The organism is Methylophilus sp. YYY-1, assembly GCF_029132825.1.
GTDB lineage: Bacteria > Pseudomonadota > Gammaproteobacteria > Burkholderiales > Methylophilaceae > Methylophilus > Methylophilus glucosoxydans.
Window position 1 is genome coordinate 518,346 of the sequence record NZ_WOVG01000001.1, and the last position, 458,045, is coordinate 976,390.

A 458,045-nucleotide genomic window follows, 5' to 3' on the forward strand; every position below is an offset into this window, starting at 1 on the left:
CGCTGTGTTTCAGACGCCTCGTCCACCATCAAGAATGTGACGCGATCACTGGCGGGCCTGGGCTCGGAATCGAGGCTGGAAGCCATTGCGGCCGTCGCGGATGTAGATGATCGTAATTGTGAGCTCATAGTTGCAGGTCGTGCTTTGCTTTATCAGGACTTATGGATATACTGTCGAGATTCTGAATCAATGGTTTTCCGGCAAAAGCGACAACATTGCCATGCCGATTTCGAGATGACAAACTGTTTTCATCTCTGACCTGTGAGCCCTGATATCCGGACTCGCCAGATTTTGGGTCTCGTCAATGCATTCAGAATCAAAAAAATTTTGGTGAATACCGCTCGCCATCAAGTAGCGATAATTAATTAGAAATGTTTTAACGCGAAGCTCACGCAGAATAACCAAAGAAATGAGCTCGGCGTTAGCCAACCCGAATTTTAACGAAATTGCCCTCTGTTTAGGGTTTTATTTTTGCAGTCTATCGCGCTGGACAATACAGGTCACACACTCCTGCCACGCACACACTGCCCCTTGCAGAAACCGAGTCTTCAGCCACATTCAGTGTTGGCTGCACTCAAGTGCATATTGATGCCTGCCTGCTGCGCTGACAATCTTGTAGCGCACCTCGCAAAAGCCATTGCACATCCCCGGTGACATCTTGGTCACTTCGTTAAGTTCTGGTGGTTGTTTACGACCACGGCCCGCCCTGCGCACATCTCTATTCTGTGGCTTCGTCTAGGAGCCCTGCATGAAAAGAATGTTGTTTAATGCAACGCAATCAGAAGAATTGCGCGTTGCGATTGTCGATGGACAAAAACTCATCGATCTGGATATTGAACACGCTGGTAAAGAACAGCGCAAAAGTAATATCTACAAAGGGGTGATCACCCGTATTGAACCGTCTCTCGAAGCCGCATTTGTCGACTACGGGACTGATAGACACGGCTTTTTGCCGTTCAAGGAAATTGCCCGCAGTTACTTCCAGGAAAAACCGGATCAAGGACGCGCCCGTATTCAAGACGTGATCAAAGAAGGTCAGGAAGTCATTGTGCAGGTAGACAAAGACGAGCGCGGCAGCAAAGGCGCTGCGCTGACTACCTTTATCTCGCTGGCTGGCCGTTACCTGGTCTTGATGCCCAACAATCCACGCGGAGGCGGTGTCTCCCGTCGCGTGGAAGGTGAAGATCGCAATGAGTTGCGCGACACCATGGCGCAACTGGAAGTGCCTAACGGCATGAGCATCATTGCCCGCACCGCTGGCATTGGCCGCAATGCAGAAGAGCTGCAATGGGATTTGAATTACCTAACCCAATTGTGGCAAGCGATTGAAGATGCCTCCAATTTCCAGCCTGGCGCTTACCTGATTTACCAGGAAAGCAGCCTGGTGATCCGCGCTATCCGTGACTACTTCAGTGCTGATATCGGCGAGATCCTGATTGATACCGCTGACGTACACGAGCAAGCCTTGCAGTTCATGAACCACGTGATGCCAGGCAATGTCACCCGCGTCAAACTGTATCAGGACGAAATTCCGCTGTTCTCCCGCTTCCAGATCGAACATCAGATCGAATCTGCGTTTGCGCGTGAAGTACGTCTGCCTTCCGGTGGGGCCATCGTGATCGACCACACCGAAGCACTGGTGTCCATCGACGTCAACTCTGGCCGCTCCATCAAAGGCGCAGATATTGAACAAACCGCGTTTAATACCAACCTTGAAGCGGCCGAAGAAGTGGCACGTCAGATGCGTCTGCGTGACCTGGGTGGCCTGGTGGTCATTGACTTTATTGACATGGAAAACCAGCGCAACCAGCGTGATGTCGAGAACGCCCTGCGCGACGCTTTGCATCACGACCGCGCACGCGTGCAAATGGGCAAGATTTCACGCTTTGGCCTGTTGGAAATGTCCCGTCAGCGCCTGCGTCCTAGCCTGGGCGAAACAAACCACATGACCTGCCCACGTTGTAACGGTACAGGTCATATCCGCGGTATCGAATCCACCGCCTTGCATATCCTGCGCATCACGCAGGAAGAGGCAATGAAGGACAACAGCGCCATCATTCAGGTACAGTTGCCGGTTGAAGCCGCCACTTTCCTGCTCAATGAAAAACGTGCCGACATCCACAAGATTGAGCAACGCACCGGCGTGGAAGTGATCCTGATTCCTAACATCCATATGGAAACGCCAAATTACAACATCTTGCGTATCCGCCATGATGATGTGAACGAAGAAACCACGCAAGCCAGCTACAAGATGGTGGACTTGCCAAGCGAGTCTGATTACCAGCATCGCCTGGAACAGGCTGCAGCCCCTGCCAAAGCTGAAGCTCTAGTCAAAGGCATTACGCCTGCGACATCGGCCCCGATTGTAGAAGAGAAACCTGCGCCTGCGCCGGTACAAGTGACTGAGCAGAAAAAGTCATTCTTTGGCGTGATCAAGTCCTGGCTTGGTCTGGACGAAAAAGAAGTGGTGCCCTCAGAACCTGAAAAACCAACGCGCGAAAGCAAAGAGCATGGCCGTGACCGGAATAAAAACCGTAACCGTCGTGACCGTCAGCGTGACCGCGGCCAAGAGCGTAATGAGCGTCCAGCCAATGAACGTACAGGCAAAGAGCAACAGGAAACACAGCATGGTAATAAACCTCGCCAGGAGCGTCCGGCACAGGAAAAACCTGCGCAGAGAGAACGTCAAGAGCGCCAAGCCAATCAAGAAGTCAAAGCAGAGAACAATCAGCCCGCATTGACCGCGCAATCAGGCGACAACAAGCAGGAACGCGGTGAGCGCGGCAACCGCCGTAACCGTCATGGCCGCCGTGATCGCCGTAACCGTGATGAAGCGCCCAACCAGAACGTTGTAGAGTCTGAAAACAGTGTGGTGACTGAAAATGCTGCATCCGTCAATCTTGCCGCTGCACCAGTTGTTGCTGACACAGTGCCTACGTTTGCGGTGGCAGAAACAACTGCCGCAGTTAGCCCAGTAGAAGTAGTGGCTGCCGCACCAATCGTAGAGAACCCGGCTGCCGCAGTGGAAGCGCCCGTTGAAGACACCGCCATCCAAACCGCAGATGACAATCAGGCTGAAGTGCCCAAGGCACAAAAACCTGCGCGCAATCGTTCAAGAGCAGGCAAGCCAGCAGGAAAAGCCAAAGCGAAACAGGCTGATCAGGCGGTAGACACCAGCGGGATTGAATTGGTGGAAACCGCTGCAACGTCCTCCCCTGTGGTGACTGAAACCACTGAAGCTCCAGCAGACGCGAAAAAGAAACCGGCCCGTAAACGCAAGCCATCTACGGCAAAAACCACAGAAGCCCAGGCAGACAGTGGCATTCAACTGGTAGAAACCAAAGCAGAAGTGGTGAATACAGGTGTTGAAGCCACCCAGAAAACCAAAAAGCCACGTAATGCGGCTAAATGGAAAAAAGACGATGCCAGCACCGGTGAAGATGGACTGGTCATGGTAGAGACGCAGAAGTAATCAAACTGAGTCTGATAAAAAAGAGGGCCTGTCAGGCCCTCTTTTTTTATGGCATCAAACGCATTACCAACTGGAGTGCCAACGCACGATACTCCAATAGCCGACTATCGTCAGCAAGATAGAGACCACCACATGCGAGGTGACATAAAGCAACATTCCACCGTAATTTTGCTTTTGTAACAAGCTGAAAGCTTCTGCCGAAAAGGTAGAGAAAGTGGTTAACCCACCCAAAAAACCGGTTGTTATCAACAAGCGCCACTCCATAGACAGGGTTGGAATCACCTGCAAGATACCCAACGCAATGCCCATTAACAGGCCCCCAATGGCATTGGCGAGAAAAGTGCCGAGCGGGATCAGTCCACCTTGATTCAAGCTCAATGCCAGGCCCCATCTGATCCATGCACCAACACTGGCACCGAATGCGACTGCTAGCCATGATTTCATTTGAATATCCTTCTAAAACGTGAACAGGCAATGTATCATAAGTTTAAAAACATTCAGCTTCAACCGCCCGTTGATTTAAAGAGATTGCCTTGCGTTTACTATTCGTTACTTCAGAAGTTTTCCCGTTAATCAAAACAGGTGGTTTGGCAGATGTCAGTGGTGCACTCCCCACCGCCCTCGCTAGCAGTGACACAGAGATTCAAATTCTGTTACCAGCTTATCGTGGCATGCTGGCGCAATGTAGTGCGCCCAAACGCTTGGGCAGCTTACAGCCCTTCCATGATATCCGCTGCGAACTCTACAAAACTTTGTTACCAGGCACCAATATCCCCTTGCTGCTCATAGACTGCCCTGCGCTCTATGACCGGGATGGCGGCCCTTACCATCACCCGCTTCATGGGGAGTGGGAAGATAACCCGTTGCGGTTTGGGGTGTTGTCAAAAGTGGCAGCTATGCTGACGATGCCTAACATGCTGCAGGCCTGGCAGCCAGAGATCGTCCATTGCAATGACTGGCAAACTGGATTAACACCCTACTACCTCAAGCAAATGGGCAGTCAGGCCAAGTCCGTGTTCAGCATCCACAACCTGGCCTTCCAAGGCAACTTTCATGCTGACTGGCGCTATCGATTAACCCTCAACCTTGAGGACTATCAGGCAGAAGGCTACGAGTTTTATGGCCAGGTCTCATTCATGAAATCCGGTCTGTTTTACGCCGATGCTTTATCAACCGTCAGCCCAACCTATGCCCGTGAAATTCAAACCGATCAGTTTGGTTTTGGTTTTCAAGGCTTGCTGCAGCATCGTGCGGCAGATTTAACCGGGATTTTGAATGGCATCGATACCGAAATCTGGAATCCCGCACAAGACCCTTATTTGCCAGCACACTACACTGCCAGTGCGTTATCCGGCAAGCAAGCGATCAAGCAAGCCTTGCAGGCAGAATTAGGACTGCGTCAGCAAGCAGATACGCCACTGTTGGGGGTCGTTAGTCGCCTCACCTATCAAAAAGGGCTGGATATGCTGATAGAGATTGCTGACGCATTGCTTGGCAGCGGTTGTCAATTAGCCGTGCTTGGCAGTGGTGAGGCCAGCATGCAACGGCAGTATCTGAGTTTAATGCAACGCTATCCTGGACAAGTGGCCGTGACCATCGGCTATAACGAGCCGCTCTCGCACCGTATCATGGCCGGTACCGATATTTTTGTCATGCCTTCGCGGTTTGAGCCCTGCGGGCTGAATCAGATGTATGGCTTGCGTTATGGCACGATTCCGGTAGTCGCTAATACTGGTGGCCTGGCAGACTCAGTGCATGGCGGCGAAATCAATGCCCAAGGGGTTCCTGGCAAGATGACTGGATGGGTCATGGCTGACAATGACGCATCGACACTTTTGGTCACATTACAAACTGCGATGCAGGTTTATGCCAATTCTGGTCAGTGGCAACAGCTACAACGGCAAGCGATGCAACAGGATGTGAGCTGGGAAACCAGCGCCCAACACTATCAAACACTGTACCAAAACGTGCTTTCAAGCCCAAAAGCCTGATTTTTAAAGCCAGAGAGACAAAAAGGAGAAGTTGGCACGGAAGCTGCTTATTACTAATCAAGCTTCTCCAAAGCTAACTTCTCCTCCCTCAAGACGCCGAATAGGCGTCTTTTTTTTGCCTGAATTCAGACTCAGTCGCTTATTCAGCGGCCGCAGGTGGTGTCATATTCAAAAAGTGTTCGCGGTAATACTTGAGCTCATCAATCGACTCATAAATATCCGCCAGGGCTTCATGACGGCTGGCTTTTTTAAATCCCGCATAAATATCCGGACGCCAGCGACGTGATAATTCTTTAAACACACTCACATCAAGATTGCGGTAATGGAAAAATGACTCCAGACGCGGCATGTAACGCGCCATAAAGCGTCTGTCCTGGCAGATGGAATTGCCACACATCGGCGACTTGCCTGCAGGCACATGCTCTTTCAAGAATGCCAGCATGGCATCTGTTGCCGCTTCTTCATCCAGGGTCGATGCCTTGACCTTATCAATCAAGCCACTCCGGCCATGCGTGCCTTTATTCCAGGCATCCATTCCATCGAGTACTGCATCAGACTGATGAATGACCAGCACAGGGGACTCTGCAATCACATTTAATTGTGCATCGGTGACGACGGCAGCTAATTCCAGAATGCGGTCCGTGTCAGGCAGTAAACCGCTCATCTCCATATCCAGCCAGATTAAATTGTCCTGATTAGTTGCCAATTGTGTGCCTCTCGTCATGATTTCCATTAAAATGAAACATTATATTCAGTTCAGTGAACAAGGTGGAGTTAAATCCATCAAAATAGCTAACTGAAATCATTCATCCTCATTACTGTTATGTCCGGATTATTTACTCAAATTTTTGTCGCTGTGATTGTAATCAGCTTGGCAGTACGTGTCTGGCTCGGCTTGCGCCATATTCGCCATATCCAGCAACATCGTGCACAAGTGCCTGCCGCCTTTAGTCAAACAATCAGCCTGGAGGCGCATCAACGCGCTGCAGACTATACGACCGCCAAGGTAAAACTGCGCTTGAGTGAAACCGTCATGGAGTCATTGATTTTGCTGGCACTCACGCTAGGCGGCGTTTTACAACTGCTGGATCAGGCCTGGCAACAATGGCTGCCTGACCATGAAATCATTCGTGGTGCACTGGTCATTTGCTCGGCCATGTTGATCTCGGGTGCAGCGACCCTGCCGTTTGATTACATTCAGACTTTTAAAGTCGATGAGAAATTTGGCTTTAACAAGATGTCACGCAGCATGTTTTTTAGTGACCTGGTTAAACACACCGTTGTTGGCTTAATGCTGGGCGGACCAATCTTGTTTGTCGCGCTCTGGCTTATGCAAGGTGCTGGCGACTTATGGTGGCTCTACCTGTGGCTGATCTGGAGTGCGTTTAACCTGTTTATGCTGGCAGTGTATCCCATCTGGATTGCGCCACTGTTTAACAAATTTACGCCCATGCAGGATCAATCCCTTAAGGCACGTATTGAGGCCCTGTTGCAAAAATGCGGCTTTGCCAGCCAAGGCTTGTTTGTGATGGATGGATCCACTCGCTCTGGTCATGGCAATGCCTACTTCACCGGTTTTGGCAAAAACAAACGTGTTGTGTTCTTTGACACCTTGCTGGAAAAGCTCAGTGCCGATGAAATTGAAGCGGTGTTGGCCCATGAGCTTGGTCACTTCAAACACCAGCATGTGATCAAACGCATCATCATGATGTTTGGATTAAGCCTGTTAGGATTGGCGTTATTGGGTTACCTGATCAAACAGGAATGGTTCTTTACAGGGCTGGGGATTTCGGCACCGAGTAACCACATGGCTTTGCTGCTGTTTGTGCTGGTCTCGCCCGTCTTCATGTTTATTCTGCGTCCAGTCATGGCGGCTTACTCCCGAACCAATGAGTTTGAAGCCGATCACTACGCGGCACAACAATCCAGACCACAGTTTCTGATTGATGCACTGGTCAAGCTGTATCGTGACAATGCGTCTACGTTGACGCCGGATCCACTCCACTCTGCATTCTATGACTCGCATCCACCGGCGAGCCTGCGGATTGCCAAGTTACAAACGTACGCATGAAAGCGCTCCTGCTGATCAGTTGGTCTTTATTGCTCGCCAGCCATGATGCAAGCGCAACTGAAGCCCAGCTGCAAGCAGGAAAAAAACTGGTCGACACCCATTGCATCAGTTGTCATGCCAGCAGCTATGGCGGCGATGGTAGCGGCATTTATACACGTGACTACCGCAAAGTGCGCTCTTTCAATGGATTAAAAGCTCAAGTCACCAACTGTAATACCATGCTCAACCTTAAATGGTTCGATGATGAAGAGCAGCAAGTGGTACAGTACTTGAATCACACCTACTATCATTTCTAGCATGTCGCATCCAGGCCTGATTGTCGCTGCCTATGGCAAGCGCTATAACGTAGAATTGCCCGATGGGCGTATTCTTAGCTGTGTCACGCGTGGCAAAAAAGTCGATAATGCGGCAGGTGACCGCGTCACAGTGACCCTCACTGCCAACAATGAAGGCGTCATTGAGAAAACCGCAGAACGGACCACCCTGCTCTATCGCAGCAATGCTTATAAAAGCAAAGTGCTGGCAGCCAATGTCACCCAGATATTGATTGTGCTGGCAACGCAGCCAAGCTTTTATGAAGACCTGCTTAACCGTTGCCTTGTCGCTGCAGAAGCCGCTGGCATTCGGGCTGTCATTCTCCTCAACAAATGTGACTTGCCTAATCCACAAGCCCTACAAAAGCTGGAGCAATATGCAGCGCTTGGCTACCTCACTTTGCAACTCAATGCACGGCAATCGGTAGAGGCGCTCAAACCGCTACTTACGGGTCACACCAGTGTCTTAGTGGGGCAGTCCGGCATGGGAAAATCTACGATTATCAATAGCCTACTCCCTGAAGCACGCAGCAAAACACAGGAAATCAGTACCACACTGGATAGTGGCAAACACACCACGACAGCCACCCATCTCTACCATCTTGATCAGGACAGCGCCATTATTGACTCGCCGGGCCTGCAGGAGTTTGGGCTGTATCATATTAATGAGACCGAGCTTGAATATGCATTTGTCGAGTTCAGGCCTTTTATTGGTCACTGCAAATTCAATAATTGCACGCATACGCACGAACCAGACTGCGCAATTCTGAAGGCTGTCCAAGCAGGCAGCATCCCCCCCGAACGCTTACAAATATTCCAGCAAATCCGTAGCGAAAATAGCGTGCAGGTCTACGGTTAACCCCAATTTTCTTATTGATCACTAATTGTTGGGCACAAAAAAACACCCTGCCGAAGCAGGGTGTTTCGTCTGTATCACCGACCAATGACTTGATCGGTTAGCGCTGTGCTAGATTACAGTGAGAACACGTTCAATGCACCGCCGCCAGGGGCAGCGTTGTACTTGGTCAACTCTTTGTAACCACCAGCAGCACCCAGTGCGTCTGTGTCAGTCGTCATGCCCAAGTTCATCGCAACACCAGCCCAACCACCGATACCAGACAAGATACCCACGTATTGCTTGCCTTTGTTACCGTAAGTGAAAGCGTTACCAATTGCACCGGAACCGACTTGGAATTTCCACAGTTCTTTACCGGTTTTCGCATCAACAGCCTTGAACCAACGATCCAATGTACCGTAGAACACGATGTCTGAAGCTGTAGTCAAAGCACCACTCCAAGCAGAGAACTTCTCTTTGTTGTACCAGACTTTTTTGTTGGTCATTGGGTCGTAAGCACCGAAACCACCCATCACGCCGTCTGGACCAGCAAACATAGTCAGTGTCGCACCAACCCATGGTTGACCAGCAACGTATTTGGACTCAACTGGCTCGTATGTCATACATACGTGGTTCAGTGGAGAGTACATCAAACCGGTTTTTGGTGAGTAGGCTGCTGGCTGTTGGTCTTTAGTCCCCAAAGCTGCTGGGCAGATACCCTTAGCATTGTAGTCCTGGTGTGTTGAGTAACGGCCATCTTTGCTTGGCACACCTGTTTTCAGGTCTACATCATTTGCCCAGTTAACGAATGGATGTACTTTTTCAGCGGCAATTAAAGTACCTGTCAGTGCGTTCCAGGTGTAAGCAAAACCGTTACGGTCATGGTGCCATGCGTATGTTTTGCCACCTTTGTCGAACAGGATCACTTCGTTCACACCGTCGTAGTCCCACTCATCATGTGGTGTCATTTGCATTGCCCACTTAGCAACACCAGTATCCAGATCACGTGCAGTCACAGTCATAGACCATTTGTTGTCGCCTGGACGTACATCTGGGTTCCAAACGGATGGGTTACCCGCACCGTAGTAAACCAGGTTTGTACGTGCGTCATATGGCCACCAGCCCCATACGGAACCGCCACCATGTTGCCAGCCGTCTTTAATCGCTTGTGGTTTCAACCAGGTACGAGTACCCAACTCTTTTTCGCCGCCTTTGATTTGGTCAGCTGACAAGCGCTTGAAAGAACCGCCTTCTTTGTTACCACCATTCACGTCTTGATAAACAGACAGTGCGTTGTAAAGCGGGTTGTCTTTGTTAGTGTTAGCGTCGTGCAGTGTTTCAGCGTCAGGACCTGTAGAATAGGCTTTCCATGCCAGAGAACCGTCTTTCAGGTTGTATGCAGCGATAAAGCAACGTACGCCGAACTCAGCACCTGAGCAACCGGTCAGTACTTTGTCTTTGATCACATGTGGTGCGTTGGTGTTAGTTGCACCGACTTTTGGATCAGTGTTTTTAACATCCCAAACTTTAGCACCGGTTTTTGCATCCAAAGCAACCAGCATGCCGTCGTTTTGTTGCAAGAAGATTTTACCGTCACCAAAACCCAGACCACGCGTCACGTTGTCACAGCACAATACTGCTTGTACGCTTGGGTCTTGTTTAGGAAAATAGGTCCAAACGATTTTCTGATTGTCGTTCAGGTCAAGTGCGTATACGTTGTTTGGGAAAGCAGTCACGATATACATCATGTTGCCAACAACGACTGGAGAGCCTTCGTGACCACGGTTTACACCAGTCGCGAATGTCCACGCCATTTTCAGGTTTTTAACGTTGCCCTTGTTGATTTGTGCCAAAGCGCTGTAGCCTTGGTTATTATGTTGACCACGTGGATGTGCCCAGTTGTTGGGATCTTTCATCGCAGCTTCTTGATCAGCAGCAGCGAATGCGAGCATTGGCATGGCAAGCGCAACGCTGGCAGCAATACCAAAAGCAGTTTTGATTTTCATGATAGTTATATCTCCGAGATAATCACAAGGTAGCAATTGTTAACATCAATTGCGCGGTGCTTAAGTTGCCACTGGCACTAGGATTTCCAGAGCTGAAACATCCTGTAACGGATATATGTCACTTTATTAAGCGCTTGTAACTGTAATATAAATAACCGCCCATGACAGCCAGCCAGTTTAAGGTTTTATTCATGGGCCAGAGCGGGAATTTTTCCGAAAACTTTATTGAATTGCTTTTTTTTTGTATCATCTGGTAACGGAAGGCCATGTCCTAGTGTGCCCTTCAGGTAAGCGTGCCCAATGTGATGTGCAGGCACCCTTTTCTTGAACATAAGGCAAACGCAGACGTGCTGAGACCCTGGTATTACTCACTGGTATTAGATAAAGATTCCCCTTCCTCCATACATCAGCAACTCATAGATCACTTCAGGTCGATGATAGAAGCAGGTGACTGGTTAGGCGGTAGTCCCTTGCCCAGCTCACGCGATATTGCGCAACGCCTGGGGATCAACCGAAAAACGGTTTCACGCGTGTACGAAGAGCTTTCTGCACAAGGACTGATTTACACTCAACCCAAGCGCGGCACTTTTGTGGCCGAGACCACCAAGCGTGCCAGCTCAGCAGACAAAGTGATGGCGGGCCAGAGCCAGCCATCTCCCGCACCACTCACCGAAACCAGCAACATAGAAAGCCTGATCCAAAAAAGCAGTATTCATCATCTGCGCCGGGCAGCATTGCATCTGCACAAATTGCGGCAAGCAGATTACGATGTCACGGGCTTGCATCATCTCAAGCATTTGCTGGCAAATTTGCTGGCACATGAACGGCGCTATCTGGTGCCGCCGGAACATATTGCCTGTGGCGCGCGGCATGGCCTGCAACAGGCGATCCTCTGCAATCTGGATGCAGCCCATGGTTATGTATTGATTGATGCCGAATTCGGGACCGGGTTGGAGCGCGCGTTGAAAAAGCACGGTATTCCAGTCATGAGACTGCCTGAAATGGCATGTAACCAGACTCAGCAGTTTATTGATCAGGTTGAAAAATACTGCATCAATTTTCCGGTATCCGCAGTGTGGTGTGATAGCAGCAAGATTGTGTCACCAGACCACCTGGAAGCCGAGCACACCCTGATTGCACAAAAATTATCCGACTATGGCCTGCTGCTCATTGATGACCAGCGTAGCCGCCTACCCCTGGGCCTTGAGCATCAACCGCCACTGGCCGCAAAGTACGCACGCAGCCTGCTACTCGGCAGCCTCTATGGTACCTTTTGCGAGATGTTCAACATTTGCTATGTGGCGAGCAATCTGGGATTCACAGACAAGTTCTTGAATGAAATGGACGCCCATTCACAATCTCCGTTGCTCTTGAATATGCTGGCGCAAAGTGACCTGATTAAACGCGGTGAGTATAAAAAACTGGTGACCACAATACATCGCACCATGGCTTAAACAAATACACTCACTTAGCAATCAGGCACGCACCAAATTGGTTGAAAGGAACCAAACAAAGGCGAAAATCGGCTATTAATAACCACCAAATTTTCAGGAAAAAATCATATTTACTTTAAAAATAGATTTTTAAAACATTAAGTTAAATTGAATTTATAGAGTTGGCATGAGAAATGCTAAGTTCAAGCCGGGAGTGAGCTATCACTAGGACCGATACCAGCAGACTGCATATCCGCCGGTATCGGGGTAGACACTCCCAAACTTGCATATTGATCTCAGTCAGAATAAAAAAGGCAACGCAATTGCGCTGCCTTTTTTATTCTGACTTTGAGACTGGATCTGCCTCACGGAGAGACAGACACAACCCAATTACTCTTGACCGATTTGGTAAACTTCGTAGCTGGTTTCCACAATCTTACCGGTTGTCGCATCAACTTCAACTTTGACTTCTTCGTTGTCTGCTTCGAGGATATCAAATTCGTAAGAGGCTTTGCCATCTGGTTCAAGCTCATACTCCACTTCAACCACTTTACCGGCATGCGCCGCCAGAGCTGTGGCTTTGGCATCGGCTTCTGAAACTTTAGCCAAGGCTTTGAATTTCTCGTCATCCGCGGTCACTTCTTGCTCTACTTCTGTGACTTTACCTGTTTTGGCGCTACACTCGATATCCCAAGCAGAGCCGTCTTTGGACTGCACATCAAACTCGTATACCAATTGCTTGCGCTCTGATTTGGCTTCGACTTTTACAATTTTGCCATCATGCACAGACAAGGCCGCTTTTACGCACTTACCCAGGCTGTCGTAGGCTTTTGGTTTGATAGTTTCATGGTCAGCGAATGCTGGCGCTGACAATACACCGCATACAGCGGCAATGATGAATGACGCTTTGATTTGCATAATGATCTCCTAAGATTAAGTCATGAACTCAACGTGCAAGACTGCGCTAGGGACGCATCTTGACACATTCACAACGATGCAAAGGATATCAAAAACAAACAGGGGTTTTGCAAATATTACACCTTATTAACAAAATGGTTTAAATCAACCATTTCACGCCCTTCACCAGCCTCTTTAGACCGCAACTGGCGCCTTGATAGCAGGATAAGGATCGTAGTTTTCCAGTGTGAAATCTTCAAACTTAAAGGCAAAAATATCGTTAACTGCCGGGTTAATCCGCATGTTAGGCAAGGCACGTGGTGTGCGTGCAAGCTGCTCTTTGACTTGCTCCATATGGTTGCTGTAGATGTGGGCATCGCCCAGCGTATGCACAAAATCCCCCAGCTGCAAATCACACACCTGCGCGACCATCATGGTCAACAAAGCATATGAGGCAATGTTAAACGGCACGCCGAGAAAAATATCCGCACTTCGCTGATAGAGCTGGCAGGACAGTTTGCCATCTGCCACATAAAACTGGAAAAAAGCATGGCATGGCGGCAACTTCATCCGCTCAACATCGGCCACATTCCAGGCAGACACAATTAAGCGACGAGAGTCAGGGGTCTTTTTGATCTGCTCTATAACCTGCGAAATCTGGTCAATATGACTGCCATCCGGCTTGGGCCAATTGCGCCATTGATAACCATAGACCGGGCCGAGATTGCCTTGTTCGTCTGCCCACTCATCCCAAATGGTGACGCCTTGTTCCTTGAGATAGGCAATATTGGTACTGCCTTGCAAAAACCAGAGGAGCTCATGAATAATCGACTTCAGGTGTACCTTTTTGGTCGTTAATAATGGAAAACCTTCTGCCAGATTAAAGCGCATCTGATAGCCAAACACCGAGATCGTGCCTGTACCGGTGCGGTCAGTTTTGACATGACCATGCGCAAGTACGTGGTTCAGTAAATCATGATACTGTTGCATAGACAGGCTCCCGCTAATTTAGGTATTGGCGACGATAAATGCTTTAATCGCATCGACACTGACGTCCATGACGGTCGAGGTTTGCGGCAAGTCTTCCAGGCCTTGCAGGCTGGCTGGCCGCTCAGGTTTTTCTCCTAGAGCTTCCACGATGGCGTCTTCAAACTTGGCCGGCAATGCCGTTTCCAATACTAGCATGGGCACATTTGGCTTACGGTGTTCCAGAGCGACTTTCAAGCCATCGGCAGTATGCGTATCAATAGTCACGCCATATTTTTCTTTGGTAGTGCGTATGATTTGCATCCGGTTGGCATGGTTACTATGGCCTGAAACAAACCCAAAGTCAGCCACTTTCTCAAAATAACCATCTGCATTCAGGTCAAACTTGCCCCCATGATCCACAGCGGTCCAAAGCTCGCGTACCCTTGCGCTGTCTTGCCCCACCAAGTCATAGACAAAGCGCTCAAAGTTGGAGGCTTTGCTGATATCCATGGACGGGCTGGAGGTATGATAAGTATTGGCTGAACCACGCGGCGCATAAACGCCGGTATTGAAAAATTCGTCCAGCACATCATTTTCGTTGGTAGCAACGATCAATTGATCAATGGGCAAGCCCATCATGCGCGCAATATGCCCTGCACAGACATTACCAAAGTTGCCACTCGGCACGGTGAAGCTGACCTTCTGGCTGTTGTTTGTGGTCACAGCCAAATAGCCTTTGAAATAATACACAATTTGGGCTGCAATGCGCCCCCAGTTAATGGAGTTGACTGCGCCGATTTTGTATTGCGCCTTGAATGCATGATCATTTGAGACGGCTTTGACCATATCCTGTGCATCATCAAATACCCCTTTAACCGCAATATTGAAGATGTTTTTATCTTGCAGGCTGAACATCTGCGCCGTCTGGAAGCGGCTCATTTTCTGGTAAGGCGATAGCATGAAGACACGCACGCCTTTTTTGCCACGCATGGCGTATTCGGCCGCTGAGCCTGTATCACCGGACGTTGCGCCCAAAATATTGGTGGTCTGGCCAGTTTTTTCCAGCACGTATTCAAACAGGTTGCCCAGCAGCTGCATCGCCATGTCTTTAAACGCCAGCGTTGGCCCATTTGAGAGACTCAGCAGGTAGAGATTATCCTCGAGCTTGAGTGTAGGTGTAATGTCCTCGGCATTTTGGCCAGCACGCGCATATTGATAGACTTCAGCCCGGTAGGTTTTATCAATAATGGCTTTGAGATCTGCGTGTGGAATATCACTGTCATCAACCAAGCGTGACAAAACCGCAAACGCCAGCTCACGGTAACTCATGCCACGCATGGCATTGAGGTCAGCATCGCTGAATTGCGGATACTGCTCAGGCAGATACAAGCCGCCGTCTGGCGCCAGGCCACCCAGCAAAATCTCACTAAAACTCAAAGCAGGCGATTGCCCGCGGGTACTGATATATTTCATTGTATGACACTCACTGAATTTGGCCGGGTCAACATTAGACTGACTTAGCGCGACAAGGATTCGACACGGATTTTTGTCACTTTACCAGTCAAAGCGGGCAAGGCCTCGATACGGGCGATCGCGGTATCCATGGTTTTTTCCTGGGTGGTATGGGTCAGAATGACGATATCCGCTTCTGACTCCCCATCTGCCGGCTCTTTCTGCAGAATGGCATCAATCGAAATTTGCAGATCAGCCAGAATCTTGGTCAAATCGGCCATGACACCGGGTTTATCCGATGCACGCAAACGCAAGTAGTAATCAGAATACACTTCTGCAATCGGCAACACGGGCAAAGCTTGCTGCTGGTCCAACTGGTAGCCCAAATAGGCCACGCGTTGTTCGGCCTGCGTGCCCTGCAAGCGAGCGATATCGACTAAATCAGCCACCACAGCACTCGCGGTAGGCTCAGCGCCCGCACCGGCGCCGTAGTACAAGGTAGGCCCAACGGCATCGCCTTTCACCACAACGGCATTCATGGCGCCATCGACATTGGCAATCAGGCGTTTTTCCGGGATCAAAGTCGGATGCACACGCAACTCGACGCCCTCACTGGTTTTCTTGCTGATGCCCAGCAATTTAACGCGGTAGCCCAACTCTGCCGCATAGCTAATATCTTGAATGCTGAGTTGAGTGATGCCCTCAGTGTAAGCTTGTTCAAACTGCATGGGCATGCCAAACGCAATACTGGCCATGATGGTCAGCTTGTGTGCGGCATCAATGCCTTCGACGTCAAACGTCGGATCAGCCTCGGCATATCCCAGACGCTGCGCTTCTTTGAGCACATCTGCGAAGGCGAGGCCTTTGTCACGCATTTCGCTCAGGATAAAGTTGGTGGTGCCGTTGATAATGCCAGCCACCCATTCGATTTTGTTGGCACTCAAGCCTTCACGTAAAGCCTTGATGATGGGGATACCACCTGCGACCGCCGCCTCAAATGCTACGATCACGCCTTTATCAGACGCAGCTTTAAAAATTTCGTTACCATGCACGGCCAGCAAGGCCTTGTTGGCCGTGACCACGTGCTTGCCATTGGCAATGGCTTGCAGCACCAACTCCTTGGCAATGGTGTAGCCGCCGATCAACTCGACAACCACATCAATCTCCGGGTTATTGACCACGGCAAAGGCGTCGTCAGTCAAGGCAACCTGCCCATTGGTGACCTGTTTGGCGAGCTCCAGGTTGCGGTCAGCCACTTGCACAATACGGATATTGCCCCCAATCCGGCGTGCGATTTCCGCCTGGTTACGGGTGAGCACGGTGTAAGTACCACCGCCTACTGTGCCTATGCCCAACAATCCAACTTTTAATTCTTTCATACTTAATACTCACCATTGATGGCATGCCCACTGGCACACCTTTTATTTTGAATGTTTCTTTCGATACCCATCGAGGTAACGCCCTATACGTGTCATGGCCTCGGTCAGGTCATCCACATTAGGCAGGAAGACCACCCGGAAGTGGTCTGGCGACTTCCAGTTAAAACCGGTCCCCTGTACCAACAGCACTTTTTCTTCGAGCAGCAAGTCCAGAATAAATTGCTGGTCATCCGCAATCGGATACATGTTGGCATCCAGCTTGGGGAACAAATACATGGCGGCCTGAGGTTTGACACAGGTCACCCCTGGCATCGCGGTCAACATGTCATAGGCCAGGTCGCGCTGTTTGCACAGACGACCACCAGGGGCCACCAGATCGTTGATACTTTGGTATCCTCCCAACGCAGTCTGGATCGCCAGTTGGCCGGGCACATTGGCACATAAGCGCATAGAGGCCAGCATATTCAGGCCTTCGATGTAGTCCTTGGCGTCTTTTTTATCGCCAGAGATAATCATCCAGCCGGAACGATAGCCACAAGCCCGGTAGTTCTTGGACAAGCCATTGAAGGTCACAAACAATACGTCATCGGCCAAAGAGGCAATCGAAGTATGTGTATTGCCGTCGTACAAGACCTTGTCGTAAATTTCATCGGCAAAAATCACCAGGCCGTGATGGCGGGCGATCTCAATAATGCCTTCCAGCGTCTCTTTAGGATACAAGGCACCGGTGGGGTTATTGGGGTTGATAATCACAATACCTTTGGTATTGGCATTGATTTTGTTCTCAATATCCTCAAGGTCAGGCAACCAGCCAGACTGCTCATCACACACATAATGCCGTGCGGTGCCGCCAGCCAGATTGACAGCCGCCGTCCACAGTGGATAATCGGGCATGGGCACCAGAATCTGGTCACCATTATTGAGCAAGCCTTGCATAGCCATGACAATCAGCTCGGACACGCCGTTGCCAATAATAATGTCGTCTATGGTCACGCCAGTAATATTCTTTTGCTGGGTGTAATGCATGATGGCTTTACGTGCGGCAAACAACCCTTTGGAATCGGTATAGCCAGAGGCCTGATCCATATTATGAATCACGTCCTGAACAATTTCTTCTGGCGCATTGAAACCGAACGGCATCGGGTTACCGATATTCAGCTTGATAATGCGCTGCCCGTCTTCCTCCATCTGGCGTGCGCGCTGTAATACAGGGCCGCGGATGTCGTAACAGACATTACTGAGTTTGCTGGATTTATTGACTGGCTGCATAGCGGATTAACAAACACATCTGGCGTGTGTTAAGCTCTTAAAGTAAAACTTTCATTCTACCTGCAAACCCTTGCTACATCAATGAACCTAGTACGCGGCATCGGGTCTGGATTGGATAGTCCTTGCACATTCAGCCACCTCACAATTGAGCTTCAAACTTATGAAACTACATCTGCATACCGGTGAACAGCAATACCAGATTCATGGCGTCGATAGCGATGCGGTGACCATTAATCAGCAACGCTATCCACAACCAGTCATTGTCAGCGATCAAGCACTGCGCACTGACTGGTTTCATGGCCCATGGGAAAAGCTGGACGGTCAAGCTTTATCACTCATTCTAGAGTTCAAACCAGAAGTCGTGTTATTGGGGACGGGAGACAAACAGCGGTTTATTCACCCCAAACATCTGCAGCCCTTTTTATCTGAACTGATCGCTGTGGAATGCATGACCACTGCAGCCGCTTGCCGTACCTTCAACATTTTGAGCGCAGAAAACAGAAAAGTCGTGGCTGCCCTGCTACTTGAAAAACACCTCTCGGACGCAAGTTAGCCGCTTACAGCGGCTTGAGCGTCACGCTTAGCCCATCCGGGGTGACTTTGAACTGGTCGGGGTGATACTTTCTCCCGGCATAACTCAAATCTTCCGGCTTCACGTCATATAGCACGACCTGCTTAAACCATTGCCGACCTATGTCTTTAGCCAACTGCTGGGCGAGGTTGCTCCACTCACTGCCGGCACCATCCAGCTGTAACGAATCCACCTCAGGCTGATCCAGCACCACCGCCTGTTGCGCCTGATCAAACCTCAACAAACCAGAGAGACCGAGTTTGCCGGTCGCAGAGTTAGCCAGCAAATCGCTACGGACATTCGCATCCATCAAGGCATGTATGCGGCCTGAGCCAGGCTCGACCGACACGAGTGCATTAGAAAGCTGAAGGTGCAATATACGCATAAGCGTGATCGGTTTTTCCAGTTTTCGATTCAACTTTTGCTGTAATTGTGCCGTATTAATATGCAAGGTGCGCTCGCCCAGACTCACACAGTGCGAGAGGAGTAACACTAGCAAAACACTGAGGCAAAGCCCGATTAATTGACGCATTTGTAAGCCCTATTTAACACTTGTAACATTCAACAAAAATCGAAAACACTTCACAGAGGATACGATAAGATCGTGCGCTATGGGAATTAAACATCGCCTCCAGCCTGGATTTACATTGGTAGAAATGATTGTGGTCATGCTGATTCTATCAGCGCTTGCTGTGACTGCCTATGCACGTATTTCTCAGGTCGACTCACAGGCCAGACAAGCCAGCTTGTCAGCCTTCAAAGCTAACGTACAAGCGACTGCCATCATGGCCAAAGGCGTATGCATGTCCGATCCGCAATGTGACAGCCAGCAAGTGGCACCGTCAACCACGATAGAGGGCAATGTTATTTACTTCAGCCAAAGCTATCCTGTCGGCTGGCTGGGCAATAGTGATGGTGCAGGCACCCTCAACCAGTTACTAGACACTGGGAAATTTGCTATCCAGCCATCCCTGTCAGATCGTGAGCATGCCACCTATTATTTGCAAGGGGCCAGAAACAGCGCACACTGCAAGCTGGAATATATCCTGGCCTCCGGTGCAAACAGCACTCAGCCTCTGACGATCCAGACAGACAGTAGCGGTTGCTAATATCAGGTCAAGCAGGCACCAAAAATAAAAAAGCCGTGTGTTGAAATCACACACGGCTATATACAGCTCAACCCAAGCTTAAAGATGTTTGGTTGACAAGGTCAATGTGGCGTTGGTGCCACCAAAACCAAAGCTGTTAGAAAGTGCGGTTTGCACCTTGGCAGATGGAATGGCCTGACGCACAATATTCAAGCCCTCAGCCGCCGGGTCCAGATGATCAATATTGGCAGAGGCCGCAATAAATCCGTGCTGCATCATCAGCAAGGTATAAATGGCTTCATTGACACCGGCGGCCCCAAGCGCATGACCAGACAGTGATTTGGTGGAGGCAATCGCTGCCCGGCTTTGCGTGCCAAAAACAGCGCGAATGGCTTCAAGCTCTTTGGTATCACCAACCGGGGTGCTAGTCCCATGCGTATTGATGTAATCAATGTCTTCCGGACTAATCCCTTGCAGGGCTTGCTGCATACAGCGCACCGCCCCTTCCCCGCTGGGAGCCACCATGTCATAGCCGTCAGAGGTTGCCCCGTAGCCTATCACTTCAGCATAAATCTGCGCACCGCGGGCTTTTGCATGTTCGTACTCTTCAAGCACGACAATGCCGCCTCCACCGGAGATGACAAAGCCATCCCTATCCACATCGTAAGTACGGGAAGCTTTTTCAGGCGTCTCATTATATTTGCTCGACAAGGCGCCCATGGCATCAAACAGATAACTCATGGTCCAGTGCTCTTCTTCGCCGCCGCCAGCAAACACAATATCCTGTTTACCCAATTGAATTTGCTCTACACCGGCCCCGATACAGTGGGCACTGGTTGAACAGGCAGAGCTGATACCGTAATTGACGCCCTTGATTTTCGCCCCGGTCGCCAAGCAGGCAGCAATGCCACTGCTCATGGTTTTGGTGACCATGTAAGGTCCCACACGACGAATCCCTTTTTCAGCCAGTGTATTGGTGCCTTCCAGCATACTCTCGGTGGAGGTCCCCCCGGCACCGACAATAAGGCCGGTCCGCACATTGGACACCAGTTCCGCTGGCAGTTGCGCATCAGCAATCGCTTCCTGCATGGCCAACCAGGCATAAGCATGGCCTTTGGCCATAAAACGCAACAACTTACGGTCAATCAGGGCTTCGATATCCAATTTTTTAATCGAACCCGCCACGTGCGAGCGCAAACCGCGCTCGGCATACTCCGGCTGATAGCTTATGCCAGAGCGCCCGGCTTTCAGGCTCTCCAGCACTTCTTGTTTGTTATTACCGAGACTTGATACGATACCAAATCCTGTAATCACTACGCGACGCATTGCGCCTCCCTTAAACTTCAAAAAACGGTCACGAATACTAAAAATGATCCGTACTAAAAATTGTCTGTGGTGGTAAACAGCCCAACACGCAAATCGCTGGCAGAATAAATCTCACGACCATCCACCTCCATCCGTGCATCCGCAATCCCCATCACCAGTTTGCGCATGATCACGCGTTTTAAGTCAATGTGATAACGCACCAACTTGGCCTTGGGCAGGACTTGACCGGTAAACTTCACCTCGCCTGAACCCAGCGCGCGGCCACGTCCAGGCCCACCTTTCCAACCCAGAAAAAAGCCTACCAGCTGCCACATCGCATCCAGACCCAAACAGCCTGGCATCACAGGGTCTCCGGTAAAGTGGCATTCAAAAAACCACAGGTCAGGACGGATATCCAGCTCGGCAATAATTTCGCCCTGGCCATATTTTCCACCTTCATCAGAAATCTTTACGATCCGGTCAAACATCAGCATAGGAGGCAGTGGCAATTGCGCGTTGCCTTCACCAAACATTTCGCCGCGACCGCAAGACAGCAACTCCTCTTTACTGAAACTACTTTTTCTAGTCATGTATTTTTAGATTTTTAGTATAAAACAATATTTTCGCCGGAAATTGCGTTTAGTGAAAGCTTTTTGTCACGCAAAGACTATACAGACCTGTATACTTTTCTTCAAAACACAGGTAACATTCCCAAAATTGTTACTGAATTTTACATATTAAAAACCGGCTGTCTGACGGGGTTTAAAAAAGGATTCGTGAATTTTTCACCCCGTTAAAGTTACAATTTAGTTACAATCAGAATCACTTAATACATTCAAATCATCAGGAAATCAGGCATGCAAGAACAACAACTCAACGATTGGCGTACCCATGCGCTCACACTCGAGTCAGAAGTCAACAAAGTGGTCGTCGGTCAGGAAACCCCGGTACGCCTGATTACCACGGCCGTGTTTGCGCGCGGCCATGTGCTGCTGGAAGGTGATGTGGGCGTTGGCAAAACCACCTTGCTGCGCGCATTCACCCGTGGCATTGGCGGTGGCTACCAGCGAATTGAAGGCACCATAGACCTGATGCCGAATGATTTGGTGTATCACACTTATTTGGGCGAAGATGGCAAACCTCATGTCAGCCCCGGTCCGCTGCTGATGTCAGGCCAGGACTTGTCGATCTTCTTCTTTAACGAGATCAACCGCGCGCGGCCACAAGTGCACTCCCTCATGTTGCGCGTGATGGCGGAACGGACACTGACCGCGTTTAACAAAGAACATTATTTCCCGCACATGCTGGTGTTTGCTGACCGCAACCAGGTAGAGCGCGAAGAAACCTTTGATATTCCTTCAGCAGCGCGCGACCGTTTCATGATGGAAATTCCAATCGTAGTGCCGCCTGCACACGACATTATGGAATCCCTGATTTTTGATACGCGCTTTCATGATGTAGACCAACTGATTTCAAATGTGCCAGCCGACATCCTCCAGTTTGACCAGCTAAACAGTTTTGCCAAGGTAATCCAGGAAAACATTCAGGCCAGCCCTGCCCTGCGCAAATATGCACTTGACCTGTGGCTGGCCACCAAAGATCCGGTTGCCTATGGCGTCAAGGTCTCCAACGTAGACATGAAGCGCCTGGTACTGAGTGGCGCCAGCCCGCGCGGGATGGGTATGCTGCTGCGTGCCGCCCGCGTCAATGCCTGGCTCAATAACCGCGCTGCAGTGGTACCGGAAGATATCCATGCCGTGTTCCATGAAACCATTGCACACCGCCTGGTCTTTAGCCCGGTCTACGAAATGCGCCGGACTGAAATTGCCCGCGAATTGCTGTCCGGTATCGTTCACGCGATTGCTGCCCCTTAATGGATGATGTACGAATTCACAAATAACGAGTACTGAAAAGTGATGCAGACAATTAAGGAATTCAGCTACCACATCGGCTGGCGCTCGCGCGCACGTCGCCCTGGCCGCCACAAGAGCAATCAGCGTGGCATGGGGATGGAGTTTCGCGGTCATACCACGCTGCTGTCCTATCCTGACCCGCGCCGGATTGACATCCGCCAAACCATACGTGACCCCATGGAGCAGGTTTATGTGCGTATCTTTAACCAGAAAAGCGCCACGCCTGTGTTTGTCCTGTGTGATATGTCGGGCTCCATGCAATACGGCACACCGCATACCAAACTGGTGACTGCGGCTGAAATCACCCGCTCGGTCGCCCAATCGGCTTGCCGCAATACGGATCCTGTTGGTTTTATCGGCTTTGATGATGATTTGCATGACGCGTGGCTGTCTACGTTGTCTTCACGGCCACACAGCATGTTTGACCTGGCTGACCGCCTTGAAAACCATTTACCCAATGAGGTCGGTGCCGCCGCCCTGCTGGAAAGCGTCAGGTTGTTGCCACGCGAGCGATCCCTGATTTTCATGGTGTCCGATTTTCATATGCCGCTGGAACAACTGGAAGCCGCGCTGGTGCTCATGCTGCGTCATCATATTGTGCCAGTGGTGTTATGGAATAGCACTGAATACAAGCAGTTGCCAGAATTTGGCATCACCAGTATCAATGACCCTGAAACCGGCGAGCGGCGCACGCTGTTTTTACGCGCCTCCTACCGTCAACGCATCCTGGAAGCGTTCGCGGCCCGTCGCCAGGCCATTGAAGATATTTTTATGAGATTTGATATGCAGCCCTTTTTTGTGGAAGACCAATTCGATGCCGATTTACTGACCGAATACTTCCATCAATACGTGCCTGCCTGAGGAAAGCGACCCATGAAAGCGCGCCACCATCTTTTATCTTTAGTGTTAGCAGCCAGCCTGTTGTCTGCCTCACTTAGCAGCGTTGCCGATGTGATTTTGCCATCCGTTGACAATAAATTTGTCAGTGTCCAGGAAATCAACCCGACCCGCGATGCCGGCTTTTTCGTCGGTGACAAGCTGCAACGGACCATGATCCTGACCGTCAAGCAACCTTACGAATTGATCAAGGAGTCGCTACCGATTGTCGGTTATGAGCACCGTTATCGTGGCCAGGTTTCTGGCATTGAATTGACGGCAATTGACATGGAGGAAGCCCATGAGCGACAACAGACCGTGTATACGATACATCTCGAATATCAGGTCTTCAAATCTGGTCGCGTGGTCAAGCCCGCCATCCTCAGAGGTGAAATCGTCAAGCTTCGCCAGCAAGGCAGTCAGGACATCAAGCAATTCCGCATGCCCTCGTTTAACTTTAGGACCTCGCCCCTCTCTGTGTATGGCGAAGTCAACCTGAAGAATGAAATGAGCCCGTTTGTCGCCCCCTTGAAACTGCATGCCGACAAAGAATGGCTGGCGCTAAAGGTGGCGACTGGTGTGCTGGCTGTCTGTTTGCTAGGCTTAGTCTACATTTTGGCGGCCAATACCTGGTTACCGCGCATGGGCGGTGCTTTTGCCAAAGCCTACCGCAAGCTTGGCAAACTGCCGGACGATGCGCAAGGTCTGCAACAGGCCATTTCCACCGTACATGAAGCCTTGCATCAGGTGGCGGGGCACAGCGTATTTGGTAATGGTATCGAGCATTTCTTGCAGCAAAAACCTGGTTTTACCCCTGCAAGGCCAGAAATTGAACGTTTTTTTGCCTTGTCTCGCCAAGTATTTTTTGACGCCAGCACACCGCTGGAGCTGGGCATCCCACCACGTGAATGGCTGAAAAAATTCTGTAGGCACATGCGCGACTGCGAACGCGGCTTGAAGCCAGAGGTACTCGCATAATGGCTTTTATCCATCCCTGGCTGTTGTGGGCACTCCCCTTGGCGCTGTTACCATTATTGCTAGATCGTTCCCATAGTAAACATTACTCCTGGGTGAGCCTGTTGCCACCGGACCCGCTGTCCAGAACCATCGGTTTTTTACTCAAGGTATTGGCCGTCATTAGCATCGTCTTCATTATTTTGGGCCTGGCCGGCCCACATAGTCTGGAGCAACAGGTTGAGCGGACCGGCATAGGTGCGCAGATCGGCCTGGTGCTGGACCGCAGCGCGAGTATGGACGACCCGTTTGCCGGAGACAAAGATGGTAATGTCGGTGAAACCAAATCGGTCGCAGCCGCACGTATCATGACCAAATTTGTGCAAAGCCGCCAGAACGACATGATGGGTCTGATTACCTTTAGTAACTCAGCCATGTATGTGTTACCGCTGACTGAAAATAAAGAAGCGATTTTGTCTGCTATTCAGGCGACTGCTGGCAACTCGCTGTTTCAAACCAATATTGGCGGCGGTTTGACCAGTGCGGTTGAATTGTTCAAGGATATGCCGGACTCCGGCTCTCGCGTGATTATCCTGATTTCTGATGGTGCAGGACGCGTCAGTGACATGGTGCAACAGAAGCTGCGTGACTGGCTGCAACGCTATAACATCGGCTTGTACTGGATTGTATTGCGCCAGCCAGGTGGCATTACCATCTTCGATCCCAAATATACGGCCAGTGGCTACGACGGCCCCATGCCAACCGAAGTGTTGCTGTATCAGTTCTTCCAGACGCTGCGTACCCCGTTTAGCGCCTATGAAGCCGCAGATCCCAAGTCACTGGAAGCGGCGATTGCCGACATCAACAGCAAAGAAAAAAAACCGATTCAATATCTGGAAAAAATCCCCGGCCATGATTACACCAATGTGTGTTACTGGGTGGCTTTCGTCATGATTGCACTCTTGCTGGCGGTTAAATACTTGGAGATTCATACATGGCGCTCAGCGTAAATAAACTTGTGATTGGACTGGTCGTAGTTGCGGTCTTGGCCGCGGGCACCATCGCCTACAGCTGGCAACGTATCAAGCAAGTCGAAGCCTTTAATCAGGCCGTAGCAACAGCTAAAAGTCCGCAAACTGACCAGCAAAGTTTCGAAGCCAAGTATGCAGTCGCCTACTGGTTAGGCAAAAATGAACGTTACAAGGAGTCCACACTTTTGTTTACCAAGCTCATCGAACAAGCCAATGCCAGTCAGCGCGCGGCCATTCTGCACAATGTGGGTAATATGTTTTTCATGCGTGCAATCCAAATGACGGGCGGCAATGACAACAGCACACGTGATGAGATTGAATACCTGTTGTCGCAAGCGGCCACCTCTTATAAATCAGCGCTCAAAGCAGATAACAGCAACTGGGGCACACGCCGCAACTATGACCGCGTTCTTGGCTTGCTGCCAGAAAAACCCACGCCAGGTGTAGGCGAATCTGACAATCCCGGGTTGATTATGGGCAACATTCCCAACGGATTGCCATAACCGGCGGCGATTCTCTCTGGCTCTGGATCTGAACATATTGACTGGCATGGCATGAAAATCTGGCTAAGACACTTTATCAAGCATCGCGACACGGCGCTGCTCGCCCTGGCACTGCTCTTTCTGCTGGGAGCAATTTTGCGACCCAGCATCCCGTTTAAACATAATATCTATGCCTATTTTCTGGTTGCAGATATTTCGCAAAGCATGAATGCAGAGGACATGATGCTGCATGGCAAAAAAGTCACGCGCATGGCCTATATGCAAAATATGATGCATGAAGTGGTGGCTTCATTGCCATGTGGCACCAAAGTCAGCATCGGCATGTTTGCTGGCAACTCGGTCGCCGCCATGTATGCACCGATTGAGGTATGCCGTAATTTTGCCGCAATCCAGGACACCATTGCCCATCTGGACTGGCGTATGGCGTGGTCAGGTAACAGCCGGGTGCGTGAAAGCCTGTTTGTGACCGCGAAAGTGGTGCGTGCCATGCCTGAGCCGGCGCAAGTGCTGTATTTTACCGATGGCGAAGAAGCCCCTAAACTGCACGCCTTCAACACCAAAAACCTCGATGAATTTCAAGGCGGTGATGACTGGCTGTTTGTTGGCATCGGTACCGATGAAGGCGTGGCGATTCCCAAGCTGAGCCAGGATAATCAGGTCATTGGCTACTGGTCTAACGAAAGTTTTGCCATGCAGCCTGGTATCGCACAGATCTCCGAAAGCACTTTGGGTGTACGCGACGATAACGTCGCATTTGGTGACCATGACCGCTATGTCTCCAAACTGGCCAGCGAATATCTGGAAAACCTGACCAAAGAAATTGGCGCAAAATTCATCAAAGGTGACAGCACCTATACCGTCCTCAAAGCCATGAAGGAGCAAAAACCGGCCCGCCGCGATATTGCTCCCTTACCATTGGATTGGCTACTGGCCAGCCTAGCAGGCTTATGTATACTCGCCACCTATGCGAGCCATCACCCTTGGCGGCAAATCAAGCAGAACCTGCATCTTTACCGTCGTGAGATTCAATCCAGATTTTTTGTAAAAAGCGAGGCCGTCGCCCACGACAACCATTTTCAATAACCGTTAACGCCTCGCCCCTCTGACATCCTAGGCCAGCGATGCAGGCAAACAGAAGACCTGACCATGCACAAAAAATGGCTACCCTTTTGCCTGAAACATCGCGACACCCTACTGCTAGGCATTGCACTGATGCTTTTACTCGGGGCGGCCTTGCGGCCTTCAATTCCGATTAAGCGCAATATCCATACTTACCTGCTGATAGCAGATATCACGCAAAGTATGAATGTGGTCGATATGTCGCTCGATCATGCCCCTGCCAGCCGTCTCGATTACACCAAACGCATGATGCATGACATCATCGCCCAACTGCCCTGTCAGACCCGCATCAGTATCGGCCTGTTTGCAGGCGATGCGGTAGCCGCCCTTTACACACCCCTGCATGTCTGCAAACACTTTTCAGCTATACAGCAGACCATAGACCATCTTGATTGGCGCATGGCCTGGACCGGCAACAGTCAGTTACGCCAAAGCGTGCCGATGGCAGCAAAACTATTGCGGCAAATGCCTGAGGCAACCAAAGCCGTCATTTTTACTGATGGCGATGAAGCGCCCCTGTTGCATGCCTTTAACACGCGTAACCTCAAAGACTTTCAGGGCTCGGACGACTTTTACTTTGTCGGCGTCGGGACAGACCAAGGGGCTGGCATTCCCAAGCTGACAGAAAACAATCAGATGATAGGCTACTGGTCGAATGAAAGCTTCGCCGTCCAGCCTAATATCGCGCAGGTCACCGCCAGTAAAAGCAGTGGACGTGATGACAGCGTGGCTGTCTCGGACTATGACCGCTATATTTCCAGGCGGGCGTCTGCCTATTTGAAAAAACTGTCTGAAGAAATTGGCGCGCAATACCTGGATGGCGATGACCCCCACCATGTATTGCAACACATCCAAAAACACAGCTCGCCACGTTATGAAATTGTGGCATACCCGATAGACTGGATACTCGCCACCCTGTCTGCGGTATGCATCGTCAGCGCCTACCTCAACCAGGACTCCAAACGACAGCTCACGCATACACTACGCAAACGATTTACCAAGTTGAGGCAGACGCGCTTGTTTAAAGCTAGACACGATGTCGCACACGACAATCACTTTTAAGCATGAGCCATTCAAGCCTGTCCCCAACGCAACCAGACGCGCAAAGCCGTCAAGCTTGCCCTGTCGGCCTGGTCAGGGAGCACTAGCATACGCTGCGTGCGCGGCATGGATTCAGGCGCAGCCTCTTGCAGCGGTTGCAGCTGCATATGCAAGACCAGGCACCACGGATGCACAACGCTATCAGAGAGCACGCTGACCTGATAGACCTGTCCCGTGCGGTTCACGACAGTCATCTGCCCATACACATCCACACGCAGTCTCTGGATACTGTGTTTCCAAGAGGTTGCCGCCAGTTGCGTCCAGTGCCAGCCACTTGCCAGTCCATAGACAGCCGTTGCACTCAACGCCCAGACAAACGCTAATTTCCACCACAGGCAGGCCATCACCAGCATTGAAAATAAGCACCACCAGCCCCATAAAAGATATGATGGTCGTAAGCGCAGATCAATTTCAGTTGATAAAATAGCTTTTTTCATTGCATGAACCAGGGCAAAGCCGCGCAAGCGACTCTGGCCCAGAAGGAAAACCGAGTTATGTCCAATCCAGCCACTGCATGGCAAACGTTTTTAATCTCGCAAGGGGCGCAGTTCAATTCACAAGGTGAAGCCAGCTTTCCCATAGAAAAGGCCTCTGCGCAACTATTTGACCTGTCGGGCAATGGCCTGATCGCCATCAGCGGTGCAGACAGCCAGACCTTTTTGCAGGGCCAGGTCACCAATGATATTAAACTGCTCGCTCAAGGTGCGCAATTCAATGGTTATTGCACGCCCAAAGGCCGCTTGCTGGCGCTGTTCTACTCCTTTACTGTTGAGGACGTCATTTACTTGCAATGCCCGCGCGCCTTGGTGCCAGACCTGGTGAAACGCTTGCGCATGTATGTGTTACGCAGCAAGGTGGTGGTAGAGGATGCCAGTGAGCGCCTCTACAGCCTGGGATTGGCGAGTGATGCGCTTGCGAGCACATTGACTGGCCTGCCCGCGCATCCGCATCAACTGGCGCAAACCGAGCTGGGGACGCTGATCCGCCTCGCTGACGCTGGCACACAACAACGCGCCCAGCTGATTGTCGCTGCCGACCAGGCTGAAACCGTTTGGCAATCGCTGCGCGCGACCTTCACCCCAAGCAGCACGGCTCACTGGGAAGCGCTGGAAATTCAGGCGGGGATTCCGCAAGTTTACTCAGCCACTAAAGAACAGTTTGTCCCACAAATGGTCAATCTGGATGCATTAAATGGCATCAACTTTAAGAAAGGCTGCTATACCGGCCAGGAGATCGTTGCCCGCACGCACTATCTGGGCAAGGTCAAGCGCCGCACATTGCTGGCACAACTGCCTAAAACCGCCCAAGTACCACTGGCAGGCGACACCTTGCAGGATGCCCAGACACAAGACGCGGGTCAACTGGTGCGCGTTGCGCCCGATGCCTTGAGTGGCGGCTGGTGGGTATTGGCAGAATGCCGACTGGAAGCCAAAGAGGCCGGAGAGATTCTCTGGCAAGGTCAGCCCTTGCTGTTTAAAGAATTACCGTATCCCTTGCCCTAATCTACTAGGTCAATAAAAATAAAAAAGGCGCTAGAAGCGCCTTTTTATTGGGACGGCTGCGCCGGGATCACAGGCACTGCATCTGCGGGCTTGGCCGCAGCGTCGGTCTGGCTCTTACTGGCTGAAGACTTGTTCTGAATCACCTGAAAAAATATTTCGTCCTGCTTCACCAGGCCCAACTCACTGCGTGCCCGCTCTTCAATCGCAGACTGTCCCTGCTTGAGATCGCGCACTTCAGCGCGCAGTGTTTCATTGCGTTGCCGATAATAATCGTTACGCTTTTGGTGCGCCTCAATCTGCTGTGAATATTGCCATACGCGCAACCAACTGCCCTTGCCCAGCCACAACGGATATTGCAGCAGGGCAATCAGGACCACTAATACAACTGTCAGTTTACGCACCGTGGCCCAAAATCAGTTATTTGAACAACTGATAGAAAGCAGACAAGCCAGCGTAGCTGGTGGCATCGCCCAACTCTTCTTCAATACGCAGCAACTGGTTGTACTTGGCAACGCGCTCTGAACGGCACAGGGAACCCGTCTTGATTTGCAAGGCGTTGGTCGCCACAGAGATGTCGGCAATCGTCGTATCTTCGGTTTCGCCAGAGCGGTGTGACACTACGGCCGTGTAGTTGGCACGTTTTGCCATCTCGATGGTCTGGAAAGTTTCAGTCAAGGTACCAATCTGGTTGACTTTGATCAGCACAGAGTTGGCCACGCCTTTCTGGATGCCTTCACGCAGGATTTTGGGGTTGGTCACAAACAGGTCATCGCCAACCAACTGTGTGGATTTACCCAAGCGTTGTGTCAACAGGTCCCAGCCCTCCCAGTCAAACTCGCTCATACCATCTTCAATGGTGATGATAGGATACTTATCGGCCAAGGTAGCCAGGTAGTCACAGAACTGGGCAGAGGTCAGTGCAGCGCCTTCAGACTCAAGGTGGTATTTACCATCTCGGTAGAATTCGGTACTGGCGCAATCCAGGCCCAGGTAAATATCTTTGCCTGGCTCATAGCCAGCGGCTTCGATGGACTCCATGATCAGTTGCAAGGCAGACTCGTTGGAGGGCAAGTTAGGTGCAAAACCACCTTCATCACCCACAGTCGTCGCCAAGCCTTTGGCATGCAAGGTTTTCTTCAGTGCATGGAACACTTCTGCACCCGCACGCAAGGCTTCACGGAAGCTTGGCAAGCCCGCTGGCACAATCATGAATTCCTGAATATCCACAGAGTTATCTGCGTGTGCACCGCCGTTGATGATGTTCATCATAGGCGTTGGCAATTGCATGAACGCAGAACCACCCAGGTAACGATACAGTGGCAAACCGCTTTCTTCAGCCGCCGCACGTGCACAGGCCATGGACACGCCCAAAATCGCATTTGCACCCAGACGGTCTTTGTTCTCGGTACCATCCAGCTCAATCAGCGTCTTGTCGATAAAACTTTGCTCTTCAGCATCCAGGCCAATGATCGCTTCAGTAATTTCCGTGTTGACGTTCTCAATCGCGTTCAATACGCCTTTGCCCAGGTAACGGCTTTTATCGCCATCACGCAGTTCCACGGCCTCTTTGGTACCGGTAGATGCGCCTGAAGGCACTGCCGCACGACCAATCACCCCGCTTTCCAGCAAAACGTCGACTTCAACCGTCGGGTTGCCACGGGAATCCATAATCTCGCGGGCGATAATATCTACAATAGCGCTCATGATTTATCCTTATCTAAGATGAAAAAAATTATAGGGTTTGTTCTGCGAAACCGGCTTTCTTGACCAGCTTGTCGAGATCGACCAGCAAGTGCAGCAAGTCTTCCATTTTGCCCAAGGGCCAGGCGTTCGGGCCATCAGACAAAGCTTGGCTCGGGTCAGGATGCGTTTCCATAAAGATCCCGGCAATACCACTCGCCACTGCTGCACGTGCCAACACCGGCACAAACTCACGCTGACCGCCACTCTTCTCGCCCTGCCCGCCTGGTTGCTGGACAGAATGGGTGGCATCAAATACCACTGGACACTGTGTTTCACGCATAATCGCCAAACCACGCATGTCAGAAACCAGCGTGTTATAGCCAAACGAAGCACCGCGTTCGCAAACCATAATATTGTCGGCACCGCCGTTGGCTTCTTTAGCCTTGTTGACCACTTGTTTCATGTCACCAGGGGCTAAAAACTGGCCTTTTTTGATATTGACCGGCTTGCCAGACTGGGCACAAGCGACGATAAAGTCGGTCTGACGGCACAGAAAAGCCGGGGTTTGCAACACATCCACCACCGCGGCCACGTGAGGCACCTGTTCTTCGGTATGCACGTCGGTCAAGATCGGCACACCGATCTGGGCACGCACTTCGTCCAGAATTTTCAGGCCCTCTTCCATACCAAAACCACGGAAAGTCTTGGTCGAACTACGGTTAGCTTTGTCGTAAGAAGATTTATAAATAAATGGCACCCCCACGCGGGCAGCCATCTCTTTTAACTGGCCAGCCGTATCAATTGCCATTTGCTTGGATTCAATGACGCAAGGGCCAGCGATCAGAAACAGAGGATGTTCGAGACCAACGTCAAAACCACATAATTTCATTCAACATTCCTTATTTTTTGGATGCTTTTTGTGCCAGCGCAGCCTGCACATAGGCTTTAAACAATGGATGACCCGCACGCGGGTTAGACGTAAACTCGGGGTGGAACTGGCAAGCGACAAACCACGGATGCACAGACTGTGGCAACTCAATCATTTCACACAATTCTTCACGCGGCGTGCGTGCAGAAATGACCAGACCGGCGTCTTTCAACTGGTCCACATAGTGGTTGTTGACTTCATAGCGGTGACGGTGACGCTCATTGACTTCGCTGCCGTAAATGCTGGCGGCCAACGTGTTCGGCACAATCGGACAGCTTTGCGCACCCAGACGCATGGTGCCACCGAGATCGGAGTGTTCATCACGCTTCTCGATCTTGCCGGAAGCATCTTGCCACTCGTCAATCAGACCAATCAATTTATGCTCGGTGCCAGGGTTAAACTCAGTGCTGTTCGCATCCTTGAGCCCTGCGACATTACGCGCATACTCAATCACTGCCAATTGCATGCCCAGGCAGATACCCAGGTAAGGCACTTTGTTTTCACGCGCATACCGAATGGCCGCAATCTTGCCTTCGGTACCACGTACGCCAAAGCCGCCAGGAATCAGGATCGCATCCATGCCCTTGAGACTATCGGTGCCACTTTTCTCAATGTCTTCGCTATCGATGTAGTGAATCTTGACCTTGGACTCGGTATGAATGCCGGCGTGTATCAGCGCTTCGGTCAGTGATTTGTATGACTCGGTCAAATCGACATACTTACCGACAAATGCGATATCGACAATCTCTTTGGGATTGGCTTGCGCGTGAGTAATTTTTTGCCAGGCAGACAAATCCGCTGCTTTGGCAAGAATATTCAGTTTGTGGCAAACAATCTCATCCAGCATTTGCGCGTGCAACAGGCCGGGGATTTTATAAATCGAATCGCTATCAATGGCACTAATCACCGCCTCAAAAGCCACATTGGTGAACAAGGCAATCTTGCGTTTTTCATCTTCAGGGATTTCGCGTTCAGCACGGCACATCAAAATATCAGGCTGAATACCGATTTCGCGCAACTCTTTCACCGAGTGCTGGGTGGGTTTGGTTTTCAGCTCGCCTGCGGTTGGAATCCATGGCAGCAAGGTCAGATGGATATAACAGGCGTTGTTTCTGCCTTCTTCAATCCCCATCTGACGAATCGCTTCCAGAAACGGCAAGGACTCAATATCGCCGACCGTACCACCCACTTCGACAATCGCCACATCCGCGCCTTCAGCACCACGTTTCACGTGTGCCTTGATTTCATCGGTAATGTGCGGAATGACCTGTACGGTTTTACCCAGATATTCGCCACGGCGTTCTTTCTTGATCACCGTTTCGTAAATCTGGCCAGTAGTGAAGTTGTTACGCTTGGACATCTTGCTGCTGATAAAGCGCTCGTAATGACCAAGATCGAGATCGGTTTCCGCGCCGTCGTCGGTCACAAACACTTCGCCGTGCTGAAATGGCGACATGGTGCCGGGGTCAACGTTGATATAGGGATCAAGTTTCAGCATGGTCACTTTAATGCCACGCGATTCGAGAATGGCGCCGAGGCTGGCGGCCGCGATACCTTTTCCAAGAGAAGAAACAACACCGCCGGTTACGAATACATATTTGGTCATGGATCAGGTACTTTGAGATTGTTACAGACGGGAGAACATTTTACCGTAAACCCCCCTCTCCCACAATGAAAGTCAGGCATTAAATCTGGCAGCGACTCGCCAAGGCCTGCGCTTACGCATACAATTCCATCATGTATGACGCTCAAACAAACGCTCCAGCCCTGTGGCAACCATTATTGCCGCAACCGCATGCGCTAAGCCATAAATATAGCCGCGGCTATGTGCTGATCCAGGGTGGCTACCCGATAACAGGCGCAGCCCGCCTCGGGGCGATGGCGGCTGCCAGATGCGGGGCAGGCATGACGGCGATTGCAGCCCCAGAAGTCGCGCTACCAATTTATGCCAGCACGCTATTGAGCGTCATGGTGAAGCCCTATGCGCATGCCGCAGAATTACAGACACTGCTTGAAGACGCGCGCGTGAGTTGCTATTTAATTGGCCCCGGGGCAGGTCTCTCACAAGACACTAGACTCACCACTCTTGCCATGTTAGCCACAGGCAAACCGGTGGTCATCGATGCCGACGCCCTGACAACCTTTGCCGGTCAGATGGACACCCTCAAGCAAGCGATAGGTGCAAGCTGCGTGCTCACCCCGCATGAAGGCGAGTTCAAAAGCGTTTTTGGAATGAGTGCGGCGCATGATAGACCCAAGCGAATCTCACAAGCAGTAACGGCGGCACAAGCCTGCGGGGCGATTGTTTTACTCAAAGGTGCCCACACCATTATTGCCACACCGGAAGGCCGGGTGTTGATCAACGAACAGGCACCGCCGACCTTGGCGACTGCAGGCGCTGGCGATGTGCTGGCGGGCATGATTGCCAGTCTGTTGGCACAAGGCATGCCCGCATTCGAAGCATGTGCGGCGGCCACCTGGATGCATGCGCAAGCCGCGCGTTTATTTGGAGTGGGATTGATTGCAGAAGATTTGCCAGGGATGATTCCGGCCGTGTTGCAGGCGCTTTTAAAAACTTAACCCTTTTCTAAAGATTCGCCTTTGCTAAGCGCACTTGATTTCGCGTCACTTTTAACGCTTCATCTTGTTTTTCATCAGCGCATTTTGCTCGCGCTTCCAGTCGCGCTCTTTTTCAGCATCACGCTTATCGTGTTGTTTTTTACCCTTAGCCAACCCAATTTGCACTTTTACCCGTCCGCGGGTGAAATGCATGTCCAGTGGCACCAAGGTGTAACCTGCACGCTCGACCTTGCCAATCAATTTGTCGATCTCTTCGCGGTGCAGCAGCAATTTGCGTGTACGGATCGCATCAGGACGCACATGGGTGGATGCCGAGCCTAGCGGCGTAATGTGGCAACCGATCAGGTACAACTCGCCACGCATGACCACCACGTAGGATTCCTTGAGGTTGGTACGGTTATCGCGTATCGCCTTGACTTCCCAGCCCTCGAGCACGAGGCCGGCTTCGTATTTTTCTTCAATAAAATAGTCAAAAAACGCTTTTTTGTTTTGCGCGATAGTCATAACGCTGCTGTACGGGCTTAAATCACTTAAAATAGCATTTTAACCCAAAACCGACTTTCGTTCTGACGCAATGGCTCAAGTAGAAAAAACCGTGCTGGTCATGCATTCGTGTGAAGCGATGTTTCAATTGGTTGATGCAGTTGAAACCTATGCTGACTTTTTACCCTGGTGTGGCGGTAGCCAGGTCATCGAGCGCACGGATACCGTGACCCAGGCCACCATCCACATCCGTTACCACGGCATACAGCAGCACTTTACAACACGCAACCACAAACAATTCCCGCACCGCATGGAAATCACGCTGGTGGATGGCCCGTTCAAGCAACTGAGTGGACACTGGCACTTTATAAGACTGCGTGAAGATGCCTGCAAAATTGAATTCAAGCTTGAATATGTCTTTGCCAACGGCCTGATTGAACGCATGATTGCGCCGGTGTTCAGCCATATTGCCAACACCTTCGTCGACAGCTTCGTCAAACAGGCTGGCAAGCTCCAACTCAAGTAATGACCAAACCGGTCACGCCAGCCATGCCTGAAGAACTCACCGGGATGCTTAATATAGAAGTGGTCTATGCGCTGCCAACGTCGCAAACGCTGATCACACTCGTGGTGCCGCCAGGCACCACTGCAATCGTGGCCGTGCGACAGTCGGGCATTCTGGAACAACACCAGATGACCGCAAGCAAAGAATTATCCTTAGGCATTTTTGGCAAAAAAGTCAGCCACGACAGGCCACTAAAAGCGATGGACAGGGTAGAAATTTATCGCCCGCTGATTGCGAACGCCAAAGAAATGCGCCGTCAGCGTGCCACTAAACAGAAAACAGCCGCGGCCAAGCGGGCCAATTCCCGTTAATTACGTATTGCACCATTCAACGCGCTGACAAAACTGCAGGCTTTCTGATCAACACCATCAAGATGCATTACTCGGGTGGACAATTTTCGTCGATTTCTTGCTGCGCGGCTGCCAGCCCCTGACGAATTTGCTCATCTGACAGATATTCGCGCTGACCATTCTCGTTCACATTCTGCATGCGGCCACCCACGGCATAGTTGCGATAGTTGCTTCTGGCTGCTGCACAATTTTGGGCTTTTTGACGCGCTTCCATCGCCTTGAGCGCTTCAGCTTCTGGGGACGCATTCTGCCCGGCTGAGTTCTCGGGCATTTTCTGTTTGGCCGGATTCATTTGCTCGCGCGAATAGGCGTCGGATCGCGTCAGTGGCGTATCCGCTGGCACCGTCGTCGCCTTGATTTTTTGCGTGGATGGACCGGCGACAGGAGGCGTATCCGAATAATTCATAATGCCTTTTTCATCGCGCCATTTATAAATCTCGGCCGCAGCCTGCATGGCCCAGCACAAGCCCAGCATCAACATCCATCTCAACGTCATTCTCATTTGATAAACCCACACTTGCTTAGAAAAAGGTTAAGTAAAGGCCTCATGCACAAACCATGCCAGACATCAGCAAACAGAACTGCAAAAACGCAAAACGCTTTGTCAAGGCAAAGTGAAATCGGTATAATTATATTTTGGAGATAAGGAATTCACATGCGTTTGTTGCAACAAGCTCTTACCTTTGATGACGTTTTACTCGTTCCCGCACATTCGAATGTGATGCCGCGCGAGGTCAATCTCAGCACCAAGCTTACCAAGAGCATCACCTTAAATATTCCCCTGCTATCTGCTGCGATGGACACCGTCACTGAAGCACGCATGGCCATTGCATTGGCGCAACTGGGCGGCATGGGCATCATACACAAAAACATGTCGGTAGAGATGCAAGCTTCTCGCGTCTCCCGCGTAAAACGCTTCGAGTCCGGCGTCGTCATTGACCCGGTCACCATCCACCCGGCCATGAGTGTGCGCGAGGTGATGAATATCACCCAACAGCAAAAAATTTCAGGCTTGCCTGTGTTGCAAGATGGCAAGGTGGTCGGCATTGTTACCAACCGCGACCTGCGCTTTGAAACCAACCTTGATCAAGCCGTCAGCAATGTGATGACCCCGCAAGACCGTCTGGTCACCGTGCGGGAAGGCGCCAGTCGCGAAGAAATCATGGGCTTGCTGCATAAACACCGTCTTGAGCGCTTGCTGGTTATTGGTGAAAACTATGAGCTCAAAGGCTTGATTACCGTTAAAGACATTCAAAAATCGTCAGATCACCCCCTGGCCTGTAAAGATGAAAAAGGTCGCTTGCGCGTCGGCGCGGCAGTGGGCGTGGGTGACGGCACAGAAGAACGCATTGCCGCACTGGTTGAAGCCGGTGTCGATGCCATTGTGGTCGATACAGCGCATGGTCACTCACAAGGCGTACTGGATCGCGTCAAATGGGCTAAAACCCACTATCCAAAACTGCAAGTGATTGGTGGCAATATTGCCACGGCAGAAGCCGCGCTGGCCTTGGTGGATCATGGCGCTGACTGTGTCAAAGTGGGCATCGGCCCTGGCTCTATCTGCACCACCCGTATCGTGGCTGGCGTCGGCGTGCCGCAAATCACAGCCATCAGCAATGTGGCCAAAGCCCTTGAAAAATCAGGCGTGCCATTTATTGCAGACGGCGGCATTCGCTTCTCTGGCGATATTTCTAAAGCCATTGCTGCAGGCGCGTACAACGTCATGCTGGGCGGGATGTTTGCAGGCACTGAAGAAGCGCCTGGCGAAGTAGAGTTGTACCAAGGTCGCTCTTACAAATCCTACCGCGGCATGGGCTCGATAGGCGCCATGCAAAAAGGCTCTTCTGACCGCTACTTCCAGGACAGCACGGCCAACGCTGACAAGCTGGTGCCTGAAGGCATCGAAGGCCGCGTTCCTTATAAAGGTAGTGTCGTTGCAGTGATCCATCAGTTGATGGGCGGCTTGCGTGCCTCCATGGGTTATGTGGGCTGCGCTTCTATTGAAGAAATGCGTAACAAGGCAGAGTTTGTGCAAATCACCAGTGCCGGTATGCGCGAGTCGCATGTGCATGATGTGCAGATTACTAAAGAAGCACCGAATTACCGTATTGATTAACCCTTATTGATAAACGCGAATTCATCCATTTAATCAAAGCCACAGAGGACACAGAGATCACAGAGAAATGACTTCTCTAAGACTCTGTGTCCTCTGTGCACTCTGTGGCTAAACAAATGTCTCATTCAAAAATCCTGATTCTAGATTTCGGCTCCCAGGTCACCCAACTGATTGCACGCCGTGTACGCGAAGCGCATGTCTACTGCGAAATTCATCCTTGCGATGTGTCCGATGAATTTGTCCGCAATTTCGGTGCTGACGGCATCATTTTGTCTGGCAGCCACGCCAGCGTTTACGAAGAAGAAACTGACAAGGCCCCACAAGCCGTGTTTGAACAAGGCGTGCCGGTGCTGGGCATTTGCTACGGCATGCAAACCATGGCGCAACAGTTAGGCGGCAAGGTTGAGGCCGGTGCAAAACGCGAATTTGGCTACGCCCAAGTACGTGCACGTGGCCACTCTGCCCTGTTCCGCGACATTCAGGATGCCACCAACGCTGAAGGCCACGGCCTGATCGACGTCTGGATGAGCCACGGCGACAAGGTCACCGAACTGCCTGACGGTTTCAAAGTGATCGCCAGCAACGACACCACGCCCATCGCCGCCATGGCTGACGAAAGCCGCAAGTTTTACGCGGTGCAATTTCACCCTGAAGTCACCCACACCAAGCAAGGCCAAGCCATGCTTGAGCGCTTTGTGCTGGATATCTGCGCGGCCAAGGCAGACTGGATTATGGGTGACTATATCGCCGAAGCCGTGGCCAAAATCAAGGCACAAGTTGGCGATGAAGAAGTTATTCTCGGCTTATCAGGAGGCGTAGACTCCTCCGTGGCAGCCGCACTGATACACCGTGCCATTGGTGACCAACTCACCTGCGTCTTTGTCGATCACGGCCTGCTGCGTCTGAATGAAGGCGATATGGTGATGGACATGTTTGCTGGTCGTCTGCACGCCAAAGTCATCCGCGTGGATGCCTCTGCACAATTCATGGGTAAACTGGCTGGCGTCAGTGACCCGGAGGCCAAGCGCAAGATCATAGGCGCAGAATTCGTTGAAGTGTTTAAGGCCGAAGCCGCCAAGCTCAAGGCCAGCGGTGCCGGTCACAAAGGCGCCACCTTCCTGGCACAGGGCACCATTTACCCGGATGTGATTGAATCGGGCGGCGCCAAGTCCAAAAAAGCGGTCACCATCAAGAGCCACCACAATGTCGGTGGCTTGCCAGAACAATTAGGCCTCAAGCTGCTGGAGCCATTGCGTGACCTGTTTAAGGATGAAGTGCGTGAACTGGGCGTCGCGCTCGGCTTACCCCGCGACATGGTTTATCGCCACCCCTTCCCTGGCCCGGGCTTGGGCGTGCGCATTCTGGGTGAGGTCAAACAGGAATATGCCTTGTTACTGCAACGTGCAGATGCCATCTTCATTGAAGAGTTACGTAATACCGTGGATGCCGCCAGCGGCAAAACCTGGTACGACCTCACCAGCCAGGCCTTTACTGTGTTCCTGCCGGTCAAGTCTGTCGGCGTGATGGGCGATGGCCGCACTTACGATTATGTGGTTGCATTGCGCGCCGTGATCACCAGCGACTTTATGACTGCACATTGGGCGGAATTACCCTATAGCCTGCTGGGCAAAGTGTCTAACCGCATTATTAATGAAGTGCGCGGCATTAACCGCGTGGTTTATGATATTTCCGGCAAACCTCCCGCAACCATTGAGTGGGAATAAGCTTTAAACATTATTCTGACGGCCTACACTGAGAACAAAAAATGAGCACTAAATCCATCATCCTTACTGGTGATCGCCCGACTGGCCCGCTGCATTTGGGTCATTTTGTCGGCAGTTTGCGCAACCGCGTCAAATACCAACATGAATACAAACAGTATGTCATGCTGGCCGACGCGCAAGCGCTGACCGACAATATGGATGATATCGACAAGGTGCATCGCAACGTGGTGGAAGTCGCGCTGGATTATCTGGCAGTCGGTATAGACCCCAAGCTGTCGACCATATTTATCCAGTCGCAAGTGCCTGAACTGACTGAGCTGGCCTTTTACTACCTCAACCTGGTCACTGTGGCGCGTTTGGAGCGCAATCCAACGGTGAAAGAAGAGATACGCCTGCGTGATTTTGAGCGCGACATTCCGGCCGGTTTCCTCACCTACCCAGTCAGTCAGGCAGCCGATATTACGGCCTTTAAAGCAACGCTGGTGCCAGTGGGCGAAGACCAGATTCCCATGATTGAGCAAACCAATGAAATCGTGCGCCGCTTTAACCGCACCTATAAAAACATTCAAACCAAGCAAGAGATTCTGGTTGAAACCAAGGCTCTGGTGCCTGAACTCGGCCGCTTGCCTGGCATTGACGGTAAAGCCAAGATGAGCAAATCCTTGGGTAATGTGATAAATCTGGGTGCAAGCGCAGACGAAGTCACCAAAGCCGTCAAGCGCGTCTACACCGATCCCTTGCATTTGAAGATTGAAGATCCTGGCCATGTAGAGGGCAATATTGCCTTTACCTATCTAGATGCGTTTGACCCGGATAAAGCAGCGGTCGCCGAGTTAAAAGCACACTACACACGCGGTGGACTGGCAGACAGCATTGTAAAAAAACGCCTGGAAGCCGTATTGCAGGAAATGCTGGAACCCATTCGTACCCGCCGGGCCGAACTGGCCAATGACAAAGGCTACATTTTGCAGTTGCTGCGCGAAGGTACCGAGCAAGCGCGTGAAGTCGCCGCTCAAACCATGAGCGAAGTGCGCGCGGCGCTGGGCCTGAATTACTTTTAAATGGCGCAGGCAACCACACCTCACCTATGAGCCGGGGCTTTGTCAAAGAAGACGATCTGGAACTGGCGGGCACCGATTTACCGGAACGCCCCATCAGTGCGCATGTCAATTACGTCACGCCTGCAGGCTTGCAACAATTGCAGCAGGCAGTGAAAACGCTGGAAGCTGACCGCTTGCACTATAGTGCGCGCAAGGAAGATCCCAACGCGCAACAGAAGCTGGCCGAGATAGACCGCGACCTGCGCTACTTTGTCGCACGGCTGGAAACCGCACAACTGGTGGATCCCGTCCAACAGCCGCAACATACGGTGCTCTTCGGCGCGACCGTGACCGTAGAAGACGAACTGGGGACGCAACAGGCTTACCAGATTGTTGGAGAAGACGAGGCAGACATTGCGCAGCACAAAGTCAGCTATGTTTCGCCCGTGGCCAAAGCCCTGCTCGGCCGTAAAGTCGGTGACACCACGGTCTGGCAACGGCCTGCGGGTCCCTTGTCACTGGATATTTTAGACATTAAATACTGAAAACACGATGAACGTTTCCCAAGCAATTGAACAACGCCGCTCTATTAAAGCCTACGACCCTGCACACCGCATGACAGAGGCAGAAATCCAGCAACTCTTGTCGCTGGCCATGCTCTCCCCGACCGCTTTTAACATCCAGCACTGGCGTTTTGTGGTCGTGACTGACCCGGTGTTACGTCATCAGATCCGCGCGGTGAGCTGGAACCAGGCACAAGTCACCGATGCCTCATTGCTGATTATCCTGACTGCGGATTTAAAGGCCTGGGAAAAAGACCCTGCCCGCTACTGGGTCAACGCGCCACAGCCGGTTAGTGACTACCTGGTCAAGGCCATTCACGGCTATTACACTGATCAACCTCTGGCACAACGCGATGAAGGCATGCGTTCTTGCGGCATGGCAGCCATGACCTTGATGCTGGCCGCCAAAGAAATGGGCTATGACACCTGCCCGATGGATGGTTTTGATTTTGAGGCTGTGTCCAAATTAATCAACTTGCCTGAAGATCATGTCCCCGTGATGTTTGTCGTGGTAGGAAAAGCCCTCGAAGCAGCCAAGCCACGTGGTGGCCAATTGGCCATGGATGAAGTCGTCATTTATAACCGTTTTTAGCAAAATTACGATGCCTGAAGCAGGCGCACCTTTTTAATTATTGATTGAGAGTTCTTGCATGTTAGTTGCGAACAATATCACCATGCAGTTTGGCTCCAAGCCACTGTTTGAAAATGTTTCCGTCAAATTTGGTGATGGCAACCGTTATGGTCTGATTGGCGCCAATGGCTGTGGTAAATCTACGTTTATGAAGATCCTGGCCGGGGTGCTGGAGCCTACCAGTGGCAACGTCAGCCTGGACCCGAACGAACGCATGGCCTTTTTGAAGCAGGACCAATTTGCCTATGAAGACCAGCGCGTGCTGGACGTGGTCATGATGGGTCACGAGCAAATGTGGAAAGCCATGCAAGAGCGTGACGCGATTTACGCCAACCTCGAAGCCACCGAGGACGACTACATGCGTGCCGCCGAACTGGAAGGCGTGTTTGCAGAGTATGACGGCTATACTGCCGAAGCACGTGCTGGCGAATTGCTGTTAGGCGTAGGCATTCCCCTGGAGCAACATAATGGCCCGATGAGCGCCGTAGCCCCAGGCTGGAAGTTGCGTGTGCTGCTGGTACAAGCCCTGTTTGCAAATCCAGATGTGTTATTGCTGGACGAACCGACCAACAACCTGGACATCAACACCATCCGCTGGCTGGAAGATGTGGTCAATAATCGTGACTGCACCATGGTCATTATTTCGCACGACCGCCACTTTTTAAATCAGGTCTGTACCCATACCTGTGATATGGATTACGGCAAGATTACCTCTTATCCAGGTAACTATGATGATTACATGGAAGCCAGCATTGCCGCACGTAATCAGCAAGCCAAGGACAATGCCAAGGCCAAACAGCAGATTGCAGACTTGCAGGACTTTGTCCGTCGCTTCTCTGCTAATGCGTCTAAAGCCAAGCAGGCAACCAGCCGCGCCAAACAGATTGATAAAATCAAGGTCGAAGAGTTTAAACCCTCTAGCCGCCAGTATCCGTTTATTCGCTTTGAATTTGACGACAAAGAGAAGCTGCACCGCAATGCCGTCGAGCTCAAGAAACTCGGCCATGGCTTTGACAAACCCTTGTTTAACAACGTGGAATTGATCTTCGAAGCAGGTGAAAAAGTCGCCATCATTGGTGAAAACGGCATTGGTAAAACCACCTTTTTGCGTTGCCTGGCCGGGGATTTGCAGCCCAAGCATGGCGAAGTCAAATGGGCAGAAAAAGCCAAGCTGGGCTATTTTGCGCAAGACCATGAATACGAGTTTGCAGAAGGTGAAGACTTGTTTGAATGGATGACCAAGCAACGCCAGCAAGGCGATGATGACAACACCGTGCGCAGCATGCTGGGCCGTTTGCTGTTCCCGACCGAAGCCACTAAAAAATCAGTCAAAGTGCTGTCCGGGGGTGAAAAAGGCCGCATGCTTTACGGCAAACTGATGCTGGCGAAAACCAATGTTTTGCTGATGGACGAACCGACTAACCATATGGACATGGAGTCGATTGAAGCGCTGAATACGGCACTGGACAAATACAAGGGCACCTTATTTTTTGTCAGCCATGACCGTGAGTTTGTCAGCTCGATTGCCACCCGTATTATCGAAATCAAGGCGGATGGCATTGTCGACTTTACCGGCAACTATGAAGACTATTTAGCCAGCCAGGGGATTGCCTAAAAACTGACGATACATTCCGTTACACAGCTGACCACCCCTGACAAACACCCGATACAATCGGGTGTTTTAATATCATCATTGCAAATTCGCAATGGTGATTGAAAGGATCCATCATGAAACTGAACAAACTGGTATTCGCGGGGCTTTTGGTGTTGGTGTGCGGAACTGCCTTTGCCGAGCATGGCCATGATTGCGGTAAAGGCAAATTTGACCCTGCCAACTGGCAAGCACAGCGCCTGGAGCACTTTGAACAGCATCAGGAAAAATTGCATACCATTTTGCAACTGACAAGCGCACAGGAAAATGCCTGGAAAACCTATCAGGCACAGATTAAACCGCAAGACAAGGAACATCCGGACTTTGCAGAGTTAAGCAAACTGAATACCTTGCAACGCCTGGACAAAATGGAAGCCTGGGATAAAGCGCGTGACGCACGTCAGGCTGAACGTGCCAAAGCCATCCGTACATTTTATGCCCAGCTGAATGATGCACAGAAGAAAGCATTTGATGAAAATGCCTTACCGCAACATCCGCATCATGCCAATGCGCATCACGAAAAACCTGTGCGTGAATAATCTCAACGCGTTTCACAGACTCACCGGCCACAATGGCCGGTTTTTGTGCTCAAATACTCCCCTTGCAAGTCCGAGACACTTTTATGACTGACGGCCATCCTGATACCCATGTGCTTGTCGTTGATGACGACGATGCCATCCGTGATTTATTGTGCGACTTTTTGCAGGATAATCAACTCAGCACACAACAAGCCAGCAATCATGCACAAATGTGGCAAGCGTTGCAGCAGCGCATGCCTGATGTCATTATCCTCGACATCAACATGCCGCAGCGGAGTGGTATTGAGCTCTGCCGTGAACTGCGCGAGTCCGGCAAATATCATCTCCTGCCCATCATCATGCTCACAGCCAGAACCAGCTCTCTGGATACCATCATGGGCCTGGAAACCGGGGCAGATGACTACGTGGCCAAACCGTTTGAGCCGCTGGAACTGCTGTCGCGTATCCGTAGCGTGGTCAGACGGTCGCGCATGATGCTGGAGAGCGCAGGCAAACCCGATCACGAATGGCAGACCGATCACGCTCTTTTGCGTTTCATTGAGTTTAACGAATGGACTCTGGATATTCAAAACCGTACCCTGGTCGACAGCCAGCATACGCGCATTCCCCTCTCCAATGCCGAATTCAAGTTCTTGCGTTTCATGCTCCTGCATGCCAACCGCACCTTGAGCCGTGATCAGCTCATGGAAGAAATGCATGGACGGGAGGCGGGTCCATTTGACCGGTCAATAGACTTACAAATCAGTAGATTAAGACAGAAACTTGAAGTGGATACTAAGAATCCATCCATGATCAAAACGCTACGCAACGAAGGCTATTTACTCACCGCCGAAGTGCGTTACATTAAATAATGTGTGACATTCAATGACCGGATACACAAGATGATGAAAAAATGGCTAGGCACCATGTCGGTTCGTATTTTCCTGATCACGGTGATCGGTATTCTATTGACCGCCACCACGGTCAGGATGCTGGGACAGCGGGACTTTAAAGAAAATGAATCTCGCATGCGCGACCAATTTGCCTTTGACCGCATTGAGAGCATGGTGCGCATACTTGAAGCCACCGTCCCCGAGAAACGCGTCGAAATTCAAGATGTGTTTAAGCGCATGGGCAGCCACGTCACCATTGGCGCAAACAAACCTTCACAGGTGCCCGCCTTACCCGCAGAACTGGCGCACTTGAATACCTTGCTGGTGCCCGAAGTAGCAGACATGATTGATCTGGTGCCGCTCAGCCATTGTGCTCCGCGCCGCATGCCAGTCCCGCCGCCTACGATGGGTTTTTCACCGCCTCCCCGTCCCCATGGACAATGCCTGGCCATTTACACCCACCTTGAAGACCAGACACCGGTACTGATCACTCTGCACTATGGCGGCCATAGACCACCGCCACCGCACGAACGCAACCCGTTAGCCATTTTACTGGCCTTCCTAGGCTTACTGCTGATCATTTGGACCGTAGCCTCCGTGGCCACCAGACCCCTGCGTAAACTGGCCGATGCGGCCTTGCAGCTCGCCCATAATATCGAGCATCCGCCACTGCCAGAAAATAAAGGCTCGACAGAGGTCCGCCATGCCGCCAAAGCCTTTAATGAAATGCAACGCAGCATCCTCAAGCATATTCAGGAGCGTGGCTTTATTCTGGGGGCCATCGCGCATGACCTGCAAACACCGTTGACCCGTCTGCGCTTGCGCCTCGAAAAAGTCAAAGACCCAGAACTCAAGCAGGGACTGATCAAAGATCTGACCGCCACCCAGGAAATGGTCCGGGAAGGGCTGGATTTTGCGCGTCTCTGCGGTGAAAACATCCACAAAAACAAAGTGGACCTCACCGCCCTGGCGACGGCTGTTTGCGACGACTTTGAAGACGCAGGCCAAGCCATTCAAAAAAAACTTCCCGAACAGGCAATCACCGTCATGGGCTCAGCCCATTTGCTCACACGCTGTCTCACCAACCTGCTCAACAATACCATTGCCTATGCAAAAACGCCTGCCTTATCCATTCAAGTCAAAGGTAAACAAGTCATCTGTACCGTCTCGGACAATGGCCCAGGCATTCCTGAATCTGCCCTAACCAGCGTGCTGGAACCGTTCCGGCGCCTGGAAGACTCCCGCTCCCGCCAGACCGGTGGCACCGGCCTCGGACTGGCCATTGCACGAATGATTGTTGAAAAACACGGTGGAAAAATGACACTAAATAACAAGACAGCCCCTGAAACCGGCCTGGTCGTGCAGATGGTGCTACCACTGAACTAAATCAGCCGTTGCGTAACACTGCTTGCATATTTTTGTTGAAGCGCGAGGCCACCACAGTGTAGACTAGCGCCCTTATCAAGGCTTGTTGGTCGCAATGATTACGCAAGACCTCCCGGAGAAGTGGCAGAGCTGGTTGAATGTACCTGACTCGAAATCAGGCATACGTGAAAGCGTATCGGGGGTTCGAATCCCCCCTTCTCCGCCAGCCATCTCAGGCATGAGAAACCCTAGCTGGATTCCGATGACATTTTAGTCACGCTTGTTTAATATTCACCCATTCATTCTACTTGCTTAGAACAACCACACTACTCGACATCCAGTTGACTCATTTTTTGCTTGAAGCTGCCTACAGAAAAATCAGCCGCGGCAAGACATGCAGCCATATCAAATTGATTGTCGCTGATATCAATATAGCCCATTCCCCAGTCAGCATATAGCCTCCCTGGCAGATCACCGCTTAGGATCATCACGATATTTTTGTGTCGCCGATCACGCAGGATATTCGCTAGCAGCGCATCGACACTGGCCGCTTCTCCTTCAAAATATTGCGTGAAATTTAAGCCATCAAACAGTAATACACCGGTAATTCCATCACGGCTGTTTGCAGCACGCGCAGTTTTAACGATCTCAGGTACAACCAATACATCGTAGTGCTCTTGGTTTAATACGCTTGTATACAGAACAAATTTCATGGCTGTGCTCATGTTTTGAGATACTTAATGATATACGATAAATAATTTATCAATATATATTTAAAGCGTCATGTTTGATCTCGTCTGTTCGTCGCAACAGTTCTAGCAAGCGAGCTAGCCCCGTCCTGACTGATCCTACAGCCCCTTGTCATCAATAACTGCCTGATCCTGCATCAAGCTCGACTACGTTGTTTAACGTATTAATCAACGATGACTTCGGTGCGAGCATAGTAACAAACAAGCTTGGCAGTAAACCGTGCAATGGTGATCAGCCCTTCTGTTTCTCTTTTCTTCAGGCCCGCGAGATCGGTGGTCAGCGCAAAAGAGTAACAGGTCATAGAGCGCACTTCCCCATATTCAGCCAGCCCCCAATAGGCGGCATGCACACCTCTTATCCGTCATTCAGCCGCTCTCAAGCCTTGTTCCTTGAGCCAACGACTATCACGCCTAGCAGCGCCATGTTAACGAGCTCACTTGCACATTCTTAACCCAGTGGAGTCTTTCAATATGTCAGAGCATACTTGTAGTCCCGGTTGTCAGCATGGCGTTACCCCAGGTAATGAAGCACACATCAAAGAAGAGTTTCACGAGGCAAGGAGGTCTTTTTTAAAAGATGCCTTTGCCGTCGGCAGCACCACTGCCGCGCTTGGCGCGATGGGGATTACCATGTCGTCGAACGCCTTTGCCCAGAGTCCCAAGGTCGGTACGGGTCGCGCCAATCATTTTTATGTCCCTGCCAATGACAAAACGGTCCATTGGGGATTTTTCAGTAAATCCCTCAAACCGTTAATTGAGGTCGAGTCTGGGGACTATGTCACCCTGGAAACACTGACCCACCATGCCAATGATGATGCCGAACGGATGGTGAGAGGCGATGCGGGCGCAGAAAGTGTGTTTTACTGGGATAGTAAGCGCAAGGGGGTAGACCGTCGCGGGATAGGCGCCATGAATGCCAAAGTGGGCGCCGGGGGTGGCTTAGGTGTCCATATTTGCACCGGGCCGATTGCGGTTAAGGGCGCTGAGCCGGGTGATATTCTGGAAGTCCGCATTGTGGATGTCAGCCCCAGACCCAGCGCTAACCCCTTATACAAGGGCAAGGCCTTTGGAAGTAATGCTGCGGCCTGGTGGGGGTTTCATTACGGTGACACGATAGAGGAGCCAAAAAAACGTGAAGTGATCACCATTTATGAAGTCGATGCGACCGGCGAAAGAAACTATGCATCCGCAGTATATAACTTCCGCTGGACGCCACAAACCGATCCATTCGGAATTGTGCACCCCATCATTGACTACCCCGGCGTCCCGGTCGACCATAAAACCATCAAAGAAAATCACAATGTACTGAAAAACGTCCGTATCCCTATCCGTCCGCACTTCGGTACCATGGGGGTCGCGCCGAGTGAAGCCGACATGGTCAACTCGATTCCACCCAACTACACCGGCGGCAACATAGATAACTGGCGCATTGGTAAAGGCGCCACGCTCTACTACCCGGTATCGGTGTCAGGTGGCTTATTTTCGGTCGGCGATCCGCATGCGTCACAGGGCGATTCCGAGCTGTGTGGCACAGCCATCGAGTGTTCTCTGACCGGCACTTTTCAGCTGATTTTGCATAAAAAAGCCAGCCTGCCCGGCACGGCACTGGAAAGCCTGAAATATCCACTGCTGGAAACGCAAGATGAATGGCTGCTGCATGGGTTCAGTTATCCTAACTACCTGGCCGATCTGGGTCCAGATGCACAGAATAGTATTTTTGCCAAATCTTCGGTCGATTTAGCCTTGCGCGATGCCTACCGCAAAATGCGTGATTTCTTGATGACAACGCAAGGATTGAGTGAAGACGAGGCGATCTCGCTGATGTCGATTGCGGTTGACTTTGGCATTACGCAGGTGGTGGATGGCAACTGGGGCGTGCATGCGTTGGTGAAAAAAAGCATTTTCCCGCCGCGCAAAAATTGATCATGCGCCAGAGCATCAGCCTGATAAATTGCTAATGGAAAGGCAACGCGCCTCTCCGTTAGCAAATCTATTTAAGAAGAAGGATGCGTTCTAAGAAAAAACAGGATTGAGCAGAGCAGCGTGCAATGCATGCGGTGACTAGATTAAAGCACGAATCTCGGGCAAATTGCGCCACCAGCCATACACGTCCATGCCGCAGCCAAATACGTAGCGGTTTGGCACCACCAACCCGACCACATCGGCTTGCAATGGCTTTTGCAAGCCATTGTCTTTTTCAGTCAGCACCGCGGTGAGCACGTGGCGCGCACCTGCCGCATGGCAAAAGCGCACCACTTCTGCCAAGGTAATCCCCTCATCCAGAATATCGTCCACAATCACCACAGTTTGGTCACGCAGGTCTAACTCGGGCTGCTTGCTCCAGACAATTTCATGGCCAGCCGTGCCGTGATAGCGATTGGCCTGCAAGTAGTCTATTCGTGCTGGCAGATTGAGTCGCGCCATTAATTGACCGGCCAGATAAAGGCCGCCACGCATCACGCAAAGCAACACGATGCTTTCGCTAGCAAGGTCTTGCATGCGCTGCTGCAACTGTAACGCAACGCGCTCCATGGCGGCGTTGACCTCTTCTGCGGTAAATACCACCTGCGACTGCGCCAGCCAGTGCGCCGGCGGTTGATCCTGCGGTGCAACCATGCGCGTTAGAGGCTCAGGGTTTTCAGATACGCTCTGAAGCTGTCGGCGATTTCGGGATGTTTGAGACCCAACTCAACGTTGGCCTGCATAAAGCCGAGTTTGCTGCCGCAATCATAGCGTTTGCCCTTGTAGCGGTACGCCATGACTTTCTCGTACTGCATCAAGGCAGAAATACCGTCTGTCAGCTGAATTTCGCCGCCTTTGCCTGGCTTGACGTGCTCCAGGCACTCAAAAATGCGTGGGCTCAACACATAACGACCGACCACGGCCAGGTTGGAAGGCGCTTCTTCCGGTTTTGGTTTTTCTACCATGCCTTTCACTTCGAGCAAGTCATCGGTTTTTGCCACGGCATCCACCACACCATAGCTGCTGGTTTCTTCCGGTGCAACCGTTTCAATGCCCAAAATGGAGCATTGCTGCTCTTCATACATGTCTACCATTTGCTTGGTGATGGATACATCACCAACCAGCAAATCGTCCGCAAGTAAGACTGAAAATGGCTCATCCCCGACCACAGGCTTGGCGCAAAGCACAGCATGTCCCAGGCCCAATGCTTGTGACTGGCGGATAAAGACGCAGCTGACGCCTTTGGGCAGAATGCTGTGCACGATATCCAGCAGTTTTTGCTTGCCGGCAGCCTCGAGTTCAGCTTCCAGTTCATAGGCCTTGTCAAAGTGGTCCGCAATCGAACGTTTGTTGCGACCAGTGATAAAAATTAACTCGGTTGCGCCAGCGGCAATCGCCTCTTCGGCTGCGTATTGAATCAGCGGCTTATCGACGACAGGCAGCATTTCCTTAGGGCTAGCCTTGGTCGCTGGCAAAAATCGGGTCCCTAGCCCTGCCACCGGGAAGACTGCTTTTGTAATTTTTTTCATGGTCGTATCCTAAATAAATAAAAATAGTTATAACAAAAGAATAAAGGTGTGACTCAAATTTTTAATATAGATTTCAACTTTAAGCAAAGAACGGTCCCTGCCAGCAATGCCGTCACCGCATTGGCGATAATCACCGGCCAATCTACGATCAAGAGACCATAAATCAGCCATAACACCACGCCAGAAGTGAAAATGGTGTACATCGGCAACGAGATGCCGCTTAAATCCCTGGTACGCCATGATTGCAAAACTTGTGGAATAAAGGCTAACGTGGTGCACACGGCAGCGATTGATCCAATACAGGTGTTTACTATGCTCATTTCAAATCTTCTACTTCGGCACCAAAGGCCTGTAACTTGAGTTTTTTGAGTTGATCCCTGAATTGGGCCGCCTTTTCAAACTCGAGGTTTTTGGCCGCGTCGTGCATGGCTTTTTCAATGCGCTTGATTTCCTTGGTCAGCATTTTTTCGCTCATGCTTTCATAGCTGGCCTGTTCCTGTGCAGCCTTGCGTTCACGCTGGGCCTCATCCTTGTCATAGACGCCATCAATGATGTCTTTAATGCGCTTGGTGACGCCTTTGGGCGTAATGCCATGCTCGGCGTTAAACGCCAATTGAATCTTGCGGCGGCGGTCCCCTTCATCCATCGCCAGCTTCATGCTGCGTGTGATGCTATTGGCATAAAAAATGACGCGCCCATTCAAATTACGCGCCGCACGGCCCGCCGTTTGAATCAATGAACGCTCAGAGCGCAAAAAGCCCTCTTTATCGGCATCCAGCACGGCCACCAGCGACACCTCGGGGATGTCCAGGCCCTCACGTAGCAGGTTAATGCCGACCAGCACATCAAACTCCCCCAGGCGCAAGTCACGGATGATCTCCACGCGTTCCACCGTATCGATATCGCTATGCAAATAGCGGACCTTGACGCCATGTTCGCTCAGGTAATCCGTCAGGTCTTCAGCCATGCGCTTGGTCAGGGTTGTTGCTAGCACGCGTTCGCCCACGGCGACACAGCGTTTGATCTCGCCGAGCAGATCATCTACCTGAGTATCGGCAGGTTTGACGGTAATTTCAGGGTCTACCAGTCCGGTTGGCCGAGCAATCATTTCCACCACTTGCTGCTGATGCTCTTTTTCGTAATTGGCAGGCGTGGCCGAGACAAATACGCATTGCCGCATAATACGCTCAAACTCTTCAAACTTGAGCGGACGATTATCCATGGCCGAGGGCAGGCGCCAGCCATAATCCACCAGGTTAGCCTTGCGTGAGCGATCACCCAGATACATACCGCCAATTTGCGGCACGGTCACATGGCTCTCGTCTATGATCATCAGCGCTTCAGCGGGCAGGTAATCAATCAGCGTCGGCGGCGGGTCGCCGGGGTTGCGGCCCGTCAAATGACGGCTGTAGTTTTCAATGCCTTTGCAAAAGCCGATTTCGTTAAGCATTTCGAGATCAAAACGCGTGCGCTGTTCGATGCGCTGCGCTTCTACCAGCTTGTTTTCACTCAGGAAAAAACTGACGCGCTGACGCAGTTCTTCCTTGATGGTTTCCATGGCCCTTACCGTCGCTTCACGCGCGGTCACATAATGGCTGGACGGGAAAATACGGAAATTGTGTATCTTGTTAAAAATCTGGCCCGTCAGCGGATCAAACAACTGAATGGTATCAATCTCGTCATCAAACAGATTGATTCTGACCGCCGTTTCACTGTTCTCTGAAGGGAACACGTCAATAATGTCGCCCCGGACACGGAAGCAGCCCCGGCTAAAGTCAAAGTCGTTGCGGTCATACTGCATGGCAATCAGGTGCGCAACAATGTCTTTTTGTGCAATCTTTTTACCCTGATGAATATGCAACACCATGCCATGGTATTCGCCTGGATCACCAATACCGTAAATGGCCGAAACAGTAGCCACAATCACTGCATCTTCGCGCTCGAGCAAGGCTTTGGTCGCTGACAAACGCATCTGCTCAATGTGTTCGTTGATGCTGGAGTCTTTTTCGATAAACAGGTCGCGCGAAGGCACGTAGGCTTCCGGCTGGTAATAATCGTAATAGCTGACGAAATACTCGACGGCATTATTGGGGAAAAACTCGCGGAACTCGCTATAAAGCTGTGCAGCCAAGGTTTTATTCGGTGCCATGACAATCGCCGGTTTGCCGGTGCGCGCAATCACGTTCGCCATGGTGTAGGTCTTGCCAGAGCCTGTCACCCCCAGCAAGGTTTGAAACTTGAGGCCGTCATGAATCCCCTGCGTCAATTTTTCAATTGCCTGTGGTTGATCCCCAGCCGGCGGAAAGGGCTGGTGTAATTCATATTTACTACCGGGGAAAGTAACGATCACAACAACAGTCTGTGCATGGGATAAATAATATACGTTCTATTTTAACTGCTTTTGCGCAGACAGGCATATGATTTACAATTTTCTCAACTACTTTGCGCCTGAACTTTTATCGCAAGTACCAGTCAGTTAAACCACAATGAATCATATTCTTTTGGGGGTCGCGTGAAATTCCTTTTAATAGCCATTCTGGCGCTCGGTACACCAGCGGCGCAAGCCTACAATCAGCAAGCCCTGATGGAAGCTTACTTTGGTGTGGTCATGATCCGCGGCTACAACCAGGAAGGTGGCATGGCCTATGGTTCCGGCGTGGTGGTCAGCGACAATTCAGTGGTCACCAATTGCCATGTCTTGCGCGCAACCAAACAGCCCTGGGTCTCCCGTGGCGAAGACAGCTACCCAATCACCAGCGTACGCGCAGATGCTTGGCATGATTTGTGTCTGGTGACCACTAGCAATATGCCCTTCAAGCCAGTCCCGCGCGGCAACAGCCTGGCCTTGAGTCGCGGCCAGGAAATCACCGCGATTGGACACTCAAATGGTGTGCCTGCGCCGATCACTTCTATTGGTGAAATTCAGGGTTTGTATCCTACGCCTGCCGGCAATATGATCCGCAGCAGCGCCAAGTTCCTCATGGGAGCCAGCGGCAGCGGCTTGTTTGACATGGATGGCAAACTGGTGGGCATCAATACCTTTAAAACCGCAGGCAATGGTGGCAGCATTCACTTTGCATTGCCCGTCGAGTGGCTGGAGACCCTGGAGAAAATGCCAGCCAGTAACATCTTTCCAGTGTCAGGCAAAGCATTGTGGGAGGAAGACGAAGACAAAAAACCCTACTATATGCGTGCTGCCGTGCCCGAATCCCGTCAAGATTGGCCCGCACTGGCGCAAGTCAGCCAGCTTTGGACCCAGCAAGAAACAAGTAGTCCAGATGCCTGGTTTAGTCTGGGGCTGGCAGAAATGTCACTCAAGCACTTTGATGTCGCCGCCTCCGCCTTTAGCCAAGCCGTCAAACTGGACAAACAGTTTGTTGAGGCCTGGTTTAGACGTGGTGAAATGGCCCAGAAACTGGGCGACCAACACACCGTGCATGAGATTGAGGGCCAGTTACAACAAATAGATCCCACCCTGGTGCCTGTCTACCAGGCTTATCTCGGCTGCGGCAAACAATGTTAAATCTTCCTGTCATCATTTTCGCCTCACCGCCCCGCCCGGGGCGACCAGCTTAAAACCACTGGCGCGCCTCGCGCGCGCCTTTCACTTCCCTATCCGCTTGTTTTTGCGTAAAATATTGCGTTTTTCATTTTTTTGCAGGCTGCATACGCAGCCTGCTTATTAAGCATACGACCCAACAAGGAAGTGATCTTGAACCAAGCTGCTGCCAACGTGCTGTCCGCACGCGTGTTATCCATTAAAGAATCGCCCACCCTGGCCATTACAGCCAAAGCGGCCAAATACAAGTCTGAGGGCCGCCCTATCATAGGCCTGGCGGCAGGCGAACCTGATTTTGACACGCCACAACATATTAAAGATGCAGCTAAGGCAGCGATTGACGCCGGGTACACCAAATATACCCCTGTGAGCGGGATTCCCGCCCTCAAAAAAGCCATCGTCAACAAATTCAAAAACGAAAATGGCTTTGATTACGCAGCCAATGAAGTGATTGTTGGCGTCGGCGGCAAACAAACCATTTTCAATCTGTGTCTGGCGGTGTTAAACCCAGGCGACGAAGTCATCGTGCCTGCCCCCTACTGGGTGAGCTATGCCGACATTGCCATGGTCGCAGAGGCAAAACCGGTGATTATCGAATGCGGGATTGAGCAAGGCTTTAAACTACTGCCCGCGCAACTCGAAGCAGCAATCAACAGCAAAACCAAACTGGTGATGTTTAACTCACCTTCCAACCCAACCGGCGCAGTCTATAGCCTGGACGAGCTCAAGGCGCTGGGCGAGGTGCTGCTCAAACATCCACATGTGCTGGTCGCAACTGATGACATGTATGAACACGTCAACCTGACCGGCGAAAAATTCCACAACATCCTCAATGCCGCGCCAGGCCTCAAAGACCGCTGCATGGTGCTCAATGGGGTGTCCAAAGCTTACTCCATGACCGGCTGGCGTATCGGTTATGCCGCAGGCCCGGCCTACATCATCAAGGCGATGGAAATCCTGCAAAGCCAATCCACCAGCAACCCGACCTCAATTTCGCAATATGCGGCCGAGGCAGCATTAAGTGGTTCTCAGGACTGCATCAAGCCCATGGTTGCCGCCTTCCGCGAACGCCACAAATATGTGGTGGATCGTTTTAACGCCATGCCAGGCTTGAGCTGCCTGATGGCAGGCGGCGCATTCTATGCCTTCCCGGATGCACGCCAGGCCATTGCCAACCTGCACCAGGCTGGCAAAATCAAGGAAACCACCGATATGGCGCTGGCAGAATACCTGCTTGAAGAACACAATGTCGCCGTGGTCCCAGGCTCAGCCTTTGGCGCAGAAGGCTACTTCCGTATCTCGTTTGCCACCAGCATGGAAAACTTACGCGAAGCATTAGACCGCATCGAGCACGCACTTAAGGTTTAAAAGATAGTCCCAAATAGACTCACCAAAAAGCGCCTGCGGGCGCTTTTTGCTTTTCAACAACTGTCACAAAACCAGTTTAAAGCTCAAAACAAGCGTATCAGCCTAAAACTCCATAGTTTTTCTGCGCTTTGCGCAGAGTTAAAGGTCGAGACTGCCATGCCTATCTGCAAGGTATAACGCTCGCTCGCATCGAAATGTACTTGTGGCGTCAATCGATAACGCCAAGTACCGCCGCGGCTGATTTCCTGATTTATTTCCATGCCCAAGGTCACTCGCGTCGATGCATCATAAAACACCGAGTGATTAAGCAAATAGTCAGACCTGGCACGCCGATTGACATCCTGTACACGCAATCCCAGCATACTCAGCGACGACCATGGCTCAGTCCATTGCTTGGCGACAATATAGGTTGCATCGACAGAAACAGTTTTACTATGTTTATGCATATCAACAAAAGCCTGCCAACCGGTGGCCATGCCTCGCGCAGAGGAAACCTGCAGCGTCTGCTGAATGGCCAATTTATAGCGTTCGTGCCGCGTATTATCGATAGGCAATTCCAACTCCACCCCAATGTCGTCCGCCAGGCCATATTCAAGCTCAGGCGCCCAGCTGACATCCCCGGTCGCCGCACTCACATCCACCAGCGCATTCACCTCCAGATCTCCCTGCTTCACCCCCAACGGTCGCACCAGGTCATAGACCATAGGTTCAGGCACTCTCAACACACGGTCACTATGTGCAGCATCCGACTCAAGAAATAGCGCTTCTTCAGAAGCCTCCGAAACAAGGGTGCTGGTTAACAGCAACAGATAAACACAAACAACAACACAGACATTCACAATTACATTTATACAAACATAAAAACCACATCATACCAAGCAAGCGACCAACGCTCAAAGTGATTCCTCCTCACACAGGTTATTCTTGTTTGACATGCGCAGGAAAGCCTTTGGAAGCAAACAGCAATGATCAGGCGTTTGCAAAATAAACAAAGAGAGATAAAGAATGCATCAGGATGAGGTGATCCGATATTGCGAAGCGCTAGGCAATGCGGCAGAAAAGCAAAAAGGCCTCGCATCTCTGCAAGGCCTTTTTATATTTGGCTCCTCAACCTGGGCTCGAACCAGGGACCTACGGATTAACAGTCCGGCGCTCTACCGACTGAGCTATTGAGGAATCGGTACGTCGTTTGAAGGCGCTATATTACTGAGACCACGCCCCTTGGTCAACCACTTTTTGCGAAATATTTTATATTTTTTTGGCCACAGGCCAGCCACCTGCAAAATGCCACTCACGCTGCAAATTTTCGGCAAATTTTTGTAATATTCAGCTTGTCCAAGCTTGACAGACTTAGGCATGTAAGGTTATGAAGATATAATATTTCCAGGAGAATAAAGATGCATAGCATGGTGGCAAAAATTTCACACCTGGATGGTCAGGTCGAGGCAGTCAACGCAATGGGCCAGCACCGGCCACTGATCGCCGGCGACTGGTTACGCGAAGGCGAGCGTATTGTGGCGCATGATGGCGCCCAGGTTTCGCTGGAGACTGCGACCGGTGAACGCTTGCAGGTGCAAGGTCTGCAAACCATGACACTGAGCGCGCAATTGACGGCGGATTATCTGCCGCATGCCAGTGATGATGCGATTGATGCACAATTGTTGCAACATGTCCTCTCTTCATTACAGGCGGGCGATACCGAACTGGATATTTCTACCCTCTTGCAATCACCGCTGGAGTTTGCCGCTTTTGCGGCCCCAGCGGATCATCCGCCACAAGCGGATGCCTTGCATATCGCTGACTTGATCCCCGAACAAGCCGCCGCTGAACATGGTGCATCCAGTTTAGCACCTAACGATAGTGTCGCGTTGATGGTTGCCACCGCACTGCCTAGCGAGATCGCGCTGCAGCAGCAACTATTAAAAGACCTGGATCAGCACTAATCTTGTGAGTGATGTCTGCTAAAAGCCTTGTATTGTTGCAAGGCTTTTTACTTATGCGGGCCTGCACTCTTACCAACAAGTCATCAAACGGCGTCTCTTTGTCAGGCAAACGCCGAGGATAGATTTTTTACTTGCAGACGGCCCTGTGGCAAACTTAATGGGCGTAGACACGGTCTATATGGTTGATTTCCGCAATAGCAGGCGATATCCCTCTCCGGCGGCGGGAAGGTAAGGTGGTAGAAAGATCAATATGTCTGATTTGGCACTGACGCTGGCGCGTATCCAGTTTGGTTTTACGATTTCGTTTCACATCATCTTCCCGGCCATCACCATAGGTTTGGCCAGTTACCTGGCAGTCCTCGAAGCACGCTGGCTCATGACCAAACAAAGCGTGTATCTGGATCTCTACCACTTCTGGATTAAAGTGTTCTCGCTATGTTTTGGCATGGGCGTGGTATCTGGCCTCGTAATGGCCTACCAGTTTGGCACCAACTGGGCAGGCTTCTCCAATGTCGCTGGCGGCGTGACCGGTCCTTTACTGGCTTATGAAGTGCTTACCGCCTTCTTCCTTGAGGCGGGTTTTCTCGGCGTGATGCTGTTTGGCTGGAACAAGGTCGGGCCAGGCCTGCACTTTCTGTCAACCTTGATGGTCGCGGTTGGCACCTTGATCTCTGCCACCTGGATTCTGGCTTCGAATAGCTGGATGCAAACGCCACAGGGCTTTGAGTTAATCGCCGGTAAAGTAGTGCCGGTGGACTGGTGGCAGATCATATTCAATCCCTCATTCCCTTACCGGCTCATGCACATGGTCATCGGTGCCTATCTGGCCACAGCCTTGCTGGTGGTGGCGACAGCTGCCTGGCACTTGCTCAAGCAGCGGGATCACGCCAGCATCCGTAAAATGTTGTCCATGGGGTTATGGCTGATTCTGCTGATTGCGCCCTTCCAAGCATTTATTGGCGATATGCATGGCTTGAATACCCTCAAATACCAACCCGCCAAAATCGCCGCGATTGAAGCGCACTGGGAGAACAAAGGCAATGAACCGACGCCGCTGATTCTGTTTGCCTGGCCAGACATGCAACAGGAAAAGAATCATTTTGTCCTCGAAATCCCGGTGCTTGGCAGCCTGATTTTGCGTCACTCATTGACCGAGCAGATTCCTGCACTCAAGCAATTCGCCCCTCAAGATCGGCCCAATGCCACCATTATTTTCTGGACCTTCCGCGTGATGGTGGCGCTGGGCTTGCTCATGATCTTGCTGGCATTCTCCTCCGTGTGGCTACGCTTGAAACAACAACTGTATCAACAGCCGCTGTTCCTCAAGTTTGCAGTGGCCATGGGGCCCGCAGGCATTATTGCCATCCTGGCAGGCTGGTTCACCACCGAAATCGGCCGCCAGCCCTGGGTAGTGTATGGAGTGTTGCGTACTGCAGAGGCGGTGACGCCGCACCCTGCCAGCGAGGTGGCACTGACCTTGGGCCTGTTTGTCATCATTTACCTGTTAGTGTTTGGCATGGGCACGCGCTTCATGCTCCGGCTGCTCAAAGCAGGCCCTAGTACCGGGGAGGCACTGCACGGCGACGCCATTTCACCGCAGCTTGACCACGCCACTGCATTTACGCTGGCCCCTGAGTTTCACCCGGAGACGAAGACACCCGCTTCGGCGCAGTCAGCAAAGCACCAGGCTGGCACTCAGGCTGACGATCAATCAAAGGATCAATAAATGGACTTGTCTCTGATATGGGCTGCGATCATTCTGTTTGGCATCATGATGTACATCATCATGGATGGCTTTGATCTTGGTATAGGCATTCTTTATCCCTTTTTTAAAGACAAAAGCGACCGTGACCTCATGATGAACACGGTGGCCCCGGTGTGGGATGGTAATGAAACCTGGCTGGTGTTGGGGGGCGCCGGCTTGCTCGCCGCCTTCCCCTTAGCCTATTCAGTGATTTTGAGTGCGTTTGCGCTGCCCTTGCTGCTGATGCTGATGGCACTGATCTTCAGAGGGGTGGCGTTTGAATTCAGGTTTCGCGCCAAGGATAGCGAAAGGCACTTCTGGGACAAGGCATTTACCGGCGGATCGGTTGCAGCAACCTTCTTTCAGGGCATGACGCTAGGGGCTTACCTGCAAGGGATCCCGATGGCAAACCAGGCGTATGCCGGTGGTTCACTGGACTGGATTTCACCGTTTTCGCTATTTACCGGCGTTGGCCTGCTGGTCACCTATGCCCTGCTCGGCAGCACCTGGCTGATCATGAAAACCGATGGCGCGCTACAGGCCAGCTGTTACCGCCTGTCCAAACACATCGCCACCGCCTTGTTTGCCATCATTGTCATCATCAGCGTGTGGACGCCATGGATGGATAGCCGCATTGCTGAGCGCTGGTTCAGCATGCCGAATCTGTTATGGCTGTCTCCCGTGCCGTTACTGGTGGGATTGTGTTTTTACCGCTTGCAGCGTGCGCTGAGCCAGCACGCTGAAACCCGCCCATTCTTTTACACCCTGGCACTGGTTCTGCTGGGCTATGCCGGGCTGGGAATCAGCATCTGGCCTAACATCATTCCGCCCGACTTGCCCATACAAGCTGCCGCAGCGCCGCATATCAGCCAGATGTTTGCATTGATAGGCGCACTGGTGATCATCCCGATTATTTTAATTTACACTGCCTGGGGCTACTATATTTTCAGGGGCAAGGTGAATAGAGATGAGCACTACCATTAAGCACACAACAGGGACAAAGTCTGTTCAGGCAGACACCACACGCCCCAACTGGCGCAAGCGTGTAGGCTGGCTATGCTTGATCTGGCTCGCCAGCATTGCGGCGTTGGGCGTAGTCAGCTTATTGCTGCGCTTTTGCATGCGCCTGGCAGGCCTGCATACTTAAGAGTCACATCAAAACAGGCACGCCTCCTCTGCTGAATACGTCGGCTTGCGCACACCCGGCGGCGCATCGCTCAGAAAATCCTTCTTGCCCCCTTCACCTGCTCTGTTCACCATGGCGAAAAGGATGAGACAACAGGGATTTCAAAGCGCGTATGCAGTGGCAAATCGTGTGCATCAAACCGCCCTTAGAGACAATTCTTGTCATCAGTCCCTCTTATTGAGTGTCTACAGCACGGAATTTTTCTTGCCTGATCAAATCTAATCCCATTACTATGCATGTATCCAGCCTGTTGAAAAACTGACAATCCGCTGCCTGCAACCCCCTGTATGACGACCCAGCAACCGACAAAATGGCGACGCTTGCGTGCCTGCCCAGCCTGTGACATGGTCAGTGCCATTCCGGTACTGCGGCCAGGTCAGCACGCCAGTTGCCCGCGCTGTGGACATGTGCTGGCACGACGCTACCTGCATCCGGTGCAACGCAGCATTGCGCTGGCGGCAAGCGCGCTCATCACGCTGTTGATTGCGGTGGCGTTCCCGTTTATCCGCGTCGATGCCGGTGGGCTGGATAACCAGATCGCGCTGTCGCAAACCGCCTCCACCTTGCTGCAATCGCATCAACCCATTGTGGCCTTTATTGTAGCGTGCACGGCAATTGTGCTGCCCGGCTTGTACCTGACCGGGGTGATTGCCATGCAGGCCAATGTATTACGCACGGTCCCCAAAGCCTACAGCGATGTGATTGCGCGCCTGTTTTCACAACTGCACCCATGGATGATGGCGGATGTTTTTATCGTCGCCGCGCTGATCAGCCTGGTGAAGCTGACCGGCATGGCTGATGTGCATCTGGGCGCCTCGTTCTGGGCGTATTGCGTGTTTGCGCTACTCTTGCTGATGACAACACGCTCGGTAGATATAGACTGGCTGTGGTACCGGCTGGCAGGCGAACCGGAAACCCCGGAAGACATCCGTTGCGGCATCACCGCCGCCGAGCAGCATGTCACCGGCTGCCGGACTTGTGGGCTGATCAACCATCTGGCTACTCATCCTGATAACGAAGGCCATCATGACAGCTGTATCCGTTGCGGCACACTCTTGCATGCGCGCAAGCCGCACAGCCTGCAGTTCACCTGGGCGCTGTTGCTCACCGCCATCATTTTATATATCCCGGCCAATGCCTACCCGATGATGATTACCACCGCGCTGGGGCAAAGCCATGCAGCTACTATTATCGGCGGCATGATGGAGCTCTGGCAGCATGGCTCGCAACCAATTGCAGTCGTGATTTTTGTCGCCAGTGTACTGGTGCCCATCCTCAAAATGCTGGTGTTAATCCTGTTATCGTGGCTGGTCAAACACCCGGGGCCACTTAATGCCCTGCAAAAAACCCGGCTCTATCATTTAACCGAGTTTGTCGGCCGCTGGTCCATGGTGGATGTATTTGTGGTCGCCATCATGGTGGCACTGATCCAGTCCGGCAACCTGATGTCGGTGTTACCCGGCCCCGCCGCGCTGGCCTTTTGCGCCGTGGTGATTACCACCATGCTGGCCGCAATGGCGTTTGATCCGCGCCTGTTATGGGATACTCAAGGAAAACAACATGACTGATACGTCTGATGACAATTTATTGGCCCGGGTAGGCAAGCAGGCCCGAGTTTCACCGATCTGGATCGTACCCATTGTCGCGTTGCTGATAGGCTGCTGGCTCATCTATGACAACTATACGCGTGCTGGCAAGCAAATCACGCTCTCAATGTCCAACGCCGAAGGCATAGAAGCCGGCAAAACCAAAATCAAGGTGCATAGCGTCGATATCGGTCTGGTCGAGCAAGTCAAACTGTCCGAAGACCTCGGGCACATCCAGGTCATTGCCCGCATCGCACCAGATGCGCAACCGCTGCTGGTCAAAGATACGCAATTATGGGTGGTCAAGCCCCGCATCGGCCTCGAGGGCATCAGCGGCCTCAATACCGTGATCTCGGGCGCCTATATCCAGTTGCAACCGGGCAAGGGCCATGAAGAAACAGACGAATTTACCGTGCTCGACCAGCCACCGATTTCATTGAATGGCGCCGGCGGCGTGCATATTAATTTGATCGGTACCGTTGGCAACGCCTTGCGCATTGGTGACCCGGTCACCTATCAGGGCCTGCGCGTGGGCCGTGTGGCGAGCGCCACCTTTGACCCCAAGCAACGCAAAATGCAGCATGAGCTGTTTATCGAGCAGCCCTATGACGTGTTGATCACTGAGAACACGCGCTTCTGGACCACCGTTGGCATAGACCTCAAGCTGGATTCCGAAGGCTTCAAGGCCAGCATCCCCACCGTGGAGTCGCTGATTGCAGGCGGGGTTAGCTTTGGCCATGCCGACAACCGGCCCATGGGTAAACCGGTGCCGTCCGAAACCACCTTTGAGCTGTATGCCAATGAAGAAGCTGCCCGCCAGCAAACCTACGACCAATATCTGGAATATGTGCTGCTGGTGGATGATACGGTGCGCGGACTCTCCAGTGGCGCGCCGGTCGAGTTCCGCGGCTTGCGTGTAGGCACGGTGATGCAAGTGCCGTGGAAATTCAACTCGCCCGCACGCAAACAGGACTTTAACTATGCGATTCCGGTGCTGATTCATCTCGAACCTGGCCGTCTGGCAGACAGTGGCAAGGCGGACCTCAATGAGTGGAAATCGCGCCTCGGCATCATGCTCAAAAACGGCCTGCATGCCACGCTCAAATCTGGCAACCTGCTGACAGGCTCATTGTTTGTCGACTTAAACATGGACAAGCACGCACGCAAAGTCAACTACAAAGCCAAAACCTTTGAAGGCTTGCCAGTGTTGCCCACAAGCGCGACCAGCCTGGCACAGATCGAAGAGAAACTGTCTGATCTGCTGGATAAACTGAATAAGCTCAATGTGGAGCCGGTATTAAGCGGCCTCGATAAAAACCTGCAACAATCCGAGCAAACCTTGCGGGAGATTCGTGCGCTGAGCCAGCAAGTGAACCAGTTTGTGGCACAACCAGAGTTCCAGCAAATGCCGGCCAACCTGAACCAGACCATGCAAGAACTGCGCACCACCATCAAAGGCCTGTCGCCCGAGTCACCGGCTTATCAGGAGCTGAGTAGCACCCTGCAACGGCTGGAAAAGGTCTTGCGCGAAGTACAGCCGCTGGTGCGTACGCTGAATGAGCAGCCCAATGCCATCCTGTTTGACCGCAAACCCGGTAACGACCCGCTGCCACTGGCACCGGCAACTCCATAAGGACAGTTTTCATGCATATGCCTTTTTCTTTCTTGCGTACGACAGTTTGCTTGCTCTGCAGCCTGTCGCTGACCGCTTGCCTGGGCAACCGCCCGCCGGTCAATACCCAGCGCTATAGCCTGCCAGAAGTCAGTCTGCCAAATACCACCACACCCCCTACGCGCATCCTTATTCTGGGCAATCTGGTGCTGGCCGATGCGCTGGACAGCGACCGTATTCTGATCCAGCTTGATGACATTACCATTCAGCCCACGCGTGACCATTTATGGAGCGCTTCGCTGTCTGAAGAATTACGGCAAGGCCTGCGCAGCCGGCTCGCCCAACGCCTGCCAGACACCCTGGTCACCGATGCCTTGCCCGGCACCAAACTGCAAGCCAGCCGCCTGCAATTGCGCATAGATCAGTTTCAAGGACATATGCGTGGCGAAGCGATCATGAGCGGCCAATGGCAATGGCTGTCCGCCGATCAACGTCCGCTCAAAATCCAGCCGTTTCAATTTACCACCCCGCTCACAGAAAACGGTTACCCTGCGCTGGTCCGCGCACTGGGGCAAGACTTGGACAAATTATCTGACCAGATCGCCAGCCAGATCAAAGCAATGCCAAGCCAACCCTGAAACATGAGTTAGTACCCCACGCCCTTTTACTCAAACAGCGCCCCAGACAAGCGTGCTGTTTGGCCTAGAACGCATCGCCCGCAACCACACTTTCGTTAGTAATTCTTTGCGTTTCTTAATCCATTTCCCCACAAGAGAGACAGGAACTTTTCAGGTAAACTGGCTTGTTAGATTTACTCTTGATGGATAACAGTCTTGCAACGCTTTCTCCTCTGTGCCCTGATGCTGCTCTTGACCTGGCTGCCCACGCAAGCCCAGGCAGACGCGCAATTATCGGGCACAACCTGCATGAGCAGCGAGGGCGAAATCGTAGGTAATATTCCGCTGCAAGGCGGCCGCTTTGTGTGTCAGGGCGTGCTCAAGATCACGCAGGCCGGTCAGTATGTGATTGACTTTAAAAACACCTCTACCCTGGCCCAGTTCCAGCACGAAATTTCTGATGGTCACCACACCATGCATGTGCTGTCAGGCGGACTCAGTAGCGAGCATACAGACCAGCTTCTGCTCAGGCATGGCCGCCTCGTAGCACTGCAGCCGGGGACCTACCGGCTCATTACCTGGCTGCAATCCCCTTATTATCTGGCGCAACCAGAAGTGTTTGTCACTGACCTCGCCAGCCACCAGCAACAAACCAATGTCAGCACCGCCGTGAGCCTGTTGCTGCTAGGCATTTTGCTGGGGATTTTCAGTTATTACATGGCGATCGGCATCATGCCCGGCCACGTCACCGAGCGCATGTATGCCTTGTTTATTTTGGGCAACCTGATTTTTCAAAGCGCGGTGCTCGGCCTGTTCAAACAATTGTTTGACTGGCACTGGTTCTACCTGACCAGCCTGCCTATCCTGTTTTCCAATCTCGCTTATATCAGCTTTGTCTGTCATTTACTCGGCATCAGTCCATTTCGCCATAGTCGGCTTTATCAGGTTTCGATTGCGGCCAGGCTGACGCTACTGGCGCTCATGGTGTTCGCCATGATCTACCCCAACTGGATGCTGGAAATGGACAGGCTGGGCGTGGCCATTTTCCTGGTCTTTGGCCTGGTGTGTGGCATCCGTTTGAGCTTGCAAGGTCAGCGCGTGGCGCAGTTATACCTGCTGGCCATTTCCATTTTTGGCGTGCTAGGTGGTTTGACGATTACCGCAGATCGCCTCAGCTCAAACGCCTGGACCGTAGAGCAACTCGGCCTCATCGCAGTGACCGTGGAAGCCGTCGCGCTGTCACTGCTGGTGGCATACCAGATCAACCGCCTGCACAAAGAAAAAGAACACATGCTGGCCGAGCTCGAATCCACGCGCTCGCTGGCCATGACCGACCGCCTGACTGGCGTGCCCAACCGGCATGCGTTAGAGAATCAAATGCTGCATTTTCCCGAGCATGGTTGCCTGATGTTCCTTGATATCGACAATCTCAAGCATGTCAACGACCAATATGGCCACGAGGCCGGGGATCAGCTGCTCAAGAGTTTTAGCCGCATCCTGACGAACAAGCTGGATACGCATGGCAAGCTTTACCGCCTGGGGGGCGATGAATTTGCCATCGTCTGCCATGAGGATGATGTGGAATGGTGCCAGCACCAGTTAGAATACACGCACTTGCACCTGCAAAAAGAAGGCATCGTTGGCGCGGGCACCAGCGTAGGCATTGTGTTTGCCCACGAAGCCACAGATACCGAATCGCTGATGCGCATCGCTGACAAACGCATGTATGCCGATAAACGCGCACGCAAAAATCGTAAAGAAATGGTCCAGGTCTTTACGCACTAAGCCTGCGCAACAAAGCGCCGTTGGTTTTTTGCGACGTCATTGACACAGATGCAGCCCTGAACGCCAATGCGCGCCCTGATACATGCCATCCGCGCCTAAATCCGTTACACTCTATTCTGCACGCGCGCTATGCTAAGCCTGCACCGTCAGTGACTTTAATCTTGATGGTTCAAACCAAAAGAAGTCCTCGCGCAACGACCCCATTGATCTTGCCTTATGGCGCGCTGCCCAACCATAAGAGAAACCAATGCCATTACTGACATCACTACTGATTCTGATCGTCACCGCCCGCCTGCTCGGGCAAGTCTTCAGTCGCTTTAGCCAACCCGCCATTATTGGCGAAATGTTGGCCGGGGTGTTGCTTGGCCCCAGCCTGCTCAACCTGATCACGCCCAGCCCAGCGCTGTCTGGCATCTCTGAGTTTGCCGTGTTCTTAATCGTGCTGTCGGCCGGGCTGGAGATGAACTTCAAGGAAGTCATAGACTCCATGCGCGGCAAAGGCGCTGTCATTGCGCTGCTGGGCTTTTTATTGCCACTCACGGGCGGCATTCTGGTCGGGGTCGGCTTTGGTCTGGATGTCAGCCGTACGGTGTTTCTGGGCCTGTGTGTCTCGATTACAGCGCTACCGGTCACTGTTAGCATTCTGCAAAGCTTCAAACTGCTGGACTCCACCATCGCACGCTATTCAGTCGCCACGGCGATCTTTAACGATATCGCCGCGCTGCTGGTGTTAGGGGTGATTCTCAACCTGCCCGAGCAAAAATCCTACCAGGCCGTGGCCGCTGCCACGTTTAACGCGAGCTGGAAGCTGATTTTGCTCATGACGCTGATTGTCAGCATTAGTGTGCTGATCAAGCAGGTCATTCAAAGAGGCATTCTTATCGACCAACTGTCAGAAAAGCTGGTCACCATCATCGGCAACGAGGCCCTGTTCGGCTTGCTGCTCCTATTGGTACTCGTATTTGGTTCAGTCAGTGCCGCGCTCGGGTTTCACTTTATCATCGGCGCCTTCTTTGGTGCCCTGCTCATAGATCGCACCTTCTTTTCACCCGAACGCTACAAAGAACTAGAGCTCACCTTAAGCTCCATCACGGGCGGCTTTCTGGCCCCGGTATTTTTTGCCTATCTCGGGCTGGAATTCAAAATCCAGGTCATAGATTCGGTCTGGTTTGTCGCTGTGGTGCTGGTAGTGTCGATAGTAACTAAAATCCTGGCCGGTTGGCTGGGGGGCCGCCTCATCGGCCTGAGCAAAAGCGATGCACTGGGCATCGGCTTTATCCTCAATGGCCGCGGCGTGATGGAACTGGTCATCGCCAGCATCGCCTACGAACGCGGCTTTATCGGGCAGGACTTGTTCTCGGTGCTGGTGTTGATGGGCGTGGTAACAACACTGATCACGCCGCTCATGTTCCGCAAATGGGTGATGCCAAAACTCCCCAAGACAACGAATACAAGTAATCCTTAATCAATAACAAGGCTCGCAGGTTTTTATCATCGCCTGCGCGAGCTGGTAGCCGCTCATCCATGCGCCTTCTACCTTGCCGCCATTGAGCCAGTCGCCGCACATGCCCAGCTGCTGGGCTGCATCCCAGGCAAAGCCCTGGTGCAGATAATTGGCACAATCCGCATAGCGCCAGCGGTGCACACTGTGTTCCATGGGCGCTTCACCGCCCAAGGCCTGGAATGCCGCCAGCAACGCCAGCGCAACCTCCTCTGGTGCACGCTCAATATTGGCCTCGGACCATTCAGCGCTGGCATGTAACACCCAGACCTCTTTGACCGCACTGCCCTCAGGCACACGCCCCGGCTTGCTACTGTCTCTTGCCACCCAACTCAGCGGTCCCGCATTCACGAACAAGCCATCAAACGGCAAATCCAGCGTATGCGCATAGCGCCCCATCAAGGCCCAGCAACCGCGCATTTTTACACTGGCCGCCAGCGCCTGCATCTCCAGATTAAAGCCTAGCAGCGCCTGTGCCTGCGGTGCCGGAATCGCCAGCACAACCTTGTCAAACACCTGCGGATACGCGCCGTGCTCTTTGCTGTGCACGCGCCATTTACCTTCGGCAAAGGTAATCTGCTGCACCGTCTGCTCCAGCTCCACGGTTAAAGACTGCGCCATCTGCCGCGCCGGGCGCGTATTGCGTGGCACACCAACATAACGCTGCTTTTCAGACTGTTTGGCGCGTAAACTCACCTCATTCGCCTCATAAAAGCGCCCTTGCCACTCAGCCACCACGCCCGCCTGCAACCACTTTTGCACCTGCGTGACAAACGGCTGCTGGCTCACCGTAAAATACTGTGCGCCATGGTCACACTGCCAGCCCTCGCCCAATCGCGTAGACACGCGCCCCGAAGGCCCACGGCTCTTTTCAAACACCGTCACCAGATAACCGGCCTGTTGCAACGCCTGGCTGCAAGACAAGCCCGCCATCCCCGCACCAATCACCGCAATATTTTTCACGCCACCCACCCCTGTTTCCACACTGCGCGGTCTTGCAACGCATGCCAGTCAATCACCTGCACGCGCCTAGTCATGACCGCTTCTAACTCAACGGTTTCAATCACTTGCGTCTCCTCGTTACCCATCTTCTCATCGCTTACGATGAGCTTGGTCACCATAAAGTGTTTTTCTTTATTCACGGGCTTTACCGCTGTCCACTTAGAATGTAACAGCTTTTTAGGGTTAAGCCGCAATGGTTTTGTTTGCATGATCGTGTGACAACGTAAATCCAACAATTTATCCACTATTTAAAGAGATTTCTAACGCATGCTAACCGTTGCAAGCCCCCCCGAACTCGGGATTGACCAGCCTCACTGACCAGCATAGTCTCTAAAAGATTAAAAAATCATTTAAATACCATTTGAGAGGAGTCAGGCATGCATCAAAAAGGCATATTCAAACTATTCTGTCAGGGCTTAGTGTTATCTATATTCACCATCGCTTTGCCAGCCAAGGCAGTCGTATACTCGGTATTTGGCAATATTAACTTTGTCGCAAACGGATCAAACGTCAGCCTGCTGACAGGTCAAACCATCCGCGACGCACTCACCAACCAGTATGCCGGGTTTACCGTGGATATTGATACCAGATCACCAGATCTAAACACCGACCCAAACAAAATCGAGCTTCGTAATGCTGTCACTTCTAATGCCGTCATCAATGGGATTGAACTTGGCTTAAACACGACACCAAGGGGATTCAATTGCGTAGGTTTTAACTGCACACCCATCATCGTGGAGAATCCTTGTGTAGAGCCATCTATTGATTGCCGAGTGACCTCAAGCCAAGATGAATTTCTGGCCAATTTCGATACACAACTCATCAGCGGCCAACTGCACAGTACTGCGGCACTCGGCTTCAATGGCACACTGAGCTTTTTTATTTTTACCAATGGGCAAGACTTGTTTAAGTTTGCACGGCAAAAAGTCATAGACCCTTTTGATGGCAATACAACCGTTAATTTTTCGGTGTTCTATACTGAAAGTGGCATTGGCTTGCAACGTGTCAATTTTCAACTGGCTAACATCACCGCCACACCTGTGCCAGAGCCTGAAACTTTTGCCATGCTTGGCTTGGGCATATTGGTCTGTGCAATGATCAGTCGACGCAAACGGGCGCAGCGTTAAACCTTAAGGGATAATAATAAAAACTCTTTTAAAGTATCCGGTGTGCAACTCACCCCATGTTTTTTGACATGGGGTTTATTTTTATAATCATATTGATAGCGCCCACATTGCGCTGATTGAGGAATAGCTTTGTCAGTCCTGCACCGCAAGTCATATGCAAGAGATTTACGCTCACATAGCCATTTCTCTCTTCATGATTGACGTTCGCAAAATATGGCATATACTATATGTATATGCAAAAGGGAGCACCTGTTATGTCAAGTTTATCCAAAGCCCCTCACCGAGAGGCCAAGCTGTTTCGCAACAACCGCAGCCAAGCTGTTCGCATCCCGGTTGAGTTTGAGCTACCAGGTGATCGTGTATTAATTCATCGTGAAGGCAACAAGCTGATTATTGAACCAGTAGCACGCCCCGCCAACCTTGCCGAACTCCTGGCGCAATGGCGTCAGGAACCACCACTCGCGCCAGAAGATCAATTCCCAGATATTGAAGATATGCCCGCCAAGCCGGAGGACATATTTTGAGTGGCTACATGCTAGACACCAATATCATCAGTGATCTGATCCGTAATCCATCAGGGGCTGCCGCACGTCATATCGAAAAAATCGAAGCCAAAGATATCTTTACCAGCATTATCGTTGCCGCCGAACTACGCTATGGCTGCTCAAAAAAAGCATCGCCCAAACTCACAGAAAAAGTCGACTACCTGCTTGCAACCATCCCGGTGCTACCACTAGAGACACCAGCAGATAATGAATATGGCCGTATACGCGCTGAACTGGAAGCAGCTGGCCAAACAATAGGCATGAACGACTTGCTAATCGCCGCACAAGCCTATACTTTGAACCTGACGTTAGTCACAGATAACCTACGAGAATTTAGCCGTATTCATGGCCTTAAGGTTGAGAATTGGCTGGAAAGATAGGGAGATTATTTTACTCTGCAGCCATTCTTCATAGACTAGCGATTACCACTTGTTTCATGCGTTGCGCCAGTTCCCTGGCATAGTCCATTGTATGCACATTGGTGAAACTCATGATCAGCCCCTGCCCGCAGGGATATTCCATGACCCAGTCAGACAAGGCATGCACGGCCAGCCCCGCCTCATTCAGATGACGCGCCAGGTATTGGTCGTCGTAATCCCTATTAAACCGCACGACCAGATGCATCCCGCCTGCCTGTAGCTCAATACGGATGTCTTTGCCGAAGGCTTCTTGCAACGCAAATACAAATTGCTCGCGCCGCTGTTTGTATAGCGTGCGCATTTTCTTGAGGTGGCGGGAAAAATGGCCCTGGGTGATAAATTCCGCCACCGTCGCCTGCGTCGACCACGGGCAGCCATTCTGGAATATCTGGCAAACGGATTCGATATGCGCAATTTGTGATTCCGGGATCACCAGATAAGCCAGCCGCAACGCGGGCGAAATGACTTTGCTAATCGCGCCGCAATAAATCACACGGTCTTGCACATCCAGGCTTTTGAGCGCGGGCAATGGCCGTGAGGCATAGCGATATTCGCCATCATAATCGTCTTCAACAATCCAGGACTGGTTGCTTGCGGCCCACTCCAGCAAGGCCAAACGGCGTTCTAAAGACATGGTCACGCCTAATGGGCTTTGGTGCGACGGCGTCACCACCGCTATTTTGGCGGTGGGCGCTTTTGCAATTCCAGTATTCACCACCATGCCCGCCTGGTCGACGGGCACCGGCACAATGGCCCCTCCTGCGGCTTGCATCAGTTTCATGGCCGCCGGGTAGCCAGGGTCTTCCATCCAGACTTGATCTCCCGTCTGTAGAAACGCACGGCAGATCAAATCGAGCGAACCACGATAACCATCCGTAACAATCACCTGCGATGGCTTGCAGGCGATGCCGCGCGAGACATTCAGGTAAGCCGCCAATGCCGCCCGTAGCGACATCAGGCCCAACGGCGAAGGATAGCCCATATCCGCAGCCGTGGCAGACTTGAGCACCTGACAGCCAAGCTTTGCCCACAGCTTGCGCGGAAAAGCATCCAGCGCCGGCAAGCCCATCCGCAATGCCGGCGGCGTTTCACTCAAGTTGCGTGAGCGTTGATAGGCTAATGGCACCAACGCATCCGGGCGGCGTAACTGAGCTGTATGCTCTCCCAAAAAAGGCGCAACCACCGTCCCCGCCTGCCCTTGCGCCAAAAAGTACCCTTCGCCCACCAGCATTTCATAGGCGGTTTCAACCGTGCCACGTGCCAGGTTCAATTCAGCGGCCAGGCTGCGCAGCGAAGGCACACGGTCACCTGGCTTCAATAAGCCTTCAGCAATCGCTTCACGAAAGCGCTGGTAAATCTGCAAATAAATCGGCTGGGCGCTATTGGCGTCAAAGTGAATTTTCATCGCGTGTGATTTCATAGTTCAACACCCATCATGGTCTACTCATTTTGTTAAAACATGTCCCTGCCAATTATGTCATCAAAGCCCTAAAGTGTGCACATGTTCATCACTACTCAGGAGCAGCACATGGCAGCCAAAACACAGCAGATATTACTCAAGCATGCGGAAAGTGACGCAGAAGTCCTGGCCTGCTTCAACGTCATGCGCGAGCTGCGCCCCAACCTCATCAGCGCAGAAAGCTTTCTCGAACAAGTCACGCGCATGCGTGAACGCGGTTACCGCCTGCTGGTTGCGCTGGAAGGTGAGATACCCGTCGCGCTCGCCGGTTACCGGGATAAAGAAATGCTAATCCACGGCCATTTTATTTATGTGGATGACCTGATCACCAGCGAAAGCCGTCGCGGCCAAAAGCTGGGCGAACGCCTGCTGCAATATATTTTTGAGCTGGCTAAAACGCAGCACTACAGCAAGGTCATTTTAGATACCGGCATCGGCAACGCACGCGCCCAACGCTTTTACTACCGCATGGGCATGCTGGCCATGGGCATGCACTTTTCATATGAACTGGGGAATTAACATGAAAAATATTTTATATATCCAATGCAGCCCAAAAACCGCAGGCTCTCACAGCGGCATGTTTGCACAGGAATTTGTAAAAGGGTTAAGCAAGTCACTACCCGCTAAAAATGTGGTGATACGAGACCTAAGCAATGCCCCTATTCCACATGTCAGCAGCCAACATACGATGGCCTCAGAAAAACCAGAAAGCCTGCGCAGCTCTTCCGAGCAACAAGCCTTGCAGCTTTCAGACAGGTTGATCGCAGAACTGGAAGCCACAGATGTGTTGGTGATTGCCACGCCCATGCATAACTACACCGTGCCATCGGTGCTTAAAGCCTGGATTGACCATGTGGTACGCGCACACCGCACCATTAAACTCACCCCGCAAGGCAAAGTGGGCCTGATTGGAGATAAACGCACCTACATTATTGTGTCTTCAGGAGGGCATCACACTCGCCAACCCGCCTGGCAACCTGACTTTTTGACGCCTTACCTGACAGAAATACTACGCACGGTAGGCATTACCAGCATCGAATTTATTTACCTCGAAGCCATGAACCACGGGCCTGAAGCAGCTAAATACGCCGTCGCCCAGGCGCGGTTACACACCGACGAAATCCTGGCCGAACTCGCCAACTAAACATTTATTTTTTTAACTTGAAAGGAAACAACATGACACCACGTCTCGCATTTTGGGAACTCTCACCTGAGCTGATGGCTAGCTACACCGCACTCAACCACCAGTTGGAAAAAAGCACCCTGGGCAAACCATTTGTTGAGTTAATTAACCTGCGTGTTTCACACATTAATGGCTGTGCTTATTGCTTGGGGATTCACGCCAAATCACTCCGCGCAGCTGGCGAAAGCAACTCACGTATTGATCAACTAGGTGGCTGGCAAGTGAGCGACCAATATACCGAAAAGGAACGCGCAGCCCTGGCTTGGACAGATGCCGTGACCAATATCATCACCTCTGGCACACCAGATGATGTTTTTAACGCACTAAAAGCGCATTTTACTGATCAAGAAATCTCGGATCTGACGTTTGCGATTATTACCATGAATGCGCTGAATAGATTGGGCATTAGTATGCGCAAGTAAGCTGAGTATTCATGCCTTGCGAAGGCAAAAAACTTAGAGAAAGACTTCAAGAGATTGATGTCTTTCTTTATTCATTTGGGCCCGCATATAATTTACGAAGGCTTTCAACCAGCAGAACCAGAAGAAGAAAAACCCACCAAACACTCCTTCTACATCCTCGCCCTCACCGCAGTCGCCACCAGCATAGATGCCATGGCCGCTGGCGTCAGCCTGGAGTTTATGGATGAGAATATATTTATCACCGCAGCAGCCATTGGTTTTGCGACTTTTACGATAGTGACCATTGGCGTGATGCCTGGGCGTGTTTTAGGGTTAATGTTTGGGAAGCGTTCAGAAGTGGTTGGTGGCTTGGTGCTGATTGCGATTGGGTCTTACATTCTTTATGAGCATATTGCTGTGCAATTGGTAAAAGATGCGTTAATCCCAGATTTCGAATAATATTCGAAATCTATTCTAAGCAACCGCACTACAAAAGTAGAATTGACTTTAATCATCTGAATGCGACTTTTATGCCACCTAGATCTAGATATTCTTTTGGAGAGTATAGAAAAAACGCAAATAAGATTTTTACCAACCGTGAAAGCTTTCTGGGATATTTCGATCAATTTAGAAATAAATTAGAAACTGGAAAGCATTGCCTACTTACATTCTATGGAGTAGGTGGAGAAGGAAAATCTGCACTTTGTAGAAAGCTAATTGAAACTTTAAGAGACGAAAATCCTAAAACCACTGCTTTAGGAATTGTTGATTTCTCAGTGGAAACCCATCGTAGAGCAGATCGAGCTTTACTTGAGCTGCGTAAATCTCTCAGAAAGTATAGCAATGGGAGAATTAAATTCCCTGCATTTGAGATCGCCATTCTTCACTATTGGGAAAAGGAGTATCCAGAATTAAATTTGCGCGACTCCCTGAAAGATGTCTTCGATGACAACGAAGACACTATCGCATCATTCGCTGACAATTTGAAAGATTGGACAGATTACGCCGAAGACTTACCTGCTGGGATAGGACTGAGCGTTAAATTTGCGAATTATATTAGGCATAAAGCAAAAGAAGCATATTTCAAAAGAGCAAACGAATCACTTAGTAATCTTGAGCAATTAGAGAATCATCAACTTTTACAAAAACTTCCATACATTTTTGCGTCAGACATCCTAGCGCATTTAGAACTTGAGAACTCCCTAGATGTTGTGCTTTTTCTCGATACTTATGAAGCACTATGGGAGCACAACGAAGTAAAAACTGGTATCGGGGCTCTAGAAAAAGATAATTGGATAAAAGACCTAGTACGTGAATTACCTGGGGCATTATTTGTAATTTTTGGGCGCGAGAGACTAACGTGGGATATAGACTTTCCTGATGAATGGGCAGGCTATTTAGAAAATCAATACCAACTGTATGGTTTGAAAGACGAAGATGCTGATAAGTATTTACAACTAATTCCGATACACGTTGCTTCGATTCGTGCAGCAATCATACAGGGAGCAAAGGGTGAATCACGTGAGGAATTGAGTCCTGAAAAAAATGGCGCGCACCCATTCTATCTAGAGTTAGCAACAGATTTATACCTCAGCCTTCTTGATGAGGGAAAACTAGCAGAAGCTGAAGATATAGGTAAGACACCACGCGATGTGTTGGAGCGATTTCTAAAGTACAGGTCTAAAGAAGAAATTGAAACTTTAAGAGTGTTATCAATTGCTTATAGTTTTGATCAATCTTTGTTTGAAAGTTTAGTTAATCACTTTAATACATGCTTCCCCCTTACAGCATTTTCTGATTTTATAACTTATTCATTTATATATCACGGACAAGATGGCCGATATTATATCCATGGGTTAATGAGGGAACATTTATCACTAACTTTAGACCAACCTACATTTTTGAAAATTAAAGATTTCTTATTCAAGTATTACAACGCTTTATTACCTGCTTCGGTGAAAGATGTTAGTGTTGAACATGAGTTCCAGCTCCAACAGGCATTCCGTCATTTAAATTGGGAACAACCCGAACATATTATTGACTGGTATAACGATCATTACTTGCTATTTTATGAGGCCGCAAAATACGAGCTATTAATGCCAATGGCATTGAAAATGCTTCAATTCTCTGAACAGAGTTTCCCGACTTTTACGCCACTGATTGCTATTCACTTAGATAATCTAGGAAGACTGTATCAAGAATTAGGTAGATATAATGAAGCTGAACCATTATACAAACGAGCTTTAGATTTACGAAAAAAGAACGTTGGGGCTGATGGCGTTCCGGTTGATTTTGCACTTTCGCATTTGGCTTCAGGCTTTAATAATTTAGCCTTATTATATGAAAAGCTAAACCGAGATGAAGATGCATTGTCAATGTACAAGTCAGCTTTAGAGATTCACAAAAAAAACCTATCAAGAAAATATGATATCAATTTGGCGGGAATCCTAAACAACATTGCTGAAATATATAAAAAAATTAATCAATATGAGTTTGCAGAAAATTACTACCTCGAGAGTTTAGCCTTATATAATGAAATTTTAGCTGCTGACCATTCAGATATTAGAGATACGTTGAATATAGCAAATACAATAAATAATTTAGCTTCTTTGTATAAAAGACAGGGAAGGTTTTCAGAGTCTGAAATTCTTTTTGAAAATAGTCTAAATATTTTAGAAAAAAACTTACCTTCTGATCATCCATATATCGCAAGAGTTTTACATAATTTATCCGGGTTATACGCTAGTCAAAACAAACCTCTAAAAGCAAAACCTCTTTTAGAAAAAGCATTATCAATGCGTATAAAGAACCTACCAAGTGGGCATCCAGATTTGGTAGAAAGTATCGAATGTTTAAAAATTCTAAACGCTATGTTGAATAAATAAAGTTTCTAACTTACTTAAAAACTACTCTAATCAGAAAAAAATTAAATGATTGATTTAGATTGTCCTTATCTACTTTCATAGCTCTACCGAAACTCAACAAGTCCAATTAATCAAAAACTTAATACCTCCAATTATCATCCGCGTTAAAATACCGCCACACTCGTTTTATTAGAATCTATATGGATAAACGTATCCCCGTCACGCTGCTCACTGGTTTTTTGGGTAGCGGCAAAACTACCCTGCTTAACAAACTGCTGCATAACCCAGCGATGAAAGACACCGCCGTGATCATCAATGAACTCGGTGAAGCAGGTTTGGACCAGATTTTTGCCAATAGCCAGATTTCGCAAACCATTGAGAGCGAGCATATTGCCGATAACACGGTGCTGTTGAGTTCTGGCTGTTTGTGTTGCTCACTCAAAAATGAGCTGGCTGACACCATGCGCGATTTATTTTTTAAGCGCAGTTTGCAGGCGGTGCCGGAGTTTAACCGCCTGGTGATTGAGACCACGGGCATGGCTGACCCTGGCCCGATTTTGGCTAACCTGATGAATGAGCCGGTGATTGAATCGGTATACAGATTAGACGCGGTGGTGGTGACGATAGATGCAGCGTATGGTTTGCAACAAATTGCTGAGCAGAAAGAGGCGCTTAAACAAGCTGCCGTGGCAGATGTGTTGCTGATTACCAAGCGTGACACCGCGACGCCGGAACAGATTGAAGCCTTGCAGGCCAAGCTGAGCGAGATCAACCCGAATGCAACGCAGCAGTTTGTGTTGCATGGTGAGATAGACCCGATGCAGATTATTGATGTAGGCTTATTTGACTTTGCCAGCAAGCAGGCGAGCCCGCAGCGTTGGTTGCGTGCCCCGGCCAGTGGGTTTAGTGCGGCGAAAAAAGGCACCTTGCCCAAAGCGCCTGCGCATGATGGGGTGAGCACGTTTACCGTGTATTTACCCAAGCCGATGGCTTATGCGGATTTTAAAAGTGTGATTTTAAAGCTGTGCCAGACGCATGGTGAAAAGCTGCTGCGCATGAAAGGCATTTTGCATGTTGAAGATGCACCAGCACCGCTGGCGATTCACGCCGTGCACTTTACGCCCTACCCGCCCACCTTACTTGAGGGTTGGGATGAAGAGGAGCCAATTAGCCGTGTGGTGATTATTGGCAAGGGTATTGATGAGGAAGCAGTGCGTGAAATGTTGACGCAGTTCTAGCCGTTTGTGTTTTAAACCGTTGGGCATTTAAAGAGTTTATTAATCGCTATTTACGTTTGGAGTTTTCATGGCGAAGTTTTTGGAAAAAATTTTAGAGAGTTTGATTTTTAAGAGCCGCTGGCTGATGGCGCCGATGTACCTCGGCCTGGTCGGCGGGCTGGTCATTTTACTGGTTAAATTTGGCCAGGAGTTTATGCATATTGCCGGGCATCTGGGTTCGCTCACCGAACAAGAAACCGTGCTCTCGCTATTGGCGCTGGTGGATATCACCTTGGTGGGTAACTTGCTGATTATGGTGATTTTTAGCGGCTATGAAAACTTTGTCTCACGCATTGATACGGCTGATAGCGAAGACCGCCCTGAATGGATGGGTAAAGTCGATTACTCCGGCCTGAAACTCAAACTGATTGGCTCGATTGTAGCGATTTCTGCCATCGACCTGCTCAAGGCCTTTGTGCACCAGAGCTCTGGCACCGCTTCGTTTAGCACCGAGCAAATGGCGTGGCTGGTGGGTATACACCTGACCTTTATCATCACCGGCGTGTTGTTTGCCTGGATGGATAAAATTGCCGGACATGGGGATGACCATTAATTGTTAACAAAGACGATAGCAAAACAGGAGCCTTGGCTCCTGTTTTTGCATGTATCAGCTGTGATTAAGCTTGTTTGTTTTGACGGCGCTTGGCAACGGCACCCACCAACACCAGGCCACCTAGCATCAGCGCATAGGATTCTGGCTCAGGGACGGCTGCTGCCGTGGTTACTGCAGTATATTGCAAGCTCAAGAAACCATTGCCATTGAAAGGCAACTGCCAGCCCTGACCTGGGATGGTGCTGGCGTAAGCGTGGCCCAAACCAAAACCTGTGGTATCGGCAGCAGTTTGGGTACGCGACAACTGAATGCCGGTGACGCTGGCATCGCTGCTCGTCAGGTAAGCAATGTATTTAGTGCCTGCATTCAGGCTCAGTGCCAGATTTTCAAATGACAAGGTAGTGTAGCCACCTGCTGCGTTGTAGGTATCTACCGCGTTGAAAGTGGTGGTCAACAAGTTGCTGCCAACGGTATTGAATGCCTGATTTTGAGCGTTAGTGGCTGGATTCCATTGCGCAACATTCAGCTGGAAACTGGCTGCGGTGTTTCCTACTGCGTAGAAGCTGAAAGAGGACAGCAAGCTGTTTTCTGTCAGTGAAAATACTTGACCTACCATGGGAGAGTCACCGCTTGGGTTAGCGGCATTACCGAAATAAGCAAACGGCAAACCAGTGGTCGCGCCAGCAGGCACGTTTGTGTAAGTGGTGGCAGAAGCGGTCCCTGCAAAAGCCAGTAACAAACCAGCCACTACTTTCAATTTTAATGCTGATGAGATCATGATTATTCCTTAAAGTTGGCGTCGATAATGTGGTTAGATCAGTTCTAACGCAGCCAAAGTACGCTTGGAATATTGCACATATTTGAAAAATATTGAGGCATGGATAGTCCTAAAACTGCTGCATGCCAGACAGCGCCTATCTGAAAACCTGGATGTAAAAGTTTATAAATGCATTGTTTGAAGATTGATAAGATTGGCGGCAAGATTAGCTAGCCAAAAAATACTAGCGTTGAAGGAACCTGTTAGCTATCGCGTTAATCATATTAACAACTTTATTGGGGTGGCTAACTATGAAAATTCCTGTCTTCACTTTTATTGTTTTTTTGATTCCATCACTGTATCAAAACACGCATGCAGACGAACATGCGACAACACCGGATTGCAACAAGCTGCCGCCTAATTACAGTTTGAGCTATCTGGATGAAAACACCGATGGTGTGATTTCGTTACAAGAGTATTTGCAAGGCGACCCGACGCATCAGAAAAAGATGTTTGAGCATATGGATGCCAATCATGATGGTGTGCTGGATATGGCGGAGCAAAAGGAAATCGAGCAGGTGTATCAACTCATGCATGAAAAGCGTGCAGCGGGGACCCACAAAACCTGAGCCAATAAAAAAGCCCCATCACTGGGGCTTTTTTATATGCGGCTGATTAAGCCTTTTTAAAACGGCGGGCGACAATCGCGCCCAAACCCAAGAGCATCAAGGCCATGCTCTCTGGCTCTGGCACTGGAGTAACAACGAATTTTGTCACATCGCCGTTAAAATTGTAGTTACCACCACCATTGATATTAAATCTTAAGGTGTAGTTACCAGAAGCGAGATTAGTAAAACTAAAAGTGTAAACATCACCAGTTGATGCAATAAAATCAGACAGGCCTTTTAGCAAAGTATTATCTTTATACAAACCAAAAACTGAACCAGGATTCCCATCAGGTTGCAAACGACCATCTAAATCTAGCGAGCCAGAAAAATTAAAAGCAGAAAATTGCTCAGGTACTGTAATAATCTCAGTTTTAGCAGCTGATGCACCCGGCTCATCATAGCCATTCGTGATCGTAATTGTTGTTGCATTTGCGTTAAAGGCTGCAAACATGACCCCTGCACAAGCCAGTTTCCAAAACATAGTCATATCCTTAATTTAATTAAACATTTACTTCGATAATCATTATAGATTAAAAGTTTTTTTCATCCAAATAGCCCGAACAGGCTAAACACAGACTTGGTAGCGAGCCATGAAACGACTACAAAGAATATCCCTGCATTTTACCTTTAAACGGAGAAGAAGCGGCAGAATATCTGTTTGATCTATTGAACACAGACACTAACCCATCTCTTATCCCAGCATGCCTTTACACCTGATTAGTCTCTAATCCTATTGGTATCGCGATAATAATTACAAGATAAATTTATATCAATGAGGGTGAAAAATGGACTGGAATATTTTTAAAAAGCTTAGCAAACAACCTTCTCAGGAAACACTGCTCCGGCAGCTGGATCAAGAAGGACAACTGCGCGCGATTGATAAAGTCATGGGCGTGATTGAGTTTGACCTGGAGGGAAACATCCTTGCGGTCAACGACAATTTTGCGGCGGTGACGGGTTATAGCAGGCAGGAGCTGGTCGGCCAGCACCATCGGCTGCTGGTGGATGCCGCGTATCAGGCAAGCCCGGAATATCAGGCACTCTGGCAAAAGCTTGTGCGCGGCGAGCCAGATCAAGGCCTATATTTGCGCAAGGGCAAAGACGGCAAACAAATCTGGCTGCAAGCCAGCTACAACCCGATTCTAGACAAACAGGGCAAACCATTCAAGGTAGTCAAATACGCCACTGATATCTCGGCAGAAAAACGCAAGAACGCTGACTTTGCAGGCCAGATTTCTGCAATCGACAAGGTGATGGGCGTGATTGAGTTTGATCTGGAGGGGAGAATCATTGCCGTGAATGACAACTTTGCCGCAGCCACTGGCTATAGCAAGCAGGAAATCATTGGCAATCACCACAGCATGTTTGTTGAAACCGCTTATAAAAACAGTGCGGAATATAAACAGTTTTGGGACAAACTGGCCAAGGGTGAGGCCGATAACGCGCAATACAAACGCATCGGCAAAGGCGGCCGAGAGGTTTGGCTGCAAGCCAGTTACAACCCCATTTTTGATGCGACAGGCAAACCGTTCAAAGTCGTCAAATATGCCACCGACATCACCGCTGAAAAAAGAAAAAATGCGCAGTTTGAAGGCCAAATTTCGGCCATCAACAAGGTGATGGGCGTGATTGAATTTGACCTCAAAGGGAATATCACACATGTAAACCCCATTTTTGCCGCAGTCACCGGTTACAGCGCGCAGGAAATCATTGGCAATCACCACAGTATGTTTGTCGAACCGGCTTATAAAAATAGTCAGGAATATAAACAGTTCTGGGAAAAACTGGCGCGCGGCGAAGCCATGAGCGGCCAATGCAAGCGCTTGGGCAAAGGCGGCAAGGAGATCTGGCTACAGGCCAACTACAACCCTATTCTGGATGCCGCTGGCAAGCCGGTGAAGGTGATTAAATACGCCACCGACATCACGGCAGAAATCGTTAAAAATGCAGACTCTGCCGGACAAATTGCGGCCATTAGCAAAGTGATGGGGGTGATTGAATTTGATTTAAAAGGCACGATCACCCATGTCAATGACACCTTTGCAGCCGTCACTGGCTACCGCCCGCAGGAAATCATCGGCAATCACCACAGTATGTTTGTGGAGTCAGCTTATAAAAATAGTCAGGAATATAAGCAGTTCTGGCAAAAACTGGCACGTGGGGAAGCCGATAACGGCCAATATCTGCGTGTAGGCAAAGGCGGTAAGCAGGTCTGGCTACAAGCGAGTTATAACCCGATATTGGATATGGAAGGCAAACCCTTCAAGGTGGTGAAATACGCGACTGACATCACCGACAAAATGCTAGAAGCACAAGCCATGAAACAGGCGGTTGATGAAACCGGAGAAGTGGTGGCATTAGCTAAAGCGGGTGACTTGACCAAGCGCATCAAGACAGATGACAAACAAGGGGAGATCAGGGAATTGTGCCTGGGGGTCAACAGTATTGTCGACACCATGGCTGAGATTCTCGCTGCCATCAAAATTGCCGGAGAAACCATCAAGACCGCCGCCAGCGAGATTTCTGTGGGCAATAATGATTTGTCTCAACGTACAGAAGAGCAAGCCAGCTCGCTGGAAGAAACCGCGGCCAGTATGGAACAGATTGCCTCTACGGTAAAACAGAATGCTGAAAATGCCAAACAGGCTAACAGCATGAGCGCCCAAGCCAGTGAAATTGCTGCACGCGGTGGCGAGGTATTCGGCAAGGTGGTCATTACCATGTCCGAAATTACCGAGAGCTCCTCACGGATTGAGGAAATTATTTCAGTGATTGATGGCATTGCTTTTCAGACTAATATTCTGGCCTTGAATGCAGCCGTGGAAGCCGCCCGTGCGGGGGAGCAAGGCCGTGGCTTTGCCGTCGTCGCCAGTGAGGTGCGTAACCTGGCCCAACGCTCAGCCAGTGCGGCCAAAGAGATTAAACAACTGATTGTAGACTCTTCTGAAAAAGTCTCGAGCGGCTCTCAGTACGTCAATCAGGCTGGCAGTACGATGGACGAGATGATAGGCGCGATACGTCAAATTTCGGACTTAATCACTGAAATCACTTCTGCTTCGCGTGAGCAAAGCATAGGCATCGAACAGGTGAATACCGCAGTGACGCAACTGGACGAAGTCACGCAACAAAATGCCGCTCTGGTCGAAGAAGCGGCCGCGGCGGCCATGTCACTGGTAGACCAGGCCGAGCAATTAAACGAGAAAGTCAGTCACTACAAATTGAATCACAGTGGCAATCCTGCCGGACAACAAAACCAGTTCACGCTACAAAACACTCAAAAAAGACGGGCGTAGCGGCGCATATCAGCGCCACTACCCGTCATGAAACGGATGCCCGGAGCGACTGGGCATCCTTTTTAGGCATAAACGGCTGGCTTCCCCTTGATGCCCTGTTCTGGCTGGCAATCAAGGGGGATCACCCTACAATTGCACGCGGCTACCCAGCTCAATGACACTATTGGCCGGGATATTGAAAAACTCGACCGCACTGCTGGCATTGCGCGACATCACCGAGAATAACTGGTCACGCCAGCGTGGCATGGCACCGCCTACATCCGGCACAATAATCTCGCGGCTCAAGAAATAAGAATTGGTGAACGGATCAAGCGTCTTGCCATCCAGCGCCACCGAGCGCAAGGCTTGCGGAATATCAGGATGTTGCATAAAGCCATACCGTAACTGGATTTGCCAGAAGCCTTCTGCCAGCCGCGTCACCCTCACACGCTCTTCTGCGCTCATAAACGGCACCTCCTCAAACGTGACATTTACAAACAGGTTATGCTGATGCAGCACCTGGTTATGCTTGAGGTTGTGTAACAGCGCTTGTGGCACAGTCTCAAGATTGGAGACCATGTAGACGGCCGTGCGCTGGACGCGGGGCAGCGTACAGTGTGCCAGTGACTCGATAAAAGGCAGCAGTTTGGGGTCAGACTGCGCAATGCCGTTGAGCAGGCTAAAACGGCCTTTTTTCCAGGTGGTCATGAACAGGATCAACACCACACTGAGCGCAACCGGAAACCAGCCACCTTGCATAAACTTCATGGAGGCAGAACTGAGCAAAATACCATCTACACTCGCCAATACGGCCGTCAACAAGCCTGCCAGCCAAAGCGGAAACTGCCAGCGCTTGCACATGACGATAAACATCAGGATGGTGGTAATCAGCATAGTGCCCGTCACGGCAATGCCATAAGCCGAGGCCAGTGCCGATGAGCTTTGGAAAGCCAGACAGACGATGATGACGGCGATCAGCAGCGCCCAGTTGACGGAGGGCATGTAGATTTGGCCGGACTCGCTGGCTGAAGTGTGAATAATGCGCATACGAGGCAAAAACCCTAATTGAATCGCCTGACGTGTCATGGAGAAAGCGCCAGAAATCACTGCTTGCGAGGCAATAATGGTGGCCAGAGTGGCCAAAATCACGGCGGGAATCAGCAAGGGCTCGGGAAACGACAGGTAAAACGGATTGTTGACGGCTTCAGGATGATGCAGCAGCAAGGCGCCCTGGCCCAGATAATTTAAAATCAGGCACGGAAATACCAAGCCCAGCCAGGCCAACTGAATGGCCGGACGGCCAAAGTGACCCATGTCTGCATACAAGGCCTCGGCCCCGGTCACGGCCAGCAAGATGGCGCCAATGGCGATAAACACACCAGCCCCGCGTGATTGCAGAAACTGCCAGGCATACTGCGGATGAATGGCCTGCAATACTTCTGGCGCCTGGCTAATTTGCCAGACACCGATACAGGCCAGCGCCAGAAACCAGCCAATGACCACCGGGCCAAAAAAACGCCCGACGGCATGCGTGCCATGGCGCTGAACCCAGAACAAGCCGATCAGGATGCCGATTGAGATCGGCAGCACCTGCGCAGCCAGGGTGGGCGACGCCACTTGCAGGCCTTCTACGGCAGACAGCACCGAAATGGCCGGCGTCAGGACACTGTCGCCATAAAACAGCGCCGCCCCGAGGACGCCGAGTAATAACAGCACAGTGCTACGTTTGTCTTGTGGACGCAAGCTGGAGACCGCCAGCGACAGCAAGGCCATGACGCCGCCCTCGCCTTTGTTATGTGCCCGCAGCACGAGTAGGACGTATTTAAACGTCACCACAAACATGAGTAACCAGAAAATAGACGAAATCGCGCCCAGGATATTGGGCTGGTTGAGCGGCACACCGGTGCTCTCGCTAAAAATGACCTGTACGGTATAGAGCGGACTGGTTCCGATATCGCCATAGACGACACCGATCGCCCCTAAGGCCAAGGCGGCCAGACTGCTTTTTTTGGTGGAAAACGTTTCCATCACATCCCCTTATGGTTGATTGATGGCGCAAGTGTGCAATCAGGCGTATATCAATCGCATATACATGATGCAATATTTACAACGCCTATGGTCATGGCGACAATGATTAAGCCAGCCGGTAGCCGATCCCCAGCTCAGTTAAGACGACTTTAGGCTCAGCGGGCTGATCTTCGAGCTTGGCGCGTAAACGGCCGATGTGAATACGCAGGTATTGCGTATCGTTGAGATATTCTGGCCCCCACACCGCTTGCAGCAATTGCGCATGGGTAAAAATGCTGCCAGGTTTACTAGCCAGTTGCATGAGCAAGGCGTGCTCGATGGGCGTCAGGTGCAAGGGCGCACCAGCCTTGGTCACAATTCCGGTGGCACGGTTGACGCTGATACCGGCGTGCTGATACACATGGTCGCGCATTTGCATCATGGCAGAACGCCTTAGGGCCGCCTGTAATCTGGCCAGCAACTCCTGCAAGCCAAATGGCTTCATCAAATAGTCATCTGCGCCCAGATTAAGACATTGCACTTTGTCTGCCTCATCCTGCCGTGCGGATAGCACCAGTATCGGCACGTCGGAATAACTGCGCAGATGCGGAATCAGTTGTTCGCCCTGCCCGTCTGGCAAGCCAAGGTCGAGTATCACCATGGCAAAGCCGCTGGCCTGCCGGGCCTGAGCCAGGTCACGTGCATGCTGCACGTGATAGCCATGCGCAGACAGCGCGGGCAGCAGAAACTGGTAAACACCCGGATCATCTTCGACCAGCAACAGATGTGGGTGCGTAGAGTGATCGACTGGTTGGCTCATCCGGCATCCCCTGCACTCAAGGTGGTGGCGGGCACAAATGGAAACAACATACGCACACAGGTGCGCCGGGCGACTGCCGTTTTATCTAACCGGGCTGCATTTAATGGGGGCTGATCTGACTGCTGCGTCAGTTGCAATTGCCCTTGATGCAACTGCATGATGGTATTGACGATACTCAGGCCCAGTCCAAAGCCACGGCTACCTCTGCCCGCAGGACGGCGCGAGTGAAACGAGGCAATCTCGAAATCTGGCGCAAAGCCTGGACCTTCGTTAATCACCGACAGTACCAGCCAGTCCGCTTCCCTTGCCAGCTGCAATGCCACGGGCGTCTCAGTGCTGCGCCATTGCAAGGCGTTATCCACCAGATTAGAGAGCGCATGCGCCACCAGCACCGCATCCATATGCACCAGCCATTCTTCGCCCTCTGCAACAGCGGCAAAGGCCAGTGATACGGGGGGCGTGCGCTGCAAGTAGCGGTGCATCACATGTTGTACCACCTCTTGCAACGATTGCCATTCGCGATGCAAGGCGCGCTCGCCCGCTTCCAGCTTGACCAGAGTCAGGATATTTTCTGTGGCCTGGCTTAAATAACCGGCTTCTGCCAGGATGCTTTGCAGTAACTGTGTGGACTGTGCGGGTGCCAGCGTAATCTCTTGGTCGGCCAGCACATTGGCCGCGCCTAAAATCGCCGTCAGTGGCGTACGCATGTCATGCGACAAAGCGGTCAGCAGCGTTTTTTTGAACTGGGCCTCAGTGGTCTCGCGGGCGGCGTCTGCCAGGGCAATCTGCTGTCTGAGCTTGAGCGTAGCGTCAGCACATTGTTGTACCAGCCGCTGTAAAAAATGCAGGTCAGGCACATGATCGGCTGGCACGGCCACCACAAGTACTTCGTGCTGCGAAAAACCAAACGGCAGTAGGCATTGGCCCAGCGCTGGCCAATCCTGAGTGCCTGCGCCGATGGCACGCTGGTAATCGAGTGCCCATTGCACACTGGAAGGCTGAACAAGCAGCGTGGACTCACCGGCCAGTCGCTGCAATTGCATGCCGGGCGCCAATTGCACCACACAAATCTGCCAGCCAAATCCCTGTTGCACATGCTGGCAAGCGGCCTGCAACAACGCTGCAACGCTCAAGTGGCTGGATAACACTTCGGCCAGTGATTGAAAAAAACGGGATTGTTGTGCGGCCAATTGTGCCTGTTGCCTTTGCCGCTTGAGCTGTTGCATGGCCTGGCTCACCGTCAATGCCAGCACGGCAAACACCATGAGCATCACCCACGATTGCAGGCTAGCCACGCGCAAGGTGTACAGCGGTTCAATAAAACAGTAATTGATCAGCAGGACAGCGGCAATCGCCGTCAGCATGGCGGTGGCAAAGTGCAGGAAATAGGCCGCCCACAACACCCATAGCATATACAGCAAGGTGAGCAGCGTGACACCCAGGCTGGCAAAATGCCAGACACCCACCCAGGTGGTGAGGGCCATGCCCGACCACAGTACTAGCTGATATTGCCAGTCTGGCCGATGCGACGTTGTGGAGGTAACAAAGCCGTCTGCCATCTGCTGCCCCGGGCGCTAGCGGCCGTAAATATCCTGATTTTTATAATTGGGCCCAAAGAACTCTTTCATCAAAAAGTCCTCGAGCCCCGCGCTGTCTGCAGGCCGCGCTGACAGCGTGACAGTACGGCCCAGGCGGTTGGATATCCAGTCAAAATCACCGTTATAGTGCTCACGGATGATACTGATCATTCGTCTGACCATCACCAGGCGGATATCTTCACCACTGCGCGCTTCCACCTCGTAGTACTGCGTATTGGCCGAGGTGTAATCATTGACCCAGCCCTTGAAGCTGAAGGTTGCATTCAAGGGATCCATGCGGCGGATCTGGAACAAGCCGTTGGTACCGAACTTGAGATTGTTCATGATGTTTTTGGTGCGGCGCTCATCCTCGGAAGGACCACGCTCGGCCGCTGCAGCAGCATCATTGGCCTGTTTGGCTGAGATTTCATCCGCATAACGGTCGGTCTGCTTGCGCTTGATAAAACTTGAAAAGTCTTCCACCGGCGGTGGCGGCAAGTTTGGCGTAGGCTCTGGCCTGGGTTGCGGCTTGGGCTCGGGCAATTTAAAGGCGCTATCCGGCCGCTGTGACTGAATAATCTTTTTAGGCAGCTTGAGCTCAGATTTGGGCGGTGGCTTCGGTTTGGGTTCAGGCCGCGGTTGTGGAGTTGGCGGAATCTCAGGCGGCGGCGAGACCACTTTGGGTTTGGTCGGCGCCGGCACGCCTAAGTCGAGCACAATATTCAGCGGCGCTTGCGCGGGCTCCTCAAGCGGCTTAAGCAAATCGAGTAAAAAGCCCCAGAACAGGATGGCGTGTATCAGCAGCGACACCAAAATCGCCCACATCAGGCGTGCCGGGATGCGCAACACGCGCTCGCGTTGCTTGGGCTTTAGCCAGTTAGGCGTACTAAATGGTTCAAAGGGAGAAGGCTGCATGAACAGGATTGGTCACAGGTTAGCAGTGGTCACGCGATACTATTGCATTTCTTGCCAGAGTTTTTCAAGACGTTTGGTTGAGACAGGATAAGGCGTCCTTAATTCCTGCGCAAATAATGATACACGCAACTCCTGTAATTGCCACGCAAAGTCTTGTAACTGGATGGTTACAGGCAGATGCGCCTTGCGCAATTGCTCAATTTTTTGCTGCCAGCGCTGCTCCAGTTGTACCAGCGCCTGCGCATGGCGGCCATCACGCTCTATGCTGGTCGGATATTTGTCTATGCGCAGCTTGATCGCCTTGAGATAACGCGGCAAGTGCGGCAATTGCTCCCACGGGGTCTGGCTAAAAAAACCGTGATACAACAAACCCTGTAATTGTTGCTCGCAGTCGCGTTTGATTTTCTGTGTCACCGGCGTCATTTTCTGTAACTGGGCAACCAGCACCTGATACTCATTGGCAATCAGTTGCGCCTGCCGGGTCAGCGCCTCGGTCACCGCTGGCAAGCGGGTCCGCGCCCGTGTTTTCAGTTGCATAAACTCGGCATTGCTGCGCGGCAAGTCGTCCTCGGCAATAAAGGCGCGGTCAGCAATACATTGCAGCATGTCTTCACGCAACTGGTCAGGATTCATGATGGCGCGCAACAGCAAGGCATACTGGTTAAAGTCTGGCAGGCCTTTTTCCAGTTGTTTGACCTGCTCCTTGAGCTCAAAACGCATCAGGCGGCAGACGCCTTTACGGTGAGCGGCCAAGGCAGCTTCTGGCGTATCAAATAGTTTGATGGCCACGCTGTCACCATTGTCTTCCAGGCCCGGATAGCCGGTCAGTTGGCGACCATCTTTGCTAAAGGTAAGGGTGGCTGGCAAGTCGCCAAAATCCCACTGCTTGAGCCCGGATTTTTCAATGCCGGGCGAGCCGGTTCTAAACGTCAGTTGGGCGGCCGAACCCAGTTGTTTTTTGAGCTGGTTCCAGTCGCGACCCATGCCTAGCTCACGGCCTTTTTCGTCGACCACGCTAAAGTTCATGCGGTGATGCGGCTCCAGGCCCGCCAGGTCAAACTCTTCCGGCTTGAGCTTAAGCCCGGTTTTTTGCTGGATAAACTCAGCCAGAGCGGGCAATAATGGCTGCGCAGTCTGTTTGGCTTCGAGGAAGCCGGTCACGAACTCTGGCACCGGCACACAGACGCGGCGCAGGGTTTTGGGCAAGGCTTTTATCAGTGCCGTCACCTTGTCACGCACCATGCCCGGTACCAGCCATTCAGTCACGGTGGCATCAAGCTGATTGAGCAAGGCCAGCGGTATCGTCACTGTCACCCCATCCAGCACATGCCCGGGTTCAAAGCGGTATTTGAGTGGCACGACTTCGCCGTCTACCACAATGGTCTCAGGAAACTGTACCTCTGTAATGGCACTGGCGCCATGGCGCATCAGCGATTCGCGCGTCAGGTACAACACCTTGGGATTGGCTTTTTCAGCGTCCTGCCGCCACTTTTCAAACGCAGCGCCATTATAGACATGGTAAGGGTCTGCAATCGGCGGCACCACCTGGTCATAAAACACAAACAACTGGTGTTCGTCGACCAGCACGTCCTGACGTCTGGCTTTATGCTCCAGCGCCTCCACTTCGGAGATCAGGCGACGGTTGGCTTCAAAAAACGGGGCCCGCGTGTCAAATTCCATATTGGCCAGGGCTTCACGGATAAAAATTTCACGCGCTTCGGTCGGCGCAATCGGCCCATAATGTACGCGGCGTTTGGGCACAATGGTCAGCCCGTACAGGCTCACGCGCTCCCAGGCCACCACTTGCGCGGTTTTGCGGTCCCAGCGCGGGTCGCTGTAATGGCTTTGTGTAATGCCACGGCCGCCGCCTTCATGCGCAATTGGCTCTATCCAGTCCGGGTCAATTTTTGCAACGCAACGGGCATACAGCTTGGTGGTGTCGACTAACTCGGCGGCCATCACCCACTTGGGGCGGTTTTTCTTGAGCACAGAGCCCGGTGCAACGGTAAAGCGGATCCCGCGCGCGCCAGCATAGGTCTCGCTATCGCCATCTTTAAAACCGATATTGCCAAGCAAGCCGGACAGTAACGCACGATGGATTTGCGCGTAATTCGCTTCTTGCTGATTGGGCTTGATATCAAGCTCATCCACCATTTCCAGCAACTGCGCATGCAGCTCACGCCATTCCTTCAGCCGTAAAAACGAGAGAAAATTCTGGTGGCACTGATTGAGCAAATCACGGTTGGACTTTTTGCTTTTGAGCGCCTGCTCATACCAGTCCCACAACTTGAGATAACTCATAAAGTCAGAGTCATCCGCCTTGAATTTGGCATGCGCATTGTCGGCGGCCTCGCGTTTATCCATGGGCCGCTCCCGCGGATCCTGGATGCTGAGTACGCTGGCAATAATCAGAATCTCACGCACGCAGCCTTCTTTTTTTGCGGTCAGAATCATGCGCGCCACACGCGGATCCAGTGGCAAGCGCGCCATCTGCCGACCCAGCTCTGTAATCTCACGGCGCTCGGTCACCGCCCCCAGCTCTTGCAGCAACTGATAGCCATCGCTGATCAGGCGTGAAGAAGGCGCCTCAATAAACGGGAATTCACCGACATCCCCCAGCCGTAAATCCGCCATGCGCAAAATCACGCTGGCCAGTGAGCTACGCAGAATCTCGGGATCGGTAAACGCCGGACGCTGGTTAAAATCATCCTCGCCGTACAAACGCACGCAAATGCCGTTAGACACGCGGCCGCAGCGCCCTGCCCGCTGCTTGGCCGCCGCTTGCGAGATTTTTTCAATCTGCAATTGCTCGACCTTGGCACGTGGGCTATAGCGGTTGACTCGGGCCAGTCCGGTATCAATCACATACTTGATACCAGGCACGGTCAGCGAGGTTTCCGCCACGTTGGTCGCCAGCACAATGCGGCGCTGGCCGCTGGGCCGGAAAATCTTTTGCTGGTCTTCTATACTCAAGCGCGCGAATAGCGGCAAAATCTCAATCGACTTCAGTTTGGGCGAGCGGCCCTGATATTTACGCAGATGCTCGGCGGTGTCACGGATTTCACGCTCACCCGGCAAAAACACCAGAATATCGCCATCCCCCAGACGCAACAAATCCTCGGCGGTATCGAGGATGGCATCTTCCATGACTTCCTCTTCGTCATCCTCTTCCAGCCAGCGCGTCTCGGTACGCGGCGGCTTGCGCTTGATGCCCATCAGGTCCTGCGCAAAACGGTCTATGTCATCCAGCCCGTCATCAATTGGCACTTCCACAGCCACCATGGTGGTTTTGTTGCCCAAGGGCCGGTAACGGATTTCGACCGGATAAGTCCGGCCAGACACTTCAATCACTGGCGCGCCATCAAAGTGGTTCGAGAAGCGGTCTGCATCAATCGTCGCCGAGGTGACGATGATTTTCAAATCTGGCCGCTTGGGGAGTAACTGTTTGAGATAGCCCAACAGAAAATCAATATTCAGGCTGCGCTCGTGCGCCTCGTCGATAATGATGGTGTCATAGCCGTTAAGGAATTTATCGCTCTGCGTCTCCGCCAGCAAAATGCCGTCCGTCATCAACTTGACGTAACTGCGCTCGGACAATTTGTCATTAAAGCGCACCTTGTAACCGACTACCTCACCGAGCGGACTTTGCAACTCCTGCGCAATGCGCGACGCCACCGAACGCGCAGCAATCCGGCGTGGCTGCGTATGGCCAATCAAGCCACTCACACCGCGCCCGAGTTCGAGGCAGATTTTAGGCAATTGTGTGGTCTTACCAGAACCGGTTTCACCACAAACAATCACCACCTGATGCTTGGCAATCGCCGCCGCAATCTCATCCTTTTTGCCACTCACTGGCAACTCTGGCGGGTAATCAGGCCGGGGTAACGCCGCCTGACGTGCCTGCAAACGCTGCTGGGAAGCCTGCACCTTGTGTGCAAGTTCCACCAGCGCTTTATCCACGGGTTTATTTTGTTTTAAAGCATCACGTAGCTGCTGCAAACGACGCTTGAGCGGAAAGCGATCAGCCAGCATGCACTGGGGGAGTTGTTTTTCGAGTTGGCTGATGAGTTGGATGGGAGAGACGGCAGTCATAGGGGTGAGATTTTATCATGGCATGCTAATTGGCATGCAGCCTAGCTGTTTACATATAACTTAAGTTTCTCTAGTTTAATGTATGTTTTTTCGCCTTAATGGCGAGTTACTTTTTTTGCTTGCCCCAAAAAAGTAACCAAAAAGAGGGCACCCAGCCATCCCGGCCTTCGGCTGCCTTGCGTTGCTCAACAAAGTAAGCGGTCACGAAACTCGCCCTAGCAGCTTGCCCACCCCGCAAGCTGCCGCGGAGCTCAGACAGTCGCTCCCTTCTTCCTTACTTTGTTTCCGCTACTCAGCGTGATGGGATGGGATTTGTCTCGCCAAACTACGAGCGTAGAAGTTTGGACCGTTCAAAAAAATAACTCTTTTATTTATTTCACTGATCGCTGCGCCCATCAGGTGTTCGGGGTCCCCATCTGCCGCGCCGAGTAGCGGAAACAAAATAAGATGAAGCGAGCGGCTGTCCGAATCCCGCGGTGGCCTGCGTTTTGTGCAGGCCGCTAGGATGAGTTCTGCGAGCGCTTATGCCTAAGTCCGGCAAAGCAACGGACGAAAGTCCTAAACCGAGCAACGCAGGAAACAAGCGGAAGTTGGGGTGCACTTTCTTTTGGTTACTTTATCTTTGTGCAAGCAAAGAAAAGTAACTCGCCTACAGGCGAAACAGAACATCACATACAACACACACCAATCCGCGTGGGCATTCATGCCCACCCTACAACTTCTACTTTTCACCTAAGATTGAACGGGATGTAGGGCAAAGAAATTAACTCGCCGACAGAGGAAAATGACCTATCCAACATTCATAAACCTCTAATTAAAATGCTAAAAATTACTTCCTCACGCACTCCTCGACTCCCGTATTGCCACCTTTAAACCCAGGCTCAAAATAAAACTTCCTAAAACTCAACTGCCCCTTGGCATTCTTCTTAAACTCGGCAATCCCGGTTCCATAATCATGCGTCTTGCCGCCATATTCGCCATTTTCCATCGGCAAGGCAAAATGCATGGCCGCATGCATGCCGTGCACGGCAGCGTGGCCTTTATAGGTGCCATAGTCCGGCACAGCCAGTTCAAAATCATAGCTGGCATCCGCGCCTTTACTATGCTCCGGGCGCAATTTCATGGTGACGGTGCCGGTGTATTTGCCTTCATGCGCGTCATCGCCAGTGCAGCTGTAAACACCACTTAAATCCAGCGCATAGGCGTTGATTGCAACAAAAACGCCGACCAATCCAAGCATCCATTTCATTGTGTGATCCTTTCTGTGTGAATTATTCCGGTGGCCGTACCCGCACAAAGCGCGCAAATTTGGGTTTGCCGTTTTTGGTGAGGTCGCGGTAGGTATAGGTCACCTGGCTGCCGATCGGCGGCGGGTTTGCGCGATCGCTATCTTTAAAGCCGGTGCCTAGTTTAAAACGTATCCCTTGCGCGGTTTCGACCAGTAACGCGCCCATTTTACCTTGGTATTTACCTTTGCCGGGCACGTAGGCGATGACTTTGGCTTCGGCATCCAGCTGTGGCTTGAGTTTGAGTAGCACATGGCTGCGGCCGGTCAGATAAGGTGCATCGGCTTGATGCAACATGAGGCCCTCGCCTTTGCGGGCCACCACCCAGTCCAGCGTGCGTTTGAGGGCAGCGGCATCTGCCACGCGAAACTGTTTGATGGCTTTGAGATACGGGCTCTGCTGACGTTTAACCAGTTGCTCGATGTGCTGGGCACGTTGAGTGAAAGTGCCTGGGGCCATTGGCAGTTCAAACACATAATAGGCCACATGCCGCCACTCCGCTTCATCAGGCTGGGCGCGGCGCACGGTGGCAGAGAGTCGTTCAAATTGTGCGCGGGCGATCCACAGTTCACCATCCAGGGGCTGTTGGGGGAATTTTTGCACAAACCAGGCCGGCGCGTGGATGGGATGGCCCTGCCGACTGATCAGTTGTTTGCCATCCCACACGGCGCGTATGCCGTCGAGCTTTTCGCTGACCAAGTAGTCGTTGACAGCGATGCCTTCGTGGTAAACCTGTGCCAGCAGGATTTCTGGTACCTGCGCATAGGCTGGCATGCCAGGCTGACTGATGAGCCACAGTAAAAAACAGATGCGCATCCATATCATCATCACCGCCCCAATTGTTAATTTAATTTAACAATCGTAAGTTAGCGGAATTTAACTAGGTAGGCAATACACGGATGGCCCAAATAAGCCTCACAGAGGCTGCTGGTGCACACAATCAGACACGGCTATAACAACTGGCACCACAGTTTGTCGTGATGCATGACGTCCATCCACAGCGCCACCAGGCTGAGGGCGACCAGCAAGCCGCCACTCAGGCGCATGCCTGCCGCTTCACTGAACCAGCGCGGCAGGCTTTGCTGGCCCGCGCGCCAGAAAAAGGGGGCCAAGGCGAGGATGGTGGCGGAACCGGTCGCGAAGGCAATCATGACCAGTGCGCCTTGCAGCCATTGCGACTGGAGGGAGGCCAGCATCACCGCCGAGTACAGCAAGCCGCAAGGCAGCAAGGCCCAGACGATGCCGGTCACAAAATAGCCCGACCTGGCATGCGCGGTATGTTGCTTGATCCATGCCCAGACCAATTGGGCCCGCTGCACCGCCCATTGTGGCTGTCGGCCGAGGATAAGCAGCAACACGCCCCAGGCGAAGATCAGCGTATGCGAGAACGTCCACAATGGTTGAAACAGATGGCTCTGATTGGATAACCAGGCCAAACCGCGCAAGGTTTCGGCAGCAATCGCGCCCAGCAAGCCATAGCCGAGCATACGGCCCAGGTAAAAACTCCAGGGGATGGTCTTTACGACACGCAGAGGGATGGAACGCGGGGGACTGGAAAGATTCGGCGGCGTTTGCATGGCGCCGCAAGCAGCGCCACACATCAGCACACAGTGCGGGCCGCCTGCCAGCCCCATGACAAAAGCAGTCAAGAGTAAACTGGCTAACATGCCAGCAGTTTAAAGGATTTTGGAAAACCTTGCACGGTTGGCATCGTGCTGCAAATAACGGTCAAACACCATGGCAATGGCGCGCACAAAATACCAGCCCATTTCGGTGACTTTGAGGCCATCGTCTTCGAGTACGACCAGGCCTTGTTTCTCTTTCTCGGCCAATTGCGCAATTTCTGCCTGAAAATATTGTTTGAAATTGACCATGTAAGACAACTCAATGGATTCGTAACTCAGTTCACCATGGCACATGACTGCCATGATCACGGCACGGCGGATCAGGTCATCGCGGCTTAATGCCAGCCCACGCACAATCGGTAATTGGCCTTGGTCGAGAAAGTCGTAATACTCTTCGAGGGTTTTGGCATTCTGGCTGTAAGTAGCACCGATCTTGCCAATCGCGGAGACACCCAAAGCCAGGATATCCTGATCAGCCATGGTGCTGTAACCCTGAAAGTTGCGGTGTAACCTGCCCTGTTGTTTGGCAATCGCCAGCGGGTCATCAGGCAAGGCAAAATGATCCATGCCGATAAAGACATAGCCTGCCAGCATCAGCTGCTGAATCGCTTCTGACAGCATTTGGATTTTATCTACGGCATGCGGCAAGTCTGCTTGCAAAATCCGGCGTTGCGGCTTGAAACGTGACGGCAAGTGCGCGTAGCCATATAACGCGATACGGTCTGGCCGCAATTGAATGATCTGGGCGATGGTCTGGCGGAAGGTCGCCGGGGTTTGTTTGGGCAAGCCGTAAATCAAGTCGGTATTGATAGAGGCAAACCCTAGGTCGCGCGCATGTTGCATCAGGCTTTCAACCTGCGCATAAGACTGCACCCGGTGCACGGCCTGCTGTACCTCGGCATCAAAGTCTTGCACGCCAAAACTCAGGCGGTTAAAGCCCAGCTCGCGCAAGTGTTGCAAGCGTTGCTGATTGACGGTACGTGGATCAATTTCAATCGAGTATTCACCGTCTTTGGCAAAGGCAAACGCCTGCTTGAACATCTGCATGAGTTGGGTCAACTCGGCATCATTGAGAAACGTCGGCGTACCCCCGCCCAGATGCAACTGGTTGACGGTTTGCTTTTTGGCAAACTTGTCCAAGTGTAAATCAAGCTCGCGTTGCAGGTAGTTGAGGTAAACCGCGCCTTGCTCATAGCGCTTGGTGACTATCTTGTTGCATGCACAATAAAAACACAGCGAGGCACAAAACGGGATATGCACATACAACGAGAGCGGCTGCGTCCAGTTGCTGATATTGCGCTGCTCGGCCGCCTTGAGATAAGCAGCGGCGTCAAACGCCTCAACAAAGCGGTCTGCTGTCGGATAAGAGGTATAACGAGGCCCGGAGACGTCATAGCGCTCAATATGCTCTTGAGTAATCAGCAACGGGGAGTTCATGGTTTCTGGCAAATTCTTTCCTATCAGTATCCCGAAACTGGACTTTACGGGTTCATCTGGCGTTACTGTGCCATAAACCAATGCAGGGCTTTTTGACACACGTCAAATGCAGCTTGCGTCGCCTGCTGCATAATGCGCCTAAATACAAAAGGAAGAGGTCACACCATGTTCAATGAAATCGCAACCGAAGAGGCGTATAATTTGCCGCATGTTCAACGTCAGTCAAGGACGCCCTCCATGCAAGCAGAATCCAGTTTCAAGGTTGCCTGCTCCAATTGTAACTTGCGTGAACTGTGCCTGCCGGTAGGCTTGAGCACAGATGAAATGACTAAACTGGATGGCATGGTTGCCACCCGTAAAAAGATCAAGCAAGGCGGTCACTTGTATAGCAGTGGCGATGCCTTCACCACGCTTTATGCGATCCGCACTGGGTTTTTCAAGACTTGCGTCGTTTCGGAAGATGGCCGTGAACAAGTCACCGGCTTTCAGATGGCCGGTGAAATCATGGGCTTGGATGGCATTGTCAGTGACAAACACAACTGCAACGCCATTGCCCTCGAAGACGCCGAAGTCTGTGTGATGCCCTTCAATCATGTCGAAGACCTGTCGCGTGAGATTCCCGTCTTGCAACGCCATGTGCACAAAATCATGAGCCGCGAGATTGTGCGCGAAAATGGCGTCATGATGTTGTTGGCTAATATGCGCGCCGAAGAACGCCTGGCGGCGTTTCTGCTCAACTTGCTGCAACGCCTGCATGCACGCGGCTACTCCAAAAGCGAATTGATTTTACGCATGACGCGTGAAGAAATCGGCAGCTACCTGGGCATGAAACTGGAAACAGTGAGCCGTACTTTCTCCAAATTTAGTGATGAAGGCATTATCGAGGTCAAGCAAAAGAATATCCGTATTCTGGACCACGAAAAGCTTAAAACTATCTTCAACGCCAGCACCTGCTAGGCGGCAGCTGACTGTTGTAACCGCTGAGGGATGCCACTGCCTTCGTCTCTATTTGAGGCCTTACAGCGCATGGCCGCGCAACAAGCCTGGCAATATACTTATCCTGTCTGGTCCCGCCGTGCGCAGGGCCTTTCCATCGGCATAAACCTGCACCCGAATCAATGCTGCAACTGGCATTGCATTTATTGCCAGGTGCCAGGGCTGCATCGCGGCCCCTCCCCGGTCATTCAAATAGAGCGCCTGCAACAAGAATTAAGCACCTGCTTGCACTGGCTAAGACAGCACTTACACGCAGCAAAGCGTGTATTGTCGGAAGATGTGCAGGATATTGCCTTTGCCGGAGACGGCGAACCGACCACCTCGCCGCAATTTCCTGAAGCCTTGGCACTGGTTGAACGATTACTGAGCCAGACAACACAAGCAGACCGTCCGGCACGGGTCAGGCTCATTACCAATGGCAGCCAAATGCATCTGGCCACGACACAGCAAGCCTTAAAGGTACTGCAACAGATGGGGGGAGAAGTCTGGTTTAAGCTGGACGCAGGCAACGATGCAGAAATGCTGGCAGTGAATGATGCGCGTTTGCCACTTAGCCTGCATCTGCAACGGCTGCAGGCTTGCAGCATGGCTTGCCGGACCTGGGTGCAAACCGCTGTGATGCAGCGTCGTATCGCGGACCAACTGGTCACCACCCCCGCATTGGCCGGCTATGTGCAGGCGTTGCTACCACTTAAAGAGAACATTGAAGGCATTTTGTTGTATGGCATCGCCAGACCTAGCCAGCAAGACACGCTGGCCAGCATTCAAGCACCAGACATCCGGCTGTTACAGCAGTATGCTGAGGCTTTGCGCACGCAAGGTTTCAACGTGCGCCTATTTGCCTAAACGCTGATCCCCTATCTGCAACGCTCGCGCCTGAATCAGGGATTAGATGCTCGTCAGCGCTGAGAGATAGGCAGACAGTTTACTGTTCAGCAGGTTTCAGACCGGTCTGCGCATGGTTACGCGCCTGAATGGCGGGCGCCATGGCATCTGTCTGGCCGTCTTGCGCTTGCGCATCCAGCGTCTTGTTGATTTCTATGCCCTTGCGGTAGTAATCATCAATCGCTGGATCAGGATGCGTAATCGCCAGATACAAGGTGATGAATGAAGCCACAATCACGGCAGAAGGGCCGCCTATAATCATCCAGACATAAGGGTTGTGATACCATTTTTTCTGGTCAACCGCTTTAGCGGCCGGTTTCTGCTGTGCTTGGTGTTGTGACAATCTCTGCTCCATTAGTTGCTCGGCACAATAAAGACCGACTTTTCTTTGACCGCTTCGCTGGTTTGTAAATCCGTCATTTCGAAAAAGATTTTATGGGAACCAGCTCTGGTGACCCCATCAGGCAACTCCAGCTCAATCACCACATTGCGTGTCTCAAACGGCCGCAAGCCTTTGAAGTCCTGGCTATTCTCGTCAGCAAAATGCACCACCAAGCCTTCGAGCCCCGTGACCTTCAATGCGTAGTCATGCACGGCTTCGGTATCATTTTCAAGCTTGAGGTTATACACGTTCTCAATCATGCCTTCATCAGTATAGCGAGACATGACGGCACGATCACGTAACACATCCAGCCTGAAATCGGGCTTGAAGTAGAGACTGACCACCATACCGATGGTGAGCGCCAACAAAATCGTTGTATAAATAATCACGCGTGGGCGTAGCAAACGTTGCAGCATTTGCTGACGGCTCCAACGGTTGGTGATGCCGTTCTGCGTGGAATATTTGATCAAGCCCTTGGCATAGCCCATTTTGTCCATTACATCGTCGCACGCATCAATACAGGCACCGCAACCAATACACTCGTACTGCAAGCCTTTACGGATATCAATTCCGGTCGGACACACTTGCACACAGATACTGCAATCAATGCAACTGCCCAGGCCATTGGCATTCTCGCCAGCTTTTTTAGAGCGTGCACCACGCGGTTCACCGCGTGCCTCGTCATAGGTCACAATCATGGTGTCATCATCAAACATGGCACTCTGAAAGCGGGCATAAGGGCACATATATTTGCAGACTTGCTCACGCATATAGCCTGCATTGCCATAGGTGGCAAAGCCGTAAAAGCAAATCCAGAACGTTTCCCAGCCACCCAATTGCCAGTTCACAATATTGGGCACCAGCTCGCGAATGGAGGAGAAGTAACCGACAAACGTCACGCCTGTCCACAAGCCGAAGGCGATCCAGGCAAACTGCTTGAGCGATTTGCGCGTGAGCTTGTTCAGAGTCCATTTGCTATCATCGAGGCGCATACGTGCGATACGATCGCCCTCGATTTTATTTTCCATCCACATGTAAATCTCGGTATACACCGTTTGCGGACAGGTGTAGCCACACCACAAGCGACCGGCAATGGCCGTAAACAGAAACAGCGACAGCGCAGACACAATCAGCAAAAACGACAGATAGATCAAGTCCTGCGGATGAAAAATCAGGCCGAAGATATAAAAGCGTTTGGCATCAAGGTCAAACAGCATGGCCTGACGACCATCCCATTGTAACCAGGGTACGCCATAAAAAAACAGTTGCGTAGCCCACACCATGACCCAGCGCCAGTTATTGAACATACCGGAGACGCTACGGGCATAGATCTTATCTGCGGATTTATAAAGTGACAAAACCACCTCCTGTTCAGGGATGGTGGTTTTGTTCACAGCGGTTTGTTTAATATCGCTCATGGGTTATCTGCATTCGCCTATTTGTTGGAAAGACCCCAAACATAAGCAGTCAGCAGATGAATTTGCTCTGGGCTGAATTTTTCTTTCCAGGCTGGCATCACGTTGTTTTTACCTTCATGAATACGCTTGATGATCGCGGCTTCACCTTGACCATGCAACCAGATGTTGTCTGTCAGGTTAGGTGCACCAATCGCCTGGTTGCCCTTACCTTCTGGACCATGGCAAGCAGCACACACCACAAATTTTTCTTTACCGGCATTGGCACGACCAGAGTCATGAATACTGCCAGACAAGCTCAATACGTAGTTGGCGACGTTTTTCACATCTTCTTCAGAACCAACAGCAGCAGCCATGGGAGGCATGATGCCATTACGACCATTGTTGATAGTCAACTTGATCGTATCAGGTGAACCACCATACAACCAGTCATTGTCGGTCAGGTTAGGGAAGCCACGGCTCCCTTTGGCGTCTGAACCATGACAAGCAGCACAGTTGTTGAGGAAAATACGCTTACCAATGTCGCGGGCTTCAGGAATCTTGGCAACTTCTTCTACCGGCATGGCTGCATATTTGGCATACAGCGGGGCGATCTTGGCATTGTTCTTTGCCACTTCAGCTTCGTACTGCTTGACTTCCGACCAGCCGAACTTGCCATTGTAAGTCCCCAGGCCAGGAAACAGGTACAGATAGGTCAGGCCAAAAATTACGGTAATGATAAATAACCCTACCCACCACATTGGCAGCGGATTGTTCATCTCCTTGATGCCATCCCATTCGTGACCATTGGTGTTATCGCTATCCAAAGGCACTTTGACACGGCTTGCGAAAATCAGCAAACCGACACAGAAAGCAATCCCGCCCAAGGTAATGGTCGAAATCCAGATCGGCCAAAAACCATTTACAAAATCATTCATGATGTTTTCCTTAACCTTTCCGCGCAGTGTTTAGTCTTGGTCGAACGGCAGATTTTGCGCGTCCTTGAATTGCGCGGAGTTGCGATTGCGCCATGCCCAAATCAAAATTGCCACAAACAGGACGAAACTCAGTACTGTAAAAAATATGCGTAGTATGTTGATATCCATGGCGCGTCTCCTTATTTCAGGTGTGTACCCAACACTTGCAGGTAAGCCACCAGTGCGTCCTGCTCGGTTTTGCCTTTGATTTCATCCCCAGCAGCCTTGATCTGCGCGTCGGTGTATGGCACGCCAACTTTACGCAGTGCAGCCATATGGTCACCAATGGTTTTGTCGTCAACCAAGTTTTCTTCCAACCATGGATAGGCTGGCATGATGGACTCAGGAACGACATCACGTGGGTTGTGCAGGTGCACACGGTGCCAGTCATCACTATACTTGCCCCCTACACGGTGCAAGTCAGGACCCGTACGCTTACTGCCCCACTGGAACGGGTGATCATAAACATACTCACCAGCAACCGAGTAATGACCATAACGCAGCGTTTCAGCGTGGAAAGGACGAATCATCTGTGAGTGGCAGTTGTAGCAACCTTCACGCAGATAAATGTCACGGCCAGCCAGTTGCAACGCGTTGTAAGGCTCCAGACCACGGATAGGCTCTGTGGTTGACTTCTGGAAGAACAAAGGCACGATTTCGACCAGACCACCAAACGAGATCGTGATGAAGGTCAGCACGATCAGCAGGAAGTTGCTGGTTTCAATCTTTTCGTGAAAATTGCCACTATTGTTTTGATGCGTAGCCATAGTGAATTCCTTAAGCGTGAGCAACCACAGCTGGCACTTCTACAGTGACTGCTTTGCCGTTAGTTGCTGTTTTATATGTATTCCACAACATGATGATCAAACCGCTCATGTACAGGAAACCACCCAATGCACGTGTGAAGTAGTATGGGAACTTGGCTTTCACACTTTCAACGAAGGTGTACGCCAATGTACCGTCAGCGTTCATGGCACGCCACATCAAACCTTCCATCACACCGGAAATCCACAATGCAGCGATGTACAACACCACGCCGATGGTTGCCATCCAGAAGTGAACTTCAATCGCTTTCACGCTGTACATTTGTTTTTGACCAAACAAACGTGGAATCAGGAAGTACAGGGAACCGATAGACACGAAACCAACCCAGCCCAGCGCACCAGAGTGCACGTGACCCACGGTCCAGTCAGTGTAGTGAGACAAGGCGTTCACAGTCTTGATCGCCATCATCGGACCTTCAAAGGTACTCATACCGTAGAAAGACAGGGAGACAATCAGGAAGCGCAAGATTGGGTCTGTGCGCAGTTTGTGCCATGCGCCAGACAAGGTCATGATACCGTTGATCATGCCACCCCAGCTTGGTGCAAACAGGATCAGAGACAACACCATACCCAATGACTGTGTCCAGTCAGGCAAGGCAGTGTAATGCAGGTGGTGAGGACCCGCCCACATGTAAGTGAAGATCAGTGCCCAGAAGTGAACGATAGACAAGCTGTAAGAGTAGACAGGACGCTCAGCTTGTTTAGGCACAAAGTAGTACATCATGCCCAGGAAGCCCGCAGTCAGGAAGAAACCTACCGCGTTGTGACCATACCACCACTGCACCATCGCATCCTGTACCCCGGCGTAAGCAGAGTAGGACTTCATGAAACCAGCAGGAATCGCAGCACTTTCAACGATGTGCAACAAAGCCACCGCAAGAATAAATGCACCGTAGAACCAGTTAGCTACATAGATATGCTTTACTTTACGGATACCGATAGTACCGAAGAAGTTGACTGCATAAGCAATCCATACCAAGGCAATCAGGATATCGATTGGCCACTCCAGCTCGCCGTATTCCTTACCCTGGGTATAACCCAAAGGCAGTGAAATGGCAGCAGCCACGATAACAGCCTGCCAGCCCCAGAAGGTGAAGCTGGACAACTTGTCGCTGAACAAACGTGTCTGACAGGTACGCTGAACAACATAGTACGAGGTAGCAAATAAAGCACAGCCACCAAACGCGAAAATCACTGCATTGGTATGCAGTGGTCTCAAACGGCCAAAAGAGGTAAACGGCAGGCCCAGGTTCAGCTCTGGCCACACCAGCTGGGACGCAATAATCACGCCCATCAGTGTACCCACAACACCCCAAACCACTGCCATGATTGCGAACTGGCGGACTACACTATCGTTGTAGGTCGCAGCCTTCACGGTTGCATTTTGCATGGATTTCTCCCAATGATTAAAACAAACACCCAACACTAAAAAAACTTCTAGTTGTTCACCCTGATCTTCTCAGAGATGTCACAAATTTGATTTGACTCACATCAATACTGCTTAAGAATCCCCGTTCCTGCTTGAGAATTCCTAATCCTGCTCGAGAATTCTGGACCCCTCTTCCTCAAGGTCTTCAAATTGCCCGGTTTGAATGGCCCACCACAAGCCACCCAAAATCACAAACACCAGCAACACTGCCAGTGGGATCAGTAAGTATGCAATTTCCATTGAGCGATGCCTAACCTTTCTGCCAGGCCGACTTATCCCAGTCGGTCAATCGCAATGCATTTAACAGTACCAGTAACGAACTGGCCGCCATCCCCAACCCGGCTAACCAGGCAGGCAACAGCCCCATAATCGCCAAAGGCACACCGGCCGCGTTATACAACGCCGCCCACAACAAATTCTGTTTTACGATGAGGATGGTTTTTTTGCAGTGTGAAATGAGCGAAACCAGCACGCCGATATCATTGCCCAACACTACCATATCGGCCTGTGCCTGCGTCAAAGGGACGCCGGAACCCATTGCAATAGAAGTATGCGCTGCTGCAATGACAGGGCCGTCATTCAAACCATCACCTACCATCAACACTTTCCGCCCCTGTTGTTGCAGCTGCTTGACATGCTGCAGCTTATCTTCTGCTTTTTGTAACCCTGCTGCTCGCTGGATACCCAGTTGTGATGCAAGGTTTTTAACGGCCGCTATTCTATCACCAGATAACAGTTGAATATCAAGCCCGGATGCAATTAATTGTGAAACAGCCGCCTTGGCGTGTGGCTTCACTTGCTCAGACAACGCTAATGTCGCCAACATTTGGCCATTGCTAGCCAGATAGACCACTCGCAACGCCTCGTGTTCCGGCTTGACCGTGATCCCGCAAAATTCAGCATTGCCCAATTTTAATGGCATGGAATCACCAGACTGTGTGATCAAGGTCGCAGACATGCCACCCCCCACAATTTCTTGCCAGTCCTGCATCTCCAGCTGGTCACTCGCGTCTTGCCGGGTGGCAAATCCATGCAACGCCTGCGCCACCGGATGCAGGGAATCACGACTCATGCTGGCAATCACATCCAGCAACCACTGATGGTCTTGCCCGGCGGCCATTTCGACCGCGCTGACCTCTTGCAAACTCTCGGTCAGGGTTCCGGTTTTATCAAATACAATGGTGTCAATTTCGCTGAGGGCCTGAATCGCCTGCAGACGGCGGATCAGCACACCGCCTTTGGCAAACGTGCCCGCACTGGCCAGCATGGCCGCAGGCGTTGCCAGCGACAAGGCACAAGGGCAAGTCACTACCAGCACCGCCACTGCTGACATAATCGCTTTGGCCGGATCGGTGGTCCACCAGAAAACCAGGGCATACAGCGCGGCCAGCAGCACGCCCCACAAGAAGGGTTGCGCCACCTTATCAGCCAGCAAGGCGATGCCAGGTTTCTCGGTTGAAGCAGAGGCCATCAGGTTCACCAGCGCATGATACTGCGTACCCTCACCCACTTGCTCCACCTGCATTTCAATCGCCGAAGTCAGGTTACCCGAACCGGCAATCACAGTCGCGCCGGCAGGTTTCAACACCGGGTCCGACTCACCTGTCAGCATGGATTCATCGGCACTGGTATTGCCGACCAGCACCTTGCCGTCGGCGGCAAACACTTCGCCAGGGCGCACATATAGCACATCACCTACATTGATATTGCTGGCGGCGATTTGCACCCACTCGCCTGCTTCATTCTTCTTGAGGACCGCATGTGGCAAGCGTCGCATCATGTTTTCCAGCGCGCCTGCCGTACGGTTTCGCAGCTTCACATCCAGCCAGCGGCCAACCAGCAAAAAGCTGACAAACATGGTCAGAGAATCGTAATAGACCACATCGCCCCACCAGCCACCCGGCACAAACGTGGCCAGCGTACTCATGATAAAGGCAGCCAGTATGCCCAGTGACACCGGCACATCCATGCCTAACTGGCGTTGTTTGAGACTGTTCCAGGCCTGGGAGAGAAACGGCGTCGCAGAAAACAGCATCACAGGCAGTGTCAGCACCCAGGACGCCCACTTCATCAACTGCACCATATCAGGGGCCATGTCATTACTGCCGGTCCAATAAGTGGGATAGGCATACATCATGACCTGCATCATGCAGAAGACGGCGACCACCAGCCGCCACAGCATCTTGCGCTGCTGCACGGTTCTGTCGCTGATGTCGTTGTATTCGTTAAGCGGAAGCGCTGGGTAGCCAATCTCGTTAAGACCGGCAAACCATTGCGAGGGGGAGGTTTGATGCGCATCCCATACCACACGGACGCGCTTGGAAGCGGCACTGGCATGCACAGCCAGCACACCACGCATTTGTTTCAATGTCTGCTCAATGCGACCACTGCAGGCGGCACAATGCATGCTATCAACCCAGACATGCGAGGTCCACACCTCGTTGGCAGAAGCATCACGCTGACTAAACCGCTCCCACTCGGACTGGACATCCAGCCCCTGCCAGGGATTTGCACTGCTCACTGCTAAAGGGGTTGCCATTGGGTGATGGAGCATCCGTGAAACAATCTATAACTTTATATTATATGATTGAATATAATATAAATCAATGTGTTAGCGAACTTTTCAAGCTGTCATTAAAGCAGCAAACGATCTTCTCTTTGTTGATTTGGCGCAAACATCGCGTCCATGACAGCCCAAGAAAACCGCCTGATGCGCATGCAACCATTATTTCACACGCATCCCCGCTTGCGCACCACTGTCAGGTGAGAGGATATAAGGCCCACCACGCTCATCGCTGGCGGCCAACACCATGCCCTCACTCATGCCAAACTTCATTTTGCGTGGTGCCAGGTTAGCCACCATCACAGTCAGCCGCCCCACCAGCGTCGCCGGGTCATAAGCGGACTTGATACCGGCAAACACCTGACGCGGCTTCTCTTCGCCAATATCGAGTTGCAGCTTGAGTAACTTCTCTGCACCCTCTACGTGCTCGGCGCTGACAATTTTGGCAATCCGCAAATCCACCTTGCCAAAGTCATCAATCGAAATATACGCCCCCTCTTCTGCCGCCTTGGCTTCGACTTTCGCTTCTACCTTTACTTCAGGTTTGGCAGTCGCTGCCGCTTGCAGGCTTTCTTTATTTGCTTCGACCATGGCTTCGATTTGCTTGGCCTCCAAACGCGTCACCATATGACTATATGCCTGGATCGTTTGCGCAGCCAGACCTTGGTTCACATGTGACCACTGCAAGGCTGGCACGTTCAAGAAAGCCTCCACCGCACTGGCGATATTTGGTAACACCGGCTTCAGATAAATGGTCAACAGACGGAACATTTCCAGCGCATTACTGCAAATGGTATGCAGCTCAGCCGCCTTGCTTTCGTCTTTAGCCACCACCCACGGCGCCGCTTCGGCGACATAGCCATTCGCCGCATCGGTCAGCTTCATGATTTCACGCAAAGCACGCGCAAAATCACGCGCGGCATAGGCTTCGGCAATCACAGGCGCGGCGACGCGCATTTCATCAATCACAGCATGCTGCGCTGTAATCACTTGGTGATCGAATTTTTTGGCGATAAAGCCGGCTGTGCGGCTGGCGATATTGATATATTTACCCACCAGATCACTATTCACCCGGGCAACAAAATCTTCCAGGTTGAGATCGATATCTTCCATGCTGCCATTCAGTTTAGCGGCATAGTAGTAGCGCAAGTATTCAGGATTTTTGACATGTTCCAAGTAGCTACGCGCCGTGATAAACGTGCCACGCGACTTAGACATTTTTTCGCCATTCACTGTCAAAAAGCCATGCGCAAACACCTGCGTAGGCGTGCGGTGACCGGAATATTCCAGCGTGGCTGGCCAGAACAAGGCATGAAAATACAGGATATCCTTGCCGATAAAGTGATACAGCTCGGTCGAAGAATCCTTTTTCCAGTACTCATCAAAGTCCAAACCAGCTTTGGCACACAGATTTTTGAAGCTGGCCATGTAGCCAATTGGCGCATCCAGCCAGACATAAAAATACTTGCCCGGCGCATCCGGGATTTCAAAGCCAAAATAAGGCGCATCGCGCGAAATATCCCAGTCAGAGAGTTTGTTCTCGCCCGCTTCGCCTACCCACTCGCTCATCTTGTTGGCAGCTTCGGCTTGCAGCGTGCCAGACCGTGTCCAGTCCCGCAAAAAGTCAGCACATTCACTAAGCTTGAAGAAATAGTGTTCGGTCTCTTTGCGTACTGGCGTCGCACCAGAAACTGCAGAATAGGGATTCAGCAAATCGGTCGGGCTGTAGGTCGCACCGCACACTTCACAGTTATCGCCATACTGGTCTTTGGCATGGCACTTGGGGCACTCGCCTTTGATAAAGCGGTCCGGCAAAAACATGCTTTTCACCGGGTCAAAATATTGCTCTATGGTTTTGCTGGCGATTTTACCGTTGGCCTTGAGCGCTTTGTAAATGCCAGAGGCCAGTTCGCGGTTTTCTTGCGAGTTGGTGGAATAGTAGTTATCAAACTGCACCAAAAATTCGGCAAAGTCACTGCTGTGCTCAGCGTGGACTTTCTCAATCAACGCCTCAGGGGTAATGCCCTCTTTTTCAGCACGCAACATAATCGGCGTGCCATGCGTATCATCCGCGCAAACATAATGCACGGTATGCCCCTGCATCTTGTGAAAACGCACCCAGATATCGGTTTGAATGTATTCAACCAAATGGCCCAAATGGATACTGCCATTGGCATAAGGCAAGGCGGAGGTCACCAGAAGTTTGCGTGTCATGTCAGCCAGATCAAAATAAAACGACTATTTTAGCAAACCATGTGGCATTTCAGCGATGCCAGCGGCAGATAATGTTTGTGAGCAAACGCGCGATCAACCCCTGGTTCATTTAAACCAATATGGTTGATATAAACCACATCCTCACAACCAAAGTCACATCTTGAATTTATAAAATTCATCAAAAACAACAAGTTAGCCCATACTGACTACACGGTACAATCCTTGCCTGATGCCAAACAAGTTCACCTTACTGGCAAATTCGCATGTTATGGCATGGCATTAATCTTCATTGGGCATATAGCACGTTGCTACCCGGCATCCGTCGTAAAACGCAATGCCAGCATCATGCCAAGGATATTTTGCATGATGGCTTTCTGCGCTTTGCTCTGACCACCAGCCCCAACCGCGGGCAAGAACCGCATGCCTATCTGCGCACCATCGTACAAAATCTGCTGCTTGAGCATTACCGTAAAGAGCGTTATTTTGCCGAGTATCAGCAGCAGGCAGACTTCGAAGAACCCGTCACGATTTCCGTCGAACATCTGGCAGACATCAAACAACGGCTGGAACTGGTCACCCAAATCATTCAGGATTTACCCCCCAAATGCCGACAGGTGTTTGTCATGTACCGCATTGAAGGCCATGCGCAAAAAGAAATTGCAACGCAACTCAATATTAGCCTCAACATGGTCGAACGCCACCTGATCCGCGCTTTGCTAGACCTGCGTGCGGCGCGCGAGCAGTTTCTCAAATAAGCGCATGTCGGCCCATCAAAAAATCGCTGAGACAGCTGCCCGCTGGTTTATCCGCATGCAAGAGGCGGCACCAGACGCGCCGGAACGCCGCCAGTTTGAAGCCTGGCTCATGCAAAGCCCATTGCATCAACAAGAATACCGTAGCATCAGCGAAGCCTGGCAAGGCATAGACTCGGTCACCGAGCTGCAATCTCTGGCGCAGGCCAAACAAGCTGATGCTTTCTTCAAACAGAGCGAGCGCAAAAAATCGCGGCAGAAACTGGCAGGCACCGTGGCCAGCGTGGTCGCGGCGCTGTGCATAGGCTGGGCTGGCTTGCACCAATATCAGGTTTGGCAAAGCACGCCCACGCTACAACTCGCCGCGCAAACCACCACCGCCCAACTCAGCACACAAACGCTGGACGACGGCAGCCGTGTCACACTCAATGCCAACTCGCGTATTGAGATCAAGTACTACCGCAACCAGCGCCACATTGACCTGCTGCAAGGCGAAGCTGTGTTTGAAGTGCAACCAGACCGTGACCGCCCGTTTGTAGTAGAAACCCAGCGCCTGAAAGTCACCGTGCTGGGCACACGCTTTGCCATCAACAAACTCAAACAGCTTGAACGTGTCAGCGTCGATCACGGCAAGGTACAAGTGCTCAACAAGCAAGATCAGCAAGGCCTCATCCTGCAAAATAACCAGGTCGCTGAAATCAACCAGCACGGCCTGCAAGCTCGCCCACAAGTGAGTGCCCAGGACTACTTCCGCTTTATTAGCGGCACATTGGTATTTAATCAGGCCTCGCTGTCAGAAATCGCCGAAACCCTCTCTCGCTACCAGCCCCAACCCGTCACCAGCGATGAGCGTTCCAGCGAAAAAATCAGCGCCGTGGTCGCGATTAAAGACAGCAACAGCTTTATCGCCACCCTGCCCCGCATCGCCAATGTGAGTGTGCACCGCAGCCCAGAAGGCATTCAACTAGAAACCTACGCGCAAGCCAAATAAACTTGGCACGCATCATTACATTTTTTTGCAATCGAGATATCAGGGTTTTGACGCCCCGTGCATTAAGGCAATAACAAGCCAAAAAGTAACGGGGAAGTCAGATGCACACACCAAAAAAATTGATTCTGGGCGCAGCCATCGCCGCCTGCTTTAGCAGCCAGCCGACCTGGCTCAACCCTTTATGGGCGGCAGAGCTTAATACCAAGTTGCCGCAGTCAGAAGAAGACGTTTTGCTCTCGCAAAAAATCACCATCAACCTGCCAGCCCAACCTCTGTCAGCCTCACTCAAAGCATTGAGCGCCAAAATAGGTTTAAACATCACTTATAACGACAAGCTTGTGTCAGATAAACAAGCCCCAGCGCTGAGTGGCACCATGCGCAGCAAAGAAGCATTGCAGAAACTGCTTGCAAATACTGGCCTGGAAGCCAAGTTAAATGACAACACGCTATATATACAACGCCTCACCAAGGTTGAAGCTAAAGAGATTCAGCTAGATAAGGTAGAAGTGCGTGCCAAGCGATTTTATGAAGTTGGGCCACTACCGGGTCTCGGATTAACCAAAGAAGAAATTCCTGGCAACGTGCAAAGTATTTCCGCTAAGGAGATTAAAGAAGCACACTCTTTAAGCTTGACTGATTTGATGAACCGCAAACTTCAATCGGTCACAGTCAACGACTATCAAGGCAACCCGTTCCAGATGGATGTGCAATACCGAGGTTTTACTGCCGGTCCTCAAATCGGTACACCACAAGGTTTGAGCGTGTTTATTGATGGCATCCGTGTTAACGAGCCATTTGGAGATATTGTGAACTGGGACATGATTCCCATGAATGCTCTAGCAAGCGTAGATGTGTTCCCTGGTTCCAACCCTATCTTTGGCTTAAATACCCTGGGTGGAGCTTTTTCTCTTAAAACCAAAGACGGCTTTAATAATGCCGGCGCAGACGCCGAGATTTTGACGGGGTCATTCGGACGAAAACAGTTGCAAGTTGAGGGAGGCTGGAATAACGGTACAGCAGGGCTATTCGCAGCTGGCAATTTCTTTCTGGAGGATGGATGGCGACAAAATTCACCAAGCAAAGTAAATCAATTATTCAGTAAAGCTAGTTTCCGAGGTGACAAATTAGATTTGAACCTGAGTTCATTGCTAGTTCAGACGAATCTTGTTGGAAATGGCTTATATCCCACCGACATGTATGAGCGTGACAAGAGTGGTATTTTTACAGCCCCTGATCGTACTAAAAACAAATTAGGTCAGTTTCAATTAAGTGGAAGTTATTTTGTCAATGATGAATTCACTGTAACTGGTCAAATTTATCGCAGAAACAGTGATCGTGATCAAAAAGGAGCAGATGTATATATGGCCGACAGGGCGTTAGAGGAGTTGGATACAGGATACGCCCGTAAAATTCCACTTGATGGTGAACCTTACACTTGCTTATACAAGAGTACGAATGGGAAAGGAATGCCTGATTATTTTGTACTAACAATTGATAATCCACCAGATGAGACAGGTGGTGAATATTTTAGTGATCCATTCGTATTTAGTGGGATTACTAACGCTACTGATTTGGCAACAGCTCAACAATCTAATCAATATCTGAATGTCACTTTTAATGGTGCATTAGATCCTGAATATGAGCGAGCCTTTAAAGAGTATTTCAAAACATTCGCTAGTCCAATCAATAATTACCTAACAGATGCCAACTCCAAGTTACCGCCAGTTAATGGCCCAACTTCATCTGATTATAATGGGGACAGTACCTATGCCACTTTTTCATTAGCATCAGGGTTATTCATGGCTGGAATTCCAGACGGGCAACCTGATTATTTTGTTATACCATCAGGGAATTATTTTTACACTAATACTAAGGATTCATCAGGAAACATAATAAGTATTCACAAGAATTATGTGATTCCTTTTGCTCCAATAAATAACACCGCATGCCAGGCAGCTCAATTGGCGAATGGAAGTGATGGTTCAAACCCATCAATCATTAGACCATATATGTATCGAGATCCCGTTACAAACAACTACGTAACATTAGATGGCGCTTACGATGGTTCGGGAGGGGTCGTCTATGAAATAGATCCTAATACAGGCAAACGCTATTACACGCCAACCGCAGTCTTTACAAATAATCGTATTGAACAGACTACCAATGGTGCTTCAATACAACTTAACTGGAATCTTGAAAAACATAAATTTATGATAGGCGCTTCAATTGATGCAGCCAAGGCCAGTTATAGCAATAAACAACAATTAGGATTGCTTGATGCGAATCGAAATGCTTATTTGGCACCTGATGATATTCATCCTATGTTTACTGCTGCAGATGAAACAGTAAGTAATAATGATTTCAGTGGAATCAATACCACTAAAAGTGTTTATTTTAGTGAAACTTGGAGTCCCATTGAAACGCTGCATTTAAGTGCATCAGGTCGTTACAATCAAACCAAAATTAAAAACACTGTAGCTACAAGATATGGGACCGGTGCATTCTCAATCGGTCAGGTTCTTGGATTGCCTACCTATTGGGATATATGTACAAGCGATACAGATTGTCAAAACTATATTCAGGGATATAAACCCGCTGACCTTTCTAATCAACTGGATCCTGCAGAGACAGAGCAGTTTAGTTATTACTCATTTAATCCGTCTCTGGGGGCTACATGGCAAGCTAATCCCAATCTAAATGTTTATGTCAGCTGGGCTCAAGGCACTCGCACACCAAGTGTTATCGAATTAGGGTGTGCTCTCGATAAAACACCCGTTGGAGGAAATGGTACGTTAGTAGTACCCAAAAGTTTGGCTGAGAATCGAGAATGTAGTTTACCTACTACACTGTCGGGCGATCCATTTTTGCCTCAAATACGTGCGACTACTTATGATATAGGTATGCGCGGAAGTGTTTGGGGAGAGTGGCAATGGAATCTGGGTGCTTATCAAACTGATTTAAAAAATGACATCTACTTTGTATCTGTAGGTAATGGTCAAGGTTTTTTTGACACAGTCGGTAGTACCCGCAGACGAGGAATTGAGTCTGGTATATCTGGAACAATTGGAAAAGCTAGGTTGAGTTTGAACTATGCAATGACTCAAGCCACATTCGAAGACAAATTCAATATGTTCAGTCTTGATAATAGCAGTGCAGGTACTGTTGCAGGTCTTGGGAATGGCGTTATTCAAGTCGAGCCCGGCGATAAAATGCCTGGTGTATCCTTGCACAATCTAAATGCCAGTTTGAATTACGACGTCACTGACAAATGGACTGTGGGTTTAAGTGCAGTTGCACATTCTGAAAGTTACTTACGAGGCAATGAAAATAATGATCATCAGCAAGGCGTAGCCAGTGTTAGGCAATTTCCTTTAGGTAATGGAGGTGTTGGTACAGTCACAAGGCAACCCGCGACCAATCCTGGAAAAATACCTGGCTATGCAACATTCAATTTTCAAACTAGCTATAAGCTTAGTAAAGAATGGACTGCAAACATGATCGTCAGCAATCTATTTGATAAGGAATACTTCAGTGCTGGTCGATTAGGTGTAAATCCATTTTCTCCAAGTATTAACGGTAGTATTGGTGTCAGTGGCTATAACCATAACTCAAGCGATTGGTTAAGTACTAACTTCATAGCTCCCGGCGCACCTCGCGGCATTTGGTTTAGCCTGAACTGGCACTTCGTGCCCGATTAGTAAAACGCCTCGGCAAGCGAGGCGTTTCTTGAGTAAATACTGGGCCCTTGAGTTAACCCTTTGGAATAAGCACCGCGCTCATGGTATGGATCACACCGTTATCAGCATTGATTTCATCTCCTACCACTTTGACATTATCCACTTTTACGCCATCGCCCACTGAGAGTTTCAAATCTGCCCCCTCCAGGGATTTGACTTTTCCGGCACTCACATCCGCCTGGGTAATTTTTCCGGGGTAAATATGGTAGCTGAGTACTTTTTTCAGCTCAGTGGGATTGGCCATCAAGGCTTTGAGTTTAGCTTTTGGCAGCTTGGCAAAAGCCGCATCATTAGGGGCAAACAGGGTAATCGGGCCTTTATCGTTTAAGGTACTTTCCAGACCGGCAGTTTTGACCGCTTGTAAAAAGGTTTTGAAGTTGCCTTCCTGATCCGCGGTTTGCAGCAGGGTATCTGCATTGGCGTGATGGGTATAGCTGATGGCTAACAAGGTGAGTGCAAGTAGTTTGTTCATGCGTGTTCTCCAGAATTATTGTTTAACTGAAACTAAAGCGTGTATTACCGAGACTTTTAGCGGCTTGCGTGCTGCTGTCGTCGATGTGCTTACCTTAGCAAGCCAGCCTTACGCTTAACTTACCGGGGCATGGTCAAAACTTACAGCGAGCTGAACACCCGTGAAGCATGTGCGCAGGGATGATCAGTTGGGCAATGGTTATCGCAGCTTTAAAGCGAGATGTTCATAAACTCGTCATGCTGGCTTGGCAAGATCATGGCACCTTGTTGCGGAGCTTGCATGATGACGATGTTGATTGTGACGGACACTTTTCAGCAAACCAATGGTGTCTCTACGACCTACAAAAACCTGCGGCGGGTGGCCAAATCACGCAACTTGCGTTTTCGTGTTTTGCACCCTAGCCTGTATCGCTGGATACCGTTGCCGTTTTATCCTGAAATCCAGCTCAATATCCAACCCTTGCGCTTGTGGCGCACACTCAACCGCATCCAGCCTAAACAATTGCATATTGCCACCGAGGGCGTCATGGGCCTGGTGGCGCGCCACTGGTGCAAATCGCGCGGGATTGCGTTTACGACCTCCTATCACACGCGCTTTCCTGAATATCTCGAATTAATGTGGCGGATCCCCGCACGCTGGACTTATGCTTATTTACGCTGGTTTCACCAAGGTGCACATGCCACCTTTGTCACCACCGAAAGTATGCGCCAGACCTTGCAGACGCATGGATTCAAGCACTTGGTGATTTGGTCGCGGGGCGTCTCAGAACAGTTATTGAGCGTTGCGCAGCCACAAGCAGCCGGGCAAAAATTGCGCGTGTTGAACGTCGGCCGGGTGAGCCGTGAAAAAAACCTGGATGCGCTATGTGAGCATCAGGATACGTTTGACATCACCATCGCTGGCGATGGTCCTTATTTAAGCCAGCTTAAGCAAAAATACCCGCGCGTCAATTTTGTCGGCTATCAATATGGCAAGGCGCTGGCGGCGTTGTATGCACAGCATGATGTGTTTGCCTTCCCCTCCCGCACCGATACATTTGGCATTGTGATGATAGAGGCCATGTGCAACGGCCTGCCCGTGGCAGCATTTGATGTGACGGGGCCCAGAGATGTGATCAAGCATGGTTTTTCAGGCATGTTGGCCGAGGATCTTGCTCAAGCTATTGTGCAGTGTTCATCGCTGGATAAGGCGGCGATACGCGAGCAGGCCCGCAGCCAGTGGAGCTGGGCGCATTGCTTTGAGACGTTTCAAAAACACTATCCTGACCATAGCCCCTGTGCGCGCTCACAGCCCGCCACGACCAACGCAGAGATTGCATGACGAATCAGGGGGGATGGAGTAGAATTCCTGATTTAATTAGTCAGGCATTTCTGCGGGAATTCAAGGCATGGCCATCAGCGATATTGTGATTCAAAGCACGCTCAAACTGAGCATAGACCCCAATACTGGCAAGGACTTTGTCAGCAGCAAATCAATCAAAAATATACAAGTCAATGGCAATGATGTCAGCCTGGATGTGGTGCTAGGCTACCCTGCAGCGACACAACTGGACCTGATACGTGCACAAATTACCGAGGCATTAAAAAGCATTGCCGACATTGGCAAAATCACCGTCAATGTTGGCAGCCGCATTGTGGCGCATAGCGTGCAACGCGGCGTCAACTTGCTGCCTAACGTGAAAAACGTGATTGCCGTGGCGTCTGGTAAAGGCGGCGTGGGCAAATCCACAACGTCAGTCAACCTGGCACTGGCATTAGCTGCTGAAGGCGCCACCGTTGGCTTGCTCGATGCGGATATTTACGGGCCTAGCCAGCCACAGATGCTAGGTATTTCCGGCCGCCCGGATAGCGCCGATGGCAAGAGCATAGAACCGATGCGTGCGCATGGCATCCAGGCCATGAGCATCGGCTTTCTGGTCGATACCGACACACCCATGGTGTGGCGCGGCCCGATGGTGACCGGCGCTCTGGAGCAATTGCTGCGCGATACACGCTGGCAGGATCTGGATTATTTGGTGATTGACCTGCCCCCTGGTACCGGGGACATCCAGCTGACTCTGGCACAAAAAATTCCGGTCACCGGCGCGATTATCGTCACCACCCCGCAAGACATCGCCCTGCTCGACGCGCGCAAGGGCCTGAAAATGTTCGAAAAAGTCGGCATCCCGATTTTAGGCATTGTAGAGAACATGAGTACGCATATCTGCTCCAACTGCGGCCATGAAGAGCATATTTTTGGCGCAGGCGGCGGCGCCTTGATGGCTAAAGACTACAACGTGGAGTTGCTCGGCAGTTTGCCGCTGGATATCAATATCCGCATGCAGGCAGACGGTGGCCAGCCTACCGTAGTCGCCATGCCGGATGGCGCCATTGCAAAAACGTATAAAGAAATTGCACGCAAAGCAGCAAGCAAAATCGCCATTGCCAGCCTGGACCATAGCGCCAAGTTCCCCAACATCGTCATTCAAAATACATAATCAATCAAGCCGACAGACTGCAATGACCGCCAGTGAACATGAGATTGCAGAAACGCTGATCGGCAAGGATTATGACGCCATGGACGCGCACACCCAGCGCGTCGCCCGGCACCTGACCGAGCGCAGGCATGTGTCACGCAATACGGCAGATGAGAGTGACGGTAGCATGACCACCGCTCAACGGGCCGCCGATGCCGTGGCTCGTTTTGGCGGCTCCTGGACGTTTATTTTTGTGTTTGCCCTGGTGCTGATCGCCTGGGTCGTGCTGAACTCGGTCATTTTGCTCAAATATGACCGTGCGTTTGACCCCTATCCTTATATTCTGCTCAATCTGTTTTTGTCTATGCTGGCCTCGATACAAGCCCCCATCATCCTGATGTCACAGAACCGGCAAGCAGAAATAGACCGCAAACATGCAGAGCATGACTATGAAGTGAATTTGAAAGCTGAACTGGAAATTTTGCTGCTGCATGAAAAAATGGATGGTTTGCGCGAGCAACAATGGCAGGAACTTATAGACTTGCAGCAACAGCAGATTGCCTTGCTCGAGCAGTTACTGGCCGAGCAAAATAAAAAACCATCTTAGCGACAGAACACACAGGGTGATAAATAAAGGGCCACAAAGCGTTCTCTGCGTGGCCTTTATGTTCTCGGGAGCTTAAAACGATTTAGCTCAAAACCACACCAAAGCAATAGACATCCACGCCATTCGGTGACTGGATTAATGTCGCCGGAATCGCTACACCCTGACGCCAGTTGTCGACCGCCTCCTGCTTGCCCGCGCCCGTCACCAGGAACATGACCTCATGCGTATCGTTCAGACGCTTTTGGCTAATCGTAATACGATCCGCGGGCGGTTTGGGCGAGTTAAACACTGGCACGGCATCGGCACTGTTATCAACCGCCTGGCCTGGGAATAAACTAGCAGTATGCCCATCTTCACCCAGCCCCAAAATCACCAGATCAAAGGTGCGCACGCCTTTAAGGATCTCGCTATAAGCCAGCGCGCCAGCCACATTGCCAAGCTCGGCCGGAATATCATGAATCTGACTTTCAGGAATCGCCACATGGCTTAACCAGGCATCGCGGGCCATTTTGCTGTTGCGCTCCACATGATCGACTGGCAAACAACGGTCATCATTATGATAGACATGCCATTTTGACCAGTCGACATCAGCTTTTGCCAACAACTGATATACCGCCTTGGGTGTACTGCCGCCTGCCAGTACAATCAGAAAACTGCCATGCTTGGCAATGGCGGCGTCAGCAGCCGCCAGAATTCTGTTAAGTGCTGCCTGGTTGATTTCTTCCTGGGATTGAAACGTGTGCCAACGGGTTTGAGCATTCAAAGACATAGAAAACCTGTAAAAAACAATACAAAAAAGCTTGCGCAGCCTTTTAGACCGTGACTGCATTTGTTATAATTATAGCTGACTCGACATGATAATTCTGCAAAATTATCCGAAGCACTGATCGGGTTCATGCCATCCAAAAGATGGGTGTCTCTTAAACTATCCTCACACCATAGGAAAATCCGAATGAAATTAGCAATGATTGGCTTGGGCAAAATGGGCGGTAACATGGCTGCTCGCTTGCTGCGTCACAAAATTAACGTGGTTGGTTTTGACTTTAACACCGAATTCGTTAACAGACTGGTTAAAGAAGAAGGCCTGGAAGCAGCGACCTCCGTTGCGGATGCAGTTAGCAAACTCGAAGGCCAAAAAATTGTTTGGTTGATGTTGCCCGCTGGCGAAATCACCGAAAATCAAATCAAAGATTTGATCCCAATGCTGAACAAAGGCGATATCATCGTCGATGGCGGCAACTCAAACTACAAACATAGTCAGCGCCGTGGCGCAATGTTGGCCGAACATGGTATCGGCTTTATCGACTGTGGTACTTCCGGCGGCGTTTGGGGCCTGGATAACGGCTACTGCCTGATGTACGGCGGTGAAAAACAATATGCTGATGTATTGGCTCCATATGCACAGGCATTGACCCACGCGGATCGCGGCTGGGCACACGTTGGTCCTGTTGGTTCTGGTCACTTCACCAAAATGATCCACAACGGGATCGAATACGGCATGATGCAAGCCTTTGCTGAAGGTTTGGACCTGATCAAAGGTAAAGAAGAGTTCAACCTGGACTTGGCACAAATCACTGAACTGTGGCGTCATGGTTCCGTGGTGCGCAGCTGGTTGCTCGACTTGACGGCTGAAGCACTCAAACAAGACCAAAGCCTGCAAGAAATTGCACCATACGTTGCTGACTCCGGTGAAGGCCGCTGGACCGTGGTTGAAGCGGTTGAGCAAGGTGTGGCAGCGCCAGTGTTGACCACTGCATTGCAAGCACGTTTCAGAAGCCAAGACTCAGAAGGCTATAGCTACAAGCTGCTGTCACTGATGCGTAATGCATTCGGTGGCCACTCAGTGAAAACCAAGTAAGTGATATAAGCCTCTCATCATGAGAGGCTTTTGCTTATTTGTTCATAGCCACATGCTGACACGACTAAGTTTAAGAACTTATTAGCGCTAGTCATAAACATATGGGAAAGGCCTGCCCTTTCCCGTTTACATTTTTATCTTAAGGTTAGAAATGACGAATAAAATTGATCCATGCACCCTGGTATTATTTGGCGCGAGTGGCAACCTTGCCCGCGTAAAATTGTATCCTGGTTTGTTCAGGCTAGACCTGCTGGGCCGCCTGCCTGATGACATGAAAATTATCGGCGTTGGCCGTCAAGTGGTTGATCTGGATGCCTGGCGTGCAGACATCAAATCCATGCTGGATACCAAATTCAAAAAAGGGTATGACCAGAAAGTCTTCGAGCGCTTTATCGCCCGTAACTTCTACCATGCCAACCCACCGACTGACCCAGACGCGTTCAACAAACTGAAAGCCACGCTGAGCGACGAAAAAGTATTTCCGCAGAACCTGGCTTACTTCCTCTCAGTACGTCCGGTAGACTTTGCACCAGTCGTTGAATCACTGGCCAATGTAGGCCTGACTCAGGAAGACAAATACTGGCGCCGCGTGGTGATCGAAAAACCATTCGGTACCGATCTGCCATCTGCCAAAGAACTGCAGGCTGCCATCACCAAGCACCTGAAAGAAAGCCAGATTTACCGTATCGACCACTACCTGGGAAAATCCGCGCTGCAAAACATCTTGCTGCAACGCTTTACCAATACCGTGTTAGAGCCGATCTGGAACAACCAGTACATTGACCACGTGCAAATCACCAACACCGAAATGCTGGGTGTAGGCGACCGTACGCAGTTCTACGACAGCACAGGTGCTCTGCGCGACATGTTGCAAAGCCATATTCTGCAAACCTTGGCACTGACAGCCATGGAGCTGCCAAAAGACCTGTCACCGGAAGGCGTGCGCGACGCTAAAATCAAGTTGCTGGAGCAGATTCGCCCTATCCCAGTCAACGAACTGGAAAAGCATGCTTTCCGCGCGCAATACAGTGCCGGTGAAATCAATGGCGAAAAAGTGCCAGGCTACCTCGAAGAACTGGGCAACAATGACAGCGTAGTAGAAACCTATGCTGCCTTGAAACTGTTTATTGATAACCCACGCTGGAAAGGGGTGCCTTTCTACATCCGCACCGCCAAGCGCCTGCACGAAGCCGATACGCGTATTGCTATCCGCTTCAAAAAAGCGCCATTGCAAATCAATGACCAGGACCAAAACTGGCTCATCATCGGCATCCAGCCACGTGAGTGCATCAAGCTCGAGATCCAGTCCAAGATTCCTGGCTTGGATGTACAAACTCGTACCATCCAGCTGGATGCAGCCAACCGTTGGGACGCAGACGACTCCGTAGATGCTTACGAGGCCTTGCTGCTGAACCTGATGCAAGGTGACAACTCCAACTACCTGCATATTTCTGAAGCCGAAGCACAATGGCGCCTGGTGGATCCAGTGGTGAAAGCCTGGGCTGAAGACAAGCGCCCGGTCCATCAGTACCCTGCTGGCAGCCGCGATCCTGAAGCGTCCAAAGTAATTTTTGAAGCGGAAGATCAGTTCTGGCGTTACAGCATTGAATTAGGCGGCGATAAGTAAACCTTGGGGGGCTCACGCCTCCTCGGTAGATTAATTCGCCTCAAAGCCAAAAAAATTTGCAAATTTAACTCTAATTGTTGTTATTATTTGCACTCACTAAAAGCGGAGTTTAAACTCCGCTTTTTTCTCTTTATTGCATGCGTTGATGACGCAAATGACTGGATATCGTAATGAGCATTAAGTCTGATAAATGGATACGCAGGATGGCTGAACAACACGGCATGATCGAGCCGTTCGAGCCCACGCTGGTCCGCGAGGTGAATGGTCAAAAAATCGTGTCTTACGGCACCTCCTCTTACGGCTACGATATCCGTTGTGCGGATGAATTCCGCGTGTTCACCAACATCAATAGCACTATTGTCGACCCCAAGGCATTTGACCCGCAGTCTTTTGTCGAGGTCTCAGGCAAAGGCTATTGCGTCATTCCTCCCAACTCGTTTGCACTGGCACGTACGGTCGAATATTTCCGCATCCCGCGTTCCGTGTTAACGATTTGCCTGGGCAAGTCCACTTACGCGCGCTGCGGCATTATTGTCAATGTGACACCGTTTGAACCTGAGTGGGAAGGCTATGTGACGCTGGAGTTTAGTAACACGACGCCGTTGCCAGCCAAGATTTATGCAGGTGAAGGCTGTGCACAAGTGCTGTTCCTGGAGTCTGATGAAGTCTGTGAAACCAGTTATAAAGACCGTGGTGGCAAATACCAAGGTCAAATTGGTGTCACATTACCAAAGATATAATCACACTCTTGAACACAATCAGAACATTTCACCACAGAGGCACAGGGTTAAGCGCTGACTTTCCCTGTGCCTCTGTGTCTTAAGCGGTAAAAGGATTCCTTTATGAAATTTAGATTTCCCATTGTGATTATTGACGAAGATTTTCGCTCGGAAAACTCGTCTGGCCTGGGCATCCGGGTGTTGGCCAAAGCGATCGAAGATGAAGGTCTGGAGGTGCTTGGTGTGACCAGCTACGGCGACCTCACCTCTTTCGCGCAGCAGCAAAGCCGTGCCTCGGCGTTTATCCTGTCAATTGACGATGAGGAAATCGTTGAAGAGAAACCAGAAGCCATCGAGCAACTGCGTAATTTTGTACAGGAGATCCGTTACCGTAACGAAGAGATTCCGATCTTTTTGCATGGCGAGACCCGCACCAGCCGCCACATTCCAAACGATGTGCTGCGTGAGTTGCATGGCTTTATCCATATGAACGAGGATACGCCAGAGTTTGTGGCACGCCTGATTATCCGCGAAGCCAAGGCCTACCTGGACAGCCTGCCACCGCCCTTCTTCAAGGCGCTGACGCATTACGCGGCTGATGGTTCCTACTCCTGGCACTGCCCCGGTCACTCCGGCGGCGTCGCGTTTCTGAAATCCCCGGTCGGCCAGATGTTCCACCAGTTTTTTGGCGAGAACATGCTACGTGCAGACGTCTGTAACGCTGTTGATGAGCTCGGCCAATTGCTGGATCATACCGGCCCGGTGGCCGCCTCTGAGCGTAACGCTGCACGCATTTACAACTGCGATCACCTCTATTTTGTCACTAACGGCACCTCGACCTCGAACAAGATCGTCTGGAACTCCACCGTCGCGCCTGGTGACATCGTGGTGGTTGACCGTAACTGCCATAAATCCGTATTGCACTCCATCATCATGACCGGGGCGGTGCCGGTATTCCTGATGCCAACGCGTAACCACTTTGGCATTATCGGCCCGATTCCGAAAAGCGAGTTTGCCTGGGAAAATATCCAGAAGAAAATCGAACGCAACCCGTTTGCCACCGACAAAAACGCCAAGCCACGCGTACTGACCATCACGCAATCCACCTATGACGGCGTGCTGTACAACGTTGAAGAAATCAAGGAAATGCTGGATGGCAAGATCGACACCCTGCACTTTGATGAAGCCTGGTTGCCGCACGCGACCTTCCATGACTTTTATGGCGATTACCATGCCATTGGCGCAGACCGCCCACGCTGTAAAGAATCCATGGTGTTCTCCACCCAGTCCACGCATAAACTGCTGGCTGGCCTAAGCCAGGCCTCGCAAATTCTGGTACAGGATGCTGACCAGAACCGCCTGGACCGCGATGTGTTCAACGAAGCTTATCTGATGCACACCTCTACCAGCCCGCAATACTCGATTATTGCCAGCTGCGACGTGGCTGCCGCCATGATGGAAGCCCCTGGCGGCACCGCTTTGGTAGAAGAATCGCTCAAAGAAGCGTTGGACTTCCGCCGTGCCATGCGCAAGGTAGATGAGGAATGGGGCACCGACTGGTGGTTTAAAGTCTGGGGCCCGACCGATTTGTCAGAAGACGGCCTGGAAGAACGAGACGCCTGGATGCTGAAAGCCAACGAGCGCTGGCACGGCTTTGGCAACCTGGCCGAAGGCTTTAACATGCTGGACCCGATCAAAGCCACCATCATCACCCCCGGGCTGGATGTAGATGGTGAATTCTCAGAAGAATTCGGCATCCCGGCAGCGATTGTGACCAAGTACCTGGCTGAACACGGCGTGATCGTTGAGAAAACCGGTCTCTACTCGTTCTTTATCATGTTTACCATCGGCATTACCAAAGGCCGCTGGAACACCATGGTCGCCGCGTTACAACAGTTTAAAGACGACTATGACAAAAACCAGCCATTATGGAAAGTGCTGCCGGAATTTGTGCAGAAGCATCCACGCTATGAACGTGTCGGCCTCAAAGATTTGTGTACACAAATTCATGAAGTCTACAAAGCCAATGACGTCGCCCGCCTGACTACAGAAATGTACCTGTCTGACATGGTTCCAGCCATGAAACCGACGGACGCCTTCTCAAAAATGGCCCACCGCAAAATTGAGCGCGTGGCCATTGATGAACTCGAAGGCCGCGTGACTGCTGTGCTCTTAACCCCCTACCCGCCAGGTATTCCACTGCTGATTCCAGGTGAACGCTTTAACAAGGTCATTGTGAACTACCTCAAATTTGCACGCGAATTCAACGAGAAATTCCCGGGCTTTGAGACCGATAACCATGGCCTGGTGAAGCAAGTCGTGGATGGTAAAGCCGTGTATTACGTGGATTGTGTGCAGCAGGAAGATTAGCTCTTTAGCTTCACTCAGCTGCTTTTTACTGAGCTTTCTTTTTTGTGAGCTTCAGCAAAGGCAACTTAATGGTTGCGTTTGGTATTTTACCGAGACCTCTGTTTCGCCTGTGAGCTAGTCACCTTTCTTTGCGTACATTGAACAAGGTTGTATTAGGCATTAACAGCATGGGTGAATGATTTATTTCGCCTTTTAGGCGACCGTTCTTTCTTATGCTTGTCCATAAGAAAGAAGGCAAAGAACAAGACACCCTAGCTTCCGCTTGTTTCCTGCGTTGCTCGGCGCAGCAGATAGGGGCCCAAAAACCACTGAGCGCCACACATAGTGCATTAAAGAAAGAATTGGAGTTTTTGAACGGTCCAAATTTTTAGGCTGTGAGTTTGACGCGACAAATCCCATCCCATCACGCTGAGTAGCGGAAACAAAGTAAGAAACAAGGGAGCGACTGTCCAAGCTCCGCGGCAGCTTGCGGGGTGTGCAAGCTGCTAGGGCAAGTTTCGATGGACGCCCACTTTGTTGATAACTAAGACTGCAGCGCAGTCTGTTACGGCGTAGGCTAACTTGCGCAGCAATGTTAAGCGTAGCGGCCGTAGCCAACAACGCAAGGCCGCCGTCAGGCCGTGATGGCTGGGTGCCCTCCTCTTTGGCTACGGCCGCCGCTTTGTGGCTTAACCTAAAGGTTAGCCTACGCCGGAATGACGAAAAACTGGACTAACTTGGATTGAGATTAAGCATCGAAAAAAGAATAACCTTATTCTTTTTTCGATGCATCAAGCCAAAGGCTTCTATCATCGCCGCTGATAAACCATATCACTATAATGCAGGCCATTCTCCGAGGTATGCCCTTCCTCACTCACCAATTCCCACTCATGCATCTCGATTTCCGGGAAAAATGCATCCCCGCCGACATGAGCATATACCCGCGTAATGTATAGCCGCGTGACATAAGGCAGGCCCAGTGCATACAACTCCGCGCCGCCAATGAGAAAGGGTTCTTCATCACCGGCACAGGCTGCAAGCGCTTGTGGCAGTGAATGTACAACCTTGGCCCCTTCAACCGCGTATTCAGTATCGCGAGTGACGACTACCGTGGTGCGTCCGGGCAACAAGCGCCCCAGCGACTCATAGGTTTTGCGACCCATAATAATGTGGTGGCCCATGGTCAACTGCTTGAACCGCTTGAGGTCTTCGGGCAGGTGCCAGGGCAACTGATTATTGTGACCAATGACACGGTTGTCTGCATGGGCGACGATCAGGGAAAGGGCTTGCATGGTGATACTCACTAAAAAGCCGACAGACGCTTGAGGTCACGAATGATGGCCTCGCTATGCCCGTCAGGGTTGACGTTGCTGTAAGACTCGGCAACAACGCCTTGCGGGTCAACAATAAAGGTCATGCGCTTGGCGGCCTGGAAGACGACAAGGTTAAACAAGGCGCCATAGGCATCAGCCACCTGACCATTGCTGTCTGCCAGCAACGGAAAAGACAAGCGGTGTTTTTGCGCAAATGCGGCATGGCTGGCAACGGTATCGACACTGATACCTACCACCTCGGCACCCAGGGCATGGATCTGCTGGATATCATCCCTGAACTGGCAAGCTTCGCGCGTACAACCAGGCGTGTCATCTTTGGGATAAAAATAAAGCACCAGCCATTTACCCTGCCATTCGGAGAGTTGCCGCAGGTTTCCCTGGGCATCTGGCAGACTGAATGCCGGAGCTTTCATGCCGACGCTGACGCGTGTAGAAGGCTGCTGATATTGGCGATAGCCCCAGACGGCTAACCAGAACAACAGGCCGTACATGATCAGTTTGATCAGCATTGAGTTTCCTTTCTTTAGGGTAAATGACATTCAGGTCGTTGACGCTGACAGCTGCTTATTGTACCTTAATCCGCCATCCATCCATTTAAGGTCGCCCGCAATCGCTTGAAGTGTTGCCAGTTATCCCATGAACAATGAAGCCATTGCAAAACTGCTGAAACTGATTGCTGCCGATCCGCAGAAGTGGGATGCCTATCAGAAGCTGGCAGGCCTAATGCTGCAAAACCAGGAGTTTCATGCGGCTGAGCAATATTTGCTGCAAGCGATCAGTCTGCGGCCTGACCTGCTGGAACTGCGGGTGCAGCTAGGCAACCTGCATATGCGCACGCAACAGTTCAAGGCGGCGCATGAGTGCTACAAACAAGCCATTGCCCTGGATGCCAAACAGGCACAGCTTCATTACCTGGATGCACGCGCACTGAAAAACCTGGGTAGAACACAAGAAGCCATTTTGCGCCTGCGTACCGCCATCAAGCTTGACCCGCAACGACTACCCGCTTTTACCGAATGTACTGACCTGATGCTGCAACTGCAGCAAGTCGACCAGGCAGCCAATGTTTTACGACAGGCAGTGGTGGCGCATCCGGAGCATGCCCATTTTCACTATCGTCTGGGGGTGTTATGCATGCAACTGCAACAAACAGACGATGCACTGTTATGCATGAACGAGGCGATCCGCATACAGCCTGACTTTGCCGATGCCTATCATCAGCGCGCCTTGATTCTGCAATCACAGGGCAAGCCACAAGAGGCCGTGCTAAGTTTTGATGAAGCTATCCGCTATCAACCGAATTTGCATTTACCCTACAACAACCGTGGCGTGGTGTTATGCCAGCTGGGGAAGTACACTGAAGCGATTGCCGATTTCCGCCTGGCCTTGCAGTTGAACCCTGGGTATGCGGCTGCCCAATGCCACCTGGGCTTGGCGCTGTATGAAAACAGGCAGCACGATGAGGCTTACGCCTGCCTGGAGACGGCGCTTAAATTGGCGCCGAATCATGCGCAAGCCAGATATACCATGAGTATGCTGCGATTGGCACGCGGAGAATTCGAAGCCGGCTGGCCGCTGTATGCGGCGCGTTTTCAAGTGCTTGCGGACAAACACCGGCCAGATTTAAACTTGTTATGGTCATCGGCAGGCGCTCTGGTCGGCAAAACCATTCTGATCTGGGCCGAGCAGACGTTGAGCGACACCCTGCAATATTGCCGTTACCTGCCTATGGTTCAAGCCTGCAAACCCAACCATCTGGTATTAGCCGTGCCTGAGGCTTTATTTGACCTGTTTAATGAGTATTGGGCGCATGATGCAACGATTCTGGTCGTTTGCCAGGATGGACGTAGCCTGCCGCATTTTGACGTATTCTGCCCCATGCTGAGCTTGCCAGCGGTGTTTAACACGCAACTGGATACGATACCGGCCGGCTTGCCTTATCTGGGGGTAGAGGCACGCCACAGTGAACCCTGGCAACAATTACTGGGGCCTGGCCGTCGGTTGCGCATCGGGCTCAACTGGTGTGGCGAGGCGGCGAACAAATATGATCAGTGGCGCAGTATTCCGCTCTTTCTGATGGCGCCTCTGCTGAATATGGAAGTCGAATGGCACAGCTTGCAAAAAGAGTTCAGGCGCGAAGACCATATCATGCTCAAACGGTTTCCCATGCTGGAATGTCATCACCCGGAATTAATAAACTTCACCGCCACTGCGGGGCTGATCATGCAAATGGATCTGGTGATATCAGTCGACACGGCCGTCGCGCATTTGGCTGCGGCCTTAGGCAAAGAGGTCTGGTTATTACTGCCGCAACATGCGCATTTCCGCTGGTTACAACAGCGCGAAGACAGTCCGTGGTATCCAGGCATGCGCCTGTTCAGACAGGGGGATGACGAAGCCTGGGAGCAAGTGATTGACCGGATACATCAGGCCGTTACCGATGTGCTGGCCCAGCGTCATGAGCGCCTGATCGCAAGCGAACAAGCCGCACAAGACTAATGTTGTGGCACGCCGACGATATGTTTGACCCGCTCAACATCAACATGCAGCAACTCGGCAATATCTTTGTAGTCATCGGGCAAGGCAGCATTATCCCAGCCGTCGGCAGAATGTCTGGCCAGATTCACGGCTAACTGCACATTACGCACCCTGGGCAGGTCTGCGCGCGCTTCGTCCATCAGGTCACTGAGCAATGGCGGCAAGTTAAAGACCTGCACCAGCTCGGCCTGTAACTCCAGCAATCTGAAACCCAGCACTTCTTGTTGAACGACCCGGCTACGCAAGGTTTTATCTGCGTCCTGGCGCTGGCTGATTTCGCCCATCGCATCCGGGTTAAAGCACCACATGAGCATTTCGGCAAAATCATGCAGCGAGGCTGCCACCCTCACCTCTTCTGCGTGCAAATCCATCAAATGCGAGGCAAACTCTGCGGAAAAATAACCGGCACGGTGAGCCCGTATCATGAGCTTGAGCAAATCGATCAAGGCGGACATATGCTCATGCAACACATCCTCCACATGCGGAACGGTAGGAATCTGCGCGAAAAACGTGCCAGTGCCCATCATGATAATTGCCTGCTCGACCTGCACCAGGTCCTGTAGCTGATGACGGCTGCGATGATTATTGGCGTACGCCAACACCTTGAACATCATGAGCGGATCATTAATGACCACACGGGTAATGTCTCGGGCGCCCGTTTCATCTTCACGCGCCTGTAATTGAGCGATCTCTCTGGCCGTCTGCCGCAAGACCGGAATCTCTGCCGCCTTAAAAAAAGCCACCCAATCTTTAACGGTGCGGTTGGCTCTTGCTTCGGTGAGTGTCACCATAAGTGTGCTCCAGCTAAAATCATGCCCGAGTATAAATCATTGCCATCAAGTGCCATGTCGGGATCAATTACACTAATGCCAGTCAGTTTCTTTTATGACTCAACTCTATTAACGGCGTTCTTGCGCATTCCTTGAGCGAAGTAGGCCAAACATCATGACTGCTATGTGTCTATGTTAGAATGTTGTTTTAGTTAATGATTCCGAAAGCCTGTCTGGGAAACGGATTAACGTAAGAGCGGTCACTCGTTTATGGCAATTGTTCTGCATACCCCCGAAGAAATTGAAAAAATGCGCATCGCAGGTCGTCTGGCCTCAGAAGTGCTGGATTACATCACACCGTTTGTCGTGGCGGGGGTGACCACCAACAAACTGGACCAGCTTTGCCATGATTACATCGTCAATGAACAGCAAGCGATCCCGGCCCCATTAAACTATGCACCAGATGGCCATGCACCCTACCCCAAGTCTATTTGCACCTCGATTAACCAGCAAATCTGTCATGGGGTCCCTAGCGAAAAAGAGCTGAAAAATGGTGATATCGTCAACCTGGACATCACAGTCATCAAAGACGGCTATCATGGCGATACGTCACGCATGTTTATGGTCGGCAGTGTCTCACCACAGGCCAAGCGGCTGTGCGACCTCACCTACCAAGCCATGTGGCGCGGCATAGAAAAGGTCAAGCCTGGTAACACGTTGGGCGATATTGGCTATGCGATTCAGTCATTTGCCGAAAAAAATGGTTACAGCATTGTGCGTGAGTTCTGCGGCCATGGCATCGGCAAAAAATTTCATTGCGAACCCCAGGTGTTGCATTATGGCAAACCCGGGGCAGGCTTGACGCTCAAGCCTGGCATGATTTTTACCATCGAACCCATGATCAATGCTGGACGCCGCGACATCAAATTCATGCCGGATGGCTGGACCGTGGTCACCAAGGACCGTAGCCTGTCGGCACAATGGGAGCATACCGTACTCGTCACTGAAGAGGGCTTTGAAATCATGACCGTCTCAGCGGGTACGCCAGCCCGGCCCACGCTCTAAGGCACGCATGTCGATGGTCAGTCCCGCATGACAGTCATTGGCAAGGAACATCTCAAGCATTGGCGAGCGTCAGTACAACTGACACGTCAACAACTGGCCGATGCTTATCTGGCCAAGCCGCAAGCCAAACGCCTGCTACAACAACATACGCGCTCACTCGATCTACTGCTTAAACAGATTTGGCAGGCTTATGCCCTGCCAGACAGTGCTTGCCTGGTTGCGGTCGGCGGCTATGGCCGTGGCGATATGTTTCCCTACTCGGACATTGATTTGCTGATCCTGATGCCGGAAAACAGCGATGCTGCGCTACAGACGCTGGTTGAATCGCTGATTGGCACCTTGTGGGATATTGGTCTCAATATCGGTCATAGCGTGCGCAGCCTCAAAGAGTGCCTGGACGAAGCGCAGCTGGATGTGACCATCATGACCAACCTGCTGGAAGCCCGCTGGCTGAGCGGAGACAAAAAAACTTTCCAGTCCCTGACGCAGTTACTGCATACACAGCTGGACCAAGCCCGTTTTTTTGCTGAAAAACTGCGTGAGCAACAAATCCGTCATGCCAAATTTCATGACACGGCTTACAACCTAGAACCCAATGTCAAAGAGAGTCCAGGCGGCCTCAGGGATTTGCATATGGTTCTTTGGGTCGCGCAAAGCCAGGGCTTGGGCAGTGATTGGAACGCGCTTGCCCAGGCGGGGTTATTAAGTCGGCATGAAGCCATTCAACTCAAAAAACACGAACGTTTGCTGCAAAACCTGCGCATCCGCCTGCACCTGATGGCCAAGCGCCGGGAAGACCGCCTGGTATTCGACTTTCAAAACACGCTGGCGGAGCAGATGGGCTATGAGACCAATCCGCAAAAACGTGCCAGCGAACAGTTAATGCAAGGCTTTTACCGGAGTGCCAAAGCGGTCATCATAGAAAATGAAGTCCTGCTCAAATTACTGCATGCACGCATTCAGCCAGAAACCAAGCCGCCGCAAGCATTAACAGAAGACTTTAGCCTGTCTCAGGGCTTGCTAAGTGCAAATGCGCCAGACCTGTTTCAACGCAAGCCAGAAACCATCTTGCAATGTTTTCAACTCCTGCAACAATACCCGGAAATTACCGGCTTTAGTGCGCCGCTCGTACGTGCATTGCAGGCGGCACAGCCGCTGATCAACCATCAATTCAGACAACGCGCCAATCACAAAGCCTTGTTCCTGCAAATTTTGCACAGCCGCGAAGGTGTGCACCGCAGCCTGCGGCGCATGAACCGTTATGGCATCCTCGGCCGCTATATCCCGGTATTTGGCCGCGTCATCGCACAAATGCAGCATGATCTGTTTCATGTGTATACGGTAGATGAGCACACGCTGAATGTCTTACGCAACCTCAGACGCTTTGCCAAACCCGATTTGAGACACGAATTTCCGCTGTGCAGCCAACTATTTAATGCATTCAGCCAGCCACATTTGCTCTATCTGGCGGCCATTTTTCACGACATTGCCAAAGGCCGTGGCGGCGATCATTCGCTGCTGGGCACCCTGGACGCGCGCCGATTCTGCAAACAACATGGCTTAAGCAAAACGGATACAGAGCTAGTCGCTTGGCTGGTTGAGGCACACCTAAAACTATCCAGCACGGCACAAAAAAGTGATTTATCCGACCCCGATGTGATTGAAGCCTTTGCGCATCTGGTGGGGACAGAATATCGCCTGACAGCGTTGTACTTACTGACGGTGGCCGACATTCGCGGCACCAGCCCGAATGTGTGGAATGCGTGGAAGGCCAAACTGCTCGAGAGCCTGTTTTTGCAAACGCGGCGAGTGCTGCAACAATCACTGAATACCGAAGCCCAGCTCAGCTTACGCAAGCAGGAAGTGTTGCAGAAACTTAGCAGTTTCAACCTTAAAGAGTCTTCCGTGGCAGCCCTGTGGCAAGCCTTTGGCAATGGCTATTTCAGTCGTTTTGACAGTGATGAAATCGCCTGGCAAAGCCGATTACTGATTCCGCATCTCAATACCGAACAAGCCATTGTGCGTGCCCGGCTCAGCCCCAAAGGGGATGGCATTCAGGTGATGATCTACAGCCGAGATCAAAAAGAGATTTTTGCCCGTATCTGCCATTTTTTTGACAGCATGCAATACAACATTGTGCAGGCCAAGATTTATACCACCGCTCACGGCTATGCTCTGGATAACTTTATTGTGCTGGAACCTGAAACACGGCAGATCAGCTATAACGGCTTATTGAAGCATATTGAACAAGGGTTGAATACGCAATTGATCAGCCATGAGGCGATTCCCGCGCCAATTCGCGGCCGGGTCAGCAGGCAAGTCAAACATATGCCGATTAGCACGCAAGTGAGTTTTAAAGCCGTGCCCAATCCACAGGACTCAGACCAGCCTTTTCAACAGCTGGATATCATCGCCAATGACCGCCCAGGATTATTGGCCAGTATGGCGCTGATTTTTCAGCAACATGGCATTGCATTACATAATGCCAAAATCAACACCTTAGGCAACCGGGTAGAAGATAGTTTTTTAATCTCAAACTGCCATGGGTCTATGCTCGATGAAGCACAGTTAGAGGATCTCAAATCTGCATTGAACACGCTTTGATAGTGGTTGGTCTTAAGACAAGCAAAAAGCCCTTGGCAAGCAATGCCAAGGGCTTTTTGTAAAAGTTCCATCACTTATAGTTGTCGACGCCGTACGGCAATCAAACCCAGCCCAGCCAACAACAATGCAAGATTTTCAGGCTCAGGCACAGGGGTTGTCACCAAATTTAAAATCACTTTTGAACCAGCTGTAAAAGAGACATTCTCCCAATTCAGGCCGACTTGATTATCATTAAAAGTGAAGCTGAGATCTGTAGATTGGAAAGACTGTGAGTCATAGGTCACGCTAGTAATGCGATCTGCGCCCGTAAAGCTCAACAAATTACCACTGTTGATTACAATCCCATTGCTGGTATAGGACGGTGCTGAATAATCAAAAAAACTATCTTTAAGAAAGGTATAAGTAATTTGGTTATCTGTCACACTAACGTTAAAAGAACCAAATACCAAGTCTGCGGAGGTACCCGCTGCATTGAATGTGGTGGCTGAGTTGCCAAAAGCATAAGCTCCGCCGTTGTAGTAGTATGTAGAACTTACCGTACTCCCATTGAGTCCGGCATAAGCACCGGAAGAGAATATCAAAGCTGCCATTGCGAGAACTGAAGCGATCTTCATATGCTAACCTCACCAAATAATTAATTGATTTTAAAGCCATTTTATAGAGACCAGCACATAATGGCAATAGCCCATTTGGCCTAGCGAGCAACGCGCCTCCCGATTCAAATCAGTTTCTGATAGCCTAACAGTATAGGCTTAGGGATTTTTTGGCACTTGTCGTTGAAATCACTCAAAATGGTAATGCTTTTTCAACGGCTGTTTGACTTCCCACACACAATCCAGCCCACTGGCAAAGGTGACTAAGTCACCCGCCCCAAAACTCACCGGCTCGCCATCTTTAGGTGTCACGGTCACCTCCCCTTGCAAGATATAAGCAATCTCGCTACTGCTATATTGCCAAGGGAAAATAGAGACTTCTTTTGACCAGGTTGGCCACTGATCCACACCAAGTGCGGCGAGTGTCTCGGCGCTGGGACGCTCGACCTTAATTTGATTCACTGGATGATGACTCATGTGTATTCCTTTCTTGCTTAGGATAACGGAGGCCCATCAACAAAAAACCCTGCCGGATTGACAGGGTTTTCATCATACTACCACTTCAATTAAAAGTGTTTGTAGTGTTTTTTCAATTGCTTGACGACTTCCCACTGGGATTTCAGGCCTTTTGGAAACTCTACATAGTCACCTGCTTTGATGGTGACCGTTTCGCCACCAGCTGGCGTCACTTTGAATTCACCTTCCAACACATAGGCTTTTTCAGTCATAGTGAAGTCGAGTGGAAATTTTGATGGAGGGCAATCCCAAATGTTCCAGCTGGACACGCCCAGCTCGTTCAATTTCTCTTGGGATGGGTTGCTATCGATAATGATTTGAGCCATGACGGTTCCTTCATGTAAATATAAAAAACTGCAAATAGAAATGCCGCAAAACTGCGGCATTTCATGTCTGGCGGAAGAGGTGAGATTCGAACTCACGGAGGGCGTGAACCCTCGACAGTTTTCAAGACTGTTGCATTAAACCGCTCTGCCACTCTTCCCGAAAGCGCGCATTATAGCAAACAATCAGTCATCTGGAAGCGTTATTCCAGGAAAAAGTACATCATTAAAGCCAAATTTTGTCAGATCACGGATACGCATGGGGTAAAGCACACCAAATAAGTGGTCACATTCATGCTGGACCACCCGCGCATGAAAGCCGCTCACCGTGCGGTCAATCACGTTACCTTGCGGGTCAAAGCCACGGTAATGCAGGTGCTGATAACGCGGCACCAGGCCGCGCATGCCAGGCACAGACAGACACCCTTCCCAACCCTCTTCTTCTGCCTCATCCACAGGTGTGAGTTCGGGGTTGATCAAAATCGTAAAAGGCACGGCTTCGGCATCCGGATAACGCGGATTGGCACCGACGCCGAACATCACCACCTGCAAGCTGACACCAATTTGTGGCGCGGCAATGCCTGCGCCCTGCATGTGCGTCATCGTGTCGTGCATATCCTGAATCAAGGCATGCAACTCGGGCGTATCAAACTCGGTGACCTTGTCTGCTACCCGGTAAAGTATAGGCTCGCCCATTCTCAGCACAGGTTTGACTGCCATTTCTGCTCCTCTGACTGCCGTTTAAGCCACAGAACAATCATTATCTGACAGGTATTGCGCAATGACGGCACGGACTTTATCCATGGTTTGCTGCAGCAAAGGCATGACCTGCTCAAACTGGATAGATTGTGTACTATCGCCGCGACCAGCCGCAAAATTGGCTACCGGGCAGATGGCCGCATAAGACACGCCCAATTCACGCGCCAATACCGCTTCCGGCATGCCGGTCATACCGACAAGGGTGGCACCATCCCGCTCATAGCGGTCTATCTCTGCGGCGGTCTCTAGCCGCGGCCCTTGCACGCAAGCATACACACCGCCATCCACCACGCTGCAGCCCACATCGGCAGCGGCTTTGAGACAGCGTTCACGCATGGCTTGTGAATAAGGTTGTGTGAAGTCTACATGCCGCACAGGCAGCTCTATGCCATCGTGATAGGTGTTATTGCGGCCATAAGTGTAATCGAGTATCTGGTTAGGCAAGACGATATCTCCCGGGATCAGATTACGCGTAATGCCGCCCACCGTGGCCACTGCAAGCAAATCACAGACGCCGACCGAATGCAGGGCCCAGACATTGGCCCGGTAATTGATCGCATGTGGCGGAATCGTATGCCCACCACCATGACGGGCTAAAAACACCACCTCTTTGCCATTGATTTCGCCAAAGACTAAGGGCTGCGAAGGTTCCCCATATGGCGTGCGTACGATCAAGCGCTTAGAAATGTTCAAATTATCCAGTGCGGTGAGCCCAGTGCCCCCAATAATGCCTAACATAAGTTCTCTTTATGATTGTTCATCTGCAAGGCGTAAGCGTATCATGGATTTATGGCATACTTAAGCCATGCATGCCTTTTCCAAGCCCGCCCAGCCCCAACCTAGCCTGACACTGGCACACACGCATTACGAAAACTTTCCGGTTGCATCCTTGCTGTTACCGGCCCATTTACGTCATGCAGTGACGGTCATTTACCAGTTTGCGCGCGAGGCAGACGATATTGCAGACGAAGGCAACGCGAGCGAAATAGAGCGCCTGCAAGCCCTGCAGGCTTATGAAGATGAGTTATTATTGATTCAGGCCTATATACAGCCCTCACAGCCATTGTTTCAATCGTTGCAAGCGGTGATCCGGACTCACACTCTCGATGTTCAACTGTTAATCGACCTCATCGATGCTTTCAAACAGGATGTGGTGAAAACCCGTTATGCTAACTTTGAGGAAGTACTGGATTATTGCCGCCGCTCGGCAAATCCGGTCGGCCGCCTGATGCTGCAATTGTATGGCAGTGACAGCACGCAACACCGGCTGTGGTCCGATCAAATATGCAGCGCGCTGCAACTGATTAACTTTTATCAGGACATTGCGCTAGACCTGCAAAAACATGGGGCCGTCGGACGGATTTACCTGAGTCAGGAGGACATGCTGGCGGCGGGCATCAGTGAGCAGGATTTGCGTGCACAACGGCTGGACAGCCACTGGCAACAGTTCTTTTTGACACAAGTGGGGCGTGCTGAGGCCATGTTAAAGGCTGGCAAACCCTTAGGTCGCGCCCTACCTGGACGGATCGGTTTTGAGTTGCGCATGATGATTGCCGGTGGCGAACGTATCGTGCATAAATTAAAATCCTGTCGTGGCGATATTTACCATCACCGCCCGACCTTGAAAGCCTATGATTGGCCACTGATTTTGCTGAAAGCCCTGTTTAAACAATGACGCCTCAACAATATTGCCTGCAAAAAACCCGTGAGAGCGGTTCCAGCTTCACGCTGAGTTTTGCTTTTTTACCCAAAGCCAAGCGCGAGGCGATGACGGCGCTGTATGCCTTTTGCCGCGAAGTGGATGATGTGGTGGATGAGTGTACCGACTACCAGATCGCCCAAACCAAGCTTGGCTGGTGGAAACAGGAAGTTGAGCGGCTGTTTCATGCCACGCCGCAACATCCGGTGACGAAAGCCTTAGAGCCCGTCATCAAAACCTATGGCTTGCAAGAAAGCCATTTCATTGAAATCATCGATGGCATGCAAATGGATACGCAATACAATCGCTATGCGGATTTTGAACAGCTGGGCCTGTACTGTTACCGTGTGGCAAGTGTGGTCGGCTTGCTGTCAGCGCAAATTTTTGGCTATAAAAATCCGGCCACCTTGCAATACGCGCATGACTTGGGCATGGCGTTTCAACTGACCAATATCATCCGCGATGTCGGCGAAGATGCGCGGCGCGGACGCATTTATATTCCACTGGATGAGCTGGAGCGTGACAGTGTTACCGAGCAACAACTGCTTAATAGCGAAGCCACGCCGCAAACGCAGGCCTTGCTGCTCAAGCAGATTGCCCGCGCGGAACTGTTTTATGACAAAGCCCTGCAGCAGCTCCCGCCAGAAGATCGGAAAGCCCAATTACCAGGATTGATGATGGCGGCCATTTACCGAACACTGCTGCAGGAAATCAAACAAGATCCCAACCTGGTACTTAACCATAAAATTGCGTTGCCGCCATTTAGAAAGCTCACCTTGGCGCTGGGCGCCTGGTTTAAATCCCGCCGTTCATGAGTGCAGTGTTATCCCGGGCTAATCAGAAAACATCCCCAACCGTTAGCGCCACCGCGAAGCTTCGCAGAGTAGCGGTGATTGGCGCCGGTCTGGCCGGGTTGTCTACGGCCTTGCGCTTAGGTCAGCAAGGCTATCAAGTATGCGTCTTTGAGGCCGCCCCGCAGGCAGGTGGCCGTGCACGTGGGGTATCGCACTCTTCAACCACGCTGGATAACGGCCAACATCTTTGCCTGGGCGCCTATCATGCCACGCTGGCCTTAATACGCGATGCCGGCCTGGATCACAGGCATGTGTTCAGGCGCTTGCCGCTGGCATTGCACATGCACGATGGTCAGCATCGTATTTCGCTGGTCACCCCAGAATGGCTACCCGCCCCGCTGCATCTGCTGTGGGGCTTAATCACCGCGACCGGACTGGACTGGCAAAGTAAATGGCGCGCCATCTGCTGGATGCGGCAGTTACAAAAAACCGCTTTTACGCTTGCGCAGGATATGCCGGTATCCGGCTTACTGGCTCAAGCACAACAAACGCCACTGGCGATCAAGTACTTGTGGGAGCCCTTATGCCTGGCTGCACTGAACACGCCGCTAGCGCTTGCCAGTGCACAGGTATTTTTAAATGTACTCAGGGATAGTTTTCAGCATCGTCGTCAGGACAGTGACTTTCTGGTGGCTAGATCTGATTTGTCCACCGCCCTTATTCAGCCGCTGTTAACGCAGTTACAAACACAGGGGGTTGCAGTCAGGCTGGGGACCACTGTCACCGCCATCGAGGCTTTTGAGCATGGTTGCAAGCTGACGCATCAGCAACAAGAAGTGTTTGATGCGGTGGTGCTTGCGGTCGGACCACACCAACTGAAAACCATCGCAGGCGCACCTACGCTGCCCTGGCGCGAGTATCAACCCATTACCACCATTTACCTGCAATTCAGCGATCAGGTGCGCTTGCCGCACCCCATCATGGGCTTATGCGGCGGCTGGGTGCAATGGGTATTTGACCGCGGGCAGTGCTGTGACCAGGCCGGCTTGCTCGCCGTAGTCATCAGTGCGCATGCGCCCTTTGAGATGGACAAGGCCGTCCTGGTCACACATTGCCTTAATGAGATTAATGCTGCGCTCGGCAACTACGACATGGCATTGCAGCAAACGCCTCTGTGGACAAAAATCATCACAGAAAAACGCGCCACCTTCAGTTGCAGCCCGGCTTTAAAGCGACCTGGCCCTCAAACCGCACATGCCCGCATCTTTTTAGCCGGAGACTATGTCGCGAGCCCTTATCCGGCCACCATAGAAAGTGCGATCCGTAGCGGCGAGGCCGCTGCGCAAGCAATTACCCGATTACTGGGCTAGCAGCGCCAAGACAGGCGATTAGCCTTTACACACCACCGCCAGGTGATTATTCGCTGGTCTGTAAATCCCATCACCACTATCAGGGAAGGTTTCGGTGTAAGACAAACGTTTGTCTAGCTCATAACCCCCGGCACACTGTTCACCCGCCTTGCGCTGGCATTGCTCCCAGGTCGTGTTGAATTCACTGCATGTCAGGGTATAGCCCGTTTTACCATTGTTGCCTGTATATTGCTGCGGGCTGACACTGGCACAAGCCGTCATTAACAGTGGCAAAAGAAAAATGATTTTTTTCATTATTTTTTCTCCTTTAATACATATCGTCATCTTATTGTCATATTTTTGTGAATCTGACTTTATTTCGGCCTACATTTTGTAGGAATAGTTGCATTAAATTTTTATGACAATTACTTTTATATAAATTAAAATTATTGGTGATGCACGCGATACTTGCTCTGTATCGAACTCGCTACAAATGCCTACAAAATACGCGGCCTTTGTAACTGACAGAACCCCGTGGGGTTTTTATACTGTTTTCAATGTCATTGATTGAAAGGAGTTAAGCATGAAATATGCGACCGTCATGGCCACCGGCTTATTCGTCCACATGTCAATCTTCGCTTCAGATATATTACCGACAGAAGATTACGCAAACCTGACAGGGGAAAAAGTACGCATCCTCAAACAACTGGGCGAGCATGCAGAGTGCATCCGTTTGGCTGATGACGAGCAGGCTTTGCGCGATTGCCAGGAGAAACTGAGCCAACGCCAACTTACCCAGGATCAATTAGCGCTTGATCCGTCTGTAAAACAAAGAACAGCCAGAAATATAGAAAAACTAAAGACAGATAACCCGAATCAAAACGAGTTTTTTTGACACGGCCATCAAGCCGCTTAAGTGAACCGACTTCCCTGTGGTTGCCTACCCTCTTCTGGGCAACCTCATCCTTAGGCAACGATAGGACTCCCATCTATCGTTGCCATTTTTTTATGCACGCATGACGTCTATGGCCTGCTCCAGCCTATCCACAGCCTCAACCTGCATACCGGCAATGCCGCCTTTGGGCGCATTTGCTTTGGGGATAATGGCATGGGTAAAGCCCAGTTTGGCAGCTTCCTTAAGACGTTCCTGGCCCCGCTGCACGGGTCGCACTTCGCCTGCCAAGCCCACTTCACCGAAGACAATCAGCTTGTTTGGCAACGGTTTGTTTTTCAACGATGAAACAATCGCCAGTAACACTGCCAGATCCACCGCAGGCTCACTGATTTTGACACCACCGACGGCATTGATAAATACATCCTGGTCATAACAGGCCACGCCTGCATGTCGATGCAACACTGCCAGCAACATAGCCAGCCGGTTCTGCTCCAGGCCCACACACAAGCGCTTGGGATTGGGCGCATGTGCCGTATCCACCAGCGCCTGGATTTCGACCAGCAAAGGCCGTGTGCCTTCTTGCGTGACAGTGATACAAGAGCCAGGTACTGGTGATTCATGGTGCGATAAAAACAAGGCGGAAGGATTGCTGACTTCGCGCAGACCCTTTTCGGTCATGGCAAACACACCGAGTTCATTGACCGCACCAAACCGGTTTTTAAACGCGCGAATCAGCCTGAAACTCGAATTCTGGTCGCCCTCGAAGTACAGCACGCTGTCGACAATGTGCTCCAGCACACGCGGGCCCGCCAGCGAGCCTTCTTTGGTCACATGACCAACCAGAATCATGCTGATCCCAAGTTGCTTGGCCACCCGAGTGAGTTGCGCAGAACATTCACGCACTTGCGCCACCGAGCCTGGTGCAGACTGCAAAGCCTCGGAATACACGGTCTGAATCGAGTCTATCACCACCACGTCCGGCTGATGCTGCTGCAGTACCTGGCTGATTTTTTCGAGATTGATTTCCGCCAGCACATCGACCTGGCTCGCATCCAGCCCCAGGCGATGTGCCCGCATGGCAATCTGCTGCGCAGACTCCTCACCGCTGATATAAAACGCTTTGAGCGATTGCGAAACCTTGCACACGGTTTGTAGCAACAAGGTCGATTTACCAATGCCAGGATCGCCACCGATGAGGACCACACCGCCCGCCACCAGCCCGCCCCCCAGCACCCGATCAAACTCGGTAATGCCGGTCGCCTGACGGGACACATCCTGCGCTTCAACATCAGCCAGTTTTTGTAATTGGGCCGTTGGCGCCAGACTGGCAAACCGGCTTGTCGTTGCCGCTTCTGGCACCGTCTCTACCAGCGTGTTCCAGGCATGGCAGCTCGGGCACTGCCCTTGCCACTTAGGCTCAGTGGCACCGCATTCGGTGCAGGTGTATTGTGTTTTTGCTTTAGCCATAGTGCTTGAACGGGACCCTGGCGGTGACCGCACATAATAATTCGTAGCCTATGGTCCCCGCTGCTTGCGCAACCTCATCTACAGGGACTTGCTCACCCCATAATTCCACAATGCTGCCAACGGTTGCGTCAGGGATACCGGTGACATCTACCGCCAGCATATCCATAGACACGCGCCCTAGCGTACGGGTCAATTGACCATTAACGGCAATCGGCGTCCCTGTTGGCGCATGTCGGGGATAGCCGTCGGCGTAACCACAGGCGACAATCCCGACCTTGGTCGGCTGATCTGCGGTAAACAAGCTGCCATATCCGACACTTTCACCGGCCTGAATTGACTGCAAGGCGATAATAGCGGACTGCAAGGTCATGACAGGTTTCAGGCCCAGCATGGAAGCATGCTGGTCGGCAATCGGCGAGGCACCATACAACATGATCCCAGGCCGCACCCAATCGGCATGGGTTTGCGGCTGCTGAATCACGGCAGCCGAATTCGCCAGGGAGCGCGCATAAGGCTGATTGGCCATGACCGCCTCCACGGTGTGCATGGCCTGCTCAACGCCATCCGCGAGATCCGCATTGGCAAAATGCGTCATCATGACGATCTCGCACACATTGGCGCATGCAGCAAGAGCAGATAACGCCTGCGGATACTCGGCTGGCGACAAGCCAAGCCTGTGCATGCCGCTATCTAACTTGAGAAACACTCGAATGGGGGCACTCAATGCGGCCTGCTGCAACCAGGCAATCTGCTGCATCTGGTGCACGACAATATCCAGCCGGTATCTGTCGACCTCAAGCAATTGCTCGGGCGCAAACACCCCTTCAAGTAACAATATGGGCTGCGTATAACCCGCTTCACGCAACGCGATGGCTTCACTAGGATTGAGCACAGCGAAAGCATCTGTTTCGCTGAGCCCTTGTGCCGCATTGAGCAAACCGTGACCATAAGCATTAGCTTTGACAACGGAGATGATCTTCGCAGCTGGCGCGTAACGTTTGACCTGCGCCAGATTGTGTCTAAGCGCAGCTAAAGACAGATGAGCAACAATCGGACGCATTAATACTCGTCCGGCATGTAGGCCGCATTGGCATAGTCGGCAAAGCGCGTATGCGCACCCATAAAGGTCAGGCGCACCCGGCCAATCGGGCCGTTACGCTGTTTTGCAATAATAATTTCGGCAGTGCCTTTTTCGGCACTGTCCGGGTTGTAATACTCATCGCGATACACGAACATGATCAAGTCAGCATCTTGTTCAATCGCGCCGGATTCGCGCAAGTCACTCATCACCGGGCGCTTGTCTGGCCGTTGGTCCACGCTACGGTTAAGCTGCGAAATCGCAATCAGCGGCACATTGAGTTCTTTGGCCAATGCCTTCAGCGAACGTGAAATTTCTGAAATCTCGGTTGCACGGTTTTCGCCCTGGCGGCCGGCTGGTGAGCTCATCAACTGCAAATAGTCGATCACAATCAGACCAAGTTCACCTGTTTGCCGATGCAAGCGACGGGCACGCGCCCGCACGTCAAAGCTGCTTAAGCCGGCCCCTTCATCAATATAAATCGGCGCCTCGTTCAATTTGCCCAGCGCGGTGGTTAGCTTTTCCCAGTCCTCATCCTCAAGGTTACCATTACGCATTTTGTGCTGGTCGAGGCGGCCAATTGAGCCGATCATACGCGTGGTCAGCTGTGTTGCCCCCATCTCCATCGAGAAAATAGCGACCGCTTTATTGGTCTCAAGCGCGACATTCTCAGCAATATTAATTGCAAACGCGGTTTTACCCATGGACGGACGACCGGCAATAATCACCATGTCACCGCCTTGCAGGCCGGAGGTCATGGAGTCAAGATCGGTAAAGCCGGTGGGGATCCCCGTCACATCAGAATGATTTTCGCGTGAGTACAGGTAGTCAATGCGGTCAGCCACTTGTGGCAAAAGCACTTGCATGCCCAAAAAGCCCTGGCTCTTGCGGTTACCGCCTTCGGCAATCTGGAAAATCTTGGCTTCGGCTTCATCCAGTAACTGCTGTGCATCGCGACCATTCGGTTGGTAAGCACTTTCGGCAATATCAGTGCCCACTGCGACCAGTTGGCGCATGACAAAGCGCTCATGCACAATTTCGGCATAGCGGCGGATATTGGCAGCGGTGGGCGTATTTTGCGCCAGCGCGCCCAGATAAGCCACACCGCCAACCGTGGTCAACTCACCACTGTTTTCAAGCGATTCAGCAACCGTCACAATATCGGCTGGCTGGTTGCGCTCAATCAGCCGTGCGATATGTTCATAAATCAATTTATGGTCATGCTGGTAGAAATCCTGCGGGGCCAGAATATCGGCTATCTTGTCCAGCGCTTCGTTATCCAGCAACAGGCCGCCCAGCACGGACTGCTCAGCTTCAATGGAATGTGGAGGGAGTTTTAAGAATTCGAGTTGTTCATCAGCCATCTGGCGATTATACCGAAAAGCTGACTGGCATTTTTGGGTTTCAGAACAGATGAAAGATTAAAAATACTTTAGCCACAGAGATCGCAGAGGAGACAGAGAAAAACCTCATGTACTTTATTGGTACGTTATCAAATAACGCTTTGTGGCAAAAAAGCAAAAAGGCTACCGAAGTAGCCTTTTCTTGTCATGCATGCAGATGCCTGATTAGGCTTCTGGCGTCACAGTCACAGTGATATCAACCACTACGTCGTGGTGCAATGCCACGCTGACAGCGAAATCACCAATGGTCTTCAGTGGGCCGTTTGGCAGGCGCACTTCAGCTTTTTTCACTTCGTGGCCTTGTGCTTGCAAGCCTTCAGCGATGTCCATGTTAGTCACGGAACCGAACAGACGGCCATCCACACCCGCTTTTTGAGCGACTGTCAGTACAAAACCAGCCAGTTTTTCGCCACGCGCTTGCGCTGCGGCCAACAGGTCTGCCTGTTGTTTTTCTAACTCGGCACGCTGAGCAGCAAACACTGCCTTGTTCGCTTCGGTCGCGCGTTTTGCTTTACCTTGTGGGATCAGGAAGTTGCGGCCGTAACCGTCTTTCACTTTAACCACGTCACCCAGGGAACCCAGGTTTGCTACTTTTTCCAATAAGATTACTTGCATGTTGTTCTCCTAAGCCGCCGATTAACCTGGGTGTTTGTCTGTGTAAGGCATCAGCGCCAGGAAACGTGCGCGTTTTACCGCGGTTGTCAATTGACGTTGGTATTTAGCCTTGGTACCAGTCATACGGGCTGGGATGATTTTGAAGTTTTCAGAAACGAAATCTTTCAACAGATCTACGTCTTTGTAGTCAACTTCTTTGATGCCTTCTGCGCTAAAACGGCAGTAACGGCGACGTTTGTACATATCTCTTGCCATGTGAAACTCCTTAAATTCTTTAATACTGTATTCGCTGTAACTCTTGTATGTGCAGTACCACTTGTGTGCTTTTTGCACTGCGCTGTGCCAGAAAACCCTTCACTTTGATCTGATCGCCGTTTTGCAATGGCAGATTGGCTTTTTCACCAATAATCACTGCGGGTAACTGACACTGCACCTTCCGATTCATCCCAGCCTCTAGCTGCTCTGAATCATGTTGCAATTGCAATCGCAACAAGGGCAAGCCCGCCGGTGTGTATCGCAACGTTTCAACTGCTTGAACCGTCGCTGCAATCACCAGCGTATTCACAACACTTAAGCAGCCGCCTCTGTGCTAGCAGCAGGTGCGTCACCAACGATGGTTTTGGATTTTTCCTCTTTCATCATTGGGCTTGGTGCGGTGACCGCTGTTTTCGTCGCGATGGTCAGGTGACGTAATACAGCATCATTAAATTTGAAGCCATGCTCCAACTCTTCCAGCACTTCTTGGCTGCACTCGATGTTCATCAACACGTAGTGCGCTTTGTGTACTTTTTGGATTGGATAGGCAAGTTGACGACGGCCCCAGTCTTCCAGACGGTGGATGTTGCCGCCATTACCTGTGATTTGTGCGCGGTAACGCTCAATCATCGCAGGCACTTGTTCACTCTGGTCAGGGTGAACAATAAACACGATTTCATAGTGTCGCATGAGATTTCCTTATGGTTAAAGCCACCTTCGGATCAAACTTAAGAATGCCTGATCAAAGTGTGGCAAGGTTGCAAAGCACGCGATTATAAACCCTTTTTGAAGGATTGATCAAGAAGCGATTATGTTTTAGGCGGATTCTCTAGGGATTTGTCTTCTTTTGGCAGGTAATAAGGGTCAGCGACGTAGCCAGGCCCCTTCATGATAATGATCACGATCAGGCCTATCATGGCGGCACCGATAAAGAACCAGAAGGTAAACAGCAAGCCCAAAAACATCGAGTTGCGTTCCAGGTCATGAGCCAGCAAATCACCTGACTGCCACCAGTCATAAGCAATGGGGGCAGCAAACACCACGCTCCCCAATAGCCACCATTTAGGCAGTTTCTTGAGCAGCTGCCATTCTTTATAGCTAGGGTAACGCACGCCACCAGGAAGTTTTTTCAGAATACCCATGAATGTCTGGACCTTAAAGCCATCTCATCACACCAGCCTTATTTTACCTTAAGGCCCCAAGTAGTAGGAAAACGATGTGGCCAAATCGTTCAACCCTTGCGCCATATCAAGTGCGCACTTTGCAAGGATTCCCACATGCATGGTTAAAGAATTGCCAGCCTATGCCGTAAAACCCTTAAACCATGAAACATCGGGCAATGCTGCCCTGCTCATTACCGTTTGAGGTCATTGCATGCTGGTACAAAAAAAACAAACCCATTGGGAAGGCATTTTGCAAGCCATACAGAAATCATATGCGATTAAACGGCATATTGAATTCTTTCAATGGCTGAAACAAGACATTCATCCACTGATGCGGCACGATGCGCTATTGGCAGCGTGGGGCGACTTCAGCACCGGCGAACTGCATTTTGATGTCTCTTCTGCAATCCCGGAAATGTCTACCCAGCGCTTACTGGAAGACTCTGCCATTGTGAACTACCTGATGTGCAACCTGTACAAACGCTGGGTAGAAAACGACGAAAAATGGTTTGTGATTAACCGTTTTGATGCCACGGGCATTCATGCACAGTCGCCCAACCCGTTCACGCAGCAGTTGATAAAAATGCATTCGCTCATGGTGTATGGCGTACGCGATACCCGTGGCAAATCAGACTGTATTTATGTGTTTTTTGACCGCACCAAAGAGTTTCATGTGCCAGACCAGATGCTGGGCATGATCATGCCGCACCTGGATGCGGCGATCCGCCGTATTGGACACCTGAAACCGGTGATTAAAGACGAGGACCTGCTGGACAGTATGGCGCAAGGCGGGTTATCAGACCGCGAGCAGGAGATTCTGCATTGGGTGCGCAGTGGCAAAACCAATCTGGAGATAGGCATGATCCTGCATATCAGTGCCAATACGGTCAAAAACCATCTCAAACGCATTTTCCAGAAACTGGATGTTTCTTGCCGGGCACAGGCGGTGGCAAAAACCGGCCTTAGCAATGGCGCCCGCAGGCCAAGCTAGACTAACCGCGTCCAGTAAAGCGCTGAATATCGCGCATTTGACGCTTGGTCGGACGCCCCATGCCACGGTCGCGCTCGGCAAAATGCTCCGCACCGCTCTCTTTCATCTGCTGGCGTATTCGTTGGCTTTCTTCAGTCTCGCGGTATAGCAAGGCGGCTTCGGGCGCGCCGCGCCGTACATTACTGAGCGCCAGCACTTCCACCTCTATCTGCATATCCTTGTTTTTAATACTCACGCGCATGCCAGGCTTCATTTCGCGTGCATTTTTGGCGCGGTCGCCATCAATGCGCACCTTGCCGGCCTCGACAGCGTCGGCCGCCAAACTGCGTGTTTTAAAAAAACGGGCGGCCCATAGCCATTTGTCTAGACGGCAACCGTCGTCTTTTTCTGGCGGTGCCTCTTGCTTGCGGTGATGCGTGCGTGGCATAAATCAGAAATGTTGATGGTCTTGTTGTTGCTGGATATAGGCCATACGTGCCTGATTACGTTCCAGCGTTTGCCGGTAGCTGGCGAGTGCAGCTTGCGCGCGTGCCATGAGCGTATCACCCTGATAGGTGCCATCCGCCTCTTGCACGCCGGCTTCGCAGTCGGTCAGATGGGCAATGCCTTCCAGCACATGGTCAATAGCAATAATTTTGAACATGCCATTATTCACGGCCGTGACGACGGTCTCATCCAGCAGCAGGTGACGCTGGTTACGTTTGGGGATAATAACACCCTGCTCGCCGTTTAAGCCCAAGGCCTGGCAGACGCGGAAATAGCCCTCGATTTTTTCATTGACGCCACCAATCGGCATCACTTCGCCAAACTGGTTGAGGGCGCCGGTGACGGCCATGCCTTGCTTGATCGGCAAGCCAGTCAGCGCAGATAACAGCGCAAACAATTCGGCACAGGAGGCAGAGTCGCCTTCTACGCCATTATATTCTTGCTCAAACACCAGCGAAGCGTTCAGGCTCAACGGTGCCAACGCCCAAAAACTGGCACTGAGCCAGTTTTGCAGAATATAAATGCCTTTGTCATGCGTAGGGCCGCTCATATTCACTTCGCGGTCAATATTGATCACGCCACTGCGGCCTGGATAACAACGGGCGGTAATCCGGATAGGCGAACCAAAACTGGCATCGCCCAACTCGATATGCGTGAGGCCATTGACCTGCCCGACCACACTGCCATGCACCTGTATCAATAACTCATTATCAATAATCGAGTCACGAATCTGTGTTTCAAAAAACTGCTGACGCAACAAGCGCGCAGACAGGGCCTGCTTGACATGCGCATCGGTCACCAGACGTGCTTCAGCAGCCACCGCAGCACTCTCATGCATGAGCTGATCCAGATGCACAAAGCGCGTACTGATACGGCCTTGGTCCTCTTCCAGCCTGTGCATGAACTGCAACAGCACATTCACCGCCGCGCTCGTAAAATGCGGCATCACCTGTTGCTGGCATTTACGCGCAATATAGCCGGCCACCCAGGCATAATTGTCTAGTGTGGCGGCAACGCGGTCCTCAAATTCGACTTTTACCGGAAAGAAGTCAAAGAAATCGGGCTGTGCTTCAAGACAGTCGTAATAATCTTCGCGGCTGGCAATCATGACAATTTTGACATGGACCGGCAAGGCGCCATGACGATTGCCACCAGCCCCTTGCTGCGCATGGTTTGCCCAGTCTTCAATCTGCACCTCGCGGTTACGCATGAGACGGTAAAGCTTTTCGAGCAAGGCGCTGCCGTTGCCTTCGTCTTGCATCAGATCACGTAAATGCAGCAGCAACATGCCTCCATCGGCCTGGTGCACACTGCCGGCACGCAAGCGTAAGAACTCCGGCCATTGCGCCGATTCCCCTGCGGCAGTTTCCAGCATGCCAAACAAGGCGGCAAAGCCGGGGTCTTTGTCCTCAACCACAGGCTGCTTGATGCCGGAGGTAAGGTTAGCGCGCTGATCGACCAGCAGATTTACCCGAAAACGCGATAAGAAGCCGTCATTGACCAAGCCGTCAGTGCCGCTGTCGCCCTCACTGCCGACTTGCTGCCAGGCTTGCAAATACCCCAGCACCTCGGGTTTGATCAGATTAAAAAATGGCGATAACTTGGCACTGCTTAATTGCGAGCGCAAACCATCCACGCGCTCCTCAAGCCAGGTTTCGGCCTGCGAAAAATTGACCTGGCCATTGGCATCCACCCATTGCTGCATCTCTGCCACCAGCGACTTGATAAACGACTCCATCACAGTCCGCAACTGGGCGCCCAGCCCGGCCGGCAGCTTGATGTAGTTGGCGCAGGATTGCTGGCTAAAATCATACAGCGCCACCAGGTCGGTCAGCGTGGTATCAATCCCGGTCATGGCAGAGGCTTTCATCGCCGCCAGTGTGAGTCCGGCTCGACCAGAACCAGGCGTCCCCAGCACCAGCACATTACAGCCATCCTGTTGCAGCGACAGGCCCATCATCAGTGTTTTCTGTGCTTCTGGCTGTAGTTTCCAGCCGTAGTCGGTCAGGCTAAGCTCACTCGCATCCAGCAGGTCGGCGGTGGACTCAAATGACATGGGTGACAGTTTGTAGGAAACGGTCATTTCTTCAGGACTGAGGACTTGCATCATTTAGGGCTGTTTCCATTGTTGTTTTGCTTGTTCATCAGAGGCACGGGCTTCTACCCAGTGTTCGCCAAACGCGCCGATTTCTTTTTTCCAGAACGGCGCATCGGTCTTTAAATAGTCCATCATAAAGGCACAGGCTTCAAAGGCTGCCTGGCGGTGCAAGCTGGTAGCGGCCACCAGCACAATCTGCGCCTGAGCAGCCAATAGGCCGACACGGTGGATGATACGCACCCCGAGCAATGGCCAGCGACTGGCCGCCTGTTGCGCAATACCCTGCAAGGCCTTTTCGGTCATGCCAGGATAATGTTCGATTAACATCTGGCTTAACTGACCCTCACTGGCGTGCTCTCTTACCCAGCCGACAAAATTCACCAGCGCACCGGCCTCTGGCGAGGCTAGACGCAAGCGCTGCAACTCGCTGGCCAGGTCAAAATCCTCAGACTGAACAGAAATATCCAGAAATGGTGGCTTGCTCAAATCAGCCTCCGGTCACAGGTGGAAAAAACGCCACCTCATCACCTTCATCAAAGGTTGCCATATCATCGACCAGCTCATGATTGATAGCCGCACGTACCACCCCGCTACCGTTAAACAGTTTTTGCCAGGTCTCGCCGCGGCCAGACAACCAGGACTTGAGTGCGACGATGGTTTCTATCTCATCCGGCAGCTCTACGTCTTCAGAGGAGTAATTCACCACCTCTTTGATGCGTGCAAAATATAAAATGGTGATCTTCATGTAGGGGTGCTCTTTCCAACCTCGTCTAATTCGTCCAGCAATTCCAGCGTTTCCAGACCAGCCTCTGCCAGCTCGACTTTTTCAATCTGGGCGAAGCGTCTGGAAATCTTCTGGCTGCTGATATGCACGTCTTGCGCATTTTCATGCGCCTGCCGGATATTATCAGCCAGTTTTTTCATGCGGGTATCAAAGCGGTCAAAATCTTTACTTAATTTGCCCAGCTCGTCTTTGATGATATGCACCTGTTTGCGCATCTCCACATCTTTGAGCACTGCGCGTGCCGTATTGAGCACCGCCATCAGGGTGGTCGGCGACACCAGCCACACGCGTTTCTGCATCGCGTAATCGACCACATCCCTATGATAGGCATGAATCTCGGCAAACACCGCTTCAGCCGGGATAAACATGACCGCGCCATCGGAGGTCTCGTTGGCGATGATGTATTTGCTGCTGATATCATCAATGTGTTTTCTGATGTCAGCCTTGAACAGCTTGGCGGCTTGCGCCTGCACCAGATCGCCCTGGCTGCTATCTATCATGCGATGGTAGTTTTCCAGCGGAAATTTACTGTCAACGGCCACTGTGCCAGTTGGCTCGGGCAAAAATAAAGCACAATCCACGCGTGCACCGTTACTCAGCGTATGTTGCATGGCAAAACTGCTATTGGGCAACACATTGCGGATCAGCCCTTCCAGTTGCACTTCCCCATAAGCACCGCGGCTGCGCTTATCCCCCAACAGTTCCTGCAAACTGACCACATTCACACTGAGACCATCAATTTTCTTTTGGGCCTCATCAATGGTGGCCAGTCGCTCCATCACACTCACAAAGGTCTCGTTAGTTTTCTTGAACCCTTCTTCCAGGCGAATAGACACCTTGCCACTCATCTCCTCCAGGCGGCCATCGACGACTTTGGTCAGTGCTTCAATGCTTTGCGTCAAGCTTTGAGTCGTTGTTTGCAAGGCGGTTTTAAGCAAGTTTTGCTGGGCAATGCCCTGCTCGGACAAGCCATTACGCAAGCTCAGGCTGAGTTGTTCAGTGCTCTGGCTCAAGTGGTCGCGCTGGGCAACCTGTAACGCCTGCATCGCTTCACGCGTCGCGGTCAGCTCTTGCGACAATTGCGCCCGCAAACGGTCTTGCTGGTCGGTATTCAGGCTTTGCAAGCGATCAGCCAGATGATTGAGTGACTGGTGCATCTCCTGCATCATCATGCGGTGTTTCTCTTCAAGCTGCTGCGCCAGTAACTGTGCCAGCGCCTGCTGCGCAGCCTGTTGTTGCCTGCGAGACTGCCACACCAGCATGGCAATAATCACCACTAATAAAAGAAGCTGAATAATTTGAAACGTCATGCAGGCATTATAGCCGATGACTGGGAGGGCCACACTGCCCGGCTGCAAATTCGGCCGCCGGGCGGCAAGCCCATCGCATGCGCCATGCGATCAGAGCAATCAACACGTATTCTTTGCGATGCCTGGGCATGCAGTCCAGACATCGCTAGCGATCAGGCCGACGCGACTAATGATGATGCGACTGCAAGCCAGGCGCATCGTGCGCTTTGGCCAGCCATTGCATTTCGGAAGGGTTGTGTTCCATATCGCCCAAATCGGCATAATCTACATGCTGGTACTGGCTCAACGCAGTCAAAGAGGTTTTGGGCGCGATTTCGACGGGCTGACCAGGCTTGGCTGCCGGTTGCAACGCCTGCAACTGTATGCTGACCGTGTGTTGTGGATAGGTATATTCGACCTTGTAGGGCAATTTCAAGGCTGGAATCCACCAGACCTGACTACGGATCCCGTTGCCCAAGGTGCCACTGTACTTCTCAATAGCATAGCCATACTGTTCGCTGGCTTCGTCTGCCACTTTTTGCAGGCTGGCCAACTCGGCATCGGTGACCAATTGCGTCTTCAGTTGCCATGTGGCTTCATCCATTTTGATCGCCAGCAGTTTTAAATCCACATCGCTGTAATCAATGGTGCGCTGCTCGTCATGCATCAGGTAAATATAGCTGAATTGCCCACCCGGTTTTTTCTGCCACAAGCTGCTGTGGTGAGCTGGCTCGCCATTTTGATACAACTGACGAATTTCCACCTCATCCTGGTCACGCATCAGCCACCATTGCAAGTGCTTGGCGGCATCGGCCTGGCATGGCAAGGCGCACTGCACGGTGTCATAGCGTGCAGTGATGATTTCTTCGGCCTGCGCGCCAGCGCTTATCATCGCCATCACCAGCGCAAAACAGCCAGCGGTTTGTTTCAATCTCATGATGATTCCATTTCTTACTAAAGGCAGAGGGCAGCTTGCGCTGCCCCACTGTTAAACCAATTGATGTTCAGGTCTATTCTAAAGACAGTCGATTAAAAACCGAATGCATCTTTCATGACTTGATAAATGTAGCTTTGCTCTTGTACCCCATGGACCAGATAGGCTTTAGGGCCGACGGCATAAATCGCAACCTCTTCACCAGCATGCGTTTCAGAGCTCAGTGGCACCAGTGCCTCCTGGTGGAAATCTGGGTCCTCAGTATCCACGCCTGACATGTCGACCACGCGGCCTGCAGCAATCGCCTCATTGTAAACCGCATCACCTGGTGAGTTAGTGTGATAGCCTGGGCCGTTGGCAAAGCTCACGGTGGTGTAAGGCTTGCCATCAGCCGCCAGGGTTGGCGTGGTTTTACCTGGCTCAACCACTTTACCCAAAATCGGGTTACCACGTTTTGGATAGCCGCCTATGGTCAGGGTGTGGCTATGGTCAGCTGTGACAATAATCAAAGTGTCGTTCAGATTCACTTTGGAAGCCGCTTCACGCACCGCATCTGACAGCGCCACCGCATCTTTAAAGGTACGGTAAGCATTGCCTGCATGAGAAGCATGGTCAATCCGGCCACCTTCCACCATCAGGAAGAAGCCATTCTGGTTTTTCTTCAAAATGTCGATGGCCTTGCCCGTCATCTCTGCCAAAGAAGGCTCACCAGCGATATCGTTCGGACGGTCTTGCTCGTATTCCATGTGGGAGGGGTTGAACAAGCCCAAGACTTTATTGGTCGTGGCTGGATTCAAGGCATTGAATGCCGATTGATTTTCGATATAGACGCCACCAAACTTGTTCACATATTCTTGCGTCAGGTTACGGCCATCGGTACGGCGGCCTTTGGCGCCTTCGATATCTTTAATACTGTTAGGCAAAAAGTAACTACGGCCACCGCCAAAGACGACATCAACGCCATCGCCAAGCTTGCCATTACCAAAGTTATCAATCAGTTGTGCAGCAATATCCTTGACGCCATTGCTAGCCGCCGCCGCTGACAGGTTAGCATTGGCTTCCCAGTCACGGTTGGAAATATGTGCATAGGTGGCTGCCGGGGTGGCATGCGTGATACGGGCAGTCGACACCACACCGGTGGCTTTGCCAGCTTGCTCGGCCTGTTCCAGCAGGGTGGTTACTTTATTCGCATTGATCACGGCAGGGTTAGCCTCATTGCGCGGAACAGACTGGTTCAATGAAATGATGCCGTCATTGGTTTTCACGCCAGAAATGATGGCGGTCATGGTCGGTGCAGAGTCAGAGGTCTGCTGGTTGGTCGAATAAGTTTTGGACAGGGCCACATAAGGGAACTCTTCAAAAGACAGTTTGTTGCGCTCACCATCCTTGCCTTTGAGCTGACCTTCAAAAATACGCGCGCCAGTGACCGTCGAAATCCCCATACCGTCGCCGACAAACAAAATCACGTTTTTGGCTTTGCGTGCATTCGGTACCAGTTTTTTACTGTCGCTCAGGCTTGCTGCGCCATCGTTGAGCCAGAACTGGGCGTTTTCCTCAGCCATCAAAGGTTGTGTCAGGGAGACTTGTGTACCCAGCAGCATGGCCAACAGAGCAGTACGTTTTAAGTTAAACAGTTGCATGATTGTTTCCTCAAAGATATTCGTTATAAGTTATTGTGCGCGTCTACGCATAATGGCGGCAATCAAACCAAGCCCCACCAGCATCAAGGCATTGGTATCCGCTTCAGGGACTGCAGAAGCCGTTTGCAAGCTAATATTGTCTACGCCCAGTTGAAGAGAACCCTGGTTGGCGACACTGGCGAAGCGCAACATGAATTGGCCACCGCCAGACAGGATGGAGGTCAGGTCAAACTGGTAGCTCAGGTAGTTGTTGGCAGCCAGCGTGCCATTGGCACCGCCCAGATACAGGCTCTGCAGGACATCGCCCTGGCTGGTAGAAAAAGGATCACTGCCCGCCTTTAAGATATCCACACGGACATGCTGGTTTGGATGATCGGTTGCGTCAACGGTGTAATCAAGGCCACCTGCATCGACAGCACTGCTGACTGACTGATTGTTGACAAACATTTGGAAGGTCAAGGTCGCCTGGCTGACCGCCGACGTCGTAAAGTTTTGATACAAGATGTTGCTGGCCAGGCCGTTATTATCAAGCAAACCGTAATGTGTGCCCTGATAAGCGCCAACGGTGGTGTTTCCGGTGACTTCAGTCGTGGTGCCTTGCTGTGCCAGTACGCTACCAAGGATGCCAGCTTCAGCCACTTGCCAGCCGACGATGTCATAGGCGTCTACGCCCTGCACCTCGAAGCCACCATTTTGGATTAATTCAGCGGCGTGTGCTTGAGAGAGCAAAGTCGCTCCCATCAACCCAGCCATGAGCCAAGGTTTCAATGTCATCATTCATCCTCTCGCAGATGGTTATATTACGTTTTTGTACACGGTTAAGTGCTTGTCATGTCACAAGTCATTTGCTTGTGTTAGCCCATGCATTCTTGAAAAACTCTGTGTCAGACAGGTTACGGAAACATGAAATTTATGTGACATGCCTGACTAGTTTTAAGCTGTTCAACACCCCCTAAAACATTAAAAAATGTAAGCCAGTGTTGGGTTCACGCAACCTTCATAAAACCATCACGCCCACTAGTCATGATGAGCTACGTTTCGGGCGCAGGACCACTGAATGCCTGTTACACAGCCAGGTTACGATTTCCGGGCTCAAGAATTGTTCTTGTGCTCTTGATATGGGGATGATTTATGAATTTTTTTCGTTTGTTACCAATTTCTGCTGCAGTATGGATGGCCTTAAGCGGACCAGCTTTCGCCGCGGCCAGCACCTCTGGTGTTGTGATCGGCTTGCATGGCGCCAAGCTTGCCAATACCCTGGTTTGCATTGACGCCAACCTGAATGCTCGCTGTGACAGCGGTGAAGTCAGCACACAGACCAATGCCAACGGCGAGTTTAACCTGGCAGGCCATGGTGCTCTGGTGGCGCAAGCAGGGAAGTCTGTGTACCGCGCAGCTGCCGAAAACACGACCGTTGTCAGTGCGTTGAGCACCGAAATCCTGGCGCTCATGGAAGGCAGCAATCTTGATTACATGACCGCACGCGATCGTCTGGCCGCCAGACTACACGTCAGCGGATCACAGCTCGAAGCTGACTTCACACAAACGAGCACTGGCGCCGACCTTGACAGCCTGATGACCGAAAACGATGAGCTGCAAAATCGCCTTGCCGAAGCGGTGCGTGAGGCTGGCAGCAAAGGCAATCTGAATAAAGCGCTGAGCAACCGTCTAAATCTGGACAAAATCGAGCATTTTGTCGTGATCTACCTCGAAAACCGCAGTTTTGACAATCTGTTTGGCAAATATCCAGGCGCCAACGGCCTGAATACACCGCAAGCTAAAGCGATCAAACAGGTAGACCGAGACTACACCACGACGCTGACCACCTTGCCACCGGCTTGGGGTGGCATGCTGGCCAATGGCCAGAAAAACACCGCTGGCCAGACCATCACCCAGGCACAAACCACTGGGGTGTGGCCCAATGCGCCCTTTCAGGTCGATGCCACGAGTGACCAGTTTGGCTATGGCCTGGTGACTGGTAACAACATCACCCGCGATCTGTATCACCGCTTTTTTGAGAACGCCATGCAAATCAATGGCGGCCAGAATAACCTTTATGCGGCCTTTAGTGATGCCGGTGGTTTATCCATGGGTTATTTTGATGGTAGCAAAATGCAACTGTGGGGGCTGGCGAAAAAGTACACCCTGGCAGATAACTTTTACCAGGCCGCATACGGCGGTTCATTCTTGAACCACCAGTATCTGGTCTGCGCTTGCGCACCGGCAATTTCCGCTGATACCGTCGCCAATAACAAAGCTTCTCTCAACGTCTTGACTACCCCAGTCAACGGCGTGCCACAATTGGCCCGCAACAGCTCCATGAGCGCCTCTGCGATTGGCACCAACGCGACCAACACCTCATTCAAGAGCGGCAATATTGCCCCATTGGACTACTTTGGTGCGGGTGATGGCTATCGCGCCGTGAACACCATGCAGCCACCATTCCAACCCAGTGGCAATGCGCCGGTGACCAGCGCCTCAGGTAACCAGCTGCTGTACGCCAATCCATCGGCTTCCACCACCTTACCAGCACAAACCATCACCACCATTGCAGACCTGCTGGATAGCAAGCAAATCAGCTGGAAATGGTACTCAGGCGGCTGGAATGATGCGGTCAATGATCGCGGCAATGTCTACAAGTCAAACAGCTTTGGCGTGGCAGATGCGACCCATGGCGACTTTCAGGCCCATCACCAGCCATTTAACTACTATGCAAATTTTGACCCAGTGGCCCATGGCACCTACCGTAACAGCCACCTGCAAGACCGTGCAGATTTGTTGAATGACATTACACAAGGCACCTTGCCAGCCGTGTCGTTCTATAAACCGATTGGCAACCTGAACCAGCACCCAGGCTATACCAACGTCACCAATGCGGATGATGAAGTGATGACCATCATCAGCCAGTTGCAAAACAGCCCGCAATGGAATAACACCCTGGTATTGATTACCTATGATGAATTTGGCGGCCAGTTTGACCATGCCGTGCCTCCTAAAGGCGATTTGATCGGGCCAGGCACACGTATTCCGGCCTTGATCATTTCACCTTTTGCCAAAAAAGGCGCCGTGGATCATACCCAGTATGACACCGGTTCTGCCTTGCGTTTTATCACACACCGCTACTCACTGCCGCCATTGGACGGCCTGAAAAAGCGTGATGAAACCTTGCAAAGCAATGGTGCCAACATCATGGGCGACCTGACCAACGCCCTGGCATTCTAATCATTACAACATACGGCGCAGTTGGGTATCCCCAATTGCGCTGACTGAATCTTAACTTCTGGAGAAGAATCATGATCAAATCTTTGGGCTTTGCCACCCTGCTGGCCTTCACCTTCGCATCCAACAGCAGTGTTGCGGCCACCCCTACCATCGTGTTTTCAAGTGCTGACTATGTGAGCGAATCTGCCGCTTTCGGTAGTTACATCATCGATAACACGGATTATCTGGGTGTACGCCTTACCTTGAGCAGCAGCATGGATATTTCCTACATTGGCGGTAACTTCAGCCAATTCTCCGATGGCAATATCTTTGGGGCGATCGTCAGAGCCGGTGACTGGAATAGCAGCACCCTGGGCGCCAACAGCCTGGCACATACCGTCTTTGCAGCGACCGGTGGCGATCAACTCGCTTCACTGGGCAGCACCGTTCATCTGGCCGCAGGCAGCTATGACATCATCTTTGGTTCCGGTCAATTTGGCGCGACTGGCTACAGTGCACTGGTTGACACACAAGATGCCGCCAGTACCAGCAATATGTTCCAAAGTACCGATGCAGGTGTGACCATCAGCGCGCTGTCCGGCACGGCTGTACGCGTAACCGCCGCTGCAGTCCCAGAAGCCAGCAACACTGCGATGATGCTGGCCGGCCTGGGCTTGACTGGCCTGATGCTGCGCAGACGCCAGTCCAAATAATCACATTTCTGTGCCCAACAAAGCGGATGAGCAGCCTGTTTATCCGCTTTTTTACTCACCTCATTCACAGCCATGCTCAACTTGAAAACATTATTGCTGACCGTGCTTTGCTTCTCTTCTTTGCAATTGACAGCTCAGGAAGATGAAGCCTTAGTCCCGCCGCTGGTACAAGAACCCCAGGCGGCCATTAAACTGTCACCCACCTCACGCACTCAGGCATTGACGGCGCTGGGTAAACGTCTGTTTCATGATGCGCAACTATCGGCTTCGGGCAAGTTATCCTGTGCCAGCTGCCATCAGGCCCAGCACGCGTTTACGCCAGGCAACCCGCAGCCGGTTCAAAAGGGCGGTGACCATATACAGTTAATGGGGACGCGGGCAGTGCCTACCCTGATGTACTTGCAATCGACCCCGCCTTTCACAGAACACTACACGGAAGATGAAGGCTTACAGCCTGGCCTGGATAATGGTCCGGCAGGCGGTTTTACCTGGGATGGCCGCGTCAATACACTGGCCGAGCAAGCAAAAATCCCTTTGTTTTCGAGCAATGAAATGGCCTCGACACCGAGCCTGCTGACCAAAAGAATACGCAAGGCTTATCCTCAGGCGTTCAGCCAGTTGTTTGGCACGGCCAGCTTGCAATCCGACGCCGCCATCACGGATGCGGTTTTATTGGCACTGCAAACCTACCAGCAAGACGCGACAGAATTTGCGCCCTATTCCAGCAAGTTTGATCACGTCATGCAAGGCCAGGCCCGCTTTACCCCATTGGAAGAAAAAGGCCTACGCTTATTTATGGATCCCAACAAAGGCAACTGTACCAGTTGTCACCAGGCAGCAGTCGTCCATGGTGCCCTGCCGCAATTTACCGATCATGGCTATGCTGCGCTGGGTCTGCCACGCAATCCACACATCGCGCAAAATCATGACCGGCACTATTACGACCTCGGCTTGTGCGGCCCAGCCAGACAGGATTTGAATGCAGAGTACTGTGGCTTGTTTAAGGTGCCGACGCTGCGCAATGTGGCGCGCAAAAAAAGCTTTTTCCATAATGGCGTGGTACACACCCTCAGAGATGCCGTGCGCTTTTATGCCGAACGCGATACCGCGCCAGAAAAATGGTATCCGCATGACCGTACCGGCAAGCGCCTCAAATTCAATGACCTGCCAGAAAAGTATCAAGACAATATCGAGATGAAAGCCCCATTTGGCCAGCAGCCTGGTGACCCCGCTCCGCTGGATGCAAAGGAGATCGACGCGATTGTGGCCTTTTTAAAAACACTCAACGATGAAGCGCGCACTGGCAGCCGCCTGGCCAAAGCACCATAACCGCAGCGCGCTATCCCAAAAAGACAAAAAGAAAAAGCCCCGACGAGTCGGGGCCAAAGAGACTTTAAACTTGAAAAACACGCCACAATTACACAAAAGCATCCAAAATGCTGACAATGAGCAGGATGAGCAATCCAAACCATAATACTTTTAGATTAAACCCTGTCATTTCTTGTGTCCTTGCGATGTGTGTAGAATACTTGTCTGGTTAAGCCGCCACAATGGCCCGTTCGGGTCATCTGTTTCAACCTCCGACCACGTCAGGCCAGACTGACAAATCTGAGCATGACCGCCATGGCTGATTAATGTTTTTACCGAATATCCAGACATTGCAGCCCTTAAACCCACTCCCGTGCCCGACACTCGCTTTTAAGGTAGGCATAGTAAACCGGCGCAGCGACGATGCCCGGCAGCCCAAAGGTGGCCTCCATCAGTAACATGGCGACCAGCAACTCCCAGGCGTGCGCGCGGATTTGCCCGCCAACAATACGCGCGTTTAAAAAGTATTCCAGCTTGTGAATGACGATGAGAAAAGCCAGCGAGCCCATGGCGATCACAAAGGAATGACTGGTACTGACTATGACAATCACAGTATTGGACATCAGGTTGCCCACCACAGGCAGCAAGCCAACCAAAAAGGTAATCGCAATCATGGTCTTGGTGAATGGTAGATGTACACCGCACAACGGCAAAATCACGATCAGGTAAATCGCGGTCAGGCTGGCGTTGACCGCGGAAATTTTCACCTGCGCAAACACGATATTTTTAAACGCCAGCGCAAACAGCGTGATGCGATTGAGCAGGCTTTGCGCAAGCGGTTTATGGTTACCGTGTGTTTGCACATCATGCAAGGCGACCATGGCCCCGATCACCATGCCGATCAGAATATGCGCCAGATGATGCCCGGCCTCCTTGCCCAGCAATTGCCAATCTGCCGAATGTGAACGTAACCACTCAATCACGGTTTGCTGCAAGGTAATCGCATCATCAGGCAAACGCTCGTTGAGCCAAGGCGGCAACACTTTGCGCGAGTCTTCAATGATTTTAGCCAGTTGATCAAACAACATGGCCAAACCGCCGCTGTCACTGCGGATCAGCGTTACAATCCCCATGCCCAAGGCAACCAGCAGGCCGATCACTAGCGTGGCAATCAGCATGACTGCCAGCCATTTGGCATATTTACCCGGCAATTTGCGTGCAATCAGCGGCGAAATGACATGAATCAGCTCAAACACCAGCATGCCGACCAGTAACGCGGGCAATAATTGCACCTGCAATACCAGCCACATTAACCCTACCATGAGCAAACAGGTGGCAGTATCCAGTCGTTGGGTTTGGTTCACGTCGAACTCCGGTTCCTCAGTTGTTCAGTCTATTGCGCGACTAAAACTTGGCGCGTATTTGTTGGGCGGCATCCATGGGCAGCTTGAGTAGAAAATGCACAGCCTCATCAAACTGCTTGTCCAGAATTTCGCCCTGGCACTTTTGTACTTCGCGGGTCAGTTCATCTACCCGTTTATAACTGGTTGAGATCTTCAGTTGCACCATCTCGACGAAAGGCATGTTTCCGGCTTGATCCATGGCCTGCTTGGCCGTGCCACCATACGCGCGCACCAAACCGCCAGTGCCTAAATTGATGCCACCATAATAGCGCACCACCGCCACACAGCAATTGACATAATTCTGCCCATCCAGCATTTGCATGATGGGTTTACCCGCCGTGCCTGCCGGCTCACCGGCATCTGAAAACCGCGCGACGATGCCCTCTGGAGTTTTCATGCGAAACGCATACGCCAAGTGGCCGGCAGTTTGATGCTCGCTGGCAAACTGACGTAAAAACAGGGCCAGTTCGCGCTCGTTTTCACAGCGCTTGGCGCGGGCGATAAAGCGGGATTTATTGATGGTTTGATCGGCTTGACCGAGTTGGCTAAACGTTTGCATGACACAGACTTCAGGATAACCCCTGTATTCTACCATCTGCATCGACGCTAATCCGGCTGCTGGCGGGCTGTTTGGGCAAGCCGGGCATGGTCATCACGTCTCCACAGATAGCGACGACAAAGCCTGCACCACGCGACAAACGCAGCTCTCGCACATGCAATACATGATCCGCGGGCACATTGCGCAACTTGGGGTCACACGAGAACGAATACTGCGTTTTGGCGACACACACCGGCAGGCCCTGGCTGACTTCTGCCAGACGGGCAAGTTGCTGTTGTGCCAGCACACTAAAGGTCACCCCGCTGGCGCCATAGAGTTTTTGCGCAATAGTGTCTAGCTTTTCAGTCAGGGACAAATCGTCTGCATACAATAACGAAGGCGTCGATGCTTGTTGGGCCTGGTCAGCCACCGCGTGCGCCAGCGCAATCGCCCCGGCGCCGCCCTGTGCCCAGTGATGGCAGACATGCAGACTGGCGCCCAAGGCTTGCACGGCTGCCTGTACTAACGCGATTTCGGCCTCGGTATCCGCGGTAAAATGATTCAGCGCCACCACCACCGGCAAATTGAAATGCTGGCGTAAATTCGTCACATGCTTGCGAAGGTTGGCCACGCCTACCTGTAGAGCGGCAAGGTTTTCGCGGTTCAAGTCCGCCACATCCACCCCCCCGTGATATTTCAAGGCGCGCACCGTGGCAACGATCACCGCCACATCCGGCCGCAGGCCAGACTGGCGGCATTTGATATCCATGAATTTTTCTGCACCGAGGTCGGCACCGAAGCCAGCTTCAGTCACCACATAATCCGCCAGGCGCAAGGCGGTCTTTGTCGCCACCAGAGAATTACATCCATGGGCAATATTGGCAAACGGTCCCCCATGTACCAGCGCCGGCGACCCTTCCAGGGTCTGTACCAGATTGGGTTGAAAAGCATCTTTAAGCAAGGCAGCCATGGCGCCCTCAGCCTGCAAGTCACTCGCCAGAATCGGGCTGCCTGCTGCACTCAAGCCGACCTGAATCCTTCCCAGTCTAGACGTCAAATCGGCCAGATCGGTCGCCAGGCAAAAAATGGCCATCACCTCACTGGCGACGGTGATATCAAAGCCGGTATGGGTATTATTTTCCAGCGTGAGCCGTCTTAAGGCGCGATCATTCATATCTATACAGCGGCGCCAGCTGACGGTGTCAAACTGCAGCGCATTGCCCTGATATATATGGTTATCTACAAGGGCAGCCAGCAAATTATTGGCCGCACTGATGGCATGAAAATCACCGGTAAAATGCAGGTTAATATTTTCCATTGGCACCACCTGCGCGTAGCCGCCGCCGGTCGCCCCGCCTTTCATCCCAAACACCGGGCCCAAAGAGGGTTCACGCAAACAAGCCATTGCCTGATACCCGGCCTGATTCAAGGCATCGGTCAATCCTATCGTGGTCGTGGTTTTGCCTTCGCCTGCCGGGGTCGGATTGATCGCCGAGACCAGGATCAGTTTGGCTTTGGCAGGTTGCGCCTGCAAGCGGTTGACGGTGGCCTGCGTCAGTTTGGCCATATGCTGACCATAGGCATGCACATCGTCCGCCACCAGCCCAAGTTTGCTGGCTATGTTAACGATGGGCGTTAGCGTGGCGGCCTGGGCGATCGCGATATCACTGAGCATGTCTCTTCCTGACTGACTTCACGGTTAACGCTTGCTTTTGCCATTCCCCATGATGGAGCCTAGCACGCCACGGATAATCGCCCGCCCTAGTTGTGAACCGATGGCGCGCGCGGCTGATTTGGCCGCAGACTCCAGCACCGAGTCTGAGCGGCTGGTTTTACCGCCTAGAATGCCGCCCAAATCAAAGCCTGAACTTTCTTCCTGTTGTTGTGCCTGCGTCGCAGCACTGGCCTGCTCTGCCCGCTGTTTGAGAATCTCATACGCAGATTCACGATCCACCAGCTTGTCGTAAACACCCGCCACCAGAGACAGCGCCATCACCTGCTTGCGCTCCACATCGGTCGCCGGTCCGATCCGGCTCTCGGGTGGACAGACAAACACGCGCTCAACCGGCGTCGGCGCGCCTTTTTCATCCAAAAATGATACCAGCGCCTCGCCCACGCCTAACTCGGTAATCGCTGTGGCGACATCCAGCTTGGGATTGGCACGAAAGGTTTGAGCCGCCACTTGTACCGCTTTCTGGTCGCGCGGGGTAAACGCGCGCAAGGCATGCTGCACCCGATTACCCAATTGACCCAACACCACATCCGGAATATCCAGCGGGTTTTGCGACACAAAGTAGACGCCCACGCCTTTGGAGCGCACCAGGCGCACTACCTGCTCGATTTTTTGCATCAGAATGGTCGGCGCATCATTAAACAGCAAATGCGCCTCATCAAAGAAAAACACCAGTTTTGGCTTATCCAGGTCACCGACTTCAGGCAGTTTTTCAAACAACTCGGAGAGCAACCACAGCAAAAGCGTCGCATACACGCGTGGCGAATTTAGCAGCTTATCCGCAGCCAGAATATTGATAAATCCCAATCCTTTGCCATCGGTTTGCATCATGTCTTCGAGATTCAAGGCTGGCTCACCAAACAGCACATCACCACCTTCGGTTTCCAGCTGCAACAAGGCACGCTGAATGGCACCAACACTGGCGGTAGAAATATTGCCGTACTGGGTCTGATAGGTGGCGGCATTTTCGGCACAATGTTGCGCCATGGCGCGCAAATCCTTTAAATCCAGTAGCAGCATGCCATTGTCATCGGCGATTTTGAAAATCGCATTCAAGACACCGCCCTGCACCTCATTAAGGTTCAGCATGCGTGCCAGCAGCAACGGCCCCATCTCACTCAAGGTGGTGCGCACCGGATGGCCTTTTTCACCAAACATATCCCAGAACATGACTGGATATGCTTTATTCGCATAGCCAGTCAGCGCCAGCTGCTGCACACGCGCCTCCACCTTGGCGTTGCCACCGCCAACCTGACTCATGCCAGACAAATCGCCCTTCACATCAGCCATAAATACCGGCACACCAATACGCGAAAACTGCTCCGCCAGGCTTTGTAAAGTGACCGTTTTACCTGTCCCGGTAGCCCCGGCGATCAGGCCATGACGGTTGGCCATTTTGGGCAGCATCACACTTTCGATGTCATTATTTTTTGCGATGAGCATAGGTTGAACCATGGAATGCACTCTTAACAATTAAAGTTAAGTTGAGTATAGGGGATGGCTCTAAAAAGGGGAAGATTGTTGTTTTGCCTTACATGAGAAATCGTTTAAAAAACTTTTAGCCACAGAGAACACCGAGAAAAGCGATGAGTGTGCACCACAGTAAATCAGAACATAGCGGATTGATGCTGCTCCCTCTGTGGCCTCTGTGTTCTCTGTGGTTAAAAAATGTTTTTATAAGAACTATCAAAAATCCCCACGTCGGGCTTTTTCCATCAACTCAATCAAGGCATTTTCAAGCTGTTGTGCCGAGGCTTGCGCCCTGGCGGTGGGATGCTTGATATTTTTCAAGTCATGCGTGGGTCTGTCCAGGCCCAGATAAAGTTGCCGCTTGCCGTGCGCATCCGGCTTTTCATAAATGGCCAGGCGACAAGGCGCAAACACCAGAAATTCGGGGTGATCGAGGATAATTTCGGTACCCATGCTCAGGTTACAAAAGGTGCGGACTTCTTTGATGCCTTGCGGATCCTGGCCGCGCTGCTTCATATGGTCACCAATCGGGAAGTTGGCAGGGTTTACAAAATTCATGCCCTCAGAAAGCGATTTAAGGCTATCCACCAGATCCTGGTAGCTCACGCCAGGCTGCACCGGCACTTCATAAATGGCGTTATCGAGATCCACGTCTGGCATGCCATGACCAATGACACGGACATGCGCCGGCGCGGCCCAAACTGAGCAATGGATCAAAAAACAGAGGCAACACCATCCCTTGAGGTGACTTAAACGCATGAAAGACCTCTCTATCTGTGAAGACTATGCAGCATTACAGCATGCCGCTACGCAGACCAATGTGACGCGCATCACAAGTCCTGATGCAAGGCCCGTTGCACACTGCGCTTGTCATATTGCGGTGACAGCATGGTAATAAAGTTAAGCATGTAATCACGCAAAAAAGCATCCCTGCGCACACCCAGATAAGTGGTGCTGTCAGGAAATAGATGGCTGCAGTCCAGACTTTTTAGCGGTGCATCGCGGGTTTCCTCATAAGCCATATTGGCAATCAACCCAATACCCAGCCCCAGATTGACATAGGTTTTGATCACGTCTGCATCAATCGCCGTAAACACCACATTGGGCTGCAGACCGGCATCGTGAAAGACTTTAGACACCAGTGTGCCGCCAGTAAAGGCAAAGTCATAGGTGATCAGCGGATAGTTGACCAAATCTTTCAGGCTGATGGTTTTCTTTTCCAGCAAGGGATGTTGCGACGGCACGACCAGGCACCGGTTCCAGCTGTAGCATGGTAAGCACGACAAACGCTCATCCTTGCTGATGTTCTCGGTCGCAATGCCGATATCGGCTTCTCCGGCAGCAACCTGTTCGGTGACTTGCGACGGGTTGCCCTGATGAATCGTCAATTTCACATTGGGATACTGCGCCATGAACTGCTTGACTGCAGCAGGCAGGCGATAACGCGCTTGCGTATGGGTAGTGGCAATGGTCAGTTCACCACTGTCTTCGCGGCTGTATTCGTCGCCCACCCGTTTGATATTCTGCATATCCAGCATGACACGTGCGGCCAGCTCGACAATTTTACGGCCAGGCTCAGTCACGCCGATGAGGCGTTTGCCATTACGCTGAAAAATCTGCAATCCCAACTCTTCTTCTAACAGCTGGATTTGCTTGCTGACCCCAGGTTGGGAGGTATGCAATGCCTCAGAGGCAGCAGAAATATTCAAATGCTGCCGCACCACCTCATGCACATAGCGTAACTGGTGAAACTTCATAGATCACCCTTTATAACCAAAAGCTATATCATAGAAGAATTTATTATTAAATCAACACTTAAAAACTTGTTATGATGCCGCGCTTAACTTTTCAAGATACTCCTCATGGAATTCGGATACATATTGGCAGGCTTTGTCGTGGGCTTTTTGGTTGGTCTGACGGGCGTTGGCGGCGGCTCGTTAATGACGCCGATTTTGTTGCTTATTTATAACATCAAGCCCGCCGTCGCCGTAGGGACAGACCTGCTCTATGCCTCGATCACAAAATCTGTGGGGATTTTTGCGCATGGCAAACTGGGGAATATTGACTGGCGTATCGTCAAACGCTTGGCCATGGGTAGCGTTCCAGCGTCTCTGTTAACCCTGTGGGCCTTGCACAGCATGGATTTACAGTCAGGCGAAGTGGTATCCACAATCAAATTCTGGTTAGGCATTGCCTTGATGGTAACCTCAGCGGCCGTGCTGTTACGTAACAAATTAATCGCCTTAGTCTCCAAAGACGAATGGATTCCAGCCCATTACGTACCTCCGGCCACCGTATTACTCGGGGTGGTACTGGGCGCGCTGGTCACGCTGACCTCGGTCGGTGCGGGCGCGCTAGGGGTAACAGCGCTGATTCTGTTATATCCCAAGGAAAAAATCACCACGATTGTCGGCAGTGATATTGCGCATGCCGTCCCGCTGACGCTGGTGGCAGGTCTAGGCCATGCCTCCCTGGGCACCATAGACTACCAGTTACTCGGCACCTTGCTGATCGGTTCCATACCGGGCATTTACCTGGGTAGCCATATGAGCTCACGTGTTGCAGAACACTGGGTACGTATTGCCTTGGCTATGATATTGATTTATGTAGGCTTTAAGCTAGTTTTCCATTAAAATACTGCCTCTTCGCTTTTTGCGAACAAAGTGACTCAAGCATGTACAAATACGATCCTATAGACCAACAAATTGTCAATGAACGTGTCGCCCAGTACCGCGACCAGACCCGCCGCTATTTGGCAGGCGAACTCACGGATGAAGAGTTCCGCCCGCTGCGTCTGCAAAACGGCCTGTATATTCAGCGCCATGCACCGATGCTGCGGATTGCCGTACCTTACGGACTCATGTCCAGCAAACAATTACGCAAACTGGCAGACATTGCCAAGCGCTATGACCGTGGCTATGGTCACTTTAGTACCCGTCAGAACTTGCAGCTCAATTGGCCCAAACTGGAAGACACCCCGGAGATTCTGGCTGAGCTGGCGACCGTAGAAATGCACGCCATTCAAACCTCAGGCAACTGCATCCGTAATATCACGACCGACCAGTTTGCCGGCATTGCGCCCGACGAGATCATTGATCCACGCGCCATTGCTGAAATCATGCGCCAGTGGAGTACCTTCCACCCTGAATTCGCCCTGTTGCCACGCAAGTTCAAGATTGCCGTCTCAGGCACTGAACAAGACCGTGCGATTGTGCAGGCGCATGACATTGGCCTCGAATTTTACAAAGACGCACAAGGCCAGATGGCGATCAAAGTCTGGGTGGGTGGTGGCTTGGGCCGTACACCGATCCTGGGCACCGTGATTCGCGAACATCTTGAATGGCAACATGTGTTGTCTTACTGCGAAGCGGTGATCCGTGTCTATAACATTCACGGCCGTCGTGACAACATCTACAAAGCCCGCATCAAGATTCTGGTGAAGGCGCTGGGCATTGATGAATTCAGACGCCAGGTAGATGAGGAATGGGCCCACCTCAAAGACGGCCCACTCACCATCACTCAAGCCGAACTAGACCGCGTGGCGCATTACTTTGAGCCCATGCCATACAAAACATTACCAGCGCATGATGCCTCTTTTGATGCTGCCGTAGCCAGCAATCCGGCATTTGCTGCCTGGGTCAAACGTTGTGTCCATGCGCACCGTGTTGCAGGCTATCGCGCGGTGACCTTGTCACTGAAACCACACGGCAAAGCGCCTGGGGATATCACCAGCGAGCAAATGCACGTGGTGGCTGACTTGGCCGATGCCTACAGTTTTGGCGAGCTGCGCTCCTCCCACGAGCAAAACCTGATTCTGGCCGACGTGCAATTGTCCGACCTGTTTGCCGTGTGGGAAAAAGCCCGCGCAGCCGGTCTGGCCACGCCTAACATCGGCTTGCTGACGGACATTATCTGCTGCCCTGGCGGTGACTTCTGCAGCCTGGCCAATGCCAAATCGATTCCGATTGCCGAAGCCATTCAGATGCAGTTCGACAATCTGGACTACCTGTATGAAATCGGTGACCTTGAGCTCAATATCTCTGGTTGCATGAATGCCTGCGGCCATCACCATGTCGGCCATATCGGCATTCTGGGTGTGGATAAGGATGGTTCGGAGTGGTACCAGGTCACCATTGGTGGCAAGCAAGGCAATGATGCCAGCATAGGTACCGTGATCGGCCCTTCATTCTCGGCAGAAGAAATGCCAGGCGTAGTCAAGCGCCTGATTGAGGTCTATGTGCGTGAGCGTAGCGACGAAGAGCGTTTTATCGACACGGTACGTCGTTTGGGCGTAGCGCCGTTCAAGGCCCACGTCTACGCTGAGAAGGAGTCTGCATAATGAGTCAATTAATTCAACTGGGCAGCAACGGCCAGGCCAGCATTGTGGCAGATACCTGGACCCGCGTGGTCCCACCGGCCCCGGCTGAAGAGTCTGTCCGCAAGCAGGCTGGGAAAGTCGTGCTGTTCAAACTGACTGGCGAGCAAACCTATAGTCCAGAACAAATTGCGAATACGCAGATTCCAGCCACGGGCAAAATTCTGGTGCCGCTCGCTGTCTGGCAGGCCCGCAAGGCAGAGTTGCAAGCGCGCCTGGCGGCTGGCGAGCTCGGCATTGTGCTGGCCACCAACGAAACAGCCGAGACACTGCAAGCCGAATTTGCAGATTTGAATACCTTGCCAATCATTGCGATTTATGTGGAACGCTTTGCCGATGGCCGCATTTTCACCTTGGGCAACTGGCTACGCACGCGTTACGGGTTTAAAAACGAATTGCGCGCGATTGGCGATGTATTGCGTGATCAATTGTTCTTTCACAAGCGCGCAGGCTTCACCAGCTTTTTAATTCGTGCTGACCGCTCGGCCGAAGATGCACTGGCCAGCCTGAATGACTTCAGCCAGCCCTATCAGGGTGCGGTAGGTGATGTGCCAGTGTGGAGAAGGATACAGCGCGCATGAGTTTCGGCGTCAGCATGCTCAAACCGGCAGCCAGCAATCCTGCGACACGCCCTGAGCTGACAGAAGCCCTGGTTGCTTCTGTCCAGGCCAAGCGCGCCCAAGTAGTAGCCCTGCTTCAGTCTGCTGCGGCAGAGTTTGCGGCCATCACTTTTGCCAATAGCTATGGCGCTGAAGACATGGTGTTGACTGACCTGATCGCCAAAGAGGCCCTGCCCATCGAGATTTTTTCACTGGACACAGGTCGACTGCCCGCAGAAACCTACACCCTGATGGGCGAAGTTGAGCACACCTATGCCACCAAACCGGTGGTGTTTTTCCCCAAGCATGAAGCCGTAGAACAGTATGTGCGTACCCAGGGCATCAATGCTTTCTATGACAGCATAGAACTGCGTAAGGCCTGCTGCCATATGCGCAAAGTGGAGCCGCTGCAACGTGCACTGGCTGGCAAACAAGCCTGGATCACCGGCATGCGTGCTGAACAAGCCACCACCCGCAGCAATTTGCCTGTCCGTGAATTTGACGCAGGCAACAAACTGGAAAAATTCAACCCGCTTAGTGACTGGACAGAAAAAGAAGTCTGGGCCTATATCCGGTTGCATGAAGTGCCTTACAACGCCCTGCATGACCAGTTTTACCCCAGCATTGGCTGTGCACCTTGTACGCGTGCCGTCGCCATGGGTGAAGATATCCGTGCCGGTCGCTGGTGGTGGGAAGATCCGACCAGCAAAGAGTGCGGTTTGCACGTAAAGAAATAGTTAACTGCCGGTAAAACGTTAAAGCAGTAATGAGCGTGTATCTACGTTGATCGGCGGTAAAAATTTGATTGGTAATAAATTAAGATGACAACGAAACAACCTTTATCACATCTCGACTGGCTCGAAGCTGAAGCCATTCATATCCTGCGTGAAGTGGCTGGTCAGTGCGCCAACCCTGTGTTGCTGTTCTCCGGCGGCAAGGATTCGTTGTGCATTTTGCGTCTGGCAGAAAAAGCCTTCCGCCCAGGTCGCTTCCCTTTCCCGCTCATGCATATCGACACCGGTCACAACTATCAGGAAGTGGTCAATTTCCGTGACCAGCGCGCTGCCGAGCTAGGCGAGCGCCTGATTGTGCGTTCAGTGGAAGACTCCATGAAGCGTGGCACTGTGGTGCTGAAAACGCCGGATGAGCCACGCAACAAACATCAGTCGGTGACCCTGCTGGAAGCCATTGAGGAGTTCGGTTTTGACTGCTGCATCGGCGGCGCCCGCCGTGATGAAGAAAAAGCGCGCGCCAAGGAACGGATCATGAGTTTCCGTGACGAGTTTGGCCAATGGGATCCGAAAAACCAGCGCCCGGAATTATGGAACCTGTACAACGCCCGTGTGCACAAAGGGGAAAACATCCGCGCCTTCCCGATCTCAAACTGGACAGAAATGGATGTCTGGCAATATATCGAGCGTGAAAAACTGGAGCTGCCTAGCATCTACTTTGCCCACCAGCGCGATGTGGTGATGCGTCATGGTGCGATTTTCCCGGTCAACGTGCCGCTGACTTCTGGCGAATTGATCAACCAGCCCAAGGCCGGTGAAGAAGTCATCAACATGCAGGTACGTTTCCGTACCGTCGGTGACGTCACCTGTACAGCGCCCGTCATTTCTGATGCCGATGATGTGAGCAAAATCGTGGTAGAAACCGCCACCACCACCATTACCGAGCGTGGCGCAACGCGTCTGGACGATCAAACTTCCGAGGCTTCGATGGAGCAGCGTAAGAAAGAAGGTTATTTCTAATATGACAACACAACACAACGACTCTTTGCTGCGCTTCATGACCTGCGGCAGCGTGGATGATGGCAAAAGCACGCTGATTGGCCGCTTGCTGTATGACACTAAAACCATCCTGGCAGATACGCTCAACAACATTGAACGTACTTCGAAAAAACGCGGTATGGAAGCCGTGGATCTCTCCTTGCTGACCGATGGTTTGCAAGCCGAGCGCGAACAAGGCATTACCATTGATGTGGCTTACCGCTATTTCAGCACTGGCACCCGCAAATACATCATCGCCGATGCCCCTGGTCACGAGCAATACACCCGCAACATGGTGACCGCCGCATCAACGGCTAACCTAGCGATTATCCTGATCGATGCCCGTAAAGGCGTACTGACCCAAACCCGCCGCCACAGTTATCTGGCGCATCTGGTCGGCATTCCCCATATTGTCGTGGCAGTGAACAAGATGGATCTGGTCAATTATGACCAAGCCGTCTTTGACAAAATCAAGGCGGATTACACGGCATTCGCCACCGAGATCGGTCTGGCGCAAGCGCGCGACATCAAATTCATTCCCATGTCTGCACTCAATGGTGACATGCTGGTAGACCGTCTGGAGAATCTGAACTGGTACCAGGGCGAAACCTTGCTGGAGCTGCTGGAAGCGGCCCCGGCTTCAAATAGCGAGGCATCAGAAGCTTTCCGCTTCCCGGTGCAGTTTGTCTGCCGCCCACATGATTCAGCCAATCCCGACCTGCATGATTTCCGTGGTTTTATGGGGCGTGTTGAGTCTGGTGAAATCGCCGTCGGTGATGCGGTCACAGTATTGCCGAACGGCTACCAGTCTAAAGTCAAGGCGATTCAACTGGGCGCTGAGCAGCTGCAACGTGCGCAGACAGAGCAAAGCGTGACCCTGCTGCTTGAAGATGAGATTGATACTTCACGCGGCGATATGATCGTGAAAACCAGTCAAGCGCCTGAAGCCGTCAAACACATTGAAGCACATGTCTGCTGGCTGTCAGAAACCCCATTGTCGCCGGCACGGACTTACATAGTGCGTCACACCACACGCGAATCCAAAGCGAAAATCGGCAGCATTCAATACAAGGTGGACGTCAACACGCTGGAGCAACAGGCGACTACTGATCTCAAAATGAATGATATCGCCCGCGTAAGCTTTAAACTGGCGCAACCGCTGATGGTAGACAGCTATGATAAAAACCGTGCCACCGGCGCGTTTATCGTCATTGACGAGAGCACCAACAACACGGTTGGCGCAGGCATGATTGTCTAAACCAGCGCAAGCGGATGTCACACCAAGCCATCCATCGTCAATTTGGCTAAATTGCAATAAAATATCGTTTTGGCCCTAAAAGCCCACAAAGGATTTAAAACATGACTTATGTAGTAACCGAAAATTGTATTCAGTGCAAATATACCGACTGCGTAGATGTGTGCCCGGTAGACTGTTTTGTTGAAGGCCCTAACTTTCTGGCAATCAACCCGGATGAGTGCATTGACTGCACGCTGTGTGTGGCCGAATGCCCGGCAGAAGCCATTTTCTCTGAAGATGATGTGCCAGCCAACCAGCAGCACTTTATCGAACTCAATGCCCGTCTTGCAAAAGTCTGGCCGACCATTACCGCACGCAAAGAACCCTTGCCGAATGCCGATGAAATGAATGGCAAATCCGGCAAGACTGAACTGCTGGTCGAATAAGTTTTTCTGGCCTTGAGGTCACAAAAAAGCCGCTTTTTAAAAAGCGGCTTTTTTATTGCGACTGGCATCCAAGTGCTTAACTGTCCATGGCTATGAGCAGTTTTTTAACTGGTGCATAACTGCGCCTGTGGTCAGGCGTGACGCCATGTAAGGCCAGTCGCTCAAGATGCAACGCGGTGGGATAGCCTTTATGCTGGGCAAAGCCATACTCTGGATATTGCGCGTCTAATTCCAGCAATGAAGCATCTCTAGCCGTCTTGGCCAAAATAGAGGCTGCCGAAATTTCAGCCACTTTGCTATCGCCTTTGACAATGGCCTCACAAGGGATCTGGAATGCAGGTTTACGATTGCCGTCCACCTGGATCAGTGTGGCCTGTATATGAAACTGGTCGCACATGGCCTGGTAAGCACGCTGCATGGCGAGCAGACTGGCCTGCAAGATATTGATCCGATCAATGTCTTGCGCGCTGACGTTGGCAATACCCCAGGCCAAAGCCTGTTCTTTGATGGTGATCGCCAGTGCATCACGCTTGGCTTCAGATAACTTTTTCGAGTCTGCCAGGCCTGCGATAGGTCTGGACGGATCCAGAATGACTGCGGCGGCATACACTGCGCCAGCCAAAGGCCCCCTACCTGCTTCATCAATACCACACAGGATATGCATCGCAGTTAAGCCTGTAGAAATTGTCTAATCACAGCCGCCGCCTTTTGCGCGCTGTTTTGCTTGAGCTGCGCGTGAATATGGCGATACTTTTCTTGTAGCGCACTCAAGCCAACTTTATCAGCCAGCAGATTGTAGAGTGTTTGCGCAATGCGCTCCGGAGTCGCGTCATCCTGCAGCAATTCAGGCACAATAAACTCACCAGCCAGGATGTTAGGCAAGCCAACATAAGGCTGCAGACGCATGCGTTTAAGCAATTGCCAGCTCATATTAGACATCTTGTAGGTAATGACCATCGGCTTCTTGAGCAACGCAGCTTCCAGTGTTGCTGTGCCTGAGGCGACCAGCACCGCATCTGCGGCTGTCATCGCATCATGTGCGTGGCCGAACATGATTTGCAGGTCTATGCTGGTCTCAGGTTTTTGCGTTAATAACTGGTGCCAGGCACTGGTAAAAATATCGCGGGTTTCTCGCGTCACCAATGGCACCAGAAACTGCGCTTGCTGGCCGTTTTCACGCATCAGGCGATCAAATACAATCGCAGTTTCCAGAACAAGTTCTGCATGAAACGTCACCTCTGACTGGCGGCTACCAGGCAGCATCGCAATCACCACTGTGTCTTTTTTGAGTTTGAGTTTCTCGCGGGCTTGCTCAACAGGCGGCTCCATCGGTAGCGCATCCGCCAGAGGATGGCCGATATAGGTGACCGGCACGCCGACCTGCTGGTAAAGCGCAGGTTCAAACGGAAACAAGGCCAGCATATGTGAAACCGCCCGCTTGATTTTGTGAATCCGGTTTTTACGCCACGCCCAGATAGAGGGGCTGACATAATGCACAGTCGCGATGCCTTTGGCTTTGAGCTTACGCTCCAGCCAAAAGTTAAAGTCTGGGGCATCAATACCGATGAATACATCCGGCTTTTCAGTGAGAATCTGCTTGTACAACTGGCGGCGTAACTTGAGCAGGCCCCACAGATGCTTGAGCACTTCAAGATAGCCACGTACCGATAAACGTTCGATCGGAAATAAGGATTTGGCACCCAGGCTCATCATTTTAGGACCCGCAATGCCAAAAATCTCGACGTCAGGTTGCGCTGCTTTCAGCTCCTGAATCAAGTGATAGCCCAGCAAGTCTCCGGAGGCCTCTCCCGCCACCATTGCAATCTTAGCCATAATGTGTGTGAATTAACGGACAATGCCGCGCGTGGTCTGCGCGAGAAAACGGGTCATCAAGCCAATTTCCGGGCAGGATGTTTCCATGTCAGCCAAGGCCGCTTTTGCTTCTTCTAATGACAAGCCTTGACGATAAAGCACTTTATAGGCGCGCTTGATTTGCTGTATGGTCTCAGCACTAAAGCCTCTACGCTTGAGGCCCTCGGCATTAATCCCATGCGGCTGCGCGTCATACCCCGCTGCCGTCACATAGGGCGGAATATCCTTGAACACCACAGACCCAACCGCGGTAATAATATGCTCACCGATCTGGCAATATTGGTGGATTAAGGTAAAGCCGCCAAGAATGGCATGGTCATAAATAGTGACATGCCCTGCCAGCGAGGAGTTATTCGCCATGATGGTATGGTTGCCAACGATGCAATCATGGGCAATATGTACATAAGCCATAATCCAGTTATGACTGCCGATTTTGGTCGTGCCTTTATCCTGAACCGTGCCACGATTAAAGGTACAAAACTCACGGATGACATTGTGATCACCGATTTCAAGCAGCGTAGGCTCATCTTTGAATTTTTTGTCTTGTGGCTTTGCCCCTAGCGATGAGAATTGAAAAATCTCGTTATGCTTACCAATGGTGGTGGGGCCTTCAATCACCACATGTGAGGCGATTTTGGTACCCGCATCAATACGGACACCCGCACCTATGGTGCTATACGCGCCCACTTCGACCGAGCTATCCAGCTCGGCTTTGGGATCAATAATTGCGGTAGGATGAATCAAACTTTGCATGTTTCGCCTGCTACGCCCTCATGAGCGCAGTATCATATCGTTATTTTTCAATGGCTTTCAGGATACACATCATGTTGGCCTCGGCCACCACTTCGTCTCCTACTTTGGCCACGGCGACATATTTCCAGATACCCTTCAGGATACGGTCAATTTTGACATTGAGCACGATCTGATCGCCTGGGGACACCGGCTTTTTAAAGCGCACATTGTCTATGCCAGCAAAATAATATACGGAGTCATTGGTCGGCTTGGTACCCATCGTTTTAAAAGACAGGATGGCTGCCGCCTGCGCCATGGCCTCAACAATCAAGACGCCAGGCATCACAGGGTGGTATGGAAAATGACCTGGAAAATAAGGCTCGTTGACCGAAACGTTTTTGACGGCGGTGATCTCTTTACCCAACTCCATAGACAGTACGCGGTCAACCAGCACAAACGGATAACGGTGCGGTAAATGTTCTAGTATCTCATGAATATCCATGCTATTCATTGGGTTCTCAGCCATAGTCTCTCTCAATCTTTTGAATGTCTCTGTATATTGCTAATTGCTTGCTCAAGCTGCTTGAGCTTGAGCTGATATTGTTCCAGATGCCGGATATTGGCCGCGGTCCGCAACCAGTCTGCATGTTTTTGGAATGGCATGAGCGCCGTATAAGTGCCTGCCTGCTGGATAGAGCGCATAATCATGGAACCAGGCGAGATGGTGACACCATCTGCAATCTGCAGATGGCCCAAAATCATGGCCGCGCCACCGATTTTGCAATGTTCACCGATCACTGCACTTCCTGCGATGCCCACGCAGCCAGCAATCACCGTATGCGCGCCAATGCGGACATTATGGGCGACCTGTATTAAATTGTCCAACTTCACACCGTCTGCAATCACAGTGTCATCCAAAGCGCCGCGATCGACTGTGGTATTTGCACCGATATCCACGTGATTTCCGATCACTACCCGGCCTATCTGCGGTATTTTAACCCATTCGCCCTGCGCTTCTGCGTAACCAAAGCCATCATTTCCAATAATACAGCCAGAAAACAAATGGCAATGGCTGCCAATTTGGCTGCCATGCTTGACCACCACACGCGGTTCCAGCACGGTATGCGCACCAATGCTTACATCGTCTTCGATCACGCAACCGGCACCAATTCTGACCCCTTGGCCCAGAACAACGCGGTCACCAATATAGACCTGCGCCTCAACGGTTAACTCGGACCCATGCTGCACCCCTTGCCCAAGCACGGCGGTTGCATGAATCTGGTTCTGGTAAGTACGCGGCGGATTCAATAGCGCGGACAGCCTTGCGAAGTAGGCATAAGGATTATCCGTCAGAATACACGGCAGAGCCGTTAAATGCTGATGCTCAGGCCGTAAAATGATGGCAGATGCCTGGGTGGCCTGTAAGGATTGCGTGTATTTGGTATCGTTAAAAAAAGCAATGCTGCCTGGCTGCGCCTGCGACAAGGAAGCCATGCGAGACACGGTCAGGGCGCTCGCATGTTGTGACTGCTCGCCTAGCCATAGCTCACCTCCCAGAGACGCAACAATCTCTTGTAATGTATAGTGTTGCGCCATAAAAAAACAACCCTAGAAAACAACTTTAGAAAAATAACTCGGAAACAACATGACTGAGCAGCGGACAACCCAAAGCCAGGCAAAATCTCTATTTTTTACCTAGCAATTTCAGCACTTTATCCGTGATATCAATACGCTTGCTGGCATAAGCAACTCCACTGTAGGCGACTAGATCATAGCCTTCGTTCTCAGCCACAGTCTGCACCGCTTTATTGATACGTTCTTGCAACAAGGCCAGCTCTTCATTTTTGCGCAAATTAATATCTTCACGCAATTCACGCTGCTTGCTCTGAAATTCAAGGCGTGAATTGTTCAATTGACGCTCTTTCAGGCGGCGATCTGACTCAGTCAGGTTTGAACGATCATGATCGAGCTGCGTTTCCAACTCACGAATCTGTTTTTGCAGCTTATCAAGCTCGAGTGAGCGCGGACTAAACTCTTTTTCAAGCTTTTTACCAGTCTCGGCGGTTTGCGGTGCCTCTTGCAGAAGCTTGTCCACCTGTACATACCCGACTTTGTAATAATCGGCGGCTTGTGCATGTGCACAACACAATACAATCGCTAGCACGCTAAACCAGATGCTTCTCATGAGAGTCCTCCTTTCCGCGCCAGCATGATGAATGATTTGACACAGCATGCGTTAGAACTGCTGTCCAAACTGGAATTGCAGCACTTGTGTGTTGTCATAACTTTTACTATTCAAAGGCTTGGCCAGTACCAATTTCAACGGTCCAAATGGCGACACCCAGGTCACGCCTGCACCGGTTGAGAAACGCAAATATTCCGAGTTAATCGGATCATCTTGCCCGTAAACTCCCCCCGCATCCAAGAACACGCTCAGTCGGAACTGACTAGACTGGGTGACAAACGGCACTGGCATAAACAATTCCGCATTGCCTAAAACCTCTTTGGTGCCGCCCAGCGCATACGTTGAACCTGACGTTGGGTTTATACCTCTAGGGCCTAATGAAGAGTTCACAAAACCGCGGACACTGTTTACACCACCCAGATAAAAGTTTTTAAAGAAAGGATAGTTTTTACCACCATAACTGTTCGCATAGCCAACTTGCCCGTTTAGCATGAAGGTAAAGTTATCATTTAACTCTTTATACCAGGCATGCTGGTAAGTGGTTTTGTAATACTGCAGATTGAGCCCCGGCACACTGACCTCGCCAGAGAGTCTTTGTAAAACACCGCGGTGCGGGAAAAGAATGCTGTCTCTGGAGTCAAAGGTCCAGCTGGCATTGGCCACTAAGGAGTTGCTGTCACAGCCACTGGTATTACCGCAGAAGTTAATGTATTGGATCGGACTGCTGCTACTCAAGCTGACATTGGTAAAGTCTAGCGTCAGCCCGGCATTGACAAAGTCCCTTTCTGACAGCGGCATACCAAAGTTAACACCCACGCCATAAGAACGGCTGCTATAGGTACCCACATTTAACAAACTACTATTGGTATTACCAGTGTTGACATCACGCCGGTAAATATCAAAACCACGACTGATCCCGTCTGGGGTGAAGTATGGGTTGGTATAGGATAACGAGTAGGTTTTGTTGTAGTTACTGGTATTGACTACCAACGCGACACGGTTACCGGTGCCGAGGAAGTTCGGCTGGTTGACGTTGAAGCCAAGAATCACACCACTGCTACTGGACAAACCAGCACCAAACTGTACGCTGCCGGTAGCCTTTTCTGCAACCGTCACGTTCATATCGACCTGATCATTGATGCCAGGCACAGAAGGCGTCTCCAGCTCGACCGTATCAAAGAAGTTCAAGCGCTGGATACGCTCTTTTGAACGTTTGATTTTATCGCCTGCATACCAGGCAGACTCCAGTTGACGCATCTCGCGTCTAACCACCGCGTCACGCGTACGGGTATTCCCTTGTACGTTAATCCGTCTGACATATACTTTACGGCCGGGATCAACAAAGAAGGTAAATGCAACAGTATGCTCTTGCTTATTGATCTCGGGCACCGCGTTGACATTAGCAAAGGCATAGCCTTCTTCGCCCAGCTTGTCATTAATGTTTTTGCTGGCGTCGGTGACTTTTTGGCGATTGAATACTTCGCCATCCTGAATATTAATCAGTTTGCGCAGATCGTCTTCTGGCAGCAATGTCTCGCCAGCCAGCTTGGTTTTGCTGATATTGTATTTATCACCCTCGGTGATATTGATGGTGATATACACGTCCCGCTTGTCTGGCGAAATGGAAACTTGCGTGGAATCAATCGCAAACTCCAGATAGCCCTGGTTCATGTAAAACGAACGTAAGGCTTCCAGGTCCGCAGTCAGCTTTTGCTTGGAATACTGGTCATCCTTGTTCCACCAGCTCATCCAGTTTGGAGTCGTCAGTTGAAAGTTTGCACGCAAATCCTGCGTGGTAAACAAATGATTACCCACGATATTGATATCGCGGATTTTGGCTGCAGGGCCTTCGGTAATCTCAAAGCGGATAGCGACGCGGTTACGCTCCAGCGGACTTGCCGTGGCTTTAACCTCTGCGCTGTACTTGCCTTGTGACAGATACTGGCGCTTGATTTCCTGTTCGGCGCGATCTAACTGGGCTTTATCAAAAATCTGCCCTTCGGCAATGCCGATCTGCTTCAGGCCCTCTTTGATTTTGTCCGTTTGAAACGATTTGTTTCCGCTAAAATCAATTTGTGAGATAGAGGGGCGTTCCTGAACGGTGACAACTAGCACATCGCCTTCATTTTCAATACGCACATCCTTGAAAAATCCGGTGGCATAGAGGGATTTAATCGCTTGCGCAGCTTTTTCATCACTCATGACATCGCCCACCTGCATGGGCAGGTAGTTAAATACAGTCCCCGCCTCGGTGCGTTGCAAACCTTCAACGCGGATATCTGAAATGACAAACGGTTCTGTGGCGTAAGCGCTGAAATGCATCACCCCAGCTAACAAACCCAACCACAATTTGGAACTTGATTTTATTCTCATTAACTATGCTTTCAACCAATCAGGTAGCGATTAATGTCGTTAAAAAAAGCAATTAACATTAACGCGCCCAATATACCCAAACCCAGTCGCTGACCAATCGCCAGCACACGTTCAGGTAACGGTTCTCCTCGTATCAACTCCGCCATATGATACAACAAATGACCGCCATCCAATACTGGAATCGGTAGCAGATTCATGACGGCAATACTGATACTGAGCAAAGCAATAAAGCCGATGTAAGGTTTAATGCCCATATCGGCCGACTCACCAGCCGCATCGGCAATACTGACCGGGCCACTGATCGCCTTGAGTGATGCCTGACCCGTGACCATTTTTCCCAGCATTTTGAGGGTGAAGGCAATGGTCTCCTGCATTTTTTCCAATGCACGGCCCGCCGCCTGCATCAGACTAAAGTGCCTGACCACTTGATAAGGCGTCAAATCTACCGCTGCCATATCCACAGCCGCCCCCAGACGGCCAATTTTCTGACCACCTTGCAGGGTCAGTTCTGGCAACAGTTTGACTTCATAGGACCTTTCAGCCCGCTGGTATTCCAGCTTGAGCGCTTGCTCGGGACTTGCACGGACCAGCTTGACGAATTGCTGCCAGTCTGCAATCGGCTTTTGATTCACCTTGAGGATACGATCCCCAGGCTGCAAGCCACTTTTCTCAGCCACCGAGCCAGGCAAGACTTCCCCAATCACTGCTGGCACCGTCGGCATCAATACGGCCAATCCCACTTTCTGCATCACTTCGCCATCTGGCTCGCCCGCTAACTGTTGCAGCGGCAACTGATGCTGATGCAGCTCGCCTTGCGGGGTTTTGGTCACGACACGTAGGCTACGGTGTGCCATCCATTGATCCAGCATTTGCCACTGCACCTCTTGCCAAGTCGCCACCGCTTGACCATCCAGCGATACAATCAGGTCGCCTTGGCGCAGTTTGGCGGCCGCAGCCAATGAGCCAGGCTCGACCGGACCAATCAAGGGTTTCAGGCCAGTCTCACCTTGCGCAATCAATCCCCAATAACACACGAATGCCAGGAGCAGATTGGCCAGCGGGCCGGCAAATACGATCCACATTTTGGCCGCAATGGACTGACGATCAAAAGCCTGTGACCAATCCACATCGGGACGAGAAGGCATTTCAGTCGCTTCACGGCTATCCAGCATTTTGACGTAGCCGCCGAGCGGGATCCAGGAAAGCACCCATTCTGTGGCCTGGGGATGGGCTTGAAACTTGAAAATCGGCCGACCGAAGCCGATGGAAAATTTCAGGACACGCACGCCACAACTGCGGGCGGCCAAATAGTGGCCAAACTCATGGATAGTCACCAGCACGCCTATGGCGACAATAAAAGCCCAGACTGAAGTCATACACTCGCCACCTTGCGCAAGGGGCTGACCGCCTGCGCAGCCAGCGCATGCTCGACAAACTGTCTGGCCTGCTGATCAACCGCCAGCAATTGCTCAATCGAGCTGACTGTTTCGACCGGCAGCGATTGCAAGGTACGTTCTATCAGGCATGGAATATCCAGATAATGGATTTTTTCCTGCAAAAAGGCAGCGACCGCCACTTCGTTGGCGGCATTCAGGATTGCTGGCGCCGTGCCGCCTGCAGCCAAGGCCTCATAAGCCAGACGCAAACAGGGGAAACGTTGCGTATCAGGCGCCTCGAACTCCAGCTTGGCGACGTCAATCAAACTCAAGGGTTTGACGCCAGAGGCAATACGCTCTGGATAGCCCAAGCCATAGGCAATCGGCGTGCGCATGTCTGGATTACCCAGTTGCGCCAGAATGCTGCCATCCACATAAGAGACCATAGAGTGAATCACACTTTGTGGATGCACAACGACTTCTATCTGATCTGGACGCGCATCAAACAACCAGCGCGCCTCGATCACTTCCAGCCCCTTGTTCATCAAGGTGGAGGAGTCTATCGTAATTTTTGCACCCATCACCCAGTTAGGGTGCTTGAGCGCCAAGGCAGGCGTCACTTCCTGCAATTGTGTCTGTGTATACCCGCGGAACGGGCCGCCTGACGCGGTGAGAATAATCTGATTCACACCGACATCTGCCAGCGCTTGATAGCTCTGACGCGGCATGGCCTGAAAGATCGCGTTATGCTCGCTGTCAATCGGCAACAAAGTGGCCTGACCTTGCTTGACAGCATCCATAAACAATTGGCCAGCCATCACCAGGGTTTCTTTATTTGCCAGCAGGATTTTCTTACCCGCACGGGCCGCGGCCAAGGCAGGCAACAATCCGGCAGCCCCAACCACGGCCGCCATCACGATGCTGACGTCTTCATGGGCAGCGACTTCACTCAAACCATCCACGCCAGACAATACCTCCACTGGCAGTTGCTCAGCAGCCAGGCATTGTTTTAGTTGTCGCGCGGCTTCCGCATCCTGCATCACAGCAAATCTTGGCCGGTATTGGGCACACTGTTGCAACATGAGGTCGACCCGACTGTGTGCGGCCAGCGCGAACACGCCATAGCGCTCAGGATGCTGGGCAATCACATCCAGCGTCTGCTGACCGATGGTGCCAGTGCTGCCTAGTATGGTGACGTATTGCAAATCAACCTCTTAAAATGAATGAGCTTGCGCGCAGAAGTGAAACCAGAACAGCAGGCACAGCCCGACCGGCAACGCTGGCACAACGCCATCGACCCGATCCAGCAAGCCGCCATGCCCAGGCAAAAACTGTCCACTATCCTTGAGGTTGGCTCGGCGCTTGAAAAATGACTCAAACAAATCGCCATAAATACCCACCACCGTCACCAGCCACAAGCCTGGAAAAATCCAGCCTGTAGCCACCCAGCCGCTGCCATACAAAATCCCCGCATAGCCTGTGACGGCGATTAACGCCCCAAGCACGCCCTCCCAGGTTTTGCCTGGACTAATCGCTGGCGCCAGTTTGTGACGGCCAAATTGTTTACCCGCAAAATAAGCCGCACTGTCAGCCAGCCAAATGGTGGAAATAATCACCAGCAGCACATAGGGATTCACCGCTTTTGCGACAACCAGCGCCATCCATAACGACAGCATCAGTCCGGCACCCACCCATGCATTCACAAAGGCACTGTTAAAAAAAGTGTTGAAGTACAAGGCCACTGGCACAATCAATAGCCAGAATAGGCTGGCAAGTGCAAATACCTGTAACGATTGATAAAAAAACCAGTGAAAGCCCAGGTTAAGCAGGCCAAACAACAGGACCACGCCCGCCAGACTAGAAATTGCCAGATACACCGTGGTTTGCACACGATTAAACTGCAAAAAGCCAGACCATTCACGCAGGCAGACCAGCGACAATCCCAACATAATCAGGGCCCAAGCCAGCAATGGCAGCAAAAATAAGGCTGGCAAAAACAATCCCAGCAAGACAACCGCGGTCACAATTCTTGTTTTTAGCATATCCTTGCTTTTAGTCTCTCTAGGCGTCGCTACCATCAACCAGTTGCTCACTGGTGCGGCCAAAGCGGCGTTCACGTTGACGGTATGAAGAGAGTGCGACTTCAAAGGCGTCATCATCAAAATCGGGCCACAAGGTGGGCGTAAAATACAATTCAGTGTAAGCCAACTGCCAGAGTAAAAAGTTACTGATACGGGTTTCACCGCCGGTGCGGATAAACAAATCCGGCTCTGGCGCATATGGCATGGAAAGGTAAGGCAGCAGATCACACTCCTCGATCTTCTTGAGATCAGGTTGTGCCTGCATTAACTGGTTCATGGCATTGACCACATCCCAGCGCCCACCGTAATTGACAGCAATCGTCAACACCAGTCCGGTATTGGCAGCCGTTTTCGCTTCGGCCTCGATCATTTTTTCCTGTAATGCCGCGTTAAAGGCACTACGATCACCAATCAGTTTCAGGATCACGTTGGCATCATGCAGTTTCTTGACTTCGCGGTCCAGGGCCTCCAGAAACAGGCTCATCAAAAAAGTCACTTCCTCCTGCGGGCGGCGCCAGTTTTCACTGCTAAACGCAAACAGGGTGAGGTAGTTGATTTGCAGCCGGACACAGGCCTTGACCATGGCGCGCACAGATTCCAGGCCACGTTGATGCCCGGCGACACGTGGCAAAAAACGTTTTTTGGCCCAGCGCCCATTGCCATCCATAATGACGGCGACGTGCTGGGGCACTTCCTGAACAGGCGGGACTTCTTTGGTAGAGCTGGAGAAAAAACCCAAAACAGTTTCCGTTCGCGCAAATGGCTGTTAAACAGCCATCAGGTCCGCTTCTTTTTGTTGCAGAATTTTATCGACTTCCGCCACAGCTTTGTCTGTCATTTTTTGCACTTCATCTTGTGCGCGGCGCTCGTCATCTTCAGAAATGGCTTTGTCTTTAATCAGTTTTTTCAGAGCATCGTTTGCATCACGGCGCACATTACGGATCGCCACTTTGGCGCCCTCACCTTCCTGACGCACAATTTTGGCGAGGTCGCGGCGACGCTCTTCGGTCAACATTGGCATAGGTACGCGAATCAAATCACCATTGGTGGCAGGATTCAGGCCTAAATCACAGTCTCTAATCGCTTTTTCAACTTTGGCAATCATGTTTTTTTCGTAAGGCTGCACATTCAAGGTACGTGCATCACCCAAATTGACATTCGCAACTTGATTGACTGCCACCATAGAGCCGTAATACTCCACCATCACATGATCCAGCAAGCCGGTGTGTGCACGGCCAGTACGGATTTTTGCCAGATCCACTTTCAGGGACTCCAGCGATTTATGCATTTTCTGCTCGGCAGATTTTTTAATGTCTTCAACCATTTGATTCTCCAATCGACGCGCGGGGCTTAAGCCATCACGCGCGTACCTTCATTTTCACCCAGAATGACACGCTTCAACGCGCCTTCTTTAAAGATACTGAACACCGCAATCGGCATTTTCTGATCTCGGCACAGCGTAAATGCAGTTGCATCCATCACTTTGAGGTTTTTATTGATCGCCTCGTCGTAGGTCACCATATCATAACGGGTCGCTGTCGGATCTTTTTTCGGATCTGCCGTGTAAATGCCATCGACCTTGGTCGCCTTCAATACAATTTCGGCATCAATCTCAACGCCGCGCAAAGCAGCTGCCGTGTCCGTGGTAAAAAACGGGTTACCAGTACCCGCGCCAAAAATCACCACCTTACCTTCTTCCAGGTAACGAATGGCTTTACCGCGGATATAAGGCTCAGCGACCGCCTCAATATTCAATGCACTCTGCACACGTGCTGGCAAGCCTGCGTGCTTCATGGCATCCTGCAAGGCCATCGCGTTCATCACCGTGGCTAGCATACCCATGTAATCCGCAGTTGCCCGGTCCATGCCCTCTGCGGCAGGGGCAACACCGCGAAAAATATTGCCACCGCCGATGACTATGCCGACCTGTACGCCCATACTGACGATTTCTTTGACTTGCGCAACAATAGCCGTCACTGTTTCGCGATTAATGCCATATGCGTCATCGCCCATCAGCGCTTCACCTGATAACTTGAGTAATATGCGCTTGAAAACAGGTTGTGCCATAATTATTTTCCCAAACTCAAAAATGTGCCTATTTAATCACAAAAACATCATTTTTTGGATGTTGCAGGCGCAATTAGAAATAAAACTAGTGATTCGCGGTAAAACTACAAGGCTGATCCATAAAAACCAAAATTCAGCCATAAAACAAAATTCAGCCATAAAAAAAGTGGAATCCTAAGATTCCACTTTTTGTGAGACGCTACTAGCCAGTCAATTAGACTTTTGCAGCAGCAGCCACTTCAGCCGCGTAATCGACTACGGCTTTTTCAATGCCTTCACCCACGATGTACATGCTGAAAGAAGCCACGCTTGCCCCTTTGGATTTCAGCAATTGCTCAATGCTCAGCTTGTCATCTTTCACAAAGGCCTGGCTCAGCAAAGTCACTTCTTTCAAGAACTTCTGCACCGTACCTTCTGCAATTTTTTCCAGCATGGCTTCTGGCTTGCCAGCTTCTTTGGCTTTTTCGATAGCCACTCGACGCTCGGCTTCAATCAGCGCAGCATCCACACCACTGGCATCCAGCGATTTTGGTTTGGCTGCAGCAATATGCATTGCAATGTCTTTACCCAGCGCTTCGTCACCACCCACCAGATCAACCAGCACACCAATTTTGCTACCATGCACATAGCTGAACAATTGGCCTTGTGCTTGTGTACGCACAAAACGACGTGGAGTGATGTTTTCGCCAATTTTACCAACCAGTTGCGCACGCACAGACTCCGCTGTTTCGCCACGCAATGGCAATGCACCGACAGCATCAATGTCAGCAGGATTGTTTTCGTTCACAGTTTGCGCCAACTCGCTCACAAACTTGAGGAATTCTTCGTTCTTGGCGCAGAAGTCAGTTTCAGAGTTCACTTCGATCAGTGTACCCAGTTTGCCATCAGCGGTAATGCTGATGCCTACGGTGCCTTCTGCAGCCACACGGCCAGCCGCTTTGCTTGCCTTGTTACCAAAGCGTACACGCAGAATTTCTTCCGCACGGGCCATATCGCCTTCAGCTTCTGTCAAAGCCTTTTTACAGTCCATCATTGGGGCATCGGTGCGCTCACGTAAGTCTTTCACCATGCTTGCGGTAATTTCAGCCATTTATTTGCTCCTTTTATTCAACGACCTGAGCGGTCGCCATCAATATTCTTTTCACTATACAGGGGCTGTGTGACAGCCAGATTGCGCCAGACACCAGCGCATTTACGTGCCCATTCTGTCAGCCTATGCAACAGAAGACACAATAGAAAAAGGGGCGATGCGCCCCTTTTCATGCTACCGGGAATTACTCAGCCACTGCCTCAGCAGGTGCAGCTTCTTCCTGTGCAGCCTTCACGATTTCAGAAATCGCGTTTGCACGACCTTCCAACACGGCATCAGCCATGCCACGTGCGTACAAGCGGATTGCGCGTGAAGAGTCATCGTTACCAGGGATGACATAAGTGATGCCATCTGGTGAGTTATTGGTATCCACGATACCAATCACTGGAATACCCAGTTTACGTGCTTCAGTAATCGCGCCGCTTTCATGACCAACGTCGATCACAAAAATCGCATCTGGCAAGCCACCCATCTCCTTAATACCACCAATGGAACGCTCCAGCTTTTCGATTTCACGCTTGATGCCCAAAGCTTCTTTTTTACCGAACTTGTCGATGCTGCCATCAATCATCATGGCTTCAAAGTCTTGCAAACGCTTGATAGATTGCTTCACGGTTTTGAAGTTGGTCAGCATACCACCCAACCAGCGATGGTTCACGTATGAACAAGCAGCGCGCTGTGCTTCTTCTTTCACGATATCGCGGGCTTGACGCTTGGTGCCCACAAACAGAATACGTCCCTTGTTTGCTGCCAAAGTGCGCACATATTTCTGTGCTTCTTCAAACAGTGGCAGGGTTTTTTCCAGGTTAACAATATGAATTTTGTTACGATCGCCAAAAATGAACTCTGCCATTTTCGGGTTCCAGTAACGAGTTTGGTGACCAAAGTGAACACCAGCCTCCAACATTTGACGCATAGTCACGGACATGATTTTATCTTTCCATTCAAAGGGTTATTCATAAACTTGCAATCAAAAACACCGTATTTAACGGCACCCAATGTGATTGCAAGCAAGTGTTTGACAAAAAGTCAATCCAAAATTATAGCGCTTAATCCGAATACTATCAAGCACTTAAGCATTTTCAGCTAAGCTGGCGTCCCCGTCAGGACTCGAACCTGAAACTAGCCCTTAGGAGGGGCTGGTGATATCCTGTTTCACCACGAGGACAGCGGCGCTATTTTAAACGCTTGTCTGCAAAACGACCACCCTGTCATTCAAAATCGCTGACGCCTCCCTCAGCCAGCTTGCCGAGCCCGATGGCTGTGAGTAACATGCACCTACAAACTTTCTAACTGACAGACAGAGATATGGATACTAACTCTATCAATTGTTGTGCCTCGGCGATACGCGAGGCAATTGTTGCGCATGAAGCGGATATCGAATGCCTGGACCGCGAAATAGGCGATGGCGACCACTACATTAATATGAAGCGTGGCTGTGAAGCGATTGCAGGACTGGCAAATGAACTCAATGGCCTAGACGCACCTGATGCGCTGAATAAAATTGGCATGAAATTACTGAGCACCATAGGCGGGGCATCTGGGCCGTTATTTGCAAGCTTTTTTATGGCCATGGGCAAATCGCTTAAAACCAGTGAAACAATCAGCATCAACCACCTTGCCGCCGCATTTGACGCTGGTGTACAAGCCATTATGCAACGGGGCAAAGCCCAGGCCGGTGAAAAAACCATGCTGGATGTGCTGGTCCCCGTCGCCCAGACCTTTAAACACATGGCAGAACAAGGCCACACCCGCCCGGAAATTGCAGCCGCCCTGAAAAAGACAGCCAGTGAAGGTCTTGAGTCCACGCGTAATATGCTGGCCACCAAAGGTCGCGCGGCTGGATTGGGTGAGCGCGCCATTGGTCATCTCGATGCGGGGGCAAAAAGCTGCCAGGTCATGATTCATGCAGTGTGCGATCTCGTGCTTGCCGGTTAAGGGCATTACAGATCAAGTTTGCCCCACTCACCCCTCTACGCGGCGCACTGGGTATCAGGCTTAGCTTAGCCAGCTGTGCACGGTTTTAATCACGGAGCGAAAAATGAAAAAATTTTTAAATCAGGTTGACCAGATGCTGACTGAAAGTCTGGCTGGCTTTGCCACTGCACATCGCGAGCTGGTGCAAGTGCAATTTGAGCCGACCTTTGTCAGCCGCAAACAAAAAGCACAAAACAAGGTCGTGCTGATTTCCGGTGGCGGTTCAGGCCATGAACCTTTGCATGCGGGCTATGTGGGCAAAGGCATGCTGGATGCCGCCTGTCCAGGCCAGGTATTCACCTCACCTACCCCAGATCAGATGCTGGCGGCAGCCGAAGCGGTGCATGCGGATAAAGGCGTGCTGTTTATCGTGAAAAACTACGCCGGGGATGTCATGAATTTTGAAATGGCGGCTGAAATGCTGCCGTTTGAGCATGCCACGGTGCTGACCTCGGATGACTGTGCCGTCGTCAATAGCACCTATACCTCAGGTCGCCGCGGCGTGGCAGGCACCGTCATTGTCGAAAAATGCGTCGGTAGCCTGGCGGAAAGCGGCGCTGACCTCGCCGCCTGCAAGGCGCTTGGCGATAAAATCAATCTACGCACTTCCAGCATAGGCGTCGCACTGACCAGTTGCACGGTTCCTGCGGCAGGGAGACCCACCTTCGATATCACTGAAGCTGAAATTGAAATGGGGGTAGGCATCCATGGTGAACCAGGTCGCCGCCGTGAAGCCATGCGTGTAGCAGACGCCATCGTCACGGACATAGTCGCCGCGATTGTGCATGATATTGAAGCCAAAAAACTGCCTGGTGCGGGCGATATCCTGCTTTTGGTGAATGGCCTGGGCGCGACACCGCTAATGGAGTTATACCTGATTTATCACGCAGCCGCAGAACAGCTGACAGCCAAAGGTTACCAAGTCACCCGCAGTCTGGTTGGCAACTACACCACCGCCATTGACATGGCAGGCGCCTCGATCACGGTCTGCCTGCTGGATCAGGAAATCCTAAAGCACTGGGACAGCCCAGTGCATACCGCTGGCTTGCGCTGGGGCTGCTAACCCGATTCGCTACCTTAAACGCTGCCCCTAGTCAGTCCGCTCACAGGCAGCAAAGGCAACTGCATTAATTTATTTTAAATCGCCACTTTCTCGCACATTATGATTGCTTCCTGCTTGCGGCAGGTGTATGTTAATCCAAGGGATGCAAATCCACTGTTCATATCAGTGTGGACATACCAATAAACAAAAGCAGTATATTTGAGTGATGATGCATGGCAGCAACAAACCTGTGGCGGACTTCCTGAATTCAGATTCAGTCTCGGCTTCATTTTTCTGCAAATCAGACTGGACCGCCTGATGAAGCGCCTGCTCAACCACAAACAATCGCTGACGCTGGATGTCATGTTGCAAATGGCGATCAGGGTCAGCATCGTGATTGTCGCGGTCAGTGCACTCACTTACTGGCACATCTACAAAACGCTGGTGGCCTCCACCATTGATGGCCTCGAACATTACATCCATGAACGCGGCCAGCGTGAAAGTGCCATTTTCAAGTTGGCCGAGTCCAATCACCAGATTTTCAGGGCCACCTTTCTCTCGCACTGGCAACAAGATTTTTTCTACAATGACCGCTTCTTCTGGCAAGTCTTCCAGCGCATGCCAGACCACACCATACACCTGCAAAAAAAAGCCTACGATGGCTTTTATAATCAATCCGGCCTGATCAGCAAAGACGTCACCGCATATATCGGCGCCAAGGCCCCGATTGCCAATGAGGATTTCAGGAAGAAATTACTGCTGTCGTATGTCATGGTCGATCACTTTGGCACGTCGTGGACCAAGCAGTTTGCCAACCTGTATGTCTCCATGCCAGAAAATGTCAATATTGTGTACTGGCCAGGCATGCGTTGGGCTGACAACGCCAGCAGCAAACTGGATGTTCTCACTGAAGAGTGGGTTTACATCACCACCCGGCAGCGCAACCCTGAGCGCAAGAGTGTCTGGACTGGCCTCTACTTTGACCCGACCGCCAATGAATGGATGGTGTCACTGGAGACCCCTATTGATATCACTGAGACAAACACGCTGAATGTGGGGCATGACATTTTGCTCAATGCCCTGTTTGACCGCGTGTTTAATGACCATCTGTCAGGGACCTACAATTTTATCTTCCGCGAAGATGGGCGCTTGATTGCGCACCCGGCCAAAGAGACAGAAATGAACCGTACACGGGGCATGCTGATGATCCCTGACCTCAAAGACGCGCATTTGAGCCAGCAGTTTCAGGTGCTGACGCAATCCATCAAAAACAGGCAGCAGGCTTATTTTATTGTTGAGGATGATGACGCATTTCTGGCAGCCACACAAATAGAAGGCCCTGGCTGGTGGTTTGTCACGGTCTACCCAAAATCTTTATTGTCTGCACCGTCCATGAGTGCCGCCAGATTTATCCTGATTGTCAGTGTACTGGCATTGGTGATAGAGCTGATCATGCTGTATCTGGTGATGAAGAAAAAAGTCATTCAACCGCTGGAGACGTTTATGGCGGCCTCCAGCGCCATTGAAGCGCAGCAGTATGAAAAAATCACCAACCACACCCTACCCTTGCCCTTTAAGTTGCAAAACGAGATTGGCAAGCTGGCGAGGATGTTCAAAAGCATGTCTGGCAGCTTGCAACAATACCGCAATGAGATGCAACGCCTGAACCATTCGCTGGAAGATCAAGTAAAAATCAGAACCCGGGCGTTGCAGCAGGCAAAAGACAAAGCGGAAAAAGAGGCTACCATAGACAGCCTGACACAAATCCCTAACCGCCACTCTTTTTATAACCGTGCCAAAGCCATACTGCAACAAGCAGACCATACCGGGGCACCACTGTGCTTCCTGATGCTGGATATTGATTTCTTTAAAGTGATCAATGACTCTTACGGCCATCCGCAAGGCGACCAGGTGCTGATTGCTTGTTCACGGACGATTGAAAATGCCATCCGCGACAAGGACTTACTGGGTAGACTGGGCGGTGAGGAGTTTGCCGTGGTCTTACCCGCCACAACAGCCGAAGAAGCGCGCGTGATTGCTGAACGCATCCGTACCTCGATCGCAGAGTTACGCTTTTTTACCCCACAGGGCGGCCATGAATTCAGCACGACGATCAGCATAGGCATTTCGTGCGCGAATGAAACGATTTATGCCTATGAATTGCTTTATAAACATGCCGACCTGGCCCTTTATCAGGCCAAGCAAACCGGACGTAACCGGGTGATTTGCTACAACAGCCAATGGCAACCACCCGTCACAGACGCGCAAGCCTGGAATGCAGGCGAATAACGCGTTTCTCAGTCAGACTTGGCCCAGTAACTGCTGCCCCAGTAACTTCTGCCAAAGTGCCTTGACCACGGTTCTCTGCGGCAGTAATTCCGCATCTTCAACAATGGCATCTTGCCCTTGCAACTTGGTGTGATGGATCAGTCTCCGGTATTCACGGTAGGCTGCGGCAACCGCTTCTGCCATGGTTGCAGAGTCAATCAGTCCCAATTCGGCACAGCGCTCCAGCAAGCCGATATTGCCAATATTTTCGGCCAGGCCGGGATGCTTAGCCCCGTGCAATAACACCAGATATTGCACCATAAACTCGACATCAATAATGCCGCCTGGCCCTTGCTTGAGATCAAAGCGGCCAAGCTTGGACTTCTGGGCTTCGCGCATTTTCTCGCGCATGTGCACAATATCTTGCTTGAGCGCAGTTGCATCTCGCGGCTGCACGATGATCTCACGGCGGATCTGTTCAAAGGCCGCGCCGATGTGATCCAAGCCCGCCACAAAACGTGCACGCGTCAGTGCCTGATGCTCCCATACCCAGGCTTTATGATGCTGATACTCCCTGAACGCGGCCACCGTACTGACCAGCAAACCACTATTGCCATCTGGGCGTAACTGCAAGTCGGTCTCATACAGCAAGCCGGCATTGGTCAGCGTGTTAAACCAGGTATTCAGGCGCTGAGCAAAGCGTGCATAGACCTCCGGGGCCTGCTCCGCGTCATCTTCATATAGAAAAATAATATCCAGATCCGAGAGATAGCCTAATTCTTTGCCGCCCAGCTTGCCGTAGCCGATCACGGCGAACTGGGGCGTATCGCGGTGTTTGATCGCCAGGTTTTGCCACACGGTCTGTACACTGACCTGCAAGATCACGTCGGCCAGTGCGCTTAAGTCGTCCGAAATCGCCTCCAGTGACAACGCCGTCATCACGTCCTGTGCCGCAATTTTAAGCACGCTGGCATGCTTGAAATGTCGCATCGCATCCATTTGCGCTTCCACATCGCCGTGCAAGGCTTGCATCTGGCTTAGCAGCTCGGTTTTCAATTGGGCGGCATCCAATCGCTTGAACAAGGTCTGCTTATTGAGCAACTCATCCAGCAAAATGGGGTGGGCAGAGACATACTGTGCAATCCACGGGCTGGCGGCACACAGTTTGACGATCAGCGACAGTGCATCAGGAAACTCTGCCAACAAAGCCAGATAGCTGGCGCGGCGGCAAATACTTTCCAGCAAGTCCAGCGTGCGAATGAGTGCGGTATCCGGCGTGGTGCTCTGTTGCTGTGCGGCTTCCCGCAACAGTAAGGGCATCAGTTGATCCAGTCGGCGACGGCTTTGCTCAGGCAATTGCTGGATGCGTTGGCTCGCCCGCGTCTGCTGCAACAAATGCACGATATCGCTGCCACGCGTATACCCTTGCGCAGCCAGCCATTGCTCACTGTCAGCGGCACTCAGCGTCCCTTGCCAAACAGCCGTTTCCTGTTGTAAATCCTGTTGCTGTTCGTCCTTAAAGGTTTCATCAAAAAAACGTTGTATGCGGTCTCTATGCAGATTGAGTTCGACTATAAAACTGGACCAGTCCGGCTGCTTGAGCATCTGCAGCAAGTAACCACGGTAGGTCTCAGACTCAGGCAAATCCTGGGTTTGCTGATCGTCGATGTACATGAGTCTATGCTCTAGGTTGCGCAGATAGACATAACTTTGCTTGAGGGCAGAGACTTCGTCTGCGGGCAACATGCCGCGCATCGCCAAGCAGTCGAGCACCGCCAGCGTCGGCTTGATTTGCAAATCCGGCACTTGACCACCACGGATCAGCTGGAACAACTGCGCGATAAACTCGACCTCGCGGATGCCGCCCCGCCCCAGCTTGATATTGTCCGAGAGCTTGCGCTGCAGCACATCGCGCTGAATTTGCAGCTTGAGATCGCGCATGGAGGCATAAGCGTTAAAATCCAGATACTTGCGGAACACAAACGGCTTGATCAGCCTGGTCAGTGCAGCTTCTGGCCCATGGATGACCCGGCCCTTAATCCAGGCGTAACGCTCCCACTCACGGCCATAATTCTGGTAGTAATCCTCCAGCGCATCGAGGTTGCAAACCAGCGCGCCTTCCGAGCCAAACGGGCGCAAACGCATATCCACGCGAAAGACAAAGCCTTCCGCCCTGACTTCATCCAGCGCCACAATGACCTTTTTACCCAGCCGCGTAAAAAAGTCCTGGTTACTGATGGACTTTTCTCCATTGGTGTTCCCTTCTTCTTCATAGGCAAAAATCAGGTCTATATCAGAGGAGACATTCAATTCACGCCCGCCTAGCTTGCCCATGCCGACCACGATCAGTTGCTGCGGCGCGCCCTTGGCTGAGCAAGGCTGACCATAGATATCAGCCAGGCGGGCGTGGTAGAAGGTGATAGCCGCAGCAATTGCCGACTCGGCCAGCGCGCTTGTGGTTTCCACCACCTCGGCAAAATCCGCCAGACCATTCAGGTCACGCACGATCAAATGTGCCATCAAGCGCTGCCTGATCAATCGGATTTGTTGCAGAAAAACAGATTCTTCACTATTTTTTTCAATTAAAAACAGATCTTTGACATCTTGAGTCTTATATGTCTTATATAAGTTATCTAACAGATCAGTTACAAAATCTGGATGTTTTGTAACGAATCTGGCAAAAAAGGGGCTACAAGCAGCCGCATGCAGCAAATAGGCGGCCTCTGTAGACGCGACCTGCTTTTCTGTTAGAATTTGGGCAAGCTGTTGCATGGGCTGTGGCTCTAGTAACGGGATGTGTGCTCGGAGAGTTTGTCAATCAGAACCAAAATAATAACACCTGAGGTTCGCTCACACTTTCATTTTTTGACATTGATTTTTGGGGGACGCTATGTCTATCGAATCTGTACTTCATGAACACCGCGTATTCGCGCCGGGCAAAGAGTTTTCAAGCCAGGCCGCGATCGGCAGCATGGAGGAATACCAACGCCTGTGCCAGGAAGTGGCACAGGATTACGAAGGATTCTGGGCCAAACTGGCTCGCGAGCTATTAATCTGGCACAAACCGTTTACCAAGACACTCAATCAGGACCATGCCCCCTTCTACAAATGGTTTGAAGATGGCGAGTTAAATGTGTCCGCCAACTGCCTGGACAAGCACCTGCAAACCATCCCCAACAAAACCGCCATTATTTTTGAGGCGGATAACGGCGATGTGCGCAGTGTGAGCTACAAAGAACTCTACCACCAGGTCTGCCAGTTTGCGAATGGCCTCAAGTCACTCAAGCTGGTCAAGGGTGACCGCGTCATTATCTACCTGCCCATGGGCATTGAAGCCGTGGTCGCCATGCAGGCCTGTGCCCGTCTGGGCATCATTCACTCGGTGGTATTTGGCGGCTTTTCTGCCAAAAGCCTCAATGAGCGGATTATCGATGCTGGCGCGGTGGCGGTGATTACCTCAGACGGCCAATACCGTGGCGGTAAAACGCTGCCGCTCAAACAAGCAGTCGACGAAGGCATTGCCATGGGCGGCTGTGACAGCATCCGCCATATGGTGGTGTTCAAGAAAACCGGCATGGACGTCGCCTGGGATAGTACCTGTGTCTGGTGGCATGACCTGATTGCAGGCCAAGCCGACACCTGTGAGCCGGTGATGGTAGACGCAGAACATCCGTTGTTCCTGCTCTACACCTCAGGTTCGACCGGTAAACCCAAAGGCGTACAACATAGCTCGGCGGGCTATCTGCTGCACGCGATGAACACCATGCGCTGGACCTTTGATATTAAGCCCAACGACATTTACTGGTGTACGGCCGATGTGGGCTGGATCACCGGTCACAGCTATGTCGCTTACGGCCCGCTTGCCATGGGGGCGACCCAGATTGTGTTTGAAGGCATTCCGACCTATCCGAATGCAGGGCGTTTCTGGGAAATGATTCAGCGCCACAAAGTCAGCGTGTTCTACACCGCGCCTACCGCGATCCGCTCCCTGATCAAAGCCGGTGAAACCGACTTTACCACGCACCCCAACCATTTCGATTTAGCCAGCCTGCGTTTGCTGGGCACCGTCGGCGAGCCTATCAACCCCGAAGCCTGGATGTGGTACTACGAACAAGTGGGCGGCAATCGCTGCCCGATTGTCGATACCTTCTGGCAAACCGAAACCGGCGGCCATGTGATAACCCCGCTACCAGGCGCGACTCCCTTGGTGCCAGGTTCCTGCACCCTGCCCTTCCCTGGCATTGATATCGACGTCGTAGATGAAACCGGCAAAGCCATTGCCTGGGGCAATGGCGGTCTACTGGTGATCAAAAAGCCGTGGCCCTCCATGATCCGCACCATTTACAACGATCCCGAGCGTTACAAAGCCAGCTATTTCCCGACCGAACTGGGTGGCAACCTGTACTTGGCTGGGGATGGCGCCGTGCGTGACGCCGACACCGGTAATTTCACCATCATGGGCCGCATTGATGACGTATTGAACGTGTCGGGCCACCGCCTGGGTACCATGGAAATCGAGTCTGCGCTGGTCGCCAACCATTTGGTCGCCGAGTCTGCCGTGGTCGGCAAACCACATCCGATCAAAGGTGAGTCTGTGGTGGCTTACGTCGTACTGAAAGGCAAGCGCCCAGAAGGCGAAGAAGCCAAGAAGATCGTGGCCGAATTGCGTGACTGGGTCGGTAAAGAAATTGGCCCGATTGCCAAGCCGGATGAAATCCGCTTTGGCGACAACCTGCCCAAGACGCGTTCGGGCAAAATCATGCGCCGCTTGTTGCGTAGCCTGGCCAAGGGTGAGGAAATCACTTCTGATATTTCGACCCTGGATAACCCGGCCATCCTCGAACAGTTGAAACAGGCCGTCAATTAACCCTCTGCTGCCGATGGAAGGGTTAATTATTCTGATTATTTTCGCAGCGGTGGCGATCTTCCTCATGCGAAAATAATCCGGCTAAGTGTTTGATTAGCCAACCCAGATTTTATATCTGGGCGGCAGACCTACTTGAATGTCAACTTGCGCAGTTCGCGTCTTTTCTGCTTAATTTTTTTGGCAATAGAATGACTATTGCCAAAAAAATTGCACAAAAACCCATCAAACTGCACGTCGTTGCCTTTTCAAGTCCCAATATAAAATCTGGGTTAAAATAGCACTTTTTTCCAAAGCGCTATTTTTTCATGTCCAGTTTGCAGCAAGAAGTTGAACGCCGCCGTACCTTTGCCATTATTTCGCACCCGGATGCGGGTAAAACCACCCTCACCGAAAAACTGCTGTGGTTTGGTGGCGCGATTCAGGTTGCGGGTGAAGTGCGTGGTCGTAAAGCCGCCCGTCATGCCACCTCGGACTGGATGGAACTGGAAAAACAACGCGGCATTTCCGTTACCTCATCTGTGATGCAGTTTCCCTATCGTGAACATATGGTGAATTTGCTGGATACCCCCGGCCACGATGACTTCTCCGAAGATACTTACCGCACCCTGACCGCCGTGGACTCGGCCGTCATGGTCATTGACTCGGTCAACGGCGTCGAAGCGCAAACCATCAAGCTGCTCAATGTCTGCCGCATGCGCGACACGCCCATCATCACTTTTATCAACAAGCTGGACCGTGAAAGCCGCGCACCGATAGAGTTACTTGATGAAATCGAGACCACCTTGGGGATGGAATGCGCGCCCATGACCTGGCCGATCGGCATGGGCAAGACCTTCCGAGGCGTCTACAGCCTGGTGAATGACAGCATCCTGTTCTTTGATCCCCGTGCTGAAAAAGGGACTTCTGAAACAATTCAAGGCCTGGATAATCCACGTCTGGACGAGCTAATTGGCTACCAAGCGCAAGAATTGCGCGTTGATATTGAGCTGGTCCGCGGTGCTTCCAACGAATTCAACAAAGAGCGCTATCTGAGCGGCAAGCAAACGCCTGTGTTTTTTGGCTCCGCGGTGAACAACTTTGGCGTGCAATCCTTGCTGGATGCAGTAGTAGATTTATCGCCACCGCCACAGGCACGCAACACGGCGACACGCGCAGTCGCCGCCAACGAAGACAAGTTTGCCGGCTTTGTCTTCAAAATTCAGGCCAATATGGATCCCAAACACCGTGACCGCATTGCCTTCTTGCGCGTGTGCTCTGGCCGCTTTGAACGTGGTATGAAAATCAAGCAAGTCGCCACTGGCAAGATGCTCAACGTTAACAACGCCATCACCTTTATGGCGCAAGACCGCACCATCATGGATGAAGCCTATTCTGGTGACATTATTGGTATTCCCAACCACGGCACCATCAAACTTGGCGATACCTTTACCGAAAATGAGGCTCTCAAGTTCATTGGCATTCCGTCATTTGCGCCTGAATTTTTCCGGCGTGCACGGATTAAAAATCCGATGAAAATGAAGCAGTTACAAATCGGCCTCAAACAGTTATCCGAAGAAGGCGCGGCGCAATTATTCCGTCCGCTGCTGTCGAATGACCTGATTTTGGGCGCAGTGGGGATGCTGCAGTTTGACGTGGTAGCACACCGTCTGGAGCATGAATACGGCGTCGATATGGTATTTGAGCCCTATGACTGCTATACCGCGCGCTGGCTCAAAGGCTCGGATGCGGATTTGAAAGCCATTGCAGATAAATATGGCTTTAACGTTGGCCTGGATAGCGCGGATGATTATGTCTACCTGGCACCCAACCGCGTCAACCTGCAAATGGCGCAGGAACGTTACCCGGATATTCAGTTTATGGAAACGCGCGAAATCGCCTAGCGAATCGCTTTATTATTCGTATAGCCTCTTCCATCGCCCCGCCAAGCACCGCTTACGGGGCGTTTCTTTTACTCGTGCGCAGTGTTTAGACGACTTTTGACCCGTTGCTCAAGATCATCCATCAGCGTATAAATCAGCGGTACGACAATCAGGCTTAACAAGGTGGAGGTCACCAGCCCCCCTATCAGCGCATAAGCCATGGGCGTACGGAATCCAGTCCCCGCCCCGGCGCCGATGATCACTGGCAGCATGCCCGCAATCATGGCAATCGTGGTCATGATAATCGGTCGGCTACGCTGCTGGCAGGCGGCAATGATCGCCTCAACTCTGGACAAGCCTGCGGAGCGGCATTCAATGATGGCGTCGACAATAAGGATGCCATTTTTGCCGACGATGCCCATCAACATGAGGATGCCGATCACTGCAGGCAGAGAAAGCGCCTGATGGGTGAGCGCCAGCGCCAATAGCGCGCCACAGATGGATAAGGGCAAGGCCATCATGATGGTAAAGGGCTGCAAGAGCTTTCTGAACAGCAGTACCAACACCATCCATACCAGGAACAAGCCGCTCAGCATGGCCATGCTAAAGGTACTGAACATTTCACTCAGCATTTCGGAATCGCCAGTTTCACTGAGGCTGATGCCCGCAGGCAACTGCTGCAGAGTCGGTAACTGCCGCACCGTCTGCATCGCATCGCCCAAGGAAAGACCATTCAGGTCGGCAGAAATGACGATTTGCGGCATACGGTCATAGCGCGTGATGCTGGCATAGTCATGCATCAATGACAAATTGGCCACAGCATCCAGCGCGACAATCTGCTGGGTATTGGTCGTCACCGGCAGCTGACGCAAGAATGCCAGCGCAGACTGCTCAGGCAATCTCACAGCACAGCGGACCGGGACGGCCTGATTATCCAGCAACACATGTGCCAGTTGCTCTTCACTGCCGCCTTTCAAGGCGATCTGCAGCTCCTCTGCAATCGCACTGGTGGTGACGCCCAGGCGCGCTGCTTCATGCGGCTTGGGCGTCACCACCAGATTGCTTTTCATGGCCGGCACCGTGGACAACACGTTAGAAAACGCCGGCAATTTGCGCATGTCATGTTCCAGCGCCAGCGCAGTACGGTACAAACGTTGCGGGTCATGCCCGGTTAATACCAAACCAAAAGCCTTGCTGCCATTTTCGTTTAAGGCACTCAATCTCACATTGGGTACGCGGCGCAACTCATATAACGCTTGCAGCTTGAACTGATCGACACTGCTGTTGCGCTGTGACCGCGCCACCAGCTTGACTATCAGGGTCGCGCGATTGACTTGTCCTGCAACCATGGTCTCGGCGTCACGTCCACCAATCCAGGAATAGACGCTGCTGACCTCAGGCTTGCTTAGCAAGGCTTCAGTCACCTGCTCAATCGCAGCATCGGTTTGTTTTAACTGTGCTTCCGCAGGCAGCTCCACCTGCAACATGAAAAAGGCTTTATCTTCTTGCGGCATAAAGTCTGCTGGCAAGATCAATAACAGACTGGCCGAAAGCAGCAGCAACAGCCCCACCAGCAACAGGCTGATCCGTCTATGCTTGAGCGACTGTTCCAACCATCCTTGATAAAAGTGATACCAGCGGCCTTGCTGTGCCACTGGCGGAGTCGACTTTAGAAAGTAGGCGGCCATCACCGGTGTGATGAAACGTGCGACCAATAAGGAGAAAAAAGTCGCCGTTGCGACCGTGATGCCAAATTGAATGAAATACTGGCCAACCAGCCCGCCCATAAAACTGACCGGGACAAACACGGCAATAATGGCAAAACTGGTGGCAATCACGGCCAGGCCAATTTCATCCGCCGCGCGCATGGCGGCTGGATAAGGCGCTTGGCCGTTTTCCATATGGCGGATAATGTTTTCAATCTCGACAATCGCATCATCGACCAAGACCCCCGACACCAGTGACAGGGCGAGCATGCTGACCAAGTTCAAGGAAAACCCCAGCCAGTGCATGACAATAAACGTCGGGATCACAGAAAGAGGAATGGCAATAGCGGCAATCAGGGTGGCACGGGTGGAGCGCAAAAATGCGTAGACCACCAAACCGGCCAACAACACGCCTTCCAAAAAGGACATCATGGCAGAAAAGTATGTTTTTTTGGTAAAGTCGATCTGCGTCTGCACCCGCTCGGCCTGGATATGCGGCTGCGTCTGTTGCCAGCGCTGTATGGCCTGCTCAATCGCCTCTGCGACTTTTAATTCATCTGCTTTTGCCGTTCTGTAAATGGCAATGCCAATGGCCGGCTGACGATTAAGCCGCGTTAATTGCTGGGCTGGTTTGAAGGTATCAAGCAGATTGCCGAGGCTGGACAAGGTGACATAGCGATGCTCTCCCACAGCAATTTCCAGATGCGCCAGGGCATCCACAGATTGCGGATCCCCTTGCACGCGTAGCGATGTCTGTTTGCTGCCCAGGCTAAACTGCCCTGCCGGAGCCTGCGCAATATAGGCCTGTATTTGCTTATTCACCGTGGCGGCACTGACACCGAGTGCATATAGCTTCTCCGGTAACAGCTCAATGTGAATTTCACGGTCATAGCCGCCCTGGCGTTCAATTTTCTCCACGCCCTCCACCGCCATTAAAGCGCTGACCAGGCCTTTGTCTACCTGTTGCGTCAGCGAGGGCAGTGAAAGCGTGCCGGATTGAAAGGCATAGGTCATTAATGGCGTATTGTCATCCTCTGACTGCTGGATCAGGGGTTCTCCCACATCGCTGGACCATTGACGGCGTAGGCTGGCAATTTTCTCGCGCACCAGTGACAACACAGTACGGATATTGGTGCCATATCGAAACTCAATCTGCGTGACTGAGACGCCGTTTTCGATATAGGACGTGACATGCTTGATATTCGGGATATTGGCCACGGCATTTTCTACCGGGATGGTCACCTGCCGCTCAATGGTTGAGGAGGAGGCGCCCGGCAATGCAATGGATACCGAGACCACTGGAATTCTGACCGTGGGCATGCCGTTCACCGGCAAACGATGGAAACAATCCGCGCCCCAAACAAGCAGGATGAAGGTCGCCAAGGCAATCAGCAAAGGGTTGGCGATCGCCCAGGAAGAAAGCTTTAATTTCACTTAGTGTACTGCCGCAATGACGTTGACTGGTTCACCTTCGCGGATAAACCCGGCAAATTTATCAATGAGGCGCATGCCAGGGCTGACCCCGGACAGGATCTCCACTTCCCCATCCAAACGCTGCCCGATAGTAACGGCAATGCGCTTGGCATGTCCTTGCTCGACGCTGTAGACATAATACTGGTCGCCTTCTACGGCAATGGCGCTATCTGGCACACGGATGGCATTGCGTTGCGGCAGGGTGACCAGCACGGTGGCGGCTTGTCCTGGGCTCAGCGCCGGGGCTTTGGAAAAAGCAACTTTGAGATGCAACATCTGGTTTTCATCGTGCACCATGATGCCTTTTTTACGGATATGGCCAGCATAGCTTCGTTCTGCATCCTTGATTTTCACCTGCACTGGCATGCCATGCGTTAAGGACGCAGCCACTTCCGCGCTGGTTTCTATATCGACCTCGAGCGTGCCATCTTTGGCCAGTAAAAACTGGGATTGATTGGTTTGACTGAGCAATTGGCCAACGACCGCATTTCTTTGAATCACCAGCCCTGATACCGGGGCGACCAACTCTGCCTGTTTGATTTTGAGATCCGCTTCATCCACCTGCGCATTGGCTGACAACAGATCGGATAAGGCCATCCTTAAACGGTTGCGGGCCGTGTTAAGCTTGCTCTCTGCGGCCTGTTCGGTCTGGATACGTTGCTCCAGTAATTCTTTTGAAATCAGCCCATCCTCTGCGACTTTTTCACCGCGGACGCGTTCAGTCCGCGCCTGGTCCAGGGTTTTCTTGGCATCATCGAGCGCCGCTTCCGCTTCACTAAACGCCACAATCGCCCGCTGCTTGCTGGCAAGCGATTGTACCCGTTGCACTTTGGCCAATTGGGTATCCACCACCGCCAGTTGCTGACCGGTCTTGACGTGATCGCCCTCGTCAACTAACACTTTGGTAATCCGGCCTTGCATCATGTCCGCGTACACCGGCACCTGCTCCTGGGCAACCACTTTACCAAACAACTCCAATGTCGAATTGAGCGGTTTGTTTTCCACGGTGATGACTGTCACCGTCAGTCCTGCATTGCTGGGTCTGGCAGATTCTGAGTGCGTGCTAAAGTGCCAGACCATCAAGATCGAGGTCAGCACCACAATGGCTAAGGCCATGCGTGTGCGCAAAAACAGGGGCAATTGATCGATGAGCCGATTGTTCATTCGTACCTTATTGTGTATTTTCCGTAGCCTGTTGATCAGGATTCAGACTGACAGCCCCGGAGAGCGCTTTATTTGCAAAAGCATACCCCCTCATCCAGGCCTGTTTGGCGTCTATATATTGTAATAAGGTCTGCTGGTTTCGCATATCCTGCTTGAATACATCCATCTTGCTCAGATAGCCGACATCCACCGCACGTTGTAACTTGGCAGATTGTATCTGCCACCGGCTCAAGGCTTGCTCTTCCGCCAGTAGCTGTGCTCGGCTTTCATTAAAATTCACCAGCGCATTTTCAGTTTCTTCAATCGCCAGTAATACAGCCTCCTTGTAAGCCAGCAATGCCTCCCGCAGTTGCGACTCACGCTGATTTACCACTTCCCGTCTTAATCCCCAATCCAGCAGGGGGATATTGATAGAAGGGGCAATATAGGTCAATGATCCAGTGTGCCTCAAGCTTTCACCGGTCACCCGCCCGGCAATCATCAGAGCGCCCTCAATAGATAATTTTGGATACAGGTCAGATTTGGCGATGCCCAACGCCCCGGTTGCTTTCAATACCTGTGACTCTGCCACCTTGATATCTGGACGCTGGCGGATAATTTCTGCAGGGACGCGCATTGGTAACGAGATGGATTGCACATCCTCGGCAAGCTTGCCAGCCGGACGTGACTGTAACTCTGTCAACCAAGCCTCAGTTGGTTCGGCCTGGCCACAGAGCACAGCCAGTCTTTGCAAGGCCATTTCCTGGTTAAGGCGGTTTTGCCTGCGCATGCGCTGGGCACCCTGAACTTCCGTCATAAACGACTCAGCAGTTTCTGGAGAAGTAAACCCACCGCTCACGCCTTTATTCGACAGTGTCCGCAAGTTGGCATATCCCGCTTCGGCAAGTGCCAACTGCTTTTCACGCTGGACAGCTGCATCCAGCTCAGCGTAAACGCGGACCAATTCAGCCGCTAATGACAATTGCCTGCTGGAGACGTCTGCCTCTGCAATTTGTAAATCAGCCTGCGTAATTTGCCGCTGACCGGCGCCCTGGCCAAAGATAGGCAGCTCCCAAATCAGGTCAAAGCCAGCCAGAAATGCCCCGGAAGCGGCATGGCGCGATTGACCGGAGGAGCTATTCCCCACTGCAAGCATACGCGAAAGGCTATTCGGACCGGCATATAAACTGAGCTGCGGTTTTTCGGTCGCCAGCTCATGTGCCTGCAAAGAACGGGCATAGCTGATCCGCTCACTGGCTTGCTGTAGCGTTAGATTTTGCTTGAGGGCGGTTTGCATGAGCTGGTTTAGCAGTGGATCCTTGAATGCAAGCCACCACGCTGTTTCGGCCGCTGACAGTTGCGTGGCCGATGTGGTGTACGCCTGACGCCACTGAGCCGGTGCTGGCGTATCCAGCGCAGGCATCTCGGTATGAAGGCACGCGCTCAAGCTGACTGCCACCAGCACACTCACCGTCGTTGTGCGCATGCCTGAGACTAGCGTTGCGACTCTAGCCGCCCTGGCCATCTGCCAGCGTGCCAGAAGTCGCACCAGTCGATCTGACTGACGGATCAAACGCACGCCGTGCATCAGCGCATCCAGCCCCATTACACAACAACCCTCAAGGATAACCAGATAGAGCCAAGCCGCGTATACCTCACGTGCTTCATCCAATCAATCCGTTTTTTGTGCATAAATAACCAAAGGGATGTTCAAGGATGCTTAAGAACAGGGGCAACCAGCGGGGATAGATTGAAAGCGTGTCCATGCAGAGGATTGCAGCGACATAAACATGGTCGGCGGTTTGCGGGGAGAAAATTAAAAATATGCATAGGACACCTGAGTGGGCGATAGTTTAGAATCTTCTCTCAAACGAGTAAACAGATTTAAACATTTTAAAACAGCATTCAGTGCTGATCACGGCTGAATGTATTTTACTTACCAGGATACCCAAATTTGAAACATGCCTGCCCTTGTTACAGCGGAAATGCTTATGCAGCCTGCTGCCAGCCTTTACACCAAGGCTTACCCGCCCCCGATGCCGAGCGCCTGATGCGCTCTCGCTACAGCGCTTATGCCCTCAGATTGCCTGACTATATTTTACAAACCTGGCACACTGAGACACGGCCGAATAGCCTGACACAAGCAGATTTGCAGGGAATTAAATGGTTAAAACTCGAGGTGCTTGCACATCACCAACAGGATGCCACCCATGCTGAAGTCACTTTTGTGGCGACTTATCAAAGTGGTCAGCAAAAGAAGACGACCATGACTGAACACAGCCGTTTTGAATATCTAGACGGGCGCTGGCTGTATTGCGGCCAAGTAGAGGCTTAAAAACGGCTGCTATGCGCCTGATACAAACAGATTAGTGCGCAGGACCGTAATCACTGACCAATCGGGCAAACAGAGGACTGACCGGTGCCTGCCTGGACTGCAGTTGCGTCTGACTCAACCAGTCGATAATCGCCAGATTGAGTTCATAAGGGGAAATGCGGTCGTCCCCATCCTGGTCCAGCCTGTGGAGCAGACTGCGCACCTCTGCTTGGCTGAGGTCTTTCAACGCGCGCTGCAAGGCACGCTGATCCAAAAAGCCACAGTGTTCCAAATCGATGCGCGAAAAGATGTTTTGTGTGATTTGCGCACTCACAGTACAAAGAATACTCGCCATGTCGCCACCTCCTGCTTGATGTCATCATCACCAGGCGATTGTAAGCGCGGCATAACGGCAACGGTGTATCGTAATGTAGCGGTTTGTATCGAATGGCGATTGTCCGGCCCGGGCATGACCGGACAATCGGAGACTAATGCTCGCGCACCAGCACGCCAACCCGCGGCGCCCAGCCGGCATTCGCCTGCTTCTTGGCGGTGACCAGCGTCAACATCGAAGGGTCATACACATCGACGTTATGGGTCACCGGCGTCGTGAGCAGGTATTGTGCCTTGGTCGCCTGCAGGAACCTGGCCACGCGCTTGATGTTGAAAATATCCAGGTGTGCAAAAGGCTCGTCAATAAAGACAAACCCACCTGGCCGGGTTTCTTCCATCATCAGCGCCACCAGCAAAATCAGTGACTTCATGACCTGCTGGCCGCCAGAAGCATCCCCATCATTCATGCCAGACAAGCCTTTGTCGTCAAAACCAAACCGCACTTCGAGCCCAGCTTGTGACAAGGTCAGATCATCTGCCTCCAGCGCGACCGGCGCACAATCGACGTCGACATCGGCCATTTTGGCCAGCTCTTTAAGGTTTTTGCTGTACTTGCTCACCGAGTAACGCAAGCGGCCAATATAGGCTTCACGGGCATGTTCGGTTTGCGTTTGTGCAGCCCGGTTGTCACGTTCGCGGCTTTCAACATCCTCTTTTTGCGTCAGGTAATCCGCCTGCATTTTGTCGCGCATGGCGATTACATAAGGGTCGGTCTCCCAACTTTGCGTTTCCAGTCGCTTGGCTATCTGTTCAATTTGAATATCCACCAAGCGTGGGCTCTCCCACTTTTCGAGCAGCTGCTTGTTGGCCGCAGTTTCCTGCCAGTCTGCGGGCAATTTCTGCTGGTCGTGACGAATACGCTCCAGCCGACGCTCTTGCTCAGCCCAGCCTTCGCGGTTTTCTTTATCGACAATGTCTTTTTGCAACTGGGCAATCTTGTTGCGTATGCTTTCCTGAGCACGGATAGACTCGCGGATACGTTCCTCCAGCTGTGTATTCAGTTGCGACACTTCATACAACTTCTCGCCGACCGCCTGCCGTTGTGCCTTGACGTCCGCATACTGCCGCTCAACGCTGGCAAACTGCTCGGCACGTGCCGCCAGTTGTGCGGCTGCATCGACCCCGGCCAGCGCATTTTTGAGGGTTTGAATCTGCTGTCGCAACGGATGCAGTTCATCCTGCAAGACATTGATCTCGGTTTCGATCTGTTGCAGGTTCTGGCGCAAACTGTCCAGCCTGGCTTTACCAAACCTGGGTTCATTCGGGGCCGCATGCCGGCCACCACGACGCTCGCGCAAGTATCCCTGACGTGTCACCCAGTCCTCACCGCGTGGCAAGGCAACGCCGGCGGCAGTATCTTCCACCCGTTGCGTACGTTCCAGCATCGTCAGCATCCAGGGCGCCACCGGTTGTTTGAGTTTTATCACTTCCAGCAAAGAGCCTTTGGGTGGCAAACCGGCCAACTGTCTCTCCGGCACAATCAGGTGACGATACTTCAGACTTTCACCCAGGGCAAAGGCCGTCTCGGCCTGTTTTTCACTGTGCAGCATGATGACATGCGCAAACGGTGCCAATACCGCCTCAACGGCTGTTTGCCAACCGGCATCCGTCACTTCCAGAATGTCGGCCAGTGTGTCATGCGCAATATTAGCCTTACTCAGCGCCTGCCTGAACTCCGTCACTTCGTGTGGATCTGCCCGGCGCCCGCTGCTCAGGTTTTCCAGGGTATGTTGCCATTGCTGCTGCTGTTGCTGTTTGGCCCACAACCGGTTTTGCAAGGCACTACGCTGCTGCTCAAGCTGCCCCAGCTCGGTCGTTGCTTGCACCACGTCGGCACTCAATGCCGCTTGTGCTTCAAGCTGCTTCTTCTGCTCGAGGACCGCTTCCAGCTTGCCCTCTTCCTTGTTGAGCTGGTTAACCTGCTGGCTCAAGTCGGCTTCATGCAGACGCGTGGCTTGCTGCTGGCTCTGCAAATGCTCGGCCTGGGTTTTGTGATAGTCCAGTTCACTGGTCTTGGCCGACAGGTCTGCCTGCAGACCTTCACGCTCTTTACGGTTGGCATCCAGACTGCGGGCTGCACGCTCCGCTTCTTCCTGCAACTGGTAAAACTCCAGCCGGGGTCTCACCTCTTCCACCAGCAAGGCCTGCTCCTGGGTCAGCTGCTGCCATTCCAGATAGCGGTTCACACGCTGCTCCTGGGTTTGCAGGCTGTGTTCCAGCGCCTTCAGGTTATTTTGTGTGTATTGCAATTCCTGTTCGGTGGCCCGCTGATGCTGCCTGGCCTCCTGATAGCGGGTCAGAATCTCTTTGTCACCAAACACATCAAACACCAAATCGAGCAACTCGCGTGGCTTGTATTCGCATAACTTGTCGGTCTGGCCTTGCTCGAGTGACAGCACACGGGCAATGGCGGGCGACAATCCGGCCTCATGCAGCAGACGCTGATAATCGCGCACCCCAAATTCCTGGCCCTGTTGCGCCATGTCCTTGAGTGCCACTTCACCATCGGCCACCCAGTAATGCCGTACCCAGTCACCGCCTTTTTTCTCGATATGGCAAGCCAGTGTGATTTTGTCCTGCATGAACGGAATGCCGAATGGGCGCTTGCTGCTCCCGACAGGGCGACTGTTGTCTACCACGCCCAGCAACCAGCAAAAATCTTCGCCGTTGCGACGCACATAGCGCTTGTAATCCCGTTTCCCTGAACCAGAGCCTGAGCATTCCAGCGCAAGCAGGGTACGCATGGCATCCAGCAGCGTGGTTTTGCCCGAGCCATTGGGCCCGACAATGGTAATAATGGAAGCATCCAGCGGCACCACAAAACGTTGCCAGTAATCCCAATGTACGACTTCCAGTCGATTTAGCCTGAACATCTTATTGATCGTCTTTCTGTGTGTTCATTGATTTAAGAAGTTGCCTGACCCGCGCCAGCGCTCTGCGCTTGCTCGCGGATCAGATCACCCAGGGCGCCCTGGATGATGCGCGGGGCCATTTCGGCATAGTCAAACACCAGGTCGAGTAAAGGACCTTCGTAAATAATCTTGTTACGGCGTTCTATGAGTCCCAGGCGCGACAACTGTGGCAAGGCAAAATTACTGATACGGCCTTTGCCACCCAGCAATTTGCCAAAATCCTCAAGCAACACGTTTTCGGGGATGCCGCGTGACAACTCCTCTGACGGCTCGGCTTTAACCAGCGTGCCAAACAACTCGCCTTGTGACTCCAGTGCGGCTTCCCGCCCCAACTGACGTTCGCGCTTGGGCAGGATAATCAAGGCCCACAGCACCACGGTCAAGGCCAATGTATCTTTGGGCAACCCAATATTGTTACTCAGCCATTGCTGACCATCATCCATCACGGCACGCTCTGCGTCCTGGTGCAGCCCCACCGCCACGTGGCTGGCATAAGGGTTGTCCAGCAAGCGCAAACCGCAGGCCTTGAGGTTGTTTTCGAGCGAGACCCGAAAGTCCAGATCGAACAGCACGCGCCTGATGACTTCATCAGAACGCGGTAAATAACGATGAGCAATCAGTCTGGCGGCCAGTTGTTCGCTTGTTTGTTGCATGCGGTTAACCCTCCTTGGCTGGCGTATGTTTAATTAATTGACCGGCGGTCATGGCGGCCACCTCGTTTCGATGTACGGCTTGCAGTGGCGCATCCAGTGCGTGCGTTAGGCGGAACGGTTGTTCTGCCAGCGCATTCAAGTCGGCATCCTCATGTTTTTCACCTAAAAAGGTCAGCAGAGAGTACCGGTAAGACGCCTGGGCAAAGCCACCACCAACGACCACATCTGGCAATGCGCTATCGTCGTCGAGTTGTGCCAGCACACGCGTGAGGTCGGTGAGTTGTGGCGGGTAAGAAAAGGCTTCGGTTTGCGCAGGGGTGACTTCCACATCCGGGGGCATGACAGAGACTTTAGGCACTGCCACTTCACGTTCGAGCACGTCATCGGCAATATCCAGCATCACGTCGGGCAGCACAAACAGCGGTTCTGGTGTCACTGCCATCCGCGCGCCCATTTGCGCCAGCGACTCAACGCTGCGTTGCTGCAACCAGGCGGATAACTCGGTGGAGCTCAGGCCGCCTTGCGACAGCATGACCCGCTGCCTGGCCACTTTGGCCAGTTCACGCTGAAAGACCGAGGCCATATTGAGTAAACGCGACTGCTGGCTGGCAATTTTATGCACAATTTGCCAACCGGCATCATCCATGCCGTTTTCTGAAATGGTATTGATCAGTGCCGTGGCTTTTTCAATCCAGGGTTGCGCCTTGCTCAATCTGGCCTGCGCCGACTTCAGCCTGAACTCGGAACCTGAGGCAATCGCTTCCTGGAAGAAATGTTCGTATTCGGTGAGTTTGGCCAGTACGTGACTCAGATGCTCGGCACTCAGTTCACCGACGGCACTGCCGCCCGCCGCCTGCGACATCAGGTAGCCCAACTCGTCATCAGCTTCGCCAAACCGCAACAAGCCACTGATGGCAGACAACACCATGCGGCCCGCGGCAGAAATCTGGTAAACACGGCGGTCTGCGTCCCATTGCAGCAAGTCGTGGCTGCGCAAGCGGTGCAACACGGTTTCCAGCTTGGTAGCATCAATAAAAGAAAGATGATTTTGCAACTGGGCTGGCGTCCACTCGGGCAACTCTGCCCGCGCTGCAATTTCACGCATCACGGCGAGGCGAATCATCACTTCATCACGGCCGCCGCGGAACAGCCCGATCAGCACATCGATGATGTGTGAGGACTGCAACAGGGGAAACAATGCATCAATATCCTGAACATAGACTCCCGGTTTGAGGAACTCCTCAAACGCGTTTACATCACTGACTTCTGACATCTATTACAGGCCCTGCTTCAAGCTTTCCATGATAAACGGATCGAGATCGCCATCGAGCACGCCTTGCGTATTGCCGATTTCAACATTGGTACGCAAGTCTTTGATCCGGCCTTGATCCAGCACATAGCTACGGATCTGGTGACCCCAACCAATATCGGTTTTGGCATCTTCCAGCGCCTGCTTTTCTTCATTACGCTTGCTGAGTTCCAGGTTATACAAGGCGCCTTTCAGCATATTCATCGCTTCTTCTTTGTTTCTATGCTGTGAACGGTCATTCTGGCATTGCACGACCACCCCCGTTGGCAAGTGGGTAATCCGCACAGCAGAATCGGTTTTGTTAATATGCTGACCACCGGCACCACTGGCGCGGTAAGTATCAATGCGCAAATCTGCAGGATTGATTTCAATTTCAATCGAATCGTCCACTTCCGGAAAGATTTGCACGCTGGCAAAGCTGGTATGACGCTTGGAGTTGGCATCGAAGGGCGACTTACGGACCAGGCGATGCACCCCGCTTTCGGTGCGCAAGGTGCCAAACGCATAATCCCCAGTCACTTTAATCGAGGCGCCTTTAATCCCGGCAATGTCGCCTTCTGATTCCTCAAGCACCTCGACTTTGAAACCTTTGCGTTCTACGTAACGCAAATACATGCGCAGTAACATGCCGGCCCAGTCTTGTGCTTCAGTGCCACCGCTGCCAGACTGAAACTCAATAAAGCAATTGTTGGCGTCCATCGGCTGCGAGAACATGCGCTTGAACTCCATCTCGGCAACGATTTTTTCTATCTTCTGGGCATCAGCCTCCACACTCAGCAATGTGTCGTCATCCCCTTCTTCACGCGCCATGTCAAACAATTCACGGCTATCGGACAATGACTGAGACACATCATCCAGCGTCATGACCACGCTTTCAAGCATGCGTTTTTCCTTGCCCAGATTTTGTGCTTTTTCGGCGTTATCCCAGACTTTAGGATCCTCGAGCAGGCCGTTAACTTCGGCTAAGCGTTGCTGCTTGTTCTCGTAGTCAAAGATACCCCCGAAGCGCTTCGTGGCGTTGGGTCAGGTCGCTCAGTGCATTGGCAATACTATTAAGGTGTTCGGCTTCCATTTTCTGTGCGTATAAAAATGTAAAAACCAGCATTATACCGCAGCAATGTCCTTGGTTCAGGCGTAACTTTCGCTGCTTTGGCTTGACTTAATAGCTGAAAGTTACATTGCAATCGATTCAATTACTTATTAAAAGTCTTGCTGCATAAGCTGCAAGCGTTCAACCTCCTATGCTGCAAGTATCGGACGTGATTAACACGAATACTGCAAGTTATGAAAAGAGAAATAAAAAAAGCCCGGATTAACCGTGCTTTGAATTAAAGAGACTGTTTTAGTTTAGGCTTAGAGTATCTCACCGACTAAATGATTAGCATAAACAAGATGCTTAGTAATACCTCTATCAACACAGCAGCTAAAATGCCTTTGCCTGCTCTGCCTTTAAGTAATTCATAACAACCTAACACAGCAAGTATCAGGCAGGTGCTGACCAAGCCGTAGATCAGAGCTGTGCGGATGGTCGATTGCTCTGCGTGTCTAGCCGCAAAAAACATGATACTTACCCCCGCATAGAGGACAGAAAGACGCCTACCGATCAGTCTGGTCTCAGCATAGTCCTTTATGTTCCATGCCGCCAAAAAATGGTCAGGGGCAAATAGCCAGACTATGGCAATCAATAAGAAAATGCCTGCGGTCACAACCGCTAGGAGATTAAAAGATAAATGCATCATCTCTTGCATTTAACCGGCAATTTTATCAAGCATATCCAAATTCATTTCCTGGCGTATGCCTTTATCCATCATCACAGCTGGCGCAAACTTCCTTAAAAAGTTTAATCGACAAGCGAGTTTCCCGGCTGGATAACGAATTTTAGGATTTTTAGCATTTGCAGCTTTGAGTACCACTTTAGCAACTACCATTGGATCATCCCCGCCTTCGATCGCGGTTTTCATTAACTTAGCCAATGCTTTTCTCGCGACCGCATATTCCTCGATTTTTCTGTCTAACGCTGGTGCATTGGCTTCAAAGTTGGTCTTGGTATAGGCAGGTTCAATAAGAGACACACGTATCCCTCTGGTGCGTAGCTCATGATCTAAAGATTCAGAGTAGCCTTCTATGGCGTGCTTGGTGGCTGAGTAAGTTGCCATAAAGGGTGCGGGTAATAAGCCAAGCATAGAGCTGATGTTAATAATTCGCCCTTGTTTTTGTTTGCGCATGTAGGGCAACACGGCTTGAATGACGCGTACTACACCAAAGAAATTGGTATCAAAGACTTGCTGCATTTGGGCAATCGAGCTTTCTTCTGCACCACCTGCTTCAACACCAAAACCCGCATTATTCACAACAACATCAATACGACCTTCTGCCTCAACCACCTCTTTCACGGCAGACTGTATAGATGCTTCGCTATTGACATCCAGTGCGACCATCTTGTAACTGCGTTGCTCAGATGAGCTGCCTTTCCGACTTGTACCGTATACGATATAGCCTGACCGAGATAACAACTCTGCTATGGCTTGCCCGATCCCTGATGAAGCCCCTGTAACAAGTGCAACTTTATTGTTCATGTGACATTTCCTTTGTAGTAAGTTAAAAAGTGATTTGAGCCTGCTTTTAAATTAAACGAATAACCACTTTACCCTTTGCACGCCCCGCTTCAAGGTAAGCGAGCGCCTCCAATGTTTGGTCAAATGAAAACACTTTATCGATGACTGGTTTGATATGTCCGCTATCGATCAGCTGGGCAATTTCAACAAGCTGCTGGCCATCCGGGTGTACGAACATAAACGCATATTCGATATGCCGCCTTTTGGCGAGTTTGATGATTTTTCTACTGATTATGCCGAAGACCCATTGCATGATAATATTCATGCCTCTTTTGCGAGCAAATGCGGCATCAGGAGGTCCGACTAATGAAATCACCTTTGTATTGGGTTTCAGGATTTGAAGCGCTTTTTCAACCCCATCGCCCCTGACTGTCCCCAACACAAAATCATAGTCATTCAACAGGTTTTCAAAAGCCTGGGTTTTGTAATCAATCACCTCATCTGCACCCAGCTGTTTAACCAGCGCGATATTTTGGCTGCTGGTGGTGGTTGCCACTGTCGCGCCCAAGTATTTTGCGAGTTGAATCGCGAATGTGCCTATCCCGCCAGAACCCGCCGGAACAAACACTTTTTGTCCATGCTTGATAGCCGATCCATGATCTTGGAATGCTTGCCAAGCGGTGAGCCCCACCATCGGTATAGAAGCAGCCTCTACAAAATCTAATTTCTGGGGCTTTTGGGCAGCTGCGCTTTCAGGAACGACAGCATATTCAGCAAGAGATCCTTTTCCTGTATCAAAAATACTGGCATAAACTGCGTCACCTGGTTTAAATCTTGTCACCTTATCTCCAACCTCTAGTACAGTGCCGGCGAGGTCGCTTCCCATGATTGCAGGAAGTTCAAACTTCAATATTGGCTTGAATGTTCCTTTGGGGATCATCGTATCAATCGGATTTAGGCCGACTGCATGAACCTTAACAAGTACTTCGTCAGATTTGATTGTGGGACGAGCGACGGCTGCAACTCGCATCTGATTTGACTTGCCATAACGTTCCAGGATGAATGCTTTCATTGGTTGTCCTTAAATAATCGCTAAATGTTAAAATATGATGATCATCATATTTTTTATTAAAAAAATGAAAGTTGCTACTTAAAGACTAATTTTCTTTCGGGGCAAAATGTTTTAAAGCAGCTTGTCTTAAAGCAACAGACAGTTCTTCATCATCTACAGCGCGAGCTAGCATCAGTGTGCCCACCATCGTGGAAACGATAAACATGGCATCTTGGCGCGCATTGGCCGAGCTCTGCGCAGATAACTCCGCTTCAACCAGGCCAATCATTTCTTTGATTTTATGCGTTGACGCGGCTCTGACTTCTGGAGCTTGCCTGTGCATTTCAGAACCAAGTGCTGCAAATGAGCATCCCGTTTCAATGTTCGCCGTATGCTCTTCAGACAAATAAACATTCATGAGCGTCCACAATCGTTGCTCTTTAGGTACATGAGCGAACAGTTGCTCAGTCACTGCTATCGTTTCAGCGCCTGCAAGGCTAGCTGCTTCAGCCAGCATTTCATCTCTAGATGCAAAGTGAGCATAGAATCCGCCGTGAGTAAGCCCCGCCTCCTTCATAATATCCGCGACACCTGTACCACTATAACCACTTCGACGAATAGCCCTTGCAGCAGTCTCTACGATTCGTGCGTGCGTGATTTCTTTTCGATTGGGAGTGCCTTTTGCATCGGGTTTATTTTTCATGACGACCATAATATATGATAGTCATCATATATTCAAGTATGGGCTGATGAATACGCTATTCTGCTCGAAGACCGTCATTATCTTTAGTCCCACATATTCATTTCTAAGTAATTTAGAAAAGGAAATGCAAACTCTAGCTAGACTGCACAAAGAAAATGAGGAATGTCTTTGAATTGAATGTAGCAGCATTACTTGAAGCTATGAGGTGCTAAAAGAATACGTTCATATCCCTCTAAGACTCAATGCAGATTGAAATTACAGAACCCTCTTTGAACCATTCAGGCAGTTTTAAGAATACCTGTAGAAAAACTACAATTTCCGATAATGAGGTATTAAATACATTGCAGAACTTGCAGCTTTTATAGGCAAAACTTGCATTTATTATTAAAGAACTTGCAAACCATGATGTATCCCACAGCTGCCCACACTCAGACGGCCCCATATTTTTGTCACAATTGTTGTCACAAAATAGTAAAATTACTGTCACAAAACTTTTGAACGTATAGGGAGTCCTCAATGGCGAATGCCACTTTCGGCCGCATCATGGCCGCGATCAGCCCCAGAAACGATAACTATTTTGTCCTGTTTAACCGTTTGGCTGATTGTGCAGTCCGTGGCTCCAAAGTCCTTGCGCTGATGGCGGCCGTTGTTGATCAGGCAGGCTTTGAAACGCATTTTGCCGAAATCCGCAAAATCGAATCTGAGGCAGATGAATACACCAAGGAAATTCTGCTTTCACTGCATAAAACCTTTATTACCCCGTTTGACCGCCGCGAAATCCGTGAACTGGCGATGGCGCTGGATGACATCATTGACTTTATGGAAGCGATTCCGCAAAGCGCCGAGATTTATGGTCACAGCAAGTTCACCCCCGAAATGGTCGCCCTGGCACAGATCTTATTAAGGGCAGCAGAAAAGGTAAGGGATGCGGTGCATATGCTGTCAGACATGAAAAATGCCGAACGCATTCTGCGCACCTGTGAAGAGATCAGCCAGATCGAAGGTGAAGCCGATCACATCATGCGCTCAGGCATGCACAGGCTGTTTGCCGAAGACAGTGACGCACGCAGTCTGATCCGCTCACAAAAACTGTACGACCTGTTTGAAGAAGCGGTCGACAGCTGTGAAGACGTCGCTGACGTGATTCACGGTGTCGTGCTAGAACGCATCTAGGACACGACCATGGATCATGTGATTGTGGTCATGGCAGTGCTGGTCATCGTGGCGCTGATCTTTGACTTTATGAACGGTTTTCACGATGCCGCCAATTCGATTGCGCTCATGGTGTCTACCCGTTTACTGACGCCACAGGCGGCCGTGATCTGGGCCGCGTTTTTTAACTTTGTAGCCTTTCTGTTTTTTGGGCTGCATGTGGCCGACACGGTTGGCAAAGGCATCATAGACCCTAACATCGTCAACAATACCGTAGTGTTTGGTGCCTTGTTCGGGGCGATTGCCTGGAATGTCATTACCTGGTGGTTCGGCATCCCCTCCTCGTCCTCCCACGCGTTGATCGGCGGCCTGATTGGCGCAGGCATGGCCCACTCCGGCACCCAAGGCGTCATTTTCGGCAGTAAGCTCATCAGCACCGGCATTGCCATTATCTTGTCGCCGTTATTTGGCATGTTGCTGGCGCTGTTGCTCTCTATCGGCATCATGTGGGCGTTCCAGAAATCCTCGCCCTATAAAATCGAAAGCCGCTTTAACAAGCTGCAATTTATCTCGTCTTCTTTATTCAGCCTTGGCCATGGCGCCAACGATGCGCAAAAAACCATGGGCATCATTACCGTGCTGCTGTTTGCCAATGGCTATCTGCAAGGTGACTTTCATGTGCCCTTCTGGGTGGTGATTGCCTGTCAGCTGGCCATGGGGCTGGGCACGCTGTTTGGTGGCTGGCGCATAGTGCGCACCATGGGCATGGGCATTACCAAAATCCGCCCCACTGGCGGCTTCGCAGCGCAGACCTCCGGCTCGATTGCGCTGTTCCTGGCCACCAGCCTGGGCATCCCGGTGTCGACCACGCACACCATTACCGGCGCCATTGTCGGCGTCGGCCTCTCGCGTCGCATGACCGCGGTGCGCTGGGGCCTGGCGTCACGCATTGTCTGGGCATGGGTGCTGACGATTCCTTGTGCCGCCATCATGGCAGCCATTGCCTACCATATTGGCGAAAGTATGCTGTAAGCCGGACGTAAGCTAAAAAGGACCTGCCCAAGGTCTTTTTTAGCTTTTGTCACATTTCTGTCATATTAAGTTTTTATGATTCCGTCATCACAAACAAACCACACTCAAATACAGGAGTCCCTAGATGAAAACCCGTTTGTTCCGCAATACCATGATGGCCGCACTGGTCGCACAGGCCTTTACCTTCGCGCACACCGCAGCGGCTGCGGACAAAATCATCAAAATTGATGGTTCCAGCACGGTTTACCCAATCACCGAAGCCGTTGCCGAAGAGTTTCAACGCAGCAAAGGCGTGAAGGTCACCGTTGGCGAATCTGGAACTGGTGGCGGCTTCAAAAAATTCTGCCGCGGCGAAACCGATATTTCCGATGCTTCCCGCCCGATCTCACAAAAAGAAATCGACGCCTGTAAAGAAGGTGGCGTTCAATTCATCGAACTGCCTATCGCTTATGATGCACTGACTGTGGTTGTGAACAGCAAAAACGACTGGGTGAAACAAATCACCGTCGCCGAACTGAAAAAAATCTGGGAACCAGGTTCCAAAGTGAAAAACTGGAAAGAAGTGAACGCCACTTACCCGGACAAAGCCATCAACCTGTACGGTCCAGGCACGGCTTCCGGTACGTTTGACTACTTTACCGAAGCCATTAACGGCAAGGCAAAAGCCAGCCGCACAGATTACACACCGTCAGAAGATGACAACGTACTGGTGCAAGGTGTTGCCGGTAACGCGGGTGGCATGGCCTACTTCGGCATGGCCTACTATCAGGAAAACACTGACAAGCTGAAAGCGGTGCCAGTGGTTGCCAAAGAAGGGGCTAAACCAGTGTTGCCCTCTGAAACGACTGTGATGGACGGGACTTACCAGCCATTGTCACGTCCACTGTTCATTTACGTGAACGCGACAGCTGCAGCGTTTAAACCAGAAGTGAAAGCGTTTGTGACTTACTACCTGGAAAATGCGCCACTGCTGGTGAAAGAAGTCAAATACGTGCCACTGCCAAAAGAAGATTACGAAGCAGTGAAAACACACTTCAAAGCCATGAAACCAGGCACAGGGTTTAACGGCACAGCAGAAGTCGGTATCAAAATTACTGATTTGTTGTCCCGAATCAAGTAATGATGACAAAGGGGCTTAAATGCCCCTTTTTTACTGACAAGCCGGCCTGAACAACCGATTATCCGCTAAAATCCACCCCTGACAGATCACACTATGGCGACTCAAGCAATGCAAGTACCTGCGCAACTGACTATCAGCCCACGACTGGCGAAGAATATTCGTCGTAACGTCAAAGAACGTATTATTGAATTCATCCTGATGACCGCCGCGCTGGTCGCAGTGGCAACCACGTTTGCAATTGTGGGGGTTTTGCTGTTTGAATCATTGAGTTTCTTTAAAACAGTGTCTGTCGTCGATTTTTTAACCGATAGCCAATGGACGCCACTGTTTGAAGATGCGCACTACGGCATCATGCCGCTGGTTTCCGGCACTTTGACCACCTCCGCGATTGCGCTGGCCGTGGCTGTGCCAATTGGCACCGTTTCGGCAATTTTCCTGTCTGAATTTGCTTCACATAAAACCCGTGAAACCATCAAGCCGATTCTGGAATTGCTGGTGGGTGTGCCTACCGTTGTCTTTGGTTACTTTGCCTTGTTTTTTGTCACTCCCATGCTGCAAGCCATTTACCCTCAGCTACCCAGCTTTAACATGCTGGGCGCCGGGATTGTCATGGGCGTCATGATTATTCCTTACATTGCTTCCATGTCCGAAGATGCCATGCGCGCCGTGCCCATGAGCATGCGTGAAGGTTCTTATGCCATGGGTGCAACCCGTTTCCAGACCGCGATTAAAGTGGTCACACCCGCCGCAGTCTCAGGCATTGTGGCGGCCTATATTCTGGCGATTTCTCGTGCAGTGGGTGAAACCATGGTGGTTGCCATTGCAGCAGGCCAACAGCCTAACCTGACCTTTAATCCGCTAGACAGCGCTGCCACGATTACCGCCTACATCGTACAGGTGGCCATGGGTGACTTGCCGCATGGCAGCATAGGCTACCAGAGTATTTTTGCCGCCGGCCTGGTACTCATGATCATGACACTGTCTTTCAATATCGTGGGTCACTGGGTACGCAAGAAATACCGCGAGAATTACTAAACAAAGACTCGTAAAGTCTGCCCGTTGTCTTATTACTGAAATATCACCACCATACACTGCCGGTAACCCTTGCTTACCGGCACTTGCGGAAGTTATACCAAATGGAACATAAAGCCTCAGTCCTCGAAAATCTGGCCGAAGTCCGCGCCATGATTAAACGTCATAAGCGTAATGACGCCCTGTTTGCCGCCATCGGCCTGATCTGCCTCATGCTGGGCCTGATTACGCTGATGCTGCTGTTCTGGCAACTGATTGCGGATGGCTATCCAAAATTCAATCTGGACTTTTTGACTGAATTCCCGTCACGCCGTGCGGCCAGAGCCGGCCTGCTGTCTGCCTGGGTAGGTTCTTTGCTAGTGATGTCCGTTACTTTCCTGACCGCAGTCCCTGTCGGGGTTGCTGCTGGCCTTTATCTCGAAGAATATGCGCCGAAAAACTGGTTTACCGACCTGATTGAAATTAATGTGTCCAACCTGGCCGGTGTGCCTTCGATTATCTATGGCCTGCTGGCGCTGGGTCTGTTTGTCTACATGCTGGACTTTGGTCAAAGCATCTTGACCGCAGGCCTTACCCTGGGGTTGCTGATTTTACCGATTGTCATTGTCTCAACCCGAGAAGCGATCCGCTCTATCCCGCTGTCTATCCGTGAGGCGGCCTACGGCGTTGGCGCAACCAAATGGCAAGTCGTCTATGACCACGTATTTAAGTACTCTTATGGCGGCATCCTGACCGGTATTATTATTGGCATGGCACGTGCCCTGGGTGAAACAGCCCCCATCATTACCATTGGTGCGCTGACCTTTATTGCCTTCCTGCCACCCAGCCCAATCACGCTGGAGCCGCCTTTCCTGAATTTCGAATGGTTATCTTCAGGCTTTACTGTGATGCCGATTCAAATGTTTAACTGGTTGTCCCGCCCTGACCATGCGTTCCATGTCAATGCGGCAGCCACCGGGGCGCTGATCATCATCGTCACACTGTTAATGAATGGTACAGCCATCTGGTTGCGCTATAAAATCCGTAAAAATATTAAATGGTAATGCCACACAAGAATTAGGAAACTTCATGGCCACTGTCACTACTGCAATTAAAGCCGAAGCACGCGATTTAAACTTTTTTTATAGCAACGGCGCACGCGCACTCAAAGGCATCTCCATGCCTTTGTACGAGAACAAAATCACCGCGCTGATTGGCCCTTCAGGCTGCGGAAAGTCCACTTTTCTGCGCTGCTTCAACCGTATGCATGATTTGTATCCTGGCAACAAATACCAGGGCCAGATCGTGATGCATCCAGACAACACCAATGTGCTGGATTCAGGCGTAGACCCCATTGAAGTGCGTATGCGCATCAGCATGGTGTTTCAGAAGCCTAACCCCTTCCCAAAATCCATCTATGAAAACGTGGCTTATGGCCTGCGTGTGCGTGGTGAAAACAACAAACGTATTATGGATGACAAGGTTGAAGAAGCATTGAAAGGCGCGGCGTTGTGGAACGAAGTCAAAGACCGCTTGCATGACCTCGCTTTTAACCTGTCTGGTGGTCAGCAACAACGATTATGTATCGCCCGTGCCTTGGCCACTGATCCAGAAATCATGCTGTTTGACGAGCCCACCTCTGCGCTGGACCCGATCGCAACAGCCAACATTGAAGAGCTGATGGTCGAACTGCGCAGCAAACTGACTATTCTGGTGGTGACGCACAACATGCAGCAGGCAGCTCGTGTGTCCGACTACACCGCTTACATGTATCTGGGTGAGTTGATCGAGTACGATGACACTGACAAGATCTTCACCAACCCCAGCCGCAAGGAAACCGAAGACTACATCACCGGCAAGTTTGGTTAATTGCCCGTGCTATAAAAAACGCCGCAGATTGCGGCGTTTTTTATGCGCGTTAATCATGCGCTTTCACAACACGTGATGCCCGCGGTGAGCCATAGCTAATCCAGCATGCTTGGGCTCCAGAACGCTTGTGATACATAAGGTGAGGTCAACAATTGCTGAATCACGGCTTCCAGCTCGGCTTCACGGATGGCACTGGCCAGCAACATGGCCTCAATTTCAACACAATCGTTACCAAATGCATGCATCTGCAAATGCTTGGTCGGATATTTGGCTTGCTCCAGCGTGCTTTCAAGCAAGCTCATCGCCTCTTTCTGGTAACGGCGCGCAGCAATCACATACACCGTCGTTGTCGCCTCCACATGCAAGGTATTGATGGGTTTGCGGTTGATCTGATTGACGACCGGGCGTAACAAGGTATTGGTCGCCAGCACAAACAAGGTGCCCAATAAGGCCTCCAGCAACAGGTCAGCACCGGCACACGCCCCCACGGCCGCAGAACCCCATAGCGTAGCCGCCGTATTCAAGCCTCGCACATTGCCCTCTTCACGCATGATCACGCCCGCGCCCAGAAACCCGATACCGGAGACCACATAGGCTACCACGTGCACCGCACCATCATGCGACATGAGCCGGTTGGCCATATCCACAAAAATGGCGGCGCCAATGGCCACCAGCACATTGGTGCGCAAACCGGCGGTGCGTTGGCGGTATTGCCGCTCAAAGCCGATAATAGCGCCGCAAACAAAAGCCGTCGACAAGCTCAACAATGAGTCGAGCAACGACACCAGATTAATATTTTGCATCGCTTGCAACGTCATGCGACATCCCTTTTCCTAACAACACTCTTGTCAAAACAACGCGCTTGGTCTGCGTGAAGACCGGCCAATAAAAAGCGCCACGAAACTCGTGGCGCTTTGATCAGACGCTCAACCAGGATCAGATGATCGTGATTCAGGCAGTACGGCGTAACCCTGGTTCAAGGACAAAAAAGTCAGGATTCAACGCTGCCAGCGGCTGTTTCAGTTTTTCAATCTCGGCGGCAGGCGCGTGCACTTCGAGACGGATAATTTTGGCCAGTTTCAGTGCCTCGGCTAAGGGGGCGGCCACATTCTCAAGATGTGCGAGCAATGATTCAGCGTCCCGGTAGCCTTCACGGCAATGCGCGATATTACCATTGAACGAAAAAGCATAGTGCAGGCAACCCGGTTCCTGGCGTGTTTTTTCCACGAATGTTGCGCCCAGTGCTTTGAATGCTGCCAGATGTTCGGCTTGTACCTCAAAATAAGGCACCAGCGTACAGCATTGATCGGTTGTAAACATGTTTGATTCTCCTGATGTGTTTTATATTGAGTTTGTTAAACACAAACTTGCACACATCTTGGCTGGGCAATGCCCGAGCGTCAAGCGTCAATCTTCCCGATCGCAGACAAAGGCGCGCGTCCGCGTATTAAGCCGTTGCGGAAGCGGCCAGACTCAAATGCGAGAGCACCAGGCGCTGGTAGCACTCAATCAACTTGGTCGCCTGCGCATCGCTGGACCAGACTTGCTCCACATAGCGCTTGCCTTGTTTACCGATGCGTTCGCGCAACTGACGATCAATGAGCAAGGTTTGGACTTGTTCAGCGAAATGCAGTTCGTCATCTTTGGCAATCAGGGCGCCCTGCTCCTGACGCAGGATAGAAGCCGTGCCCAGCTCGGCAATCGCGACCACGGGCGTGGCCTGCGCCATGGCTTCAAGCAGCACCAGGCCTTGTGTCTCGCTCTTGGAGGCAAACACAAAAATATCTGCCGCCTGATAGGCCGCATTGAGCCCAATGGCACGGTCCAGGTAGCCCAGGAACATGACATGCTGTTGCAAGCCCTTGTCGCGGCTCATTTTCTTCAGCATGGCTTCTGCCGGGCCTTCACCCGTGATCACCAGCAAGACTTCAGGATGATCCTGAATCACCAGAGAAAGCATTTCAAGCAGGAACTGGATATTTTTTTCATGTGCAACGCGGCCAACAAACAGCAACAACGGACGCTGAGCGGGAATGCCATACTTCTCACGGAATGCGGCACCATCACCGGGAATAAAACGTGAGGCATCCAGCCCGGTCGGGATTACGGTAATCGGTGTCGTCACCCCGTATTGTTGCAACACATCACGCATTTGCGCCGAAGGCGATACCACGGTATCCACCTGCTGGCATTGCTTGCGCGAGACCGATTGTGCAATCCGCACCGCCAGACTGCGAGGCACCCAGGGCAAATAGTGGTGCATGTAGTCCTCAAAAAAGGTGTGGTAGGTTTCTACTGCAGGCACCTGCAATTGTTTGGCAATTTTAAGCCCCGCATAATGCGCAATAAACGGCGTATGAATATGGACCAGGTCGTAGTCACCCGCATGCAAATGCCCGGCATAGTCCATCAAGGCGGACCATTTCATCAAATAATCTTCAGGATCAAACACGATTTTGCGGGCATCGATGCGCGTAATCCACTGCTCGTCTTCTGTTTGAGACTGCTCAATCGCCACCGGATATTTGGGCGCAATCAGATGCACCACATGGCCTTGCTGGCGCAAGCTTTGCGCAAATGTGCGGATGCTGGTGGATACGCCATTGACGCGTGGAAAGTAGACATCTGAAATCATTAATATTTTCATGACAAATGCTGTATTGCACAGATTCCATATTAAAAACTTTACAGAGTCTAACAACGCTTCATGATGGTTTTATGACCAAAATCACTTTCATATCAATGTCATACAGACTTCATGCAACTGTCACTTAGCAGGCGCAAAGTGCGCCCATGTTACTGAGAGCCTTACTGATCACCTGTTGCCTGTTATTCGCCCTGCCTGGTGAAGCGCATGCATGGGGATTGTATTCGCATGTGGCTTACACTCACCAGTGGTTACAAAGCCTGCCGCTACAAACACTGCCCTTGCTTCCTTTGTCCTGGCTCAGCGTGATCCAGCGTTACCCTTCGCTGGTGATGGCTGGCGCCTGCCTGCCCGACCTGGCTGTGGTTTCGCGCTCGTTCAACCATAGCCATGGCTGGGGCATCGGCCAACAGCTCCTGCAAAGCAAAAATGAGCGCCAGCGTGCATTGGGCGTGGGCTATAACCTGCATCTGCTCACAGACGTAGTGGCCCACCAGCACTTTGTGCCGACGTTTGAGGCCAAGTGGCAACACCACAGCCTGCTCACGCACGCCGCGGCCGAGTGGGCCATGGATGCCTATTTGCACCAGCCCGAGATTCCGACCCCAGGCAAACTGTTGCGCATACACCGCAATACCATCGTCGACACCCTGAGCCAGGGCCTGCATTGTGATGCCAGCATCGTCCAGCGCGCCGTCAGCCGCCTGGCCAGTGCCGACCAGGCCTTGCGTTTTTCTCGCATCCCGAATTACCTGTTACAACGTTATCGCAGGCTGGATAACGAGTTTGAACACAAACTAGCCTATTACCGCAGCCAGGTCTCGCTCGCCCTGCACGACATGCCGCAGCTGCTCAATGGCCACTTTCCGTCTTTGCATGCCGAACATATTCACCTGAGCATGGAGCAGCTGGATGACTGGCGCCGCAAATGCCTGCAAGATGCCCGTTTAAGGCCTACGAGGGCGATCCAGGCCTTTGAGCAATATCAGCACCAATGGTTTAACCAGCCTGATTGCTGACGCCACGCAATCAGGCCGCTCAAGCGGTCATCCACACCGCATGGCTTGAAACTTAACGTTTAAACGCCATCTAAGCTAAGACCTCCTCATAAAAGATTCCAGCTCAACCATGCCTCCCCTGCGTTTTTTAATCATCACCACAACCCTGGTCGGGTTACTGCATTACTACATTGGCAGCCGCTTGTTGTCTGGCCTGGACTGGCCAAGCACAGTGTTATGGCTGGGATGGCTGGCACTGGCACTCTCCGCCTTGCTACAACCTGTCGCTTTCCTGGCACGGGGCTTACGTAGCGAAGCCCTCCGAGACCGAGTGAGCTGGATCGCCATGACGGTGATGGGGCTATTTTCGTCTTTGCTTGTATTCACTGTGCTGCGGGATGGATTGCTGTTGGCCGTCGCCGGCTTACATGCGACAGGAGTCGTTAAGGTGGACTTTTTATGGCTGGAACGGCAAACCGCGTTCGCTACCTTGCTGATTGCCTGCGTCATCAGCCTGATTGGGTTTTTTCACGCACGTAAACTGGCTCGCGTCATCCATGTCAGCGTGCCGTTACGCAACTTGCCGGCCGCCCTGCATGGCTTCAAGATTGCACAAATCAGTGATATTCATGTCGGCCCGACCATCAAGCAGCCCTATCTGTCACGCATCGTTGAAGCGGTGAATGCGCTGGAAGCGGATTTGATCGCGATTACCGGCGACCTGGTGGATGGGCGTGTGCATGAACTGGCGGAACACACGCGCCCACTGGCGCAGTTATCAGCGCGCCATGGCAGCTTTTTTGTCACCGGCAATCATGAGTACTATTCCGGTGCCTTGGCCTGGATTCATGAACTGGAACGTCTTGGTATACGCGTTTTGCTCAATGAGCATGTACAACTGCTGCACGGAGAAGCCACCTTGGTGGTGGCGGGTGTGACAGACTATACGGCTGGCAGCTTTTACGAGGATCACCACAGCGACCCTCAGGCCGCCATTGCCGGTGCGCCTGCCGCGGCGCCTAAAATCCTGCTCGCGCATCAGCCACGCTCTGCCGAAGCCGCCCAGGCGGCCGGCTTTGATTTGCAGCTATCCGGGCATACACATGGTGGCCAGTTCTGGCCCTGGAAATACTTTGTGCCCTTGCAACAACCCTATGTTGCCGGGCTGCACCGCCTGCAAGACTTATGGATTTATGTCAGTCGCGGCACCGGCTATTGGGGCCCCCCCAACCGCTTTGGTTCCCCTTCTGAAATTACCTGCCTGACCTTGATGCCTGCACAGGATTAACTGCGCGCCCCTGCCGTTCGCCGCATGCGCAAATCGGGCACATAAGTCGCCAGTATCAGCACCAGGGCAGACAGCAAATAAAAGCTGCGTAAAGGGTAATCGGTGACAAAGCTGGCGGTGGCTGGCTTAGCCGCCAATGCCTGGTAAAAAGCTGGCTGGTCTACACCTTTGACATAACTGCCTTTAAACTCGGCCGCCAGTGATTTTAAATAGTCTTCCTCCAGTTGCGACAGCATGCGGTCATACTCGGCGTAAGCCACGGGTGGATCTGGCTCATCCTGGCTGGGGTCGGCATAAGTCACGCCAACAGCCCCCGCGTTATTGTTGTCACTCACCGGCCAGTCCCCGACGCGTTTATTGGCAGAGTTGTAGCGCGGAATCGCCACTTTTTCTGCGCCGCCTACACCGACAAAGGTGAAAAACTCACCAATCTGTACCCCGCTCAAGTCCTGTTTGATCGTCACATTGACGCGCGGCGCTTCATCGCCATCCGTAAAAAACAGCATTTGCGCCGGTTGATTGAGCGCATCATAGACATGGGTCGCCGCATGCACGGCAAAGCTCAGGCGACTGTTGCCTTTCCAGGCCATGCGCCATTCCAGGTGGTCGATGCCGTCGGTAATCACATCCAGGTTTTTGCATACCTCCAGCGGCGTTTGCAGCATGGCGATATTATCCGAGGCAAAAATGCCCAGGCTAAAGTATGTGCCACAAGGTGATCGCTGCACCAACTGCTTCATTAAATGCTGGCTATAGGCCAGGCGACTCACAGTCTGTTCATTCAGCAGCACATCCTCTGCATTCATGCTTTGTGACACATCGGCAATCATCAAATAATGCTGCACCTGCTGCTTGAGCTGAACCTCAGGCTTGAGCAGCGCCAAGCCGAGCAGGCCCAGGGCCAAACCGTAGCAGACCGGCTCATAATGTTTGCTTAACCACGCCCATCCACGCATCAGGGTAATCCTATCGGTAAGTTACTGAGTTCCATATGCGATTGCTCCTTGCTACCGGCTTGCATGCCACGTGCCATGACCGAATGCAGCAGCGACAAGTTGAATTTTGCCGTCTGGTCATCCGGTTGCAAACGCAAGGCCTGCTCATAAGCAATTTTGGCCTGGCTAAACGCATAGCGGGCTTCATCCTGAAACGAGCCATCTTCGTTGACCGTGCGTACGAGGCCGGACAAAAACAGGTTGTTGCCGATATTAAAGTGGATATGCGGCAGTGCATTGGCAGGTGGCGATGCCTCAAGGGCCTGACCATAGGTTTGCACCGCATGTTTATAGTCGCCATGTTGACCCTGGTCATACGCCGCAGTAAATTTCTGCAGATAAGCCTGGCCGCCCGTTTTAATCACCTCGCCAGCGGCGATCTGGGCGTTGAGTACGCGTGTAGCGTGTAATTGCCAGCCAAAATACAGTGTTCCTGCCAGGCCTGCCAGCGTCAGGCCCAGCCAGAGTGTATTGGCATGTTTGCGATAGATGCTCATTCGTATACCTTTATCTGTTTAATCAACAACAGGGCCAGCCCCAGCAATAACGCTACGATGATCAAATCCCTGGCGTAATCATGGCCCGGAATCATGATGTCGTACTGAATCAGGTTCTTTTCCTTGGCGTCAATCTCACGCAAGGCGGACTCGAGTGCGGTGGCGTTATCCGCTTCAAATGCCTTGTATTTGATATTGAGCGACTGAAAAAAACGGTCCAGCGCAATCGCCTCGGGCAGATGGTCATCGTCATAGCTGTTTTGCGTAAAAATGCTGATGTCGTCCGGCTCACGCAACACAATCCAGTACAAATTGAGCTTTTTACCCACCAGCTGTTTGCGGATCTGGTATTTGACGCGCGGGCTTAACTTACCGGCGCCGTCGGACAGCAGCACAATCGCGCGTGAGCCGGTACTGGGAATCTGCTCGAACAGGGTCACGGCATGCGTAATACCCGCCCCGATATTGGTCTGGTTAATGGCTGGCCCCGTCGCTGCCTGGATCGCAGCGTGAATGCCGTCACGGTTGGTGGTGATTTTCATGCCATACAACGCTGAATTGGTAAACCCCACCACCCCCATCATGTCATCAGGCCGTGAGTCAATAAAGGCGGTAATCAGCCGTCTGGCCGCCGCAGACTTGATTTCAGCGGCGCGCCCGCCCACGCTTTGCCCGGCAAATGGATGGTCCATGCTAACGCTGCGGTCAATCACAAACACGCTTTGTGCGCCCTTGCCGATTTTCTTTTCCTGATGGCTATCGCCCTGCAATCCGGCCAGGGCTAGCACCAGACACAATAACATCAGACTCGTTGCGGCCTTAACCAATAGATGAATGCGCTCGGAGAACGGATCGTCCGGCACCATCTCAAGCCACGAGTAAGCTTGCGCATGGCGGCTGGTCAGCAAAAACGGGACGGCAATCACCGGCAACAGGAGTAAAAACCAGGGACTCAGGCTGTGCATCAGACGCCCCGCTCACAACTGCGCAACTGACGTGTCAACATCTTGCATTGCTGCAGATAATCGGCTGCCGCAGGCAGCTGGTTACCATAAAGCAGTGTATTGGATTGCGCATAAAACTGCTGAATCTGGTCGGTATACGCCGCAAATACAGGCTGTTTGGCGACAAACATGGGCACCTGACTGGCCAGCATCTGCTGGCCAAAATGCTGGTTAAAAGCTTGCTGCATCGCCAGTGCCGCCAGGGTTGCGCCCTCATGTGTAGCAGGCAAGCGTTGCAGGCGCCGATACGCCTGAGCGAACGGGCCATTCAGCATGGGCAACCAGGCCCAGCTGGCATTGCGGTATAGCAAAATGAAACTGCCCAGCAAAGCCAGCCCCCCACTGACCAGCAAGCCTAGGCTTAAGGGGTGTGTGTCCAGTAAGGCTGCGCGGTGCTGGCCCAGCAAGGTAGGTTTGGCCGGTTGCATCCGGTCAGGCAGTTGCGCCATCAGCCAAAAGCGCCAGGCGGGTAGCGTCACGCTGGCGCCACTCGTAAACACAATCGGTTCGGGCGGTAAGGCTAATTGCACGGGCTGGCCGCTGCTGGCAAACACCTGATACTCAAACGTCAGCGTATACACCGTTTTGCCCGCTTGTCTGGCATGCGTCTCTTGCACCTGCCTTAACTCGATACCGTTACGCTGCACGCCCTTGATTGGGAGCTTGTCTGGCTGCAGTTGCAGCGACTCAGGGACAGACAGCGTGATGCGCCGTTGCAGGACATCGCCAATCTGAATGCCTGCATAGTGCGCAGGATTTTGCAGATGCAACACCTGGATGGCCTGTGCTGCAGAGGAGGCGACCGCTTGAGGTGGTGCCGCATCCTCTTTGGCCAGGGATTCGGCCTTGACTGGTGCCATCCAGATCAAGCCGGTTAAGCAAACTATCAAAAATGGATTCATCGCCACACGCTATTGAATAAGTTGTTCAAAATAATCGGAAAGCATCGCCGCTTCAAACGCGCCTGTGACATACAACGGGCGAATCTCAAACCTGGCGAATAATTGATCCAGCGCTTGCTTGCGCTGCTCAAACTGCGCCACAAAGCGGGCACGCAAAGCGGGCCGGAAAAAAATGGTTATTTGCTGCCCGGTCTCGGGATCTTGCAAATTGCCAAAGCCCAACCGTGGCAAGCGCTCATATTCCTGCGGATCCCATAACACCAGCGGGATCACCTGATGGTTAGACAGACTGTTCAGACTTTGCTCAATCAGCGACAAGGGCAGGTGAAAATCCGAGATCCAGAACACCAGTCCTTTTTGCTGCCCCAGCCAGGCCGTCGCCTCTACAATCCCTTGTCCATCCTGAGGCCCCGCCTCAACTTCTGTCAGTTGCGCAATGGTGTCAAAGGATTGTTGCGCGTGGTGCCCGGGTGCCAGGCTAAGCTCTGGCAGCACACGATGCTGGTAGCAGACCATGCCGAACAAATCGCTGTTTTCATGGGCAGAGCAAGCAACCGCAGCCGCTATCGCCTGCAAGGTTTCATATTTGCTGACGTGCCCCTTGAACTGCATGGAACTGGACAAATCACACAAGGCATACAGCGGCGTGGAAGCCTCTTGCTTGAAAACCCGGATCTGGATCTGTTCATAAGGGTCACGCAAGGTTTGCCGCAAATCCAGCCGTCTGGCATCTGGATAATCCACCAGCGAGACATGCTTGCTGAACTCATCACCAATGCCGCGCTGAACCCCCTGATGCGCTCCGCTATGCACACTGGCTGAACGCCACGGCACCTGGTAAAAAAAGGACTGTACTTTATCGGGTATCATGGTCTGGCATCATGCGGCTTTGGCCCGTTCCGGGACGCTGACCGTGGCAAGAATCTGCTGGGTCAGCTCACGGGACAGTTGCGTACGGCGGCTCTCGAACATCGGATTCAATACCAGGCGGTGCGCGATGATTTCATGAAAGACGGCATGGATATCCTCTGGATACAAATGCTCGCGCTGCATGAGCCAGGCATGCACACGCGCGGCCTTGAGCAGCATCCCCATGCCGCGCGGGCTGGCGCCGGTATGAATCAGGCGGTTAACATCCACACTCTCCAGACGCACGCCGAACGCTGCCGGGGATTGCGTCGCCTGCCATAAATCCAGCGCATACTCCTGTAACACGTCACTGGCCTGAATATGGCTTTGCAGCACATCTGAAAACGCATTCAGCTGGTCATAGGCCAGCACGCCGGACTGGACTTGCTGCGTGAGGCGCTCTGCATGCTGGAATTTGACATCAAACATCAGTGCCTTGCGCAAATTGCGATCGTCTGGAATATCAATCGGGATTTCCATCATGAACCGGTCGCGCGCAGCGGAAGGAATCTCGAAGGTTTCATTTTTCTCGACCTGGTTACGGTCCGCAAATACCAGCATATGCGGCAAGCGGTATTCTTTTTTGAAGGCGGTGACATGACGCTCGGCCATGACCCGCAACATCAAGGCATGAACTTGCGGGCGGGCACGGTTGATTTCGTTGAAGAAAAAGACCGACAGTTGCTCACCGGCGCGCAGCAATGGCCCCTCTTCGACCTTGGGGCGACCATCTTCACCGAGAAAAGTATGGTAAATGAGGTCATTGGGCATCAGGTCTACCGTGCCCTCAATCCGCTCATAAGCGCCGCCCAGACCGCGCGCAATCGATTGCAGCAAGGTGGTTTTACCCACCCCCACGCCGCCTTCGAGCAAGACATGACCGCGGGCAAAAATGGCAATATTAATGGCGCGGATGGCCTGGTCCTGACCCACCACCACTTTTTTCACTTCATGCTCCAGCGTCAGCGCATGATCGCGCCAGTCCGCCAGTTGGCTTGCTACAGATGCAGATGTCATTGTCTATCCCTTGTTAAGCAATGCAGCCAGGGCTATGATGCCAATCGGGCCGCTGAAAAGATGAATGAACCCCTGCTTGCATTTTAGCCAGTCACACGATAATATGCAGACAGGTCTGTTCACTTTTTTTCCAGTCTACTTCAGCCAACAAAAAAAAAGCAAGCGAATTTTAGGGGTCACCGGGTGAATTTTTTAGCGATTGTGAATCAGACCAGGCAGTCCATGACGCGCAGGGGCATGACCTATGCCAGCCAGGCGCTGTGGCGCTTGGGGCTGCGGCAATGGGCAAAACATGCCCCGTTTTACCAGTTGCGTGATGCACTGATGGATTGGAACCAGCAACGCATTCAACGCAGCGGCAAGGCGGTTGCGTTGAATGCGCAGGATATTGCGGCATTACGGCAATTACTGGAGCAGGCGCAACAGCAATCCAGTGCAGCCCTGCCAGCCGCCCTGCTCGACCAGTGGTTTTTCCTGGCCGTTGGCGCGATACAGGTGCATACACAAACTGGGTCAGCGCGTGCATGGCAATTGTTTGAGCAGTCTGTGCATAGCCAATTGGGCAGCACAACATGGCAGCGCAGCTGGTCATTTGGTGCACTGGTCAGCCTCTGCGTGATCTGGATGAGCTTGAGTACGGCCCCACACAAGCCTGTCACAGAAGAGGCCTCCCCATTAGAGACCGCAGTCAGCCACGCTGGCGGCGGCACGGCAGACCCGGTGACATTGAGTTTACTCAACCTGGCCTACCAGAAAATGCAAAGTGGCAGTTGCCAGTTACCGCAGGCTGCGATGTTACCAGAAGCCCAGCGTCAGGCCTTTTTGATGTTTGTGACTGAAGGCAAGGTGGATGTGGAGCAAGTGGAGCATTTAAGACAAGCCCTGGGCTATGTCAGCTGCTTGTATCCGCAAGAGTTGATGCGTCCGCAAGGACGGGATCGTTTACCAAGAGAATAAAAATACTAGCCCTGAATCGGGAAAAAGGGATATACCAGATGAACATGCGAGATAAAATTCTGAACATTGCAAGCACGCTGTTTGACAGCCGCGGCATCCAGGCTTCTGGCGTGGATACCATTATCCTCGAAGCCGGGGTTGCCAAGGCGACGCTGTACAAACACTTTCCGAGCAAGAATCTGCTGATTACCGCCTATTTGCGTGACAAATCGGACAAATTTTACGCCTGGCTCACCGCTCAACTCACCTCTCGCAAGGCAGAGTCGCTGGAGTTATTGCTATTATTGTGTGAATTGATGGAGCAATGGATCAGCCAGCCCGCGTTTCGCGGCCTGCCCTTTCACATTGCCGCCGTCGAATTTCCTGAGCAAGATCATCCGATCAATCAATACTCAGTGGTGCTATCCAAGGAGTTGCAAGGCTTTTTATGCAAGATTGCCCGCGACGCAGGTGCCAAAGACCCGGAAGCGCTCGGCCAGCAGTTGACCATTCTGTTTGAAGGCGCCGCCCTGGTGGAGCGCCTCACACCCAATACCGGCGCCGCCAACCGTGCCAAACTGGCGGCCATGACCTTGGTGCGTAATGCCATTTAACGAAGCTCAGTCGTTGTTTGGGTCGGCATGAAGTCTTGCGTCAATCACCGGCCCATGGTGCTGGCTATCGACGCAAGCGCCTCCTGACTCGCCATGCACGGCTTTTATGGTCATGCCTTGATGGACAGTCATTACCAGCTTGGCCAGCAAGCCCGCCTCTACACTAGCCGCAATTTCTCCCGCTTGTACCGCAATCGCAAAGCGCTCGCCTAACTTCTGCTCCATGGACATGCGATAGCCATTCAATAAGGTTTTTATGGCTTGGGCTTCGGTGCCACAAGCCAGTGCACCTTGTGTAACCAGACACCCCGCAAGATGGTGGGTTTCAGCCAGCATATTGGCGGCTTGCGTAAGGATGCGCTTCTATCACCTGTCCCGCGGTCGGCTGGATCAGCGCCGCTACCAGAAAGGCGGCAGGCCCCTGCACGTATCGCTCAACGGCCTTCTGGAACAATGCCTCCTTGCTGCCATAGGCCGCATAAATACTTGACTTGTTCATTTGCATCACTTCCATCAGCGTACTCTTACGGCCATATTCATAAACATGTTGGCAGAGATGCCAGCAAGGGGGAGCACTCAGGAGGCCACATTAAAAAAAGCGTCTACTTAGAATATATACATGCCGATACCGAACTGCCCACCTTACCGAAAACCTTGGCTACCGTTATTTTTACAGCCAATGTCATTCGAACTGACACTAGAAAACTGCCAATTCTGTCAGCATTTTGTTGATCACAGCTTGGCTGCAACGCTTAACCCAATGGCTCTTGCCCTCGCCTGAATAAACACACCCGCCCTGCCTTGCAGGGCTTTTTCTTCGCTGCAATCCCTGCTGTATTTTTTCAGCAGACACAGCACTTGATATATTTCCATATTTGTGGAAATATAGAAATATGAATAAAGAACAAGCGCTCACTGCACTGTCTGCCATTGCCCAATCAGCACGACTGGACATTTTTAGATGTCTGGTCCAGGCAGGGCCGGAAGGCTTGGCGGCCGGCGTGCTGTCAGACTCATTACAGATTGCGAACAGCACGCTGTCTTTTCATTTGAAGGCGCTGACCCATGCCAACCTGATTTGCGCACGCCAGGAAAGCCGTTTTATTTATTACACGGCCAACTATGCACAGATGAATGGCTTGCTGGCTTATCTCACCGAAAACTGCTGTGGTGGCGATAGCGCCTGCTGCCCTGAGCTGCAATGTTTACCAACCTCCAAGGAAACCCGATGAAACGTATGCACCTGCATGTACGCGTAACCGATTTGCCACAGAGCATCCGCTTTTATTCAACGCTGTTTGGAATCGGTCCTAGCGTTGAAAAGGCAGACTATGCCAAATGGATGCTTGAAGATCCGCGCGTGAATTTTGCCATCAGTGCCCGCGGCCAGGCACCGGGACTGGATCACGTTGGCATCCAAGTAGAAACCGCCGCAGAACTGGAAGTGATTCAGGCACGATTGCAAGCCGCAGACATGGCGGTGTTATCACAAACCGACACTACTTGTTGTTATGCCAAATCGGATAAACATTGGGTGCAGGACCCCTCTGGCCTGGCCTGGGAAAGCTATTTGACGCTGGAAAGTGCACCTACGTTTAACGATGCAGGGAAAACAACTGCTTCAGCCACCTGCTGCACCCCGATGGCACAGCCAGTCAGTATTCAAATCAAAAAGAAGGATGTTTAAGCCGATGACAAATCAAGCTTCAGGTATTGGAAATTTTGAGCGCCATCTGACCTGGTGGGTACTGGCGTGCATTATCACCGGCATCGCACTGGGCAAACTTGCCCCAGATTTTTTTCAGGCGCTGGGAGCGCTGAAATGGGCAGAGGTGAACTTGCCCGTGGCCGCCCTGATCTGGCTCATGATTATCCCCATGCTGCTCAAGGTGGATTTTGGCGCCATGCGCGAGGTATTGGGCCATGCCAAAGGCATCACGGTCACCCTGGTGATTAACTGGCTGGTGAAGCCGTTTTCCATGGCCTTGCTCGCCTGGCTGTTCATTCGTCACCTGTTTGCCGACTGGTTACCCGCCGAGCAGATTGACAGTTATATTGCCGGGCTGATTTTACTGGCCGCCGCACCCTGTACGGCCATGGTATTTGTCTGGAGCAATTTATGTCAGGGTGAGCCCAAATTCACCTTGTCGCAGGTGGCCATCAATGATGCCATCATGCTGGTCGCGTTTGCCCCCCTGGTCGCACTCCTGCTCGGGCTATCCAGCATTATCATCCCCTGGCAAACCTTGCTGGTATCAGTGAGCCTGTTTATCGTTGTACCACTGATATTGAGTCAACTGCTACGGAATTGGCTGCTGGCAAAAGGGCCTCATCGATTCGCAGCCACCCTGCAAACCATCCAACCCTTTTCCATGGCGGCATTATTGTTGACGCTGGTGTTGCTGTTTGCTTTCCAAGGTGGGCAAATCCTGTCGCAACCTTTGGTGATTGCCTTGCTGGCGGTGCCGATTTTGATCCAGGTCTATTTCAACGCCCTGCTGGCCTACTGGCTGAATAAACAATTCAAGGTCGCCCATTGTGTGGCGGGCCCCTCTGCACTGATTGGGGCATCTAATTTTTTTGAGCTGGCAGTGGCGACAGCGATTGCTTTGTTCGGGTTTCACTCGGGCGCCGCACTTGCAACAGTGGTCGGTGTGTTGATAGAAGTGCCAGTTATGCTGTCTATCGTAGCCATCGTGAACCGTTCCAAACATTGGTATGAAAGTGTGTAATATGCGCATCCTGTTTTTATGTACCGGCAACTCCTGCCGCTCCATCATTGCCGAAGCCACCTTTAATCACCTTGCGCCGGCAGGCATGCGGGCACAAAGTGCCGGCAGCCATCCTACGGGTGAGGTGCATCCTCGCTCAATTGCCCTGCTGCAGGCCAAAGGCATTGCCACAACAGGCTATTTCAGCAAGTCCTGGGATGAGATTGGGGAAACACCTGACATTGTCATCACCGTCTGCAGCAACGCAGCCGGTGAAACCTGCCCTGCCTATCTAGGCAATGTGCTCCGTGCACATTGGGGGGTGGATGATCCAGCCAAGGCGACTGGTACCGAGGCTGAGATTGCGGCCAGCTTTGAGCAAGCCTACCGGATACTGCGCACGCGTATTGAAGCCTTCCTCAAGTTGGAAAGCACAATATATCAGGACAGAGTAGCGCTACAGGCCGTCTTGCAGCAGATAGGTCAATTCAGTTGAGTAGCGCGTATGCTAGGTGGCAGCGCTTAAAAAGGTTTACGCGGCTCAAGGTGGCGGAAAATAATCCGGCCTTTGTCCATGTCATAAGGGGACATTTCAATGGTGATTTTATCGCCAGCCAAAATACGGATTTTGTGTTTGCGCATCTTGCCGCCGGTATAAGCGATCAACTCGTGACCATTATCCAGCTTCACCCGATAACGGGCATCAGGCAAAATTTCCGTCACTGCACCCTGCATTTCGATTAATTCTTCTTTAGCCATCGCTATCCCCCTAAAAAGTAAGTCGTTTCAAAATAAAAAAGCCCGGAAACTCCGGGCTTTTCTCGGAGGCTGCATACACAGCCTTGCCGAAAACCATTGAATTACTCAATGATTTGAATGTTTGCCGCTTGTTTGCCTTTAGGGCCTGTTGCCACTTCAAAGCTCACGCGTTGGTTTTCTTTGAGTGTTTTGAAGCCAGCAGATTGAATTGCAGAGAAGTGCGCGAACAAATCTTCGCCGCCGTTATCCGGAGTAATAAAACCAAAACCTTTAGAGTCGTTAAACCATTTAACAGAACCTGTCACCATAATAAATCCTTGTACAAAAAATAAAAATGCGGGCGGTTGCCCATTAAAACGAGGATCAAGATGGCGAGAAGTAACGATAGAACCAAAAGATAGAACCGGGGAACAACAACACTACTTGAACTTCGTGAGTTGGTACTATGCACGTAATATCAAATATTAGCAACAAGTATTTGACAAATTGAAAGATGCCGCGACAATCTTCGTCAAAAACAGCATATTGCCTTGATCAAGGCTCAGGCTTGGCGTGCCGCATTGGGCCTCATTCCCAAGACTGCGGGATCGCGCTCACCAGATAATCCATAAATGCGCGCACCTTGTTGGTCATGGCGTACTTGTCGCGATAACAGGCATAAAACTCTAAGGGGACGCTCTCGGCTGCCATCGCCTCCGGCTGTTGGGCGGAAGGCTGAAACAGCGGGATCAGCGTTCCCTTTTTAATCGCGTGATTGACGACGAATGCGGCCAGGCGCGCAATTCCAGCCCCCGCCAAAGCAAGTTGAAAAATGGAGTCGATATCATTGCAAACAATGCTGGGGATGATTTCAGGCTCGTATAACATGCCATTGCGGTTAAAACTCCAGTTCAACAAGCGTCCATCCACCGGGATGCGGAACAACAGGCAATAATGTTGCGATAAGTCTTCGGGGGCCTGAGGCAGGCCTTTGCGTTGCAGATAGTCCGGTGCAGCACAAAATAGCACGGGGACGGTCGCGATTTTCCTGGCAATCAGTCCTGGCTCTAGCTGCTGTTTGAAACGGATGCTGATATCGATATCCTCTGCCACATGATCCAGGCTACGATCAGACAGAATCAGCTCCAGAGACACTTGCGGGAAACGACTGCTAAATGCCGGGATCAACGGCATTAAGACATGACGGCCAAAAGCCACCGAGGAACCAATCCGCAAGCGCCCCTGCGGTTGGCCGTGAAACTCAGTAATGGCCGATTGTGCCCTGGCCAGCACGTCTACCAGATGCTGGACCTCTGCATAATAAAGCGCACCACTTTCTGTCAGCGCCAGCTTGCGCGTGGTTCGCATCAACAAGCGCGTCCCCAATGACTTTTCCAGCCGCTGGATATTCTGGCTGGCCGCTGCCGCCGTAATGCCTTGCAACCGCGCACCCGCCGCAATACTGCCGGCCTGTACCGCTTTTACAAAGCTTTCTATGCTTCTTAAGGTATCCATAAACTATCGAATAGCATGATTGATTCGATAGTTTAACTTTATAGTGATTAAATCTTCAAGCCTCTACCCGGCAACTGTGTGAGCTTTTATAGTGTCACCACACATTAGGAGAACCACCATGAATCAAACCAGAACGACTTTCCGCAAGATCCCTAAGCAGTTTACGCCATATGTGTTTGCCTTTTTTATGGCAGGCATCATGGCCTTTTTGATGTCTATGGTCATTGTGGCCGCCAACAGTGGCTTGCAAGCCGGTTATGTGACGCGTGTCATCCACGCTTATACACTCGCGATGCCCGTCGCTTTCTGTTGTGTGCTGATTGTGCGACCAATTGTCATGCATTTGGTGAATCAGTTGGTCGACACCCATTGATGGCGTGAGCTGCCACAAACAAAAACGGATACCAAGGTATCCGTTTTCACGCATACTAAAGCATGTGTATGACGATTAAAACAGCGGTGCGTACAAAGCGACCAGCGTGTACCCAATCAATCCTCCTGCCAAGACATCACTCGGATAATGTAAACCCAGTACCACACGTGAGATGCCAACTAACATGACAAACGGATAAACGACAGGAAACAGTTGCGGGTAATAATGCACGGCCACCATGCCAAACGCCACCGCGTGCAAGGTATGCCCTGAAGGAAAACTGAAGTAATCCAGCGGCGTGCCGCTCAACAAGACATCCTGACGCACCTGAAAGGGTCGTGGACGACTGGTGCGATGTTTCAACCATTTATAGACCAGTGTACCGCTCAGTCCTACGGTCAACATATGCAGGCAGACGTAAAGACCGTGCTGGCCCTGGCTGATGGCAATCACCAGCATGAGCAAATACCAGAACATGCCATCGCCCATACGCGAAATGGCGCGAAACAGGTTGCGTATCAGGCGATATTGTCCGGTATGGCTGACTTTGACACACAGTCGACTATCGACCGACTGCACCCATCCCAGTGTTTGTTGTAGTTTCAGCATCGCAGGTCCTTTCCGGGGCTTCCCCCGACTATGCTTGTTGGGTAAGCCTAGTCTGAACCGGATGCTTTAAATTAGCGTGAAAGATTGATGAATTAAATATGACGGGTGCTTATGCGATGAGCGCATGCCAAGGAGTAGCCCTTGTACATTCACGCAGGCTTTATTTCCAGAGTACCCGATAGACAAAGCCCGGGAATGACAACACCAGAAACAGGCACAGCGTGACACTGTAGAACTCCCAGCCTTGCGGCCAGACTTGTCCCATCACATAACGCTCAACCAGGTAGCCAATCAGCAGCGTGATGAAATAGGCAGGCAACATGGCGGCAAAACGCTGCCATAACTGCTGAATGTTGCCGACCAAACCCAGCCACTTATCCGAAATCCAGGCCAGGTTTGCCAAAAACAACATCAGCAACAAAAAAATGAGTTTGGTAGCCATTTTATTGCAGACTCATCAGCAAGCTATGCCCGCAGACGCCTAATAGAATTTCAGGGAACAAGCCCAAGCCCAGCAACGCCAGGGTATGCACACTGAGGATAAAGCGCATATCCATCGGTGCGGACAGCGGTGTATGGTCTTCCGGTGCATCGAAATACATTTTACGCACAATGTTGAGGTAGTAAAACGCACCAATGGTCGCCATCAGCACGGCAAACACCACCTGCCAGGTGAACCCGGCTTGCCAGGCGGCCTGCAATACGGTGAATTTGGCATAAAAACCAATGGTAGGCGGGATACCGGCCATGCTGAACATAATGATCAACATGAGGAAAGCAAACCATGGATGGCGCTGGTTAAGCCCTTTGAGATCATTGATCTCTTCGGCTTCAAAGCCCTGACGGCTTAATAGCAGAATGATACCGAAGCCGGCAATTGACATCAGGACATAGGCACTGATGTAAAAGAAGCTGGAAGCAAAGCCATTGGCATTGGCACTCATCATGCCGAACAGAATGAACCCAACATGCGAAATGGTGGAATATGCCAACATACGCTTGAGGTTGGTCTGCACAATCGCGCTAAAGTTACCGATGATGATGGACAACACTGCCATTAACATCAGCATATCCTGCCAGTCCATGGCTAGCGGATGCAGACCTTGCACCAACAGACGCACGGTCATCGCATAAGCCGCCAGTTTTGGCACGGAGCCAATTAACAGTGTCATCGGAGTTGGCGACCCCTGATAGACATCGGGCACCCACATCTGGAACGGGACAGCGCCAAACTTGAAGGCAATACCGGCAACCAGAAACACCAGGCCCATGATCAGCACCGGGCTCTTGGGCTGCTGACTAATGCTGTTGGCAATATCACTCACATCCAGGCTGCCAGTCATGCCATACAGCATACTCATGCCATATAGCAGCATCCCTGAAGCGAGTGCACCTAACACAAAGTATTTCATGGCCGACTCGGACGCTCTTGGATTATCGCGATCAAAGGCTACCAGAGAGTAGAGGCACAGTGACAGCAATTCCAGGCCCATATAAATGGTCAGCAGGTTGTGGCCTGACACCATGATCATCATACCGAGCAAGCCGAACAGGACCATGGCATAAAATTCACCACGATAGAGGTTACGGTCTTGCAGGTATTTGCGCGTATATACCAGGATCAACGAGGTACCCAGATACATCATCATTTTGATAACGTCTGACAGCGTATCGTCAATAAACATATGCGAGAAGGCAAAACCCACCGCTGGTGTATGTGTTTTAAAAGTCAGGAAGGCTGCCGCAAGCAAGGTCAGCTGGCTTAAGCCATAAATCATGAAGCGGTTTTGTGGCAGGATGAACAAATCCAGCAACAAAATAAACATGGCCATGCCCAATACAACCATTTCCGGCAACAGGGCGAGCAAGTCAAATTGCATATTATCCATTTTTTAAAATCCTGCTTTTAATAGCCTGTGACGGGCAATTTGGAAATCGCCATATGTTTCAGGAACTCTGTGCTGGTTGCCTGCATCACTTCGGTCAGTGCTTGTGGATAGACGCCGAAACCAATCACCAAGATGGCCAGAATACCCAAGATCAGGAACTCACGTTTGCTGAGGTCGCTCAGTTCGGCCACGTGATGATTCGTCACATTGCCAAAGAACACACGCTTGGTCATCCACAGCGTATAGGCGGCACCAAATATCAAGGTCGTCGCAGCAAAGAAAGCCACCCAGAAATTGAATTTGACTGCGGCCAGAATCACCATAAACTCGCCCACAAAGCCGGAGGTGCCAGGCAAGCCACTGTTGGCCATGGCAAACAACACGGCAAAGGCGGCAAACACAGGCATCTTGTTAACCACGCCACCATACGCGGAAATTTCACGGCTATGTACGCGATCATATAACACACCTACGCTCAGGAACATCGCAGAAGAAATAAAGCCATGTGAAATCATTTGCACCAAGGCCCCCTCAAGCGCCAACTGGCTAAACATGAAGAAGCCCAAAGTGACAAAGCCCATGTGCGAGATCGAAGAATAAGCAATCAGCTTCTTCATGTCTTTTTGCACCAGCGCGACCAGTGCGATGTAGACCACTGCAATCAGCGACAGCGCGACCATGGCTGAAGTGAAGTAATGGGCTGCATCCGGAGCAATCGGCATGGCAAATCGCAGAAAGCTGTAGCCGCCAAGTTTCAGTGCAATGGCCGCCAGCACCACAGAACCACCCGTAGGTGCCTCAACGTGCGCATCCGGCAACCAGGTATGCACTGGCCACATCGGGATTTTCACCGCAAATGCCATGAAGAAGGCGATGAAAATATAGATTTGCGCTTGCAGGCTGAGCGGTAACAAATAGTAATCAGCCAGCTCGAAACTGCCAGTCTGGTGATACAGGTAAATAAAAGCGACCAGCATCAACAAGGAGCCTAGCAAGGTATACAGGAAAAACTTGATGGTAGCGTAGACGCGGTTAGGCCCGCCCCAGATGCCAATCACCAGGAACATCGGAATCAGCATCGCTTCCCAGAAGACGTAATACAGAATCGCATCAAGCGCGGTGAACACACCAATCATGATCCCGCTCATGATCAGGAAGGCCGCCATGTACTGTGCCACATGTTTGGTAATCACTTCCCAACCTGCCAGTACCACAATCACCGTGGTAAAACTGGTTAACAGCACCAACGGCATTGAAAAGCCGTCGACCCCCAGGTGGTAATGCATATTGAAGGCCGGTACCCAGGGCAGCAATTCTTCAAACTGGAAGAAGCCGTCGTGAATATCAAACTGCGTGTACAGCGGCACAGTCACCAGAAAACTGACCAGGCTACCTACCAATGCCAGCCATCGAGTCAATGTGGCCTTTTGGTCACCGCCTAGCAACAACACTAGCACGCCAGACAATACCGGCAGCCAGACGGCCAGACTTAACCAGGAAATACTTGTGAGGTCGGCTTGCATCATTAGTTAATTTTGATAAAGAAAGTCATAAGAAGGAATACGCCAATAATCATGGCAAAGGCGTAGTGATAAATTAAACCGGATTGCAACGTGCGTATTTTGGCAGCAATCTTGCCCATGGTATTGGCGGTGCCGTTGACCATGGCGCCATCAATCAACGTGATGTCACCAAACTTCCACAACAAGCCGCCCAGACAGCGTGAACCTCCGGCAAAAAACTTCTCGTTAAAGCTGTCAAAACCGTATTTGTTTTCAAGGATGTTGTAAATCACGATAAAGCGGGCTTTGATTGCAGCAGGGATATCCGGACGCTTCATATAGAAGAACCATGACAGTGCCACCCCGGAGGCCGCTAGGAAAAATGGCAGACTGGTAAAGCCATGAATCGCCATGCCTGCCGGACTATGCATGAACTCATGGTAGTGATGGGCGAGGTGCTCCATGGCAGGATGTGCTTCAGGATTCACAAAAATCACATTTTTGAAGAAATCACCGTACAGCATCGGTTCCAGTGCAATGTAACCAATCACCAGTGAGGGGATCGCCAGCAACGCCAATGGCAAGGTAACAACCCAGCCTGGCTCATGCGGATCATCGTTTGGTCCCAGGCCATGATGATGTTCTTCGTCGTGTGCATGATCATCATGATGCGCATCGTCATGGTGTGCGTCTGCATGTGCGACATGTGCATGGTCATCATGTTTGGCGTGGCGCCACTTTTCCTCACCGTGGAATACCAGGAAGTACAAACGGAATGAATAGAATGCGGTCACAAACACACCGACAATCACCGCAAAATAGGCAAAACCACTCCCAGGGATATGTGACAACTCAACCGCTTCGATGATGCTGTCTTTGGAATAAAAACCGGCAAAGAACGGCGTGCCAATCAAGGCCAGAGAACCGATCAAAGAGGTGATCCAGGTGACCGGCAGGTATTTCTTGAGGTTACCCATGTTGCGGATATCCTGGTCGTGGTGCATACCCATAATCACAGAACCGGCACCCAGGAATAACAACGCCTTAAAGAATGCATGGGTCATCAGGTGGAAAATGGCCACGGAATAGGCTGATGCACCCAATGCAACAGTCATATACCCGAGTTGCGACAAGGTCGAATAGGCCACCACGCGCTTGATATCGTTCTGGATAATGCCAAGGAAGCCCATGAACAGCGCAGTGATCGCGCCAATCACCATCACGGTCGACAAGGCCGTGGTAGACAATTCATATAAAGGTGACATGCGTGCCACCATAAAGATACCGGCGGTCACCATGGTGGCAGCGTGAATCAGCGCAGAAATTGGCGTTGGACCTTCCATGGAGTCTGGCAGCCAGACATGCAGCGGAACTTGTGCAGATTTACCCATGGCGCCGACAAACAATAACAGGCAAGTGACTGTCATCAGGGACCAGTTGCAACTACCAATCAAATTAACTTGTGTATTGGCAAACTCAGGGGCACGCTGAAACACGGTGGCGTAATCCAGGCTACCAAAGTAATACAGCACCATGCCTATACCCAACAGGAAACCGAAGTCCCCTACCCGGTTAACCAGAAAGGCTTTCAAATTGGCGTAAATGGCGGTGGGACGTGTAAACCAGAAACCAATCAGCAGATATGACACCAGACCGACCGCCTCCCAGCCAAAGAACAACTGCATGAAGTTGTTGCTCATGACCAGCATCAGCATGGAGAAGGTAAACAGCGAAATGTAGCTGAAGAAGCGACTATAGCCTGGGTCTTCTTCCATGTAGCCGATGGTATAAATATGCACCATGAGTGACACAAAAGTCACCACGACCATCATCATGGCACTCAGGTTATCAATCAGGAAGCCCACTTCAAAATGCACGTCACCCGAGTTGAGCCAGGTATACACCGCTTCGTTGAGCGTGAAGCCATTCAGGGTCTGGTTAAAAATGTAGGCAGACAAGGCAAATGCCGCGCCGACGCCAGCGATGGTCAACACGTGTGCGGCCCAGCGTGGTAAGTAATTCCTAAAGAGGCCAACAGCGGCCGCAGCCAGCAAAGGCAACATCGGAATCAAGATCAGGATTTGTTTTATTGTCATCTCGCTTAACCTTTTAATTGATCCAGATCATCGACGTTGATGGTACGCAGGTTGCGGAACAATACGACCAGAATCGCGAGACCAATTGCAGACTCCGCTGCAGCCACCGTCAAGATGAAAAAGACGAATACCTGACCACCAATATCATTGAGGTAATGCGAAAAAGCCACAAAATTCAGGTTAACGGCCAACAGCATCAACTCAATTGCCATGAGCAAAATAATGACGTTTTTGCGGTTGAGGAAAATACCAATCACACTGATGGCAAACATCAGCGCCCCCAAAATCAGGTAGTGAGACAAACCGACCATGATTATTTACTCTCCTCTGCAGACGGTGCCGGTACTTCAACTTCAGCAGGCATAGAGATAATACGCAATCTGTCGTTACGCTTCACTTTGACCTGCTCGGCCGGATTCATGGATTTGTTGTCTTTACGTTCACGCAAGGTCAACACAATGGCGGCAATCATCGCCACCAGCAACACGACCGCCGCTAGTTCAAACGGGAGCAAGTAGTCGGTATACAATACCTTGCCCAACGCAGCCGTATTACTGAAGCCTGCCGGTGCAGACACCGCCTGACTGGGATTGAGGTTTTTGGCGGAAAGCACCATCACCATTTCGGCCATCATGACCACGCCAAAGGTCAACGCCAATGGCAGGTTAGACCAGAAGCCTTCACGCAATTTGTCGATATTGATGTCCAGCATCATCACCACAAACAGGAACAGCACCATCACCGCCCCCACGTACACCAGAATCAGGGCAATGGCGAGAAACTCAGCTTCAAGCAACAACCAGATGCCTGCCGCCGTAAAAAATGCCAGCACCAGAAACAGTGCAGCATGCACGGGGTTACGCGTAGTAATCACGCGGATGCCAGAGAACAGCAGAATCGCTGCCAGCACATAAAAAACAATATCGGTAAATAACATTTAGGATTCCTGTCCGCGCTTATCGATAAGCTTTATCCTGGGCGCGGTCTGCTGCAATTTGCGCCTCGTATTTGTCACCCACTTCGAGCAACATTTTTTTTGTATACAGCAAGTCGCCGCGCTGCTCGCCGTGGTAGTCAAAAATCCGTGTTTCCACGATGCTATCCACTGGGCAGGATTCTTCACAAAAACCGCAAAAAATGCACTTGGTCAGGTCAATGTCATAACGCGTGGTACGGCGGGTGCCATCATCACGCTGCTCGGATTCAATCGTAATCGCCATCGCCGGACAGACGGCCTCACACAGCTTGCAGGCAATGCAGCGCTCTTCACCGTTCGGGTAGCGGCGCAAGGCGTGCAAACCACGAAAACGGTTGGACTGCGGCGTACGTTCTTCCGGGTATTGAATGGTAATTTTCTTGGCGAAGAAATAGCGTCCGGTCAGGGCCATGCCTTTGAGCATCTCCCATAACATCAAACTGCCTAATGTATTTTTAATTGCGTTCAACATGGTAAGGTTTCCAAATACGTTGTCCGTGCGATTGTCCGGTTAGTGGAATAAATAAGCCCACTGGGTTTGCATCATGCCACCGACCACAATAATCCAGACCAGCGTGATGGGAATAAATACTTTCCAACCCAAACGCATGATCTGGTCATAGCGATAACGTGGAAAGGTAGCGCGGAACCACAAGAACAGGAACAACAGGAAAGCGACTTTTGCCAGCAACCATACAATACTGTCAGGCAAGAACGGCACCGGTGATAACCAACCGCCTAAGAACATCAATGCGGCCAGCATGGATACCAGCATCATATTGGCATACTCAGCCAGGAAGAACACCGCAAAGGCCATGCCCGAGTACTCTACATGGAAACCTGCCACGATTTCAGATTCACCTTCGGCGACGTCAAACGGCGCACGGTTGGTTTCAGCCACCGCACTAATAAAATAGACGACGAACAGAGGGAACAACGGCAGGAAATACCAGTGCCAGAAGCCCCCTTCTTGCCCCATCACAATCTTGCCCAAATTCAGTGAGTTGGCACACATCAACACACCGACCAGTGTAAACCCCATGGCAATCTCATACGAGACAATTTGTGCTGCGGAACGCAATGACCCCAGAAACGCATATTTTGAGTTGGACGCCCACCCGGCGATAATCACGCCGTAGACAGCAACTGAGGTCATGGCCAGTATATAGAGTAAGCCTGCATCGACATTGGCCAACACCAGTGTGGCATCAAAAGGCACCACGGCCCAAGCTGCAAACGCCGGAGCAATTGCCAGCACTGGGCCAATAAAAAACAATGCTTTATTAGACGCAGTCGGCAGGATAATTTCTTTAAACAGCAATTTGAGGCCATCTGCCAATGGTTGTAACAAGCCCCAGTAGCCCACACGGTTGGGACCGATACGCACCTGCATGTAACCAATCACTTTACGCTCGGCCAATGTAAGGTAGGCAACGCCTATCATCAATGGCAGCACAATCGCCGCAATTTTAATCAGTGTCCACACGACCAGTTGTACGTCTGTCCAGTAGGAACCAAATAATTCAGCAAAGAAATGCATGTTATGCCATCTCGGTCAGTTGTTTTTCGTAAATTGCCACTTGCTCGGCAGACGCTTTTTCAATGGTGATGTCCCCCATCAAATCGCCCAGACCCGCAGTGAGTGGATGCGCTGCAGCCACACGCACACAGCCTTTGGCAACGTGGTTATCCAGACGCGCTTTAAGCACAGCACTGCCTTTATCCTGACGGGCGACAACGATGTCGCCATCTTGCAAGCCAAGCTCGGCCAATTGGTCAGCATGCATCCGTGCCATCGGACGGATGTTGTATTTGGTTTTTTGCAAGGGCGCAGAACGGCGCACGATGGGGTCAGACTCGTATTGTGGCACTTCACCAATTCGCTGCAGGCCTTGTTTCTTGATATTCACCTGAATTTCTACCAGCTCTTTGAGGTTGTTGTTGAGACTGCGCCAGACCACGGCCGAGGGCTTCTCACCATTAAAGATGGCATTTTTCACTTCGTCGGAACTGTTGTATTCGAAGCCAGGCAAGTCCAGCGTATTTGCCAGCACACGCAGGACTTTCCAGCCTGGGCGCGCTTCGCCGAGAGGACGCGTCACGGCCTGGAAGCTCTGTACACGCCCTTCCATGCTCATAAAGCTGCCTGAGGTCTCGGTGAATGGCGTGATCGGTAGCAGGATATCGGCGTTGTCGAGTGCTGCAGACTTGTAAGCCGTCAAGGCAATCACGCACTCGGCTTTAGCGATGGCATCGGCTGCCAGTGCGGCATGCTGACAATCCAGCTCAGGCTCGATATTGAGCAATAGATACGCTTTGCGTGGGACTTCCAGCATGGCGCGCGCGTGCATGCCAGTGGCTGTAGGCATGACACCCATCAAATGCATGCCGGTGCTGTTTGCCGCTGGCGGTAAAATACCGCCTTTCGCACCGCTGATGCCGCCAATGGCTTCAGCCATACTGTACATCTCGGTAAAACGGGGATCACTCAAGGCCATATTACCTAGAAAAATACCAACCTTGGGTGCAATCAGGATCAAGTCGTCGCTGATACCCGCCAAGCACTCTGCAATTTTTTGCGTATTGGGACGTACCTGGATTTCTTCGAGTAACTTGTTCAGTGTGGGTGGCAAGCATAGCGACAGTTTTTGCAACCCGGACATGGCTTTGAGGATCTGACCCAACACATTCACCATGTCGTTCGGGCGCACAATGACTTTATGTGCAATGTCCATCAATGGATCGTTATCGAGCGGGCTGACAATACATAATTCAGCCCCTCTGGAAACGGCTTTGCGGATACGTTGTGCCAGCAAAGGATGTTCATTGCGGATATTCGAACCAATCAGCAGGATGCGATCCAGCTCTTCGATTTCCTGAATATTGCAGCCCATCCATGGGGTGCCGGTACGTTTGCCATCCAGGCGGAAGTCTGTCTGGCGCAGGCGGTAATCCACGTTGCCACAGCCCAGGCCATCTGCCAGCTGCTTGATCAGGTAGCCTTCTTCCATGGTGCTATTCGGAGAAACCAGCACGCCCAAGGCATCACCGCCATATTGTTTGGTAATGTCTTTGAGCTGTCCCGCTGCAAACTCAATGGCTGTTTTCCAGTCAGTTTCCTGCCATTGCCCGTTGTGCTTGATCATGGGCACCTTGAGGCGGTCCGGACTGTTCAAGCCCTCGTAGGAGAAACGGTCACGGTCAGACAGCCAGCATTCGTTAATCGACTCTTTTTCACGCGGTAACACACGCATGACTTTATGATCTTTGACGTGGACTTCAATGTGCGAACCCAAGCCATCGTGTGGCGCAATCGAAGGTCTGCGCACCAGCTCCCAGCTGCGTGCAGAGTAACGGAAAGGCTTGCTGGTCAGCGCGCCCACCGGGCACAAATCAATAATATTGCCGCTGAGCTCAGAGTTCACAGACTGGTCAACATAAGCGGTAATCTCGGCATGCTCGCCACGATTGACCAAACCTAGCTCCTGCATGCCCCCCACTTCTTTCAGGAAGCGCACACAGCGGGTACATTGAATACAACGGGTCATGTCAGTGCTGACCAGCGGACCAATGTTTTTATTGAAGACCACTCGTTTTTCTTCGGTATAGCGTGAGCCAGACGCGCCATAAGCGACGGCAATATCCTGCAAGTCACATTCACCGCCCTGGTCGCAAATTGGGCAATCCAGCGGGTGGTTAATCAGCAAAAACTCCATCACGCTTTGCTGGGCTTCCACGGCAGACTTACTGCGGGTGTAAATCTTCATGCCGTCCGCCACCGGGGTGGCACAAGCAGGCAGCGGTTTGTTGAATTTTTCTACCTGCACCAGACACATACGACAGTTGGCGGCCACCGACAGCTTTTTGTGGTAACAAAAACGCGGGATGGCGATCCCTGCCGCATCGGCCGCATCAATAATGGTGCTGCCATGTTCGACTTCTAGAGGTTTGCCGTCAATTTCGATGTTTAGCATGTGATTACCGTTAAGCTTAAAACCGTTTATTTACCATCTACCATGGATTTGCCATGCTGGATGTAATACTCAAATTCGGGACGGAAGTGCTTGATGAAACTCAACACAGGCGTTGCTGCAGCATCACCCAAAGCACAGATGGTTCGGCCAGAAATGTTGTTACTTAAATCTGTCAGCAAGTCGAGATCTTCCATCTTGCCTTTACCATCGACAATACGCTCGATAATGCGATACACCCAACCGGTGCCTTCACGGCAAGGCGTGCATTGCCCACAGCTTTCTTCATAAAAGAAATAGCTCAAGCGCTTGAGTGTTTTCACCATGCAGGTGGTTTCGTCCATCACAATCATGGAACCCGCACCCAGGCTGGAGCCGGCTTTGCTCAAGCCATCATAGTCCATGGTGGCATTTTCAATGGCGCTCGCTGGCATGACCGCAGTGGAAGGGCCGCCAGGAATCACCGCTTTTAACTTGCGACCTTTCCAAACACCGCCGGCCATGGCCAGCAGGTCCTTAAAAGGTGTCCCCATTTTAATCTCGTAGTTACCTGGTTTTTCAACATGACCAGACACCGAGAATAACTTACTGCCGCCAGAATTAGGCACGCCTAAATCTGCAAATGCCTGCCCGCCATGCTGCATGATCCAGGGGATGGAGGCATAGCTCTCGGTATTGTTGACGTTGGTCGGCTTGCCAAATACACCATAGCTGGCAGGGAAAGGCGGTTTGAAACGAGGCTGGCCTTTTTTGCCTTCAATCGACTCAATCAGGGCCGTTTCTTCACCGCAGATATAAGCCCCGTAACCATGGACGGCATAGAGATCAAAGCTAAATTCGGTGCCGAACAGATTTTCACCCAGGTAGCCAGCTTCACGCGCCTCAGCTAACGCAGCCTCAAAAATCTCATAATCCTGCCAGATTTCACCGTGGATATAGTTATACCCCACGCGTGCACCCAGCGTGTAAGCGGCAATCGCCATGCCTTCAATTAACTGATGCGGGTTATAACGGATAATGTCACGGTCTTTAAATGTGCCTGGCTCGCCTTCGTCTGTGTTGCAAACCAGATATTTGGTACCGTCGTAATAACGCGGCATAAAGCTCCATTTGAGGCCGGTCGGGAAGCCTGCACCGCCTCGACCACGCAGATTGGATACTTTGACCTGGCTGATGATATCCGGGGCCTTCACTTTTTCGGTCACCAAGCGCTTGAGCTGGGCATAGCCGCCTAATTTCTCATACGTTGCCAGGGCGGCAGGATTGTCTTCGCTAAGTGTGCGCAAAGTTACCAATGTCTGGCCGGCCAAATCAGTTTTGATCACTGGTTTACTATTCAAGGAAGCATTTGAAGTCTTAGCCATATTCCGTATCCTAGCCCTTGTTTAGCTCGTTAATGAGGGCATCCACTTTTTCGGTGGTCAGAAATTCATGCATTTCACTGTTATTCACATGTAGTAACGGTGCGCCACCGCAACAGCCCATACACTCGCCTTCTTTCAGGCAGAATTTACCATCCGCTGTAACTTCGTTGAAGCCCACACCCAACTTGTCCTGCAAGTGCTCGACAATCTCATCCGAACCACGCAACATGCAAGAAATATTAGTACAGACCGTAATTTTGTATTTTCCGACTGGCTCGAGATCATACATATTGTAGAAGGTAGCGACTTCTAACGCCGCGATTTCCGGAATGCGCAAGTACTTGGCTACTTCGGAAATACTTTCCTTGGATAACCAGCCACGCTCCATCTGGACGATGCGTAATGCAGACATCACCGCTGCCTGACGCCTGTCAGCTGGATATTTGGACAGTTCGTATTCAATCTTTTCAATCGATTCTGCACTGAGCATGCTTTTACCTTACTATCTTTTCGATCCGCGCTATCACGTTGTTCGGATTATCTGTCGATCTCACCGAACACAATATCTTGTGTCCCAATGATGGCTACCAGGTCGGCAATCATGTGACCTTTGGTCATCTCATCCAATGCAGCCAAATGGGCAAAACCCGGCGCACGGATTTTCAGGCGGTAGGGTTTATTGGCACCATCTGACACCATATAAATCCCGAACTCGCCTTTGGGATGCTCAACCGCGGCATAGGCCTCCCCTGCGGGAACATGGAAACCCTCGGTAAATAACTTGAAGTGGTGGATCAAGTCTTCCATATTGGTTTTCATGCCTTCGCGGTTTGGCGGGGCAATCTTATTGTCATCTGTAATGACTGGCCCTGGGTTTTTGCGCAACCAGTCTATGCATTGTTTGATGATACGGTTGGATTGACGCATTTCTTCCACACGCACCAGATACCGGTCATAACAGTCGCCATTGACGCCAATCGGGATATCAAAGTCCATCTTGTCATAGACTTCATAAGGCTGTTTCTTGCGTAAATCCCAGGCAATGCCAGAACCACGCAACATGGCACCGGTCATGCCCAATGCCAATGCGCGCTCCGGTGTCACCACGCCAATACCCACTGTCCGCTGCTTCCAGATGCGGTTATCAGTCAAGAGTGTTTCATATTCGTCGACATACGTCGGGAAGCGATTGGTAAAGTCTTCAATGAAATCCAGCATGGAACCCTGACGGTTTTCATTGAGCTTGTTAATTTCTTCTGCACTACGGAATTTGGTGGTTTCGTGTTGCGGCATTTTTTCCGGCAGGTCACGATATACGCCACCCGGGCGGTAATATGCCGCATGCATACGGGCGCCAGACACGGCCTCATACACATCAAACAAATCTTCACGCTCGCGGAACGCGTACAGGAAAACCGTCATGGCGCCGACGTCCAGCGCATGTGCGCCCAGCCACAGCAAGTGGTTGAGAATACGGGTAATTTCGTCGAACATGACGCGGATATACTGCGCGCGCACTGGTACCTCAATGCCGAGCATTTTTTCAATCGCCATGACATAGGCGTGCTCATTGGCCATCATGGAGACATAATCTAGCCTGTCCATGTAAGGCACGCTTTGCAAATAAGTACGGTTCTCAGCCAGTTTTTCAGTGGCACGGTGCAGCAGGCCAATGTGTGGATCGGCGCGCTGGATCACTTCACCATCCAGCTCCAGCACCAAACGCAACACACCGTGTGCCGCAGGGTGCTGCGGGCCGAAGTTCATCGTATAGTTCTTAATTTCAGCCATACTAACCATTCCTCAGCTTGCAAGATTCAGCCCAAAACAAGGCGGAATTGCACAGACTGTATGAGTCAATACGGCAGGCAATGACAACGCCGCATTGGATTGAAGCTTGCAAGTGATCAGCCATGGTGAGCACCTTCATCACGAATAATCCTTGGCACATTATTGCGCAACTCTACCGATACTGGCTGATAGATGACGCGCTGCTGTACAGGGTCATAACGCATTTCAACGTTACCAATCATGGGGAAGTCTTTACGGAAAGGATGACCAACAAAACCGTAATCTGTCAGCAAGCGACGCAAATCGGGGTGATTTTCAAACATGATGCCGTAGAGGTCAAAAGCTTCACGCTCAAACCAGTTGGCGACCGGCCAGATATCGACCAAGGTCGGAAAAACAGGAAAGTCATCATCAGCTGCAAACGCACGGATACGCACACGCTGATTCAAACTGACCGAAAGCAAATGCAGCACCACAGCAAAGCGCTGACCTTCCCAGCGGCCATCACCATACTCCAGATAATCCACCCCACACAAGTCAATCAGTTGCTCAAATTTGAGCTCCGCATGGGTTTTCAATTTTTCAGCCACGGCCAGCAGGTGTTTCACATGAACTTCCACCGTGAGTTCACCCAACTGTTGCTCCAGCCTGACCACACCCTCACCCAAGGCCAACTTGAGCTGTGCAGACAAATGTTCGAGTTTTGCAGACATAGTTAATTTCTAGGGCTTAGTATGTTGTCAGAGCGCGTCACCATCAGGTTCTGGCAATCGTATTGGTACGCTTGATTTTCTTTTGCAACTGGATAATGCCGTACAACAAGGCCTCGGCAGTGGGAGGACACCCAGGCACATACACATCCACCGGCACAATCCGGTCACAACCACGCACGACTGCATAAGAATAATGGTAATAGCCACCGCCGTTAGCACAGCTGCCCATGGAAATTACCCAGCGCGGTTCTGCCATCTGGTCATACACCTTGCGCAGCGCAGGGGCCATTTTGTTCACCAGCGTACCTGCCACAATCATCACGTCTGACTGACGAGGGCTGGGCCTGAACACAATCCCGAAACGGTCCAGATCGTAACGCGAAGCGCCGGCATGCATCATTTCAACCGCACAGCAAGCCAGACCGAACGTCATCGGCCACAATGAACCGGTACGGGTGTAATTAATCACCGTATCCAGCGTGGTGGTAACAAAGCCTTTTTCTAATACGCCTTCAATGCTCATTTTGCATCAATCCCATTCAAGGGCGCCCTTCATCCATTCAAAGATGAAGCCGACCACCAATACAAATAAAAACACCATCATTGCCCAGAAGCCAGCAGACCCAATTTCTTGGATCACCACCGCCCATGGAAAAAGAAATGCAATTTCGAGATCAAACAGAATAAACAGAATGGCGACCAGATAGTAGCGCACGTCAAACTTCATGCGCGCATCTTCAAAGGCTTCAAAGCCACATTCGTATGGAGAGTTTTTTTCCGCATCAGGTTTGTGTGGAGAGAGAATTTTACCGGCAAGCAACGGACCAAGACCAACGCCCAGCCCCACCAGGATAAACATCAAAATCGGGAAATAGTTTTCTAACACTGATTTGCCTTCATCGATCATGTTAACAAGTTATTTCAATGCAGCTAGCCGCCCATTAAAACACTCCCAAACCATCTATTCCCTGCCAGAGACAAGTTGCAAGCAACTCTATCTGGTGCCGTCGGCGAGACTCGAACTCGCACGACTTTCGTCACTACCCCCTCAAGATAGCGTGTCTACCAATTTCACCACGACGGCCAATGTTTAGTTAGGAATATCTTTGGGTGTATTTTCAACCGGCTTGGCCACTTCTGCAGCCTCACCTTTGGCCGGAGCCTGTTGGGTCACTGTGGATTTAACCACACTGCCAGAACTTGCTTTATGGCTGGACATAAAGGCCAGCGTCAAGCTAGTTGCAAAAAACACTGAAATAAAAATCGATGTCAGCTTGCTCAGCAAGTTAGAGGACCCAGACACGCCGAACAGACTGCCGGAGGCTCCACTGCCAAAAGCGGCGCCCATATCGGCACCCTTACCATGCTGCAATAAGACCAGGCCAATCACGGCAGCAGCTGCAAGCACATGAATGACGAGAATGACGTTTTCCATATTTCTTTAATCCATTAAGTAATAACGATTTGGCTTTTGGCTCTTTCGCTATCTAGATGACGCTATTTTCAGGGACGGCCTGACATATTTTTATAAATTGCTCTGCATCTAGCGAGCAACGACCGACCAGCGCGCCATCAATTTCCTTCTGATTCAACAATTGTACCGCATTTTGCGGGTTTACGCTGCCCCCGTAGAGGATTTTTAGCGTGTCCGCCGCCGTTTTATCGGAGGCGGCAACCGTCTCTCGAATAAACTGGTGCATGGCGACTGCCTGCTCCGAAGTGGCCGCCAGCCCGGTGCCAATCGCCCAGATCGGCTCATAAGAAACAATGCTGCCAGCAAAGGCCTCTCCGCCAAATAAGCGGATGATGGTTTCCAGCTGCTTGCCAACCACACGTTCCATGACGCCTGCTTCACGCTCCAGCAGCGTTTCACCCACACATAAAATAGGTGTTAAGCCATGCCGTTTGGCCATCATGAATTTTTCAGCGATATTTTCATCGGACTCACAATAAGCCGTGCTGCGCTCCGAGTGGCCAACAATCACATACCTGGCGCCAAAATCGGTCAGCATTTGCGCCCCTACTTCACCGGTGTAGGCACCTTCCTCATATTTCGCAACATTTTGTGCGCCCCAAGCGACAGAAGTTCCCGTCAACAGGGTTTGAATTTGCGCCAGATAGGGATAAGGCACGCAGACCACGACCTCCGTGCGCGCACAAGCGGCCAAGGCTGGCAGGTAGGCCTGAATCAATTGCTGATTACGCATGAGATTGCCATGCATTTTCCAGTTGGCAACCACCATTTTTCTTGAGGCCAGGGATATTGGAGTAGATGAAACAGTGCTGGTGCTAGACATGCAGAATTAAGCTCGCAGAGGCATGATGTGGATGCATATATAACGAGCCAGAGAGGCCCGCAAATATTCGGTTGTGCGGATTTTACGCTCGCGCACCTCGAGCGGCAAGCATTACTGTGGCCAAGTAGAGCGTGTCTACCCCGTCAACACAAGGTAGACACGAGTACGATCAGGCACTTAAGAAAGGATAGTCGGTGTAGCCATGCTCGGTACCACCGTAAAACGTTTTGGAATCAGCCTCATTGAGCGGGGCATTTTTTGCAAACCGCTCAACCAGATCCGGGTTGGCAATAAACGGGACACCATAAGCGACTGCATCTGCATGCCCACTGGCAATCGCCGCATTCCCGCGCGCCTTGTCATAACTCAGGTTTGCGATATAACCGCCCTTAAACAATTTACGCATCGCCGCAAAATCAAATGGCTCAGCTTTGCCACCGCCATGAATGCCCCCTTCCACAACATGCAGATAGGCCAGCTTGAAGCGATTCAGGGCATCCGTGACATGATTGAATGTTTGCTGCGCCTGGCTATCATGCATATCATTAAATGGGTTCACCGGTGACAAGCGCACCCCCACTTTGTCTGCGCCTATTGTATCCACCACCGCCTGCACCACCTCGAGCAGCAATCGCGTACGGTTTTCTACCGGCCCGCCATATTGATCCTGGCGCTGATTGCTACCGTCGCGCAAAAACTGGTCTAGCAGATAACCATTGGCCGCATGAACTTCTACACCATCAAAACCCGCTGCAATGGCACATTTTGTGGCATGAATATAATCCTGCACGATGCCAGCCAATTCGGACACCTCCAGTGCGCGCGGGGTCACGTAATCTTGCAAACCCTGGTAGGTAAATGCCTGGCCGGCAGGCTTAATTGCTGAAGGCGCCACTGGCAATGCCTGATTGGGTAACAGGCTGGGGTGTGAAATACGGCCTACATGCCACAACTGAATGACGATTTTTCCGCCCTTGGCATGCACAGCATCAGTCACTTTTTTCCAACCAGCCACCTGCGCATCAGTATAAATGCCTGGCAAGGCAGGATAGCCATGCGCCATCGGCGAGATCGGGGTCGCTTCGGTAATAATCAGCCCGGCAGTCGCCCGTTGCTCATAATAGGTGACATTCATTGCTTGCGGTACACCGCCCTCACCTGCACGGTTACGTGTCAGTGGGGCCATCGCCATACGGTTTTTGATCTCAATGCTGCCCAGTTTGCCCGGGGAAAATAAATCCAATGCCATACTCGCTCCTCATTCCCTGCATACAATAAACACTGCGCGGACAAAACGTCCGCGCATGGATTTAAAATTATTGTGCTTTCACACCTTCAACCAACAAGGTGATTTCAATGTCGTCACCGACCGGCGCATTGGCGCCCGTCGCCCAGCCAAAACCATAATCAGAAGCTTTGATGGTCAAATGCCCCTCAAAACCTGCGCGCTGGCCACCCCATGGATCGGCGCCATAGCCCAACACTTTCACGGGAATATCCACCAGTTTGGTCACGCCATGCATGGTCAGCTTACCCTGCATCACTGCCTGCGTCTGGTTGCTGGCCGTGATCTTGGTGCTCTCAAACAAAATCTGGGTATATTTGCCCACATCCAGATACTTATCCGCCTTGATATGTTCATCACGTTTGCCAAACCCGGTATTCACACTGCTGACATTGATCGCAGCACGTACGGTCGCCGTATTCAGATTGGTGGGATCCAGGGTAATGACGCCACTGACATCGTTAAAAGTCCCTGAAGTTTTGGAAACAACATGACGGATACTGAAATTGGCAAAACTGTGGGTGCCATCGATATTGTAGGTATCGGTCACCGCCCAGGCCTGAGTAGCCATCATCAAGCCGAGCGTCAAAATTAACTTTTTCACTGAGTTCTCCTTGTTAGATCGTGAAATAGGATAGGTTTTTAATGAGGCCGTGGTTAAGCGGCTTTCGCAAAACGTAACGCAACACTGGCCACACGCTCACCCAGGTGCTCTGCCGTGAGCAAGTCACTCTGAATCGGCGCCAAGTCCGGGCCCTGGTCAGCATTCGCCTGCGCCATCGCACCTAAAAAGCTGCCCAAACGGTTTAAGTCGTTGACCGAACCATTACTGTTATTGTTCCCGGGCAGCAAATCCTGGCCTACCCAAATCATGCCATGCTGTGCGGCAAACACAGCCAACTGGATCAAGGTACTAAGCTTGTCACCACTCTGGCTGGCAGAAGTGGTAAAGCCAGCCGCAATCTTGTCTTTCCAGTCACGGGTATACCAGGCCTTGGAGCTCGCATCCATAAAAGTTTTAAACTGGCCTGAAGCCGAACCCATATAGGTTGGGCTGCCAAAAATAATGGCGTCGCTGGCCTTGAGCAGATCCCACTGCTGCTGCGCCTCATCCACAGTTAACAGATTGACGGTCACACCCGCAACCTTTTGCGCGCCACGGGCCACGGCTTTGGCTTGCTCAGCGGTATGACCATACCCACTGTGATAAACAATTGAAACTTGAGTCATGTCATTGCTCCTTTAAAAAAATGTAAAACGATTATTCGACTATTTCAGGCAGATCAAACCATAATATTTCGCTGTCTTGCGCAGCAAGTATCGAGAGAGAAACCGGGGCATCTACCTTGAGGGCATCCCCTGTCTGCAACTGTTGACCATCGATCACCACCGTGCCGGATGCAATATGGAGGTAAGCACAACGTCCCGCATTGCCCTCAACCGGCAAAGCAGCCTCTGCTGTCAGTACCGTGGCATACAATGACAGATCCTGATGTACTTTTAATGACCCGGCGCGGGCATCAGACGAAGCAATCAAGGCCCAGCGGTTTTGCTTGTCAGCCAGCGGGATGGTTTTATCTTCATACGCCGGGGCCAAGCCTTGCGTATCAGGGGTGATCCAGATTTGTAGCAAATGGGCCGTGGTCTGCGAGGAGGCGTTCATCTCACTATGACGGATACCCGTGCCCGCACTCATGCGCTGCACATCCCCCGCGCGAATCACTGCGCTGTGGCCCATGCTGTCAGTATGGCGCAACTCCCCCGCCAACATGTAGGTAATAATTTCCATGTCCTGGTGGCCATGCATACCAAATCCCGTGTCAGGGGCGATTTTGTCGTCATTGATCACCCGCAACACCGAGTAGCTCATATGCTCAGGGTCGTAATAACTGGCGAAAGAAAAACTGTGAAAGCTTTGTAACCAGCCATGATTAGCATAACCACGGCTATTTGAAGGGCGAACATGCAACATTTATTCACTCCATTTGAAAGTTTAAATGTATGATAAAAAAACACTTAATCTTTAGATAGCAAAACATTTTGCATCACTTGTTCAGATTTTTTGATGAAGCCGTTAGCGCTTAAACTACCATGAACCACCCCGCCCTTTTTCAACCTTATCCCTTCAGCTATGGCCATTAAACTGAGTCTCGAAGCCCTTGAAGTCATTGATGCGATTGACCGCAAAGGCAGTTTTGCCGCAGCGGCAGAGTCGCTATACCGCGTCCCCTCGGCACTCACCTACACCATCCGCAGACTGGAAGAAGATTTGGGGCTGGAGCTTTTTGACCGCAGTGGCCACCGCGCCATGCTGACCGAAGCCGGTGCCGAACTGCTCAAAGAAGGCCGTTATTTGCTCGATGCCGCCCATGCGCTGGAGCGCCGCGTACAACGCGTTGCGACCGGTATTGAAACTGATATTGCCATTGCGATTAGCGATTTATTTGATTTCGGCCCGGTACTCAATCTGCTACAAGCCTTTTACCAGCAAGGCTTTGGCACTCGGGTGAAGCTGGTCCGTGAGGTGTATGGCGGAAGTTGGGATGCATTACAGTCGGGGCGAGCTGATATCTCTATTGGGGCTCCAGGAGACGCGCCGCCTGGCGGCGGCTTCTCTACACATTTGCTCGGACAACTGGAATTTGTGTTTTGTGTGGCCCCGCATCATCCGCTTGCCGCATTACCAGAGCCGCTCAGCGCCAGTGATATTGTGCAGTATCGCGTTGTAGCGGCCGCAGACAGTTCACGCAACCTGCCCCCAAGGACCTCAGGCATCCTTTCTGGACAGGATGTACTCACCGTGCCTGACATGCAGACAAAATTAAAGGCGCAAATGGCAGGAATTGCCATCGGCTATCTACCCAAATTTATGGCACAAGCGGCCGCTGCGCAGGGCAAACTTGTGCTAAAACAGGTATCAGAACCGAAACCGGTGGGACCCACCTTTATTGCCTGGCGCCAACAACGGCCCAGCGAAATGGGCAAAGCCATGCAATGGCTGCTCAAAGCCTGTTGCGAAATTCCACTGGAGCAATTGCTTAGCAAATGATTTATCATCGTTGCTGTCGCATTGATTGGATCCAATATGTCGCAAGAACAACTACCTGAAGAATTTGCACCACTCAACCGCATCGCCATCAAGGCCATGCTTTGGCTCAATGGGTTCGCGCATATTATTATCGGCCTGGCTCTGGCTACCTCTGTGCTGATGTTTACCTGGCTATTTTTCCTCGACGTGAAGGAAGCCGCTTACGCACACAATCTGGTTCATGGCTTTTTGCGCGCCTTGGGCACCTTGATGTTGCTGTGGTCAACCTCTGCCCTCATCTCGGCAGAAATTCGCTACCTCCGCGGCCACAAATTACTGGTAGAAACCTTTGTCGAGGTGGTGCTGGTCATGTTTTTGCGCAAACTGATTGTGCTCCCTGTACAAGATGCCACACCGACTTATGAAGAAATCGCCATCTGGCTGGCCGGCGCATTTGTCATGGGGCTGGTGTACATACTGATCCGCCTCGCCGACAAAAATAGTAGTAGATAAGCATGCAAGACGAAGCATTTATGCGCATTGCCATCGCGCTGGCAAACGAGGCAGCAAGCCTGGGCGAGGTCCCGGTCGGCGCGATTGTCGTCAAAGAGGGGCAGATTATCGGCAAAGGCCGCAACGCCCCCATCAGCCTCAATGACCCCACCGCCCATGCGGAAATCCAGGCCATGCGTGAAGCCGCGCAGCACTTAGGCAACTACAGACTGGTTGACTGCACCTTATACGTCACCCTAGAGCCCTGTGCCATGTGTAGCGGCGCCATACAACATGCCAGAATTGCGCGTCTGGTTTACGGTGCCAGCGACCCCAAAACGGGTTGTTGCGGCAGTGTAGTGAATTTGATGGCGGAGCAGAAACTTAATCATCACTGTGAGGTGAGTCATGGCGTCTTGGCTGATGAGTGTGGCGCGTTATTAAGTGATTTCTTCAGGCAGCGTCGCTTAGCCAAATCAAATGGATAACGACCAGATCACAAGCGCATATCACAGCCATATAAAACAACAAACCCGCCAAAGGCGGGTTTGTTTTACAACGGATACAGCTTAAAATTAAACAGCTTTGCGACGGCGAACGATGCCACCAATCAGACCCAAGCCTGCCATCATCATGGCGAATGTTTCAGCTTCTGGTACAACGGTTGCAGTTGTAGCCAACACATTCAATCGGTAGTTCAAACCATTACCAGAACTGTTAGTGATGCTATTACCCCAGTAGCCACTTGAAGCCATACCACCACCGTTTTGAGCGGTGTTACCACGGATACGAATCCAGAAATATGCATCAGGCGCATTAGTGTCGCCATTATTGCTTACCGCATTTGCCAGAAACTGATCCACTGAGAAACCTGTGTAGCCAGCAACACCACCGTTCAGATAATCAATCGTTGAGAATTGACCATTGGTAAAAGTGCTGGTTGCAAAATTGATTTCTTGTCCCCAAGCAGCATCACCCGTCGCACCACCCCAACCTTTTTGAGGAGTACCACAGTTTGTGCCGTAGCTAACGCAACCATTTTCTTCCCACTCAATATCGTTTGTACCTAAACCAGCCACATTGCGGTAGTTATCATTCCCTAAAGTATCTGTACCTGCAAAGTTCATCTCGTAAGATGAAATCCAAACTGCACCGGTGTTACCAGAAGCAAACTGGCTCAGATTATTCAATCGCACGGTTACGCGAACACCACTGGCACCGTCACCCAAGTTCAAGTCTGCCAAATCAGTCATCGTAACGGACCCTACACTGCTTGAAGTTGTGCCGTAGTTATTTGTAGCAATAAAGTTCAAATCAAAGATTGCAGTTTTAGCAGAGGCTTGAGCTGACAGAGCCAACAATGCAGCCAGTACAGAAGTTTTAATTACATTTTTCATAGAGATTCCCCTCAAGAAATGGGCGGAGTTACCGCCCTTATTTAAAAAATATTTTTCAAGTTTAAAGTGAACTTAGTTTTTATTATTTAGTTTGTTTTTTCTGACGGCGTGCGGCTGCAATAACACCCATGCCCAACATCATCAAAGCATAGTTTTCAGGCTCAGGAATAGGGGCTGCCAAGAAACCACTGATATAGTTACCGACTACAACCTGACCTTCTTCACCCGCCTGATAGAAGCCAATTGCATTATTTCCCAGCGCGTAATTAACTGCATCAGACTTTACAAGATACAATCCAGACCATGGATTGCCTTCAGATACACTAATGTCAGCCTTCTGACGTACAACACCGTTTACATATTGCACAGAAGAGTTATAAGTTGTGTCATTTGTTTGACCTGCCTGATACATACGAAGGTCGAAGTCACTCAAAAATGTCCAAGAAGTAGAAACATTACCACCTGCACCTTGGCGATATAAATAATTAACCTCTTGATCGTTATCAACCAGGTTCATATACCTTGTGCCGAAAACGAGCTTACCGTCAACGCTATCACGATAAACGTAATCAAAAATGGTCGCTTGTGGCACACCTGGCAGCAGAGGAACATTTTGAGTAATTTTATAATCAACCAAAGTTAATGTACCAAAGGTTGAGTTTGCACCAGTAAAAGCTCTGTAGTTCAGCGTCGTAGCGATAGTCCCGTTATCTGAGCCATACTCATACCCTGCCAAATATGTGCTTGTTGATAAGTTCTCAATATAGAATTTATCTGCATTTAAACTATTGGCACCATTAATCAATCCACCGTTAGCTAAAGTCAAGTTTGTACCGTTACCATTGGTCAAGGTAACGAATTGACCAGCATTCGCAGCGTTGACACCAAGTGTCATCAATGTTGCGAGCATTAATGTTTTCAACTTCATCCATATTCTCCTAAATAAAAAAGCATTAATTCTTTCATCACCTGCATTTTCATGGCCGGTGAAACTCGTGTGTCACTGCTCCCGATGGGATAATTTTTATATGCCTCATTTAAGATGGCTTATTACAGTATGCTTACATTTGCAAATGCTGTGCCAGAACACTCTCCCGCCTGCTTTTATTCATGAAAGACTTAGGCTTCGCCACCAGAAAAGAACGTAACCTATTGTTTTAAAATTTAAATTAAAACTTAAAGTGAGCATCACTTTCATATACCTTTAATTTAGTTACCACTCATCATAGGCCTGTCACAGTTCCAACCTGGTTGAAAACAACCATGAATGGCTGCTCATAGCCACCAAGTAAAAAGCCATGATTTTTAATCATGGCTTTTGAATAATTAAGATGACTTATTGCTAATCTTTAAACGTTTTATTCTTCCAATCCCAGTCTAATGAAACACCAATCCAAATTGCTCTAGGTGCTCCAGGACCTATAAAAGTTGTATTGTTCCATTGACTTGTATTTGTTTGAAAGCTTCCAGATGCACTAAATGGGTTACGACCAAGCGCTCCCGCTGTTGAGTATTCTCGATCAAAAATATTATCAAACTTAATATATGCGTTGATACCAGGACGAAATTTATAGTTCGCTCTTAAGTTAAATACTGCATATCCAGACGTAGATCCCTCTCCAATGTAATCGTATAGCTCTCCAGGCAAAGCTGATCTAGGCTGATGTTTATTATTTTCATTTCCACGAACATAAGCTGAGGAGTGCATGACCATAGACAGTGTTGCATCAAATCGCTCACTAAAACGATGATTCCAGCTCGCCTGGATAATATTATTAGGCATTCCGGGAATTTCATCCCCGGAATGAACATCGACAAATGCTTGTGCAGCATTCGCGGAAACAGTCTGGCCGTTGGTACTGTTAGCATCATTGATAATCCGAGCATAGGACTCAAATGTTGCAGCCATCAAGGTATAGTTCAAACTAATCTTGTCACTATCAAAATCACCCTTGATTCCAAACTCCAACCCTTCACGTAACGTTCGTCCAAAGTTGTTAAAGACTCCGCGATTTTTTCGGCCTAGCGGAACAAACAAAATATCGTCGGTGATTTCCGTTCTGAAATATCCAACATTCCAATCCCAACCACCAGTCTCACCTCTTAGACCAGTCTCATATGCAGTAGAACGAATCTGCTTTAGATATGGATCCGAGGATAGGGAAGTTGGAATAGAGCAACCGAACTGGTAGTTTGTACTTCCAGGCGCATTACTTTTGGTAGGATCATTCGCACAGCCAAGTTCAATCACAGTTGGGGTTCTTGCTCCACGACTGACATTGGCATACGTAGAAAGGCTATCCTTAACCTCCCAAGTCACTCCAAGTGAAGGGTTAAAACTTCTGTAATCATAATCACCCTCACTACAAATAAAGCGTCCACGATTAGGGCTAGTGTCTCCTTGAACAAGACACTTTTGTCTGGCTGGACGCAAATCGTTAGTTGTAAAATTGTAAAACTCTTTTCCACTGTCTGAAACAAGGGTATTTTTTACATTTGCCCAATTCATGCGTGCGCCAAGACTGATATGCAAACTTTCGGTGGGTGACCATGTATCAAATGCATAAATACTTTCTGTCTTGCTAGTACCTTTGAGATTGTTACGCTCAATTGTCATGTATGCTGGGAAAAAACCAAAAGTTTCAAAAATTGGATCAGTCACCACAGACACAGAATGGTCTGCATCATTAACCTCCCCCAACTGTTGAGATTGTAAAAAACTTACCTTATTCGTATCTAGTGAGATCCCCGCGACAATTTGATGCTTATCTAAATCAAAAGCAGCCTGCAGATTAAAACCATCACTCCCCTGTTTTAAGTTGGAGTAATTGAACAAGCCATTAATTTTGCCAGCATCAACAATCCCATCACCATCAATATCATCTCCCCAGGCAGACACCAGTCGTGAATACGCATCATAAACATCCGCACCAATCGCACTTTGGCTCATCTTTCTTTTATAAGCCATCGCTGAAAGCGTGAAATTATCATTCACGTACCAACTGCCACTAAAATTGTAATGTTCTAGGGAATTTTGTACTTGATCTGGAGAAGTAAATACCTGTTTGCGATTTTGGTCTGCCATCTCAAATGGCAACATTCCATTTCCGACTAAATTGGTATCTATATTTAATGCGGTCAAATTAAACTCAGCTTTATCAAATCTGAGCGTTGCCTTATTAAATAATTGCCGAACATTACTTGGCGAATTATCTCGCCAACCATCCTCTGCAAAATGATTGTAAGCCGTAAAAAAACCAAACTGACCATTATTCACCCCATTAGATATTTGAAACTGATTTCTCCCCCAAGCCCCTGTTAAATATTGAGTACGCAAATAATTATCCGAGAACCCATCCTTTGTACGGATTGCTAGTGCACCACCAATGGTGTTAAGTCCAAAAAGGGGATTTGATCCAGGAATGAGATTTAAGCTTGATATAGCATTCATCGGTATCAAATCCCAATTCACGACCTCCCCAAAAGCCTCATTTACTCTGACGCCATCTAAGTAAACTGAAATTCCTTGAGGAGTACCAATTTGAGGCGAAGCAGTAAACCCACGGAAATTGAGGTCTTGCTGAAAAGGATTACCGGCATAATCATTTGTGGTTACCGATTGCAAATTATTATTCATGAACTCTGTAACATTTAGCGCTTTAGACTCAGCAATTTCCTTACCAGTAGCACTCTGAATGTTTGTCGTAGCCGTAGCTTTATCAATTGGCACTCCAGGCAAAGGCGTAATAATTCTCCTGCGCTTCGCCTTGACTTCCACCTCATCCAACTCAATAGTGGCCTTAGTATCTGCGGCTTTTGGTTGCTGGCTTACAGATTCATCATTGTTATCCGCAGCGATTGTCAGGCAAGAATAGCCCGCCAGAAATAAGATTGATTTGATTTTATTGTTTAGCACTTCACCCCTCCATCAAGGAGTCTTCAATGCAAAAATCAATCCATGTGAAACGAAACTTTTATTCAAATTAAATCAAACACTTAAATAATAATTAAATCTTAACAACCATATAAATTGGTTGAAATAAACCACGCTGGCTAAAAACAACCAATCACAAACTCTTTTTTCGCATTAACTAAATTGATGCAAATAAAAAACCCGCCAAATTCTTGGCGGGTTTTTTGAGATGGAAAAATTCAGAACTTAGTCGCGGTTGCCTAATACTGCCAACAAGATATTCAACAGGTTCACAAACAGGTTGTAGATATCCAGATACAGATTCAAGGTCGCCATCACATAGTTGGTCTGACCGCCGCGTACGATCTGGTTCACGTCGTACAAAATGTAGCCGGAGAAAATCAGCACTGAGACACCAGAGATTGCCAATGACAAGGCTGGAATTTGGAAGTACATATTAGCCAAGCCAGCGACAATCGCCAGAATCAGACCTATCATCAGGAACTTGCCGATACCGCTGAAGTCACGGGCTGGGGATGAGCCGATACCAGCCAAACTCAGGAAGGTAATCCCAGTTCCCGCAGCTGCCAAGCCGACAATTTCAGCGCCGTTGCGCAGATGCAGGGCAAATTGCAGGATAGGGCCAAGCATCACGCCAAAGACAAACGTCAGCGCCAACAGCAACCACACGCCTACACCACTGTTCTGGTTAACCGCGATCAGTTTGAACATGCCAAACATCACGGCCATAAAACCAATAAAGAACATGAATGGGTGTGCCGCCATCCAGCCAAAATTCATCTGCAGGCCAACATAGGCACCGATCACGGTTGGCACCATGCTCAAACCCAGCAAGGCGTATGTATTGCGCAGTACGCGATTTTGCGTTTCGGATAATTGACCGTCACGACCTAAAACTTGCATATCTGACATAGTGTATTTCCTCTTTTCAATTAAAACTAAAAACAGCTTCTGTAGTTAAGATAATGGCAAACACCTAAAGTTTCAAGGCTTTGCGTGACATTTGTGTGAACAATCGTTCAGTTTACAGCTTCCACAGTCCGTAAATGACTACCGCAATCAGCACGATGCGCGTAATTTGATAAACGGTTTTATTCCACTTTTTAAAACGGCGCCGGTACTGACCGATCACCCAGGCATAATGAAACAGGCGGTTAATGACGCCGGTCTGGTCCCCGGCCTCGTTTGGCGAGCTGGCTGCAGTGACGATGGTATTGGCCAGAAAGCGGTTGACTGCCTGCGCCCAGCGATAGCGCATGGGGCGTTCAATGTCGCAAAACAGAATCACACGCGTTTCATTGGTCTTGTTATAGGCTTCATGGATATAGGTTTCATCAAACATGACGGCCTGCCCATCACGCCAGCTGTAATCCTCACCATCAACGCGGATAAAACACTGATCGTCATTAGGGGTGGCAAGCCCTAGGTGAAAGCGCAAAGAGCCTGCATAGGGGTCACGGTGTGGGCGCAGATGCGCGCCAGGCGGCAGCTCGGCAAACATGGCGGCTTTGACGCTGGGGATGCTTTGCAGCAAGGCGACTGTTTTTGGGCAGTAAATGCTGGCAGAGGGATGATGTGCGTCATACCACTTGAGGTAAAAACGCTTCCAGCCAGTTTTAAAGAATGAGTTAAACCCGGCATCGTTATTGGTTTTGGCCGCAGCAATGCGCTCCTGTTCGCGTACATACAACGCTTCTTCACGGATTTCCTGCCAGCGGTCGGTGATCGCTTTCAGTTCCGGGAAGTCATGCACCGGTAAATACGGCGTGGTCGGCGCTTTGGAGAACAGGTATAAGAATACATTGAATGGCGAAACAATGCCGGAATGGTCAAATATCTGGCGATAAAAGCGGTGCCTGACCTTGCCCCTGAAGTGCACATAACTGACCGAAGCCAAGAAAATGCCAAGAATGATCCATTTCATAATTGATACCGATGTTTACGCCGTGATTAGATTGTCATCAATAATTGTCTAGCTTACCGCAACCTTCCGGCTTCAAGCAAACAAATCCGCCTCTTTTTGACCGACCATGGCCACACGCTTGACCGCTTCTACATAGGCCGCAGACTCACGTAATGCCACCATATCCTGCGGATGATGACCGCCATGCATACGTGCCAGGCGCGCAATACTTTGTGCAGAAATCTTCCACGTTAACTTGCTTAACAATTCATCGGCCAAGTCCGGGCGGTTGCATAACAACACCATATCGCACCCGGCGTTCAAGGCAGCCATGGTTCGTGCAGTGACGTCACCTGCCACGGTGGCGCCCTCCATACTTAAGTCATCACTGAAAATCACACCATTAAAACCCAAGCGCTCACGCAGCACCTTTTGCAGCCAGCGGGACGAGAACCCGGCCGGTCTATCATCGACCTTGGGATAAATCACATGTGCGGGCATCACCGCATGCAAGCCCTCGTCTATCATGCGTACAAAAGGTTGCATGTCGTTTTGTGCAATCTGGTCAAACTCGCGGTCATCCACCGGAATGCTCACATGCGAATCAGCCACCACAAAACCATGCCCGGGGAAATGTTTGCCCACCGCAGCCATGCCAGCCTTTTTAAGGCCTTGCATCAGGCTAAACGCCAACTCATTAATCGCCTGCGGATCACGGTGAAACGCGCGATCCCCAATCACCAGGCTGTCGCCATAGTCCATATCCAACACTGGCGTAAAGCTGAAATCCACGCCATGCGCCCTTAGCTCTGCGCCCAGCACATACCCGGCCTCTACCGCCAGCTCTTTCGCTTTGCGTGGGTTTTTGTCCCAAATATGGCCAAACTCGCGCATGGGCGGGATTTTGGTAAAGCCTTCTCGGAAGCGCTGCACCCGGCCGCCTTCATGATCCACGGCAATCAGCAGCGGCGGCTGACGCACCGCATGTATACTGGCAGTGAGCGCCTTGAGCTGCGCGCAACTCTCAAAGTTACGCGCAAACAGTATCACCCCGCCGACTAGCGGATGTTGCAAGCGGCGGATATCATCGGCGGTGAGTTCCTTGCCGACCACATCCAGCATGACGGGACCTAAAGACATAACAAATTCCTATTATTCAAAATTCAAACGCATTTTAACCGATAAAGACTGGTTACTTCTTTGGCACGGGCAGCATATAACGGATCCGATTGATCGCTGGCCTTGGCATGTGTTGGCGCAATATCCAGCTTGTCGACCACCTGCAACCCTGCTTCATGGATCCATGTATTTAAGGCCTCAGGCTGGCGCAAGCCAATCTGCTCAGCCAAATTAGACATTATCAGCCACCCCTCGCCCTCAGGATTTAAATGCGCTTTCAAGCCACTTAAAAAACCTTTCAGCATCTTGCTTTCGGGGTCATACACGGCATGCTCAATCGGCGCATTCGCTTTGGCAGGTAGCCAGGGAGGATTACAGACAATCAGGTCCGCACTGCCTGCTGGAAACAAATCCGCCTGCACGACTTGAATATGGCTTTGCATATTCAACCGCTGGATGTTTTCGGTGGCACACGCCAATGCACGCGGCTGGTTGTCCGTTGCGACGACTTGCTTGACGCCCCGCGCCACTAAAATGGCAGCAATCACCCCCGTGCCGGTACCAATATCCCAGGCCACCTGCGGACTATTAAGCGGCGCCTGGTCAATGAGGTCGAGATACTCACCACGTACGGGCGAATACACCCCGTAATGCGCATGTATATTGGCATTCAGCGCATGAATCGGCACGCCTTTTTTACGCCACTCATGCGCGCCCACCATGCCTAGCAACTCACGCAATGAGAGCACAAGTCTTGCAGGCACTTTGTCGGTGTTGTCATCCACAATCAAAGCCGCCTGCACAGCCGCTTTGACGTCTGGCGCACGCGGCAAATCGCAGGCACCATACTTAAGCTCGATTAATACTTTATTCGTAATATTGGCACGACCGATCTGGCGCGCGCGATGCTGGTGAAACGCTTCCAGCAGGCTAGCCGCCGGTTTGACTGGTTTTCGGTCTACACGCCGCGTAATCGCTTGCAGCAATTGCTTGGCATTTTGAAAGTCACCGCGATATAGCAAGGCGGTGCCCTCACACGCCAGACGGTAGGCTTCATCCGCTTTGGTGGTGTCGTCTGCAATCACCACGGCTTTGGGTGCAGGGTTACCCGCTTCTGACTGCCAGTCAGCGGCTTGTGTTGTGTTTTTTTCGTACCAGTTAATCAGGGTCAATGGGGTTCCGATAATCAGAAGTTGTCAAAGGTAGCCAGTTTAAAGCTTAAACGGGCTAAAGTCGGTATGGGTATCGTAATAGTCTTCTTTTTCTGCACGTTTGAGAAAGGCGACGATTTTATAGGTGACTGGCGTAAAAGCGACTTCTACCAGCACTTTGGCCGTAAATTGCGCCAGCACAATTTGCGGCATCATGGCATCTGGGAATTCGCCTGAGCCATAAAAGGCCAGCGGAAAAAATAGCATGGTATCAACCGCCTCGCCAAAAATGGTCGAGCCTATGGTGCGGCTCCATAACCAGCGGCCACTGGTCAACACTTTCATTTTGGCCAGTACAAAGGAATTCACAAACTCACCAGCGACAAAAGACACCAGCGAGGCCAGCGCAATGCGGGCAGTCGAGCCAAACACAGATTGATAGGCCGCCTGATCATGCCAATCCGGGGCGGGTGGCAAGGCCACAATCACCCATGCCATCAGGCTGGCAAAAGCCAGGCAGATAAAGCCGGTCCAAATGACGCGACGCGAGGCGGCATAGCCATACACCTCAGTGAGGATATCGCCAAAAATAAAACTGATGGGGAAAAACATGATGCCCGCGCCGAATGTGAGCGCACCCAGCAACGGCGCATGGACTTCGGTGATTTTGCCGGGACCGATCAGGTTGGAACAAACCAGCACAACCGCAAATGCGGCCATAATGAGGTCGTAATAACGGTATTGTTTTTTCATGCTTGCACTCCCTGACGCACATCCAGTTTGTCCCGCAAGACATCCCCCCCCAAGTTAATTGCCAGGATCAGGCTCATCATGCACACGCCTACGGTCAACACATAATGAGGGGCGACCAGCATAAAGCGCACCGCATCACGCAACATGGCACCCCAGGAGGCCTCCGGGGCCTGAATTCCCAGGCCAAGAAAGGACAGCGAAGCTTCGGCAATCATGACACTGGCCATGCTGTAGGCAGCCTCAACCATTAAAATGGACAGCAATAGCGGCAAGATGTGGCGCAACATGATACGCCATGCGCCAGCGCCTAATGACTCGGCCGCCAGCACATGCAGGCGCTGGCGTAGTGCCAGAGCTTGCCCGCGCGATAGTCTGGCGTAGGTCACCCAGCCGGTCAGACACAAGGCCAGTATCAGGTTATTGAGACCCGCACCCAGCACTGCGGCAAACGCAATCGCCAGCAAGATCCCGGGAAACGCCAGAAAAATACTGGTGATTTGCATGAGTGCATCATCCAGCCTGCCGCCATGATACCCGGCCAGCAAGCCTATCGTCAGCCCTATCGCCATGGTCATGGTCGTCACAATCACCGTCACCATGAATGACACTTCCACGCCATGTAACACGCGTGCCAGAATGTCACGGCCCAGATCATCAGTCCCCAGCCAGTGTTGTGCACTTGGCCACTGCAAAATCGCATCCAGATCAATCTGGTTGGGACTCATCTCGACCAGGCGACCAAGCAGTACCGCCAGCAGCCAAAATGCCAGGGTCAGCAGAGAAAAGGTCTTCATGCCTGCCCTCGCGTGCGTGGATCCAGCCAGCGATAGGCCAAATCTGTGCCCTGATTAATCAGTACATAGCTCAAGGCAATCACCAGCACACAGGCTTGCGTCACCGGGTAGTCGCGTTTTTCTATACTATCCACCAGCAGGCGGCCGACGCCATTCCAGCCAAAAATGGTTTCTGTGATCACCGCCCCGGCCAGCAAACTGCCCATTTGCAGACCAACAATGGTCACCAGCGGCAACAAGGCCGCCCTTAGGGCATGTTTAAGGATCACTTGTTGCTCACTTAAGCCTTTGGCGCGCGCCGTGCGGATATAGTCCTCATGCAAGACCTCGAGCAAGCTGGTGCGTGTCATGCGCGTGAGAATGGCACTTAAGCCCAAACCCAGGGTCAGCGCGGGCAACACCACACTTGCCGCGCTTTCCATCCCACTCACGGGCAACCAGCCCAGCCAGACGGCAAACACCAGCATGAGCAAGGGCCCGAGCCAGAATGCCGGCATGGCCGCCACACGGATACTGAATAAGGTGATCATCACGTCTTGCCAATGTCCGGCCTTGAGTGCAGACCAGACGCCCAGCGGAACACCAATACTGATGCCTATGCACAAGGCCGACACCGCCAATAGCATGGTCGCTGGATAGGTTTGCAGCAACAAGGTTGAAATATCGGTATGCGTGTGTATGGAGACACCAAAGTCACCGTGCAAAAGATGGGCGGTATATTGCAAAAACTGCTGCCACAATGGCTGATTCAGGCCGAGTTCTGCTTTGAGCGCCTCGCGGTCGGCCGCACTGGCAGACTCGCCCAGCATGACATCCACCGGATCGCCCGGCACCAGATGTAGTAGCAGGAATGTCAGGCAGAGCACCCCCAGCACCACGGGCAGCAATGTCAATAAACGCTTAATCATCCGCCTCGTGCAGATGGACTGGGGTACCCACAGGCACCAGATCAAATAACTCAATCAGGTCAGTATTGCGCATGCGTACACAGCCGTGCGAACCGGGCTTGCCGAGCTCGGTGCTGTCAGGTGTGCCATGAATGTAAATATACCGCTGCATGGTGTCTACTTCTCCGAGGCGGTTTTTACCTGGCTCGGTGCCACTGAGCCATAAAATGCGGGTTAGAATCCAGTCACGTTCAGGAAAAGCCTGTTTCAAGGCTGGTGTAAAAATCTCTCCCGTAGGCCGGCGGCCAACGAATACGGTGTTTTCCGGCGCACCCTCGCCAATTTTGGCGCGAACAATATGGGTGCCTAGCGGTGTACAACCGCTGTTTTTGACACAGCCTACCCCATTCGCCGCCGTTGACACTGCGTACTGTTTGCGCGGCTGGCCCAGATCATCAAACAAGGTCAGCGTTTGCGCCGGAATTGAAATATCAATATACATAGTTATTATTCTAAGGCATTTAATCGCAATTGCATGGCCGTTGACCGCAGATTTGCAAGTCGAGCGTCTGGGGCAATATAAATTGCATTACAATCGTTGCACCAATGCTTTTAAACTCGGCCCTCTATCGCAACCCCTCAATCCTACAGGTGCGCCATGCAACATCATGAAAAACATTTTTTACAGCGCAGTGGCTGGTTACGTGCAGCCGTATTAGGCGCCAATGATGGCATTATCTCTACCGCCAGTTTGCTGATGGGCGTGGCAGCGGCAGGGACGGCGCAACAGGCATTAATGATGACGGGCATCGCCGGGCTGGTCGCGGGGGCGCTATCCATGGCTGCTGGCGAATATGTCTCGGTGAGCTCGCAAACCGATATTGAACAGGCCGACCTCGCGCGTGAGGCGCAAGAGCTCAAACAAAACCCTGAAAGCGAATTGCGTGAACTCACAGGCATTTATATCCAGCGCGGTTTGTCGCCTGCGCTGGCAAAACAGGTCGCGCAGGAGCTGTCACAACATGATTCTTTAGGGGCACATGCGCGTGACGAATTAGGCTTGCATGACATCAACCAGGCTAAACCACTGCAAGCTGCATTTGCCTCGGCATTAGCCTTTTCTAGCGGCGCGCTATTGCCATTGCTGACCACGCTGATCGCCCCGCATGCACAAGTGCAGTCGTGGCTGATGTTCAGCACCTTGCCATTTTTGGCCTTGCTAGGCATGGTGGCCGCACGTACTGGCGGGGCCAGTGTCTGCAAAAGCGTCATCCGCGTGGTGATCTGGGGCGCGCTGGCGATGGTCGCCACGGCGCTGATTGGCCACTGGTTTGGTGTTCAGGCCCCGGTTTAAGCAAGCTTAATGTGGCGCAGCGTGAAAAGCCACTTTGGTCAACCCATCCCAATTGCCATCCGGCGCCGGGGTATAGCGTTTAATTGATCCTCGATAGGCGGCAAACTGACCTTCATACCAGAGTGGAATCACGGGCAACTGCTGGTGGACACGTTGCGTGACGGCAGGCCAGTCTTCTTTCTCCAGCAAGGCATCCAGTTGGGCATCCTGATACCGCCCTCGGTTAAAGCCTGTGGGCGGAATACTCTTGGAACCAAAGACTTTGCCGTAGATTTCCGGGGTTTTAATGCCCACCCAGGTTAAGCCGTAAAGTTGAAAATTGCCTTTTTGCACATCGGCAAAAAAAGTGCCCCAATCCAGGCTCTTGATTTGCAAGTCTATGCCTGCGGCTTGCATCTGTGCCTGCAAAATCGTCGCCAGCCGCACCCGTTGCGGATCTGTACTGGTTTTATAGATCAGCGTCAATGGCAGCTTGACCCCGGCAGCAGCCAATAACTGTCTGGCGCGAGCGGGATCGTAATGATATGGCTGCAATTGCGCATTGCCCGCATAATGCTCGGGTGGCAGGATGGCACTGGCTTGCCGACTTTGACTGACCATGACTTTATCGATGATGGCCTGTGGATCAATCGCATACGCAATCGCTTGCCGCACGCGCGCATCCTTTAAAAAAGCTGCCTGGGCATTAATGCCCAGATAAGAATAATTGGCACCCACCCCGGTATTCACCGTGATATTCGCTTGTGTTTGCAGATACTTGACCAGCTCAGGCGGCAAATCGCCCTGAATCAAATCGGCCTCACCACGCTTGAGCTTGAGCACGCGCACATTCGGGTCTTTGACTTCTTCAAAGCGCACCTTGAGTCCATCTCCCAATCGCTCCAGCACCAGCGCAGATGACCAGCCATCGAACTTGAACGGCCCACTGCCCACTGGCGCATGGCTAAAGTCATGCGCAGCCGCAATTAATCGTGCGGGGAGGATGCCGACAATCATACGCGCCGCAAAATGGGGATCGGCATGCGCCAACGTAAAGTCTATGGTCTTTGCATCCGGGGTGCTAATGTTGCGAATATGCCTGAATTCGGCAGTATGGGGCGAGTCTTTGAGTGTGAGCAGGCTATCGTAAGTCGCTTTCACATCGGTGGCAGTCAAGGGCTGGCCATCATGAAATACTGGGGCCCGCAGCAAGTGAAAACGGTAATGCAGGGCATCCAGTTGCTGCCAGGAGGCCAACCCGGCGACTTCGTGTGAAGCGGTATCAAACTCGACCAGCCGCTGATAAACCAGACGATTGACCCGCTCTGAAGCCGCATCGGTGGCATAGCGCGGATCCAGATTGAGTGGCGCCTGCGCCACTGCAAACACCAGTGTATTCGGTGCATTGGAGGAATGACAGCCGGCCACCCCTATCCCTAAACAGATCAACGCCAAAAGGTGCGCCAGCTTGAGCCAGCGCAGAGGAACAGCTAGCACATCAATCCTTCTCAAACACAGCAATCGATTCTACGTGCGCCGTATGCGGGAACATATTCATCACCCCAGCCGCCTCTAAGCGGTAACCCTTGACCTGAGTCAGAATGGCAGCGTCGCGTGCCAGCGTGGAAGGGTTACAAGAGACATAAACAATGCGTGAGGGCGCGTGACTGTCATTCGGATCTTCAGCCTCGGGCAATGCCTTGATCAGTTCAATCGCACCATCACGCGGTGGATCAATCAGCCATTTGTCAAACGCGCCCAAGGCCAATAATGACTCAGGCGTCATATCAAACAGATCAGACTCAGCAAACTCGACATTGGTCACGCCATTGAGGCCTGCGTTTTCAATCGCCCGTTTCACCAGCGCCTGTGCACCTTCCACCCCATACACCGTGGCGCCACTGCGCGCAATCGGCAAGGTAAAATTACCGAGCCCACAGAAAAAATCGGCGATACGCTCACCCGCCTGCGGCTGCAACAACTGCATGGCACGACGGATCATGACGCGGTTGATGGCAGGGTTGACCTGCGTAAACTCCGTTGGATTAAAGGGATACTCCAAACCAAACTCAGGCAGGCTGTAGTGCAATTTATCGCCATGATCAAACAAAGGCTTGACCGTGTCGGGACCTTTGGTTTGCGTCCACATTTGCACACCATGCGCCTCTTCAAAGTTTTTCAACAAGGCCACATCGTCCTCGGTCAGCGCTTCCAGAATGCGTAGCACCAGTACCGTAGCATCTTCACCTACCGCCAGTTCAATCTGTGGCAGCGACTGTTTAACTGAGAGCTGTCCAATCAACGCTTTCAACGGCAAGATCAAATCCGACACCGGTTGGGTCAGGACTTCACAGCTGTCCATAAAAGTGACATAGCTGCTGCCCTTTTCATTAAAGCCCACCAGCACCCCACCCTTTTTCTCGACATAGCGCACGCGTAAACGGGCTTTGTGCCGATAGTGCCAAGGCGTGCCCTGAATAGGCGGTAAAATCTTGGCAGGTTTGACACGGCCAATATGCCACAAATCATTTTCCAGCATGCGTTGCTTGGCTGCGACTTGTGCCGAAAACTCCAGATGTTGCATGGCACAGCCACCGCAAATGCCAAAATAAGCACAGCCAGGGGTTACGCGCTGGCTCGAAGCTTTCAGCACCTCAGTCGCGGTCGCAAGCTCATAGGTCGATTTGACATGGTGCGAAACAAACAGGACTTCTTCAAATGGCAGTGCCCCTTCGATAAAAATTACCTTACCATCGACATGGGCAACGCCCCGTCCTTCCTGGTCGAGTGATTCAATGCTGGCATGGCGCGGAGTTTGCGCTGCCTTGGCAGCGGGGGATAAATTGGATGATCGTTGACGGCTATTTCTCATAGCCTGTTATTTTACCTGATTTGGGCATACAATCGTTTCAAGGTCTAATCAAAATGAGGAGGTCACCATGTTAAAAAAATATTGCCTTTCACTCGCCATCTGCCTCTCGCTATTCGCGGCTGGGGTGTGCCATGCCGATGAGATTTCCATCCAGCAGGATGTGCATGGGGTGCAATACGTCACTGGCGGCATAGGCTCAGAAGAAGTAGAGGCCATGGAAGCCTTTAAAAAACAATTCAATTTGTATTTTCTGTTTTCCGAGGGCAAGGCGGGTCGCGTCATTGATGATATCCAGCTGGCCATTCTGGACAGTAAAAATCAGGAAGTATTTACGCTAGACCATGCCGCACCGAGACTGTTGCTCAACTTGCCGAGTGGCAAATACCAGGCGGTTGCCAGTTACCTGGGTAGCGAGCAGCGCTACCGTTTTGTGCACGACGCAAAAAAATCTAAACGCATCATTCTTAATTGGAAAAACAAGATTGATGAGGATACTGTCGAGCCGCTCACTGACGATCAAAGCGCTGAGGAACCCGCACCGACAGCGACGCCTTAAACAGTGGAATCCATTGCGTCCCAGGCAGCCATAAACTGCTGCCAGTGTTCGCCAGGATAGGCTGCCAGCGTATCCCGCACCAGCTGGATTTCTGACTGGTAACAAGCCTCATTCAAATGCCCACGCATTTTTAAAAAGCGCAGGTACACCAAATGCGTATTGGCAACATCCGTTTCGCAATAATCGCGGATCGCCTTGACTTCACCGTTAAGATAGGCCTGCCAGACCTTGCTGCCATCCATGCCAAGCTTGCCTGGAAAGCCACACAGCTGGGCCATGTCATCCAGTGGGGCATTGGCACGTCCGCTATACATGGCCAGTACATCCATTAAATCCAGATGGCGCATGTGATAACGGCTGATATAGTTATTCCATTTAAAATCCTTGTCGTCTTCGCCCAGATCCCAATAGCGTGGCGCAGCAATGCCATGCACCATGGCGCGGTAATGCAGCACCGGCAAATCAAAACCACTCCCATTCCAGCTCACCAGGTTAGGGGTGTATTTTTCAATCCCGTCAAAAAAGCGCTGGATAATTTCAGCTTCACTGGCTTGCTCATCGCCCAGCGTCCAGACGCGAAATTGGTTCCCTTCACGCAAGGCGCAGGAAATCGCACACACGCGCTGCAAATGATGCGGCAGAAACTCCGTGCCATTTTGCTGGCGCCGCTGATGAAAAGCGATATTCGCAACCTCGTCGTCACTCAAACTGGCTGGCAGATCATGTAACTGGCGGATCCCGGCAACATCGGGAATCGTTTCAATATCAAACACCAAACTAAGCATCGGATTTCCTGTTAAAGAGTCGCTTTTAAAATAGCACAGCGCCAGTGCTGACAGCAATCTATGCAGTCAGCTTGTAGAAAAAAGACTGCGTTTGTATCAAAAGATACAATTAGTGCACTTTTGTATCAATTGATACATTTAAATATATGATTTATAAGGGTTTTTTATGTTTTTTTAGTCTATCAAACCAAGAGGTGCCGTATTACTCTGTATCCGTTCAGTCAACAAGAGCATTGCCAGGGAGCAATGCTTGAGCCCTGAACCTTTAAAAACTTACGGAGTACTCATCATGACATCTATCAGTTCAATCGGCAGTAACAACTACATTCAATCGCTTTCGCAAGTGGGGCAGCGTAATGGCATGCAACCGCCGCCTCCGCCGCCAGATGGCGACAAACAAGGTAAGGATGGCGGCGGATTTTTGGGGGCGATAGACGCAGCGCTGAAAAGTGCTGGCATTTCAGGCGGTCTGGAATCTCTCTTCGGCAGTCAGGGGACTAACAGTGCAAGTACCAGCACAGAGAGCACAGATACAAGTAGCACAACAAGCACGAGTACAGATGCCAGTGATGCATTGAGCAGTTTTTTACAAAACCTGATGGGCGCCCTGCAATCACAGGGGACGGCTGGCACCAATACAGAAAGTACGAGTGACAGTACAGACAAGACGAGTATTGATGCCACCACAACAGCAGGCGTACACCGTCATTTCGGCGGCCATGGCAAACAAGATATGGAAGCAAAACTACAAAGCTTGATTAGCGCTTTAAATACAAGTAGTGATTCCAGCAACACAACGGCCAGTAACACGACCACCAGTGGATCAACAAACGAGAACAGTGCGCTGGAGAGCAGTTTTCAGTCACTGGTTAGCGCACTCGGTGGCAGTAGCAGCAACGCCAGCTTGAGTGGCTTTTTGCAGGCCTTATCCTCCAACATGCAAAATCGTGGTCCAGCAGGGAGCGTTGTCAGTACTGAGGCTTAGAGATAACAGCATCTGGCCCCAGATCCACCACAACTACCACTGTGAGCGACTCTGTAATGGTGGTAGTTGTCGCTTGATTCCGATAATTTAGAATCAAGCTTGCTCCCTGATTAAAGCGCGGTCAGGCAAATTCCAGTTGCATAATATCCGTCTCAGAATCTTCCTCCAGCCATTCCGCAGGCGCTTTATGCAATCGGATAGGCGTTTGCATTTCTTCACCGTCAAACGTCAGAATCGCGTAACTGACTTCCTGGGGTGCGGCCATCGGCGTGAATTTACCAAAGCCAAAGTGCGCATTGCGCATGACTTGCCATGCACCAGAGGGTTCAGTGTATTCAGGCCTGGAAAAATAATGTGCAATTTGCTTGTCGGTGGCGGCCTTGAGCGCGCAGTCTTGCTCACGCGACAGCACCGACCAGCGATAATCCAGTCCATCCGCAATCGGTTGCAGCTGCATCAAATACCAGTGCACGTTTTCGCGCGCTAATTGGATCAATGATCGCACCCGACCGGTGTGATGATTCAGAATGTAGTAAATCCCCAGGTCTTGCTGATGAATGCTTTCACCCAGACGGGGTAGAACGAAAAGATTAGTTGGCACAACAAACTCCTTTCATTGGGACACGCACTTTGATTGTATGCAATGAACATGCCTGAAACTGAAATCAATGACTTTTACCTGTTTGTTCTCAATCTAGATGAGAGAAGCAACCGGCCGGAGTTGTTCAATGCGGCACACTTTGGGGGCGCTATTGGCAGTGGTGATTTGCTTTAAGCAATTGATTTGATTGATGACATACCTACGGTTCACCACGAGGCAAGCCAAAAATAAGCATAGTAGTCATTTTGAGCCGGCCTGTGCAGCCACAGCACCACTGTGACCATCTATGGCAGTAGATAAGTTGCCTTTTTAGTCATTTAGCGCGGTTTTATGCACCATCCTGACACTTTACTGCTCGGCGGTCTTAGATGACCGATTTGTGACAGCCCACACCTACAAACATAGTCACACCAAAAGTTACGTAATTTAACCTTTTCTGCTAAAGTAACAAAAAAAACAAATCATTCCTCAATCAGACCGTAAAGGCACTTCTATGAAACTATTGCGTACAACTTCTCTCTTGGGACTATTGCTGATGTCAGCCGCCAGCACTGTGAGTGCCGCTGAGCCAGAAAGCCAGCATGGCTTGCAACAAACACCGTTTTATTTTGGTTTGGATGTCGCTTACCTTCGGCAAAAAAATCAAACACGTGACTTCAAGGAAGCGTGGTTTGATGAGTTTGGCACAACCCCCTCGGTAAAACAGGATAGAAATGCAGGCGCAGGACGGATATTTGCGGGCTACAGCGTCAATGAAAATCTTTCCCTGGAACTTGCGTACTTCAAAACCACTAAAGAAAAAATCGACGCCTCTGATAACATCAGATCAGCGAGCATCAAATACGATGCCAAAGGCGTTGAGTTATCAGGCTTATTCAGCCCTAGCCAATTCCCCAATTTTTTTGTTAAAGCGGGTGCCATTTACTCAGAGTTGGATGCACGTATTAGCGCATCGGCGGGTAACAATGTAGGAAGTAGCTCAGTAAACGATAAAGGCTGGGGCTATGTTGCCGGCTTTGGCTACAAGTATCCGATCAATCAAGTGGTCGATATTAAAGCGACTTATGCCTACTATGGCAGAGTGGCTGGCGACAGTGACTCACACCTGAACCTGTTGTCTCTGGGCTTCCAGTATCACTTTTAAGCTTCTGCTGGCAGGCGGCTAACATCGTCTGCGCAAAACAATCAAGCCGAAATGGAGCTTTCCATTTCGGCTTTTGTATGTTCAGACCGCTTATTTCTTAAGCCACTGTCCATCCTTCTGCACAAACCAGCCCGCTTGCGCTTTATCCATCCAGCGTTGGGCAAAGGTGCGCTGAATCTCGCCTGCCCACTCTGGATGCCCATTGGCGGCAGCAATGCCCTGGTAGAGCTGGGTGCGATCGTTGTTCTCCTGATTGACCAAGCTGGTGACCATGTTACGTTGTGATAATGGCACTCCGCTGGCCTCTTTGATGGCAATATAGCCATCCGCGGTAAAGCCAATTGCGCCTGACTGGTAGTAAGGCAGTAATTGCGGATGGCGCGCTTGCATGCTGGCTTTAACTGCGGCCAGTGCAGGCGTGTTGATATCCAAATCTGCGGCTGCCAGTGCGGCAGTCGGTGCGGCAACCAGCAAAATGGTAGTCAGCACAGAGATTGCAGACTGACGATAGCGGCACAACAGGTTAAACAGTGCATGGATCATGGTTTGATCTCCTGAACAGAGGGGGACACAGGGTCTTGAGTCGTCGCCGGCGGGGTCGGCGCGGTAGAGCTGGCTGGCAGTTGCCAGACCTCATCAATCACCTTGTCAGCCGCTTTTTCAGCGGCAGCGGCGGGAAAGTAAATATTAATGGTGACACATGCACTGAGCAGCATGGCCAGGCTGAGTATCAAACGCTTGAAAACGACGCTGTGCCTTTGAACCGTGTTTTGTTGTTGCCTACCCATCACGCGAATTCCTTTCTTTAAAACTATCGCCATTGAGTGCGCTTATTTGACGATCATTTTGCTATTGCTATCAGTGATCCGCCGCATGCGGGCCAGCATATCTTTCCAGCTGACATATTCGGTATAGCCATTCACGTTGACTGAGGGAATCCCCTCACCTTTGACGATGACGAATCCGCCCGGAATCTGCTCAACACCGCCCATTTTACAAACATCCCCACGCAGCTCGCAGCTTAAACCCATTTTTTCATAGCCAAACTGTTTGAAAAAACGCAAAAACGTCCGTTGCAGGGCTGCCGCCGTGCCCTCACCACCCAATGCAGTGATGTTTTCGACCGCGCGTTGAGACACTTTTTTCTCAAAAGGGCCATCCGCAGTCTGTATCACAGCATTCATAGAGACAGGCTTCCAGTTTTGTAAGCGCAAATGCTGGACATCACCTTCCAGTTTGCCGGTAATCGAACCAAAATTAAACGTCCGCGTGATCTCACCCATATCAATCTCTCGCATGCGCAGATTGGCATGCAGCTTGGGGACAGCCCCCAGCGGATCATCGACTTCCAGATCAGAGAGCGCGACTTGCCCTTTAAACAAGCTCAGCTGCATCTCCCCATCCATGCGCAAGGCATGGTTGGCATAAGTTACGAGTGGAATCTGGCCTTTGATCTCACCTCGCATGACAGGCCAGCCGAGCGCCTGGCTAAAGGTGCGCATGCTGATGGGCTGCATGTCCATCTTCAGGTGCCAGACCATGCTCTGATGTATCCAGGCGGCAGACACGTCTTCAAAGATCAAGGCGCCATCCAGCACAGGCAAGCTCAAAGTTGGACTGGTAATCGAGAACCGATTCACGTTTGCCTGCCATTGCGTTTTTCCGAGCGGAATCTTAAGCACATGGCCAGAGGCATAGCCCATGCTGATCTGCTGCGGCTGATCGTAATCCCAGGGAATATGCGCATTCAGATGGGCAAAGCCAAACTTGCCACGTTGATCTTCAACCGTGGCATCCGCAACATCCAGCTGAAACTTCACCGGCTGCAGGCCTTTGGCCTCAAAAGACCAGTCGGCTTTGCCATTCACCTTGAGCTGTCCGAACACGGAATCAGGCAGCAAAGGCTGGATAAACGACTGGTAAAGGCCGTTAAAATCGACGTCTTTGGCATCCAGCTTTAAAAACTCAAAGCGCTGGCTATCCAGATTAAACCGGCTTTGACTGTGTAACGTGCCTACGCCTTGCAATGACAAGGTCGCTGCTTCAATCTCCAGGATGGGCGATGCATACAGGCCACGGATTTCAAATCGCTTGTTGCCCTCGGCAAAATAAAATGGTTGCCAGAACAACTCGCCTTGTTGCCATTCAAATACGCCTTGCCAGCGCCAGCCATTCGCCACCTCATGCGCAGCAATATGCATCACCCCGGTCAGTCTCTCCGCCGCATGCAAGCCTGCGGCATCACTGAATTTGGCGTCTTTCACCGCCAGTTGCAGCTCAAGCCCTCTGCTGGCCTTGGTGTTCGATGCAGTGTGCCAGGTCGGCATCACCGTCAGATTAAACGGGATATGTGAACGGACATCATGATACAAGCCATCATTACACTGCCAAGTCTCCTGACTGGCTTGTGTCGGCAACTGGCAATACACGTGGAACTTGCCCCAGACCTCATCTTGCATCGCTTTGACTTCAGCATCAACCGTCATCAACGGTTGCCGAGTTTGCAGACGGTAATCCAGATAGATGCGCGGGCGGCGTACCTGGTAATCAGGCATTTTTAACTGCTCGGAGGTAATCAGCAGGCTGGGGCGCGTACTGATCTCCAGTGTCATATCCGGGTGATCAATGCTGGCATTGCCCACCTGCAAGCGCTCGGCATGAATTTGTACATGCTGTTTGCGCTGCAAGTTCACCACCGCATGCGGGTGGTCGAGTTGAAAGAAATCGCCTTGGATGCTTTCGGCACTGAGGCTAAGCTCGGTCATGGCCCAAAGCGGCATAGACCAACAGCACAGCAGCAGTGCCCACAGGCGCATCAATCGGGAAACACACCTGTAGACAAGTAGCGGTCGCCACGATCGCACACAATGGTGACAATCACCGCATTGTTCACTTCTTTGGAGAGTTGCATTGCCGTATACAAGGCACCGCCGCTGGAAATCCCGGCAAAAACGCCTTCTTTGGTTGCCAGTTTGCGCGTGGTCTCTTCCGCATGCTTCTGGCTCACATACCGCAACCCGTCTATGCGTTTGGGGTCATAAATTTTAGGCAGATAGGCTTCTGGCCATTTGCGGATCCCCGGGATTTGCGCCCCCTCCTCCGGCTGCACGCCGATGATCTGAATGGCAGGATTTTGCTCCTTGAGAAAGCGCGAAGTGCCCATAATCGTGCCAGTGGTGCCCATGCTGGATACAAAGTGTGTCACCGCTCCGGCGGTATCACGCCAGATTTCCGGCCCGGTCCCTTCATAATGCGCTTGCGGATTATCCAGATTGCCAAACTGATCCAGCACAATGCCCTCGCCTTCTGCTTGCAACTTCAGTGCCACATCGCGTGCCAACTCCATACTGCCGTCTTTGGGTGTCAAGATCAGTTCAGCGCCATATGCCTTCATGCTTTGACGGCGTTCAACGGACTGGTTTTCCGGCATCACCAACACCATTTTGTAACCGCGCATGGCCGCCACCATGGCCAGTGCAATGCCGGTATTGCCACTGGTCGCTTCAATCAGCGTATCGCCTGGCTTGATTTGCCCGCGTTGCTCTGCCCGCACAATCATGCTGTAGGCAGGCCGGTCTTTAACTGACCCGGCCGGATTATTGCCTTCCAGCTTGAGCAAGATCGTATTGCTCGGATTCGGGTTCATACGCTGCAAAGCCACCAGCGGCGTGTTTCCAACAAAATTGTCCAGGGTCAGGTAAGGTTTCATAGGGACCGATAATCTGTTTTCGGGGATGAAGTAAGACCACTCCGAAACATAAAAATTTGTGAATGCGCGCGTACGATGACACGCAGCAGCTTAATATATGTAAAATTCAGCGGTAATGTACAGCTAACGACAAAGTCTCAATTTTACATAATCTGATCGCATCACAAAAACAATTATTCTTTAGGATACCGGATGTTGAAAAAGTGGTTTAGCCAAGCGCTTGTCATGATGTTGCATCCCATCAAGCTTTTTCCAGCGTCCGGCGATGCGGACCACATGCGTTACAAGGTGGTTTTCCTAAACAACGTGTTCACCTTCTTTGGCATCGTGTCTTTTAGCATGGGCATCATCCGTTGGCGCGTGCATCCGCTCATCGGCATCGTGGATATTGTGTTTGGTCTGATTGCGTTTGCCTTGCTATGGGCCTTGCGCCGCAACAAACAGCGCGTCGAGCTGATCTCCGGCATTGCCCTCTGGTTATGCTTTCTCCAGTTTTTGACGGTCTATTTTCTGGCGACTGGCAACAGTACCCGGAGCGGATTATTGCTCCTTATTCTTGCTGGAGCGTTTTACCTCAAAGGCAGGCAGATGGGCTACCAGATGCTGGCGATTTTACTGTTGCTGGTGGTGGGCAATCACTTAACGCATCTCTTCCCCTCAGAATATGGTCATCTGGATATTCTGAGCTTGTGCCTGTACCTGCTTGGACAGTTTTTCATCATCCGCAACTACGAATGCCTGCGTGAAAGCCAGACCAATCATTTAAAAGCCCTGAACACCGATCTCGAAGCATTGGTCAAACAGCGGACCGAACAACTGGCTGCGGCCAATACCGCCCTGCAAGTTGAAAAAGAAAACTTAAAAACGCTGTCCAGCACCGACTTTTTAACTGGTTTGAGCAATCGTCAGCACTTTGAAACAGTGTTTGCTGAGCATACCCACACGGTCGGCAGGAAAATCTCGGATGCGCTGATTCTGATAGATATAGACCGTTTTAAATCCATCAATGACACGCACGGCCATGTCATCGGTGACCAGGTCATTAAAACCGTCGCCGAATGCATCAAGAAAAATACGCGCCTGTCTGACATTGCCGTGCGCTGGGGAGGCGATGAAATGATGATTTATGCGCCCCGCATCACCCTTGCTCAGGCGGCAAAGCTGGCCGAAAAAATCCGGCAGCAGGTACACGCCAGATCTTTGCCCGACATTGGCCAGATCAGCATCAGTTGCGGCGTGGCAATGTTGCGGATGGGGGACAGCTTGACACAATTGCTGCATCGAGCAGACCAGGCACTATATGAGGCCAAGCAGGCCGGACGCAATCAGGTCGCTATCTCCGCCGCAGAATAATCATTACAATGGCGGCCACTTGCCGCTGCTTTCTATTTATGACCATTGATTTTATGCTATTCAAAAACGCACTTCCCGCCTGTCTGACGCTGTTTACAAGCTGCCTGTTTACCAGCCCACCCCTGCATGCCGAACAATGGCATACGGTGCAAGGACGGGAAAAGTTTCTGACGGTGTCGGTTGATTTAGACTCCATGCAAGTCGGCCAGCACGAAGACATTATCCTTTTCAAGCTGCGTACAGACGATCATGACGATACGATTGCCACCAAATTGGTACAAGCCTCCTGCAGTGAGTTTTCGATGGAGGTTGAACGCGAAGTGGTATTTCACAAGTCCGAACTTGCCTCAGAGACGCTGGACTGGAAAAACGATCAGACACTCAAGCAACGGCCAGATTATGCCTCTGCCAGACTGTCGTTCTGGGGGGTGACGCAAGCCTACGGCCAGGCCATTTCGCTGGCATGCCGCATGACGGGCAATCGCGCACCGGAACGCCTGCAAAGCATGCAGCAAGACCAGTGCAGCGTCTCTAACCCGCTGTATAAAGTCGCCTGTGCCAGCCATCCCAATTGGCGGGCCAATTACAAATTGTATCTATCCCGCTCGCACGACGTCATCCATAACTGTGGCATTTCTGACGAACGCATGACCAAGCAGGCGGCCTGGTTATTGAAAAGCGTGATGCGCTGTCAGGATGAACGCTGTGGCAACGAAATTCTGGAATACTGGATTAACCAGCGTGGCCGCGATATTGCCAGTGTGATCCATATGCAAAAGACCTCGGGAAAGGCCTGGACCATCCCCAGCGAACCTGTCCCCTTGTGCCAATCGCTGAATCAGGCGGATCAGGCAATCGCCAGCCTGCAAACCGAAGAGGTGTATGCCAAAGCCAAATATCTGGGTTGCCTCAAGCGCGAGACTGCCAAGCTTAAGGCCGCCAGCGTGCCGGCAGAGAGCATCTCGCAACGAGCCGAGCAGTCATGCGAAGCGCATTTTAAAGCCTGGCATGACGCGATTGAAAAACAAGCGGCCATGCTGGATGAAAGCACCCCCGAAGTTGAGATCGAGACTTTTGCTATCCAGCGCGACGGCTACGAAATAGCCAGGCAGCATACACCGCAAACAGAATAAAACTGATCAGGCCCAATTGGGGCAAGGTTAATCCCAGAAACGTCCAGTCTATGGCGGCACAATCGCCCGTACCACGAAATACCAGGGTAAGTGCTTTTTTCAGCGGGAAGTTTTCAAACATGTAATCAAAGCCGACACCACAATCGGCAAAGATTTCTTCTTTGTGTGCCTGTAGCCACCAGTGGCGTATCGCCACCCCCGCGCCGCCAAGCGCCGTCAACACCTCGATCAGGGCCAATCCGGCATGTAGCCAAGATCTGGGGGAGACAAAGACGTGCAGCAAAAACAACAAGCCCAGGCTCATGAAAATGATGCGTTGCGAGATACACAAGGGGCAGGGTTCAAGCTGGTTTTGTACTTGAATATACAAAGCGAGTGCCACAATGCCAAATCCGGCCAAAAATCCCAATACATAGCCGCCACGCCCTCTAAACCATGCTGCCATTGCCCGCTCCTACCCGATGATCAAATGCAAATTGTAATGGATAACGCAGCTAATAGGCAGCCTGGGTGTGGATGGTTCCCGGTTTTTTAAGTTGGCCTGGCTATCCCGGTCAAACAGCACAAACAGTCAGCAGAAAGATTCAGGAGTTGGCCGCCGGGCTCTGCCCGTCACGCATGGCCTCAGTTTGCCTGATTTCGTGATGTTTTTTCTTGTAGTAACGCGCCACGCGCTTCACATAGTCGCGTGTCTCCGGGTAAGGCGGGATGCCCTGATGTCTGGACACCGCATGTTCCCCGGCATTGTAAGCCGCTACGACGCGCTCGACATCGCCATCAAAGTAATTGATCAACCAGCGCAGGTAGGACAAGCCGCCTTTGATATTTTGCTCAGGATCATAAGCATCCTTGACGTGAAACCTGGCCTGCGTCTCGGGTAGCAATTGCATCAGGCCCTGGGCCTTTTTGCGTGAAGTTGCTTTGGGATTAAAGCCGGACTCCACCGCAATCACGGCCATCGCCAAATCAATGTCTACTCCATAAGCAGGCGCATGTTTTTTGACCAGCGTGTAAATGGGGCCGCGTTTGCGGAACAGCACCTCAGCCGCTGACTGCCCCTGATTTTGCATGCAGGCGGGCAGCTTGGCCACGGAGGCATTACCAGTGCCCTGGTCCAGCCAGATCCGGGCATCGCGATGGCCTTGAATCGCCGCCAGGCTGAAAAAACGCGCGGCAATATCATGATTGACCTCCACGCCTTTGCCCATGCTGTAAAACCAGCCCATGGCAAATTGCGCATCAGGATCACGGGTTTCTGCAGCCAACGCACAGTAATGGGCGTGCGCCTCGGCATAACTGCTGATCCCAAGCGCATTTTTTGTGCCTGTCGCCAGACTCACCTGTAATTTAATGAATTGCTTGTAGGCGTCATTCTGCATCACCGCCTGCTCGCGCTTGTAGCTGGCCATGACAGGATTCGTGGTCTCGACCGCGGCTACTTCCGTCTCGGGCGGCGATTTGTCAGACGTTTCATCCGCCTGCGCCTGCGCAACCAGTCCCAAGCCATGCACAGCACTTGTGTACAGACAACACATAAAAAATGATCGCGCAAAAAATAAATATTTTTTCATTCGCATACAATCCTGAGGGAAATGACCTTGCTTCAAGGTCAGACAGTCATCAACCATTCCCATGCTGCTCATATCAAGACGCCGCTTTTACCCAAAAGTGCCCCTCTATATTGAATCAGTGTTCAGCATCCCCACAGAGCGCCTCTGCTCAGACACCGGCCATTCGATGAAAGACATAGCCAAATCCAGCGGGGCTGAGGGATAATGTGCAGCTATGGCTAGCTTGTTATCGACATCATTCAAACAAATCTTGAGTGTCAGCGACCTCACCCGACTCACCAAAGAGTTGCTGGAAACCAGTTTTCCCCTCTTTTGGATCTCGGGCGAGCTCTCAAACTTCACCCGTGCCGCCAGTGGCCACTGGTATTTTTCGCTCAAGGATGAACGCGCACAAATCCGTTGTGTGATGTTTAAAGGGCGCAATAGCGTATTAGGCATGGTGCCGCGCGAAGGGGACCTGATTGAGGCGCGTGCCACGGTCACGCTGTATGAAGCCAGAGGCGATGTACAACTGACGGTGGAATTTATGCAGCCCGCTGGCCTGGGCAAATTGTATGAAGCTTATGAACAACTCAAGCAGCGCTTACAAAACGAAGGGCTGTTTGCTGCCGAGCGTAAACAAGCCATTCCGGCCAATCCGCAACGCATAGGCGTGGTGACCTCAGCGGATGCCGCCGCCTTGCGCGATGTGTTAACCGCCATCCGCCGCCGTGCGCCGGCCATGTCTGTCATCATCTACCCGACGCCGGTGCAAGGCAAAGGCGCTGCCGAGCTGATTGCGCAAGCCATTCATCTGGCTGATCAGCGGCAAGAGGTTGATACGCTGCTGATTTGCCGCGGTGGTGGCAGCATAGAAGACTTATGGTCATTTAATGAAGAGGTGGTTGCACGCGCAATCGCCGCTTGTCGCCTGCCGACCATTAGCGGGGTGGGCCATGAAACAGATTTCACCATTGCCGATTTTGTCGCTGACTTGCGCGCGGCCACACCGACAGCGGCAGCCGAATTGGCCTGCCCGGATCAGGCGCAGCTTCGCGATCAACTCAGGCAATTACAATTAAGGCTGGGCCGGGCCATGCAATCTTGCTTGCGCCAGCAAAGCCAGACCCTGGACTACTTGTCCAGACGCCTGATCTCCCCCACCCAGCATCTGCAACAACAGCGCCGCGGTCTGCAGCAATGGCAACACAGACTGCAACTGGCCATGCAGCAAGGTTTACAAACGCAACAACGCAAACTGCAATACCTGTCCGCCAGCCTGCAACAACTCAACCCGCATCAGGTGTTGGCCAGGGGCTATGCCATTGTGCAAAAAGCCGATGGCCGCGCAGTGACCGCGGCCAGCGAACTCAGCCTGCAGACGCCCTTGAAACTGACCTTGCATCAAGGTCAGGCAGAGGTGGTGGTGACGCAAATCAGCCCCGACTAGGCGCTCCACTTTTCGTGTAATCGTCCACATGCATTTAGGTCATCAAGATAATTTGCGTCAAAATCTTTGGTGAAGCTCTAAAATTACCCGATAATAATCGTTTGTCTTTAGCTGTTCACACAATGGACCATACAAAAAATCAGCAAACGGCGCTCCATACCATGGCTCTCGCCGCGCTAGGTGTCGTTTTCGGTGACATTGGCACCAGCCCGCTCTACACCATGAAAGAAGTCTTTGCAGTCGGGCACCACCCACTGTTACTGACACAAGCCAATGTCTACGGCATCTTGTCGCTAATCACCTGGGCGCTATTGCTGATTGTGTCGTTCAAATATGTGGCCTTTATCATGCGGGCAGATAACCGTGGTGAAGGCGGCATCATGGCGATGCTGTCTTTGGCTAGCCGCTATGCTGGCGGCGAACCCGACCAGCGTAAACGCATCATGCTGCTAGGTATTATCGGGGCCTGCATGTTTTATGCCGACGGCATGATCACCCCCGCCATTTCCGTGCTCTCAGCGGTTGAGGGCCTCGAGGTGGCAGCACCGCAACTGGATAGCTGGATCGTCCCCATTACTTTGTGCGTCCTGTTTGTATTGTTCTGGGCACAAAGCAAAGGCACCGCTGTCGTCGGTGCTTTTTTTGGTCCTATCATGCTGACCTGGTTCTCGGTATTAGGCATTTTGGGCATCCTCAATATCAGTCATCACCCCGAAATTCTTAAGGCTTTAAGCCCCTTCTACGCTTATCAGTTTTTTGCCACCCAGCCCAAAATTGCGTTTATTGCGCTCGGTGCGGTAGTCCTAGCCGTGACCGGTGCCGAAGCCTTGTATGCTGACATGGGTCACTTTGGCCGTAAACCGATTCGCCTTGCCTGGTTTTTGTTCGTGTTGCCTGCACTGATTTGCAACTACTTTGGGCAAGGCGCACTTATTCTGGCCGAGCCAGAGTCCATTCAAAACCCGTTTTACCACCTGGCCCCAGACTGGGCCTTGTTCCCGCTGATTATCCTGGCAACCCTGGCGACCGTGATTGCCTCCCAGGCCGTGATTACCGGCGCGTTCTCTGTTTCGCGCCAGGCGCTGCAACTTGGCTTTATTCCGCGCATGCATGTCTCGCACACCTCAGAGCAAACAGAGGGCCAGGTCTACATGCCGCGTGTCAACTGGGGCCTAATGGTCGCAGTCATGGGCCTGGTGCTGATTTTTGGCAGTTCTGGTGACCTGGCGGCAGCCTACGGTATTGCCGTGACCGGCGATATGGTCATCACAACCTTGCTGGCGGCCGTGGTGTTCCACCACCTGTGGGGCTGGAGCAAACTCAAAACGGCCTGCCTGATTTCGCTATTTCTTGTCATTGACCTCTCGTTTTTTGCGGCCAACATTCTCAAAATCCCGGATGGTGGCTGGGTGCCTTTATTGATCGGCATCATCATCTTCACGCTGATGCGTACCTGGAAAACCGGGCGCAGACTGCTTTACCAAATTCTCAAGTCCGAATCCATGGAGCTGATCCCGTTTGTGCAAGCGATTGGGGCGCACCCGCCCGCCCGTGTCAATGGTGCAGGCGTGTTTATGACGCCCAACCCGGATGGTGTGCCGCATGCGCTACTGCATAATCTCAAACACAACAAGGTACTGCATGACAAAGTGGTGATCCTGACGGTGCGTTTTGTTGATTACCCCTACACCACGCTGGAAGAGCGCGCCTCGATGGAGGTGCTGCCTTACGGTTTTTACCGCGTGACCTTGCGTTATGGTTATATGGACGAACCAGACTTGCCACGTGACCTGCCATTGACCGAACCATTCGGCCTCACGCTGGACACCATGGATACCTCGTTCTTTATCGGCAAGGAAATCCTGCTGGCCTCAGATAAACCCGGCATGGCGTTCTGGCGTAAAAAAATCTTTATTGGCTTGTTTAGAACGGCAGAGTCGATTACCAACCAGTTCAAATTACCGCCTAACCGGGTGGTAGAGCTAGGCTCGCAAGTCAAAATTTAACCGGAATGACTGATACTTAAGAGTCAAGCATTCAGCGATCAGCAACGACATGCATTCCGCACTGAATGGGTAGACTGATCGCAGCACCTGAATGGAATGATCATAAAAACGAATGGTCACTGCCAATACGTGACCTAGAAACAAGAGGAGAAACACATGCCGACCATTAAAACCCTGGGAATAGCCTGCCTGTGCGCCTTGTTGTCTGCCTGCGCCAGCACCACCAACAATAGCGTCTCGGGCGTACAGCGTAGCCAGCTCTTGCTGTTACCCTCAGCGACCGTGGATAAAATGTCTGCGCAATCGTATACGCAAACCCTGCAAGATGCGCAAAAGAACCATACCCTTAACGCAGATAAGGCCTTGCTGAATCGCGTGACTACCATTTCTCACCGCCTGATCACCCAGGTCGGCGTGTTCCGGCCAGATGCCACCAAATGGAAATGGGAAATCAATGTCGAAAAAAATGACCAGCTCAATGCCTATTGCATGCCTGGCGGCAAGATCATGGTGTTTTCCGGTCTGGCCGAAAAACTCAATGCCACCGATGATGAGCTAGCCGCGGTGATTGGCCACGAAATCTCGCATGCCTTGCGTGAGCATGGCCGTGAGCGTATGTCACAAGCCTATGTTCAGCAGTTCGGTTTACAGGCACTCGCGGCCTACATAGGCGGCACCGCGGGCAATATGGCGGCACAAGGCGCCAGTATGGGCAGCCAGCTGTTCTTCTCCTTGCCCAATGGCCGTGAACAGGAGCGTGAAGCGGATCGCATAGGGCTGGAGCTGGCGGCGCGCGCCGGTTACAACCCGGAAGCCGCAGTCAGCTTATGGAAGAAAATGATGGCGGCCAACAAGGAAGCGCCCCCCGAATTCTTAAGTACGCACCCCTCCAGTGAAAACCGTATTAAAGACCTGCAGGCACTGGTGCCCAAGGTCATGCCGCTCTACTTAGCTGCCAAAGGCAAGTAAGTGCTGGCGTAAAGGCCCGTCTTTCATCGACGGCCCCTGCCCTTTCAAAATTAGGTTAAAATTTCGGGTTTACTGTTTTTCAATCGAACAAGAGAAGATTATGGATCCACGTCAAAGCATTATTGAAGCGGCCTTTGAAGACCGCGCCAACATCAACCCTGCCAATGCTCCGGCAGACGTCAAAGCCACCGTGGCTTCTATTCTGGATGATCTGGATGCGGGCAAACTGCGTGTAGCTACCCGGATTGGCGATAGCCAGCAATGGGAAACGCATCAGTGGATCAAAAAAGCAGTCTTGCTGTCCTTCCGCCTCAAAGACAACTATTTGATGGATGATGGCGTCACCCGCTACTTCGATAAAGTGGATCCAAAATTTGCCAACTACACCGAAGAAGACTTCAAGGCAGGTGGCTTCCGCGTGGTGCCTAACGCCATAGTGCGCAAAGGCTCTTTCATTGCGAAAAATGCTGTCTTGATGCCGTCTTACGTCAACATTGGCGCCTACGTTGGTGAAGGCACCATGGTAGACACCTGGGCAACCGTAGGTTCCTGCGCACAAATCGGTAAAAATGTGCACTTATCCGGCGGTGTTGGCATTGGTGGCGTACTGGAACCTGTACAAGCCGGTCCAACCATCATTGGCGATAACTGCTTCGTCGGCGCGCGCTCAGAAGTGGTTGAAGGCGTGGTGGTTGAAGACAACTGCGTGATTTCCATGGGCGTTTACATCGGCCAATCCACTAAAATCTATGACCGCGAAACCGGCGAAGTGCATTATGGTCGCGTGCCTGCAGGTTCTGTGGTCGTTTCAGGCAACCTGCCTTCCAGCGATGGCAAGTACAGCCTGTATTGCGCCGTCATCGTGAAAAAAGTGGATGCCAAAACCTTGGGTAAGGTTGGCATCAACGAGTTGTTGCGCGGCATTTAATACGCCTGGCGACATAAAATAAAGAGTCACTTCAACCGGCCTGCTCAAGTTATTGCGCGCCGGTTCCGATAAAGGAGTGACTCTCAATACCGTAAAGATGTCCCGCAAGCAAGACAGCGTGAGCATTCTTGAATAGTTGAGTGTTAACCCGTTGGAGAGTCAGTAGTCCGAGCAATCCCAGCAGTAAAGCAATGAGCAATACAGAGCAAGCACAAAGAACAAGTAGTCGTGCCACACATTAAACAATCAAAATAAACGTGCAATTACTTATGATAACAACGCAAATGCTATTGGTCGCACTCTTTACATCCAGCGTCGTTGGATGCTTTTTTGCGTTCAAACTGGTTGATCGTTTGCGTGTTGCCACTCCCAAAGAGCATGACTTCATGCTCAAAAAATATGCCGTCGTCATGGCAGCTGGTATCTTCAGCCTGCATGCTGGCTACCAGTTTCTCGCAGATAATATCCCTAAGGTTAGCCAACATCCTATCGACCTGATTGGCTGCATGCTGTGCAGCTATCTGTTGGCGGCCGCTATCCTCAAAACGGTCCATAAAAAAAGACTGCCCTTACGTGATCTGCTCTCCGCTTCTGCGGCCACCGGCATCAGTGGCTACCTGCTGTCTTATTTTTATCAGATCAGTGCCGGGGCCATCAATATCCGCATAGACACCTGGACCGCCCTGTTTTCCCTGTTCCTGGCCTGCCTGACCGCCGCCCTGGCAATTGTCACCATCCTCTGGCTCAAAGGCTATAGCGGCAAACTCGAAAAACGTTTGAAGTGGATGTTTTCGATAGAAATTGCACTGGGCTTTTTGGCCTCGCACACGGCCATCAACCTCAGTATTGTGCATAACAATATGCTGATTGGGCAGCCCAGCGATCAAGCCGATAATTATTTAATGCTACTGCTGGTTCTGGTCCCGGTCTTTTTATTTATCACCTCGTTTATTCTGGTGATTTTTTATGAGCGCAATATCGATCTAGCGCAAAGCAAACTGACCTTCCGCAATACGCAAACCGTCAATAAAAAATTCCTGGCCTATGATCCGCTCACACACCTGCCCAACCGGGATGCCTTGAACCAGCACCTGATCCTGAGTGCCAAGCGCTGTGACCGTAACGGGGAATCGCTGGCCCTGGCTTATATCGACTTGGATCACTTCAAACCGGTCAATGACCAGTTTGGTCACCATATTGGCGATTTGCTGCTGATTGAAGTCTCCAAGCGTATCAGCAATGCCATCCGCAATTGTGATTATGTGGCACGTGCCGGTGGCGACGAGTTTATTGCCGTATTGAGTGAGATTGAAAATCACCAGAGCGTGGTCACAGTGATTCAGCGTGTGGTGGATGCGTTACGCGAAACGTTTGTGATTGAAGATCACGTGATTGAGATTTCGTGCTCGGTGGGCGTGTCCATGTATCCACAAGACGGCAACCTGCAAAAACTCAAACTGAATGCAGACGCCGCCATGTACAAGGCCAAGGAAAACGGCAAAAACCAGTATCGATTCTTTGATGCCGAGATCGAGCAAGCCTCTGACGAGATGCAACAAACCCGTATTGAACTCAAGCAAGCCATTAGCGAGCAAGAGTTCAGGCTACTGTTTCAGCCCAAAGTGGATGCCATCACGCGCATGGTCCATGGCGCCGAAGCGCTGTTACGCTGGCAGCATCCGGCGCGCGGACTGCTCTCCCCCAACAGTTTTATTGAAGCGGCTGAGCGCTTTGGCATGATTGAAGAAATCAATGCCTGGGTCATCTCCCAGGCCTGCCGCACAATTAGCCAGGCGCGCGATCGCGGCATAGACCTAAGCATTTCAGTCAACATGTCCAACCAGCAGTTCCGCAACAAACAGTTGGGCGCGCTGATTCAATCGATTCTTGAAGCGCATGCCGTAGAATCCCGCAACCTCATTCTGGAAGTGTCTGAAACTAACGCCATTCATCATCAGGGCCAGTTCAAGGACACATTGCGCCAATTTAAACAGCAGGGCCTTAAAATCTCGCTGGATGATTTTGGCTTGCATCCGTTCAGCCTCACACATTTAGAAGACCTGGAAGTCAGCGAAGTCAAACTGGACCGCTCCCTGACCAAAAACGTGGCGGTTTCGCACACCTCGCTCTCGATTGTTGAGGCTATCGTCAAACTGGCGCATGCACTCAATCTGAACGTCGTCGCCGAAGGCGTGGAAGACGAGGAACAGCGCAAAGCGCTGGTCAACATCGGCTGTGACCAAATGCAGGGTTTCCTGTTCTCAAAACCGGTAGAGCAACAATACCTGTTTGATGTATTTAGCAAACTGCAATCGCAGTCAGCAACCCAAAACCTGTTCTGAGGTTATGTGAACACCGCAATAAATGGCGACGCCATCTGCCGTGGCTGGTAAAATAAGTTTTTTAGCTTGATGATCAGCCATGAAACTATACGGCATCCCCAATTGCAATACCGTCAAAAAAGCGCGTGACTGGCTGGACCAACACGCCATTGCATACGAATTTCACGACTTCAAGAAACAGGGCCTGGATAGCGTCACCGGCCAAGCCTGGCTGCAACAATATCCTTGGGAAAAACTGGTGAACCGCAGCGGGATGACCTGGCGCAATTTGGCCGAAGTGGAAAAAAATAGCGTAGTAGATGCTGCCTCTGCACTTGCCCTGATGCAGTCCAAAACCTCGGTGATTAAACGCCCGGTATTGGTCAACGCCGATAAAATCATCGCCCTCGGTTTTAATGAAGCCGATTACCGCCAACTGTTTGCTCAAGAATAACCACTATGTCAAAAACACTGGATCTTGCCATTGATTTGCTTAAACGCCGCTCGCTGACGCCAGAAGATACTGGCTGTCAGGAGGCCATGATTGCCCGCCTGGCGCCACTGGGGTTCAAGATCGAGCGCATGCGTTTTGGCGAGGTCGATAACTTTTATGCCAGACGCGGCACCACCGGTCCACTGATCGTGTTTGCCGGCCATACCGATGTCGTCCCCACTGGCCCGTTGGACCAATGGCATACGCCACCGTTTGAGCCTACGATTAAAGACGGCATGCTGTATGCACGCGGCGCGGCAGACATGAAAACCTCGCTCGCTGCGTTTATCACCAGCATCGAAGAATTTATCGCCGAACATCCTGACCATCCTGGTTCGATTGGCCTGCTGATCACCTCAGATGAAGAAGGTATTGCGATTGAGGGAACCGTCAAAGTGGTGGAGGCGTTGCAAGCCCGCGGCGAAAGCTTTGATTACTGCATTGTGGGTGAGCCCACCAGCAACAAAGTGGTCGGTGACATGATTAAAAATGGCAGACGCGGCTCCCTGTCCGGCAAACTCATCGTCAAAGGCATTCAGGGCCATATTGCCTATCCGCATCTGGTGAAAAACCCGATTCATCTGGCAGCTCCGGCCATTAAAGACATGGTTGAAACCGTATGGGACAACGGCAACGAATATTTTCCGCCGACTTCCTGGCAGATTTCTAACATCAACGGCGGCACCGGCGCGACCAATGTGGTGCCTGGGCATGTTGAGATATTGTTTAACTTCCGCTACTGCCCTGAGGTGGATGGGCAAGGCAGCTCTGAGCAAAGTTTGCGTACGCGCGTCCACGCGATTCTGGACAGCCACGGCTTTGAATACAGCCTGGATTGGGAGCATAACCAGTCCTATATCACGCCACGCGGCAAGCTTGTAGAAGCTATCAGCAACGCGATTGTGCAGAGTTACGGGGTCACTCCCGAGCTTTCTACCACTGGCGGTACCTCCGATGGGCGCTTTATTGCCGATATCTGCAAAGAAGTGATTGAATTCGGGCCGTTGAATGCCACCATCCATAAATTGAACGAATGCGTCGCCGTGGCCGATATTGAGCCACTCAAAGAAACCTATAAGCACACCATGGAATTATTGTTGCTGGGTTGATTTAACCGCCGATAAACGCTAATGAACGCCGATCAAGAAAGACTGGCACTTGACGCACTCACCGGTAGAGTTATCGGTTGTGTATATGCAGTCAGTAACTATCTTGGGTGTGGTTTTTTAGAAAAAGTGTATGAAAATGCTCTGCTATTGGAATTGAGGAGTGCAGGCCTGACTGCAAAAGCTCAATATCCGGTCGCGGTTTATTACAAAAATACTATGGTTGGTGAGTATTTTGTCGACATCTTGGTGAATGAATGCATCATTTTAGAATTGAAAGCATGCAATGCACTCTCACCAGAACACCAGTCACAATGCATGAATTACCTTAAAGCGACCCATTTGAAAGTATGCCTACTTATTAATTTTGGCAGAGCAAAAGTGGATATCAAGAGAATCGTCAATCAGTTCTGAATCGACACCTCTTCGTATCGGCGTTTATCTGCGTTTATCGGCGGTAAATTAAAACCATGACAACTAACCTACACACCATCCGCGACTGGCTGCGCTATGCCGTCAGCCGTTTTGAAAACTCTGACATTTTTTATGGTCATGGCACCGATAACAGCTATGACGAAGCTGTCTGGCTGATCATGAGCGCACTGCATTTGCCGCATGACACCCTGAATAACTTTCTGGATGCGCGTTTAACCACCGAGGAAAGCCAACACCTGGCAACCTTGATCGACAAGCGGGTCTCAGAGCATACACCCACCGCCTATCTGGTAAATGAAGCCTGGCTGCGCGGGTTCAAGTTTTACGTCGATGAACGCGTCATCGTGCCACGCTCATTTATTGCCGAATTGCTTGAAGATGGCTTGCAGCCCTGGGTAGAGTTTCCGGAAATGGTGGAATCCGCGGCGGATGTTTGTACAGGCTCGGGCTGCCTGGGCGTGTTACTGGCCGAGGCCTTCCCTAATGCGCATATTGATGTGGTGGATATCTCCCCGGATGCCATTGAGGTCTGCAATATCAATATCAAACGCTACGGCCTTGAGCATCAGGTACAAGCGGTGCAATCCGATATGTTTACCGCGCTCAAGGGCCGTAAATATGACGTGATTATCAGCAATCCGCCTTATGTGGATGCCCCTAGCATGGCTGAGTTACCAGAAGAATACCGCAAAGAGCCGCAACTGGCTTTGGGCAGCGGCGTTGCCGGGCTGGACCATACCCACGTCCTGCTGACGCAGGCAGCTGAATACTTGAATGATGGCGGCGTGCTAGTGGTAGAAATCGGCCACAACCGTGACGCCTTGCATGAAGCCTATCCAGACTTACCCTTTACTTGGCTGGATACCAGCGGCGGCGACCAGTTTGTGTTTATGCTCACTAAAGAAGACTTGCTGGAAGCCGGGCTGCACACTGAATAACGTGTTATCAGCGCAGGCATCACAGCAATACTGAGGCCTACGCTGCTCTTCTTGGCTTGGTAGCGATTAAACGCTATTCGCCGTAAACCTTCATTGCTTCGGGTGCAAAGCCATGATTGAGTGGTCCGACGCCCTCGCCTGTGCGCACATGCGAGCCCGCATATAAGGCACCGCGCACATAGGTTCTGGCGGCCAACACAGCCTCTGACAGGTTACAGCCCAAGGCAAGATAGGCAGCGATCGCGGATGAAAGCGTACATCCGGTGCCATGCAAGTTATGGGTAGAAATACGCACTGAATGCAAGCGCTGGATTACATTGTCCTGCCCATTGGCATGGGCTTGCACCAGAATATCCAGCACGTCATGGTCAGGCAGATGCCCCCCTTTGAGCAAAATGGCATGTGCGCCTTGTGCAAGTAAGGCTTGCGCGGCCTCGGCAAGTGCATCGCTTTGCGTCAGCGGACGGCCCAGCAACAACGACGCCTCATCCAGATTCGGGGTCACCACCAATGCCCGTGGAAACAACTCGGATACCAGCACGGCAATCGCTTCATCAGAAATCAGTTTGGCACCATTGGCTGCCACCATCACCGGGTCCAGCACCACTTGCTTGAGACCATGGGCATCCAGCGCCTGTGCCACAGCCTCCACCACTTCAGGAGAATGCAGCATACCGATCTTGACGGCATCGACACCGATATCTTCGACCACCGCATCAATCTGGTCACGCAACATGCTGACCGGCACGCTATGAATGGCGCGCACCCCTTGCGTATTTTGCGCCGTCAGCGCGGTAATGGCCGTCATGCCATAGCAACCAAGGGCAGAGAATGTTTTGAGGTCGGCCTGAATCCCGGCACCACCACTACTATCAGAGCCAGCGATAGACAGCACACGCGGATATCGATGCGTGACCAGAGTTTCTTGCATGTGACTGTCAGTCATGCGATCGGCTTTTCCGTCAACACACGACGCGCAGATTAACCACGCCCCCGATTACGGTCAGTGCGTTTTTTAGCACCGCTATTGATACGCGCATTTTGCATGGAGGCCTGCTTCAAATCTGAATCCTGACGAATACGACGGTTGCCAGTTGGCGCGCGTGCAGGACGCTCTTGCTGCGTATCAACGGGATTATTCACAGTATCCAGCAAACTGCGGCGCTGCTTGCGTACTTTAGGCGTAAACACGCGCGTCGCACGGTCACGGTCATGCGGGCTCATTTGCTTGAGCGGCTTGCGCGGCACAGGCAAGCCAGCCCACTCCAGCAAGGCCACCACCTGTTTTTGTTCCAGCTTGAGCATGGTGCCGCGCTTGAGGCGGGGCGGCAACGCAACTGGCCCGAAACGCACACGCATCAGGCGGCTCACCGGCAGGTGAAATGCTTCAAACAGGCGACGGACTTCACGGTTACGACCCTCTTTAATCACCACCTGATACCACTTGTTGGCGCCTTCGCCCCCGTTAGGGAAAATACTTTCAAAGTTGGCCGGGCCGTCTTCGAGCTCAATACCGTGTTTGAGTTGCGCCATCTGCTCTTCAGTCAGTTCCCCCAGAATACGCACCGCATATTCGCGTTCCACCTCATAGCGTGGATGCATAAACCGGTTGGCCAACTCGCCGGAGTTAGTAAACATCAGCAAACCGCTGGTATTCATATCCAGACGCCCCACGGCAATCCACTTGCCCTGTTTGATGCGTGGCAGCTTGTCAAATACCGTGGCACGCCCTTCCGGGTCATCCTGACTCACAATCTCGCCTTCCGGCTTATGATACAGCAACACCTGCGGCAACTCTGCCTCAAACGGCAAATGCAGAATCCGGCTATCCATGCGCACCACATCATGCTCATCAACCACCGCGCCCACCTGCGCCACCTGGCCATTAATGGTAATGCGGCCGGTTTCGATCAAAGCCTCCATGTCGCGACGTGAGCCAAACCCGGCCATCGCCAGCAGTTTATGCAAGCGCTGCCCTTCACGCGGCGGAGGCACCCCTTCTTCGCCGTCCTCTACTGCGGGCGGAGTAACTTTGGGCGCACGTGGCGGACGAATCGGACTTTTGGGAGCTTTAAACGGACGGGCCATACTTCAACCTCTTGAATGAAGGCTCTATTTTAACTGATTTAGGGTAAAGGGCCTAAAGCTGGTTTAACGTTGCAAGAGCCCCTCCCCTGAAATGATACCAGCGGCTTTAGCAAGATAATTAGAGGCTTTACACCATATGCATTTCGCACTTAGTGCGTAAACTAAGACGCAACACGGCTTGTATCGCATTATGCTGAGGACAGACAGTTGGGCAAATGCTTTGGTCATTGAACTGACGTTGAGTAATGATAGATAAAACTTCATTTTACTTCGAGTCCAATGACTGTTGACTAAAGCAAAGTAACATTCAGCGCCCTGCGCCTTGTGCAAGTGTCGCCATACTCAGTACAGGCTACGCTTGCTGGGTTATTGACATGTACAAGCCAGCGTCAAGAATTGGAATCAGCTTATAAAAATATTGTGAAGTTAGCAATTTTCGTCAGGCTTTACTTCATATAAATAAGCATACTCCTGTTCGTGGATAAGGAAAAAACATGAACAAGCAAAAAGAAAAGTTGTACGCTGCACGATTTCAAGAGGTGCTCAATTACATTGAGCATAATCTTGATAAGCCGTTAAATGTGGATCAACTTTGCGCTATTGCTCACTTCTCTAAATTCCATTTCCATCGGCAATTTGACGATTATGTTGGTATTAATGTCGCTCGGTATGTATTACTGCTTCGATTAAAACAAGCTTCGTTTAAGGTCGCTTTTCAAGATTCTGTAACAATTATTGATGTCGCACTGAATGCCGGTTTTGAATCCCCAGAGTCATTTACCCGTGCTTTCAAAAACACATTTGGACAATCCCAATCTGCTTTTAGAAAAAATCCAGATTGGGATAGTTGGCACAAGGTATTTGATTTTCGGTTACCAGAAAGGAATAACAAAGTGAAGGTTGATATTATAAATGTTGAAATGACACGCATTGCAGTCAAAGAACATATTGGCCCTGTAGAAAAGTTAAACAACGCAATGAGTCAATTCATCGAATGGCGCAAAGAAACCGGCTTATCGCCCAAAAACACGAGTAGGACATTCGGTATTGCATACGATAATCCAGACACAACCGAGCCTATACAGTTTCGTTTTGATATTGGAGGAGAAGTGAAAAGTGACATTCCAGAAAACTCCTACGGAATTGTCACCAAAACGATTCCTGGTGGCCGTTGCGCAGTGGTCAGACATTTAGGTTCTCACGCCCGTCTCGGGGAATCAATTTACCCAATATACAGAGATTGGCTGCCCAAGAGTGGTGAAGAGTTACGTGATTTTCCTCTTTACTTTCACTATTTGAATCTACTGCCGGATATTACTGAAGCTGACCTCATCACAGATATTTACCTGCCGTTGAAATAATTAAAGTCAGTCGATTGAGCAGAGTTGATTACTGAAAAATTCGTCATTAGGATTCACTAATCAACTCTATCTCTATTAAATTTCATATTTATTTCTTGGGCGCAAAGAAACTATATATTTCGAAATTGAATTTCACATAAGCTATTGGTTACTTTCACTTCATTGAATCACCAAGTTTCTTCAAACGACTGCATGCACCACTTGCAATTGCACGCTGCGGTGACCGTTGTACTCATTCACTTGTAGCGAGTATGCAAGCGCGACCTGCTCTGGCAACGGTTCAGCATGCTGAAAATAAATCGCATCAAATTGCTGGTTATGTTTTTGCAGGCGCAGTTTTAAGTGCTTTTCGGCCAATAATTTTTGTGACAAGACGTCAAAATGATCATAAAACACCGGTTGTGGAAAACCCTGGCCCCAGACGTGCTGGGTGAGTAATTCTGCCGTTTGCAAAGACATCTCATTTGGCGCAAGGCCGCCATCGGTTTCCAGCATCTCTTGCAAGACCTCTGCGCTGATCAAGCTTTGCACGACCTGCTCAAACGCTTGCTGAAAGCGTGCAAAATCTTCAGCGCGGACACTCAAGCCGGCCGCCATGGCATGGCCGCCAAATTTGACGATGAGATCGGGTTGCTGTTTGGTAACTAAATCGAGCGCATCGCGCAAATGCAAGCCGGCGATAGAGCGGCCTGAGCCTTTAATCAAGCCGTCTCCGGCATCGGCAAAGACAATGACGGGGCGGTGAAAACGCTCTTTGATGCGTGATGCCAGAATACCGATGACCCCCTGATGCCAGTCTGGCTGGAATACGCTAATCGTGTATTGCTCTGGACGAAAGTCCTGATTCAAATCAGCCATGGCGTCGAATTGCATCTCGGCTTCAATCTGCTTGCGCTCGGCATTGAGGCGATGCAACTGCTGCGCATATTGCATGGCTTCTTGCGGCGTCTCGGCCAGCAAACAACGAATACCTATTGTCATATCATCAAGGCGACCAGCAGCATTCAGACGTGGGCCGACATAAAAGCCCAAATCTTGCGCACTCACTTGTTGCGGATCACGCCCGGCGAGCTTAAGAATGGCCTGAATGCCAGGGCAGGCTTGGCCCTGACGGATACGCTTGAGGCCTTGCCTGACCAGAATACGGTTATTGGCATCCAGCCGCACGAGGTCAGCGACGGTGCCCAGCGCGACCAGATCGAGCAAGCGCCCCAAGTGGACTTGGTCTTCAGCCAACTGGCCGCGCTGCTTGAGCTCGGCACGCAAGGCAATCAGCACATAAAACATCACGCCAACACCAGCCAGATGCTTGCTAGGAAAACCGCAGCCACGCTGGTTGGGATTCACGATGCAATCTGCAGCAGGCGTTTGCTCGGCGGGCAAATGATGATCGGTAATCAGAACGCGTAGGCCCAGTGCCTTGGCCGCGGCCACGCCGTCTATACTGGCGATACCGTTATCCACGGTCAGCAGCACCTGCGGCTGCCGCGTGGCTGCCAGTGCGACAATTTCCGGCGTGAGTCCATAGCCATATTCAAACCGGTTAGGCACCAGAAAATCGACCTCGGCGCCCATCATGCGCAAGCCGCGCATGGCGACACTGGTCGCTGTTGCACCATCCGCGTCATAATCGCCGATGATTAAAATGCGCTGTTGTTGCGCAATCGCATCAGCCAATTGCCTTGCCATTTCCGCTGCGCCGGTCAAGGCCTCCGGTTTAAGCAGATGCGGCATGTCTTGCAGGCTCCAGTCAGCACTTGTCACGCCTCTCGCTGCGAGCAATCTCGCCATTAATGGCGGCAAGCCCTGCGCTTGCAAGCCCTCCAGCGCAGCGATGTCATAAGCTCTCTGTTGAATCTTCATGGGTTGAATCCCGCTTGCTCAGTGGCGGAAGATAGCGATTGCTCGAGTTGCTGCAATAGCTTGTTTAACGTGGTGGGCTTGCGCCAGAAATGCCAGCGCGGACGTTTCTGGTAATGAATCTGTACACTACGTTCAGCAAACGGGAGCACGATGTGAAGTGCTTGAAGCGTGCCAGCTTGCAAGGCCTGATTGAGCGCAGGCCAATCCAGCGTTTCAAGTTCATCGGTGATCCACAGCGCCTGTTGCGTACGCGGCATTTGCATCACCTCAGCCAGCGTGGTCGCCTTGCATCTGGGTAATTGCAAGGCACTCAACCCAGCAAAGACCTCGCCTTGCCCGGCAACCAAATCAAACCCATGCTGCCAATCTGGCACAGGGCCCACGCTGGCAAACCAAAGGCTGTTGAGCGCTCCTGGCCAGTCAGCCATGGATGGCTCGGTGGCCAGTTGATGCAGCAGCATTTGCATCTCGTTGGCCCATTGCCGGATCAGGCCGGCATCAGGCCCTTGCGGCTGCCAGTGCATGGCTTGCTGAAACAAACAATCCTGTGGCCAGCGGCACTGCACCTGAACCTGTCGCAAAGGTTGTACCCACCAGTACCGCTGACCTGAATCAATATGCAGCTCAAAATCTGCTGCAAAATGGGCTTGTAGCCGCGTTGTGAGCGCTTGATAAATCGCTGACGACAAGGGCACGACAGACTGCAAACTAAACGTATCACGTCGCATTGCCAAATGGACAGGCAGCAGACAAAAAGCCGGCAGGACAGTCTCCTCCACTCTTGACGACAATACGCGACTGACTGGAGCGTGTGGTGCACGGGAATCAGGCGCGACCAACTGCGCAAATAAGGCATTTAAGGGTGGCTGTGCAACTGTTTGCCAGCTTGCATATTGCAACGACGGGCACTGACTCAAGAGTGATTCAACTTGCGCAACAGGCTGCGCAGCCGCTCCAGACAAGTAATCTGTGATATAAATTTGCTGAATCATGAGAAAACCAATACACTAGAACGAATCGAAAACTTGAATGCTTGCGGATGTCACCGGAACGAGTCAAACCTAGGCTGAACACGCGTGAGTAAGCAATTTTTGCAGTGACAAACATTAAACTTATACACGAAATTGGGGGGGATGTCATGAATCACCGGCGACGGCAGTGCAACCCATTTGTATTTGTGCTGATGTTATTTAGTATTTGACCTGGAATCCATGCAATTCTTCCAAAACCTGAGTATACAGTCCAGACTACTGCTTCTAGTCATCGGCCCCGTCTTCGCGCTTTCCTGCATTTTTCTGTTGTTTGACTTTAAAGAGCAACTGCAACATGAAGAAGAAAAACTCAGTCAGCATGCCTTGACCACTGCAAAATTCTTGTCTGCGGTCATCCATAATCAAGATCAATTACATGGCAAGCCTTATATTGATCGCTTGCTCAAGGCAAGCCAGCTTAACCGCGAGCCCTATCTTTCCCTGATCATTGCAGACGCCAATAAACAACCGATCGCCAATGTAGGTGCAGTCTTCACTATGCAAGAAGGCCTGCTCCAGCAGGACACGATGGTGATGCAGCAAGCCACGCACGACATCACCATGGTGAAAGTGTTTTCCACCACGCCCGCACATCAGCTTTTGGGGTATGTATTTGTATCCGTAGACAAAGCCGCCCTCATCGAAGATCATAGGCAGGCATTTATTAAAAATGTCGGCTATATCACGCTGACCCTGATCTTGTGTTCCATCCTTGTCAGCTGGGTCAGTCGCTCTATCAGTCAGCCAATTCGCGATATGACCGCGGCACTCAAGCGCTTTGTGATCGGAAGCCAGCAGGTCAGCCAGGTTAAAAACACCCTGCCAGAGATCAAATCCCTACAAAGTACAATCAACCAGATCTCGCGTGAGATGCAGCACGTCGAGGCAGACATGCGTCACCGCATTCAAGATGCACAGGCGCAATTGCGTTATCAGGCGCGGCACGACGCCTTAACCGGACTGGTCAATCGACAGGAACTCGAAAGACGGTTGCAGCAAGCCTTGCAAGACGTCAAACAGCATCGTGCCAATCATGTCTTCTGCTACATGGACCTCGACCAGTTCCGCGTCATTAACGACACCTGCGGTCACCTGGCAGGCGACGAAATGCTACGGCAGATCAGCATGATCCTGAGCCAACGCATTCGTGCCGAAGACACCTTTGCCCGCCTGGGTGGCGATGAATTTGGCTTGTTACTGAGTTATTGCCAGGTTGAAAAAGCCATTGAAATTGCTGCACAACTGCGGCAAATGGTCGAGGCCTTTCGTTTCATGCACGAAGGTCGGCTGTTTCAAACAGGCATTAGCATAGGCATCGTTGAAATCACCGCAGACCTCAAGGATGTTGGCCAGATTACGCGCCATGCGGATGCCGCCTGCTACGTTGCCAAAGACAACGGCCGCAACCAGATTCACCTGTTCCACAATGAAGACGACGTGATGCTCAAACGCCATGCGGAAATGGAGTGGGTACTGCGCATCAACGAAGCCATCGAACACAACGAATTTGTATTGTATTGCCAAGGCATTTTTCCGCTACAGCAAAAAGAACTGCCGCCCTTCTATGAAATCCTGATCCGCAAGCGTGACGAAAACGGCGGCATTATCCCGCCTGCCGAGTTTCTGCCATCGGCAGAGCGTTACAATCTCATGACCAAAATTGATCGCTGGGTCATTCAACATGCCTTTATGGCATTACAACCCCTGTTCAAACTGCAATCCAGCATCAAACCGTTTATTGTCAGCATTAACCTCTCGGGCATGTCGCTTGGAGATCCACAGCTACTGCCCTACATCAAAAACTGCTTTGAAACCTACGAGATTTCGCCCGGCCATGTCTGCTTCGAAATTACTGAAACCTCGGCAATTATCAATATCGACAACACGATCAAACTGATCAAAGAACTACAAAAAATGGGCACCCGCTTCATGCTGGATGACTTTGGCAGCGGCATGTCCTCATTCAGCTACCTCAAGCACCTGCCCGTCAACTTCCTAAAAATGGATGGTGCCTATGTCAAAGACATCACCAGCAACAAGGTAGACTTAGCTATGGCCAAAGCCATTCAAAGCGTTGCCCAATCCATGGAAATCAAGACCATTGCAGAATATGTTGAAGACCAAGCCACCTTGGACTGCCTCAAAGAAATGGGCGTCGCCTATGCACAAGGCTTCTACTTAAACCGCCCGATGCCACTCAACGAAGCCCTGGCCCGCCATATTGGGACCATCAGCCAACAACTTCAAGTACCCGTAACCATTACCCCCGATCTCGCAGTTTAATTGCACAACCAAGACTATGTGGACCAGACTTAAAGCCACAATCTTCGCAGCCTCAGAAGTTTGATCTCCTCACATGATCAACCTCGTTGACAGCTTGAAATGACGTAAATCTTCAGTATTAGGTGCTGTACCCTTAAGACTTGAGGCATGCAGAAACAACAAGCCAGGATGAACTGCAAATGATGATTGGGTGCAATCAAAATCACTATTTAAAAAGTACTCCCCCACCAACACTGTCGAATTAAACTTACCCTTGGATTGAACCCAATAAAAAGCCTCAGCTCCGCTTCTGCTCCAAGCTGAGATCCATGCCCTCAGCCACTAGCTTTATGGCTTCTTCACGCTCTTGATTGGCTTGCTGTAGGGAGATATCTGGATAAGTACCTAGGGAAAGCAGCTTTTCTTTTGCTGCAAAGTGATACTAGAGCCGCCACCACTTGCTAATGTTGAGGTAACTCACACTGGGGCCAAGTGTTGTTACCCCGTCACTTACCCCACTTTACTCGTGGATTTCAATGAACTACTTTGGATGGCTGATACGTAAAAATAGCCTTGAAAGGTCGTTTCAAGGCTATTCTTTGGATGGTATTGAACCACCTTGGATATGTGTTTGGTCGGGACGGCGGGATTCGAACTCGCGACCCCTTGCACCCCATGCAAGTGCGCTACCAGGCTGCGCTACGCCCCGAATATTCAAAATCAAACAATAAAACCGTTTGAAAAAGAAGGTGGCATTATAAAGCAAAACCGCATATTCGCTAAGCAGAATATGCGGTTTTTATGGCTACGTTGTGCGCTTATGCGGGCACTTTGAGCAATTGCAGCACTTGTTGAATTTGTTCTCTAAGCGCCGCCACATCAATAGCGGATTGCGATATTTCTTCTGCCATCAAGCCCTGAGATTGTGGACTGCTTGAAACCGCTGATTCGGTGTTGCTGCGCGGTTTATCTGCTTTTTCTTCCACACCATCCAGGCGATTGCGGGCGCCACTGATGGTAAAGCCTTGCTCGTATAGGAGTTCGCGAATTTTACGGATCAGCAGGACTTCGTGATGCTGGTAATAGCGACGATTGCCGCGGCGTTTGACAGGCTTGAGCTGAGTGAACTCTTGTTCCCAGTAACGCAAGACGTGTGGCTTCACCCCGCATAGTTCGCTCACTTCACCAATCGTGAAGTAGCGCTTGGCGGGAATGGGGGGCAACGACACTTTTTGCGTTTCTAGCATAGGGTGTAATCAGATCAGGCTTGTGCTTGTAATGGATGTTCTGCGTAGTGTTCTTCTACGCGTAATTTCAATTTCTGGCTGGCATGAAAGGTCACCACACGGCGTGCAGAAATCGGGATTTCTTCACCGGTTTTTGGGTTACGACCTGGGCGCTCGGATTTGGTACGCAGTTCAAAATTACCGAAACCGGATAGTTTGACGCTGTCCCCTTCTTCTAGCGCATTCCGGACTTCTTCAAAAAACGCTTCGACCATATCCTTGGCTTCGCGCTTGTTCAGCCCGACTTGTTCGAACAACAAATCGGCTAAATCAGCTTTTGTGAGTGTCATTAACGATCCCCTGAACCTTCTTATTATGCGAGATGACGCTTGAGTTGTATCAACTGTTAATCCTTGGAGTAATGCAATGATGATTTAAATGGCATTATCCTGATGAATTACCTAAATGATGTTGTCCCTAAGTGATACTATCTTAGTGATGCAGCAAAATTGGATGACCAATTATTGAGGATTCGCGCCACGATGGTATCGACTTCCTCATCGACCATTGTCTTGCAAGTATCTTGCATAAGTACAAGAAATGCAAGGCTTTTTTTGTTTTCTGGCACCCCTTTGCCTTGATAAACATCAAACAATTTTAGGGTTTGTAATTGCGGAATTTGCTCGGCAATAATGGCATCAATCATGGTTTGTGCTGACACATTTTGATCAACAATCACGGCAAGGTCACGGCGTACAGGTAAGAACTTGCTTACCTCGCTATACGCCGGCACTTGCGTCGCCAGCGCAGCGGCGGCATCAAGCTCAAACAGATAACAGGCGCTGGTCAGGCCATACTGTTGTTGCCATTGCGGATGCAATTTACCCAGCCAGCCTACAGCTTGATCGCCCAGATAAATGCGTGCTGACTGGCCTGGATGTAAGGCGGGATGCTGCTCGACCACAAAACGCACGGTTTGCGCGAACAGCGACTCGACGTGGGCCTTGGCATCATAAAAATCAAAAGCGCGGGCCTCTGCTGCCCATTGCTCTGGCTGGACGCTGCCATAGATCAGGCCAGACAATGTCAATGTTTCGATAAAGCCCTGGTTACCTTGTTCATAGCGCGCACCGAGCTCAAACAGCATGGCACGGGTTTGCTGACGCTTGAGGTTGTAGTCCAGGGCATCGAGCAGACCGCCCCACAAACCGGAGCGCATCACGCTCAGATTGCTGGCAATCGGGTTTTTAAGTGTAATCGGTGCTTCATTCCCGTACAAATCACGCTCCCAGCTTGCATCCACAAAGCTGTAGGTGACGACTTCCTGATAGCCTTGATTAACCATGACATCGCGCAACCAATGCTTGCTGCGCTGCGCTTCTGGCGAGGCCAGCATGCCTTGCGGTGCCACAGGGGTCAGTGCCGGGATATGCTCGTAGCCATGCAAACGGGCAACTTCTTCAATCAGGTCTTCTTCACGCGCGATATCAAATCGGAAGCTAGGCGCATTGACCTGGAACACACCATTGCTTTCGGTATAGCTGAAACCCAATTGTGTGAGCAACTGCCCTACACGCGCCAGGCTGATTTCTATGCCTAACACTGACAGCAGGTAGGCATACCGCAAGCTGACTTGCTTTCGTACCGGCAAGTCGGCAGTCACTGCGGTGACGGCGGCGGCCTGGCCACCACAAATTTCGAGCACCAATGCCGTCGCACGTTCAAGGGCATTCAGTGTGTTACCAAAATCCACGCCGCGCTCAAAACGGTAAGAGGAGTCGGTGCTCAACCCCAAACGACGGGCTTTGCCAGCCATCACATCTGGCGTAAAGAATGCGCTTTCTAAAAAGATCGCTTGCGTAGTATCGCTGACTGCGCTGGGGTTACCCCCCATGATGCCTGCCAACGCCACGGGGCCGTTACTGTCTGCAATGACCAAATCATCACCTTTGAGGGTGACTTCTGTGTCATTAATCAATACCAGTTTTTCACCTGCCTGGGCAAAACGTACCTGAATATCGCCTTGCAGCAGGTTCAGGTCAAAGGCATGCAACGGTTGCCCTTGCTCCAGCAAAATATAATTGGTGATATCCACCAGCGCACTGATGCTACGAATACCACTACGCTCAAGGCGGCGGACCATCCAGTCTGGCGTTTTAGCTTGTGCATTCACGCCTTCGATCACCCGGCCATAATAGGCAAGGCAAGCCGTACTGGCTTGCAGCGTCACGTTTTTGGTCAGGGTCCCTGTCACCGCAGCAGGGGCAACAGCTGGGGCAGTCATTGGCGCGCCGGTCATGGCGACCACATCGCGTGCAATGCCGACAATGCTCAGACAGTCGGCACGGTTAGGCGTGAGCTTTAACGTGTAGGTATGGTCGTTCAAATCCAGATATTCACGAATATCCTGACCAACCGGCGCGTCTGCTGGCAGCTCCAGAATGCCATTGGCTTCTGTAGCAATGCCCAGCTCTTTGGCAGAACACATCATGCCAAAAGACTCAACCCCACGTACTTTGGCTTGCTTGATTTGAATGCCTGGTTGCCCATTGCTTTCTGGCAACTGTGCGCCAACCAGCGCACATGGGGCTTTCAAACCGGCACGCGCATTAGGCGCACCGCAGACAATTTGCAAAGTCTCCTCGCCGACTTTCACCTTGCACACTTGCAGGCGATCAGCGTCTGGATGTTTGGCCGCCTCCAGAATCTCGGCCACAACGACGCGGCTAAAGGCTGGCGCAACAGGCGTGAGCGCTTCAACCTCCAGACCTGCCATCGTCAGCGCATGACCAAGCTGCTCGGTATCCATCGCTGGATTCACCATGGATCGTAACCATTGTTCGGAGAACTGCATATCTGTCTTACCTTGTCTTAATTCTGCTGTTTAAAGTGCGCGGGTGCTGAAATTACTTGATGAACTGCTGCAAAAAACGCAGATCATTATTAAAGAAATGGCGTAAATCATTGACGCCATAACGCAACATGGCCAGGCGCTCGACACCCAAACCAAAAGCAAAACCACGGTATTTGCTGCTATCGATATTGACGTGCTTGAGTACTTCGGGATGCACCATACCGCAACCACCGATTTCCAGCCAACCGCCATTCCAGCTCATGTCCATCTCGGCTGACGGCTCGGTAAACGGAAAGAAAGATGGACGGAAACGGACGGTTAAATCGTCACGCTCAAAGAATTTTTGCAGGAAATCCTGCACAACGCCTTTTAGGTTAGCAAAACTGATCTGCTCATCTACCCACAAGCCTTCCACCTGATGAAACATCGGTGAGTGTGTCGCATCCGAGTCCACGCGATACACACGCCCTGGCGCAATAATTTTTAAAGGCGGCGTATTGTCTTGCATGTAATGGACCTGCACTGGCGAGGTATGTGTGCGCAGCACGTATTCCATGTTATCCCCACCGGTTTCCACATAAAACGTATCGTGCATGGCACGCGCCGGGTGGTTGTCAGGGATATTCAAAGCGGTGAAATTATAAAAATCGGTTTCAATTTCAGGGCCATCGGCCACACTAAAACCGATAGAGTGAAACAGCTCTTCCACACGACGCAAAGTCAGCGTCACAGGATGCAGGCCCCCTTTGGACTGCGCACGCGCAGGCAAAGTCACATCAATGGTTTCGCTCGCCAGCTGCTTGGCCTGGGCTGCGGCCAAAATACTGTCACGGCGGTCATTCAAGGCTTGCTCGACCGCCTGCTTGACCACATTAATCGCTGCCCCGGCTGCAGGACGTTCTTCGGCACTCAACTTGCCCAAGCCCTTCAGTGCATCAGTAATAGCGCCTGACTTGCCCAAAAATTTGGCCTTGGCGTTTTCCAGTGCAGGGATATCATGACAAGCGGCAAAGTCCTGTGCTGCTTCTGCGATTAAGTGATTAAGATCAGCCATCGTCGGTATTCTTTTAGGGTTTAACTAACATTAAAATAAAAAAAGAGGCCGCAGCCTCTTTTTTTGGTAGGTCTGATTAGGCGCTTAAACCTGTTTTAGCCAATTCTACAAACTTGGCAAAAGCAGCTTTATCGAACACGGCCAGATCAGCCAGCACTTTACGGTCAACTTCAACCGCAGCTTTTTTCAAGCCATTCATGAAACGGCTGTAGGTCAAACCAGCTTCACGGGCTGCCGCGTTAATACGGGCAATCCACAATGCGCGGAATTGACGTTTTTTCTGACGACGGTCACGGTATGCATATTGACCGGCTTTCATGACCGCCTGTTTGGCAACACGGTAGACGTTCTTACGACGACCACGGTAACCTTTAGCAGCATTTAATACTTTTTTGTGTTTTGCGCGTGCGATGACACCACGTTTTACTCTAGGCATGTCGGTCTCCTTATTGTGTTGGCATCATTGCGCGAACGCGTTTCACGTCGGTCGCAGAAATAATTGCGGTACCGCGCAGTTTACGTTTTTGCTTGGTTGTTTTCTTGGTCAGGATGTGGCGCAAGTGAGAGTGTGTACGCTTCACTTTGCCGTTACCCAAGAACTTGAAGCGCTTTTTGGCGCTGCTCTTTGTTTTCATCTTTGGCATTTTGGTCTCCTTAGAGGTTGAGTAAAGAGTGAGTAGGCAGCCAATTTAGCCATATCACTCCAAAAAACTTATTCTTCTGCGGACTTGTCCGCTTTTTTCGGTGGCACCTTTTTAGCGGGCGCCAGTACCATCACCATTTGACGGCCTTCCATTTTTGGGTATTGCTCCACCGCTGCATGCTCAGCAAGATCCGCTTCCAGACGCTTCAACAGCGCCAAACCGAACTCCTGATGCGTAATTTCACGGCCACGGAAGCGCAAAGTAATCTTGGCTTTGTCACCATCGCCCAAAAAGCGAATAATGTTACGCAACTTGATGTTGTAATCGCCATCATCGGTGCCAGGTCTAAATTTGACCTCTTTGATCTGCACCTGTTTTTGTTTGAGTTTTTGCTCGTGTAGACGCTTGCTCTCGGCGTATTTGAATTTGCCATAATCCATCAAACGGCACACGGGCGGTGCAGCATTTGGTGCAATTTCAACAATATCAATATCAGCTTCTTCCGCTTTGGCAAAGGCCTCTTTGAGACTCATAATGCCTAACGGTTCGCCATCTACACCAATCAGACGCACTTGTGGCGCGGTAATATCGCCATTAATGCGTGTATCTTTATCCTGAGCTATAACAATCCCCTAACAATAAACAAAGCCGCACGGCACCTAAAAAATTAGACCCGGTTTTGGATGTCTTGCTGTACACGCGCAACAAACGCATCTACCGACATCGCACCCAGATCTTCACCTTTTCTGGTACGTACGGCCACATGACCATTTTGCATTTCCTTATCGCCAACAACAATCAGATAAGGCAATTTTTGCAAACTATGTTCGCGTATTTTATAGGTAATCTTCTCGTTTCTCAAGTCAAAATCGCATCGAATGCCATTTTTCTTCAATTTTTCAACTACTTGGCGCACGTAATCGGCTTGATTGTCCGAAATATTAAGCACCATGACCTGCACAGGCGACAGCCAGACCGGCATGGCACCCGCAAAGTTTTCGATCAAGATGCCTAAAAAACGCTCCATGGAACCCACAATCGCACGGTGCAGCATGATAGGCCGTTGGCGCGTATTATCTTCAGCCACATACTCGGCGCCCAGGCGCTCTGGCAGGTTTGGGTCGAGCTGGATGGTGCCGCATTGCCACATCCGTCCGAGCGAGTCTTTGAGGGTGAATTCAATTTTCGGGCCGTAAAAAGCGCCTTCGCCCGGCTGATACTCGAACTCAAGGCCATTCGCCTTAATCGCGTTAGCCAAGGCATTTTCTGCCATGTCCCACGCTTCTTCCGTACCCACACGCTTTTCTGGGCGGGTAGACAATTTAACGATCACATCGTCAAACCCAAAGTCTTTATAGACTTCGTACAACATTTTGATAAAGTCCGCCACTTCGGCTTCGACTTGCGATTCCATACAGAAAATATGGGCATCATCTTGGGTGAAGCCACGCACGCGCATCAAGCCATGCAAGGAACCAGACGGCTCGTTGCGGTGGCAAGAACCGAACTCCGCCAGCCGCAACGGTAAATCGCGGTAGCTATGCAAACTGCTGTTGAAAATCTGGATATGACCGGGGCAGTTCATCGGCTTCACGGCATAATCACGGTTTTCCGACTGGGTGACAAACATATTGTCACGGTAGTTTTGCCAGTGGCCGGATTTTTCCCAAAGGGTTTTGTCCAGTACTGTCGGCGTACGCACTTCCTGGTAATCGTACTCCCTGAATTTGGCACGCATGTACTGCTCAACTTCTTGCCAAATCACCCAGCCTCGCGGATGCCAGAACACCATGCCAGGCGCATCCTCCTGCATATGGTAAAAATCGAGCTGTTTGCCGAGCTTGCGGTGGTCGCGCTTCTCAGCCTCTTCCAGCATATGCAGATACGCTTCCAACTCTTCTTTATTGCGCCAGGCAGTGCCATACACACGTTGCAGCATTTCGTTATTGCTGTCACCGCGCCAGTAGGCGCCGGCCAGCTTCATCAATTTAAATGCCTTGAGCTTGCCGGTATTCGGCACGTGCGGGCCACGGCACAAGTCGGTAAACGCGCCTTCTGAATACAGCGAAACATCCTCATTGCTGGGAATGCTGGCAATGATCTCGGCTTTGTAGTGTTCGTTAATGCTTTTGAAGTAAGCCACCGCTTCATCACGCGGCAGCACTTTGCGCTCGACCTTTTCGTCTTTCTTTGCCAATTCAGCCATTTTTTTCTCAATGGCCATCAGGTCATCCGGCGTAAATGGGCGCTTATAGCTAAAGTCGTAATAGAAGCCATTTTCAATGACAGGACCTATCGTCACCTGTGCATCCGGGAACAGCTCTTTTACCGCATAGGCCAACAAGTGTGCGGTTGAGTGGCGGATAATTTCCAGCCCCTCTTCGTTCTTGTCCGTGATAATCGCCAGCTCAACATCTTGCGCAATCTGATGACTGGTATCCACCAGCTTTGCTTCCTGGCCGGGATAAGTCACCTTGCCAGCCAGCGCGGCTTTTGCCAAACCGGTGCCGATATTGGCAGCCACCTCCGCCACCGTTACAGCGTGTTCAAACTGTCTTACAGAACCATCGGGTAATCGAATATTTGGCATGCCAGATCCGTCAAAATTTTAGCGAACAACCTTGAAACAAGGCCTATACAAAGCATTTGATAAAAACAACAAAAGCCGTTAATTATAACGGCTTTTTGAATTTTGGTAGTCGCGAATGGACTCGAACCATCGACCCCCACCATGTCAAGGTGGTGCTCTAACCAGCTGAGCTACGCGACTATTTTAAGATTGATCACATGGACTGCAATCAATAAGGTTGCGCATTCTATCCGAAAGCCAGTCGTTAGGCAATGGGATCACGCTTATAATATTGCCATGCAGATTTTTCAGTTGCCCATGGGCGCACCGATCACCACATTGACTGACACGCTTGTAGAGTCTCTCAGTGAACACCAATATTGCCTGATCGATCAATGCTTGCCGTCCGACACCATCGCCGCATTGCGCACGCTGGCATTGGCGCGCGACCAGCAAGGGCAGATGCATCAGGCGGGTACGAGTAAAGCCGCTATTACCAATCCCAATCTTCGTGCTGACCGCATTGCCTGGCTGGAAGCCGACGACCCCGAACCTGCCTTGCAAGCCTACTTTAGCCTGATGGCTGAGGTGCAACAGATGGCGAATCGTCACCTGATGATGGGACTGGCCACTTACGAAACCCATTTTGCCCTCTACCCTGCCGGTTCCAACGGCTACGCCACGCACATCGACCAGTTCCGCCAACACGCCACCCAAATACCAAGCGGCGTCCGCAGCTTGACCGCAATTATCTATCTCAACGAGGATTGGCCAGAACAAGCAGGGGGTGCCTTGCGCCTGTATCTGGATGAACATCACCAGCCCCCGGAGCAAGATGCCAGACATCTGGATATCTTGCCGCTAGGCGGCCGACTCGTGCTGTTTTTATCCGCCAGATTCTGGCACCAGGTATTGCCCGCCATCCAGCCAAGAGTAAGCGTGACGGGCTGGTTTAAAACACGCTAAATTACTGTGCCGTTTGCACGGGTGTCGTTAAACGGCTAAACAATTCGGCGCCTGCATAGCCATCTTGTGGCAACCCTTTACTCGCTTGATATCGACGGATCGCGGCCTGGGTTTTGGCCCCTGGAAAGCCATCAGGGGCCCCACAATCAAACCCTTGCGCGTTTAATGACTCTTGCAACAGCCACATTTGCTGATAGCTGAGCGCAGGTGGCTCAGGCGGCAGCTGTAAGGTATAACTTTCCTGACGCAACTGCTGGCTGAGCAAACTCACAGACAGCGCATAATTAATGGAACGGTTCCATTGCATGATGACGTCAAAATTGGGGAATACCATATATGCCGGACCATCAAAGCCCTGAGGCAATACAATCGACGCTTTTGGCAACGCCAGCGCGCTGGCTGGAACGCCCGCCACTCCGGCTTTCACCCACTCACTGACAGCTTTGGTCTGTTGCCATTGCGCCTGGCTGTAATCAAAGCCCGCAGGCAAGGCGACCTGAAAGCTCACCGGCTGGCCAGGCTGCCAGCCCGCCTGCGATAAATAATTGGCGGCAGAACTGAAGATATCTGGATAAGAGTCCCAGATATCAATCTTGCCATCCGCGTCTGCATCCACCCCATATTTGAGCAAAGTGGATGGCATAAATTGCATATGCCCGGTCGCGCCCGCCCATGACCCCACCACCGGGCTATCATAGCGTTGATCACGCTCCACCACACGCATCAGGTTCAGCAGTTCTTTTTTAAAGAACGCTGCGCGTCGCCCTTCAAATGACAGGGTCGCCAAGGCAGACGCTAACGGGATATCCCCGGTAAATCCGCCAAAATTGGTTTCCAGCCCCCAGAATGCCACCAGCACCTCCCTGGGCACCTGATACAACTCTTCTACCACATAAAGAACACCGCCATAGTCCTGCATCATGAGTTTGCCCTTGCTCACCACGCGCGGATTAATACGGCGGTTCACATAGGCAGAAAAACTGGTGACGAATTCTGGTTGCTTGCGGTCAAGCTCAATCACCCTTGGCAAATAGACGACGCCCGTTAGCGTCGCGTCAACCGCGGCCGGCGCAATCTGCATCGTTAATGCTTCCTGACGCAATGCCGTTAACCAGGGCTGAAAGCCTTCCGGCGACGCCTCTTGCGACGTACCTGCCTGTGCAGACAGGCCAAGCGCTGTCAGCAGCAAGCCAAGAAACAGTGTGAGAATATTTTTTTTATACATGATTCATTTTAGAGAGTATGGCTGCATAGCCTGCCTGATAATCGGCAAATAAAAACGGGTAACCGGATTGCTGCAAAAACGGGTTGCGAATCCGTTTACCGCGCTGCAAGTCACTGGTCGGGGTCACTGGCCCTGGCCGCTGCAGTTGCTGCGCCAGCCATTGCAACACCTCATGTTGTGGCACTGGCGCACCATCCGTCAGAATAATATGCGCTGGCAAGGGCAGTGCGTGTTCAATTTGGCGGTAAAAATGCAACACCGCACCGGCAACGTCCAACTCATGGATACGGTTGGTCCATTGGATATGTTGTGGCCAGCGCTCAGGGGTTTGCAGCAACTTGAGCAAGTAGAGCCGTTGCGGGCCGTAAATGCCAGACACGCGTAACGCAGTATGCGTGCAAGGCAAATCATCCAGCAATTGCTCGGCGGCCAGGATCGTCTGGCCATTTTCTTCAGCCGGCATGGCAGGCGTATCATCATCAACCCACTGCCCTTGCTGCTCGCCATACACACTGGTACTCGAAATAAAAAACACATGCTTTAACGCGCGCTGATCCACATTGGCCAGCACATGCCGCAAGCCATCGACATAAGTTTGCCGATAGCTCTGCCCTGCCACGGGCGCCAGGCAATACAGCAGGATTTCCGGGGCCTGGTCTGCCAGGGCAGAAAGACCGTTTGCAGAGACGACATCCAGGTAGAGGGCGGCTGCGCCGTCAGGCACAGGCTGCTGAGAGCGCCTGACGATTGTCAATGCATGCCCTTGGGCCAGGGTCGCCTGGGCAATCAGCTTGCCCAATGCACCACAGCCTATCTGCAAAACACGCATCGTGGCCCTTTACAGCGCCAGGCCAGGCAGAGGATGCTTGCGCAAGTAACGCTCGGCCATCAGCATGGCGGACATCGTCTTGCTATCGGTAATTTCACCGTCTTCAATCGCTTGCATAATGCGCTCAAACGGCCAGACCATCACATCCATCGCTTCGTCGATATCTCTGGCATGATCGCCCAGTGAGAGGTCTGTCGCCAGATAAATATGAATCACCTCATTGGAATAGCCGATGCAAGGATGCTGTATCCCCAGCTTGATCCAGTTTTTGGCCGCATAGCCGGTTTCTTCAAGCAACTCACGCTGGCCTGTGGTCAATACCTGCTCACCTGCATCGATCTTGCCAGCGGGTAACTCTATAAACACCTGCTTGAGGGGATAGCGGAATTGGCGCTCCAGTACAACCTCACCGGCATCGGTGAGAGCGACTACGACGACAGCACCAGGGTGCACAACATACTCACGACCGCTGATCACGCCGTTTGGCAAGCGTGCCTCGTCGTAGCGGACAGTGAGCATTTTCCCCTGCGCCATCACCGCACTGGAAACTGTTGTTTCAATTAAATGTGCATCCTCATTGAGTACTGTTGCTTCTGTCATATTTCTCTTTACTGATTAACACTATTTTTATATTCAAGGTTGATTGAATGCTTAACTGTTGAAGGTATTGCACTGATTAAGGTCGCCAGACTGCAAGCCTTGCTTGAACCAATATACCCGCTGTGCAGAACTGCCATGGGTGAAACTATCTGGCACCACATAGCCTTGCGCCTGCTTTTGCAAGGCGTCATCGCCAATAGCCGTTGCCGCCTGCAGCGCTTCTTCCACATCGCCGGCTTCCAGCACATGATACTGTTGATCAGCATAATAGGCCCAGACGCCCGCATAGCAATCCGCCTGTAGCTCTAGTTTGACCGAATAGGCGTTGGATGCGGCCTCAGACCCGGCCTGTTGCCTGGCCTGTTGTACCTTGGCTGAAGTCCCCAGCAGATTTTGCACGTGGTGCCCCACCTCATGCGCAATCACATACGCCTGTGCGAAATCTCCAGGCGCTTTAAAGCGGTCTTGCAACTCCTGATAAAAACTCAAATCAATATAGACTTTTTGGTCTGCCGGGCAATAAAACGGCCCCATGGCCGACTGCCCCTGACCACACGCAGTGCTGGTCATGCCACTAAACAGTTGCAGATTGGGCGCCGTATATTGCCGTCTACTGGCGGAGAACTGTTGCTGCCAGATTTTCTCGGTACTCCACAGCACCTGAGAAACAAACTTCACCTTGGGGTCCTGGCTTTGCTCAGGACGCTGCGGCGACTCGGCCACAGGTTGGGCTTGCTGCGCCAGATTTAACACCAACTGGGGATCGACGCCAAAATACATGGCGACCAGCACCAGTGCAATGGTGCCTATGCCGATACTGCGCCCACCAAAGCCGCCACCGCGGCGGTCTTCAACATGCTGACTTTCTTCCAAATCGTCCAGGCGCACAGAAACCCTCTATCCGTATGAATGAAAAATGTTGCGGGAATGTGATTACTTTAGCATGCAGCACTGATAAAATCACACCATGTTTACTGGGATTATTCAAACCGTCGGCAGGATTGCCGAAGTCGTTCCACATGGCGAAGATTGTGCATTACGCATAGAAGCGCCGTCTTTGGGCATGGAAGATGTGCAGTTGGGAGACAGCATCGCCGTCAACGGTGTCTGCCTCACCGTCACTGACTTTAATTCACGCAGCTTTCAGGTCATGGTATCCAAAGTCACGCTAGAGGTCACCACCGGCCTAAGCCAACCTGGACCTGTCAACCTGGAAAAAGCCATGCGACTGGCTGATCGTCTGGGTGGCCATCTGGTGACCGGGCATGTGGATGGTATAGGCAGCATCACGGCACTGGAGTCCGTCGGCGAATGCTGGCTACTCAAAGTGCGCGCGCCTCATGCCATCAGCAAATACATTGCAAAAAAAGGCTCACTCTGCGTGAATGGCATCAGCCTCACCGTCAATGAGATCCAACAGGATGAGGTCAGTATCAATTTGATCCCGCATACCATGCAGCACACCATGATGCAGCATGCCAAAGCGGGCGACCCGGTGAATCTTGAAATTGACGTGATTGCGCGCTATGTCGAGCGGATGCAAGCTTGGGAGCAGGAATAATGTCGGCGCAAATCAGTCCTATCGAGGCCATTATTGCCGATATCCGTGCTGGCAAAATGGTGATTCTGGTCGATGATGAACACCGTGAAAACGAAGGTGACTTTGTCATCGCCGCGGAATTTGTCACCGCTGAGCATATCAATTTTATGGCCAAATATGGCCGTGGCCTGATCTGCCTGACGTTGACCGAACAGCGTTGTCGTCAATTAAACCTGCCCCCTATGGTGCAAAAAAATGGCACGCGCCTGGGCACCAACTTTACCGTCTCGATTGAGGCTGCTGAGGGCGTCACCACGGGTATTTCGGCCGCAGACCGCGCCACCACCATCCGTGCCGCCATTGCCAAGCAGGCCAATGCAAGCAGCATTGTTAGTCCCGGGCATATTTTCCCGTTATCGGCGATGAATGGCGGTGTACTGGTGCGCGCAGGCCATACCGAGGCAGGCTGCGACCTGGCGCAACTGGCAGGCTGTGAGCCCGCCAGCGTCATCTGCGAAATCCTCAAAGACGATGGCGAGATGGCAAGGTTACCAGACCTGATGCAGGTCGCCGCCGAGCACAATATCAAAATCGGCACCATTGCCGACTTGATCCACTATCGTGCTGCACACGAAAGACTGATAGAACGTAGCGCAGAACGCGAAATAGAAACCGTGTTTGGCACTATGCGACTCATCGCCTATCGCGACCACATTGCCCAGGAAACCCATCTGGTGCTGATCAAGGGCCAGCCTGAGCAAAGTGATGAAGTGCTGGTGCGGGTCCATGAGCCGCTGTCGATGATAGACCTGCTTGATAGCAGCCACCAATCACATAGCTGGAATCTGCTCCAGGCCATGCGTACCATCAGCACGGCCGCGTGCGGCGTCATCGTACTCATCAACCATGATGAAGATGGCCTCGGCCTGACTGACCGTATTTTGCGGGCAGACCAAAAACTGGTCCTCAATCAGGAATTACGTAATTACGGTATCGGCTCACAAATCTTGCTCGATCTTGGCGTGAAAAAAATGCGCCTGATGGCTGCCCCGCGCAAAATGCCGAGCATGGATGGCTTTGGTTTTGAAATTACCGGATATTTGAGCGCTGAGGAAGCGCATGCATGAAACGCAGCCATAAAGCCTATCCCCAATGAGTGAGCAACTGACTTTGAATGACCAGACAAGCCGTCTGGACCTGACCGGCCAAATCCTGATTGCCATGCCAGCCATGCAGGACCCCTACTTCAGCAAAAGCGTGATTCTGATCTGCAATCACGACGAAGATGGCGCCATGGGCATGATCCTCAACCATCCCTTGCAACTGAATGTGGGCGACCTGTTTGAACAGCTGGAGATGGAGTGCCATGTTGCGCAACAACAGGCGCGCCCGGTGCATTTTGGCGGGCCGGTTCAGGTAGAGCGTGGCTTTGTCCTGCATGCGCCAGCCACTGAATTTAATACCACTATGGGCTTGTCCGATAGGCTGGCCATGACCTCATCCAAGGATATCCTCGAAGCCGCCGCCCGTGATGAAGCGCCACAAGACATGTTTATTGCGCTCGGCTACACCGGCTGGGCAGCCGGTCAGCTGGAACAGGAAATCCAGGCCAATGCCTGGCTAACCCTGCCACTGGCAGATCACCACCAGCTGCACAAGTTGATTTTTAAATTACCCAGCGATGACAAGCTGTTCTGGGCCATGCAGCAATTAGGGGTGGACTTTGCCACCTTGTCCGAGGTTGCCGGGCATGCCTGATGCAACCAGGCTTGGCAAACAGCCACTTAACCAAAGCCATTTACCGATCACCCAGCGTCGCTATCCCGATATCACAGGCACCCTGCTGGCATTTGATTTTGGTGAAAAACGCATCGGCGTGGCCGTCGGTGACACCCTGCTCAAACTGGCACATCCACTGCTGACCATAGAGGCTGAAGAAAACGCCGCCAAGTTCGCGCAAATTGAATCCTTGCTAAAAGAATGGCAACCGGCGCTGCTGGTGGTTGGGCTACCCATGTCCCTGGATGGCGAGGCGCATGCCATGACGGCCTTGGCGCAAAAGTTTGCCCAGCGTCTCGAGGGCCGCTTTAACTTGCCGGTGGTGATGGTGGATGAACGCCTGTCTTCAGCGGAGGCCTCACAATCCCTGCGCGAAGCAGGCATCCGTGGCCGCGCGCAAAAGCAGATGCTGGATCAAGTTGCCGCCCAAACTATATTACAATCTTATTTTGATGCTTATCATGCACGTAAGTAGCACTGGATACTCATGACTTTACCTGATCCCGAACAATTACTTGATCATCTGTACGCTCAACTCAAACCGCGTATTCAGGCGGAAACGGCTCTGGTTGGCATTTATACGGGCGGCGTCTGGCTCATGCAAAAACTGTTGCAGCGCTTGCAGGCCGAGCTGGGGCAAGACATTGTGCATGGCAAGCTGGATGCAGCCATGTATCGCGATGATTATGCGCAACGTGGCCTCAAAACCGCTGCGCAGCCCGCGCAAATTCCGTTTGATGTAAACGGCAAGCACATCATCCTGATTGATGACATTTTTTATACCGGCCGCACCACACGTGCCGTCATGAATGAATTATTTGATTACGGCCGTCCGGCTTCGGTGCAATTGGCGGTACTGATTAACCGTGGTGGCGCCCAACTACCGATCCGCCCCGATATGACTGGCGCCGATCTGCCATTGCAGGCCAATCAATCGTTTGAACTGGCGATCAACACTCAGGGCAAACTGCACCTGAGCATTGCCACCTCGGCAGCGAATGGAGTGGATGCCCATGTATAACCCGCAACTCAACGCCCAGGGCCAGCTGCAACACTTGCTAAGCATCGAAGGTCTGCCCAAGCGCATCCTGACCGATATTCTGGACACCGCCGAAAACTTTGTCGGCGTTGCCGAACGCGAAGTGAAAAAAGTGCCGCTGCTGCGTGGCAAAACCGTCTGCAATATCTTTTTTGAAAACAGTACGCGTACGCGTACCACATTTGAGATTGCCGCCAAACGCCTGTCGGCCGATGTGCTCAACCTCAATGTCAGCACCTCTTCACAATCCAAAGGTGAGACCATTCTTGATACGGTGAACAACCTGATTGCCATGCATGCGGATATGTTTGTGGTCCGTCACCAGCAAAGCGGTGCCGCGCATTTCATTGCGCAACACGTGCCGCCACATATCAGCGTGATCAATGCCGGCGATGGCCGCCATGCGCACCCGACCCAAGGCTTGCTGGATGTATTCACTATCCGCAAATACAAGCCAGAGATGCACAACCTGCGCGTGGCGATTGTGGGCGACGTCTTGCATTCGCGCGTGGCCCGCAGTGAAATCCATGCGCTCACCACCCTGGGCGTCCCAGAAATCCGCGTAATCGCACCGCGCACCCTGTTGCCTGCCGATGTGGAAAAGCTTGGCGTGCAAGTGTTCCACAATATGGAACAAGGTCTCAAGGACGTGGACGTCGTCATGATGCTGCGCCTGCAAAACGAACGCATGTCTGGGGCCTTGTTGCCCAGCTCACAGGAGTTCTTCCAGACCTTTGGTTTGACCCCTGAACGCCTGGCACTGGCCAAGCCGGATGCGATTGTCATGCATCCGGGCCCGATGAACCGGGGGGTGGAAATTGATTCGGCAGTGGCGGACGGCAAACAATCCGTGATCCTGCCACAGGTTACGTATGGAATTGCAGTACGCATGGCGGTGATGGCAATTCTTGGAGGAGGCAACGCCGCATGAATATCCTGATTACACAGGGCCGCTTGATGGATGCCAGCCAGCAGCTGGATCAGGTGCAAGATCTTTATATCAGCGCAGGTAAGATTGTTGGCATGGGTGCAGCGCCCCAAGGTTTCCAACCAGACCAGACATTGGATGCCGAAGGCAAATGGGTGTTACCTGGCCTGGTGGATTTGTGTGCGCGCCTGCGGGAACCGGGCAGCGAATACAAAGCAACCTTACTAAGTGAGTTACGCGCCGCCATGGCGGGTGGCGTCACCAGTCTGGCCTGCCCGCCAGATACCGACCCGGTACTGGACGAACCCGGCCTGGTCGAGATGCTCAAGCACAGAGCGAAATCACATGCCCTCGCCCATGTCTATCCAATGGGCGCAGTGACACGGCAGCTTGAAGGCCATTTACTCACAGAAATGTTCGCCCTGACCACTGCCGGTTGTGTGGGCTTTTCACAGGCGGATACAGCGATTGTTGATACCCAGGTCCTGTGGCGGGCATTTGAATATGCCGCAACCTTCGGCTATACACTGTTCATGCGTGCCGAAGATCCGTACCTGGCAAAAAACGGGGTCGCCCATGATGGCGAAGTCGCCTCCAGACTGGGGCTCAAAGGCATCCCGGCGGCGGCAGAAAGCATTGCGCTGCAAACCATGCTGCGGATCGCCCAGGCCACAGGCGCCAAATTGCATATCGCCCGGGTCTCCACGGCTGAATCGGTTGAATTGATCAGGCAAGCCAAACAGACTGGCATGGCAGTGACAGCTGATGTCAGCATCCAGCACCTGCACCTGACGGATATGGATATCGGCTTTTTTGACAGCATGGTACATCTGAAACCGCCTGTACGCACCCAACGCGACCGTGACGCACTACGTGCTGGCTTGCTGGACGGTACGCTAGATGCAATTTGTTCGGATCATACGCCAGTCGATGATGACGCCAAAGCATTACCGTTTGCCGAGTCGCACCCTGGTGCCTCGGCGCTTGAGCTCTTGCTGCCACTGACCTTGAAATGGTCTGCGCAGGCCAAACTGGCCCCCTTGCAAGCCCTGGCCAAAGTCACGCAAATCCCCGCGCGGATTCTGGGTGTTAATGCAGGCACTTTGCAAACGGGTGCCACGGCCGACGTAGTGATTTACGACCCGGAAATGGAATGGCGCGTAGATGGTCGCGCCCTGCTCAGCCAGGGCAAGAATACGCCATTTGTGAATCACAGTCTGACCGGCAAGGTCACTGCAACCATTACGAAGGGCAATCTGGTGTTTCAGCAGGAAACCGTGCGACTGAATAGCCAATCCTTATAGATTGGGAGCAGGATCAGTGCCAAAATGAGGATGAATCTGCCCTAAGTTTTTAGGGCAGATTCTGACTTAATCAATGTTACGAACGAAAGGTTTGGTGTTCTTGTTACTAAGTCGCCTTTCGATTGCGACGTACCATAACACCCATCAAACCTAAACCCATTAGCAATAAAGCAAAACCTTCGGGCTCTGGTACGGGTGTAACACTAAATGTTGAGGTGAGTGTTTGGGTCATGGTGGTGTAGTCATCGACCCCTTTGTATGTGCCATACCCAGTTGCACCCGCAAATAAGCCTGTGCCGCCAGTGATCAGCAAATCGCCTGTATACCAAATTTTGCTAAACGGGGAAGCAATTGCAGGATCAGTATTCACCTCTGTCGCGTAAGGTCCGTTGGATAAAATGGTGCCAAAGATAGTATCACCATTTTTTAAAGTTTCGGTGAATTGACACATTCCCGCACAACTTAAGACACTTGTTGCCACGTTAAACAAAAACTCAGTTGAGGTCGTGAGCAAAGTCGAGAAAAGACTAGCATCCCCACTCACGAGATTAGTAGGCGATAAATTGACCGTGGTTTTGTAAAGAATATTGCTATAGCCCAGACCAGTATCCACTTCTGTGACTGTTTGCGAAAAAAGACCGCTGTAAGTTTACTCAACTTGATAGGTTGCAGCTTGTGCACTCATGACGAATACACTGCATACTGACAAACTAACAATAGCAAGAATTGAACGTATCGTTTTTGTGACTTGCATAAAATTCTCCTCAATTGATAAAAGTGAGGGGATGATGACCATCCCTGAGAAACAAAAATTCAAGCGGCTGTTTTATGGCGACGGCGAATCACAGGACCTAACACCCCCAAACCAGCTAATAGCAACGCCACACTTTCTGGTTCTGGAACTGCGGCTACTGCATAAATAGGGATGGAGAAGTAGCTGGGGCCGCCAACACCACTGATGCTCTCTGTGATTAATGGAAATTGATACTGGTCACTGTAGTAAGCGCCAAACAGAATCATGGCTCCAAAGCTTACTGGTGTTTGATAATCCATACCAAAACCAGTCGCACTTAAATTAACTGTTGAGGGTGTGGTAGATAAAAACTGAGTGCCATTAGAAAACTCGAAAGTTGGACTTGAAAGCGAAAACTCTCCAGAAATACCATCGGGGCCGCCATAATTCTGAACAAGAATATGAATATAGTTCTTCACACCGGATGTCAGGCTAGCAGTGATTGTTTGCAATGGTCCGCCAAAAAAAGTAGTTGATCCAATTAAGCTCCCCTGCACCGTATCATCAGTAGAAATAAAAATGTCGGCATAATCGTCTGCCCCTAATATAAAACTCACTGTTGAGCTTGCTTGCGCGGTCCCTAAACTGAACATCATTGCTGCGGTAAGAAATAGCTTATTCATAAAAACTCCTAAAGATGAAATGAAAAAAGAAATTTAAGTGATCGTTTGCTGCTCATTACTTTTATGCTCGCCAGCATAGTGGATAACTATTGCGGAGAACTCATGTTGAAACTGAAAAAAGTTTCAACCGCAACGGCGACGCACTACGCCAGCCACCACACCTAAACCAAGCAACAGCATCGCCACGCTTTCAGGCTCAGGCACCGCCGCGATTCGTCCGGGGCTCACAGCACACACAAAATTGTAATTAGCTTTTAGAGAACTACCCTGCTCACCATCATCGGCATCTAGTCTCCATGCCATGTCAAAACTAAGTGAATTTGCTTCAGTGTTGGTCCAAAAATTATCTTTGCGAACATTCTCAAATTTTTGGTCTGGGTCGCTAATACCATATCTCCCAAGGGTGCGGTTTCCATCGATATCAAAGGCTCCTTTACTACCCAATTCAGAATAAAATAGCTCTACCAGTTCATCGCCTGCGATAGTGCCATTGGTACTAGTGTTATAGCCCCTAGTTAGTGTCGCTACTGTTGGCAAACGCCACTGACTCGTCCCCGCGTATTTGATGCTATTAAGGTAGTTGATAAAAGCTATTGCACCAAACCAAGTCAATGAGCCATTTCCATTACTTCTAAAATCAGTGCTACTTAAAAAGTAAGTCCCAGATGGATTAAAAGTATTTGGTGTGTGCGTAATGGTTGGACTAGCCGCAATAATGGCATTCACCACCGTATTAAATCCTTGGCTGGCGAACATACTGCCTAACAAGTTTGCATCTTTGGTCCAAGTGACATTACTCACCGAGCTGTAGACGACCTCTTGACCACTGGCGGTATAGTTAGTGAGCGTGGCGTGTGCATGTGTGGCGACCAGAAACATCACGCCCGCAAGTAGCGGTTTGGTTGTTGTAATCAATTGCATGGGTGTACCCTTAGGATAAGAAGCCTGTAAAAGCAGGCGCCAGTGTTTTATATTTTGTTCTTCACAGCGTTGATCACTGGTCACGAGTTATGTGAGCTATGGTAGTGATGGAAATAAAATCGCACACCCCCCAACTGGGGGAGCAACCATTATTTTCATGAAAAGCTTTTGTGCCTAAGGGATGGAGTGAAATTAAAGTGTGTTGAATCAGCGCAAGAATTTAGAAACTACTGTGGTGCTGCGTTTGCTGCACACATCTATCGCAAGCTAATCAACATTCAAATTCTTAGCTGACTTTTGTAGGAAATTGCTCGGTAGATGTAACATGAGTCTAATCAATTCGGACTGCTGGTTAGTTGAAGTTTTTTGGTAAATTATTTGCAATTGTTTTCTTACTGTATCGTGTTTTAAACCAAGTCTTTGTGCAATTTCCTTTTGTGCAAAACCTTCCGCCAGTAATATTGCTATTCGACACTCAGCAGGTGTTAGACCAAATGCCGCGCTTAGAAGAGAGGCATCAACTTTGGGGGCAGATTCGGGGTGATAAAAAAAAATCATTACGAGTGGACGCAACCCATAAGCTCTCATTACTCTTTGTGGTGGCAACATTGTGTAAAAGGCATAAAGTGTCTTATGATCAGTTGAGGATGAAATTTGTAAGGTTTTAAAGTTAGAATTTTCATCAAAACTTGATGTTTTGATGGCGATTTCCATAACTGCACACTCATTCAAATAGATCTGTTGATATTTAGGCGGCATTTGTAAACGACCCTCCTTAATGCTAACTAAGTCAGTGACTTTTAGCATTTGTTTGGCCGATTCATTTGCATGCATTACTTCACCATGGACTGAAGTAAGTATGACAGGTTGTCTTAATTTATTGACTAGCGTGTGTCCGACCAACGCTTGAGTTGAATAAATAAAGTTCTGAATTGAAAGGCGACAAACCCTACACATATGAGGAAGTAGCTTATTTAGGAAATTAAGACACTCTTTGGAAATTGGCCCTTGTATAGGGCTAGTGAAAACCCCAAAGTAGACAACTGCACGCTCATCATCAACAAGCTTACATATGGAAGAATATTTAACATCGGCTGGCGCGAGAAATTCTTGGTAAATAGGATGTTTAGCCATAACCTCCTCACCAACTGTTTCATAATCATGAACCCAGTAACCTGGTAATTTATCAGTCAAATGTTGTAGCCGTAGCTCAACAAATTGATATTTATGCAAATATGCGAACTCGGACTCTACTGACACATTGGCATGTTCACTAAACGATATAGCATGATTACTTTTATCCTGTGCAATCATGTGAATAACCTTTATACCCAGCACTTTGCTCAAGTGAAGTAAAAATGGCTCCCAACCCGTTTCATCCTCGAGGCTTTGGTAAAGAAGCTCAGTCAGTTGATTAATACTTTCGTCAGAAAAATTGACTTGAATGTCATTTGAAGTTCTTACCGATTTCATGAATAACCCACTAAATTAGCTTTTAACTAAAAAAGCTGTCAAATAGAAATTCAGAGCACAAATACTCACATATATTAAATATTTGTATGGAAAATATCCATGCACAAATGGGGGGTATTGAAGCAACAAACGGTCACCAATTAACCAGCCACTTTTAACTGAGAGCAAGTGGTTTTGTGATAGGTTGGGAAGAAATCAGAATTATTTTGTTGAAAAAAATCTGCGGAGAAGGCGCTCATCAATGGTTGCCCCTACTAACGAGCATGTACAGAAAAAAGTATTTGATACCTTACAAAATATCCAGATCAGAAATCTTACTGCGTTCCTGATTTTCCGGGTTGGCAACTTTGCTGTTGAGTTTAAACTTGAGTCGCAAGTCGTTGACAGAGTCGGCATTGCGCAAGGCGTCTTCGTAACTGATCTGGCTGGTTTCAAACAGGTCAAACAAGGCCTGATCAAAGGTCTGCATGCCAAGCTCTCGGGATTTGGCCATGACTTCTTTAATGCCGTGTACATCACCTTTATAAATCAGGTCTGAAATCAGCGGTGAATGCAGCAGGACTTCGACGGCAGCCACCCGGCCCGAGCCATCCACTTTAGGAATCAACCGCTGTGAGGCAATACAGCGCAGGTTGAGCGACAGGTCCATCAGCAATTGCTGCCGGCGCTCTTCGGGAAAAAAGTTGATAATGCGGTCCAGCGCCTGGTTGGTGCTGTTGGCGTGCAAGGTGGCCAGACACAAGTGGCCGGTTTCAGAAAAGGCGATCGCGTAGTCCATGGTTTCACGGTCGCGGATTTCACCGATCATGATCACATCCGGTGCCTGACGTAGCGTGTTCTTGAGGGCGGCGTGCCAGTTGTCCGTATCCACGCCCACTTCACGCTGGGTGACAATACAGTTGCGGTGGCTATGCACAAACTCTACTGGGTCTTCAATGGTGATAATGTGGCCATAGCTGCTCTCATTGCGGTGCCCCAGCATGGCGGCCATTGAGGTCGACTTACCTGATCCCGTGCCGCCAACAAAAATAATCAGGCCGCGCTTTGCCATCACCACATCCTTGAGTACGGGCGGCAAGTTCAAATCATCAAATTTGGGGATATTGGTATTGATCACCCGAATCACCAGACCTACGGCACTGCGCTGCACAAAGGCATTGACGCGGAAACGGCCCACCGATGGCATGCTGATCGCAAAATTGCACTCCATGGTTTCTTTAAACTCTTGCGCTTGCTTGTCATTCATGACAGTACGCGCAATTTCGGCCGTTTGCTGGGTACTCAAACTTTGTGAGGTAATCGGTGTGAGCTTGCCATCAATCTTCATGGCCGGCGGAAAGCCTGCGGTAATAAACAAATCCGAGGCTTTACGCGTGACCATGAGCTTCAACAGGTCATTAATAAATTTCTCGGTTTGCGCGTGATCGGCGCCGGTCTGCATGCTGCTATCCATCTTTAATATTTATCCGATAATGCCATCACGGTTAGCCGCTTTGGTACGCGCCTCATCGGCGCTGATGACGTTGCGTCGCACCAGATCTTGCAGATTCTGGTCCAGCGTTTGCATGCCCACACTTTGGCCCGTCTGAATTGCCGAATACATCTGCGCAATCTTGTTTTCGCGAATCAGGTTACGGATGGCGGGGGTTCCGATCATGATTTCATGGGCAGCCACCCGGCCCTGCTCGTCTTTGGTTTTACACAGGGTTTGCGAGATCACGGCGCGTAAAGACTCTGAGAGCATGGAGCGCACCATTTCCTTTTCTGCCGCCGGGAACACATCGACTACCCGGTCTATGGTCTTGGCCGCAGAGCTGGTATGCAGGGTCCCAAATACCAGGTGACCGGTTTCGGCCGCAGTCAGCGCCAGGCGGATGGTTTCCAGGTCACGCATTTCACCCACCAGAATCACATCCGGGTCTTCACGCAAGGCTGACCGCAGCGCGTTTTCAAACGACATGGTATGCGGCCCGACTTCACGCTGGTTAATCAATGACTTTTTCGAGGTATGCACAAATTCGATCGGGTCTTCCACGGTCAGGATATGCGACATCTGGGATTCATTAATGTAATCAATCATCGCCGCCAGTGTGGTCGATTTACCGGAACCGGTCGGCCCGGTCACCAGCACAATACCACGCGGCGTATCGGCCAGGTCCTTGAACACGCGTGGGGCGTTAAGCTCTTCCAGCGTCAGCACCTTGCTTGGAATGGTACGGAATACCGCACCGGCGCCGCGCTGGTGGTTAAATGCATTGACCCGGAAACGCGCCAGGTCAGGGATCTCGAATGAAAAATCGCATTCCAGTTTTTCTTCATACACTTTGCGCTGGCTGTCATTCATGATGTCGTACAACATGCTATGTACTTCAGCATGATCCATGGCGGGCAAGTTGATTTTACGCACATCGCCATGCACGCGTATCATCGGTGGCAAACCGGCTGACAAATGCAAGTCTGAGGCTTTGTTTTTAACTGAAAACGCCAATAAATCTGAAATATCCACAATCCACTCCAGTGATTATTTATATAATGTTATTTTTTACCGCTACCCGGCACCGTGTTGCTTCCCATGACTGATATCGCTGACAATCTGGCACTCATCCGCCAACAACTGGCCCAGGCACGTGCAAGCTACCAGGCCACACAATCGGTCACTTTATGTGCGGTAAGTAAAGCACAACCTGCCTCGGCTCTCAGGGAGGCCTATCAGGCCGGTCAATCGGTGTTTGGTGAAAACTACCTGCAAGAAGCGCTCGCCAAACAACAGCAACTGCAGGACTGTGCGATAGCATGGCATTTTATTGGCCCGATTCAAAGCAACAAAACACAGCCAATTGCCTGTCATTTCGATTGGGTGCATTCGGTGGACCGCCTTAAAATTGCACAACGCTTGTCTGACGCGCGCCCTGCAGACATGGCGCCTTTGAATATTTGCCTGCAAGTCAATATTAGCCAGGAATCAAGCAAAAGTGGTGCCAGCGCTCAAGAGGTGCTGGATCTGGCTTTAAATATCAGGCAGTTACCGCGCTTGCATTTGCGCGGCCTGATGGCGATTCCGGCCCCAGTGGAAGATTTCGACCAGCAACGTGACCAATTTCGGCAGGTACGGGCCCTGTTTGATCACCTGAATGCGCATGGCTTGCAGCTGGATACCCTCTCCATTGGCATGAGCGGTGACTTTGCCGCAGCCATTGCCGAAGGCGCGACGCTGGTGCGCATCGGCACAGCCATTTTTGGCGCCCGCCCGCGCAAACCCGATAACGACTCAGTTAAAGAAGGAACTTGAATACCATGCAATCACTGTCAGCCACCCGCATCGCCTTTATTGGCGGCGGCAATATGGCACAAGCCCTGATGATAGGCCTGCAACAACGAGGCTTTGCCATGTCACACATTACCGTGATTGACCCAGACACCAGCAAGCATGCTTCGCTACACGCCAAATTAGGCGTGCAAACCAGCGCGGCGCTGTCGGCAGCCTCACTGGCAGCTGAAGTTGTGGTGCTGGCGGTCAAACCACAGCAATTGCAGGCGGTGGCACACTCGCTGGCTCCCTACTTACAATCACAATTGGTGATCTCAGTTGCCGCCGGCATCCGCACTGGCGACTTGTGCCGCTGGTTAGGCGGCTACCAGACGCTGATTCGCACCATGCCCAATACGCCTGCGCAAATTCAGGCGGGCATTACTGGCGCTTATGCCCTGCCAGCCGTCTCAGCGGGCCAGCGTGACGTTGCCGACCAGTTGTTGCAAGCGGCGGGTGAAGTGGTTTGGCTAGAAGCTGAAGACCAGCTGGATGCGGTGACCGCGATTTCAGGCAGTGGTCCGGCTTATGTCTTTTTGATGATAGAAGCACTCACCGCGGCAGGGGTCGCTTTAGGACTGAGCGAAGCCCAGTCACAACAACTCAGCCTGGCCACATTCAAAGGCGCCAGCTTGCTCGCGGCCTCGAGCCCTACCCCAGTGGCGACGCTGCGTGAACAAGTGACCTCCAAGGGCGGCACTACCGAACAAGGCCTGCTCAGTATGCGCGAGCACGATATTCATGGCATGATGCAACATGCCGCGGCACAAGCAGCACGCCGCGCCAAAGAACTCGGCGATCAATTGGGAGCACAATAATGTTGCAAAACATGACAACTTTTTTACTGAATGCAGTATTTGGTATTCTGACTTTTTTACTGGTATTGCGTTTTTTAATGCAGTGGACAAGGACCTCGTTCCAGAATCCGCTGGGGCAAATGGCCATGGCGCTGACTGACTTTATGGTGAAGCCGGCCCGCAAACTGATTCCCCCTGCCCGACAGCTGGATTTATCAACCCTGTTGCTGGCCTGGCTGGTACAAGTAATTCTGTTCGCCTTGCTGACCTTGCTTGTAGCCGCCCCAGTGTCCCCGGTGTTTTGGTTCTGGCAGGCCTTTGTCGCCGTCCTGGGGCAAATGCTGGATGTGTTTTTTTACGCCATTTTGCTCATGGCCATTTTAAGCTGGATCAATCCATACAGCCCGATTTATGGCGTGCTGAACCAGTTATCAGCGCCTATCCTCAATCCGTTGCGTAATGTCTTGCCTTCGATTCAGGGATTCGATTTTTCCGCGCTGGTCGCCTTGCTGTTGTTGCAAATGCTCAGCCGTATCGTGCTGCCAGGGTTGGCGGGCGGCATGCTGTAACACGCATACGCAGTGCTGCGCGTCTCGCGGACGGCCTTATCTCTGGCCGTCCTCTCCAGAACAACAATTTTCTAGACCCAAACGATATCAAACTCTTCGCGGCCGTATTGCGTATCCGGGTGCAGCGACACCGGCCGTTTGATAAAGTCTGACAGATTGGCCAGGCTTTGTGACTCTTCATCGCCCAGCATATTGATCACCTCGGGCGAGGCCAGAATCTTGAACTCTTTGGCATTTTTAAACTGCTTGGACTCACGCAATAACTCACGCATGATTTCATAGCAAATGGTCTGGGCGGTCTTGAGCTCACCACGCCCCTGGCAAACCTGACACGATTCACACAGCAAATGCGCCAGGCTCTCGCGCGTCCGTTTGCGCGTGAGCTCCACCAGCCCAAGGGCAGAAAACCCGTTCACATTAATCCGCGCACGGTCCAGCGTCACAGCACTGCGCAACTCTTCCAGCACTGCCGCACGTTGTGCATCCTCATCCATATCAATAAAGTCGATGATAATGATGCCGCCCAGGTTACGCAGGCGTAGCTGACGGGCAATCGCTTGCGCCGCCTCCAGATTGGTTTTGAAAATGGTATCAGACAGGTTTTTACCACTGACAAAACTGCCGGTGTTCACATCCACCGTGGTCAGTGCCTCAGTCTGGTCAAAAATCAGGTAACCGCCTGATTTGAGCTCCACCTTGCGCGCCAACGCCTTTTCGATTTCGTTTTCAATATCGTAAAACTCAAACAGCGAGCGTTCGCCTTTGTAGTGCGTCAGCGGTTTTACCGCATGCGAGACGTAGAGTTCGGCAAACTCTTTTAGCCGCTCAAACATCTCGCGCGAATCGACACGGATGCTTGTGGTTTCGGTACACACCACATCACGCAAAATGCGTCGCGGCAAACTGAGGTCATAAAAAATCAGCGAGCGTTCACCGACATTGGTGCTCTCGGTCTGGATTTTTTGCCACACTTTGCGCAAATACTCGATGTCGGCCAACAATTCCTGATCGGTCGCATTTTCTGACATGGTGCGGATGATATAGCCACCTTCGCGTGCTTCAGGCAACAAGCCGAGCAAACGATTGCGCAAAAACTCGCGTTCTTCTTCGTGATCAATGCGCTGCGATACGCCGATATGTTTCTGGTAAGGCAAATAGACCAAAAAACGGCCGGCAATGCTGATTTCAGTGGTCAGGCGTGCGCCTTTGGTGCCTATCGCCTCTTTAATCACCTGGACGATAATCGACTGGCCTTCATGCAACACTTCCTGAATCGGGCGGTCAGTCTTTACCGCGCCCTCCTCGGTATGACATTCCATGATATCGGCCGCATGCAAAAAGGCCGCACGCGGCAGGCCGATCTCGACAAAGGCAGATTGCATGCCCGGCAACACGCGCACAACAGTACCACGATAAATATTACCGACAATCCCCAGCGAAGAGGCGCGTTCAATGTGCAACTCCTGGACGATGCCCTGCTCCAGAATCGCCACGCGCGTTTCCTGCGGCGTGACGTTAATCAATACTTCCTGTGCCAACGACATAGTGCTTATCCAATCCCGAATCTATTTTTTTGATAGCAGTTTACCATGCGTTCAGCAGCTGCGCCGTTTCATGCAGCGGCAAACCCATCACCCCGCTATAACTGCCCTCAATGCGCGCAATCCAGGCCCCGGCACGGCCCTGAATGCCATACGCCCCGGCCTTGTCCATGGGCTCCCCAGAAGCCACATAGTCTTGTAGCACAGCCAATGGTACAGACATCATATGCACCCGCGTGGTACTCAACAAGCACTGCGCTTTACCCTCGTGCATCACCGCCACCGCCGTGTGCACCTCATGCAAGCTGCCACTTAGCCGCGTCAGCATAGCCAGCGCTTCCGCCGCATGCGCCGGCTTGCCCAATATCTCGTTGCCTAGCGCGACCGTGGTATCTGCCGCTAGAATCGGCAACCCGCGGTGACCATGCTCTGCATGGATCGCTTTTGCCTTGGCTAGCGCCAGGCGCTGCACATACCGGGCAGGATCTTCTCCCGGCCAACACGACTCATCAATATCCGCGGGCATGATGTCGCAGCTTACGCCCAATTGCGCCAGTAACTCGACGCGGCGTGGGCTACGCGAGGCCAAAATAATCTTGCGATTGTTCATCATTCTCTGTCTTTATCAAATGCAAAACATCCAGCGCTGAGCACCAACTTGGGCTGCCAATCATTAAAACGCTATTATGGCTTATTCCAACCCCGGTTTAGCGAGACTTTGCAAGTTTCGCTAGCCCCGGCCGCTTTGTGTACAATACCTTCTCGTTTCACACTTGCAGCCTCGCCATGAATGCCATCGAACAGCTGATACAACGCGCCGACCAACTGATTACAAGACTTGAGCACCTGTTGCCCACCCCACCTGCTGAGCCAGACTGGCAAGCCGTGGCCTGGCGCTGGGTCAAGCACAACGGACAAGGCCAGTTACAGGCCGTCGGGCATCCACACCAGATTCTGCTGGACGATATCCGCTTTATAGACCGGCAAAAAAATGAGGTGGTACGTAATACGCGCCAGTTTTTACAAGGCCTGCCAGCCAACCACGTGTTGCTGACAGGCGCACGCGGCACCGGTAAATCCTCGCTAGTAAAGGCCGTGCTCAACGCTTACGCCAGTGAGGGCTTGCGTCTGATAGAAGTCGAAAAACAAGACCTCACAGACTTGCCACAAATCACTCAATTGATACGCAACCGCCCGGAAAAGTTTATTATTTTTTGTGATGACCTCACCTTTGAAGCCAACGACATCGGCTATAAAGCCCTTAAAGTCATCCTCGATGGGTCGATTGAAAACGCCTCGTCCAACCTGCTGGTCTACGCTACATCTAACCGCAAAAACCTGATGCCGGAATATATGTCTGACAATCAACCGATTGTAGATAACGGTGAAATCCGCCAGAACGACACCATAGACGAAAAAACCTCGCTGGCAGAGCGCTTTGGTTTATGGCTCTCGTTTTACAGTTTTGACCAGGACGAATATCTCAATATTGCCGCCCACTGGCTACACACCTTTGGCATCACAATGGATGAGACAGCCCGTCATGCCGCCCTGCAGTTTTACCATACGCGCGGCGCCCGCAGCGGCCGTGTCGCCTATCAGTTTGCCAAAGACTATGCCGGCCAACTGCAACTGAAATCCTGAGCCATGACAAAACTCGTCCAAGTTGCCGTCGCTATCCTGATCCGCCCCAATGGCGAATACCTGCTCGCCAGCCGTCCCAACGGCAAAGGCTGGGCTGGCTGGTGGGAATTCCCCGGCGGCAAAATCGAATCTGGCGAAACACCAGAAAATGCCTTGATCCGAGAATCGCAAGAGGAACTCGGCATTACGCCCACCCAGATTCAACCCTGGATAAAACGCCGCTACGACTACCCGGCCACGCATGACGCCGAAGCCAAAACCGTGCTGCTGCATTTCTTTTTTGTGCATGCCTGGCAAGGCGAATTACAAGCGCGAGAAGGCCAACAGTTTGCCTGGCAGCACCCACGCATACTCAACGTCAGCCCGGTGCTACCTGCCAATGCACCGATCATGCAAGCCCTCAGCCTGCCGCCTGTGTATGCCATCAGCAATCTCCAGGAAATGGGTGAACACGCATTCTTGCAAGCGTTAAAGCAGCAGCTCGACCATGGCCTGCAATTGCTGCAAATCCGCGAATCGCAGCTTGATGACGCAGCACTCGCCAAATTGAGCGAGGAAGTATTACAGCTATGTGCGCCTTATGACTGCCGCTGCTTACTCAATGGTAGCCCCGAACAAGCATTACAACTCGGCTACCACGGCGTGCATTTAAATAGCCAGCGCCTGATGGCACTCACACAAAAACCGGATAACTTGTTAGTAGGTGCCTCTTGCCATAACCGCGTAGAGTTAGCGCAAGCACAATCATTACAACTACACTTTGCAATGCTCTCGCCTGTGCTACCGACAAAAAGTCACCCTGAAGCAAGTGGACTAGGCTGGGAGCAATTTGGTGAAATGTTAAATGGGCTTGAGATTCCAGTGTATGCACTGGGTGGGATGCATTTTGAACATCTATCACATGCGCAATCCTGTGGTGCGCGTGGCATTGCTATGCAACGTGCGATCTGGTAGCAACAAACTTGGGCGCCATGAGCTGTACCGTATGCCCATACTGGCTAAACAAACATGCCCAGTGATGTGCACCTGTACAGGCTTCCATTCCAATGAGGCAAGGCAGTAAGTTGGCGACAATGGAGAGTAGTTGATCCCTTGGAACGCGTGGCTTAATTAAAACCGCATGACCTTGGTTGTCAACGCCGTGCAAAGCGAATATATTCTGGGCTAAATCAATCTCTAGTGTGACAATATTCATGGACTTCCCCTATCAATGGCGTGATGAAGTGTGGAAACTCAATCATTGCAGTTTTAACTGCTCGCGGCTTCCGCCGCAAACTCGGGACGGGGAAGTCCCTTTCATTCGTTAGGCCCTCTAAAAAGGCATAGTGACAATGGATGAGGTAGAGGTGCTCACTTCAAGCCACGACTTGGATGACTACGACATCCTTTCTACCAACACACTAAGCATTGCCGTTCCATATAAAACTACTGAAAGCCTGAGAAAGCTTCTATGGGCCGTATTTGCTTCACCATTTCTTGCCATTAGTTTTTTTATTGCTAAATATATGCGCAAAAAACTACTATCTTCTGGTGCTTACGTTTTGGGTTTATCTTTATTAACCTCAATAGTAATTGCACCAGTTCCTACTCCAATCATTACTTTTTTCGTTCCTCTTATCTCGCTGCTTTTTAAACCAGTTCCATACAATCAATTCTTTGCTCCAATTTGGCACTTTGCAGCAGTATCATTTACTCTTAGTTGGTTTGTAAGTTTCGTTGTTTTATCACGTTACTTAAAACCGTCTAACCCATCATTCAAGCGGGATTGGCAAAAGCCAGCCCCTTAATTCAAACTAAAAGGGCTTCCCCATTTTAAGTAATAGCTATCTGCAATGTTTTTGTGTGTTTAAGCTTTTCAGTGCATAAGTATCCTTTGCTGTAGCCAGTGTTAAGCGAGAAGGTGAAGGACTGCGGTACTACAACCGGTCATATTGGGCATGATTGGCCCGGACCCTGATGAAAGACGCGCGTCGAGGCCTGATTCGTTAGTCGGGATGATCTTGCTCCCCCTAAAATTAATCAGGTACGCCCGGTGCGGGTCCAACCCGCTGCTTATCAACGCTGGCAGTTCAGCTGTGATGCAAACACTTGCATTCAAAATAAGGATATTGAGGCTTTAAACATATAAAGTGCTACCATCGAACTATCGAATGACCTTGATATGGCTTTTATCAAATGAACACAGAACAACCGAACAATCCATTGCACGGTATCACGCTTGCAGAAGTGGTTGAGCAATTAGTGGCGCATTACGGCTGGGAGGCCCTGGCATCGAGGATCAATATCAATTGCTTTAAAAGTGACCCTTCCATCAAGTCTAGCTTGAAGTTTTTGCGCAGAACGCCTTGGGCACGGGCTGAGGTGGAGGCGTTGTTTTTGCGGACGTTTTCAAACTAAACGATTCTTACACCTGCCCGAGTTGGCAGTTTGTTACTGCCGATTTTCCCATTATAAAAAAGCCAGCAAACGCTGGCTTTTTGCTGGTGATTCTGTCATATCGCAGATAAGTATGTTTAGGGCGCTGCCTTCACGGGCATGGTGACAAACTGATCGGTGATGTTGCCTTGTTTATCTTTAAAGCACAGCCTGAACTTGACCTGCTCACCGGCTTTAAACGGGGTGGGCAATTCAAACAGCATCAAATGCAATCCACCTGGCGCCAGCTTGACGGGCTTGCCCGCAGGGACAGGCAACGCTTCCATACTGCGCATTTTCATGACACCGTTTTGCATGGTCATGCTGTGCATTTCTACGCTCTCTGCACGCTCGGTTTCAATGTAGACCAGAGTGACGTCTTGCGGGCTGGTGAGCGTGAGGTAGGCGGCGCCAACGGATTGGCCGGGATTGGAGGCGCGCACCCAGGCATCGGTGAGTTTGACTTCTGCATGTGCAAAGGCCGTGGAGGCTAACAGGCACAAGCTCGCGAGCAATTTCAGGCAGAGGTGTTTTGTTTGCATACTTAAATCCAGTCTCAAATTATTCTGGCTCGTATAAGTCTGGCGGCGTGCTATCGGGGATGCGAAATTTTTCCGAAGCCCAATCGCCCAGGTCCATCAGTTTGCAGCGTTCGCTACAAAAAGGCCGGAATGGATTTTTAGGGGAATACTCGGTGGTTTCTCCGCAGGCGGGACAGGCCACCTTGCGCGGTTTGACTACTTCTTGCGTCAATTGTGACTGGCTCCGGTAAAGTTGCAGACGATCATCTTGAACGGGATATCCTGTTCACAGCCTTTGGGGCGTTGCACAAAGTCCAGCTTTTGAAAGCGGATGTTGATCGCATATTTGTTGGCACTGACTTCCGGGAAGCATTCTTCATGGTCAATTTCAATGCGCAACAATTGGGCAGGTTTATGTCCGGAAAGCTGTTGCTGATAGGCGCCATGGTGGGCAACCAGGGATAACACCTGGCCACTGCCACGCAACAACTGCATAATCAGGCTGATGGCTTCGTACATCGGCATCAAGCGGGATAACCACTGCGTAAAATCTTGCTTGCGGCGCTCTACACTCAAATAAAGCCAGTGGCGGTATGAGGGCAAGTCAAACTCGCAGACCCCGCCTGGAATACTGGTCCGCTGCTTGACGCTCATGAGCCAGTCATTGTCGCGCAATGTTTGGCCGAGCTTTTGATGATCGGCTCGCAGGGTGGTGGCGCAACGGTCCAGATTGTTTACGGTGCTTTCGAGCGCCTCTTGGTCGATATTGGGATTATGTTGCAGCAGGGAAAGCTGGACTTTATGACGGTCCAGCTCTTGCAGCAAATCTACCTTGAGATCACCACGATCAATGACATCCAACACTTGCAGCATGGAAATCAGCGCCACATGATGACTGACCTCGTGACCAATGGCAATGTGATGCAGCATCTTGTTGAACAGGTCTTCAAGACGAAGATAGGTTCTGATGCGCTCGTTAAATGGAAATTCGTAGCTCGACACGGCAGCCTTTTCTGTCAGCTGATACTTGAAAAGTATGCAATAAAAGTTTGATTATGAAACCCTTTTAACTCAGAGGCAAGTTTTAGAGAAATTTTTGTGAAATTGCAGCACTTTTTGCTGTAAATCGGCGAGTGTCAGCTGGTTTTCAATCACGGTATCCGCGATCGCCAGCCGCGCCTCTCGCGGACTTTGCGACGCCATGATGGCTTGTGCCATTTCGGCAGAGAGCTGACTGCGTTGCATGACCCGCTGCAATTGCGTCTCCTCATCGCAATCGATCACCAGTACATGATCTATCATGGACCAATCCTCGCGGCTCTCGACCAGTAATGGGATCGCCAGAATCACATACGGATGACTGGCATACTGGGCAATTTGCTGTACGGCCTCAGCACGGATCGCCGGGTGCATGATCTGATTCAGTTGTTCGAGGGCTTCTGGGTGCTCAAACACGTGCGCGCGCAGTGTTGCCCGGCTGAGACGTCCATCTGCCTCAAACATGTGGTCGCCAAAAGCCACCCGCACAGCTTGCATGGCCGGACTACCCGGTTCACTCATTGCGTGCGCTATGTGGTCCAGATCCACCACAGGCACGCCTAAGACAGAAAATGCTGCACACGCCTCGCTTTTACCACTGCCGATACCGCCGGTCACAGCCACCACTTTTGCCATGTGCTGCTCCCGTTAAGGCACTAAATAATAAGTGGCCAGAGTTTGCCCATAAAACAGGGCTGCGATGCCGCCCAGGGCTAAAAAAGGACCAAAAGGAATCGCAGTTTGGCGGGTTTTGCCTTTGAGCAGAATCAAGCCGATGCCGATCACACTACCAACCACCGAGCTCAATAAAATGACCGCGGGCAGCAGTTGCCAGCCGAACCAGGCCCCGATCGCCGCCAGCAGCTTGAAATCACCGTACCCCATGCCCTCTTTACCTGTCACGAGCTTAAATAGCCAGTAGACCGCCCATAACACCAGATAACCGGCCATGGCACCGATCACGGCTGACGAGAGGTCGGTAAACCCATCTTTGAGGTTAAGCAACAGCCCCAGCCACAACAGCGGCAAGGTAATGTCATCAGGCAACAGTTGCGTATCAAAATCAATAAAGGTCAATGCAACCAGCGCAAATACAAATGCCAGTGCAAACAAGGTCAAATGGCTATAGCCATATTGCACAGCCACCGCAACCGATAGGCCGCCGGTCAGCAATTCAACCAACGGATAACGCATTGAAATCGGCGCATGACAGGCTTTACAGCGTCCACGTAAGAATAGATAGCTGATCACAGGAATATTCTCGAGTGCCGTAATCTGGTGTCCGCAATGCGGGCAGGTCGAACGCGGCACCACAAGATTGTATTTGGGTTGATCAGGCACCTCTTGCCCCTGTAAATCCAGGCAACTGGCCTGCCATTCACGCTCCATCATTTTGGGCAGACGATGAATCACTACATTGAGAAAGCTGCCAACCAGCAAACCAAAGACCAGACAGGTGGCTTGCAGGGCATGAGGCTGCGTGCGCAGCAGACTTAAAACAGGTTCAAGGATTTCGTGCATGATGCCGATAACAAAGATAAGGTTGCTGCATCATCTCATCGTTGATGCCCATAGGCAAGGCTGACAAAGTGCAAAACTGCTTTAAAAGCGCATTCTTCTAGCTTGAAAACTGTTTGCAAGTCACCATTTATGTGTAAGATGGTCATGACACAGCAACTTTAGTGGTTTGCGTCTGTGTGAAGTGGCATCTGTTATCTATAGAAGGAAGTTGCCTATGTCTGATCAAATCAAATTTACATCGCCAACCGAAGTTGAGTTGAACGAGGTTGAGCATCCTGCCTGGGATGAGCCAGTGATTTGTCGAGTAGAAGTCGATTTACCTGGATGGCTCACCAAACTGACAGGACAATCACACTGGGAAGTCTACAGTGAAGAAGAAGAGGAAAACTGCGTAAGCTTTGCGATGCGCTCTTCGAATCATCATCGTTTGCAAAAAGCGATGGCGTCAGCAGAGAGCGACCTGCAGGCAGAGGTGACCCTGTATCACAACGGCTATGCCGTCGTCGATGTCAATGGAAAATCCTTGTTTGATGGCGCATTGACCCATGCGACCAACGACTGCGCGCGCCTCAGCTACTACCACATGAGTGGCGAGCCTATCGCCCTGAATTAACCCGGTGTTTGGTTCAGCCGGTATCTTTTAGGTGTTGTCGCCTGCCTGCAAGCAGGCGACACCTTAATGTTGCCGGTTGACCGAAAACTGGGCCAAATCCAGCAAAGCCTGTTTGGCGGGCGTCAGTTCAAAAATGGCCAGTGCTTCACAGGCCTGTTCTGCTTCTTTTTGCGCCACGGCGCGTACATAATCAAATGCCTTCACGGCATGCAAAATCTCCAGCACGGCATCTAGCTGGGTGACCTGCCCTTCTAACAAGGCCTGCTTGACCAAGTCCGCTTTCGCGGTTGGCGCTTGCTGGATGGCATACAACATTGGTAAGGTGACTTTTCCCTCGGCCAGGTCATTGCCCAGGGTTTTTCCAATTTTTTCGCTGTCTCCAGTCAAATCCAGCACATCATCTATGAGCTGAAAGGCCGTGCCCAAGTGCATGCCATACTTGGCCAGTCCCTCTTCTTGCGCGACGCTGGCCTGGCACTGCACTGCTCCCAGACGGGTCGCCGCTTCAAACAGCTTGGCAGTTTTAAAGTGGATGACCTGCAAGTAATCCTGCTCGCTAACGCCGATATTGCGCACATTGAGCAGCTGTAGCACTTCGCCTTCGGAAATCACATTGGTGGCATCGGCCAGGATTTCCATCACACGCATGTTTTGCAGCCTGACCATCATCTGAAAGGAACGTGAATACAGAAAATCGCCGACCAGCACACTGGCAGGATTGCCATACACATGATTGGCGGTAGATTTGCCTCGACGCAGTTCGGAGGCATCAACCACATCATCATGCAATAAAGTGGCTGTATGAATAAATTCGACAATGGCTGCCAGAGCATGGTGGTCTGGTGTTACACGCCCGGCCAGATCAGCGGCCATCAACACCAACGTTGGACGCAAGCGTTTGCCACCACTATGAATGATGTATTCCGAAATTTGATTAATCAGCGGAACTTGGGATGACAAAGACTGGCGAATAACGGCATCCACCTGCTGCATATCGCCTGTAATCCGCGCCAAACAAGCCTGAAGAGACACTGAAACACCAATTAAATGAAAAGCTGAAGCATATCATACCGCCATCATCATCGCTATGTTCAGCGCGTATCAGCGATGTATCAACGCACTGATGAGCTTTAAGATATGTAATGTTGAACAGGGATCAATAAAAGAAAAAAGCCTTGCTTCTCGGAAAGAAACAAGGCTTTTATTTTTGGCGCGCCCGGAGCGATTCGAACGCCCGACCCTTTGGTTCGTAGCCAAATACTCTATCCAACTGAGCTACGGGCGCCAAGGTTTGTTGCTTTGCAACAAAAACAGCATTATAACATAAGTTTCAGCTTTGTGGAGGGGTCCAAGCAACGATGACACCCTAATTTACCAAACCCTTGAATCGTTAAACCCAGGTATTTGGCGGTGAGCGAGGGATTCGAACCCTCGATACAGGTTTAAGCCCGTATGCTTCCTTAGCAGGGAAGTGCCTTCGACCACTCGGCCAGCTCACCTTATTAAAACAATGACGCCTTAATAATACCAACACAGCTGATGCTGTTTTCTTTGCAGTATTGCTACTGCATTGAAGGGCGCCATACTACGTGAAAACCCTTCAAAAATCAACGCAAAAAAGAAGAATGTTTTATTTCTTTATTCGTGCGTTTGCGATTATGCGTTTTCCAGGCCAAACGCCTTATGTAACACGCGCACAGCCAGCTCCATATACTTCTCTTCGATCACCACTGCGATCTTGATTTCACTGGTAGAGATCATTTGAATATTGATGCCCTCTTCAGCCAATGTACGGAACATCTGGCTAGCGATACCCACATGCGAACGCATCCCTACACCTACGACAGACACTTTTGCGATCTTATCGTCACCAGTGACTTCACGCGCCTGGATATGACCTTGAACCTTGTCGCGCAGAATTGTCAGCGCTTTGTTCATTTCGTTTTTATGTACGGTAAAGGTAAAATCTGTTGTGCCGTCTGCGCCCACGTTCTGGATAATCATATCCACATCAATGTTGGCATCGGCAACAGGACCAAGAATCTGATAAGCAATCCCTGGCTTATCAGGCACGCCTGCTACGGTAATTTTCGCCTCATCGCGGTTAAAAGCGATGCCGGAGATAATTGGATCTTCCATGTTTTCCTCATTTTCTTCGAATGTAATCAGCGTGCCGTCACCCTCTTCTTCAAAGCTGGAGAGCACACGTAACTTAACCTTGTATTTGCCAGCAAACTCAACCGAGCGGATTTGCAGTACTTTGGAGCCTTGCGAGGCCAGTTCAAGCATTTCTTCAAAGGTGATTTTTTCCAGCCGGCGCGCTTCTGGCACCACACGCGGGTCAGTGGTATACACACCATCCACATCGGTATAAATCTGGCATTCATCAGCCTTGAGTGCTGCAGCCAACGCTACGCCTGTCGTATCAGAGCCGCCACGGCCCAGCGTGGTGATATTTCCATGGGCATCCACGCCCTGGAAACCGGCGACCACGCAGACATAGCCGTCATCAAGGTCTTGTTTCAGGTTGTGCTGGTCAATGTCCAGAATACGCGCTTTGGTAAACGCATCATCCGTGAGAATTTTCACCTGGGTGCCGGTATAGCTTTTGGCCTTGATACCGAGCTCCATCAATGCCAGAGCGGTCATGCCTATGGTGACCTGCTCACCGGTAGACACCATCACATCCAGCTCGCGCGGATCTGGATCCGGCATGATTTCCTTGGCCAGTGAAATCAGGCGATTGGTTTCACCTGACATGGCTGACACCACGACCACCACTTGATGGCCCATGGCCTTGTAACGTGCCACACGACGCGCCACATTGCGGATACGCTCGGGATTGGCGACTGAGGTGCCACCATATTTTTGTACGATTAATGCCATTATTTTGCTCTGTTAATCAATTGAGTTAATTTAGTTTAGCTTCTGCCCAGGCTTTGACACTCGCCAGTGCCTGTGGCAGATTTGCGGGTTCAGTGCCGCCGGCCATGGCCATGTCTGGCTTGCCACCACCCTTACCACCCACCTGGCCTGCAACATGATTCACCAGCTCGCCCGCCTTGACTTTGCCAGTCAAGTCAGCAGTCACGCCTGCAGCCAGACTGACCTTGCCCTCTGCCACGCTCGCCAAAACAATGACGGCAGATTTGAGTTTATCCTTGAGTTTATCCATGGTCTCGCGCAAGGCATTGGCATCTGCACCGTCTAAGGCAGCAGCCAATACTTTAACGCCATTGACTTCCAGGGCTTGCGTCGCCAGATCGTCGCCTTGTGAAGAGGCGAGTTTGGATTTCAAACGCGCCAACTCTTTTTCGAGTGACTTAACGTGATCCATCACTTGCGCAATTTTGGCTGGGACTTCATGTGCAGGGGCTTTGAGCTCACCTGCCACCTGATTAATCAGCGATTGCTGGGATTGCACCAGCTTCAACGCGCCCTCGCCCGTGGTGGCTTCGACACGGCGTACGCCTGCCGCTACGCCACTCTCGGAGGTAATTTTAAACAGTCCAATATCGCCAGTGCGGCTGACATGGGTACCGCCACACAACTCGCGCGAAGATCCGATATCCAGCACGCGTACTTCATCGCCATATTTCTCGCCAAACAGCATCATGGCGCCCGTTTTTTGCGCAGACTCAATATCCATCAAGCGCGCTTGTGTCGCCGCATTGGCTAAAATCTCGGCATTGACCAACGCTTCTACCCTGGCAATCTCAGCATCAGTCATCGGCGCATTATGCACAAAGTCAAAACGGGTTTTTTCCGTATCGACCAGGCTGCCTTTTTGCTGCACATGCTCACCCAGCACTTCACGCAAGGCCTTGTGCATCAGATGCGTTGCCGAGTGATTACGCATGGTACTGGCGCGCGCCTGCAGATTGACTTTAGCCGCCAACGCATCCCCTACAGACAAAGACCCGGTTTTGAGTACGCCATGATGGCCGAACACGGCTGCCTGAATTTTTTGTGTATCCTCTACGGCAAAAATACCGTTGGCAGACTTGAGCTCTCCGCTATCGCCAATCTGGCCACCGGATTCAGCATAGAACGGTGTATGGTCAAGCACAACCACGCCGAGGTCACCTTCATTCAGTGTTTGTACAGCACTGCCATCTTTATATAACGCCAGGACTTTGGCAGCGGTTTCCAGCTCGTCATAACCGTGGAATGTGGTCGCAGCGCCGTCATATTCAAGATTGAGCGCCATTTTGAACTTGCCCGCCGCACGCGCTTGATCTTTTTGGCGCGCCATGGACGCATCAAAGCCAGCGGTATCCACCGTCACGCCACGTTCGCGGCAGATGTCGGCGGTGAGGTCCAGCGGGAAACCAAAGGTATCGTGCAGCTTAAAGGCGAGATCGCCATTGAACACGGCGGGCTTGGTCGCCAGTTCGGCTTCCAGAATCTGCATGCCGTTCTCTATCGTTTCGAAGAAACGGTCTTCCTCCTGCTTGAGCACCTCCGCAACACGCGCCTGGTTGCTGGTCAACTCAGGGTAAGCCTCACCCATTTCAGCCACCAGATCTGGTACCAGCTTATGGAAGAAAGCAGCACGACAATCTAGTTTGTATCCATGACGAATCGCGCGGCGAATAATGCGGCGCAACACATAGCCACGGCCTTCATTGCCTGGGATCACGCCATCGGCGATCAGGAAGCTACAGGCGCGGATATGGTCAGCCAGAACTTTGAGAGAAGGACTGTCCAAGTCAGCGGTGTTGGTTTCGCGCGCTGCGGCTTTGATTAATGCTTGGAACAAATCAATTTCGTAGTTCGCATGCACGCCTTGCAACACGGCAGAAATACGCTCTAAGCCCATGCCGGTATCGACCGATGGCTTAGGCAACGGATGCATCACCCCCGCTTCATCGCGGTTGAACTGCATGAACACGTTATTCCAAATTTCGATAAAGCGGTCACCATCTTCATCCGGGGAGCCTGGCGGCCCGCCAGGAATATGCGCACCGTGGTCATAGAAAATCTCGGTACAGGGGCCACAAGGACCGGTATCGCCCATCATCCAGAAGTTATCTGAGGCATAACGCGCGCCCTTGTTGTCCCCAATACGAACAATCTTGTCAGCAGGGACGCCCACTTCTTTGTTCCAGATATCGTAGGCTTCATCATCCTCAGCATACACGGTGACCATCAAGCGTTCTTTGGGTAAAGCGTAGACTTCAGTCAACAGTTCCCAGGCAAAGGTAATGGCATCGCGCTTGAAGTAATCCCCAAAACTGAAGTTACCCAGCATCTCGAAGAAGGTATGGTGACGCGCGGTATAGCCCACATTCTCAAGATCGTTGTGCTTACCACCGGCGCGTACACATTTTTGTGCGGTCGCCGCACGCGTATAGGCACGCTTGTCAAAGCCGAGGAACACATCTTTAAACTGGTTCATGCCTGCGTTGGTAAACAGCAAGGTGGGGTCACCATGCGGCACCAGTGAACTAGAAGCTACCACTTGGTGGCCTTTTGAAGCAAAGAAATCCAGGAACGCCTGGCGGATTTGTTTGCTGGAAGGTTTTTGCCCGTACTTAACTGTCATCTTCTGCGTGTCTATTCAAAATGTGTTTAATTACATCAAACGTAAAACCCCGACTCTGTAAGAAGCGGGCCTGTTTTGCCCACTCCTCGCGTGTTATCGGGGCCGCTTTAAATTTTTTGCGCCAGACTTCGCTGGCGCGTGCAACTTCATTGTCCTGCAGGCCTGCAACGGCTTCTGCTATCAAGGTATCGTCTACCCCTTTTTCACGTAGCTCGTTGGCGACACGCGCACTGCCAAATTTGGCTTTACGGGCATGGACCAATTGCTCGGTGAATCTGGCGTCACTCAACCAGCCGCGCTGTTTAAAATCATCCAACAAAGCCGGGAGGTCGTCCGCTTCTTCGGCATAGGCCTTTAGCTTTTGCCCCAACTCCGTGTATGAATACTCACGCTTGGCCAAGTATTCTAAAGCGCGTTGGCGTAAGGTTTTTTCCAGATTAGCCATTGAATTTTAGGCCACAGTGCGTACAGCGCTCAAAGAGAAAAACCAAACGTCAAAAGCGCGCCTCACTCAGGCTCGCAAAAACCTTAATCATCCTCGCCGCGCGCTGAAGGCAGAATATCTGCCAGCACTTTGGCATTGGCGCGAATTTTCGCTTCAATTTCCGCTGCGATTTCTGGATGCTCACGCAAGAACTCTTTGGCGTTTTCTTTGCCTTGGCCGATTTTTTCGCCGTTATAGCTAAACCATGCACCGGCTTTTTCCACCATTTTCAGGTTCACGCCCAACTCAATAATCTCACCCAACCGCGAGATGCCTTCGCCATACATAATGTCAAACTCGGCTTGTTTAAATGGTGGCGCGACTTTGTTTTTAATCACTTTGACTTTGGTTTCGGAGCCAATGACTTCGTCACCTTTCTTGATCGCGCCTGTGCGGCGGATATCCAGTCGCACAGAAGCGTAGAATTTAAGCGCGTTACCGCCGGTTGTCGTTTCCGGGTTGCCAAACATGACACCAATTTTCATCCGAATCTGGTTAATGAAGATGACCAGCGTATTGGTACGTTTGATATTGCCGGTGAGTTTACGCAAGGCTTGTGACATCAAGCGCGCCTGCAAGCCCATGTGGCTGTCGCCCATTTCACCTTCAATCTCAGCGCGTGGCGTCAACGCCGCCACCGAGTCGACCACCACAATATCCACTGAGCCGGAACGCACCAGCATATCGGCTATTTCCAAGGCTTGTTCGCCAGTATCGGGTTGCGAAATCAGCAAATCAGGGACATTCACGCCTAATTTAGAGGCGTATTGCGGGTCTAGCGCATGCTCTGCATCAATAAAAGCAGCGGTGCCGCCTAATTTTTGCATTTCGGCAATCACTTGCAGGGTCAAGGTGGTTTTACCGGAAGACTCCGGGCCATAAATCTCCACAATGCGGCCGCGTGGCAATCCGCCTACGCCGAGTGCGATATCCAGACCCAATGAACCGGTGGAAACGACTTGCAGGTCTTCGCCGATATCAGCATCGCCCATGCGCATAATGGAGCCTTTGCCGAACTGCTTTTCAATTTGAGAGAGTGCGGCGGCGAGCGCTTTGCTTTTGTTGTCATCCATGCTGATTACCTTCTTTTAGCGATAAAATGCGTTGCTTGCACAAACGCGATATAATCCAAACAATAACCTCTAATTATTTCATAAATCGACCATCAGTGAAATGGCGTTGCCATGAATAAATGCCCAGCCATTCTGGCCTGAGGCAATTGCGTAGCTGCATGCGTGAATGGTGCTGTCAACCGCGGCCCGGCAACTGCGTTAAATAGATCAGGGAGCATGCATTTGTTTTCCGCTAGAGGAGCATTTATGAAAGTCTTTAAACTGATTCTGACGTTGGCGCTGGCGAGTATCGCGGCAGTCAGCGCGCAAGCACAAGATAACTGGTCGGTGGGCGTGGTGGTAGGCAACCCTTACCCACCCGCTTACTACGCGCCGCCTGCCGTGGTTTATGCACCGCCGCCAGTGGTCATTTACCCACATCCACAAAGCCGTTACTACTATAGCCCCCCTACAGTGACCTATTCCGCACCAGTACCACCACCAGGTCCCGGGTTTATTCAGTTCTCTTATGGCAATGGTGGCTACGGCGGTTACAACTATGGCCCGCGCAACTACTATGGTGGCGGATGGGGACGTGGTCACCACCACCATCATCACCACGACGATTAATTGATCACACTTCTGACGTCACGCTACATAACAGGGCCGTCAATAAATAACCGGCGGCCTGTTCACGTATCTGCTGGCGATCGCCGGTAAAATACTGGGTGTGCACCAGCACATGAGGCGGTCCAGGTTGCCGGGTGGCCCAGGCAAAACATACCATCCCCACCGGCTTGTAAGCAGACCCACCGCCCGGCCCGGCAATGCCAGTCACCGCACCACTGATATTCGCCAAACTGTGTTCTAACGCGCCGACGGCCATGGCCTGTGCCACCGCTTCGCTGACCGCTCCATGTTCGTCTATTAGCACCGCCGGGACGCCCAACATGTCGGTTTTGGCGGCATTGCTGTAGGTAACAAAACCACGGTCAAACCAGGCTGAGCTTCCGGCAACGGCCGTCATCGATTGTGCAATCAGGCCACCAGTACAAGACTCGGCCAGCGCCAATTGCCACCCTCTGGCCTGCAAGGCCTGCCCCAGGCTTGCACTGAGTTCCAGCATGGTGGGCATTACATTATCCCTTGTAACCATTGCAGTACCACTATTGCCATGAACGCGGCCAGCACATCATCCAGCATGACCCCCAGGCCGCCTTTCACGCGCTGATCCACCCAGCTGATCGGAAACGGCTTCCAGATATCAAACAGCCGAAACAGTGCAAATGCAGCCGCTCCCCAGCCTAACCCCGAGGGGACTGTGACCAAAACCGCAGCCATGGCCACAACTTCATCCCAGACAATCGCACCGTGGTCACTGACCCCGAGCGCACGTCCGGTAAACGCGCAGCACCAGACGCCCAGCAAGAAAAGTGCGGCCAAAGCAAGCCATTGCTGGGTTAAAGGTAAATGCATCAACAGCCAGTACAAGGGAAAGCCCAGCAGCGTGCCCACGGTACCAGGTGCTTTGGGTGACAAACCCGTGCCCAGACCCAAACTCAGACAATGCAGCGGGTGTGACCACAGCAGCCGCCAACTCGGTAACGATGACTGACTATGCTTAGCCAAAATGCTGATATCCTTTCTTTGCAATATCCAGAGGCACGTTGCCGTTCAGCACGGTTAAACCGGGGCTGGCAGTGGTTTTACCAATGCGACTCAGCGGCAGATTCAATTGCTGCGACAGGGCCAGCAGCGCCTCCCGGTGCTGGGGAGCGGCAGTAAAACATAATTCATAATCATCCCCGCCTGCCAGCACGGCTTGCTGCAGTGCCTCTTCACCCAATGGCGTTTGCAGTCGTGGCAGCGGCAAAGCGCGCCAATCCATTTCAGCGCCAACCCTGGAGGCCTGCAACATATGGCCCAAATCGGCCAGCAAACCATCCGAAATATCGAGTGCAGCGCTTGCCATGCCACGCAAGGCCAAGCCCAGACGCACTCTTGGCTGCGGATGATGCATGGCAGTGGCGAGCATCACAATATCATCGGCATGCAGAGGCAGATGCCCTAAACGGTGTTGTAGCCATAGTGCCGCCTGCCCTAAACAACCACTGACCCAGATATCCTCGCCTGCCTTAGCACCATTACGTTGCAAGGCCTGGCCACGAGGCACTTCGCCCAGGATATTGATGGCAATATTAAGTGGGCCGCGGGTGGTATCGCCGCCGATCAAAGCAACACCAAAGGCATCCGCACAGGCAAACAGGCCGTCACTGAATTGGCGTAACCACGGATGATCCACCTCGGGCAATGCGATGGACAGCGTGGCCCATTTAGGCTCGGCTCCCATCGCCGCCATATCACTGATATTCACTGCCATCGACTTCCAGCCAATGGCAAAGGGCTGTGCCTCGGCAAAAAAATGTGTGCCTGAAACCGACATATCGGCCGAAACCGCCAATTGATAGCCTGGACGCACGCTAACCAGCGCAGCGTCATCCCCTACCCCCAGATCAACCGCTGCTTGCCTGGTGAAATATTGGGCAATCAGATCAAATTCAGCCACGGCGATGCTGCCACCAGCGCAGACACAAGATGACAACGCCCCATGCCAGCAAGATACCCACGCTATCAGCCAGCCAGTCATAGACGCTGGGCTGACGGGTCACGGTGAGCAGCCCCTGTAGCACCTCCATGAGACCGCCATAAATCAACAAGCCGAGCATCAGCCATTGTTGCCGGGCGGGATAGGCCAATCCTGCCCAAAAAGTGACACCGCCAAACGCGACGATGTGCTGTATCTTGTCCAGATAAGGAAAGCGCTGCTCGGCAGGCGCCATTTCTATCAGCAACAGGTAAGTCAGTAGTGCCAAGCAGGCAATAAAGATGATTTTGGCAATCAGAGAAAAACGCATGGGTATCCTGAATGAAGATGAAGAGATCAAGCCTGGGGCTTGAGCGCCGACTTGGGCCTGAACGCCTGAACCACGCGTGCATCTGTTTCCAGATAAGGCATGGGCGCATCAGGGGTTGCCAGCAAGTCCAGGCAATATGGCACCGCCGCAAAGATGCCCGGCACTACCGTTTTACCTTCGCCATCCTTGAGGCCTTCCAGCGTTTCCTGAATAGACTTTGGCTGCCCGGGCAAATTGATAATCAGGCATTGCTTGCGGATCACCGCCACTTGCCGCGACAAAATCGCCGTAGGCACAAACCTCAGACTGATCTGGCGCATTTGTTCGCCAAAGCCCGGCATCTCACGATCAGCGACCGATAAGGTAGCTTCAGGTGTGACATCGCGCAAGGCCGGACCCGTGCCACCGGTAGTCAAAATCAGGTGGCAGGCCTCTTCATCCACCAATTGCCTGAGCGTCTCGGCAATGGTGGCCTGCTCATCGGCAATCAGCCGGGGGATGACGTGGTAAGGCGAAGTGAGCGCCTGTTGCAACCACGCAGTCAGCGATGGAATGCCCTTATCCTCATAAATGCCCTGTGAAGCGCGATCACTGATGGAAACAAGTCCAACACGCGTGAATTGTTGTTGCATAACGTGGTCTATCAGAAGTTGGTCTGTGTTAATGTACCAATACATCATAACATTACAATGTGACAATCGATCATGGAGAACGAGATGAACCAAGCGCATGCAAGCAGGCATTCCCCCCCCTTAAAACGTCCGCTCATCCTAGGCGGGCTCATGTGGTTGTCCATGTGCTTGGCCCTCGCCTGTATGCTCACGAGTCAACGCGTCTCTGCCGAAGAAAACCCCTACGTCACACATTACCAGGCACAAAACCAGGGGAACCTGCACTCCTTGCAAGCCAATCCTGAGCCGCAGTTGCTCAGTGGCGTGCGCCGGGATGACGACAACATCAGAATGCTCGAAGATGGCTATGACTTGATGGGCTTTAGCAGTTTTGAAGCGGGGGAAGTCCCGCCAGAACTGGCACTAGACCATGGCCGCAGCCTCCAAGCCGATAGCATTCTGGTCTATGTGAAAAAAGCGGGCAACACTTCGCCAGCCTCCAAGATGGAGATGATCAAGGAAGCCGTGAAAAAAGGTCAGTCGCTGACGGAAAAAGACATGGCTGCCAGCCCGGGCAAATATCGTTATTACGCAAGTTTCTGGGCAAAACTGCCGCCTCCTTTACTAGGCATCCATGTGATCAAACTGGTGCAAAAACAATCTGGTGGTGAGAGTGAACGCCTGCCTACCCCCGGCGTGCGCGTGATTGCCGTAATTCATGGCTCGTCTGCCGAAAAAGCAGGCCTGCAACGCGGCGATCAGCTACTCAGCATCAACCAGGAAAAAGTAGAAGATGCAGCCACGCTCTCCACCCTCGTGCGCAAGTACCGCGGCAAAGTGGTTAAGTTAGAGATGGAACGTCAAAGTGAACCCCTCTCGCTAGAGGCCCAGCTCTAAACGTTTGGCGTGTTATCCTTGCCAAATCAAGCATCCAAGAAAGCGTTTTACATGTTTCAACCGATTTTTGACCACCAGGCCGCACGCGAAGCGGCCGGTGATATTGACGATATTCAGTTTATTCGAGCGTTGTTCGACAATATCCGTCCTAAGGACTCTTCGGATATTGAAAGTGCGAGCAATGCCTTGCAGGCCTTGTGCTTCCTGCTGCAACAGCATCCACAGTTTGCCTTGTTATTGCGCAACAGCGTGCTGAGACTGCTCAACGAAAAGAGCGTGATATCGCTGTATTCAGACCACGGCATTCAATCAGACCTCGGCTTTTTTACCGAAATTTATCGTCGGCTTTCGCATAAAATCCTGCCAGACGTACCGGACCCTAAATATCTCAAGGATATCTTTGGCCAGATTTTTCATCAAAACGATGATGCTGACTGGGTCACCGGCATGCCCGACCAGGTCTGGCGAGACTTTATGCAGACATTGGACATCAGCCGAGGCGACTGGCAATTGCAGCAAAACTGCATCCAGGAGCTCAAGGATGCCCTGCAAGTGCTGTCTTTCAGGCTATCGGCGTCTGGCTTGGACCCCGAGCTGATTTTGCAGCATGAAGATCTCGAATCAAACAGCTCGCCCTTTATCACGCAAAATATTGAAATTCAAAAGTTTTTGGCGCTGGGCAGCATCCAGGCTGAAGATGTGCAACATCTCTACAGTGTGCTCAAGCGTTGTGAGCAACTGACCTATGAAATCCGCAAGGCGAATGCCAAAACCGGCACCAGCATCTCGCTGACGGCGCTGATGCAAAGAATTTTGCAACAGATTCAGCGCATGCAACTGGTGGTAGACATTCTGCATGGGCTCATTCTCAAGCATGATGTGAGCCAGGCAATCACCAGCTTGCTGAAACAGCTGGTGGATGCCGAATGCAAGAAAAATAACCTGTCGGATTACTGGCGCCAAAATACGGAATTGCTGGCCTTGCGCGTCACTGAAAATGCCAGCCATACTGGCGAGCATTACATTGCGCAACATCGCGGTGAATATTTCAAGCTCATGGGCTCAGCCATGGGCGCGGGCCTCATCATTGCCTTTATGGCGATGTTTAAAATCATGATTGCCAGCTATCACCTGCCACCGCTGACCGAGGCCATTTTGTTTAGCCTCAATTATGGCCTGGGCTTTGTCATCATTCACCTGTTGCACTTCACGGTGGCCACCAAGCAGCCTGCGATGACCGCTGCAACCATTGCTTCAACCATAGATGACCATGGCCATGACAGTAAAAACATACACAATCTGATCAATATTGTGGCACAAACTACGAGCAGCCAGACGATTGCGATTTTAGGCAACGTGGTGGTGGTGATTCCGGTGGCCATACTGATTGACTGGCTGTTTATGCAAAGCACTGGCCATCACTTTATTGGCAGCGAAAAAGCACATAGCCTGCTGGACAACAATAACCCGCTGATCAGCCTGACCGCTCTCTATGCGGCAGTCGCCGGGGTATGTTTGTTTTTGTCAGGCCTGATTGCCGGCTACCACGACAACCTGGCCGCCTACAACCGGATTCCAGAACGCCTGCAACATTTGGGCTGGTTGCAGTCCTTGCTGGGCAAAGAACGTCTGGGGCGCATTACCGACTATATTCGTCATAACCTGGGCGCACTGGCGGGGAATTTTTACTTTGGTTGCCTGTTGGGATTTGCCTCAGGGCTGGGGGTCATGCTGGGATTGCCGCTCGACATCCGTCACGTGACCTTTGTTGCGGCTTTTGCCGGTTACTCGTTCCCGGCGCTTGATTTTCAGGTCAGCCAATACATTGTGGGCACCACCATTTTGGGCATTGCCCTGGTCGGCACCATCAACCTCATTACCAGTTTCGGCCTGGCAATCTACGTTGCAATGAAGTCACGAAAAGTGCGCTATCGCCACTGGAAGGCTTTTTGGCTGGAATTATTAAGTGCACTGTATCGCCAGCCAGGCAAGTTCTTGTTACCCCCTAAGCAAACCAATACAGATCATTAAACACACGGCGCGCGCCGTGTGTTGGAAGGGGTCAGACGAAGCCCGGAGCCCAGGGCCACACCCGCTCAGTGACTAGTCAGCCGCCAGAGTGGTTTCTTTCTGGATCAAAAAGTGAAAGACACCGCCTTCTTTGTGCACAGACAACAACTTGACCGGGTGATGATTAATCACGTTGCGGATATTCTGTTCGCTGCCAGCAGAGGTCGTTTTCACGGACAACACCTGACCGGGCAACAACTCCTCCAGTTTTTCGATGGTTTTCAGCATGGGCAACGGACTGTCCAGGCCCATCAGGTCGAGTTCGATATCTATTGGTGTGGTGTGCATACTTGTCCCCCTTTTCAAAAGCTGCTTATGTCAGCATGATCAAGCTGTGTTGGCGACCGCCAATCACGTTCAATCTTCATCCAATTCGTCTTCCTCAGTACCCGCTATCGCCTGCAAGTCATCCTCTACCGCCACACCTTCCATCAATTCGCGGATTATTTTAAATAATTCGCGGCTGCTTTTAGGCGGCTTGCCGGCAGCATGCTCCTTATTCGCATTACGGATCAAGGTACGCATTTGCTGCACAGGGGTCTGCGGATATTCAGCAATAAATAATTCGATGGCCTTGCTGTCTTCGAGCAAGCGTGACCGCCACCGTTCCATTTGGTGAAAGCGGGCATTTTCTTCCTGATGCTTGCCTTCCCACTTTTGCAACTGCTCAACAATCGGGGCCAAATCTGTTTCACGCATCAGGCGCCCGATATATTGCATTTGACGACGGATGGCACCATTCGAGGTAATGCGCTTGGCTTCGGCAATCGCATCCATCAGGGATTCTTCCAGCGCCAGTTTTTTCAGTTTATCCTTGGGGAGCGCCACCAGTTGTCGGCCAATGTCCTGCGCGGCATCCGCCTCAGCCTTGAGGCGGGTTTTACTGGGTTGGGAATCATCAAAGGTTTCAGATGTCATGTTAAAAGCAATCTCTGCCAAATCACGGTATGATAACAGCTTTAACCGCCAAGCTAAAAACAAGCAAGCCAGCATGCAAGCAGACCAACTACAACAAATCGCCCAAGACATTATTCGTTTGACACAAACAGCCGGTGCCAGCAGTGCCGAAACCGAAGTCAGTTTTGGCATGGGTCAGAGTGTGTCTGTGCGCCAGGGCGAGACTGAGAATATTGAGTACAACCGCGATAAGGGCTGCTCGGTCACGGTCTATTTTGGTCAGCAAAAAGGCTATGCCAGCACCTCAGACCTGAGTCCGCAAGCCTTGCGTGATACGGTCGAAGCGGCCTGCAATATCGCCAAGTATACGGCGCAGGACCCATTCTGTGGCCTGGCTGACGCTGACTTGATGGCAACCTCGTTTCCTGACCTGTCTCTGCATCATCCCTGGCAAGTCGATGTCGATGCAGCGCTGGCGCTGGCCAAACGTTGCGAAAGCGCGGCACTGGCAGTAGATCACAGAATCAGTAACAGCGAGGGAGCCAGTGTCTATACGCAAAGCGGCGCCTTCGCCTATGCCAACAGTCACGGGTTTATCGGGGGCTATGCCAGTTCACGTCATAGTATCAGTTGCTCGGTGATTGCCGAGGCCGATGGCCTGATGCAACGCGACTACTGGTATAGCAGTGCCCGCGATGCACTAGACCTGGCCAGCCCTGAACAGGTGGGCCAGGTCGCTGGTGAACGCACCGCCAGGCGACTGGGTGCGCGCCCGATCAAAACCGGGCAATACCCGGTACTGTTTGAAGCACCGCTGGCCAGTGGCCTGATTGGTACCCTCATGAGTGCCATTTCTGGTGGCAACTTGTATCGAAAATCCTCTTTCCTGCTTGATAGCCTGGGCCAAACCATCGCCAGCCCGTTGTTACAGATTGAAGATCATCCATTTCTGCTCAAAGGGGCGGCCAGCAGTGCCTTTGATAGCGAAGGTGTCGCTTGCCAAACCAGAACACTGGTCGAGAATGGCGTCCTGCAAGGCTATTTATTGGGCAGCTACTCCGCCCGCAAGCTGGGGCTCAAAACCACAGGCAATGCCGGTGGTGCGCACAATATTCTGGTCCGATCCACTGGTCAGTCCTTTGAACAGCTGCTGCAAACACTGGGCACGGGGCTGCTGGTGACAGAGTTACTGGGGCATGGCCTGAATATGGTGACTGGCGACTACTCACGCGGTGCGTCTGGATATTGGGTTGAGAACGGCGTCATTGTGCACCCGGTCGAAGAAATCACCATCGCCAGCAACATGAAAGACATGCTGAAAAGTATCGTCGCCATTGGTAATGACGTGATTCCCAACAGTTCAAAACTGACGGGTTCTATTTTGATAGAGCGCATGACCGTCGCCTCATCCGAATAAACTTGTTCGCTCATCCCAATTACCATCAGTAAACAAGTTGTCACCAATAAAAAAGGCTTTGCAAATGCAAAGCCTTTTTTATATTTCCAGACAGGATTACTGTGGTGCAGTCTCAGCCGGCAATGCCATCAGCGTCTCATCTATGGCAGCCACGACTTCTGCCGCCTCTTTTTCAACCACAGGCATTTCGTCGCCAGTTTCGCTCGTTTGCTCGAGTAATGGCGGCAAAACCTCTTCAGTTTGCGCAGTCGCCTCAAAGGCTAAGGCATCCACCTCATCCAATGTCGTTGCAGCGATTGATTCTACGGCTTGACTCTCAGACACGGCGACCGCAGCCATATTGCCGGGTTCAGCCTGATCCACAGAGGTCACTGACTGCAGCAATAGGGTTTCGCCATTGTTAGAGGAAGACGCCGCTGGTTTAGCCGGCACATCTTCGTCCGCGGGCTCAAACTCGTCTTGCAGCAATTCCTGAGGCACCAAGCCATCCTGAATCAAGCTGGCACGGCGCTGCAAATAAGCATCACGCATGAAGGCATAAGGATCAATCGACGCATTATCGACGAGATCAGTCGCATCAAGCAATTGTGTACGCTTATCCAGCAACTGCACCGCACGCACCTGATAATAAGTACGAACCTGGCCAATATTGTGCAAATATTGAATCGGGTCAGAAGTCACGGTATCAATCGCCAACCCGCTGGCATCCCGGACCGTACTTGGCCCCAAAATTGGCAGCACCAGATAGGCACCCGACCCCATGCCCCAATAGCCCAGGGTTTGACCAAAATCTTCCTGGTGTTTGGGAATATTGTCCATACTGGCCACATCAATCAAGCCAACCACCCCAAAGGTGGTATTGATCACAAAGCGACCTGCATCACTGAATGCCTGGGCAAACTTCAATTGCAACAGATCATTGACCACCGTGGTCAAGGTGCCCAGGTTACTGAAGAAGTTGCTGATGCCAGTACGTACCGGCGAAGGGGCGATGGCTTTGTAGGCTTTTGCCACCGGCTTCATCGCATAGCGATCCGCAACATCATTAAATTTGTAGATGCCACGGTTGAGGCCTTCAAGCGGATCTTTATTGGTTGTTGCACAGCCAGACACACTTGCCAGTGTTGCAATCAGTACTATCGCTCTTAATTTTTTCATATTCGTCATTATTTCAGAAGCTGTTCAGGCGTATTAAATTTTTTGTATCCCCAACACTGCATGTTTTTTATCTTGCAATAGCATTAATCACCAAGCAATGCTTATTCTTAACGGAATCACTTTTTAAAAACTAAAGCGCGTTTGACAAAGATATCTGAGATACAGCCACCAACTGGCTGTGTTTTGCCTTGATCCAGACTCCGCCCCAATCCCGATTAAAATGTTCTTCATTCTACCTCAAATGTCATTTGGGCTTCACATTATTTTTGTATAGGCGCAACGCCTGTTCCCGCTGTATTGCGTGATCTACAACAGGCCGAGGATAACTCAATGCAACGCCTTGATTAAATAAGCTTTGCTTGTGGTATTTCGCTGCCCATGGCGCATGAATTTGATCATCATTCAGGTGTGCCAATTCTGGCACATATTTGCGGATAAATTTGCCTTGCGGATCAAACTTTTCAGATTGCGACTGTGGATTGAAAATCCTGAAATACGGTTGCGCATCGCAACCGGTAGAGGCCGCCCACTGCCAGCCACCGTTGTTGGCCGCAAAATCAAAATCGATCAGCTTTTGTGCGAAATATTGCTCACCCCATCGCCAGTCGATGAGCAAATCCTTGACCAGAAAACTGGCGACAATCATGCGTAACCGGTTATGCATATAGCCGGTCTGGTTCAACTGCCGCATGGCCGCATCCACAATCGGGAAACCGGTTTGGCCAGCGCACCATGCTTCAAACCAGGGCTGGTGATTGGGGAAAGCCAGCCCCTCATATTCAGCCTTGAAAGCCGCGCCCTGCTGCAAGTCTGGCCGATGATACAAAACCTGGAAATAAAAATCGCGCCAGATGAGCTCATTGAGCCAGATGGCCGCGCCTTCATTGCCGGTCTGCGTCAATTGCCAGGCCGCATGCGCCAATTGGCGGATTGAAATGGTGCCGAAACGCAAATGTACAGACAGGTAAGACACGCCCTTGATGGCAGGAAAATTGCGCGCATCGTGATACTGGCTGATCCGCTGCAGAAAGTCATCAAACAACTGCTGCGCACCAGCCATTCCGGTCGGCAAACGCATGGCTTTCAGATTAGTCTCCTCAAACCCAAGTGATGCCAAAGTGGGCATCGCTTGCGGCGGCAGTAGCGCCAGTTGACCGAGATACTTGTCAGTTGGATACGCTTGCAGATAAAAAGGGCTGAGTTTTGCCAGGTGGGCATTCTTGTAGGGTGTAAAGACGCCATAAGGCTTACCAGCCTGTGTCAGGATCTCGTCTTGTTCAAACAAGACCTGATCTTTAAACAAAAACAGTGACTGACCTAAAGCCGCCAGGGATTGTCTGACGGCCTCATCACGCGCAATCGCGGTGGGCTCATAATCACGATTTGCATAGACGGCAGAGACTTTCAGGCGTGTTGCCAAGGCAGGAATCTCTTCCCTGGCAGCGCCATGCAACACAATCAGATCCGCACCTCTTGCTTGCAGCGCCTGCTTGAGTTCACGTGCGCTTTCCCAGATAAACTCGACCCGGCGGTCGGCTTTATCGGTCAGGGCATCCAGGATTTCAGTATCAAAAACAAATGCGAGATAGACTTGCGCATGTTGTTTGAGTGCGTGGTAGAGGGCAGCATGATCATGGTCGCGCAAATCGCGACGCAGCCAGACCAGGGCATTGGACATTCTTATTCTCGGTGGTAAGGATGATTGCTTAGAACCGTATGCGCACGATAAAGTTGCTCGGTCAGCATCACTCTGACCATGCCATGCGGCATCGTGAGCTTGGATAGGCTGAATAACCATTGCGCCTGACTTTTCAATTGCGGATGCAAGCCGTCAGCACCGCCTATGACCAAAGCCACATCGCGCCCCATTTCCTGCCAGGATTTGAGTTTATCGGCCAGTTGCAAGGTGGTGACAGCCTGCCCACGCTCATCCAGTGCCACCAGATAGTCTTTACCGACCACCTCGAGAATGCGCTTGGCTTCCGCTTCTTGGACCACTTCACTGTTTTTGCCCGAAGCGCGCTTGTCAGGCTTAATTTCAATGATGCGCGTCTCAAGTTCGCGCGGCATGCGCTTAAGGTATTCCGCGCAGGCAGACTCCACCCAGTCGGGCATTTTGTGGCCGACCGAGATGATATTGAGTTTCATGCGGGATAAAAAGAATGACCTTGCGTCAGAATCAGGCGGCCGAGGCGGCGCGGCGAGACTGTGACTCGCTCCACAGCTGCTCGATATTGTAATAGGCTCGTGTAGCAGGCACCATCACATGCACGACAATGTCGCCCAAGTCGACCAGCACCCATTCGCCTTCTTTTTCGCCTTCAATACCACGCGCATCCATGCCTTTTTCTTTAAGCTTTTCGCGCACATTGTCCGCAATGGCTTTGCATTGGCGGGTGGAATTGCCGCTGGCGACGATCATGTAACTGGTCATGGCGGTCATGTCGCGCACGTCCATCACGGTGATATCAAAGGCTTTGATGTCTTCCAGCGCGTCAACAACGGCCAGTTTCATGTCTTCAAGAGACATTAATGAAGTATTTGGTTGCATAGAGGGTTTCAAATTCAGGCAGCTTGCGCTGGAATATGGTTTTTCTGTTGGACGATGCGGTTCTGCGCATCGACATAAACCAGTTGTGGATGGTAATTTGCCAATTCAGCTTCTGTATATTGCGAGTAGCTGGCAATAATAATCAAGTCGTCAGGATCGGCTTTGTGGGCCGCCGCGCCATTGACAGAGATCACGCCGGAATGGCGCTCAGCACGAATCGCATAGGTGGTAAAACGCTCACCATTGTTGATGTTGTAAATCTGGATTTGCTCATACTCATGAATATTGGCCGCTTCCAGCAAGGCCTCATCAATCGCACAGCTGCCTTCATAGTGCAACTCACTATGCGTCACACGTACCCGATGCAGCTTTGATTTCAACATGGTTCTTTGCATTGCGTTCCTTAACTCGAACACCCGCTCGCGCGGAAAAGGACGTAATTATAAAGTTATCAAGGGCTTAGCGCAAAATAAATTTATGGTTAGAAGTGGCGCATTTGGTCTACAGACTCACTTCGCAATTATCAATCAGGCGCGTCCCACCAAGCTTGGCAGCCGCCAGAATCACCCAGGCCTGGTCATTCGCATCGGGCAAGGTCAGGTCTGTTTGCCTGCGAATGTCTACATAATCGACCTGCCAGCCTTGCTGGTTTAACCCAGCCACCGCCTGTTCACACAAGCTTGCATAATCCCGCTGGCCTGCCAGCAACGCCTGCTTGATGCGCTGCAGTTGCTGATAAAGTTGCGCTGCCTGTGTTTTTTCTGTGGCAGAAAGATAGCCATTGCGAGAACTCATGGCCAGGCCAGAAGGCTCGCGCACAGTCTCGCCCGCCACAATCTCGACGTTAAAATTGAGTTGCCGCACCAGCGTGCGGATCACCATCAATTGCTGGTAATCTTTTTTGCCGAACACGGCCACCTGCGGCTGCACCATATTAAACAGCTTGGCGACCACCGTTGCCACGCCGACAAAATGCCCGGGCCGGCTGGCCCCGCATAATTCATTGGCCAGTGCGGGCGGTTGTATCACAACGGCTTGCCGCAAATCCTGCCCATCAAAATCCGGGTACATTTCAGTGACGGTAGGCGCAAATACCACGTCCGCCCCTACCGCTTCCAACTGTTCACAGTCTGCCGCCAAGGTGCGTGGATAGCTACCAAAATCTTCGTTCACCCCAAACTGCAAGGGATTGACAAAGATACTCACCACCACAATCTCCGCGAGCTGCTTGGCCTGCGTCACCAATTGGCAATGTCCTGCATGCAAATTGCCCATCGTCGGGACAAAGCCCACCTTTGATTGCGGATGACGGGCTAAAAAGGCGCGTAACTCGCGCACACTGTGACACACTTGCATCAATCATTCATCCAACAAAAACACAATTCCGGCAATATATCACAGGCCTCTCGCACCAGCGGCCCATCACCTGGCGTTTAACCCAAGCATTGACAAGCACATCCCTCATTGCCTATAGTCGCTTTAGGGCACTTCTATAAATTCAATTTGCGAGCCTGCGTTTCACGCAGGGCCTCTTGAAACCACTAACATCGTCATACGGTGTTGTTTATAAAAAAAATTTCCTGCCCTCGCAACCAGAGACTGCATCTCCTTTTTTAATCGCACCTCGTCTTGCTTTACGACTTGAATTTATAAAAGTGCCCTTTACAATCTTAATCTTTAATAACAATGGTGGGAGAAGTCATGAGCGTCATTTCAGAATTCAAGCAGTTCGCCCTTAAAGGCAATGTCATGGACCTGGCAGTCGGTGTCATTATTGGTGGGGCCTTTGGCAAAATTGTGGCCTCACTGGTAGATGATGTCATCATGCCCGTGGTCGGCAAGATTTTTGGCGGCTTTGATTTTAGCAATTTGTATGTGCCCCTTAACGGCCAATCGGCTGACCTGGCATTGGCAGAAGCCAAAAAACTGGGTGCAGTGCTGGCCTACGGCAACTTTCTGACTATCGTGCTCAACTTTATTATCCTGGCATTTATTATTTTCCAGATGGTGAAATTCATGAACCGCCTGAAAACCGCGGATGAACCGGCCCCTGCCGCACCTGCGCCGACCCCGGAAGATATTGTGCTACTGCGCGAAATCCGTGATAGCCTGAAAAAATAATCAATTAAATCAGGCTTTATCGTGGTTAAAAACATAAAGGGCGCCTGAGCGCCCTTTATGTTTGATACCGCAATAAAGAATTAAATGCCTGCCGGATTGGGATTGGGCACTTCGTAGGTTTGACCACTGCTGGCGTCAGACCCATCATTATTCAAAAACACCACCACGCTGACCTGGTCTTCCACAATATCCAGCTCGGTCGTTGGGTAGTAAGCCCCCTTCGCATCCTTGTTGATGTTGTGATAATGCCAGATAGAGGCAACCACCCGTCCACTGTCCTTGAGTTTCACATCTTCTGCGCGGGCAGGTTCGCCCAGCAATGCAATCAATTCGGCCCGGCTCATCTTGCCGACTTTATCCACAAAGGCCTGCTCGTCTTCTGGAATCGCTCCCGTCGTAGCGGTCCCTGGCGTCGCCCCTGCCCATAATGCACTGCTCACTGATAACAATCCAACTGCCAACACCCCGTGCAACCAAGTTTGTGCTCTCATCATCACTCTCCTTATGTTCAAACACTCAGGCAATCAAAACGATCATTAGGTTCCATCCGCAGCCGCTACGCATAGGGTGGGGCGACGCTGCGACCTAGACCGACTCAATAGGATAGGCTTCTTCTGGCAATAGCTCTACCAATAACACATGTACACGACGGCTGTCAGCATGCACCACGGTCACACTCAGGTTTTGAATGCGGATATGCTCGCCGCGCTTGGGCAAATGACCAAAATGGTTGACTACCAGCCCACCCACGGTTGAAAACTCTTCGTCACTAAAGATGGTGCCAATGGCTTCATTAAACTCAGGGATTTCAGTCAAGGCTTTGACACGGTATTTACCCGGCGCCTGCTGGATAATATTGCCCTCGCCTTCGTCATCATCATATTCGTCTTCAATATCCCCAACAATCTGCTCCAGCACGTCTTCAATGGTCACCATGCCCGCCACACCGCCGTATTCATCCACCACAATGGCAATATGATTGCGATTGCTGCGAAACTCCTTGAGCAATACATTCAGGCGCTTGGATTCGGGGATAAACACGGCCGGACGCAACATGTCGCGCAGTTCAAACGACTCATTTGCATAGTAACGAAGCAGGTCTTTGGCCAGCAGGATGCCGATCACATCATTCTTGTTGTCTTCAATCACGGGGAAGCGGGAGTGTGCCGTTTCAATGACAAACGGCAGGAAACTGTCTGGCGGTTGAGCGATATCAATCACATCCATTTGCGAGCGCGGAATCATGATGTCGCGCACTTGCATTTCACTGACTTGCAAAACACCTTCGATCATGGCCAGTGAATCGCCATCCATCAGGTGGTTTTCATAAGCGCCATGCAGCAATTCAACAAGCTGCTCTCGATCTTCTGGCTCACGCAGCAGAAAATGGCTTAATCGTTCTAAAAGAGAGGGTTTATGAGATAACTTATCCGGCTCCGAAGCCATATTTACTGCTGAAAACAGCATCCTGTATAACGAGATGACTTAAGCATACATGAAAACAGATGACCATGTCACCTTCACCTCACCAGCCCTCTGATTTGGCTCAAGATTTGCCCAGGCAAGCTGCGATCACGCTATAAACATTTAAATTCTGCTAAATTATCGCCTATGCTCAATCGCTTGCGTTCCTATTCTTCTCGTTTTCGCCTGCCTCAGTCGGGCCGACTGGCGCAAATCGCATTATCAGTACCGTTCAGGATCGTCGCCGGACTGGTAGTTTTCTACCTGCTGTTTGCCTGGCTGGCTGTGAACCCGCTGGCCAAATGGCTGTTGCCCTGGGTTGCCGAAACACAGCTGGCCAGCAAAGCTAGCGTCGACAAGGTCACATTTGCCCCCTTCAGCCTGACCACCACCATCGAAAAACTCTCACTCACTGATCAGCAAGGTGCGCCCTTGGCTGCGTTTGACCGACTTGTGGTCGATCTTGACGCCAGCGGGTTGTTTAAATGGGCATGGAAACTCAAGCAGATCCAGTTGACAGGCCCACATGTGAATGTGATGGTCTCCAAACAAGGTAAACTCAACTGGGCAGACCTGATCGCCAAACTCAATGAAAATCCCTCGCCGCCAGATCAGGACCTGCCCCGAGTCATCATTGAAAAAATCATCCTGAGCCAGGGCAATATTGAATACTTGGATGCACAGCACGACCAGCCTTTGCGCGCCTCCCTCAAGCCGCTGGATTTTGAACTTGAAGGCTTTTCTACCCTGCCCCAAGACCGCGGCGACTACCTGATCGCGGCAAAACTGCCCTATCAGGGCGGCACCGTGAAGTGGAAAGGTAACTTCGGCGTCAATCCCCTCGCATCGCAAGGGCAACTGGCGATTGAGGCGTTACAAATTGCCAAGGTGATGCAGTGGGTCAACACAGCGGCGCTGCCCGTTAAAGTTGAGACCGGGGCTTTTTCTGGTCAGTTGAACTATGCATTTTCCATGCATCAGCAACAACCAAAGCTGCAGCTCAGTGATGTCCAGCTACGCATTGAGGACTTGGGGGCGACAATGGCGCCAGCGGACAAACTTACCTGGGCCTCATTCACGGTTACCACCAAACAGCTGACGCTACTCCCTGCTGCGCAACTCAGCCTGCAGGGTCATGATATCGACATGACCCTGAATCAGCTCAAGCTACAAAAGCCGCAAGCGGCCGTCTCAATGGCCAGCAGCCAGCTGTCACTGCCCAGTCTCAGTTTCACGCTGGATAAACAAGCACAGCTTCAGTTTGAAAATCTGGATGTTCATCTGCAACAGGTGCAGGTGCAACATGGCCAGCAAACCTTGCTCAGCCTGCCCGAACTGGCGCTGGAACACGCCAGTTTCAACCTGGCTGACCGTCGTGCGAAGATCGGGCTCGTCCATCTCAATCAGGGACAATTCTCCGCCACGCAGCTGGCCTCTGGCTTGCTGGATTGGCAACAGAGCTTCGAACCAACCGTCGCAAAAAATACGTCAACCACCCAATCCACAGCCGAGCAAACAGCGCAAACAGCTGAAAGCAAGCCGTTCCATTTGAGCATTGACGAAATAGCTCTCGCGCACTGGCACCTGACCTATACCAACCACCAGTTTGCCAAACCGCTGCTGGCAACGGTAGGCGACATGAATCTGCAATTGGCCCTGGATCATGCTGAAGACCTGACGCTCAGTAACATGCAACTGGATGCCAGCCAACTCGCGCTGCAATCGGATAAACAAATGCTGGCACAACTCGGCAAGCTATCGGTAGGCAAAGTACATCTGGCGCTGGCGCAACAAAAAGCTGAGATCGCGGCGATCCAGTTAAGCGGTCTGAAAACCTCGGTGATTCGCCAGGCCGACCAGCGCTTGAACTGGCAAACCCTGCTCGCAACACCCCCGGCAGAAGCCGCCAAGAATACGGCGACTTCGCCCGCCACGACAACGCAGAAAATTGCATGGACCTATAGTCTCAAACAGCTAGCCTTGCAGCAGGCTGAGGTGCATATTGAGGATCAATCGACCTCAAGCCCCATGATCCTGGATGTGACCGATGGTCAACTCTCGCTGACTGACTTGACCCAGAATCTGACACGCTGGCTTCCGGTCAAGGCTGGCTTCAAGGTCAAACAAGGCGGTCAATGGAATCTGCAAGGCAAGATCGCGGCGGCCCCGTTTAAAGCAGACCTGCAAACACAGCTCAGTCAGTTATCTTTAAAACCCTTTGCGCCCTACCTAGCACAAGTCACCTTACTCAAAATGGAAGATGGCGCAGTCGGTTTAGAAGGCAGGTTACAACAATCCACGCAAGGCACAACCCGCTTTGATGGCGGCTTCACCGTCAACCAGCTCTCGATTGTTGAGGAAGAAAGCCAGCAACCATTCTTGCGCTGGCAAACCTTACAGGCAGACGGTGTATCGCTATCAGTGGCACCGAGCAAATTGCAAATCGACACCTTGAGTGTGAGCCAACCGCAGACCAAGTTTATGATTGCTGCCGATCGCAGCCTGAACGTAAGCAAGCTCATGCGTACTGCGCCCGCTTCTGACCATCCGCCTGCGAGCAATGCAACAACATCAACCAGTACAAGCGCAGCAACCGCGGCGGCAAACGCAAGTAAACAGAGTGATTTTCCGGTCAATATAGACAGTGTGCGAATCAACAATGCCGAACTGGACTTTGCCGACTTGTCATTGCCGCAGCCATTTGGCACGCATATTAACAATCTGGGCGGGGTGATTAACGGCATTTCGAGCAACCCGGCTTCCACAGCCCAGATAGAGATGGATGGCAAGGTGGATGACTATGGCGCTGCCCGCATCCGTGGCAGCTTGCAGCCATTTAACACCGGCGAATTTACCGACCTTAAACTGGCGTTCACCAATCTGGAAATGAACCGGCTAACCCCCTATTCCGGCAAATTTGCCGGGCGCAAGATCACCTCAGGCAAGCTGTCTGTCGATCTCGAATACAAGATCAAGCAGCGCAAGCTGGCCGGAGAAAACAAATTCGTTATTCACAAACTGACCTTGGGCGAGCGCGTAGACAGTAAGGATGCCGCCAACCTGCCCCTGGATCTGGCGATTGCCATTCTTGAAGACAGCAATGGCGTCATTGACCTCGACCTGCCAGTCAGTGGCAGCCTGGATGACCCCAAGTTCAGCATAGGCGGGATTGTCTGGAAAGCCTTTACCAACATTCTGACCAAAATCGTGACAGCGCCATTTAGCGCCTTGGGTAAGCTGTTTGGCAGCAGTGAAAAGCTGGAGGCCATTGTGTTTGATCCCGGTACGGCGGCTTTATCCCCGCCTGAGCAGGAAAAACTGCAAGCAGTGAGCAGCGCACTTAACAAACGCCAGCAATTAAAGCTGGGGGTGGTGCCGGCTTACGATATCGCTGCAGATACACGCGCCCTGCAGGAAAGCAGCCTGCGTAAGCAAGTGGCTGCGGAAATGGGCATCGTCCTGAAGGCAGACCAGACACCGGGACCGATAGACCTCAACAACCCCAAGGTGCAATCTGCGCTCAAGGCCTTGCATGACCGCTTAACCAACAAAGGCCTGCTAAAGCGGCTTGCTTCAAAGCTGGAAAAAACACCGACCGGATTTTACGAACAGGCACAAGAGACCTTGACGACCAGTATCCCGGTTTCAGAAGCGGACTTACAGGCCTTAGCCAAATCAAGGGCAAACGCAATTCAGCAGCAATTGCTGGCCGCGGGCCTGAGCCAGGATCGCATCGCCCTCACGCCGCCAGTGGCCGCAAAAGCAGAGCGCGCTTTGGTACCAACCAAGCTAACGCTGGACGCGATCAAGCATTAATGTGAGCAGTGTCATGACGGCTGAAACGTTGAATTTACTCCCAAAGCGAGTCGATTTGGCTATTGTGCCCTCTGAGTCCAATGTGGCTTAAAAATATAGCCAAGATTAATGATCAATACCTGATTTAACTCAGGCTTGAAAGGCAGAGGCAGCGACTCAAGCCGCAACGAATCAACCAAGTTGGGCTCGCTGTTAGAACACCAACACAGTGAGCAAATGCTGAAAAAAGCGCAGTACCGGCGACAGCACTATCCCCAAAATACCGGTAAACAGGAGTGCAATCAGTATCAGCATGCCGTAACGCTCGAGCTGGGCAAATTTGATGGCCGCGGACATGGGCAATAAGCTCACTGCAATGCGGCCACCGTCCAGCGGTGGCAGTGGAAACAGGTTAAGCACCAGCAACACCAGATTGATCTGTACACCTGCAAGACTCATTTGCGACACATACGCCTGGGCAGCGTCTGGAAATTGTCCCACCCTCGCCAACACCAAACCCCAAAGCAATGCCATGACAAAATTGGAAGCGGGGCCAGCCAGAGCCACCCATAACATATCCTGCTTGGGACGGCGTAACTGGCCAAAATTCACGGGCACCGGTTTTGCCCAGCCAAACAGGATACCGCCAAATATAATGCTGATGGCGGGCAATAAAATGGTGCCGATAGGGTCAATATGTTTGAAGGGATTAAGCGTAATCCTGCCCATGCGCTCGGCGGTCAAGTCGCCAAAATATTTGGCAGCGTACCCATGGGCAGCTTCATGCACGGTAATCGCAAACAGGATAGGCAGTGCGTAGGCAGCAATTTTTTGTACAACGGTCAGTTCTTCCATGCAAATAGCTTTCAGACAACATTAAGGCCAGGGCGCGACACCTGCCCGGACCAGCGACGGCGGATCTTCGGTCAAATCCAGCACCGTGGTGGGCCCCACGTGCACGATATCACTGTCAATCACAGCATCAATCTGGTGTTCCAGCGCTTCCCGAATCTCCCATCCGACCGAGAGGGGCGCCTCGTCACCGGGTAATTGCAAGGTCATGCTCAGCATGGGGCAATCCAGCGCGTCCAGCAAGGTTTGCGTCACAACATGCTTGGGCACGCGCAAACCGATGGTGCTGCGTTTGGGGTGATGCAGGCGGCGCGGCACTTCTCTGCTAGCCTCAAGCAAAAAGGTATAAGCGCCAGGGGTCAAGGCTTTAAGTAGCCGAAACTGGCTATTGTTCACTTTGGCATAGGTGCCAATCTCGGCTAGATCACGGCAGATCAGCGTAAAGGGGTGATCATCATCCACACCACGCAACCGGCGGATGCGTGTTTGCGCGTCCTTGAACTCCATCAGGCACACCAAGGCATAACTGGAGTCAGTCGGACAAGCCAGAATACCGCCCTGCTTCAACAGCTGTACCGCTTGTTGAATCAACCGCGCCTGCGGGTTTTGCGCATGAATAATAAAGTACTGGGCCATAAAGCACTACTGCAGCAGACTGGCCTCGGGCCAATCCTGCCAGAGGGGGACACAATTGGCCGGTAAGGCGGGCAAGCGGCCCATTTCCATGAACGAAAGTCCTGGACCATGATAGTCAGAGCCTTGAGATGCCTTCAAGTCAAAGCGATGGGCCAGTTTTGCGAACTGATCGAACTGCGGCGGCTGATGGCTACCAGTCACGACTTCTATGGCCTGTCCGCCGTAGCCTCTGAACTCGTGCAATAGCAAATGCATATTGACGAAGCCCAGGTCATAACGGCCAGGGTGTGCCAGCACGGCGACACCGCCAGCCTGGCGAATCAAGGTCACTGCTTGTTCCAGACTCATCCACTCATGGTTGACGAACCCTGGCTTGCCTTTGACCATATATTTTTTAAAGACAGACTTGATGTTTTTAGCATGCCCTTGCTTGACAATAAACTGGGCAAAATGACTGCGTGTCATTACACTATTTCCCGCAATCTGCTTCGCACCTTCGTAGGCGCCAGCAATACCAGCCTTGGCCAGGCCTTCGGCCATTTGCCGGGCACGGACATCCCGTGCCGCATGCACCTGCTGAAAGGTGGTGATTAATTGCGGGTCGCTCGCATCAATGCGCAAGCCGACGATATGCAAGGTCCGTTTTTTCCAGGTCACCGAGATTTCGACGCCATTGACTAGGGTAATGCCATGCTGTTCAGCGGCAGTTCGTGCGCGCGCCAGGCCGCCGACTTCGTCATGGTCCGTCAGCGCCAGCACTCGCACACCTTTGCTTGCGGCGTGTGCAACCAACTCCTCAGGCGAGAGCAGGCCATCTGAGAGCGTGGAGTGGCAATGCAAATCTATCGGAACGGACATATTGACTGAGAGAGACTACGCTGTGGTGCGGGGACAGGATTGTCTACATATAAACTTTACTTTATGACAAGAATCATAGCAAAATAGTGCCCTCACAGATAGCAAGAATTCAGTGTACTGAAGCCAAGCATGCAAATCATCACCGATTTACTCCCCGTCATCCTGTTCTTTATCGCTTATAAAAAAGCAGGCATCTTTGCAGCCACCGCGGTCGCCATGATTAGTACGCTCTTGCTGATCGGCGTGATCTGGCTCAAACGCGGCAAAATAGACAAGATGCTGGCCATCAACGGCGCCGTGATTACCGTTCTCGGCGGCATTACCTTGTTGTTACATGACAAAACCTACATCATGTGGAAGCCGACCGCCATCTATTGGATTGGGGCACTGGCCCTGCTTTTCAGTCGCTATGCCTTCAAGCGCAACCTGATTGAGCGCATGCTGGGCAAAATGATGTCGCCGCCTGCTGCCACCTGGGACAAGCTAAACCTCTACTGGATTGCCTTTTTAATCGGCATGGGCATATTGAACCTCTACGTTGCCTTTCACTACAGCGAAGACGACTGGGTCAACTTCAAGCTGTTTGGGGCCACCAGCCTTATGTTTATCTTTATGATCGTGCAGGTCTTTGCGCTAAGAGCGCATTGGGTTGAACAAAATCAGCCGCCCGCCTGACTAAATGTTTAGCCAGACTTTATCGACTGCCGCAGCGAAAGAATGCCACCATGCTTTACATGATTTACGCACAGGACACCCCGAACAGCTTGCCATTGCGGCTGCAACATCGCCCGCCGCATCTGGCCAGATTGCAACAGTTGCAAAACGAGGGCCGCCTGGTTTTAGCAGGCCCGTTGCCAGCCATAGACAGCGTAGACCCTGGTGAAGCGGGCTTTAGTGGTAGCCTGATTGTCGCTGAATTTGACTCATTGCAGGCGGCCACAGACTGGGCCAATGACGATCCGTTTGTTCATGCAGGCGTCTATGGCCAAGTGACCGTCAAACCGTTTAGAAAGACTTTGCCGTGATGCTGCGCGCTGAAATAGAGCAGCGGTTGCAAAGTCTGACACCGGAACACATCGAGATTCAGGATGACAGTGATTTGCATCGCGGACATGCAGGAAATACTGGCGGCGGACACTTTACCATCACGGTAAAAAGCTCGCTATTTTCAGGAAAATCACAGATAATGCGCCATCGCATGGTATATCAATGTTTGCAAGATTTAATGCCTCATCGCATCCACGCGCTCAGTATTACGGCCTTATCGACCGATGAGTCATTTATTTGAAACAATCCTGTTTTTTAATATCGCACCTAATTCAAAACGTTATTTTAAGGATATTGCATGAAATTTTTGAAAGTATTGTTGGCAATTGCTTGCTTAAGCGCAATGCCACATGTGTATGCGGCGGATGCCGACGCGGTAGCCACCGTCAATGGCAAACCGATCAAGAAATCCTGGGTAGAGTTTATCCTCAAGGATGCTGAAGCGCGTACAGGCCAAAAAGCCAACGATGGCATGAAAGCTGCCGTGGTGAACGAACTGGTTGGCTCTGAATTGGCCTATCAGGAAGCGCAAAAAGCCGGTATTGATAAATTGCCTGACTTTGTGGTCAGTGAAGAATTGGCCCGTCGCAAGTTACTGGTGAATGCTTTCCTGGGAGATTTTATCAAGAAAAATCCTGTGACTGATGCCGAGAAAAAAGAAGCTTACGAGCAATACAAAAAAGAACTGGGTGACAAAGAGTACAACGCCCGCCACATCCTGGTGAAAACAGAAGCCGAAGCCAAAGCCATTATTGCTGACCTGAAAAAAGGCACTGACTTTGCCAAAGTGGCCAAGGAAAAATCTTTGGACCCAGGTTCCAAAGACAAAGGGGGCGATCTGGGCTGGTTCTCACCAGCTGGCATGGTCAAGCCTTTTGCCGACGCGCTGGTTTCCCTCAAGAAAGGGGAAACAACGCCTGAGCCAGTGCAGTCGCAGTTTGGCTGGCATGTGATCAAGCTGGTAGACACCCGAGCTCTGCAAGCGCCTGCTTATGATAAAGTTCAGGAAGGTCTTGAGCGCACCATTCAACAACGTAAACTCGAAAAATACATGTTGAGCCTCAAAGACAAAGCCAAAATTGACGTGAGCGGCCTTGAGAAAAAATAAGCCGGATTCGTTCTGAGCCTGCAAAAAGCCAGCTGTTGCTGGCTTTTTTGTTGGCTGTGATGGATGTCGTGATTGAGCGCGCAACTTGAGAAAAGATCGAATGAACAATTTCCTTCATTGTCATTCTAAGCTACAATCAAGAATTATTCTCATTTGAACGCAACCATGCATCTAGACGCACTGAAACCAGGGCAGACTGCCATCGTAGACCGCATTCATGCAGAGCAAGCATTGGCCCAACGCCTGAATGCCCTTGGATTTCGTAGCGGCAAGCGCATAGAGGTGATCAGACAGGCCTCGTTTAATGGGCCGTTACATGTCCGTATCGGCTCCACGGATGTGATCATCCGTCTGCACGATGCCAGTGCCATTCATTTACACCCCGTTGACCTGTTAGACTCCCCTGCCGTATGAAACGTGTCGCCTTACTTGGGATGCCGAATACCGGCAAATCCACCCTGTTTAACCGCCTGAGTGGTGCGTCTGCGCGCGTCGGCAACTGGCCTGGCATCACGGTCGACCTGATGAGCGCCAAGCTGCTGCTGGGGGGACATATTGCCGAGCTGATCGATTTACCCGGCCTGTATGATTTGCACGGCTTTTCTGATGATGAACACGTGGTCAGGCATTTCCTGAGCCATCACCAGATTGACCTGGTGCTGATTATCCTCAACAGTGCGCAAATCGACCGACAGCTTTCACTGGCCTTGCAAATCCGTGCCTTGGGCTTGCCTGCAGTTCTGTTGCTCAATATGGAGGATGAGGCCAAACGGGCTGGCATCACCATCAATACCCAGGCCATGAGCAAGCAGTTAGGCATGCCGGTGCGTACCATTAGCGCCAAGTACGGGCAAGGCTGCCCAGAAGCGCTACAGCTGGCAGCAGAGACCATGCTGCAACACCCTAATCTGACCTCGCCTGACAGTATTGCCCGCAAGCTCGAACTCGAGAATGCCATTGAGCAGGAAATGCACCACATTATCGATCAGAGCGTGCAGTTTCCTATTCAACTGAACCACACACTCACCGACCGTCTCGATAAGGTTCTGCTCCATCCCTGGTTTGGGCTGCCGCTGTTTTTGCTGTCCGTATTTTTGCTGTTCCAGTTTATTTTCAGCGTAGGCGCACCCTTGCAAGAAGGCATGGGCTGGCTGTTTGACACGCTGCGTAGCCAGGCGCTGGAACCAGCTTTGGCCTTCTTGCCGGGCTGGCTCAACGGGCTGTTGCTGGACGGCTTGTATACCGGGTTTAGTACGGTGGCCGCTTTTGTACCCATCATTGTGCTATTTTTCCTGGTCATGAGCATGGTGGAAGACAGCGGCTATCTCTCACGCGCGGCTTTTCTGATGGATACGCTGATGGCCAAAATGGGGCTGGATGGCCGCGGCTTTGTCATGATGCTGATGGGGTTTGGCTGCAATGTGCCCGCACTCATGGGCACTCGCGTCATGCGCAGCCGCCCCATGCGTTTACTGACCATGCTGACGATACCGCTGTCACTGTGCTCAGCCAGACTACAGGTATTTTTATTTATCATCGCCATTCTGTTCCCGCCGTCACAAGCCGCACTGGTCTTGTTTTCGCTGTATCTGGTCAGTTTTGCCACCATTTTTATCACGGCGGTCCTATTCAAACGCAGCTTTCAAAGCCGCGAGCCCTTTGTGCTTGAGCTGCCGCCTTATCGCTTCCCTACCCCGCAACAAATCTGGATGCGTGGCTGGCAAGAGGTGAAACATTTTCTGGCACGTGCCACCAAATTTATTGTGATTGGTGTGGTGCTGGTCTGGCTACTCACGCATTTACCTTTTTCTGCCACGCCAGCCAGCCCTGAAACCTGGGCCGGGAGCATAGGTCGCTTTTTCGCGCCCGTGCTGGACCCCATTGGCATTGACACCCAACTGGCGATTGCCCTGATTTTTGGTTTTGTTGCCAAGGAAATCGTGGTCGGCTCGCTGGCCGTGATTTATGGCCTGCAAGGGGATGCGCTCAGCCAACAAATTGCAAGCAATATCGACTGGGTACAAGGCATGAGCTTTATGCTGTTTACACTGATTTATACGCCCTGCCTGTCGACCATCGCCACACTTAAATCGGAAAGTAAAAGCAGCGGTTTTATGTGGCTGTCTTTGGCGTGGTCCCTGATGCTGGCCTGGCTGGTCAGCTTTGCCTTTTACCAAACGGCTCGTGCACTTGGCTATTGAAATTTCTTGATTTCAAACAGAAACAGGAAAATATAATCTATGTTAAAGTGAATCTTCCACTTAAAAATAAGGAGACTCTACCCATGAACAAGTCTTTAGTGATTGCAGCCGTTGCCGCTTTGTTCAGCCTGTCTGCACAGGCTAACAACCACAGCCATAATGGCCCGATGGAAAAATGCATGAAAGCCGCATTGGCCAAACATCCGGGCAAAGTCGTCTCACTGGAAGCCGAGATTGAAAAAGGCCGTGGTGCCATTTATGAGTTCGACATTGTCGGCACAGATGGCAAAGAATGGGAAGTAGAATGTGAAGCCAAAACTGGCAAGGTATTTGAAGAAGAAGTGGATGTTGATCCTAACAGCGACGAATTCAAATCCAAAGCCAAAGTGACGATGGAACAAGCCAAGAAAACTGCACTGGACAAATATCCAGGTGACGTGGAAAGCATCGAATATGAGCTGGAAAACGGCAATCCTGTCTACGAATTTGATATCAAGCAAGCCAACGGCAAGGAAATCGAAGTCGAAGTCGATGCAGTGACCGGCAAAATTGGTGAAACCGAAGAAGAAGTCTACGAAATCGGCAAAGACTAAATCTTTTGTCGTGCCAGCAGTCAGTCAAACAGCAACCGGATGGTTGCTGTTTTTATTTGGGCAGGCGCTTTGGCGCATTCGATATCAGACGCGCTTTCTGTTAAAATGGCGGTTTGAATTTTCATTGAAAAATCCAACCGCCTCATGTCTAGTCAAGCGCAATTCCTTAGCCTGCGCGGCAGCGCCGCCCTCTCTCAATTCCGTCTCGATAAACTGTATCGCGCCCTCAAAGCCAGCGCACCGAATATCGCCCATATTTACACCGAATTCGTGCACTTTGCCTTTAGCGAGTCCGCCTTGAGCGTGAGCGAGCAAGACACCCTGCGCCAGATTCTGACTTACGGTCCGCACACGGATATCGAGTCCCCGACAGGCGAGTTGCTGCTGGTGATTCCGAGGATAGGCACGATTTCGCCCTGGGCCTCACGCGCGACGGATATTGCACATAACTGTGGCCTGGGTCATCTGCTGCGTCTTGAGCGCGGCATTGCCTATTACGTGACCACTGCGAACGGCCAAGCATTGACCGAAGCTGAGAAGCAAGCCTTGCGCACTGCCATCCAGGACCGCATGACAGAAACGGTGGTCTACCAGCTGGCGGATGCAGAAAAACTCTACCACCATGCCGACCCTAAACCTTTATCCAGTGTGGATATTTTAGCTGGCGGCAAAGCGGCGCTTGAGGCGGCCAACAGCGAGATGGGCTTAGCCCTGTCGCCAGATGAGGTGGACTACCTGCTGGAAAACTACCGCAAAATGGGCCGCAACCCGACCGATGTCGAACTCATGATGTTTGCCCAAGCCAACTCCGAGCATTGTCGCCACAAGATTTTCAATGCCGACTGGGTGATTGATGGCGTACAGCAAGAGCTGTCGCTGTTCAACATGATCCGCAACACGCACAAACTCAATCCTGGCAACACCGTGGTTGCCTACTCTGACAACAGCTCGATTGTAAAAGGCCAGAAAACCAAGCGTTTTTATCCGGCAGCCGATCACAGCTACCAGTTTGTCGAAGACGACATGCATTACCTGATGAAGGTGGAAACGCATAACCACCCCACTGCCATTTCACCCTTTGCCGGGGCTGCGACTGGTGCAGGCGGTGAAATCCGTGATGAAGGCGCGACCGGCATAGGCTCTAAGCCGAAAGCAGGCTTGACCGGTTTCTCGGTCTCTAACCTGAACCTGCCTGACTTTAAACAGCCTTGGGAAACCAATTACGGCAAACCTGGCCGTATCGCCAGCCCGTTGCAAATCATGATAGACGGTCCTTTAGGCGGAGCCGCTTATAACAACGAATTTGGCCGCCCCAATATTGCCGGTTACTTCCGTACCTTTGAACTCGAAACGCCTACTGCCGATGGCAAGCGCGAAATGCGTGGCTATCACAAACCGATCATGCTGGCGGGTGGGGTCGGCAATATCTCTGACAGCCACAGCCATAAAAACAGCATCCCCCCTGGCTCAGCCCTGATTCAGCTGGGCGGCCCGGCCATGTTGATTGGCCTGGGCGGCGGCGCGGCCTCCAGTATGGATACTGGCGCCAACACGGAAAACCTGGACTTTGACTCTGTGCAACGCGGCAACCCGGAGTTGCAACGCCGTGCGCAAGAGGTGATTGATCGTTGCTGGCAAATGGGCGATAACAACCCGATTTTGAGCATACACGACGTGGGTGCCGGTGGTATTTCCAACGCCTTCCCTGAGCTGGTCAATGATGCCAAAGTCGGCGCCGTGTTCCAGTTGCGTGATGTGCATAATGAAGAGCCTGGCATGAGTCCGCGCGAACTGTGGAGCAACGAAGCACAAGAGCGCTATGTACTCGCCGTCACGCAAGACCAGTTGCCCTTATTTGAAGCAATTTGTGAGCGCGAACGTTGTCCGTTTGCCGTCGTCGGCGTCATCACGGAAGAACGTCATCTGACGGTGGAAGACCGTCATTTTGACAACAAGCCGGTGGATATGGATCTGTCTGTTCTGCTGGGCAAACCCCCAAAAATGCTGCGTGATGTCAAATCCGTGAACAAGACGCTGCCAGCGTTTGATACCGGCAACGTGGTATTGCATGATGCCGTATCGCGTGTACTGCGCTTACCGGGTGTGGCAGATAAAACCTTCCTGATTACCATTGGTGACCGTAGCGTGACCGGCCTCATCGCCCGCGATCAAATGGTCGGCCCGTGGCAAGTGCCTGTCAGCAACGTGGCGGTGACCTGTGCCGGGTTTGAAACCAATATCGGCGAAGCATTTGCTATCGGTGAAAAAGCACCGTTGGCGCTGATCGACGCACCGGCTTCCGGCCGCATGGCCATTGGTGAAGCCATCACCAACATTGCCGCCGCCGCAATCAGTGACATTGGCAACCTCAAACTGTCCGCTAACTGGATGGCGCCTGCCGGTCATGCCGGTGAAGATGCTGCGCTATATGCCACCGTGAAAACCGTGGGCATGGAATTATGTCCGGCGCTCGGCATCAGCATCCCGGTCGGCAAAGACTCCATGAGTATGAAAACGGTCTGGCAAGATCAAGGTGAAAACAAAGCGGTCACAGCCCCCATCTCACTGGTAATTTCTGCCTTTGCCAATACGCCAGATGTGCGTAAAACCCTGACGCCGCAACTGCGCACTGATCTCGGCGACAGTCAGCTGATCCTGATCGACCTGGGCAATGGCAAAAACCGCATGGGCGGCTCGGCTTTGGCTCAAGTCTATCAACAGTTAGGCAACAGCGTGCCCGATGTCGACCAACCGGCACAACTGAAAGCATTTTTTGCCGCGATCCAGCAACTGAATCACGAAGGCAAACTACTGGCTTATCATGACCGCTCAGATGGTGGCCTGTTTGTCACACTGGCAGAAATGGCGTTTTCCGGTCATTGTGGCCTCAATCTTGACCTCAGCGCCCTGGCTGGCGACAACATTGCCCTGCTGTTTAACGAAGAATTGGGGGCGGTACTGCAAGTGCGCGCCAGCGATACGGCAACCATCGTCCAGCAATTGCAACAGCAGTTGGGTGACTGTGTGCACGCCATCGGCCACGTCACTGCCGGCCAGGACATTGTCATCGCGCTTAAACAGGCACGCTACCAGGCATCACGCATCGACCTGCACCGCATGTGGTCTGAGACCACTTACCGCATGCAGAGCCTGCGTGATAACCCGGCCTGTGCCCAGCAAGAATATGACCGCATCCTGAATGCCGACGATGCCGGTTTGCATGTGCAGCTGACTTTTGACCTCAATGACAATATTGCGGCACCGTATATCAACACCGGCAAACGCCCCAACATGGCGATTTTGCGTGAGCAAGGTGTCAACGGCCAGACCGAAATGGCAGCCGCGTTCGACCGCGCAGGTTTTAACAGCGTCGATGTGCATATGAGCGACATCATCAGCGGCCGTGTGGCACTCAAGGATTTCGCAGGCTTGGTGGCTTGCGGTGGCTTCTCTTATGGGGACGTACTTGGTGCAGGCGAAGGCTGGGCCAAGTCCATCCTGTTCAACGCGCGTGCACGCGATGAATTTAGCGCCTTCTTTAACCGTGCAGACACCTTTGCATTGGGCGTCTGTAATGGTTGCCAGATGATGAGCAACCTGCACAGCATTATTCCAGGGGCTGCGCACTGGCCGCACTTTGTGCGCAACAAGTCCGAACAGTTTGAAGCACGCGTTGCCCTGGTCGAGATTCTGGCCTCGCCGTCTATCTTCTTTGACGGCATGGCAGGCAGCCGCATGCCGATTGCTGTGGCACATGGCGAAGGGTTTACGGAATTTACTGATGCGGGCGCGGTCACAAGTGTGCTACAACAGCAACTGGCAACCGTGCGTTATGTGGACCATGCTGCGCAAGCGACCGAAGTTTACCCGTTTAACCCGAATGGTTCGCCTCAGGGCTTGACCGGGTTTACTACGCAAGATGGTCGTTTCAGCATCATGATGCCACATCCTGAACGTGTGTTTAGAGCGGTACAGCATTCCTGGCGGCCAGATGGCTGGCAGGAAGATGGTCCCTGGATGCGCATGTTCAGAAACGCACGCAAGTTTGTAGGTTAAGCGGAGTCGACCGGCCCTTACCGGCGACTTCACGAGGCCAAAAAAGTGGTTATTTTTAAAAAATGAAAATCAGGTGTTTGGAGAGATTATGAAATCAATTAAGTTTTTACTGGCCTTGTGTTCACTGTCATTTGCCTTGCAAGCGTTTGCATTGACCGATGATGAATATATGGAGTTTACCGAGGCGCTGACGGGTGGCAATATCAAAGTCGTGAAAAAGTTTGTCGAAGCTGACCCTTCATTGGTTAACCAGAAGTTCTTTGCCTGGGAACCCCTGCAAATGTCCGCATCCAAAGGCAAGCTGGATGTGGTGAAATACCTGGTTTCCAAAGGGGCGGATCTGAACTATGTGCATCCGGCCAGCCGCAATACCGCGTTTCATATGGCCGCATTTATTGGCGATACTGAAACCATGAAATATCTGGCCTCTGCAGGCGCAGATGTAAACAAGAAACTCAAAGGCGATGTTTCGCTGATTCGTTACTTCAGAGAAGAAAATAACCAGAAAATGGTAGATTTACTGACCCAGTTAGGCACCAAAGATGATGGCTGCCAGGAAGAAAAATGCTTCTAATCCTCGAACTGGCGAGGGGGTGTTGATAAAAACGGTCATGAGTTTCATGGCCGTTTTTTTGTTTGCGGGTCAGGTGCCAGTATGGGTGATCGTTGCATCCACTGTGTAACCGCAGTCACTCACATCACCATGCCCATTCAGAATAATGTGAGCTCAAATTCATCATGTGTGACGGGGGTAGCATGAAGTCATTATTCAGCAGTGTGTTTTTCATTTATCTTGCCTGCGCCGGCCTCTGCGCGCATGCGCAAGACCCGCAGGCGATCCGAACGCTGGCAGCATCTTGTGCCGCCTGCCATGGCCCGGCCGGCAACAGCCTGGGCGGCACAGCGACACTGGCTGCGCTCAATCCAACCTATTTTATCCAGCGCATGCAGGGCTTTAAAGACGGCTCGGTCAGCGCGACGGTGATGCACCATCATGCCAAAGGACTCACAACAGAAGAGATTGCGGACTTGGCGGCCTATTTTGCACAACAACCCAGACAGACGCCTCCCGCCTTGCCCAAGCAATCTTTTTTAGGGAGACAGTGATGACCGCCGCATTTGAACAAGCTCCCCTGACGCCCAATGGCCGCAGACAATTTGTGCGTTCCATCGTCTATGGCGGTCTGGCCTTTTATGGTCTGCCTGCGTTTGCACGCGCGAGCAAACCACCGCTTGGTCATGTTGTCGTGGTTGGTGCAGGCTTTGCAGGGCTCACGGCCGCCAAATATTTACGCGACTGGAGCATGGGCAATCTTAAAGTCACTGTGATCGAAACGAATCCACAGTTCATTTCCTGCCCGCAAAGCAATCTGGTCTTGGGCGGCAGCCGCACACTGGACGACTTGAGTTTTAGCTATGCGTTGTCACGCAAACAGCATGGCATCGACTGGGTACAAGACACGGTCACCAGTGTTGATCTGACCAACAAACAAGTACAGCTGACGCGCGGTCATCTGCATTATGACCGCCTGGTTCTGGCCCCCGGCGTTGATTTCAATTACGCAAGCATCACCGGCATGACCACGCCAGTGACCGACATCCCCCATGCCTGGAAAGCCGGCCTACAAACCTTGCAATTACGGCAGCAACTGGAACAGATGCCGGATGGCGGCGTATTTGTGATGTCCATCCCGCCCGGCCCTTATCGCTGCCCGCCCGGCCCCTATGAGCGCGCTTGCCAGGTCGCGCATTACTTCAAGCAGCACAAACCGCGTAGCAAAGTCGTTATTCTGGATGCCAATGCCGATATAGTGTCGAAAAAAGGCTTGTTTTTGCAGAGTTTTCAGGGCGCATACAAAGACCTGATTGAATACCACAACAACAGTACCATTCTGCAGCTGGATCCGGTGAGCAAAACAGTCAAAACTGACTTTGAATCGGTCAAGGCCGATGTCCTGAATGTCATCCCGCCGCAGCTGGCAGGCAAGGTTGCGCAAGTGGCTGGGCTGGTCAATGTGGATCAGCGCTGGTGTGAGGTGGACTTTGTCGCCTATGCCTCTACGCTGCAACCGGACGTGCATATTATCGGTGACAGTATTTCTGCTGGCTTGCCCAAATCCGCCCATATGGCGACCTCACAGGCCAAGGTGTGTGCGGCAGCCATCATTGCCATGCAAAGCGGTCACGTGCCCAATCCACTGCCGGTGTTTGCCAATACCTGCTACAGCTTTGTCGATGACCAGCAGGCCATGCATGTCGCCAATGTTTATCGTTATGATTCTGTTAAGAAAAGCATGGTGTCTGCAGAGGGCGGCGGCGTTTCAGCCAAGGCCAGCGTGCAGGAAGGGGAATATGCCCAGGCCTGGGCGCAGAATATCTGGGCAGATACGCTGACATGATGACTGCCGCGCTCAGTGCTGTCAGAGAACAGCGGTCACTGTTGGCTGGCCTGATGCTGATCAGCCTGGGCATGGCAACCAGTTTGCATACTGCCACCGCGCAACCTCTGGCGACAGACGCCCTGCGCAATCTCAAGGCGCCTGCCGGGCTGCAAATCGAGCGCTTTAGTGATGTGAGCGCCTGGGGCATGCCTCGCATGCTGGCGCTGGATCCGCAAGGTCAGTTACTGGTGAGTCTGGCGGATACTGGCCGTATTCTGAGGCTAGACCAAACGGGCCATGCCGAGGTGGTTGCACAAGGACTCAATGGCCCGCAAGGCCTCACCCTGCTAGGAAAAGACCTGCTGGTTGCGGAGCAAACCAGCGTGGTGAAATTGCCCTGGCAAGACAGCCATTGGGGGCCGCCACAGCCTTTTATCCGCAACTTGCCCAGTGGCGGCCACCCCCTCAAAACCGTCAAGGTATCGCCAGATGGCTATGTCTTTGTCAACGTGGGCTCCAGCTGTAATGTCTGTGTGGAAGACAACCCGCTACGCGCCACATTACTGCGCTTTGCCGCAGATGGCCGACCTGCCGGTGCGCTGGTCACGCTGGGCTGGCATGCCCAAAGCGCGGTCTGGGCGACCGGACTGCGTAACACACAGGGATTCACCTGGCATCCAAAAACAGGTGCGCTGTTTGCCACCAACAATGGTGCCGACAATCGCAGCAGCCAGGCTCATGGCGCCGTTGATGATGACCTGCCACCTGAGCACTTGAACCAGATTGAAGGCGGAAAATCCTATGGCTGGCCCTATTGCTGGGGCGATCCGGCACAACCAGGCAAGCTGTTTGCAGACCCAAATATGCCAGGAGCAGCAGGAACCTGCCAACAATCGCAGGCGCCCGCCCTGCTACTCCCCGCCCACAGCACACCGATAGGCATCACTTTTTTACAGCACAGCCGGCTTCCCGCAGAAATGCGTGAGGATGCCATTGTTGCGCTGCACGGTTCATGGAACCGCAAACAGCCCAGCGGCTACGCCTTGCTGCGTGTACAATTCAGGAACCAACAACCTGTCGCAACCGTCACATTCATTGAGGGTTGGCTGCAAGACAATCAGGCCTGGGGCCGACCGGTAGACGTGATCGTCGGCACGGATGGCTGGCTCTATGTGAGTGATGACCTGACCGGCTGGATTTACCGTATCCGTGAGAAAACGCTGCAATAAAAAATTTATGCCACAGACCCGTTCTGGTCTGGGTGAATTGTTTGAGGAGATTGAAATGAAACGTCTTTTAACGTATTTAAGCGGCGCCCTGTGCCTGGCTTTGACGCCTGTCACCCAGGCCGGTGCCCAGCCTTCATTGGTCATTCAGGTGCCAGAGTCTTTTTACCAGCATCCAGTTCGCTTGTTGAATCCCTATTTAAATTACTGGCATAACCGGGCTGAAATCGCAGAATCCGTTGGCTTGAACACATTCCAGGCACAGCACTACACCACCTCGAGCTGCAAGGCCGAGGCACAGGGCCAGGCCTTGGTTGTCATTGAACCGAATATGTTTTACAACCCGCAAACTGGGGTGTTTTATAGCGAGATTACGGCCAGAGTTTACAACAATGCCGGCGCTGACAGTGCCCTTGGCAAACCGTTGATGACAATCAAGGGCCTAGGCCAATCCCGTGGCTGGCTCACCTACAATGTGGAAAACTTTACCCGACAGTCTTACCAGCAGGCATTTGATCAGGTAATTCAGCAAATTCAGCAAAACCCGCTGTATCAGCAATCCGTGGTGGACGCGCCAATTCAAACCTACCAAGCCTTGTGCAACAGCATTGATACGCTGTCACAACCTAAAGCTTTTTTCTAGGAACCTATCATGCAATTCACCCATGTAACGTCCTCTGTCTGGCTCGGCAGTCTACTGGCGAGTGGTCTCTTGTTGGTCAGCTGCCATGGTCAAGCACATGGCTTGGAGCCGGTTAAAGGTCTGCTGACGCCCGAGTCCGTCGTACAAGCGGCCGATGGCAAAATTTATGTGTCAGAAATCAATGGCTTTGGCCAGGATGGCGACGGGCAAATCCGTGTACTGGACCATGGCCAGTCCTCCGTCCTGGTGCAAGGGCTGGATGACCCCAAAGGCCTGGTGATTATTGCCAATGACTTGTATATTGCGGACAAAACGCGGGTACTGCGCGTCGCGCTCAATCAGCCGGGCGCGGTTGCAGAAGTGTTTTTATCTGCCAACGAGTTCACCAAACCGCCACAATTCCTCAACGATCTGGCGGCAGATGCCAATGGCAATCTGTATATCAGCGATAGCGGCGACATTTTGGGCACAGGAAAAGGTGGTGCCGTTTACAAAGTGACCCCGCAACGCCAGGTAACCCTGCTGCTGGATGGCAAGATCGATGAGCGCATTTTGGCGCCAAATGGTTTGCTGGCCGATGCCAAGGGCGAACACCTGCTTTTGGTCGACTTTACCTCGGGGGTGCTATACAGCTACGACCTGGCAGGCAAATCACTGCAAGAGATGGCACGCGGATTTAGCGGCGGTGATGGCCTGGTCAGGCAGGCCAATGGCACGATTTATGTCAGCGACTGGAAATCCGGCAAGATTTTCAAGGTGGATGCACAACATAAAGTTACCTTGATCAAGCAAGGTTACCAATCTGCAGCCGACATCGCGCTTAGCCAGGATGACCATCATCTGCTAGTGCCAGATATGAAAGCAGGCGAACTGGATATTCTTCCTTTGCGCTAATCAGCAGGGATGCCGGGCCGTGGCCTGGCATTTTTGTGGCTTGCAACAGGCAAAAAAAACCACGCAGAGCGTGGTTAAAGTGAGAGGATACACACGAAACCGCTGATTGCCTAAACGACGCTGCAGGGAATTCAGCGCGCTTAGGCAACTTCACAGTTACTTGGTTTGCGCAGTTTTTTTGTCAATCTCCTTTTGGGAACTGACCGCTGGCTGCGCACCAGCGTGTTTGGCGATTTTCAGATGCCTTTGCATTTCTACCTGGTCATGTGGTGAGGGATTTGTCCCCGCCCACACGGGCATCGAAAGTAAATATCCTGTCATTCCTATGATCAGCAACATGCGTTTTTTCATGATCACTCCTTATCAGGTTCCAACCCTTTGACCCTTAGTGTTTCTTGGTCAGCGTCTTTACTTCTGCGCTGTCAACGATTCACACGATACGCCTCGGGCCTTACAGCTAACTTACGCGCGCCTTGCACCAAGCTTACAACCCGTCAATCCGGCTTGCATTGAGGTAAACTGAGCGTATTCAAACCAGCAGGTGAAAGCGATGCGTCTATTAATAGTGGAAGATGATTTGGTGATTGCAAACGGTCTGGTACGTGCATTGACGCAAGCGGAATATGCCGTTGACCACGTGACAGACGGCAAGCAAGCTCTACGGGCAATTAATGATGATGTATATGATTTGGTGATTCTGGATTTAGGCTTGCCCACCATGGACGGAATGACGATATTGTCGCACCTGCGCCAGCAAGCCAACCCGATTGCCGTCCTCATTTTAACCGCGCGAGAAGATGTGGCGACACGCGTACAAGCGCTCGATATCGGCGCCGATGATTTTCTCACCAAGCCGTTCCACCTTGAAGAACTCGAAGCGCGGGTGCGTGCCCTGATCCGCCGCAGCAAGCTGGGTAATAACCTGCCACTGCAATGCGGCAACTTGAAACTGGATGTCGCCAACAAACTAGCGACCATCAATGACCAACCAGTCACCCTGTCTGCACGCGAACTGCATTTGCTAGAAACGTTGATGATGCGCATGGGTAAAATTATTGCCAAAGAGCAAATCATGGAATCGTTATGCAACTGGGATGAAACACTGGGCGATAATGCCATTGAAGTGTATATCCATCGTCTGCGCAAAAAAATTGAGCCCAGTGGCGCCAATATCCGCACAGTGCGTGGCTTGGGCTATATGCTGGAAGCCGAACAACATGCGCAGTCCTAAAGGGTGAGCAGACCATGATGCCCCCGCTTTCACTCAAAAGCCAGCTACGCTTGTGGCTGTTACTGCCCATGCTGGTTGTGCTGGGCGTTTCTGCCGCCTTGTCTTACTCGCGCGCCCTGCTCTACGCCACACAGGCCTACGACCAGGCCTTGTTGCGGACCGTGCTCGCGCTGGCAGATGAGGTGATTATTGACAGCCACAATCAAGTCAAAATTGAGATCCCCGAGGTCGCCAGCCATTTGCTCAGCTATAACGAAGGCGATCACATTTACATCAAGATCAGCGACCCCAAGGGTAAACTGGTGTTTGGCGAAGCGCATTTACCCTTACCCAAGCAACTGCCTGCGGGCAACCAGCAGGTTTACTATAACAGCCACTACAAGGGCGAAGCGATCCGCGCCGTAACCTTTGGCCTGCCAGAGAGCGAAGCGGCCAATGCGCGCAACATTCTGATCAGCATGGCCGAGACCACGGGCAAACGGGATGCCATGGTGGCCGAAATGGTCGAAGAAATGCTGTTGCCGCAAGTGCTCATGATGTTGTTGGCTGCCATTGTGATTGAGCTGGGCATTTATTTTGCCCTCAAACCCTTGCAAGACCTCAGGGAATCTTTGCACCAACGCTCTTACCGTGACCTGAGCGCGCTTGATACGCAAGCGACGCCAAACGAACTGCAACCCTTGCTGCAAGCGATGAATGCGCTGCTCGCACGGGTCAAGGCAGGCTTGCAACAGCAGCAGCAATTTATTGCCGATGCCTCACACCAGTTGCGCACACCGATTGCCGGACTGCAAACCCAGGCTGAACTCGCCTTGCGCAGCCAACCGCCTGAGGCCATTCAAGAGCCGCTCAATTACATGCTGCGCAGCACCACCCGCTTGTCACACCTTATACAGCGGCTGTTGACCATGGCCAGAACCGATGCTGCTGTTTCGCAACTGCAATTTCAGCCAGTGTCACTCACTAAAATCATTTCAGATGAATGCGCGCGCTGGATTGGGCCAGCCAGCAACAAACAGTTAGAGCTCGATGTCATGATTGAAACCCAGCAGGATCAGGTGCTGGGCGATGCGCTCATGCTCTCTGAACTCTTAAACAACCTGCTGGAAAACGCCATTCAATACACCCCCAAACAAGGTCTGTTGCAGATCCGTTTATTGCAAGCGGGCAAATTTCTGGTGCTGGAAGTGGCAGACAGTGGCATTGGCATTCCTGCCGATCAAACCACCCTGGTTTTTGAGCGTTTTCACCGTCTGGACCCGAATCAGGGCAATGGCTGCGGCCTGGGGCTCGCTATCGTGGCCGAAATTGCCGAACACCATAACGCCAGCATCACAGTCACTCCGGGGCTGGCACATCCTGTCAGTGGTCACATTGGCAGCCAATTCACGGTAAAATTCGAACGCTATGACGAACGACTGCCTGAGAACCCGCGCCCTGCAAACCCTGACTCTAAGGGACCCGCAACAAAAATGTCTTGAGGTCGCTGCCCTGTGGCAAGCCTGCCTCACTGGCGCGCTGAAAATCCGGCCACAGCAGGCATTATCCGCAGACAGCCAGAGTATTCCCGGTCGGCCCGAGCGCCCGGCGCTGGTGCCGCCGGCCAAAGTGCAGCGCCGAGCCATGAACACGGCCGAAGGCCGCGCCGCCTTGATTCATGCATTGGCGCATATCGAATTTAATGCCATCAACCTGGCCCTGGATGCGGTCTGGCGCTTTGCCGACATGCCTGAAGCGTATTATCGCGACTGGCTGCAAGTGGCCAAAGAAGAGGCTTATCATTTTTCGCTACTGCGCCAACATCTGCAGCAGCTGGGCTTTGATTACGGCGACTTTGATGGTCACAACAGCCTGTGGGAGATGGTCGAAAAAACCCAGGCCGATGTCCTGGCCCGCATGGCGCTCGTCCCACGCACCATGGAAGCCCGTGGCCTGGATGCCACCCCACCCCTCAAACAAAAACTGTTACAAGCTGGCGACCAGGCCGCCGCCGCCATCCTCGATATTATCCTGCGCGATGAAATCGGCCATGTCGCGATAGGCAATCGCTGGTTTGGCTATTTGTGTGATCAACGTCGGCTCGACCTGGTGGATACCTTTGAGCAATTACGCCAACAATACCATGCGCCCAAACTGCGCCCACCCTTCAATCTTGCAGCACGCAAGCTTGCCGGCTTCACCGATATTGAGCTCGCCTATTTGAATGGGGATTGCAGTGCGTAGGAATTGTCGTGAGCGGATCAGCACAGCATACATATACATGCTTTGTTGAATTATATGAGCATCAAATATAATGCTTTTCAACTGATCAAGCTGCACCGGTGCGTATTACTATCCCTAAAGTATTAAATTTATTTTTGAGTTTCATCGCATAGCTGGAATGACCGCATCCCATCAGGTAGCAAGAAGCTGGTGACTGCGTACAGGAGAACCCTAAATGCAATGTGGAAAATGCAATCCTCAACACCTGGGGATAGACTTTTCAATGGCGTTTCAACCCATTATTGCCTTCGAGCACAAACAGATTTGGGGATATGAAACATTAGTACGTGGCCTGGAAAACCAGCCCGCGGCGTTTATTCTGGATCAAATTGACGCCTCCAGTATCCATAGCTTTGATCAAACCATCCGCTCAAAAGCCATCAGGCTCGCCAATCAGTTACATTTTGACCAGATTCTGTCCATCAATTTTTTACCAAACGCAGTCTACAACCCTGAAAACTGTATTCAATCCACGCTCGCCGTGTGTGATGAACTCGGTTTTGATAAAAAGCGCATCATGTTTGAGGTGACCGAGGCAGAAAAAATCACCGACCATGCGCATTTAAAAAACATTTTTACCGAATACAAAAAACATCAATTTCTGACCGCGATTGATGATTTTGGCGCGGGTTATTCTGGCCTGAACTTACTGGCTGAATGGCAGCCAGACATTATCAAACTGGACATGAACCTGATCCGCGACATAGACCAGAATAAAACCAAACAACTGATTGTGAAAAGCATCCTGGATGTGTGTCGCGGACTCAATATCGAGGTGATTTCAGAGGGCGTCGAGACCCGCGCTGAACTGACGGTACTGGTCGATTTTGGCATCGACCTGTTTCAAGGCTATTATTTTGCCAAGCCCTTGTTTGAAGGGCTACCAACCGTGGCTGAAGACTGTTTTAGCCTGGCTCGCTCACCTGACCCAAGATAGCTAAAAAATCACTCACTTGCCAGCATGCATCCATCACCGGTCTTTAGTAAACGACCTCAGGCATGCATACTGACAAGATGATGACAGACTCAAACGGGCTGCGTCATTTCAGCAAAATCCAGTGCCTGCCATTGCCCGGCAACATACCGCCAACGTTGCCCCTCCTCTTCACACCACAGGTGTAACCAGCCATGGTTGACCAGGTGGCTAATGACCGCATGCCTGCCGATAATCTGGTCAATCTGTCTGCGGCTTGCCACAATGACCACCGTCAAGCGGAGCGGTTCATGCATCCACTGCTGGCCATCATGCAATGACTGTTTGGAGAGACCGATTCTGAGGTCACCGCCATTGCCCTCAAACACGCCGATGCGGCCACCGACGACGTTGTGTAACAGCTTGTTTCCGCTCCCAAGCTTGACTGGCTCACAGGTCGAGGCATGGTACTGCCAGTTAATCCAGTGCGTCACCAGCATGGGGGCCGTCATCAGTTGCTCCAATAACGCCCCTTCAATATCCGCCGCCGCATCATACTCATGCAAAAATGCCCGCCCGGCCAAATTCAAATGTCTGGTACGCGCCCGGGGAGCCAGAATAAATGCCGCATTGTTGGCCAAGCCCCATTCCGGCCGGGTCTGCGCAGCGTCATTGGCACGCTGGCGAAAAGCTTTGAACAAACGACCGGCATCGATGGCTTTTGTTGACTGCATTGAGGTAGAGGCTAACTGTCCCCGTACAACTTCACCGGCAGCGGTAAACAGTTCAGCCGCTTGCTGCCAGCGAGTGTGCGTTGCGGCTGGCAGCAGATCAAGATCAAAGCCTTGCAACGCTTGTGTGGTAGTGTTGTGCAAGGCGGCAACAAACCAGGTTTCGGCGGGGATCGCCATGCCCATACTTGCCAGCTGCGCCCTCACCTCGACATCATTGAGCACAGCGGCCAAGGCACGCGTGTTTACCTCGCCAGACTGTCCGCAACATGCGCCGCAATCGAGGCTGGAGGCATGTGCATTGTTTTTGCTCTGGCTGGCATGCCCCACCAGTAATACCAGCGGCGCCAATCCGCTGGTCAGGCCTAAACTGTTGAGTACCCGCGCAGCAAGCTCGGCTTTTTCGACCACGCTCACAGCTTGTAACTGAGGCCGGGTCAATGCGCGGTATTTTTTCGGCAAGCCATGTTGATCAAGCGAACTGCGGGCATGCAATTGCGGCTTGATCATGGCTAACAAGGGTTTCAAAAACAGTGGGCCCGCGCTCTCTACCAGCGAAAAGGCCGCTCCAGGATATTTGCTCAGTCGGCTGACCTGGCCAGACAGCATAAAATTGCTGAGCCGCTTTTGGCCGACTTTTAGCTGTAGCGCTTTGCTACCGGCCTGTGCCACTTCGCTTATCGCCTCTGAACCGACAAGGACTTGATCACGGACAGTTAAGCTAGGGGCCAGCAGACCTGGCAACTGTGGACGCTGATAGTCGGAAGCAAAAGGCTGATAGGCAATCGGCAAGCCAAAAAAGCCCGCCGCGCCCAGCGTTTGTATATTGGGTGACAATGATTCTATTGCCCGCCGGATCGGTTCACTGCGCACATCAATACAAAATGCGGCCTGAATCAGTGGCGTGGGTGTCGGTGTTGCAGCCTCCGGCATCTGGCTCAGTTGTTGCGCCAGCTGGCGCTGATAACCGATTTCCAGTGCCAGTTGCCAGACCTCATCCACTTGCAATGCCTGTTCTGCAGCTTGAATCTTTTCAGCCACATGCTGCCATTTTTGCTGGATGACCCTAATGGCGCTGTTGGTTGCATTGAGGCCTTTGCATTGCATTAAAATCACGCCCCATGCCAACCGAATCGCCAGCAAATCACGCAAGCTGTCATCACTCTGGCCTTGTAATCTGGCTTGCCAATCCAGATAAGCACACCAGGATGCCCAGCCATTCACCGTGAGCAATACCGCCTCAAAATAATCGGCCAGCACGGCCTCATCCAGGCCCAGCGCCTCGACCACCCAGCGTTCAGCCTGTTGGCGATTGCGTGGCAAATAATCCAGAAATTGATGGATGTTGGGCAAGCCCATCAACACACCGATGCCATGGTCATGCACGATCATGTCACGCCAGAACTGGTACAAGCCACCTGCACGCTCAGGCTGCCAGTCTGACTGGTCCCGGTCAAAATACGCGGCACAAGTCTGGCTGACCTGATGCGTAATCGCATCGCGCCAGGTCAAGCGCTGAAACCGCTGGGCATCGTCATCGAGCACATCAATCAATAGCGGTAATTGGGTAATGGCAAGCGGCGCCGATAGCTGGGCCACTGCCTCTGCAATAGTGGTCTGCCTGAGCCCGAGTTGTGTTATGGCCTGGGTTAAGTCCTGTGCAGACATGCGTCCTTGCTGCCAGGCATGTAACAGATGACCTCTGGCCGGAAACACTTGCAGATCGCCTAGCACAGCCATGCGTGCCGCTACAGTCCTCACTGGCAAGTGGACTCTTTTCCAATGCGGGTTGACTGCAATCGACTGATCCAGCGGCCAGGTAGGCGCAATACTGTCGCACGCACGCTGGCAGGCCTGGTCTATCACCTGCTCACGGATAGACTGTGTTTGCCCATGGTGACGCCCTGGGAATACTTGGTCTTCAATAAAAAACATCTTTTGGTTCCTTATCCATTCATTTCAGAAGCGCGCCTAGTCATTGGCATGCGTGCTTTTGCCCCAACTAACCGGCCATAAACGCAAGACCCATCGCGTGTAAAACTCATCCAGATAAAACCCGGCATAGACTGAGCGATGCAGCACAGCCAACCGCGCAGGCATCTGCTGGATCATGGTCGTGGCAAGGTACAGCATGAGCATGGCCAGCACACTTATCCATCCGCCCGTAGGGGAAGGCTGATCGTGTATCCCGAGGGGAAGCAGGTGAAATACCACACTAACGGCGGTCAACCCCATGGCAAGCACACTGCCAAATAGCAAGGCTTGCAGTTGCAGGCGCAGAGTCACTGCCTGCCCGACCTGCTGCCACAACACTGGAGCCCAGGCCAGCGCCAGTATCAGGCTCCACCAGGCTGGCCACAGCTGGGTCCCCGAGACCGCCTGTACCCCGAACACAATCAACATGGTCAACACCGGGGCAAGCAACATGCTCAACTTGGCAAAGGCCGCTTTACCCGCCATCTGCTGCAAGCGTGTGTGTGTGACAATGTCGGCGGCGGACAAAAAGGCATAAGCCTTGTAAATCGAGTGTCCGATCAGGTGCAGCGCCGCAAAGGTGTATAGCCCCAGCGCGCATTCCACTATCATGAAGCCCATTTGTGCCACGGTGGACCATGCCAGCCTGACCTTGATACTGACCCGGGTAAACATGACCAGCGAGGCAAACAGGCATGTCACCAGCCCAACCGCTAACAATACATGTCTGGCCAGTGTTGCCTGTTCGAACAAGGGGGCAAAGCGGATCAAAACATAACCAGACAGGTTCACCACGCCGGCATGTAACAAGGCAGAAACAGGCGTCGGTGCTTCCATCACCTGGATTAACCAGCCATGCACCGGCAGTAATGCCGTTTTTAAAATGACCACCGCCACCAGCAGCATGGCACACCAGCTACTGAGCTGCGACAAGCCATGCATGCTGACATGTGAAAGAAAGACTGAAATCTGTACGCTTCCAGTTTCAACATAGGCGATCATGGCCGTCAGCAGCAACAGACTATCCGCCAACACATCCGCCACGGTCTTTTTGTGCGAAGCCAACAGTGCAAACGGACGGTCTGCATAAAAACACAGCAAGTGCTTTAAACAAACGCCAATGGCTGACCATGCCGCGACAAACAACAACCAGTGATCAGCAATCAGCAGCACATGCACACTGGCAAGGACCAGGCTTAAAGCGGTGACAAAGCTTTTCTGATTGGCCTCACCTTCGAGGTATCTGGCAGAAAAATGTCCGATCACCCACCCCAGCAATTGCACCAAACAAGCCATCAGCGCCTGCAGAGGGGACACAGCAATGCCAAACGCACTGAAAAAATTGCCAGGCAACGACTGGACATGCAGACACACGACTGCGGCGGATATACCCGCCGCCACAAGCGCCACGCTGAGCAGATGCTTAAACAGTTGCCAGCCACGGTCATGTTGCCACGGTAGTACTCCACTCAGCAGCCCAGCCAGCCACATAATGGCTCCGGGTACCAGTGCAAAATAAATGACAACGTCCATTAACACGGCCTTTCATGACCAAAAAATACATTGATAAAACAGAACATAAAACACACTTTAATAGAAGATAAAGATTAACCGGAGGTAGGCCCATCAATCGCTACAGATTGTTGGGTGACCACCTCTTGCACCGACGCGCTTGTCGTCGGCTCACCCTCTATTGGCGCCCAGACTTCAGGCAGTAATTCAATTAGAATTTCGCCCTGGGTAACCACCTCCTCACCATTTATTTCTACGTTCTTGGGATAAACCGTCACTGTTCGACCATCAATTTCAAGCCGCTTCATCATCACCATTTCACCTATCTAACTATATTAAAAAACCAAATAGCGGGTGATGCAGATTTTGACGGATGATTTTAATTAGGTAAAATATATAAATATTAATTTTATGTTCTATTTTATTTATATATGGCGAGACTCAATTATCATCACTTGCAATATTTTTGGCATATCGTGAAAGTGGGTAGCTTGACCAAGGCAGCAGAAAAATTGCATATCTCGCAATCCGCGCTGTCTTCACAGATCAGGCAACTGGAAGAAAGCCTGGACTGCGCATTGTTTTTAAGACAAGGGCGTAAACTGGTGTTGACGGAGTTCGGTAATTTGGCGTTTTCCTATGCAGATTCGATTTTTACCAAAGGAATAGAACTCGAAAACCTGCTGAGAAAAGGTATTGCGTCTGAGAGTCAAACGTTGCGGATTGGTGTGCTCTCTACCATGTCCAGAAACTTCATCGAGAGCTTTGTGGAGCCATTACTGAATCACTCGGAGATCAAACTCGAAATTTCTGCCAGCGGGCAAACCAACTTGCTCAATGCGCTTTCGAATCACCAGATAGACCTGGCGCTCACCAATATCGAGGTGAGAGGCAATACTGACCAGTTATGGGAGTGTATTCTGCTAGATCGGCAACCCATCAGTGTGATCGGCCCGGCAGAGATTGAGATCAAACACGGATTTTCGGCCAAATATGCGGAGTACAACTGGATTTTGCCCAATCAGGACAGCCCGATTCGGGCGGCCTTTGATGGCTTGTGCGCCTTGCATCACCTAGAACCTCACATCGTGGCCGAAGCGAATGACATGGCGATGTTGCGGCTGTTAGCGCGTGACAGCCGGGCACTCACCGTCATGCCGGAGGTGGTGGTTAAAGACGAGTTAAAAAACGGTGTGCTCAAATCCTTCACGCAACTGGAAGGGATTTTTGAGAATTTCTATGCAGTCACGATCAAAAAACATTTCCGCAAGTTTGAAATCAGCCAATTGGTGAATCAGTTTCTAGTCAAAAAAAGAGCGCTCTAGCCCTCTTGAAATTTTTTTGCGCATCCCTATTTTCACGGTATCAGCAACTCTGCTGATACCTTTTCGCCACTGGAGGCATGATTGCCAGTTGCGTCTGCAAACGTCTCCAGTGGTGGTTTTTGTTGAACTTATTCGCTAAGGAGAATTGAACATGAATATTCGTCCCCTGTATGACCGCGTCATAGTCAAGCGAGTCGAACAACAACGTACGACCGCTTCCGGCATTGTGATCCCAGACACGGCTGCAGAAAAACCCGAGCAAGGCGAAGTCATCGCTGTCGGGAGCGGCAAGTCCCTTCAAGATGGCAGCCTGAGAGCCCTGGCAGTGAAGATCGGTGACCATGTCTTATTTGGTAAATATGCCGGACAAACAGTCAAACTCAATGGCGAAGAGGTATTAGTCATGCGCGAAGAAGACATTCTCGGTGTGATTGAACCCGCCTCTGCCGATCTCAAAAAAGTCGCTTAATCACTTCGTTGCTAAGAGAGAAAGGAGAATTGAACCATGGCAGCAAAAGATGTGAAGTTTCATGACCACGCCCGTCAAAAAATTGTAAAAGGCGTGAATATCCTGGCCGATGCGGTCAAGGTCACCCTGGGCCCCAAAGGCCGCAATGTGGTGCTGGAACGCAGTTTTGGCGCCCCGGTGATTACCAAAGATGGTGTTTCGGTCGCCAAAGAAATCGAGTTGCAAGACAAGTTGGAGAATATGGGCGCGCAAATGGTGAAACAAGTCGCGTCTAAAACCGCGGATGTCGCAGGTGACGGTACGACTACCGCCACCGTACTGGCGCAGGCGATAGTGCAAGAAGGCATGAAGTCGGTGGCCTCAGGCATGAACCCGATGGACCTCAAACGCGGCATAGACAAAGCGGTGGCTGCGTTGGTGGATGAGCTCAAAGTGATGTCTAAAGCCATCACCACCAATAGAGAGATTGCCCAGGTAGGCTCTATTTCTGCCAACTCGGATACCGCCATTGGTCAGATCATCGCCGATGCTATGGAAAAAGTTGGCAAGGAGGGCGTGATTACGGTAGAAGAAGGCAAGTCACTGCAAAATGAGTTGGATGTGGTGGAAGGCATGCAATTTGACCGCGGCTACATCAGCCCCTATTTTGTGAACAATCCGGACAAACAGGTGGCGGCGCTGGATGAGCCGATGATTTTGTTGTATGACAAGAAAATCAGCAATATCCGCGACTTGTTGCCGACGCTGGAAAACGTAGCCAAAACCAACAAGCCTTTGCTGATCATTGCCGAGGACGTGGAAGGCGAAGCGCTGGCGACACTGGTCGTCAACAGCATGCGTGGCATCCTCAAAGTAGCTGCCGTCAAAGCGCCAGGCTTTGGTGATCGTCGCAAAGCCATGCTAGAAGACATTGCCATCCTGACCGGGGCCACCGTCGTCTCAGAAGAAACCGGCATGCAACTGGAGAAAGTCAGCATCGAGCATTTGGGCCGTGCAAAACGGGTTGAAATACACAAAGAAAACACCGTGATCATTGATGGCGCTGGCGACCAAGCCAAGATTAAAGCCCGTGTGCAGTCTATTCAAACCCAAATTCAGGAGACCACTTCTGACTACGACAAGGAAAAACTGCAAGAGCGCGTGGCCAAACTGGCCGGTGGTGTCGCCGTGATTAAAATCGGTGCGGCCACCGAGGTCGAAATGAAAGAGAAAAAAGACCGTGTCGATGACGCCCTGCATGCAACCCGCGCTGCGGTGGAAGAAGGCATCGTCCCTGGCGGCGGTGTGGCTTTACTGCGGGCTCGCAGCCGTATCGGTGCCCTCAAGGGGGATAATGATGATCAGGATGCTGGCATCCGCATCGTGTTGCGCGCAATCGAAGAACCCTTGCGCGCGATTGTGAAAAATGCCGGAGAAGAGCCTTCTGTGGTCATCACCAAAGTGCTTGAGGCAACGGGTAACACCGGCTACAACGCCGCGACAGGTGAATATGTGGATATGGTGGAAACCGGTGTGGTCGACCCCACCAAAGTGACTCGCACCGCGCTGCAAAATGCCGCCTCGATTGCCGGGCTGATTTTGACCACCGATGCGACCGTGGCCGAATTGCCCAAAGAGGACAAAAAAACGCCTGCGATGCCTGAGATGGACTACTAAGCGCGATCAGCGTGATGCCATCAACGATAAAAGCCCCGCAAGGGGCTTTTTTTCTAGCTGAGCAAGATCAACTGCACGCCGAAAAGAGCGGCAGGTGGACTCAAGCAGGTCTTCTGGGCGGCAGATGCCTGAACGTAATACGTCCCTTGCCCATGTCGTAAGGCGACATTTCGATGGTGATTTTATCGCCCGCCAAAATACGTATTTTGTGCTTGCGCATTTTGCCGCCGGTGTAGGCAGTCAACTGATGCCCATTGTCCAGCGTCACGCGATAGCGCGCATCCGGCAACACTTCAGTCACTGCGCCCTGCATTTCAATCAATTCTTCTTTAGCCATGCGATTCCTTTTTCAATAATGAAAAAAGCCCGAAACCGGGCTTTTTACTGCGCCACTTAGTCAGGCGTGACTATGCAATCACCTGAATCGCAGAAGCTTGTTTGCCTTTAGGGCCAGTCGTTTCGTTGTATGAAACGCGCTGGTTATCCGCCAGGCTTTTAAAACCTGCTGATTGAATCTCGGAAAAGTGAGCGAACAAATCATCGCCACCCTGATCTGGAGTAATAAAACCAAACCCTTTTGCATCGTTAAACCATTTGACAATACCTGTAGCCATATCTAAATCCTTTGTAAAAAATGAAAGGGAAACCCCTTGGAGGGCGAGGCACAAGTAAGCGGGATTAACGAGAGAACCAGAAGATACCACCAGAGAAAACAACAATGCTTGAACGTCGCGTGCAACCACTATGCGCTTTATGCACCACAATAGCAAATGTTATTTTCAAAAAAACCAAAATAAATCAACTATTTATTATAAGCGCCTATCCCGAAAAGCATTCAATACGCGACAAATCGCATCATCAAAAAACTCAAGGCATCGCCTGTGGACGAGCGCAGGCCTCATTCGGCTAAATAAAAAGCGCCCAAGCCACACTTGAACGCTTTATGTAGGTGGCGATGACTCGAGCGCAGAATTCTGGAATCATGGAGCAACCGTGCAGATGAGTTAGACCGATAGCAAGCTCGCTACGCCATCCAGCCCCACCACATTGAGCGCATACATGGCTTGCTGTTGCACCACTGGTTTGGCGTGATAAGCCACGCCCACCGCGGCAACCGCCATCATTTTGAGGTCGTTGGCACCGTCACCAATCGCAATCGTTTGTGCGGCCGACAGGCCCAACTGATCACGCAGTTTAGTGAGTTCATCGGCTTTGCGCTGGGCATCGACGATCTCACCCAGGACCTGGCCGGTGAGTTTGCCGTCTATGATTTCCAGCGTGTTGGAGACCGCGTAATCCAGCCCCAAGGTCTGTTGGACGTGGTTGGCAAAAAAGGTAAAGCCGCCAGAGACGACCATGGTTTTGATGCCATGTTGCTTGCAGGTATTGATCCAGGCTTGCGCGCCGGGATTAAAACGAAGGCGCTCATCAATCACGCGTTGCAATGCCGTCGCTGGCAAACCTTTGAGCAAGGCCACACGCTTGCGCAAGCTGGCAGAAAAATCCAGCTCGCCACGCATGGCGGCTTCGGTGATCTCGGCGACCTGCGGTTTGAGGTTCATCATGTCGGCAATTTCATCAATGCATTCAATGGAGATCAGGGTGGAGTCCATATCCATGACGCACAAGCCCATGTGTTGCAGCCTATGAGTGTCTTGCACCAGCGTGCAGTCTATCTGCTGACTGGCGCAAAAAGCCTTCACTTCCAGATAATCCGCTTCTGGCACCGGCAAATAGTAGGCATGTTCGCCCACTTGCATAAACTGCGCATGCCCGCCCACCAGGCCATGAAGATGGGAAAGATGAGCCATGGTGATGGCCGGCCCTTGAACCACTAAACGCATGATCACTACCGTCGATTAAAAGACTGGATTATAGCAGTTGCCCGTGCATCGCATTGATAAGCGTGCTTTTTTGGGAGTATTTCTGTTTTTGGATTGCCCCCGGCAATGATATGCTTGGCAAAAATTAAAACTGGTTAAACTCAACACCCTAGGGATTACAATGAAACAAGACGCACAAACGCTGCCATGGCTGAACCTGCCTAACCTGCCCTTACCGCTTAAAGCCCTGTTTATTGGTTATCTGCTCGTGATTGGCGTCGGCCTGTGTATGGCTGGCCTGCAAATAATGCTCACTCACGGCATGGCCGATGGCAAATTCGGCTTGTCCGTGAACGATATTGTTTACAGTTATTACGGTGACCGCAGTGGCACCAAACTGGCGAGCAAACTTAATGGCTCCATGTCTGACAAGGCACCCCTGGAGGTCCGCCAGGACATTATCAAATGGGCGCAACAAGGCGCGCCACAAGACCAGTGGGAATCACACTTCAAGCAGGTGTTTGCGCAGCATTGCGTCATGTGCCACAGCAACATCCCCGGCATCCCCAACTTTAACAACTATGATGAAGTTAAGGCGCGCGCAGAGGTGAATGAGGGCGCAACGATCAGCGGCCTGACGCGGGTGTCGCATATACACCTGTTTGGCATCAGTTTCATTTTCTTTTTTATCGGCCTGATTTTCAGTTTTGCCGTGAATGTGCCCAAACCTGCCAAAATCATTGCCATCGCCTTCCCGTTTGCTTTTCTGATTATGGACGTGATGTCGTGGTGGCTGACCAAGTTGTCACCACACTTTGCCTGGTTGACGATTATCGGTGGCATTGGCTACAGCCTGGCCTCCAGTTACATGTGGGTGATCAGCATGTATCAAATGCTGGTACTGTCCCGCAATGGCAAAGTCTACGGCAATGCCTGGGCGCAGGACTTATAAGCGACGACGCATTCGTTAACGCTATCGCGTTAAATACGTTTAAAAACCGCACAGTTGTGCGGTTTTTTTATTTGCAGTCTAGCCTTGATAGGGTATTTGCGCGAAAATAGATGCTTAACTATCAAAACCTCTGAATTTTCATGAATCTGCACGAATACCAAGCCAAACAACTCCTGCAAAAATATGGTTTGGCCACACCGGCTGGCCTGGTCGTTCAATCCGAAGAAGCCGCTGCGGCAGCCACCAAAGAACTGGGCGGTGAAGCCTGGGTGGTCAAGGCCCAGGTGCATGCCGGCGGTCGCGGCAAAGCGGGTGGCGTCAAAGTGGTTAAATCTGCATTAGAAGCGCAAACCGTGGCAGGTAGCCTGCTTGGCAAGCATTTGGTGACTTACCAGAATGCGCCGGATGGCCAACCCGTGCATCAGGTGCTGGTGGAGCAAACCCTGCCGATTGCACGTGAGCTTTATCTTTCGATGCTGGTAGACCGCACGCTGGAACGCGTGGTCATGGTTGCTTCCAGCGCAGGCGGCATGGATATTGAAGAGATTGCGGCTACCCAGCCAGAAAAAATCCTGCAGGAAGTCTGTGACCCGCTCAATGGCCTGGTGGACTTTCAGGCGCGCAACCTGGCGTTTGGCTTGGGTCTGAGTGGTGACCAGATTGGCGCGTTTACCAAGCTGGCCAAAGGCCTGTACAAATTGTTTAAAGACAATGACTTGTCACTGCTCGAAATTAACCCGCTGATTGTAACCGCTGAAGGAAAACTGGTGGCGCTGGATTGCAAAATGACGGTAGATGACAACGCACTTTACCGTCAAAAACCGTTTGCAGAGATCCGTGACTGGTCACAAGACGATGCCAAAGAAGCGGAGGCCCATCATAGCGGCCTCAATTACATTGCCTTAAATGGCAACATTGGTTGCATGGTGAACGGCGCTGGCCTGGCCATGGCAACCATGGACTTGATCAAGCTGCATGGCGGCATGCCTGCCAACTTTCTGGATGTCGGCGGCGGCGCCACAGCTGAGACCGTGACCAAGGCCTTCAAAATCATCCTGGCTGACGCTAATGTGAAAGCGATTCTGGTCAATATTTTTGGCGGCATCATGCGTTGCGACATCATTGCCACCGGCATTATCACCGCAGTCAGAGAGGTGGGCATGACCATTCCGGTCGTGGTGCGGCTGGAAGGGACCAATGTCGAATTGGGCAAGCAGATGCTGCGTGAGAGTGGCCTGAATATTATTTCTGCAGAAGGGCTGACCGATGCCGCCCAGCAAGCAGTCAACGCAGTGAACAAGGGTGTGTAGTCATGGCGATTTTAGTCAATAAAGATACCAAAGTATTGTGCCAGGGCTTTACCGGCAAACAAGGGACGTTTCATTCCGAACAAGCGCTGGCTTATGGCACCAAAATGGTGGGTGGCGTGACGCCAGGCAAAGGGGGCCAGCGCCATCTGGAGCTACCCGTATTCAATACCATGCGCGAAGCCGTGAAGGAAACCGAGGCCAATGCCAGCGTGATTTACGTGCCGCCGCCTTTTGCCGCTGACTCCATCCTTGAAGCCGCAGACGCAGGCATTGAGCTCATTGTCTGTATCACCGAAGGCATTCCGGCTCTGGACATGCTCAATGTCAAAGCGGCGCTGCGCGCCAATGGCACCAAACTGATCGGCCCAAACTGCCCAGGCGTGATCACGCCGGACGAATGCAAAATCGGCATTATGCCGGGCAGCATCCACAAACGTGGTAAGGTCGGTGTCGTGTCACGTTCTGGCACCCTGACTTACGAGGCTGTCCATCAGACCACGGCCCTGGGCCTGGGCCAGACCACCTGTGTCGGCATTGGTGGCGACCCGATCAAAGGCTTGAACTTTATTGAATGCCTGGAACTCTTTCAGAAAGACGCGGAAACAGAGGCGATCATCATGGTTGGTGAAATCGGTGGCAGTGATGAAGAGGCAGCGGCTGACTACATCAAACACCATGTCACCAAACCGGTCGCTGCTTATATTGCCGGCTTAACCGCCCCTAAAGGCAAACGTATGGGCCATGCCGGGGCAATTATTTCCGGTGGTTCTGGCCGTGCAGAAGACAAGATTGCCGCCCTGGAATCAGCTGGCTGTGTTGTTGCAGCCTCCCCTGCTGGTCTGGGTGAGGCCGTCCTCGCGGCCATTCAACGCGCAAACGCATAAAGGAACTGGCATGTATCGTTGCTTACAGGCTCACCATCGCTGGACAGGCATCATTGTTAGCAGCGTACTGCTGATTGGCCTCACCTGGCCTGGCCTGTCTGCTGAGGCCGCCAGCAAAAAACAGATGGCCGAGGACAGCGCGCCTTTTCGCGATGATGAAGTGTCTTACCTGCTCATTGCCGCCGCCAAAGGCGACCTGGCCACGGTCAAAGCCTTGTTAAAAAGCGGCGCCAACCCGAATGTCACCGATGGCGACAAACTGACGCCCATCATGTATGCCGCCCGTAAAAACCAGGCGGAAGTGATCCGCGAGTTGTTAGCCGGTGGCGCCGACATTAATGCCAAAGATCAGGGTGGCTGGACAGCACTCATGTTTGCGGCCAAGAAAAATAATCTGGATGCCGCCAAAATGCTGATGGAAAAAGGTGCCGATGTTAAAGCCCGTGACCCGGCCGGCTGGAGCGCCCTCGGCCTGGCGGCCACCTCCGGCTACAGCGAACTGGTGGGCCTGATTATCGCGCGTGGTTTTGATGCTAATGTGCGGTCTTCGGATGGGAAAACTGTGCTCATGTATGCGGCCAAAAGTGGTGATGTACCCACCATTACCACGGTATTAACCAAAGGCGCTGACGCCAATCTCAAAGACAAGCTGGGCACCACTGCGCTCATGATTGCCGCCCGAGAGGGCCATGCCGCCGCCGTGACCTATTTGGCAGAACATGGTGCCAAAGTGGATGAGGAAGATGAGCATGGCTGGACAGCACTGACCTGGGCGGTGAAGAAAAATCAGCTTGAAGCAGCCAAAACACTGCTTGAGCATGAAGCAGATGCCAACCAGAAAGACAGCGAAGGCACGCCCTTGCTGCACCTGGCGGTGAGCAACAATGCGCCGGAAATGGCGCGATTGCTGCTTGAACATGAGGCCAATGTCAAAACACGTGATCAATACGGTTTGACCGCTTATGTCTATGCCCTCAAAGGCCAAAACCCGGCCATGGTAGAACTGATCAAGGCTGCGGGTGGCAAGTATTAAGCCCTGCAGCCCATCCTGAATGAAAAGCAGATGAAACTTGCAATTGCTCAAATGAACTGCATGGTCGGTGCCATGCAGCAAAATGCGGAACACATTCTGGCGCAAGCCGAAGAGGCTTATCGAGCGGGTGCACGCCTATTGCTAACGCCGGAACTGGCTTTATGCGGCTACCCTCCAGAAGATTTGCTGTTCAGGCAGGATTTTTATCACGCCAACACGCAGGCACTCAGTTGGCTGGTGCAGCACCTGCCTCACGACATGGCAGTCATTGTTGGACATCCTGATGAAGTGGCAGGCAAACGCTATAACGCGGCTTCGGTGATCCATTCTGGCAGGATACAGGCAACTTACCATAAACATCACTTGCCCAACTACAGCGTTTTTGATGAAGAGCGCTATTTTGAGGCGGGTCAATTGCCCGTGGTGTTTGAATGGCATGGCGTACGCTATGGGGTGCTGATCTGTGCGGATAGCTGGGAGTCAGGCCCGGCCCTGCAGGCCCTGCAAGCTTCGGCACAAGTACTGCTGACGATCAATGCCTCACCTTACCATCTGCACAAACAACAGACACGTTACGAGGTATTGCGCGACCGCATCCGTGAAACCGGGCTACCCATGATCTATACCAACATGGTCGGCGGCCAGGACGAACTGGTGTTTGATGGCGCGTCTTTTAGCATGAACCGGTTGGGAGAACTGGTGCAAGAGCTGCCCATGTTTGAAGCCGGGCTGGCTTACCTGACCATAGACGGCACGACCCCCTTGGCCACCGATATTACGGCGCCGTTGAGCACCGAAGCCGCCGTATATAAAGCGCTGGTACTGGGTCTGCGTGACTATGTCAATAAAAACAAATTCCCCGGCGTGGTGCTGGGCCTGTCCGGTGGCATAGATTCCGCCCTCACACTCGCCATCGCCGTGGATGCGCTGGGTAAAGCGCGCGTCAAAGCGGTGATGATGCCCTCTGAATTTACCGCCGGCATCAGCGTGGCAGATGCCGCTGAAATGGCACAACTGGTTGAGGTTGAGTACAGCGTATTACCCATCAAACCGCTATTTGAAGGATTTTGTGCGACCTTGTCTGAGGAGTTTTCCGGCAAGTCTTTTGATACCACCGAAGAAAACCTGCAGGCCCGCATCCGTGGCATGCTACTGATGGCCATCAGTAACAAGTTTGGCAGCCTGGTGCTTACCACTGGCAACAAATCAGAAACCGCTGTCGGCTACAGCACCTTGTACGGTGATATGGCGGGTGGCTTTGCCTTGATCAAAGATGTACCCAAAACCCTGGTTTACAAGCTGGCAACCTACCGCAATGGCCTGAGCCGGGTGATCCCTGAGCGGATTATCACACGTGCCCCTAGTGCCGAGCTCAGAGAAAACCAGACCGACCAGGACAGCTTACCGCCCTATGAGGTCTTGGATGCCATCATGGAAGCCTACGTCGAAAAAGACCTGAGCATCGCGCGTATCATCGAAATGGGGTATACCGCCAGTGATGTGCAGCGCGTGACCCGCCTGATTGATCGCAATGAATACAAGCGGCGGCAAGCGGCAGTGGGTGTCAGGATTACAGAGCGCGGCTTTGGCAAGGACCGTCGCTACCCGATCACCTGTAACCTGTCATTTTAAGTGCGCGACACGCAAGGCCTTGTGAGGCATGCACAGGACATTTGTATAAAAAGCACTGCTTGCGTAAAATGCCATTGAGAGATTTATCCACGGAGCACATATGAAAAAAGTAGAAGCCGTTATTAAGCCTTTTAAACTGGACGAAGTGCGTGAGGCGTTATCTGCGATTGGCGTCAATGGACTGACAGTCACCGAAGTCAAGGGATTTGGTCGCCAGAAAGGTCACACCGAGTTATATCGTGGCGCAGAATATGTCGTCGACTTTCTGCCAAAAATCAAAATTGAAGTGATTCTAGGCTCAGACATGGTAGACAGTGCGATCGAAGCCATTATCAAGGCCGCCCATACCGGTAAAATCGGTGACGGCAAGATTTTTGTCTCTTCCGTCGAACAAGTGATCCGTATCCGTACTGGTGAAACTGGCGAAGCCGCAATTTAAACTTTTTTCAATGATCCGGTGACTTTTCCCAAGTCACCTTTTCTTGCCTGATGTTGCATGTCTTTCACACTGATTAAAACCATCCTGCTTCTTTGCACGGCCAACTTGTTCATGTTGTTTGCCTGGTATGGACATCTGAAAGACCTGCATCAAAAACCGCTTTGGATCGCCATTCTCATCAGTTGGGGCATCGCCCTGATTGAATATTGTTTTCAGGTACCCGCCAACCGGATTGGCTTTACCCAACTCAACCTGGCGCAACTCAAAATTCTGCAAGAAGTCATCACACTGGTGATATTCGTCCCGTTTGCCGTCATGTACATGCAGCAGCCACTCAAGTGGGATTACCTGTGGGCAGGCTTATGTATGATGGGGGCAGTCTACTTTATATTCCGTACTTGACTCCGTTTTTAAACGCCCGATAGTCCGATGACCCTAACGGGCTATATGCTTGCACGATTGATATTGTCATAATCGCTCCCAGAAATTGTTAATTAATTCATTAGGGGATACGAATATGTTAAAAAATATTTTAGTCGCAGCATCATTGTTAGTGAGCACATCAGCATTTGCAACTGCCACGACAACCAATTTTAGTGGCACTGACTTGTCAGGAAGCAGTCTTGCAAAAACAGCTAAAGTGAATATTTCATACACTGCTGGCAGCTTTGACTTAACAGGCGTTCTGGATCCAGAGTTCCGACTGTTAAATGAAGTCAATTCAGGCCTTTACCAAGGTGTCACCCTGATTAGCGATGCAGATAACACCTTCACATGGGCACCAATTATCACGCCTATCCTGATTGGCTCTGATTTGACAAGATGGACCTTCAGTGTTTCGAACCTGGCTGCAGGCAGCTACACCTTGCAATTTAACCTGATCGGTGGTGGCCGTTACGAAGGTAGCTATACCATCAACCCAATTACTGTCCCTGTTCCAGAGCCAGAAACTTACGGCATGATGTTCGCTGGCTTGGCGATGATGGGTCTGATTGCCTTCCGTCGTCAGAAAAACAGCTAATTTATCAGTTAGCGCAAAATAAAAAGCCTCACTTAAGTGAGGCTTTTTATTTTTAGTCGTTACTAGCAAAAATCTGCCTGACTGCCGCAAGGTCTTCGGGTGTATCCACGCCGCTGGCAGGCGCGTGATCAGTCACGCTAACGGCGATCTGGTAGCCATGATACAGCACGCGCAATTGTTCCAGACTTTCAATGCTTTCCAGCGTGGTGACTGGCAAGCTGGCATATTGCTTTAAAAAGCTGACACGATAAGCATAAATGCCAATGTGGCGATATGCGGTGAGGGGCTGCTGGCGATCTGTCGTGTCCCGTGCAAATGGAATCGGCGCGCGACTAAAGTACAGCGCGCGCTGCTTGGCATTGAATACCACCTTGACCACATTCGGATTTGTGAAGACCGTCTCGTCATGAATGGCATGGCAAGCGGTAGACATCACCGCCTGTTCATCATTGGCCAAGGTTTGGGCCACCTCGTTGATCAGCACCGGATCAATCAAAGGTTCATCGCCCTGCACATTGACGACGATGGTGTCCTCCGGCCATTGCATGGTTTGCACCACTTCAGCAATGCGGTCTGTGCCAGAAACATGATCGGCCCGCGTCATCACTGCAGTGATCTGGTGCTGCGCGACAGCTTGCAGAATTTGCGCATGATCGGTGGCCACGACCACCTGATTGGCCAGGCTTTTGGCTGCCTGCTCAGCCACGCGAACCACCATGGGTTTACCGGCAAGATCAAGCAAGGGTTTGCCTGGCAGCCGGGTACTGGCAAAACGGGCTGGAACAACAACTTTAAACATGGTTATTCAGCGTATTCATGCTCTTCCAGGCGACGCGCTTCGTCTTCGAGCATGACCGGGATGCCATCGCGTACCGGATAAGCCAGGCGGGCCCCTTTGGACACCAGCTCCTGCTTTTGTTTGTCATACACCAGCGGTCCTTTGGTCACCGGACACACCAGAATTTCCAAGAGTTTAGGATTCATGCCTATTTCCTTTGCATTGTTGCAAACGTCTGATGACGTTTTCCGTCAGGGAAGGATGATCACCAAGCGGCGTGATTTGCGCACTGACTGGCAAATACCAGGCGTTGGTTAATCCCAGATGCTGACATTTTACGGCATCTTTTTCTGTCATCAGTATGGTTTTTTGTTTAAAAGGCTGGAAGTCTTCCTTGCGGTAAGCATGGTGGTCGGGGAAGGCGACGGTTTCACAGCTAATACCCAGATTGGAGACGGTATTAAAAAACCGTTGTGGGTGACCGATGCCGGCAATTGCAACCAATGCCCGCTGCTGCAACTCGGCATTCGACAGATGCGTATTCAGGTCTGTGACTGAGGTCCAGCGACCCACTTCCAGGCCAACGACATAATGCGCCACAGGCCAGGGGCCGGCAGGGACCTGACCACTTTCTACGATGATATCCACGGTTTGCAAACGGCGCAATCGCTCACGCAACGGCCCGGCAGGGAGTAAGTGACCATTGCCGATACCGAGTGGCCGCTGTACAACGGCAATTTCGATATCCCGCTGAAGCGCATAATGCTGCAAGCCATCATCACACAGAATCACATTGACTTCAGGATGCGCCTGCAGCAAGGCTAGACCGCCTGCCACACGGTTGGCATCGACCCAGATCGGACAGCCAGTACGCCCGGCAATCAACACCGGCTCATCGCCCAGTGACTGCGGCAAGCTATCAGGCGTCACCTCGCCGGTGTGTTGTCCGCCATAGCCGCGGCTCAAAATCCCGGGACGGTAGCCTGCGGCAAGTAACTGCTGCGCCAGATAAATCACCACCGGCGTTTTACCGACCCCACCTACAGAGAGATTGCCGACTACCACCACCGGCACAGGCAAGGCCTGGCTTCTCAACAACCCCACCTGGTAACACTGGCGCCGCAAGCCAGACAATACCGCAAACAGCATAGACAACGGCAGCAGCAAGGCTTGCGCCCAGCCCATCCCCTGCCACTGTTTTTCAAACCAATGCCGCAACATCAGTCGTCTTGAAACTGCTTGTGATACAACCGGCTGTAATACCCGCTTTGTGCCAGCAGGCTGGTATGCGATCCAGTTTCGATGATTCTGCCCTGATCCATGACCAGAATCCGGTCTGCGTTCTCTACGGTACTCAAGCGGTGCGCAATCACGATCGTCGTGCGGTTTTGCATTAAGCGATCCAGCGCCATCTGTACATGTAGTTCGGACTCACTGTCCAGCGCGGACGTCGCCTCATCCAGCAGTAACACCGGCGCATCTTTTAAAATGGCACGTGCAATCGCCAGGCGCTGGCGCTGCCCGCCGGACAAACGGACACCCCGGTCACCGATTTCGCTTTGCAGGCCTTGCGGCATGTGCTCGATAAACTCCCAGGCATTAGCCGCTTTGGCGGCGGCAATAACCTCTTCCTCAGTCGCCTCGCGCAAGGCACCATAGGCAATATTGTTGTAAATGGTATCGTTAAACAAGACGATATCCTGACTGACCAGTGAAAACTGTTCGCGCAAGTTCTCCAGGCGATACTCGCGGACATCCACGCCATCCAGCAAAATACTGCCTTCTTGCAGCCCATAGAAGCGTGGCAGCAAATTGACCAGTGTGGTTTTGCCACTGCCAGAACGACCAACCAGCGCCACCTTCTCGCCAGCGCGTATCGTGGCGTTAATGTGGTCCAGTGCGTTGTGTTTGGCCTGCGGATAACGCAAGGTCACGTCTTTAAATACCAGATCGCCCTGCGCACGGCCAATCTGATGATGGCCATGATCCTCTTCGGATGCCAAATCCAGCACCTCAAAAATACTCTGTGCCGCAGCCAATCCAACTTGCAAGTCCTCATTGGCCGAAGTGATGTGTTTGATCGGTGCAATCAGCATCATCAATGCGCCGATAAACGCGGCAAACTCGCCTACCGTAAATTGTCCCAGGGCATAATAGACCACCAGCCCTAAAGCCAGCGCCGACAACACCTCAATCACAAAGCTGTTCAGCCCCGAGATACGCGCACTGCGCAATTCGAGCTGGCGGTTTTTACCGACCACATCACCAAAGCGCGTGTTCTCAAAATGTTGCGCGCCAAAAATTTTGACAATACGCTGCGCGGCAATCGCCTCTTCCGCTGTTTTGGTAATCTCGCCAACGGCTTGCTGTACCCGTTTGGCATTTGCGCGCAGCTTGGGCGTAGTCTTGGATAAATACAGCCCCATCAGCGGCGTCACCAGCGCAAATACCAGGGTCAGTTTCCAGTCCAGATACAGCATGTAAGCAATCAGGCCTATCACAGTCAGGATATCCCGTACTACGTTATGGGCCGAACGCGTGACGACAATCGATAGCCGCTCGGCGTCATAGGTCATCTTGGACACCAGCGAGCCATTGGAATGCATGTCAAAAAAACTCACTGGCAACAACATCAGCTTGGCAAACACCTGTTTGCGCATCACTTCGACCACTAGCCTGGTCACAGCGCGCAAGCAGTAAATCGAGAAGAATGAAGCCACGGCACGAACGACCATCAAGCCAACCAGCATCAGCGGCAAAGTAAATGTTTCCTGCTCCGAATGCTGGACAAAGCCTTCATCGGTGACTTTTTTAATCAGGGCCAGAAAAGCGGTGTTACTAAGCGACAACACGGTGGTTGCCACCATGGAGACCAGAAAATAAAACTTGTAACGCCAGGCATATAAAAACAGGCGCTTATATAACAGTTTGGGATTGACGATTTTAGGTAAATCGACTTTTTGTTTGCGGGCCATGCGGGTTCTCTGATTACTTAAAAACAAGCAAGCCCGTCGGTCACAACGGGCTTGCCTGGCACTAAACGGGACAGCTCACAAACAGCCACCACACATTAGTGGCTGTTTACCTGTGTGGCAAAGGTGATATGTGTGTAATTCGCCATCCGGGAGGCTTCCATAATATTCACCACAGACTGGTGCGAGGCCTTGCCATCGGCATTAATGATAATGGTCGGCTCTTTGTCTGCCGGACCGGCCTTGCCTGCTTCGATCAAGGCGGCTGACAAATCAGACACCACGGCACCATTCGCTTCTTTGCCATTCACCAGGCAACGGCCGCTGGCATCGACCTCCACGGTAATAGTCAATGGTTTTTCTTGAGGGGCATTGGCATCCGCGGTCGGCAAGTTAATCTGCAACTCACTGGTACGTGAAAAGGTTGCACTCACGATCAGGAAAATAATAATCACCAGCAACACGTCAATCAACGGAATAAAGTTGATTTCGAGCTCTTCGTCGCGGCTACCACGTTTAAAGTTCATGAGACTGCCTTTTTTTATCCTGTCGCAAAATGCTTATCCGCGGTCACCGTGGATAATTTCTACCAGTTTAACGGCTTGCTGCTCCATATCCACCAGAAAACCGTCCACTTTGCTCTTGAAATAACGATAGGCAATCATCGAAGGCACCGCCACCACAATCCCGGCCGCCGTGTTGTACAAGGCCACCGAAATGCCTCGCGCAAACTGTGCCACATCGTGACCACTGTTCGTGAATGAGCCAAACAGCTCGACCATGCCGATCACCGTCCCCAGCAGCCCCAGCAAAGGCGCTACAGTGGCAATGGTCCCCAATGTGGGCAGGTATTGTTCCAGCTTGTGTGCAACCGCACGGCCGGTTTCTTCAATCGCTTCTTTGGTAACCTCACGTGAGTGCCCCATATTCGCCAACGCACTGGCAAAAACGCGGCCAAGTAAAGAGTGTGCTTCGAGACGGCTTAAGGTTTCACGTGTCACGCCGCCCTGCTTTAACCAGTTTTGCACTTCAGGCAATAACTGGTCCGGGGTGACAACTGAAGCTCTCAAGGCCCAGAATCGCTCGACAATAATGGCAAACGAGATCACAGAAGCGATAACCAGAGGCCAGATTGGCCAACCGGCCGCTAAAATAATTTCCCACACAGTGATGACTCCAATGGTTTTTTTAAACTTCCGCTACTTTAGCGTTAACCTGCCCTAAGGGCAAGTTTTGTGCGGTATCTAAGCGGTTACAAAACCGCTTTTGCGCAATGTGGGCGATCGCAGAGGCAGTCAATCCCAATAATGCGGCTCAACCTGGCGCCAGGTCAAGACCGTTGGGTGATTGCCCTGTGTAAAATCCAGCATCACCGCGCCATGCTGATCTGAGCGATAGCGTTGACTGTCTATCGCTTCGTAGCGTGATAACACCGCCTGCTTGGGGTGGCCGAACCGGTTCAGATAGCCCACCGTGGCAATCGCGATGCTGGGTTTTACCGCCTGGACAAACGCAGGACTGGAGGAGGTTTTGCTGCCATGATGCGGCATGGTCATCACCGTAGAAGCCAGATTTTTCCCAGACTGCTCCAGCAACCGTTGCTCACCGTATTGTTCGATATCACCTGTCAATAACAGACTGCCATGAGCAGAGATCACCTGAATCACACAGCTTTTATCGTTATCTTTAAGGGGAATTTCTGGTTGCGCCAAAGGATAAAGCACTTTGAAACTGACCTGGTCCCATTGCCAATGCTGTCCGGCCTGGCAAGTAAGATGTGGCATGCTTGCCGCCTGCGGAATCGCCTGCAGTTGCTCAAAAAAAGTCGCGTCTGCGCCAAGTGAGCTTAACAAGCGTGTAGCTGGCACGCCAGCCAGCACCGAGGCCATGCCACCGACATGATCATTATCGTCGTGCGAGACCACCGCCAAATCCAGCCGGGACAGGCCCAAGTGGCGCAAATAAGGCAGCACAATCCTTTGACCGGCATCACTGTCTTCATGATAGACCGGCCCGGCATCGTAAAGCATGGCATGGCTAGCCGTTTGCACCAGCACACTCAAGCCCTGGCCGATATCCAGCACAGTGACGCGCATGTCCCCGGGCTTGAGCGCTGACGGGGCAGGCAAACATAAAGGCAACCAGAGTAGCAGCCCAAACCAGCGTAATGGCCAGCCTTTGGGTAACAGCAACACCAGCATGCCCAACATTGCCAGCAGCCAGGCAGAGAGTGATGGTGTAGGCAGATACCAGACTGCCCAGGATAATTGGCTGAACCAATGTAATAGCCAGGCCAGTCCCTGCCACAACTGTGCTGCCAGTATTAACAAGGCATCCACCGGCAACATAGCGCCGGCAATCGCCAGTGGCACCACGCCCAGGCTAACCAGTGGAATCGCCAGAGCATTGGCAAACGGGGACACCAGAGACACCTGGTTAAACAAGAGGATCAGGATAGGCACAAAGGCCAGCGTAATCATGCTCTGTGTATGCACCGCGGCCCGCCAGGCACTCGGTGGACGCAAGCGTCCGCCCATGCCAAAGGCGAGCAAGGCCACTGCGCCAAAAGACAACCAGAAGCCCGGCGCCAGCACCGCCCAGGGATCCAGCACGACCACCACCCAGAGTGCCACACTGAGTATCCAGGAAAAAGGGAATTGGCGGCGCAGACTGAGCATGCCTAGCATGGTCAGCAACATCCATAAGGTACGCTGTGTCGGAATGGAAAATCCGGCCAGGGCGGAATAAACCACCGCCACTAACGCCCCACCCACCCGGGCCGCCAGAGTGGAGGGCACATATAGCGCCCAGCGCGGTTGCTGCCGCCACACCCAGCCCGTCAATAAATAACCAAGGCCAGCCAGCATCGTAATATGCAGGCCAGAAATACTGATTAAATGATTAATCCCGGTATCGACAAACAATTGCCAGTCCGCACGCGAGATCTGGCTATCATCACCGATAACCAAAGCGCGCAGGACGCCACTGGCCGGGCTGGTTCCCAGCACCTGCTGGATTCGCTCACCCACCAGCGCTCGCCATTGCGCAACCATGGCAGCGGGTTGCCAGACCATGGCTTGCAGCTTGCGCATCGGTGCTTTGGAGACTATAGAGCCTGCCGCGCCGACTTGGTTGGCCAGGCACCAGGCAGCATAATCAAAACCATGCGGATTGCGCGTGGCATGGGGACGTTTGAGCTTGACGGTGAATTGCCAGCGCTCTCCTGCTTGTAATAATGGTAAAGCATTGCGCGACGTGGCCGGGGCATGACGATATGACTGCTCGTAGAGATGCAAGCGCAGCCTGGGAGGCAACGGACAATGTGCGTTGAAGGTACGCTCAACGGCAACATCCACATGCTGGCCTCGTGCATCGCGCGCTGGCACGCTCACAATCACAGCTTGAATCTTGAGTGGCTGTTGTTCACACGCCTGAGGCAGCGCCGTTTGCAAGCGCCAGGCAGCGCGCGCCTGCGCCCAGGCAAAGCCGATGGCAGCCACCAGCAAAATACAGCCAAGCCGACGGCAAAAAAGGCGAACCGCTGAGGTTAGCCTGACACCCCCGATATGGCGACTGTTCGCCAGTAGCGCGACCAGTCCCAAGGCTGCTAGCCAGCCCAGCCAAACCGGGAGCGACCATAATTGCGCTTGTTGCTGAAACAGCCAGACACCGAATAATAATCCCAGTGTGGCGCCCGGCAACATGACGGCTACTCGTCAGCCAGTCCTTGCGCGTCTGGCAACAGGGGTTGCAAGCGCCCATCCTGCAAACGATATTGCTGATGCATGCGTGCCGCCAGCGACAGATCATGGGTCACGACCACTAGCGCAGTGCCCTGTTGCACCTGGATCTGCAACAGTAACTCAAACACTTGTTGTGCCGTTTGCCGGTCCAGGTTGCCGGTTGGTTCATCGGCCAATATGCAGCGTGGCTGCGTGACTAATGCACGGGCCAGAGCCGCGCGCTGACGCTCCCCGCCTGACAACTCACCAGGGGTATGTTGCAGACGATGCGCCAGACCGACCTGCGTCAAATAATGTGCAGCCTGTTCCAGCGCCTGCGCCCGTGGCATGCGACGAATCAGTAGCGGCATGGCTACATTTTCCAGCGCACTGAACTCGGGCAGCAAGTGATGAAACTGATAGACAAAGCCCAGATACTGGTTACGCATGGCACTTTTTTCAGCCTCGGAGAGCCTGGTTAACGGCTTGCCCAACCACTGCACCTCGCCATGCGTAGGCGCGTCCAGACCGCCCAGCAAATGCAACAAGGTACTTTTACCACTGCCCGAAGCGCCAACAATCGCCACATGATCACCTGCCGCCAGTTGCAAGTCGACCCCGGTCAGCACCGAGGTATCCAACTCCTCATACCGCTTGGCCAAGCCCTGGCACTGCAATACCCAATTACTCATAACGCAAGGCCTCCGCCGGATTCATACTCGCCGCACGGGCACTGGGATACAAGGTCGCGACCAGACTGAGCAGGATAGACAGGCCCACAATCGCCGACACATCCGACCACATCAGCTTGGAAGGCAAATCACTGATGTAGTAGACGTCTTTGGACAAAAACTGCACATTAAAAGTATGTTCAATCCAGGGCACCACGGTCTCGATATTGAGGGCCAGCAACACGCCCAGCACCGCCCCCGACAAGGTGCCGATAATGCCTATCATCGCGCCTTGCACCACAAACATTTTGCGTATGCTTTGCGGGGTTGCGCCCATGGTGCGCAGGATGGCAATATCCGCACGTTTGTCAGTTACCGCCATCACCAGCGTAGAGACAATATTAAACGCCGCCACCGCTACGATCAGCGCCAAAATAATAAACATCACTCGTTTTTCGAGCTGGATCGCCTTAAAGAAATTGGCATGTTGCTGGGTCCAGTCAGTGACGTAGTAGTTGGGTCCCAGTGCCTGTATCAGCTCGCGGCTGACGCGGTCGGCCATAAACAAGTCATCCAGCTTCAGGCGCAAGCCAGAAACCTGATCGCCCAGCCGGTAGAGCTTGGCCGCATCGTCCAAATGAATCAAGGCCAGGCCCGCATCATACTCATACATGCCAACCTGAAAAATCCCGGCCACAGTAAATTGCTTGATGCGAGGCACCAGTCCCGCCGGAGTCACCTGCCCTTGCGGCGCCATCAACACCACCTTGTCGCCAACACGCACGCCCAGCGCCAGCGCCAGGTCTGCCCCCAATACAATATTGAATTGGCCTGGCTGCAAATCGGTCAGCTTGCCAATTTTCATCTGGGTTGCCAGGTCAGAGACTTTGCCTTCCTGTGAAGGTAACACGCCACGAATCAGCAAGCCCTGCACCGCTTCGTCATGCGTCAACATGCCTTGCGCCATGATGTAAGGCGCCACGCCGGTGATGGGGCTGGCAACCGCCTTGGCCGGAATCTGCTCTATCTGCTGCTGCAAATGCTGCCAGTCCGGCAAACCGGCTTCAAAGCTACGCACTTCAATATGCGAAGCCACGCCTAAAATGCGCTTTCTGAGCTCATCCTGAAAGCCGTTCATGACCGACAACACGACAATCAGTGCCATCACACCGAGGGCAATGCCTATCATGCTGGTGAGGGAGATAAACGAAATAAAGTGATTGTTGCGTTTGGCGCGTGTATAGCGCCAGCCTATCCAAAACTCATAAGGCAGGCGCCGCGCGAGCGCGCTGAAAAAGGTGTCATTCTTCATGGCCGCATCTTAACAGCTTTTAATGGCATCGCGATACCTGCCCACAGTGAAAGCGCAGCTCAACCCTGGCGCGCCTCAATAGCTTGTCAGCCAAATCCGACCCAAAAATGCGGGCATGGCCGACTGAACCGAGGCAAGCTTGCCTTTAAGATGTACTCAGGTCGATGGCATGCACACCGACTGTCACAACGATCTAAATCAAGAATGTAATCATAGGAGACTCGAGATGAACAAAGACATTTTCGAAGGCAACTGGAAGCAGCTTAAAGGCAAAGTCAAAGAACAATGGGGAAAACTGACCAATGATGACTTGGATGTGATCGAAGGCAAACGCGACCAGGTCGCAGGCAAAATCCAGGAACGCTATGGCATCACCAAGGATGAAGCTGAGAAACAGCTCAAAGCCTGGGAAGACAAACACCGCCACTAAGGCCTGTGCCATACCCACTTAGCATGATGCAACGCTTGGCGTTTTAGCATCATTGTCTAAGCAGAGGCGCCCCGCAGGACAAGCTCAGCTTGTCCTGCGTTGTTTCTGCCTATCAGGCCTTAACCTGTATTGCGCAAACTGGTAGCAATGCCATTAATGGTCAGCGGAATGGCCCACTTGAGTTTTTCATCGGTTTCGCCATTGCGGTAACGCTGTATCATTTCTACCTGCAAGTGATTAAGCGGATCCAGATAGGGCAAGCGGTCGCGAATGGATTTGGCGATCACCGGTTGAGTGGCCAGACGTTGCGTGGTACCAAGCAGCAGATTGACCGCGTCGGTGGTCAGCTTGTGTTCATGCGCAATGCGGCTGAAAATTTCTTCGCGCAAGGCCTTATCAGCCAGCAAATGGGCATAATGGCGCGCCACGATCAGGTCTGTTTTCGCAAGCACCATATCGACGTTGTTAATCAGGGTATTAAACAGCGGCCAGTGTGCCTGCATCTCCAGCAACATTTCCAGACGTGCCTGCTTCAAGGCTGGGTCGTGCGCTAAAAACTGGTGAATGGCGCTGCCCAGACCATACCAGCCTGGCAGCAGCAAGCGGCACTGCCCCCATGAGAATCCCCACGGAATCGCCCTTAAATCCTCAATCCGTCGCGTCGATTTGCGCGCGGCGGGCCGGCTACCCAGATTGAGTCCGGCAATTTCCTCAATAGGCGTGGTATTGAAAAAGTAATCGGCAAAGCCCGGGGTTTCATAAACCAGGCTACGGTAGCTGGTCATCGCCGTGGCCGAGAGGGCTTCCATCACGCTTTCAAACGCACGCCGTTTGGCGGGCTCCAGCTGGTCGGCCGGGAACAAGGTGGCATCCAGCGTCGCCGCAATCAGGGTTTCCAGATGCTGGCGGCCGACCACCGGGTCTGCATAACGCGTGGAGATGATTTCGCCCTGTTCGGTCAGGCGAATCTGGCCATCGACGGTGCCGATGGGTTGCGCCATGATGGCCTGATAGGTCGGGCCGCCGCCACGGCCAACCGTGCCGCCACGGCCATGGAACAGGCGCAACTTGACGTTGGCCTGGTTAAACAGTTCCACCAGCGAAATTTCTGCTTTATACAGCTCCCAGTTCGAGGTCAAAAAACCGCCATCCTTGTTGCTATCCGAGTAGCCCAGCATGACTTCCTGCTCATTGCCCTGGAAACGGATCACATGGCGGATGCCGATAAGGCTCAGCCATTTGCCCATGATCATGGGCGCGTCGCGCAAGTCGGCAATGGTTTCAAACAGTGGCACAATATTCAGATCGACCTGGATATTGGCCGAGCCCCACACGCCGCGCAACAAGCCAGCCTCACGTTGCAGCAAGGCCACTTCCAGCAGGTCAGACAAGGTTTCAGTGTGCGAAATAATATACTGGCGTACCGCATGCTCACCAAAGCGCTGGCGCACCTCACGTACGGCTTCCAGCACGCCGATTTCCTTGTGCACCAGCTCGGAATATTGCTGGAAAGGCGAAAACAGCAGGCGCGGTTGCTTCAGTTCTTCGAGCAAAAGGCCGATTTTCTCTTCCTCGTTAAAACTGGCGTAGTCAAAATCGTAGCCCGCCTTATGTAACAGCTCGCTAATCACCGCTTCATGCACGTCAGAGGACTGGCGGATATCCACGGTGGCCAAATGGAACCCAAACGTGACTATGGCTTTAATCAGCTTGCCCAGCCGCGGATAAATCAAGGCTTCACCATGATGACGGCGTAATGAATCGGCAATGGTCTGCAAGGGGTGCAGCAATGCCTCAGGATCTTCGTAAGGCTCGTTGCCGACTTCTTCCGGCAAACTCCAGCTGGCATCGGGTAGCAAATGGCTGGCGGTCACCAGCAAACGGTCATGCACACCATTGAGCGCGAGCCGGTAAGGTTCATCCAGGCGATGCGATGACTGGTCGCGCGAAGCTTTCGCCAAGGCCAACACTGCGTCATCCACACCAACCACGCGCGTGGACACAGCCAGCTCGCGCTTGAGCGCGGCCAGCTCTTGCAGATAGAACTTGAACAAGGTGGTGGCCTGCAGGCGCACACTATCGCGCAAGGTGGTGCCATTCACAAACGGGTTGCCGTCACGGTCGCCACCAATCCAGCTACCCATGCGCAAAATACCTGGCAAGTCCATGCCGGGCAGCCAATCTGCCAGGTCGCGCTCGATATCCTGCAGGATTTCAGGGATCACATGTAAGAAGGTACTTTCGTAATAGGTCAGTGCGTTTTCAATCTCATTGAGCACACTGAGCTTGGAGTAGCGCATCATGCGGGTTTGCCACAAGGCCGACACCGCGCCTTGCAACAATAGCTTGTTGCGCGCCAGTTGGCGCTCAGACACCATGTGCCCACGCTGCCCCAGCAACTCCGCAATCAGCTGCTCAATGTCCAACACACTTTTACGCTGCACCTCGGTCGGATGCGCGGTCAGTACCGGTGAGATCAACGCGTCCTGCAACAGTTGCTGGATTTTTTGCGGCGCGATGCCAGAGGCCTTGATTTGTGCCAGCGTGTGCGACAGCATGCCAGGCGCAGGTGTATTTTGCTGGCAATGGCCGAGTTCCTGTCCGTAAAGATCTTCGGCCAAATTCACCAGATGTTTGAAATAAGCCAGTGCACGTACCACGCGCACCGTATGCTCCAGACTCAGGTCAGCGAGCAACTGCTCAAGATCTAACGAAGCCTGCTGGTCATGATTCTGGTGAAAACGCAATGCGGCTTGCCGGATGGCGGCAATTTTCTGCGCAACAGCTTCGCCCTCCACCTCCAGAATGGCCTGATCAAGTAAATCACCTAACAACTGAATATTGTTGGACAGCCGCATTTCCGCCGTTAGCATGGCGTCGGCTGCAAGTTTTTTTATCATGATGCCTCTCCTCTAGCTTAGGTTATCCCTAGCAACAAGCAGGCCATCTAAAAAAAAGATTTTTTTACTTTAAAATCAGCGTATTGGAAGAAACGAAACTCAAGCGCCATATACGAAGTGACTCCCATGCACTGCCAACAGGCAAACCGGTGCACCGATTTGGGCCTCGAATCACATGGGCAACAGTCGCGTTGAACCCAGACTTTCCATCAGTCTCTGAAACGGCAAGGCCGCACAGTTTGATGGATGTTTTGCGGAAATTTGCACTAGCAAAGACGCTACGACTATGCATCACACTCGGTTTCCTGAGGCATAATAGACAGATGAAATGCATCAATCTCGATCATTGGATGGCACAAATCCTGTCCGTCTGGCAATCGTTGGCCGCGCAGAGCGTTTGGCTGCAGGATGGCTTTTTGCTGCTGATGTGCCTGATCATCGGCTTGCTGCTATTTCTGTTTGGGACCGTGATCGGGCTGTTTACGCAATCACTGTGGGGCATTTTTACGACGGGTCGCCAGGGCAGCGAGGAAGAGCACAAGTAAATAAGCGCTATTCTGGCGTCAGCCAGCGGGCGATCGCGTCGAGCTCTGCCGCACTGTCGCTGTCAAAATCTGCATACTGATGACCGCCGGTTCTGGCATACCAGTACTCGCTATTCCAACGGTCACCTTCTATTTTATGCAATACCGCATGTATCCAGTTGGCAGTGGGATCACTGTACACCTGCGCAATCTGATGTGCGCCATGCCAGTCTCCGGCTTGCGCCAGCCTCACTGCCTGCAATAACAATGTCCGGTTAGACATGCTTGGGGTATTCAATCGTCCCCTTCTGGATGAATTCGATTTTATAGCCATCCGGGTCTTCGATAAAGGCAATGACAATGGTGCCGTGTTTCATCGGCCCCGCCTCGCGCACCACTTTGCCGCCCTTGGCCTTGACCAGCTCACAGGCTTTATAGGCATCGTCCACTTCAATCGCCATATGACCATAGGCGGTGCCCATGTCATAAGTGGTTTTGCCGTAGTTGTAGGTGAGCTCCAGCACGGTGTGGTCGTACTCGTTACCATAGCCGACAAACGCCAGTGTAAACTCGCCGTCAGGATAATCCTGGGTACGGATTAACTTCATGCCCAGTACGCCGGTATAAAAGTCGATGGAACGTTGCATATCGCCCACGCGCAACATGGTATGTAAAATCCGCATTGATGTCTCCTTGATCTCTGATTTTTTTAATCTGTTGTGGACGTAACCGGTCCACTCGGCTTAACCCCGCGTGGCAACAATGCGCTGATATTTCTCCAGCAATTGCTCCTTGGTTTCGCGCCGCTCAGGGTCTAGCGGAATGCAGCTGATCGGGCAGACCTGCTGACATTGCGGTTTATCGTAATGGCCGACGCACTCGGTACACAAGTCGGGGTTGATTTCATAAATTTCTGCGCCTTGCGAGATGGCTTCATTCGGGCACACGGGCTCGCACACATCGCAGTTAATACATTCATCGGTAATAAATAAAGCCATGATTTTCTTTACATCGCTACAGAGGCGCCATCACTCAGGCGATCGCCAGTTTTTGCTTGATTGCCCGTTCGACGCCTGGTGAGACAAACTGGTTCACATCTCCTCCCAGGCGCGCCACTTCACGCACCAGGCTGGAGGAAATAAACATGAACTCTTCCGCCGGGGTCATGAACAGGGTTTCCAGTTTGGGATAGAGCTTGCGGTTCATGCCCGCCAACTGAAACTCATATTCAAAGTCACTGGCCGCACGCAGGCCACGGATCACCATCTGCCCGCCCTGCGCCTGCACAAACTGCATGAGCAAGCCGTCAAAGCCGACCACACGGATGTTATCGCCTGCAAACACCGACTCTGCCAGCGCAACCCGCTCTTGCAGGCTGAACAAGGTTTGTTTGCTGGTGCTGCCAGCCACTGCCACAATCACTTGGTCAAACAGCTTGGCCGCCCTGCGCACAATATCCTCATGCCCCAGGGTGATGGGATCAAAGGTGCCTGGATAGACGGCAATTCTGGTTTTACTCATCGCTTGCTTCCGTAATCATCGTTGTGTCGTTGCTGGCTGCCGCTGACTTGATTGCCTTAATCCGTGCCAGCAGCCGCATCGGCTGACGCGGGTTGCAGCAGGTGAAAATAGACCTGACCCGCTTTGCCCGATTTGACCACCTGCCAGCATGCATCGGATTTTAACGCATATTCGGCCTCAACATATAGCCAGCCTTCAGGCGCCAAATGTCTGGGCAGCACGGGCAACAATTGCGCCAGCCAGTCCTGGCGATACGGCGGGTCACAAAAAATCACGTCAAACGGCTGTTGATTGCTGCCCAGAAAAGTTCTGGCATCCATTTGCTGGATGCAGGCCTGGGTCGCCTCCAGCAAACGCTGGTTCTGGCACAAAGCCGCATAAGGCGCTTTGGCCAATTCGAGCATGGTGACCGCTTTGGCATTGCGAGACAGCGCTTCAAACCCCAGGGCACCGGTCCCCGCAAACAAATCCAGGCAGGTTTTGCCTGTCAAGTCCTGGCCCAGCCAGTTAAAGACGGTTTGCCGCACGCGGTCTGGCGTCGGGCGTAGCCCTTCGGCATCGGGAAACTTGAGTACACGGCTACGCCATTTCCCGGCATTCAATCGTACCTGATTCATGAGCGGTGGTTGATTCGAATAAATAAAGCAGCATTATCCCAGATTTTGCATCCCGACTACCCATGGCCTGCGCTAAACCGAGGGTGCACCCAAGTCATCGTGTTATGATTTCGTTAATTCATCAAGGAATATTGCTATGGAGTTCTTATTTGGCTTTGGTCTGCTGGGCGGCGTGATCGCGCTGGCGCTGTCACTGTTTTGGGTATGGATGCTGATTGATTGCCTGGCCAATCAAAGTGAAGACAAGCTGGTGTGGTTTCTGGTGATTTTCTTTTTAAACCTGCTGGGGGCCTTTTTATACTACTGGCTGGCGAGAAAAAAGCGCATGGCTTAATCTGACCCCGCTCACCGCAACAGACATAAAAGCAAAAGCCGGCAAACTGCCGGCTTTTTGTTATTCCGCACCAACAATCACGGTGGCAAAATGCTCAGGATGGATGCGGCGCTTGAACGCATCATTCACCTGTTGCACAGTGACGGCTGCGACCTTGTCATTAAAACTATCCAGGTAATCCAACGGCAATTTGTAAAAGCCGATCATGTTCAGGTACTCCAGAATCTTGCTATTACTGTCTATACGCATGGGAAAACCACCAATCAGGTTATCCTTGGCCGCAGCCAGCTCCTTTTCTGTCACGCCTTGATCGACAAATTTCTGTACGGTGGCCATCACCAGCTTGAGCGCTTCTTCACTTTGCTCTTTTTTGGTTTGCAGCCCGATCTGGAATGGTCCCAACTGGCTCATGGGCATAAAGTAGCTATACACGCTATACGCCAGACCGCGCTTTTCACGGACTTCCTCGGTCAGACGTGACACAAAACCACCGCCGCCCAAAATATAGTTACCCACATACAGCGCAAAGAAATCCGCATCGCCGCGTTTATTGCCAGGCTGGCCAACCAGGATGTGTGCCTGCATGGCCGGATGCGGCACTTTTTTCAGTTTGGGCGCAGACAACACTGGCACGGCGGGGATATCGGCCACCGCAGGTCCTGCTGGCAGGCCAGCACTCAGACGCTGCGCAATCTGCCGGGCCTGATCCGGGGTCAGATCCCCCATCAGGGCGATCACGGCAGACTTTGCCGTATAGTGGCTTTGATAAAACTGCCGCAACTGGCTCACCGTTAGCGATGGCACCGTACCCACTTCACCGTTTTGATCCAGGCTGTAAGGATGCATGCCGTACACCGCTTGCATAAAGGCTTTTTGCGCAATGCTATCCGGCTCTGTTTCGGCCTCTTGCAACGCGGCCACAATACGGGTTTGCTCACGGCTCACGACGGCTTCAGGAAAATCCGGCTGGTGTAACACCAGCGTAAACGCGTCCAGTGCGGCCTGCTGTTCGCTGGTCAAAGTACGCAACTTGAAGCTGGCGCGGTCTGCATCAAAACTGCCCCCCAACACGGCCCCCACATCGGCAAAGCGGTTAGTCAGCGTTTCCTCTGCCAACCCGCCCGCGGCCATGCCCATCACATGATGGGTTAACGCGGCGGCGCCACTGCTTTCTGGCTGGTCATAAGCGCTGCCTGCACGAAAATTGATGCTGACATCCATCATGGGCAAGGCATGATTTTCAACAAAATAGACTTCGCTGCCCTCCGCGGTGGTCCAGTGCTGAATATTCAGTGCGGCGCACGCCAGGCTGGCATAGCCTTGCAGCAGGCTGATCAACAAGACCGTGTTGAATACCCGGTGTTTAAATAAAGTAACGACTTTCATGAAATTCCCAAATCAAACGTTCGAAGAACGGATTAATGTTGATGCGGCCGACCGGCGGGCTTCTGGTTAGGATCCATCGGTTGTGGGTCCAGGCTGACCAGCGTCATTTGGTCTGCGACCAGATATTTTTTGGCCACGGCCTGCACTTGTTCAGAGGTGACCGCCTGCACACGCGACGCATTGGTTTGCAGCAAAGATAAAGGGTAATGCATGGTTTCCAGCTGGCCGATCTGCATGGCCTGATAAAACATGGAGTCACGTTTGTAGACATCGGCGGCAATGACCGCGGCTTTCACTCGATGCAGCTCAGCCGGCGTGACGCCGTTGTTTTTGACTTCTTCAATTTGTGCCCAGATCGCCTTGATCAGCGCCTCTTGCGAGACGCCTTCACTTGGCGAGGCCGCCACCTCAAATGTCGAGGTTTGACCGCGGTTGGTACTGTCATACCCCGTGTCAATTTCAAGCGCAATCGCCTGCTCACGCACCAGTTTCTGGTTGAGGCGTGACGCATCATTGCCACTCAGAATGCTGGACAACACTTCAAGCGCATAAGGCTCCCAGTCCTGCTCGCTGTAAGCCGCCGCATTTTTGAGCGCGGGCGCGTGAAACCCCATCACAAAAAAGGGCAGCTTGGCTGGCGCCTTCACAATGGCCCGGCGCTCACCAATCTGGGCGGGCTCCACCTGTGGCTTACGCACAGGTAAAGGCTTGGCCGCCAGTTTGCCAAAGTTTTTTTCAGCCAGCGCAAACACCTCCTGCGCCTTGACGTCACCGACCACCACCACTGTGGCATTATTCGGCGCATACCAGGTGCGGTACCACTCACGGGCATCATCAGCAGTCATATTTTCAAGATCATTCATAAAGCCGACCACCGGACGGCCATAAGGATGGGCACGATAGACCGAAGATTCAAATTGTTCGTTGACACGTGATTGCGGCTTGTCTTCAGTACGCCAGCGGCGTTCCTCTTTCACCACCTCAATCTCTTTGGCAAACTCGGCATCGGTAATCTGCAAATGGGCCATGCGGTCTGCTTCCAGCGTAAAGGCCAGCGGCAATCTGGATTTTTCCAGTTGCTGGAAATAACAGGTGTAATCTTTGCTGGTAAAGGCGTTTTCTTTACCGCCCGCAGCCGCAATCTGGCGGGAAAACTGCCCGGCCGGGACTTTTTGTGTACCTTTAAACATCATGTGTTCCAGCACATGGGCAACCCCGGTTTTGCCATTCACTTCATCCAGCGAACCGGCGCGATACCAGACTTGCGAGACAACGACGGGCGCTCGATGGTCTTCCTGCACAATGACTTTGAGTCCGTTTTTAAGGGTTTTCTGCGCAATCTCTGCCTGTGCTTGCGCGGCATGGGCGCTCATCAGCAGGACCAGGCACAGCCCCAATCGTGGCAAGCGCGCAAAAGAATAAGATTTTTTCATATCTGACTTTATGAATGATGAATAGGTTGTTTTTAGCTTGATGTGTATCGCCATGCATGTGACCGACACAGCGCGGACTAAGTTCGGAGGCCTGGCGACTCAAGTGCTCAGCTTGACGTGGCGGGAAACGTCGATTCGGCTTAAAATAGTCATATTACAGAGTTTTAGATTGCCATGTTTAATCCTTTCGCCAAAAAATCCGAACCAGCGACGCCTGCCCAACCTGAACCGACCAGCCTGAGCTGGGCGCAGCGTCTCAAAAACGGGCTGGCCAAAACCCGTCAGCAGCTGGGCGGGCAGTTAAGTGCCTTGTTTGGCGGTGGCAAGATTGATGAAGACATTTACGAAGAACTAGAAACCATCCTGCTAACTTCGGATGTCGGCGTTAGTGCCACCCAGCACCTGCTCGAACAACTGCGCAGCCGTGTCAAAAAGCATGATCTGCAAGACACCATTGCACTGAAACAGGCGTTGAAAGACACGCTGCTTGACCTGCTGACGCCCTTGCAAGTGCCGCTAGAGGTCAAGGATCACCAGCCATTTGTGATGATGATGGTCGGCGTGAATGGCGCTGGCAAAACCACCACTATTGGCAAACTGGCTAAGTATTTGCAGGCCCAGGGCAAAAGCGTGCTGATTGCCGCGGGGGATACGTTTAGGGCCGCTGCCCGTGAACAGTTGCAGGTGTGGGGCGAGCGCAACGATGTGCACGTCATTGCCTCAGAGAGTGGCGACCCGGCAGCAGTGATTTACGATGCGGTGAACTCGGCCATGGCCAGAAAAATCGACGTGGTCATCGCCGATACCGCAGGCCGCTTGCCCACGCAACTGCACCTGATGGATGAGATTAAAAAAGTGCAGCGTGTCATCGACAAAGCCTTGCCCGGTGCGCCACACGAAATTTTGCTGGTGCTGGATGCCAACACCGGCCAAAACGCGGTCAACCAGTTAAAAGCCTTTAACGAGGCGCTTGGTGTCACCGGACTGGCCTTAACCAAGCTGGATGGCACCGCCAAAGGCGGCGTCATTGCCGCGATTGCGCACCTGAGCCAGCAATCGGCAAGTAAGATTCCGGTGCGTTTTATTGGCGTGGGGGAAAGTATTGATGACCTGCGCCCGTTTGACGCCCATGACTTTATTGACGCCTTGATTGATGACTAGCCATGATTGTGTTTAAAAACGTCAGCATGCGCTACCCCAATAGCGCACACCTGTTCCGCCAGGTCAGCTTCAATATAGACAAAGGCGATTTCGTGCTCGTCACCGGCCACTCTGGCGCAGGCAAAAGCACCCTGCTTAAATTGATGGCGGGCATTGAAGCGCCTTCCAGCGGCCAGATTCTGATCAATCAGCAGGATATCGGCAAACTGCATCCGAATGCCGTGCCCTATTTGCGTCGCCGCTTTGGCCTGGTGTTTCAGGACCACAAACTGCTCTACGACCGCAACAGCTTTGACAACGTGGCCTTGCCGCTCAGCATTCAGGGCATCACCGGCGAAGAGGCTGCTCGCCGCGTGCGGGCAGCGCTGGATAAAGTCGGCTTGCTCAATAAAGAAAAAGCCATGCCGATCACCTTGTCCGGCGGCGAGCAACAACGGCTCGCCATTGCGCGCGCTGTGGTCAGCCGCCCCTCGATTGTGATTGCCGATGAACCGACCGGCGGCCTCGATCAGGCGGCCTCGCTTGAAATCATGCAGTTACTCAAAGCCTTTAATGAAGTGGGCGTGACCGTGGTGATTGCCATGCACGATGTCGCCCAAGTCAGCAGCATCGCTTACCGTACACTGCATATCGACCACCAAACCATTAGCACCCTGCCTGCACAGACGGCCATGTTATGAGAACAAGTGCATGAAAAACTGGCTTAACCAACACACGCTGGCCTTAGACCTGGTCTTGCAGCGTTTAAAAAATCACTGGCTCAATACCCTGATTATCTGCATGGTGATTGGCATTACCGTCACCCTGCCCGGCCTGCTATTTGTCGCGCTGGATAACTTGCAGGACATGTCTGGCGCCATCAAGCAGGATGCGCAAATCAGCGTCTTTTTCAAACCGGCGACCTCCAGCAACCTGATTCAACGATTGATCAACGATACACAAGGCCTGCCACAGGTCAAAGAGGTGCGTTATGTCTCCAAAGAAGATGCTATCGAGCAACTGTCCCAGCAGTTTTCGCAAAAAAACTTGCTAGTCGATTTGCCGCAAAACCCGCTGCCAGATGCCGTGTTCATTACCTTGACGGATACACAGCCTGCCACCGTCAAACCGGTACAAACCCTGCTGCAAACCCGGCCAGAAGTCGATGAAATCGTCATTGATAGCGTGTGGATAGAACGCCTGCATTCCATGCTGCAGCTGGGCAAACGCATTGCCATTATTTTTGCCAGTCTGCTCGGCATTGCCATGATTACCGTCATCAGCAACACCGTGCGCATGCAGGTTCTCACGCATGAAGCCGAGATTGAAGTCAGCCGCCTGATCGGCGCCACGCACAGCTTTATCCGGCGCCCGTTTTTGTATATGGGCGGCGCTTATGGTCTGGGCGGAGGCCTGATTGCCGTCGCACTCTTATTTGCCATTGTCTGGAACCTGCGGCAGCCGGTGCAATTGCTGGCTAATAACTATCAAAGCCATTTTCAGTTGGCTTTTCATCTGGTTCATGTGGGTGGGCTGATCTTGCTGTGTACTACTGCAATTGGGTGGATTGCCGCCTTTATTGCGCTGACGCAGAAGAAATAGCACGTTCATTGTGTTGATCACATTACACGCCAACAGGGCCATTTTCTAGAATACTTAAAAACTTCTTTTCTTGGCTCAGAGACCTTTCTGTCGCGATACAAGTTACTCCCGTCCTCGAGTGCTGGCTAGAATCATTCATTTCGCCTTGATGGCGAGTTACTTTCTGGTGCTTGTCCCCCAGAAAGTAACCAAATAGGACGACACCCAGCCATCACGGCCTTCGGCTCCCTTGCGTTGCTCGACAAAATAAGCCGGTCACGAAACTCATCCTAGCAGCTCACACACTACGTGAGCTGCTGCGGGATTCGGACAGTCGCTCCCTCTACTCTTAATTTTGTCTCCGCTACTCAGCGTGATGGGATGGGATTTATCTCGCCAAAGTCACACTGTTGAAGTTTGAACCGTTCAAAAAAATAATTCTTTTATTCAATCCGCCAACAGTGGCAGTCGCATGGTGTTCCGGGGTCCCCATCTGCCGCGCCGAGTAGCGCAGGCAAAATAAGATGAAGCGAGCGGCTGTTCGAATCCCGCGGTGGCCTGCGGTGTGTGCAGGCCGCTAGGATGAGTTTCGCGAGCGCTTATTTTGGTGAGCAACGCAGGAAACAAGCGGAAGCTGGGGTGCACTTTCTTTTGGTTACTTTATCTTTGGGCAAGCAAAGAAAAGTAACTCGCCGAGAGGCGAAAAGGAATGTCACACATATGCATGTCTACTAGCACAATTTGCAATTAGGTCTGATTGCAAGTGTGCAAAGGCATACAGCGCACTACTTTATCCCTACCTGGTGGTAACCAAACGACTTCGCCAATTACTGCGAAACATAATTCGGCCCACTGCCCCCTTCCGGCGGTACCCAATTAATATTCTGCGTTGGGTCTTTAATGTCACAGGTTTTGCAATGGATGCAATTCTGCGCATTAATCTGCAAGGTCTTTTCACCGGCCTGCTCGACAAACTCATACACCCCCGCCGGGCAATAGCGCTGCTCTGGGCCGGCATATTTCGGCAGATTCACACGCACGGCCCTATCTGCCACGCCGAGTTTCAAATGGCACGGTTGCTGGTGATCGTGCGAAATATTGCATAAGCTGACCGAGCTCAGTTTATCAAAGGTCAACACGCCATCCGGTTTGGCATACACAGGCGGACGGCTATTGGCAGCCTCGGCCAAAGTCGCATGGTCTGCGCTGCCATGCTTGAGCGTCCACGGCAAGGTCACGCCCCAACTGGACAGCCACATTTCGGCGCCACCCAATACGGTGCCGCCCCAGGTGCCAAAGCGGGACAAATAAGGCTTGACGTTACGCACCGCAGACAATTCTTGCCAGACCCAGGAGGCGCGCAGTTTTTGCGGATAAGCACTCAACACTTCTGGGCTGCCTTGTGCCATGGCTTCGAACACGGCTTCCGCCGCCAGCATGCCGGACTTCATGGCGTAATGCGTGCCCTTGATTTTAGGCACATTGACCAGGCCTGCACTGCAGCCCAGTAAGGCGCCCCCTGGAAAAGCCATCTCAGGCAATGATTGGATGCCGCCTTCTGAAATGGCACGTGCGCCATAGCTTAAGCGTTTACCGTCTTGCAGCAAGGCTTTGAGCTTGGCATGTGTCTTGTACGTCTGGAAGACATCAAAGGGCGATAAATAGGGGTTACGGTAATCCAGATGCACCACATAGCCCACGGACACCAGGTTTTCGCCATGGTGATAAATAAAGCCACCGCCACCGGTGCTGGCATCCAGTGGCCAGCCCAAGGTATGCTCGATCAGGCCTTTTTGATGCAACTCGGGTTTGACACGCCAAACCTCTTTAAAGCCGATGCCGTATTTGGCAGGGCTGGACGTTGCCCGCAAGCCATAACGGGCTTCAAGCTGCTTGGTCAGTGAGCCACGTGTCCCCTCGGCCACCAGCGTGTATTTGGCGCGGATTTCGATGCCTGGGGTGTAGTTGGCTGTGGGGTTACCTTGCTTATCCAGGCCCATATCGCCGGTAATCACGCCAGTCATGCGGCCTTGATCGTCATAACTGGGGGCTTGTGCAGAGAACCCGGTATAGATTTCTACGCCCAGTGTTTCTGCCTGCGTCGCCAGCCAGCGGCAGACTTCGCCCAGACTGATGATGTAATTGCCATGGTTGCGCATCAAGGGCGGCAGTGACCACTCCGGCATGGCCCAGGCATTTTCTTCACCCAGCACCACAAAGGTATCTTTATCGACGGCGGTATTGAGCGGCGCGCCCAAGGCCTGCCAGTCAGGGAACAACTCCTGCAGGGCTTTCGGGTCCAGCACGGCACCAGAGAAAATATGGCTACCGACTTCGGCGCCTTTTTCCAGGACACACACGCCCAGCTCCTGGCCTTGCGCCTGCGCCAGTTGTTTGAGACGGATGGCTGCGGACAAGCCCGCCGGGCCCGCCCCCACAACCAGCACATCGTACTCCATGACATCTCTTTCCATCTTTGCTCCTTCGTCAGGCAATGGCCGGGATATCGATCAGGTCGCTACGCGTCGCCCCTTGGGTAAACGCCTGGCAGAACGCCAGAAACTGTCGAATGCCACCGGTCTGGTATTTTTGCCTGTGCCATAAAAAATAAAAATTGCGGTGAAATTGCAAGCCGTGGTTCTCAATCGGCACCAGGCTGCCGCGCCTGAATGCATCCTTGAGGGCCAGCCGCGAAATACAGCCAATGCCAAGGCCCGATTCTACCGCGCGCTTGATCGCCTCGGTATGTTCCAGCTCCAGCGTAATATTGAGTTTTGAATAATCCTGTTTAAAGGCGCGGTCAAAGGTCTCGCGCGTGCCTGAGCCCTTCTCGCGCACGATCCAGGGCTGTAGCAGTAAATCCGCTTTGTGGATGGGTTTGCCGCTTTGTGCCCACAATGCCAACGGATGCGTGGGCGCGGCAAAAATGACCAGCTCATCGGCAATCCAGGGCGCCACCGCAATATCGGGATGATTGCACTCGCCTTCTATCATACCCAAATCCAGGGTGTGGTTGGCAATCTGCTCGACGATGGTCCGTGTGTTCTGCACCTGCAACTGGATGTGGCTTTGCGGATACTGCTGCAAGAACTTGGCCACCAGCAAGGTGACCAGATAATTGCCCACGGTCAGCGTCGCGCCAATCTTGAGATGACCGTAGCCCTGCTGCCCCTGCAGCATGCGCTCGATTTCACGCGCGCGGTCCAGCAATTCGACCGCCTTGGGTAACAGCTGCTGGCCCGCTTCATTGATGCGCAAAGACTTGCCGACCCGGTCAAACAACTGGATATCAAACTGTTTTTCCAGCTCGATCAGGGCGGTGCTGGCGGCTGATTGCGACAAGGCCAACTGGTCGCAGGCACGGGAGACGCTGCCAGTGCGGCTAATCGCGACAAAGATTTCCAGTTGCCTGAGGGTGTATTTCATGGAGGGGGCTGCGTGGCCGAGAGTTGCGCCGCGTCAAAATCAATCTACAGAATAGATATATAATATTATAATAATCAATTTAATAAATATTACAAGCTGGCTTAAAATGCCCGGTTACGAGTAAATACCCCCAACAAAGGCAAACGTTTTATGAAAGCATTGATAGCGATCAAACGGGTCGTTGATTATAACATTCAAGTCCGCGTCAAAGCGGACGGTTCGGATGTGGATATCGAGGGCGTCAAAATGGGAGTCAATCCCTTTGATGAAAACGCCATCGAAGAAGCCATCCGCCTCAAAGAAAAAGGCATTGTCACAGAAATCGTCGCCGTCACCATTGGTGCCGCGACGCATCAGGATATCTTGCGCCATGCCCTGGCCATGGGCGTGGACCGTGTGACGCTGGTTGAAACAGCAAACAGCCTGGCCCCGCTGGCCGTCGCCAAGGTGCTCAAAGCCGTGGTCGAGCGTGAACAGCCTGCCTTGATCCTGCTGGGCAAGCAAGCCATTGATGATGATGCCGGCCAGACCGGCCAAATGCTGGCGGCCCTGCTCAACCTGCCACAAGCTACGTATGCCTCGCAGATCACCATTGCCGATCATCAGGCGACCGTGGTGCGCGAGATTGATGGCGGCACGCAAACCTTGTCCGTGAGCCTGCCAGCTGTGATTACTGCTGACCTGCGCCTGAACGAGCCACGCTACGTCAAACTGCCCAACCTCATGATGGCCAGAAAAAAACCCATTGAGACCCTCCCGCTTGATTCGCTCAATCTGTCACTCACCCATAGTGTGCAACAACTGAAGGTCGCCGCCCCACCAGAGCGCCCAGCCGGCGTGATGGTGAAAGACGTGAATGAATTATTGAGCAAACTGCGTACGCACGAGGGACTGCTGCCATGAGAACATTGATTATTGCCGAACACGACGGTCAACATTTAAACGAACAAGTGGCACGCGCCGTGACTGCGGCCCAACACTGGCAGCAACCAGTGGATGTATTGATTGCTGCTGCACAAGCTGACGGCCTGGCAGCACAAGCCGCCGCTTTGCAAGGCGTCAGCACCGTGCTGGTTGCGACCGATGCCGCACTGCAACACCCGACCGCAGAACACCTGGCTGCGCTGGTTGTGCCGTTGGCGGCCAATTACAGCGTGGTGCTGGCTGCGCACAGCGCTTTCAGCAAAAACGTCATGCCACGTATCGCCGCCCTGCTCGATGTCAACATGCTGTCTGACGTGCTCGAGATCGTGAATAGCAACACCTATGTGCGTGGCATTTACGCCGGTAACGTGCTGGCAACGGTACAAAGCAGTGATGCCAAACAAGTACTCACCGTGCGTGGCAGCAAGTTCTCTGCCGCTGCGACTGGCGCCAATGCTGCCATTCAATCGGTGACTGTGCCAGCTGCACCAGAAGGCAGCCGCTGGTTGGCAGAAGCCTTTAACAAATCCGAGCGCCCCCCATTGGCCGCCGCTAAAGTAGTGGTCTCTGGTGGCCGTGCGCTGGGCAGTGCGGATGCATTTAAAGACGTGCTGGCCCCGCTAGCAGATAAACTGCATGCCGCCATTGGTGCCAGCCGTGCCGCGGTCGATTCCGGCTACGCCCCCAACGACCTGCAAGTCGGCCAAACCGGTGTAGTGGTCGCCCCAGAGCTGTACATCGCCGTTGGTATTTCCGGCGCCATCCAGCATGCCTATGGCATGAAAGACAGTAAAGTCGTGGTCGCCATCAATCAGGATCCAGAAGCGCAAATCTTCAAGATTGCCGACTACGGCCTGGTGGCAGATTTGTTTGAAGCCGTGCCGCAATTGACGGCTGCGTTATAATTAAGTGTTTACCAATTAACCTTTTGAATTCAGAAACCTGTTCATCTCATGAGTAAAAAATATTCCACCGAAACGGTGTTGAGCGTGCATCACTGGAATGACACGCTGTTCAGTTTCAAAACCACCCGTGATCCTGGCTTGCGCTTTGAAAACGGCCAGTTTGTGATGATCGGCCTGGAAGTCGATGGCCTGCCATTGACCCGTGCCTACAGTATTGCCAGCCCCAACTACGAAGAGCATCTGGAGTTTTTCAGCATCAAGGTGCCCAATGGCCCGCTGACCTCACGCCTGCAACACCTGAAAGTGGGCGACCCGCTGCTGGTGAGCCGTAAGCCAACCGGCACGCTGATCACCTCAGACCTCAAGCCAGGCAAACACCTGTATTTCTTCTCAACCGGCACGGGTTTAGCGCCGTTCATGAGCCTGATTCAGGACATCGAAGTCTATGACCGCTTTGAAAAAGTCATCCTGATTCACGGCGTACGTTACGTCAATGAACTGGCCTACGAAGACTTCATCACCAAAGAACTGCCGAATAACGAGTTTTTTGGCGAAGAAGTGCGCAATAAACTGATCTACTATCCCACCGTCACACGCGAGCCATTTAAAAACATGGGCCGCCTGACAGACCTGGTGGAAAATGGCAAACTGTTTACCGATATTGGCTTGCCGCCATTGAATCCGGAAACGGACCGCGCCATGATCTGCGGTAGCCCGGCCATGCTGGTCGACACGGCCGCCATGCTGGACAAGCGTGGTTTCAAAGTCTCGCCGCGCATCGGCGAACTGGGTGACTACGTGATTGAAAAAGCCTTTGTTGAAAAATAAGGGTTAAGGCACATTACATGTTCGGCTGTCATGAAAGCACACGCGCATGACAGCCCATGCCACCCTTCAGTTTGAACCTGCAACCCTGGCTGACCTGCCCGCCTTATGCGCGCTGCTCGCGCAACTGTTTGCCCAGGAACACGAATTCTCCCCTGACCACACGGCCCAGCAGCAAGGCTTGAGCCACATTCTGTAACACCCTGACATCGGCCATATTTTAGTAGCACGGCAACAAGGGCAAGTGATTGCGATGGTAAGTCTGCTGTTTACAATTTCGACCGCATTAGGCGGCCGCGTGGCATTGCTTGAAGATATGGTGGTCGATCAGACCTGTCGAGGCTTAGGCATTGGCTCGCAATTGCTGACTTTTGCGATTGCGCACGCGCGCCAGCAGGCGATCCAGCGCTTGACCCTGCTCACCGACCAGGATAATCAGGCTGGCCAGCACCTTTATAGAAAACATGGTTTTCAACCGTCAGGCATGCAAGTCTGGCGACTGATCCTGTAAAGGTTTATGTCGTTAGCGCTTGCGGTCCTGCATGCCCAGCGCCACCATGATCGCCAACACAATCACGGCAGATAGCAGCAGAAAGCCCTGTGCATAGGCCTCGAAAATACCCGGCGGCAGCTGTCCATAAATACGCTCGCGCCACTCCATAAATACCGCCATCATGGCCACCCCCACCACGCCGCCTAACTGGCGTGCATAACTGACCACCACCGAAGACTGGCCCAAATGCTGCGGCTCCATTTCATGCAAGGTCGCCAGGTTTAATGCCGGCAAAATCAGGCCAAGACCGATGCGGCCCACAATGGTCGCCGCAACAATTTCCCAGTAGCGCACCTGATCGGCGGCCACGGCAAATACGATAAAAGATGCGCCGAAAATGACCAGGCCAGCCAGCGTAATGCGCCGTGGAGACAGTTGATCAGCCATCCGGCCAGCGATCGGGATGGTCAACACCAGGGCCATGCCTGAAGGCAACAGCAACACCCCAGCCTCTGTGGCCGAAAAAGCCATGGCATTTTGTAAAAATACCGGGATCAGATAAGTGGAGGCATACAGGCCAAAGCCATAAGCAAAGGCCACCAAGGTGCCGCGGCTAAAGGTGGGCCGCTGGAACAGATGCAATTGTATGATGGCATGCGGTAATTGTCGGGCATGCCGCATATAACAAAGCAGCGACCCTACCGTGAGCAAGGCCTGCCCCCAGGTCCACGGCGCAAACAGCCCACTGTGATGCAAGCTGGAAACAAACTCAATCAAGCCGATGGTCGCCGCCGACAACCAGCCCAGGCCCGCCCAGTCAAACGCATTGACCGGCTGCTGCCTGGGCGCAGGCAACCACCGCCAGGCACACAGCAGGGCGATCAGCGCAAACGGCACGCCAAGCAGAAAAATCGCCTGCCAGCCAAACTGATCCAGCAACCAGCCACTGATGGAGGGCGCGATGGCAGGCGTAAACGCAATGCCGACAATCAGGATCCCCGACGCGCGTCCCTGAATGTCTGGCGGAAACAGACGCATGAGCGCCATCACCCCCAGCGGTTGCAGCACGCCTGCAGCCAGGCCTTGCAGCAGCCTTGCAATCACTACCTGCACAAAGCTGTGCGCATAAAAGCCCGCTACGCTGGCCGCCACCAACAGCCACAGCGTCCACATAAACACGCGCCGCAAGCCAAAGCGCTGCAACCACCAGGCGGCAGGCAACATGCCTATGGTCATCGCCGCCAAAAATGCCGTCATGGCCCACTGCACATGATCCTGCCCCAAATGAAACGTGCGCGTCAACGCTGGCACCGCCACGTTAAAGCTGGACGTACATAACACCCCCGCCATCGTGCCGACGCCAATGATCAATAACACCATCCATTTGTAGCGCTCCCCATACCGCTGGGACAAGACTTCAAAAGAATGTGGCAACAGGCGCAGGGACATGAGGTGGATGGCTTGAGTGGGCTAACAAGAAAGAGGACCTTAGCATGCATTTTTTGCAGTGTCACCCTGTCCGACCCTGCAAAAAAAGCAGAGTTCGCGCACCCTAGCTTACAGCCAGCTTTCAAGCGAGCGAGGACAAAACAGCAACTGTTTGATTTTTATACCTATTCAATCAGCGGCGCAGACTGGCATCGTTTTTGCAAAAATGGGATGACTCAACTGCATTTAATTCAATAATTTACGAGGAGTGATTGTGAAACGCTGGATGATCTATACCTGCCTGGCAATGCTGACCAGTGCTGCTTTTGCCGATGAAATGTTAGACAACGAACTGGCCACGCTGCAGCATGCCTGGGCCAAAGCGACCTATCAAACTAGCAAAGACCAGCAAGAACCCGCCTTCAAAGTCCTGACCGAGCAAGCCCATCAACTCACGACCCAGCATCCTGACGCCAATGAAGCCATGATCTGGGAGGCGATCGTGTTAAGCGGTTACGCGAAGAGCATGGGGCCACTGCATCCGGTGAATGCCTTGAAAGCGGCTGAACAAGCCCGCGACCTGTTGCTGGCCAGCATCAAAACCAACCCGCAAGCGCTGCATGGCTCCGCATATACCACACTGGGCTCACTCTACTTCCGCGTCCCTGGCTGGCCGATTGGCTTTGGCGACAAGAAAAAAGGCCGCGAGTACCTCGAAAAAGCCTTGCAACTGAATCCGACTGGCATAGACAGCAACTATTTCTATGCAGACTTTTTGCGTGCCCAGGGCGACTATAGCCAGGCCGTGACCTACTACCAGAAAGCGCTGCAAGCCCCTGCCCGCCCCGGCCGTGAAGACGCCGATGCTGGCCGCAAGCAGGAGATTGAAGAAGGCCTGCGCCTGGCACAAAGCAAACTGAAATAACCGAATTTGAAATAACGTCACTTGGAGAAGCACTGATGCGTCAATCTGTTTTCAATCTGTTGGTCAGCAGCCTATTGCTGACAGCCCCTCTGCTTGGGCATGCCGAAGGCTTTTATGGCGGCTTTAATGTCGGTGTAGCCAACAACAACCTCAGCACGCCAAATGGCGTGGACAAGGAGAACCAGGCGATTGCTGGCGTCGTCGGCGGCTATAGATTCAACCCCTATTTTGCCGTCGAAGGCCAATATACCGGGATAGGCAAGGTGACGGATAACGTCAGTGGCAGTGCCAAGGCCGATGCCCTCAGCCTAACGGCTGTGGGCAGCATACCCCTCAATGAATCCTTTGATTTTTACGGCAAACTCGGTGTCGCCGCCACCAAAAGCAAAATCTCCTCTGGCTTGAGTGCCTATAACGATGCCACACACACAGGAGCAACTTATGGCTTAGGTGCGGAATATCACTACGACAAAACCTTGTCCATGCGCGTAGGCTGGGATCACTACCGAGCAGAAGTGGATGTCACTGGTGGGGGCAGTAAAGGCTTTGATACCAACGTCGGTACGGTGGGTCTTATCTACAACTTCTGACATTGAGCCGGCATGCGGCTGGCAACGATGACTCGCCTGCCAGCCCGCTAAAACTTGATTTTTGAGGCGACCAGTGAAGCAGCTGCAGTTCTGGTTTCAACCCCCAGCTTCTGAAACACATGCTCAAGATGCTTGTTGATCGTGCGCGGGCTGGTGCCTAAAATTTCGCCCACATCCTTGTTGGTCTTGCCTTTTACCGTCCAGTACAACACCTCGGATTCGCGTTTGGTGAGCTGGAACAACTTGCCCAAGGACTCGATCTGCGCCTCGTCAGAATACTCGCGCAACACCACCACCCATTGCTCTTCGCTGGTATTGGCCACAGTCAGACTCAGGCGGGCGTTGCCCTGATTCACATTCAGCGTCTGCATGGACTGGCCTTCGGATAACTGTTGCACACAGTTTTCCAGCCATTGGTAAATCATGGGCGGCAAGGTTTGCACGGCATGATAAGCTTCTTTGGCGGCCCATTCTGCAAAGTATTGCTCCAGGTATTGCTTGGCCAGCGGGGTTTGCCATATCAGGCGCTTGTCGCCGGGCAAGATGGCAATGGTCGCCTGACCAAAGGCATCCAGCGCCGAGGTGGCCTGATGCATTCTGGTGGCATTTTGCACATGCGCCTTGAGACGGGCCAACACTTCTGCCGGCCTGACCGGCTTGGTGACATAATCCACGCCACCGGCATCAAACGCCATGGTCACGTGTTCCACTTCGGTCAAGCCGGTCATAAAGATGACCGGGATATGCTGGGTTTCTGCCGCAGCTTTAATCCGCCTGCAGGTGGCAAAGCCGTCCATCCCGGGCATCATCGCATCCATGAAAATCACTTGCGGCTGCATCAGGTGCGCGATTTGCAAGGCCATCTCGCCAGAGTTGGCCACCAGCACCTGATAACCGGACTCATCCAGCGCGTCGTGCAGATAGGCCAGGTTTTCTGGCACATCATCCACAATTAACACGGTATGGCTGGGACTGGTCATTTGGCATACTCCTCAATCAAGCGCAGCAGTTTAGCAAAATCAAAGCGTTCCATGGCCTGTTGCAGTGCGTAAATAAATGTTTGATGTTGCGGATGCTCGCGGCTCAGTGTGGCCAGCACCTCGCGCACGCCTTTGACATAGCCCATGCGGGCAAACTGCACCAGGTTATCCAGTAATACCTGCGGAATCGCTTCCGCAGGCGTGGCCGCAGCCTCAGCACTCGCTTGCGGCGCCAGCACAGGGGCGGCTAACGCTGGTGCCGGGCCCTGGCTAGCTTCATAGCGCCAGGTCAGGTTTAACTGATGGCCTATCCAGTCCAGCACCTCTTCGAGGTTCACCGGCTTCACAAAAAAGTCGCGCGCCGGAATCTTGGCCTGATTATCCAGGTTACGGTCATAGGCATTGGCAGACACAATTGCAATCGGCAGCTGTGCGTGATGCACCTGGCGGATGATGTAGGCAGCCTCCCAGCCATCCATGACCGGCATCGCCAAGTCCATTAAAATCGCATCCGCCTTAAGCATCTGGTATTGATTGACGCAGGCCTGGCCATTGGCAGCTTCATGCACAATAAAGCCCAGCGGCTGCAAGGTGTTGCGCAACAACTCGCGGTCCACCTCTTCGTTATCCACCACCAGGATGGTTTTCACCGGCCCTTCATAGCCCAGGCGCTGGCGCACCGTTTTCTTGGGGAGATGCGCAGTTTCACGGATCTGCGGCAAGAACAACCGGATTTCAAAGCGCGTGCCGTGGCCAAGCACGCTCTCAAACTGCATTTCGCCGCCCATCAACTGCGTCAACAACTTGCTAATGGTCAGGCCCAGGCCGGTGCCGCCAATGCCAACCACATCGGCCGCGCTACCGCGCTCAAACGGCTCAAAGATTTTTTCCACCTCATTGGGGGCGATACCCGGCCCGGTGTCGGCAATATCAATTTGCGCAATCTCACGCGCATAACTCACCTTGAATGTCACACTGCCCTTGCTGGTAAACTTAACCGCGTTCCCGACAATATTGACCAGAATCTGCATCAGGCGCTTATGGTCTGCCCGCACGTACTCGGGCAGGTTGCCTTGCTTTTCAAAAATAAATGCCAGGCCTTTGTTTTGTGCCTGAATCTCAAACATGCTGACAATCTGGTCGATAAACTCGGGGAAATGCAGTGGTTTGACATCAAAGGTCATTTTGCCGCTTTCAATGCGCGCAATGTCAAGCGTACTTTCGATCAATGACAGCAAATGCTCGCCGCCGCGGCTGATGGTTTTAATCGCCTGCTTGCGGTGCTCGGGGATGCTGGCATCGTTAGTGAGCAACTGTGCATAGCCCAGAATACTGTTGAGCGGCGTGCGCAACTCATGACTGATACCGGTAATGTAGCGGCTCTTGGCCTGGTTGGCTTCTTCCGCCAGTCGGCGCGCCTTTTGTAACTGGGCATCGGTTTTTTTGTGCGACTCGATTTCTTCAAGCAACAAGCCGGTTTGCCGGTTGGACTCTTCCTGTGCCACCCGGCGGCTGGCCGAGGTCAGCACCAGCCACCAGGCGACAATGCCGCCCAAAAACAGCAAGGCGACAAAAATCTTCAAATAGCCCAACCTGAAGTGACGCATCAGCTCGGGATATTCGCGGCCAATGGTCAAGGCATCATGCAGGTAAATCAGGCCTATGGTGGCACCAAACAGCACCACCGCAATCACCATCAACAACAGAAAATGCGCCACGCCGCCATTCAGGTGTGGCCACAAGCGCTGCGGCAAAAAGCGTTTGTTTAACGCCTCCCACTGCGCACTGAGCCGCGCTTGCGGCTTGCACGCGTCATGGCAGCGCGCATCGAGGCAGCAGCATAACGAGCAAATGGCCCCGCCATACGCCGGACAATGCGCCATGTCATTCATTTCATATTCACGCTCGCAAATCACGCAGCGCTGGGTCTTGGTTGGCTGCAAATACTTGGGCCGCGGTCTGGCCAGGTAATACTTGCCCTGGGTCCACCAGGCAATCAGCGGTGACATCACCAGCGCAGTGATCAACGAAATAAACGTAGAGAATGACTGCGCCACCACGCCCATCGCCCCGGTATACGCCGCAATCGACACCGCCGAGGCAATAAACATGGCGCCCACACCCACCGGGTTAATGTCATACAAATAAGCGCGTCTGAACTCGATGCCCTTGGGGCTCAACCCCAGCGGTTTATTGATCACCAGATCCGCCACCACCGCCGCAATCCAGGCAATCGCCACATTGGCATACAGGCCTAAAATCTCTTCCAGCGCCTGGAACACATTGAGCTCCATCAGCACAATGGCAATCATCACGTTAAACGCCACCCAGACAATGCGGCCAGGGTGGCTATGCGTCAGCCGGGCAAAAAAGTTAGACCACGCCAGCGATCCGGCATAGGCATTGGTCATATTCACCTTGAGCTGCGACACACAGACAAATAGCGCAGTCACCGCCAGCGCCACATGGTGGTTGCTAAACACATGCTCAAAGCCTATCCAGTACATATGCGTCGGATTCACCGCCGAACTTAAAGGCATATCGCGGTTAAACACCAGATAAGCCAGCAAGGCCCCCGCCAGCATTTTGAGCATGCCCAGCACCACCCAGCCCGGCCCAGCCATCAGCACGCCCAAATTCCAGCGCCAGTAGTTTTCTTTATTGCGCATCGGCATAAAGCGCAAAAAGTCCACCTGCTCGCCAATCTGCGGGATCAACGCCACGCCCACCGCCGTCGCCGCACCAAACATCACCCAGTTAAAATGCCCGCCCTCAGGCGAGATCCCGGCAAAATGACTGAGCCGGTCAATCACACCCGGATCCATCTTGAAAATCGCAAAAAATGGCAGCAGCATCAGCGCAATCCACAGCGGCTGCGTGATCATCTGAATGCGGCTGATCAGCGTCACCCCATGCGTCACCAACGGAATCACAATCAACGCACTGACCAGATAGCCCAGATAAAGCGGCAAATGAAAATACAATTCGAGCGCATAGCCCATAATCGCCGCTTCCAGCGAAAACAGGATAAAGGTGAACGAGGCATAAATAAACGACGAGATCGTCGAGCCAATATAGCCAAAGCCCGCGCCGCGCGTGAGCAGGTCCATATCCAGACCATACTTGGCGGCGTAATAACTGATCGGCAACCCGGTTAAAAAGATAATCAGCCCCACCGCCATAATCGCCCACAAGGCGTTCTGAAAACCGTAGTTGATGGTAATGGTGCCGCCAATCGCCTCCAGCACCAAAAACGAAATCGCCCCCAGCGCCGTATTAGAGACACGCAGAATAGACCACTTACGAAACGCCCGCGGCGTATAGCGCAAGGCATAATCCTCAATGGTTTCATTCGCGACCCAACTGTTATAGTCGCGACGAATTTTCACGATCCGCTGAATCGGCTCAGCGCGTGTAGCGGTCTCTGGTTCGGTGGTAAATCCGGTCACGGACGGGTTAGACAATCAACAATCCTTAGTATCAATAGCCAAGCGGGGAACAAGGCCAGCTTTCCCCGAGCATATACTAGGAGAGTTCGCTCATGCAATCACTACGTTAATTGACGTAGGAATCAAAATGCAAACCCACAGATGCCTGCGTCACCATCCATTAAAACTGCCCTGTCGCTTTACACTAAGGCATGAAACCCCATGCATTAGCCCTCAATCACCTTTAATTTTGCTAAGATGCAAAAAAAATCAAGCAAGGGGGATAAGGTGAGTCAAAAGCTGTCTGAGCGCGACATTTGTACCAAATTCATCACCCCTGCTATTCAACAAGCCGGCTGGGATATTCAAACCCAAGTCCGCGAAGAAGTCAGTTTTACCAATGGTCGCATCATTGTGCGCGGGAAATTGCACAGCCGAGGTGAGCGCAAGCGTGCGGATTACATCCTCTACTACAAAAGCAATATTCCTATTGCTATCATCGAAGCCAAGGATAACAGCCACACTATAGGCGCTGGCATGCAGCAAGCGCTCAACTATGCCGAGATACTAGACATTCCATTTGCTTTTAGCAGCAATGGCGAAGGTTTTTTGATGCATGATAGAACAGGCCATACTGAAACCATTGAACAATCACTGTCACCAGATAACTTCCCATCCCCGCAGAATCTTTGGCAGCGTTATTGCCAATGGAAAGGTATCGAGAGTGAGCAGGCAAAATCCACCATCGAAATGCCTTACTACGATGATGGAAGTGGTCGCACACCTCGCTACTATCAAGCCAACGCTATTAACAACACCATTGCTGCCGTAGCCAGAGGTCAACAGCGCGTGTTGCTTGTCATGGCAACCGGCACTGGTAAAACTTATACAGCCTTTCAGATCATTTGGCGTTTATGGAAATCCGGTGCAAAGAAACGCATTCTCTTTTTGGCTGATCGCAATATTCTGGTGGATCAAACCAAAAATAATGACTTCAAACCTTTTGGTCCAGCCATGACCAAAATCAGTAAGCGCCAAATTGATAAAGCCTATGAGATTTACCTTTCACTCTATCAAGCGGTTACGGGTAACGAAGAAGACAAAAACATCTACAAGCAATTCAGCCCTGACTTTTTTGATTTAATTGTCGTGGATGAATGCCATCGTGGTAGTGCCGCTGAGGATTCCGCCTGGCGTGAAGTACTCGAGTATTTTGGCAATGCCACCCATGTTGGCCTGACAGCCACCCCTAAAGAAACCAAAGATATTTCCAGCATCACCTATTTTGGCGAGCCCGTTTACAGCTACACACTTAAGCAGGGCATAGAAGATGGTTTTCTGGCGCCTTACAAAGTTGTGCGTATAGACATTGATAAAGATATACAGGGTTGGCGCCCTACAGCAGGGCAGGTAGACAAAAAAGGCCAAGTGATTGAAGACCGCATCTATAATCAGTCAGATATGGACAAAACGCTGGTGCTGGAAAAGCGGACACAACTGGTTGCACAAAAAATCACAGAGTTTCTGCGTGAAACAGACCCTTACGCCAAAACCATCGTATTCTGTGATGACATAGACCATGCCGAACGGATGCGTCAGGCCCTGGTCAATTTAAACCCTGAGCGTATCAAAGAAAACCGTAAATACGTGATGCGCATCACAGGTGACGAAAACGAAGGTAAAGCCGAGCTGGATAACTTTATCAATCCAGAAGAGCGTTACCCCGTCATCGCAACCACCTCCAAACTAATGACCACAGGCGTAGATGCACAAACCTGCAAATTAGTGGTGTTAGACCAGCACATCAAATCCATGACCGAGTTCAAGCAGATTATTGGCCGTGGCACTCGTATTAATGAGGATTACGGTAAATATTGGTTTACCATCATGGACTTTAAAAAAGCCACCGAGCTATTTGCAGATAAAGACTTTGATGGCGAGCCGGTCGTGATATTTGAGCCTGATGGCGGCCAATCACCTGTGCCGCCTGATGACATTGAAGACCCAACATCACCGCCTGGAGAAAAGCCAGACGTGACGATAGACGGTGAGGAAGAAAAAACTGGCAGGGTTAAATACGTGGTGGGCGATGTTGCCGTGCATGTCGTCGCTCAGCGTGTGCAATATTACGGCCCTGAAGGTAAATTAATCACTGAGTCGATACGTGATTACACGCGCAACAAGGTGCAAAAAGATTACCAAAGCTTGGACGACTTTTTAAAAACTTGGACCAGCGCCGAGCGCAAAGCTGCCCTGATACAAGAGTTTGAATCTCACGGTATTTTGCTAGATGCATTGGCTGAAGAAGTCGGCAAAGACTTTGATCCATTTGATCTGGTTTGCCATGTAGCCTTTGACCAACCACCACTCACCCGCAAAGAGCGTGCCGAGCAGGTGAAAAAACGCAATTACTTTGCTAAATATGGCCTGCAAGCCAAGCAAGTACTAGAAGCACTGCTGGATAAATACGCTGATACTGGCGTCGAGAACATTGAGGATATTAAAATCCTCAGCATAGACCCATTTAAAAGCATGGGAAGCGAGCTTGAACTTATCAAAGCTTTTGGTGGCAAACCTGCTTATTTACAAGCAATAAAAGAGTTAGAGCAACAACTGTACGCATAAGAAAAACAAACCATGAGCATTTCCAGCACTATTAAATCCATCCAAGACATTATGCGCAAAGACGTGGGCGTTGATGGCGACGCACAACGTTTAGGCCAGTTAGTATGGCTATTATTCCTCAAGATTTTCGATGACCGCGAACAAGCCTGGGAGTTGTTACAAGACAACTATCAATCACCCTTACCAGAGCCATACCGCTGGCGCAATTGGGCGGCGAATGCCGAAGGCATGACAGGCGATGCGCTTAAATCATTTATTGATAACGACTTATTCCCTGCCTTACAAAACTTGCAAGCCAAAGGCAACGACCAACGCGCCTACGTCATTCGCTCGGTGTTTGAAGACGCCTACAACTACATGAAGTCCGGCCAGTTATTGCGTCAGGTCATTAACAAAATCCAAGAAGGTGTGGACTTTAACAAAGCACAAGAGCGCCATTTATTTGGTGATATGTACGAGCAACTGCTGCGCGATTTACAAGCAGCAGGCAATGCAGGCGAGTTTTATACGCCGCGTGCCGTCACCGAGTTTATGGTGCGCATGGCAAATCCACGCTTGGGTGAAAAAGTAATGGACCCAGCCTGTGGCACTGGTGGCTTTTTAAGCTGCACTATCGAGCATGTCCGCAAGCAAGATGTAAAAACGGTTGAGGACGAAGCCAAGCTGCAAGCCAATATCTACGGCATTGAGAAAAAGCCATTACCTCATATGTTATGCACCACCAACATGATTTTGCATGGCATCGAGGTACCCAGCAATATCCGCCATGACAACACCTTGGCCCGTCCGCTCATCAGCTGGGAGCCGAAAGACCGTGTGGATGTGGTGATTACCAACCCACCGTTTGGCGGCATGGAAGAAGACGGCATCGAAACCAACTTCCCCGCCACGTTTAGAACCCGCGAAACCGCCGACTTGTTTTTAGTGCTGATTATGCAACTGCTCAAAACCGGTGGCCGTGCCGCACTGGTGTTACCCGATGGCTTTTTGTTTGGCGAAGGCATTAAAACCCGCATCAAAGAAAAACTGCTGCAAGACTGCAACCTGCACACTATCGTGCGCCTGCCCAATAGCGTGTTTGCGCCTTACACCAGCATTAAAACCAACCTGCTGTTTTTTACCAAAGGCACCCCCACGCAACAGATCTGGTTTTACGAACAACCATTGCCCGCAGGCGTCAAAGCCTACAACAAAACCAAACCCATGAAGGTAGAAGAGTTTGAAACCCTCTCCAACTGGTGGGGCAATGAGAGTGACGGCTTTAGCACCAGACAAGAAAACGAACAAGCTTGGAAAGTTAGCCTTGCCGAACTTCAAGCGCGCAATTACAACCTCGATTGCAAAAACCCCCATGTGGGCGAGCAAATCACGCACGACCCTGAAGTGCTGTTAGCACAATACCACACCATGCAACAAGAGATTGCTAGTTTACGCAACCAGCTTAAAAGCATCTTAGGCGAAGCCCTAGCCTCAAGCACACAAGGCAACTAAGCATGACCAATATTAAAAATCTGCTCACCGAGCATATGGCTATTTGGACAGCGGCAGACACCGAGAAAAAATCAGGCCGTGGCAGAGCCAGTAGCAATGGTAACAGCGTGTATGGCGTAAAAAAACTGCGAGAGTTGATTTTAGAGTTGGCCGTACGTGGCAAATTGGTATCACAAGACCCGAATGATGAACCAGCGAGCGAACTGCTTAAACGCATCCAAGCTGAAAAAGCCAAATTGATAGCCGAGGGAAAACTCAAAAAAGAAAAACCGCTTGCCCCAATTGGTCAAGATGAAAAACCGTTTGAATTACCACAAAGTTGGGAGTGGGCAAGGTTATCAGACTTAGTAAATATTCTTAATGGAAGAGCTTATAAAAAAGAAGAGTTACTTTCAGAGGGGACTCCTGTACTACGAGTTGGTAATTTATTTACTTCTGAATCTTGGTATTACTCAAATTTAGAATTAGAAGAAAATAAATACTGCAACAGAGGAGACTTACTTTTTGCCTGGTCTGCATCTTTTGGCCCATTTATATGGGAAGGTGAAAAGTCAATTTACCATTACCATATTTGGAAGTTAGATTTTTATGCGGCAGATTTGCTATATAAACGATTTCTATATACTTTCCTTCTAGAGCAAACCCAAAAAATTAAGTCTTCTGGTCATGGTGTGATGATGATACACATGACAAAGGAGGCTATGGAAAGGTTAGTCGTTTATTTACCACCCCTAGCAGAACAACACCGCATCGTCGCCAAAGTCGATGAACTGATGGCGCTGTGCGACCAGTTAGAGCAACAACACAGCAACGCGCAAGAAGCGCATGAAACATTGGTGAGCCAACTACTCGCCACGCTCACCCAAAGCCAAAACGCCGAAGAATTTAACGCCAACTGGCAACGTATCTACGCACATTTTGATGTACTCTTTACCACCGAAGCCAGCATAGACGCCCTCAAACAAACCCTGCTACAACTCGCCGTCATGGGCAAACTCGTCCCGCAAGACCCCAACGACGAACCCGCCAGCGAACTACTCAAACGCATTCAAGCTGAAAAAGTCAAACTGATAGCAGAAGGCAAACTTAAAAAACAAAAACCGCTTACGCCGATTGGTGAGGATGAAAAACCGTTTGAATTGCCGAAGGGGTGGGAGTGGGTAAGGTTAGCATCAACAGGAATTACATCAACTGGTGGTACGCCAAAAACCTCTGACACACACATGTTTGGCGGGAATATACCGTTTATAGGGCCTGGTCAGATTTCACCGGCAGGGGAACTATTAGAGGCAGAAAAGTATTTAACTGAAGATGGAATAGCTCAAAGCACCCTAGCAGAAAGCGGCGATATATTAATGGTTTGTATCGGCGGTTCAATAGGAAAAACACTACTAGTAAATGAGCGACTGACATTCAATCAACAAATCAATTGTGTAAAACCTGTTTTGGTGAATTCAAGCTATCTAAATTGTATGATGAACTCAATCAACTTTCAGCAAGAGTTACTTTTAAATGCAACGGGTTCAGCAACCCCAATTATCAACCGTTCAAAATGGGATGAGTTATTAGTTGCTCTAGCACCACTGGAAGAACAACACCGTATCGTCGCCAAAGTCAATGCTCTCATGGCGCTATGCGACCAACTCAAAACCCGCATTCAACAAGCCAACCAGCAACAACAAGCCATTGCCGATGCTTTGGTGGTGCAGGCGGTGGCTTAGTTTACGGGCAGTTTAATGCTGCGACAGTATCACCCAACAAGCGCCACTGCTTTTTAGTGATGTCGTCTTGCATTTGCATGATGCAACGTAAGGCCTCACAGAATGTGGTTTTTGGTAGGGCTTGCTCTATTAAATGCTTGCGACCCTGTTGATAATGCAATTTGAAATCGTAGGCATCTAAGGTTTTAAGGTTGCTAAAGTCTAGCCATGTTTCTTTAAAAAACTTACCACCTGGTATGCCTAAATAAAAGCCTGACCTTGGGTTGCCAATGTGACATGTAGGTGTTTCGGGTAATCCGTTGGGCTGAGAGGTGAATACTACTGTAATGGCATCTTGTGTATTTGCATCGACTGCTAAGACGAGCAGGTATTTGCGCATGCATTCGCCAGATTGCGGATCGAGGTAGTAGCAGTCATCTTGCCATATTTGGCCTGCCGCTACTGAAATTCCTGACATTAGTAATCTGCTGTGGGTTGTTGAACTGCTTGACGGGCGGCAATTAAGGCCGCTTGGTACATGTGTTGTTGTGCGCCTATTTCTAACAGGGCATCGCGGTTTTTATTGTCGTTTTGGATAGATAGCGCATAAGGGATGTATTGCTGAGCACCGCGACCATTTTGCCAAACTTTATCCCATGCGCCATTTTGCTGATGGGTAACATCTATCAATTTTTCAGACTTAGTTTTTTGATATTTTTCTGCAAGTGCAGACATGATACGCAGTTCACGTGGCGTAAATAACTCGTCGTCAAATGTAATGCCAGTATTCACTTTGACTGCTTGACGGTAATAATCAATTTCTTTTTCAAACTCTATATGCACGGCTTGCGCCATGTCTGGGCTTAAGTCTTCCCATTCTTCCATCAAATCAGTTGGAACTGGCCCAAATTTCCAAGCTTGATATTCAAAACCTGTGACGCTTTTGCCAGTTTGGCTAAAGTGCTCAAAGTCCATGAGATAAAGCAGTTTAAAGAGCTTTATCTTGCCGCAGAATTGAGTATTAGACGCAAAAAACACAATAGCGTTAATCAACTTTTGGCGTGCGTTTGATGAGATTATTTGGGACATATAATGTTCGTTTTATTCTGTTTTCTACCAATCAAACAGTAGTACAACCAGTAACGACAATTGAATGTAAGACTTAACGGACCCTATTACGCTCTTGCCCCTACGCTTATCGCCAGCCGATGGAAGGAAACACCTAAGGCACGTAACAGGAATTACCCGTCAGAACCGAATACTAATGTAGTTTAGTTTGCTAAACAAGTGTTTAGTTCACCGCGGCCACTCACAACCGCTACCAACTCCTCAGCCAACACCGCTAATGCCCTGGCTTCAAGTTTAAGTATTTTTTGCGTAAGTGCCGGGTTATCTACAGGTAAAAAAGAAGCACCGCCCAAATCGCTCAACACGACCTTTTCAGGCCCCCACAAAATATTATGCGCGTATAAATCGCCGTGCATGAGGCCATGGGCATGTAGATGCTCTGCGGCTTGCGTGATGCCTTTTAAAATAAATTCGGCTTGTTGTGCCGTGAGTGTTAAGTCATCCGCGTATACATCGCGCGTGCAGCTTTCATAGCTGGGGGGCTTGGCCAGCACTTTTATATCGGCGTCCAGCAGGGGCATGACCAAGCCATCAACGCCTTGCGGGTGATTGTGTATCACGCCTTTAACGCCGACTAAATTGGGGTGCTCGCCGGCCAGCATATTGGCGTGCATTTCACATCGTGGCAGGCCGTCGCTGGTGAGGCCACTCTTGAAGAGTTTTACTGCCACGGACTCTTGCACGTTTTTATTTTGCATTACCGCCTGGTAAGTGACGCCAGAGGCGCCCTCGCCTAACACCTGTTGCAGCGTGAGGGTTTGCCAGTCGATGTGCGGTATGTGATGTTGGCTGATTAACGCTTGCTCAATGGCATTACAAAAAGGGTTACCAGCATAGGCCAGCCAGGTGAGTTTGGGTAGGTCGAATAAAAATTCGGGCAAGGTCTCAAACTGGTTGGCAGAAATCCGCAATAACTCTAAGGCGTGGCAATTTGCCAGGCTGGCGGGCAAGCTGCTGAGCTGGTTACCTGCCAGCATGAGTTTTTGCAGCTTACTGCACTCGCCCAAGGCATGCGGCACTTTAGTCAGTACATTATCGGTGACGATAAACCAGCGTAAGGTGTGGGTGGGGATAGCGGCTTCCGGGATGTGTTTGATCTGGTTGGCTTTAAAACCAATCATGCTTAGGTTTTCGCATTGGCCCAGCACTTCTGGCAGGTGCGTAAACTGGTTGTTTGAGCAAAACAGAATGCGCAGTTTTTGCAGGCGATTTAAATCAGCAGGCAACTCAGTCAGCGCATTGCCGGACAAATCCAGAATTTCGAGGCTATCGGCTAAGTCAAAAATCTCAGCGGGGAACTGCGTTAACTGCGCACTTAATTTGAGCTGTTTGGCCCCTTGAAGTTTTCCTGCCTTGAGTTGAGCGAGGGTGTCGTCGGGCGCTGGGGTGGGTGTCATCACAATGCATGTATTTTATGGATGCGCTATGTTACTTCAATTACTTTGCAGATTTTCATCTCGGGCAGGAGATTCAGCGGCGACAAAAAACCTAGACTAGTCTCTTACAACCAGAGGTTGCATTATCTCCACCCGCTTTTAAAATACATACAATCTCTTGTACACAGTTAAATTAACGAGGGGAACGTTTATGCAAACCTTAAAAACGCGTGTTTTTAATAATGGGAATAGCCAGGCCGTGCACATTCCACGAGCTTTCCAATTAGATGTTCAACAAGTTGAAATAAGCCGTGCAGACAATGGTGATCTGGTGATACACCCCATCAAACCTAACAGAGGGGATAGGCTGATGGAAGCGCTAAATCAATTTGACGACGACTTTATTCGTGCGCTTGCAGATATTAGCGCGTAATCAACCTGTTTTAAGCCAACATCCACACAGCGCCCAAGCCCAGCATCAAGCCGCCCAGTAATTGCGTGGCTTTTTGCAGTTGCGGATTTGTCTGGCGGCCCAACACCCAGCCCAAACCATGCAGCAGAGCCGTTGCCAGCACCATGCCTGCCAAGCCTGACCATTGGTTGCCGATTTCCATGCCATGCAAATAGCCATGTGCAGCGGCGGCGATGCTGACAACACCAATTTGCACAGCGCGGTTCATTTTTAAATTACTGACCAGTAACAACCCCATGACCACAAGACTGGCCGCCACCAGGGTTTCAGCCAAGGAGACCGGCACCCATGCCATCGCCAGTGAAGCCGACAAGGCCATCACAGTGACAAACAAAACGGGTAATTGCCAGCCCTGTGCGGCTGGACGGCGCGCTGCCCAGATCCCCAGCGCGAACATCACCAGCAGATGATCCCAGCCACTGAATGGATGCATGAAGCCAGCGGCAAAGCCAGACTCCAAGCCATGGCCTGGGTGAGCAACCGCGGTGGTTGAAGCTGCGAGCGCACCTAAAAATAAAAGAATACTTTTTTTCATTGAATCTTCTCCAAACGAATTACATTGCGATGAGTCTGTCTTGCACCCACCATTTTTCACTTCGATTTCAACCCTAAAATTGGCAATGCGCGTTTGTGGCAAGGCGTATCGGCGCAGACAGTACACAGGAGTACGGCAAGCTGATACAACACCGCCACGGACGCGTAGTGCCAATTTTCAAAGCATGAGGCCTTGTTTTTCGATGAACCTGACAATGTCTTCCAACCCCTGCCCCGTCTTCAAATTACTGAAAATAAACGGTTTCTCACCGCGCATTTTTTTGGCGTCACGGTCCATCACTTCGAGCGAGGCACCCACCATAGGCGCCAGGTCTATCTTGTTGATCACGAGCAAATCAGATTTGGTAATACCGGGGCCACCTTTGCGCGGGATTTTCTCCCCGGCGGCGACATCAATCACGTAAATGGTGAGGTCGGACAATTCGGGGCTGAAAGTGGCGGCCAGGTTATCGCCACCGCTTTCGACAAACACAATATCCAGCGTCTGAAAACGTTTGCTCAGTTGCATCACCGCTTCGAGGTTCATGGAGGCGTCTTCGCGGATGGCGGTATGCGGGCAACCGCCGGTTTCGACGCCGATGATGCGCTCTGGCACCAGCGCTTCGTTGCGGGTTAAAAATTCGGCATCTTCTTTGGTGTAAATATCGTTGGTGACCACGGCAATGTTATATACCTCGCGCAAACGCTGGCACAGCGCCAGGGTCAGCGCGGTTTTGCCGGAGCCCACCGGGCCACCAATGCCCACGCGCAGCGGCTCTTTGAACTCGGTGACTTCAGGCATGGGGCTATCAAATTGGGTATGTATTTTCATCATGGGTTAAACGCTCTTTAACAAACAGGTTATGACCTGAACAAACGGCTGTACTGGGTCTCGTGCAAACAGCCCGCGATACTCAGCAATGGATTAAAGTTACTCATCTCTTCATCTGGCAGGGCCATGGCGCTGGCGACCACTTGCGGCAGCTGTTCGCCCAGCGCCAGTAAAATGGTCTGCCCGGCCACTTGGCCCAGTGGCACGGTTTTCATGGCGGCGCTGGCCTGATTTTCACACCAGCCCCAGGCGTAGCCATGCAACATATGCTCTGGCGCAATCTGCCAGTGTTGGGCGATGGCGGCATACATGGTGGGGAATGCCGGGCTCGTCAGGGTGTTGAGTTTTGCCACCAACGCAGGTGGCGTGTCTTTAAGCTCGGACAGCAGGCGACGTAGTGAATAGCCCATTTGCCGGGTTTCAGCATAGCCTTCGGCGGTATCGCGGCCCGCCTGGTAAAAATCATCCCACGCCTGCACTTGCGCCAGGTCATCGGCTTGCCAGGCTTGATACAAGCGGTAGAGCACCGGCAACTCGAAACGTGCCTGATACACCTGCAAGCTATCGCCTATCCAGGCTTGTGCGCTCGGCACATCCTTGACCTGACCGGATTCAATCGCCCACTCCAGCCCTTGCGAGTAACAATAAGCCCCCACAGGCAGCAGCGGGCTGGCCAGCTGCAGCAAGCGACTGAGGGCCAGACTCGCGTTTAACGGGCTGACACTCATTCGCTGCCCTGCCCGCTTTTCACGCGTGGGCGCAACGCTTGCAGACTGTCCTCATCATGCCCATGCCGGTGACCGCCGCCATAAGCACCTGCCTCCGGCTCAAACGGCGCCTGGACTTCACTCACTTGCATGCCTAAGCCAAGCAACATGTCACGTAACACATAATCTTGCTCCAGCCGCAGCCAGCCATCGCCAATTTGCAGTGGCACATGGCGGTTTCCCAGATGATAGGCGGCGCGCATCAAGTCGCGCGGCGTCGGTGCAATGACGTTATACACCGGCTCCTGCGCCGCCACGATCTGCACCACCACACTGCCGTCTTCAGACTGGATCAAATCGCCCCCGCGCAGAATCAGGCCGCGCGATAAAAACAGCGCCGCTTCACGGCCTGAAGCCAGGGTCACGCGCAAACGGCTTTTCTGGCGCTGGTCAAACGGCAGCTCCAGCGTGTCGTCAATATGCCCACTGAGGGCGATGCGTTCGGTTAAATGGATCATGTTTAAATACTTTATCGTTGCCGCAAATCAGCAAAAAAGTCATTCTTGCTTATCCGCCGATGAACGCAGATAAACGCCGATGTTACTTCAAAGCCCGAATGATTTTTAGCTTTTATCGGCGTGCACCTGCGTTCATCGGCGGTTAAAGTGCCTTGTTCTATATTCACCTGAAACTAGAACAGGAAATAGCGTTGTGCCATCGGCAGCACCTCCGCCGGTTCACACACCAGCGGCATCCCGTCCGCTAGCACTTCATAGGTTTCCGGGTCCACGTCTATCTTGGGCATCCAGGTGTTATGCACCATGTCCGCCTTTTTGACGTCGCGCGTGCCTTTGACCGCTACCAATGGCTTTTGCAAACCAAGGGCTTTAATTTCAGGATTTTCGAGCGCGGCTTGCGAGACAAAGGTCAGGGCAGTTTTGAGGCCGCCGCCATAGGCACCAAACATAGGGCGGTAATGCACGGGCTGAGGCGTCGGGATAGAGGCATTCGGATCGCCCATCGCTGCCGCGGCAATCATGCCCCCCTTGATAATGGTAAATGGCTTCACGCCAAAGAAGGCGGGTTTCCACACCACCAGGTCAGCCAGCTTGCCGACCTCGATCGAGCCGACCACATGACTGATACCATGTGTCAGCGCCGGGTTGATGGTGTATTTGGCGATATAGCGTTTGACGCGGAAGTTGTCGTTGCCCGCCGCATCTTCAGCCAATGGCCCGCGCTGGATTTTCATTTTGTGCGCAGTTTGCCAGGTGCGGATAATCACTTCACCGACACGGCCCATGGCTTGCGAGTCGGATGACATCATGGAAAATGCGCCCAGGTCATGAAAAATATCTTCGGCAGCGATGGTCTCACGACGGATACGACTTTCGGCAAAGGCAATATCCTCGGCAATCGCCGGGTCCAGATGGTGACACACCATGAGCATATCCAGATGCTCATCTATAGTGTTGACGGTAAATGGCCGCGTCGGGTTGGTAGAGGATGGCAGCACATTAGGCTGGCTGGCCGCCTTGATAATATCTGGCGCATGGCCACCGCCCGCGCCTTCGGTATGGAAGGTATGGATGGTGCGGCCCTTGAACGCGCCTATGGTGGTCTCGACAAAGCCGGACTCATTCAGGGTATCGGAGTGGATCGCAACCTGGATATCCATTTCATCCGCCACACTCAGGCAGTTATCAATCGCGGCGGGCGTGGTGCCCCAGTCTTCATGTAACTTGAGGCCGATGACCCCGGCGCGCACTTGCTCTCTGAGCGGTTCAGGCAGGCTGGCATTGCCCTTGCCCAAAAAGCCCAGATTCATGGGGAAAGCATCCGCTGACTGCAACATACGGTGAATGTGCCAGGGGCCGGGCGTACAGGTGGTGGCAAAGGTGCCGGTCGCAGGCCCGGTACCGCCGCCTATCATGGTGGTGACGCCAGACATCAGGGCTTCTTCAATCTGTTGCGGGCAAATAAAGTGGATATGGGTATCAATGCCGCCGGCCGTGATGATCATGCCTTCGCCGGCAATGACCTCGGTGCCCGCGCCTATGGCAATGGTCACGCCGGGCTGGATATCCGGGTTACCGGCTTTACCGATGGCAGAAATATAACCGCCTTTGATGCCGATGTCGGCCTTGACGATGCCCCAGTGGTCGATAATCAGCGCGTTGGTGATGACGGTATCTGCCACTTCGGCGGCCAGCCCCTGGCCTTGGCCCATGCCGTCACGGATGACTTTGCCGCCACCAAACTTGACCTCTTCACCATAAATGGTGAAATCCTGTTCGACTTCTACCCACAGCTCGGTGTCGGCCAGCCTGACCTTGTCCCCCACGGTGGGGCCAAACATTTCCGCGTATGCGCGTTTATCCATTTTCACTGTCATTGCTACTCCCTACTTTAAGGCGCCCATTACGCGGCCAGCAAAGCCATACACTTTGCGCGCACCCGCCAGTTTGACCAATTGCACGGTACGGGTCTGCCCCGGCTCAAACCGCACCGCAGTGCCCGCCGCAATATTCAGGCGATAGCCATAGGCCAGCGCACGATCAAACGACAAGGCATCGTTGGTTTCATAAAAATGGTAATGCGATCCGACCTGTATCGGCCGGTCACCGGTATTCGCCACATCCAGCGTGACCGTTTCACGCCCAACATTTAATTCGATGTCGCCTGCTGCGACCTGCATTTCGCCGGGAATCATATGCTTTCCTCGTTTTTAATATGCATTCTTAATACCTTTTTTTACCGCCGATATACGCAGATAAACGCCGATATTTTGTGCATCCGGTTTCGACAGGGTGTTTACACAAACCCACCACTCCAAAACCAGTGCTGGCCAAAGATGATATTGATTTTATCGGCGTGCATCGGCGTTTATCGGCGGTTTAATTTTTTGTATCTATTAGGGAATCGGATGATGCACCGTCACCAGCTTGGTACCGTCTGGGAAGGTGGCTTCGATTTGTATATCCGGGATCATTTCCGGCACGCCTTCCATCACCTCATCGCGGTTCAATAGCGTGGTGCCATAGCTCATCAGCTCGGCCACGGTTTTACCGTCACGCGCACCTTCCATAATGGCGGCGGAAATAAATGCCACCGCCTCAGGATAATTCAGTTTCAAGCCACGCGCCTTGCGCCGTTCAGCCAGCAAGGCCGCGGTAAATATCAATAACTTGTCTTTTTCTCTGGGAGTTAATTCCATAGGATTGTTCTCTGACTATATTTTTATGCACGCAGCTTATGTATTCCAAATCCGCGGTCTGACTGCGTCTTTTTGATAATACCATGGCCGCAGTAACTGCCAGCACTGCTCAAAATACTGCCTGGCCTGCTGTGAGGCCTGGCCAACATAACGGATACA

At 51.7% G+C, this 458,045-nt stretch carries 450 protein-coding genes, 9 tRNA genes and 2 pseudogenes (2 of these 461 cut by a window edge); 193 read left to right on the forward strand and 268 right to left on the reverse strand.

Translation table 11 applies throughout. The features are described 5' to 3' along the window. On the reverse strand, positions 1-128 hold the 5' portion of the coding sequence (locus GOC95_RS02335; protein ID WP_275355487.1) for a pseudouridine synthase. The gene continues 991 nt to the left of window position 1, outside the view; only the first 128 of its 1,119 coding nucleotides appear in the window; the start codon lies at positions 126-128; its stop codon lies beyond the left edge, outside the window. 620 nt (positions 129-748) lie between these two features. Here GOC95_RS02335 and GOC95_RS02340 point away from each other — a divergent pair. Continuing rightward, positions 749-3,472 carry an Rne/Rng family ribonuclease gene (locus tag GOC95_RS02340; RefSeq protein ID WP_275355489.1) on the forward strand — a complete coding sequence of 908 codons (2,724 nt, stop codon included), beginning with the start codon at positions 749-751 and terminating at the stop codon, positions 3,470-3,472. Between the two features lie 63 nt (positions 3,473-3,535). On the opposite strand, the gene crcB is transcribed toward GOC95_RS02340, so the two are convergent. Continuing rightward, positions 3,536-3,916, reverse strand: coding sequence for a fluoride efflux transporter CrcB (crcB, locus tag GOC95_RS02345; RefSeq protein ID WP_275355491.1), 381 nt, complete (start codon positions 3,914-3,916; stop codon positions 3,536-3,538). A gap of 89 nt (positions 3,917-4,005) precedes the next feature. Between crcB and glgA the strand changes: the two genes are divergently transcribed. Next, complete coding sequence (gene glgA, locus GOC95_RS02350) at positions 4,006-5,463, forward strand: glycogen synthase GlgA (protein WP_275355493.1); 1,458 nt, start codon at positions 4,006-4,008, stop codon at positions 5,461-5,463. 139 nt (positions 5,464-5,602) lie between these two features. On the opposite strand, the gene orn is transcribed toward glgA, so the two are convergent. After that, complete coding sequence (gene orn / locus GOC95_RS02355; RefSeq protein WP_275355495.1) at positions 5,603-6,187, reverse strand: oligoribonuclease; 585 nt, start codon at positions 6,185-6,187, stop codon at positions 5,603-5,605. Between the two features lie 99 nt (positions 6,188-6,286). Here orn and GOC95_RS02360 point away from each other — a divergent pair, with 99 nt between their 5' ends. The 3 genes from GOC95_RS02360 to rsgA are packed head-to-tail and all read left to right on the forward strand — an operon-like array spanning position 6,287 to position 8,707. Continuing rightward, positions 6,287-7,534, forward strand: a complete 1,248-nt coding sequence (locus GOC95_RS02360; protein WP_275355496.1) for a M48 family metallopeptidase — start codon at positions 6,287-6,289, stop codon at positions 7,532-7,534. Then, a complete protein-coding gene (locus GOC95_RS02365; RefSeq protein ID WP_194747813.1) occupies positions 7,531-7,830 on the forward strand; it encodes a cytochrome c in 300 nt (99 codons plus the stop codon). Before GOC95_RS02360 ends, GOC95_RS02365 begins: the two co-directional genes overlap by 4 nt. A gap of 1 nt (position 7,831) precedes the next feature. After that, positions 7,832-8,707, forward strand: coding sequence for a ribosome small subunit-dependent GTPase A (gene rsgA / locus GOC95_RS02370; RefSeq protein ID WP_275355497.1), 876 nt, complete (start codon positions 7,832-7,834; stop codon positions 8,705-8,707). 113 nt (positions 8,708-8,820) lie between these two features. Here the strand turns inward: rsgA and GOC95_RS02375 are convergent, their stop codons facing one another. Further along, complete coding sequence (locus tag GOC95_RS02375) at positions 8,821-10,689, reverse strand: PQQ-dependent dehydrogenase, methanol/ethanol family (RefSeq protein WP_275355499.1); 1,869 nt, start codon at positions 10,687-10,689, stop codon at positions 8,821-8,823. Positions 10,690-11,036: 347 nt separating this feature from the next. Here GOC95_RS02375 and GOC95_RS02380 point away from each other — a divergent pair, with 347 nt between their 5' ends. After that, complete coding sequence (locus tag GOC95_RS02380; protein ID WP_275355501.1) at positions 11,037-12,143, forward strand: GntR family transcriptional regulator; 1,107 nt, start codon at positions 11,037-11,039, stop codon at positions 12,141-12,143. Positions 12,144-12,512: 369 nt separating this feature from the next. Here the strand turns inward: GOC95_RS02380 and GOC95_RS02385 are convergent, their stop codons facing one another. From GOC95_RS02385 to GOC95_RS02405, 5 genes are all read right to left on the reverse strand, one after another. Further along, positions 12,513-13,040, reverse strand: a complete 528-nt coding sequence (locus tag GOC95_RS02385) for a PepSY domain-containing protein (RefSeq protein ID WP_275355502.1) — start codon at positions 13,038-13,040, stop codon at positions 12,513-12,515. Between the two features lie 174 nt (positions 13,041-13,214). Next, a complete protein-coding gene (locus GOC95_RS02390; RefSeq protein WP_275355504.1) occupies positions 13,215-14,009 on the reverse strand; it encodes a thymidylate synthase in 795 nt (264 codons plus the stop codon). A gap of 18 nt (positions 14,010-14,027) precedes the next feature. After that, positions 14,028-15,461 (reverse strand): threonine synthase, encoded by a 1,434-nt coding sequence (gene thrC, locus GOC95_RS02395; RefSeq protein ID WP_275355506.1) that lies wholly within the window; start codon positions 15,459-15,461, stop codon positions 14,028-14,030. A 44-nt stretch (positions 15,462-15,505) separates the two neighbouring features. Beyond that, positions 15,506-16,819, reverse strand: a complete 1,314-nt coding sequence (locus GOC95_RS02400; protein ID WP_275355508.1) for a homoserine dehydrogenase — start codon at positions 16,817-16,819, stop codon at positions 15,506-15,508. 42 nt (positions 16,820-16,861) lie between these two features. Beyond that, positions 16,862-18,088, reverse strand: coding sequence for a pyridoxal phosphate-dependent aminotransferase (locus GOC95_RS02405; RefSeq protein WP_275355510.1), 1,227 nt, complete (start codon positions 18,086-18,088; stop codon positions 16,862-16,864). 160 nt (positions 18,089-18,248) lie between these two features. On the opposite strand from GOC95_RS02405, the gene GOC95_RS02410 reads away from it, so the two are divergent. Further along, the gene (locus tag GOC95_RS02410; protein WP_275355511.1) at positions 18,249-18,641 is read left to right on the forward strand and encodes an MTH938/NDUFAF3 family protein; all 393 of its coding nucleotides are present in this window, start codon (positions 18,249-18,251) and stop codon (positions 18,639-18,641) included. 4 nt (positions 18,642-18,645) lie between these two features. Here the strand turns inward: GOC95_RS02410 and GOC95_RS02415 are convergent, their stop codons facing one another. Beyond that, positions 18,646-19,191 carry a DUF1439 domain-containing protein gene (locus GOC95_RS02415; protein ID WP_275355512.1) on the reverse strand — a complete coding sequence of 182 codons (546 nt, stop codon included), beginning with the start codon at positions 19,189-19,191 and terminating at the stop codon, positions 18,646-18,648. 79 nt (positions 19,192-19,270) lie between these two features. Between GOC95_RS02415 and GOC95_RS02420 the strand changes: the two genes are divergently transcribed. Then, positions 19,271-19,768 carry a type II secretion system protein gene (locus GOC95_RS02420; RefSeq protein ID WP_275355513.1) on the forward strand — a complete coding sequence of 166 codons (498 nt, stop codon included), beginning with the start codon at positions 19,271-19,273 and terminating at the stop codon, positions 19,766-19,768. Positions 19,769-19,846: 78 nt separating this feature from the next. On the opposite strand, the gene fabB is transcribed toward GOC95_RS02420, so the two are convergent. Both fabB and fabA read right to left on the reverse strand, forming a co-directional pair. Continuing rightward, on the reverse strand, positions 19,847-21,073 hold the full coding sequence (gene fabB, locus GOC95_RS02425; protein ID WP_275355515.1) for a beta-ketoacyl-ACP synthase I: 1,227 nt from the start codon (positions 21,071-21,073) through the stop codon (positions 19,847-19,849). A gap of 53 nt (positions 21,074-21,126) precedes the next feature. After that, on the reverse strand, positions 21,127-21,642 hold the full coding sequence (fabA, locus tag GOC95_RS02430; protein ID WP_194747833.1) for a 3-hydroxyacyl-[acyl-carrier-protein] dehydratase FabA: 516 nt from the start codon (positions 21,640-21,642) through the stop codon (positions 21,127-21,129). A gap of 267 nt (positions 21,643-21,909) precedes the next feature. Between fabA and GOC95_RS02435 the strand changes: the two genes are divergently transcribed. From GOC95_RS02435 to GOC95_RS02465, 7 genes are all read left to right on the forward strand, one after another. Beyond that, positions 21,910-22,926: a MoxR family ATPase gene (locus tag GOC95_RS02435; protein ID WP_275355518.1), complete on the forward strand. Its 1,017-nt coding sequence runs from the start codon at positions 21,910-21,912 to the stop codon at positions 22,924-22,926. Between the two features lie 42 nt (positions 22,927-22,968). Then, positions 22,969-23,826: a DUF58 domain-containing protein gene (locus tag GOC95_RS02440; protein WP_194747837.1), complete on the forward strand. Its 858-nt coding sequence runs from the start codon at positions 22,969-22,971 to the stop codon at positions 23,824-23,826. Positions 23,827-23,838: 12 nt separating this feature from the next. Continuing rightward, on the forward strand, positions 23,839-24,819 hold the full coding sequence (locus GOC95_RS02445; RefSeq protein WP_275355520.1) for a hypothetical protein: 981 nt from the start codon (positions 23,839-23,841) through the stop codon (positions 24,817-24,819). Then, complete coding sequence (locus GOC95_RS02450) at positions 24,819-25,805, forward strand: vWA domain-containing protein (protein WP_275355522.1); 987 nt, start codon at positions 24,819-24,821, stop codon at positions 25,803-25,805. Before GOC95_RS02445 ends, GOC95_RS02450 begins: the two co-directional genes overlap by 1 nt. Continuing rightward, on the forward strand, positions 25,790-26,329 hold the full coding sequence (locus GOC95_RS02455) for a hypothetical protein (RefSeq protein ID WP_194747843.1): 540 nt from the start codon (positions 25,790-25,792) through the stop codon (positions 26,327-26,329). Before GOC95_RS02450 ends, GOC95_RS02455 begins: the two co-directional genes overlap by 16 nt. A 51-nt stretch (positions 26,330-26,380) precedes the next feature. After that, a complete protein-coding gene (locus GOC95_RS02460) occupies positions 26,381-27,412 on the forward strand; it encodes a vWA domain-containing protein (RefSeq protein WP_194747845.1) in 1,032 nt (343 codons plus the stop codon). Between the two features lie 63 nt (positions 27,413-27,475). Further along, positions 27,476-28,510: a VWA domain-containing protein gene (locus GOC95_RS02465; protein WP_275355525.1), complete on the forward strand. Its 1,035-nt coding sequence runs from the start codon at positions 27,476-27,478 to the stop codon at positions 28,508-28,510. An 11-nt stretch (positions 28,511-28,521) separates the two neighbouring features. On the opposite strand, the gene GOC95_RS02470 is transcribed toward GOC95_RS02465, so the two are convergent. Next, positions 28,522-28,986 (reverse strand): hypothetical protein, encoded by a 465-nt coding sequence (locus tag GOC95_RS02470; RefSeq protein ID WP_275355527.1) that lies wholly within the window; start codon positions 28,984-28,986, stop codon positions 28,522-28,524. Between the two features lie 57 nt (positions 28,987-29,043). On the opposite strand from GOC95_RS02470, the gene GOC95_RS02475 reads away from it, so the two are divergent. Further along, complete coding sequence (locus GOC95_RS02475; protein ID WP_275355528.1) at positions 29,044-30,051, forward strand: folate-binding protein; 1,008 nt, start codon at positions 29,044-29,046, stop codon at positions 30,049-30,051. Between the two features lie 44 nt (positions 30,052-30,095). Here the strand turns inward: GOC95_RS02475 and ftsB are convergent, their stop codons facing one another. The 4 genes from ftsB to GOC95_RS02495 are packed head-to-tail and all read right to left on the reverse strand — an operon-like array spanning position 30,096 to position 34,268. After that, positions 30,096-30,452 (reverse strand): cell division protein FtsB, encoded by a 357-nt coding sequence (gene ftsB, locus GOC95_RS02480; protein ID WP_275355530.1) that lies wholly within the window; start codon positions 30,450-30,452, stop codon positions 30,096-30,098. Between the two features lie 16 nt (positions 30,453-30,468). Further along, positions 30,469-31,755 carry a phosphopyruvate hydratase gene (eno, locus tag GOC95_RS02485; RefSeq protein WP_194747853.1) on the reverse strand — a complete coding sequence of 429 codons (1,287 nt, stop codon included), beginning with the start codon at positions 31,753-31,755 and terminating at the stop codon, positions 30,469-30,471. A 28-nt stretch (positions 31,756-31,783) separates the two neighbouring features. Then, a complete protein-coding gene (gene kdsA, locus GOC95_RS02490; RefSeq protein WP_275355531.1) occupies positions 31,784-32,623 on the reverse strand; it encodes a 3-deoxy-8-phosphooctulonate synthase in 840 nt (279 codons plus the stop codon). Between the two features lie 10 nt (positions 32,624-32,633). Then, on the reverse strand, positions 32,634-34,268 hold the full coding sequence (locus GOC95_RS02495) for a CTP synthase (RefSeq protein ID WP_194747857.1): 1,635 nt from the start codon (positions 34,266-34,268) through the stop codon (positions 32,634-32,636). A 131-nt stretch (positions 34,269-34,399) separates the two neighbouring features. Here GOC95_RS02495 and GOC95_RS02500 point away from each other — a divergent pair, with 131 nt between their 5' ends. Further along, on the forward strand, positions 34,400-35,242 hold the full coding sequence (locus GOC95_RS02500; protein ID WP_275355534.1) for an NAD(P)H-hydrate dehydratase: 843 nt from the start codon (positions 34,400-34,402) through the stop codon (positions 35,240-35,242). Between the two features lie 51 nt (positions 35,243-35,293). On the opposite strand, the gene smpB is transcribed toward GOC95_RS02500, so the two are convergent. Further along, entirely contained in the window at positions 35,294-35,746 is a 453-nt protein-coding gene (smpB, locus tag GOC95_RS02505; RefSeq protein ID WP_194747859.1) for an SsrA-binding protein SmpB, read from the reverse strand. 70 nt (positions 35,747-35,816) lie between these two features. Here smpB and GOC95_RS02510 point away from each other — a divergent pair, with 70 nt between their 5' ends. Both GOC95_RS02510 and GOC95_RS02515 read left to right on the forward strand, forming a co-directional pair. Then, positions 35,817-36,251: a type II toxin-antitoxin system RatA family toxin gene (locus GOC95_RS02510; protein ID WP_194747861.1), complete on the forward strand. Its 435-nt coding sequence runs from the start codon at positions 35,817-35,819 to the stop codon at positions 36,249-36,251. Continuing rightward, on the forward strand, positions 36,251-36,601 hold the full coding sequence (locus GOC95_RS02515; protein WP_275355539.1) for an RnfH family protein: 351 nt from the start codon (positions 36,251-36,253) through the stop codon (positions 36,599-36,601). The genes GOC95_RS02510 and GOC95_RS02515 overlap by 1 nt, the downstream gene beginning before the upstream one ends. A 67-nt stretch (positions 36,602-36,668) precedes the next feature. On the opposite strand, the gene GOC95_RS02520 is transcribed toward GOC95_RS02515, so the two are convergent. Continuing rightward, positions 36,669-37,136 (reverse strand): DUF4124 domain-containing protein, encoded by a 468-nt coding sequence (locus tag GOC95_RS02520; protein WP_275355541.1) that lies wholly within the window; start codon positions 37,134-37,136, stop codon positions 36,669-36,671. 159 nt (positions 37,137-37,295) lie between these two features. On the opposite strand from GOC95_RS02520, the gene guaB reads away from it, so the two are divergent. From guaB to GOC95_RS02570, 10 genes are all read left to right on the forward strand, one after another. Continuing rightward, positions 37,296-38,756 (forward strand): IMP dehydrogenase, encoded by a 1,461-nt coding sequence (gene guaB, locus GOC95_RS02525; RefSeq protein ID WP_194747867.1) that lies wholly within the window; start codon positions 37,296-37,298, stop codon positions 38,754-38,756. A gap of 116 nt (positions 38,757-38,872) precedes the next feature. Beyond that, the gene (gene guaA, locus GOC95_RS02530; protein ID WP_275355543.1) at positions 38,873-40,480 is read left to right on the forward strand and encodes a glutamine-hydrolyzing GMP synthase; all 1,608 of its coding nucleotides are present in this window, start codon (positions 38,873-38,875) and stop codon (positions 40,478-40,480) included. Positions 40,481-40,521: 41 nt separating this feature from the next. Then, positions 40,522-41,541, forward strand: coding sequence for a tryptophan--tRNA ligase (gene trpS, locus GOC95_RS02535; protein WP_194747871.1), 1,020 nt, complete (start codon positions 40,522-40,524; stop codon positions 41,539-41,541). A gap of 26 nt (positions 41,542-41,567) precedes the next feature. Then, positions 41,568-42,065 carry a GreA/GreB family elongation factor gene (locus GOC95_RS02540; RefSeq protein ID WP_194747873.1) on the forward strand — a complete coding sequence of 166 codons (498 nt, stop codon included), beginning with the start codon at positions 41,568-41,570 and terminating at the stop codon, positions 42,063-42,065. Between the two features lie 7 nt (positions 42,066-42,072). Beyond that, positions 42,073-42,675 carry a nitroreductase family protein gene (locus GOC95_RS02545; RefSeq protein ID WP_194747875.1) on the forward strand — a complete coding sequence of 201 codons (603 nt, stop codon included), beginning with the start codon at positions 42,073-42,075 and terminating at the stop codon, positions 42,673-42,675. 58 nt (positions 42,676-42,733) lie between these two features. Beyond that, on the forward strand, positions 42,734-44,329 hold the full coding sequence (locus GOC95_RS02550; protein WP_275355546.1) for an ABC-F family ATPase: 1,596 nt from the start codon (positions 42,734-42,736) through the stop codon (positions 44,327-44,329). Positions 44,330-44,442: 113 nt separating this feature from the next. After that, a complete protein-coding gene (locus tag GOC95_RS02555; protein WP_275355547.1) occupies positions 44,443-44,904 on the forward strand; it encodes a Spy/CpxP family protein refolding chaperone in 462 nt (153 codons plus the stop codon). 83 nt (positions 44,905-44,987) lie between these two features. Continuing rightward, on the forward strand, positions 44,988-45,755 hold the full coding sequence (locus GOC95_RS02560) for a response regulator transcription factor (RefSeq protein ID WP_194747880.1): 768 nt from the start codon (positions 44,988-44,990) through the stop codon (positions 45,753-45,755). A gap of 30 nt (positions 45,756-45,785) precedes the next feature. After that, on the forward strand, positions 45,786-47,162 hold the full coding sequence (locus GOC95_RS02565; RefSeq protein WP_275355549.1) for an ATP-binding protein: 1,377 nt from the start codon (positions 45,786-45,788) through the stop codon (positions 47,160-47,162). A gap of 114 nt (positions 47,163-47,276) precedes the next feature. Continuing rightward, positions 47,277-47,367, forward strand: a tRNA-Ser gene (locus GOC95_RS02570). Positions 47,368-47,467: 100 nt separating this feature from the next. Here the strand turns inward: GOC95_RS02570 and GOC95_RS02575 are convergent. After that, a complete protein-coding gene (locus GOC95_RS02575) occupies positions 47,468-47,854 on the reverse strand; it encodes a BLUF domain-containing protein (protein WP_275355551.1) in 387 nt (128 codons plus the stop codon). A 200-nt stretch (positions 47,855-48,054) separates the two neighbouring features. After that, entirely contained in the window at positions 48,055-48,240 is a 186-nt protein-coding gene (locus GOC95_RS02580) for a hypothetical protein (protein ID WP_275355552.1), read from the reverse strand. A 121-nt stretch (positions 48,241-48,361) separates the two neighbouring features. Here GOC95_RS02580 and GOC95_RS02585 point away from each other — a divergent pair, with 121 nt between their 5' ends. Beyond that, a complete protein-coding gene (locus tag GOC95_RS02585; RefSeq protein ID WP_275355553.1) occupies positions 48,362-49,813 on the forward strand; it encodes an acetamidase/formamidase family protein in 1,452 nt (483 codons plus the stop codon). A 138-nt stretch (positions 49,814-49,951) separates the two neighbouring features. Here the strand turns inward: GOC95_RS02585 and GOC95_RS02590 are convergent, their stop codons facing one another. Genes GOC95_RS02590 through uvrB form a run of 4 tightly spaced genes read right to left on the reverse strand, consistent with a single transcriptional unit; the run spans position 49,952 to position 53,731 of the window. Next, a complete protein-coding gene (locus tag GOC95_RS02590) occupies positions 49,952-50,506 on the reverse strand; it encodes a hypoxanthine-guanine phosphoribosyltransferase (protein ID WP_194747893.1) in 555 nt (184 codons plus the stop codon). Between the two features lie 5 nt (positions 50,507-50,511). Further along, on the reverse strand, positions 50,512-51,381 hold the full coding sequence (galU, locus tag GOC95_RS02595; protein ID WP_194747895.1) for a UTP--glucose-1-phosphate uridylyltransferase GalU: 870 nt from the start codon (positions 51,379-51,381) through the stop codon (positions 50,512-50,514). Between the two features lie 53 nt (positions 51,382-51,434). Next, entirely contained in the window at positions 51,435-51,701 is a 267-nt protein-coding gene (locus GOC95_RS02600; protein ID WP_275355557.1) for a SemiSWEET transporter, read from the reverse strand. After that, positions 51,698-53,731, reverse strand: coding sequence for an excinuclease ABC subunit UvrB (gene uvrB, locus GOC95_RS02605; protein ID WP_194747899.1), 2,034 nt, complete (start codon positions 53,729-53,731; stop codon positions 51,698-51,700). The genes GOC95_RS02600 and uvrB overlap by 4 nt, the downstream gene beginning before the upstream one ends. Positions 53,732-53,893: 162 nt before the next feature. On the opposite strand from uvrB, the gene GOC95_RS02610 reads away from it, so the two are divergent. Beyond that, a complete protein-coding gene (locus GOC95_RS02610) occupies positions 53,894-54,904 on the forward strand; it encodes a tetratricopeptide repeat-containing serine protease family protein (RefSeq protein ID WP_275355559.1) in 1,011 nt (336 codons plus the stop codon). A gap of 189 nt (positions 54,905-55,093) precedes the next feature. Continuing rightward, the gene (locus GOC95_RS02615; RefSeq protein WP_275355561.1) at positions 55,094-56,308 is read left to right on the forward strand and encodes a pyridoxal phosphate-dependent aminotransferase; all 1,215 of its coding nucleotides are present in this window, start codon (positions 55,094-55,096) and stop codon (positions 56,306-56,308) included. 83 nt (positions 56,309-56,391) lie between these two features. Here GOC95_RS02615 and GOC95_RS02620 read toward each other — a convergent pair whose 3' ends face one another. Further along, complete coding sequence (locus tag GOC95_RS02620) at positions 56,392-57,114, reverse strand: hypothetical protein (protein ID WP_275355563.1); 723 nt, start codon at positions 57,112-57,114, stop codon at positions 56,392-56,394. A 294-nt stretch (positions 57,115-57,408) separates the two neighbouring features. Further along, positions 57,409-57,484: transfer RNA gene (locus GOC95_RS02625), tRNA-Asn, on the reverse strand. A gap of 221 nt (positions 57,485-57,705) precedes the next feature. On the opposite strand from GOC95_RS02625, the gene GOC95_RS02630 reads away from it, so the two are divergent. From GOC95_RS02630 to GOC95_RS02670, 9 genes are all read left to right on the forward strand, one after another. After that, complete coding sequence (locus tag GOC95_RS02630) at positions 57,706-58,251, forward strand: hypothetical protein (RefSeq protein WP_275355564.1); 546 nt, start codon at positions 57,706-57,708, stop codon at positions 58,249-58,251. A 250-nt stretch (positions 58,252-58,501) separates the two neighbouring features. After that, positions 58,502-59,977 (forward strand): cytochrome ubiquinol oxidase subunit I, encoded by a 1,476-nt coding sequence (locus GOC95_RS02635; RefSeq protein WP_275355565.1) that lies wholly within the window; start codon positions 58,502-58,504, stop codon positions 59,975-59,977. Beyond that, positions 59,978-60,979: a cytochrome d ubiquinol oxidase subunit II gene (cydB, locus tag GOC95_RS02640; RefSeq protein WP_275355566.1), complete on the forward strand. Its 1,002-nt coding sequence runs from the start codon at positions 59,978-59,980 to the stop codon at positions 60,977-60,979. Beyond that, the gene (locus tag GOC95_RS02645) at positions 60,963-61,142 is read left to right on the forward strand and encodes a DUF2474 domain-containing protein (RefSeq protein ID WP_275355568.1); all 180 of its coding nucleotides are present in this window, start codon (positions 60,963-60,965) and stop codon (positions 61,140-61,142) included. The genes cydB and GOC95_RS02645 overlap by 17 nt, the downstream gene beginning before the upstream one ends. A 326-nt stretch (positions 61,143-61,468) precedes the next feature. Next, on the forward strand, positions 61,469-62,749 hold the full coding sequence (locus GOC95_RS02650) for a PqiA/YebS family transporter subunit (RefSeq protein ID WP_275355569.1): 1,281 nt from the start codon (positions 61,469-61,471) through the stop codon (positions 62,747-62,749). After that, positions 62,742-64,400, forward strand: a complete 1,659-nt coding sequence (gene pqiB / locus GOC95_RS02655; protein WP_194747920.1) for an intermembrane transport protein PqiB — start codon at positions 62,742-62,744, stop codon at positions 64,398-64,400. Before GOC95_RS02650 ends, pqiB begins: the two co-directional genes overlap by 8 nt. Before the next feature lie 11 nt (positions 64,401-64,411). Next, a complete protein-coding gene (locus GOC95_RS02660) occupies positions 64,412-65,017 on the forward strand; it encodes an ABC-type transport auxiliary lipoprotein family protein (RefSeq protein WP_275355572.1) in 606 nt (201 codons plus the stop codon). 195 nt (positions 65,018-65,212) lie between these two features. Further along, positions 65,213-66,781, forward strand: coding sequence for a diguanylate cyclase (locus GOC95_RS02665; protein ID WP_275355574.1), 1,569 nt, complete (start codon positions 65,213-65,215; stop codon positions 66,779-66,781). Between the two features lie 247 nt (positions 66,782-67,028). Beyond that, positions 67,029-68,246 (forward strand): cation:proton antiporter, encoded by a 1,218-nt coding sequence (locus tag GOC95_RS02670; protein WP_194747922.1) that lies wholly within the window; start codon positions 67,029-67,031, stop codon positions 68,244-68,246. Here GOC95_RS02670 and GOC95_RS02675 read toward each other — a convergent pair whose 3' ends face one another. Beyond that, a complete protein-coding gene (locus tag GOC95_RS02675; protein ID WP_275355575.1) occupies positions 68,247-69,245 on the reverse strand; it encodes an FAD-dependent oxidoreductase in 999 nt (332 codons plus the stop codon). Beyond that, positions 69,242-69,424: a TIGR02450 family Trp-rich protein gene (locus GOC95_RS02680; protein WP_275355577.1), complete on the reverse strand. Its 183-nt coding sequence runs from the start codon at positions 69,422-69,424 to the stop codon at positions 69,242-69,244. The genes GOC95_RS02675 and GOC95_RS02680 overlap by 4 nt, the downstream gene beginning before the upstream one ends. Before the next feature lie 237 nt (positions 69,425-69,661). Here GOC95_RS02680 and GOC95_RS02685 point away from each other — a divergent pair, with 237 nt between their 5' ends. From GOC95_RS02685 to GOC95_RS02695, 3 genes are all read left to right on the forward strand, one after another. Continuing rightward, on the forward strand, positions 69,662-70,411 hold the full coding sequence (locus GOC95_RS02685; protein WP_275355578.1) for a PEP-CTERM sorting domain-containing protein: 750 nt from the start codon (positions 69,662-69,664) through the stop codon (positions 70,409-70,411). 254 nt (positions 70,412-70,665) lie between these two features. After that, on the forward strand, positions 70,666-70,935 hold the full coding sequence (locus GOC95_RS02690; protein WP_275355580.1) for an antitoxin: 270 nt from the start codon (positions 70,666-70,668) through the stop codon (positions 70,933-70,935). A gap of 8 nt (positions 70,936-70,943) precedes the next feature. After that, on the forward strand, positions 70,944-71,336 hold the full coding sequence (locus GOC95_RS02695; RefSeq protein WP_275355581.1) for a type II toxin-antitoxin system VapC family toxin: 393 nt from the start codon (positions 70,944-70,946) through the stop codon (positions 71,334-71,336). A gap of 28 nt (positions 71,337-71,364) precedes the next feature. Here the strand turns inward: GOC95_RS02695 and GOC95_RS02700 are convergent, their stop codons facing one another. After that, positions 71,365-72,795 (reverse strand): PLP-dependent aminotransferase family protein, encoded by a 1,431-nt coding sequence (locus GOC95_RS02700; protein ID WP_275355583.1) that lies wholly within the window; start codon positions 72,793-72,795, stop codon positions 71,365-71,367. Positions 72,796-72,903: 108 nt separating this feature from the next. Between GOC95_RS02700 and GOC95_RS02705 the strand changes: the two genes are divergently transcribed. The 7 genes from GOC95_RS02705 (at position 72,904) to GOC95_RS02735 (ending at position 79,112) form a co-directional block, all read left to right on the forward strand. Continuing rightward, positions 72,904-73,353 (forward strand): GNAT family N-acetyltransferase, encoded by a 450-nt coding sequence (locus GOC95_RS02705; RefSeq protein WP_275355584.1) that lies wholly within the window; start codon positions 72,904-72,906, stop codon positions 73,351-73,353. Between the two features lies 1 nt (position 73,354). Continuing rightward, entirely contained in the window at positions 73,355-73,978 is a 624-nt protein-coding gene (locus GOC95_RS02710) for an NAD(P)H-dependent oxidoreductase (protein WP_275355586.1), read from the forward strand. Between the two features lie 32 nt (positions 73,979-74,010). Beyond that, the gene (locus GOC95_RS02715; protein WP_275355587.1) at positions 74,011-74,439 is read left to right on the forward strand and encodes a carboxymuconolactone decarboxylase family protein; all 429 of its coding nucleotides are present in this window, start codon (positions 74,011-74,013) and stop codon (positions 74,437-74,439) included. 57 nt (positions 74,440-74,496) lie between these two features. Beyond that, positions 74,497-74,877 carry a manganese efflux pump gene (locus GOC95_RS02720; protein ID WP_275355589.1) on the forward strand — a complete coding sequence of 127 codons (381 nt, stop codon included), beginning with the start codon at positions 74,497-74,499 and terminating at the stop codon, positions 74,875-74,877. A 71-nt stretch (positions 74,878-74,948) separates the two neighbouring features. Next, the gene (locus GOC95_RS02725) at positions 74,949-77,303 is read left to right on the forward strand and encodes a tetratricopeptide repeat protein (protein WP_275355591.1); all 2,355 of its coding nucleotides are present in this window, start codon (positions 74,949-74,951) and stop codon (positions 77,301-77,303) included. Positions 77,304-77,482: 179 nt separating this feature from the next. Next, a complete protein-coding gene (locus GOC95_RS02730; RefSeq protein ID WP_275355592.1) occupies positions 77,483-78,520 on the forward strand; it encodes a GTP-binding protein in 1,038 nt (345 codons plus the stop codon). A 67-nt stretch (positions 78,521-78,587) separates the two neighbouring features. After that, positions 78,588-79,112 carry a TIGR00645 family protein gene (locus GOC95_RS02735; RefSeq protein WP_275355594.1) on the forward strand — a complete coding sequence of 175 codons (525 nt, stop codon included), beginning with the start codon at positions 78,588-78,590 and terminating at the stop codon, positions 79,110-79,112. A gap of 64 nt (positions 79,113-79,176) precedes the next feature. Here GOC95_RS02735 and GOC95_RS02740 read toward each other — a convergent pair whose 3' ends face one another. Further along, positions 79,177-79,890, reverse strand: a complete 714-nt coding sequence (locus tag GOC95_RS02740) for a PEP-CTERM sorting domain-containing protein (protein WP_275355595.1) — start codon at positions 79,888-79,890, stop codon at positions 79,177-79,179. A 290-nt stretch (positions 79,891-80,180) separates the two neighbouring features. Between GOC95_RS02740 and GOC95_RS02745 the strand changes: the two genes are divergently transcribed. Beyond that, a complete protein-coding gene (locus GOC95_RS02745; protein WP_275355597.1) occupies positions 80,181-80,498 on the forward strand; it encodes a hypothetical protein in 318 nt (105 codons plus the stop codon). 46 nt (positions 80,499-80,544) lie between these two features. Here GOC95_RS02745 and GOC95_RS02750 read toward each other — a convergent pair whose 3' ends face one another. Further along, on the reverse strand, positions 80,545-81,018 hold the full coding sequence (locus tag GOC95_RS02750) for a PEP-CTERM sorting domain-containing protein (RefSeq protein ID WP_275355598.1): 474 nt from the start codon (positions 81,016-81,018) through the stop codon (positions 80,545-80,547). Positions 81,019-81,322: 304 nt separating this feature from the next. Here GOC95_RS02750 and GOC95_RS02755 point away from each other — a divergent pair, with 304 nt between their 5' ends. Further along, on the forward strand, positions 81,323-83,830 hold the full coding sequence (locus GOC95_RS02755) for a methyl-accepting chemotaxis protein (protein ID WP_275355600.1): 2,508 nt from the start codon (positions 81,323-81,325) through the stop codon (positions 83,828-83,830). Between the two features lie 126 nt (positions 83,831-83,956). On the opposite strand, the gene GOC95_RS02760 is transcribed toward GOC95_RS02755, so the two are convergent. The 9 genes from GOC95_RS02760 to hemN all read right to left on the reverse strand — a co-directional run bounded on the left by GOC95_RS02760 (position 83,957) and on the right by hemN (position 97,568). Next, the gene (locus GOC95_RS02760) at positions 83,957-85,837 is read right to left on the reverse strand and encodes a potassium transporter Kup (RefSeq protein WP_275355602.1); all 1,881 of its coding nucleotides are present in this window, start codon (positions 85,835-85,837) and stop codon (positions 83,957-83,959) included. Between the two features lie 106 nt (positions 85,838-85,943). Continuing rightward, positions 85,944-86,636 (reverse strand): response regulator transcription factor, encoded by a 693-nt coding sequence (locus GOC95_RS02765; RefSeq protein WP_275355604.1) that lies wholly within the window; start codon positions 86,634-86,636, stop codon positions 85,944-85,946. Beyond that, positions 86,633-88,195 carry a DUF4118 domain-containing protein gene (locus tag GOC95_RS02770; protein WP_275355606.1) on the reverse strand — a complete coding sequence of 521 codons (1,563 nt, stop codon included), beginning with the start codon at positions 88,193-88,195 and terminating at the stop codon, positions 86,633-86,635. The genes GOC95_RS02765 and GOC95_RS02770 overlap by 4 nt, the downstream gene beginning before the upstream one ends. Positions 88,196-88,210: 15 nt before the next feature. Further along, on the reverse strand, positions 88,211-89,128 hold the full coding sequence (locus GOC95_RS02775) for a hypothetical protein (protein ID WP_194747944.1): 918 nt from the start codon (positions 89,126-89,128) through the stop codon (positions 88,211-88,213). Positions 89,129-89,167: 39 nt separating this feature from the next. Beyond that, a complete protein-coding gene (gene hrpA, locus GOC95_RS02780) occupies positions 89,168-93,160 on the reverse strand; it encodes an ATP-dependent RNA helicase HrpA (RefSeq protein ID WP_275356381.1) in 3,993 nt (1,330 codons plus the stop codon). An 889-nt stretch (positions 93,161-94,049) separates the two neighbouring features. Continuing rightward, positions 94,050-94,469, reverse strand: coding sequence for a hypothetical protein (locus GOC95_RS02785; protein ID WP_275355607.1), 420 nt, complete (start codon positions 94,467-94,469; stop codon positions 94,050-94,052). A gap of 22 nt (positions 94,470-94,491) precedes the next feature. Then, the gene (locus tag GOC95_RS02790) at positions 94,492-95,334 is read right to left on the reverse strand and encodes a DNA ligase (protein ID WP_275355609.1); all 843 of its coding nucleotides are present in this window, start codon (positions 95,332-95,334) and stop codon (positions 94,492-94,494) included. 122 nt (positions 95,335-95,456) lie between these two features. After that, the gene (locus tag GOC95_RS02795) at positions 95,457-96,173 is read right to left on the reverse strand and encodes a sulfite exporter TauE/SafE family protein (RefSeq protein WP_275355611.1); all 717 of its coding nucleotides are present in this window, start codon (positions 96,171-96,173) and stop codon (positions 95,457-95,459) included. A gap of 9 nt (positions 96,174-96,182) precedes the next feature. Beyond that, entirely contained in the window at positions 96,183-97,568 is a 1,386-nt protein-coding gene (gene hemN, locus GOC95_RS02800) for an oxygen-independent coproporphyrinogen III oxidase (RefSeq protein WP_194748455.1), read from the reverse strand. 237 nt (positions 97,569-97,805) lie between these two features. Here hemN and fnr point away from each other — a divergent pair, with 237 nt between their 5' ends. Both fnr and GOC95_RS02810 read left to right on the forward strand, forming a co-directional pair. Then, entirely contained in the window at positions 97,806-98,525 is a 720-nt protein-coding gene (fnr, locus tag GOC95_RS02805) for a fumarate/nitrate reduction transcriptional regulator Fnr (protein WP_194747950.1), read from the forward strand. Positions 98,526-98,594: 69 nt separating this feature from the next. Beyond that, positions 98,595-99,410: a hypothetical protein gene (locus tag GOC95_RS02810; protein WP_275355613.1), complete on the forward strand. Its 816-nt coding sequence runs from the start codon at positions 98,595-98,597 to the stop codon at positions 99,408-99,410. A 79-nt stretch (positions 99,411-99,489) separates the two neighbouring features. Here the strand turns inward: GOC95_RS02810 and GOC95_RS02815 are convergent, their stop codons facing one another. The 9 genes from GOC95_RS02815 to metG form a co-directional block, all read right to left on the reverse strand. Then, entirely contained in the window at positions 99,490-99,711 is a 222-nt protein-coding gene (locus GOC95_RS02815) for a FixH family protein (protein ID WP_228518788.1), read from the reverse strand. Positions 99,712-99,803: 92 nt separating this feature from the next. Then, complete coding sequence (ccoG, locus tag GOC95_RS02820) at positions 99,804-101,249, reverse strand: cytochrome c oxidase accessory protein CcoG (protein ID WP_275355615.1); 1,446 nt, start codon at positions 101,247-101,249, stop codon at positions 99,804-99,806. Between the two features lie 17 nt (positions 101,250-101,266). Further along, complete coding sequence (gene ccoP / locus GOC95_RS02825; RefSeq protein ID WP_194747958.1) at positions 101,267-102,163, reverse strand: cytochrome-c oxidase, cbb3-type subunit III; 897 nt, start codon at positions 102,161-102,163, stop codon at positions 101,267-101,269. Positions 102,164-102,193: 30 nt separating this feature from the next. After that, complete coding sequence (locus GOC95_RS02830; RefSeq protein WP_194747960.1) at positions 102,194-102,331, reverse strand: cbb3-type cytochrome c oxidase subunit 3; 138 nt, start codon at positions 102,329-102,331, stop codon at positions 102,194-102,196. 11 nt (positions 102,332-102,342) lie between these two features. Further along, the gene (gene ccoO / locus GOC95_RS02835; RefSeq protein WP_194747962.1) at positions 102,343-102,969 is read right to left on the reverse strand and encodes a cytochrome-c oxidase, cbb3-type subunit II; all 627 of its coding nucleotides are present in this window, start codon (positions 102,967-102,969) and stop codon (positions 102,343-102,345) included. Positions 102,970-102,979: 10 nt separating this feature from the next. Next, on the reverse strand, positions 102,980-104,416 hold the full coding sequence (gene ccoN, locus GOC95_RS02840; RefSeq protein WP_194747965.1) for a cytochrome-c oxidase, cbb3-type subunit I: 1,437 nt from the start codon (positions 104,414-104,416) through the stop codon (positions 102,980-102,982). 141 nt (positions 104,417-104,557) lie between these two features. Continuing rightward, the gene (ccoS, locus tag GOC95_RS02845; RefSeq protein ID WP_194747968.1) at positions 104,558-104,695 is read right to left on the reverse strand and encodes a cbb3-type cytochrome oxidase assembly protein CcoS; all 138 of its coding nucleotides are present in this window, start codon (positions 104,693-104,695) and stop codon (positions 104,558-104,560) included. A gap of 10 nt (positions 104,696-104,705) precedes the next feature. Beyond that, the gene (locus GOC95_RS02850; protein ID WP_275355622.1) at positions 104,706-106,994 is read right to left on the reverse strand and encodes a cation-translocating P-type ATPase; all 2,289 of its coding nucleotides are present in this window, start codon (positions 106,992-106,994) and stop codon (positions 104,706-104,708) included. A gap of 186 nt (positions 106,995-107,180) precedes the next feature. Next, positions 107,181-109,232 carry a methionine--tRNA ligase gene (gene metG, locus GOC95_RS02855; RefSeq protein ID WP_275355624.1) on the reverse strand — a complete coding sequence of 684 codons (2,052 nt, stop codon included), beginning with the start codon at positions 109,230-109,232 and terminating at the stop codon, positions 107,181-107,183. 263 nt (positions 109,233-109,495) lie between these two features. Between metG and GOC95_RS02860 the strand changes: the two genes are divergently transcribed. The 3 genes from GOC95_RS02860 (at position 109,496) to GOC95_RS02870 (ending at position 114,673) form a co-directional block, all read left to right on the forward strand. Further along, entirely contained in the window at positions 109,496-109,987 is a 492-nt protein-coding gene (locus tag GOC95_RS02860; RefSeq protein ID WP_275355625.1) for a sigma-70 family RNA polymerase sigma factor, read from the forward strand. Between the two features lie 4 nt (positions 109,988-109,991). After that, positions 109,992-110,975 carry a FecR domain-containing protein gene (locus tag GOC95_RS02865; RefSeq protein ID WP_275355626.1) on the forward strand — a complete coding sequence of 328 codons (984 nt, stop codon included), beginning with the start codon at positions 109,992-109,994 and terminating at the stop codon, positions 110,973-110,975. A gap of 101 nt (positions 110,976-111,076) precedes the next feature. Further along, positions 111,077-114,673: a TonB-dependent receptor gene (locus GOC95_RS02870; protein ID WP_275355627.1), complete on the forward strand. Its 3,597-nt coding sequence runs from the start codon at positions 111,077-111,079 to the stop codon at positions 114,671-114,673. Between the two features lie 52 nt (positions 114,674-114,725). Here the strand turns inward: GOC95_RS02870 and GOC95_RS02875 are convergent, their stop codons facing one another. Beyond that, on the reverse strand, positions 114,726-115,184 hold the full coding sequence (locus tag GOC95_RS02875; RefSeq protein ID WP_275355628.1) for a fasciclin domain-containing protein: 459 nt from the start codon (positions 115,182-115,184) through the stop codon (positions 114,726-114,728). Positions 115,185-115,463: 279 nt separating this feature from the next. Between GOC95_RS02875 and GOC95_RS02880 the strand changes: the two genes are divergently transcribed. From GOC95_RS02880 to GOC95_RS02890, 3 genes are all read left to right on the forward strand, one after another. Continuing rightward, positions 115,464-116,504, forward strand: a complete 1,041-nt coding sequence (locus tag GOC95_RS02880) for a glycosyltransferase family 1 protein (RefSeq protein WP_275355629.1) — start codon at positions 115,464-115,466, stop codon at positions 116,502-116,504. A 67-nt stretch (positions 116,505-116,571) separates the two neighbouring features. After that, positions 116,572-117,660 (forward strand): iron-sulfur cluster carrier protein ApbC, encoded by a 1,089-nt coding sequence (gene apbC / locus GOC95_RS02885; protein ID WP_275355630.1) that lies wholly within the window; start codon positions 116,572-116,574, stop codon positions 117,658-117,660. A 22-nt stretch (positions 117,661-117,682) separates the two neighbouring features. Then, entirely contained in the window at positions 117,683-118,246 is a 564-nt protein-coding gene (locus GOC95_RS02890; RefSeq protein WP_275355631.1) for a DUF1003 domain-containing protein, read from the forward strand. Between the two features lie 82 nt (positions 118,247-118,328). On the opposite strand, the gene pgl is transcribed toward GOC95_RS02890, so the two are convergent. Continuing rightward, positions 118,329-119,015 (reverse strand): 6-phosphogluconolactonase, encoded by a 687-nt coding sequence (gene pgl / locus GOC95_RS02895; RefSeq protein WP_275355632.1) that lies wholly within the window; start codon positions 119,013-119,015, stop codon positions 118,329-118,331. A 183-nt stretch (positions 119,016-119,198) separates the two neighbouring features. On the opposite strand from pgl, the gene gnd reads away from it, so the two are divergent. The 4 genes from gnd (at position 119,199) to GOC95_RS02915 (ending at position 124,820) form a co-directional block, all read left to right on the forward strand. Continuing rightward, entirely contained in the window at positions 119,199-120,104 is a 906-nt protein-coding gene (gnd, locus tag GOC95_RS02900; protein ID WP_194747997.1) for a phosphogluconate dehydrogenase (NAD(+)-dependent, decarboxylating), read from the forward strand. Positions 120,105-120,255: 151 nt separating this feature from the next. Further along, positions 120,256-121,731, forward strand: coding sequence for a glucose-6-phosphate dehydrogenase (gene zwf / locus GOC95_RS02905; protein ID WP_275355634.1), 1,476 nt, complete (start codon positions 120,256-120,258; stop codon positions 121,729-121,731). 170 nt (positions 121,732-121,901) lie between these two features. Continuing rightward, positions 121,902-122,471: a dCTP deaminase gene (dcd, locus tag GOC95_RS02910; RefSeq protein ID WP_275355635.1), complete on the forward strand. Its 570-nt coding sequence runs from the start codon at positions 121,902-121,904 to the stop codon at positions 122,469-122,471. A gap of 102 nt (positions 122,472-122,573) precedes the next feature. Then, on the forward strand, positions 122,574-124,820 hold the full coding sequence (locus GOC95_RS02915; RefSeq protein ID WP_194748003.1) for an arginine/lysine/ornithine decarboxylase: 2,247 nt from the start codon (positions 122,574-122,576) through the stop codon (positions 124,818-124,820). Between the two features lie 788 nt (positions 124,821-125,608). Here GOC95_RS02915 and GOC95_RS02920 read toward each other — a convergent pair. Then, positions 125,609-126,091, reverse strand: coding sequence for a dihydrofolate reductase (locus GOC95_RS02920; protein WP_275355637.1), 483 nt, complete (start codon positions 126,089-126,091; stop codon positions 125,609-125,611). An 11-nt stretch (positions 126,092-126,102) separates the two neighbouring features. Beyond that, a complete protein-coding gene (locus tag GOC95_RS02925; RefSeq protein ID WP_275355638.1) occupies positions 126,103-126,642 on the reverse strand; it encodes a peroxiredoxin in 540 nt (179 codons plus the stop codon). Positions 126,643-126,769: 127 nt separating this feature from the next. Here GOC95_RS02925 and GOC95_RS02930 point away from each other — a divergent pair, with 127 nt between their 5' ends. Further along, the gene (locus GOC95_RS02930; protein WP_275355639.1) at positions 126,770-128,632 is read left to right on the forward strand and encodes a tetratricopeptide repeat protein; all 1,863 of its coding nucleotides are present in this window, start codon (positions 126,770-126,772) and stop codon (positions 128,630-128,632) included. On the opposite strand, the gene GOC95_RS02935 is transcribed toward GOC95_RS02930, so the two are convergent. Then, the gene (locus GOC95_RS02935) at positions 128,629-129,462 is read right to left on the reverse strand and encodes an HDOD domain-containing protein (RefSeq protein WP_275355641.1); all 834 of its coding nucleotides are present in this window, start codon (positions 129,460-129,462) and stop codon (positions 128,629-128,631) included. The genes GOC95_RS02930 and GOC95_RS02935 overlap by 4 nt on opposite strands. A 249-nt stretch (positions 129,463-129,711) precedes the next feature. Here GOC95_RS02935 and map point away from each other — a divergent pair, with 249 nt between their 5' ends. Both map and GOC95_RS02945 read left to right on the forward strand, forming a co-directional pair. Beyond that, positions 129,712-130,506, forward strand: coding sequence for a type I methionyl aminopeptidase (gene map / locus GOC95_RS02940; RefSeq protein ID WP_275355642.1), 795 nt, complete (start codon positions 129,712-129,714; stop codon positions 130,504-130,506). Positions 130,507-130,533: 27 nt separating this feature from the next. Continuing rightward, positions 130,534-133,110 (forward strand): [protein-PII] uridylyltransferase, encoded by a 2,577-nt coding sequence (locus GOC95_RS02945; RefSeq protein ID WP_275355643.1) that lies wholly within the window; start codon positions 130,534-130,536, stop codon positions 133,108-133,110. Positions 133,111-133,184: 74 nt separating this feature from the next. On the opposite strand, the gene GOC95_RS02950 is transcribed toward GOC95_RS02945, so the two are convergent. From GOC95_RS02950 to GOC95_RS02975, 6 genes are all read right to left on the reverse strand, one after another. Further along, positions 133,185-133,724: a PEP-CTERM sorting domain-containing protein gene (locus tag GOC95_RS02950; protein WP_275355645.1), complete on the reverse strand. Its 540-nt coding sequence runs from the start codon at positions 133,722-133,724 to the stop codon at positions 133,185-133,187. Positions 133,725-133,892: 168 nt separating this feature from the next. Further along, a complete protein-coding gene (locus GOC95_RS02955; RefSeq protein ID WP_275356382.1) occupies positions 133,893-134,165 on the reverse strand; it encodes a cupin domain-containing protein in 273 nt (90 codons plus the stop codon). A 104-nt stretch (positions 134,166-134,269) separates the two neighbouring features. Further along, positions 134,270-134,545: a cupin domain-containing protein gene (locus GOC95_RS02960; RefSeq protein ID WP_194748017.1), complete on the reverse strand. Its 276-nt coding sequence runs from the start codon at positions 134,543-134,545 to the stop codon at positions 134,270-134,272. A 68-nt stretch (positions 134,546-134,613) separates the two neighbouring features. Continuing rightward, positions 134,614-134,703 (reverse strand) — tRNA-Ser (locus tag GOC95_RS02965). Between the two features lie 25 nt (positions 134,704-134,728). After that, positions 134,729-135,262 (reverse strand): peptide deformylase, encoded by a 534-nt coding sequence (gene def, locus GOC95_RS02970; RefSeq protein WP_275355647.1) that lies wholly within the window; start codon positions 135,260-135,262, stop codon positions 134,729-134,731. A 21-nt stretch (positions 135,263-135,283) separates the two neighbouring features. Beyond that, positions 135,284-136,039, reverse strand: coding sequence for an S-methyl-5'-thioinosine phosphorylase (locus GOC95_RS02975; RefSeq protein ID WP_194748021.1), 756 nt, complete (start codon positions 136,037-136,039; stop codon positions 135,284-135,286). 67 nt (positions 136,040-136,106) lie between these two features. Between GOC95_RS02975 and hpnC the strand changes: the two genes are divergently transcribed. Genes hpnC through hpnE form a run of 3 tightly spaced genes read left to right on the forward strand, consistent with a single transcriptional unit; the run spans position 136,107 to position 139,164 of the window. Beyond that, a complete protein-coding gene (gene hpnC, locus GOC95_RS02980) occupies positions 136,107-136,976 on the forward strand; it encodes a squalene synthase HpnC (RefSeq protein WP_275355649.1) in 870 nt (289 codons plus the stop codon). Further along, positions 136,973-137,815: a presqualene diphosphate synthase HpnD gene (hpnD, locus tag GOC95_RS02985; RefSeq protein WP_275355651.1), complete on the forward strand. Its 843-nt coding sequence runs from the start codon at positions 136,973-136,975 to the stop codon at positions 137,813-137,815. The genes hpnC and hpnD overlap by 4 nt, the downstream gene beginning before the upstream one ends. Next, positions 137,812-139,164: a hydroxysqualene dehydroxylase HpnE gene (hpnE, locus tag GOC95_RS02990; RefSeq protein WP_275355652.1), complete on the forward strand. Its 1,353-nt coding sequence runs from the start codon at positions 137,812-137,814 to the stop codon at positions 139,162-139,164. The genes hpnD and hpnE overlap by 4 nt, the downstream gene beginning before the upstream one ends. A gap of 18 nt (positions 139,165-139,182) precedes the next feature. On the opposite strand, the gene GOC95_RS02995 is transcribed toward hpnE, so the two are convergent. Further along, the gene (locus GOC95_RS02995; RefSeq protein WP_275355654.1) at positions 139,183-139,458 is read right to left on the reverse strand and encodes a hypothetical protein; all 276 of its coding nucleotides are present in this window, start codon (positions 139,456-139,458) and stop codon (positions 139,183-139,185) included. 268 nt (positions 139,459-139,726) lie between these two features. Here GOC95_RS02995 and GOC95_RS03000 point away from each other — a divergent pair, with 268 nt between their 5' ends. Beyond that, positions 139,727-140,038 (forward strand): hypothetical protein, encoded by a 312-nt coding sequence (locus tag GOC95_RS03000; RefSeq protein ID WP_275355656.1) that lies wholly within the window; start codon positions 139,727-139,729, stop codon positions 140,036-140,038. A 111-nt stretch (positions 140,039-140,149) separates the two neighbouring features. On the opposite strand, the gene radA is transcribed toward GOC95_RS03000, so the two are convergent. The 8 genes from radA to GOC95_RS03040 form a co-directional block, all read right to left on the reverse strand. Further along, a complete protein-coding gene (gene radA, locus GOC95_RS03005; RefSeq protein ID WP_275355658.1) occupies positions 140,150-141,505 on the reverse strand; it encodes a DNA repair protein RadA in 1,356 nt (451 codons plus the stop codon). Next, positions 141,498-142,565 (reverse strand): alanine racemase, encoded by a 1,068-nt coding sequence (alr, locus tag GOC95_RS03010; RefSeq protein ID WP_275355659.1) that lies wholly within the window; start codon positions 142,563-142,565, stop codon positions 141,498-141,500. The genes radA and alr overlap by 8 nt, the downstream gene beginning before the upstream one ends. Beyond that, complete coding sequence (dnaB, locus tag GOC95_RS03015; protein ID WP_194748036.1) at positions 142,565-143,947, reverse strand: replicative DNA helicase; 1,383 nt, start codon at positions 143,945-143,947, stop codon at positions 142,565-142,567. Before dnaB ends, alr begins: the two co-directional genes overlap by 1 nt. A gap of 204 nt (positions 143,948-144,151) precedes the next feature. Then, on the reverse strand, positions 144,152-144,601 hold the full coding sequence (rplI, locus tag GOC95_RS03020; RefSeq protein WP_194748038.1) for a 50S ribosomal protein L9: 450 nt from the start codon (positions 144,599-144,601) through the stop codon (positions 144,152-144,154). 21 nt (positions 144,602-144,622) lie between these two features. Beyond that, entirely contained in the window at positions 144,623-144,856 is a 234-nt protein-coding gene (gene rpsR, locus GOC95_RS03025; RefSeq protein WP_024929836.1) for a 30S ribosomal protein S18, read from the reverse strand. Between the two features lie 19 nt (positions 144,857-144,875). Beyond that, positions 144,876-145,166: a primosomal replication protein N gene (gene priB, locus GOC95_RS03030; RefSeq protein WP_275355667.1), complete on the reverse strand. Its 291-nt coding sequence runs from the start codon at positions 145,164-145,166 to the stop codon at positions 144,876-144,878. A 5-nt stretch (positions 145,167-145,171) separates the two neighbouring features. Next, entirely contained in the window at positions 145,172-145,546 is a 375-nt protein-coding gene (rpsF, locus tag GOC95_RS03035; RefSeq protein ID WP_194748042.1) for a 30S ribosomal protein S6, read from the reverse strand. A 119-nt stretch (positions 145,547-145,665) separates the two neighbouring features. Further along, positions 145,666-145,998, reverse strand: a complete 333-nt coding sequence (locus tag GOC95_RS03040; RefSeq protein ID WP_275355669.1) for a hypothetical protein — start codon at positions 145,996-145,998, stop codon at positions 145,666-145,668. 232 nt (positions 145,999-146,230) lie between these two features. Here GOC95_RS03040 and epsA point away from each other — a divergent pair, with 232 nt between their 5' ends. Continuing rightward, positions 146,231-147,010 (forward strand): XrtB/PEP-CTERM-associated transcriptional regulator EpsA, encoded by a 780-nt coding sequence (epsA, locus tag GOC95_RS03045; protein WP_275355671.1) that lies wholly within the window; start codon positions 146,231-146,233, stop codon positions 147,008-147,010. A 1-nt stretch (position 147,011) separates the two neighbouring features. On the opposite strand, the gene GOC95_RS03050 is transcribed toward epsA, so the two are convergent. The 8 genes from GOC95_RS03050 to GOC95_RS03085 form a co-directional block, all read right to left on the reverse strand. Beyond that, positions 147,012-147,437, reverse strand: a complete 426-nt coding sequence (locus GOC95_RS03050; RefSeq protein ID WP_275355673.1) for an RNA-binding S4 domain-containing protein — start codon at positions 147,435-147,437, stop codon at positions 147,012-147,014. A gap of 3 nt (positions 147,438-147,440) precedes the next feature. Next, a complete protein-coding gene (locus tag GOC95_RS03055) occupies positions 147,441-149,606 on the reverse strand; it encodes an AAA family ATPase (RefSeq protein ID WP_275355674.1) in 2,166 nt (721 codons plus the stop codon). Beyond that, the gene (locus GOC95_RS03060; RefSeq protein WP_228518750.1) at positions 149,607-150,080 is read right to left on the reverse strand and encodes a molybdenum cofactor biosynthesis protein MoaE; all 474 of its coding nucleotides are present in this window, start codon (positions 150,078-150,080) and stop codon (positions 149,607-149,609) included. It abuts the gene before it with no gap. A gap of 1 nt (position 150,081) precedes the next feature. Continuing rightward, entirely contained in the window at positions 150,082-150,339 is a 258-nt protein-coding gene (gene moaD / locus GOC95_RS03065) for a molybdopterin converting factor subunit 1 (protein ID WP_275355676.1), read from the reverse strand. Next, the gene (rmuC, locus tag GOC95_RS03070) at positions 150,336-151,688 is read right to left on the reverse strand and encodes a DNA recombination protein RmuC (protein WP_194748054.1); all 1,353 of its coding nucleotides are present in this window, start codon (positions 151,686-151,688) and stop codon (positions 150,336-150,338) included. Before rmuC ends, moaD begins: the two co-directional genes overlap by 4 nt. Positions 151,689-151,854: 166 nt before the next feature. After that, positions 151,855-152,604: a hypothetical protein gene (locus GOC95_RS03075; RefSeq protein WP_275355679.1), complete on the reverse strand. Its 750-nt coding sequence runs from the start codon at positions 152,602-152,604 to the stop codon at positions 151,855-151,857. A gap of 92 nt (positions 152,605-152,696) precedes the next feature. Then, positions 152,697-154,241, reverse strand: coding sequence for an alkaline phosphatase (locus GOC95_RS03080; protein ID WP_194748058.1), 1,545 nt, complete (start codon positions 154,239-154,241; stop codon positions 152,697-152,699). A 30-nt stretch (positions 154,242-154,271) separates the two neighbouring features. Next, positions 154,272-155,018 carry a PEP-CTERM sorting domain-containing protein gene (locus GOC95_RS03085; RefSeq protein ID WP_275355681.1) on the reverse strand — a complete coding sequence of 249 codons (747 nt, stop codon included), beginning with the start codon at positions 155,016-155,018 and terminating at the stop codon, positions 154,272-154,274. Positions 155,019-155,372: 354 nt separating this feature from the next. Here GOC95_RS03085 and acpA point away from each other — a divergent pair, with 354 nt between their 5' ends. The 3 genes from acpA to GOC95_RS03100 all read left to right on the forward strand — a co-directional run bounded on the left by acpA (position 155,373) and on the right by GOC95_RS03100 (position 159,484). Next, positions 155,373-157,463 carry an acid phosphatase gene (acpA, locus tag GOC95_RS03090; protein WP_275355683.1) on the forward strand — a complete coding sequence of 697 codons (2,091 nt, stop codon included), beginning with the start codon at positions 155,373-155,375 and terminating at the stop codon, positions 157,461-157,463. Between the two features lie 71 nt (positions 157,464-157,534). Beyond that, the gene (locus GOC95_RS03095) at positions 157,535-158,155 is read left to right on the forward strand and encodes a PEP-CTERM sorting domain-containing protein (protein WP_194748062.1); all 621 of its coding nucleotides are present in this window, start codon (positions 157,535-157,537) and stop codon (positions 158,153-158,155) included. Between the two features lie 81 nt (positions 158,156-158,236). Further along, positions 158,237-159,484: a cytochrome c peroxidase gene (locus GOC95_RS03100; RefSeq protein WP_228518752.1), complete on the forward strand. Its 1,248-nt coding sequence runs from the start codon at positions 158,237-158,239 to the stop codon at positions 159,482-159,484. A gap of 338 nt (positions 159,485-159,822) precedes the next feature. Here GOC95_RS03100 and GOC95_RS03105 read toward each other — a convergent pair whose 3' ends face one another. From GOC95_RS03105 to GOC95_RS03130, 6 genes are all read right to left on the reverse strand, one after another. After that, complete coding sequence (locus tag GOC95_RS03105) at positions 159,823-160,827, reverse strand: hypothetical protein (RefSeq protein ID WP_275355687.1); 1,005 nt, start codon at positions 160,825-160,827, stop codon at positions 159,823-159,825. 40 nt (positions 160,828-160,867) lie between these two features. Next, positions 160,868-161,425: a YigZ family protein gene (locus tag GOC95_RS03110; RefSeq protein ID WP_194748460.1), complete on the reverse strand. Its 558-nt coding sequence runs from the start codon at positions 161,423-161,425 to the stop codon at positions 160,868-160,870. Positions 161,426-161,435: 10 nt separating this feature from the next. Continuing rightward, a complete protein-coding gene (locus tag GOC95_RS03115) occupies positions 161,436-163,079 on the reverse strand; it encodes a formate--tetrahydrofolate ligase (protein ID WP_275355689.1) in 1,644 nt (547 codons plus the stop codon). Between the two features lie 24 nt (positions 163,080-163,103). After that, on the reverse strand, positions 163,104-164,591 hold the full coding sequence (locus tag GOC95_RS03120; protein ID WP_194748068.1) for a helicase HerA-like domain-containing protein: 1,488 nt from the start codon (positions 164,589-164,591) through the stop codon (positions 163,104-163,106). Positions 164,592-164,822: 231 nt separating this feature from the next. Further along, the gene (locus GOC95_RS03125; RefSeq protein WP_275355692.1) at positions 164,823-165,365 is read right to left on the reverse strand and encodes a DUF302 domain-containing protein; all 543 of its coding nucleotides are present in this window, start codon (positions 165,363-165,365) and stop codon (positions 164,823-164,825) included. Between the two features lie 71 nt (positions 165,366-165,436). Continuing rightward, positions 165,437-166,363 (reverse strand): CysB family HTH-type transcriptional regulator, encoded by a 927-nt coding sequence (locus tag GOC95_RS03130; RefSeq protein WP_194748072.1) that lies wholly within the window; start codon positions 166,361-166,363, stop codon positions 165,437-165,439. Between the two features lie 105 nt (positions 166,364-166,468). On the opposite strand from GOC95_RS03130, the gene GOC95_RS03135 reads away from it, so the two are divergent. The 7 genes from GOC95_RS03135 (at position 166,469) to fdxA (ending at position 173,032) form a co-directional block, all read left to right on the forward strand. Next, entirely contained in the window at positions 166,469-167,239 is a 771-nt protein-coding gene (locus GOC95_RS03135; protein ID WP_194748074.1) for a sulfite exporter TauE/SafE family protein, read from the forward strand. 41 nt (positions 167,240-167,280) lie between these two features. Next, a complete protein-coding gene (locus GOC95_RS03140; protein WP_275355694.1) occupies positions 167,281-168,945 on the forward strand; it encodes a nitrite/sulfite reductase in 1,665 nt (554 codons plus the stop codon). Next, positions 168,945-169,562 carry a DUF934 domain-containing protein gene (locus GOC95_RS03145; protein WP_194748078.1) on the forward strand — a complete coding sequence of 206 codons (618 nt, stop codon included), beginning with the start codon at positions 168,945-168,947 and terminating at the stop codon, positions 169,560-169,562. The genes GOC95_RS03140 and GOC95_RS03145 overlap by 1 nt, the downstream gene beginning before the upstream one ends. Further along, positions 169,559-170,317, forward strand: a complete 759-nt coding sequence (locus GOC95_RS03150; protein WP_275355696.1) for a phosphoadenylyl-sulfate reductase — start codon at positions 169,559-169,561, stop codon at positions 170,315-170,317. The genes GOC95_RS03145 and GOC95_RS03150 overlap by 4 nt, the downstream gene beginning before the upstream one ends. An 84-nt stretch (positions 170,318-170,401) precedes the next feature. Then, positions 170,402-171,331 (forward strand): sulfate adenylyltransferase subunit CysD, encoded by a 930-nt coding sequence (gene cysD / locus GOC95_RS03155; RefSeq protein ID WP_194748082.1) that lies wholly within the window; start codon positions 170,402-170,404, stop codon positions 171,329-171,331. A gap of 1 nt (position 171,332) precedes the next feature. After that, complete coding sequence (cysN, locus tag GOC95_RS03160) at positions 171,333-172,607, forward strand: sulfate adenylyltransferase subunit CysN (RefSeq protein WP_194748083.1); 1,275 nt, start codon at positions 171,333-171,335, stop codon at positions 172,605-172,607. 101 nt (positions 172,608-172,708) lie between these two features. After that, complete coding sequence (gene fdxA, locus GOC95_RS03165) at positions 172,709-173,032, forward strand: ferredoxin FdxA (protein WP_194748085.1); 324 nt, start codon at positions 172,709-172,711, stop codon at positions 173,030-173,032. 76 nt (positions 173,033-173,108) lie between these two features. Here the strand turns inward: fdxA and rnhB are convergent, their stop codons facing one another. The 16 genes from rnhB to GOC95_RS03245 all read right to left on the reverse strand — a co-directional run bounded on the left by rnhB (position 173,109) and on the right by GOC95_RS03245 (position 187,976). Next, positions 173,109-173,696 (reverse strand): ribonuclease HII, encoded by a 588-nt coding sequence (gene rnhB / locus GOC95_RS03170; RefSeq protein ID WP_275355699.1) that lies wholly within the window; start codon positions 173,694-173,696, stop codon positions 173,109-173,111. A gap of 5 nt (positions 173,697-173,701) precedes the next feature. Further along, entirely contained in the window at positions 173,702-174,865 is a 1,164-nt protein-coding gene (lpxB, locus tag GOC95_RS03175; RefSeq protein WP_194748087.1) for a lipid-A-disaccharide synthase, read from the reverse strand. Positions 174,866-174,877: 12 nt separating this feature from the next. Then, a complete protein-coding gene (gene lpxA / locus GOC95_RS03180; RefSeq protein ID WP_194748089.1) occupies positions 174,878-175,657 on the reverse strand; it encodes an acyl-ACP--UDP-N-acetylglucosamine O-acyltransferase in 780 nt (259 codons plus the stop codon). 40 nt (positions 175,658-175,697) lie between these two features. After that, positions 175,698-176,162, reverse strand: coding sequence for a 3-hydroxyacyl-ACP dehydratase FabZ (gene fabZ, locus GOC95_RS03185; RefSeq protein WP_194748091.1), 465 nt, complete (start codon positions 176,160-176,162; stop codon positions 175,698-175,700). Between the two features lie 8 nt (positions 176,163-176,170). After that, positions 176,171-177,232 carry a UDP-3-O-(3-hydroxymyristoyl)glucosamine N-acyltransferase gene (gene lpxD, locus GOC95_RS03190; protein ID WP_275355702.1) on the reverse strand — a complete coding sequence of 354 codons (1,062 nt, stop codon included), beginning with the start codon at positions 177,230-177,232 and terminating at the stop codon, positions 176,171-176,173. Positions 177,233-177,320: 88 nt separating this feature from the next. Then, positions 177,321-177,821, reverse strand: a complete 501-nt coding sequence (locus GOC95_RS03195; protein WP_275355704.1) for an OmpH family outer membrane protein — start codon at positions 177,819-177,821, stop codon at positions 177,321-177,323. Positions 177,822-177,872: 51 nt separating this feature from the next. After that, on the reverse strand, positions 177,873-180,143 hold the full coding sequence (gene bamA, locus GOC95_RS03200) for an outer membrane protein assembly factor BamA (protein WP_194748462.1): 2,271 nt from the start codon (positions 180,141-180,143) through the stop codon (positions 177,873-177,875). A gap of 62 nt (positions 180,144-180,205) precedes the next feature. Then, the gene (gene rseP / locus GOC95_RS03205; protein ID WP_275355706.1) at positions 180,206-181,570 is read right to left on the reverse strand and encodes an RIP metalloprotease RseP; all 1,365 of its coding nucleotides are present in this window, start codon (positions 181,568-181,570) and stop codon (positions 180,206-180,208) included. Further along, positions 181,567-182,775, reverse strand: coding sequence for a 1-deoxy-D-xylulose-5-phosphate reductoisomerase (gene ispC, locus GOC95_RS03210; protein ID WP_275355708.1), 1,209 nt, complete (start codon positions 182,773-182,775; stop codon positions 181,567-181,569). Before ispC ends, rseP begins: the two co-directional genes overlap by 4 nt. Positions 182,776-182,784: 9 nt before the next feature. Next, positions 182,785-183,612, reverse strand: coding sequence for a phosphatidate cytidylyltransferase (locus GOC95_RS03215; protein ID WP_275355710.1), 828 nt, complete (start codon positions 183,610-183,612; stop codon positions 182,785-182,787). 19 nt (positions 183,613-183,631) lie between these two features. Beyond that, positions 183,632-184,390 (reverse strand): polyprenyl diphosphate synthase, encoded by a 759-nt coding sequence (gene uppS, locus GOC95_RS03220; RefSeq protein WP_275355712.1) that lies wholly within the window; start codon positions 184,388-184,390, stop codon positions 183,632-183,634. Between the two features lie 27 nt (positions 184,391-184,417). Further along, entirely contained in the window at positions 184,418-184,975 is a 558-nt protein-coding gene (frr, locus tag GOC95_RS03225; RefSeq protein WP_275355714.1) for a ribosome recycling factor, read from the reverse strand. Positions 184,976-185,001: 26 nt separating this feature from the next. Further along, the gene (pyrH, locus tag GOC95_RS03230) at positions 185,002-185,718 is read right to left on the reverse strand and encodes a UMP kinase (RefSeq protein WP_194748107.1); all 717 of its coding nucleotides are present in this window, start codon (positions 185,716-185,718) and stop codon (positions 185,002-185,004) included. 214 nt (positions 185,719-185,932) lie between these two features. Then, complete coding sequence (gene tsf / locus GOC95_RS03235; protein ID WP_275355717.1) at positions 185,933-186,808, reverse strand: translation elongation factor Ts; 876 nt, start codon at positions 186,806-186,808, stop codon at positions 185,933-185,935. Between the two features lie 184 nt (positions 186,809-186,992). Next, entirely contained in the window at positions 186,993-187,736 is a 744-nt protein-coding gene (gene rpsB, locus GOC95_RS03240; protein WP_275355719.1) for a 30S ribosomal protein S2, read from the reverse strand. A gap of 164 nt (positions 187,737-187,900) precedes the next feature. Beyond that, a tRNA-Arg gene (locus GOC95_RS03245) sits at positions 187,901-187,976 on the reverse strand. Positions 187,977-188,116: 140 nt separating this feature from the next. Between GOC95_RS03245 and dhaL the strand changes: the two genes are divergently transcribed. The 3 genes from dhaL (at position 188,117) to GOC95_RS03260 (ending at position 192,116) form a co-directional block, all read left to right on the forward strand. Beyond that, positions 188,117-188,746: a dihydroxyacetone kinase subunit DhaL gene (gene dhaL / locus GOC95_RS03250; protein WP_275355720.1), complete on the forward strand. Its 630-nt coding sequence runs from the start codon at positions 188,117-188,119 to the stop codon at positions 188,744-188,746. Between the two features lie 103 nt (positions 188,747-188,849). Then, positions 188,850-189,848 carry a dihydroxyacetone kinase subunit DhaK gene (gene dhaK, locus GOC95_RS03255; RefSeq protein ID WP_275355721.1) on the forward strand — a complete coding sequence of 333 codons (999 nt, stop codon included), beginning with the start codon at positions 188,850-188,852 and terminating at the stop codon, positions 189,846-189,848. Between the two features lie 198 nt (positions 189,849-190,046). Then, positions 190,047-192,116 carry a diguanylate cyclase gene (locus GOC95_RS03260; RefSeq protein WP_275355723.1) on the forward strand — a complete coding sequence of 690 codons (2,070 nt, stop codon included), beginning with the start codon at positions 190,047-190,049 and terminating at the stop codon, positions 192,114-192,116. A gap of 12 nt (positions 192,117-192,128) precedes the next feature. On the opposite strand, the gene glnE is transcribed toward GOC95_RS03260, so the two are convergent. Further along, positions 192,129-194,867: a bifunctional [glutamate--ammonia ligase]-adenylyl-L-tyrosine phosphorylase/[glutamate--ammonia-ligase] adenylyltransferase gene (glnE, locus tag GOC95_RS03265; protein WP_275355725.1), complete on the reverse strand. Its 2,739-nt coding sequence runs from the start codon at positions 194,865-194,867 to the stop codon at positions 192,129-192,131. Positions 194,868-194,985: 118 nt separating this feature from the next. Between glnE and acs the strand changes: the two genes are divergently transcribed. After that, positions 194,986-196,962, forward strand: a complete 1,977-nt coding sequence (acs, locus tag GOC95_RS03270; RefSeq protein ID WP_275355727.1) for an acetate--CoA ligase — start codon at positions 194,986-194,988, stop codon at positions 196,960-196,962. 305 nt (positions 196,963-197,267) lie between these two features. Next, positions 197,268-198,842 carry a peptide chain release factor 3 gene (locus GOC95_RS03275; protein WP_275355729.1) on the forward strand — a complete coding sequence of 525 codons (1,575 nt, stop codon included), beginning with the start codon at positions 197,268-197,270 and terminating at the stop codon, positions 198,840-198,842. A 68-nt stretch (positions 198,843-198,910) separates the two neighbouring features. Here GOC95_RS03275 and GOC95_RS03280 read toward each other — a convergent pair whose 3' ends face one another. Genes GOC95_RS03280 through GOC95_RS03290 form a run of 3 tightly spaced genes read right to left on the reverse strand, consistent with a single transcriptional unit; the run spans position 198,911 to position 204,815 of the window. Beyond that, complete coding sequence (locus GOC95_RS03280) at positions 198,911-201,961, reverse strand: efflux RND transporter permease subunit (protein WP_275355731.1); 3,051 nt, start codon at positions 201,959-201,961, stop codon at positions 198,911-198,913. Then, positions 201,962-203,164, reverse strand: a complete 1,203-nt coding sequence (locus tag GOC95_RS03285; protein ID WP_275355732.1) for an efflux RND transporter periplasmic adaptor subunit — start codon at positions 203,162-203,164, stop codon at positions 201,962-201,964. 7 nt (positions 203,165-203,171) lie between these two features. Continuing rightward, positions 203,172-204,815, reverse strand: coding sequence for a TolC family protein (locus GOC95_RS03290; RefSeq protein WP_275355734.1), 1,644 nt, complete (start codon positions 204,813-204,815; stop codon positions 203,172-203,174). A gap of 282 nt (positions 204,816-205,097) precedes the next feature. On the opposite strand from GOC95_RS03290, the gene GOC95_RS03295 reads away from it, so the two are divergent. Further along, positions 205,098-205,478: a YchJ family metal-binding protein gene (locus GOC95_RS03295; RefSeq protein ID WP_275355736.1), complete on the forward strand. Its 381-nt coding sequence runs from the start codon at positions 205,098-205,100 to the stop codon at positions 205,476-205,478. Between the two features lie 31 nt (positions 205,479-205,509). Here the strand turns inward: GOC95_RS03295 and GOC95_RS03300 are convergent, their stop codons facing one another. From GOC95_RS03300 to GOC95_RS03340, 9 genes are all read right to left on the reverse strand, one after another. Next, entirely contained in the window at positions 205,510-205,812 is a 303-nt protein-coding gene (locus GOC95_RS03300) for an EF-hand domain-containing protein (RefSeq protein WP_194748130.1), read from the reverse strand. Positions 205,813-205,945: 133 nt separating this feature from the next. After that, positions 205,946-208,723, reverse strand: coding sequence for an ATP-binding protein (locus tag GOC95_RS03305; protein ID WP_275355739.1), 2,778 nt, complete (start codon positions 208,721-208,723; stop codon positions 205,946-205,948). Positions 208,724-208,755: 32 nt separating this feature from the next. Then, entirely contained in the window at positions 208,756-209,415 is a 660-nt protein-coding gene (locus GOC95_RS03310; RefSeq protein ID WP_194748134.1) for a hypothetical protein, read from the reverse strand. Between the two features lie 4 nt (positions 209,416-209,419). Next, the gene (locus GOC95_RS03315) at positions 209,420-210,688 is read right to left on the reverse strand and encodes a hypothetical protein (RefSeq protein WP_275355740.1); all 1,269 of its coding nucleotides are present in this window, start codon (positions 210,686-210,688) and stop codon (positions 209,420-209,422) included. 3 nt (positions 210,689-210,691) lie between these two features. Further along, positions 210,692-211,796 (reverse strand): peptide chain release factor 2 gene (gene prfB / locus GOC95_RS03320; RefSeq protein WP_194748464.1). Its coding sequence is split into 2 segments (ribosomal slippage): positions 210,692-211,714 and positions 211,716-211,796, totalling 1,104 coding nucleotides; the frame shifts between segments, so codons are not numbered across the junction. A gap of 298 nt (positions 211,797-212,094) precedes the next feature. Beyond that, positions 212,095-212,472 (reverse strand): hypothetical protein, encoded by a 378-nt coding sequence (locus GOC95_RS03325; protein ID WP_275355742.1) that lies wholly within the window; start codon positions 212,470-212,472, stop codon positions 212,095-212,097. Further along, entirely contained in the window at positions 212,473-213,300 is an 828-nt protein-coding gene (locus GOC95_RS03330) for an oxidoreductase (RefSeq protein WP_275355744.1), read from the reverse strand. Between the two features lie 46 nt (positions 213,301-213,346). After that, positions 213,347-214,351: an NADP-dependent oxidoreductase gene (locus GOC95_RS03335; RefSeq protein WP_275355746.1), complete on the reverse strand. Its 1,005-nt coding sequence runs from the start codon at positions 214,349-214,351 to the stop codon at positions 213,347-213,349. Between the two features lie 85 nt (positions 214,352-214,436). After that, positions 214,437-215,033 carry a TetR/AcrR family transcriptional regulator gene (locus GOC95_RS03340; RefSeq protein WP_275355748.1) on the reverse strand — a complete coding sequence of 199 codons (597 nt, stop codon included), beginning with the start codon at positions 215,031-215,033 and terminating at the stop codon, positions 214,437-214,439. Positions 215,034-215,549: 516 nt separating this feature from the next. On the opposite strand from GOC95_RS03340, the gene GOC95_RS03345 reads away from it, so the two are divergent. The 6 genes from GOC95_RS03345 to pstB all read left to right on the forward strand — a co-directional run bounded on the left by GOC95_RS03345 (position 215,550) and on the right by pstB (position 221,217). Next, complete coding sequence (locus tag GOC95_RS03345; RefSeq protein WP_194748138.1) at positions 215,550-216,206, forward strand: DUF47 family protein; 657 nt, start codon at positions 215,550-215,552, stop codon at positions 216,204-216,206. 9 nt (positions 216,207-216,215) lie between these two features. Then, positions 216,216-217,217, forward strand: a complete 1,002-nt coding sequence (locus GOC95_RS03350) for an inorganic phosphate transporter (protein ID WP_275355750.1) — start codon at positions 216,216-216,218, stop codon at positions 217,215-217,217. A 124-nt stretch (positions 217,218-217,341) separates the two neighbouring features. Further along, complete coding sequence (locus GOC95_RS03355; protein WP_275355752.1) at positions 217,342-218,337, forward strand: PstS family phosphate ABC transporter substrate-binding protein; 996 nt, start codon at positions 217,342-217,344, stop codon at positions 218,335-218,337. Positions 218,338-218,445: 108 nt separating this feature from the next. After that, the gene (pstC, locus tag GOC95_RS03360; RefSeq protein ID WP_194748465.1) at positions 218,446-219,372 is read left to right on the forward strand and encodes a phosphate ABC transporter permease subunit PstC; all 927 of its coding nucleotides are present in this window, start codon (positions 218,446-218,448) and stop codon (positions 219,370-219,372) included. A gap of 101 nt (positions 219,373-219,473) precedes the next feature. Next, the gene (gene pstA, locus GOC95_RS03365) at positions 219,474-220,412 is read left to right on the forward strand and encodes a phosphate ABC transporter permease PstA (RefSeq protein ID WP_194748144.1); all 939 of its coding nucleotides are present in this window, start codon (positions 219,474-219,476) and stop codon (positions 220,410-220,412) included. Positions 220,413-220,437: 25 nt separating this feature from the next. Next, positions 220,438-221,217, forward strand: a complete 780-nt coding sequence (gene pstB, locus GOC95_RS03370; RefSeq protein ID WP_194748145.1) for a phosphate ABC transporter ATP-binding protein PstB — start codon at positions 220,438-220,440, stop codon at positions 221,215-221,217. Between the two features lie 95 nt (positions 221,218-221,312). On the opposite strand, the gene GOC95_RS03375 is transcribed toward pstB, so the two are convergent. The 3 genes from GOC95_RS03375 to GOC95_RS03385 form a co-directional block, all read right to left on the reverse strand. Continuing rightward, a complete protein-coding gene (locus GOC95_RS03375) occupies positions 221,313-222,035 on the reverse strand; it encodes an MgtC/SapB family protein (RefSeq protein ID WP_275355755.1) in 723 nt (240 codons plus the stop codon). A gap of 133 nt (positions 222,036-222,168) precedes the next feature. Then, positions 222,169-222,537 (reverse strand): antibiotic biosynthesis monooxygenase, encoded by a 369-nt coding sequence (locus GOC95_RS03380; RefSeq protein ID WP_194748146.1) that lies wholly within the window; start codon positions 222,535-222,537, stop codon positions 222,169-222,171. A 127-nt stretch (positions 222,538-222,664) separates the two neighbouring features. Next, complete coding sequence (locus GOC95_RS03385) at positions 222,665-223,864, reverse strand: glycosyltransferase (RefSeq protein WP_275355757.1); 1,200 nt, start codon at positions 223,862-223,864, stop codon at positions 222,665-222,667. Between the two features lie 146 nt (positions 223,865-224,010). Between GOC95_RS03385 and GOC95_RS03390 the strand changes: the two genes are divergently transcribed. Next, on the forward strand, positions 224,011-224,883 hold the full coding sequence (locus GOC95_RS03390; RefSeq protein WP_194748148.1) for a zinc dependent phospholipase C family protein: 873 nt from the start codon (positions 224,011-224,013) through the stop codon (positions 224,881-224,883). 109 nt (positions 224,884-224,992) lie between these two features. Next, entirely contained in the window at positions 224,993-226,150 is a 1,158-nt protein-coding gene (locus GOC95_RS03395; protein ID WP_275355760.1) for a metallophosphoesterase, read from the forward strand. Here the strand turns inward: GOC95_RS03395 and GOC95_RS03400 are convergent. From GOC95_RS03400 to GOC95_RS03425, 6 genes are read right to left on the reverse strand one after another with little or no spacing between them, the layout of a single operon-like run. Continuing rightward, complete coding sequence (locus GOC95_RS03400) at positions 226,147-227,106, reverse strand: VWA domain-containing protein (RefSeq protein ID WP_275355762.1); 960 nt, start codon at positions 227,104-227,106, stop codon at positions 226,147-226,149. The two genes, GOC95_RS03395 and GOC95_RS03400, sit on opposite strands and share 4 nt — an antisense overlap. Continuing rightward, the gene (locus GOC95_RS03405) at positions 227,106-227,642 is read right to left on the reverse strand and encodes a hypothetical protein (RefSeq protein WP_194748151.1); all 537 of its coding nucleotides are present in this window, start codon (positions 227,640-227,642) and stop codon (positions 227,106-227,108) included. The genes GOC95_RS03400 and GOC95_RS03405 overlap by 1 nt, the downstream gene beginning before the upstream one ends. Continuing rightward, positions 227,639-228,607 carry a vWA domain-containing protein gene (locus GOC95_RS03410; RefSeq protein ID WP_275355763.1) on the reverse strand — a complete coding sequence of 323 codons (969 nt, stop codon included), beginning with the start codon at positions 228,605-228,607 and terminating at the stop codon, positions 227,639-227,641. Before GOC95_RS03410 ends, GOC95_RS03405 begins: the two co-directional genes overlap by 4 nt. Continuing rightward, on the reverse strand, positions 228,607-229,506 hold the full coding sequence (locus GOC95_RS03415; protein WP_275355765.1) for a hypothetical protein: 900 nt from the start codon (positions 229,504-229,506) through the stop codon (positions 228,607-228,609). The genes GOC95_RS03410 and GOC95_RS03415 overlap by 1 nt, the downstream gene beginning before the upstream one ends. Before the next feature lie 51 nt (positions 229,507-229,557). After that, the gene (locus GOC95_RS03420) at positions 229,558-230,418 is read right to left on the reverse strand and encodes a hypothetical protein (protein ID WP_275355767.1); all 861 of its coding nucleotides are present in this window, start codon (positions 230,416-230,418) and stop codon (positions 229,558-229,560) included. 9 nt (positions 230,419-230,427) lie between these two features. Continuing rightward, positions 230,428-231,474, reverse strand: coding sequence for a MoxR family ATPase (locus tag GOC95_RS03425; RefSeq protein ID WP_275355768.1), 1,047 nt, complete (start codon positions 231,472-231,474; stop codon positions 230,428-230,430). A 183-nt stretch (positions 231,475-231,657) separates the two neighbouring features. On the opposite strand from GOC95_RS03425, the gene GOC95_RS03430 reads away from it, so the two are divergent. Beyond that, on the forward strand, positions 231,658-232,431 hold the full coding sequence (locus tag GOC95_RS03430) for a hypothetical protein (protein WP_275355770.1): 774 nt from the start codon (positions 231,658-231,660) through the stop codon (positions 232,429-232,431). Between the two features lie 38 nt (positions 232,432-232,469). Beyond that, a complete protein-coding gene (locus tag GOC95_RS03435) occupies positions 232,470-233,024 on the forward strand; it encodes a TetR/AcrR family transcriptional regulator (RefSeq protein ID WP_275355772.1) in 555 nt (184 codons plus the stop codon). Positions 233,025-233,030: 6 nt separating this feature from the next. Here GOC95_RS03435 and GOC95_RS03440 read toward each other — a convergent pair whose 3' ends face one another. Beyond that, positions 233,031-233,360 carry a hypothetical protein gene (locus tag GOC95_RS03440; RefSeq protein WP_275355774.1) on the reverse strand — a complete coding sequence of 110 codons (330 nt, stop codon included), beginning with the start codon at positions 233,358-233,360 and terminating at the stop codon, positions 233,031-233,033. After that, positions 233,350-233,523: a hypothetical protein gene (locus GOC95_RS03445; RefSeq protein WP_275355776.1), complete on the reverse strand. Its 174-nt coding sequence runs from the start codon at positions 233,521-233,523 to the stop codon at positions 233,350-233,352. Before GOC95_RS03445 ends, GOC95_RS03440 begins: the two co-directional genes overlap by 11 nt. Before the next feature lie 394 nt (positions 233,524-233,917). On the opposite strand from GOC95_RS03445, the gene GOC95_RS03450 reads away from it, so the two are divergent. The 4 genes from GOC95_RS03450 to GOC95_RS03465 are packed head-to-tail and all read left to right on the forward strand — an operon-like array spanning position 233,918 to position 236,231. After that, on the forward strand, positions 233,918-234,256 hold the full coding sequence (locus GOC95_RS03450) for a helix-turn-helix domain-containing protein (protein ID WP_275355777.1): 339 nt from the start codon (positions 233,918-233,920) through the stop codon (positions 234,254-234,256). Next, positions 234,253-234,711 (forward strand): ArsI/CadI family heavy metal resistance metalloenzyme, encoded by a 459-nt coding sequence (locus tag GOC95_RS03455; protein ID WP_275355779.1) that lies wholly within the window; start codon positions 234,253-234,255, stop codon positions 234,709-234,711. The genes GOC95_RS03450 and GOC95_RS03455 overlap by 4 nt, the downstream gene beginning before the upstream one ends. Before the next feature lie 4 nt (positions 234,712-234,715). Then, positions 234,716-235,756 carry an ACR3 family arsenite efflux transporter gene (gene arsB, locus GOC95_RS03460; RefSeq protein ID WP_275355780.1) on the forward strand — a complete coding sequence of 347 codons (1,041 nt, stop codon included), beginning with the start codon at positions 234,716-234,718 and terminating at the stop codon, positions 235,754-235,756. Position 235,757: 1 nt separating this feature from the next. Then, a complete protein-coding gene (locus GOC95_RS03465; RefSeq protein ID WP_275355782.1) occupies positions 235,758-236,231 on the forward strand; it encodes an arsenate reductase ArsC in 474 nt (157 codons plus the stop codon). Positions 236,232-236,257: 26 nt separating this feature from the next. Here GOC95_RS03465 and infA (GOC95_RS03470) read toward each other — a convergent pair whose 3' ends face one another. From infA (GOC95_RS03470) to GOC95_RS03480, 3 genes are all read right to left on the reverse strand, one after another. Next, the gene (infA, locus tag GOC95_RS03470; protein ID WP_018985695.1) at positions 236,258-236,494 is read right to left on the reverse strand and encodes a translation initiation factor IF-1; all 237 of its coding nucleotides are present in this window, start codon (positions 236,492-236,494) and stop codon (positions 236,258-236,260) included. Positions 236,495-236,595: 101 nt separating this feature from the next. Beyond that, on the reverse strand, positions 236,596-236,802 hold the full coding sequence (locus tag GOC95_RS03475; RefSeq protein ID WP_018985697.1) for a cold-shock protein: 207 nt from the start codon (positions 236,800-236,802) through the stop codon (positions 236,596-236,598). Positions 236,803-237,061: 259 nt separating this feature from the next. Continuing rightward, positions 237,062-237,988: a LysR family transcriptional regulator gene (locus tag GOC95_RS03480; RefSeq protein WP_275355788.1), complete on the reverse strand. Its 927-nt coding sequence runs from the start codon at positions 237,986-237,988 to the stop codon at positions 237,062-237,064. A 118-nt stretch (positions 237,989-238,106) separates the two neighbouring features. On the opposite strand from GOC95_RS03480, the gene GOC95_RS03485 reads away from it, so the two are divergent. Continuing rightward, a complete protein-coding gene (locus tag GOC95_RS03485) occupies positions 238,107-238,361 on the forward strand; it encodes a DUF2798 domain-containing protein (RefSeq protein ID WP_275355790.1) in 255 nt (84 codons plus the stop codon). Between the two features lie 75 nt (positions 238,362-238,436). Here GOC95_RS03485 and GOC95_RS03490 read toward each other — a convergent pair whose 3' ends face one another. The 23 genes from GOC95_RS03490 to GOC95_RS03600 form a co-directional block, all read right to left on the reverse strand. Further along, the gene (locus tag GOC95_RS03490; RefSeq protein ID WP_194748164.1) at positions 238,437-238,970 is read right to left on the reverse strand and encodes a phosphatase PAP2 family protein; all 534 of its coding nucleotides are present in this window, start codon (positions 238,968-238,970) and stop codon (positions 238,437-238,439) included. Between the two features lie 160 nt (positions 238,971-239,130). Then, positions 239,131-239,412, reverse strand: a complete 282-nt coding sequence (locus tag GOC95_RS03495; protein WP_275355793.1) for a DUF2818 family protein — start codon at positions 239,410-239,412, stop codon at positions 239,131-239,133. Between the two features lies 1 nt (position 239,413). Beyond that, complete coding sequence (gene nuoN / locus GOC95_RS03500; RefSeq protein WP_275355794.1) at positions 239,414-240,859, reverse strand: NADH-quinone oxidoreductase subunit NuoN; 1,446 nt, start codon at positions 240,857-240,859, stop codon at positions 239,414-239,416. Between the two features lie 17 nt (positions 240,860-240,876). After that, positions 240,877-242,385 (reverse strand): NADH-quinone oxidoreductase subunit M, encoded by a 1,509-nt coding sequence (locus GOC95_RS03505; RefSeq protein ID WP_194748167.1) that lies wholly within the window; start codon positions 242,383-242,385, stop codon positions 240,877-240,879. Further along, positions 242,385-244,457 carry an NADH-quinone oxidoreductase subunit L gene (nuoL, locus tag GOC95_RS03510; RefSeq protein ID WP_275355797.1) on the reverse strand — a complete coding sequence of 691 codons (2,073 nt, stop codon included), beginning with the start codon at positions 244,455-244,457 and terminating at the stop codon, positions 242,385-242,387. The genes GOC95_RS03505 and nuoL overlap by 1 nt, the downstream gene beginning before the upstream one ends. A gap of 5 nt (positions 244,458-244,462) precedes the next feature. Further along, complete coding sequence (gene nuoK / locus GOC95_RS03515) at positions 244,463-244,768, reverse strand: NADH-quinone oxidoreductase subunit NuoK (RefSeq protein ID WP_194748169.1); 306 nt, start codon at positions 244,766-244,768, stop codon at positions 244,463-244,465. A 2-nt stretch (positions 244,769-244,770) separates the two neighbouring features. Beyond that, positions 244,771-245,394, reverse strand: coding sequence for an NADH-quinone oxidoreductase subunit J (locus GOC95_RS03520; protein ID WP_194748170.1), 624 nt, complete (start codon positions 245,392-245,394; stop codon positions 244,771-244,773). 19 nt (positions 245,395-245,413) lie between these two features. Further along, positions 245,414-245,905 (reverse strand): NADH-quinone oxidoreductase subunit NuoI, encoded by a 492-nt coding sequence (gene nuoI, locus GOC95_RS03525; protein ID WP_228518756.1) that lies wholly within the window; start codon positions 245,903-245,905, stop codon positions 245,414-245,416. Positions 245,906-245,944: 39 nt separating this feature from the next. After that, positions 245,945-246,973 carry an NADH-quinone oxidoreductase subunit NuoH gene (nuoH, locus tag GOC95_RS03530; RefSeq protein WP_275355799.1) on the reverse strand — a complete coding sequence of 343 codons (1,029 nt, stop codon included), beginning with the start codon at positions 246,971-246,973 and terminating at the stop codon, positions 245,945-245,947. Between the two features lies 1 nt (position 246,974). Beyond that, positions 246,975-249,407: an NADH-quinone oxidoreductase subunit NuoG gene (gene nuoG, locus GOC95_RS03535; RefSeq protein ID WP_275355801.1), complete on the reverse strand. Its 2,433-nt coding sequence runs from the start codon at positions 249,405-249,407 to the stop codon at positions 246,975-246,977. Between the two features lie 26 nt (positions 249,408-249,433). Next, positions 249,434-250,768 (reverse strand): NADH-quinone oxidoreductase subunit NuoF, encoded by a 1,335-nt coding sequence (gene nuoF, locus GOC95_RS03540; RefSeq protein WP_194748173.1) that lies wholly within the window; start codon positions 250,766-250,768, stop codon positions 249,434-249,436. 10 nt (positions 250,769-250,778) lie between these two features. Further along, positions 250,779-251,258, reverse strand: a complete 480-nt coding sequence (gene nuoE / locus GOC95_RS03545; RefSeq protein WP_275355803.1) for an NADH-quinone oxidoreductase subunit NuoE — start codon at positions 251,256-251,258, stop codon at positions 250,779-250,781. A gap of 47 nt (positions 251,259-251,305) precedes the next feature. Beyond that, positions 251,306-252,559 (reverse strand): NADH-quinone oxidoreductase subunit D, encoded by a 1,254-nt coding sequence (locus GOC95_RS03550; protein WP_194748175.1) that lies wholly within the window; start codon positions 252,557-252,559, stop codon positions 251,306-251,308. Between the two features lie 116 nt (positions 252,560-252,675). After that, positions 252,676-253,272: an NADH-quinone oxidoreductase subunit C gene (locus tag GOC95_RS03555; protein WP_275355805.1), complete on the reverse strand. Its 597-nt coding sequence runs from the start codon at positions 253,270-253,272 to the stop codon at positions 252,676-252,678. A gap of 43 nt (positions 253,273-253,315) precedes the next feature. Then, positions 253,316-253,795, reverse strand: coding sequence for an NADH-quinone oxidoreductase subunit B (locus GOC95_RS03560; RefSeq protein WP_018985714.1), 480 nt, complete (start codon positions 253,793-253,795; stop codon positions 253,316-253,318). Positions 253,796-253,801: 6 nt separating this feature from the next. Then, the gene (locus tag GOC95_RS03565; protein WP_228518757.1) at positions 253,802-254,179 is read right to left on the reverse strand and encodes an NADH-quinone oxidoreductase subunit A; all 378 of its coding nucleotides are present in this window, start codon (positions 254,177-254,179) and stop codon (positions 253,802-253,804) included. Between the two features lie 92 nt (positions 254,180-254,271). After that, positions 254,272-254,356, reverse strand: a tRNA-Leu gene (locus GOC95_RS03570). A gap of 6 nt (positions 254,357-254,362) precedes the next feature. Further along, positions 254,363-254,707: a preprotein translocase subunit SecG gene (gene secG, locus GOC95_RS03575; RefSeq protein WP_275355808.1), complete on the reverse strand. Its 345-nt coding sequence runs from the start codon at positions 254,705-254,707 to the stop codon at positions 254,363-254,365. Positions 254,708-254,759: 52 nt separating this feature from the next. Continuing rightward, a complete protein-coding gene (gene tpiA / locus GOC95_RS03580; RefSeq protein WP_275356383.1) occupies positions 254,760-255,515 on the reverse strand; it encodes a triose-phosphate isomerase in 756 nt (251 codons plus the stop codon). Between the two features lie 223 nt (positions 255,516-255,738). After that, on the reverse strand, positions 255,739-256,818 hold the full coding sequence (locus GOC95_RS03585) for an alkene reductase (protein WP_275355809.1): 1,080 nt from the start codon (positions 256,816-256,818) through the stop codon (positions 255,739-255,741). A gap of 67 nt (positions 256,819-256,885) precedes the next feature. Beyond that, on the reverse strand, positions 256,886-257,458 hold the full coding sequence (locus tag GOC95_RS03590) for a YceI family protein (RefSeq protein ID WP_275355810.1): 573 nt from the start codon (positions 257,456-257,458) through the stop codon (positions 256,886-256,888). Between the two features lie 53 nt (positions 257,459-257,511). Next, positions 257,512-258,084: a flavodoxin family protein gene (locus GOC95_RS03595; RefSeq protein WP_194748181.1), complete on the reverse strand. Its 573-nt coding sequence runs from the start codon at positions 258,082-258,084 to the stop codon at positions 257,512-257,514. Positions 258,085-258,115: 31 nt separating this feature from the next. Next, positions 258,116-258,826: a pirin family protein gene (locus GOC95_RS03600; protein WP_275355811.1), complete on the reverse strand. Its 711-nt coding sequence runs from the start codon at positions 258,824-258,826 to the stop codon at positions 258,116-258,118. A gap of 159 nt (positions 258,827-258,985) precedes the next feature. On the opposite strand from GOC95_RS03600, the gene GOC95_RS03605 reads away from it, so the two are divergent. The 3 genes from GOC95_RS03605 to tadA are packed head-to-tail and all read left to right on the forward strand — an operon-like array spanning position 258,986 to position 260,862. Further along, positions 258,986-259,903 carry a LysR family transcriptional regulator gene (locus tag GOC95_RS03605; RefSeq protein ID WP_275355813.1) on the forward strand — a complete coding sequence of 306 codons (918 nt, stop codon included), beginning with the start codon at positions 258,986-258,988 and terminating at the stop codon, positions 259,901-259,903. Between the two features lie 36 nt (positions 259,904-259,939). Next, on the forward strand, positions 259,940-260,395 hold the full coding sequence (locus GOC95_RS03610) for a phosphate-starvation-inducible PsiE family protein (protein WP_275355814.1): 456 nt from the start codon (positions 259,940-259,942) through the stop codon (positions 260,393-260,395). 2 nt (positions 260,396-260,397) lie between these two features. Then, on the forward strand, positions 260,398-260,862 hold the full coding sequence (gene tadA / locus GOC95_RS03615; RefSeq protein ID WP_275355816.1) for a tRNA adenosine(34) deaminase TadA: 465 nt from the start codon (positions 260,398-260,400) through the stop codon (positions 260,860-260,862). Between the two features lie 87 nt (positions 260,863-260,949). Here tadA and GOC95_RS03620 read toward each other — a convergent pair whose 3' ends face one another. The 11 genes from GOC95_RS03620 to GOC95_RS03670 all read right to left on the reverse strand — a co-directional run bounded on the left by GOC95_RS03620 (position 260,950) and on the right by GOC95_RS03670 (position 272,814). Further along, on the reverse strand, positions 260,950-261,771 hold the full coding sequence (locus tag GOC95_RS03620; RefSeq protein ID WP_275355817.1) for a PEP-CTERM sorting domain-containing protein: 822 nt from the start codon (positions 261,769-261,771) through the stop codon (positions 260,950-260,952). A gap of 82 nt (positions 261,772-261,853) precedes the next feature. Then, positions 261,854-262,699, reverse strand: a complete 846-nt coding sequence (locus tag GOC95_RS03625; RefSeq protein WP_275355819.1) for a PEP-CTERM sorting domain-containing protein — start codon at positions 262,697-262,699, stop codon at positions 261,854-261,856. A 414-nt stretch (positions 262,700-263,113) separates the two neighbouring features. Next, the gene (locus GOC95_RS03630) at positions 263,114-265,687 is read right to left on the reverse strand and encodes a TonB-dependent receptor (protein ID WP_275355820.1); all 2,574 of its coding nucleotides are present in this window, start codon (positions 265,685-265,687) and stop codon (positions 263,114-263,116) included. 243 nt (positions 265,688-265,930) lie between these two features. Continuing rightward, on the reverse strand, positions 265,931-266,617 hold the full coding sequence (locus GOC95_RS03635) for a Bax inhibitor-1/YccA family protein (protein ID WP_275355822.1): 687 nt from the start codon (positions 266,615-266,617) through the stop codon (positions 265,931-265,933). Between the two features lie 112 nt (positions 266,618-266,729). Continuing rightward, the gene (gene lpxO, locus GOC95_RS03640) at positions 266,730-267,629 is read right to left on the reverse strand and encodes a lipid A hydroxylase LpxO (RefSeq protein ID WP_194748189.1); all 900 of its coding nucleotides are present in this window, start codon (positions 267,627-267,629) and stop codon (positions 266,730-266,732) included. 72 nt (positions 267,630-267,701) lie between these two features. Next, positions 267,702-268,748 carry a beta-N-acetylhexosaminidase gene (gene nagZ / locus GOC95_RS03645; RefSeq protein ID WP_194748190.1) on the reverse strand — a complete coding sequence of 349 codons (1,047 nt, stop codon included), beginning with the start codon at positions 268,746-268,748 and terminating at the stop codon, positions 267,702-267,704. 23 nt (positions 268,749-268,771) lie between these two features. Continuing rightward, positions 268,772-269,899: a class I SAM-dependent methyltransferase gene (locus GOC95_RS03650; RefSeq protein ID WP_275355824.1), complete on the reverse strand. Its 1,128-nt coding sequence runs from the start codon at positions 269,897-269,899 to the stop codon at positions 268,772-268,774. Between the two features lie 39 nt (positions 269,900-269,938). After that, positions 269,939-270,631 carry a queuosine precursor transporter gene (locus tag GOC95_RS03655; protein ID WP_275355826.1) on the reverse strand — a complete coding sequence of 231 codons (693 nt, stop codon included), beginning with the start codon at positions 270,629-270,631 and terminating at the stop codon, positions 269,939-269,941. Next, positions 270,628-271,425 carry an ABC transporter permease gene (locus GOC95_RS03660; protein WP_275355827.1) on the reverse strand — a complete coding sequence of 266 codons (798 nt, stop codon included), beginning with the start codon at positions 271,423-271,425 and terminating at the stop codon, positions 270,628-270,630. The genes GOC95_RS03655 and GOC95_RS03660 overlap by 4 nt, the downstream gene beginning before the upstream one ends. Beyond that, on the reverse strand, positions 271,422-272,333 hold the full coding sequence (gene nikB / locus GOC95_RS03665; RefSeq protein WP_275355828.1) for a nickel ABC transporter permease: 912 nt from the start codon (positions 272,331-272,333) through the stop codon (positions 271,422-271,424). The genes GOC95_RS03660 and nikB overlap by 4 nt, the downstream gene beginning before the upstream one ends. Continuing rightward, positions 272,326-272,814, reverse strand: a complete 489-nt coding sequence (locus GOC95_RS03670) for a L,D-transpeptidase (RefSeq protein WP_275355830.1) — start codon at positions 272,812-272,814, stop codon at positions 272,326-272,328. Before GOC95_RS03670 ends, nikB begins: the two co-directional genes overlap by 8 nt. 156 nt (positions 272,815-272,970) lie before the next feature. Between GOC95_RS03670 and GOC95_RS03675 the strand changes: the two genes are divergently transcribed. Next, positions 272,971-273,666 carry a VIT family protein gene (locus tag GOC95_RS03675; protein ID WP_275355831.1) on the forward strand — a complete coding sequence of 232 codons (696 nt, stop codon included), beginning with the start codon at positions 272,971-272,973 and terminating at the stop codon, positions 273,664-273,666. Positions 273,667-273,672: 6 nt separating this feature from the next. Here the strand turns inward: GOC95_RS03675 and GOC95_RS03680 are convergent, their stop codons facing one another. Together GOC95_RS03680 and rlmD are read right to left on the reverse strand one after the other, a co-directional pair. Continuing rightward, positions 273,673-275,079 carry an ABC transporter substrate-binding protein gene (locus GOC95_RS03680; RefSeq protein WP_275356384.1) on the reverse strand — a complete coding sequence of 469 codons (1,407 nt, stop codon included), beginning with the start codon at positions 275,077-275,079 and terminating at the stop codon, positions 273,673-273,675. 64 nt (positions 275,080-275,143) lie between these two features. Continuing rightward, positions 275,144-276,517: a 23S rRNA (uracil(1939)-C(5))-methyltransferase RlmD gene (rlmD, locus tag GOC95_RS03685; protein WP_275355833.1), complete on the reverse strand. Its 1,374-nt coding sequence runs from the start codon at positions 276,515-276,517 to the stop codon at positions 275,144-275,146. A 67-nt stretch (positions 276,518-276,584) separates the two neighbouring features. On the opposite strand from rlmD, the gene GOC95_RS03690 reads away from it, so the two are divergent. Beyond that, on the forward strand, positions 276,585-277,073 hold the full coding sequence (locus tag GOC95_RS03690; RefSeq protein WP_275355835.1) for a hypothetical protein: 489 nt from the start codon (positions 276,585-276,587) through the stop codon (positions 277,071-277,073). Here GOC95_RS03690 and GOC95_RS03695 read toward each other — a convergent pair. Then, complete coding sequence (locus tag GOC95_RS03695) at positions 277,070-277,858, reverse strand: 3'-5' exonuclease (protein ID WP_194748199.1); 789 nt, start codon at positions 277,856-277,858, stop codon at positions 277,070-277,072. The two genes, GOC95_RS03690 and GOC95_RS03695, sit on opposite strands and share 4 nt — an antisense overlap. Before the next feature lie 289 nt (positions 277,859-278,147). On the opposite strand from GOC95_RS03695, the gene GOC95_RS03700 reads away from it, so the two are divergent. After that, positions 278,148-278,843, forward strand: coding sequence for a hypothetical protein (locus GOC95_RS03700; protein ID WP_275355837.1), 696 nt, complete (start codon positions 278,148-278,150; stop codon positions 278,841-278,843). A 121-nt stretch (positions 278,844-278,964) separates the two neighbouring features. Here GOC95_RS03700 and GOC95_RS03705 read toward each other — a convergent pair whose 3' ends face one another. Next, entirely contained in the window at positions 278,965-279,444 is a 480-nt protein-coding gene (locus tag GOC95_RS03705) for a hypothetical protein (RefSeq protein WP_194748201.1), read from the reverse strand. A 48-nt stretch (positions 279,445-279,492) separates the two neighbouring features. Between GOC95_RS03705 and GOC95_RS03710 the strand changes: the two genes are divergently transcribed. Next, a complete protein-coding gene (locus GOC95_RS03710) occupies positions 279,493-279,618 on the forward strand; it encodes a hypothetical protein (RefSeq protein WP_275355839.1) in 126 nt (41 codons plus the stop codon). 319 nt (positions 279,619-279,937) lie between these two features. Beyond that, the gene (locus GOC95_RS03715) at positions 279,938-280,588 is read left to right on the forward strand and encodes a porin family protein (RefSeq protein WP_275355841.1); all 651 of its coding nucleotides are present in this window, start codon (positions 279,938-279,940) and stop codon (positions 280,586-280,588) included. Between the two features lie 90 nt (positions 280,589-280,678). Here the strand turns inward: GOC95_RS03715 and GOC95_RS03720 are convergent, their stop codons facing one another. Genes GOC95_RS03720 through cysM form a run of 4 tightly spaced genes read right to left on the reverse strand, consistent with a single transcriptional unit; the run spans position 280,679 to position 284,297 of the window. Beyond that, positions 280,679-281,131 (reverse strand): YdbL family protein, encoded by a 453-nt coding sequence (locus GOC95_RS03720; protein ID WP_275355843.1) that lies wholly within the window; start codon positions 281,129-281,131, stop codon positions 280,679-280,681. Further along, on the reverse strand, positions 281,128-281,376 hold the full coding sequence (locus tag GOC95_RS03725) for a hypothetical protein (protein ID WP_194748204.1): 249 nt from the start codon (positions 281,374-281,376) through the stop codon (positions 281,128-281,130). Before GOC95_RS03725 ends, GOC95_RS03720 begins: the two co-directional genes overlap by 4 nt. 42 nt (positions 281,377-281,418) lie before the next feature. Continuing rightward, on the reverse strand, positions 281,419-283,353 hold the full coding sequence (locus GOC95_RS03730) for a hypothetical protein (protein WP_275355844.1): 1,935 nt from the start codon (positions 283,351-283,353) through the stop codon (positions 281,419-281,421). Between the two features lie 50 nt (positions 283,354-283,403). Next, entirely contained in the window at positions 283,404-284,297 is an 894-nt protein-coding gene (gene cysM, locus GOC95_RS03735) for a cysteine synthase CysM (RefSeq protein WP_275355846.1), read from the reverse strand. Between the two features lie 225 nt (positions 284,298-284,522). On the opposite strand from cysM, the gene GOC95_RS03740 reads away from it, so the two are divergent. Together GOC95_RS03740 and GOC95_RS03745 are read left to right on the forward strand one after the other, a co-directional pair. Continuing rightward, on the forward strand, positions 284,523-285,650 hold the full coding sequence (locus tag GOC95_RS03740) for a GGDEF domain-containing protein (RefSeq protein WP_275355848.1): 1,128 nt from the start codon (positions 284,523-284,525) through the stop codon (positions 285,648-285,650). 53 nt (positions 285,651-285,703) lie between these two features. Further along, positions 285,704-286,783, forward strand: coding sequence for a hypothetical protein (locus tag GOC95_RS03745; RefSeq protein WP_275355850.1), 1,080 nt, complete (start codon positions 285,704-285,706; stop codon positions 286,781-286,783). On the opposite strand, the gene GOC95_RS03750 is transcribed toward GOC95_RS03745, so the two are convergent. Next, positions 286,728-287,228 (reverse strand): disulfide bond formation protein B, encoded by a 501-nt coding sequence (locus GOC95_RS03750; protein WP_275355852.1) that lies wholly within the window; start codon positions 287,226-287,228, stop codon positions 286,728-286,730. The genes GOC95_RS03745 and GOC95_RS03750 overlap by 56 nt on opposite strands. Positions 287,229-287,367: 139 nt before the next feature. Next, on the reverse strand, positions 287,368-288,318 hold the full coding sequence (locus GOC95_RS03755; protein WP_275355854.1) for a transglycosylase SLT domain-containing protein: 951 nt from the start codon (positions 288,316-288,318) through the stop codon (positions 287,368-287,370). Between the two features lie 250 nt (positions 288,319-288,568). On the opposite strand from GOC95_RS03755, the gene xseA reads away from it, so the two are divergent. From xseA to prmB, 9 genes are all read left to right on the forward strand, one after another. Next, on the forward strand, positions 288,569-289,783 hold the full coding sequence (gene xseA, locus GOC95_RS03760; RefSeq protein ID WP_194748210.1) for an exodeoxyribonuclease VII large subunit: 1,215 nt from the start codon (positions 288,569-288,571) through the stop codon (positions 289,781-289,783). Positions 289,784-289,905: 122 nt separating this feature from the next. Next, a complete protein-coding gene (locus GOC95_RS03765) occupies positions 289,906-291,789 on the forward strand; it encodes a potassium transporter Kup (protein ID WP_194748211.1) in 1,884 nt (627 codons plus the stop codon). Between the two features lie 156 nt (positions 291,790-291,945). Then, positions 291,946-292,758: a M48 family metallopeptidase gene (locus GOC95_RS03770; protein ID WP_275355856.1), complete on the forward strand. Its 813-nt coding sequence runs from the start codon at positions 291,946-291,948 to the stop codon at positions 292,756-292,758. A gap of 100 nt (positions 292,759-292,858) precedes the next feature. Continuing rightward, entirely contained in the window at positions 292,859-293,686 is an 828-nt protein-coding gene (gene dapD / locus GOC95_RS03775) for a 2,3,4,5-tetrahydropyridine-2,6-dicarboxylate N-succinyltransferase (protein WP_194748213.1), read from the forward strand. Between the two features lie 269 nt (positions 293,687-293,955). After that, positions 293,956-296,028: an EAL domain-containing protein gene (locus GOC95_RS03780; RefSeq protein WP_275355858.1), complete on the forward strand. Its 2,073-nt coding sequence runs from the start codon at positions 293,956-293,958 to the stop codon at positions 296,026-296,028. Between the two features lie 79 nt (positions 296,029-296,107). Next, the gene (locus GOC95_RS03785; protein WP_275355860.1) at positions 296,108-296,461 is read left to right on the forward strand and encodes an ArsC family reductase; all 354 of its coding nucleotides are present in this window, start codon (positions 296,108-296,110) and stop codon (positions 296,459-296,461) included. A 5-nt stretch (positions 296,462-296,466) separates the two neighbouring features. After that, positions 296,467-297,609 (forward strand): succinyl-diaminopimelate desuccinylase, encoded by a 1,143-nt coding sequence (gene dapE, locus GOC95_RS03790; RefSeq protein ID WP_275355862.1) that lies wholly within the window; start codon positions 296,467-296,469, stop codon positions 297,607-297,609. Between the two features lie 21 nt (positions 297,610-297,630). Then, positions 297,631-298,020, forward strand: a complete 390-nt coding sequence (locus GOC95_RS03795) for a GxxExxY protein (protein WP_275355863.1) — start codon at positions 297,631-297,633, stop codon at positions 298,018-298,020. Positions 298,021-298,076: 56 nt separating this feature from the next. Next, positions 298,077-298,979, forward strand: coding sequence for a 50S ribosomal protein L3 N(5)-glutamine methyltransferase (gene prmB, locus GOC95_RS03800; RefSeq protein ID WP_275355865.1), 903 nt, complete (start codon positions 298,077-298,079; stop codon positions 298,977-298,979). A 73-nt stretch (positions 298,980-299,052) separates the two neighbouring features. Here the strand turns inward: prmB and thiD are convergent, their stop codons facing one another. Then, entirely contained in the window at positions 299,053-299,925 is an 873-nt protein-coding gene (thiD, locus tag GOC95_RS03805; RefSeq protein WP_275355867.1) for a bifunctional hydroxymethylpyrimidine kinase/phosphomethylpyrimidine kinase, read from the reverse strand. A 35-nt stretch (positions 299,926-299,960) separates the two neighbouring features. Beyond that, positions 299,961-301,067, reverse strand: coding sequence for a 23S rRNA pseudouridine(2605) synthase RluB (gene rluB / locus GOC95_RS03810; RefSeq protein WP_275355868.1), 1,107 nt, complete (start codon positions 301,065-301,067; stop codon positions 299,961-299,963). A 494-nt stretch (positions 301,068-301,561) separates the two neighbouring features. On the opposite strand from rluB, the gene GOC95_RS03815 reads away from it, so the two are divergent. Next, a complete protein-coding gene (locus GOC95_RS03815; RefSeq protein ID WP_275355870.1) occupies positions 301,562-302,428 on the forward strand; it encodes an AraC family transcriptional regulator in 867 nt (288 codons plus the stop codon). Between the two features lie 180 nt (positions 302,429-302,608). Here the strand turns inward: GOC95_RS03815 and recJ are convergent, their stop codons facing one another. Both recJ and GOC95_RS03825 read right to left on the reverse strand, forming a co-directional pair. Next, positions 302,609-304,291, reverse strand: a complete 1,683-nt coding sequence (gene recJ / locus GOC95_RS03820; protein ID WP_275355871.1) for a single-stranded-DNA-specific exonuclease RecJ — start codon at positions 304,289-304,291, stop codon at positions 302,609-302,611. Further along, positions 304,288-305,283 carry a hypothetical protein gene (locus GOC95_RS03825; protein WP_275355873.1) on the reverse strand — a complete coding sequence of 332 codons (996 nt, stop codon included), beginning with the start codon at positions 305,281-305,283 and terminating at the stop codon, positions 304,288-304,290. The genes recJ and GOC95_RS03825 overlap by 4 nt, the downstream gene beginning before the upstream one ends. A 219-nt stretch (positions 305,284-305,502) precedes the next feature. Between GOC95_RS03825 and GOC95_RS03830 the strand changes: the two genes are divergently transcribed. Continuing rightward, entirely contained in the window at positions 305,503-307,605 is a 2,103-nt protein-coding gene (locus GOC95_RS03830) for an EAL domain-containing protein (protein WP_275355875.1), read from the forward strand. A gap of 611 nt (positions 307,606-308,216) precedes the next feature. Here the strand turns inward: GOC95_RS03830 and GOC95_RS03835 are convergent. From GOC95_RS03835 to GOC95_RS03880, 10 genes are all read right to left on the reverse strand, one after another. Beyond that, positions 308,217-308,293 (reverse strand) — tRNA-Pro (locus GOC95_RS03835). Between the two features lie 109 nt (positions 308,294-308,402). Next, a complete protein-coding gene (locus tag GOC95_RS03840; protein ID WP_194748228.1) occupies positions 308,403-308,831 on the reverse strand; it encodes a MerR family transcriptional regulator in 429 nt (142 codons plus the stop codon). A 14-nt stretch (positions 308,832-308,845) separates the two neighbouring features. Beyond that, positions 308,846-309,160 carry an integration host factor subunit alpha gene (locus GOC95_RS03845; protein WP_194748229.1) on the reverse strand — a complete coding sequence of 105 codons (315 nt, stop codon included), beginning with the start codon at positions 309,158-309,160 and terminating at the stop codon, positions 308,846-308,848. Positions 309,161-309,297: 137 nt separating this feature from the next. After that, positions 309,298-311,664 carry a phenylalanine--tRNA ligase subunit beta gene (gene pheT, locus GOC95_RS03850; protein ID WP_275355879.1) on the reverse strand — a complete coding sequence of 789 codons (2,367 nt, stop codon included), beginning with the start codon at positions 311,662-311,664 and terminating at the stop codon, positions 309,298-309,300. 52 nt (positions 311,665-311,716) lie between these two features. Continuing rightward, a complete protein-coding gene (pheS, locus tag GOC95_RS03855; RefSeq protein WP_275355881.1) occupies positions 311,717-312,718 on the reverse strand; it encodes a phenylalanine--tRNA ligase subunit alpha in 1,002 nt (333 codons plus the stop codon). 76 nt (positions 312,719-312,794) lie between these two features. Continuing rightward, positions 312,795-313,154: a 50S ribosomal protein L20 gene (rplT, locus tag GOC95_RS03860; protein WP_194748232.1), complete on the reverse strand. Its 360-nt coding sequence runs from the start codon at positions 313,152-313,154 to the stop codon at positions 312,795-312,797. 10 nt (positions 313,155-313,164) lie between these two features. Further along, positions 313,165-313,362 (reverse strand): 50S ribosomal protein L35, encoded by a 198-nt coding sequence (gene rpmI / locus GOC95_RS03865; RefSeq protein WP_018985786.1) that lies wholly within the window; start codon positions 313,360-313,362, stop codon positions 313,165-313,167. A 68-nt stretch (positions 313,363-313,430) separates the two neighbouring features. Further along, a complete protein-coding gene (infC, locus tag GOC95_RS03870; protein ID WP_275356385.1) occupies positions 313,431-313,985 on the reverse strand; it encodes a translation initiation factor IF-3 in 555 nt (184 codons plus the stop codon). 44 nt (positions 313,986-314,029) lie between these two features. Continuing rightward, entirely contained in the window at positions 314,030-315,952 is a 1,923-nt protein-coding gene (thrS, locus tag GOC95_RS03875) for a threonine--tRNA ligase (RefSeq protein WP_275355884.1), read from the reverse strand. 103 nt (positions 315,953-316,055) lie between these two features. Then, positions 316,056-316,132 (reverse strand) — tRNA-Val (locus tag GOC95_RS03880). A 96-nt stretch (positions 316,133-316,228) separates the two neighbouring features. Here GOC95_RS03880 and GOC95_RS03885 point away from each other — a divergent pair. Beyond that, positions 316,229-316,897 (forward strand): 2OG-Fe(II) oxygenase, encoded by a 669-nt coding sequence (locus GOC95_RS03885; RefSeq protein ID WP_275355886.1) that lies wholly within the window; start codon positions 316,229-316,231, stop codon positions 316,895-316,897. Position 316,898: 1 nt separating this feature from the next. Here the strand turns inward: GOC95_RS03885 and GOC95_RS03890 are convergent, their stop codons facing one another. The 4 genes from GOC95_RS03890 to GOC95_RS03905 are packed head-to-tail and all read right to left on the reverse strand — an operon-like array spanning position 316,899 to position 320,439. Next, positions 316,899-318,122 carry a lytic murein transglycosylase gene (locus tag GOC95_RS03890; protein ID WP_275355887.1) on the reverse strand — a complete coding sequence of 408 codons (1,224 nt, stop codon included), beginning with the start codon at positions 318,120-318,122 and terminating at the stop codon, positions 316,899-316,901. Further along, positions 318,115-318,951 carry an NAD-dependent epimerase/dehydratase family protein gene (locus GOC95_RS03895; protein WP_275355889.1) on the reverse strand — a complete coding sequence of 279 codons (837 nt, stop codon included), beginning with the start codon at positions 318,949-318,951 and terminating at the stop codon, positions 318,115-318,117. The genes GOC95_RS03890 and GOC95_RS03895 overlap by 8 nt, the downstream gene beginning before the upstream one ends. Before the next feature lie 9 nt (positions 318,952-318,960). Further along, positions 318,961-319,551, reverse strand: coding sequence for an NUDIX hydrolase (locus tag GOC95_RS03900; RefSeq protein WP_275355891.1), 591 nt, complete (start codon positions 319,549-319,551; stop codon positions 318,961-318,963). Between the two features lie 51 nt (positions 319,552-319,602). Beyond that, complete coding sequence (locus tag GOC95_RS03905; protein ID WP_275355893.1) at positions 319,603-320,439, reverse strand: neutral zinc metallopeptidase; 837 nt, start codon at positions 320,437-320,439, stop codon at positions 319,603-319,605. Between the two features lie 79 nt (positions 320,440-320,518). Here GOC95_RS03905 and GOC95_RS03910 point away from each other — a divergent pair, with 79 nt between their 5' ends. From GOC95_RS03910 to GOC95_RS03940, 7 genes are read left to right on the forward strand one after another with little or no spacing between them, the layout of a single operon-like run. Then, a complete protein-coding gene (locus tag GOC95_RS03910; protein ID WP_275355895.1) occupies positions 320,519-321,112 on the forward strand; it encodes a riboflavin synthase in 594 nt (197 codons plus the stop codon). Next, the gene (ribBA, locus tag GOC95_RS03915; protein WP_194748240.1) at positions 321,112-322,218 is read left to right on the forward strand and encodes a bifunctional 3,4-dihydroxy-2-butanone-4-phosphate synthase/GTP cyclohydrolase II; all 1,107 of its coding nucleotides are present in this window, start codon (positions 321,112-321,114) and stop codon (positions 322,216-322,218) included. The genes GOC95_RS03910 and ribBA overlap by 1 nt, the downstream gene beginning before the upstream one ends. A gap of 25 nt (positions 322,219-322,243) precedes the next feature. Next, entirely contained in the window at positions 322,244-322,849 is a 606-nt protein-coding gene (locus GOC95_RS03920) for a YqgE/AlgH family protein (RefSeq protein WP_194748241.1), read from the forward strand. Beyond that, entirely contained in the window at positions 322,842-323,345 is a 504-nt protein-coding gene (gene ruvX / locus GOC95_RS03925; RefSeq protein ID WP_194748242.1) for a Holliday junction resolvase RuvX, read from the forward strand. Before GOC95_RS03920 ends, ruvX begins: the two co-directional genes overlap by 8 nt. Before the next feature lie 12 nt (positions 323,346-323,357). Further along, entirely contained in the window at positions 323,358-323,891 is a 534-nt protein-coding gene (gene pyrR, locus GOC95_RS03930; RefSeq protein WP_275355899.1) for a bifunctional pyr operon transcriptional regulator/uracil phosphoribosyltransferase PyrR, read from the forward strand. Further along, positions 323,884-324,840, forward strand: coding sequence for an aspartate carbamoyltransferase catalytic subunit (locus GOC95_RS03935; protein WP_194748244.1), 957 nt, complete (start codon positions 323,884-323,886; stop codon positions 324,838-324,840). The genes pyrR and GOC95_RS03935 overlap by 8 nt, the downstream gene beginning before the upstream one ends. Beyond that, positions 324,837-326,141 (forward strand): dihydroorotase, encoded by a 1,305-nt coding sequence (locus tag GOC95_RS03940; protein WP_275355901.1) that lies wholly within the window; start codon positions 324,837-324,839, stop codon positions 326,139-326,141. The genes GOC95_RS03935 and GOC95_RS03940 overlap by 4 nt, the downstream gene beginning before the upstream one ends. A gap of 106 nt (positions 326,142-326,247) precedes the next feature. On the opposite strand, the gene GOC95_RS03945 is transcribed toward GOC95_RS03940, so the two are convergent. The 6 genes from GOC95_RS03945 to GOC95_RS03970 form a co-directional block, all read right to left on the reverse strand. Further along, positions 326,248-326,754 (reverse strand): PEP-CTERM sorting domain-containing protein, encoded by a 507-nt coding sequence (locus GOC95_RS03945; RefSeq protein WP_275355903.1) that lies wholly within the window; start codon positions 326,752-326,754, stop codon positions 326,248-326,250. Between the two features lie 200 nt (positions 326,755-326,954). After that, positions 326,955-327,557 (reverse strand): PEP-CTERM sorting domain-containing protein, encoded by a 603-nt coding sequence (locus tag GOC95_RS03950; RefSeq protein WP_275355905.1) that lies wholly within the window; start codon positions 327,555-327,557, stop codon positions 326,955-326,957. Positions 327,558-327,680: 123 nt separating this feature from the next. Then, complete coding sequence (locus GOC95_RS03955; RefSeq protein WP_275355907.1) at positions 327,681-328,478, reverse strand: DUF1566 domain-containing protein; 798 nt, start codon at positions 328,476-328,478, stop codon at positions 327,681-327,683. A gap of 267 nt (positions 328,479-328,745) precedes the next feature. Then, a complete protein-coding gene (locus GOC95_RS03960; protein ID WP_275355909.1) occupies positions 328,746-329,951 on the reverse strand; it encodes a LuxR family transcriptional regulator in 1,206 nt (401 codons plus the stop codon). 289 nt (positions 329,952-330,240) lie between these two features. Beyond that, positions 330,241-331,404, reverse strand: coding sequence for a PilT/PilU family type 4a pilus ATPase (locus GOC95_RS03965; RefSeq protein ID WP_275355911.1), 1,164 nt, complete (start codon positions 331,402-331,404; stop codon positions 330,241-330,243). Between the two features lie 9 nt (positions 331,405-331,413). Next, positions 331,414-332,457 (reverse strand): type IV pilus twitching motility protein PilT, encoded by a 1,044-nt coding sequence (locus GOC95_RS03970; RefSeq protein ID WP_194748247.1) that lies wholly within the window; start codon positions 332,455-332,457, stop codon positions 331,414-331,416. Between the two features lie 66 nt (positions 332,458-332,523). On the opposite strand from GOC95_RS03970, the gene GOC95_RS03975 reads away from it, so the two are divergent. The 3 genes from GOC95_RS03975 to GOC95_RS03985 are packed head-to-tail and all read left to right on the forward strand — an operon-like array spanning position 332,524 to position 334,624. After that, on the forward strand, positions 332,524-333,240 hold the full coding sequence (locus GOC95_RS03975) for a YggS family pyridoxal phosphate-dependent enzyme (RefSeq protein ID WP_194748248.1): 717 nt from the start codon (positions 332,524-332,526) through the stop codon (positions 333,238-333,240). 5 nt (positions 333,241-333,245) lie between these two features. Further along, positions 333,246-334,076 (forward strand): pyrroline-5-carboxylate reductase, encoded by an 831-nt coding sequence (proC, locus tag GOC95_RS03980; protein ID WP_194748249.1) that lies wholly within the window; start codon positions 333,246-333,248, stop codon positions 334,074-334,076. Positions 334,077-334,087: 11 nt separating this feature from the next. Then, positions 334,088-334,624: a YggT family protein gene (locus tag GOC95_RS03985; RefSeq protein ID WP_275355914.1), complete on the forward strand. Its 537-nt coding sequence runs from the start codon at positions 334,088-334,090 to the stop codon at positions 334,622-334,624. A 71-nt stretch (positions 334,625-334,695) separates the two neighbouring features. Here the strand turns inward: GOC95_RS03985 and rng are convergent, their stop codons facing one another. Together rng and GOC95_RS03995 are read right to left on the reverse strand one after the other, a co-directional pair. After that, on the reverse strand, positions 334,696-336,162 hold the full coding sequence (gene rng, locus GOC95_RS03990) for a ribonuclease G (RefSeq protein ID WP_275356386.1): 1,467 nt from the start codon (positions 336,160-336,162) through the stop codon (positions 334,696-334,698). 46 nt (positions 336,163-336,208) lie between these two features. Further along, the gene (locus GOC95_RS03995) at positions 336,209-336,775 is read right to left on the reverse strand and encodes a Maf family protein (protein WP_275356387.1); all 567 of its coding nucleotides are present in this window, start codon (positions 336,773-336,775) and stop codon (positions 336,209-336,211) included. A gap of 176 nt (positions 336,776-336,951) precedes the next feature. Between GOC95_RS03995 and GOC95_RS04000 the strand changes: the two genes are divergently transcribed. Together GOC95_RS04000 and GOC95_RS04005 are read left to right on the forward strand one after the other, a co-directional pair. Further along, positions 336,952-337,809 (forward strand): ATP-binding protein, encoded by an 858-nt coding sequence (locus GOC95_RS04000; RefSeq protein ID WP_275355916.1) that lies wholly within the window; start codon positions 336,952-336,954, stop codon positions 337,807-337,809. A gap of 3 nt (positions 337,810-337,812) precedes the next feature. Next, entirely contained in the window at positions 337,813-338,763 is a 951-nt protein-coding gene (locus GOC95_RS04005) for a Nudix family hydrolase (protein ID WP_275355918.1), read from the forward strand. Here GOC95_RS04005 and GOC95_RS04010 read toward each other — a convergent pair. Further along, positions 338,762-339,004, reverse strand: a pseudogene (locus GOC95_RS04010) (IS110 family transposase); the annotation flags it as partial. The gene GOC95_RS04005 and the pseudogene GOC95_RS04010 sit on opposite strands and share 2 nt — an antisense overlap. 136 nt (positions 339,005-339,140) lie before the next feature. On the opposite strand from GOC95_RS04010, the gene GOC95_RS04015 reads away from it, so the two are divergent. Both GOC95_RS04015 and GOC95_RS04020 read left to right on the forward strand, forming a co-directional pair. Next, the gene (locus GOC95_RS04015; protein ID WP_275355920.1) at positions 339,141-339,596 is read left to right on the forward strand and encodes a hypothetical protein; all 456 of its coding nucleotides are present in this window, start codon (positions 339,141-339,143) and stop codon (positions 339,594-339,596) included. A gap of 388 nt (positions 339,597-339,984) precedes the next feature. Continuing rightward, complete coding sequence (locus GOC95_RS04020; protein WP_275355922.1) at positions 339,985-340,206, forward strand: VF530 family protein; 222 nt, start codon at positions 339,985-339,987, stop codon at positions 340,204-340,206. Positions 340,207-340,322: 116 nt separating this feature from the next. Here GOC95_RS04020 and GOC95_RS04025 read toward each other — a convergent pair whose 3' ends face one another. The 5 genes from GOC95_RS04025 to GOC95_RS04045 all read right to left on the reverse strand — a co-directional run bounded on the left by GOC95_RS04025 (position 340,323) and on the right by GOC95_RS04045 (position 343,304). Then, on the reverse strand, positions 340,323-340,766 hold the full coding sequence (locus tag GOC95_RS04025) for a copper chaperone PCu(A)C (protein WP_194748257.1): 444 nt from the start codon (positions 340,764-340,766) through the stop codon (positions 340,323-340,325). A 19-nt stretch (positions 340,767-340,785) separates the two neighbouring features. Continuing rightward, positions 340,786-340,977, reverse strand: a complete 192-nt coding sequence (locus GOC95_RS04030) for a DNA gyrase inhibitor YacG (protein WP_275355924.1) — start codon at positions 340,975-340,977, stop codon at positions 340,786-340,788. Beyond that, positions 340,974-341,747: a cell division protein ZapD gene (gene zapD / locus GOC95_RS04035; protein WP_275355925.1), complete on the reverse strand. Its 774-nt coding sequence runs from the start codon at positions 341,745-341,747 to the stop codon at positions 340,974-340,976. Before zapD ends, GOC95_RS04030 begins: the two co-directional genes overlap by 4 nt. Positions 341,748-341,816: 69 nt before the next feature. Further along, the gene (gene coaE / locus GOC95_RS04040) at positions 341,817-342,419 is read right to left on the reverse strand and encodes a dephospho-CoA kinase (protein WP_275355927.1); all 603 of its coding nucleotides are present in this window, start codon (positions 342,417-342,419) and stop codon (positions 341,817-341,819) included. A 12-nt stretch (positions 342,420-342,431) separates the two neighbouring features. Beyond that, complete coding sequence (locus GOC95_RS04045; protein ID WP_275355929.1) at positions 342,432-343,304, reverse strand: A24 family peptidase; 873 nt, start codon at positions 343,302-343,304, stop codon at positions 342,432-342,434. Between the two features lie 214 nt (positions 343,305-343,518). On the opposite strand from GOC95_RS04045, the gene GOC95_RS04050 reads away from it, so the two are divergent. After that, entirely contained in the window at positions 343,519-343,917 is a 399-nt protein-coding gene (locus GOC95_RS04050) for a hypothetical protein (RefSeq protein ID WP_194748262.1), read from the forward strand. A 63-nt stretch (positions 343,918-343,980) separates the two neighbouring features. Here the strand turns inward: GOC95_RS04050 and GOC95_RS04055 are convergent, their stop codons facing one another. From GOC95_RS04055 to recA, 7 genes are all read right to left on the reverse strand, one after another. After that, positions 343,981-344,910, reverse strand: a complete 930-nt coding sequence (locus tag GOC95_RS04055; RefSeq protein ID WP_275356388.1) for a polyprenyl synthetase family protein — start codon at positions 344,908-344,910, stop codon at positions 343,981-343,983. A gap of 215 nt (positions 344,911-345,125) precedes the next feature. Further along, positions 345,126-345,202, reverse strand: a tRNA-Arg gene (locus GOC95_RS04060). Positions 345,203-345,322: 120 nt separating this feature from the next. After that, positions 345,323-345,416, reverse strand: a tRNA-Ser gene (locus GOC95_RS04065). 157 nt (positions 345,417-345,573) lie between these two features. Beyond that, positions 345,574-346,803: an aspartate kinase gene (locus tag GOC95_RS04070; RefSeq protein ID WP_194748263.1), complete on the reverse strand. Its 1,230-nt coding sequence runs from the start codon at positions 346,801-346,803 to the stop codon at positions 345,574-345,576. 25 nt (positions 346,804-346,828) lie between these two features. Then, positions 346,829-349,465, reverse strand: coding sequence for an alanine--tRNA ligase (gene alaS, locus GOC95_RS04075; RefSeq protein ID WP_275355932.1), 2,637 nt, complete (start codon positions 349,463-349,465; stop codon positions 346,829-346,831). Further along, the gene (gene recX, locus GOC95_RS04080; RefSeq protein WP_275355934.1) at positions 349,455-349,910 is read right to left on the reverse strand and encodes a recombination regulator RecX; all 456 of its coding nucleotides are present in this window, start codon (positions 349,908-349,910) and stop codon (positions 349,455-349,457) included. Before recX ends, alaS begins: the two co-directional genes overlap by 11 nt. A gap of 83 nt (positions 349,911-349,993) precedes the next feature. After that, positions 349,994-351,022 (reverse strand): recombinase RecA, encoded by a 1,029-nt coding sequence (recA, locus tag GOC95_RS04085; RefSeq protein WP_275355935.1) that lies wholly within the window; start codon positions 351,020-351,022, stop codon positions 349,994-349,996. A gap of 246 nt (positions 351,023-351,268) precedes the next feature. Here recA and GOC95_RS04090 point away from each other — a divergent pair, with 246 nt between their 5' ends. Then, positions 351,269-351,631: a hypothetical protein gene (locus GOC95_RS04090; protein WP_275355937.1), complete on the forward strand. Its 363-nt coding sequence runs from the start codon at positions 351,269-351,271 to the stop codon at positions 351,629-351,631. Positions 351,632-351,635: 4 nt separating this feature from the next. On the opposite strand, the gene GOC95_RS04095 is transcribed toward GOC95_RS04090, so the two are convergent. From GOC95_RS04095 to mog, 5 genes are read right to left on the reverse strand one after another with little or no spacing between them, the layout of a single operon-like run. After that, positions 351,636-352,136, reverse strand: a complete 501-nt coding sequence (locus GOC95_RS04095) for a CinA family protein (protein ID WP_275355938.1) — start codon at positions 352,134-352,136, stop codon at positions 351,636-351,638. Beyond that, positions 352,136-352,633 (reverse strand): phosphatidylglycerophosphatase A, encoded by a 498-nt coding sequence (locus tag GOC95_RS04100; protein WP_275356389.1) that lies wholly within the window; start codon positions 352,631-352,633, stop codon positions 352,136-352,138. The genes GOC95_RS04095 and GOC95_RS04100 overlap by 1 nt, the downstream gene beginning before the upstream one ends. After that, the gene (gene thiL, locus GOC95_RS04105) at positions 352,623-353,567 is read right to left on the reverse strand and encodes a thiamine-phosphate kinase (RefSeq protein WP_275355940.1); all 945 of its coding nucleotides are present in this window, start codon (positions 353,565-353,567) and stop codon (positions 352,623-352,625) included. Before thiL ends, GOC95_RS04100 begins: the two co-directional genes overlap by 11 nt. Beyond that, positions 353,560-353,916 (reverse strand): hypothetical protein, encoded by a 357-nt coding sequence (locus GOC95_RS04110; RefSeq protein ID WP_194748270.1) that lies wholly within the window; start codon positions 353,914-353,916, stop codon positions 353,560-353,562. Before GOC95_RS04110 ends, thiL begins: the two co-directional genes overlap by 8 nt. A gap of 26 nt (positions 353,917-353,942) precedes the next feature. Further along, entirely contained in the window at positions 353,943-354,548 is a 606-nt protein-coding gene (mog, locus tag GOC95_RS04115; RefSeq protein ID WP_275355943.1) for a molybdopterin adenylyltransferase, read from the reverse strand. A 150-nt stretch (positions 354,549-354,698) separates the two neighbouring features. On the opposite strand from mog, the gene GOC95_RS04120 reads away from it, so the two are divergent. Together GOC95_RS04120 and GOC95_RS04125 are read left to right on the forward strand one after the other, a co-directional pair. Further along, the gene (locus GOC95_RS04120) at positions 354,699-355,424 is read left to right on the forward strand and encodes a PDZ domain-containing protein (RefSeq protein ID WP_275355945.1); all 726 of its coding nucleotides are present in this window, start codon (positions 354,699-354,701) and stop codon (positions 355,422-355,424) included. Positions 355,425-355,475: 51 nt separating this feature from the next. Next, positions 355,476-357,455, forward strand: coding sequence for a site-specific recombinase (locus GOC95_RS04125; RefSeq protein WP_275355947.1), 1,980 nt, complete (start codon positions 355,476-355,478; stop codon positions 357,453-357,455). A gap of 72 nt (positions 357,456-357,527) precedes the next feature. Here GOC95_RS04125 and GOC95_RS04130 read toward each other — a convergent pair whose 3' ends face one another. Both GOC95_RS04130 and yjgA read right to left on the reverse strand, forming a co-directional pair. After that, positions 357,528-357,782 carry a sulfurtransferase TusA family protein gene (locus GOC95_RS04130; protein ID WP_194748274.1) on the reverse strand — a complete coding sequence of 85 codons (255 nt, stop codon included), beginning with the start codon at positions 357,780-357,782 and terminating at the stop codon, positions 357,528-357,530. Positions 357,783-357,851: 69 nt separating this feature from the next. Beyond that, positions 357,852-358,412 carry a ribosome biogenesis factor YjgA gene (gene yjgA / locus GOC95_RS04135; protein WP_275355949.1) on the reverse strand — a complete coding sequence of 187 codons (561 nt, stop codon included), beginning with the start codon at positions 358,410-358,412 and terminating at the stop codon, positions 357,852-357,854. Positions 358,413-358,485: 73 nt separating this feature from the next. Here yjgA and pmbA point away from each other — a divergent pair, with 73 nt between their 5' ends. Next, positions 358,486-359,808: a metalloprotease PmbA gene (pmbA, locus tag GOC95_RS04140; protein ID WP_275356390.1), complete on the forward strand. Its 1,323-nt coding sequence runs from the start codon at positions 358,486-358,488 to the stop codon at positions 359,806-359,808. A gap of 432 nt (positions 359,809-360,240) precedes the next feature. Here the strand turns inward: pmbA and GOC95_RS04145 are convergent. The 6 genes and pseudogenes from GOC95_RS04145 to panC form a co-directional block, all read right to left on the reverse strand. After that, a pseudogene (locus GOC95_RS04145) lies at positions 360,241-360,966 on the reverse strand (VacJ family lipoprotein); the annotation flags it as partial. Positions 360,967-361,210: 244 nt separating this feature from the next. Beyond that, on the reverse strand, positions 361,211-362,644 hold the full coding sequence (locus GOC95_RS04150) for a deoxyribodipyrimidine photo-lyase (RefSeq protein WP_275355950.1): 1,434 nt from the start codon (positions 362,642-362,644) through the stop codon (positions 361,211-361,213). A 2-nt stretch (positions 362,645-362,646) separates the two neighbouring features. Then, a complete protein-coding gene (gene rlmH / locus GOC95_RS04155) occupies positions 362,647-363,114 on the reverse strand; it encodes a 23S rRNA (pseudouridine(1915)-N(3))-methyltransferase RlmH (protein WP_194748279.1) in 468 nt (155 codons plus the stop codon). A 31-nt stretch (positions 363,115-363,145) separates the two neighbouring features. Then, positions 363,146-363,517 carry a ribosome silencing factor gene (gene rsfS / locus GOC95_RS04160; protein WP_275355952.1) on the reverse strand — a complete coding sequence of 124 codons (372 nt, stop codon included), beginning with the start codon at positions 363,515-363,517 and terminating at the stop codon, positions 363,146-363,148. A 14-nt stretch (positions 363,518-363,531) separates the two neighbouring features. After that, positions 363,532-363,912, reverse strand: a complete 381-nt coding sequence (gene panD, locus GOC95_RS04165; protein ID WP_194748281.1) for an aspartate 1-decarboxylase — start codon at positions 363,910-363,912, stop codon at positions 363,532-363,534. A gap of 106 nt (positions 363,913-364,018) precedes the next feature. Beyond that, positions 364,019-364,873 (reverse strand): pantoate--beta-alanine ligase, encoded by an 855-nt coding sequence (gene panC / locus GOC95_RS04170; RefSeq protein WP_275355954.1) that lies wholly within the window; start codon positions 364,871-364,873, stop codon positions 364,019-364,021. Positions 364,874-365,218: 345 nt separating this feature from the next. On the opposite strand from panC, the gene mscL reads away from it, so the two are divergent. Then, entirely contained in the window at positions 365,219-365,638 is a 420-nt protein-coding gene (mscL, locus tag GOC95_RS04175) for a large conductance mechanosensitive channel protein MscL (RefSeq protein ID WP_194748283.1), read from the forward strand. An 80-nt stretch (positions 365,639-365,718) separates the two neighbouring features. Here mscL and GOC95_RS04180 read toward each other — a convergent pair whose 3' ends face one another. Beyond that, a complete protein-coding gene (locus tag GOC95_RS04180; RefSeq protein WP_275355956.1) occupies positions 365,719-366,132 on the reverse strand; it encodes a hypothetical protein in 414 nt (137 codons plus the stop codon). A 91-nt stretch (positions 366,133-366,223) separates the two neighbouring features. Further along, positions 366,224-367,084, reverse strand: coding sequence for a transporter associated domain-containing protein (locus GOC95_RS04185; RefSeq protein WP_275355958.1), 861 nt, complete (start codon positions 367,082-367,084; stop codon positions 366,224-366,226). Positions 367,085-367,249: 165 nt separating this feature from the next. Between GOC95_RS04185 and GOC95_RS04190 the strand changes: the two genes are divergently transcribed. Beyond that, the gene (locus GOC95_RS04190; RefSeq protein ID WP_275355960.1) at positions 367,250-370,918 is read left to right on the forward strand and encodes a DUF748 domain-containing protein; all 3,669 of its coding nucleotides are present in this window, start codon (positions 367,250-367,252) and stop codon (positions 370,916-370,918) included. Between the two features lie 192 nt (positions 370,919-371,110). Here GOC95_RS04190 and GOC95_RS04195 read toward each other — a convergent pair whose 3' ends face one another. Genes GOC95_RS04195 through GOC95_RS04205 form a run of 3 tightly spaced genes read right to left on the reverse strand, consistent with a single transcriptional unit; the run spans position 371,111 to position 373,243 of the window. Further along, positions 371,111-371,752, reverse strand: coding sequence for a site-2 protease family protein (locus GOC95_RS04195; RefSeq protein WP_194748286.1), 642 nt, complete (start codon positions 371,750-371,752; stop codon positions 371,111-371,113). Between the two features lie 21 nt (positions 371,753-371,773). Continuing rightward, positions 371,774-372,385 (reverse strand): L-threonylcarbamoyladenylate synthase, encoded by a 612-nt coding sequence (locus tag GOC95_RS04200; RefSeq protein WP_275355962.1) that lies wholly within the window; start codon positions 372,383-372,385, stop codon positions 371,774-371,776. A 6-nt stretch (positions 372,386-372,391) separates the two neighbouring features. Beyond that, complete coding sequence (locus tag GOC95_RS04205) at positions 372,392-373,243, reverse strand: 3',5'-nucleoside bisphosphate phosphatase (protein ID WP_275355964.1); 852 nt, start codon at positions 373,241-373,243, stop codon at positions 372,392-372,394. A gap of 129 nt (positions 373,244-373,372) precedes the next feature. Between GOC95_RS04205 and GOC95_RS04210 the strand changes: the two genes are divergently transcribed. The 14 genes from GOC95_RS04210 (at position 373,373) to GOC95_RS04275 (ending at position 387,392) form a co-directional block, all read left to right on the forward strand. Then, on the forward strand, positions 373,373-373,918 hold the full coding sequence (locus GOC95_RS04210) for a septation protein A (RefSeq protein ID WP_275355966.1): 546 nt from the start codon (positions 373,373-373,375) through the stop codon (positions 373,916-373,918). 50 nt (positions 373,919-373,968) lie between these two features. Then, positions 373,969-374,268: a YciI family protein gene (locus tag GOC95_RS04215; protein WP_275355968.1), complete on the forward strand. Its 300-nt coding sequence runs from the start codon at positions 373,969-373,971 to the stop codon at positions 374,266-374,268. Next, entirely contained in the window at positions 374,268-374,531 is a 264-nt protein-coding gene (locus GOC95_RS04220; protein ID WP_194748291.1) for a BolA family protein, read from the forward strand. Before GOC95_RS04215 ends, GOC95_RS04220 begins: the two co-directional genes overlap by 1 nt. A gap of 57 nt (positions 374,532-374,588) precedes the next feature. Continuing rightward, entirely contained in the window at positions 374,589-375,398 is an 810-nt protein-coding gene (locus GOC95_RS04225) for a peptidylprolyl isomerase (protein ID WP_275355970.1), read from the forward strand. A gap of 165 nt (positions 375,399-375,563) precedes the next feature. Beyond that, the gene (locus GOC95_RS04230; protein ID WP_194748293.1) at positions 375,564-375,812 is read left to right on the forward strand and encodes a FeoA family protein; all 249 of its coding nucleotides are present in this window, start codon (positions 375,564-375,566) and stop codon (positions 375,810-375,812) included. Then, entirely contained in the window at positions 375,809-377,599 is a 1,791-nt protein-coding gene (feoB, locus tag GOC95_RS04235) for a ferrous iron transport protein B (protein WP_194748294.1), read from the forward strand. Before GOC95_RS04230 ends, feoB begins: the two co-directional genes overlap by 4 nt. 83 nt (positions 377,600-377,682) lie before the next feature. Continuing rightward, positions 377,683-378,192: a PepSY domain-containing protein gene (locus GOC95_RS04240; protein WP_275355973.1), complete on the forward strand. Its 510-nt coding sequence runs from the start codon at positions 377,683-377,685 to the stop codon at positions 378,190-378,192. A 144-nt stretch (positions 378,193-378,336) separates the two neighbouring features. Beyond that, positions 378,337-382,248: a phosphoribosylformylglycinamidine synthase gene (gene purL / locus GOC95_RS04245; RefSeq protein WP_275355974.1), complete on the forward strand. Its 3,912-nt coding sequence runs from the start codon at positions 378,337-378,339 to the stop codon at positions 382,246-382,248. An 88-nt stretch (positions 382,249-382,336) separates the two neighbouring features. After that, positions 382,337-382,822, forward strand: coding sequence for an ankyrin repeat domain-containing protein (locus tag GOC95_RS04250; protein ID WP_194748297.1), 486 nt, complete (start codon positions 382,337-382,339; stop codon positions 382,820-382,822). A 182-nt stretch (positions 382,823-383,004) separates the two neighbouring features. Further along, complete coding sequence (locus GOC95_RS04255) at positions 383,005-383,355, forward strand: hypothetical protein (protein WP_275355976.1); 351 nt, start codon at positions 383,005-383,007, stop codon at positions 383,353-383,355. Further along, the gene (locus GOC95_RS04260) at positions 383,355-384,647 is read left to right on the forward strand and encodes an NAD(P)/FAD-dependent oxidoreductase (protein ID WP_275355977.1); all 1,293 of its coding nucleotides are present in this window, start codon (positions 383,355-383,357) and stop codon (positions 384,645-384,647) included. Before GOC95_RS04255 ends, GOC95_RS04260 begins: the two co-directional genes overlap by 1 nt. Further along, positions 384,644-385,858: a PQQ-dependent sugar dehydrogenase gene (locus GOC95_RS04265; protein WP_275355979.1), complete on the forward strand. Its 1,215-nt coding sequence runs from the start codon at positions 384,644-384,646 to the stop codon at positions 385,856-385,858. Before GOC95_RS04260 ends, GOC95_RS04265 begins: the two co-directional genes overlap by 4 nt. 55 nt (positions 385,859-385,913) lie before the next feature. Continuing rightward, positions 385,914-386,498: a hypothetical protein gene (locus tag GOC95_RS04270; RefSeq protein ID WP_275355981.1), complete on the forward strand. Its 585-nt coding sequence runs from the start codon at positions 385,914-385,916 to the stop codon at positions 386,496-386,498. 9 nt (positions 386,499-386,507) lie between these two features. Further along, on the forward strand, positions 386,508-387,392 hold the full coding sequence (locus GOC95_RS04275) for an SMP-30/gluconolactonase/LRE family protein (RefSeq protein ID WP_275355982.1): 885 nt from the start codon (positions 386,508-386,510) through the stop codon (positions 387,390-387,392). Positions 387,393-387,548: 156 nt separating this feature from the next. Here the strand turns inward: GOC95_RS04275 and GOC95_RS04280 are convergent, their stop codons facing one another. Continuing rightward, on the reverse strand, positions 387,549-387,743 hold the full coding sequence (locus GOC95_RS04280) for a hypothetical protein (RefSeq protein ID WP_275355984.1): 195 nt from the start codon (positions 387,741-387,743) through the stop codon (positions 387,549-387,551). Positions 387,744-387,942: 199 nt separating this feature from the next. Here GOC95_RS04280 and GOC95_RS04285 point away from each other — a divergent pair, with 199 nt between their 5' ends. The 4 genes from GOC95_RS04285 (at position 387,943) to GOC95_RS04300 (ending at position 391,822) form a co-directional block, all read left to right on the forward strand. Then, positions 387,943-388,623, forward strand: coding sequence for a response regulator transcription factor (locus tag GOC95_RS04285; RefSeq protein WP_194748303.1), 681 nt, complete (start codon positions 387,943-387,945; stop codon positions 388,621-388,623). 14 nt (positions 388,624-388,637) lie between these two features. Continuing rightward, positions 388,638-390,104 (forward strand): sensor histidine kinase, encoded by a 1,467-nt coding sequence (locus tag GOC95_RS04290; protein WP_275355986.1) that lies wholly within the window; start codon positions 388,638-388,640, stop codon positions 390,102-390,104. After that, on the forward strand, positions 390,031-390,846 hold the full coding sequence (locus GOC95_RS04295) for a ferritin-like domain-containing protein (RefSeq protein ID WP_275355988.1): 816 nt from the start codon (positions 390,031-390,033) through the stop codon (positions 390,844-390,846). The genes GOC95_RS04290 and GOC95_RS04295 overlap by 74 nt, the downstream gene beginning before the upstream one ends. A gap of 262 nt (positions 390,847-391,108) precedes the next feature. Next, positions 391,109-391,822 carry an EAL domain-containing protein gene (locus GOC95_RS04300; protein ID WP_275355990.1) on the forward strand — a complete coding sequence of 238 codons (714 nt, stop codon included), beginning with the start codon at positions 391,109-391,111 and terminating at the stop codon, positions 391,820-391,822. 89 nt (positions 391,823-391,911) lie between these two features. Here the strand turns inward: GOC95_RS04300 and GOC95_RS04305 are convergent, their stop codons facing one another. The 3 genes from GOC95_RS04305 to GOC95_RS04315 all read right to left on the reverse strand — a co-directional run bounded on the left by GOC95_RS04305 (position 391,912) and on the right by GOC95_RS04315 (position 396,326). After that, positions 391,912-394,464, reverse strand: a complete 2,553-nt coding sequence (locus GOC95_RS04305) for a DUF2309 domain-containing protein (RefSeq protein WP_275355992.1) — start codon at positions 394,462-394,464, stop codon at positions 391,912-391,914. A gap of 36 nt (positions 394,465-394,500) precedes the next feature. Then, the gene (locus GOC95_RS04310) at positions 394,501-396,036 is read right to left on the reverse strand and encodes an NADH-quinone oxidoreductase subunit L (protein ID WP_275355993.1); all 1,536 of its coding nucleotides are present in this window, start codon (positions 396,034-396,036) and stop codon (positions 394,501-394,503) included. A gap of 74 nt (positions 396,037-396,110) precedes the next feature. Next, entirely contained in the window at positions 396,111-396,326 is a 216-nt protein-coding gene (locus GOC95_RS04315) for a hypothetical protein (RefSeq protein WP_275355995.1), read from the reverse strand. A 120-nt stretch (positions 396,327-396,446) separates the two neighbouring features. Here GOC95_RS04315 and GOC95_RS04320 point away from each other — a divergent pair, with 120 nt between their 5' ends. From GOC95_RS04320 to groL, 3 genes are all read left to right on the forward strand, one after another. Further along, positions 396,447-397,340 (forward strand): LysR family transcriptional regulator, encoded by an 894-nt coding sequence (locus GOC95_RS04320; RefSeq protein ID WP_194748309.1) that lies wholly within the window; start codon positions 396,447-396,449, stop codon positions 397,338-397,340. Between the two features lie 151 nt (positions 397,341-397,491). After that, positions 397,492-397,809 (forward strand): co-chaperone GroES, encoded by a 318-nt coding sequence (locus GOC95_RS04325; protein ID WP_275355998.1) that lies wholly within the window; start codon positions 397,492-397,494, stop codon positions 397,807-397,809. A 36-nt stretch (positions 397,810-397,845) separates the two neighbouring features. Further along, entirely contained in the window at positions 397,846-399,465 is a 1,620-nt protein-coding gene (gene groL, locus GOC95_RS04330; protein ID WP_275355999.1) for a chaperonin GroEL, read from the forward strand. Between the two features lie 100 nt (positions 399,466-399,565). Here the strand turns inward: groL and infA (GOC95_RS04335) are convergent, their stop codons facing one another. The 3 genes from infA (GOC95_RS04335) to serB all read right to left on the reverse strand — a co-directional run bounded on the left by infA (GOC95_RS04335) (position 399,566) and on the right by serB (position 401,309). Continuing rightward, positions 399,566-399,802 carry a translation initiation factor IF-1 gene (gene infA / locus GOC95_RS04335; RefSeq protein WP_018985872.1) on the reverse strand — a complete coding sequence of 79 codons (237 nt, stop codon included), beginning with the start codon at positions 399,800-399,802 and terminating at the stop codon, positions 399,566-399,568. Between the two features lie 70 nt (positions 399,803-399,872). Further along, positions 399,873-400,079, reverse strand: coding sequence for a cold-shock protein (locus tag GOC95_RS04340; RefSeq protein WP_194748312.1), 207 nt, complete (start codon positions 400,077-400,079; stop codon positions 399,873-399,875). A gap of 390 nt (positions 400,080-400,469) precedes the next feature. After that, positions 400,470-401,309 carry a phosphoserine phosphatase SerB gene (gene serB / locus GOC95_RS04345; protein ID WP_275356003.1) on the reverse strand — a complete coding sequence of 280 codons (840 nt, stop codon included), beginning with the start codon at positions 401,307-401,309 and terminating at the stop codon, positions 400,470-400,472. 160 nt (positions 401,310-401,469) lie between these two features. Here serB and GOC95_RS04350 point away from each other — a divergent pair, with 160 nt between their 5' ends. The 8 genes from GOC95_RS04350 (at position 401,470) to GOC95_RS04385 (ending at position 408,559) form a co-directional block, all read left to right on the forward strand. Continuing rightward, the gene (locus GOC95_RS04350; RefSeq protein WP_194748314.1) at positions 401,470-402,240 is read left to right on the forward strand and encodes an elongation factor-1 alpha; all 771 of its coding nucleotides are present in this window, start codon (positions 401,470-401,472) and stop codon (positions 402,238-402,240) included. Positions 402,241-402,380: 140 nt separating this feature from the next. Next, positions 402,381-403,550 (forward strand): ADP-forming succinate--CoA ligase subunit beta, encoded by a 1,170-nt coding sequence (gene sucC, locus GOC95_RS04355; protein WP_194748315.1) that lies wholly within the window; start codon positions 402,381-402,383, stop codon positions 403,548-403,550. Between the two features lie 2 nt (positions 403,551-403,552). Then, positions 403,553-404,434 (forward strand): succinate--CoA ligase subunit alpha, encoded by an 882-nt coding sequence (sucD, locus tag GOC95_RS04360; RefSeq protein ID WP_194748316.1) that lies wholly within the window; start codon positions 403,553-403,555, stop codon positions 404,432-404,434. 10 nt (positions 404,435-404,444) lie between these two features. Then, complete coding sequence (locus GOC95_RS04365; protein WP_194748317.1) at positions 404,445-405,467, forward strand: ankyrin repeat domain-containing protein; 1,023 nt, start codon at positions 404,445-404,447, stop codon at positions 405,465-405,467. Positions 405,468-405,497: 30 nt separating this feature from the next. Next, entirely contained in the window at positions 405,498-407,099 is a 1,602-nt protein-coding gene (locus GOC95_RS04370; RefSeq protein WP_275356008.1) for an NAD+ synthase, read from the forward strand. A gap of 100 nt (positions 407,100-407,199) precedes the next feature. Next, positions 407,200-407,538 carry a P-II family nitrogen regulator gene (locus GOC95_RS04375; RefSeq protein ID WP_275356010.1) on the forward strand — a complete coding sequence of 113 codons (339 nt, stop codon included), beginning with the start codon at positions 407,200-407,202 and terminating at the stop codon, positions 407,536-407,538. 57 nt (positions 407,539-407,595) lie between these two features. Continuing rightward, complete coding sequence (locus GOC95_RS04380; protein WP_275356012.1) at positions 407,596-407,940, forward strand: DMT family protein; 345 nt, start codon at positions 407,596-407,598, stop codon at positions 407,938-407,940. 115 nt (positions 407,941-408,055) lie between these two features. Further along, on the forward strand, positions 408,056-408,559 hold the full coding sequence (locus tag GOC95_RS04385; protein ID WP_275356014.1) for an FxDxF family PEP-CTERM protein: 504 nt from the start codon (positions 408,056-408,058) through the stop codon (positions 408,557-408,559). A 52-nt stretch (positions 408,560-408,611) separates the two neighbouring features. On the opposite strand, the gene kdsB is transcribed toward GOC95_RS04385, so the two are convergent. The 9 genes from kdsB to GOC95_RS04430 all read right to left on the reverse strand — a co-directional run bounded on the left by kdsB (position 408,612) and on the right by GOC95_RS04430 (position 418,014). After that, a complete protein-coding gene (gene kdsB, locus GOC95_RS04390; RefSeq protein ID WP_275356015.1) occupies positions 408,612-409,358 on the reverse strand; it encodes a 3-deoxy-manno-octulosonate cytidylyltransferase in 747 nt (248 codons plus the stop codon). Positions 409,359-409,360: 2 nt separating this feature from the next. Next, positions 409,361-409,543, reverse strand: a complete 183-nt coding sequence (locus GOC95_RS04395) for a Trm112 family protein (RefSeq protein WP_194748322.1) — start codon at positions 409,541-409,543, stop codon at positions 409,361-409,363. Continuing rightward, positions 409,533-410,558, reverse strand: coding sequence for a tetraacyldisaccharide 4'-kinase (lpxK, locus tag GOC95_RS04400; protein ID WP_275356017.1), 1,026 nt, complete (start codon positions 410,556-410,558; stop codon positions 409,533-409,535). The genes GOC95_RS04395 and lpxK overlap by 11 nt, the downstream gene beginning before the upstream one ends. After that, a complete protein-coding gene (gene msbA / locus GOC95_RS04405) occupies positions 410,558-412,312 on the reverse strand; it encodes a lipid A export permease/ATP-binding protein MsbA (RefSeq protein WP_275356019.1) in 1,755 nt (584 codons plus the stop codon). Before msbA ends, lpxK begins: the two co-directional genes overlap by 1 nt. A gap of 95 nt (positions 412,313-412,407) precedes the next feature. Further along, positions 412,408-412,836: a biopolymer transporter ExbD gene (locus tag GOC95_RS04410; protein WP_194748325.1), complete on the reverse strand. Its 429-nt coding sequence runs from the start codon at positions 412,834-412,836 to the stop codon at positions 412,408-412,410. Positions 412,837-412,869: 33 nt separating this feature from the next. After that, positions 412,870-413,475, reverse strand: coding sequence for a MotA/TolQ/ExbB proton channel family protein (locus GOC95_RS04415; RefSeq protein ID WP_194748326.1), 606 nt, complete (start codon positions 413,473-413,475; stop codon positions 412,870-412,872). A 129-nt stretch (positions 413,476-413,604) separates the two neighbouring features. Further along, on the reverse strand, positions 413,605-416,013 hold the full coding sequence (locus GOC95_RS04420) for a DNA internalization-related competence protein ComEC/Rec2 (protein ID WP_275356022.1): 2,409 nt from the start codon (positions 416,011-416,013) through the stop codon (positions 413,605-413,607). A gap of 5 nt (positions 416,014-416,018) precedes the next feature. Beyond that, a complete protein-coding gene (lolD, locus tag GOC95_RS04425; RefSeq protein WP_275356024.1) occupies positions 416,019-416,723 on the reverse strand; it encodes a lipoprotein-releasing ABC transporter ATP-binding protein LolD in 705 nt (234 codons plus the stop codon). Then, complete coding sequence (locus tag GOC95_RS04430; protein ID WP_194748329.1) at positions 416,716-418,014, reverse strand: lipoprotein-releasing ABC transporter permease subunit; 1,299 nt, start codon at positions 418,012-418,014, stop codon at positions 416,716-416,718. Before GOC95_RS04430 ends, lolD begins: the two co-directional genes overlap by 8 nt. A gap of 226 nt (positions 418,015-418,240) precedes the next feature. On the opposite strand from GOC95_RS04430, the gene GOC95_RS04435 reads away from it, so the two are divergent. Then, on the forward strand, positions 418,241-418,444 hold the full coding sequence (locus GOC95_RS04435) for a CsbD family protein (RefSeq protein WP_194748330.1): 204 nt from the start codon (positions 418,241-418,243) through the stop codon (positions 418,442-418,444). A gap of 119 nt (positions 418,445-418,563) precedes the next feature. Here GOC95_RS04435 and ppc read toward each other — a convergent pair whose 3' ends face one another. Beyond that, positions 418,564-421,344: a phosphoenolpyruvate carboxylase gene (ppc, locus tag GOC95_RS04440; protein WP_275356027.1), complete on the reverse strand. Its 2,781-nt coding sequence runs from the start codon at positions 421,342-421,344 to the stop codon at positions 418,564-418,566. Positions 421,345-421,667: 323 nt separating this feature from the next. On the opposite strand from ppc, the gene GOC95_RS04445 reads away from it, so the two are divergent. Then, a complete protein-coding gene (locus GOC95_RS04445; RefSeq protein ID WP_275356029.1) occupies positions 421,668-421,889 on the forward strand; it encodes a hypothetical protein in 222 nt (73 codons plus the stop codon). Between the two features lie 7 nt (positions 421,890-421,896). On the opposite strand, the gene GOC95_RS04450 is transcribed toward GOC95_RS04445, so the two are convergent. The 5 genes from GOC95_RS04450 to rsmD are packed head-to-tail and all read right to left on the reverse strand — an operon-like array spanning position 421,897 to position 424,006. Next, entirely contained in the window at positions 421,897-422,151 is a 255-nt protein-coding gene (locus GOC95_RS04450; RefSeq protein WP_275356031.1) for a hypothetical protein, read from the reverse strand. Continuing rightward, positions 422,144-422,551: a lactoylglutathione lyase gene (gene gloA / locus GOC95_RS04455; RefSeq protein ID WP_275356033.1), complete on the reverse strand. Its 408-nt coding sequence runs from the start codon at positions 422,549-422,551 to the stop codon at positions 422,144-422,146. Before gloA ends, GOC95_RS04450 begins: the two co-directional genes overlap by 8 nt. A 60-nt stretch (positions 422,552-422,611) precedes the next feature. Next, positions 422,612-422,866: a YfhL family 4Fe-4S dicluster ferredoxin gene (locus GOC95_RS04460; protein WP_275356035.1), complete on the reverse strand. Its 255-nt coding sequence runs from the start codon at positions 422,864-422,866 to the stop codon at positions 422,612-422,614. Between the two features lie 34 nt (positions 422,867-422,900). After that, the gene (gene coaD / locus GOC95_RS04465; protein ID WP_275356037.1) at positions 422,901-423,389 is read right to left on the reverse strand and encodes a pantetheine-phosphate adenylyltransferase; all 489 of its coding nucleotides are present in this window, start codon (positions 423,387-423,389) and stop codon (positions 422,901-422,903) included. 56 nt (positions 423,390-423,445) lie between these two features. Then, entirely contained in the window at positions 423,446-424,006 is a 561-nt protein-coding gene (gene rsmD, locus GOC95_RS04470) for a 16S rRNA (guanine(966)-N(2))-methyltransferase RsmD (RefSeq protein WP_275356039.1), read from the reverse strand. Between the two features lie 136 nt (positions 424,007-424,142). Between rsmD and GOC95_RS04475 the strand changes: the two genes are divergently transcribed. Next, positions 424,143-424,340, forward strand: a complete 198-nt coding sequence (locus GOC95_RS04475; protein WP_194748338.1) for a PLDc N-terminal domain-containing protein — start codon at positions 424,143-424,145, stop codon at positions 424,338-424,340. Between the two features lie 60 nt (positions 424,341-424,400). Here GOC95_RS04475 and GOC95_RS04480 read toward each other — a convergent pair whose 3' ends face one another. Further along, a complete protein-coding gene (locus GOC95_RS04480) occupies positions 424,401-425,726 on the reverse strand; it encodes a pitrilysin family protein (protein WP_275356042.1) in 1,326 nt (441 codons plus the stop codon). A gap of 32 nt (positions 425,727-425,758) precedes the next feature. Next, complete coding sequence (locus GOC95_RS04485) at positions 425,759-427,099, reverse strand: pitrilysin family protein (protein WP_275356392.1); 1,341 nt, start codon at positions 427,097-427,099, stop codon at positions 425,759-425,761. Positions 427,100-427,333: 234 nt separating this feature from the next. Between GOC95_RS04485 and ftsY the strand changes: the two genes are divergently transcribed. Genes ftsY through ftsX form a run of 3 tightly spaced genes read left to right on the forward strand, consistent with a single transcriptional unit; the run spans position 427,334 to position 429,901 of the window. After that, entirely contained in the window at positions 427,334-428,320 is a 987-nt protein-coding gene (gene ftsY, locus GOC95_RS04490; RefSeq protein ID WP_194748341.1) for a signal recognition particle-docking protein FtsY, read from the forward strand. A 2-nt stretch (positions 428,321-428,322) separates the two neighbouring features. Then, on the forward strand, positions 428,323-429,000 hold the full coding sequence (ftsE, locus tag GOC95_RS04495) for a cell division ATP-binding protein FtsE (RefSeq protein ID WP_275356046.1): 678 nt from the start codon (positions 428,323-428,325) through the stop codon (positions 428,998-429,000). 10 nt (positions 429,001-429,010) lie between these two features. Continuing rightward, the gene (gene ftsX / locus GOC95_RS04500; RefSeq protein WP_275356047.1) at positions 429,011-429,901 is read left to right on the forward strand and encodes a permease-like cell division protein FtsX; all 891 of its coding nucleotides are present in this window, start codon (positions 429,011-429,013) and stop codon (positions 429,899-429,901) included. Positions 429,902-430,707: 806 nt separating this feature from the next. On the opposite strand, the gene GOC95_RS04505 is transcribed toward ftsX, so the two are convergent. Both GOC95_RS04505 and GOC95_RS04510 read right to left on the reverse strand, forming a co-directional pair. Then, positions 430,708-432,354 (reverse strand): electron transfer flavoprotein-ubiquinone oxidoreductase, encoded by a 1,647-nt coding sequence (locus tag GOC95_RS04505; protein ID WP_275356049.1) that lies wholly within the window; start codon positions 432,352-432,354, stop codon positions 430,708-430,710. A gap of 13 nt (positions 432,355-432,367) precedes the next feature. After that, entirely contained in the window at positions 432,368-433,306 is a 939-nt protein-coding gene (locus GOC95_RS04510) for a LysR family transcriptional regulator (RefSeq protein WP_194748345.1), read from the reverse strand. A 150-nt stretch (positions 433,307-433,456) separates the two neighbouring features. Here GOC95_RS04510 and GOC95_RS04515 point away from each other — a divergent pair, with 150 nt between their 5' ends. Genes GOC95_RS04515 through GOC95_RS04535 form a run of 5 tightly spaced genes read left to right on the forward strand, consistent with a single transcriptional unit; the run spans position 433,457 to position 436,471 of the window. Beyond that, entirely contained in the window at positions 433,457-434,209 is a 753-nt protein-coding gene (locus GOC95_RS04515; RefSeq protein WP_275356051.1) for an electron transfer flavoprotein subunit beta/FixA family protein, read from the forward strand. Further along, on the forward strand, positions 434,206-435,135 hold the full coding sequence (locus tag GOC95_RS04520; RefSeq protein WP_275356052.1) for an FAD-binding protein: 930 nt from the start codon (positions 434,206-434,208) through the stop codon (positions 435,133-435,135). The genes GOC95_RS04515 and GOC95_RS04520 overlap by 4 nt, the downstream gene beginning before the upstream one ends. A 48-nt stretch (positions 435,136-435,183) precedes the next feature. Then, entirely contained in the window at positions 435,184-435,963 is a 780-nt protein-coding gene (locus tag GOC95_RS04525) for a ferredoxin--NADP reductase (RefSeq protein ID WP_194748348.1), read from the forward strand. Positions 435,964-436,009: 46 nt separating this feature from the next. Next, complete coding sequence (locus GOC95_RS04530; protein WP_275356054.1) at positions 436,010-436,159, forward strand: hypothetical protein; 150 nt, start codon at positions 436,010-436,012, stop codon at positions 436,157-436,159. 18 nt (positions 436,160-436,177) lie between these two features. Continuing rightward, complete coding sequence (locus tag GOC95_RS04535; RefSeq protein ID WP_275356393.1) at positions 436,178-436,471, forward strand: GNAT family N-acetyltransferase; 294 nt, start codon at positions 436,178-436,180, stop codon at positions 436,469-436,471. Between the two features lie 12 nt (positions 436,472-436,483). On the opposite strand, the gene GOC95_RS04540 is transcribed toward GOC95_RS04535, so the two are convergent. Further along, positions 436,484-437,902 (reverse strand): DHA2 family efflux MFS transporter permease subunit, encoded by a 1,419-nt coding sequence (locus GOC95_RS04540; RefSeq protein ID WP_275356056.1) that lies wholly within the window; start codon positions 437,900-437,902, stop codon positions 436,484-436,486. A 265-nt stretch (positions 437,903-438,167) separates the two neighbouring features. Here GOC95_RS04540 and GOC95_RS04545 point away from each other — a divergent pair, with 265 nt between their 5' ends. Together GOC95_RS04545 and GOC95_RS04550 are read left to right on the forward strand one after the other, a co-directional pair. Continuing rightward, positions 438,168-438,806: a hypothetical protein gene (locus GOC95_RS04545; RefSeq protein ID WP_275356394.1), complete on the forward strand. Its 639-nt coding sequence runs from the start codon at positions 438,168-438,170 to the stop codon at positions 438,804-438,806. 35 nt (positions 438,807-438,841) lie between these two features. Further along, positions 438,842-439,396, forward strand: coding sequence for an outer membrane beta-barrel protein (locus tag GOC95_RS04550; protein ID WP_275356058.1), 555 nt, complete (start codon positions 438,842-438,844; stop codon positions 439,394-439,396). Between the two features lie 47 nt (positions 439,397-439,443). Here GOC95_RS04550 and GOC95_RS04555 read toward each other — a convergent pair whose 3' ends face one another. Both GOC95_RS04555 and GOC95_RS04560 read right to left on the reverse strand, forming a co-directional pair. Next, positions 439,444-440,376 carry a response regulator transcription factor gene (locus GOC95_RS04555; protein ID WP_275356059.1) on the reverse strand — a complete coding sequence of 311 codons (933 nt, stop codon included), beginning with the start codon at positions 440,374-440,376 and terminating at the stop codon, positions 439,444-439,446. Beyond that, on the reverse strand, positions 440,373-443,840 hold the full coding sequence (locus GOC95_RS04560) for an ATP-binding protein (RefSeq protein WP_275356061.1): 3,468 nt from the start codon (positions 443,838-443,840) through the stop codon (positions 440,373-440,375). The genes GOC95_RS04555 and GOC95_RS04560 overlap by 4 nt, the downstream gene beginning before the upstream one ends. A 222-nt stretch (positions 443,841-444,062) precedes the next feature. On the opposite strand from GOC95_RS04560, the gene GOC95_RS04565 reads away from it, so the two are divergent. From GOC95_RS04565 to GOC95_RS04575, 3 genes are read left to right on the forward strand one after another with little or no spacing between them, the layout of a single operon-like run. Beyond that, entirely contained in the window at positions 444,063-446,429 is a 2,367-nt protein-coding gene (locus GOC95_RS04565; protein WP_275356062.1) for a DEAD/DEAH box helicase family protein, read from the forward strand. 12 nt (positions 446,430-446,441) lie between these two features. After that, the gene (locus tag GOC95_RS04570) at positions 446,442-447,920 is read left to right on the forward strand and encodes a class I SAM-dependent DNA methyltransferase (RefSeq protein ID WP_275356064.1); all 1,479 of its coding nucleotides are present in this window, start codon (positions 446,442-446,444) and stop codon (positions 447,918-447,920) included. 2 nt (positions 447,921-447,922) lie between these two features. Then, complete coding sequence (locus GOC95_RS04575; protein WP_275356065.1) at positions 447,923-449,641, forward strand: restriction endonuclease subunit S; 1,719 nt, start codon at positions 447,923-447,925, stop codon at positions 449,639-449,641. A 1-nt stretch (position 449,642) separates the two neighbouring features. Here the strand turns inward: GOC95_RS04575 and GOC95_RS04580 are convergent, their stop codons facing one another. The 3 genes from GOC95_RS04580 to GOC95_RS04590 form a co-directional block, all read right to left on the reverse strand. After that, the gene (locus tag GOC95_RS04580) at positions 449,643-450,098 is read right to left on the reverse strand and encodes a hypothetical protein (RefSeq protein ID WP_275356067.1); all 456 of its coding nucleotides are present in this window, start codon (positions 450,096-450,098) and stop codon (positions 449,643-449,645) included. Then, the gene (locus tag GOC95_RS04585) at positions 450,098-450,709 is read right to left on the reverse strand and encodes a Panacea domain-containing protein (RefSeq protein ID WP_275356068.1); all 612 of its coding nucleotides are present in this window, start codon (positions 450,707-450,709) and stop codon (positions 450,098-450,100) included. The genes GOC95_RS04580 and GOC95_RS04585 overlap by 1 nt, the downstream gene beginning before the upstream one ends. Positions 450,710-450,891: 182 nt before the next feature. Next, positions 450,892-452,145: a leucine-rich repeat-containing protein kinase family protein gene (locus GOC95_RS04590; protein ID WP_275356070.1), complete on the reverse strand. Its 1,254-nt coding sequence runs from the start codon at positions 452,143-452,145 to the stop codon at positions 450,892-450,894. A gap of 190 nt (positions 452,146-452,335) precedes the next feature. On the opposite strand from GOC95_RS04590, the gene GOC95_RS04595 reads away from it, so the two are divergent. After that, complete coding sequence (locus GOC95_RS04595) at positions 452,336-452,557, forward strand: hypothetical protein (protein ID WP_275356071.1); 222 nt, start codon at positions 452,336-452,338, stop codon at positions 452,555-452,557. Between the two features lie 10 nt (positions 452,558-452,567). Here the strand turns inward: GOC95_RS04595 and GOC95_RS04600 are convergent, their stop codons facing one another. The 8 genes from GOC95_RS04600 to GOC95_RS04635 all read right to left on the reverse strand — a co-directional run. After that, entirely contained in the window at positions 452,568-453,131 is a 564-nt protein-coding gene (locus GOC95_RS04600; protein WP_275356072.1) for a HupE/UreJ family protein, read from the reverse strand. Between the two features lie 177 nt (positions 453,132-453,308). Next, entirely contained in the window at positions 453,309-453,962 is a 654-nt protein-coding gene (ureG, locus tag GOC95_RS04605) for an urease accessory protein UreG (RefSeq protein ID WP_275356395.1), read from the reverse strand. Between the two features lie 29 nt (positions 453,963-453,991). Next, entirely contained in the window at positions 453,992-454,690 is a 699-nt protein-coding gene (locus GOC95_RS04610; RefSeq protein WP_275356074.1) for an urease accessory protein UreF, read from the reverse strand. Next, positions 454,687-455,187 (reverse strand): urease accessory protein UreE, encoded by a 501-nt coding sequence (ureE, locus tag GOC95_RS04615; RefSeq protein ID WP_275356076.1) that lies wholly within the window; start codon positions 455,185-455,187, stop codon positions 454,687-454,689. Before ureE ends, GOC95_RS04610 begins: the two co-directional genes overlap by 4 nt. A 173-nt stretch (positions 455,188-455,360) precedes the next feature. After that, the gene (ureC, locus tag GOC95_RS04620; RefSeq protein ID WP_194748362.1) at positions 455,361-457,064 is read right to left on the reverse strand and encodes an urease subunit alpha; all 1,704 of its coding nucleotides are present in this window, start codon (positions 457,062-457,064) and stop codon (positions 455,361-455,363) included. A gap of 9 nt (positions 457,065-457,073) precedes the next feature. Continuing rightward, entirely contained in the window at positions 457,074-457,382 is a 309-nt protein-coding gene (locus tag GOC95_RS04625; RefSeq protein ID WP_275356077.1) for an urease subunit beta, read from the reverse strand. Between the two features lie 201 nt (positions 457,383-457,583). After that, positions 457,584-457,886 (reverse strand): urease subunit gamma, encoded by a 303-nt coding sequence (gene ureA / locus GOC95_RS04630; protein ID WP_018985924.1) that lies wholly within the window; start codon positions 457,884-457,886, stop codon positions 457,584-457,586. Between the two features lie 36 nt (positions 457,887-457,922). Then, positions 457,923-458,045, reverse strand: the final stretch of a protein-coding gene (locus GOC95_RS04635) for an urease accessory protein UreD (RefSeq protein ID WP_275356079.1). 744 nt of this gene lie beyond the right edge of the window; 123 of the gene's 867 nt are visible here — the last part of the coding sequence; the start codon falls outside the window, past its right edge; it ends in the stop codon at positions 457,923-457,925.

What these genes read in the sequence shown, in the direction of transcription:
- GOC95_RS02340 (WP_275355489.1), top strand. Translation starts at nt 749, where the DNA reads ATGAAAAGAATGTTGTTTAATGCAACGCAATCAGAAGAATTGCGCGTT.
- crcB (WP_275355491.1), bottom strand. Translation starts at nt 3,916, where the DNA reads ATGAAATCATGGCTAGCAGTCGCATTCGGTGCCAGTGTTGGTGCATGG.
- orn (WP_275355495.1), bottom strand. Translation starts at nt 6,187, where the DNA reads ATGACGAGAGGCACACAATTGGCAACTAATCAGGACAATTTAATCTGG.
- GOC95_RS02360 (WP_275355496.1), top strand. Translation starts at nt 6,287, where the DNA reads ATGTCCGGATTATTTACTCAAATTTTTGTCGCTGTGATTGTAATCAGC.
- GOC95_RS02365 (WP_194747813.1), top strand. Translation starts at nt 7,531, where the DNA reads ATGAAAGCGCTCCTGCTGATCAGTTGGTCTTTATTGCTCGCCAGCCAT.
- rsgA (WP_275355497.1), top strand. Translation starts at nt 7,832, where the DNA reads ATGTCGCATCCAGGCCTGATTGTCGCTGCCTATGGCAAGCGCTATAAC.
- GOC95_RS02375 (WP_275355499.1), bottom strand. Translation starts at nt 10,689, where the DNA reads ATGAAAATCAAAACTGCTTTTGGTATTGCTGCCAGCGTTGCGCTTGCC.
- GOC95_RS02385 (WP_275355502.1), bottom strand. Translation starts at nt 13,040, where the DNA reads ATGCAAATCAAAGCGTCATTCATCATTGCCGCTGTATGCGGTGTATTG.
- GOC95_RS02390 (WP_275355504.1), bottom strand. Translation starts at nt 14,009, where the DNA reads ATGCAACAGTATCATGATTTACTGAACCACGTACTTGCGCATGGTCAT.
- thrC (WP_275355506.1), bottom strand. Translation starts at nt 15,461, where the DNA reads ATGAAATATATCAGTACCCGCGGGCAATCGCCTGCTTTGAGTTTTAGT.
- GOC95_RS02400 (WP_275355508.1), bottom strand. Translation starts at nt 16,819, where the DNA reads ATGAAAGAATTAAAAGTTGGATTGTTGGGCATAGGCACAGTAGGCGGT.
- GOC95_RS02405 (WP_275355510.1), bottom strand. Translation starts at nt 18,088, where the DNA reads ATGCAGCCAGTCAATAAATCCAGCAAACTCAGTAATGTCTGTTACGAC.
- GOC95_RS02410 (WP_275355511.1), top strand. Translation starts at nt 18,249, where the DNA reads ATGAAACTACATCTGCATACCGGTGAACAGCAATACCAGATTCATGGC.
- GOC95_RS02415 (WP_275355512.1), bottom strand. Translation starts at nt 19,191, where the DNA reads ATGCGTCAATTAATCGGGCTTTGCCTCAGTGTTTTGCTAGTGTTACTC.
- GOC95_RS02420 (WP_275355513.1), top strand. Translation starts at nt 19,271, where the DNA reads ATGGGAATTAAACATCGCCTCCAGCCTGGATTTACATTGGTAGAAATG.
- fabB (WP_275355515.1), bottom strand. Translation starts at nt 21,073, where the DNA reads ATGCGTCGCGTAGTGATTACAGGATTTGGTATCGTATCAAGTCTCGGT.
- fabA (WP_194747833.1), bottom strand. Translation starts at nt 21,642, where the DNA reads ATGACTAGAAAAAGTAGTTTCAGTAAAGAGGAGTTGCTGTCTTGCGGT.
- GOC95_RS02435 (WP_275355518.1), top strand. Translation starts at nt 21,910, where the DNA reads ATGCAAGAACAACAACTCAACGATTGGCGTACCCATGCGCTCACACTC.
- GOC95_RS02440 (WP_194747837.1), top strand. Translation starts at nt 22,969, where the DNA reads ATGCAGACAATTAAGGAATTCAGCTACCACATCGGCTGGCGCTCGCGC.
- GOC95_RS02445 (WP_275355520.1), top strand. Translation starts at nt 23,839, where the DNA reads ATGAAAGCGCGCCACCATCTTTTATCTTTAGTGTTAGCAGCCAGCCTG.
- GOC95_RS02450 (WP_275355522.1), top strand. Translation starts at nt 24,819, where the DNA reads ATGGCTTTTATCCATCCCTGGCTGTTGTGGGCACTCCCCTTGGCGCTG.
- GOC95_RS02455 (WP_194747843.1), top strand. Translation starts at nt 25,790, where the DNA reads ATGGCGCTCAGCGTAAATAAACTTGTGATTGGACTGGTCGTAGTTGCG.
- GOC95_RS02460 (WP_194747845.1), top strand. Translation starts at nt 26,381, where the DNA reads ATGAAAATCTGGCTAAGACACTTTATCAAGCATCGCGACACGGCGCTG.
- GOC95_RS02465 (WP_275355525.1), top strand. Translation starts at nt 27,476, where the DNA reads ATGCACAAAAAATGGCTACCCTTTTGCCTGAAACATCGCGACACCCTA.
- GOC95_RS02470 (WP_275355527.1), bottom strand. Translation starts at nt 28,986, where the DNA reads ATGAAAAAAGCTATTTTATCAACTGAAATTGATCTGCGCTTACGACCA.
- GOC95_RS02475 (WP_275355528.1), top strand. Translation starts at nt 29,044, where the DNA reads ATGTCCAATCCAGCCACTGCATGGCAAACGTTTTTAATCTCGCAAGGG.
- eno (WP_194747853.1), bottom strand. Translation starts at nt 31,755, where the DNA reads ATGAGCGCTATTGTAGATATTATCGCCCGCGAGATTATGGATTCCCGT.
- kdsA (WP_275355531.1), bottom strand. Translation starts at nt 32,623, where the DNA reads ATGAAATTATGTGGTTTTGACGTTGGTCTCGAACATCCTCTGTTTCTG.
- GOC95_RS02495 (WP_194747857.1), bottom strand. Translation starts at nt 34,268, where the DNA reads ATGACCAAATATGTATTCGTAACCGGCGGTGTTGTTTCTTCTCTTGGA.
- GOC95_RS02500 (WP_275355534.1), top strand. Translation starts at nt 34,400, where the DNA reads ATGTATGACGCTCAAACAAACGCTCCAGCCCTGTGGCAACCATTATTG.
- smpB (WP_194747859.1), bottom strand. Translation starts at nt 35,746, where the DNA reads ATGACTATCGCGCAAAACAAAAAAGCGTTTTTTGACTATTTTATTGAA.
- GOC95_RS02510 (WP_194747861.1), top strand. Translation starts at nt 35,817, where the DNA reads ATGGCTCAAGTAGAAAAAACCGTGCTGGTCATGCATTCGTGTGAAGCG.
- GOC95_RS02515 (WP_275355539.1), top strand. Translation starts at nt 36,251, where the DNA reads ATGACCAAACCGGTCACGCCAGCCATGCCTGAAGAACTCACCGGGATG.
- GOC95_RS02520 (WP_275355541.1), bottom strand. Translation starts at nt 37,136, where the DNA reads ATGACGTTGAGATGGATGTTGATGCTGGGCTTGTGCTGGGCCATGCAG.
- guaB (WP_194747867.1), top strand. Translation starts at nt 37,296, where the DNA reads ATGCGTTTGTTGCAACAAGCTCTTACCTTTGATGACGTTTTACTCGTT.
- guaA (WP_275355543.1), top strand. Translation starts at nt 38,873, where the DNA reads ATGTCTCATTCAAAAATCCTGATTCTAGATTTCGGCTCCCAGGTCACC.
- trpS (WP_194747871.1), top strand. Translation starts at nt 40,522, where the DNA reads ATGAGCACTAAATCCATCATCCTTACTGGTGATCGCCCGACTGGCCCG.
- GOC95_RS02540 (WP_194747873.1), top strand. Translation starts at nt 41,568, where the DNA reads ATGAGCCGGGGCTTTGTCAAAGAAGACGATCTGGAACTGGCGGGCACC.
- GOC95_RS02545 (WP_194747875.1), top strand. Translation starts at nt 42,073, where the DNA reads ATGAACGTTTCCCAAGCAATTGAACAACGCCGCTCTATTAAAGCCTAC.
- GOC95_RS02550 (WP_275355546.1), top strand. Translation starts at nt 42,734, where the DNA reads ATGTTAGTTGCGAACAATATCACCATGCAGTTTGGCTCCAAGCCACTG.
- GOC95_RS02555 (WP_275355547.1), top strand. Translation starts at nt 44,443, where the DNA reads ATGAAACTGAACAAACTGGTATTCGCGGGGCTTTTGGTGTTGGTGTGC.
- GOC95_RS02560 (WP_194747880.1), top strand. Translation starts at nt 44,988, where the DNA reads ATGACTGACGGCCATCCTGATACCCATGTGCTTGTCGTTGATGACGAC.
- GOC95_RS02565 (WP_275355549.1), top strand. Translation starts at nt 45,786, where the DNA reads ATGATGAAAAAATGGCTAGGCACCATGTCGGTTCGTATTTTCCTGATC.
- GOC95_RS02575 (WP_275355551.1), bottom strand. Translation starts at nt 47,854, where the DNA reads ATGAAATTTGTTCTGTATACAAGCGTATTAAACCAAGAGCACTACGAT.
- GOC95_RS02585 (WP_275355553.1), top strand. Translation starts at nt 48,362, where the DNA reads ATGTCAGAGCATACTTGTAGTCCCGGTTGTCAGCATGGCGTTACCCCA.
- GOC95_RS02590 (WP_194747893.1), bottom strand. Translation starts at nt 50,506, where the DNA reads ATGGTTGCACCGCAGGATCAACCGCCGGCGCACTGGCTGGCGCAGTCG.
- galU (WP_194747895.1), bottom strand. Translation starts at nt 51,381, where the DNA reads ATGAAAAAAATTACAAAAGCAGTCTTCCCGGTGGCAGGGCTAGGGACC.
- GOC95_RS02600 (WP_275355557.1), bottom strand. Translation starts at nt 51,701, where the DNA reads ATGAGCATAGTAAACACCTGTATTGGATCAATCGCTGCCGTGTGCACC.
- GOC95_RS02630 (WP_275355564.1), top strand. Translation starts at nt 57,706, where the DNA reads ATGCATAGCATGGTGGCAAAAATTTCACACCTGGATGGTCAGGTCGAG.
- GOC95_RS02635 (WP_275355565.1), top strand. Translation starts at nt 58,502, where the DNA reads ATGTCTGATTTGGCACTGACGCTGGCGCGTATCCAGTTTGGTTTTACG.
- cydB (WP_275355566.1), top strand. Translation starts at nt 59,978, where the DNA reads ATGGACTTGTCTCTGATATGGGCTGCGATCATTCTGTTTGGCATCATG.
- GOC95_RS02645 (WP_275355568.1), top strand. Translation starts at nt 60,963, where the DNA reads ATGAGCACTACCATTAAGCACACAACAGGGACAAAGTCTGTTCAGGCA.
- GOC95_RS02650 (WP_275355569.1), top strand. Translation starts at nt 61,469, where the DNA reads ATGACGACCCAGCAACCGACAAAATGGCGACGCTTGCGTGCCTGCCCA.
- pqiB (WP_194747920.1), top strand. Translation starts at nt 62,742, where the DNA reads ATGACTGATACGTCTGATGACAATTTATTGGCCCGGGTAGGCAAGCAG.
- GOC95_RS02660 (WP_275355572.1), top strand. Translation starts at nt 64,412, where the DNA reads ATGCATATGCCTTTTTCTTTCTTGCGTACGACAGTTTGCTTGCTCTGC.
- GOC95_RS02670 (WP_194747922.1), top strand. Translation starts at nt 67,029, where the DNA reads ATGCCATTACTGACATCACTACTGATTCTGATCGTCACCGCCCGCCTG.
- GOC95_RS02685 (WP_275355578.1), top strand. Translation starts at nt 69,662, where the DNA reads ATGCATCAAAAAGGCATATTCAAACTATTCTGTCAGGGCTTAGTGTTA.
- GOC95_RS02690 (WP_275355580.1), top strand. Translation starts at nt 70,666, where the DNA reads ATGTCAAGTTTATCCAAAGCCCCTCACCGAGAGGCCAAGCTGTTTCGC.
- GOC95_RS02695 (WP_275355581.1), top strand. Translation starts at nt 70,944, where the DNA reads ATGCTAGACACCAATATCATCAGTGATCTGATCCGTAATCCATCAGGG.
- GOC95_RS02700 (WP_275355583.1), bottom strand. Translation starts at nt 72,795, where the DNA reads ATGAAATCACACGCGATGAAAATTCACTTTGACGCCAATAGCGCCCAG.
- GOC95_RS02705 (WP_275355584.1), top strand. Translation starts at nt 72,904, where the DNA reads ATGGCAGCCAAAACACAGCAGATATTACTCAAGCATGCGGAAAGTGAC.
- GOC95_RS02710 (WP_275355586.1), top strand. Translation starts at nt 73,355, where the DNA reads ATGAAAAATATTTTATATATCCAATGCAGCCCAAAAACCGCAGGCTCT.
- GOC95_RS02715 (WP_275355587.1), top strand. Translation starts at nt 74,011, where the DNA reads ATGACACCACGTCTCGCATTTTGGGAACTCTCACCTGAGCTGATGGCT.
- GOC95_RS02720 (WP_275355589.1), top strand. Translation starts at nt 74,497, where the DNA reads ATGTCTTTCTTTATTCATTTGGGCCCGCATATAATTTACGAAGGCTTT.
- GOC95_RS02725 (WP_275355591.1), top strand. Translation starts at nt 74,949, where the DNA reads ATGCCACCTAGATCTAGATATTCTTTTGGAGAGTATAGAAAAAACGCA.
- GOC95_RS02730 (WP_275355592.1), top strand. Translation starts at nt 77,483, where the DNA reads ATGGATAAACGTATCCCCGTCACGCTGCTCACTGGTTTTTTGGGTAGC.
- GOC95_RS02735 (WP_275355594.1), top strand. Translation starts at nt 78,588, where the DNA reads ATGGCGAAGTTTTTGGAAAAAATTTTAGAGAGTTTGATTTTTAAGAGC.
- GOC95_RS02740 (WP_275355595.1), bottom strand. Translation starts at nt 79,890, where the DNA reads ATGATCTCATCAGCATTAAAATTGAAAGTAGTGGCTGGTTTGTTACTG.
- GOC95_RS02745 (WP_275355597.1), top strand. Translation starts at nt 80,181, where the DNA reads ATGAAAATTCCTGTCTTCACTTTTATTGTTTTTTTGATTCCATCACTG.
- GOC95_RS02750 (WP_275355598.1), bottom strand. Translation starts at nt 81,018, where the DNA reads ATGTTTTGGAAACTGGCTTGTGCAGGGGTCATGTTTGCAGCCTTTAAC.
- GOC95_RS02755 (WP_275355600.1), top strand. Translation starts at nt 81,323, where the DNA reads ATGGACTGGAATATTTTTAAAAAGCTTAGCAAACAACCTTCTCAGGAA.
- GOC95_RS02760 (WP_275355602.1), bottom strand. Translation starts at nt 85,837, where the DNA reads ATGGAAACGTTTTCCACCAAAAAAAGCAGTCTGGCCGCCTTGGCCTTA.
- GOC95_RS02765 (WP_275355604.1), bottom strand. Translation starts at nt 86,636, where the DNA reads ATGAGCCAACCAGTCGATCACTCTACGCACCCACATCTGTTGCTGGTC.
- GOC95_RS02770 (WP_275355606.1), bottom strand. Translation starts at nt 88,195, where the DNA reads ATGGCAGACGGCTTTGTTACCTCCACAACGTCGCATCGGCCAGACTGG.
- GOC95_RS02775 (WP_194747944.1), bottom strand. Translation starts at nt 89,128, where the DNA reads ATGCAGCCTTCTCCCTTTGAACCATTTAGTACGCCTAACTGGCTAAAG.
- hrpA (WP_275356381.1), bottom strand. Translation starts at nt 93,160, where the DNA reads ATGCTGGCTGATCGCTTTCCGCTCAAGCGTCGTTTGCAGCAGCTACGT.
- GOC95_RS02785 (WP_275355607.1), bottom strand. Translation starts at nt 94,469, where the DNA reads ATGAAATGGATGCTTGGATTGGTCGGCGTTTTTGTTGCAATCAACGCC.
- GOC95_RS02790 (WP_275355609.1), bottom strand. Translation starts at nt 95,334, where the DNA reads ATGATGATATGGATGCGCATCTGTTTTTTACTGTGGCTCATCAGTCAG.
- GOC95_RS02795 (WP_275355611.1), bottom strand. Translation starts at nt 96,173, where the DNA reads ATGTTAGCCAGTTTACTCTTGACTGCTTTTGTCATGGGGCTGGCAGGC.
- hemN (WP_194748455.1), bottom strand. Translation starts at nt 97,568, where the DNA reads ATGAACTCCCCGTTGCTGATTACTCAAGAGCATATTGAGCGCTATGAC.
- fnr (WP_194747950.1), top strand. Translation starts at nt 97,806, where the DNA reads ATGCAAGCAGAATCCAGTTTCAAGGTTGCCTGCTCCAATTGTAACTTG.
- GOC95_RS02810 (WP_275355613.1), top strand. Translation starts at nt 98,595, where the DNA reads ATGGCCGCGCAACAAGCCTGGCAATATACTTATCCTGTCTGGTCCCGC.
- GOC95_RS02815 (WP_228518788.1), bottom strand. Translation starts at nt 99,711, where the DNA reads ATGATTATAGGCGGCCCTTCTGCCGTGATTGTGGCTTCATTCATCACC.
- ccoG (WP_275355615.1), bottom strand. Translation starts at nt 101,249, where the DNA reads ATGAGCGATATTAAACAAACCGCTGTGAACAAAACCACCATCCCTGAA.
- ccoP (WP_194747958.1), bottom strand. Translation starts at nt 102,163, where the DNA reads ATGAATGATTTTGTAAATGGTTTTTGGCCGATCTGGATTTCGACCATT.
- GOC95_RS02830 (WP_194747960.1), bottom strand. Translation starts at nt 102,331, where the DNA reads ATGGATATCAACATACTACGCATATTTTTTACAGTACTGAGTTTCGTC.
- ccoO (WP_194747962.1), bottom strand. Translation starts at nt 102,969, where the DNA reads ATGGCTACGCATCAAAACAATAGTGGCAATTTTCACGAAAAGATTGAA.
- ccoN (WP_194747965.1), bottom strand. Translation starts at nt 104,416, where the DNA reads ATGCAAAATGCAACCGTGAAGGCTGCGACCTACAACGATAGTGTAGTC.
- ccoS (WP_194747968.1), bottom strand. Translation starts at nt 104,695, where the DNA reads ATGGAAATTGCATACTTACTGATCCCACTGGCAGTGTTGCTGGTGTTT.
- GOC95_RS02850 (WP_275355622.1), bottom strand. Translation starts at nt 106,994, where the DNA reads ATGGCAACCCCTTTAGCAGTGAGCAGTGCAAATCCCTGGCAGGGGCTG.
- metG (WP_275355624.1), bottom strand. Translation starts at nt 109,232, where the DNA reads ATGACACGCAAACTTCTGGTGACCTCCGCCTTGCCTTATGCCAATGGC.
- GOC95_RS02860 (WP_275355625.1), top strand. Translation starts at nt 109,496, where the DNA reads ATGTTATGGCATGGCATTAATCTTCATTGGGCATATAGCACGTTGCTA.
- GOC95_RS02865 (WP_275355626.1), top strand. Translation starts at nt 109,992, where the DNA reads ATGTCGGCCCATCAAAAAATCGCTGAGACAGCTGCCCGCTGGTTTATC.
- GOC95_RS02870 (WP_275355627.1), top strand. Translation starts at nt 111,077, where the DNA reads ATGCACACACCAAAAAAATTGATTCTGGGCGCAGCCATCGCCGCCTGC.
- GOC95_RS02875 (WP_275355628.1), bottom strand. Translation starts at nt 115,184, where the DNA reads ATGAACAAACTACTTGCACTCACCTTGTTAGCCATCAGCTATACCCAT.
- GOC95_RS02880 (WP_275355629.1), top strand. Translation starts at nt 115,464, where the DNA reads ATGATGACGATGTTGATTGTGACGGACACTTTTCAGCAAACCAATGGT.
- apbC (WP_275355630.1), top strand. Translation starts at nt 116,572, where the DNA reads ATGGCCATCAGCGATATTGTGATTCAAAGCACGCTCAAACTGAGCATA.
- GOC95_RS02890 (WP_275355631.1), top strand. Translation starts at nt 117,683, where the DNA reads ATGACCGCCAGTGAACATGAGATTGCAGAAACGCTGATCGGCAAGGAT.
- pgl (WP_275355632.1), bottom strand. Translation starts at nt 119,015, where the DNA reads ATGTCTTTGAATGCTCAAACCCGTTGGCACACGTTTCAATCCCAGGAA.
- gnd (WP_194747997.1), top strand. Translation starts at nt 119,199, where the DNA reads ATGAAATTAGCAATGATTGGCTTGGGCAAAATGGGCGGTAACATGGCT.
- zwf (WP_275355634.1), top strand. Translation starts at nt 120,256, where the DNA reads ATGACGAATAAAATTGATCCATGCACCCTGGTATTATTTGGCGCGAGT.
- dcd (WP_275355635.1), top strand. Translation starts at nt 121,902, where the DNA reads ATGAGCATTAAGTCTGATAAATGGATACGCAGGATGGCTGAACAACAC.
- GOC95_RS02915 (WP_194748003.1), top strand. Translation starts at nt 122,574, where the DNA reads ATGAAATTTAGATTTCCCATTGTGATTATTGACGAAGATTTTCGCTCG.
- GOC95_RS02920 (WP_275355637.1), bottom strand. Translation starts at nt 126,091, where the DNA reads ATGCAAGCCCTTTCCCTGATCGTCGCCCATGCAGACAACCGTGTCATT.
- GOC95_RS02925 (WP_275355638.1), bottom strand. Translation starts at nt 126,642, where the DNA reads ATGCTGATCAAACTGATCATGTACGGCCTGTTGTTCTGGTTAGCCGTC.
- GOC95_RS02930 (WP_275355639.1), top strand. Translation starts at nt 126,770, where the DNA reads ATGAACAATGAAGCCATTGCAAAACTGCTGAAACTGATTGCTGCCGAT.
- GOC95_RS02935 (WP_275355641.1), bottom strand. Translation starts at nt 129,462, where the DNA reads ATGGTGACACTCACCGAAGCAAGAGCCAACCGCACCGTTAAAGATTGG.
- map (WP_275355642.1), top strand. Translation starts at nt 129,712, where the DNA reads ATGGCAATTGTTCTGCATACCCCCGAAGAAATTGAAAAAATGCGCATC.
- GOC95_RS02945 (WP_275355643.1), top strand. Translation starts at nt 130,534, where the DNA reads ATGACAGTCATTGGCAAGGAACATCTCAAGCATTGGCGAGCGTCAGTA.
- GOC95_RS02950 (WP_275355645.1), bottom strand. Translation starts at nt 133,724, where the DNA reads ATGAAGATCGCTTCAGTTCTCGCAATGGCAGCTTTGATATTCTCTTCC.
- GOC95_RS02960 (WP_194748017.1), bottom strand. Translation starts at nt 134,545, where the DNA reads ATGGCTCAAATCATTATCGATAGCAACCCATCCCAAGAGAAATTGAAC.
- def (WP_275355647.1), bottom strand. Translation starts at nt 135,262, where the DNA reads ATGGCAGTCAAACCTGTGCTGAGAATGGGCGAGCCTATACTTTACCGG.
- GOC95_RS02975 (WP_194748021.1), bottom strand. Translation starts at nt 136,039, where the DNA reads ATGTTAGGCATTATTGGGGGCACTGGGCTCACCGCACTGGATAATTTG.
- hpnC (WP_275355649.1), top strand. Translation starts at nt 136,107, where the DNA reads ATGCATGCCTTTTCCAAGCCCGCCCAGCCCCAACCTAGCCTGACACTG.
- hpnD (WP_275355651.1), top strand. Translation starts at nt 136,973, where the DNA reads ATGACGCCTCAACAATATTGCCTGCAAAAAACCCGTGAGAGCGGTTCC.
- hpnE (WP_275355652.1), top strand. Translation starts at nt 137,812, where the DNA reads ATGAGTGCAGTGTTATCCCGGGCTAATCAGAAAACATCCCCAACCGTT.
- GOC95_RS02995 (WP_275355654.1), bottom strand. Translation starts at nt 139,458, where the DNA reads ATGAAAAAAATCATTTTTCTTTTGCCACTGTTAATGACGGCTTGTGCC.
- GOC95_RS03000 (WP_275355656.1), top strand. Translation starts at nt 139,727, where the DNA reads ATGAAATATGCGACCGTCATGGCCACCGGCTTATTCGTCCACATGTCA.
- radA (WP_275355658.1), bottom strand. Translation starts at nt 141,505, where the DNA reads ATGGCTAAAGCAAAAACACAATACACCTGCACCGAATGCGGTGCCACT.
- alr (WP_275355659.1), bottom strand. Translation starts at nt 142,565, where the DNA reads ATGCGTCCGATTGTTGCTCATCTGTCTTTAGCTGCGCTTAGACACAAT.
- dnaB (WP_194748036.1), bottom strand. Translation starts at nt 143,947, where the DNA reads ATGGCTGATGAACAACTCGAATTCTTAAAACTCCCTCCACATTCCATT.
- rplI (WP_194748038.1), bottom strand. Translation starts at nt 144,601, where the DNA reads ATGCAAGTAATCTTATTGGAAAAAGTAGCAAACCTGGGTTCCCTGGGT.
- rpsR (WP_024929836.1), bottom strand. Translation starts at nt 144,856, where the DNA reads ATGGCAAGAGATATGTACAAACGTCGCCGTTACTGCCGTTTTAGCGCA.
- rpsF (WP_194748042.1), bottom strand. Translation starts at nt 145,546, where the DNA reads ATGCGACACTATGAAATCGTGTTTATTGTTCACCCTGACCAGAGTGAA.
- GOC95_RS03040 (WP_275355669.1), bottom strand. Translation starts at nt 145,998, where the DNA reads ATGGGTATTCTGAAAAAACTTCCTGGTGGCGTGCGTTACCCTAGCTAT.
- epsA (WP_275355671.1), top strand. Translation starts at nt 146,231, where the DNA reads ATGCTGGTACAAAAAAAACAAACCCATTGGGAAGGCATTTTGCAAGCC.
- GOC95_RS03050 (WP_275355673.1), bottom strand. Translation starts at nt 147,437, where the DNA reads ATGCCACGCACGCATCACCGCAAGCAAGAGGCACCGCCAGAAAAAGAC.
- GOC95_RS03055 (WP_275355674.1), bottom strand. Translation starts at nt 149,606, where the DNA reads ATGATGCAAGTCCTCAGTCCTGAAGAAATGACCGTTTCCTACAAACTG.
- moaD (WP_275355676.1), bottom strand. Translation starts at nt 150,339, where the DNA reads ATGAAGATCACCATTTTATATTTTGCACGCATCAAAGAGGTGGTGAAT.
- rmuC (WP_194748054.1), bottom strand. Translation starts at nt 151,688, where the DNA reads ATGACGTTTCAAATTATTCAGCTTCTTTTATTAGTGGTGATTATTGCC.
- GOC95_RS03075 (WP_275355679.1), bottom strand. Translation starts at nt 152,604, where the DNA reads ATGAGATTGAAACAAACCGCTGGCTGTTTTGCGCTGGTGATGGCGATG.
- GOC95_RS03080 (WP_194748058.1), bottom strand. Translation starts at nt 154,241, where the DNA reads ATGCAACTGTTTAACTTAAAACGTACTGCTCTGTTGGCCATGCTGCTG.
- GOC95_RS03085 (WP_275355681.1), bottom strand. Translation starts at nt 155,018, where the DNA reads ATGATGACATTGAAACCTTGGCTCATGGCTGGGTTGATGGGAGCGACT.
- acpA (WP_275355683.1), top strand. Translation starts at nt 155,373, where the DNA reads ATGAATTTTTTTCGTTTGTTACCAATTTCTGCTGCAGTATGGATGGCC.
- GOC95_RS03095 (WP_194748062.1), top strand. Translation starts at nt 157,535, where the DNA reads ATGATCAAATCTTTGGGCTTTGCCACCCTGCTGGCCTTCACCTTCGCA.
- GOC95_RS03110 (WP_194748460.1), bottom strand. Translation starts at nt 161,425, where the DNA reads ATGCAAACGTTTAGCCAACTCGGTCAAGCCGATCAAACCATCAATAAA.
- GOC95_RS03115 (WP_275355689.1), bottom strand. Translation starts at nt 163,079, where the DNA reads ATGCTCAGTGATATCGCGATCGCCCAGGCCGCCACGCTAACGCCCATC.
- GOC95_RS03120 (WP_194748068.1), bottom strand. Translation starts at nt 164,591, where the DNA reads ATGGTTCAACCTATGCTCATCGCAAAAAATAATGACATCGAAAGTGTG.
- GOC95_RS03125 (WP_275355692.1), bottom strand. Translation starts at nt 165,365, where the DNA reads ATGCGTTTAAGTCACCTCAAGGGATGGTGTTGCCTCTGTTTTTTGATC.
- GOC95_RS03130 (WP_194748072.1), bottom strand. Translation starts at nt 166,363, where the DNA reads ATGAAGTTTCACCAGTTACGCTATGTGCATGAGGTGGTGCGGCAGCAT.
- GOC95_RS03135 (WP_194748074.1), top strand. Translation starts at nt 166,469, where the DNA reads ATGGAATTCGGATACATATTGGCAGGCTTTGTCGTGGGCTTTTTGGTT.
- GOC95_RS03140 (WP_275355694.1), top strand. Translation starts at nt 167,281, where the DNA reads ATGTACAAATACGATCCTATAGACCAACAAATTGTCAATGAACGTGTC.
- GOC95_RS03145 (WP_194748078.1), top strand. Translation starts at nt 168,945, where the DNA reads ATGAGTCAATTAATTCAACTGGGCAGCAACGGCCAGGCCAGCATTGTG.
- GOC95_RS03150 (WP_275355696.1), top strand. Translation starts at nt 169,559, where the DNA reads ATGAGTTTCGGCGTCAGCATGCTCAAACCGGCAGCCAGCAATCCTGCG.
- cysD (WP_194748082.1), top strand. Translation starts at nt 170,402, where the DNA reads ATGACAACGAAACAACCTTTATCACATCTCGACTGGCTCGAAGCTGAA.
- cysN (WP_194748083.1), top strand. Translation starts at nt 171,333, where the DNA reads ATGACAACACAACACAACGACTCTTTGCTGCGCTTCATGACCTGCGGC.
- fdxA (WP_194748085.1), top strand. Translation starts at nt 172,709, where the DNA reads ATGACTTATGTAGTAACCGAAAATTGTATTCAGTGCAAATATACCGAC.
- rnhB (WP_275355699.1), bottom strand. Translation starts at nt 173,696, where the DNA reads ATGCATATCCTGTGTGGTATTGATGAAGCAGGTAGGGGGCCTTTGGCT.
- lpxB (WP_194748087.1), bottom strand. Translation starts at nt 174,865, where the DNA reads ATGGCTAAGATTGCAATGGTGGCGGGAGAGGCCTCCGGAGACTTGCTG.
- lpxA (WP_194748089.1), bottom strand. Translation starts at nt 175,657, where the DNA reads ATGCAAAGTTTGATTCATCCTACCGCAATTATTGATCCCAAAGCCGAG.
- fabZ (WP_194748091.1), bottom strand. Translation starts at nt 176,162, where the DNA reads ATGGCTGAGAACCCAATGAATAGCATGGATATTCATGAGATACTAGAA.
- lpxD (WP_275355702.1), bottom strand. Translation starts at nt 177,232, where the DNA reads ATGGCGCAACACTATACATTACAAGAGATTGTTGCGTCTCTGGGAGGT.
- GOC95_RS03195 (WP_275355704.1), bottom strand. Translation starts at nt 177,821, where the DNA reads ATGAGAAGCATCTGGTTTAGCGTGCTAGCGATTGTATTGTGTTGTGCA.
- bamA (WP_194748462.1), bottom strand. Translation starts at nt 180,143, where the DNA reads ATGCATTTCAGCGCTTACGCCACAGAACCGTTTGTCATTTCAGATATC.
- rseP (WP_275355706.1), bottom strand. Translation starts at nt 181,570, where the DNA reads ATGACTTCAGTCTGGGCTTTTATTGTCGCCATAGGCGTGCTGGTGACT.
- GOC95_RS03215 (WP_275355710.1), bottom strand. Translation starts at nt 183,612, where the DNA reads ATGCTAAAAACAAGAATTGTGACCGCGGTTGTCTTGCTGGGATTGTTT.
- frr (WP_275355714.1), bottom strand. Translation starts at nt 184,975, where the DNA reads ATGGTTGAAGACATTAAAAAATCTGCCGAGCAGAAAATGCATAAATCG.
- pyrH (WP_194748107.1), bottom strand. Translation starts at nt 185,718, where the DNA reads ATGGCACAACCTGTTTTCAAGCGCATATTACTCAAGTTATCAGGTGAA.
- tsf (WP_275355717.1), bottom strand. Translation starts at nt 186,808, where the DNA reads ATGGCTGAAATTACCGCAAGCATGGTGAAAGACTTACGTGAGCGCACC.
- rpsB (WP_275355719.1), bottom strand. Translation starts at nt 187,736, where the DNA reads ATGTCCGTGACTATGCGTCAAATGTTGGAGGCTGGTGTTCACTTTGGT.
- dhaL (WP_275355720.1), top strand. Translation starts at nt 188,117, where the DNA reads ATGGATACTAACTCTATCAATTGTTGTGCCTCGGCGATACGCGAGGCA.
- dhaK (WP_275355721.1), top strand. Translation starts at nt 188,850, where the DNA reads ATGAAAAAATTTTTAAATCAGGTTGACCAGATGCTGACTGAAAGTCTG.
- glnE (WP_275355725.1), bottom strand. Translation starts at nt 194,867, where the DNA reads ATGCAACAGCTTGCCCAAATTCTAACAGAAAAGCAGGTCGCGTCTACA.
- acs (WP_275355727.1), top strand. Translation starts at nt 194,986, where the DNA reads ATGTCTATCGAATCTGTACTTCATGAACACCGCGTATTCGCGCCGGGC.
- GOC95_RS03275 (WP_275355729.1), top strand. Translation starts at nt 197,268, where the DNA reads ATGTCCAGTTTGCAGCAAGAAGTTGAACGCCGCCGTACCTTTGCCATT.
- GOC95_RS03285 (WP_275355732.1), bottom strand. Translation starts at nt 203,164, where the DNA reads ATGAACAATCGGCTCATCGATCAATTGCCCCTGTTTTTGCGCACACGC.
- GOC95_RS03300 (WP_194748130.1), bottom strand. Translation starts at nt 205,812, where the DNA reads ATGGCGAGTATTCTTTGTACTGTGAGTGCGCAAATCACACAAAACATC.
- GOC95_RS03305 (WP_275355739.1), bottom strand. Translation starts at nt 208,723, where the DNA reads ATGTTCAGGCTAAATCGACTGGAAGTCGTACATTGGGATTACTGGCAA.
- GOC95_RS03310 (WP_194748134.1), bottom strand. Translation starts at nt 209,415, where the DNA reads ATGCAACAAACAAGCGAACAACTGGCCGCCAGACTGATTGCTCATCGT.
- GOC95_RS03315 (WP_275355740.1), bottom strand. Translation starts at nt 210,688, where the DNA reads ATGTCAGAAGTCAGTGATGTAAACGCGTTTGAGGAGTTCCTCAAACCG.
- GOC95_RS03325 (WP_275355742.1), bottom strand. Translation starts at nt 212,472, where the DNA reads ATGCAAGAGATGATGCATTTATCTTTTAATCTCCTAGCGGTTGTGACC.
- GOC95_RS03330 (WP_275355744.1), bottom strand. Translation starts at nt 213,300, where the DNA reads ATGAACAATAAAGTTGCACTTGTTACAGGGGCTTCATCAGGGATCGGG.
- GOC95_RS03335 (WP_275355746.1), bottom strand. Translation starts at nt 214,351, where the DNA reads ATGAAAGCATTCATCCTGGAACGTTATGGCAAGTCAAATCAGATGCGA.
- GOC95_RS03340 (WP_275355748.1), bottom strand. Translation starts at nt 215,033, where the DNA reads ATGAAAAATAAACCCGATGCAAAAGGCACTCCCAATCGAAAAGAAATC.
- GOC95_RS03345 (WP_194748138.1), top strand. Translation starts at nt 215,550, where the DNA reads ATGGCGAATGCCACTTTCGGCCGCATCATGGCCGCGATCAGCCCCAGA.
- GOC95_RS03350 (WP_275355750.1), top strand. Translation starts at nt 216,216, where the DNA reads ATGGATCATGTGATTGTGGTCATGGCAGTGCTGGTCATCGTGGCGCTG.
- GOC95_RS03355 (WP_275355752.1), top strand. Translation starts at nt 217,342, where the DNA reads ATGAAAACCCGTTTGTTCCGCAATACCATGATGGCCGCACTGGTCGCA.
- pstC (WP_194748465.1), top strand. Translation starts at nt 218,446, where the DNA reads ATGCAAGTACCTGCGCAACTGACTATCAGCCCACGACTGGCGAAGAAT.
- pstA (WP_194748144.1), top strand. Translation starts at nt 219,474, where the DNA reads ATGGAACATAAAGCCTCAGTCCTCGAAAATCTGGCCGAAGTCCGCGCC.
- pstB (WP_194748145.1), top strand. Translation starts at nt 220,438, where the DNA reads ATGGCCACTGTCACTACTGCAATTAAAGCCGAAGCACGCGATTTAAAC.
- GOC95_RS03375 (WP_275355755.1), bottom strand. Translation starts at nt 222,035, where the DNA reads ATGACGTTGCAAGCGATGCAAAATATTAATCTGGTGTCGTTGCTCGAC.
- GOC95_RS03380 (WP_194748146.1), bottom strand. Translation starts at nt 222,537, where the DNA reads ATGTTTACAACCGATCAATGCTGTACGCTGGTGCCTTATTTTGAGGTA.
- GOC95_RS03385 (WP_275355757.1), bottom strand. Translation starts at nt 223,864, where the DNA reads ATGAAAATATTAATGATTTCAGATGTCTACTTTCCACGCGTCAATGGC.
- GOC95_RS03390 (WP_194748148.1), top strand. Translation starts at nt 224,011, where the DNA reads ATGTTACTGAGAGCCTTACTGATCACCTGTTGCCTGTTATTCGCCCTG.
- GOC95_RS03395 (WP_275355760.1), top strand. Translation starts at nt 224,993, where the DNA reads ATGCCTCCCCTGCGTTTTTTAATCATCACCACAACCCTGGTCGGGTTA.
- GOC95_RS03400 (WP_275355762.1), bottom strand. Translation starts at nt 227,106, where the DNA reads ATGCGTGGATGGGCGTGGTTAAGCAAACATTATGAGCCGGTCTGCTAC.
- GOC95_RS03405 (WP_194748151.1), bottom strand. Translation starts at nt 227,642, where the DNA reads ATGAGCATCTATCGCAAACATGCCAATACACTCTGGCTGGGCCTGACG.
- GOC95_RS03410 (WP_275355763.1), bottom strand. Translation starts at nt 228,607, where the DNA reads ATGCACAGCCTGAGTCCCTGGTTTTTACTCCTGTTGCCGGTGATTGCC.
- GOC95_RS03415 (WP_275355765.1), bottom strand. Translation starts at nt 229,506, where the DNA reads ATGGCACCAGTCAAGGCCGAATCCCTGGCCAAAGAGGATGCGGCACCA.
- GOC95_RS03420 (WP_275355767.1), bottom strand. Translation starts at nt 230,418, where the DNA reads ATGATACCCGATAAAGTACAGTCCTTTTTTTACCAGGTGCCGTGGCGT.
- GOC95_RS03425 (WP_275355768.1), bottom strand. Translation starts at nt 231,474, where the DNA reads ATGACATCTGCATCTGTAGCAAGCCAACTGGCGGACTGGCGCGATCAT.
- GOC95_RS03435 (WP_275355772.1), top strand. Translation starts at nt 232,470, where the DNA reads ATGAACATGCGAGATAAAATTCTGAACATTGCAAGCACGCTGTTTGAC.
- GOC95_RS03440 (WP_275355774.1), bottom strand. Translation starts at nt 233,360, where the DNA reads ATGCTGGCTGAAACCCACCATCTTGCGGGGTGTCTGGTTACACAAGGT.
- GOC95_RS03445 (WP_275355776.1), bottom strand. Translation starts at nt 233,523, where the DNA reads ATGAACAAGTCAAGTATTTATGCGGCCTATGGCAGCAAGGAGGCATTG.
- GOC95_RS03450 (WP_275355777.1), top strand. Translation starts at nt 233,918, where the DNA reads ATGAATAAAGAACAAGCGCTCACTGCACTGTCTGCCATTGCCCAATCA.
- GOC95_RS03455 (WP_275355779.1), top strand. Translation starts at nt 234,253, where the DNA reads ATGAAACGTATGCACCTGCATGTACGCGTAACCGATTTGCCACAGAGC.
- arsB (WP_275355780.1), top strand. Translation starts at nt 234,716, where the DNA reads ATGACAAATCAAGCTTCAGGTATTGGAAATTTTGAGCGCCATCTGACC.
- GOC95_RS03465 (WP_275355782.1), top strand. Translation starts at nt 235,758, where the DNA reads ATGCGCATCCTGTTTTTATGTACCGGCAACTCCTGCCGCTCCATCATT.
- infA (WP_018985695.1), bottom strand. Translation starts at nt 236,494, where the DNA reads ATGGCTAAAGAAGAATTAATCGAAATGCAGGGTGCAGTGACGGAAATT.
- GOC95_RS03475 (WP_018985697.1), bottom strand. Translation starts at nt 236,802, where the DNA reads ATGGTGACAGGTTCTGTTAAATGGTTTAACGACTCTAAAGGTTTTGGT.
- GOC95_RS03480 (WP_275355788.1), bottom strand. Translation starts at nt 237,988, where the DNA reads ATGGATACCTTAAGAAGCATAGAAAGCTTTGTAAAAGCGGTACAGGCC.
- GOC95_RS03485 (WP_275355790.1), top strand. Translation starts at nt 238,107, where the DNA reads ATGAATCAAACCAGAACGACTTTCCGCAAGATCCCTAAGCAGTTTACG.
- GOC95_RS03490 (WP_194748164.1), bottom strand. Translation starts at nt 238,970, where the DNA reads ATGCTGAAACTACAACAAACACTGGGATGGGTGCAGTCGGTCGATAGT.
- GOC95_RS03495 (WP_275355793.1), bottom strand. Translation starts at nt 239,412, where the DNA reads ATGGCTACCAAACTCATTTTTTTGTTGCTGATGTTGTTTTTGGCAAAC.
- nuoN (WP_275355794.1), bottom strand. Translation starts at nt 240,859, where the DNA reads ATGGATAATATGCAATTTGACTTGCTCGCCCTGTTGCCGGAAATGGTT.
- GOC95_RS03505 (WP_194748167.1), bottom strand. Translation starts at nt 242,385, where the DNA reads ATGATGCAAGCCGACCTCACAAGTATTTCCTGGTTAAGTCTGGCCGTC.
- nuoL (WP_275355797.1), bottom strand. Translation starts at nt 244,457, where the DNA reads ATGACAATAAAACAAATCCTGATCTTGATTCCGATGTTGCCTTTGCTG.
- nuoK (WP_194748169.1), bottom strand. Translation starts at nt 244,768, where the DNA reads ATGGTCGGTTTGTCTCACTACCTGATTTTGGGGGCGCTGATGTTTGCC.
- GOC95_RS03520 (WP_194748170.1), bottom strand. Translation starts at nt 245,394, where the DNA reads ATGTTATTTACCGATATTGTTTTTTATGTGCTGGCAGCGATTCTGCTG.
- nuoI (WP_228518756.1), bottom strand. Translation starts at nt 245,905, where the DNA reads ATGTTGAACGCAATTAAAAATACATTAGGCAGTTTGATGTTATGGGAG.
- nuoH (WP_275355799.1), bottom strand. Translation starts at nt 246,973, where the DNA reads ATGCATTTCTTTGCTGAATTATTTGGTTCCTACTGGACAGACGTACAA.
- nuoG (WP_275355801.1), bottom strand. Translation starts at nt 249,407, where the DNA reads ATGCTAAACATCGAAATTGACGGCAAACCTCTAGAAGTCGAACATGGC.
- nuoF (WP_194748173.1), bottom strand. Translation starts at nt 250,768, where the DNA reads ATGGCTAAGACTTCAAATGCTTCCTTGAATAGTAAACCAGTGATCAAA.
- nuoE (WP_275355803.1), bottom strand. Translation starts at nt 251,258, where the DNA reads ATGCTCAGTGCAGAATCGATTGAAAAGATTGAATACGAACTGTCCAAA.
- GOC95_RS03550 (WP_194748175.1), bottom strand. Translation starts at nt 252,559, where the DNA reads ATGGCTGAAATTAAGAACTATACGATGAACTTCGGCCCGCAGCACCCT.
- GOC95_RS03555 (WP_275355805.1), bottom strand. Translation starts at nt 253,272, where the DNA reads ATGTCTGCAAAACTCGAACATTTGTCTGCACAGCTCAAGTTGGCCTTG.
- GOC95_RS03560 (WP_018985714.1), bottom strand. Translation starts at nt 253,795, where the DNA reads ATGAGCATTGAAGGCGTATTAGAAAAAGGCTTTGTTACCACCACGCTG.
- GOC95_RS03565 (WP_228518757.1), bottom strand. Translation starts at nt 254,179, where the DNA reads ATGATCGATGAAGGCAAATCAGTGTTAGAAAACTATTTCCCGATTTTG.
- secG (WP_275355808.1), bottom strand. Translation starts at nt 254,707, where the DNA reads ATGGAAAACGTCATTCTCGTCATTCATGTGCTTGCAGCTGCTGCCGTG.
- tpiA (WP_275356383.1), bottom strand. Translation starts at nt 255,515, where the DNA reads ATGGTGGTTGCCAACTGGAAAATGCATGGCAATCTCATGCGTAATCAG.
- GOC95_RS03585 (WP_275355809.1), bottom strand. Translation starts at nt 256,818, where the DNA reads ATGGCATTGGATTTATTTTCCCCGGGCAAACTGGGCAGCATTGAGATC.
- GOC95_RS03595 (WP_194748181.1), bottom strand. Translation starts at nt 258,084, where the DNA reads ATGACTCAAGTTTCAATTGTTTATCACAGTGGGTATGGTCATACCGCT.
- GOC95_RS03600 (WP_275355811.1), bottom strand. Translation starts at nt 258,826, where the DNA reads ATGTTGCATGTTCGCCCTTCAAATAGCCGTGGTTATGCTAATCATGGC.
- GOC95_RS03605 (WP_275355813.1), top strand. Translation starts at nt 258,986, where the DNA reads ATGGCCATTAAACTGAGTCTCGAAGCCCTTGAAGTCATTGATGCGATT.
- GOC95_RS03610 (WP_275355814.1), top strand. Translation starts at nt 259,940, where the DNA reads ATGTCGCAAGAACAACTACCTGAAGAATTTGCACCACTCAACCGCATC.
- tadA (WP_275355816.1), top strand. Translation starts at nt 260,398, where the DNA reads ATGCAAGACGAAGCATTTATGCGCATTGCCATCGCGCTGGCAAACGAG.
- GOC95_RS03620 (WP_275355817.1), bottom strand. Translation starts at nt 261,771, where the DNA reads ATGAAAAATGTAATTAAAACTTCTGTACTGGCTGCATTGTTGGCTCTG.
- GOC95_RS03625 (WP_275355819.1), bottom strand. Translation starts at nt 262,699, where the DNA reads ATGAAGTTGAAAACATTAATGCTCGCAACATTGATGACACTTGGTGTC.
- GOC95_RS03635 (WP_275355822.1), bottom strand. Translation starts at nt 266,617, where the DNA reads ATGTCAGATATGCAAGTTTTAGGTCGTGACGGTCAATTATCCGAAACG.
- lpxO (WP_194748189.1), bottom strand. Translation starts at nt 267,629, where the DNA reads ATGAAATGGATCATTCTTGGCATTTTCTTGGCTTCGGTCAGTTATGTG.
- nagZ (WP_194748190.1), bottom strand. Translation starts at nt 268,748, where the DNA reads ATGTCTTTAGGTCCCGTCATGCTGGATGTGGTCGGCAAGGAACTCACC.
- GOC95_RS03655 (WP_275355826.1), bottom strand. Translation starts at nt 270,631, where the DNA reads ATGAAAAAACAATACCGTTATTACGACCTCATTATGGCCGCATTTGCG.
- GOC95_RS03660 (WP_275355827.1), bottom strand. Translation starts at nt 271,425, where the DNA reads ATGAAGACCTTTTCTCTGCTGACCCTGGCATTTTGGCTGCTGGCGGTA.
- nikB (WP_275355828.1), bottom strand. Translation starts at nt 272,333, where the DNA reads ATGATTAAGCGTTTATTGACATTGCTGCCCGTGGTGCTGGGGGTGCTC.
- GOC95_RS03670 (WP_275355830.1), bottom strand. Translation starts at nt 272,814, where the DNA reads ATGTATATTGATATTTCAATTCCGGCGCAAACGCTGACCTTGTTTGAT.
- GOC95_RS03675 (WP_275355831.1), top strand. Translation starts at nt 272,971, where the DNA reads ATGCAACATCATGAAAAACATTTTTTACAGCGCAGTGGCTGGTTACGT.
- rlmD (WP_275355833.1), bottom strand. Translation starts at nt 276,517, where the DNA reads ATGAGAAATAGCCGTCAACGATCATCCAATTTATCCCCCGCTGCCAAG.
- GOC95_RS03690 (WP_275355835.1), top strand. Translation starts at nt 276,585, where the DNA reads ATGTTAAAAAAATATTGCCTTTCACTCGCCATCTGCCTCTCGCTATTC.
- GOC95_RS03695 (WP_194748199.1), bottom strand. Translation starts at nt 277,858, where the DNA reads ATGCTTAGTTTGGTGTTTGATATTGAAACGATTCCCGATGTTGCCGGG.
- GOC95_RS03700 (WP_275355837.1), top strand. Translation starts at nt 278,148, where the DNA reads ATGACATCTATCAGTTCAATCGGCAGTAACAACTACATTCAATCGCTT.
- GOC95_RS03710 (WP_275355839.1), top strand. Translation starts at nt 279,493, where the DNA reads ATGCCTGAAACTGAAATCAATGACTTTTACCTGTTTGTTCTCAATCTA.
- GOC95_RS03715 (WP_275355841.1), top strand. Translation starts at nt 279,938, where the DNA reads ATGAAACTATTGCGTACAACTTCTCTCTTGGGACTATTGCTGATGTCA.
- GOC95_RS03720 (WP_275355843.1), bottom strand. Translation starts at nt 281,131, where the DNA reads ATGATCCATGCACTGTTTAACCTGTTGTGCCGCTATCGTCAGTCTGCA.
- GOC95_RS03725 (WP_194748204.1), bottom strand. Translation starts at nt 281,376, where the DNA reads ATGGGTAGGCAACAACAAAACACGGTTCAAAGGCACAGCGTCGTTTTC.
- GOC95_RS03730 (WP_275355844.1), bottom strand. Translation starts at nt 283,353, where the DNA reads ATGACCGAGCTTAGCCTCAGTGCCGAAAGCATCCAAGGCGATTTCTTT.
- cysM (WP_275355846.1), bottom strand. Translation starts at nt 284,297, where the DNA reads ATGAAACCTTACCTGACCCTGGACAATTTTGTTGGAAACACGCCGCTG.
- GOC95_RS03740 (WP_275355848.1), top strand. Translation starts at nt 284,523, where the DNA reads ATGATGTTGCATCCCATCAAGCTTTTTCCAGCGTCCGGCGATGCGGAC.
- GOC95_RS03745 (WP_275355850.1), top strand. Translation starts at nt 285,704, where the DNA reads ATGCTATTCAAAAACGCACTTCCCGCCTGTCTGACGCTGTTTACAAGC.
- GOC95_RS03750 (WP_275355852.1), bottom strand. Translation starts at nt 287,228, where the DNA reads ATGGCAGCATGGTTTAGAGGGCGTGGCGGCTATGTATTGGGATTTTTG.
- GOC95_RS03755 (WP_275355854.1), bottom strand. Translation starts at nt 288,318, where the DNA reads ATGTGTTGTCTGTACACAAGTGCTGTGCATGGCTTGGGACTGGTTGCG.
- xseA (WP_194748210.1), top strand. Translation starts at nt 288,569, where the DNA reads ATGGCTAGCTTGTTATCGACATCATTCAAACAAATCTTGAGTGTCAGC.
- GOC95_RS03765 (WP_194748211.1), top strand. Translation starts at nt 289,906, where the DNA reads ATGGACCATACAAAAAATCAGCAAACGGCGCTCCATACCATGGCTCTC.
- GOC95_RS03770 (WP_275355856.1), top strand. Translation starts at nt 291,946, where the DNA reads ATGCCGACCATTAAAACCCTGGGAATAGCCTGCCTGTGCGCCTTGTTG.
- dapD (WP_194748213.1), top strand. Translation starts at nt 292,859, where the DNA reads ATGGATCCACGTCAAAGCATTATTGAAGCGGCCTTTGAAGACCGCGCC.
- GOC95_RS03780 (WP_275355858.1), top strand. Translation starts at nt 293,956, where the DNA reads ATGATAACAACGCAAATGCTATTGGTCGCACTCTTTACATCCAGCGTC.
- GOC95_RS03785 (WP_275355860.1), top strand. Translation starts at nt 296,108, where the DNA reads ATGAAACTATACGGCATCCCCAATTGCAATACCGTCAAAAAAGCGCGT.
- dapE (WP_275355862.1), top strand. Translation starts at nt 296,467, where the DNA reads ATGTCAAAAACACTGGATCTTGCCATTGATTTGCTTAAACGCCGCTCG.
- GOC95_RS03795 (WP_275355863.1), top strand. Translation starts at nt 297,631, where the DNA reads ATGAACGCCGATCAAGAAAGACTGGCACTTGACGCACTCACCGGTAGA.
- prmB (WP_275355865.1), top strand. Translation starts at nt 298,077, where the DNA reads ATGACAACTAACCTACACACCATCCGCGACTGGCTGCGCTATGCCGTC.
- thiD (WP_275355867.1), bottom strand. Translation starts at nt 299,925, where the DNA reads ATGACTGACAGTCACATGCAAGAAACTCTGGTCACGCATCGATATCCG.
- rluB (WP_275355868.1), bottom strand. Translation starts at nt 301,067, where the DNA reads ATGGCCCGTCCGTTTAAAGCTCCCAAAAGTCCGATTCGTCCGCCACGT.
- GOC95_RS03815 (WP_275355870.1), top strand. Translation starts at nt 301,562, where the DNA reads ATGAACAAGCAAAAAGAAAAGTTGTACGCTGCACGATTTCAAGAGGTG.
- recJ (WP_275355871.1), bottom strand. Translation starts at nt 304,291, where the DNA reads ATGAAGATTCAACAGAGAGCTTATGACATCGCTGCGCTGGAGGGCTTG.
- GOC95_RS03825 (WP_275355873.1), bottom strand. Translation starts at nt 305,283, where the DNA reads ATGATTCAGCAAATTTATATCACAGATTACTTGTCTGGAGCGGCTGCG.
- GOC95_RS03830 (WP_275355875.1), top strand. Translation starts at nt 305,503, where the DNA reads ATGCAATTCTTCCAAAACCTGAGTATACAGTCCAGACTACTGCTTCTA.
- GOC95_RS03840 (WP_194748228.1), bottom strand. Translation starts at nt 308,831, where the DNA reads ATGCTAGAAACGCAAAAAGTGTCGTTGCCCCCCATTCCCGCCAAGCGC.
- GOC95_RS03845 (WP_194748229.1), bottom strand. Translation starts at nt 309,160, where the DNA reads ATGACACTCACAAAAGCTGATTTAGCCGATTTGTTGTTCGAACAAGTC.
- pheT (WP_275355879.1), bottom strand. Translation starts at nt 311,664, where the DNA reads ATGCAGTTCTCCGAACAATGGTTACGATCCATGGTGAATCCAGCGATG.
- pheS (WP_275355881.1), bottom strand. Translation starts at nt 312,718, where the DNA reads ATGGCTGATCTTAATCACTTAATCGCAGAAGCAGCACAGGACTTTGCC.
- rplT (WP_194748232.1), bottom strand. Translation starts at nt 313,154, where the DNA reads ATGCCTAGAGTAAAACGTGGTGTCATCGCACGCGCAAAACACAAAAAA.
- rpmI (WP_018985786.1), bottom strand. Translation starts at nt 313,362, where the DNA reads ATGCCAAAGATGAAAACAAAGAGCAGCGCCAAAAAGCGCTTCAAGTTC.
- thrS (WP_275355884.1), bottom strand. Translation starts at nt 315,952, where the DNA reads ATGCCAAATATTCGATTACCCGATGGTTCTGTAAGACAGTTTGAACAC.
- GOC95_RS03885 (WP_275355886.1), top strand. Translation starts at nt 316,229, where the DNA reads ATGCAGATTTTTCAGTTGCCCATGGGCGCACCGATCACCACATTGACT.
- GOC95_RS03890 (WP_275355887.1), bottom strand. Translation starts at nt 318,122, where the DNA reads ATGTATAAAAAAAATATTCTCACACTGTTTCTTGGCTTGCTGCTGACA.
- GOC95_RS03895 (WP_275355889.1), bottom strand. Translation starts at nt 318,951, where the DNA reads ATGCGTGTTTTGCAGATAGGCTGTGGTGCATTGGGCAAGCTGATTGCC.
- GOC95_RS03900 (WP_275355891.1), bottom strand. Translation starts at nt 319,551, where the DNA reads ATGACAGAAGCAACAGTACTCAATGAGGATGCACATTTAATTGAAACA.
- GOC95_RS03910 (WP_275355895.1), top strand. Translation starts at nt 320,519, where the DNA reads ATGTTTACTGGGATTATTCAAACCGTCGGCAGGATTGCCGAAGTCGTT.
- ribBA (WP_194748240.1), top strand. Translation starts at nt 321,112, where the DNA reads ATGTCGGCGCAAATCAGTCCTATCGAGGCCATTATTGCCGATATCCGT.
- GOC95_RS03920 (WP_194748241.1), top strand. Translation starts at nt 322,244, where the DNA reads ATGAGTGAGCAACTGACTTTGAATGACCAGACAAGCCGTCTGGACCTG.
- ruvX (WP_194748242.1), top strand. Translation starts at nt 322,842, where the DNA reads ATGCCTGATGCAACCAGGCTTGGCAAACAGCCACTTAACCAAAGCCAT.
- pyrR (WP_275355899.1), top strand. Translation starts at nt 323,358, where the DNA reads ATGACTTTACCTGATCCCGAACAATTACTTGATCATCTGTACGCTCAA.
- GOC95_RS03935 (WP_194748244.1), top strand. Translation starts at nt 323,884, where the DNA reads ATGTATAACCCGCAACTCAACGCCCAGGGCCAGCTGCAACACTTGCTA.
- GOC95_RS03940 (WP_275355901.1), top strand. Translation starts at nt 324,837, where the DNA reads ATGAATATCCTGATTACACAGGGCCGCTTGATGGATGCCAGCCAGCAG.
- GOC95_RS03950 (WP_275355905.1), bottom strand. Translation starts at nt 327,557, where the DNA reads ATGAATAAGCTATTTCTTACCGCAGCAATGATGTTCAGTTTAGGGACC.
- GOC95_RS03955 (WP_275355907.1), bottom strand. Translation starts at nt 328,478, where the DNA reads ATGCAATTGATTACAACAACCAAACCGCTACTTGCGGGCGTGATGTTT.
- GOC95_RS03960 (WP_275355909.1), bottom strand. Translation starts at nt 329,951, where the DNA reads ATGAAATCGGTAAGAACTTCAAATGACATTCAAGTCAATTTTTCTGAC.
- GOC95_RS03965 (WP_275355911.1), bottom strand. Translation starts at nt 331,404, where the DNA reads ATGGATAGCAGCATGCAGACCGGCGCCGATCACGCGCAAACCGAGAAA.
- GOC95_RS03975 (WP_194748248.1), top strand. Translation starts at nt 332,524, where the DNA reads ATGACTGATATCGCTGACAATCTGGCACTCATCCGCCAACAACTGGCC.
- proC (WP_194748249.1), top strand. Translation starts at nt 333,246, where the DNA reads ATGCAATCACTGTCAGCCACCCGCATCGCCTTTATTGGCGGCGGCAAT.
- GOC95_RS03985 (WP_275355914.1), top strand. Translation starts at nt 334,088, where the DNA reads ATGACAACTTTTTTACTGAATGCAGTATTTGGTATTCTGACTTTTTTA.
- GOC95_RS03995 (WP_275356387.1), bottom strand. Translation starts at nt 336,775, where the DNA reads ATGAACAATCGCAAGATTATTTTGGCCTCGCGTAGCCCACGCCGCGTC.
- GOC95_RS04000 (WP_275355916.1), top strand. Translation starts at nt 336,952, where the DNA reads ATGAATGCCATCGAACAGCTGATACAACGCGCCGACCAACTGATTACA.
- GOC95_RS04005 (WP_275355918.1), top strand. Translation starts at nt 337,813, where the DNA reads ATGACAAAACTCGTCCAAGTTGCCGTCGCTATCCTGATCCGCCCCAAT.
- GOC95_RS04015 (WP_275355920.1), top strand. Translation starts at nt 339,141, where the DNA reads ATGGATGAGGTAGAGGTGCTCACTTCAAGCCACGACTTGGATGACTAC.
- GOC95_RS04020 (WP_275355922.1), top strand. Translation starts at nt 339,985, where the DNA reads ATGAACACAGAACAACCGAACAATCCATTGCACGGTATCACGCTTGCA.
- GOC95_RS04025 (WP_194748257.1), bottom strand. Translation starts at nt 340,766, where the DNA reads ATGCAAACAAAACACCTCTGCCTGAAATTGCTCGCGAGCTTGTGCCTG.
- coaE (WP_275355927.1), bottom strand. Translation starts at nt 342,419, where the DNA reads ATGGCAAAAGTGGTGGCTGTGACCGGCGGTATCGGCAGTGGTAAAAGC.
- GOC95_RS04045 (WP_275355929.1), bottom strand. Translation starts at nt 343,304, where the DNA reads ATGCACGAAATCCTTGAACCTGTTTTAAGTCTGCTGCGCACGCAGCCT.
- GOC95_RS04050 (WP_194748262.1), top strand. Translation starts at nt 343,519, where the DNA reads ATGTCTGATCAAATCAAATTTACATCGCCAACCGAAGTTGAGTTGAAC.
- GOC95_RS04055 (WP_275356388.1), bottom strand. Translation starts at nt 344,910, where the DNA reads ATGCAGCAGGTGGATGCCGTTATTCGCCAGTCTTTGTCATCCCAAGTT.
- GOC95_RS04070 (WP_194748263.1), bottom strand. Translation starts at nt 346,803, where the DNA reads ATGGCATTAATCGTACAAAAATATGGTGGCACCTCAGTCGCCAATCCC.
- alaS (WP_275355932.1), bottom strand. Translation starts at nt 349,465, where the DNA reads ATGACAGTTAAGTACGGGCAAAAACCTTCCAGCAAACAAATCCGCCAG.
- recX (WP_275355934.1), bottom strand. Translation starts at nt 349,910, where the DNA reads ATGGCTAATCTGGAAAAAACCTTACGCCAACGCGCTTTAGAATACTTG.
- recA (WP_275355935.1), bottom strand. Translation starts at nt 351,022, where the DNA reads ATGGATGACAACAAAAGCAAAGCGCTCGCCGCCGCACTCTCTCAAATT.
- GOC95_RS04090 (WP_275355937.1), top strand. Translation starts at nt 351,269, where the DNA reads ATGAAAGTCTTTAAACTGATTCTGACGTTGGCGCTGGCGAGTATCGCG.
- GOC95_RS04095 (WP_275355938.1), bottom strand. Translation starts at nt 352,136, where the DNA reads ATGCCCACCATGCTGGAACTCAGTGCAAGCCTGGGGCAGGCCTTGCAG.
- GOC95_RS04110 (WP_194748270.1), bottom strand. Translation starts at nt 353,916, where the DNA reads ATGCGTTTTTCTCTGATTGCCAAAATCATCTTTATTGCCTGCTTGGCA.
- mog (WP_275355943.1), bottom strand. Translation starts at nt 354,548, where the DNA reads ATGCAACAACAATTCACGCGTGTTGGACTTGTTTCCATCAGTGATCGC.
- GOC95_RS04120 (WP_275355945.1), top strand. Translation starts at nt 354,699, where the DNA reads ATGTGGTTGTCCATGTGCTTGGCCCTCGCCTGTATGCTCACGAGTCAA.
- GOC95_RS04125 (WP_275355947.1), top strand. Translation starts at nt 355,476, where the DNA reads ATGTTTCAACCGATTTTTGACCACCAGGCCGCACGCGAAGCGGCCGGT.
- GOC95_RS04130 (WP_194748274.1), bottom strand. Translation starts at nt 357,782, where the DNA reads ATGCACACCACACCAATAGATATCGAACTCGACCTGATGGGCCTGGAC.
- yjgA (WP_275355949.1), bottom strand. Translation starts at nt 358,412, where the DNA reads ATGACATCTGAAACCTTTGATGATTCCCAACCCAGTAAAACCCGCCTC.
- pmbA (WP_275356390.1), top strand. Translation starts at nt 358,486, where the DNA reads ATGCAAGCAGACCAACTACAACAAATCGCCCAAGACATTATTCGTTTG.
- GOC95_RS04150 (WP_275355950.1), bottom strand. Translation starts at nt 362,644, where the DNA reads ATGTCCAATGCCCTGGTCTGGCTGCGTCGCGATTTGCGCGACCATGAT.
- rlmH (WP_194748279.1), bottom strand. Translation starts at nt 363,114, where the DNA reads ATGAAACTCAATATCATCTCGGTCGGCCACAAAATGCCCGACTGGGTG.
- rsfS (WP_275355952.1), bottom strand. Translation starts at nt 363,517, where the DNA reads ATGCAACCAAATACTTCATTAATGTCTCTTGAAGACATGAAACTGGCC.
- panD (WP_194748281.1), bottom strand. Translation starts at nt 363,912, where the DNA reads ATGCAAAGAACCATGTTGAAATCAAAGCTGCATCGGGTACGTGTGACG.
- panC (WP_275355954.1), bottom strand. Translation starts at nt 364,873, where the DNA reads ATGCAAGTGTGTCACAGTGTGCGCGAGTTACGCGCCTTTTTAGCCCGT.
- mscL (WP_194748283.1), top strand. Translation starts at nt 365,219, where the DNA reads ATGAGCGTCATTTCAGAATTCAAGCAGTTCGCCCTTAAAGGCAATGTC.
- GOC95_RS04180 (WP_275355956.1), bottom strand. Translation starts at nt 366,132, where the DNA reads ATGATGAGAGCACAAACTTGGTTGCACGGGGTGTTGGCAGTTGGATTG.
- GOC95_RS04185 (WP_275355958.1), bottom strand. Translation starts at nt 367,084, where the DNA reads ATGGCTTCGGAGCCGGATAAGTTATCTCATAAACCCTCTCTTTTAGAA.
- GOC95_RS04190 (WP_275355960.1), top strand. Translation starts at nt 367,250, where the DNA reads ATGCTCAATCGCTTGCGTTCCTATTCTTCTCGTTTTCGCCTGCCTCAG.
- GOC95_RS04195 (WP_194748286.1), bottom strand. Translation starts at nt 371,752, where the DNA reads ATGGAAGAACTGACCGTTGTACAAAAAATTGCTGCCTACGCACTGCCT.
- GOC95_RS04200 (WP_275355962.1), bottom strand. Translation starts at nt 372,385, where the DNA reads ATGGCCCAGTACTTTATTATTCATGCGCAAAACCCGCAGGCGCGGTTG.
- GOC95_RS04205 (WP_275355964.1), bottom strand. Translation starts at nt 373,243, where the DNA reads ATGTCCGTTCCGATAGATTTGCATTGCCACTCCACGCTCTCAGATGGC.
- GOC95_RS04210 (WP_275355966.1), top strand. Translation starts at nt 373,373, where the DNA reads ATGCAAATCATCACCGATTTACTCCCCGTCATCCTGTTCTTTATCGCT.
- GOC95_RS04215 (WP_275355968.1), top strand. Translation starts at nt 373,969, where the DNA reads ATGCTTTACATGATTTACGCACAGGACACCCCGAACAGCTTGCCATTG.
- GOC95_RS04220 (WP_194748291.1), top strand. Translation starts at nt 374,268, where the DNA reads ATGCTGCGCGCTGAAATAGAGCAGCGGTTGCAAAGTCTGACACCGGAA.
- GOC95_RS04225 (WP_275355970.1), top strand. Translation starts at nt 374,589, where the DNA reads ATGAAATTTTTGAAAGTATTGTTGGCAATTGCTTGCTTAAGCGCAATG.
- GOC95_RS04230 (WP_194748293.1), top strand. Translation starts at nt 375,564, where the DNA reads ATGCATCTAGACGCACTGAAACCAGGGCAGACTGCCATCGTAGACCGC.
- feoB (WP_194748294.1), top strand. Translation starts at nt 375,809, where the DNA reads ATGAAACGTGTCGCCTTACTTGGGATGCCGAATACCGGCAAATCCACC.
- GOC95_RS04240 (WP_275355973.1), top strand. Translation starts at nt 377,683, where the DNA reads ATGAACAAGTCTTTAGTGATTGCAGCCGTTGCCGCTTTGTTCAGCCTG.
- purL (WP_275355974.1), top strand. Translation starts at nt 378,337, where the DNA reads ATGTCTAGTCAAGCGCAATTCCTTAGCCTGCGCGGCAGCGCCGCCCTC.
- GOC95_RS04250 (WP_194748297.1), top strand. Translation starts at nt 382,337, where the DNA reads ATGAAATCAATTAAGTTTTTACTGGCCTTGTGTTCACTGTCATTTGCC.
- GOC95_RS04255 (WP_275355976.1), top strand. Translation starts at nt 383,005, where the DNA reads ATGAAGTCATTATTCAGCAGTGTGTTTTTCATTTATCTTGCCTGCGCC.
- GOC95_RS04260 (WP_275355977.1), top strand. Translation starts at nt 383,355, where the DNA reads ATGACCGCCGCATTTGAACAAGCTCCCCTGACGCCCAATGGCCGCAGA.
- GOC95_RS04265 (WP_275355979.1), top strand. Translation starts at nt 384,644, where the DNA reads ATGATGACTGCCGCGCTCAGTGCTGTCAGAGAACAGCGGTCACTGTTG.
- GOC95_RS04270 (WP_275355981.1), top strand. Translation starts at nt 385,914, where the DNA reads ATGAAACGTCTTTTAACGTATTTAAGCGGCGCCCTGTGCCTGGCTTTG.
- GOC95_RS04275 (WP_275355982.1), top strand. Translation starts at nt 386,508, where the DNA reads ATGCAATTCACCCATGTAACGTCCTCTGTCTGGCTCGGCAGTCTACTG.
- GOC95_RS04280 (WP_275355984.1), bottom strand. Translation starts at nt 387,743, where the DNA reads ATGAAAAAACGCATGTTGCTGATCATAGGAATGACAGGATATTTACTT.
- GOC95_RS04285 (WP_194748303.1), top strand. Translation starts at nt 387,943, where the DNA reads ATGCGTCTATTAATAGTGGAAGATGATTTGGTGATTGCAAACGGTCTG.
- GOC95_RS04290 (WP_275355986.1), top strand. Translation starts at nt 388,638, where the DNA reads ATGATGCCCCCGCTTTCACTCAAAAGCCAGCTACGCTTGTGGCTGTTA.
- GOC95_RS04295 (WP_275355988.1), top strand. Translation starts at nt 390,031, where the DNA reads ATGACGAACGACTGCCTGAGAACCCGCGCCCTGCAAACCCTGACTCTA.
- GOC95_RS04300 (WP_275355990.1), top strand. Translation starts at nt 391,109, where the DNA reads ATGGCGTTTCAACCCATTATTGCCTTCGAGCACAAACAGATTTGGGGA.
- GOC95_RS04305 (WP_275355992.1), bottom strand. Translation starts at nt 394,464, where the DNA reads ATGTTTTTTATTGAAGACCAAGTATTCCCAGGGCGTCACCATGGGCAA.
- GOC95_RS04310 (WP_275355993.1), bottom strand. Translation starts at nt 396,036, where the DNA reads ATGGACGTTGTCATTTATTTTGCACTGGTACCCGGAGCCATTATGTGG.
- GOC95_RS04315 (WP_275355995.1), bottom strand. Translation starts at nt 396,326, where the DNA reads ATGATGAAGCGGCTTGAAATTGATGGTCGAACAGTGACGGTTTATCCC.
- GOC95_RS04320 (WP_194748309.1), top strand. Translation starts at nt 396,447, where the DNA reads ATGGCGAGACTCAATTATCATCACTTGCAATATTTTTGGCATATCGTG.
- GOC95_RS04325 (WP_275355998.1), top strand. Translation starts at nt 397,492, where the DNA reads ATGAATATTCGTCCCCTGTATGACCGCGTCATAGTCAAGCGAGTCGAA.
- groL (WP_275355999.1), top strand. Translation starts at nt 397,846, where the DNA reads ATGGCAGCAAAAGATGTGAAGTTTCATGACCACGCCCGTCAAAAAATT.
- infA (WP_018985872.1), bottom strand. Translation starts at nt 399,802, where the DNA reads ATGGCTAAAGAAGAATTGATTGAAATGCAGGGCGCAGTGACTGAAGTG.
- GOC95_RS04340 (WP_194748312.1), bottom strand. Translation starts at nt 400,079, where the DNA reads ATGGCTACAGGTATTGTCAAATGGTTTAACGATGCAAAAGGGTTTGGT.
- serB (WP_275356003.1), bottom strand. Translation starts at nt 401,309, where the DNA reads ATGCGTTTAGTGGTTCAAGGGCCGGCCATCACCATGGCTCATCTTTCC.
- GOC95_RS04350 (WP_194748314.1), top strand. Translation starts at nt 401,470, where the DNA reads ATGAAACAAGACGCACAAACGCTGCCATGGCTGAACCTGCCTAACCTG.
- sucC (WP_194748315.1), top strand. Translation starts at nt 402,381, where the DNA reads ATGAATCTGCACGAATACCAAGCCAAACAACTCCTGCAAAAATATGGT.
- sucD (WP_194748316.1), top strand. Translation starts at nt 403,553, where the DNA reads ATGGCGATTTTAGTCAATAAAGATACCAAAGTATTGTGCCAGGGCTTT.
- GOC95_RS04365 (WP_194748317.1), top strand. Translation starts at nt 404,445, where the DNA reads ATGTATCGTTGCTTACAGGCTCACCATCGCTGGACAGGCATCATTGTT.
- GOC95_RS04370 (WP_275356008.1), top strand. Translation starts at nt 405,498, where the DNA reads ATGAAACTTGCAATTGCTCAAATGAACTGCATGGTCGGTGCCATGCAG.
- GOC95_RS04375 (WP_275356010.1), top strand. Translation starts at nt 407,200, where the DNA reads ATGAAAAAAGTAGAAGCCGTTATTAAGCCTTTTAAACTGGACGAAGTG.
- GOC95_RS04380 (WP_275356012.1), top strand. Translation starts at nt 407,596, where the DNA reads ATGTCTTTCACACTGATTAAAACCATCCTGCTTCTTTGCACGGCCAAC.
- GOC95_RS04385 (WP_275356014.1), top strand. Translation starts at nt 408,056, where the DNA reads ATGTTAAAAAATATTTTAGTCGCAGCATCATTGTTAGTGAGCACATCA.
- kdsB (WP_275356015.1), bottom strand. Translation starts at nt 409,358, where the DNA reads ATGTTTAAAGTTGTTGTTCCAGCCCGTTTTGCCAGTACCCGGCTGCCA.
- GOC95_RS04395 (WP_194748322.1), bottom strand. Translation starts at nt 409,543, where the DNA reads ATGAATCCTAAACTCTTGGAAATTCTGGTGTGTCCGGTGACCAAAGGA.
- lpxK (WP_275356017.1), bottom strand. Translation starts at nt 410,558, where the DNA reads ATGTTGCGGCATTGGTTTGAAAAACAGTGGCAGGGGATGGGCTGGGCG.
- msbA (WP_275356019.1), bottom strand. Translation starts at nt 412,312, where the DNA reads ATGGCCCGCAAACAAAAAGTCGATTTACCTAAAATCGTCAATCCCAAA.
- GOC95_RS04410 (WP_194748325.1), bottom strand. Translation starts at nt 412,836, where the DNA reads ATGAACTTTAAACGTGGTAGCCGCGACGAAGAGCTCGAAATCAACTTT.
- GOC95_RS04420 (WP_275356022.1), bottom strand. Translation starts at nt 416,013, where the DNA reads ATGTTGCCGGGCGCCACACTGGGATTATTATTCGGTGTCTGGCTGTTT.
- lolD (WP_275356024.1), bottom strand. Translation starts at nt 416,723, where the DNA reads ATGAGTAATTGGGTATTGCAGTGCCAGGGCTTGGCCAAGCGGTATGAG.
- GOC95_RS04430 (WP_194748329.1), bottom strand. Translation starts at nt 418,014, where the DNA reads ATGAAGAATGACACCTTTTTCAGCGCGCTCGCGCGGCGCCTGCCTTAT.
- GOC95_RS04435 (WP_194748330.1), top strand. Translation starts at nt 418,241, where the DNA reads ATGAACAAAGACATTTTCGAAGGCAACTGGAAGCAGCTTAAAGGCAAA.
- ppc (WP_275356027.1), bottom strand. Translation starts at nt 421,344, where the DNA reads ATGATAAAAAAACTTGCAGCCGACGCCATGCTAACGGCGGAAATGCGG.
- GOC95_RS04445 (WP_275356029.1), top strand. Translation starts at nt 421,668, where the DNA reads ATGAAATGCATCAATCTCGATCATTGGATGGCACAAATCCTGTCCGTC.
- GOC95_RS04450 (WP_275356031.1), bottom strand. Translation starts at nt 422,151, where the DNA reads ATGTCTAACCGGACATTGTTATTGCAGGCAGTGAGGCTGGCGCAAGCC.
- gloA (WP_275356033.1), bottom strand. Translation starts at nt 422,551, where the DNA reads ATGCGGATTTTACATACCATGTTGCGCGTGGGCGATATGCAACGTTCC.
- GOC95_RS04460 (WP_275356035.1), bottom strand. Translation starts at nt 422,866, where the DNA reads ATGGCTTTATTTATTACCGATGAATGTATTAACTGCGATGTGTGCGAG.
- coaD (WP_275356037.1), bottom strand. Translation starts at nt 423,389, where the DNA reads ATGAGTAAAACCAGAATTGCCGTCTATCCAGGCACCTTTGATCCCATC.
- rsmD (WP_275356039.1), bottom strand. Translation starts at nt 424,006, where the DNA reads ATGAATCAGGTACGATTGAATGCCGGGAAATGGCGTAGCCGTGTACTC.
- GOC95_RS04475 (WP_194748338.1), top strand. Translation starts at nt 424,143, where the DNA reads ATGGAGTTCTTATTTGGCTTTGGTCTGCTGGGCGGCGTGATCGCGCTG.
- GOC95_RS04480 (WP_275356042.1), bottom strand. Translation starts at nt 425,726, where the DNA reads ATGAAAGTCGTTACTTTATTTAAACACCGGGTATTCAACACGGTCTTG.
- GOC95_RS04485 (WP_275356392.1), bottom strand. Translation starts at nt 427,099, where the DNA reads ATGAGCGCCCATGCCGCGCAAGCACAGGCAGAGATTGCGCAGAAAACC.
- ftsY (WP_194748341.1), top strand. Translation starts at nt 427,334, where the DNA reads ATGTTTAATCCTTTCGCCAAAAAATCCGAACCAGCGACGCCTGCCCAA.
- ftsE (WP_275356046.1), top strand. Translation starts at nt 428,323, where the DNA reads ATGATTGTGTTTAAAAACGTCAGCATGCGCTACCCCAATAGCGCACAC.
- ftsX (WP_275356047.1), top strand. Translation starts at nt 429,011, where the DNA reads ATGAAAAACTGGCTTAACCAACACACGCTGGCCTTAGACCTGGTCTTG.
- GOC95_RS04505 (WP_275356049.1), bottom strand. Translation starts at nt 432,354, where the DNA reads ATGGAAAGAGATGTCATGGAGTACGATGTGCTGGTTGTGGGGGCGGGC.
- GOC95_RS04510 (WP_194748345.1), bottom strand. Translation starts at nt 433,306, where the DNA reads ATGAAATACACCCTCAGGCAACTGGAAATCTTTGTCGCGATTAGCCGC.
- GOC95_RS04515 (WP_275356051.1), top strand. Translation starts at nt 433,457, where the DNA reads ATGAAAGCATTGATAGCGATCAAACGGGTCGTTGATTATAACATTCAA.
- GOC95_RS04520 (WP_275356052.1), top strand. Translation starts at nt 434,206, where the DNA reads ATGAGAACATTGATTATTGCCGAACACGACGGTCAACATTTAAACGAA.
- GOC95_RS04525 (WP_194748348.1), top strand. Translation starts at nt 435,184, where the DNA reads ATGAGTAAAAAATATTCCACCGAAACGGTGTTGAGCGTGCATCACTGG.
- GOC95_RS04530 (WP_275356054.1), top strand. Translation starts at nt 436,010, where the DNA reads ATGACAGCCCATGCCACCCTTCAGTTTGAACCTGCAACCCTGGCTGAC.
- GOC95_RS04540 (WP_275356056.1), bottom strand. Translation starts at nt 437,902, where the DNA reads ATGTCCCTGCGCCTGTTGCCACATTCTTTTGAAGTCTTGTCCCAGCGG.
- GOC95_RS04545 (WP_275356394.1), top strand. Translation starts at nt 438,168, where the DNA reads ATGATCTATACCTGCCTGGCAATGCTGACCAGTGCTGCTTTTGCCGAT.
- GOC95_RS04550 (WP_275356058.1), top strand. Translation starts at nt 438,842, where the DNA reads ATGCGTCAATCTGTTTTCAATCTGTTGGTCAGCAGCCTATTGCTGACA.
- GOC95_RS04555 (WP_275356059.1), bottom strand. Translation starts at nt 440,376, where the DNA reads ATGACCAGTCCCAGCCATACCGTGTTAATTGTGGATGATGTGCCAGAA.
- GOC95_RS04565 (WP_275356062.1), top strand. Translation starts at nt 444,063, where the DNA reads ATGCAAAAAAAATCAAGCAAGGGGGATAAGGTGAGTCAAAAGCTGTCT.
- GOC95_RS04570 (WP_275356064.1), top strand. Translation starts at nt 446,442, where the DNA reads ATGAGCATTTCCAGCACTATTAAATCCATCCAAGACATTATGCGCAAA.
- GOC95_RS04575 (WP_275356065.1), top strand. Translation starts at nt 447,923, where the DNA reads ATGACCAATATTAAAAATCTGCTCACCGAGCATATGGCTATTTGGACA.
- GOC95_RS04580 (WP_275356067.1), bottom strand. Translation starts at nt 450,098, where the DNA reads ATGTCAGGAATTTCAGTAGCGGCAGGCCAAATATGGCAAGATGACTGC.
- GOC95_RS04585 (WP_275356068.1), bottom strand. Translation starts at nt 450,709, where the DNA reads ATGTCCCAAATAATCTCATCAAACGCACGCCAAAAGTTGATTAACGCT.
- GOC95_RS04590 (WP_275356070.1), bottom strand. Translation starts at nt 452,145, where the DNA reads ATGACACCCACCCCAGCGCCCGACGACACCCTCGCTCAACTCAAGGCA.
- GOC95_RS04595 (WP_275356071.1), top strand. Translation starts at nt 452,336, where the DNA reads ATGCAAACCTTAAAAACGCGTGTTTTTAATAATGGGAATAGCCAGGCC.
- GOC95_RS04600 (WP_275356072.1), bottom strand. Translation starts at nt 453,131, where the DNA reads ATGAAAAAAAGTATTCTTTTATTTTTAGGTGCGCTCGCAGCTTCAACC.
- ureG (WP_275356395.1), bottom strand. Translation starts at nt 453,962, where the DNA reads ATGAAAATACATACCCAATTTGATAGCCCCATGCCTGAAGTCACCGAG.
- GOC95_RS04610 (WP_275356074.1), bottom strand. Translation starts at nt 454,690, where the DNA reads ATGAGTGTCAGCCCGTTAAACGCGAGTCTGGCCCTCAGTCGCTTGCTG.
- ureE (WP_275356076.1), bottom strand. Translation starts at nt 455,187, where the DNA reads ATGATCCATTTAACCGAACGCATCGCCCTCAGTGGGCATATTGACGAC.
- ureC (WP_194748362.1), bottom strand. Translation starts at nt 457,064, where the DNA reads ATGACAGTGAAAATGGATAAACGCGCATACGCGGAAATGTTTGGCCCC.
- GOC95_RS04625 (WP_275356077.1), bottom strand. Translation starts at nt 457,382, where the DNA reads ATGATTCCCGGCGAAATGCAGGTCGCAGCAGGCGACATCGAATTAAAT.
- ureA (WP_018985924.1), bottom strand. Translation starts at nt 457,886, where the DNA reads ATGGAATTAACTCCCAGAGAAAAAGACAAGTTATTGATATTTACCGCG.